Origin of the sequence: Paraburkholderia sp. BL6665CI2N2 (assembly GCF_004366535.1) — a bacterium.
GTDB lineage: Bacteria > Pseudomonadota > Gammaproteobacteria > Burkholderiales > Burkholderiaceae > Paraburkholderia.
Window position 1 is genome coordinate 749,283 of record NZ_SORC01000001.1, and the last position, 456,422, is coordinate 1,205,704.

At 61.9% G+C, this 456,422-nt stretch carries 413 protein-coding genes and 12 pseudogenes (1 of these 425 only partly in view); 220 read left to right on the forward strand and 205 right to left on the reverse strand.

Annotated features, from left to right (window positions below):
• The 11 genes from B0G81_RS03280 to B0G81_RS03330 form a co-directional block, all read right to left on the reverse strand.
• Positions 1 to 1,029, reverse strand: partial view of a DHA2 family efflux MFS transporter permease subunit gene (locus B0G81_RS03280; RefSeq protein ID WP_134133508.1) — the 5' portion only. 480 nt of this gene lie to the left of the window's left edge; the window shows 1,029 of its 1,509 coding nt (coding positions 1–1,029); the start codon lies at positions 1,027 to 1,029; the stop codon falls past the left edge of the window.
• Between the two features lie 186 nt (positions 1,030 to 1,215).
• Positions 1,216 to 1,893, reverse strand: coding sequence for a glutathione S-transferase (locus B0G81_RS03285; protein ID WP_134133509.1), 678 nt, complete (start codon positions 1,891 to 1,893; stop codon positions 1,216 to 1,218).
• Positions 1,894 to 1,966: 73 nt separating this feature from the next.
• Entirely contained in the window at positions 1,967 to 3,190 is a 1,224-nt protein-coding gene (locus tag B0G81_RS03290) for a dienelactone hydrolase family protein (RefSeq protein ID WP_134133510.1), read from the reverse strand.
• A gap of 29 nt (positions 3,191 to 3,219) precedes the next feature.
• Positions 3,220 to 4,860 carry an AMP-binding protein gene (locus B0G81_RS03295; RefSeq protein WP_134142980.1) on the reverse strand — a complete coding sequence of 547 codons (1,641 nt, stop codon included), beginning with the start codon at positions 4,858 to 4,860 and terminating at the stop codon, positions 3,220 to 3,222.
• An 80-nt stretch (positions 4,861 to 4,940) separates the two neighbouring features.
• Entirely contained in the window at positions 4,941 to 5,336 is a 396-nt protein-coding gene (locus B0G81_RS03300) for a RidA family protein (protein WP_134133511.1), read from the reverse strand.
• The gene (locus B0G81_RS03305) at positions 5,333 to 5,776 is read right to left on the reverse strand and encodes a thioesterase family protein (RefSeq protein ID WP_134133512.1); all 444 of its coding nucleotides are present in this window, start codon (positions 5,774 to 5,776) and stop codon (positions 5,333 to 5,335) included. The genes B0G81_RS03300 and B0G81_RS03305 overlap by 4 nt, the downstream gene beginning before the upstream one ends.
• Complete coding sequence (locus B0G81_RS03310) at positions 5,773 to 6,981, reverse strand: acyl-CoA dehydrogenase family protein (RefSeq protein WP_134133513.1); 1,209 nt, start codon at positions 6,979 to 6,981, stop codon at positions 5,773 to 5,775. The genes B0G81_RS03305 and B0G81_RS03310 overlap by 4 nt, the downstream gene beginning before the upstream one ends.
• A gap of 1 nt (position 6,982) precedes the next feature.
• Positions 6,983 to 7,834, reverse strand: a complete 852-nt coding sequence (locus tag B0G81_RS03315; protein ID WP_134133514.1) for an enoyl-CoA hydratase family protein — start codon at positions 7,832 to 7,834, stop codon at positions 6,983 to 6,985.
• A 27-nt stretch (positions 7,835 to 7,861) separates the two neighbouring features.
• Positions 7,862 to 8,422 carry a MarR family transcriptional regulator gene (locus B0G81_RS03320; protein WP_116122882.1) on the reverse strand — a complete coding sequence of 187 codons (561 nt, stop codon included), beginning with the start codon at positions 8,420 to 8,422 and terminating at the stop codon, positions 7,862 to 7,864.
• Positions 8,419 to 9,192 (reverse strand): SDR family NAD(P)-dependent oxidoreductase, encoded by a 774-nt coding sequence (locus B0G81_RS03325; RefSeq protein WP_134133515.1) that lies wholly within the window; start codon positions 9,190 to 9,192, stop codon positions 8,419 to 8,421. The genes B0G81_RS03320 and B0G81_RS03325 overlap by 4 nt, the downstream gene beginning before the upstream one ends.
• The gene (locus B0G81_RS03330) at positions 9,189 to 11,561 is read right to left on the reverse strand and encodes a bifunctional salicylyl-CoA 5-hydroxylase/oxidoreductase (RefSeq protein WP_134133516.1); all 2,373 of its coding nucleotides are present in this window, start codon (positions 11,559 to 11,561) and stop codon (positions 9,189 to 9,191) included. The genes B0G81_RS03325 and B0G81_RS03330 overlap by 4 nt, the downstream gene beginning before the upstream one ends.
• 280 nt (positions 11,562 to 11,841) lie before the next feature.
• Between B0G81_RS03330 and B0G81_RS03335 the strand changes: the two genes are divergently transcribed.
• The gene (locus tag B0G81_RS03335) at positions 11,842 to 13,140 is read left to right on the forward strand and encodes an MFS transporter (RefSeq protein WP_134133517.1); all 1,299 of its coding nucleotides are present in this window, start codon (positions 11,842 to 11,844) and stop codon (positions 13,138 to 13,140) included.
• 45 nt (positions 13,141 to 13,185) lie between these two features.
• The gene (locus B0G81_RS03340) at positions 13,186 to 13,965 is read left to right on the forward strand and encodes a substrate-binding domain-containing protein (RefSeq protein ID WP_134133518.1); all 780 of its coding nucleotides are present in this window, start codon (positions 13,186 to 13,188) and stop codon (positions 13,963 to 13,965) included.
• A 13-nt stretch (positions 13,966 to 13,978) separates the two neighbouring features.
• Here the strand turns inward: B0G81_RS03340 and dctA are convergent, their stop codons facing one another.
• The 11 genes and pseudogenes from dctA to B0G81_RS03395 all read right to left on the reverse strand — a co-directional run bounded on the left by dctA (position 13,979) and on the right by B0G81_RS03395 (position 27,444).
• Positions 13,979 to 15,280 carry a C4-dicarboxylate transporter DctA gene (dctA, locus tag B0G81_RS03345; protein WP_134133519.1) on the reverse strand — a complete coding sequence of 434 codons (1,302 nt, stop codon included), beginning with the start codon at positions 15,278 to 15,280 and terminating at the stop codon, positions 13,979 to 13,981.
• Entirely contained in the window at positions 15,277 to 16,206 is a 930-nt protein-coding gene (locus B0G81_RS03350) for a LysR family transcriptional regulator (protein WP_134133520.1), read from the reverse strand. Before B0G81_RS03350 ends, dctA begins: the two co-directional genes overlap by 4 nt.
• A gap of 409 nt (positions 16,207 to 16,615) precedes the next feature.
• The gene (locus tag B0G81_RS03355; protein WP_134133521.1) at positions 16,616 to 17,713 is read right to left on the reverse strand and encodes a beta-propeller fold lactonase family protein; all 1,098 of its coding nucleotides are present in this window, start codon (positions 17,711 to 17,713) and stop codon (positions 16,616 to 16,618) included.
• Positions 17,714 to 17,849: 136 nt separating this feature from the next.
• Entirely contained in the window at positions 17,850 to 19,403 is a 1,554-nt protein-coding gene (locus tag B0G81_RS03360) for a methyl-accepting chemotaxis protein (protein ID WP_134133522.1), read from the reverse strand.
• Positions 19,404 to 19,725: 322 nt separating this feature from the next.
• A complete protein-coding gene (locus B0G81_RS03365) occupies positions 19,726 to 20,946 on the reverse strand; it encodes an MFS transporter (RefSeq protein ID WP_134133523.1) in 1,221 nt (406 codons plus the stop codon).
• A 15-nt stretch (positions 20,947 to 20,961) separates the two neighbouring features.
• A pseudogene (locus B0G81_RS03370) lies at positions 20,962 to 22,350 on the reverse strand (IS4 family transposase).
• 427 nt (positions 22,351 to 22,777) lie between these two features.
• The gene (locus B0G81_RS03375; RefSeq protein ID WP_134133524.1) at positions 22,778 to 23,311 is read right to left on the reverse strand and encodes a GNAT family N-acetyltransferase; all 534 of its coding nucleotides are present in this window, start codon (positions 23,309 to 23,311) and stop codon (positions 22,778 to 22,780) included.
• Positions 23,263 to 23,451, reverse strand: a pseudogene (locus B0G81_RS45545) (hypothetical protein); the annotation flags it as partial. The gene B0G81_RS03375 and the pseudogene B0G81_RS45545, both read right to left, overlap by 49 nt.
• A gap of 21 nt (positions 23,452 to 23,472) precedes the next feature.
• On the reverse strand, positions 23,473 to 23,955 hold the full coding sequence (locus tag B0G81_RS03385; protein ID WP_134133525.1) for a GNAT family N-acetyltransferase: 483 nt from the start codon (positions 23,953 to 23,955) through the stop codon (positions 23,473 to 23,475).
• A 470-nt stretch (positions 23,956 to 24,425) separates the two neighbouring features.
• Positions 24,426 to 26,108: an EAL domain-containing protein gene (locus B0G81_RS03390; RefSeq protein WP_134133526.1), complete on the reverse strand. Its 1,683-nt coding sequence runs from the start codon at positions 26,106 to 26,108 to the stop codon at positions 24,426 to 24,428.
• Between the two features lie 397 nt (positions 26,109 to 26,505).
• Positions 26,506 to 27,444, reverse strand: coding sequence for an aldo/keto reductase (locus tag B0G81_RS03395; protein WP_243856343.1), 939 nt, complete (start codon positions 27,442 to 27,444; stop codon positions 26,506 to 26,508).
• A 24-nt stretch (positions 27,445 to 27,468) separates the two neighbouring features.
• Here B0G81_RS03395 and B0G81_RS03400 point away from each other — a divergent pair, with 24 nt between their 5' ends.
• The 3 genes from B0G81_RS03400 to B0G81_RS03410 all read left to right on the forward strand — a co-directional run bounded on the left by B0G81_RS03400 (position 27,469) and on the right by B0G81_RS03410 (position 30,301).
• The gene (locus tag B0G81_RS03400) at positions 27,469 to 28,380 is read left to right on the forward strand and encodes a LysR family transcriptional regulator (protein ID WP_134133527.1); all 912 of its coding nucleotides are present in this window, start codon (positions 27,469 to 27,471) and stop codon (positions 28,378 to 28,380) included.
• Between the two features lie 437 nt (positions 28,381 to 28,817).
• Positions 28,818 to 29,585 (forward strand): hypothetical protein, encoded by a 768-nt coding sequence (locus B0G81_RS03405; RefSeq protein ID WP_134133528.1) that lies wholly within the window; start codon positions 28,818 to 28,820, stop codon positions 29,583 to 29,585.
• Positions 29,586 to 29,845: 260 nt separating this feature from the next.
• Entirely contained in the window at positions 29,846 to 30,301 is a 456-nt protein-coding gene (locus tag B0G81_RS03410; RefSeq protein WP_134133529.1) for a hypothetical protein, read from the forward strand.
• A 22-nt stretch (positions 30,302 to 30,323) separates the two neighbouring features.
• Here the strand turns inward: B0G81_RS03410 and arsC are convergent, their stop codons facing one another.
• The 3 genes from arsC to B0G81_RS03425 are packed head-to-tail and all read right to left on the reverse strand — an operon-like array spanning position 30,324 to position 32,151.
• A complete protein-coding gene (gene arsC, locus B0G81_RS03415; protein ID WP_134133530.1) occupies positions 30,324 to 30,746 on the reverse strand; it encodes an arsenate reductase (glutaredoxin) in 423 nt (140 codons plus the stop codon).
• Complete coding sequence (arsB, locus tag B0G81_RS03420) at positions 30,743 to 31,828, reverse strand: ACR3 family arsenite efflux transporter (protein WP_134133531.1); 1,086 nt, start codon at positions 31,826 to 31,828, stop codon at positions 30,743 to 30,745. The genes arsC and arsB overlap by 4 nt, the downstream gene beginning before the upstream one ends.
• Entirely contained in the window at positions 31,825 to 32,151 is a 327-nt protein-coding gene (locus tag B0G81_RS03425) for a metalloregulator ArsR/SmtB family transcription factor (RefSeq protein WP_134133532.1), read from the reverse strand. The genes arsB and B0G81_RS03425 overlap by 4 nt, the downstream gene beginning before the upstream one ends.
• 231 nt (positions 32,152 to 32,382) lie before the next feature.
• Here B0G81_RS03425 and nthA point away from each other — a divergent pair, with 231 nt between their 5' ends.
• From nthA to B0G81_RS03445, 4 genes are all read left to right on the forward strand, one after another.
• Complete coding sequence (gene nthA / locus B0G81_RS03430) at positions 32,383 to 33,051, forward strand: nitrile hydratase subunit alpha (RefSeq protein WP_134133533.1); 669 nt, start codon at positions 32,383 to 32,385, stop codon at positions 33,049 to 33,051.
• Positions 33,048 to 33,719: a nitrile hydratase subunit beta gene (gene nthB, locus B0G81_RS03435; RefSeq protein WP_134133534.1), complete on the forward strand. Its 672-nt coding sequence runs from the start codon at positions 33,048 to 33,050 to the stop codon at positions 33,717 to 33,719. Before nthA ends, nthB begins: the two co-directional genes overlap by 4 nt.
• The gene (locus tag B0G81_RS03440; protein ID WP_116122901.1) at positions 33,712 to 34,080 is read left to right on the forward strand and encodes a nitrile hydratase accessory protein; all 369 of its coding nucleotides are present in this window, start codon (positions 33,712 to 33,714) and stop codon (positions 34,078 to 34,080) included. Before nthB ends, B0G81_RS03440 begins: the two co-directional genes overlap by 8 nt.
• Positions 34,081 to 34,168: 88 nt before the next feature.
• Positions 34,169 to 34,654 (forward strand): RidA family protein, encoded by a 486-nt coding sequence (locus B0G81_RS03445; protein ID WP_134133535.1) that lies wholly within the window; start codon positions 34,169 to 34,171, stop codon positions 34,652 to 34,654.
• Between the two features lie 53 nt (positions 34,655 to 34,707).
• On the opposite strand, the gene B0G81_RS03450 is transcribed toward B0G81_RS03445, so the two are convergent.
• Complete coding sequence (locus B0G81_RS03450; protein ID WP_134133536.1) at positions 34,708 to 35,154, reverse strand: SRPBCC family protein; 447 nt, start codon at positions 35,152 to 35,154, stop codon at positions 34,708 to 34,710.
• On the opposite strand from B0G81_RS03450, the gene B0G81_RS45550 reads away from it, so the two are divergent.
• Positions 35,153 to 35,581 (forward strand): substrate-binding domain-containing protein, encoded by a 429-nt coding sequence (locus tag B0G81_RS45550; RefSeq protein WP_347877439.1) that lies wholly within the window; start codon positions 35,153 to 35,155, stop codon positions 35,579 to 35,581. The two genes, B0G81_RS03450 and B0G81_RS45550, sit on opposite strands and share 2 nt — an antisense overlap.
• A 12-nt stretch (positions 35,582 to 35,593) precedes the next feature.
• Here B0G81_RS45550 and B0G81_RS03455 read toward each other — a convergent pair whose 3' ends face one another.
• Complete coding sequence (locus tag B0G81_RS03455; protein WP_243856344.1) at positions 35,594 to 35,953, reverse strand: hypothetical protein; 360 nt, start codon at positions 35,951 to 35,953, stop codon at positions 35,594 to 35,596.
• A 236-nt stretch (positions 35,954 to 36,189) separates the two neighbouring features.
• On the opposite strand from B0G81_RS03455, the gene B0G81_RS03465 reads away from it, so the two are divergent.
• Positions 36,190 to 36,627: a DUF1801 domain-containing protein gene (locus B0G81_RS03465; protein ID WP_134133537.1), complete on the forward strand. Its 438-nt coding sequence runs from the start codon at positions 36,190 to 36,192 to the stop codon at positions 36,625 to 36,627.
• 389 nt (positions 36,628 to 37,016) lie between these two features.
• On the forward strand, positions 37,017 to 37,328 hold the full coding sequence (locus B0G81_RS03470; RefSeq protein ID WP_012428971.1) for a hypothetical protein: 312 nt from the start codon (positions 37,017 to 37,019) through the stop codon (positions 37,326 to 37,328).
• 48 nt (positions 37,329 to 37,376) lie between these two features.
• On the opposite strand, the gene trpS is transcribed toward B0G81_RS03470, so the two are convergent.
• The 3 genes and pseudogenes from trpS to B0G81_RS03485 form a co-directional block, all read right to left on the reverse strand.
• Positions 37,377 to 38,405: a tryptophan--tRNA ligase gene (gene trpS / locus B0G81_RS03475; RefSeq protein ID WP_134133538.1), complete on the reverse strand. Its 1,029-nt coding sequence runs from the start codon at positions 38,403 to 38,405 to the stop codon at positions 37,377 to 37,379.
• 297 nt (positions 38,406 to 38,702) lie between these two features.
• Positions 38,703 to 39,041 (reverse strand): hypothetical protein, encoded by a 339-nt coding sequence (locus B0G81_RS03480; RefSeq protein ID WP_106278914.1) that lies wholly within the window; start codon positions 39,039 to 39,041, stop codon positions 38,703 to 38,705.
• 125 nt (positions 39,042 to 39,166) lie between these two features.
• Positions 39,167 to 39,527, reverse strand: a pseudogene (locus B0G81_RS03485) (aldehyde dehydrogenase family protein); the annotation flags it as partial.
• A 246-nt stretch (positions 39,528 to 39,773) separates the two neighbouring features.
• On the opposite strand from B0G81_RS03485, the gene B0G81_RS03490 reads away from it, so the two are divergent.
• The 7 genes from B0G81_RS03490 to B0G81_RS03520 all read left to right on the forward strand — a co-directional run bounded on the left by B0G81_RS03490 (position 39,774) and on the right by B0G81_RS03520 (position 46,933).
• Positions 39,774 to 41,708 carry an EAL domain-containing protein gene (locus B0G81_RS03490; protein WP_134133539.1) on the forward strand — a complete coding sequence of 645 codons (1,935 nt, stop codon included), beginning with the start codon at positions 39,774 to 39,776 and terminating at the stop codon, positions 41,706 to 41,708.
• Positions 41,709 to 41,738: 30 nt separating this feature from the next.
• Positions 41,739 to 42,158, forward strand: a complete 420-nt coding sequence (locus B0G81_RS03495) for a hypothetical protein (RefSeq protein ID WP_134133540.1) — start codon at positions 41,739 to 41,741, stop codon at positions 42,156 to 42,158.
• 136 nt (positions 42,159 to 42,294) lie between these two features.
• Positions 42,295 to 42,498 (forward strand): hypothetical protein, encoded by a 204-nt coding sequence (locus B0G81_RS03500; RefSeq protein ID WP_134133541.1) that lies wholly within the window; start codon positions 42,295 to 42,297, stop codon positions 42,496 to 42,498.
• Between the two features lie 384 nt (positions 42,499 to 42,882).
• A complete protein-coding gene (locus tag B0G81_RS03505) occupies positions 42,883 to 44,574 on the forward strand; it encodes a metallophosphoesterase family protein (RefSeq protein WP_134133542.1) in 1,692 nt (563 codons plus the stop codon).
• A 268-nt stretch (positions 44,575 to 44,842) separates the two neighbouring features.
• Positions 44,843 to 45,283 (forward strand): hypothetical protein, encoded by a 441-nt coding sequence (locus B0G81_RS03510; RefSeq protein ID WP_106278903.1) that lies wholly within the window; start codon positions 44,843 to 44,845, stop codon positions 45,281 to 45,283.
• Between the two features lie 200 nt (positions 45,284 to 45,483).
• A complete protein-coding gene (locus B0G81_RS03515) occupies positions 45,484 to 46,068 on the forward strand; it encodes a nucleoside 2-deoxyribosyltransferase (RefSeq protein ID WP_134133543.1) in 585 nt (194 codons plus the stop codon).
• A 376-nt stretch (positions 46,069 to 46,444) separates the two neighbouring features.
• On the forward strand, positions 46,445 to 46,933 hold the full coding sequence (locus B0G81_RS03520) for a hypothetical protein (protein WP_134133544.1): 489 nt from the start codon (positions 46,445 to 46,447) through the stop codon (positions 46,931 to 46,933).
• Positions 46,934 to 46,957: 24 nt separating this feature from the next.
• On the opposite strand, the gene B0G81_RS03525 is transcribed toward B0G81_RS03520, so the two are convergent.
• Positions 46,958 to 47,404 carry a Fur family transcriptional regulator gene (locus B0G81_RS03525; protein ID WP_106278898.1) on the reverse strand — a complete coding sequence of 149 codons (447 nt, stop codon included), beginning with the start codon at positions 47,402 to 47,404 and terminating at the stop codon, positions 46,958 to 46,960.
• Between the two features lie 617 nt (positions 47,405 to 48,021).
• On the opposite strand from B0G81_RS03525, the gene B0G81_RS03530 reads away from it, so the two are divergent.
• A complete protein-coding gene (locus tag B0G81_RS03530; RefSeq protein ID WP_134133545.1) occupies positions 48,022 to 49,182 on the forward strand; it encodes a porin in 1,161 nt (386 codons plus the stop codon).
• 93 nt (positions 49,183 to 49,275) lie between these two features.
• On the opposite strand, the gene B0G81_RS03535 is transcribed toward B0G81_RS03530, so the two are convergent.
• Entirely contained in the window at positions 49,276 to 49,941 is a 666-nt protein-coding gene (locus B0G81_RS03535; protein ID WP_134133546.1) for a DsbA family oxidoreductase, read from the reverse strand.
• Positions 49,942 to 50,168: 227 nt separating this feature from the next.
• On the opposite strand from B0G81_RS03535, the gene B0G81_RS03540 reads away from it, so the two are divergent.
• Positions 50,169 to 50,462 (forward strand): DUF1330 domain-containing protein, encoded by a 294-nt coding sequence (locus tag B0G81_RS03540; RefSeq protein ID WP_134133547.1) that lies wholly within the window; start codon positions 50,169 to 50,171, stop codon positions 50,460 to 50,462.
• A 62-nt stretch (positions 50,463 to 50,524) separates the two neighbouring features.
• On the opposite strand, the gene B0G81_RS03545 is transcribed toward B0G81_RS03540, so the two are convergent.
• From B0G81_RS03545 to B0G81_RS03555, 3 genes are all read right to left on the reverse strand, one after another.
• Positions 50,525 to 51,376, reverse strand: a complete 852-nt coding sequence (locus B0G81_RS03545; RefSeq protein WP_106278890.1) for a carbohydrate ABC transporter permease — start codon at positions 51,374 to 51,376, stop codon at positions 50,525 to 50,527.
• Positions 51,373 to 52,263: a sugar ABC transporter permease gene (locus B0G81_RS03550; RefSeq protein ID WP_134133548.1), complete on the reverse strand. Its 891-nt coding sequence runs from the start codon at positions 52,261 to 52,263 to the stop codon at positions 51,373 to 51,375. The genes B0G81_RS03545 and B0G81_RS03550 overlap by 4 nt, the downstream gene beginning before the upstream one ends.
• Before the next feature lie 143 nt (positions 52,264 to 52,406).
• Complete coding sequence (locus B0G81_RS03555; protein ID WP_134133549.1) at positions 52,407 to 53,639, reverse strand: sugar ABC transporter substrate-binding protein; 1,233 nt, start codon at positions 53,637 to 53,639, stop codon at positions 52,407 to 52,409.
• Between the two features lie 281 nt (positions 53,640 to 53,920).
• Between B0G81_RS03555 and B0G81_RS03560 the strand changes: the two genes are divergently transcribed.
• The 3 genes from B0G81_RS03560 (at position 53,921) to B0G81_RS03570 (ending at position 56,879) form a co-directional block, all read left to right on the forward strand.
• The gene (locus tag B0G81_RS03560) at positions 53,921 to 54,694 is read left to right on the forward strand and encodes an SDR family oxidoreductase (RefSeq protein WP_134133550.1); all 774 of its coding nucleotides are present in this window, start codon (positions 53,921 to 53,923) and stop codon (positions 54,692 to 54,694) included.
• A 65-nt stretch (positions 54,695 to 54,759) separates the two neighbouring features.
• On the forward strand, positions 54,760 to 55,842 hold the full coding sequence (gene ugpC, locus B0G81_RS03565; protein WP_134133551.1) for a sn-glycerol-3-phosphate ABC transporter ATP-binding protein UgpC: 1,083 nt from the start codon (positions 54,760 to 54,762) through the stop codon (positions 55,840 to 55,842).
• Between the two features lie 173 nt (positions 55,843 to 56,015).
• Positions 56,016 to 56,879 (forward strand): SIS domain-containing protein, encoded by an 864-nt coding sequence (locus B0G81_RS03570; RefSeq protein ID WP_012428992.1) that lies wholly within the window; start codon positions 56,016 to 56,018, stop codon positions 56,877 to 56,879.
• A gap of 12 nt (positions 56,880 to 56,891) precedes the next feature.
• Here B0G81_RS03570 and B0G81_RS03575 read toward each other — a convergent pair whose 3' ends face one another.
• Together B0G81_RS03575 and B0G81_RS03580 are read right to left on the reverse strand one after the other, a co-directional pair.
• Entirely contained in the window at positions 56,892 to 57,779 is an 888-nt protein-coding gene (locus B0G81_RS03575) for a helix-turn-helix domain-containing protein (RefSeq protein ID WP_134133552.1), read from the reverse strand.
• Positions 57,776 to 58,663: an IclR family transcriptional regulator gene (locus B0G81_RS03580; protein WP_134133553.1), complete on the reverse strand. Its 888-nt coding sequence runs from the start codon at positions 58,661 to 58,663 to the stop codon at positions 57,776 to 57,778. The genes B0G81_RS03575 and B0G81_RS03580 overlap by 4 nt, the downstream gene beginning before the upstream one ends.
• Positions 58,664 to 58,902: 239 nt before the next feature.
• On the opposite strand from B0G81_RS03580, the gene B0G81_RS03585 reads away from it, so the two are divergent.
• The 5 genes from B0G81_RS03585 to B0G81_RS03605 all read left to right on the forward strand — a co-directional run bounded on the left by B0G81_RS03585 (position 58,903) and on the right by B0G81_RS03605 (position 63,518).
• On the forward strand, positions 58,903 to 59,862 hold the full coding sequence (locus B0G81_RS03585; protein WP_106278872.1) for an MBL fold metallo-hydrolase: 960 nt from the start codon (positions 58,903 to 58,905) through the stop codon (positions 59,860 to 59,862).
• A gap of 54 nt (positions 59,863 to 59,916) precedes the next feature.
• Entirely contained in the window at positions 59,917 to 61,626 is a 1,710-nt protein-coding gene (locus B0G81_RS03590) for an FAD-dependent oxidoreductase (protein WP_134133554.1), read from the forward strand.
• A 54-nt stretch (positions 61,627 to 61,680) separates the two neighbouring features.
• A complete protein-coding gene (locus B0G81_RS03595) occupies positions 61,681 to 61,917 on the forward strand; it encodes a DUF2783 domain-containing protein (protein ID WP_134133555.1) in 237 nt (78 codons plus the stop codon).
• A 359-nt stretch (positions 61,918 to 62,276) separates the two neighbouring features.
• Positions 62,277 to 62,705 (forward strand): hypothetical protein, encoded by a 429-nt coding sequence (locus B0G81_RS03600; RefSeq protein WP_134133556.1) that lies wholly within the window; start codon positions 62,277 to 62,279, stop codon positions 62,703 to 62,705.
• Between the two features lie 87 nt (positions 62,706 to 62,792).
• Positions 62,793 to 63,518 carry a 4'-phosphopantetheinyl transferase superfamily protein gene (locus B0G81_RS03605; RefSeq protein WP_134133557.1) on the forward strand — a complete coding sequence of 242 codons (726 nt, stop codon included), beginning with the start codon at positions 62,793 to 62,795 and terminating at the stop codon, positions 63,516 to 63,518.
• Here B0G81_RS03605 and B0G81_RS03610 read toward each other — a convergent pair.
• The 3 genes from B0G81_RS03610 to B0G81_RS03620 all read right to left on the reverse strand — a co-directional run bounded on the left by B0G81_RS03610 (position 63,515) and on the right by B0G81_RS03620 (position 65,675).
• The gene (locus B0G81_RS03610) at positions 63,515 to 64,351 is read right to left on the reverse strand and encodes a hypothetical protein (RefSeq protein ID WP_134133558.1); all 837 of its coding nucleotides are present in this window, start codon (positions 64,349 to 64,351) and stop codon (positions 63,515 to 63,517) included. The genes B0G81_RS03605 and B0G81_RS03610 overlap by 4 nt on opposite strands.
• Positions 64,352 to 64,363: 12 nt before the next feature.
• On the reverse strand, positions 64,364 to 64,843 hold the full coding sequence (locus B0G81_RS03615) for a hypothetical protein (protein ID WP_134133559.1): 480 nt from the start codon (positions 64,841 to 64,843) through the stop codon (positions 64,364 to 64,366).
• A 157-nt stretch (positions 64,844 to 65,000) separates the two neighbouring features.
• Positions 65,001 to 65,675 (reverse strand): nitroreductase, encoded by a 675-nt coding sequence (locus B0G81_RS03620; RefSeq protein ID WP_134133560.1) that lies wholly within the window; start codon positions 65,673 to 65,675, stop codon positions 65,001 to 65,003.
• Positions 65,676 to 65,950: 275 nt separating this feature from the next.
• Between B0G81_RS03620 and B0G81_RS03625 the strand changes: the two genes are divergently transcribed.
• The gene (locus tag B0G81_RS03625; protein WP_134133561.1) at positions 65,951 to 67,186 is read left to right on the forward strand and encodes a YbfB/YjiJ family MFS transporter; all 1,236 of its coding nucleotides are present in this window, start codon (positions 65,951 to 65,953) and stop codon (positions 67,184 to 67,186) included.
• A 34-nt stretch (positions 67,187 to 67,220) separates the two neighbouring features.
• On the opposite strand, the gene B0G81_RS03630 is transcribed toward B0G81_RS03625, so the two are convergent.
• From B0G81_RS03630 to B0G81_RS03640, 3 genes are all read right to left on the reverse strand, one after another.
• Entirely contained in the window at positions 67,221 to 67,703 is a 483-nt protein-coding gene (locus B0G81_RS03630; protein WP_134133562.1) for an Lrp/AsnC family transcriptional regulator, read from the reverse strand.
• A gap of 381 nt (positions 67,704 to 68,084) precedes the next feature.
• The gene (locus B0G81_RS03635; protein ID WP_116122930.1) at positions 68,085 to 68,456 is read right to left on the reverse strand and encodes a hypothetical protein; all 372 of its coding nucleotides are present in this window, start codon (positions 68,454 to 68,456) and stop codon (positions 68,085 to 68,087) included.
• Between the two features lie 440 nt (positions 68,457 to 68,896).
• On the reverse strand, positions 68,897 to 69,952 hold the full coding sequence (locus B0G81_RS03640; protein WP_121309427.1) for a LacI family DNA-binding transcriptional regulator: 1,056 nt from the start codon (positions 69,950 to 69,952) through the stop codon (positions 68,897 to 68,899).
• A gap of 202 nt (positions 69,953 to 70,154) precedes the next feature.
• On the opposite strand from B0G81_RS03640, the gene B0G81_RS03645 reads away from it, so the two are divergent.
• From B0G81_RS03645 to B0G81_RS03665, 5 genes are all read left to right on the forward strand, one after another.
• Positions 70,155 to 71,180, forward strand: a complete 1,026-nt coding sequence (locus B0G81_RS03645; RefSeq protein ID WP_121309426.1) for a TRAP transporter substrate-binding protein — start codon at positions 70,155 to 70,157, stop codon at positions 71,178 to 71,180.
• Between the two features lie 62 nt (positions 71,181 to 71,242).
• Positions 71,243 to 73,129, forward strand: a complete 1,887-nt coding sequence (locus B0G81_RS03650) for a TRAP transporter large permease subunit (protein WP_134133563.1) — start codon at positions 71,243 to 71,245, stop codon at positions 73,127 to 73,129.
• 103 nt (positions 73,130 to 73,232) lie between these two features.
• Positions 73,233 to 73,772 carry a VOC family protein gene (locus B0G81_RS03655; RefSeq protein WP_116146365.1) on the forward strand — a complete coding sequence of 180 codons (540 nt, stop codon included), beginning with the start codon at positions 73,233 to 73,235 and terminating at the stop codon, positions 73,770 to 73,772.
• Positions 73,769 to 75,067 (forward strand): ribulose-bisphosphate carboxylase large subunit family protein, encoded by a 1,299-nt coding sequence (locus B0G81_RS03660; protein ID WP_134133564.1) that lies wholly within the window; start codon positions 73,769 to 73,771, stop codon positions 75,065 to 75,067. Before B0G81_RS03655 ends, B0G81_RS03660 begins: the two co-directional genes overlap by 4 nt.
• 26 nt (positions 75,068 to 75,093) lie before the next feature.
• Entirely contained in the window at positions 75,094 to 76,440 is a 1,347-nt protein-coding gene (locus tag B0G81_RS03665; protein WP_134133565.1) for a four-carbon acid sugar kinase family protein, read from the forward strand.
• Here the strand turns inward: B0G81_RS03665 and B0G81_RS03670 are convergent.
• From B0G81_RS03670 to B0G81_RS03730, 13 genes are all read right to left on the reverse strand, one after another.
• A complete protein-coding gene (locus B0G81_RS03670) occupies positions 76,437 to 77,237 on the reverse strand; it encodes an SDR family oxidoreductase (protein WP_134133566.1) in 801 nt (266 codons plus the stop codon). The genes B0G81_RS03665 and B0G81_RS03670 overlap by 4 nt on opposite strands.
• A 149-nt stretch (positions 77,238 to 77,386) precedes the next feature.
• Entirely contained in the window at positions 77,387 to 77,542 is a 156-nt protein-coding gene (locus B0G81_RS03675; protein ID WP_012429014.1) for a DUF3309 family protein, read from the reverse strand.
• 153 nt (positions 77,543 to 77,695) lie between these two features.
• Complete coding sequence (locus tag B0G81_RS03680) at positions 77,696 to 78,922, reverse strand: YbfB/YjiJ family MFS transporter (protein WP_134133567.1); 1,227 nt, start codon at positions 78,920 to 78,922, stop codon at positions 77,696 to 77,698.
• Between the two features lie 89 nt (positions 78,923 to 79,011).
• Positions 79,012 to 79,626: a TetR/AcrR family transcriptional regulator gene (locus B0G81_RS03685; RefSeq protein ID WP_134133568.1), complete on the reverse strand. Its 615-nt coding sequence runs from the start codon at positions 79,624 to 79,626 to the stop codon at positions 79,012 to 79,014.
• Between the two features lie 118 nt (positions 79,627 to 79,744).
• A complete protein-coding gene (locus B0G81_RS03690) occupies positions 79,745 to 81,382 on the reverse strand; it encodes an MFS transporter (RefSeq protein WP_134133569.1) in 1,638 nt (545 codons plus the stop codon).
• A 7-nt stretch (positions 81,383 to 81,389) separates the two neighbouring features.
• Positions 81,390 to 81,677, reverse strand: coding sequence for a DUF3303 domain-containing protein (locus tag B0G81_RS03695; protein WP_134133570.1), 288 nt, complete (start codon positions 81,675 to 81,677; stop codon positions 81,390 to 81,392).
• A 408-nt stretch (positions 81,678 to 82,085) separates the two neighbouring features.
• Positions 82,086 to 82,295, reverse strand: a complete 210-nt coding sequence (locus tag B0G81_RS03700) for a hypothetical protein (RefSeq protein ID WP_116122936.1) — start codon at positions 82,293 to 82,295, stop codon at positions 82,086 to 82,088.
• A gap of 180 nt (positions 82,296 to 82,475) precedes the next feature.
• A complete protein-coding gene (locus B0G81_RS03705; RefSeq protein ID WP_116122939.1) occupies positions 82,476 to 82,760 on the reverse strand; it encodes a hypothetical protein in 285 nt (94 codons plus the stop codon).
• 88 nt (positions 82,761 to 82,848) lie between these two features.
• Positions 82,849 to 83,127: a hypothetical protein gene (locus B0G81_RS03710; RefSeq protein WP_116122940.1), complete on the reverse strand. Its 279-nt coding sequence runs from the start codon at positions 83,125 to 83,127 to the stop codon at positions 82,849 to 82,851.
• Positions 83,128 to 83,502: 375 nt separating this feature from the next.
• Entirely contained in the window at positions 83,503 to 83,709 is a 207-nt protein-coding gene (locus B0G81_RS03715; RefSeq protein WP_106278824.1) for a hypothetical protein, read from the reverse strand.
• A 317-nt stretch (positions 83,710 to 84,026) separates the two neighbouring features.
• On the reverse strand, positions 84,027 to 84,236 hold the full coding sequence (locus tag B0G81_RS03720; protein ID WP_116122936.1) for a hypothetical protein: 210 nt from the start codon (positions 84,234 to 84,236) through the stop codon (positions 84,027 to 84,029).
• A 180-nt stretch (positions 84,237 to 84,416) separates the two neighbouring features.
• Positions 84,417 to 84,701 (reverse strand): hypothetical protein, encoded by a 285-nt coding sequence (locus tag B0G81_RS03725; RefSeq protein WP_116122939.1) that lies wholly within the window; start codon positions 84,699 to 84,701, stop codon positions 84,417 to 84,419.
• A gap of 88 nt (positions 84,702 to 84,789) precedes the next feature.
• Complete coding sequence (locus tag B0G81_RS03730; protein ID WP_134133571.1) at positions 84,790 to 85,068, reverse strand: hypothetical protein; 279 nt, start codon at positions 85,066 to 85,068, stop codon at positions 84,790 to 84,792.
• Positions 85,069 to 85,483: 415 nt separating this feature from the next.
• On the opposite strand from B0G81_RS03730, the gene B0G81_RS03735 reads away from it, so the two are divergent.
• Complete coding sequence (locus B0G81_RS03735; protein WP_134133572.1) at positions 85,484 to 87,619, forward strand: serine/threonine protein kinase; 2,136 nt, start codon at positions 85,484 to 85,486, stop codon at positions 87,617 to 87,619.
• Positions 87,620 to 87,701: 82 nt separating this feature from the next.
• Here the strand turns inward: B0G81_RS03735 and B0G81_RS03740 are convergent, their stop codons facing one another.
• Complete coding sequence (locus B0G81_RS03740) at positions 87,702 to 89,675, reverse strand: SUMF1/EgtB/PvdO family nonheme iron enzyme (RefSeq protein WP_134133573.1); 1,974 nt, start codon at positions 89,673 to 89,675, stop codon at positions 87,702 to 87,704.
• A gap of 347 nt (positions 89,676 to 90,022) precedes the next feature.
• On the opposite strand from B0G81_RS03740, the gene B0G81_RS03745 reads away from it, so the two are divergent.
• The 9 genes from B0G81_RS03745 to B0G81_RS03785 all read left to right on the forward strand — a co-directional run bounded on the left by B0G81_RS03745 (position 90,023) and on the right by B0G81_RS03785 (position 102,703).
• Positions 90,023 to 90,526, forward strand: coding sequence for a DUF4399 domain-containing protein (locus B0G81_RS03745; protein ID WP_116122943.1), 504 nt, complete (start codon positions 90,023 to 90,025; stop codon positions 90,524 to 90,526).
• 47 nt (positions 90,527 to 90,573) lie between these two features.
• On the forward strand, positions 90,574 to 91,008 hold the full coding sequence (locus tag B0G81_RS03750; protein ID WP_134133574.1) for a DUF4399 domain-containing protein: 435 nt from the start codon (positions 90,574 to 90,576) through the stop codon (positions 91,006 to 91,008).
• A 303-nt stretch (positions 91,009 to 91,311) separates the two neighbouring features.
• Complete coding sequence (locus B0G81_RS03755; protein ID WP_134133575.1) at positions 91,312 to 91,593, forward strand: hypothetical protein; 282 nt, start codon at positions 91,312 to 91,314, stop codon at positions 91,591 to 91,593.
• Between the two features lie 224 nt (positions 91,594 to 91,817).
• A complete protein-coding gene (locus B0G81_RS03760) occupies positions 91,818 to 93,272 on the forward strand; it encodes an efflux transporter outer membrane subunit (RefSeq protein WP_134133576.1) in 1,455 nt (484 codons plus the stop codon).
• Between the two features lie 229 nt (positions 93,273 to 93,501).
• The gene (locus B0G81_RS03765) at positions 93,502 to 96,084 is read left to right on the forward strand and encodes an FHA domain-containing protein (RefSeq protein WP_134133577.1); all 2,583 of its coding nucleotides are present in this window, start codon (positions 93,502 to 93,504) and stop codon (positions 96,082 to 96,084) included.
• Positions 96,062 to 97,435 (forward strand): HlyD family efflux transporter periplasmic adaptor subunit, encoded by a 1,374-nt coding sequence (locus tag B0G81_RS03770; protein ID WP_106278797.1) that lies wholly within the window; start codon positions 96,062 to 96,064, stop codon positions 97,433 to 97,435. Before B0G81_RS03765 ends, B0G81_RS03770 begins: the two co-directional genes overlap by 23 nt.
• Positions 97,436 to 97,472: 37 nt before the next feature.
• Positions 97,473 to 98,225: a peptidylprolyl isomerase gene (locus B0G81_RS03775; protein ID WP_106278795.1), complete on the forward strand. Its 753-nt coding sequence runs from the start codon at positions 97,473 to 97,475 to the stop codon at positions 98,223 to 98,225.
• 66 nt (positions 98,226 to 98,291) lie between these two features.
• Positions 98,292 to 101,348 (forward strand): peptidase domain-containing ABC transporter, encoded by a 3,057-nt coding sequence (locus B0G81_RS03780; protein WP_134133578.1) that lies wholly within the window; start codon positions 98,292 to 98,294, stop codon positions 101,346 to 101,348.
• On the forward strand, positions 101,348 to 102,703 hold the full coding sequence (locus B0G81_RS03785) for a sigma 54-interacting transcriptional regulator (protein ID WP_106278789.1): 1,356 nt from the start codon (positions 101,348 to 101,350) through the stop codon (positions 102,701 to 102,703). Before B0G81_RS03780 ends, B0G81_RS03785 begins: the two co-directional genes overlap by 1 nt.
• Before the next feature lie 24 nt (positions 102,704 to 102,727).
• Here the strand turns inward: B0G81_RS03785 and B0G81_RS03790 are convergent, their stop codons facing one another.
• Together B0G81_RS03790 and B0G81_RS03795 are read right to left on the reverse strand one after the other, a co-directional pair.
• Positions 102,728 to 103,498: a protein phosphatase 2C domain-containing protein gene (locus tag B0G81_RS03790; protein ID WP_134133579.1), complete on the reverse strand. Its 771-nt coding sequence runs from the start codon at positions 103,496 to 103,498 to the stop codon at positions 102,728 to 102,730.
• A gap of 5 nt (positions 103,499 to 103,503) precedes the next feature.
• Positions 103,504 to 103,791 carry a hypothetical protein gene (locus B0G81_RS03795; RefSeq protein ID WP_106278784.1) on the reverse strand — a complete coding sequence of 96 codons (288 nt, stop codon included), beginning with the start codon at positions 103,789 to 103,791 and terminating at the stop codon, positions 103,504 to 103,506.
• Positions 103,792 to 104,261: 470 nt separating this feature from the next.
• Here B0G81_RS03795 and B0G81_RS03800 point away from each other — a divergent pair, with 470 nt between their 5' ends.
• Together B0G81_RS03800 and B0G81_RS03805 are read left to right on the forward strand one after the other, a co-directional pair.
• Positions 104,262 to 104,759 carry a lecithin retinol acyltransferase family protein gene (locus B0G81_RS03800; RefSeq protein ID WP_106278781.1) on the forward strand — a complete coding sequence of 166 codons (498 nt, stop codon included), beginning with the start codon at positions 104,262 to 104,264 and terminating at the stop codon, positions 104,757 to 104,759.
• Between the two features lie 68 nt (positions 104,760 to 104,827).
• Entirely contained in the window at positions 104,828 to 105,085 is a 258-nt protein-coding gene (locus tag B0G81_RS03805) for a hypothetical protein (protein ID WP_012425909.1), read from the forward strand.
• Here the strand turns inward: B0G81_RS03805 and B0G81_RS03810 are convergent.
• Positions 105,082 to 105,960 (reverse strand): LysR substrate-binding domain-containing protein, encoded by an 879-nt coding sequence (locus B0G81_RS03810; protein WP_134133580.1) that lies wholly within the window; start codon positions 105,958 to 105,960, stop codon positions 105,082 to 105,084. The two genes, B0G81_RS03805 and B0G81_RS03810, sit on opposite strands and share 4 nt — an antisense overlap.
• 98 nt (positions 105,961 to 106,058) lie before the next feature.
• On the opposite strand from B0G81_RS03810, the gene bla reads away from it, so the two are divergent.
• Both bla and B0G81_RS03820 read left to right on the forward strand, forming a co-directional pair.
• The gene (bla, locus tag B0G81_RS03815) at positions 106,059 to 107,006 is read left to right on the forward strand and encodes a class A beta-lactamase (RefSeq protein ID WP_134133581.1); all 948 of its coding nucleotides are present in this window, start codon (positions 106,059 to 106,061) and stop codon (positions 107,004 to 107,006) included.
• Between the two features lie 235 nt (positions 107,007 to 107,241).
• Positions 107,242 to 107,706 carry a DUF4126 domain-containing protein gene (locus B0G81_RS03820; protein ID WP_134133582.1) on the forward strand — a complete coding sequence of 155 codons (465 nt, stop codon included), beginning with the start codon at positions 107,242 to 107,244 and terminating at the stop codon, positions 107,704 to 107,706.
• Positions 107,707 to 107,759: 53 nt separating this feature from the next.
• Here B0G81_RS03820 and tehA read toward each other — a convergent pair.
• Positions 107,760 to 108,777, reverse strand: a pseudogene (gene tehA, locus B0G81_RS03825) (dicarboxylate transporter/tellurite-resistance protein TehA).
• Positions 108,778 to 109,055: 278 nt separating this feature from the next.
• On the opposite strand from tehA, the gene B0G81_RS03830 reads away from it, so the two are divergent.
• Entirely contained in the window at positions 109,056 to 109,820 is a 765-nt protein-coding gene (locus B0G81_RS03830; protein ID WP_116122954.1) for an IclR family transcriptional regulator, read from the forward strand.
• Positions 109,821 to 109,848: 28 nt separating this feature from the next.
• Here the strand turns inward: B0G81_RS03830 and B0G81_RS03835 are convergent, their stop codons facing one another.
• From B0G81_RS03835 to B0G81_RS03875, 9 genes are all read right to left on the reverse strand, one after another.
• Complete coding sequence (locus tag B0G81_RS03835) at positions 109,849 to 110,673, reverse strand: citryl-CoA lyase (RefSeq protein WP_134133583.1); 825 nt, start codon at positions 110,671 to 110,673, stop codon at positions 109,849 to 109,851.
• A gap of 2 nt (positions 110,674 to 110,675) precedes the next feature.
• Positions 110,676 to 111,875 (reverse strand): CoA transferase, encoded by a 1,200-nt coding sequence (locus tag B0G81_RS03840; RefSeq protein ID WP_134133584.1) that lies wholly within the window; start codon positions 111,873 to 111,875, stop codon positions 110,676 to 110,678.
• Positions 111,876 to 111,921: 46 nt separating this feature from the next.
• Positions 111,922 to 113,358, reverse strand: a complete 1,437-nt coding sequence (locus B0G81_RS03845) for an MFS transporter (RefSeq protein ID WP_134133585.1) — start codon at positions 113,356 to 113,358, stop codon at positions 111,922 to 111,924.
• A 195-nt stretch (positions 113,359 to 113,553) separates the two neighbouring features.
• Positions 113,554 to 113,904, reverse strand: coding sequence for a response regulator (locus B0G81_RS03850; protein WP_106278758.1), 351 nt, complete (start codon positions 113,902 to 113,904; stop codon positions 113,554 to 113,556).
• A 6-nt stretch (positions 113,905 to 113,910) separates the two neighbouring features.
• Positions 113,911 to 115,386 carry an ATPase domain-containing protein gene (locus B0G81_RS03855; protein ID WP_134133586.1) on the reverse strand — a complete coding sequence of 492 codons (1,476 nt, stop codon included), beginning with the start codon at positions 115,384 to 115,386 and terminating at the stop codon, positions 113,911 to 113,913.
• A gap of 362 nt (positions 115,387 to 115,748) precedes the next feature.
• The gene (locus B0G81_RS03860; RefSeq protein WP_134133587.1) at positions 115,749 to 117,482 is read right to left on the reverse strand and encodes a tannase/feruloyl esterase family alpha/beta hydrolase; all 1,734 of its coding nucleotides are present in this window, start codon (positions 117,480 to 117,482) and stop codon (positions 115,749 to 115,751) included.
• A gap of 10 nt (positions 117,483 to 117,492) precedes the next feature.
• Entirely contained in the window at positions 117,493 to 118,632 is a 1,140-nt protein-coding gene (locus B0G81_RS03865) for a porin (RefSeq protein ID WP_116122960.1), read from the reverse strand.
• 65 nt (positions 118,633 to 118,697) lie between these two features.
• A complete protein-coding gene (gene mhpT / locus B0G81_RS03870; RefSeq protein ID WP_134142983.1) occupies positions 118,698 to 119,927 on the reverse strand; it encodes a 3-(3-hydroxy-phenyl)propionate transporter MhpT in 1,230 nt (409 codons plus the stop codon).
• 348 nt (positions 119,928 to 120,275) lie between these two features.
• A complete protein-coding gene (locus B0G81_RS03875) occupies positions 120,276 to 120,749 on the reverse strand; it encodes a MarR family transcriptional regulator (protein WP_208328504.1) in 474 nt (157 codons plus the stop codon).
• Between the two features lie 164 nt (positions 120,750 to 120,913).
• Here B0G81_RS03875 and B0G81_RS03880 point away from each other — a divergent pair, with 164 nt between their 5' ends.
• The 6 genes from B0G81_RS03880 (at position 120,914) to B0G81_RS03905 (ending at position 127,701) form a co-directional block, all read left to right on the forward strand.
• A complete protein-coding gene (locus B0G81_RS03880; protein WP_106278740.1) occupies positions 120,914 to 121,741 on the forward strand; it encodes a p-hydroxycinnamoyl CoA hydratase/lyase in 828 nt (275 codons plus the stop codon).
• Between the two features lie 81 nt (positions 121,742 to 121,822).
• Positions 121,823 to 123,274, forward strand: coding sequence for an aldehyde dehydrogenase (locus tag B0G81_RS03885; protein WP_134133589.1), 1,452 nt, complete (start codon positions 121,823 to 121,825; stop codon positions 123,272 to 123,274).
• Between the two features lie 36 nt (positions 123,275 to 123,310).
• The gene (locus B0G81_RS03890; RefSeq protein WP_134133590.1) at positions 123,311 to 125,212 is read left to right on the forward strand and encodes a feruloyl-CoA synthase; all 1,902 of its coding nucleotides are present in this window, start codon (positions 123,311 to 123,313) and stop codon (positions 125,210 to 125,212) included.
• Between the two features lie 44 nt (positions 125,213 to 125,256).
• Positions 125,257 to 126,141: an amidohydrolase family protein gene (locus tag B0G81_RS03895; RefSeq protein ID WP_106278733.1), complete on the forward strand. Its 885-nt coding sequence runs from the start codon at positions 125,257 to 125,259 to the stop codon at positions 126,139 to 126,141.
• A 146-nt stretch (positions 126,142 to 126,287) separates the two neighbouring features.
• Positions 126,288 to 127,334: a phytoene/squalene synthase family protein gene (locus tag B0G81_RS03900; protein WP_134133591.1), complete on the forward strand. Its 1,047-nt coding sequence runs from the start codon at positions 126,288 to 126,290 to the stop codon at positions 127,332 to 127,334.
• A gap of 118 nt (positions 127,335 to 127,452) precedes the next feature.
• On the forward strand, positions 127,453 to 127,701 hold the full coding sequence (locus B0G81_RS03905; protein WP_012425929.1) for a hypothetical protein: 249 nt from the start codon (positions 127,453 to 127,455) through the stop codon (positions 127,699 to 127,701).
• A 347-nt stretch (positions 127,702 to 128,048) separates the two neighbouring features.
• Here the strand turns inward: B0G81_RS03905 and B0G81_RS03910 are convergent, their stop codons facing one another.
• The 8 genes from B0G81_RS03910 to B0G81_RS03945 all read right to left on the reverse strand — a co-directional run bounded on the left by B0G81_RS03910 (position 128,049) and on the right by B0G81_RS03945 (position 135,074).
• Entirely contained in the window at positions 128,049 to 128,366 is a 318-nt protein-coding gene (locus B0G81_RS03910) for a DUF4148 domain-containing protein (protein ID WP_134133592.1), read from the reverse strand.
• A 228-nt stretch (positions 128,367 to 128,594) separates the two neighbouring features.
• Positions 128,595 to 129,287 (reverse strand): hypothetical protein, encoded by a 693-nt coding sequence (locus B0G81_RS03915; protein WP_116122968.1) that lies wholly within the window; start codon positions 129,285 to 129,287, stop codon positions 128,595 to 128,597.
• A complete protein-coding gene (locus B0G81_RS03920) occupies positions 129,287 to 129,769 on the reverse strand; it encodes a glycosyl hydrolase 108 family protein (protein WP_106278723.1) in 483 nt (160 codons plus the stop codon). Before B0G81_RS03920 ends, B0G81_RS03915 begins: the two co-directional genes overlap by 1 nt.
• An 81-nt stretch (positions 129,770 to 129,850) precedes the next feature.
• A complete protein-coding gene (locus B0G81_RS03925) occupies positions 129,851 to 131,284 on the reverse strand; it encodes a tetratricopeptide repeat protein (RefSeq protein ID WP_134133593.1) in 1,434 nt (477 codons plus the stop codon).
• A 333-nt stretch (positions 131,285 to 131,617) separates the two neighbouring features.
• Complete coding sequence (locus B0G81_RS03930) at positions 131,618 to 131,884, reverse strand: hypothetical protein (protein WP_116122970.1); 267 nt, start codon at positions 131,882 to 131,884, stop codon at positions 131,618 to 131,620.
• A gap of 455 nt (positions 131,885 to 132,339) precedes the next feature.
• A complete protein-coding gene (locus tag B0G81_RS03935) occupies positions 132,340 to 133,203 on the reverse strand; it encodes an ABC transporter permease (protein ID WP_116122971.1) in 864 nt (287 codons plus the stop codon).
• A 16-nt stretch (positions 133,204 to 133,219) separates the two neighbouring features.
• Positions 133,220 to 134,014 (reverse strand): ABC transporter ATP-binding protein, encoded by a 795-nt coding sequence (locus tag B0G81_RS03940; RefSeq protein ID WP_012425936.1) that lies wholly within the window; start codon positions 134,012 to 134,014, stop codon positions 133,220 to 133,222.
• A gap of 40 nt (positions 134,015 to 134,054) precedes the next feature.
• Entirely contained in the window at positions 134,055 to 135,074 is a 1,020-nt protein-coding gene (locus B0G81_RS03945) for an ABC transporter substrate-binding protein (protein ID WP_134133594.1), read from the reverse strand.
• 249 nt (positions 135,075 to 135,323) lie between these two features.
• Between B0G81_RS03945 and B0G81_RS03950 the strand changes: the two genes are divergently transcribed.
• The 5 genes from B0G81_RS03950 to B0G81_RS03970 all read left to right on the forward strand — a co-directional run bounded on the left by B0G81_RS03950 (position 135,324) and on the right by B0G81_RS03970 (position 140,751).
• Entirely contained in the window at positions 135,324 to 136,001 is a 678-nt protein-coding gene (locus B0G81_RS03950) for a response regulator (protein WP_106278712.1), read from the forward strand.
• Positions 135,991 to 137,385 carry a sensor histidine kinase gene (locus B0G81_RS03955; protein ID WP_134133595.1) on the forward strand — a complete coding sequence of 465 codons (1,395 nt, stop codon included), beginning with the start codon at positions 135,991 to 135,993 and terminating at the stop codon, positions 137,383 to 137,385. Before B0G81_RS03950 ends, B0G81_RS03955 begins: the two co-directional genes overlap by 11 nt.
• A gap of 152 nt (positions 137,386 to 137,537) precedes the next feature.
• Complete coding sequence (locus B0G81_RS03960; protein ID WP_134133596.1) at positions 137,538 to 138,578, forward strand: ABC transporter substrate-binding protein; 1,041 nt, start codon at positions 137,538 to 137,540, stop codon at positions 138,576 to 138,578.
• Positions 138,579 to 138,644: 66 nt separating this feature from the next.
• Positions 138,645 to 140,027: a sensor histidine kinase gene (locus B0G81_RS03965; RefSeq protein WP_134133597.1), complete on the forward strand. Its 1,383-nt coding sequence runs from the start codon at positions 138,645 to 138,647 to the stop codon at positions 140,025 to 140,027.
• A 25-nt stretch (positions 140,028 to 140,052) separates the two neighbouring features.
• Positions 140,053 to 140,751 carry a response regulator transcription factor gene (locus B0G81_RS03970; RefSeq protein ID WP_116122975.1) on the forward strand — a complete coding sequence of 233 codons (699 nt, stop codon included), beginning with the start codon at positions 140,053 to 140,055 and terminating at the stop codon, positions 140,749 to 140,751.
• 239 nt (positions 140,752 to 140,990) lie between these two features.
• On the opposite strand, the gene B0G81_RS03975 is transcribed toward B0G81_RS03970, so the two are convergent.
• Positions 140,991 to 141,269, reverse strand: a complete 279-nt coding sequence (locus B0G81_RS03975; protein WP_106278699.1) for a transposase — start codon at positions 141,267 to 141,269, stop codon at positions 140,991 to 140,993.
• A 513-nt stretch (positions 141,270 to 141,782) separates the two neighbouring features.
• On the opposite strand from B0G81_RS03975, the gene B0G81_RS03980 reads away from it, so the two are divergent.
• From B0G81_RS03980 to B0G81_RS04045, 14 genes are all read left to right on the forward strand, one after another.
• Positions 141,783 to 142,493, forward strand: coding sequence for an EAL domain-containing protein (locus B0G81_RS03980; RefSeq protein WP_243856346.1), 711 nt, complete (start codon positions 141,783 to 141,785; stop codon positions 142,491 to 142,493).
• 286 nt (positions 142,494 to 142,779) lie between these two features.
• Positions 142,780 to 143,211, forward strand: coding sequence for a hypothetical protein (locus tag B0G81_RS44370; protein WP_243856347.1), 432 nt, complete (start codon positions 142,780 to 142,782; stop codon positions 143,209 to 143,211).
• A gap of 203 nt (positions 143,212 to 143,414) precedes the next feature.
• Positions 143,415 to 144,653, forward strand: a complete 1,239-nt coding sequence (gene wecC, locus B0G81_RS03990; RefSeq protein WP_134133599.1) for a UDP-N-acetyl-D-mannosamine dehydrogenase — start codon at positions 143,415 to 143,417, stop codon at positions 144,651 to 144,653.
• Positions 144,654 to 144,840: 187 nt separating this feature from the next.
• Positions 144,841 to 145,965: a glycosyltransferase family 4 protein gene (locus tag B0G81_RS03995; RefSeq protein ID WP_134133600.1), complete on the forward strand. Its 1,125-nt coding sequence runs from the start codon at positions 144,841 to 144,843 to the stop codon at positions 145,963 to 145,965.
• The gene (locus tag B0G81_RS04000; RefSeq protein WP_134133601.1) at positions 145,962 to 147,185 is read left to right on the forward strand and encodes an aspartate-semialdehyde dehydrogenase; all 1,224 of its coding nucleotides are present in this window, start codon (positions 145,962 to 145,964) and stop codon (positions 147,183 to 147,185) included. The genes B0G81_RS03995 and B0G81_RS04000 overlap by 4 nt, the downstream gene beginning before the upstream one ends.
• Positions 147,182 to 147,946 carry a WecB/TagA/CpsF family glycosyltransferase gene (locus tag B0G81_RS04005; protein WP_134133602.1) on the forward strand — a complete coding sequence of 255 codons (765 nt, stop codon included), beginning with the start codon at positions 147,182 to 147,184 and terminating at the stop codon, positions 147,944 to 147,946. The genes B0G81_RS04000 and B0G81_RS04005 overlap by 4 nt, the downstream gene beginning before the upstream one ends.
• A 937-nt stretch (positions 147,947 to 148,883) precedes the next feature.
• Positions 148,884 to 150,257, forward strand: a complete 1,374-nt coding sequence (locus B0G81_RS04010; protein ID WP_134142984.1) for an undecaprenyl-phosphate glucose phosphotransferase — start codon at positions 148,884 to 148,886, stop codon at positions 150,255 to 150,257.
• A 296-nt stretch (positions 150,258 to 150,553) separates the two neighbouring features.
• Positions 150,554 to 151,582: a polysaccharide biosynthesis/export family protein gene (locus B0G81_RS04015; protein ID WP_134133603.1), complete on the forward strand. Its 1,029-nt coding sequence runs from the start codon at positions 150,554 to 150,556 to the stop codon at positions 151,580 to 151,582.
• Complete coding sequence (locus B0G81_RS04020; protein ID WP_134133604.1) at positions 151,579 to 152,031, forward strand: low molecular weight protein-tyrosine-phosphatase; 453 nt, start codon at positions 151,579 to 151,581, stop codon at positions 152,029 to 152,031. Before B0G81_RS04015 ends, B0G81_RS04020 begins: the two co-directional genes overlap by 4 nt.
• Before the next feature lie 39 nt (positions 152,032 to 152,070).
• Positions 152,071 to 154,317, forward strand: a complete 2,247-nt coding sequence (locus B0G81_RS04025) for a polysaccharide biosynthesis tyrosine autokinase (protein ID WP_134133605.1) — start codon at positions 152,071 to 152,073, stop codon at positions 154,315 to 154,317.
• 8 nt (positions 154,318 to 154,325) lie between these two features.
• Positions 154,326 to 155,675 carry a flippase gene (locus B0G81_RS04030; RefSeq protein WP_134133606.1) on the forward strand — a complete coding sequence of 450 codons (1,350 nt, stop codon included), beginning with the start codon at positions 154,326 to 154,328 and terminating at the stop codon, positions 155,673 to 155,675.
• Positions 155,676 to 155,683: 8 nt separating this feature from the next.
• On the forward strand, positions 155,684 to 156,499 hold the full coding sequence (locus B0G81_RS04035; protein ID WP_134133607.1) for a glycosyltransferase family 25 protein: 816 nt from the start codon (positions 155,684 to 155,686) through the stop codon (positions 156,497 to 156,499).
• Positions 156,492 to 157,775: a hypothetical protein gene (locus B0G81_RS04040; protein WP_134133608.1), complete on the forward strand. Its 1,284-nt coding sequence runs from the start codon at positions 156,492 to 156,494 to the stop codon at positions 157,773 to 157,775. Before B0G81_RS04035 ends, B0G81_RS04040 begins: the two co-directional genes overlap by 8 nt.
• A 14-nt stretch (positions 157,776 to 157,789) precedes the next feature.
• A complete protein-coding gene (locus tag B0G81_RS04045) occupies positions 157,790 to 158,578 on the forward strand; it encodes a heparin lyase I family protein (RefSeq protein ID WP_243856348.1) in 789 nt (262 codons plus the stop codon).
• A 233-nt stretch (positions 158,579 to 158,811) separates the two neighbouring features.
• On the opposite strand, the gene B0G81_RS04050 is transcribed toward B0G81_RS04045, so the two are convergent.
• From B0G81_RS04050 to B0G81_RS44375, 6 genes and pseudogenes are all read right to left on the reverse strand, one after another.
• Positions 158,812 to 159,063: a hypothetical protein gene (locus B0G81_RS04050; RefSeq protein WP_243856349.1), complete on the reverse strand. Its 252-nt coding sequence runs from the start codon at positions 159,061 to 159,063 to the stop codon at positions 158,812 to 158,814.
• A gap of 518 nt (positions 159,064 to 159,581) precedes the next feature.
• Entirely contained in the window at positions 159,582 to 160,850 is a 1,269-nt protein-coding gene (locus B0G81_RS04055; protein WP_134133611.1) for an isoprenylcysteine carboxylmethyltransferase family protein, read from the reverse strand.
• Between the two features lie 78 nt (positions 160,851 to 160,928).
• The gene (locus B0G81_RS04060; protein ID WP_134133612.1) at positions 160,929 to 162,638 is read right to left on the reverse strand and encodes a collagen-like triple helix repeat-containing protein; all 1,710 of its coding nucleotides are present in this window, start codon (positions 162,636 to 162,638) and stop codon (positions 160,929 to 160,931) included.
• A gap of 281 nt (positions 162,639 to 162,919) precedes the next feature.
• Positions 162,920 to 164,080, reverse strand: coding sequence for an iron-containing alcohol dehydrogenase (locus B0G81_RS04065; protein ID WP_134142985.1), 1,161 nt, complete (start codon positions 164,078 to 164,080; stop codon positions 162,920 to 162,922).
• Entirely contained in the window at positions 164,080 to 164,388 is a 309-nt protein-coding gene (locus B0G81_RS04070; protein WP_134133613.1) for a putative quinol monooxygenase, read from the reverse strand. The genes B0G81_RS04065 and B0G81_RS04070 overlap by 1 nt, the downstream gene beginning before the upstream one ends.
• Before the next feature lie 100 nt (positions 164,389 to 164,488).
• Positions 164,489 to 164,584 (reverse strand): annotated as a pseudogene (locus B0G81_RS44375) (glycerol-3-phosphate responsive antiterminator); the annotation flags it as partial.
• A gap of 304 nt (positions 164,585 to 164,888) precedes the next feature.
• Here B0G81_RS44375 and B0G81_RS04080 point away from each other — a divergent pair.
• The 7 genes from B0G81_RS04080 to B0G81_RS04110 all read left to right on the forward strand — a co-directional run bounded on the left by B0G81_RS04080 (position 164,889) and on the right by B0G81_RS04110 (position 171,945).
• The gene (locus B0G81_RS04080; protein ID WP_134133614.1) at positions 164,889 to 165,560 is read left to right on the forward strand and encodes an RNA polymerase factor sigma-70; all 672 of its coding nucleotides are present in this window, start codon (positions 164,889 to 164,891) and stop codon (positions 165,558 to 165,560) included.
• A gap of 128 nt (positions 165,561 to 165,688) precedes the next feature.
• Complete coding sequence (locus tag B0G81_RS04085) at positions 165,689 to 165,928, forward strand: MbtH family NRPS accessory protein (protein ID WP_134133615.1); 240 nt, start codon at positions 165,689 to 165,691, stop codon at positions 165,926 to 165,928.
• A gap of 87 nt (positions 165,929 to 166,015) precedes the next feature.
• Positions 166,016 to 167,038 carry a TauD/TfdA family dioxygenase gene (locus tag B0G81_RS04090; RefSeq protein ID WP_134133616.1) on the forward strand — a complete coding sequence of 341 codons (1,023 nt, stop codon included), beginning with the start codon at positions 166,016 to 166,018 and terminating at the stop codon, positions 167,036 to 167,038.
• Positions 167,035 to 167,901, forward strand: coding sequence for an ABC transporter ATP-binding protein (locus B0G81_RS04095; RefSeq protein ID WP_134133617.1), 867 nt, complete (start codon positions 167,035 to 167,037; stop codon positions 167,899 to 167,901). The genes B0G81_RS04090 and B0G81_RS04095 overlap by 4 nt, the downstream gene beginning before the upstream one ends.
• Positions 167,898 to 170,006 (forward strand): Fe(3+)-hydroxamate ABC transporter permease FhuB, encoded by a 2,109-nt coding sequence (fhuB, locus tag B0G81_RS04100; RefSeq protein ID WP_134133618.1) that lies wholly within the window; start codon positions 167,898 to 167,900, stop codon positions 170,004 to 170,006. The genes B0G81_RS04095 and fhuB overlap by 4 nt, the downstream gene beginning before the upstream one ends.
• Positions 170,006 to 170,821, forward strand: coding sequence for a siderophore-iron reductase FhuF (gene fhuF / locus B0G81_RS04105; protein ID WP_134133619.1), 816 nt, complete (start codon positions 170,006 to 170,008; stop codon positions 170,819 to 170,821). Before fhuB ends, fhuF begins: the two co-directional genes overlap by 1 nt.
• Before the next feature lie 26 nt (positions 170,822 to 170,847).
• Complete coding sequence (locus B0G81_RS04110) at positions 170,848 to 171,945, forward strand: iron-siderophore ABC transporter substrate-binding protein (protein WP_134133620.1); 1,098 nt, start codon at positions 170,848 to 170,850, stop codon at positions 171,943 to 171,945.
• A gap of 118 nt (positions 171,946 to 172,063) precedes the next feature.
• On the opposite strand, the gene B0G81_RS04115 is transcribed toward B0G81_RS04110, so the two are convergent.
• Positions 172,064 to 172,504, reverse strand: coding sequence for a YciI family protein (locus B0G81_RS04115; protein ID WP_134133621.1), 441 nt, complete (start codon positions 172,502 to 172,504; stop codon positions 172,064 to 172,066).
• A 237-nt stretch (positions 172,505 to 172,741) separates the two neighbouring features.
• The gene (locus tag B0G81_RS04120; RefSeq protein WP_134133622.1) at positions 172,742 to 174,508 is read right to left on the reverse strand and encodes a cyclic peptide export ABC transporter; all 1,767 of its coding nucleotides are present in this window, start codon (positions 174,506 to 174,508) and stop codon (positions 172,742 to 172,744) included.
• Positions 174,509 to 174,788: 280 nt separating this feature from the next.
• Here B0G81_RS04120 and B0G81_RS04125 point away from each other — a divergent pair, with 280 nt between their 5' ends.
• The 4 genes from B0G81_RS04125 (at position 174,789) to B0G81_RS04140 (ending at position 191,937) form a co-directional block, all read left to right on the forward strand.
• On the forward strand, positions 174,789 to 184,478 hold the full coding sequence (locus B0G81_RS04125) for a non-ribosomal peptide synthetase (protein WP_134133623.1): 9,690 nt from the start codon (positions 174,789 to 174,791) through the stop codon (positions 184,476 to 184,478).
• A gap of 34 nt (positions 184,479 to 184,512) precedes the next feature.
• Positions 184,513 to 189,537 carry a non-ribosomal peptide synthetase gene (locus B0G81_RS04130; RefSeq protein WP_134133624.1) on the forward strand — a complete coding sequence of 1,675 codons (5,025 nt, stop codon included), beginning with the start codon at positions 184,513 to 184,515 and terminating at the stop codon, positions 189,535 to 189,537.
• Positions 189,538 to 189,652: 115 nt separating this feature from the next.
• Complete coding sequence (locus B0G81_RS04135; RefSeq protein ID WP_134133625.1) at positions 189,653 to 191,023, forward strand: lysine N(6)-hydroxylase/L-ornithine N(5)-oxygenase family protein; 1,371 nt, start codon at positions 189,653 to 189,655, stop codon at positions 191,021 to 191,023.
• Positions 191,024 to 191,094: 71 nt separating this feature from the next.
• Complete coding sequence (locus tag B0G81_RS04140) at positions 191,095 to 191,937, forward strand: formyltransferase family protein (RefSeq protein WP_106278631.1); 843 nt, start codon at positions 191,095 to 191,097, stop codon at positions 191,935 to 191,937.
• 71 nt (positions 191,938 to 192,008) lie between these two features.
• Here B0G81_RS04140 and B0G81_RS04145 read toward each other — a convergent pair whose 3' ends face one another.
• The gene (locus B0G81_RS04145) at positions 192,009 to 193,727 is read right to left on the reverse strand and encodes an MFS transporter (protein WP_243856350.1); all 1,719 of its coding nucleotides are present in this window, start codon (positions 193,725 to 193,727) and stop codon (positions 192,009 to 192,011) included.
• Positions 193,728 to 193,854: 127 nt separating this feature from the next.
• Between B0G81_RS04145 and B0G81_RS04150 the strand changes: the two genes are divergently transcribed.
• Entirely contained in the window at positions 193,855 to 194,793 is a 939-nt protein-coding gene (locus B0G81_RS04150) for a LysR family transcriptional regulator (protein ID WP_134133626.1), read from the forward strand.
• On the opposite strand, the gene B0G81_RS04155 is transcribed toward B0G81_RS04150, so the two are convergent.
• Entirely contained in the window at positions 194,790 to 196,973 is a 2,184-nt protein-coding gene (locus B0G81_RS04155; protein ID WP_134133627.1) for a TonB-dependent siderophore receptor, read from the reverse strand. The genes B0G81_RS04150 and B0G81_RS04155 overlap by 4 nt on opposite strands.
• Positions 196,974 to 197,387: 414 nt before the next feature.
• Here B0G81_RS04155 and B0G81_RS04160 point away from each other — a divergent pair, with 414 nt between their 5' ends.
• Complete coding sequence (locus B0G81_RS04160; RefSeq protein ID WP_116123004.1) at positions 197,388 to 199,616, forward strand: NADP-dependent isocitrate dehydrogenase; 2,229 nt, start codon at positions 197,388 to 197,390, stop codon at positions 199,614 to 199,616.
• 107 nt (positions 199,617 to 199,723) lie between these two features.
• Here B0G81_RS04160 and B0G81_RS04165 read toward each other — a convergent pair whose 3' ends face one another.
• From B0G81_RS04165 to B0G81_RS04185, 5 genes and pseudogenes are all read right to left on the reverse strand, one after another.
• Positions 199,724 to 199,954 (reverse strand): hypothetical protein, encoded by a 231-nt coding sequence (locus tag B0G81_RS04165; RefSeq protein ID WP_106278622.1) that lies wholly within the window; start codon positions 199,952 to 199,954, stop codon positions 199,724 to 199,726.
• Between the two features lie 392 nt (positions 199,955 to 200,346).
• Positions 200,347 to 201,165: an alpha/beta hydrolase gene (locus B0G81_RS04170; RefSeq protein ID WP_134133628.1), complete on the reverse strand. Its 819-nt coding sequence runs from the start codon at positions 201,163 to 201,165 to the stop codon at positions 200,347 to 200,349.
• Between the two features lie 181 nt (positions 201,166 to 201,346).
• Positions 201,347 to 202,735, reverse strand: coding sequence for an MFS transporter (locus B0G81_RS04175; protein ID WP_134133629.1), 1,389 nt, complete (start codon positions 202,733 to 202,735; stop codon positions 201,347 to 201,349).
• A 141-nt stretch (positions 202,736 to 202,876) separates the two neighbouring features.
• Positions 202,877 to 205,129: an acetate--CoA ligase family protein gene (locus tag B0G81_RS04180; protein ID WP_134133630.1), complete on the reverse strand. Its 2,253-nt coding sequence runs from the start codon at positions 205,127 to 205,129 to the stop codon at positions 202,877 to 202,879.
• Between the two features lie 8 nt (positions 205,130 to 205,137).
• Positions 205,138 to 206,334, reverse strand: a pseudogene (locus tag B0G81_RS04185) (acyl-CoA dehydrogenase family protein).
• Positions 206,335 to 206,498: 164 nt separating this feature from the next.
• Here B0G81_RS04185 and B0G81_RS04190 point away from each other — a divergent pair.
• Positions 206,499 to 207,350, forward strand: coding sequence for an IclR family transcriptional regulator (locus tag B0G81_RS04190; RefSeq protein ID WP_181916845.1), 852 nt, complete (start codon positions 206,499 to 206,501; stop codon positions 207,348 to 207,350).
• 102 nt (positions 207,351 to 207,452) lie between these two features.
• Here the strand turns inward: B0G81_RS04190 and B0G81_RS04195 are convergent, their stop codons facing one another.
• The 3 genes from B0G81_RS04195 to B0G81_RS04205 form a co-directional block, all read right to left on the reverse strand.
• Complete coding sequence (locus B0G81_RS04195; protein ID WP_134133631.1) at positions 207,453 to 208,778, reverse strand: DUF3443 domain-containing protein; 1,326 nt, start codon at positions 208,776 to 208,778, stop codon at positions 207,453 to 207,455.
• A gap of 30 nt (positions 208,779 to 208,808) precedes the next feature.
• Positions 208,809 to 209,318 carry a DUF2844 domain-containing protein gene (locus B0G81_RS04200; protein WP_243856351.1) on the reverse strand — a complete coding sequence of 170 codons (510 nt, stop codon included), beginning with the start codon at positions 209,316 to 209,318 and terminating at the stop codon, positions 208,809 to 208,811.
• A 176-nt stretch (positions 209,319 to 209,494) separates the two neighbouring features.
• Positions 209,495 to 210,388, reverse strand: a complete 894-nt coding sequence (locus B0G81_RS04205; protein WP_134133632.1) for a LysR family transcriptional regulator — start codon at positions 210,386 to 210,388, stop codon at positions 209,495 to 209,497.
• Positions 210,389 to 210,488: 100 nt separating this feature from the next.
• Here B0G81_RS04205 and B0G81_RS04210 point away from each other — a divergent pair, with 100 nt between their 5' ends.
• From B0G81_RS04210 to B0G81_RS04230, 5 genes are all read left to right on the forward strand, one after another.
• Positions 210,489 to 211,793 (forward strand): citrate:proton symporter, encoded by a 1,305-nt coding sequence (locus tag B0G81_RS04210; RefSeq protein ID WP_134133633.1) that lies wholly within the window; start codon positions 210,489 to 210,491, stop codon positions 211,791 to 211,793.
• A gap of 29 nt (positions 211,794 to 211,822) precedes the next feature.
• Positions 211,823 to 213,181, forward strand: coding sequence for an acyclic terpene utilization AtuA family protein (locus B0G81_RS04215; protein ID WP_134133634.1), 1,359 nt, complete (start codon positions 211,823 to 211,825; stop codon positions 213,179 to 213,181).
• Between the two features lies 1 nt (position 213,182).
• Complete coding sequence (locus B0G81_RS04220; RefSeq protein WP_116146229.1) at positions 213,183 to 213,497, forward strand: hypothetical protein; 315 nt, start codon at positions 213,183 to 213,185, stop codon at positions 213,495 to 213,497.
• A gap of 19 nt (positions 213,498 to 213,516) precedes the next feature.
• A complete protein-coding gene (locus tag B0G81_RS04225; protein WP_208328505.1) occupies positions 213,517 to 213,714 on the forward strand; it encodes a hypothetical protein in 198 nt (65 codons plus the stop codon).
• A gap of 230 nt (positions 213,715 to 213,944) precedes the next feature.
• Entirely contained in the window at positions 213,945 to 215,054 is a 1,110-nt protein-coding gene (locus tag B0G81_RS04230; protein WP_134133635.1) for an alkene reductase, read from the forward strand.
• A 127-nt stretch (positions 215,055 to 215,181) separates the two neighbouring features.
• On the opposite strand, the gene B0G81_RS04235 is transcribed toward B0G81_RS04230, so the two are convergent.
• The 3 genes from B0G81_RS04235 to B0G81_RS04245 form a co-directional block, all read right to left on the reverse strand.
• Positions 215,182 to 216,198 carry a LysR family transcriptional regulator gene (locus B0G81_RS04235; protein ID WP_347877440.1) on the reverse strand — a complete coding sequence of 339 codons (1,017 nt, stop codon included), beginning with the start codon at positions 216,196 to 216,198 and terminating at the stop codon, positions 215,182 to 215,184.
• A 13-nt stretch (positions 216,199 to 216,211) separates the two neighbouring features.
• Entirely contained in the window at positions 216,212 to 216,361 is a 150-nt protein-coding gene (locus tag B0G81_RS04240; RefSeq protein ID WP_208328506.1) for a hypothetical protein, read from the reverse strand.
• Between the two features lie 87 nt (positions 216,362 to 216,448).
• Positions 216,449 to 217,159 carry a FadR/GntR family transcriptional regulator gene (locus tag B0G81_RS04245; protein WP_106279158.1) on the reverse strand — a complete coding sequence of 237 codons (711 nt, stop codon included), beginning with the start codon at positions 217,157 to 217,159 and terminating at the stop codon, positions 216,449 to 216,451.
• Between the two features lie 421 nt (positions 217,160 to 217,580).
• On the opposite strand from B0G81_RS04245, the gene B0G81_RS04250 reads away from it, so the two are divergent.
• The 3 genes from B0G81_RS04250 to kdgD all read left to right on the forward strand — a co-directional run bounded on the left by B0G81_RS04250 (position 217,581) and on the right by kdgD (position 221,389).
• The gene (locus tag B0G81_RS04250) at positions 217,581 to 218,912 is read left to right on the forward strand and encodes an MFS transporter (RefSeq protein ID WP_116123014.1); all 1,332 of its coding nucleotides are present in this window, start codon (positions 217,581 to 217,583) and stop codon (positions 218,910 to 218,912) included.
• Between the two features lie 132 nt (positions 218,913 to 219,044).
• Positions 219,045 to 220,394, forward strand: a complete 1,350-nt coding sequence (gene gudD, locus B0G81_RS04255; RefSeq protein WP_134133636.1) for a glucarate dehydratase — start codon at positions 219,045 to 219,047, stop codon at positions 220,392 to 220,394.
• Positions 220,395 to 220,471: 77 nt separating this feature from the next.
• Positions 220,472 to 221,389 carry a 5-dehydro-4-deoxyglucarate dehydratase gene (gene kdgD / locus B0G81_RS04260; RefSeq protein ID WP_134133637.1) on the forward strand — a complete coding sequence of 306 codons (918 nt, stop codon included), beginning with the start codon at positions 220,472 to 220,474 and terminating at the stop codon, positions 221,387 to 221,389.
• Positions 221,390 to 221,496: 107 nt separating this feature from the next.
• On the opposite strand, the pseudogene B0G81_RS04265 reads toward kdgD, so the two are convergent.
• From B0G81_RS04265 to B0G81_RS04275, 3 genes and pseudogenes are all read right to left on the reverse strand, one after another.
• Positions 221,497 to 223,006: pseudogene (locus B0G81_RS04265) on the reverse strand (MFS transporter).
• 304 nt (positions 223,007 to 223,310) lie between these two features.
• A complete protein-coding gene (locus tag B0G81_RS04270; protein WP_134133638.1) occupies positions 223,311 to 223,766 on the reverse strand; it encodes a type II 3-dehydroquinate dehydratase in 456 nt (151 codons plus the stop codon).
• A gap of 61 nt (positions 223,767 to 223,827) precedes the next feature.
• Positions 223,828 to 225,204 carry an MFS transporter gene (locus tag B0G81_RS04275; RefSeq protein ID WP_116123016.1) on the reverse strand — a complete coding sequence of 459 codons (1,377 nt, stop codon included), beginning with the start codon at positions 225,202 to 225,204 and terminating at the stop codon, positions 223,828 to 223,830.
• Between the two features lie 234 nt (positions 225,205 to 225,438).
• Here B0G81_RS04275 and B0G81_RS04280 point away from each other — a divergent pair, with 234 nt between their 5' ends.
• On the forward strand, positions 225,439 to 226,221 hold the full coding sequence (locus B0G81_RS04280) for an IclR family transcriptional regulator (protein ID WP_116123017.1): 783 nt from the start codon (positions 225,439 to 225,441) through the stop codon (positions 226,219 to 226,221).
• On the opposite strand, the gene B0G81_RS04285 is transcribed toward B0G81_RS04280, so the two are convergent.
• The 3 genes from B0G81_RS04285 to B0G81_RS04295 form a co-directional block, all read right to left on the reverse strand.
• A complete protein-coding gene (locus B0G81_RS04285) occupies positions 226,195 to 227,301 on the reverse strand; it encodes an SDR family oxidoreductase (protein WP_134133639.1) in 1,107 nt (368 codons plus the stop codon). The genes B0G81_RS04280 and B0G81_RS04285 overlap by 27 nt on opposite strands.
• Positions 227,302 to 227,352: 51 nt before the next feature.
• Positions 227,353 to 228,216 carry an intradiol ring-cleavage dioxygenase gene (locus B0G81_RS04290; RefSeq protein WP_134133640.1) on the reverse strand — a complete coding sequence of 288 codons (864 nt, stop codon included), beginning with the start codon at positions 228,214 to 228,216 and terminating at the stop codon, positions 227,353 to 227,355.
• A gap of 107 nt (positions 228,217 to 228,323) precedes the next feature.
• Entirely contained in the window at positions 228,324 to 229,001 is a 678-nt protein-coding gene (locus tag B0G81_RS04295) for a hypothetical protein (protein ID WP_106278594.1), read from the reverse strand.
• A 441-nt stretch (positions 229,002 to 229,442) separates the two neighbouring features.
• On the opposite strand from B0G81_RS04295, the gene B0G81_RS04300 reads away from it, so the two are divergent.
• Together B0G81_RS04300 and B0G81_RS04305 are read left to right on the forward strand one after the other, a co-directional pair.
• Positions 229,443 to 229,916: a type VI secretion system tube protein Hcp gene (locus B0G81_RS04300; protein WP_134133641.1), complete on the forward strand. Its 474-nt coding sequence runs from the start codon at positions 229,443 to 229,445 to the stop codon at positions 229,914 to 229,916.
• A gap of 385 nt (positions 229,917 to 230,301) precedes the next feature.
• Entirely contained in the window at positions 230,302 to 230,886 is a 585-nt protein-coding gene (locus B0G81_RS04305; protein ID WP_134133642.1) for a hypothetical protein, read from the forward strand.
• Positions 230,887 to 231,156: 270 nt separating this feature from the next.
• On the opposite strand, the gene B0G81_RS04310 is transcribed toward B0G81_RS04305, so the two are convergent.
• The gene (locus B0G81_RS04310; RefSeq protein WP_134133643.1) at positions 231,157 to 232,038 is read right to left on the reverse strand and encodes an NmrA/HSCARG family protein; all 882 of its coding nucleotides are present in this window, start codon (positions 232,036 to 232,038) and stop codon (positions 231,157 to 231,159) included.
• A gap of 117 nt (positions 232,039 to 232,155) precedes the next feature.
• Here B0G81_RS04310 and B0G81_RS04315 point away from each other — a divergent pair, with 117 nt between their 5' ends.
• Positions 232,156 to 233,040 carry a LysR substrate-binding domain-containing protein gene (locus B0G81_RS04315; RefSeq protein WP_134133644.1) on the forward strand — a complete coding sequence of 295 codons (885 nt, stop codon included), beginning with the start codon at positions 232,156 to 232,158 and terminating at the stop codon, positions 233,038 to 233,040.
• A gap of 55 nt (positions 233,041 to 233,095) precedes the next feature.
• On the opposite strand, the gene B0G81_RS04320 is transcribed toward B0G81_RS04315, so the two are convergent.
• Together B0G81_RS04320 and B0G81_RS04325 are read right to left on the reverse strand one after the other, a co-directional pair.
• Positions 233,096 to 233,728, reverse strand: a complete 633-nt coding sequence (locus B0G81_RS04320) for a DUF5074 domain-containing protein (protein ID WP_134133645.1) — start codon at positions 233,726 to 233,728, stop codon at positions 233,096 to 233,098.
• A gap of 32 nt (positions 233,729 to 233,760) precedes the next feature.
• Entirely contained in the window at positions 233,761 to 234,981 is a 1,221-nt protein-coding gene (locus B0G81_RS04325; protein ID WP_134133646.1) for a helix-turn-helix domain-containing protein, read from the reverse strand.
• A 107-nt stretch (positions 234,982 to 235,088) separates the two neighbouring features.
• Between B0G81_RS04325 and B0G81_RS04330 the strand changes: the two genes are divergently transcribed.
• From B0G81_RS04330 to B0G81_RS04340, 3 genes and pseudogenes are all read left to right on the forward strand, one after another.
• Positions 235,089 to 235,856, forward strand: coding sequence for a DUF899 domain-containing protein (locus tag B0G81_RS04330; RefSeq protein WP_134133647.1), 768 nt, complete (start codon positions 235,089 to 235,091; stop codon positions 235,854 to 235,856).
• Positions 235,857 to 236,059: 203 nt separating this feature from the next.
• A pseudogene (locus B0G81_RS04335) lies at positions 236,060 to 237,698 on the forward strand (methyl-accepting chemotaxis protein).
• Positions 237,699 to 237,935: 237 nt separating this feature from the next.
• On the forward strand, positions 237,936 to 238,994 hold the full coding sequence (locus tag B0G81_RS04340) for a porin (protein ID WP_134133648.1): 1,059 nt from the start codon (positions 237,936 to 237,938) through the stop codon (positions 238,992 to 238,994).
• A gap of 60 nt (positions 238,995 to 239,054) precedes the next feature.
• Here B0G81_RS04340 and B0G81_RS04345 read toward each other — a convergent pair whose 3' ends face one another.
• On the reverse strand, positions 239,055 to 240,401 hold the full coding sequence (locus B0G81_RS04345) for a sorbosone dehydrogenase family protein (protein ID WP_134133649.1): 1,347 nt from the start codon (positions 240,399 to 240,401) through the stop codon (positions 239,055 to 239,057).
• A gap of 175 nt (positions 240,402 to 240,576) precedes the next feature.
• Here B0G81_RS04345 and B0G81_RS04350 point away from each other — a divergent pair, with 175 nt between their 5' ends.
• Both B0G81_RS04350 and B0G81_RS04355 read left to right on the forward strand, forming a co-directional pair.
• Positions 240,577 to 241,470, forward strand: coding sequence for an SDR family oxidoreductase (locus B0G81_RS04350; protein ID WP_134133650.1), 894 nt, complete (start codon positions 240,577 to 240,579; stop codon positions 241,468 to 241,470).
• A gap of 225 nt (positions 241,471 to 241,695) precedes the next feature.
• On the forward strand, positions 241,696 to 242,403 hold the full coding sequence (locus B0G81_RS04355) for a dienelactone hydrolase family protein (RefSeq protein WP_106279150.1): 708 nt from the start codon (positions 241,696 to 241,698) through the stop codon (positions 242,401 to 242,403).
• Between the two features lie 127 nt (positions 242,404 to 242,530).
• Here the strand turns inward: B0G81_RS04355 and B0G81_RS04360 are convergent, their stop codons facing one another.
• Together B0G81_RS04360 and B0G81_RS04365 are read right to left on the reverse strand one after the other, a co-directional pair.
• Positions 242,531 to 243,277 carry an SDR family oxidoreductase gene (locus B0G81_RS04360; RefSeq protein WP_134133651.1) on the reverse strand — a complete coding sequence of 249 codons (747 nt, stop codon included), beginning with the start codon at positions 243,275 to 243,277 and terminating at the stop codon, positions 242,531 to 242,533.
• 52 nt (positions 243,278 to 243,329) lie between these two features.
• Positions 243,330 to 244,226, reverse strand: coding sequence for an alpha/beta hydrolase (locus B0G81_RS04365; RefSeq protein WP_134133652.1), 897 nt, complete (start codon positions 244,224 to 244,226; stop codon positions 243,330 to 243,332).
• 196 nt (positions 244,227 to 244,422) lie between these two features.
• Here B0G81_RS04365 and B0G81_RS04370 point away from each other — a divergent pair, with 196 nt between their 5' ends.
• Both B0G81_RS04370 and B0G81_RS04375 read left to right on the forward strand, forming a co-directional pair.
• Positions 244,423 to 245,322 (forward strand): LysR substrate-binding domain-containing protein, encoded by a 900-nt coding sequence (locus B0G81_RS04370; protein ID WP_134133653.1) that lies wholly within the window; start codon positions 244,423 to 244,425, stop codon positions 245,320 to 245,322.
• Between the two features lie 76 nt (positions 245,323 to 245,398).
• Positions 245,399 to 246,985: an alpha/beta hydrolase gene (locus B0G81_RS04375; RefSeq protein WP_134133654.1), complete on the forward strand. Its 1,587-nt coding sequence runs from the start codon at positions 245,399 to 245,401 to the stop codon at positions 246,983 to 246,985.
• Positions 246,986 to 247,110: 125 nt separating this feature from the next.
• Here B0G81_RS04375 and B0G81_RS04380 read toward each other — a convergent pair whose 3' ends face one another.
• Entirely contained in the window at positions 247,111 to 247,713 is a 603-nt protein-coding gene (locus tag B0G81_RS04380) for a phosphatase PAP2 family protein (protein WP_134133655.1), read from the reverse strand.
• Positions 247,714 to 247,859: 146 nt separating this feature from the next.
• On the opposite strand from B0G81_RS04380, the gene B0G81_RS04385 reads away from it, so the two are divergent.
• Complete coding sequence (locus B0G81_RS04385; RefSeq protein ID WP_134133656.1) at positions 247,860 to 249,101, forward strand: Zn-dependent hydrolase; 1,242 nt, start codon at positions 247,860 to 247,862, stop codon at positions 249,099 to 249,101.
• Positions 249,083 to 249,955, forward strand: a complete 873-nt coding sequence (locus B0G81_RS04390; protein ID WP_134133657.1) for a GNAT family N-acetyltransferase — start codon at positions 249,083 to 249,085, stop codon at positions 249,953 to 249,955. Before B0G81_RS04385 ends, B0G81_RS04390 begins: the two co-directional genes overlap by 19 nt.
• A gap of 74 nt (positions 249,956 to 250,029) precedes the next feature.
• Here the strand turns inward: B0G81_RS04390 and B0G81_RS04395 are convergent, their stop codons facing one another.
• Together B0G81_RS04395 and B0G81_RS04400 are read right to left on the reverse strand one after the other, a co-directional pair.
• A complete protein-coding gene (locus tag B0G81_RS04395; protein WP_134133658.1) occupies positions 250,030 to 250,335 on the reverse strand; it encodes a panthothenate synthetase in 306 nt (101 codons plus the stop codon).
• Between the two features lie 128 nt (positions 250,336 to 250,463).
• Positions 250,464 to 251,096 carry a methylated-DNA--[protein]-cysteine S-methyltransferase gene (locus B0G81_RS04400; RefSeq protein ID WP_134133659.1) on the reverse strand — a complete coding sequence of 211 codons (633 nt, stop codon included), beginning with the start codon at positions 251,094 to 251,096 and terminating at the stop codon, positions 250,464 to 250,466.
• A 292-nt stretch (positions 251,097 to 251,388) separates the two neighbouring features.
• Here B0G81_RS04400 and B0G81_RS04405 point away from each other — a divergent pair, with 292 nt between their 5' ends.
• The gene (locus B0G81_RS04405) at positions 251,389 to 252,726 is read left to right on the forward strand and encodes a leucine-rich repeat-containing protein kinase family protein (protein ID WP_134133660.1); all 1,338 of its coding nucleotides are present in this window, start codon (positions 251,389 to 251,391) and stop codon (positions 252,724 to 252,726) included.
• A gap of 79 nt (positions 252,727 to 252,805) precedes the next feature.
• On the forward strand, positions 252,806 to 253,795 hold the full coding sequence (locus tag B0G81_RS04410) for a substrate-binding domain-containing protein (protein WP_134133661.1): 990 nt from the start codon (positions 252,806 to 252,808) through the stop codon (positions 253,793 to 253,795).
• Between the two features lie 84 nt (positions 253,796 to 253,879).
• On the opposite strand, the gene B0G81_RS04415 is transcribed toward B0G81_RS04410, so the two are convergent.
• Positions 253,880 to 254,311 (reverse strand): PRC-barrel domain-containing protein, encoded by a 432-nt coding sequence (locus B0G81_RS04415; protein ID WP_134133662.1) that lies wholly within the window; start codon positions 254,309 to 254,311, stop codon positions 253,880 to 253,882.
• Positions 254,312 to 254,579: 268 nt separating this feature from the next.
• Between B0G81_RS04415 and B0G81_RS04420 the strand changes: the two genes are divergently transcribed.
• A complete protein-coding gene (locus B0G81_RS04420; RefSeq protein ID WP_134133663.1) occupies positions 254,580 to 255,752 on the forward strand; it encodes a glycosyltransferase family 9 protein in 1,173 nt (390 codons plus the stop codon).
• Positions 255,753 to 255,857: 105 nt separating this feature from the next.
• Positions 255,858 to 256,262 carry an ester cyclase gene (locus B0G81_RS04425; protein WP_134133664.1) on the forward strand — a complete coding sequence of 135 codons (405 nt, stop codon included), beginning with the start codon at positions 255,858 to 255,860 and terminating at the stop codon, positions 256,260 to 256,262.
• A gap of 81 nt (positions 256,263 to 256,343) precedes the next feature.
• On the opposite strand, the gene B0G81_RS04430 is transcribed toward B0G81_RS04425, so the two are convergent.
• The gene (locus B0G81_RS04430) at positions 256,344 to 257,570 is read right to left on the reverse strand and encodes an FAD-dependent oxidoreductase (protein ID WP_134133665.1); all 1,227 of its coding nucleotides are present in this window, start codon (positions 257,568 to 257,570) and stop codon (positions 256,344 to 256,346) included.
• A 239-nt stretch (positions 257,571 to 257,809) separates the two neighbouring features.
• Between B0G81_RS04430 and B0G81_RS04435 the strand changes: the two genes are divergently transcribed.
• Positions 257,810 to 258,271, forward strand: coding sequence for a MarR family transcriptional regulator (locus tag B0G81_RS04435; RefSeq protein WP_116123046.1), 462 nt, complete (start codon positions 257,810 to 257,812; stop codon positions 258,269 to 258,271).
• Positions 258,272 to 258,403: 132 nt separating this feature from the next.
• On the opposite strand, the gene msrA is transcribed toward B0G81_RS04435, so the two are convergent.
• The 3 genes from msrA to B0G81_RS04450 form a co-directional block, all read right to left on the reverse strand.
• Positions 258,404 to 258,910: a peptide-methionine (S)-S-oxide reductase MsrA gene (msrA, locus tag B0G81_RS04440; RefSeq protein ID WP_134133666.1), complete on the reverse strand. Its 507-nt coding sequence runs from the start codon at positions 258,908 to 258,910 to the stop codon at positions 258,404 to 258,406.
• A gap of 162 nt (positions 258,911 to 259,072) precedes the next feature.
• Positions 259,073 to 259,345, reverse strand: a complete 273-nt coding sequence (locus tag B0G81_RS04445) for a hypothetical protein (protein ID WP_134133667.1) — start codon at positions 259,343 to 259,345, stop codon at positions 259,073 to 259,075.
• 86 nt (positions 259,346 to 259,431) lie between these two features.
• The gene (locus B0G81_RS04450; protein ID WP_121309325.1) at positions 259,432 to 259,857 is read right to left on the reverse strand and encodes an Ohr family peroxiredoxin; all 426 of its coding nucleotides are present in this window, start codon (positions 259,855 to 259,857) and stop codon (positions 259,432 to 259,434) included.
• Positions 259,858 to 260,145: 288 nt separating this feature from the next.
• Here B0G81_RS04450 and B0G81_RS44380 point away from each other — a divergent pair, with 288 nt between their 5' ends.
• A complete protein-coding gene (locus tag B0G81_RS44380) occupies positions 260,146 to 260,361 on the forward strand; it encodes a hypothetical protein (RefSeq protein WP_243856352.1) in 216 nt (71 codons plus the stop codon).
• Positions 260,358 to 260,753 (forward strand): FUSC family protein, encoded by a 396-nt coding sequence (locus B0G81_RS04455; RefSeq protein ID WP_243856353.1) that lies wholly within the window; start codon positions 260,358 to 260,360, stop codon positions 260,751 to 260,753. Before B0G81_RS44380 ends, B0G81_RS04455 begins: the two co-directional genes overlap by 4 nt.
• Before the next feature lie 38 nt (positions 260,754 to 260,791).
• Here the strand turns inward: B0G81_RS04455 and B0G81_RS04460 are convergent, their stop codons facing one another.
• Positions 260,792 to 261,703 carry a LysR family transcriptional regulator gene (locus tag B0G81_RS04460; RefSeq protein ID WP_106278538.1) on the reverse strand — a complete coding sequence of 304 codons (912 nt, stop codon included), beginning with the start codon at positions 261,701 to 261,703 and terminating at the stop codon, positions 260,792 to 260,794.
• 162 nt (positions 261,704 to 261,865) lie between these two features.
• Here B0G81_RS04460 and B0G81_RS04465 point away from each other — a divergent pair, with 162 nt between their 5' ends.
• Complete coding sequence (locus B0G81_RS04465; RefSeq protein WP_134133668.1) at positions 261,866 to 262,966, forward strand: nitronate monooxygenase; 1,101 nt, start codon at positions 261,866 to 261,868, stop codon at positions 262,964 to 262,966.
• 42 nt (positions 262,967 to 263,008) lie between these two features.
• On the opposite strand, the gene B0G81_RS04470 is transcribed toward B0G81_RS04465, so the two are convergent.
• The 7 genes from B0G81_RS04470 to B0G81_RS04505 all read right to left on the reverse strand — a co-directional run bounded on the left by B0G81_RS04470 (position 263,009) and on the right by B0G81_RS04505 (position 268,768).
• Positions 263,009 to 263,245, reverse strand: a complete 237-nt coding sequence (locus B0G81_RS04470; protein WP_116146171.1) for a 4-oxalocrotonate tautomerase family protein — start codon at positions 263,243 to 263,245, stop codon at positions 263,009 to 263,011.
• Positions 263,246 to 263,305: 60 nt separating this feature from the next.
• Positions 263,306 to 264,016: an SDR family oxidoreductase gene (locus B0G81_RS04475; protein WP_134133669.1), complete on the reverse strand. Its 711-nt coding sequence runs from the start codon at positions 264,014 to 264,016 to the stop codon at positions 263,306 to 263,308.
• 219 nt (positions 264,017 to 264,235) lie between these two features.
• A complete protein-coding gene (locus B0G81_RS04480) occupies positions 264,236 to 265,399 on the reverse strand; it encodes a patatin-like phospholipase family protein (RefSeq protein WP_134133670.1) in 1,164 nt (387 codons plus the stop codon).
• A gap of 193 nt (positions 265,400 to 265,592) precedes the next feature.
• Positions 265,593 to 265,976, reverse strand: a complete 384-nt coding sequence (locus tag B0G81_RS04490) for a hypothetical protein (protein ID WP_134133672.1) — start codon at positions 265,974 to 265,976, stop codon at positions 265,593 to 265,595.
• Positions 265,977 to 266,053: 77 nt separating this feature from the next.
• Positions 266,054 to 266,497 (reverse strand): hypothetical protein, encoded by a 444-nt coding sequence (locus tag B0G81_RS04495; RefSeq protein WP_134133673.1) that lies wholly within the window; start codon positions 266,495 to 266,497, stop codon positions 266,054 to 266,056.
• Between the two features lie 178 nt (positions 266,498 to 266,675).
• On the reverse strand, positions 266,676 to 267,500 hold the full coding sequence (locus B0G81_RS04500; RefSeq protein ID WP_134133674.1) for an isocitrate lyase/phosphoenolpyruvate mutase family protein: 825 nt from the start codon (positions 267,498 to 267,500) through the stop codon (positions 266,676 to 266,678).
• A 395-nt stretch (positions 267,501 to 267,895) separates the two neighbouring features.
• Positions 267,896 to 268,768 carry a LysR family transcriptional regulator gene (locus tag B0G81_RS04505; protein WP_134133675.1) on the reverse strand — a complete coding sequence of 291 codons (873 nt, stop codon included), beginning with the start codon at positions 268,766 to 268,768 and terminating at the stop codon, positions 267,896 to 267,898.
• 191 nt (positions 268,769 to 268,959) lie between these two features.
• Between B0G81_RS04505 and B0G81_RS04510 the strand changes: the two genes are divergently transcribed.
• From B0G81_RS04510 to B0G81_RS04555, 9 genes are all read left to right on the forward strand, one after another.
• The gene (locus B0G81_RS04510) at positions 268,960 to 269,925 is read left to right on the forward strand and encodes a sugar ABC transporter substrate-binding protein (RefSeq protein ID WP_116146164.1); all 966 of its coding nucleotides are present in this window, start codon (positions 268,960 to 268,962) and stop codon (positions 269,923 to 269,925) included.
• A 73-nt stretch (positions 269,926 to 269,998) separates the two neighbouring features.
• A complete protein-coding gene (locus B0G81_RS04515; RefSeq protein WP_134133676.1) occupies positions 269,999 to 271,612 on the forward strand; it encodes a sugar ABC transporter ATP-binding protein in 1,614 nt (537 codons plus the stop codon).
• Between the two features lie 2 nt (positions 271,613 to 271,614).
• Positions 271,615 to 272,619: an ABC transporter permease gene (locus B0G81_RS04520; protein WP_134133677.1), complete on the forward strand. Its 1,005-nt coding sequence runs from the start codon at positions 271,615 to 271,617 to the stop codon at positions 272,617 to 272,619.
• Between the two features lie 279 nt (positions 272,620 to 272,898).
• Positions 272,899 to 273,837 (forward strand): ribokinase, encoded by a 939-nt coding sequence (gene rbsK, locus B0G81_RS04525; protein ID WP_116123059.1) that lies wholly within the window; start codon positions 272,899 to 272,901, stop codon positions 273,835 to 273,837.
• 121 nt (positions 273,838 to 273,958) lie between these two features.
• Positions 273,959 to 275,062: a nucleoside hydrolase gene (locus B0G81_RS04530; RefSeq protein ID WP_134133678.1), complete on the forward strand. Its 1,104-nt coding sequence runs from the start codon at positions 273,959 to 273,961 to the stop codon at positions 275,060 to 275,062.
• A gap of 699 nt (positions 275,063 to 275,761) precedes the next feature.
• Complete coding sequence (locus B0G81_RS04535; RefSeq protein ID WP_134133679.1) at positions 275,762 to 277,528, forward strand: CHASE2 domain-containing protein; 1,767 nt, start codon at positions 275,762 to 275,764, stop codon at positions 277,526 to 277,528.
• Positions 277,528 to 277,917 carry a hypothetical protein gene (locus B0G81_RS04540; protein ID WP_243856354.1) on the forward strand — a complete coding sequence of 130 codons (390 nt, stop codon included), beginning with the start codon at positions 277,528 to 277,530 and terminating at the stop codon, positions 277,915 to 277,917. The genes B0G81_RS04535 and B0G81_RS04540 overlap by 1 nt, the downstream gene beginning before the upstream one ends.
• A 74-nt stretch (positions 277,918 to 277,991) precedes the next feature.
• Positions 277,992 to 279,626, forward strand: a complete 1,635-nt coding sequence (locus B0G81_RS04545; protein ID WP_243856355.1) for a M48 family metalloprotease — start codon at positions 277,992 to 277,994, stop codon at positions 279,624 to 279,626.
• A gap of 341 nt (positions 279,627 to 279,967) precedes the next feature.
• Positions 279,968 to 280,228 carry a hypothetical protein gene (locus tag B0G81_RS04555; RefSeq protein ID WP_134133681.1) on the forward strand — a complete coding sequence of 87 codons (261 nt, stop codon included), beginning with the start codon at positions 279,968 to 279,970 and terminating at the stop codon, positions 280,226 to 280,228.
• A gap of 18 nt (positions 280,229 to 280,246) precedes the next feature.
• On the opposite strand, the gene B0G81_RS04560 is transcribed toward B0G81_RS04555, so the two are convergent.
• The 3 genes from B0G81_RS04560 to B0G81_RS43470 form a co-directional block, all read right to left on the reverse strand.
• Complete coding sequence (locus B0G81_RS04560; RefSeq protein ID WP_134133682.1) at positions 280,247 to 281,584, reverse strand: HAMP domain-containing sensor histidine kinase; 1,338 nt, start codon at positions 281,582 to 281,584, stop codon at positions 280,247 to 280,249.
• Between the two features lie 108 nt (positions 281,585 to 281,692).
• Positions 281,693 to 282,427, reverse strand: coding sequence for a WHG domain-containing protein (locus B0G81_RS04565; protein ID WP_134133683.1), 735 nt, complete (start codon positions 282,425 to 282,427; stop codon positions 281,693 to 281,695).
• A 124-nt stretch (positions 282,428 to 282,551) separates the two neighbouring features.
• Positions 282,552 to 282,707 (reverse strand): hypothetical protein, encoded by a 156-nt coding sequence (locus B0G81_RS43470; RefSeq protein WP_166678921.1) that lies wholly within the window; start codon positions 282,705 to 282,707, stop codon positions 282,552 to 282,554.
• A 234-nt stretch (positions 282,708 to 282,941) separates the two neighbouring features.
• Between B0G81_RS43470 and B0G81_RS04570 the strand changes: the two genes are divergently transcribed.
• From B0G81_RS04570 to B0G81_RS04590, 5 genes are all read left to right on the forward strand, one after another.
• A complete protein-coding gene (locus B0G81_RS04570) occupies positions 282,942 to 283,148 on the forward strand; it encodes a hypothetical protein (RefSeq protein WP_134133684.1) in 207 nt (68 codons plus the stop codon).
• Positions 283,149 to 283,465: 317 nt separating this feature from the next.
• Complete coding sequence (locus B0G81_RS04575) at positions 283,466 to 284,977, forward strand: sugar ABC transporter ATP-binding protein (protein WP_134133685.1); 1,512 nt, start codon at positions 283,466 to 283,468, stop codon at positions 284,975 to 284,977.
• Between the two features lie 17 nt (positions 284,978 to 284,994).
• Positions 284,995 to 286,020, forward strand: a complete 1,026-nt coding sequence (locus B0G81_RS04580) for an ABC transporter permease (protein WP_106278503.1) — start codon at positions 284,995 to 284,997, stop codon at positions 286,018 to 286,020.
• Positions 286,021 to 286,105: 85 nt separating this feature from the next.
• Positions 286,106 to 287,044 (forward strand): ABC transporter substrate-binding protein, encoded by a 939-nt coding sequence (locus tag B0G81_RS04585; RefSeq protein ID WP_106300398.1) that lies wholly within the window; start codon positions 286,106 to 286,108, stop codon positions 287,042 to 287,044.
• Between the two features lie 110 nt (positions 287,045 to 287,154).
• A complete protein-coding gene (locus tag B0G81_RS04590) occupies positions 287,155 to 288,453 on the forward strand; it encodes an L-fuconate dehydratase (RefSeq protein ID WP_134133686.1) in 1,299 nt (432 codons plus the stop codon).
• A gap of 69 nt (positions 288,454 to 288,522) precedes the next feature.
• On the opposite strand, the gene B0G81_RS04595 is transcribed toward B0G81_RS04590, so the two are convergent.
• The 3 genes from B0G81_RS04595 to B0G81_RS04605 form a co-directional block, all read right to left on the reverse strand.
• A complete protein-coding gene (locus B0G81_RS04595; protein WP_134142990.1) occupies positions 288,523 to 289,593 on the reverse strand; it encodes an MBL fold metallo-hydrolase in 1,071 nt (356 codons plus the stop codon).
• Positions 289,594 to 289,783: 190 nt separating this feature from the next.
• Positions 289,784 to 290,440, reverse strand: a complete 657-nt coding sequence (locus B0G81_RS04600) for a peroxiredoxin (RefSeq protein WP_106279132.1) — start codon at positions 290,438 to 290,440, stop codon at positions 289,784 to 289,786.
• A gap of 356 nt (positions 290,441 to 290,796) precedes the next feature.
• Positions 290,797 to 291,639 carry a DMT family transporter gene (locus tag B0G81_RS04605; RefSeq protein WP_134133687.1) on the reverse strand — a complete coding sequence of 281 codons (843 nt, stop codon included), beginning with the start codon at positions 291,637 to 291,639 and terminating at the stop codon, positions 290,797 to 290,799.
• A gap of 126 nt (positions 291,640 to 291,765) precedes the next feature.
• Here B0G81_RS04605 and gcvA point away from each other — a divergent pair, with 126 nt between their 5' ends.
• On the forward strand, positions 291,766 to 292,659 hold the full coding sequence (gene gcvA, locus B0G81_RS04610; protein ID WP_134133688.1) for a transcriptional regulator GcvA: 894 nt from the start codon (positions 291,766 to 291,768) through the stop codon (positions 292,657 to 292,659).
• A gap of 406 nt (positions 292,660 to 293,065) precedes the next feature.
• Here gcvA and B0G81_RS04615 read toward each other — a convergent pair whose 3' ends face one another.
• Complete coding sequence (locus B0G81_RS04615; RefSeq protein WP_134133689.1) at positions 293,066 to 293,668, reverse strand: isochorismatase family cysteine hydrolase; 603 nt, start codon at positions 293,666 to 293,668, stop codon at positions 293,066 to 293,068.
• A 244-nt stretch (positions 293,669 to 293,912) separates the two neighbouring features.
• Positions 293,913 to 295,589 carry an alkaline phosphatase family protein gene (locus B0G81_RS04620; RefSeq protein WP_134133690.1) on the reverse strand — a complete coding sequence of 559 codons (1,677 nt, stop codon included), beginning with the start codon at positions 295,587 to 295,589 and terminating at the stop codon, positions 293,913 to 293,915.
• Between the two features lie 480 nt (positions 295,590 to 296,069).
• Between B0G81_RS04620 and B0G81_RS04625 the strand changes: the two genes are divergently transcribed.
• The 4 genes from B0G81_RS04625 (at position 296,070) to B0G81_RS04640 (ending at position 300,049) form a co-directional block, all read left to right on the forward strand.
• The gene (locus tag B0G81_RS04625; protein WP_116146110.1) at positions 296,070 to 296,510 is read left to right on the forward strand and encodes an SET domain-containing protein-lysine N-methyltransferase; all 441 of its coding nucleotides are present in this window, start codon (positions 296,070 to 296,072) and stop codon (positions 296,508 to 296,510) included.
• Between the two features lie 77 nt (positions 296,511 to 296,587).
• Positions 296,588 to 298,342 (forward strand): ABC transporter transmembrane domain-containing protein, encoded by a 1,755-nt coding sequence (locus tag B0G81_RS04630; protein WP_134142991.1) that lies wholly within the window; start codon positions 296,588 to 296,590, stop codon positions 298,340 to 298,342.
• Positions 298,343 to 298,427: 85 nt separating this feature from the next.
• Positions 298,428 to 299,642: a phytanoyl-CoA dioxygenase family protein gene (locus tag B0G81_RS04635; RefSeq protein WP_134133691.1), complete on the forward strand. Its 1,215-nt coding sequence runs from the start codon at positions 298,428 to 298,430 to the stop codon at positions 299,640 to 299,642.
• 161 nt (positions 299,643 to 299,803) lie between these two features.
• Entirely contained in the window at positions 299,804 to 300,049 is a 246-nt protein-coding gene (locus B0G81_RS04640) for a hypothetical protein (protein WP_116146105.1), read from the forward strand.
• A gap of 132 nt (positions 300,050 to 300,181) precedes the next feature.
• Here the strand turns inward: B0G81_RS04640 and B0G81_RS04645 are convergent, their stop codons facing one another.
• The 7 genes and pseudogenes from B0G81_RS04645 to B0G81_RS44385 all read right to left on the reverse strand — a co-directional run.
• Positions 300,182 to 301,942 (reverse strand): winged helix-turn-helix domain-containing protein, encoded by a 1,761-nt coding sequence (locus tag B0G81_RS04645; RefSeq protein ID WP_134133692.1) that lies wholly within the window; start codon positions 301,940 to 301,942, stop codon positions 300,182 to 300,184.
• Positions 301,939 to 303,228 carry an MFS transporter gene (locus B0G81_RS04650; RefSeq protein ID WP_243856356.1) on the reverse strand — a complete coding sequence of 430 codons (1,290 nt, stop codon included), beginning with the start codon at positions 303,226 to 303,228 and terminating at the stop codon, positions 301,939 to 301,941. Before B0G81_RS04650 ends, B0G81_RS04645 begins: the two co-directional genes overlap by 4 nt.
• A gap of 294 nt (positions 303,229 to 303,522) precedes the next feature.
• Positions 303,523 to 304,026 carry a lipocalin-like domain-containing protein gene (locus B0G81_RS04655; protein ID WP_241974820.1) on the reverse strand — a complete coding sequence of 168 codons (504 nt, stop codon included), beginning with the start codon at positions 304,024 to 304,026 and terminating at the stop codon, positions 303,523 to 303,525.
• A gap of 136 nt (positions 304,027 to 304,162) precedes the next feature.
• The gene (locus B0G81_RS04660; RefSeq protein WP_134133694.1) at positions 304,163 to 306,400 is read right to left on the reverse strand and encodes a xanthine dehydrogenase family protein molybdopterin-binding subunit; all 2,238 of its coding nucleotides are present in this window, start codon (positions 306,398 to 306,400) and stop codon (positions 304,163 to 304,165) included.
• A gap of 24 nt (positions 306,401 to 306,424) precedes the next feature.
• Positions 306,425 to 307,432 (reverse strand): xanthine dehydrogenase family protein subunit M, encoded by a 1,008-nt coding sequence (locus tag B0G81_RS04665; protein ID WP_134133695.1) that lies wholly within the window; start codon positions 307,430 to 307,432, stop codon positions 306,425 to 306,427.
• Positions 307,433 to 307,443: 11 nt separating this feature from the next.
• Positions 307,444 to 307,992 carry a (2Fe-2S)-binding protein gene (locus B0G81_RS04670; RefSeq protein WP_106278475.1) on the reverse strand — a complete coding sequence of 183 codons (549 nt, stop codon included), beginning with the start codon at positions 307,990 to 307,992 and terminating at the stop codon, positions 307,444 to 307,446.
• Positions 307,993 to 308,214: 222 nt separating this feature from the next.
• Positions 308,215 to 308,328 (reverse strand): annotated as a pseudogene (locus B0G81_RS44385) (type 1 glutamine amidotransferase domain-containing protein); the annotation flags it as partial.
• A 236-nt stretch (positions 308,329 to 308,564) separates the two neighbouring features.
• On the opposite strand from B0G81_RS44385, the gene B0G81_RS04680 reads away from it, so the two are divergent.
• The gene (locus tag B0G81_RS04680; RefSeq protein ID WP_134133696.1) at positions 308,565 to 308,852 is read left to right on the forward strand and encodes a DUF1330 domain-containing protein; all 288 of its coding nucleotides are present in this window, start codon (positions 308,565 to 308,567) and stop codon (positions 308,850 to 308,852) included.
• A gap of 35 nt (positions 308,853 to 308,887) precedes the next feature.
• On the opposite strand, the gene B0G81_RS04685 is transcribed toward B0G81_RS04680, so the two are convergent.
• The 5 genes from B0G81_RS04685 to B0G81_RS04705 form a co-directional block, all read right to left on the reverse strand.
• Positions 308,888 to 309,322: a YciI family protein gene (locus tag B0G81_RS04685; RefSeq protein ID WP_116123094.1), complete on the reverse strand. Its 435-nt coding sequence runs from the start codon at positions 309,320 to 309,322 to the stop codon at positions 308,888 to 308,890.
• A 142-nt stretch (positions 309,323 to 309,464) separates the two neighbouring features.
• The gene (locus tag B0G81_RS04690) at positions 309,465 to 310,709 is read right to left on the reverse strand and encodes a citrate synthase (protein ID WP_134133697.1); all 1,245 of its coding nucleotides are present in this window, start codon (positions 310,707 to 310,709) and stop codon (positions 309,465 to 309,467) included.
• Between the two features lie 107 nt (positions 310,710 to 310,816).
• Complete coding sequence (locus B0G81_RS04695) at positions 310,817 to 311,206, reverse strand: VOC family protein (protein WP_134133698.1); 390 nt, start codon at positions 311,204 to 311,206, stop codon at positions 310,817 to 310,819.
• Between the two features lie 25 nt (positions 311,207 to 311,231).
• A complete protein-coding gene (locus B0G81_RS04700) occupies positions 311,232 to 312,548 on the reverse strand; it encodes an MFS transporter (RefSeq protein WP_106278465.1) in 1,317 nt (438 codons plus the stop codon).
• Positions 312,549 to 312,601: 53 nt separating this feature from the next.
• Positions 312,602 to 313,360, reverse strand: coding sequence for an SDR family oxidoreductase (locus tag B0G81_RS04705; RefSeq protein ID WP_116123098.1), 759 nt, complete (start codon positions 313,358 to 313,360; stop codon positions 312,602 to 312,604).
• Between the two features lie 311 nt (positions 313,361 to 313,671).
• Here B0G81_RS04705 and B0G81_RS04710 point away from each other — a divergent pair, with 311 nt between their 5' ends.
• A complete protein-coding gene (locus B0G81_RS04710; RefSeq protein ID WP_134133699.1) occupies positions 313,672 to 314,634 on the forward strand; it encodes a D-glycerate dehydrogenase in 963 nt (320 codons plus the stop codon).
• A gap of 158 nt (positions 314,635 to 314,792) precedes the next feature.
• Here the strand turns inward: B0G81_RS04710 and B0G81_RS04715 are convergent, their stop codons facing one another.
• Together B0G81_RS04715 and B0G81_RS44390 are read right to left on the reverse strand one after the other, a co-directional pair.
• Positions 314,793 to 315,266 (reverse strand): PRC-barrel domain-containing protein, encoded by a 474-nt coding sequence (locus B0G81_RS04715; protein ID WP_106278459.1) that lies wholly within the window; start codon positions 315,264 to 315,266, stop codon positions 314,793 to 314,795.
• A gap of 70 nt (positions 315,267 to 315,336) precedes the next feature.
• A complete protein-coding gene (locus tag B0G81_RS44390; protein WP_243856357.1) occupies positions 315,337 to 315,735 on the reverse strand; it encodes a hypothetical protein in 399 nt (132 codons plus the stop codon).
• 169 nt (positions 315,736 to 315,904) lie between these two features.
• Between B0G81_RS44390 and B0G81_RS04730 the strand changes: the two genes are divergently transcribed.
• Positions 315,905 to 316,414 carry a hypothetical protein gene (locus B0G81_RS04730; protein WP_134133700.1) on the forward strand — a complete coding sequence of 170 codons (510 nt, stop codon included), beginning with the start codon at positions 315,905 to 315,907 and terminating at the stop codon, positions 316,412 to 316,414.
• Positions 316,415 to 316,441: 27 nt separating this feature from the next.
• On the opposite strand, the gene B0G81_RS04735 is transcribed toward B0G81_RS04730, so the two are convergent.
• The 3 genes from B0G81_RS04735 to phaP (B0G81_RS04750) all read right to left on the reverse strand — a co-directional run bounded on the left by B0G81_RS04735 (position 316,442) and on the right by phaP (B0G81_RS04750) (position 318,938).
• Entirely contained in the window at positions 316,442 to 316,768 is a 327-nt protein-coding gene (locus B0G81_RS04735) for an H-NS family nucleoid-associated regulatory protein (RefSeq protein ID WP_134142992.1), read from the reverse strand.
• 982 nt (positions 316,769 to 317,750) lie between these two features.
• A complete protein-coding gene (locus B0G81_RS04745; RefSeq protein ID WP_347877441.1) occupies positions 317,751 to 318,338 on the reverse strand; it encodes a hypothetical protein in 588 nt (195 codons plus the stop codon).
• 105 nt (positions 318,339 to 318,443) lie between these two features.
• Positions 318,444 to 318,938 (reverse strand): TIGR01841 family phasin, encoded by a 495-nt coding sequence (gene phaP, locus B0G81_RS04750; protein WP_134133701.1) that lies wholly within the window; start codon positions 318,936 to 318,938, stop codon positions 318,444 to 318,446.
• 415 nt (positions 318,939 to 319,353) lie between these two features.
• On the opposite strand from phaP (B0G81_RS04750), the gene B0G81_RS04755 reads away from it, so the two are divergent.
• On the forward strand, positions 319,354 to 319,842 hold the full coding sequence (locus tag B0G81_RS04755; RefSeq protein ID WP_134133702.1) for an NUDIX hydrolase: 489 nt from the start codon (positions 319,354 to 319,356) through the stop codon (positions 319,840 to 319,842).
• Between the two features lie 135 nt (positions 319,843 to 319,977).
• On the opposite strand, the gene B0G81_RS04760 is transcribed toward B0G81_RS04755, so the two are convergent.
• Positions 319,978 to 321,270 carry a divalent metal cation transporter gene (locus B0G81_RS04760; RefSeq protein ID WP_134133703.1) on the reverse strand — a complete coding sequence of 431 codons (1,293 nt, stop codon included), beginning with the start codon at positions 321,268 to 321,270 and terminating at the stop codon, positions 319,978 to 319,980.
• A gap of 403 nt (positions 321,271 to 321,673) precedes the next feature.
• On the opposite strand from B0G81_RS04760, the gene B0G81_RS04765 reads away from it, so the two are divergent.
• On the forward strand, positions 321,674 to 322,480 hold the full coding sequence (locus B0G81_RS04765) for a transglutaminase family protein (RefSeq protein WP_134133704.1): 807 nt from the start codon (positions 321,674 to 321,676) through the stop codon (positions 322,478 to 322,480).
• Positions 322,481 to 322,909: 429 nt separating this feature from the next.
• Positions 322,910 to 323,446: a hemerythrin domain-containing protein gene (locus B0G81_RS04770; RefSeq protein WP_134133705.1), complete on the forward strand. Its 537-nt coding sequence runs from the start codon at positions 322,910 to 322,912 to the stop codon at positions 323,444 to 323,446.
• A gap of 286 nt (positions 323,447 to 323,732) precedes the next feature.
• Here the strand turns inward: B0G81_RS04770 and phaP (B0G81_RS04775) are convergent, their stop codons facing one another.
• Together phaP (B0G81_RS04775) and B0G81_RS04780 are read right to left on the reverse strand one after the other, a co-directional pair.
• Positions 323,733 to 324,014 (reverse strand): TIGR01841 family phasin, encoded by a 282-nt coding sequence (gene phaP, locus B0G81_RS04775; RefSeq protein ID WP_134133706.1) that lies wholly within the window; start codon positions 324,012 to 324,014, stop codon positions 323,733 to 323,735.
• Positions 324,015 to 324,224: 210 nt separating this feature from the next.
• Positions 324,225 to 324,500, reverse strand: a complete 276-nt coding sequence (locus B0G81_RS04780) for a hypothetical protein (protein ID WP_134133707.1) — start codon at positions 324,498 to 324,500, stop codon at positions 324,225 to 324,227.
• A gap of 306 nt (positions 324,501 to 324,806) precedes the next feature.
• Here B0G81_RS04780 and B0G81_RS04785 point away from each other — a divergent pair, with 306 nt between their 5' ends.
• From B0G81_RS04785 to B0G81_RS04820, 8 genes are all read left to right on the forward strand, one after another.
• Positions 324,807 to 325,673 carry an SDR family oxidoreductase gene (locus B0G81_RS04785; RefSeq protein WP_134133708.1) on the forward strand — a complete coding sequence of 289 codons (867 nt, stop codon included), beginning with the start codon at positions 324,807 to 324,809 and terminating at the stop codon, positions 325,671 to 325,673.
• A 296-nt stretch (positions 325,674 to 325,969) separates the two neighbouring features.
• Positions 325,970 to 327,010 (forward strand): cytochrome c oxidase subunit II, encoded by a 1,041-nt coding sequence (gene coxB / locus B0G81_RS04790; RefSeq protein ID WP_134133709.1) that lies wholly within the window; start codon positions 325,970 to 325,972, stop codon positions 327,008 to 327,010.
• A 33-nt stretch (positions 327,011 to 327,043) separates the two neighbouring features.
• Positions 327,044 to 329,071, forward strand: coding sequence for a cytochrome c oxidase subunit I (ctaD, locus tag B0G81_RS04795; RefSeq protein ID WP_208328507.1), 2,028 nt, complete (start codon positions 327,044 to 327,046; stop codon positions 329,069 to 329,071).
• A gap of 1 nt (position 329,072) precedes the next feature.
• Positions 329,073 to 329,717, forward strand: a complete 645-nt coding sequence (locus tag B0G81_RS04800) for a cytochrome c oxidase subunit 3 (RefSeq protein ID WP_134133710.1) — start codon at positions 329,073 to 329,075, stop codon at positions 329,715 to 329,717.
• Positions 329,702 to 330,145 (forward strand): hypothetical protein, encoded by a 444-nt coding sequence (locus B0G81_RS04805; RefSeq protein WP_134133711.1) that lies wholly within the window; start codon positions 329,702 to 329,704, stop codon positions 330,143 to 330,145. The genes B0G81_RS04800 and B0G81_RS04805 overlap by 16 nt, the downstream gene beginning before the upstream one ends.
• A 98-nt stretch (positions 330,146 to 330,243) precedes the next feature.
• Positions 330,244 to 331,542 carry a cytochrome c gene (locus B0G81_RS04810; RefSeq protein WP_134133712.1) on the forward strand — a complete coding sequence of 433 codons (1,299 nt, stop codon included), beginning with the start codon at positions 330,244 to 330,246 and terminating at the stop codon, positions 331,540 to 331,542.
• Between the two features lie 670 nt (positions 331,543 to 332,212).
• Positions 332,213 to 332,338: a hypothetical protein gene (locus B0G81_RS45320; RefSeq protein ID WP_279590463.1), complete on the forward strand. Its 126-nt coding sequence runs from the start codon at positions 332,213 to 332,215 to the stop codon at positions 332,336 to 332,338.
• Between the two features lie 98 nt (positions 332,339 to 332,436).
• Positions 332,437 to 333,591 (forward strand): low temperature requirement protein A, encoded by a 1,155-nt coding sequence (locus tag B0G81_RS04820; protein WP_134133713.1) that lies wholly within the window; start codon positions 332,437 to 332,439, stop codon positions 333,589 to 333,591.
• A gap of 160 nt (positions 333,592 to 333,751) precedes the next feature.
• Here B0G81_RS04820 and B0G81_RS04825 read toward each other — a convergent pair whose 3' ends face one another.
• From B0G81_RS04825 to B0G81_RS04875, 11 genes are all read right to left on the reverse strand, one after another.
• A complete protein-coding gene (locus B0G81_RS04825) occupies positions 333,752 to 334,429 on the reverse strand; it encodes a transporter substrate-binding domain-containing protein (RefSeq protein ID WP_208328508.1) in 678 nt (225 codons plus the stop codon).
• 403 nt (positions 334,430 to 334,832) lie between these two features.
• The gene (locus tag B0G81_RS04830; RefSeq protein WP_134133714.1) at positions 334,833 to 335,144 is read right to left on the reverse strand and encodes a DUF4148 domain-containing protein; all 312 of its coding nucleotides are present in this window, start codon (positions 335,142 to 335,144) and stop codon (positions 334,833 to 334,835) included.
• A gap of 268 nt (positions 335,145 to 335,412) precedes the next feature.
• Complete coding sequence (locus B0G81_RS04835; RefSeq protein WP_134133715.1) at positions 335,413 to 335,721, reverse strand: metalloregulator ArsR/SmtB family transcription factor; 309 nt, start codon at positions 335,719 to 335,721, stop codon at positions 335,413 to 335,415.
• A 170-nt stretch (positions 335,722 to 335,891) separates the two neighbouring features.
• The gene (locus tag B0G81_RS04840) at positions 335,892 to 336,659 is read right to left on the reverse strand and encodes a 3-oxoacyl-ACP reductase family protein (protein WP_134133716.1); all 768 of its coding nucleotides are present in this window, start codon (positions 336,657 to 336,659) and stop codon (positions 335,892 to 335,894) included.
• Positions 336,660 to 336,862: 203 nt separating this feature from the next.
• Positions 336,863 to 337,774, reverse strand: coding sequence for a LysR family transcriptional regulator (locus B0G81_RS04845; RefSeq protein WP_134133717.1), 912 nt, complete (start codon positions 337,772 to 337,774; stop codon positions 336,863 to 336,865).
• A gap of 177 nt (positions 337,775 to 337,951) precedes the next feature.
• The gene (locus B0G81_RS04850) at positions 337,952 to 338,923 is read right to left on the reverse strand and encodes an aldo/keto reductase (protein WP_116123119.1); all 972 of its coding nucleotides are present in this window, start codon (positions 338,921 to 338,923) and stop codon (positions 337,952 to 337,954) included.
• A 93-nt stretch (positions 338,924 to 339,016) separates the two neighbouring features.
• Complete coding sequence (locus B0G81_RS04855; protein ID WP_106282789.1) at positions 339,017 to 339,808, reverse strand: IclR family transcriptional regulator; 792 nt, start codon at positions 339,806 to 339,808, stop codon at positions 339,017 to 339,019.
• A gap of 36 nt (positions 339,809 to 339,844) precedes the next feature.
• On the reverse strand, positions 339,845 to 340,654 hold the full coding sequence (locus B0G81_RS04860; protein WP_134133718.1) for a TIM barrel protein: 810 nt from the start codon (positions 340,652 to 340,654) through the stop codon (positions 339,845 to 339,847).
• A gap of 45 nt (positions 340,655 to 340,699) precedes the next feature.
• Positions 340,700 to 341,566 carry an intradiol ring-cleavage dioxygenase gene (locus B0G81_RS04865; RefSeq protein ID WP_134133719.1) on the reverse strand — a complete coding sequence of 289 codons (867 nt, stop codon included), beginning with the start codon at positions 341,564 to 341,566 and terminating at the stop codon, positions 340,700 to 340,702.
• 10 nt (positions 341,567 to 341,576) lie between these two features.
• Complete coding sequence (locus tag B0G81_RS04870) at positions 341,577 to 342,662, reverse strand: maleylacetate reductase (RefSeq protein ID WP_134142996.1); 1,086 nt, start codon at positions 342,660 to 342,662, stop codon at positions 341,577 to 341,579.
• Positions 342,662 to 343,249, reverse strand: coding sequence for a nuclear transport factor 2 family protein (locus B0G81_RS04875; RefSeq protein ID WP_243856358.1), 588 nt, complete (start codon positions 343,247 to 343,249; stop codon positions 342,662 to 342,664). Before B0G81_RS04875 ends, B0G81_RS04870 begins: the two co-directional genes overlap by 1 nt.
• A 211-nt stretch (positions 343,250 to 343,460) precedes the next feature.
• On the opposite strand from B0G81_RS04875, the gene B0G81_RS04880 reads away from it, so the two are divergent.
• Both B0G81_RS04880 and B0G81_RS04885 read left to right on the forward strand, forming a co-directional pair.
• Positions 343,461 to 344,216 (forward strand): SDR family NAD(P)-dependent oxidoreductase, encoded by a 756-nt coding sequence (locus B0G81_RS04880; protein ID WP_116123124.1) that lies wholly within the window; start codon positions 343,461 to 343,463, stop codon positions 344,214 to 344,216.
• Positions 344,217 to 344,275: 59 nt separating this feature from the next.
• Positions 344,276 to 345,676 (forward strand): MFS transporter, encoded by a 1,401-nt coding sequence (locus B0G81_RS04885; RefSeq protein WP_134133720.1) that lies wholly within the window; start codon positions 344,276 to 344,278, stop codon positions 345,674 to 345,676.
• Positions 345,677 to 345,704: 28 nt separating this feature from the next.
• Here B0G81_RS04885 and B0G81_RS04890 read toward each other — a convergent pair whose 3' ends face one another.
• Complete coding sequence (locus B0G81_RS04890; RefSeq protein WP_134133721.1) at positions 345,705 to 346,091, reverse strand: MerR family transcriptional regulator; 387 nt, start codon at positions 346,089 to 346,091, stop codon at positions 345,705 to 345,707.
• Positions 346,092 to 346,177: 86 nt separating this feature from the next.
• Between B0G81_RS04890 and B0G81_RS04895 the strand changes: the two genes are divergently transcribed.
• Both B0G81_RS04895 and B0G81_RS04900 read left to right on the forward strand, forming a co-directional pair.
• Positions 346,178 to 347,086: an alpha/beta hydrolase gene (locus tag B0G81_RS04895; protein ID WP_134133722.1), complete on the forward strand. Its 909-nt coding sequence runs from the start codon at positions 346,178 to 346,180 to the stop codon at positions 347,084 to 347,086.
• A gap of 25 nt (positions 347,087 to 347,111) precedes the next feature.
• Positions 347,112 to 348,011 (forward strand): alpha/beta hydrolase, encoded by a 900-nt coding sequence (locus tag B0G81_RS04900; RefSeq protein WP_134133723.1) that lies wholly within the window; start codon positions 347,112 to 347,114, stop codon positions 348,009 to 348,011.
• A gap of 49 nt (positions 348,012 to 348,060) precedes the next feature.
• Here the strand turns inward: B0G81_RS04900 and B0G81_RS04905 are convergent, their stop codons facing one another.
• Positions 348,061 to 348,963 (reverse strand): LysR substrate-binding domain-containing protein, encoded by a 903-nt coding sequence (locus B0G81_RS04905; protein ID WP_134133724.1) that lies wholly within the window; start codon positions 348,961 to 348,963, stop codon positions 348,061 to 348,063.
• 138 nt (positions 348,964 to 349,101) lie between these two features.
• Here B0G81_RS04905 and B0G81_RS04910 point away from each other — a divergent pair, with 138 nt between their 5' ends.
• The 6 genes from B0G81_RS04910 to B0G81_RS04935 all read left to right on the forward strand — a co-directional run bounded on the left by B0G81_RS04910 (position 349,102) and on the right by B0G81_RS04935 (position 354,998).
• Positions 349,102 to 350,424: an FAD-binding oxidoreductase gene (locus B0G81_RS04910; protein ID WP_134133725.1), complete on the forward strand. Its 1,323-nt coding sequence runs from the start codon at positions 349,102 to 349,104 to the stop codon at positions 350,422 to 350,424.
• Positions 350,425 to 350,453: 29 nt separating this feature from the next.
• A complete protein-coding gene (locus tag B0G81_RS04915; RefSeq protein WP_134142997.1) occupies positions 350,454 to 351,194 on the forward strand; it encodes an amino acid ABC transporter ATP-binding protein in 741 nt (246 codons plus the stop codon).
• Between the two features lie 49 nt (positions 351,195 to 351,243).
• Positions 351,244 to 352,062 (forward strand): transporter substrate-binding domain-containing protein, encoded by an 819-nt coding sequence (locus tag B0G81_RS04920; protein ID WP_134133726.1) that lies wholly within the window; start codon positions 351,244 to 351,246, stop codon positions 352,060 to 352,062.
• 80 nt (positions 352,063 to 352,142) lie between these two features.
• Positions 352,143 to 352,931 (forward strand): amino acid ABC transporter permease, encoded by a 789-nt coding sequence (locus tag B0G81_RS04925; RefSeq protein WP_116123132.1) that lies wholly within the window; start codon positions 352,143 to 352,145, stop codon positions 352,929 to 352,931.
• Positions 352,932 to 352,958: 27 nt separating this feature from the next.
• Entirely contained in the window at positions 352,959 to 354,296 is a 1,338-nt protein-coding gene (locus B0G81_RS04930; RefSeq protein WP_134133727.1) for an FAD-binding oxidoreductase, read from the forward strand.
• A 9-nt stretch (positions 354,297 to 354,305) separates the two neighbouring features.
• Complete coding sequence (locus B0G81_RS04935; RefSeq protein WP_243856359.1) at positions 354,306 to 354,998, forward strand: SDR family NAD(P)-dependent oxidoreductase; 693 nt, start codon at positions 354,306 to 354,308, stop codon at positions 354,996 to 354,998.
• A gap of 397 nt (positions 354,999 to 355,395) precedes the next feature.
• Here B0G81_RS04935 and B0G81_RS04940 read toward each other — a convergent pair whose 3' ends face one another.
• Together B0G81_RS04940 and B0G81_RS04945 are read right to left on the reverse strand one after the other, a co-directional pair.
• Positions 355,396 to 356,685, reverse strand: coding sequence for an MFS transporter (locus B0G81_RS04940; protein WP_134133728.1), 1,290 nt, complete (start codon positions 356,683 to 356,685; stop codon positions 355,396 to 355,398).
• A 78-nt stretch (positions 356,686 to 356,763) separates the two neighbouring features.
• Positions 356,764 to 358,161 carry a M20 family metallopeptidase gene (locus B0G81_RS04945; protein WP_134133729.1) on the reverse strand — a complete coding sequence of 466 codons (1,398 nt, stop codon included), beginning with the start codon at positions 358,159 to 358,161 and terminating at the stop codon, positions 356,764 to 356,766.
• Between B0G81_RS04945 and B0G81_RS04950 the strand changes: the two genes are divergently transcribed.
• Positions 358,142 to 359,203 carry a LysR family transcriptional regulator gene (locus B0G81_RS04950; RefSeq protein ID WP_243856360.1) on the forward strand — a complete coding sequence of 354 codons (1,062 nt, stop codon included), beginning with the start codon at positions 358,142 to 358,144 and terminating at the stop codon, positions 359,201 to 359,203. The genes B0G81_RS04945 and B0G81_RS04950 overlap by 20 nt on opposite strands.
• A gap of 32 nt (positions 359,204 to 359,235) precedes the next feature.
• Here the strand turns inward: B0G81_RS04950 and B0G81_RS04955 are convergent, their stop codons facing one another.
• From B0G81_RS04955 to B0G81_RS04965, 3 genes are all read right to left on the reverse strand, one after another.
• On the reverse strand, positions 359,236 to 359,709 hold the full coding sequence (locus tag B0G81_RS04955) for a hypothetical protein (RefSeq protein ID WP_134133730.1): 474 nt from the start codon (positions 359,707 to 359,709) through the stop codon (positions 359,236 to 359,238).
• Between the two features lie 583 nt (positions 359,710 to 360,292).
• On the reverse strand, positions 360,293 to 361,870 hold the full coding sequence (locus tag B0G81_RS04960) for a methyl-accepting chemotaxis protein (protein WP_134133731.1): 1,578 nt from the start codon (positions 361,868 to 361,870) through the stop codon (positions 360,293 to 360,295).
• A gap of 280 nt (positions 361,871 to 362,150) precedes the next feature.
• Positions 362,151 to 362,660, reverse strand: a complete 510-nt coding sequence (locus B0G81_RS04965) for an Lrp/AsnC family transcriptional regulator (protein ID WP_134133732.1) — start codon at positions 362,658 to 362,660, stop codon at positions 362,151 to 362,153.
• Between the two features lie 159 nt (positions 362,661 to 362,819).
• On the opposite strand from B0G81_RS04965, the gene B0G81_RS04970 reads away from it, so the two are divergent.
• Positions 362,820 to 363,836, forward strand: a complete 1,017-nt coding sequence (locus B0G81_RS04970; protein ID WP_134133733.1) for a 1-aminocyclopropane-1-carboxylate deaminase — start codon at positions 362,820 to 362,822, stop codon at positions 363,834 to 363,836.
• Positions 363,837 to 364,109: 273 nt separating this feature from the next.
• Positions 364,110 to 364,313 (forward strand): hypothetical protein, encoded by a 204-nt coding sequence (locus B0G81_RS04980; RefSeq protein WP_243856361.1) that lies wholly within the window; start codon positions 364,110 to 364,112, stop codon positions 364,311 to 364,313.
• A gap of 504 nt (positions 364,314 to 364,817) precedes the next feature.
• Here B0G81_RS04980 and B0G81_RS04985 read toward each other — a convergent pair.
• The 3 genes from B0G81_RS04985 to B0G81_RS04995 all read right to left on the reverse strand — a co-directional run bounded on the left by B0G81_RS04985 (position 364,818) and on the right by B0G81_RS04995 (position 367,785).
• Complete coding sequence (locus tag B0G81_RS04985; RefSeq protein ID WP_134133734.1) at positions 364,818 to 366,128, reverse strand: SUMF1/EgtB/PvdO family nonheme iron enzyme; 1,311 nt, start codon at positions 366,126 to 366,128, stop codon at positions 364,818 to 364,820.
• A 130-nt stretch (positions 366,129 to 366,258) separates the two neighbouring features.
• A complete protein-coding gene (locus B0G81_RS04990) occupies positions 366,259 to 366,915 on the reverse strand; it encodes a helix-turn-helix domain-containing protein (protein ID WP_116123142.1) in 657 nt (218 codons plus the stop codon).
• 402 nt (positions 366,916 to 367,317) lie between these two features.
• Positions 367,318 to 367,785 carry a universal stress protein gene (locus B0G81_RS04995; RefSeq protein WP_134133735.1) on the reverse strand — a complete coding sequence of 156 codons (468 nt, stop codon included), beginning with the start codon at positions 367,783 to 367,785 and terminating at the stop codon, positions 367,318 to 367,320.
• A 289-nt stretch (positions 367,786 to 368,074) separates the two neighbouring features.
• Between B0G81_RS04995 and B0G81_RS05000 the strand changes: the two genes are divergently transcribed.
• Entirely contained in the window at positions 368,075 to 368,764 is a 690-nt protein-coding gene (locus B0G81_RS05000) for a FadR/GntR family transcriptional regulator (protein ID WP_134133736.1), read from the forward strand.
• Between the two features lie 177 nt (positions 368,765 to 368,941).
• On the opposite strand, the gene B0G81_RS05005 is transcribed toward B0G81_RS05000, so the two are convergent.
• On the reverse strand, positions 368,942 to 369,535 hold the full coding sequence (locus tag B0G81_RS05005) for an acyl-homoserine-lactone synthase (protein WP_116123146.1): 594 nt from the start codon (positions 369,533 to 369,535) through the stop codon (positions 368,942 to 368,944).
• 152 nt (positions 369,536 to 369,687) lie between these two features.
• Here B0G81_RS05005 and B0G81_RS05010 point away from each other — a divergent pair, with 152 nt between their 5' ends.
• Positions 369,688 to 370,005 carry a hypothetical protein gene (locus B0G81_RS05010; protein WP_106276804.1) on the forward strand — a complete coding sequence of 106 codons (318 nt, stop codon included), beginning with the start codon at positions 369,688 to 369,690 and terminating at the stop codon, positions 370,003 to 370,005.
• Here B0G81_RS05010 and B0G81_RS05015 read toward each other — a convergent pair.
• The gene (locus tag B0G81_RS05015; RefSeq protein WP_134133737.1) at positions 369,989 to 370,693 is read right to left on the reverse strand and encodes a LuxR family transcriptional regulator; all 705 of its coding nucleotides are present in this window, start codon (positions 370,691 to 370,693) and stop codon (positions 369,989 to 369,991) included. The two genes, B0G81_RS05010 and B0G81_RS05015, sit on opposite strands and share 17 nt — an antisense overlap.
• Before the next feature lie 519 nt (positions 370,694 to 371,212).
• Between B0G81_RS05015 and B0G81_RS05020 the strand changes: the two are divergent.
• The 7 genes and pseudogenes from B0G81_RS05020 to araD form a co-directional block, all read left to right on the forward strand.
• Positions 371,213 to 371,584, forward strand: a pseudogene (locus B0G81_RS05020) (dihydrodipicolinate synthase family protein); the annotation flags it as partial.
• A complete protein-coding gene (locus tag B0G81_RS05025) occupies positions 371,581 to 372,522 on the forward strand; it encodes an SMP-30/gluconolactonase/LRE family protein (protein ID WP_134133738.1) in 942 nt (313 codons plus the stop codon). The pseudogene B0G81_RS05020 and the gene B0G81_RS05025, both read left to right, overlap by 4 nt.
• A gap of 239 nt (positions 372,523 to 372,761) precedes the next feature.
• Positions 372,762 to 373,931, forward strand: coding sequence for an extracellular solute-binding protein (locus B0G81_RS05030; protein WP_134133739.1), 1,170 nt, complete (start codon positions 372,762 to 372,764; stop codon positions 373,929 to 373,931).
• A gap of 89 nt (positions 373,932 to 374,020) precedes the next feature.
• On the forward strand, positions 374,021 to 375,100 hold the full coding sequence (locus tag B0G81_RS05035; RefSeq protein WP_134133740.1) for an ABC transporter ATP-binding protein: 1,080 nt from the start codon (positions 374,021 to 374,023) through the stop codon (positions 375,098 to 375,100).
• Entirely contained in the window at positions 375,097 to 375,975 is an 879-nt protein-coding gene (locus B0G81_RS05040; RefSeq protein WP_134133741.1) for a sugar ABC transporter permease, read from the forward strand. Before B0G81_RS05035 ends, B0G81_RS05040 begins: the two co-directional genes overlap by 4 nt.
• The gene (locus B0G81_RS05045; protein WP_134133742.1) at positions 375,975 to 376,913 is read left to right on the forward strand and encodes an ABC transporter permease; all 939 of its coding nucleotides are present in this window, start codon (positions 375,975 to 375,977) and stop codon (positions 376,911 to 376,913) included. The genes B0G81_RS05040 and B0G81_RS05045 overlap by 1 nt, the downstream gene beginning before the upstream one ends.
• A 46-nt stretch (positions 376,914 to 376,959) precedes the next feature.
• On the forward strand, positions 376,960 to 378,720 hold the full coding sequence (gene araD / locus B0G81_RS05050) for an L-arabinonate dehydratase (RefSeq protein ID WP_134133743.1): 1,761 nt from the start codon (positions 376,960 to 376,962) through the stop codon (positions 378,718 to 378,720).
• A gap of 101 nt (positions 378,721 to 378,821) precedes the next feature.
• On the opposite strand, the gene B0G81_RS05055 is transcribed toward araD, so the two are convergent.
• Positions 378,822 to 379,427, reverse strand: coding sequence for a short chain dehydrogenase (locus tag B0G81_RS05055; RefSeq protein WP_134133744.1), 606 nt, complete (start codon positions 379,425 to 379,427; stop codon positions 378,822 to 378,824).
• A gap of 216 nt (positions 379,428 to 379,643) precedes the next feature.
• Positions 379,644 to 380,096: a DUF3005 domain-containing protein gene (locus B0G81_RS05060; protein ID WP_106277646.1), complete on the reverse strand. Its 453-nt coding sequence runs from the start codon at positions 380,094 to 380,096 to the stop codon at positions 379,644 to 379,646.
• A 324-nt stretch (positions 380,097 to 380,420) separates the two neighbouring features.
• Here B0G81_RS05060 and B0G81_RS05065 point away from each other — a divergent pair, with 324 nt between their 5' ends.
• From B0G81_RS05065 to B0G81_RS05075, 3 genes are all read left to right on the forward strand, one after another.
• Positions 380,421 to 380,654 carry a hypothetical protein gene (locus B0G81_RS05065; RefSeq protein WP_116123153.1) on the forward strand — a complete coding sequence of 78 codons (234 nt, stop codon included), beginning with the start codon at positions 380,421 to 380,423 and terminating at the stop codon, positions 380,652 to 380,654.
• Between the two features lie 126 nt (positions 380,655 to 380,780).
• Positions 380,781 to 381,707, forward strand: coding sequence for a serine O-acetyltransferase EpsC (gene epsC / locus B0G81_RS05070; protein WP_134133745.1), 927 nt, complete (start codon positions 380,781 to 380,783; stop codon positions 381,705 to 381,707).
• 143 nt (positions 381,708 to 381,850) lie between these two features.
• Positions 381,851 to 382,672: an AraC family transcriptional regulator gene (locus tag B0G81_RS05075; RefSeq protein WP_134133746.1), complete on the forward strand. Its 822-nt coding sequence runs from the start codon at positions 381,851 to 381,853 to the stop codon at positions 382,670 to 382,672.
• Positions 382,673 to 382,675: 3 nt separating this feature from the next.
• On the opposite strand, the gene B0G81_RS05080 is transcribed toward B0G81_RS05075, so the two are convergent.
• From B0G81_RS05080 to B0G81_RS05090, 3 genes are all read right to left on the reverse strand, one after another.
• Positions 382,676 to 383,191 (reverse strand): metal-dependent hydrolase, encoded by a 516-nt coding sequence (locus B0G81_RS05080; RefSeq protein ID WP_134133747.1) that lies wholly within the window; start codon positions 383,189 to 383,191, stop codon positions 382,676 to 382,678.
• 138 nt (positions 383,192 to 383,329) lie between these two features.
• A complete protein-coding gene (locus B0G81_RS05085; protein WP_166678923.1) occupies positions 383,330 to 383,800 on the reverse strand; it encodes a hypothetical protein in 471 nt (156 codons plus the stop codon).
• Between the two features lie 196 nt (positions 383,801 to 383,996).
• Positions 383,997 to 385,145, reverse strand: coding sequence for a porin (locus B0G81_RS05090; RefSeq protein ID WP_106276824.1), 1,149 nt, complete (start codon positions 385,143 to 385,145; stop codon positions 383,997 to 383,999).
• Positions 385,146 to 385,771: 626 nt separating this feature from the next.
• On the opposite strand from B0G81_RS05090, the gene B0G81_RS05095 reads away from it, so the two are divergent.
• The 3 genes from B0G81_RS05095 (at position 385,772) to B0G81_RS05105 (ending at position 389,167) form a co-directional block, all read left to right on the forward strand.
• On the forward strand, positions 385,772 to 386,308 hold the full coding sequence (locus B0G81_RS05095) for a hypothetical protein (protein ID WP_116123158.1): 537 nt from the start codon (positions 385,772 to 385,774) through the stop codon (positions 386,306 to 386,308).
• Between the two features lie 218 nt (positions 386,309 to 386,526).
• The gene (locus B0G81_RS05100; protein ID WP_134133749.1) at positions 386,527 to 388,479 is read left to right on the forward strand and encodes an alkaline phosphatase PhoX; all 1,953 of its coding nucleotides are present in this window, start codon (positions 386,527 to 386,529) and stop codon (positions 388,477 to 388,479) included.
• A 97-nt stretch (positions 388,480 to 388,576) separates the two neighbouring features.
• Positions 388,577 to 389,167, forward strand: coding sequence for a hypothetical protein (locus B0G81_RS05105; RefSeq protein WP_134133750.1), 591 nt, complete (start codon positions 388,577 to 388,579; stop codon positions 389,165 to 389,167).
• A 263-nt stretch (positions 389,168 to 389,430) separates the two neighbouring features.
• On the opposite strand, the gene B0G81_RS05110 is transcribed toward B0G81_RS05105, so the two are convergent.
• Complete coding sequence (locus tag B0G81_RS05110; protein ID WP_134133751.1) at positions 389,431 to 389,865, reverse strand: hypothetical protein; 435 nt, start codon at positions 389,863 to 389,865, stop codon at positions 389,431 to 389,433.
• Positions 389,866 to 390,103: 238 nt separating this feature from the next.
• Between B0G81_RS05110 and B0G81_RS05115 the strand changes: the two genes are divergently transcribed.
• From B0G81_RS05115 to ggt, 6 genes are all read left to right on the forward strand, one after another.
• Complete coding sequence (locus tag B0G81_RS05115) at positions 390,104 to 390,805, forward strand: CDP-alcohol phosphatidyltransferase family protein (protein ID WP_134133752.1); 702 nt, start codon at positions 390,104 to 390,106, stop codon at positions 390,803 to 390,805.
• Positions 390,802 to 391,614: a 2OG-Fe(II) oxygenase gene (locus B0G81_RS05120; protein WP_134133753.1), complete on the forward strand. Its 813-nt coding sequence runs from the start codon at positions 390,802 to 390,804 to the stop codon at positions 391,612 to 391,614. The genes B0G81_RS05115 and B0G81_RS05120 overlap by 4 nt, the downstream gene beginning before the upstream one ends.
• Positions 391,611 to 392,630 carry a lysylphosphatidylglycerol synthase domain-containing protein gene (locus tag B0G81_RS05125; RefSeq protein ID WP_134133754.1) on the forward strand — a complete coding sequence of 340 codons (1,020 nt, stop codon included), beginning with the start codon at positions 391,611 to 391,613 and terminating at the stop codon, positions 392,628 to 392,630. The genes B0G81_RS05120 and B0G81_RS05125 overlap by 4 nt, the downstream gene beginning before the upstream one ends.
• A 27-nt stretch (positions 392,631 to 392,657) precedes the next feature.
• Positions 392,658 to 393,422, forward strand: coding sequence for a phosphocholine cytidylyltransferase family protein (locus B0G81_RS05130; protein ID WP_116123164.1), 765 nt, complete (start codon positions 392,658 to 392,660; stop codon positions 393,420 to 393,422).
• 238 nt (positions 393,423 to 393,660) lie between these two features.
• On the forward strand, positions 393,661 to 395,064 hold the full coding sequence (locus tag B0G81_RS05135) for an MFS transporter (RefSeq protein ID WP_134133755.1): 1,404 nt from the start codon (positions 393,661 to 393,663) through the stop codon (positions 395,062 to 395,064).
• A 208-nt stretch (positions 395,065 to 395,272) separates the two neighbouring features.
• Positions 395,273 to 397,006: a gamma-glutamyltransferase gene (gene ggt, locus B0G81_RS05140; protein WP_134133756.1), complete on the forward strand. Its 1,734-nt coding sequence runs from the start codon at positions 395,273 to 395,275 to the stop codon at positions 397,004 to 397,006.
• Positions 397,007 to 397,139: 133 nt separating this feature from the next.
• Here the strand turns inward: ggt and B0G81_RS05145 are convergent, their stop codons facing one another.
• Complete coding sequence (locus tag B0G81_RS05145; protein ID WP_134133757.1) at positions 397,140 to 398,177, reverse strand: trypsin-like peptidase domain-containing protein; 1,038 nt, start codon at positions 398,175 to 398,177, stop codon at positions 397,140 to 397,142.
• A gap of 193 nt (positions 398,178 to 398,370) precedes the next feature.
• On the opposite strand from B0G81_RS05145, the gene B0G81_RS05150 reads away from it, so the two are divergent.
• Together B0G81_RS05150 and ppk2 are read left to right on the forward strand one after the other, a co-directional pair.
• The gene (locus B0G81_RS05150; protein WP_134133758.1) at positions 398,371 to 398,769 is read left to right on the forward strand and encodes a VOC family protein; all 399 of its coding nucleotides are present in this window, start codon (positions 398,371 to 398,373) and stop codon (positions 398,767 to 398,769) included.
• A gap of 156 nt (positions 398,770 to 398,925) precedes the next feature.
• Positions 398,926 to 399,852 (forward strand): polyphosphate kinase 2, encoded by a 927-nt coding sequence (ppk2, locus tag B0G81_RS05155; protein WP_116123167.1) that lies wholly within the window; start codon positions 398,926 to 398,928, stop codon positions 399,850 to 399,852.
• 110 nt (positions 399,853 to 399,962) lie between these two features.
• Here the strand turns inward: ppk2 and B0G81_RS05160 are convergent, their stop codons facing one another.
• Both B0G81_RS05160 and B0G81_RS05165 read right to left on the reverse strand, forming a co-directional pair.
• On the reverse strand, positions 399,963 to 401,549 hold the full coding sequence (locus B0G81_RS05160; protein ID WP_134133759.1) for an inorganic phosphate transporter: 1,587 nt from the start codon (positions 401,547 to 401,549) through the stop codon (positions 399,963 to 399,965).
• Positions 401,550 to 401,757: 208 nt separating this feature from the next.
• Positions 401,758 to 402,393, reverse strand: a pseudogene (locus B0G81_RS05165) (short chain dehydrogenase); the annotation flags it as partial.
• A gap of 224 nt (positions 402,394 to 402,617) precedes the next feature.
• On the opposite strand from B0G81_RS05165, the gene B0G81_RS05170 reads away from it, so the two are divergent.
• Positions 402,618 to 403,499 carry a CHAD domain-containing protein gene (locus B0G81_RS05170; RefSeq protein ID WP_134133760.1) on the forward strand — a complete coding sequence of 294 codons (882 nt, stop codon included), beginning with the start codon at positions 402,618 to 402,620 and terminating at the stop codon, positions 403,497 to 403,499.
• 41 nt (positions 403,500 to 403,540) lie between these two features.
• On the opposite strand, the gene B0G81_RS05175 is transcribed toward B0G81_RS05170, so the two are convergent.
• The gene (locus B0G81_RS05175; RefSeq protein WP_134133761.1) at positions 403,541 to 404,581 is read right to left on the reverse strand and encodes a VTT domain-containing protein; all 1,041 of its coding nucleotides are present in this window, start codon (positions 404,579 to 404,581) and stop codon (positions 403,541 to 403,543) included.
• 291 nt (positions 404,582 to 404,872) lie between these two features.
• Between B0G81_RS05175 and B0G81_RS05180 the strand changes: the two genes are divergently transcribed.
• On the forward strand, positions 404,873 to 405,787 hold the full coding sequence (locus B0G81_RS05180) for a DMT family transporter (RefSeq protein ID WP_134133762.1): 915 nt from the start codon (positions 404,873 to 404,875) through the stop codon (positions 405,785 to 405,787).
• A gap of 27 nt (positions 405,788 to 405,814) precedes the next feature.
• Here the strand turns inward: B0G81_RS05180 and folE are convergent, their stop codons facing one another.
• Entirely contained in the window at positions 405,815 to 406,453 is a 639-nt protein-coding gene (gene folE, locus B0G81_RS05185; RefSeq protein ID WP_134133763.1) for a GTP cyclohydrolase I FolE, read from the reverse strand.
• A gap of 121 nt (positions 406,454 to 406,574) precedes the next feature.
• A complete protein-coding gene (locus B0G81_RS05190) occupies positions 406,575 to 407,504 on the reverse strand; it encodes a LysR family transcriptional regulator (RefSeq protein ID WP_134133764.1) in 930 nt (309 codons plus the stop codon).
• A 382-nt stretch (positions 407,505 to 407,886) separates the two neighbouring features.
• On the opposite strand from B0G81_RS05190, the gene B0G81_RS05195 reads away from it, so the two are divergent.
• From B0G81_RS05195 to wecB, 10 genes are all read left to right on the forward strand, one after another.
• Positions 407,887 to 408,594, forward strand: a complete 708-nt coding sequence (locus B0G81_RS05195; protein WP_134133765.1) for a 3-oxoacid CoA-transferase subunit A — start codon at positions 407,887 to 407,889, stop codon at positions 408,592 to 408,594.
• A gap of 13 nt (positions 408,595 to 408,607) precedes the next feature.
• Positions 408,608 to 409,258 (forward strand): 3-oxoacid CoA-transferase subunit B, encoded by a 651-nt coding sequence (locus B0G81_RS05200; RefSeq protein WP_106276869.1) that lies wholly within the window; start codon positions 408,608 to 408,610, stop codon positions 409,256 to 409,258.
• A 94-nt stretch (positions 409,259 to 409,352) separates the two neighbouring features.
• Positions 409,353 to 410,732, forward strand: coding sequence for a 3-carboxy-cis,cis-muconate cycloisomerase (locus tag B0G81_RS05205; RefSeq protein ID WP_134133766.1), 1,380 nt, complete (start codon positions 409,353 to 409,355; stop codon positions 410,730 to 410,732).
• A gap of 5 nt (positions 410,733 to 410,737) precedes the next feature.
• Positions 410,738 to 411,529, forward strand: a complete 792-nt coding sequence (pcaD, locus tag B0G81_RS05210) for a 3-oxoadipate enol-lactonase (RefSeq protein ID WP_134133767.1) — start codon at positions 410,738 to 410,740, stop codon at positions 411,527 to 411,529.
• Positions 411,526 to 411,921, forward strand: a complete 396-nt coding sequence (gene pcaC / locus B0G81_RS05215) for a 4-carboxymuconolactone decarboxylase (RefSeq protein WP_116123175.1) — start codon at positions 411,526 to 411,528, stop codon at positions 411,919 to 411,921. The genes pcaD and pcaC overlap by 4 nt, the downstream gene beginning before the upstream one ends.
• A 518-nt stretch (positions 411,922 to 412,439) precedes the next feature.
• The gene (locus B0G81_RS05220; protein WP_134133768.1) at positions 412,440 to 413,288 is read left to right on the forward strand and encodes an ABC transporter permease; all 849 of its coding nucleotides are present in this window, start codon (positions 412,440 to 412,442) and stop codon (positions 413,286 to 413,288) included.
• Between the two features lie 12 nt (positions 413,289 to 413,300).
• Positions 413,301 to 414,659 carry an ABC transporter ATP-binding protein gene (locus B0G81_RS05225; RefSeq protein WP_243856363.1) on the forward strand — a complete coding sequence of 453 codons (1,359 nt, stop codon included), beginning with the start codon at positions 413,301 to 413,303 and terminating at the stop codon, positions 414,657 to 414,659.
• A 66-nt stretch (positions 414,660 to 414,725) separates the two neighbouring features.
• On the forward strand, positions 414,726 to 417,419 hold the full coding sequence (locus B0G81_RS05230; RefSeq protein ID WP_243856364.1) for a glycosyltransferase: 2,694 nt from the start codon (positions 414,726 to 414,728) through the stop codon (positions 417,417 to 417,419).
• 65 nt (positions 417,420 to 417,484) lie between these two features.
• Complete coding sequence (locus B0G81_RS05235; RefSeq protein ID WP_134133771.1) at positions 417,485 to 418,630, forward strand: class I SAM-dependent methyltransferase; 1,146 nt, start codon at positions 417,485 to 417,487, stop codon at positions 418,628 to 418,630.
• Positions 418,631 to 418,696: 66 nt separating this feature from the next.
• Positions 418,697 to 419,800, forward strand: a complete 1,104-nt coding sequence (wecB, locus tag B0G81_RS05240) for a UDP-N-acetylglucosamine 2-epimerase (non-hydrolyzing) (RefSeq protein WP_134133772.1) — start codon at positions 418,697 to 418,699, stop codon at positions 419,798 to 419,800.
• Between the two features lie 21 nt (positions 419,801 to 419,821).
• On the opposite strand, the gene B0G81_RS05245 is transcribed toward wecB, so the two are convergent.
• Positions 419,822 to 420,550, reverse strand: a complete 729-nt coding sequence (locus B0G81_RS05245; RefSeq protein ID WP_134133773.1) for a TetR family transcriptional regulator — start codon at positions 420,548 to 420,550, stop codon at positions 419,822 to 419,824.
• A gap of 384 nt (positions 420,551 to 420,934) precedes the next feature.
• Here B0G81_RS05245 and B0G81_RS05250 point away from each other — a divergent pair, with 384 nt between their 5' ends.
• The 11 genes from B0G81_RS05250 to B0G81_RS05300 all read left to right on the forward strand — a co-directional run bounded on the left by B0G81_RS05250 (position 420,935) and on the right by B0G81_RS05300 (position 435,131).
• Positions 420,935 to 422,536: a 6-hydroxynicotinate reductase gene (locus tag B0G81_RS05250; RefSeq protein WP_134133774.1), complete on the forward strand. Its 1,602-nt coding sequence runs from the start codon at positions 420,935 to 420,937 to the stop codon at positions 422,534 to 422,536.
• An 88-nt stretch (positions 422,537 to 422,624) separates the two neighbouring features.
• On the forward strand, positions 422,625 to 423,563 hold the full coding sequence (locus B0G81_RS05255; RefSeq protein WP_134133775.1) for a UPF0280 family protein: 939 nt from the start codon (positions 422,625 to 422,627) through the stop codon (positions 423,561 to 423,563).
• Positions 423,539 to 424,129, forward strand: a complete 591-nt coding sequence (locus B0G81_RS05260) for an amino acid synthesis family protein (protein WP_012426218.1) — start codon at positions 423,539 to 423,541, stop codon at positions 424,127 to 424,129. The genes B0G81_RS05255 and B0G81_RS05260 overlap by 25 nt, the downstream gene beginning before the upstream one ends.
• Before the next feature lie 73 nt (positions 424,130 to 424,202).
• Complete coding sequence (locus tag B0G81_RS05265; RefSeq protein WP_116145938.1) at positions 424,203 to 424,787, forward strand: amino acid synthesis family protein; 585 nt, start codon at positions 424,203 to 424,205, stop codon at positions 424,785 to 424,787.
• Between the two features lie 174 nt (positions 424,788 to 424,961).
• On the forward strand, positions 424,962 to 426,902 hold the full coding sequence (locus B0G81_RS05270) for an ABC transporter permease (RefSeq protein WP_134133776.1): 1,941 nt from the start codon (positions 424,962 to 424,964) through the stop codon (positions 426,900 to 426,902).
• On the forward strand, positions 426,899 to 427,708 hold the full coding sequence (locus B0G81_RS05275) for an ABC transporter ATP-binding protein (protein WP_134133777.1): 810 nt from the start codon (positions 426,899 to 426,901) through the stop codon (positions 427,706 to 427,708). The genes B0G81_RS05270 and B0G81_RS05275 overlap by 4 nt, the downstream gene beginning before the upstream one ends.
• The gene (locus B0G81_RS05280) at positions 427,705 to 428,418 is read left to right on the forward strand and encodes an ABC transporter ATP-binding protein (protein ID WP_116123184.1); all 714 of its coding nucleotides are present in this window, start codon (positions 427,705 to 427,707) and stop codon (positions 428,416 to 428,418) included. The genes B0G81_RS05275 and B0G81_RS05280 overlap by 4 nt, the downstream gene beginning before the upstream one ends.
• Positions 428,419 to 428,494: 76 nt before the next feature.
• Complete coding sequence (locus B0G81_RS05285) at positions 428,495 to 429,694, forward strand: amidohydrolase family protein (RefSeq protein WP_134133778.1); 1,200 nt, start codon at positions 428,495 to 428,497, stop codon at positions 429,692 to 429,694.
• Between the two features lie 31 nt (positions 429,695 to 429,725).
• Positions 429,726 to 430,244, forward strand: a complete 519-nt coding sequence (locus B0G81_RS05290) for a (2Fe-2S)-binding protein (RefSeq protein ID WP_134133779.1) — start codon at positions 429,726 to 429,728, stop codon at positions 430,242 to 430,244.
• Complete coding sequence (locus B0G81_RS05295; protein ID WP_134133780.1) at positions 430,241 to 433,849, forward strand: molybdopterin cofactor-binding domain-containing protein; 3,609 nt, start codon at positions 430,241 to 430,243, stop codon at positions 433,847 to 433,849. The genes B0G81_RS05290 and B0G81_RS05295 overlap by 4 nt, the downstream gene beginning before the upstream one ends.
• A gap of 73 nt (positions 433,850 to 433,922) precedes the next feature.
• Complete coding sequence (locus B0G81_RS05300) at positions 433,923 to 435,131, forward strand: ABC transporter substrate-binding protein (protein WP_116123188.1); 1,209 nt, start codon at positions 433,923 to 433,925, stop codon at positions 435,129 to 435,131.
• 111 nt (positions 435,132 to 435,242) lie between these two features.
• Here B0G81_RS05300 and B0G81_RS05305 read toward each other — a convergent pair whose 3' ends face one another.
• Positions 435,243 to 435,494: a hypothetical protein gene (locus tag B0G81_RS05305; protein WP_007178046.1), complete on the reverse strand. Its 252-nt coding sequence runs from the start codon at positions 435,492 to 435,494 to the stop codon at positions 435,243 to 435,245.
• A gap of 151 nt (positions 435,495 to 435,645) precedes the next feature.
• Here B0G81_RS05305 and B0G81_RS05310 point away from each other — a divergent pair, with 151 nt between their 5' ends.
• The 5 genes from B0G81_RS05310 to B0G81_RS05330 all read left to right on the forward strand — a co-directional run bounded on the left by B0G81_RS05310 (position 435,646) and on the right by B0G81_RS05330 (position 438,409).
• The gene (locus B0G81_RS05310) at positions 435,646 to 436,227 is read left to right on the forward strand and encodes a sigma-70 family RNA polymerase sigma factor (RefSeq protein ID WP_208328509.1); all 582 of its coding nucleotides are present in this window, start codon (positions 435,646 to 435,648) and stop codon (positions 436,225 to 436,227) included.
• Between the two features lie 12 nt (positions 436,228 to 436,239).
• Positions 436,240 to 436,548, forward strand: a complete 309-nt coding sequence (locus B0G81_RS05315) for a hypothetical protein (protein WP_134133782.1) — start codon at positions 436,240 to 436,242, stop codon at positions 436,546 to 436,548.
• A 2-nt stretch (positions 436,549 to 436,550) separates the two neighbouring features.
• Entirely contained in the window at positions 436,551 to 436,847 is a 297-nt protein-coding gene (locus B0G81_RS05320) for a 4Fe-4S dicluster domain-containing protein (protein ID WP_134133783.1), read from the forward strand.
• A 102-nt stretch (positions 436,848 to 436,949) separates the two neighbouring features.
• Complete coding sequence (locus B0G81_RS05325; protein WP_134143000.1) at positions 436,950 to 437,666, forward strand: class I SAM-dependent methyltransferase; 717 nt, start codon at positions 436,950 to 436,952, stop codon at positions 437,664 to 437,666.
• A gap of 224 nt (positions 437,667 to 437,890) precedes the next feature.
• On the forward strand, positions 437,891 to 438,409 hold the full coding sequence (locus B0G81_RS05330; RefSeq protein ID WP_134133784.1) for a DUF6496 domain-containing protein: 519 nt from the start codon (positions 437,891 to 437,893) through the stop codon (positions 438,407 to 438,409).
• Between the two features lie 319 nt (positions 438,410 to 438,728).
• On the opposite strand, the gene B0G81_RS05335 is transcribed toward B0G81_RS05330, so the two are convergent.
• Positions 438,729 to 440,057 (reverse strand): aspartate aminotransferase family protein, encoded by a 1,329-nt coding sequence (locus B0G81_RS05335; RefSeq protein WP_116123193.1) that lies wholly within the window; start codon positions 440,055 to 440,057, stop codon positions 438,729 to 438,731.
• A gap of 241 nt (positions 440,058 to 440,298) precedes the next feature.
• Between B0G81_RS05335 and B0G81_RS05340 the strand changes: the two genes are divergently transcribed.
• Positions 440,299 to 441,714, forward strand: coding sequence for a PLP-dependent aminotransferase family protein (locus tag B0G81_RS05340; RefSeq protein ID WP_134133785.1), 1,416 nt, complete (start codon positions 440,299 to 440,301; stop codon positions 441,712 to 441,714).
• 9 nt (positions 441,715 to 441,723) lie between these two features.
• Here B0G81_RS05340 and B0G81_RS05345 read toward each other — a convergent pair whose 3' ends face one another.
• The 8 genes from B0G81_RS05345 to B0G81_RS05380 form a co-directional block, all read right to left on the reverse strand.
• Positions 441,724 to 442,347 (reverse strand): LysE family translocator, encoded by a 624-nt coding sequence (locus B0G81_RS05345; RefSeq protein ID WP_116123194.1) that lies wholly within the window; start codon positions 442,345 to 442,347, stop codon positions 441,724 to 441,726.
• Positions 442,348 to 442,529: 182 nt separating this feature from the next.
• Positions 442,530 to 443,261, reverse strand: a complete 732-nt coding sequence (locus B0G81_RS05350) for an ABC transporter substrate-binding protein (protein ID WP_134133786.1) — start codon at positions 443,259 to 443,261, stop codon at positions 442,530 to 442,532.
• Positions 443,262 to 443,310: 49 nt separating this feature from the next.
• Complete coding sequence (locus B0G81_RS05355) at positions 443,311 to 444,591, reverse strand: MFS transporter (RefSeq protein WP_106276910.1); 1,281 nt, start codon at positions 444,589 to 444,591, stop codon at positions 443,311 to 443,313.
• A 135-nt stretch (positions 444,592 to 444,726) separates the two neighbouring features.
• A complete protein-coding gene (locus B0G81_RS05360) occupies positions 444,727 to 445,776 on the reverse strand; it encodes an Ldh family oxidoreductase (RefSeq protein ID WP_134133787.1) in 1,050 nt (349 codons plus the stop codon).
• A 216-nt stretch (positions 445,777 to 445,992) separates the two neighbouring features.
• Positions 445,993 to 446,910, reverse strand: a complete 918-nt coding sequence (locus B0G81_RS05365; RefSeq protein ID WP_106276914.1) for a LysR family transcriptional regulator — start codon at positions 446,908 to 446,910, stop codon at positions 445,993 to 445,995.
• Positions 446,911 to 447,155: 245 nt separating this feature from the next.
• Positions 447,156 to 447,947, reverse strand: a complete 792-nt coding sequence (locus tag B0G81_RS05370) for a MipA/OmpV family protein (protein WP_134133788.1) — start codon at positions 447,945 to 447,947, stop codon at positions 447,156 to 447,158.
• Positions 447,944 to 448,825 carry an alpha/beta fold hydrolase gene (locus B0G81_RS05375; RefSeq protein WP_134133789.1) on the reverse strand — a complete coding sequence of 294 codons (882 nt, stop codon included), beginning with the start codon at positions 448,823 to 448,825 and terminating at the stop codon, positions 447,944 to 447,946. Before B0G81_RS05375 ends, B0G81_RS05370 begins: the two co-directional genes overlap by 4 nt.
• Positions 448,826 to 448,827: 2 nt before the next feature.
• Positions 448,828 to 449,625 (reverse strand): DUF4118 domain-containing protein, encoded by a 798-nt coding sequence (locus tag B0G81_RS05380; RefSeq protein WP_134133790.1) that lies wholly within the window; start codon positions 449,623 to 449,625, stop codon positions 448,828 to 448,830.
• A 214-nt stretch (positions 449,626 to 449,839) separates the two neighbouring features.
• On the opposite strand from B0G81_RS05380, the gene B0G81_RS05385 reads away from it, so the two are divergent.
• Positions 449,840 to 450,646 (forward strand): alpha/beta fold hydrolase, encoded by an 807-nt coding sequence (locus B0G81_RS05385; protein WP_134133791.1) that lies wholly within the window; start codon positions 449,840 to 449,842, stop codon positions 450,644 to 450,646.
• Between the two features lie 32 nt (positions 450,647 to 450,678).
• Here the strand turns inward: B0G81_RS05385 and B0G81_RS05390 are convergent, their stop codons facing one another.
• Both B0G81_RS05390 and B0G81_RS05395 read right to left on the reverse strand, forming a co-directional pair.
• On the reverse strand, positions 450,679 to 451,800 hold the full coding sequence (locus B0G81_RS05390; protein ID WP_134133792.1) for a hypothetical protein: 1,122 nt from the start codon (positions 451,798 to 451,800) through the stop codon (positions 450,679 to 450,681).
• A 206-nt stretch (positions 451,801 to 452,006) separates the two neighbouring features.
• Positions 452,007 to 452,306, reverse strand: coding sequence for a hypothetical protein (locus B0G81_RS05395; RefSeq protein ID WP_134133793.1), 300 nt, complete (start codon positions 452,304 to 452,306; stop codon positions 452,007 to 452,009).
• 124 nt (positions 452,307 to 452,430) lie between these two features.
• Between B0G81_RS05395 and B0G81_RS05400 the strand changes: the two genes are divergently transcribed.
• From B0G81_RS05400 to B0G81_RS05410, 3 genes and pseudogenes are all read left to right on the forward strand, one after another.
• Positions 452,431 to 453,444, forward strand: coding sequence for an ABC transporter substrate-binding protein (locus tag B0G81_RS05400; protein WP_134133794.1), 1,014 nt, complete (start codon positions 452,431 to 452,433; stop codon positions 453,442 to 453,444).
• A 104-nt stretch (positions 453,445 to 453,548) separates the two neighbouring features.
• Positions 453,549 to 453,782: pseudogene (locus B0G81_RS45325) on the forward strand (DNA-binding response regulator); the annotation flags it as partial.
• A gap of 212 nt (positions 453,783 to 453,994) precedes the next feature.
• Positions 453,995 to 455,146 (forward strand): porin, encoded by a 1,152-nt coding sequence (locus B0G81_RS05410; RefSeq protein WP_208328510.1) that lies wholly within the window; start codon positions 453,995 to 453,997, stop codon positions 455,144 to 455,146.
• A 210-nt stretch (positions 455,147 to 455,356) separates the two neighbouring features.
• Here B0G81_RS05410 and B0G81_RS05415 read toward each other — a convergent pair whose 3' ends face one another.
• Entirely contained in the window at positions 455,357 to 456,403 is a 1,047-nt protein-coding gene (locus B0G81_RS05415; RefSeq protein ID WP_134133796.1) for a zinc-dependent alcohol dehydrogenase family protein, read from the reverse strand.
• Between the last annotated feature and the right edge of the window lie 19 nt (positions 456,404 to 456,422).

Sequence of the window (456,422 nt, forward strand, 5' to 3'; positions counted from 1 at the left end):
CGCGACCAGCAGACCCACGGCCAGCGGAACACGCAGCCCGAAGCGCATCACCACCCGCGCCGACAGCCCGAGCGAAAAGAACCCCATGATCAGATTAGCCGGCAGGAACGCAAGCCCGACCTGCAACGGTCGATAGCCGAGCACACGCTGCAAATACAGCGCGGAGATAAAGAACCACGCAAACATCGCAGCAGCCCACAACACGCCGACTACATTCGCCGTCGCCACATTGCGCAAGCGAAACAAACCGAGCGGCATCAACGGATGCTGCACACGCGACTCGATCACGAGAAACACAATGAGCAGAGCCACCGCGGCAAACAGCAAGCCGAGCGTCTGTGCCGAAGTCCAGCCCGCTTCATTGCCGTTCACAACAGCGTAGACAGCCAGCATCAGCGAAACGGTGACGGACACCGCGCCGGCCACATCGAGCCGCTCGCCGTGCGCATGACCGCGCGCGGACGGCAACAGCGCGACACAGAGCGCGTACACGGCGATACCAATGGGCAGATTGACGAGAAAGATCCAGTGCCAGCTCAGCAAATTGGTAAGCAATCCACCGAGCAACACGCCGATACTGCCGCCACCCGCACACACGAACCCATACACACCCATGGCTTTCGCGCGTTCGCCGGGTTCGGTGAACAGATTCATGATGAGCGACAGCGAGACCGCAGAAACGATGGCGCCCGCTACACCTTGAACCGCACGCGCGCACACCAGCAGTCCTTGCGAATTGGAAATCCCGCAAGCAAGCGACGCCAGCGTAAACAACGTAATGCCGATGAGAAACAGCTTGCGATGCCCATACAGGTCGCCTAGCCGCCCGCCTAGCAGCAGACAACCACCGAACGTCAGCATGTACGCATTCACCACCCACACGAGTGACGTCTCGGTAAACCCAAGATCCGCAGCGATGGACGGGAGCGCGACGTTCACGATCGTCGTATCGAGCACGATCATGAGCACGCCGAGGCACAGCACGATCAGTGCGAGCCAGCGCTTGTTGCCGTGGATGGAATGGGTCATGCGGGCGACTCCTTAGGCATGATCGATTGGATGCCGAACATGCCGCGGCTGACACAGATACCACGCCAGAAGACCCGGCGCAGTCCAGACCAGCCTTTTTGGCAAGTCGTTGACGACAATGCGATTTGCCAGTCTAGCACCCGTCATTTTCGGCCCACAACTACGAGTTCCAGGTCGGCGCGAACCTCAATCGCCGCCGAGCAATTCGTACTTGCCGCCGCGCTCCAGTGCGCGCTGATACGCCGGCCGCGCATGAATGCGCTTGAGGAAATCGACCACTGCCGGAATCTGGCCTTCCATGCCGCCGCGCGCCGTGCCGGCTTCGAGCGGGAAACTCATCTGCACGTCCGCCGCCGTGAAGTCGTTGCCGACGAACCAGCCGGTCTTGCTCAACTCCTGATCGATATAACCGAGGTGCAGCTTCAACTGCGGATCGATGAAACTCGATTGCAGCGTGCGGGCGATCTTGCGCGCGATCGGCTTCGCGAAAAACGGCATCGGCGCGCTGGCAATGCGCAGCGCCACAAGTTTTAGCAGCAGCGGCGGCATTGCCGAACCTTCCGCGTAATGCAGCCAGTACGTGTAGCGTAGCCGCTCCGGTGTGCCAGGCGCCGGCGCGAATCGTCCCTGCCCGTATTTGTCGATCAGATATTCGATGATGGCGCCCGATTCAGCGATCGTCTGGCCGTCGTCGGTAATCACCGGCGACTTGCCGAGCGGATGCACCGCGCGCAACTCGGGCGGCGCGAGCATCGTTTTGGGATCGCGCTGGTAGCGCTTGATCTCGTACGGAACGCCGAGTTCTTCGAGCAGCCACAGCACACGCTGCGAGCGGGAGTTGTTCAGATGATGGACGATCAGCATGGGTCGAGTGACGGTGGCGAGTTGAGTGTCACATCATAAGGATGTTGCGCAGAGGTGGGCCTCTAGTCGCACGTCACACGCGTGATTTACCGCCCATCAACTGATTCGACGGCAGCGTTTCGTCGAGCAGCTTGCGCGCGCTTTCGATGCCAGCCACCGGTAATCCCTCGGGATTCAGCAATCCCACCTGCACCAGCACGGAAGCCTGATCCCAATAGATGTGCTCGTTATAGAGCTTGTCGCCTCGGAAACAAACGACAGCGAGCATGGGCACCTCGAAATACTTACCGGTCGGCGCAACGCCGGGCAGCAACCAGTCGATTTCGCAGCTATGCGTGCAGCTAAAAATGAATTCATCCACGATGCGATCCGCGCCGATGGTGCGTGAAATCGGAATCAGCTTCGTATCGACGGGATTCGAGTTGACGAAGTGATGCGTATAGAAACGCTTCAGATTGTCGTGACCCACGCCGCCGGTCATGGTCGGAACGTGATTGACGTAGGGTTGCGCGACCATGGTCGGCATGACGGCGTCCACGTCGCGCGTGGCGAACTCGTAATAGCAATGCGCTTCCCACAGCGCGTTGAGATCGTAGATCGGGCCGAGCACCTTGCGCAGCAGCGCGAGCGTGCGCGAATACGCCATCATCGCGGCGGGTTTGTCGTATTGCGGGCGCGACGACGCGGCGAACGCGTGATCGCAACCCGGGTACACGTATTGCTCGATTTGCGGCCGTGTGCGCAATGCAGTGCTGATTCGTTCGCGGGTTTCCGCCGGACAGTGCGAGTCGTTTTCAGGGAAGTGAAACACCATTGGGCAGCGAATGGCCGGCACTTCATCCAGATGCGCTTCGAGGCCGACGCCGTAGTAGCTGACCGCGCAATCGACATCGGTGCGCGCTGCACTCAGGAACGCGAGCTTGCCGCCGAGGCAGTAGCCCACCGCACCGACTTTGCCGGCCTGTTCAGGCATGGCGCGCAATGCGGCGACGGTGGCGGCGATATCGTCGATGGCCAGATCCGTGTCGAATCGGCCGAGATAGTCGAGCGCCTGTTTCATGTCGGCTTCGCCATAACCAAGCACGATGCCCGGTTTGATCCGCCAGAACAGATCGGGCACCAGCACCACATAACCTTCTTCAGCGAAGCGGTCGGCCATCGCCTTCATGGTGTCGTTGATGCCGAAAATTTCCTGCAGGAGCACGAGTCCCGGGCCCGACCCTTGCGCGGGGCGCGCGACGTAGGCATTGAAACGGCCGCCATCCTGGGCGGCGACTTCGATGAAAGAGGCGGCCATGCGGTGTGTCTCCATGCAGGTAATTTGAGCTATGCCATGGTACGCAACTCGAAACGTTTGAGCTTGCCGGTTTCGGTGCGCGGCAATGAATCGACAAAAACAATAACGCGTGGATATTTATACGGCGCCACGCTATTTTTCACGAATTCCTGCAGTTGCGCGACCAGTTTGTCGTCGCGCTCGTAACCGGGATTCACCACGACGAATGCCTTGACGATCTGCCCGCGGGTTTCGTCCGGCACGCCGATCACGCCGCATTCGGATACCGCGTCGTGTTGCAACAGGACACTTTCCACTTCGGGCCCGGAGATGTTGTAGCCGGCGGAGACGATCATATCGTCCGCGCGCGCCTGGTAGAACACGTAACCGTCTTCGTCGAGATAGACGGAATCGCCCGTCAAGTTCCAGCCTTCGCGCACGAACTTCTTCTGCCGCTCGTCGGCGAGATAGCGGCAGCCGGTCGGGCCGCGCACCGCCAGTTTGCCGATCGTGCCCGGCGCGACCGGCTGCATGTCGTCGTCCACCGCCTGCACGGCGTAACCCGGCACCGCGCGGCCGATGGCGTTCGGGCGAATCTCGTCGCCCTGAGCCGAAATGAAAATGTGGATCAACTCGGTGCCACCAATACCGTCGATCATGTCGATGCCGGTCGCGTCGCGCCACAAACGCCGCGTCGAATCCGGCAACGCCTCACCCGCAGACACGGTTTTCTTCAACGAGGAGACATCGTGGCGCGCAACCAGCGGCGCCATTTGCCGATAGAACGTCGGCGCAGTGAACATGACGGTCGCATGAAAACGTTCGACGGTCTGCAGCAAAGTCTCGGGCGTGAGCTTCTCGATCAGCACTGTGGACGCGCCCACTCGCAACGGAAAACACAGTAAGCCGCCAAGTCCGAACGTAAACGCGAGTGGCGGCGTGCCGCAAAAGATATCGTTCGACGTGGGCTTGAGCACGTGGCGCGGAAACAGATCGCACATTGCCACGACATCGCGATGAAAGTGCATGCAGCCTTTCGGCGCGCCGGTCGTGCCGCTGGTGAAGGCGATCAGGCAGACGTCGTCGGCGGCGGTGTCGCACGCGGTGAAGTGGTCGGGCTTGTTGATCGCGAGCGTGTCGAGGGAATCAGCGGCGTCATCGTGAAAGAGGCGCGTTTGCTTCAGGCCCGCGCAGTAGAACTCGTCTTCTGGATCGCTGCAACGCGCGAGTTCGGCGGTCAGGCGCGCGTCGCACAACGCCGCGCCGACGTGCGCTTTCTCGATGATCCGCTTCAACTCCTTGGCGCGCAGAAGCGGCATGGTCGGCACCACGACGAGCCCAACCTTCAGCGCGGCGAGTGCGGTCACGGCCATATGCAGCGTGTTCGGGCCGCGCAGTAAAACGCGGTTGCCGGGCTGCAGTCCCATTTCGTCGACCAGCACGTGCGCGCTGCGATTCACGAGCGCCAGCAGTTCGCCGTAAGTCGTGGCGCGCGGTGTCCCGTCGACATCGGACCAGATTGCCGGATCATCGCGGTGGCCTGCATCGACGGTTCTGTCGAGCAACTCCGTGGCGCAGTTCAAGCGCGCCGGGTACGCAACGTCCGGGTTGTCGAGCAGAAAGACGGGCCATTGATCCTGCGGCGGAAGATTGTCGCGCGCGAAGGTATCGACGTGTGCTGACGGTTCCATCATGGTCTCCCGGGCGTTGAGCCGGCTAAATGCGCTTCGGTTGGCTTGGTGGTTTTCTTTTCGTGTGCTTTGTTGCTCGGTTACTGAGGGACCACGGCGGTGCCTTCGATCTCAACTTTCGCTTCATCTTCGATAAGCGCGACCACTTGAACCGCGCTCATCGCAATGTCGTAGTCGCCGATCAACTCGCGAAACGCGCGGCCGACATCTTTCAACGAAGCGAGATATTCGCGTTTGTCGGTGACGTACCATGTCAATCGCACCAGATGCTCAGGCTTGCCGCCCGCTTCGTGCAACACGGCAAGCACATTCTTGAGCGCCTGGATGGCTTGCGCGGCGAAGTCGGTGGTCTGGAAACGAGCCTGTTCGTCCCAGCCGATCTGACCGGCAATGAACACCTGCGTGCCGGTTGCCGCGACGCCGTTAGCGTAACCACGCGGCTTGACCCAGCCGGCGGGGAGAAGAGCTTTTTTCATGAGCGATGCGCCTCAGTGGAGTCGGGCTGTGGGGCGAACGTCGCGAGGGCGCTCGCGATGTCGGCGGGAATGTCGATGGATGTGCCGCGCTCGAGCGACGTCGTGACGAGCACCTGTTTCGCGCGGAAACGCGTTTCGCCGTTGCAATGGCCGACAATATCGACGCTGATCGAACGCCGCCCGATCGCTGTAACGTTAAGGGTCAGCCTGATGGTTTCGCCCATCCGGCTCGGCCGTGAAAAGTCGCAATCGAGTTTGACGATCGGCAGACCGAGGCGGCGCTGCGAGATCATGTGCGCGTAGTCGATATGCAGGCCTTCGTTGAACCAGTCTTCGACCAGCGCGTTGGTCATCACCAGATATTGCGGGAAGAACACGATGCCCGCCGGATCGCAGTGTGAGAAACGGATGCGCACGGGCCGTTCGAAAGACGCGCTCATTTGGCATTGTCTCCGGCAGTCGCGACAGCGTGCGCTTTCAACAGATCGCGTCCGATAATCAGTTGCTGCACTTCGGTCGCGCCTTCGTAAATGCGCAGCGCGCGAATCTCGCGATACAGCATCTCGACGGCCGTGCCGCTTTGCACGCCCATGCCGCCGTAGAGTTGCACGGCAGCGTCGATCACCTGTTGCGCGCCTTCGCTTGCGTGCCACTTTGCCATCGCGGCTTCGCGCGTGACGCTTTCGCCTTGATCGCGCAGCCACGCGGCGCGGTAGACCAGCAACGCGCTGCTGTCGATGGTCAACGCCATCTGCGCGAGTTTGGCTTGCGTCAGTTGAAAATCGCCGAGCGTCTGGCCGAACATCTTGCGCGACGCGGCGCGCGAGATACCTTCGGCCATCGCATGACGCGCGAAGCCAAGCGATGCCGCCGCCACGGATGTGCGGAAAATATCCAGCGTGCGCATGGCGAGCTTGAAACCTTCTCCGGGCACGCCGAGCATCTGGCTGCGCGGCACGCGCGCGCCGGCAAAGTGCAAACGTGCGAGCGGATGTGGCGCGATCACGTCGATGCGTTCTGCGATCTCGAGTCCCGGCGTATCCGCATCGACAATGAATGCGCTGATGCCGCGCGCGCCCGGCGCTTCACCGGTTCTCGCGAACACCACGTAGAAATCGGCGATGCCGCCGTTGGAGATCCACGTCTTGTCGCCGTCGAGCACGTAGGCGTCGCCGTCTTCGCGGGCGGAGAGCGCCATGGCGGCGACATCGGAGCCGGCTTCGGGTTCGGACAGCGCGAACGCTGCGAGCGCCGTGCCATTGGCGACGCGAGGCAGATAGCGGGTCTTTTGTTCGTGCGTGCCGCCGAGCGAGATCGCGCCCGAACCGAGTCCTTGCATGGCCAAAGCGAAGTCCGCGAGGCCCGAGTGTTTGGCCAGCGTTTCGCGAAGCAGGCAAACGGCGCGCGTGTCGATCGTGTCGCCGTGGCCGCCGTACGCGACGCCGCCCACGCCATATTTCAGCCAGCCCGCCGCGCCGAGCTCACGCACCAGGTGACGACAGGTTGCATCGACATCCCTGTGGTCTTCGTGCTTCAGCTTCTCGCGGCACCATGCTTCGATACCTGCAGCCAGCTCGCGATGACGCGGCTCGAAGAACGGCCACGCTAGCGCGCTATGCAGATCCAGTTCGGTGTTGGCGCTCAACTCAATCTCCTTCGAACACCGGACGCGATTTCGCGGCAAACGCACTGTAAGCGCGCTCAAAATCACGAGTGCTCATGCAGATAGCCTGGGCTTGCGCTTCCGATTCGATCGCTTCGTCGATACTCATGCTCCATTCCTGATGCAGCATCTTCTTGGTGATGCCGTGCGCGAAAGTCGGGCCGGCGACGAGATCGGAGGCGAGCTTGTGCGCTTCTTCAAGTAGCGCGGCGGGTTCGCACAGCCGGTTGTAGAAGCCCCATGCGTGGCCTTCTTCGCCGCTTGCCGAGCGCCCCGTGAAGAGCAGTTCGGCGGCGCGTCCCTGGCCGATAATGCGCGGCAGAATCGCGCAGGCGCCCATATCGCAACCGGCGAGACCCACGCGCGAGAACAGGAAAGCGAGCTTGCTGCGCGCGGTGCCGAGCCGCATGTCGGACGACATGGCGAGAATCGCGCCGGCGCCGGCGCAGACGCCGTCGACCGCGGCAATTACCGGCTGCGGGCAATGGCGCATGGCTTTCACCAGATCGCCGGTCATGCGCGTGAAGAGCAGCAGTTCAGGCATCGGCAGATCGATCAGCGGCGCGATGATGTCGTGCACGTCGCCGCCGGAGCAGAAGTTGTCGCCCGCGCCGTGAATCACGACAGCTTTGACGTCGCTCGCATACGTCAATTGCCGGAACAGATCGCGCAACTCCGCGTACGACTCGAAAGTCAGCGGGTTCTTGCGCTCGGGGCGATTCAGCGTGATTGTCGCGACCTTGTCGGCGACCTGCCAGCCGAAGTGCCGCGCTTCGTAGCCGGCTAGCGTGAGGCGATTGCCGGCCAGCAGGGCGTCGGCGTTGGATCGTGTCATGAGTCTCTCTCCGCGGTTCGATGCCGATCAGTCTTTCAGACTGTCGAGCAGATGTTGCTTGAGTTTGCCCAGGCGCTGATGAGTGCGCGATTTTTCATCGAGGCTCAAACCGCCGAACAGTTCGACTACCCATTGCTCGTGTGCGATCGCCATCTTGTCGAACGCTTTGCGTCCGGCGGGCGTCAGGCACACGCTGATCGAGCGTCGATCGTTCGGATCGTTGTCGCGCGACACCAGGCCTTCTTTTTCGAGCTGATCCGTAATGCCGGTGATGTTGCCGCCCGTCACCATCAAACGACGCGACAACTCGGTCATCTTCAGGCCTTCGGGATGCCGTTCCAATTGGGCCATCAGATCGAAACGCGGCAACGTGGTGTCGAATTCGTTACGAAGACGCTTGCGCAGTTCGGCTTGCACGAGATTGGTCGTGGTCAGCATGCGCAGCCACAGACGCAGGCCCATGTGGCTATCCGCGCCCGTGCTCATTTCGAGGTCCACGACGTTCTCCGCGGGTTTCGGGACGCCTTTGCGCGGCGGTTTTGTTTCAGCCGCCGCCGCGGGCTTTTTGATGTTGGATGACTTGGTCACATCACTTCTCCACCGGAGACGGAAATGGATTGCCCCGTGACGGCGTCCGAGCCGGGTTGGCAAAGCCAGAGGACGGCGTTAGCAACCTGTTCTGGACTCACAAAGCGATGTTGTGGATTCGAGCGAAGCAAGGTTTCGCGCGCCTGCTGTTCGGTTCGCGAGGTTTTGCTGGTGATCTGTTCAAGGGATGCGTGCAGCAGTTCCGTTTCCGTGTAGCCGGGGCACACGGCGTTGACGGTGACGCCTTTCGTCGCGACTTCCAACGCGAGTGAGCGCGTGAGACCGATCACGCCATGTTTCGCGGCGCAATAGGCGGCGACGTATGCGTAGCCGATTTGTCCCGCCGTGCTGGCGACATTGATGATGCGTCCGTGACCACGTTTGAGCATGCCTGGCAACACAGCGCGCGTGCCGAGAAAGACGCCGGTGAGGTTCACGTCGAGCATGCGCTGCCAGAGCGCCGTGTCGGTGTGCGTGAACGGCGCGGCTTGCGCCTGGCCCGCGTTGTTGATGAGGATGTCGACTTCGCCGGCTTCACCAAAAGCGCTTGCGACGGAGTCTTCCTGAGTGACGTCGACGCTAATGCAAGCGACGTCGCCCAGTGCCCGGCATTTTTCGCGCTGCACCTCGAGACGTTCCGCGTTGCGGCCCATCAACGTGACGCGCGCGCCGGTGCGTAGCAGCGCTTCCGCGACGGCGGCGCCGATGCCGCTGCCGCCGCCCGTCACGACCGCGTGCTGTCCCGCGAGTGTGGAATTGAGTGTGTTCACACGGTTCCTTCGGCGCGTTGCGCGCGTTCTTGCGGCGACAACCCCGCGTTCGCAGCGGCTTGAGCGCGCTCGCGTTCGAGGTTGCGTTCGAGTTGAGACTTCGCCGCGGTGTAGGGCTTCGGCCACATCACGTCGAAATAGCCGATCTTGGCCGCTTCGTTCAACGTCCACGAAGGATTCGCCAGATGCGGGCGCGCAATCGCGCACAGATCCGCGCGGCCTGCCGCGATGATGCTATTCACGTGGTCCGCTTCGGAGATCGCGCCGACCGCGATCGTCGCGATACCCGCTTCGTTGCGCACGCGGTCGGCGAACGGCGTCTGGAACATGCGGCCGAAAACCGGCTTTTCTTCCTTGCTGACCTGGCCCGACGAGACGTCGATCATGTCGGCGCCCGCCGCCTTGAAAGCTTCAGCGATCTTGACTGCGTCGTCGGGCGTCGTGCCGCCTTCGACCCAATCGTTCGCGGAGATGCGCACGGAGATCGGCTTGTCTTGCGGCCAGACCGCGCGGATCGCCTTGAAAACCTGCAACGGATAGCGCAGACGATTTTCCAGCGAGCCGCCGTAGTCGTCACTGCGATGATTGGTGAGCGGCGACAGAAAGCTCGACAGGAAATAGCCGTGCGCGCAATGCAATTCGAGCCAGTCGAACCCTGCATCGGCCGACATTTGCGTGGCGCGGACGAACTGCGATTCGATTTCGCGCAGCTCGTCTTGTGTGGCTTCGCGCGAATGCTGGCTGACGCCGCGCAGATATTGTTGCGGCGATGCCGAGATGAGCGGCCAGTTGCCTTCCGTGAGGGGTTGATCGATGCCTTCCCACGAGACACGTGTCGAGCCTTTCGCGCCCGAATGGCCGAGCTGGATTCCGATCTTCGCGTCCGATTGACGATGCACCAGGTCGACGATGCGCTTCCATGCGGTGAGATGCTCCGGCGCATACATGCCGGGACACGCGGGCGTGATGCGCGCTTCGGGCGAGACGCAGGTCATTTCCGTCATGACCAGCCCAGCGCCGCCCATCGCGCGAGCGCCGAGATGCATCAGGTGATAGTCGCCCGCAATGCCGTTAACGGCGGAGTATTGCGCCATCGGCGAAACGACTACGCGGTTTTTCAGCGTCACGCCGCGCAACGTGAAGGGCGTGAACATGGGCGGGACGGAGTGCTTCTCGGGCGCGCGATTCACGCCGGAGCGCTCGGCGAGCCAGTCTTCGAAGCCTGATAGATACTGAGCATCGCGTTCACGCAGATTTTCATGCGAGATGCGCTGTGAGCGCGTGAGCAGCGAATACGCGAACTGTTCCGGCTCGAACGACGTATAGCGGTCCACATGCTCGAACCATTCCGTCGAATTGCGCGCCGCGTTCTGAATACGCAATACGTCGATGCTGCGCACCTCGGTGTAATGCTTCAGCGCGGCGCCCAGATCACCCGGACGCGCGCCCATGCTGTTGGCGAGTTCGATCGAGTCTTCGAGCGCGAGCTTGGTGCCCGAGCCGATCGAGAAGTGAGCGGTATGCGCGGCGTCGCCCATGAGGACGATCGGCGTTTGCGTGCCGTCAGCGTTGCTGCGCCAGTGCACCCATTCGTCGTTGACGACACGCGGGAAGCGAATCCACTGCGACGAGCCGCGCAAATGCGCCGCGTTCGATAGCAGCGCATTGCCGTCCAGATACTTCGCGAACAGCTTTTCGCAAAAGGCGATGCTGTCCTCTTTGCTCATTTCGTCGAGGCCGGCGGCGCGCCACACGCGCTCCGGCGTTTCGACGATAAACGTGGAGGTCTGATCGTCGAAGCGATAAGCGTGCGCCTGGAACCAGCCGAATTCGGTTTCTTCGAAGGCGAACGTGAAGGCGTCAAAGAGTTTTTTGGTGCCGAGCCAGACGAAGCGGCAGTCGCGCATGTCGATGGCGGGCCGATAGGTGGCCGCGTACTTTTGACGGACTGCGCTATTCGCACCGTCGCAGGCGATGATCAGATCGGCTTCGTAGACGCTGTCGTCCGTGACTTGGGTTTCGAAAACCAGCTTGACGCCGAGTTCTTCGCAGCGCGCCTGCAGGATATTCAGCAGACGTTTGCGGCCGATCCCGCAAAAACCGTGACCCGACGACCGGATTTGCCGGCCGCGGAAATTGATCTCGATGTCGTCCCAGTGATTGAAGGCGTCGAGGATGGCATCGGCACTGGGGGCGTCGGCGGCGCGCAGATTGCCGAGCGTCTGGTCGGAGAATACGACGCCCCAGCCGAAGGTGTCGTACGGACGGTTGCGCTCGACGACCGTGACATCGTAGGCCGGGTTCCGGCTTTTCATCAAAAGGCCGAAGTACAGACCGGCTGGGCCGCCACCAATGCAAACGATGCGCATGCTTGTTCCCCATGTGTGAACGCTGCTGACGGAGGTAATTTAGGCTTAGATAGTTTAGATGTCAACTAAATATGGGTGGGGAGGTGGCGGGGCGCTGCGGTGAGCCGAACGCCCGCATCCCAACGCCGCTTCGTAGCTTGAGCCTTTGGCCGACACTGATAACCAACGGACATTAATCGTTCCAAAAATAGCACTTATCGTTTCTCTTGGTTCGGGCGAATATTCGCCAAACAACAAAGCGCCCGAACACCGCAAGTTAAAAATCTCTGGAGACACCTCGATGCATCCCTCCTCACCCCCGCTGGCCTCCGGGCAATCGAAGGCTTCCGTCGTGCTGCGCGTGACGGCAGGCAACTTCCTGGAGCAGTTCGACTTCTTCCTGTTCGGCTTCTATGCCACGCAGATCGCCGCGGTCTTTTTCCCGGCGGGGAGCGAGTTCGCCTCACTGATGATGACGTTCGCAGTGTTCGGCGCAGGCTTCCTGATGCGGCCGCTCGGCGCGATCATCCTCGGCGCGTATATCGACGATGTCGGCCGCCGCAAGGGCCTGATTGTCACGCTGTCGATCATGGCGAGCGGCACCATCCTGATCGCGTTCGTGCCCGGCTATGCGACGATCGGACTGTTCGCTCCGGCCCTGGTTCTCATTGGCCGTCTGCTGCAGGGCTTTTCCGCGGGTGCGGAACTGGGCGGGGTATCGGTCTATCTCGCAGAGATGGCGACGCCGGGCCACAAGGGTTTCTTCACGAGTTGGCAGTCGGCGAGCCAGCAAGTGGCGATCGTCGTCGCTGCCGCGCTCGGCTTCGCGCTCAATCATTGGCTGGACACGGCGGCGATCGCCGCGTGGGGATGGCGCGTGCCGTTCTTCGTCGGCTGCATGATCGTGCCTTTTATCTTCATCTTGCGGCGCAATCTTGAGGAAACGCAAGAATTCAAACAGCGCCAGCATCGCCCGACCATGAAAGCAGTCTTTACGACGCTCGTGCAGAACTGGAATGTCGTGATCGCGGGCGTGCTGCTGGTCGCCATGACCACGACGAGCTTTTATCTGATCACGGTGTATGCACCGACCTTTGGCAAGACCGTCCTGCATCTGAGCACCGCCGATAGTCTGCTCGTCACGCTGTGCGTGGGCATCTCGAACTTCATCTGGCTACCGATCGGCGGCGCGCTGTCGGATCGGATTGGACGCCGTCCGCTCCTTCTCGGAATGACGGGCCTGGCGATTGCAACCGCCTACCCCGCGCTATCGCTGCTGGCTCATGCGCCGAGCTTCGTCAACATGCTGCTTGTGCTGCTCTGGCTCTCGTTCATGTACGGCATGTATAACGGCGCGATGGTCGTCGCGCTCACCGAAGTGATGCCGGTCGAAGTGCGTGTTGCCGGATTCTCTTTGGCCTACAGCCTCGCGACGGCGGTATTCGGCGGTTTCACGCCCGTTATCTCGACCGCGCTCATTCACATGACCGGCGATAAAGCCGCGCCGGGCTACTGGATGAGCTTTGCCGCGGTATGCGGGCTCGGTGCCACGCTCGCACTGTATCGGCGCCGTCGTGCTCCGCTGCATGCGGCTTCCTGAAACATCGCTTCGCTCCTCGAACTTCATCCTGACGTTCATTCAACCATGAAATCCATCCTTCTGAAACTCTGCGCCACAGCGCTCCTCGGCGCCGCCGCAGCAGCGAACGTGCAGGCCGCCGAACTGCATGTGATTAGCTCCGGCGGCTTCACCGCCGCCTACAAGCTGCTCGGTCCGAAGTTCGCGGCGTCCACGGGCAACACGCTCGATACCGCGCTCGGACCGTCGATGGGCAAGTCGCCGGAGGCCATTCCGAACCGGCTTCAGCGCGGCGAGCCCGCCGACGTGGTGATCATGGTCGGCTATGCACTCGACGACCTCATCAAGCAGGGCAAGGTGATCCCCGATTCACGCGTCGAGCTCGCGGATTCTCGCATCGGGATGGTCGTGCGCGATGGCGCGCCGAAACCCGACATCGGGTCAGAGGCGGCGCTCAAGGAAACCTTGCTGCATACCCGGTCGATCGCTTACTCGGATAGCGCGAGCGGTGTCTATATTGAGCGCGAGTTGTTCAAACGGCTCGGCATCGAGGAACAGGTGAAGAGCAAGGCGAAGATGATCCCGAAGATTCCAGTGGCGTCGGTGGTTGCAACCGGCGACTACGAAGTGGGATTTCAGCAGGTGAGCGAGTTGCTCCCGGTGAAGGGCGCGGCTTACGTCGGCAAGATTCCGGAGTCGATGCAGTCCGTCACGCGCTATGCGGCCGGCATCCCGGTCGGCGCGCAGCATCCGAAGGAAGCGAAAGCGCTGCTCGACTATCTCGCGTCGCCCGCCGTGCAGCCGGTGGTGACATCGACCGGGCTCGATTCCGTCGCCGCGCACTGACGACGGCGACGATTCAGCCCGGCAGGTCGGCGGGCTGATCGAAAGCTTCCTCGGGCTCGTGCGCCAGACTCAATGAGTTCTGCAGACGTATTCGGTCGCAGGCGCGCTCCCACATCGATACGAAGATCACCGCGCAGGCGTTGCTGATCACGCTCGTCAGGGCACGCGCCTCGGACATGAAGCGATCGATGCCGACCAGTAGCGCGACGCCTGCCACCGGCAGATCGGGAATGACAGCGAGCGTCGCGACGAGCGCAACCAGTCCGCTGCCCGACACGCCCGCCGCGCCCTTCGACGTGATCAGCATGACCAGGAGCATCGTCGCGATCTGGCCGCCCGACAGGTGCACATCGCACGCTTGCGCGATGAACATCGAGGCGAGTGTCAGGTAGATCGCCGTGCCGTCGAGATTGAAAGAATAGCCGGCGGGCAGCACCAGTCCGACAATGCCCTTGTCGCAGCCGAGCGCTTCGAGCTTGACGATGAGACGAGGCAGCACCGGTTCGGTCGACGACGTCGCGAGCACGATGACGAGTTCCTCGCGAATGTAGCGCAGCAAACGCCAGAGGGAGAAGCGATGCAGGCGTGCGAGGGGACCGAGCACGCAGACCACGAACAGCAGGCACGCCGCATAGAACGACAACATCAGCATGCCGAGCGAGCCGATCGAATGGATGCCGAAACGGCCCACCGTGAACGCCATCGCGCCGAATGCTCCGATGGGGGCAAGCCGCATGATCAGCGCAAGGATGCGGAACAGCACGTGCGCGACGCTATCGATGAATTCCTGCACTCGCCGGCCGAGGCTTCCGCCGGCGTTCAATGCGAAGCCGAACAGAAGGGCAAGCAGCAAGACCGGCAGAACCTCGCCTTTCTCGAAGGCGCCAACGAGCGTCTCCGGAATCAGATGCAGTGCGAACTCGACAAGCCCGTGCGGCTGCGTGCGCGTCGAGTACTGCGCCAGGAATGCCGTGTCCAGATGATGCGCGTCGATGTGCAGTCCCGCACCCGGATGCAGCGCGAACGCGGTCGCGAGGCCCAGACCGAGCGCAACGATGGTAAGCGCGTAGAACAGCGCGAGCGCTTTCAGGATAATCCGGCCGATTTTCGAGCCGCTCGCAAGCGACGTGATGCCGATGACAATCGTGCAGAAGACGATTGGCGCGATCATCATCCGAACCAGCGCGACGAAAGCATCGCTGAGCGGTTTCAGCGACGCGCCGGCCTGTGGCCAGAAGTGGCCGACGGTCATGCCGAGCGCCATGCCAACGAGGACCTGGACGTAAAGCAGCCGGAACGGCCTTGGCAGTGTCATGTCGAGGTCTTCTTCGCCGCGCGGGCCACGCCGCTGCGTTTCGCGTCGAGAATCATCTCATAGAACTGCTGCGCGGCCGGCGCGAGCGGACGCCCCCGGCGTCTGACAATGCCGACTCGCCTCGTCACGACCGGATCGACGAGCGGCACGCTGGTCAAAATCGGATGGCCCCGCATGGGCATTGCCATTGAAGGCACCGCTGCCACACCGAGTCCCGCTTCGATCAGGCCGAGCATGGTGGTGACATGGCGCGTCTCGCAGACGCTCGGCACTGCCGGCGCCACGTTGGTCAACGCCTGATCGAGCAGCAGGCGGTTGCCGGAAGTCTTGTCCACGGAGACATATTCGTGTTCATAAAGCTCGCTCCAGGTCACCCGCTTTTTCCTGGCAAGGGGATGATCGCGGCGGCACGCGGCGACGAACCGTTCCTGCAGCAGGACCTTGAACTCGACTTCGGTTTCCTGGCTGCCCATGAAGCTGACGCCGAAATCGGCTTCACCGCTGATAACCGAGCCGAGCACTTCATTGGCGCTCGAGTCCAGCAACTTGACACGGATGCGCGGATAGCGGCTGTGATAGGCGGCAACGACGCTCGGCAGGAAGTAGTAGGCAACCGACGGCACGCATGCGATGGTGACATGACCGAGGCGGCTGCTGGAGACGTCGCGAATGCCGAGCAATGCGACATCGAGATCGTCGAGAAGTTGTTCCGCGCTTGGGGCGAACACGCGACCTATGGTGGTGAGCGTCACGCTGCGGGTGGTCCGCTCGAAGAGCCGCACGCCGAGCGCCGCTTCGAGTTTTTCGATACGCCGGCTCAGCGCCGGCTGCGAAATATTGACCGCCTCCGCTGCTTTGCGGAAGCTACCCAACTCCACGACGGCTCGAAACGCCTGCAGATCGTTCAGGTCGAAGTTGACACCCACAAGACATCCTCCGCATTGTCGATGTGGCTATTTTGCATGATGCGGGTGAAAGCGCCCATCGAGGACTACATTCGGTGGTTAGACCGCGAGGGGCTATCGGAGTGGGGTCGGGGGGCGGGTTTCGTCGTGTCGGTGGTTTTTCCTGGCCGAGAGGTGGGCGTCTCTTCGTGGCCGACGAACTGAGCTGCACGACGACTGGCTGAGGTCGTCGGAGTCATTCGAACACGAATCGCGGCCGTGCCCTTCCACGCTTGTATCTGCCCGCCGCAGGTGGTCGATTAATAACGCGGCACCGGTCCGCTATTCGCAATACGAGGCGTCTGGTCGAACCCGGGTCTACGTCCAGGCCGCCCCCGGTTCGCGCCGCCGTCAAACCCCGGGGGACTGCGCGGCGACCTCTCACCAACCGTCAATCGGTGCTCGTACCATTAAACTCGACGATTTCAACCCAGTTCGCCCCCTTACCCACCGGATACTGTCCAATCGCGCTCAGCGCACCGGACTTCCGGTCAATACGATAAGCGCTTAGATTCGCCGACAATTGACCGACCGCCAGCAGGTACGCGCCAGACGGATCGATATTGAACCCGCGCGGCTGCTTTTCAGTCTGGTACGTGCCGATACGCGTCAGCTTGCCCGAGCGCATGCTGACCTTATACGCGGCAAGCGTGCTGGACGTGCGCTCCGACGCATACAGAAAACGCCCGTCCGGAGTCAGGTGGAGATCGGCTCCCCACGGTTTGTCACCCGAGAAATCCGGCGGCAGGATGGAGATCGTCTGAATCGGCTTGACCGTGTCGCGCGTGCCATCGAAGGCGAGCACATGCAGTTTGCCGTCAAGCTCATCGATCAGATACGCGAACCGATGGTCCGGCGAAAAGATGAAATGGCGCGGTCCCGATTTCGGTGGCAACGAATACGCGGGCGCGGCGTCCTCAGTCAACTGGCCGTTCGACGCGTCGAACTTGAGACGCAGCCAGGCATCCGAGCCGAGCACCGACGCGAACACGTAGCGATTGTCAGGCGCGTTGCGAATCGCGTGAGCCATTGGGCCCGTCTTGACGATCTGCTGCACTTCGCCGACCACCCCATCCGCACCGATCCGATTCACCGCCAGAAGGTTGCCGCCGTACGACGCGGAAAACAGGTAGCGGCCGTTCGCATCCGTCGAGACATACGCCATGCTTTCCGCGAGCGGCGCTCTGCCGAGTTCGATCAACCGGCCATCGAGCGGATTAACCGCAAAACTCACCACGCGATACGGCTGCGAGCGCAGCCCGGCATAAAGCCGGAGATGGTCGGGCGAAAACGCCATCGGCATCACCGTTGCGCCGACCGCCACGGTCTCCACGGCCGTCAGCGAGCCATTCGACTTGTCGAGGCTGAAAACAGAAATATCCTTGCTATCGGCATTCGATACGTATGCGTACGTTGCGGCCTGCGAGGCGCTGGACACCACAGCGGCCAACCCGATTGCCGCTACACCGAGAACACCTTTAACGTTCATGCTCACACTCCGGATACAAATGGTTGAAGTCGCCGAACGCCGCCGGCGCCCACCGTCGGACGACGAACAGCGATGCGGCTTTACCTGGGAAACGGTTGCTTGATCGGCGACGGGCGTTGATCGTTCGCGCCGTCTGTCAACGGGCAAGACGAAAGGCCGAGACAGCATCCGTCAGCAACTGCGCCTGCTGCTCGAGAGCGCTCGCGGCGGCGGCGGCCTCCTCGACGAGCGCCGCATTCTGTTGGGTCACCTGGTCCATTTGCGTCACCGCCTGGCCAACCTGTTCGATGCCAGTGCTCTGCTCGATCGTCGCCGCCTTGATCTCATTCATGATGGTGGCCACGCTGCGCACGGCGCCGACAATTTCCTTCATCGACTGCCCCGCCTGCGCGACCAGGTTATTCCCGTTCGCCACGTCCTCGACCGAGGCGCCGATCAAGGCCTTGATTTCACGAGCAGCGTCCGCGCTACGTAGCGCGAGACTGCGAACCTCGCTTGCGACCACGGCGAAACCGCGTCCCTGCTCGCCCGCCCGTGCCGATTCAACCGCTGCATTCAACGCGAGGATATTGGTCTGAAACGCAATACTGTCGATCATCCCGGTAATCTCGGCGATCCTGCGCGAGCTTTCGCTGATGGCACTCATCGTCTGGATGGCGCGCTCGACCACTTCGCCGCCGCCCTGCGCGACATCCGCGGCGCTCGAAGCCTGTGTGCTTGCCTGCTGCGCATTGTCCGCGTTCTGTTTGACGGTCGACGTCAGCTGTTCCATGCTCGCGGCGGTTTGTTCCAGCGCCGCAGACTGCTGCTCGGTGCGGCTCGACAGATCGAGGTTGCCCGCCGCGATCTCCCGCGCGCCACCGTAAATCGCCTCGCAACTGTTGCGCACGTTTGCCACGGTCTGGGATAAACCGCGCTGCATCCGCTGCATCGCTGCGAAAAGCTGACCGATCTCGTTATCGCTCGCTTCGGGGATGAGCGCCGTCAGATCGTTCGCCGCGATCTGATCGAGCAGGTCAGCGGCCTCTTTCAGCGGCGTTGTCACGATACGCCGTAGCGCGAAATGGGTGGCGACGATCAGCGCAAGCGCGCCGGCCACCCCGATAACGACCAGACTGACGACCCATTGATATTCGCGCTCGGCCTGCGCAATAGCATCGTTCGACAGCGTGTTCGCCATGCTCTGGAATTTCTCGACGTTCACCGAATACGCTGCGCCGGCCGCCGTAATGTCGCGATCGTTGATCGCGACATAGGCGTTCGTATCACCGGCACGCACGGCATCGACGGCTTTCTTCAGGATCGCCGCGAGATTGTTCGACGATTCGACCAACTGTTGTTTCAACCCGTCATCCTGACCACTAAAAGAGGCCGCATCACGAAACGACTGCGTTTCCGCGGCCGCCCGGTTCAGCGTTGTCCCGGCGCTTTTCAACGCCGAGTCTCGCGTCGCCTCGTCGTTGCGCTCCTTCAAGGCCGAATAGGCCCGTGTCAGCGCGGCTCGGGTGCGTGTGGAGTCCTTGTATCCGTCGTTGACAAGGATTTCCTGCGTCGCAATCTGATGAATGCGAGCAAGGTTGGCATTCGCCCGACTGAGCGTGGTGACGCCGAGCACCCCGCCAAACAAAATCATCGTGGCGAAAATCACGAAGATAGCAAGGAGGCTTTTTCGAACCGATACGTTCCGCATACCGCTTTTAGTCCATCGTTGTACGATGACTTGTTTACGGCAGACCGATCGATTTCCTTAGAAAAATAGACATTTCGACGGCCGTTCCTCTATTTGGCCGGGCGCGGCCGGTCGTCCGCTGGCCTCGATCGCCGGGGAGGGGCTAGTTGTACGATGACTTGTGCGCCGTAGAGTTGATTGAGCAATTTCGGGCAAAGGTCGCCCTTCATGGCGGGCTGCTGTCTCATGCGAACGCCATACATCGCGAGACCTCGCCCACGGCGATCGGCAACACGCAACCCCCGAGCGGCCTGGCATTTCCTGAACGTTGCCGTGCCGTGATTTACGTGGTCTGTGTCGATTCGGGCACCACGGATGATGCGAATGCATGGGGATATTCGTGACGAAACCAGTCTTTCACCTGCTCGTGGTTGAGCGCAAAGAATTCGCGCGATCGCGGTATCAAGACAAAACCAAAAGCGAGCAGACAGGTGGCGAGACCGAAGCATGTATAGACCTTGCCTACCGCCCAATGCGTGAGCGCCGCACCTGCGATCATCGGACCAAGAATGCCCGCAATCTGCGTGGTCATCATGCTGGCAGCAAGAATGCGCACGCGGAAATTCTGCGGGATAGCCAATGAACGGTGAGTCGCGCCGACGAGGCCCATCGATGCATTGGCGAAACCCACACACGTAAGCGTCAATACGAGAACGACAGGTGAATGCGCCCAGCCGGAGGCGGCGAGTGCCAGCCCTTCGCACATCGCGGCCCCCACCCGGACGTTGAATCGGCCGAAACGACTGACCAGTGCATCAGAACCACGAAAGCTTCCGAGTAGTAAACCTATGGATAAGGCCGCTTCGCAAACACCTAGCCACAGACCCGACAGCCCGAGCGATTGGACTTTGAGCGGGATCAGCATGCCGACTGCGGGGCCTTGGAATATCCAGACGAGGAAGTTTACGAGTGTCCAGCCGCGCTCCAACGGGACGATCCACTTAGCATGCAGCCCGGCGCGCAGGTCTTTCCACCAACGGGCGAGTCCGCGATGATGTTCGCGATGCTGAGATTGGGATGGAAGATGCAAAGTCACGTAAGCAGCGACGCCGAGCAGAATGCCGTTCATCCAAAATGTTGCAGCTATACCGCCCAAGGCCAGTGTCGCACCGGCCAATGCCGGCCCTAAGGCACGGCCAACTGCCTGCGTCGATTTACGAAGACGAAGCGCTTCGGCCAAACGATTCGCCGGAACAAGTTCAGCCGAAATGGTGGAGCTGGCCGGGTCGACGAAAGCTTTGGCTATGACACTGACCACGCCTATGCAGATGATGAGCATGAGTCGGTAGTCGGACAGCGAGGCGAGCGTCGCGAGGATGAAGGCGACGACCATCAGGGCGCACATACCCCATGCAATCTGCTGTCTCTTTACGTAGCGATCGCCGAGTGGCGCAAGCAGTGGCATTGCAAAAATCGTGGTAATGGCGATGCTTACGCTGTAGATCGCCAAATCATGCGCGCCGCCCCGGTGAACGATCCACCAAGGGCTCAGGTTTACCCACAAAGTTGAGAGGCCGCGCTATCCGCTTTGCTTGAAGAGCTGATACATCTTCGTAATTTCGTGCAGGACGAGAAATCCGCGCCATATGACGGTCGGTCCTGGTGGTCGGTCATGCTTACGATTCAGATAGCCGCCGAGCATGCCTATCCACACGATGGTTTGCCGCAGCGTTGGAACCCGCTCTGGCAGTTGCGTCGTTCGGTGGGTGTGGCAATAGAGCGCCTGCCATTCAACGGGTTGCAGCAGTACTTCGCAGCATAGCTGCGTATCAGTTCGCGCGAGCAGTGTTGCATACAGGATGTGCCACGCGATGACGGCAAACAGAGCTGTCGCTCTCACGAACCGGTCGAGCGTGCCGAACTGGCGCGCCTCGATACGGCAGCCGCTTTTGAGCACGCGATGCCACGTCTCGATGGTCCAGCGCCGCGCGTACCAGGCCAGCCGTTCGAGAACTTCATCAAGCGAGGTCGTGGGCACCGAACTCAGCAGCATCCATTCAAGCGGTTCAACGCCATCCGGGGGGTTATCTTCAATGGCGTGAATCGCAAAGACGTCAATCTCAGGCAGGCTTCGGCGGCTGGCGCGCGCTCTTGGAGAGTGTAGTCGCACGCTCGCACAACGCAAAGTCAGCCGTGCTGTGCGCTGAGGAAGTGTGCCCCTGGCTGGCACCCGCAGTTCAGTGTCGCCAAGAGGCAGGGTGGCTAGAACAGCCTCTCAAAGGTAGCCTTGCGGGTGACGCGCCACGCGGTTGTGTACTGCGCGGATCAACCAGTCCACCCCGTCGGGGCGTTCGGCGACAAATAGCTCGTACAGGTCGCTCTCGCGGTCTCCAACACAGACAAACCGCGTCTGCGTACAACGTACCTTGAGTGCCGCGAGATGGTCGATTCCTTCAAGCCATTTGTTACTTTCCTTCTGTTCGATCGGGCGCGTAACCGCAGGGGCCCTCTTGCCGAACACCTCTTGGGGGCGCACCCAGGTCTTCATGCCCAGCACCCCTAGCGGCAAGCCCTCGGGCGTGACCGCCAGCAGGCTGTGCATCAGGAAGCCTTGCTCATTGTTGCCGGTGCCGCGACCCAGGCCTTCAGTCGCGGGCAGATGCGACAGGTTGAACTCCGTTGTGTCCTGAATTGCCAGCACGACCGGCACCTGCCTCATGCGATCGAGCGTTTGTGCAATATGAGGCGCAAGGATCCCGTTTGTGTCCACCTGCTCATTATCGAAGAAGCGGTAGGCGGCCTTCAGTTCGGCTGGCTTGAGTGACTGGGGAAACGAACCCTGCGGACTGTGCGCGAGGCGGCGAGCCAACGCAACAAGACGTTGTGCAAGGCGCGCGTCCCCCAGATTCGCCTCGCTGAATTCGGCACTCGCCCAGTCGTCAGTATCGTTTCCGTCGACCAATTCCAACTGCCGTCGCGAACAGAATGGGCCAAAGTTAACATCGACGCCGACCGTTTACAAGCGATCATTCACTCCTGCCACACAAAAAGTTGTGGGGAATCCTGAGACCAAGGGAGCGTGATATAGCCAACCATTTCTGCCAGGATCCTCATCAGATCGCTGAGAAGCAGACTGGCAAGAGGGACGCCGATCGAGCTTACGCGAGCCTTGATTTCCCGAATCACCGTCTTCCCCTTGTTGAGCTCGTGATGCTACCTCAACATTTTTCTCTCCGTTTAATGCTCGTCTCCAGAGGCCGACGTTTCACTAGTGGGTGCCGTACCCGACTCACGGCTGACGACGCTTGGGGTTGCGATTGCCGGCAATTCGCGGAGGTATGTCGACTCGCCGTTCATGGGCGACGGAGGTCGATGCGAAGGCCGAACCGAACCGCCTATACGTCGTTCGTCACCGGCTGGCGAGGAATTCGGTAGACCACGGACATGTACTTCGGCGTCAGGCGGCTTTCCACAATAACGCCTCCCAACGACTCGGCGATGCGCCGACTGGGGCGGTTCTCTTCGGCAACCGGATAGGTAAAGCTCTCAGCGCCAATGGTTCGCGTTGCCCAGCGTGCAACTAGCGTTACAGCTTCACGACCAAAGCCATTTCGATGACGATCTTCACGAATCCAGATGCCGAGTTCCGGGCTCGCGGTATGTACGCGGTGAAGTCCGGCCAACCCAAGGAAGCTCCCGTCTGCGCGTTGACGCACTGCGAATACATAGTCTGACCCATCGGCTATCGACGGTATCCAGGACCGCCAAACATCGTCAAAATCATCCCGGGATGCCGGCGGGTCCCATGCCATGTGACGGGTGAGCGAAGGGGTGATGCATGAAAACGTCGCATCGGCGTCGCTGGCCGAGAACGGTTTGATCAGGAGCCGGGTTGATTCAATCTGAATTTCCGTCGGCCGCAGCAGCATCTCAAGTCCTCCGTCGAGGTTTGTTTATATTCACCAATTGTCGCCGAATCAAGCTTCGCTTCGTCGCGCGTCTTCCCGCTCCTGTAAAGCAGTTTGTAGGCATTCCGGATGGCTTGTATCGCCTCCCTGCTGAAGCCACGGCGTTGTAAGCCCGGTGGTGTTCACTCGAGCTGGTGAAGCGTGATTGCCTTCGGCAATACCTTCGGTTCGACTGGCTGACGCACATAGTAGACATCCCATTCTCCCTCGTCCGTCTGTACGAATCCATGCCGCTGGTAGAAGCGGTTTGAATCACTGCCACGCAAAGCGCCGGCCCGGATTGGCAGGCGTTGCGCGTCGGCGCGCGCGAACACGTCCCGCAAGACGGCTGCGCCGACTCCTTTCCCTTGATGCTCCGGCAGGATGTACAGGTGGTCGAGCAGCCAGTGGTCTGCCTGCGGGCGAATAAGGATAAAGCCCGACCGCACGCCGTCGATCTCTATGAATCGACAAAGCGCGGGATCGAATGATGCCAGGAAGCGCTCGCGAGCACGCTGCGGATCGAAACGGCCGATACGCTCCAGACTCTCGCGCATCGCGGCGATACGAATGGCGACCAACGTGTCGGCATCGGACGCGGTTGTATCCGTAAAGGCGATGTTCATTGGGAAGCTCCGGTCAAAGTTTTCGTGACGCCTACTTCTTGTGCGAATAGCATCGAGCGGAGCCGATCGTCACCAGTTTTCAGTTTAAAGTTGAAAGCCGGCGCATCGCCGGTCACCGCCGATGGAAGGGGCCGAAGCTAATCCGTTCCGCACCGTTTGACAAAGGCGAGCCGGCTCCAGGTCACACCAACCGGCTGATTTCCTCGTTGGATGGATTGGGTCCGGATGTTTAGCACAGTACTGAAGCCATGCGCACTTGCTAACCGAATGGTCTCTGCGCAACGCTCGTCAATGGTCGGGCTTCGGATGACAATTCCGGCGTTCGCGGCATTGCATTTTGAATGCCGCTGCAGCGCATCGCCGTTAAGTATCGGATTGCTGGCATTCGCCCGCGTGCACGGTCGCGGATGCAGATGCCAGCGCTCGCCCCGAGCCTCGAGCAACGAGAGCGGCCGCCTGCGCGTTGACCGCTAGCGCGATCCGCCACGCGCGTCCTGCAACGACGAAACTCCAGCCGCCGGCACCGACCATGTCTCGGCGTAAGGTTTAATACGCGAGGCCGGTACAGGCTTGCCAATGAAATATCCCTGCACGGCATCGCACCCAAGCTCGGTGACGAGCGCGAGTTGCATTTCGGTCTCGACGCCTTCCGCGACCGTTCTCATGCCCAGCGCGCGCGCAAGCGCCACCACCGCTTCGACCATCGCGCGCGCCCGGTGACAGGTCTCCTTCACGGAGAGCTCCTGCACAAACGACTTGTCGATCTTAATGCAGTCGACAGGCAGCCGTGCAAGGTATGCGAGGCTGGAGTAGCCGGTGCCGAAATCGTCGAGCGAGACGGTCACGCCTAGTTTTCGCACAGCCGAAAGCGCGCGCGACGCGGCGGCGAAGTCGCTCATCACGGCGCTCTCCGTCACCTCGATTTCAAGCACGGAAGCGCCTACGCCGGCCGCCTCGGCCGCGTGCGAAACGAGTGCGGCGAGATCGCAGTTCTGGATCGTCGTGGCCGAAAGGTTGACAGCGACTTTGAACGGCCTGTGGTCGGTCGCCTGCCATTGCGCCGCCTGGCGGAGCGCGAGGCGAATTAGCCATTCGCCCGTTGCCTCATAGGCCGGTGATTCAAGCAGCACGTCGAGGAAGTCGCCCGGGGCGAGCAGCCCCAGTTGCGGGTGGTTCCATCGCAGAAGCGCCTCGGCTCCGTAGATGCGGCCAGTATGCAGGTCCAGCTGCGGCTGGTAATGCAGTTCGAATTGGCGCGCGGCGCTGGCGCTCTCCAGATCCGCGCGCAGCCGCAGGCGATGCGCGAGGCGCTGCGCATCCTCCTGGCCAAACGACCACACTTGCGAACCTCCCGCGCGCTTCGCGTGATACATCGCGGTGTCCGCGTTACGCAGCAGCTCGGCCGCATTCGACGCCGACGTAGGGTAGCGCGCCACGCCGATGCTCGCGCCCAACGATGCCCGCACGCACGGCGTCTGAATCGGCTCGCGCAAACGTGCGATGACGTCGCGCGCGACGCTCGCGGCCTCGCCCTCGGGCGCGTCGACGATGAGAATCACGAATTCGTCGCCGCCAACGCGCGATGCATGGACGCGTTCGGTGACCATGTCCGAAAGACGCTCGCCGATGACACGCAGCACTTCATCGCCCGCCGCGTGGCCGAACGAATCGTTGATATCCTTGAAGCGGTCGAGGTCGATGAAAAGCAGATCGACGGAAGCGGCCCCGCCTTCATCGCAGAGACGGTTTAGGCGCAGCAGCAGTTCCCGCCGGTTCATCAGGCCGGTCAGTTCATCATGCGTGGCTTGGCGCGACAAACGTTCAGAGGTCGCGCGCGCTTCGGTGACATCGCGAACCAGCACGATGACACCGCTGTCGCAGGGAAATGCCCGCACTTCAAACCAGGCACCGAGCGGCGCATAGAAGTCAGTCACGCTGCTGGGCATACGTGTCTCGGCCGCCTGCCGATAGGCTGTTTCGTAGCTCGACCCGATGAGGTCTGGGTATTCGGCCCAGATCTCGCGACCCAGCAGGTCCGCGGGCCGACGTTTCAGCAGCCGCGCCGCGGTCTCGTTGATGTTCTGAAACTTCCACTCCCGGTCGAGCGCCATGACGCCGTCCGTGATGTGATCGAGTATTTGAAAATCTTCCACGTCCTTGCCCCCTCGACATCTCTGCAATCGCTACCAGCCTGTATCGTAAGATCAAATTGGGCAATTGAGAACTTAGACGTGCTTGGGCTCGCCACATACGGTGGCTGCTCGTGCTTCCCGGTGTGCGTCGCCCGTCGAGCCGAACCCGATTCAGCACGGCCGTTTGACTTTCTCGACAGCGGACATGCACGCTCAAACTCAATCGCTTTCCGACACCCATTTGAGCGTCGCCCACACTGTCGAACTCCACGTGGGTTACTCGATTGGACGACATTTTCATAGCTCCTGTGCAGGGCAGCATCTTCGCTTTATGGTGTAAGCGTCGATGCGCCCTTTAACGGGTTGATCGAGTCCATTCGATTCGGGAAGGTTTGCCCGCCCTGGAGCGGGCATGTGTTCACTCTGCGTCCCAATCTGGCTCGAATGCCGGCCGTACATAGCGTTGATCCTTGGGCAAGGCGGCAATTTGCTGACGGTCTTCGTCGTCGAGATTTATACGGGTCGCGTCGAGGTTCGACTGCTGGCTTTCGGGTTGCTGCGCTTTGGGAATCGCGACGACACCATCCTGTTCCAGCAGCCAGGCAAGCGCCACCTGAGCCGCGCTCGCGCCGTGCTTCTGGCCTATCCGCTCAAGCGTTTCGTCTTTTGTGGCGCGCCCCTGAGCGAGAGGTGCGTAGGCGACCAGCGGAATGCCTTGACTCCGAAGGTATGCGAGCATGGCGGACTGATCGAGAAACGGGTGGTATTCCAATTGCAGCGCCGCGATTGGCGCACCCATGATGCTCACCGCTTCGCGGATCATCGGCTGGTTAAAGTTGCATACACCGATCGCGCGGGTTCGGCCTTCCTCGCGCAACGCGGCCAGCGCTTCCATCGTCGCCGCCATATTCATGTCTTTGGCGGGCCAATGCACCATGTACAGATCGACGTAGTCAAGCTTCAGCTTGGCCAGGCTCGCGTCGAATGCTCGCCGCATGACCGTGGGGTTCAACTGGTCATGCCAGACCTTCGTCGTAACGAATAATTCTTGTCGGGCAAGTCCCGAAGTCGAGATTGCAGCGCCTACCGCTTCCTCGTTCTCATACATGGCGGCGGTGTCGAGATGGCGGTAGCCAATACTCAGTGCGCTTTCGACAACCGGCTGACAGCCGCCTCCGGGCATCCGAAAGGTTCCGAAACCGAGATGCGGAATCTCGACACCTTGCGTAGAAATAGTCTTCATGATCGATCCTCTTTGGTGGAAACGGACCATATCGGCCTCGTTTGATGCAAGGATCGCTTGGTCACGCGATAGAATAAAGTAGGTCGCGGTCACAATATTTGTGACTTTATTCATAAACGTGTGAATCTGGAGATTGCGATGACCTTCGACGGACAGCTGTTTTCCGGCATCACGGTATTGGCCGCGGTCGCTGAAAGTCGGAGCTTCACACGTGCTGCGGACGCGCTCGGTCTTTCGCCCTCGGGCGTAAGTAAAGCGATGAAACGCCTTGAGCAACGCATGGGCGTCCGTCTGATCGAACGAACCACCCGTTCGCTCAAGCTAACTGATGACGGGCAGCGTCTTTATGACGAGGTCGGCACCCATTTGGTCGGCATCGAAGACGCCGCGGCCAGGGCGTCGGGTTCCAAGGACTCCGTTCGCGGCAGGCTACGAGTGAACGTCGACCCGTTTTTCTCGCGGATTGCTTTGGCGCCGTCGCTTGCAGGATTTTTGAATCGATACCCGGACCTCTCGCTTGAGTTGATCATGCGCGATGACGTAGGTGATCTGGTGGCTGACGGTTTTGACCTCGCGATCCGATTCGGCCAGCCTCCAGTGGGCTCCTTCGTGGGTCGGCGGCTTGACGAAACCCGCGTATTGACGGTTGCCTCACCTGCTTACATCGAGGCGCACGGCAGACCGGAACATCCCTACGACGTAGAGCGTCATCAACGAATCCTGTTTTATAACGCCGGGGCCGCACGAGCATTTGAATGGCAATTCTGCCGTGCCGATGAAGTTCTCGAAGTGAGGCCCGCGGGTCATCTGCTTGTTTCAGATGTCGGCACCATGCTCGGGGCCTGCGTTGCCGGCGCAGGAATCGCTCAAGTGCTAGAGCTTGGGGCCGAAGACCTGTTGAGGAGCGGTCAATTGATCGAGCTCTTTCCGGACTGGCCTGACGAACGTTTTCCGCTGTATGCGTTATATCCCTCTCGTCAGCATTTGCCGGCCAAGGTCCGCACGTTCATCGACTTCTGCCTTGCCAATTTAGTCGCGCGAAGGCAATGAAATTGATGAAGTACATGACCGGGCACTGGTCTGCTGGAAAGCAAACGCTCGCTGCGTAAAGGCATGACAGTCCCGGCCAGTTGCTTGATTGCGCAGGTGACTGCGCGCCCCGAACGATGAGCGGTAACACTCGAAGGCCCTAAATCGACCGGGCTTGCGTGAAAACACGCGGATCACCTAGACTGGATTAACTCGTTCAGCGTGGGTGACCGGATGAAGCGATTCATATTAAGGTGAAGATGGCAAGCAGGTGACCCTGCTTCCAGAATGCCTCGATTGAAGTCCACGGCATTGATTGGGGCCTCCAGTGCGATCACGCGTTCCAGTTTTCAAGTTTTTTCCGCGGCTGGCTTGCAGTTCATTTTCCGGGCAAGGTCGGAACGCATAGATTGATCGGTCTGGCCTGGCAGACCAAACACAAGACAAGGAAGCAACCCATGCAGCAACTGGTCAGGCATCCAATCATCCTGTTCGTCGTCTCCTTCGTGCTCATGTCCATGGCCGCATGGATTGGTAGCCGGTTTCTGCGCTCACGCATGCCAATCGACGAAGACACGCGCGACGACTTCAAGCTCGTGCAGTCGGCAACCTTGACATTGCTCGCGCTTGTCATCGGCTTCAGCCTGTCGATGGCGGTGGGCCGCTACGACCAGCGGAAAAACCTCGAAGAGGAAGAAGCCAACGCGATTGGAACCGAGTTCATTCGTGCCGACCTCCTGGCCTCAAGCGAAGCGGCCGAGATACGCTCGCTCCTCGCTCAATATCTGATGATGCGTGTCGAGTACTACCAGACCCGCGATCTGCATCGGGTCGAGCAGATCAATACGGCCACCGCCGATCTGCAAAACAGGTTGTGGGCCGCTGCCAGGGGCGGTGCAGTCAAACAGCCCAACCCGCTGAGCGCACTCGTTGTCGCAGGTATGAACGACGTAATCAACGCCCAGGGCTACACGCAGGCGGCCTGGTGGAATCGCATCCCGGCGGCCGCGTGGATACTCATGATCGTGATTGGATTGTTCGCCAATCTGCTCGTGGGATATGGAGTAACACATACGGATGTGAAAAAACGCTTCCTTCTGGTCATGCCGCTCACGGTGTCTCTTTCATTCCTGTTGATTGCGGACATTGATAGCCCGCGTAACGGTATTATCCGCGTCGCACCTCAAAATCTGCTCAGCACCGCACAGTCGTTACCTAAGCCTTAGCGCCCAAGGAGTTTCCGCCGAATTAGCTGGAGTTGCCGGTGGCGAATCGAAGGAGGAACAGCAAGGCGAGTGACGTGACGTGGAACGCGAGTCAGCGTTGTAATCGAGAAGGCCTAACGGCTGGACAAGTCATCACTGCACTGCGGCTACCTTGGTGAAGTGAAGAGCAGCAATCCTGGCGCATGCTGTTCGGACGGATCTGCGAACGCTTCCTGCGCGCAGCTATAATCGCGCTCGAACATGGCCAGAGGAAGTTACTCGTGAAAAAGATCGCCGCATGTGCGCTCGTCGCGCTTGTATTGACCGCTTGCTCGTCTGCCGAAAAGCAGGAGCAGCAGGAACAGAAGTTCCTCCACAACGAAACCAACCTTGCCGCCGCTCAATGCAATGCGGCAGTCGATTGCCAACCGGCTAACTGCGACGCCGCCTGGGCGCTGACGAAACGCTATATCGAGCAGCATTCCGATACGGCCGTCACGCGCGCGGACGCGGTCGCAATCGACACCGATGTGCCCAGTGGTTCAGGCAAGGTTGCCTTTTCCGCGACCCGCGCCGCAAAAGGTGCGGGTGCGACCTTGACGCTCTTTGCGCAATGCCGCGGTATGTATGGGCCGGAGAATGCGAAGGGTTCGGACTACGACGAGTGCGCCGAGAAAATCCTCAAGACGCAGAACGGCTATGTGGCGTTTCTCAGGTCACATGCGTCGGGTCAGTAACGGCCGGATTGTCACTCCAGCATCAACGTACCCTCCGTCCTGTACTATCGATCACCTGTTCGCCGTCCTCTTTTGCAAACGCGCGTTGCTGCCCAGCGGGCAGGATGTCGAGCACGATTTCGGAAGGTCTGCATAAGCGCACGCCGAGCGGCGTGACGACAATCGGACGATTGATGAGGATTGGATGGGTCAGCATCGCGTCGAGTAACTGCTCATCGCTCAGCGTTGTATCAGCGAGGCCGAGTTCGTTGTAGGGCGTGCCTTTTTCCCGTAGCGCGGTTCGCACGGTAAGGCCCGCGCGTTCGATCAGGTCCTTCAGCGTGTCCCGATCCGGCGGGTTCTTCAGATACTCGATGATCTCCGGCTCGATGCCGGCATTGCGAATCATCGCCAACGTGTTGCGCGAAGTGCCGCAATCCGCATTGTGATAGATCGTGACCTTCATACACGTTCGCCTTTCACGCTAGGCCTCGTCTCGTACCAGTGCTGCGAACGACTGACGACGCCGACCACCAGCAGCATTACCGGCACTTCGATCAGCACGCCGACAACGGTAGCCAGCGCGGCACCCGAGTGGAATCCGAACAGACTGATCGCCGTGGCGACCGCCAGCTCGAAGAAATTGCTCGCGCCGATCAGGCTCGACGGACCCGCCACACAATGCGCAACGCCGAGCCGGCGATTCAGCAGATAGGCGAGTCCAGAATTGAAAAACACCTGAATCAGTATCGGCACCGCGAGCATGGCGATGACCAGCGGTTCGCCGACAATGGCCTGTCCCTGGAAGGCGAACAGCAACACGAGTGTGGCGAGCAGCGCACCGATCGAGTAGGGGCCGAGACGAGCGATTACGTGCTGGAAATAGGCGCCGCCCCTGGTCAGAAGACGCCGCCGCAGTAACTGGGCGAGGATGACCGGAACGACGATGTACAGACCGACCGATGTGATCAGCGTGTCCCACGGCACCGTGATGGCTGATAGACCCAGCAAAAGCGCGACCAGCGGCGCGAAAGCCACGATCATGATGGAGTCGTTCAGCGCCACTTGTGAGAGCGTGAAATACGGGTCGCCCTTGCAAAGCTGCGACCAGACGAACACCATAGCCGTGCAGGGTGCCGCTGCCAGCAGAATGAGGCCTGCGACATAGCTGTCGAGTTGAGCGGCGGGGAGCCACGGCGCAAAGACATGCCGGATAAAAATCCAGCCGAGCAGCGCCATTGAAAACGGCTTGACGAGCCAGTTCACGAACAAGGTGACGCCGATGCCGCGCCATTGGCTTCTCACCTGCGTCATGGCGGTGAAATCGATCTTGATCAGCATCGGAATGATCATCACCCAGATCAGCACGCCGACCGGAAGATTGACCTGCGCCACTTCCATACGGCCGATCGCCTGAAACGGCAGAGGCAGCCACTGTCCAAGTGCGACGCCGCATACGATGCACAGCGCGACCCACACGGTCAGGTAACGCTCGAAGAACCCGATCGCGGACTGCGCGCCGCGAGTGGTCGTGACAGTACCGGTCATTTTTCGCAGCAGCCCGGAAGATCCGTCGCGCTGCACGTCGCGCCGGCACAGCAGTTTTCCGTCAGGAAACCAATCAGATCCGTCATGGATTCGAAATTCGCCGAATAGATGACGAAGCGGCCGTCTTGCTGCGGCGTCACCATTTCAGCATGCGTCAGGTCCTTGAGATGAAAGGACAGGCTGGACGGCGAGAGCCCCAGCTGTTGCGCGATTTCACCGGCCGCCATGCCGTCTTTCCCGGCGACAACCAGCAGGCGGAAAATCGCCAGGCGAGATTCATGAGCGAGCGCGCCGAGGGCGCGTACCACGAGGTTCGAGTTCATGACCGAACAATACGCGTCTCGCTCTTACATTTCAAGTATTGTTGAAATGACGCTGTAGCATCGCGGCTGAAGCGGATCACATGAAGGGTAGGTTCTATTGGAATTGCGCAGGCGATGGTCGGCTGAACTTCGCCGGACGGCCCTGCGCGCACGCTTAACTTAACCGAGATTGCATTTGGTCTCCGCGCGAACCATACTTGTTTTCTCCTTTGTTGCTCGCGGTGAACGGCGATGACCGGTAACGATCCTGATGGCGATCCCCACCCGCACCCGCACACCCACACGCACGACCATCACGGCAGTGCTTTGTCGGAAATGGATCTGCGTGTTCGTGCTCTGGAGTCTCTGCTGGTCGAAAAAGGCTATGTCGATCCGCAGGCGCTGGACGCACTCGTCGAAACCTATGAGCACAAAGTCGGGCCGCGCAACGGTGCCCGTGTGATTGCAAAGGCGTGGCGTGATCCGGCGTACAAACAACGGCTGCTCCTCGACGCCACCGCGGCGATCGCGTCACTCGGCTATGCGGGCCGGCAGGGCGAGCACATGATCGTGCTGGAGAACACACCTGTGATCCACAACATGGTGGTCTGCACATTGTGTTCGTGCTACCCGTGGCCTGTGCTCGGACTGCCGCCGGTGTGGTACAAGTCGGCGCCTTATCGCTCGCGTGCCGTCATCGATCCGCGCGGTGTACTGAAGGAGTTCGGCTTCGAATTACCTGCGGAGGTCGAGTTCCGCGTGTGGGATTCCACCGCTGAAGTTCGCTACCTCGTTTTGCCTATGCAGCCGCCAGGGACTGACGGCTTCTCCGAACAGGCGCTAGCCGAACTGGTCACGCGCGATTCGATGATCGGCACTGGATTGCCGAAGACTCCTGATTCGACACGGGGGACACCATGAACGGCGCGCAGGACCTCGGTGGCATGCAGTCTTTCGGTCCGATATGCCCTGACAGAGACATTTCGCCGTTTCACGCTGACTGGGAGCGAAGAGTCCACGCGACCACGATCGCCATGGGCGCGACCGGCAAGTGGAACATCGACATGTCGCGCGCGGCGCGGGAGAGTTTGCCGCCGGCGCAATACCTTTCTAGTAGCTACTACCAGATCTGGTTCGAGGGTTTGAAGAAACTCATCCTGAGTACGGGTCTGGCCACGGCCGACGAAATCGAATCAGGCGAGTCGACGACTCCAGCGGTGCCGGTGCCGCGCGTGTTGATGGCTAAAGACGTACCGGCGGCGCTCTTCCGCGGCAGTCCCGTCGATCGGCCCGCAACCGCGGCAGCCAAGTTTGCAATCGGCGATGGAGTGCGGGCCCGGCAAATCAATCCTTCCTCGCACACTCGTTTGCCGCGTTATTGTCGGAGCAAACGCGGGCGCATTGTCGCCGTGCACGGCGCGCACGTTTTTCCCGACGCCAACGCGATCGGCCTCGGCGAGCAGCCGCAATGGCTCTACACGGTGCGCTTCGACGGCGCGGAGTTGTGGGGATGTGATACGACGGCGACGTCGGTGTGTGTCGACTGCTGGGAGCCCTATCTCGAGCCGCCTTCTACGCACGATGACTGACGCTCGAACTAAACTGCCCGCACTGCGCGCCGCGTTGCCAGCACTGCCTTGCGACGACGCAGGGCCGGTTTTCAACGCGCCGTGGGAAGCGCAGGCGTTTGCGATGACGCTGGCGTTGCACGAGCGCGGCATGTTCAGCTGGGGCGAGTGGGCTGCGTGCCTGAACGAGGCAATTCGCGACGCGCAAGCCGCCGGCGACGCGGACCACGGCGACACTTACTACTCGCATTGGCTGACAGCACTGGAGCGCATCAGCACGATCAAGGGACTCGTGACCGACGACTCGCTTTTGCGTCGCCGCGACGCGTGGGACGCAGCAGCGCGCCGTACGCCGCATGGGCAGCCGATCGAACTCGGGTAGGGTGCGCTTGATTATTAATCCCCGCGTTACGACTTGAAAAGCGGATTGCCGGCATCTAACGTTCTTCGTGGATTCCGAGGAGACGGCGATGACAAGAATCGAAGCAAAGCTGGCGCAAATGGGATTGACGTTGCCGCAGCCGTTGCAGATGCCAGCAAACGTGCGCATGTCGTTGCCCTTCGCCTGGGTGCGCGTGAGTGGCGCGCGAGCATTTGTCTCGGGCCACGTGCCGCTCAACGCGGACGGGACGATCGCGCAACCCGTCGGCAAAGTCGGCGCGGAAGTTTCGCCGGACGAAGGCTACGCAGCAGCACGCCTTGTAGCGCTCGCACAATTGGCTAGTCTTCAGAAAGCGCTCGGCGACCTGGACCGCATTACGGCATGGGTACGTGTCTTCGCAATGATCAACGCGGCGCCAACTTTCGACCAGATGCCAAGGATCGCCAATGGCTTCTCGGATTTGATCGTTGAGCTGTTCGGGCCGGACATTGGGACGCATGCCCGGTCGGCAGTCGGCGTGACGCTCCCACTCAACGTGCCTGTGGAATGCGAGGCGGAGGTCGAGTTCGACTGATCGCGTCTGCAGACATCTGGAACGCTGGCGTGCACGCCGTTGCGCGTGCGTCGTCAATCAGGAATCACAGGCTCGACGAGCCTCGCTAGTTGAACAAACGACTCCTGCCAACCGAGGTAGCACATCTCCACAGGAATGACCTCGGGCACGCCCTCCTGCAGAACGGTGAGTTCGGTTCCGCACGACACCTGCCGCAATGAAATGGTGGCGTGCATCTCGCCCGGCAGATTCGGGTCGTCGAATCGGTCCGAGTAGCGGATTTTCTCGAACGGCACCAGTTCGAGATACTCGCCACCGAACGAGTGGCTGTGGCCGGTGCCGAAGTTGCGAAAAGACATCTTATGGGTGCCTCCGACCTTTGCATCCATGTGGTGTACCTGACAGGTGAAACCGTACGGCGGAAGCCACCGGACTATCGCATCCGGTTCGAGGAAGGCGCGATAGATGCGTTCGGGCGTGGCACGCAAGACTCGGTGGAGGTGGATCGTTCCGGTAGCCATGGTGTGTGCTCCTTACATTACAGAAGTTGGACATACTCCTACGACGATCCGACGACGCCGGTATCGACGCAGGTTGAGACCAGGAAAAACCCTCAGGCGTTGTGCGGTTCATACCCGCAATCGACGGCAAGCTTACTCCCTCGGCGTGGCCCATAGTGCGGGCCCGCCCGGTGTTCCGGTCGGCGCGTTTGTTGCACGCAGGGACGTCGAGTTGGGTTTTCAGCAGTTAAGTGAATTGATGCGCTTGCCAGGCATCCATGTGACGGGTCCTATGCCTGCGGACGTTCAGATCGTAACCGTCTTCTCAGCCGGCATACGTATGGCATCCTGGCGGAAAGATGCCGCGATGGCGTTCTTCTCTTTTCTGGCTTTGTCGCAGTGCGATCAAGCCAAGCTGAGTCAGGGGATAAAGCCTGCGTTCCAGTAAATGCCGAACGATTCACCGCTCCTTTTTTTGCGCCTGCGCGGCGGCCATCCAGCAGACCACTGCACCCGCGGCCCAAGCGCATGCGAACATCAGTTCGAGATCGAGCATGCCCTGGAAATTCTCCGCATTTTCGTAGCTGCATGTCCGATGAGTCTGAAACTGGATGCAGCCAGTTTGCATGTCCTGGAAAACGACAAATAACTTGTACAAGCCGAACAGCGTGAATGCCAGCGCGAGAAGCGCGAGTTTTTTTGGTTTTGTCATCGCATGTTCCGTGGGATCGGTCTGACAGGATACCAATTGTCGGCGATACACACGCGCTGATTTCCTGATTCGACAGGTCGCGGGAAATCGTAGAGAATTGATCGGCATGTCCCGCTGCGGATTGGCGCACTTGCGACTTTCCTTCCGCGAGTCTTCAAACGACACGTGACCTAACCTGTTCCGACATCGACATGATAAGTGCCAACGCCGACGGCCGGTTCGTGCATAAGGACGGAACGTCGTATCCCGCTTGACTCGCACGCGACCTCAGCGCTTATATTCCAGACGATTAATGATGCAGCCATTCATTCCGATTGTGGCGGCATTGAAGGGGACCAGAATCGATGAATCAAGAACTAGTAAATGCATCGGAACGGATCGACGAACTGATTGCGGGTCTAACGGACTGGCGTGGCAAAACGTTCGCGAGTGTCCGCAAGGTCATCCTTGAGGCCGACCCGGAGATCATCGAGGAATGGAAATGGATGGGTAGCCCGGTGTGGTCCCGGGACGGCATGATCGCGGTCGCCAACGCGCACAAAGGGAAGGTGAAGGTTACCTTTGCGCATGGGGCCGGCCTCGATGATCCTGACAAGCTATTCAACGCGGGTCTCGAAGGCAACGCGCGACGCGCAATCGATTTTCTGGAAGGCGATAAGGTCAATGCGCGCGCGCTAAAAAATCTCGTGCGCGCTGCGATTGCGTACAACCAGACCCATTTGAAGAAGAACAAAACGTCCGCGAGCACGCGGGCGAAAGTGGTCAAAAGTAAAGCGGGGTGAAGGTGGCGCCGTTGGCTATCTTGGAGCGGAAAACACAGCGCCGTGTTGCGCCGGTTCGACTACGGTGGCTCCGCTAGACCACGTCACGCGAACGCGGATCGCTCATCCGTATTGTCGGTTTTGGGAAGCGACGCGGACGTCTCGCACCAATCGCGCGCAATGCCGAAGTGTTTTTCGAGCGCCTGGCGATCGGTTTGTCGTTGCTGGCGGCGCTTTTCTGGAGCGTCGCGCTGACGCTGACCACACGTCACACGCGCAGTACAGCCTGACCAGCTATGCGCGTTGCCTCGCATTCGCACTGGACTCGCCCAAATAGACCCGTTAGTCTGAGAACATTGCAGACGCAATCTGGCGATGCTGTTCCTAACCGACAACGTGGGAGCCGAAACATGGAAGTGAGTACGGAAGCGCTTGTTGACATGCTGCGAGAAGTCGAAGCCGACGACCCGATCGACTACGCGGACCTTCCTTTCGGAGAACAGGAGCTCAGGCGTCTGGTGATGACCTCGCTCGTCGAACGCCATCACCAGGTCGAGGCCGGCAACATGTCGGTGTCCGACATCCATGCGCTGTACCTGCTGAGCACCGCCAAGCTGGTTCTTGAAAACACCGTGCTTCACGCAAGGCTGCTTCTGCTTCAGGGGCGGCAGATCGACGTGCAGTCGCTGCTGGCTCCATTCACGCTCAAGGGCAAATCGTAGGCTGGGCGAGCGGACGCTCAATTGCAGAGCGTCCTCGCCGCCAGCCGCTCAGTTCTGAAAATAGTTCAGACCGAGCGCATTTTTCACCTCGGATACCGTCGCGCCCGCCACTTCCCGCGCGCGCATCGTCCCGCGACGCAGGACGTTCAGCACCTCGGCACGGTCGGCTTCGAACTCGCGGCGGCGCTCGCGAATCGGGGCGATCAACGACTGCAGCCGTTCGTTGAGCACGCGCTTGACCACGCTATCGCCAAGGCCGCCGCGGCGGTAGTGGGCCTTGAGTTCGTCGACCATCGGGACGTCCGGCTCGAACGCGTCGAGAAACGCGAACACCACATTGCCTTCCACCTGGCCCGGATCGCTGACGCGCAGATGGTTGGGGTCGGTGTACATGTTGTTCACGGCCTTGGTGATTTCGTCCGGTGTCGCGCCCAGCGTGATCGCGTTCCCCAGCGACTTGCTCATCTTGGCCTTGCCGTCGATGCCCGGCAGCCGTGCAACGTGCGAGAGCACGGCTTCGCATTCGACCAGCACCTGTCGATCGACTGTGTTGTTGAAACGGCGTACCAGCTCGTTGGTTTGTTCGATCATCGGCAACTGGTCGTCGCCGACAGGTACGCGCGTCGCCTTGAACGCGGTGATGTCGGCGGCCTGGCTGACCGGATACGTCAGAAAGCCGGCGGGGATGTCCCGTTCGAAACCGCGCAGCACGATTTCCGCCTTGATGGTCGGGTTACGCTCGAGGCGCGCGACCGTGACGAGATTGAGCAGGTACTGGGTCAGTTCCGCCAGCTCGGGCACCTGCGACTGGATGAAGATGGTCGACTTCGCCGGATCGATGCCGACGGCGAGATAGTCGAGCGCGACCTCGATGACGTTTTCCGTGACTTTCTGATGCCGGCCGACGTTGTCGGTCATGGCCTGCGCATCGGCCAGCAGCAGGAATTGCTGCGCCTCGTGCTGGAGCCGCACGCGCGAGCGTAACGAGCCGATATAGTGGCCAAGGTGCAGCGGGCCGGTCGTGCGGTCGCCGGTCAGGATAATGGGTTGGTTCGTGGTCGTTTTTGCGTCTGTCATGGTCTGGGGTTGTGCGTTTGTCGATACCACCAGCCGTCGGCGCGCAGAAACGAAAATGCCGCCAGGACTGGCGGCATCACGTTTCGATGGTCGAGTGGAAACGGGCCGCCTAAGTCAGGCGCGCCACCAACAGTTCAGCGTGATCGGCTTCGTATCCATCGGCAGAGTATAACGCGGCGGATCGCCAGGTCGTCGACGGCGTCCCGGAAAGTGCGTCCGCAACGCCGCACCCGCGAGTGCGGACGAGTGATGGCGACGCGCCCCGCAACCCGCCGTACAACCGATTCGCACCCCTGTCTAGGCCGCCGAGAAAACAACCGCCGCGGCGTCCTCGACCTGCGTGAAAGTGCGCACAAAGCGATAGGCCTGGCCACCGATCTCCATCTCGTTGACGCCCGAGCGCGTCAGTTCCAGCATCTCATTGGCGAGCGGGATGGCAATCGTGCCGAGCTTCTTCATTTCCTCGATCAGACCGGACGGGTCGCCCAGGTAGACGGTGCAAACGTCGTTCGTGGGGCGCGTCATGACCACGCTCGCCGCCTTGTCGAGCGAGAGTTCGAGATACTCGACCAACGTCTGGAGCGACTCTGGCACGGGCTCGCGAGAGCCGTTCATCAATGTATTTGCGACTGTCATCTCGTAGTCCCCCATCGCGCCGATCTACGGGTACGCCGCTGGAAATCAGCGGTTCATCCACTATACGGCATCGTACATCGATACTCGACTCGCGCGGCTTCCGGGGGGGGGGCGGCGATGAACAGTCAGAGAACCCCCAGCGCCGACTTCGGCTCCAGAAACGCTTCCAGCCCGAACGTACCGTATTCACGTCCAATGCCGGATTGCCTGAAGCCGCCGAACGGCGCGGCCGGCTCACGCGCCGGCGTGTTGACCGGCGCGCGTTCCGCTTCGATCCGCGCCGCGACCTCGTGCGCGCGGCGTGTTTTGTGACAACGCATAAGCCGGCAAACCGTAGCGCGTGTCGTTGGCGATCGTGATGACCTCGGCTATGTCGCCATAGGCGACGATCGACAGCACCGGGCCAAATATCTCCTCACGCGCAGTAGTCGTGTCGATCGTGACGTCGCTGAAAACGGTCGGACGCACGAACCAATCCGCGTTTAATGCTGGACGCGGCGCGCGTCGGCCGGGTTGCGCGCGCTCATCGATATGATCCGCGAGCACGCCGATGTACAGCGCAAAAAGGCGCGGACCCGGCGCAAGTCGCGTGGCACGCTGCAAGTCATTTTTTCCGGCCCGCAGCGAAGTCGGCTCGTTTCATCAGTCGAATTAACCCGATCCTCTACGTTTACGCAATAATCGCGATACGCGCGGGTTTCGATTTATCAACCATCAAAAAATGCGTAGGTCATGGCTTTCAGCGAACCAAGGTCTCCATTTTTCAAGTGGGTCGTCTCTTCCTCTCAGGATCTGAGCGCGGATAATCGCCAGATACTGCTTGCCAATCTGTTCACGCGAACCGCATCGATTGTGTTCGCGTCGATTTGTGAAATCAGCGTCTGCGCCACCGCTTACTATCTTTATCCCAAGGCTCTTTACGCGAGTTGGGGCAGCGCCGTTGTCGCATTGCTGATTGCCCGGCTCGCCTTGATCTGGTTGTGCTGCTCGCGCAGCGCCAACGGCCAGCCGACTCCTACCTCCGCATTCCTGTTTGCGAGCCTCCTCTGGAGCGTGCTGTTCGGCTACGGCACCTTGCTGTGCAATATCAGCGGAGACCAGACGCTGTTCCTGCTCGGCAACGTTTGCGCCGTGGGCGTTATTGGCGGGTTGGCCGGCCGCAATGCGGGCACCCCGCGGCTCGTATTGCTGCAAATCACGTTCATTCTTGGACTCCTGGCTCTCGGGGCGGCGCTGTCGCCCGGCTCCGGAAAACTGGTGCTGCTGTTCCAGGCGCCGTTCTGCGCCGCCGGCTTCTTTACGGTTGCGCTGCGCAGCAATCGCGACACGGTCGCGTTGCTTCTGGCGCGGGAAAACAGCCACCGGCTCGCTCATCACGACAGCCTCACCGGCTTGCCCAATCGCGCGCGTATCAGTGAACTGCTGCTCGAACGCACGGAGATGGGCGCGTCGCGCAAAGATCAATCGTTCGCTGTTCTATTGATCGATCTGGACGGATTCAAGGCCATCAATGACAGCCTGGGCCATGCCGCCGGCGATCAGATTCTTCAGGAAGCGGCAATTCGCTTGTGCGAAGTGTTGCCGAGCGGCGACCTCGTCGGACGCCTGGCCGGCGACGAGTTCGTGGCGCTTTCCGATGGCACGGGCCACGCTCGCGACGTGCGCATTCTGGCGGACCGCATCGTGAAGACCTTGGCCCGTCCGTTCGCGCTGCGCGAGGCGCTGGTGCATATCGGCGCGAGCGTGGGTGTCTCGCTCTATCCAGACCACGCGAAAACCGGCCCGCAACTGCTGATTTGCGCCGATCGCGCGTTGTATGCGGTGAAACGCAGCGGCAAAAGCGCGTTCGCTATTTTCGACGCCGCGAAGCATGCGTCGGATGAGAGCCTGAGCCTTCTGCGCAGCGATCTGGAAGGCGCGCTGCATTCGTTCTGCGGTCTGCGCATGGAGTACCAGCCCATTGTCGATCTGAGCAGCGGTGCGGTGTCCGGCCGCGAGGCGCTGATCCGCTGGACCCATCCCACGCGTGGCGAACTCTCGCCAGCCGCGTTCATTCCCACCGCCGAACGTACGGGCCTTATCCTGTCCCTAGGCGAGTGGGCCTTGCTGCAATCGTGCAAGGAAGCAGTGACCTGGCGAGACAAGGTGACCGTCGCCGTGAATGTATCGCCAGTGCAATTGCGGGAGGAGTCGTTTGCGTCGACCGTTTCGGCGATTCTGCGCAAGACGAAGTTGCCGCCACAGCGCCTGAATATCGAGGTCACGGAAACGGTGCTGCTGAACGACGACGTCGTGACCCGGCGCAATGTCGGGAGGCTGCGTGCGTTGGGCATCGGGCTCGCGCTCGACGATTTCGGCACGGGCTTTTCGACCATGTCGACCCTCGTGCGCTTTTCGTTCGACAAGCTCAAGATCGACAGCTCGTTCGTCAAGGAGTCTGTGCATCGTCGGGAATCGGCGGCGGTAGTGCGCGGGATCGTCGCGTTGGCGCGGGAAATCGGCATGCCGACCACGGCGGAAGGCATCGAGACGCAAGAGCAACTGGATTTCGTGCGCGTCTGCGGATGCACGCACGCCCAGGGCTTTCTGCTCGGCATGCCAGTGCAAGGCCACGAGATTGCGCGGATAGAAGAGAAGGTCGCTGCTCATTCCGCTGACAAGGAATGAGCGCTCACGAAAGCCGACACCGAGGCGACTATGGAACCTGCCTTGCAATTCCAGTTGCGGATTACTGTCTCACCGGAACTGGCCGACGCGTTACATACCGACCCGACCTGTGCGTCGCATAGCGCGCTCCGTGATGTTCTGCGCCGGCACGACGCGACGTTGAAATGCCAGTTCGATGCATTCGCCGACTATGTGCGCGAAGCAGAACGCGAGGGCACGGAAAACTATCCGCTCTATCAATGGACCCGCGAGACAATCGAGAACCCGGAGAAGAAGGCGAAGTACCTGCGGTCGTTTACTGTTTATGTGAATGGCGGCGAAGTCTACAGTAAAGACGCCGCCGATATCTTGGAGAACGAACTATTGCAGCTGGTCAGTGAAGACGGAATACAACGCGTGTCCCGCTTCGATACCAATCCGGCGAATAACCCGCAACCGCCCCAGCGTTAGGCGCGACACTTACTAAACGTAAAGTTCGTCGAGCCTTTCAGCATTGTCAGCGAATCGTCATTCCGGTTTTACATTTGGCGACAAGGCGTCGAGTTCGTGAGACGATGCAAGCTCACTTTTACTCGAGGAGAGCGGCATGGGACTCTTGAACGAAGCAGGAAAAATTGCGGGGGCGATCGCCGCCGTTGAAGCAGCGGAAAAAGTGGATCCGGAAGCGGGTTTGCTGACGAAAGGCATCGCCGCTATCGCCGGTTTTGAAGGCGCCGGCAAGCTCGAGTCAATGATCGAAAAGAAAGACGACGACACGCAGTCCACGGACGACACGAATCCGCAGACGTGAGTGACGCTTTGCTGCCGGTCGCATGATCAACGATAGAACCATGCGCCGGCAACTTCGGCGCTCTGTTCTGAGTGTCGTCAATGTCCGTTCATTCTCTGCATGTGCCGTTCCCCGGCGTTCGCTCGGTGCGGAACGGCATTCAACACCAAACTCGCTCGCCGTTCACTATCGCATCATTGCGTGTCGTCGCCGCGCCCTTGCGCTTCGAATGCGGGTGAACGCTCTGCGCCTCACGCGGTTTCATCTGAGTGTCATAGCCTGGCGACTACGATGGCTGGTCGTTTCCGTTGCGCGCCGGCTTCCAGCGCACTCGCCGTTCACGAAGAACGCGGTGTGCTCGACCTGCGCGTCGGCGTCCTTCCCCCCCGTACAACAACACCAGACATGTCGAACAGAAAAATCGCTAAGGCTTCGCCGATCGATCAAGGCGCTTCCATCGTCTCGCGTCGTGGGTTCCTGAAGTTTGCCGGCGCATCCAGTCTCGCTACGGCGGCCGGCACCCTATCGTCGGCCGCGCGCGCGGCGAACAGCACGCCCGACGGCACACCGGAGCAGGTCCACCTGACCTGGGGCAACGATCCGACCCACGAGGTCACGGTGTCGTGGGCGTCGCTTGCGCCGGCGGTCAACCCGCAGGTGCGCGTGAGCGGCGCGCGCGAGGGGAAACATACGGTGCATGGTATCCAAAGCACCTACACCGACGGCCTCAACGGCGAAGTCGTGTTCACGTATCACGCGCGTCTGCGAGACCTGAAGCCCGATACGAGCTACGAATACGAAGTGACCGCCGACAACGACAGCAACGCGGCACAACCTTTCACGGCCAGTTTCCGTACTGCGCCGCGTGGACGTGCGCCGTTTCGTTGGACCAGCTACGGCGATCTCGCGACGCCGAACACCGGCTGGGTTCTGTCATCGCCACAAAGCCGCTTCGCGGTGCAGGCGGTTGAGCGCTTTCAGCCGCTGTTCCACTTGCTCAACGGCGACCTGTGTTATGCCAATCTGAATCCGACGCACCAGCCGGACGTGTGGCGCGACTTCGGCAACAACTGCCAGACGTCCGCCTCCAACCGGCCGTGGATGCCGTGCCCAGGCAACCACGAACTCGAGTTTCATAACGGTGAACAAGGCCTCGCTTCGTATCTCGCGCGCTATACGCTGCCGGACAATCACACGCGCTTTCAGGGCCGCTGGTACAGCTTCCGCGTAAGTTCCGTACTGTTCATTTCGCTCGACGCCGACGACGTCGTCTATCAGGACGCGGCCGCGTTCGTTGCCGGCCCGGATCCGCTGGTGCCGGTTGCGAGCACCGGCAATCCGCCCATCCAGCCCGGCACTTCGCTCTATGTGCGCGGTTATAGCGCCGGCGAACAGACGCGGTGGCTCGAGAAGACATTGCGCCATGCCGCCGAAGACGACGAGGTCGACTGGGTCATCGTGCAGATGCATCAGGACGCGCTGAGTTCGTCGAAGACCGGCAACGGGTCAGATAAGGGCATCCGCGAGGCGTGGTTGCCGCTGTTCGATCGCTACGGCGTGGACCTGGTGCTGTGCGGCCACGATCACGACTACGAACGCAGCTATCCCGTGCGCGGCTGCAACCATAACAAGGGCACCGACATCGCGACGGGCCGGCCGGTGGATACGTTGCAGCCGAAACCGGTGATGTCGGCGGTGTCGCCGGGTGCATCGACGTTCGATACGAGCCACGGCACGATTCACCTGATTCTCGGCGGCGGCGGCACGAGCGCGCCGCTGGACGTCTATGGCATGGATGTCGGCACGGGGCAGCCGCAGGCGCGTATTTTTACGCGGCCGAACCGCCCGGTGGCCGGCACGACGGCAGGGACTTTCGTGCGCGCCAGCGCGGACGCCGTGGAAGATGCGATCTGGTCGGCGCAACGCGATACCGGCACCGGTTATGGGATCGCGGTGTTCGATCATGATCCGGGACATCCGGGCGGCGAGACTACGATCACGATGAACTACTATCACGCGCCCGGCGCGGACCAGGTGCCGACGCAGAACTACGAATTGTTCGAGACCGTCGAGTTGAAAAAGAAGCGGCGCGGATAGGGTTCGAATGAGCGGTTGGCGGGCTGCCGGACTACGACAGCTCGCCAGTATCGTCGGCGCGATAATCAATATGGTTGGCTGTCCGATGGATATTGGAAAACAACGGACGATGTTCTCTTCCGTTTCGGCTTGAAGCGATAAAAGCTTCCGCTCTCGGCCCCTCGATCATTTTGTTACACGTCTTACCGATGTGCCGCGACGTGGTTACAAGAGCGTTTCAAAAGCGCGGTTATACTCGGCGCCGTCTACAACAATGAAAGAGCTCTTTATGTCGAAGAAAATCCTCAAGATTGTTGCCGTTGCAGCGCTCGCGGCTTCGGCGTCGTTGTCGGCAATGGCCGGCGATATGAACAACGCCTTGGGTGGTGCGCTCGGCGGCGTGGCCGGCGCTGCGCTGGGAGGCGCGGTAGGCGGCAGCACGGGCGCCGTGCTCGGCGGCGCAGTGGGTGGCGGCGCCGGCGGCGCGGTCACGTCGAACCGCAGGGAGCGCACCGGTGCCATTATTGGCGGCGCGCTGGGCGGCGGCGCGGGCACGGCGGCCGGCAATGCGATGGGCGGTCGCGGCGGTGGTCTTGTCGGCGCTGCGTTGGGCGGCGGCGCGGGTTCGGCGCTCGGCGGCAACATCTCGCGCTCCAACTCGTACGCCGACGACTATTCGCGCGGCGACCGATCGGGCAAGCGTCATCATAAGCATCGGCATTACGACTGAGCGGCACGCGAGAGGGCGGCGTAGTGCGTAGCACAGATACGTGTTTGCGCGCCCAGAGTGCCGGACGATAAGTAGCCGACGCTCTGCATTGACTTTGCTTCCTCGATGGTTATCGTAAACGGTCCTCGCAGCGCAGTCGCATGCCGACATGCGTTGCGAGAATACTTCACGATTCCTCCGTCATCAGGAGACGAAAAAAGATGCCACGAGTGTATTGCGCGGGTCCGCTCTTCAACGCAGCCGAACGAGCCGAAATGGATTCGATTGCCGCCACGCTGGAGGCGGCGGGCTTGACGACATTTCTTCCGCATCGCGACGGTCTCGAGTTCGCGAAGCTGAAGCCGGAACTTGAGAAACTCGGCGCGTCGGTTGAAGAAGCCGCGGACATGCTCGACCGCGCGATCTTCAGTCTGGATACGTATCAGTTGCTCAGGCGTTGCGATGTGGTCGTCGCCAACCTCAACGGCCGCGTTGCCGATGAAGGCACGGTTGTCGAGGCATCGTTGGCGTGGCACGCGGGCAAACCGCTCGTGCTCTTCAAGGCTGACGCACGGTCCATGCTAAGCGGCTCCGACAATCCAATGCTCACGGGCTTGGGCGATTTCCACTTGGTCGACCAACTGTCCGCGCTGCCGCAGGCTCTCGTGGACGCCGTCAAGCGCGATCGGAGTCACAGACTGGAACGGACATTGGAGAGCGGCGCGGAGATCGCATCGCTTCGCGAGAGCGGTGGTGAGTTGAGCGCGCTTGCAAAGACGCTGTACAGCGCTTTCAAGAAAACCTGAGCCTCCTTGCGTCCATGCAGATATCTCTGCGCTAGTTAAGACGATCCACACTCCCAGAAAGAAACAGGTCGCGAATCGCAACGCAATTCATCACACGAAAGTGGAGGTAATACCCCCACTTGACGGTGCATCTTCCGAGTGGGAGTATCGCCGCCCAATGCGCATGCATTGCTGATTCGCAGCAGGCTCCGCGCGCTGCAACACAATTGCTGAACGCCGCGGCCGCATGTGCCGCTTGCATGGATGACTGGCGAAATAGCCAGCCGCGGCAGGCGTCGGCACACAAGAAAATCAAATAGAGCGGTTTGAAAAAGACCGCCTTTGGAACGTATACAAGGACCGATCCCTCACTATAGATTTTCGACGGAGGTCACTCATGCTGTTTCATGCTTCCATCCCGGCACACCATCCGGAACACGTCGCACGTGTCATTGCCGAACTGTGGGGCGGATTTCACGCACCGTTCCCTTCCTTTCCCGATTCGTGGATGGCGATTGCCGGCGACGACCGCGGCTCGATCATCGAGACTTATCCCAACGATCGCGTGCTTAGCCCCGGAGGCGAACAGGGCTCGTTTGTTCCGGAGCCGGGCGCCACGTCGCAATACAGCGCATTTCACATCGCCATCGCGAGCAAACTGTCCCCCGAGGAAGTATTGGCGATCGGCGAGCGGGAGGGCTGGCGTGCGGTGCGCTGCACGCGCGGCCGTGACTTTTTCGATGTGATCGAGTTGTGGATCGAAAACGTTCTGCTGATCGAAGTGCTGACGGAAGAGATGCAGAAACAGTATCTGGCCTTTGCTACGCCGGCGAACTTCCGCGCGTTTGCGGCCGCTGCGGCAGAAGCTTCAGCGGCGCAAGTATGAGTCGAGAGGCGGCGTCGCGGGTCTCTAGCTCCTGACTACGGCTTTTGCCTGCGCGCCGCTCTTTCTGCAGCCGGCACACATGCCGAACAGAACCAACTGACGTCCCGTCACCGCGAAGTCGAGGCTGCTCGCGATAGACTGCTGTCGCGCCTCGATTTCCGCGTCAAAGAACTCATAGATTCGACCGCAGACCGTGCAGACGAGATGGTCGTGCCGGGTCCCGTCATTCAGTTCGTAGACCATGCGGCCGTCGCCAAAGGCCACGCCGGACAATAAATCCGCATCCACGAGTTGACCGAGCACGCGATAGACCGTGGCAAGACTCATGTTGCGCACGTCTTCGTTGAGAAGCTTATAGACCTGTTCAGCTGTGAAGTGGTCGCGAGCGTGCTCGTGAAAAAACTCCAGCACCAGGACTCGCGGGAACGTGGGCCGCAGGCGGGCTCGCTCCAGAATACGATGAATGTGCATGGATGTCGTGGCAATGGAGAACCGGCGGCAGCCCCGTTGGATTCCAGGTCGCCGCCATGAAGAAGTCGTCGGGGATCACGTCGTGCTGTTTCGGCAAGACGAACCGCGAGTGGCCGAACTATGTAAGCCGGGTCCTTAAGAGAACCTTAAGCGGCAGTTTCGGGACGCACTGGACGACCTCGGATCGATGCGCCGAAACGAGTTCTTCCCGTTAAATTACGTAATCCTTTCGCGCGATTGTTGTCGTTAATCCCGCACCATACTTCCGTCACACGCCGCAACACGTTAAGCTCCAGCCCCTCATTGTTCCTTTGACGCCACGCCGCTTATTTTTTTGACGACGCATTTATTTTCATCGTCCTATGATCGGGGGGCTCGTTTCCGCCGCGCTGGCTAGCACGCGCCGACTGAGCCGACTTGAAAACCATGCAATAGATAAGCGCACACTTTGGCATAGCCATTGAAATGACGTGTCGCGCAATAAACATCCAATAATTAATTATGCTTCTCGCAGTTTGCGCAACAACGGTTTCGAATGTATTGCATGCGTGTTTACGGCGTTGGTGGAAAGAGCAATTGATACCCTCAATTACCGCTTGATCACGGAGCCAACAAGTATGAAAAAGTCTTTACTCGCGGCCGCGCTCTTCGGCGCATTTACGATGTCGGCGCATGCGCAAAGTAGCGTGACGCTCTACGGCCTCATCGATACGGGATTGGTTTACACGAACAATCAGTTCGGGCACAGCAACTGGCAGGTATTGAGCAGTTCGACCCAGAACACGGTGTTCGGTCTCAAGGGCTCAGAGGATCTGGGCGGCGGCTTGCACGCGATCTTCAAGCTCGAACAAGGGTTCCTGCTGAACAACGGAGCGCAGGCATTCTCCGGTGATGGTTTCGGTTCTCAGGCATGGGTCGGCCTGCAAAGCGATCCTTACGGCACCTTGACGTTCGGCCGCCAGTTCGACGTGATGAACGACCTCGTCGGGCCGCTTACCGCGGAGTTCAACACGTGGGGCGGCAGCATGGCCGCGCATCCGTTTGAAAACGACAACCTTGCTGCGAATTCCGTCGTGATCAACAACTCGGTTAAATACGCGAGCCCGACTTACCGCGGCGTTACGTTCGAAACGATGTATTCGTTCAGCAACAAGGCGGGCGACTTCGGGAATAACCGGTCTTACGGTTTCGGCGTTTCGTATGCGCAAGGTCCGCTGAATCTTGCCGCCGGCTATCTGCAACTGAACAACGCGGGCAATGGCAGCGGCGCGGTGACTTCGAGCGATACCAGCGCGAACTTCCTCGCAGAACGCCAGCGTATCTGGTCGCTGGGTGGTAACTACACGTTCGGGCCGGCCACGGTCGGGCTAGTCTGGAGCCACACTCAGATCGACAACGCGTCGGGCGTGTTCTCGTTCGGCACGGGCAGCTATCTCGGCTCGGGCGATACCTCCGCGGGATCGCTGGGTGGTTCGCTGCGTCTCGACAACTACGAGGTGAACGCAAAGTACGCGCTCACGCCGGCGTTGAGCGTATCCGGCGCGTACACGTACACACATGGCGCGTATAACGGTTCCTCGCCGGGATGGAATACGGCCATGCTGCAAACCGACTACTCGATCAGCAAACGCACGGACTTCTATCTGGAAGGCGTCTATCAGAACGTGCATGGCGCGCCTGCGGACTCCGTGCTCTCGCATGCCATGATCAACACGTTGTCGCCGTCCTCGACCAACACGCAAGTAGCGGTCACCGTGGGTATGCGTCACGCGTTCTAAGCAGGCTCGCTTCAAGTGATGTGAACACGCATGCCCTGTTCTCGCAGGGCATGCGTCGTCATGCTCGGAACGATCAGGGCACGACGTCCAGCGCTACGTGTTCTGTGAACCTTCGTCCTTCGCTTCAGCCAGAATCTGCTGGATGGCTTGCTCGAAAGTTTCGACAGGCTGTCCGCCACTCACCAGATAGCGACGGTTGAAGATAATGGCCGGCACCGACTGAATACCCATTGCCTCGTTATTCCGCTCCTCTGCGCGAACTTCAGCGGCATAGGTTCGGTTTTGCAGTACGTCACGCGCCTTCGCGGCATCGAGCCCGACGGACTGCGCTGCCTCGATCAGCACTTCATGATCGCTTGGGTCTTTGCCGTCAGCGTGATACGCCTGCAGCAGCGCCAACTTGAGCGGCAACTGCTTGCCCTCGATGCCGGCCCAATGCAGCAGACGGTGCGCGTCGAAGGTGTTGTACACGCGGTTGCGCGGGCCAAAAGTAAAACCGACGCTCGCGCCGCGCTCGCGGATCGCGGCCTGCGTTTCGGCGATCTGCTCCGGTGTGCGGCCGTATTTTTTGCCGAGATAGTCGACAATGCTCTCGCCGTCCGGTCCCATGTCCGGATTCAACTCGAACGGATGCACGACGATTTGCGCGTCGACGGCGTCGCCGAGACGCGAAATCGCGCGTTGGAGCGAGGAGAGGCCGATCGCGCACCACGGGCATGCGATATCGGAGACAAAATCGATAGTGAGCGCTTGAGTCATTGCTATGTTCCGGTCGTGTCAAAGCGAAATCCGCAGACAGCGTAACCGGTATTGCCATTATTTGCAGGACCGCCCTCGTGACGTGACAGGAGCCGGCGTCTTACAATTCACCAGCCGCAGTTGAGCGATTGACCGTGCGGACGATGGGGATGCCGCGAGGCGTCATAATCCCCGTTCGCCGTCGTGCACGACAACGACTGCTTTTCCAACGTTGAAAGGAGCCTCAAATGAGCAAGGGATACTGGGTGACGTCATATCGCGCGACGAAAGACGCGGAAAAACTGGCCGCGTATGCGCAACTCGCCGCACCCGCCGTGGCGGCTGCCGGCGGCAAATTCATTGTGCGCGGTGTGGCCGAGGAGGCTCGCGAGCAGGGCTTGAAGGAGCGGACGGTCGTGATCGAATTTCCGACCTATGAAGCGGCCGTCGCCGCCTACGAGAGCGAGCCCTACAAGAAAGCGCTGGCCGCATTGGGCGACGGCGTTGAGCGCGATCTGCGGATTGTGCGCGGCGCGGAGTAACACGAGAGCGAAAGATACGGCGAGCGCGACCTGCTCATGCAAATGCGCGCTCGCCCCAACATCTATTTCACGGCCCCTAGCGCGAGCCCCTTCACCAGATATCTCTGCAACCACGCGAACACCACAGAAACCGGCAACGTCGCGCAGAGTGTAGCGGCCATCACCAGATGCCACTGGACCACGTATTTCCCGGCGACCATGTCGGTCACCTGCACGGTCAGCGTCTTGTTTTCGGGTGAGCGGATCAAGGTATAGACCACGGCAAACTCGTTCCACGCGTTGATGAACGTGAAGATCGCGGTGACGACGATCGCGGGCACCGCGAGCGGCAGAAACACTTTGAAGACCGCCTTGGTGCGTCCGCATCCTTCGAGCCATGCCGATTCTTCCAGATCCCGCGGCACCGTCTGAAAGTACGAAGACAGCATCCACACGGCAAACGCGATATTGAATGCCGCGTAAGACACGATCACGCCGATCTTGGAATCGACCAGATTCCCGTCGCCGTAGGGAATCATCGCCGCCAGCCGGAACAGGCCGACCACGAGCAGAATCGGCGACAGCATCTGTGTGACGAGCAGAAACTGACGGTAGAGCCCGCGTCCGCGAAACGGGAATCTCGCCAAGGCATAGGCCGCGGGCAAGCTGACGGCCAATGCAAGCGCGGTCGACAGCAAGCTGATTACCGTGCTGTTGCGCAGCGCCACGCCGAAATTGGCCGCCACCCACATATCGGAGAAATTGCTCCACTGCCAATGCACGGGCAGCCAGCGCGCCGGGTACACAAAAATCTCGGAAGCCGGCTTCAACGCGGTGAACAGCATGACGGCGAACGGAAACAGCACCACTACGATCAGTGGCGACAACGCGAGCCAGCACCACAGCGTGCGCTTCATCTTGACGCTGAGACTCATGACGGATCCCCTTCTTTCGCGGGCTGCAGGCGCAGATAGGCGATCGAGAAAATGAACAGCATGACGAGCATGATCAGCGACACCGCCGCGGCTTCGCCGGGACGCCCGAGCCGGAAACCGAGCTCATAGAGATACGTGACGAGAATGTGCGTGCTGTTGTCGGGGCCGCCCTGCGTCATCACCCAGATGATCGGAAACGAGTTGAACACGTAGATCACGTTCAACAGAATCGTCATGTTGATGAACGGCCGCAACAGCGGCATGGTGAGTTTGCGGAACTGCTGCCAGGCGCTCGCGCCGTCCATGCGCGCGGCTTCGTAAATATCGCCGGGCACCGAAGACAAGCCGCCCAGCAGAATCGTCACCGTAAACGGAACCGACACCAGAATGCCGACCGCGATTTCGACCGGAAACGCGAGCTCCGGCGTGGCCAGCCAATGAATCGGACCGCTGATCAGGCCGAGTCTCTGCAGCGTGACGTTGACCATGCCGTAGTCGTCGTTGAAGGCCCAGCGCCAGACCACGGCGGTCATGGTCAGCGAGACGGACCACGGCAGCATCACGATCGTACGCGCCACACCGCGCCCATAGAAATCCTGGTTCAGCACGAGCGCAACGGGCACTGAGATCAGCACCGTGCCACCCACCACGCAGATAGTCCAGACAATGGTCCGCCTGGCTGCGGCAAGAAACGCGGGATCGCTGAAGATCGTATAGAAATTCTGCAGACCAGTGAAATCGCGAATGGCACCGAAGCGTGAGACCTCGTGCAGCGATTGCCACACGATGTTGAAAATCGGATAGCTGATGATGAAGAGCGCGAGTACCAGGCTCGGCGCAATCAGCAACCAGGGCGCTTGCAGGCGCGAAGAAGCGGAGCGGCTCATGCGTGCTCGATCGTAAGACGCGTCCGCGTTAAGGGGCAGGCGCGACGGGATGGGCCGGATAGTGCATTACGACCGAAACGCGCACCGCCTTTGCAGGGGCGGCGCGCGTTCCGGGTTCAGCAGATCGCTACGAGACAGCGCGATTACTTGCCGAGCGACTTGTTCGCTTGCGTGGCCGCCGCGTTCAATGCGTCGGCCGGCTTCGCCTTGCCCAAATAAATCGACTGCATAGCGTCGGTCACGGCCTTCGCGGTGTCTTCCCAGCCGGTCACGGTCGGCGCGAAATGAGCGGTCGGCAGCAGCGCGACGAAGGCCTTCGTGTCAGGATCGTTGAACGCCGGGTCGGTCGCCTCAGCCTTGGTGGTCGGCAGGAAGCCTTCGGTCGTGGTGAACTCCACGCGCGGTTCCTTCGTGAACAGATAGTCGAGGAACTTCCACGCCGACTTCTTCACCTTCGAGTTCTTGAACATCACGATCGAGTCGGTGACAGCATACGTGGCGTGTGTCGTGCCCATCGGAATCGGATCGATGCCGTACTTCAGGTTCGGCGCTTCCTTCTTGATCTGTTTGGCGAGGAACGGTGCGGAGATCATCATCGCAACGCGGCCTTGCTTGAACAGGTTCTGCACGTCTTCACGGCTATAGCCGGTCACGCCCGGTTGCGTCAGGCCCTGGTCGATCATCGTCTTGTACAGCGTGGCTGCCTTGATGCCGGCCGGCGAATTGAAGGCAGCCTTGCCATCTTTGCCGACCACGTCGCCGCCATTGGTCCACAGGGCGTAGTAATAGTAGACGTCGGTTTCGATTTCCTTGCCTTGCAGGCCGAAGCCGGCAATGCCCTGCGCCTTCAGTTTCTTCGACGCTTCGATCACGTCGTTCCAGGTCTTCGGACCGTCGGGATAGCCGACCTTGGCGAGCAGGTCTTTGTTGTAGTACAGCCCACGCGCCGACGCGGCGATCGGCAGGCCGTACACCTTGCCGTTGATCTCGCCCGGCGCGAGGAACGGGCCGATGAAACGGCTCTTGAAGTTCGCGTCCATGTAGCCGTCGAGCGGTTCGGCGACGTCGTCCTTCACGAAGTCGAGCAGCCAGCGCGTGCCGACGATCGCGAGGTCGGCGTTGGCGTTGCCGGAAATGTCTGTCTGCAGTTTCTGCTGCAGCGTGTCCCAGTTCACGTCTTCAATCTTGATCGTCGTGCCGGGATTGGCCTTCTCGAAGTTGCGGGCCATTTTTTCGAAGTACGGCGCGGTCGCGTCGCTGTAGTGTGCAACGGTCACGCGAACCGTGTCGGCGTGAGCCGCGACGGCGATACCTGCAAACGCGAGCGCCACGGCAACTTTGCCTAGCGCGAGGGAAGCACGGGCATGCAACGACATTTCTCTCTCTCCTGGATGGTTTGCTGCCGTCGCCGGCCGCTTCGGGTTGAATTGTTTGTAAAAATCCTACATGACGCAAAATTGCTTGTCACGTAGGGTCTGCCATATTTTTTCCCGGCTGGTTTTGTGCATAAGATGCTGTAAAGCAGGGATATTCTGCACAACGCGATGCCACGGATACCCAATCTTCGGGATGACTAGACAACTGTATCGCGAATGGATTTGTAGGAAATTTACACGCTAATCCGGGCCGACGGCGTGGTCGAACAGCGAGGCGGACAATGAATCGTGTGGTGTTGGTAACGGGCGCTTGCGGCGGCATCGGCAACGTGTTGTGCAAGCGCTTCGTTGAGCAGGGCGATACGGTTCTGGCGCTCGACATCAACGCCGCCGCGCTGCAGGCGTTGGGCGCGCAACTCGGCGAGGCGCACGTCACGCCGATCGCCGTCGATCTCGGCGACGCCGCCGCGGTGCAGCAAGCGGTGGCCGCCGCGGTCGAACTGCGCGGTCCGGTGGATGTGCTGGTCGCGAACGCGGGCGCCGCCGAAGGTTTGACACTTGCCACGACGGATGTCGCGAGTTGGCAACGCGACATCCATCTGAATCTGAACGGCACGTATCACACGGTGGAAGCGGTGCGCGCGTCGATGATCGAGCGGCAGCGCGGCGCGCTGGTGCTGATCGGTTCGGTGAACGGCATGGCCGCGCTCGGTCATCCGGCGTATAGCGCGGCGAAGGCCGGGCTCATCAGTTATACGAAAGCGCTCGCGCTCGAACTCGGCCGCTACGGCATTCGCGCGAACATCGTGTGTCCGGGCACGGTAAAGACGCAGGCGTGGCAGGCGCGCGTCGACAAGAATCCGCAGGTCTTCGAGGATCTGAAAAAGTGGTACCCGTTGCGCGACTTCGCGACGCCCGACGACATCGCCGACGCGGTGCTGTTCCTGGCCTCGCCGATGGCGCGCGTGATTACCGGCGTCGCGCTGCCGGTCGACGGCGGCCTGATGGCCGGCAACCGTTTGATGGCGGAAGAACTGACACTCGAGTCGCTCTGACCCGCCCGCAGCAGCATTGCAAGCAGCACGAGATCGAGTCAACCACGCAAGACGATGAGGACAGCATGGCAGCAGTGCAACTGAGCGGCATCTTCAAACGCTATGGCGACACGCAAGTGGTGCACGGTATCGATCTCGACATCGACGACGGCGAGTTCGTCGTGCTCGTCGGCCCGTCGGGCTGCGGCAAGAGCACGTTGATGCGCATGGTGGCCGGGCTCGAGGAAATCAGCGGCGGCGATCTGATGATCGGCGGCACGCGCGCGAACAGTCTCGCACCGCAGCAGCGCAATATCTCGATGGTGTTCCAGAGCTATGCGCTGTATCCGCATCTGTCCGTCTACGAAAACATCGCGTTCGGGCCGCGGATTCGCAAGGAGTCGTCGGCGAGTTTCAAGCCGCGGATCGAGGCCGCGGCAAAGATGCTGAACCTCGGCGGCTATCTGGACCGTTTGCCGCGCGCGCTCTCGGGTGGCCAACGGCAACGCGTGGCGATGGGCCGCGCGGTGGTGCGCGAGCCGTCGCTGTTCCTGTTCGACGAACCGCTGTCCAATCTCGACGCCAAACTGCGTGTGCAGATGCGCACCGAAATCAAGGCGCTGCACCAGCGGCTGAAGAATACGGTGATCTACGTCACGCACGATCAGATCGAAGCCATGACGATGGCGGACCGCATCGTCGTCATGAACGCGGGGCGGATCGAGCAGATCGGCCGGCCACTGGAACTGTACGACCATCCGGCGAATCTGTTCGTGGCGAGCTTTCTCGGCTCGCCGTCGATGAACTTTGCCGAAGGCGTGATCGCGAGCCGCGCGCAAGGTCAGGGCCTCGCGCTGAATCTCACGGATGGCGGCGAGATCGTGCTGGAAGGTGCGCCCGCTTCGGCGGTGATCGGCGCGAAGGTCACGCTCGGCGTGCGGCCGGAACACATCGAAACCATGACTCCGACGCCCGACGCGACGATGGAAGTCGAAGTGGTCGAACCGACTGGCGCGGAGACTCACTTGTACGGGAAAATAGGCGGCAGCACGTGGTGCGTGACAACACGTCAGCGCTCGAAAATCGAGCCCGGCCAGCGCGTCACGCTGCGTTTGCCAGCCGAGCATATTCATCTGTTCGACACGGAGAGTGGACGCAGGCTGGTCTGACCCGCGCGTTGCCGTTTGAGGTCGATACGAGCTCGCCTCAGGCTCAGTGAAGCTGCGACGCGACGTGGATTATTCAACGCATGAGAATGCGCCGGACCGCTCCAGGTTTTCTCACCCCGTCCGGGGGCCTGGCGCGAAGCGACAGGTCTGGGGGCGCTTTGAAGGAACACCGGGTGTCCGCACCGAACTTGATTCCCCACATCCGCAGCGCACTCGCCAATTTGCGGCCCGCCGAGCGCAAGGTCGCCGAGATGGTGCTGAGCGACGTCGACTTCGCGATGCGCGCGAGCATTACCGAACTCGCACAGCGCGCCGAGGTGTCCGAGCCTTCCGTCACGCGCTTTTGCCGCGCCATCGGCGCGCATGGTCTGCGCGACTTCAAGATGCAACTGGCGCAGAGCGTGGCGGGCGGGCTGCCGTATGCATCCACGGCGGTGGCGCGCGACGACGACGTGCAGACGCTCATGGACAAGGTGGGCGAGGCGGCGGTCGACGGCATCACGCATGCGCGTGGCGCGCTGGATCCGGCGGTGGTCGAGAGTGCGATCGCGGCGTTGTCGAGCGCGCGGCGGGTGTTTTTCTTCGGTGTAGGTTCAGGCTCGGGGCTGGTCGCGCAAGACGCGGCGTTGCGGTTTCTGCGGCTCGATATTGCATCCACCGCGTTTACGGATGGGCATTTGCAGCGTCTTTACGCGGGCCTGATGGAACCGGGCGATGTGGCTTTCGCGATTTCGCATTCGGGCCGCAGTGTCGAAGTCAACGAGAGCATCCAGATTGCCAAGGAGCGTGGCGCGACTACGATTGCGCTGACCAATGTCGGCTCGCGTCTTGCGTGGCTGGTGGATATTCCGTTGCTGTTGCGCGTACCGAGCCCGATCGACCCGAATACGCCGGGGGTGTCGCGGCTCGTGCATCTTTGCATCATGGACGCGCTGGCGATCGGCGTCGCGCTCAAGGCCGGGCCGAAGACGCTCGAGAAGATGCGGCATGCGAAGGCGAGGTTGGCGTCGCATGAGCCGGAGGCGGCGGGGGATTGAGAGGCCGCGGGGCTATGCCATCCACCCTAAGCGCCGCGACAACCTCGACGTCGCGGCGCGCAAAGTCTGCGCCGGCCCACCCGCCAATTCACTGTCGAAGCTGCCGCTCGGCCCCATCAACGCCAGAACGAGGCAGATACTGCCTGTGTGGTCCAGCACCGGCGCGGCGAGCGTATTGATGCCCGGTACAGGCCGGCTGAGCGCCGTGTCGATTCCATCCGCGCGGATTTGCGCAAGACGCTGCGCGTAGGCTTGCTTCAGCGGCGGCACTGCCGAGGCTGCGTTCGTGTCGCCCGCCGCTCTACCTTTGTCCGCCGGCGCCGGCTTTCCTTCAAAGACATCCGCCGCACCCGCTCCCGCCAACCGCAGATGATCCTGCGCGAGCAAACCCGCGCGCACATCGTCCGCGACATAGGCGGCGAACACGCGGCCGATCGCCGTATTGGCCAGCGACATCACCGTGCCGACCCGCAGGCTCACATGCAGCGGCCGCGCCGATTCCTCCAGACGCACGACGGTCGGCCCGAGCGGACCGAGCACGGCCATCGCGACGCTCATGCCCGTCGACGTCGCCAGTTCGACCACCTCGGGCTCCGCTTCACGCGTCGGCGACAAGCGCTGCAAGCCGATCAACCCCAGCTGCAGCGCGAGCGGCCCGGCTTCGAAACAGCCCGACGCATCGCGATTGAGCAAGCCGATTTTCAGCAGACTCACCAGATGCGGAAACGCCTTCGCCGGTGGCATGCCCGCGGCGGCCGCAAGATCGCGCAGATTCAACGGCCGCGCCGCCGCGACCAGCGCCGCCAACAATTCGCCCGTGCTATCGAGCGACTGGATGCCGCGCTGCGGTTTCGCATCAGCGGAGGAATGAGCGTGAGAGGTGTCGAGAGAATCGGTCACGATGCGGAAGAAGCCAGCAAGGAAGGGACGATAGCCAGTTCGGCGCCGATGTCGCGCGCCGTCGCAAGCAGTGCACGCGCGATCGGACCGTCGGCGGCGACGTCGATCGCGCCGGTCGAGCCGATGACCGTCAGCGCCAGCGCCAGGCGGCCGTCGGCATCCAGCACGGGCGCGCTCAGACTGCTGATGCCCGGACTCGGCACATCCACGCTGCACTCCAGGCCGCGCGCGCGGATCGCGTCCAGCGTGGCTGCAAAGACGGCGCCTTCGTCGGGCGGCGTCATGGCATTGCCGATCGCGCGCGATTGGTTCGCCCACATTGCGTCAAGCACCTCGCGCCGCGAATAAGCGTAAAACACCCGCCCCGTCGACGTAGCCGGCAGCGACATCACCGTGCCCACATGCAAATTGACGTGCAACGGAAAGCCCGCATGTTCATAGCGAACGATAGTCGGCCCTTGCGGCCCGGCAATGCAGATTGCGACGCTGAAGCCGACCGCTTCGGCCAACGCGGCCACGCGCGGCACGGCGGCGCGAAACGCCGGCTGGTTTTCCAGATGCAGCAAACCGAGCCGCAACGACAGCGGGCCGGGCTCGTAACGGCCCGACAGTTCGTCGCGCTTGATCAAACCCAGCCGGCTCAAGCTCACCAGGTAGGCGTGCGCCTGCCCCGGCGCGATCTGCGCCGCGCTGGCGAGGTCGGAGAGAGCGAGCGGCGTGCGCGCCTGCGCCAGCGCCAGCAACACGCGGCCGCCCACTTCGACGCTCTGAATGCCGCGCTGCGTCTTGCCGCCGTCCGCCGTCTCACTGCCGCCCGCGCCTTTGCCCGTGGCCGATTTCGCTGCTTTGCTCACACCCGCGCTCGTCCGTGAAAAAGGGTCCATGTTAACCGAAGGCGTGTGCCTTCCAATCCTCATCTTAGGCCTCGCAAGATTTGCGTATAGCGATACATTTCGCTATTGACAAATAATCAGACGCCGTCCTAAGATGCATTCACCCCGACATACCGGCGCAGTCATAGAGTCAAAAAACGGGGCGAGACAATCCTGCAATACCGTCAGCCCGCGCGGCCTTCGCGCAGCCGGCCGTCTCGCCTCACGTCCAATTTTTGAGGGAGACAAGCATGGCAAAGGCATTCGCATCCCAGGCCGATCTGGAAGTCAAGAAAGTCACGTGGACCAAGCTATCCGAGAACGCCTACGCGTACACCGCCGAGGGCGATCCGAACTCGGGCGTGATCATCGGCGACGACGGCGTGCTGATCGTCGACACCACCGCCACGCCGGCCATGGCGCAAGACCTCATCGCGAAGATTCGCAGCGTCACGGATAAGCCGATCAAATACGTCGTGCTGTCGCATTACCACGCGGTGCGCGTGCTCGGCGCATCGGCGTATTTCGAGGAAGGCGCGCAGGAAGTGATCGCGAGCCGCGGCACGTACGAGATGATCGTCGAGCGCGGCGAAGCGGACATGAAGTCGGAAATCGAACGCTTCCCGCGTCTGTTCGCCGGTGTCGAAACGGTGCCGGGCCTGACGTGGCCGACGCTGGTGTTCGAAAAGGAAATCACGCTGTTCCTCGGCAAGCTCGAAGTGCGCATCGCGCATCTCGGCGCGGGTCATACGAAGGGCGATACGGTAGTGTGGCTGCCGTCGCAGAAGGTGCTGTTCTCCGGCGATCTGGTCGAATACGACGCGGCCTGCTATTGCGGCGACGCGCAGCTCGAACAATGGCCGGCCACGCTCGAGGCATTGCGCGCGCTGAAGGCCGACAAACTCGTGCCGGGCCGCGGCCCCGCGCTGACCACGCCGGAAGATGTCGACAAAGGTCTGGACTACACGAAAGATTTCGTCACCACGCTGCTGCAACAAGGCCGTGAAGCCGTCGAACAGAAGCTCGATCTGAAGGCCGCGATGGAACACACGCGCAAGGCCATGGATCCGAAGTTCGGTCACGTTTTCATCTACGAGCACTGTCTGCCGTTCGACGTGTCGCGCGCTTTCGATGAAGCAAGCGGTATCACGCATCCGCGCATCTGGACCGCGCAGCGCGACAAGGAAATGTGGGACGCACTGCAAGCCTGATAAGAACAGACGCACAGCAAGACGAGGCAAAGCGGAGAAGGACGGAGACACAAGATGAGCATCAACTACCAGACGCTGTCGTTCGAATACCGGCCGTGCCGTGAGCAGCGCGCGCAGGGCGGCGCGAACCCGGTGGCCTATCCGGTGATCGTGGTCGGCGCGGGCCCGGTGGGTCTCGCCACCGCGGTCGATCTCGCACAGCAGGGCGTGCCGGTCGTGCTGGTCGACGACGATTGTTCGTTGTCCACGGGATCGCGCGCGATCTGCTTTTCGAAGCGCTCGCTCGATATTTTCGATCGCCTGGGGTGTGGTCAGCGGATGGTGGACAAGGGCGTCAGCTGGAATGTCGGCAAGGTGTTCCTGAAAGACGAGTTGGTGTACACGTTCAATCTGCAACCGGAAGCGGGCCACAACCGGCCCGCGTTCATCAACCTGCAGCAGTACTACGTTGAAGGCTTCCTGCTCGAACGCGCGCAGGAGATGCCGAATCTCGAGATCCGCTGGAAAAGTAAAGTGGTCGGCGTGCGGCAAGATGGTACGCCCGGCACGCGCGACGCCGGCGTGACGCTGACAGTCGACACGCCTGATGGCGAGTACGCATTGCGCGGCCGCTACGTGGTCGCCGCCGACGGCTCGCGCAGCCCGATCCGCAATTTGATGGGACTCGACAGCAGAGGTGTGACGTTCAAAGATCGTTTCCTGATCGCCGACGTCAAGATGGAAGCAGAATTTCCGACTGAACGCTGGTTCTGGTTCGATCCGCCGTTTCATCCGAATCAATCGGTGCTGCTGCATCGTCAGCCGGATAACGTGTGGCGAATCGATTTCCAGTTAGGCTGGGACGCCGATCCGGTGCTGGAAAAAACACCGGAGCGCGTCATCCCGCGTGTGCGCGCGTTGCTCGGGCCTGACGCGAAGTTCGAGCTGGAATGGGTCAGCGTGTATACGTTTTCGTGTTTGCGCATGGAGCGCTTCCGGCACGGTAACGTGCTGTTCGCCGGCGACTCAGCGCATGGCGTGTCGCCGTTCGGCGCACGGGGTGCGAATAGCGGCGTGCAGGACGCGGAAAACCTCGCATGGAAACTGGCGATGGTGCTCGAAGGCAAAGCCGCGGATGCCTTGCTCGACACCTATGCAAGCGAACGCGAATACGCCGCTGATGAAAACATCCGCAACTCCACGCGCTCCACCGATTTCATTACGCCGAAGAGTCCTGTCAGCCGCGTGTTCCGCGATGCGGTGCTGAAGCTCTCGCGGCGTCATCCGTTTGCGCGGCAATTGGCCAATAGCGGCCGGTTGTCGGTGCCGGCGGTGTTGCGTGATTCTCCGCTGAATACAGCGGACTGTGACGAGTTTGAAGGAGCGATGGTGCCGGGGGCGTCGTGCGTCGATGCACCGGTGCAAGTCGCGGCACAACCGGCATGGCTGCTGCAGCAACTCGGCCAGCAATTCACCGGCGTGCTGTTCTGCGGCGAACAAGGTGTCGATCGGTTGATTCAGGACGCGTTGGACACGTTGCGTGCGGGACCGATTTTGTTGAAGCTCGTCGTGGTGACGTGTGGCGATCCGCAGGCCGTTGCGTCTACGGGCGCGCAGGTCGTGCACGATATCGAAGGGCTGGCTCACTCACGCTACGACGCAAAGCCCGGCACGTTCTATCTGATCCGCCCGGACCAGCATGTCTGCGCGCGTTGGCGGCAACTCGATGCCGGGGATGTCGGGAATGCGTTGAAACGCGCGTTGTGCGTCGAAGGTACCGCTTGAACGGGTGACGAAGGCCGCTCGTGGCATCAGCGAAAAAAATGGCTGGAGACAAACATGACACTCAACACGCAACCGAATCTCGCCCGCCCCGATGATTTCTACGAGGCATTGATCGATATGCATCGCGATCTGGACGATGCGCAGAGCCAGTCGGCCAATGCGCAATTAATCCTGCTGCTCGCCAATCATATCGGCGATCACGCCACGCTACTCGAAGCGCTACGGCATGCCCGCGAGGGCGCAACCGACATGCCGGCGCGAAATGGTGGAACGCAGCCGCGGGCCGCTTAAGCACCTCGCGCGACCCAAAATTAGCTTTGCGTAAGGCAGATGTTGGGAGACGTCGATAGTAACGATTTGTTGCACGCACTTCCTCTAAAACTCGCGGTTGATAACCCGTGATTTCTCTCGCTTTTTTCTTTCCGACTATCAGATTCTTCTTAGCAAAGCGGCTGGTGCGCTGCCTCATACTAGGTGGCTTGTTGAGCTAGGATGCATAGGGTGTGACGTTCCGGTGGGCCACATTGTTTCGTGCCGGCGCACCATGTCCTCGTGCGTTGCCGGCGGGAAATTTCCCGCGTTCGGCTGAAAAGAGACACGAGATGAAATTGTTTTTGATAAGCGACCTTGTCGTTCAGGAGTTGGCGTCGATGAAAGTCGACGGAAAATGGCTTTCTCCAGCGCTGTTTGCCGAATCGGCGTTGCTCTGGATCAACCATTACGCGCCCGGTCTGGATGTGCCTGAAGCCTTTTTTTCCGAAGTCGAGTGCGAAGTGCTGCAGATAGCCACGCAACTCGCGGTCAGAGAATTGGCGGCAGTCGAAGATTCGCCGTTATCGCAGCTATTCGGCGACTATCCCACGGTGAATTACGCGCATCCGTTGAGCGCGAAAGCGTTGGCCGCGACGCTTGCAGCATGCCGCGAAAAAATCTCGAGTGGTTCTGAGACGGCATCGTCGAGTGACGCATTCTGGTCGCGACAGTTCGCGAGCTGTGTGAAGAACGCGCCGCAGCGTCTTGGGTGTCACCCCACCCTTTGTCAGTTGATGGGCCGTGTCAGCGATACGTCGAAGACATAAAGCGTCGCTGAAGATCGAAGGCTTCGGACGTTATATCGGGTAGAGTCGCGGCTATGCGTCCGCGATTGCACCCATCACGTCCGAACCATGCATTCCATTGACCCTGTTCCTGTTCCTCTGCCTCACGACGGGCCGCCCGACATTGCGTTGTGGCGGATCGACATCGACTTCACTGCGTCGCTCGACGCACCTGCCTTCGCCTCCCTCAGCGAGGACGAACGCACCCGAGCCCATCACTTTCGCCGCCATGAAGACGCGTTGCGCTTCGCCAGCGTGCGCGCCGCGCTTCGTGACGAGCTCGCGCGGCGGCTCGACATTGCAGCGCGCGCCGTGCGTTTTGCGCTCGACGCCAATCACCGCCCTCATCTCGCGGATTCGGACCGCTTCGATTTCAATGTATCGCATGCGGGCGCGCACGGGCTGATCGCAATGTCGCCGGTTCGGCGCGTCGGCGTGGATATCGAGCAGCGCAGCGACAAATTCGATTGGCGTTCGATCGCGGCCTTGACGCTCGGCGAGGAAGAGGCCGCGTGGATCGCGCGTCTCGACGCGGGACAGCAGAGCGCTGCGTTTTACGACGCGTGGGTCGCCAAGGAAGCGCTCGTCAAAACGACGGGCGTGGGCCTCACGCGCGGGTTGCAGCATCTGAGAGTGCTGCCGCGTGAAAGCACCGGCGTGACGCTGCGCGAACAGATTCCCGCGGATATGCGCGGTGTCGCCGCACGCTGGCTCGCCGCACCGGACGCCTACGCAGCGTGCGTAGCGTGGTCGTTGACCACATTGCGGCAAGCGCAAACAGACTCAGCGCCCTAACCGTTTGCCTGCCCGAACGCCAAAGCCTTCGGCCAGCCGAACGTATGCACGTGGGTGAGCGGCTGCGTGGCCGGCTGCGCAAGCGCGACCGCCGCGTGAATCTTGCCGGCCATCGGGATATCGAGCACATGCCAACGGCCATGTTCTGCGAGATTGAATGCACCGGTTGCGGTGTGGCTGAACAGCAGTTCGATATCGATGTCGACGGGCGCGTAACGTAGCGCATTGCACAGACTGCCGTAGCGAGCGCGCCGCCGCGAGGCTTCCGGCGTTTCGTCGGGCGCCGCGCCGCGCGAGGGTACGACGACGCTCAGTCCCAGCGTCGCCGATGCAACGCCGATCACGATCCAGATGCCGCCGTACGCGATATCGATCGTGATACCGCGGCCGTCGCGAGGATGACGCGCCCGCAGCTTCTCGTTGCCGTCGTCTTGCAGATCCACGGCGTTCGGCTCGCAGTCGAACAGATTCCCGACGATCCACCGCACCACCACGCGCGCACTGATAAAGCGTTTGCGCAACGCAGCGTTCGGATGCAGCCGCGCGCGCTCGCGTTCGCTCTTCGACAACCAGGTATCGCCTTCCTGCACCGGCACCGGCAGCCATTCGCAGCGGAACCGCCAAAGATGCAGTTCGCCTGCGCGCGGCGCGGCGACGTTGTACGGATAGCTGCGCGTAAGCGGATGGCACAGGAAGGCGGCGGCGGGAGGTGCGACGCTGGCGGGCTGCACGCCAGATTCGCCGGCGCTGCGTTCAGCTGCGACTTCGCGCGACTCGCGGCTGCCGCGCTGAGGCGAAGTCGCCGGGCAAGCCTGGTCCAATTCCAACGACATAGGCCTGCTTCCTCAATGCATGTAGGTGACGCGCCGTGCTTGCACGTCGAGTTCGACGCCGGCGTCGAGCAGGTCGATGGCGAACCAGCGAATCAGCTTCAGGACGCCGCTCACCGCGGGCGCGGGAAGCCATTCGTTCAGCAGGCGCAAGGCCGCGCCGCTATGCGTTTTTTGCAGCAACGCGATGGTTTGCAGAATCACGGCTTCGTCCTTGCCGAGGTCGCTCGCGCAACGGCAGCGCATATCGAGCGGACGATACGACACGTGCATCAGCGAACGCATCAGCAGATCGAAGTGTTCGATGCCGTCCTGCCGCAGACCGACGCCGCTGAGAACGTCGCGCCAGTGCACGCCGCCGCGCGCCGTTTCGCAAGCGGGCCGCAGCCATGTACGCACGGCGCTCAGGACGGTGCGGTCGGGCGCGTTGGCGGTGTCGGTCGGATGATCGTCCATCAGTTCCGGACGGTTGCTGTGTTGAGAGCGAAAGTTCATCGATGCTCCTGAATGGACACGGTCCAATGAATCGCGCCGGCCGGATGGGACGGGTGCCGCGTCGCAGGCCAGCGCTTGTCGCGTGCGACGGATGGGCGATGACGCAGAGCCTGCGTCGGGTGCTTATGCGTTGGTCGCGGTTACCGCGGCGTTTGCTTCAGCTTTGAGCCGGCTGCGGCGGTTGCGCCGGCTGCCATTCGCGCACGTGTGCGCTGCGCGCCGCACGCGCCGGTGCTTGCCCCAGTGTTTTCGGCGTGCCGACAAAGAGGAAGCCGAGCAGCCGCTCGTTCGCAGCGAAACCCAGCGCGTCGTGCAGGCGCGCTTCGTAACTGTCCGGTCCGGTGGACCAGAAGCCGCCGTAGCCGAGCGCGTGGATCGCGTTGAGCATGTTCATTGCCGCCGCGCCGGCAGCTAGCAGCTGCTCGATCTCGGGCACCTTGGGATGCGCCGAGATCGCCGCGCCGAGCGCGATCACCAGCGGCGCCGCGAATGCTTTCTGCCGGCGATGCGCATGCGCCGAACGCGGTTCGTCCGGTGAGCGGGCGCTGGCCAGGTCGACCAGCACGTCGCCGAGTGAGCCGCGCGCATCGCCGCGAATCGTCACGAAGCGCCAGGGACGCAGGTTGCCGTGATCGGGCGCGCGCAAGGCGGCGTCGAAAATCAGGTCGAGTTCGGCGTCCGCCGGGCCGGGCTCGGTCAGCGGCCATTGCGATTGACGCGACAGCAGAACGTCGAGCGCCGCCGAAGCATGCGGGCCGACGCCAGTGGCAGGCGTTGCCACCGCGGGGCGCGGGCTTTCGGTTTCGGGGCGGCTGATGTCTAGCGTCGTCATGATTTCGGGTTCGGCGGAAGGTATGGGCTGAATAATGAGCTAATTTCCTAGTAAATGCAAATCATTCGCATTTAGAAAATGAATTCTTAATTGGATCTGGCGCCTGTCCGATGTTCCGGCGCCAAACGCGGGCGCTACCAGAGCCGCGCGCGGCGGGTCATTGACGCAACTAACGGTCAACCGCGCCCGGCGTCCGCAGATATGATGACGAAGTGCCGAATTCAGCCGTTCTGGCAAAAGCGGCTTGCAGCCTCCTTGCCCACTTTCGCTCGCCCATGCCGATAAAAACACTCGACGCCGCATCGACTTCCGAGGCTACAGAAGCAGCGCAACGACTCCCCACGCTGATGCTCGCCGCGTCTCTATCGCTGGGCAGCGCGATCGCGCTCGGCCTCGCCCGCTTCGCGTACGCACTGCTGTTGCCGTCGATGAAACTCGACCTCGGCTGGAGTTTTGCGCAAGCGGGCGCGATGAATACAGCCAACGCGTTGGGCTATCTGCTCGGCGCGCTGGCTTTCCCGCACCTTGCGCGCCGCTGGTCGGCTGGCGCATTGTTCGGCGGCGGTTGCGTGGCGACCGCGCTGCTGATGGCAGGCAGCGGGCTGCTTGCCGACACGAACGCGCTGCTCACCTTGCGCGTGATCACCGGCGTGAGCAGCGCGGCGATCTTCATCAGCGGCGGCGTGTTGGCGGCGCGGCTTGCATCGGCGAGACCGCACGATGCAGGGCTCGTCCTTGGCTTGTACTACGGCGGCACTGGGTGGGGCATTGTGGCGTCGTCGCTGCTGGTGCCGCTGACTATCTTCAACGTGCCGCACGGCTGGCAGTTCGCGTGGTTCGCACTCGCGCTCGCGTGTGCTGCGCTCGCGACGGTGGCCGTCGGCGCGGCGCGAAAAATCGAACGCGTGCACGCGATGGCGTCGTCGGCCACGCAATCACACGCCGCCGCCGATGCACCCCGCTGGCCGCGATTCAGTCTGGCGCTGGCGGGCTACACGCTGTTCGGCGTCGGTTATATCGGCTACATGACGTTTATCGTCGCACTGCTGCGCAATGCGGGCATGAGCGCAACTGTTGTCACATGCTTCTATCTGTTGCTCGGCGTGGCGACCGTGATCTCCGCGCGACTGTGGTCGGGATTGTTGGATCGCATGCGCGGCGGCCAGGCGCTCGCGGTGCTGAACGCTTTGCTCGCGATCGCGACATTGCTGCCCGCGCTGTTCACGCAGCCGTGGGTGGCGTTCGTGTCGGGTGTGTTGTTCGGCGCGACGTTTCTTTCCGCCGTAGCGTCGACCACGGCTTTCGTGCGCCACAATCTGCCCGCGAGTCATTGGGCCAAGGGCATCAGCGCATTCACGATTGTGTTTGCGTTCGGGCAGATTGTTGGGCCGATGGTGATCGGCTGGGTCTCGGACGGCGCGGGTCTCGCACGCGGGCTGGTCTATTCCGCGCTGCTGCTCGCGGCGGGCGCGGTGCTGGCGGCGTGTCAGAAAGCATTGCGCCGAACATAAGTCCGCGCATTCAGACCCGCACGCTGCACGCTTTTCACACCTGCACGGAAGGGATGCTCTTCATGCAACGCAAAGCGAACATCGAGCGGCTATGACGGATGCCGGCGATCTTGTAGAGCTTCTCACGCAGAAAACGCTCGTAGCCCGCCGTGCCGTCGACCGCGACCTTCACCAGATAATCGTAATCGCCCGATACGAGATACGCCTCCAGCACTTCGGTTAGCGTCGCGAGTTCGGCGCCGAAGCGGGCGAGGGCGTCTTCGTCGTGACGGTCGAGCGTGACTTCGAGCAGGACGATGTCCGCGAAGCCGAGCTTCTGCTGATCGAGCAGCGCGACGTAGCCGCGGATATACCCCTCGGTTTCCAATTGACGCGTGCGATTCCAGCATGCGGTGGTCGACATGCCGACTAGTTCCGCCAATTCGGCATTGCTCAGACGCGCGTTTTTTTGCAACTCGCGCATGATCTTGCGATCCTGGTTGTCGAGCGGGCGATTTCGGATGGTCGTGGCCGTCACTGGAAGTTTCTCCCTCAAAATTGCATTATTAAGGAAGATCGTCCCGACATCGCGCGAGAACCCTGTTGCTTTAAGAAGCCTATCCAGCCGGCGTCCCGGTATATTTTCAGGGTGCATTCATGCCCGGGACAACCGTCCGGGCCGCGGGCCTCGTGCCCGCAGCCTCGCGCGGCCACAAGCTGCCGTCCGGTGTCTCGCCGTCTTTCACAGGAAGGACGGCACGCGGGCGAATTGCGGCGTCATCAGCGCCGCAAGACGCGCTCGCCGGGCGTGGATGCATGTTCCCGATCGATGCTTGTCAACAAGACCGTCCGCGCGACTGGCGCCCCCGCCCCGCATAGATTGAGGCAGTGCATTGGCAAGCGACGCGCGGCCGCTCGATCAACCTCGTTTGGTCGGCGCTTTGGCCGCACTCTGTACAGCGACACTGCGATAGACGTCGCGGCAAAATTGCATGCCGCCTTGTTGCGTGCCGTTGACACCCGCCGCGATGCGTACCGTTCCCTCCACATGCTGAGGCCCCGGCGGATTCACGATAGCGGCGTCGATCGCGAACGGATCAGAAGGCGAAGCGCGCATGATGCCAATGCCCTTGATCGTCACGTTAAGGCAAGGGTCCGGGAGTTGCGCAGCGTGCCCGGCCGCGACGTCGAACTGGATGTTCAACGTCCAGAAACCCTCGTGAATATCCTGATGAATAATGACGGCCTTCACCACGTCCTGGTGTGACAGCGTGTACTCATTGCTTGCCATCGGTCCCTCCTTGCTCGTACGCATGCTGAGCGCACGTGTGCAGAAATGGCAATTTGCGCGGACTAGGAAAGGTTAGTTTTACGCGCCATCGCTTGCGGTACAAGCGGAAAGATGCGCGCGTCCATACGTCGACAAAACGAGCATCGCACAGACGCGAAAGGCGACGCCCGGACGCTGGCATCGCCTTTCGCGCCGTAGCCGGAAGGGCTGCGGCGCGGTAGAACGGAACCTCCGATCAACCGCGCTTGCGAGTACGTAGCAACGATTAATGGAAGATGAGGTACAGGATGACCAGTACGATCAACGGGACGCCAAGCAGCCAGCCGAGAAGGTAAGGCATGATGTGATCTCCTTTCGTATCGAGGTTGGAATACGAAGTTGATTGAGCATCCCGCGTGCCTGACGTGGTGGTCTGAGCCGTCGGCATGGCCACGGCAACGTCAAGGCAGATTCTCCCGCAGAACAATGCTGAATTGCACTGGCTTAACGTCGCTCATCGCGTCACGCTTCTCGCGCACGTTGCGGAATATGCGCAGACAATTTCCCACCATGGCTTGTGGCGTTTGCGTGATCAACGCATCCATGGTGCCGTCGATCAACAACGCTCGCGTGTCAGGCGTCAAGCCATGGCCGACAAACAGAATCTTCTGCTCTGAGCGCGCTTCGACGATCGCGCGCGCCACGCCATCCGATCCGCCGCCGCTGTTGTAAATGCCGGCAAGGTCGGGATGCTGCTCCAACAGCTTGCGCGTTTGCATATAGTTTCGTTCGCTATCGTCGTGTCCCTCGCGCAATCCGATCACGCGCACTTGTGGAAACGTCGATTCGATCAAATGCAGAAAACCGATCTCGCGCTCTTCATGGCCACGATAGTTGAGACTGCCCGCGAGCATCGCGATCTTTCCGTTCGGCCGCGGGCCCATGAAGCGCCCGAGCAGCAACGCCGCCGTGCGTCCCGCCGAACGATTGTCGATGCCCACATAAGCCAGTCGCCGCGCATTCGATAAATCAGAAATCAGCGTGATGGCCGGCACGCCCTGATCCGCTAATGCATTCACGGCGTCGCGCACTACGGGATGTTCGAGCGCCATGAACACCACCCCATCCGCACGCTGTCCGTAGTGCAACAGACGGTCGGCCAATTCCTTCGGGTTGAAACTCTCGACGTAGTGCACGCGGCACTTCATGTCCAACGCGTTCCACTGATCGTGTGCGAAGTCGATGTAGTCGCCGAGCATGTGCAAGTAGCGATTGGTGCCGGCAGGCAGCAGGAACGCGATGCGCATCGGCTTCGAGGCGGGCACGACGGGCGCCTCGGGCGTGAGCAGATAGCCGAGTTGGGCGGCCGCTTGCAGCACGCGTTGCGCCGTCACGGCGCGCACGCCTTCACGGCCATTGAGCACGCGATCCACCGTGGCGGTCGACACACCGGCGGCCCGCGCAATGTCGGGAATGCGGGCACGCGCGGCGGCGGTGAGGAGAAGCGTATCGGACATGGCAGTCCTTCCTTCGCAGAACGGAAGTCCATCAAAAAACATCAGGTTCGCGGTTTGACAGCGCTAGCCGCGCACGCCTAGTCTTGCAGCTATCACACGACGACGCGGCACCGGTGACTATAAATCAGCGCGCAGCGAGCGGACGATGATGGTTTTTGATGGATTCAACAGTCACATCAATTATAAGCAAGGAGACGCTCAAATGACCAACCTCGCGAGACGCACCCTGCTGCGTGCGGCAGCCGCCGTGCCGGTAGCCAGCGCGCTGGGCTTTCCGGCGATCGTGCGCGCGGCGTCCGGCCCGGAGTTCGTGTTCAAGTACGGCAACAACCTGCCGCTCACGCATCCGCTGAACGTGCGCTCTCAGGAAGCGGCTAATCAGATCAAAGAGGCGTCGAAAGGGCGCATGGAGATCCGGATATTCCCTAACAACCAGTTAGGCGGTGACACCGACATGCTCGCGCAGGTGCGCAGCGGCGGCATCGAGATGTTCACGCCGTCGGCGCTGGTGGTATCGACGCTCGCGCCGTCGGTCGCGATCAACGCGGTGGGCTTTGCGTTCAGCGACTACAACCAGGTGTGGGGCGCGATGGACGGCAAGCTCGGCGCTTACGTGCGCGCCGCGATGCAGAAGGCCGGCCTCGAATCGTTCGAAAAGATGTGGGACAACGGCTTTCGTCAAACCACAACGAGCAACGGTCCCATTACGAGCGCGCAGAACATGCGCGGTCTGAAGATTCGCGTGCCGGTGAGTCCGCTCAGCATCGATATGTTCAAGGGACTTGGCGCTTCGCCGACCAGCCTGCAATTCAGCGAAGTTTATTCGTCGCTGCAAACGCATATCGTCGACGCGCAGGAAAATCCTCTGCCGATCGTGCAGGTCGCGAAACTCTACGAAGTGCAGAAGTACTGCTCGCTCACCAATCACATGTGGGACGGCTACTGGTTCGTGCTGAATCCGCGCGCGTGGCAGCGCTTGCCGAAGGATCTGCAAGGCATTGCCAGCGATGCGTTCAACCAGTCGGCGTTGAAGCAGCGCGAAGACGTGCGCAAGCTGAACGACGCGGCGGTCGCGGATCTGCAAAGCAAGGGTCTGTCGATCAATCGTCCCACGCCGGACACGTTCCGCGCGGCGCTGCGTCAGGCGGGTTTTTACGCCGAATGGAAGAGCAAGTTTGGCAATCAGGCGTGGGACCTGCTCGAACAATCGGTTGGCAAGCTGGCCTGATCGTGCTGCATGCGGGTGAGCCTGAGACGAAGCGCGGCGAGCCGCCGCGAGGAGGCAGCAGGATGTCGAATCACGCATTGAATCCGGCGGACGCGGGCGTGCCATTGCACGCGGCGAGCACGTCGCGGCGCTGGCTGAGGAGTTTCGATCGCGGTCTGATCGCGCTCGTCGAAGTCTGCGCGGCGGCGCTGCTTGCGATGGAAATCGTCGTGATGTTGGCGGGCGTGGTGTGCCGCTATGTGCTGCATCAACCGCTAGTCTGGTCGGATGAACTGGCCGGCATTCTGTTCCTATGGCTCGCCATGCTCGGCGCCGTGCTCGCGTTGCGGCGCGGCGAACATATGCGGATGACGGCGTTGGTCAGCCGCCTGTCGCCGCAGCGGCGCGCGTTCGTCGATACGCTGGCGATCGCGGCATCGATCGGCTTGCTTGCGCTGTTGATCGCACCAGCGTACGACTATGCGTCCGGCGAGGCGGCAATCGTGACGCCCGCTCTGCAGATCAGCAACGCGTGGCGCGCGCTCGCCTTGCCGGTCGGTGCGGCGCTCATGCTGCTGGTCGGCCTGATTCGTCTTGCTCAGGTGAGCCGCATGCGCGACGTCCTGATCGTGCTCGCGATCACCGCTGTATTGGCTGCGGTTGCCGTGTTTGCCGACCCGTGGTTTCAGACGCTCGGCAAAACCAATCTGGTGATCTTTTTCGTCGGCGTGGTGGGGATCGGGATTTTTTCGGGCGTACCCATCGGGTTTTCGTTTGCGCTCGCTACGTTCGGTTATCTCGGTCTCTCGACCTTTACGCCGCTCGAAGTCGTGGTCGGCCGCATGGACGAAGGCATGTCGCATCTCGTGCTGCTCGCGGTGCCGCTCTTCGTCTTCCTCGGCTTGCTGATCGAAATGACCGGCATGGCGCGCGCGATGATCGAGTTTCTCGCGAGCCTTGTGGGTCATGTGCATGGCGGGCTGTCGTTCGTATTGATCGGCGCGATGTATCTGGTGTCGGGCATCTCCGGTTCGAAAGTCGCGGACATGGCGGCCATCGCGCCGGTGTTGTTTCCGGAGATGAAAAAACGCGGCGCTTCCGAAGGCGATCTGGTCGCGCTGCTCGCCACGACCGGCGCACAAAGCGAAACCATTCCACCGAGCATCGTGCTGATCACGATCGGTTCGGTGACGGGGTTGTCCATCTCCGCGCTCTTCACTGCGGGCATGCTGCCGGGCGCGGTGCTCGCGCTGATTCTGTGCGTGGTGGTGTGGTGGCGTTATCGCAAGGAAGATCTGAGCGGCGCGCAGCGTTTCAGCAAGCGGCAGATCGGGCGACTGTTCGTCGTGTCGCTGCCGGCGCTGGCGTTGCCGTTCCTGATTCGCATGGCCGTGGTTGAAGGCGTGGCAACGGCGACAGAGGTCTCCACCATCGGCATCGCTTACTCGATGCTGATCGGTCTGCTGGTGTATCGCCGCTTCGAATGGCGGCGGCTCGGCCGCATGCTGGTGGATGCGGCGACGTTGTCGGGCGCGATTCTTTTTATCATCGGCTGCGCCACGGCGATGGCCTGGGCGCTCACGCAATCCGGCTTTTCGCAGGACCTCGCGCAGTTCATGGGCTCGATGCCCGGCGGCGCTTACGGTTTTCTTGCCGTGTCGATCGTGGTGTTCGTGATGCTCGGCAGCGTGCTCGAAGGAATTCCCGCCATTGTGCTGTTCGGGCCGCTGCTGTTTCCCATCGCGCGGCTCGCGGGCGCGCATGAAGTGCATTACGCGATCGTCGTGATTCTTTCGATGGGCGTGGGCCTCTTCTCACCGCCGTTCGGGGTCGGCTACTACTCGGCTTGCGCGATCAGCAAGGTCAATCCCGATGCGGGCATTCGTCCGATTGTCGGCTATATGGGCGCATTGCTCGTCGGCCTGATTCTGGTCGCGGCGATTCCCTGGATTTCGATCGGGTTTCTTTAAGCAGATCTCTCAGGTTCATTAGCAGGTTCGACCTTCGGGTGCCGCGTCATCGCCGCGCCGGGGCGTCGCTCGTCTTTCAACCCCGCAGCATCGGGAGAGTTTCATGAGTCGTTTCTTTGGCGAAATCCGGCAGGCAGGCTACGTGGTGCGGGATATCGAAGCCGCGATGGACTACTGGAGCCGCGTGCTCGGCGTGGGTCCGTGGTTCTACAACGAACGCGTGCCGATCGAGAACTACACCTACCGCGGGCAATCGTACGAGGTGCATAACTCGGTGGCGTTGGCGAACTCGGGGCCGCTGCAGGTGGAACTGATTCAGACACGCAACGACGCGCCGTCCATGTATCGCGACTTTCTCGCCGCCGGCCATACCGGCTTGCAGCACAACGCGTACTGGACCACTTCTTTCGACGCGGATCTCGCGCGACTGCGGGAGCAGGGTTTCAAAGTCGCCATGAGCGGCGAAGTGGGGCGCAACGGACGCTTCGTGTACTTCGATACGGAAAATCATCCGGGCACCGTGATCGAGTTGTCTGAGATCGCCGGGCCGAAAGGCAAGCTCTTCGACATGATCTACGCGGCGTCGCGCGATTGGGATGGCCGCGAGCCGGTGCGCCGTTTCCCCGATCTGGGCACGTTATGAACGAGACGCTGCAACAGCAAGCGGTCGATAACGACACGCTCGAGGCCGACTATCTGATCGAGACGCCGCTTGATCCCGCACGCGTCGCCGACGTCATGGCCGGCGAGCAATCGAGCGGCACCTTCGTGCGCGTCGCCAACGAATCCGATGCGCTGCGCGCACGCAGCCGCGCGAGCGTGTTGCGCGTCGAAGAACTCGAAGCAGCGGCGCGGCCCAGCTTGCCGAACGCCTGGCTCGAGCGTCAAGGCACGCCAGGGCCGTGGCGACGCGCGCGCATTACGCTGTCGTTTCCGCTCGCCAATATCGATGCGAACCTGCCCACGCTGGCCGCGACCGTCGCCGGCAATCTGTACGATCTCGGCGAAGTGACCGGCATGCGGCTGCTGTCGTTGCGCTTGCCGGCTTCGTACCGCAAGCGTTTCGAATTGCCGCGTCATGGCGTGGCCGGCACGCGCGCGCTGACGGAGGTGAAGGACAGGCCGATGATCGGCACGATCATCAAGCCGAACGTCGGCCTGAGCGCGGCGGAAACGGCGGCGCTGGTGCGGGATCTGTGCGAAGCAGGCGTCGATTTCATCAAGGATGACGAAGTATGCGCGAACCCCGCGCATGCGCCGCTGGCGGAACGCGTGCGCGCGGTGATGTCCGAAGTGCGCCGCTACGGTGAGCGCAGCGGCCGCCCCGTAATGGTCGCGTTCAATATCACCGACGACCTCGACGCCATGCGCCGTCACGCGGAACTGGTCGAACGCGAAGGCGGCAGTTGCGTGATGGCGAGCATCAACTGGTGCGGCTTTTCAGCGATCCAGACACTGCACCGCGCGACGCCGCTCGTGCTGCACGCGCACCGTAACGGCTACGGCATGATGTCGCGCGATCCGGCGCTGGGCATGTCGTTTCAAGCGTATCAGACGCTCTGGCGTTTGAGCGGCGTCGATCATATGCATGTGCACGGTCTCGCCGGCAAATTCGCGCAGAGCGACGCCGAAGTAATCGAGTCGGCGCGCGACTGCGCGACGCCGCTTGCCCCGGGTTGCGACGATACGGTGCTGCCCGCGTTTTCGTCTGGGCAATGGGCCGGCACCGTGCAAGCGACCTTCGACGCGGTGCGCTCCACCGATCTGCTGTTCATGTCGGGCGGCGGTATTCTCGCGCATCCGGATGGCCCGGCAGCAGGCGTCACGAGTGTGCGCCAGGCATGGGCGGCGGTGCAGGCCGGCACGCCGCTGCCGGTGTACGCCGAGCACATGCCGGAACTGCGGCGCGCGTTGGCGTTTTTCGGCAGCCGCACGTGAACGCTTCGGGCGACACGGACCAAAAGATGAGCGACGAAGCAAACAGCGGCGGCCCCGCTTACGCTTTCTACGGCGACGACTTCACCGGCGCAACCGACACGCTGGCGCATCTCGCCCGCGCCGGTTTGCGCACCATGCTCTTCTTCGCACCACCGGATGCCGCGCGTCTTTCGATGCTCGGCCGTCTCGACGCGATTGGCGTTGCCGGCGCCGCGCGGGCCATGGCGCCCGCGGTGCAGCGACAGGAACTCGAACGCGTCGGCGCCGCCTTCGCCGCGCTCGGCGTACGGGTGATGCACTACAAAGTGTGCTCGACGTTCGATAGCGCGCCGGAAACCGGAAGCATCGGCGTGGCGATTCGTACGTTGCGCGAGTACTGCGCGAACGAACTCGTCGTGGTGGTCGGCGGTCAGCCGAATTTGCGGCGCTATTGCGTGTTCGGTGAACTGTTTGCGGCAGCCGGCGCGGACAATAGCGCGCAGTCGATCTATCGCATCGATCGTCATCCGACCATGAGCCGCCATCCGGTCACGCCGATGAACGAAGCGGATTTGCGCGTGCATCTTGTGCGGCAAGGTGTGAAGAATGTGCAATCGATCGACTGGCGCTGCTACGCGCGCGGTGCCGCCGAATTGCAGGAAGAGGTGCAGCGCCGGCTCGATTCGAAACCCGACGCCGTGCTGTTCGACGTACTCGACGATTCGCATCTGCAAGCTGTTGGCCGCGTGATCGTGCGTCATGCCGCCGTGACGGCGCCATTGCTCGCGGTCGGTGCGAGCAGCGTTGCGCAGGCTTATGTGTTGGCGCGTGGAACTCCCGCCGAGCCCGGCGTTTTACAGACCCGAACCACGCCGCCACTGGCGCGCGCGCACGGCCCCGTGTTCGTGCTTGCAGGCAGCCTCTCGCCATTGACCGAAATACAGATCGCTGCCGCGCAATCCTATCTGCATGTGGAACTGGACCCGCTGAAAATGACCGGCGACGCAGCCTCGGACTATCTGGCGGAACGCGTGGCGGCGATAGCCGGCCCCTTGCGCGACGGACGCAATGTGCTCGCTTTCACGACACGCCGCGCGTCGAGCGAAACCGGCGCACTGCCGCAACTCGCGCACGCCTGTGCGTCACTGTTGCAGCAGGTGCTCGGGGCCGTGCGCTTGCAACGCATCGGCATTGCCGGCGGCGACACGTCGAGTTTTGCCGTGCACGCACTCGGCGCTTGGGGATTGTCGTATCTCGCCCCGTTATCGGCGGGCGTTACCGTGTGCCGTCTCCATGCCGATCAAGCGGCACTCGACGGTATGGAGATCATGCTCAAGGGCGGCCAAATGGGCGACCCGGATCTGTTCGAGCAACTGCTCGACGGCAACGGCTAACCGTTGTCGGTGAAACCGGGATACAGCGTCATGCCGCCATCGACGAACAACGTCGTGCCGACCACGTAGTCGCTTTCATCCGATGCGAGCCAGACGGCCGCCTTGCCGATGTCGTCCGCTTCGCCCACACGGCCGTAGGGAATCAGCTTCAGTAGTTTCTGCAACGCGGTTTCGGTGTCCCACGCGTCCTTGTTGATCGGCGTGCGGATCGCGCCCGGTGCAATGGAATTGACGCGAATGCGTTCGGGCGCAACCTCCTGCGCGAGCGATTTCATGAACATCTGGATGCCGCCTTTGGACGCCGCGTAATTGACGTGCCCCGCCCACGGAATGACTTCGTGAACCGAGCTCATGCAGATGATCTTGCCGAGCGCTTTGGACGTTGTCGTCGGGCCGCGTCGCCGAAACTCTTTCACGGCCGCCTGTGCCGTCAGGAACTGGCCGGTGAGATTGGTCGCCAGCACCTGTTGCCAGTCGTCCAGCGTCATATCGGCAAATGCATTGTCTTTCTGCACGCCCGAATTCGCGACCACGATATCCACGCTTCCGAAACGCGCGCGGCATGCCGCGAACATCTTCTCGACCTGCGTGGGGTCGGCGACATCGGCCTGAACCGCGAGAGCGGCGCCGCCAGTTTGCTCGATCTCGGCGGCGAGGTGCTCGGCCCCTTCGGCATGTGAGTGATAGTTCACGACGACGGCCGCGCCCGCGTCCGCGAGCGCTTTGGCGACGCCGGAACCAATGCCCGAACTGGCGCCCGTGACCAGAGCGACCTGATTCGCGAGTAACTTTTCCATTGCTGCTCCCAGGGTGACAAGATAGGGATGTGCATCGACCCTCGACATAGTAAGGCCGCCGGATATCCGTGCAGCGAACTGCGCAGATATCCGGCGGCCGACCCGCTTTCAAGCAGTGCGGGTACTACGCAACGCCATGGCAATTAACGCTATATGACGCCGACGACCAGCAACACGATCACCACGATCACGACGAGTCCGAGACCGCCGGTGGGACCGTAACCCCACGCGCGGCTATGCGGCCACGTGGGGAGCGCACCGATGAGGAGAAGAATCAGCACGACTAGAAGAATAGTTCCCAACATATGAATGACCTCCGCCTGGTTGATAGGACCTGCCTTCACGACAGCCATGCAAGGCCGCATGGCGAGTGTTCTTGCGAAAGGCAGTATCGGTGTCACTGCTGAGCAAGCCGCGTGCCCACGGCGAAAAGTCGAGGCGGAGGCGGCTTGGAACCGTCACACCGCCGTGTAGCGGGCGGTGCTGATACGCGACGCAATCAAATCCCCGACGAAGGCGACAGCGAGCGCAACCGCGCCGCAAGTGAAGATCAACGCGTAGTCGTTATGCGTATGCGAGAAGAGGTACGAGTACCCATAGCCGCCGAGCGCCTGGAACAGCGCGAAGGCTGTCGTCGCGCGACTCCATGCGGCTCGCTGTTCGGTGTGATCGTGTGGCACAAGTTCATGGATGCGGCCGAGCACGAGCGGCACGATGCCCGGTGTGAAGATGCCGAGAATCACAGTCGATGCAGCCAGCACGAGCGTGCTGCCCGAGAACGCGAGCATGGCGACGGCGGCCGCTTGCAGAATCAGTCCGACGCGATAGGCCTTGCCGAAGCCGATGCGATCGGCCACGTTGCCGCAGATCACCGGGCCGGCGATTGCAGCGAGGCCGTACAGCACCCAGTAGTCCGCGCCGATAGCGGCGCCGCGTCCCAGGCCGCGAGCGATATAGTCGACGAGCAGCACCATCGCCGGGACAAGGCCGAGTGCGTTTGCCGCGTATTGCGCGTACAGCACGCGAAGCGTCAAGCCGTGAGGGCGCACTGCGTGATGCGTACCGGAAGGCGCGACCGGCGCGGGCGGATTCGTCGAAGGCCAGCCGAACCAGCTCACCGCGGTCAACACCAGGGCCACGACGCCGAGACCGATCCACGTAGTTTGCAAACCATAGTGCAGCAGTTTTGGAATCAAGGTGCCGGATGCCGCGATGCCAAGACCGAGTCCAAGAAAGATCATGCCGCTCACGAAGCCACGCCGTGGCACGGGAATGTGCGGAAGAATCGACGTCGTCACCAGCACCATGATTGCGCCGCCGGAAATGCCCGACAACAAGCGCCACGCGAAAAACCAGCTCACCGAAAGCGGATACGCGCAGGCGAAGAAGGCGGCGGTCACGACCGCCATCAGCAGGCGCAACGCGCTGCGGTTCGACAGGACGGATGCGAGCGGACGGCCGATCAACGCGCCGACCAGATAACCGGCGAAGTTCGCCGCGCCGAGCGTTACCGCTTGCGACGAGGTGAACCAGTGCGCCTGGATCAGCGAGGGAATCAAGGGCGTGTACGCGAAGCGCGCGAGGCCAATGGCGACCAGACTGCCGCACAGACCCGCGAGCGTTGCGAAGAGTGCGCGGGCATCGAGTGAGACTGGACTATCTGACGTTATCGGAGCAGCGGACATGACGGTTCCTTTACCGGTGCGCGCGCTGATCGCGGCGCTGCCGGATGTCGGTGGGAAAACGAAGGGGCGCGCCTTGTCAGGCGCGCGGCTCAGGCGTCGGAGCCGGTCGCCGGTAGGGCAGGCAAACCAAGCAGCAGCAACACGGGCGCGATTGCGCCTACAAGCAGCGTTTGTTGCGGATCGACCCGCGCGAGAACGCGAACGCCGATCAACGTGGTCAGCAGGTGAGTGGCGGCGTCGTCGGCGGAAACAACCGTGGTGATTTCACCGCTCTCGCTGGCCGCAAGCATGCGGCGGTAGAAGAACCCGCGCATTTCAGCGAATTCCATCGCGACGATTTCACGGAATGCTTCGTCCTCCGATGTGGTTTCCAGCGCCGAGTTCACCAGCATGCAGCCGCGCTGTGCGGGATCGGCGAGAGTTCGTTCGAGGATCTCGTGGAAGAACATCGTCACCGCTAATGCCGGCGATACGGTCCGCTCCAGTCTTCTGATCCGTTCGCGCAAAGTGTGCTCGAGATAATGCTCGAGCGCGCGCAGATACAGCGTGCGTTTGTCGCCGAACGCGTTGTAGAGACTCGGCTGCGTCAGCCCGGTCGACTTGACCAGGTCGCGCGTGGAGGTCGCCTCGTAGCCCTTGGTCCAGAAGGCCGCGCTGGCGGCTTCCAGCACCTCGTGTTCGTCGAATTGGCGGGGTCTTGCCATGGTGAATGTCCTTCCAGCGTCGCAGACGACAGGTTCTGTATCAGTCGATATAAAAAGCGATTATATATCGAGTGATACAGAACGCAAGAAGAACATTTGAGGACGTACGGCGGCGCGCCTAGAGCACGCTGCGGTGCGGCGGAAGGGCGTCGGCGGATGGTTGCCCATCCGGCGCGAGTTCGATTTCCGGATAGCTGATGCGCACGGGCGGCACGAACCAGGCGAGGCACAGACCGATCAACGCGGCGGCGCCGGCCACCAGAATGCCGATGTGAATGGACTGCACCAGCGCCTCGCGCGCGGAGCGCATCATGGCGTCGCCCGACTGGCCGGCACTCACCAGACGATTGATCAGCGCGGCCTGTTCCGCGCGATCCACCAGCAACTCGGGACTGGCGAAGGACTTGAACCACTGCGTCGCCTGGTAGGAATCGAGCGAGCGATGCACCCCACGCGAATAGAGGTGGCCGAGCAACGCGCCCGTCATCACCGTGCCGAGCATGCCGCCGAATGTCCGCAGCGATTGAAGCAGCGCGGTGGCCGCGCCGACATGGTCCCGCCCGACGATCTGCTGTGAGCAGACGGTCAGGCTGGTCGCCACCAGACCGAGGCCGAGCCCGCTGATGCCCATGCACGAGGCCCACACCAGATGCGGTTCCGTGCCGCGCAAGACGACCACGCTCAGACAGGCGAGCGCTGACAGCGCAAAGCCGACATACATGATGCCGTTTGCGCGGCGGACTCGTGTGACGATACGATTGTTGAGCACGCTGCCCACGGTTGTGCCGAGCAACAGCGGCGTGATCAGCATGCCGGAGTCATGCGCGGACATCGCGTAGCCGCCCTGGAACAGCAGCGGCACATAGAACACCAGCGAAAAGAGCGCGAAGCCGCCGAGCACCGACATCGCGAACAGCGCGGAGAGCTTGCGGTCCATCAGCATGTCGACCGGCACGATCGGATAGCCGATGCGCCGCTCCCATAGCCAGAGAATCAGTCCACAAGTCACCGCTACGACGGTCAGCACGATGGTAGTCGTATCGACGCCGCGCCTTGGAAACAGTTCGATCAGCACTTGCAGTGAGCCGAACGTAACCGCGAGCACGAACGCGCCGAGCCAGTCGAGCCGCACGGGACCTTTGCGCCGCAGGTGAAGCAGCGGTGGCAGAAAGCGCTGCACGAACAGCAGCGAGACGAGCCCGACCGGCACGTTGACGAAAAACACCAGCCGCCAGCCGCCATACTGCGTCAACATTCCGCCGAGCGTCGGCCCGACCATGTTGGACACGCCGAAGGCGGACGTGACGAACACGAGCCAACGCAGCCGCAGTTTCGGATTCGGGAACAGATCGGCGACGGTGGCGAACACCGTGCCGATCAGAATGCCGCCGCCAATCCCTTGCAGTCCGCGCGAAACCACCAGCAACAACATGCTGCTGGCAAAGCCGCACAACACAGAGGCGCCGGTGAACAACAGGATCGCCGCGATCAGGAACCGCTTGCGGCCAAACAGATCGCCTAACCGCCCAAAGATGGGAATCGTGATCACGGAGGCCAGCATGTACGATGTCGCGACCCACGCGTACAGGTCGAAGCCCTTCAGATCGGCGACGATGCGCGGCAGCGCGGTGCCGACGATGGTTTGATCCAGCGCCACCAGCATCGCGACAAAAGCGATGCCGAGCATCGCAAGCAGCGATTCGCGGAACGGCAGCAGTTGCCCGCTCGGAGGCGGCGCGGTGAACCTGGTGCTCATGGCGTGCTTACTTGTTGCCCGTGGCCATATGCTTGCCGAGCGCGGCGCCCAGGTCTTCGTCGGTCAGGGCCGGGGAGATGTCCATCGTCAGCAGGTCGCCCCATCCGAGCGCCAGCGCCGCGATCGCGCGCGTGTCGTCGGCCTCCACGATTGCAACGCCGCGCAAGCCGCCGATAGCATGCCAGCGTCCCAGCAATTTGACGCCGTCCGGCACCTGGCCGCCGGTCTTCATGAAACGTTCTATAACGGAACCCTCTGCGGTCGGCAGACCGTTCCATAGGACGATAAATTTCATTGCGTTCCTCCAATCCGTGAATGGCGATGCCGGCTCGTGGCGCGCTGCCATCGTCGCTTATGGGTACGGCGCGTCGCGGATGCGGTGCGTCGTGTTCAGTTCTGCGCCAGCAAGCTGTCCGGATAGTGCGTGCTATTGGCGGACAGCGAAAAAAACCACGTGGCGTCCTAAGCATCATAGGTGAGCGCAGAGCGGGCGGCGTCGCCGCGTGCGGACATTCGCCAGGCTAATTGCACAAGCCAACTTTCATGGCGAAAAAGCGAGAGCGCTGTCGCCAGAGGGGAATATTTCGTAGATCGTTTGCGTTAACGGGTTGCGGCGCTGCGCTTCTGCCGACAACAAAAGCAAACGGCACGCGTATGTGACGCGTGCCGTTGCTGTGACTGTGCAACGCCGAAGCGGGGCGCGCTATGTTTTGCGCTGCATGGCCGCCTTGGCAATCGTCTGATGCGCGGCGGGGAAGCCCGGCGGATATTCGACCACGCGTGCCGAAGCCGGCACCAGTGGCACGGCCGCGTTCAGCCGCGCGCCGATACGCGCGCCGCCGACGATGGCCGTCATTGCCTGACGATCGAGTTCGACGCTGTCGGTGAGGTCCCTGATGATCAGCCTGGCCATGATGGCTCCAGAAATGAAATCGGGCGGTGGGCCGGTGCAATGCGCCGGCCGCCGCCCGGATGTGTCGTGAAATGTGCTGCGGTCTCCCCGCACAATCAGTATAGGAAATCTCGCTGCGACTCGCCGGCCGGCGATGATCTGCCGGCATGGTTGAGGCCCCCCGGCCCTCGCGGCAAGCGGTCAGACGTTGGCGTAGTTGGCGCCCCACAGCGACGGGCTGACGTTCAGATGCAGCGGCGCGAAGCCCGCGCCGATCACGCCGACGTTGTTGAGTGCGGCGACGTTGACGTACTGCAGCTGGTTGAGGTTCTGGTTGATCGAGACGTTGACGTTGGCAATGCCGCCGAGGCCGGCGGCCGAGGGCAGGCCGGGCACGCTGCTGCCGGTGCCGCCGGCCACCGCCGACATGGCGCGGCGGTCGAGCTCGCGGGTGCCGGACAGATCGCGAATCATGAGGGATGACATGGTGCTTCTCCAAAGGTGCGCAAAAGACAGGGGTAATCGTCGGCGGACGAAGCGCGCCGGCGAGCCGGGCGCTCCGTGTCGCGACGTATTACATGTGGATGTTGTTGCTGGTCGTGACGCACGGGTTGACCGTCGAGCTGATGCCGGTGGCGAACGCGACGTTGTTGCCGTTGGCGTTCTGCAGGTTCAGCTGGTTGTTGATCAGCTGGGTGGCGTCGACTTTCTTGCTGTCGTTCGGAGCAAAGACGGGGCTGAAGTTGAAGTACGACGAGGACGGATAGTAGCCGGTGCCGCCGCGCACGGCGCTCATGGCCTTGCTGTCGAGTTGTTCGGTGATGGACAGGTCTTTGATCATCAGTGCGTTCATGGTGAGTCTCCAGAGGGTAAGGGTCAGGGTGTTGCGATCGGGTGCGAGCAACTTGTCTGCTCGGATGTCACTCATGCACAGGCTGTGCCAGTTTTATTCAAGGTTCCTAATAAAGTTGGAGAAGGATTGCGGCGTAAGGGTTTCACGTCGAGATGCAGCCACGGCGCCGGTCCATTGCCGCACGTGAGCGACGAACGACTGACGGCGCTCACCCGACAGACCACCGCATGCTGTTGGACATCGCACGACACGGGCAGCGGCGACGGTATTTGACCTGACCACGGTGTTCAAACCAGACTCCCACAATGAACAGGCCCCCTCCAACGGCAAAGATGTGAAGGGGGCCCGTTTCTAATTGCGGACACTTCGCGCGTCCTATAAGTAAGGCCCTTTGATACGTCCTTCGAAGATGGCGGTGTTGATTCCAAAGTCGTCCACCTGGCCGAGAGGGCCATGATCGACGGTGACAATGACGGAACGGCCGCCGCGCACGGCCTTCATCTGCGCGGCAGTGAGTGTCGTTTCGTCGTGTGGGCGATCCGCGGAACGTGGCAGATCCTTGATGATGACGATGGATTTCATGGCAATACTCCTGAGGGTGGATGAGTGAGCACGGTGCGGTGCTCGACCGTGGTTCTGCAAGGGGCATGCCAATTTCTATGAGCAATAAACGAGGAACAGAATGCGAGGCGGCGACGCAAGGCCAGCAGGCAACAGACGATATGCGTTCTTCGAATATGGCGTTAAGTGAGCTTGAGATTCGGCGGAACTGTTCGGCGAGTTCCCACCAATCGAGGGTGGGATGTCGGCTTATGGCGTTCTGCCGACAACAAAAGCAAACGGCACGCGTGAGTAACGCGTGCCGTTGCTGTGACTGTGCAACGCCGAAGCGGGGCGCGCTATGTTTTGCGCTGCATGGCCGCCTTGGCAATCGTCTGATGCGCGGCGGGGAAACCCGGCGGATACTCGACCACGCGTGCCGAAGCCGGCACCAGTGGCACGGCCGCGTTCAGCCGCGCGCCGATACGCGCGCCGCCGACGATGGCCGTCATTGCCTGACGATCGAGTTCGACGCTGTCGGTGAGGTCCCTGATGATCAGCCTGGCCATGATGGCTCCAGAAATGAAATCGGGCGGTGGGCCGGTGCAATGCGCCGGCCGCCGCCCGGATGTGCCGTGAAATGTGCTGCGGTCTCCCCGCACAATCAGTATAGGAAATCTCGCTGCAACTCGCCGGCCGGCGATGATCCGCCGGCATGGTTGAGGCCCCCCGGCCCTCGCGGCAAGCGGTCAGACGTTGGCGTAGTTGGCGCCCCACAGCGACGGGCTGACGTTCAGGTGCAGCGGCGCGAAGCCCGCACCGATCACGCCGACGTTGTTGAGTGCGGCGACGTTGACGTACTGCAGCTGGTTGAGGTTCTGGTTGATCGAGACGTTGACGTTGGCAATGCCGCCGAGGCCGGCGGCCGAGGGCAGGCCGGGCACGCTGCTGCCGGTGCCGCCGGCCACCGCCGACATGGCGCGGCGGTCGAGCTCGCGGGTGCCGGACAGATCGCGAATCATGAGGGATGACATGGTGCTTCTCCAAAGGTGCGCGGAAGACGGAGGTAATCGTCGGCGGACGAAGCGCGCCGGCGAGCCGGGCGCTCCGTGTCGCGACGTATTACATGTGGATGTTGTTGCTGGTCGTGACGCACGGGTTGACCGTCGAGCTGATGCCGGTGGCGAACGCGACGTTGTTGCCGTTGGCGTTCTGCAGGTTCAGCTGGTTGTTGATCAGCTGGGTGGCGTCGACCTTCTTGCTGTCGTTCGGAGCAAAGACGGGGCTGAAGTTGAAGTACGACGAGGGCGGATAGTAGCCGGTGCCGCCGCGCACGGCGCTCATGGCCTTGCTGTCGAGTTGTTCGGTGATGGACAGGTCTTTGATCATCAGTGCGTTCATGGTGAGTCTCCAGAGGGTAAAGGTCAGGGTGCTGCGATCGGGTGCGAGCAACTTGTCTGCTCGGGTGTCACTCATGCACAGGCTGTGCCAGTTTTATTCAAGGTTCCTAAGAAAGTTGGGAAAGGCTTGCGGAATAAGGGTTTCGCGTCGTCGTGCCGGGCGCGCCCGAACGCACTGCGGCGCGGACGCGATGACCGGCCGACGGCATGCGTCCGACAGACCACTGCATGCTGTTGGATATCGCACGACACGGGCGCACTGGGCCGGCAGCGGGGCAATCCTGGTTTGCGAAAGAACGGAGCGGGAGCTAGTATCGAAGCGGCACATGTAACTGGTTACGAAAGGTTCTCTATCAGCCCGACAGGCTTGGATCGCGCGCGACCCGGCCCAACGGCAGCGGCGGCGCTTCGCACATATGGCTAGCCTTGCGCGTGTGATTCACGACTTTCAGAACGGCGAGCTGTCCCGTGACGAGTTCGTGGCTCAACTCGACAGCACGCTGACCACCGAAGGACTCGGCCCTACGCAGCTGCTGGACATGCTTGGCGCGGCACATCGCAAGGCGCCGCTCCCGGACGATCTCTACGTGGAAGTGCGGCGGCGCATCGAGCAGTTGCGCGTCTCGAACGTGGCCGCGGGCGGCGACGAAACCGGCATCCAGACCACCGTCGAGATTCCGTCGATACGATCATCAAGTGCGGGCAGTGCGGCGAACGCAGCGGGCGCCGCGAATACCACGGGCCACGACCAGATCAAAGGCACTGGCGATACGCTCAACAACCGCTTCGTGCTCGAGGAATGCCTTGGCGTGGGCGGCATGGGCACGGTCTACAAGGCGCTGGATCTGCGCAAGCTCGAGGCATCGGATCGCAAACCGTATCTCGCGATCAAGGTGCTCAACGTTCAGTTCCGCGGCAACCCGAATTCACTCGTCGCGTTGCAGCGCGAGGCGCGCAAAGCGCAAGTGCTCGCGCATCGCAACATCATCACGGTGTACGACTTCGATCGTGACGGGCCGATCGTCTATCTGACAATGGAGTACCTGTCCGGCAAGCCGCTCAGCCAGTTGCTGCGCACACCGGGCTATCAGGGCATGCCGGTGCGCGCGGCGCTGCCGATCGTGCGCGGCATGTGCAGCGCGCTTGCCTACGCGCATGAACGCGGCTTCGTGCATTGCGACTTCAAGCCCGCCAACGTGTTTCTCACGACGGACGCCGAAGTGAAAGTGATCGACTTCGGCATTGCACGCGTGTTCCAGCGTCCGGAAGAAGAGAGCGATGCAACCGTCTTCGATCCGGGCAGCCTGGGCGCATTGACGCCCGCGTACGCCAGCCCGGAAATGATCGAGCACCGCGAGCCGGATCCGCGCGATGACATTTACGCGCTCGGCTGCATCACGTATGAATTGCTGACCGGCCACCATCCGTTCGATCGCTTGTCCGCGACGCAAGCCCGCAACTCCGATTTCAAACCGCAGCGGCCGGCCAATCTCGATTCAAAACAATGGCGCGCGCTGCGGGCCGCGCTGTCGTTCGATCGCAATACGCGCATGCCGAGCGTGGCGCGCTTCATCGCGGAGTTCGATAACGAAGCACGCGCGGAAAAGTCGGGCACGCTGGCGAAGGTCGGGCTCGCGAGTTTCGCGGTGGTGTGCGCCGCGGCGGTCGGCGTGTTCGCGTTCCGCTCGGGGGCGAACCGGCATAACGGAGCACAGACGGAAGCAGGCGCATCGCAGGCTTTGACGGAGCAGGCGGCTTCGTCGATTTCGGAAGGGACAGTGACCGCGCCGCCCGTGGCACCGCCGGCAAGTCCGGTCGCGGCAGTGCCCGCCACGCCACCGGCGGCGCCCGCAGCGAAGCCCGCGCCGAAGCCGGCGCTGACGCTCGCCGCCGTCACACCGGCGCTGACGCAAGTGCCTTGTTCCGCGCTATCCGCCTCAGTACAGGATCACTCGTTGACGGTGCGGGGCTACGTCTCGCAACGCTATGGCGCGGCGCATCTGAAGGACACGCTAGGGGCGTTGCCGGGCGTCGACACACTGACACTCCAGGTCGAGCCGCTCGCCGACGACAAATGCGACACCATCAAGGCGTTCGCGCCCTACTGGATTCACAACATGCAGGCGGGCCACCTCGCGGCCTTGCATGTGCGTCCGCCGGGCGGTCAGTTGAGCGACGGTGATCCGCTGGTGGTCGACATCACCACGCCGGGCTATGACTCGTATGTGAACCTCGACTACTACCAGCTCGACGGCAGCGTCGTGCACATGGTGCCGAGCCCGCGCGCGAAGGACAATCAGGCGCCGCCTCACTACGCCGCGACGGTCGGCGGCGCCGGTGACTGGATCATTTCGAAGCCGTTCGGATCGGAGATGGTGGTGCTGCTGATCACGCCGGCGCCGCTCTTCGACAAGCCGCGCCCGGAGAGCGAATCGCGCGCCGATTATCTGCGGGCACTCGATGCGCGCCTCGCGCAGATCGGCGGCAAATACGGCCGCGATCACGTCGTCGCCGATTTCGCGCCGATCACGACGAAACCGCGCTCGCCCTGACGGGAGCGGGAGCGCGGTTTCTCTCGTATTCTCTTGCAATGGGCTGTGAGTCCGATCGAGACTCGAACGCGGCCCCGGCAAGTCACTTCAGATCTTTGACCACCCGGAAGCCGTCCTGCGATTGGCGCACGCCCGCGCTGTACTTGAAGCGTGTCGCGCTAAGCATGTAGCCGCCGCCTTCGCGCCACGAACCGCCACGAATCACGCGCATATCGCAGCCGGGGCTGTCCCATGCATGGCCGTCGGCGGGCGCGCCCTGGTAGGAGTTGTGCCAGCAATCGGCGGTCCATTCCCAGACGCTGCCGTTCATGTCGTACAGGCCGAGCGGATTCGGTGCGAACGAACCGGCGGCCTCGGGTCCTTCCTTGTGCCACGGGTCGCCGCAGTCCTTGCAATTGGCGTTGCCCTTGCGCATCTGGTCGCCCCACCAGTAGGCGCTGGTGGTGCCGCCGCGATCCGCGTATTCCCATTCCGCTTCGGTGGGCAGACGGTACGGTTTGCCGGTGACCTTGCTCAGCCATTTCACGTATTGCTGCGCGTCGTCCCAACTGAGGTCGCGCGCCGGTGCGGCTTTATTGGTGTTGCTTTCCGGCGTGAGTTTCTGGCACGCATTGGCGGCGACGCACGCGTTCCATTGGTCGACCGTTACCTCATACTTGCCGATCGCGAACGGCGCGCCGATGGTCACGTGATGAACGGGCTTTTCGGACGGGTCGTCGGTACTGCTGCCCATTGAGAACGAACCGGCGGGCACGGCAATCATGATCGGACAGGTCGCGCAATCGCGGCTTTCACCGGCAACCGGCGTATGCGTGACGGGCTTTTGCGCGACCGCCGCCGCGGGTGGTGCAGCGGGTGGGGCGGCGCTCGGAGCGGGCTTGGGTGTCGGGCTACTGGCCGGCGGTGTCGGCCGTGCGGCCTGTGGCGCGGGTGCTGTTGAAGGCGCAGCAGGCGTGGCGGCGGACGGCGCGTTCGAGGACGCCGCAGCACGCAAACGGTCGATGCGCGCATGAGCGAGCGCGGCGAAGCGGCCGTTCGGATAGGCCTTCAAGTAGGCCTCGTAGTCGCCCGGGTAGTTGCTGTCCTTGATCGAGTTCCAGAACGTGATTTCGTATTGTTCGCTGCTGTCTTTCGGCAGAATGCCTCTACTGTGCAGCGTGACGATGGGATTGTCCCTCGCGGTGGATGCGGCATCGGCCGTCAGCACGGGCCGAGGAAGCGACGAGGTAAGCCACGGCGATTGCTGGCCGCCGGTGGCCTCGCGTACCTGCGCTGCGACACGTTGCAACAGGTCCGCCAGCGTGAGCGACGGCGCGCTGTCGAGCACGTGCAGCCATGCATTCGTATAGACGCCGTGCCGTGTCCCGTCCGCAGCGAAACCGCCGGGCGCGGTTGCGTAGGTAACCACCGTATTGGCGGGAAGCGCGGATGTATCGTCCGTCGGGCTCGCCGAGAATGGATCGTTCAGACACGTATCGAGGATCACGAGATTGAGCCGGCCGTCTCGCGGCCCGCGCATCGCCTCCAATACGGTGTGCAGATCGACACCGTTGCTCACGACCGCAGCCGGTGAGCGAGCATCGAGTCCCGCGGGAATGAGCAGGGTTTGCGGGCCGATCCGCATGCCGTGTCCGGCGAAATAAAACAGACCGACACCGCCCGCCTGCAAGCGCTGATGGAATTGGCCGATGGCTTCGCGCATTTGCCGCGGCGTCGCGTTCGTGCGCATGATGACGTCGAAGCCAAGCGTCTGGAGCCTGTCGCGCATGGCGGCGGCGTCGCGTGGCGCGTTCTCCCGCAGCGCCTCCACTTGCGAGCCATCGCGACCCGCACCGACCACACCGTCCGCACCATATGCGCCGTTGCCGATCACAAGCGCGATACGGGGAGAACGCGCGTTGCCTGGTTGAGGCGAGAACGGAGTAACCAGCGTGAGCGGCAAGCTCGTTGCATTCGCACCCTGCTCGGCGCCCTCACGTTGTTGCGCTGCAAACGCATCGCCCCAATGCGTCTGCATTGCCCCGGCCACGCACACCAGCATGAATATTCGCCACATCTTCACATCCTGTTTGTTCCGGACAGAACATAGGCAATCGAGGACCGCACAACTCGCGGCCGCCGCCGGAATAAATCGCGCGAAACATCGACGCCCCTTATCGACCATCCATCTGCAACCTCTTAATAACGATAGCACGCGCTTTGCGCGCCACAACTGTCCGCGTGCCCCGAATGCGTCATACGGTTAACGAGCGTGGCGTATCTTTTTGGCAAGTTACGTCCTAAGCTAATTTCACAAAGTAGGGCGGCAAGCTCGTTTTAAGCAGGTGGCCGTCCAATCTCGCGCACATCCGCGACATCCAGCCGAACGCCATTGGCCATGACCACTCTTCGGGAGAGTGCGCTATGCGAAGAACCGTTACCCCCGTTGTTCTCGACGCGCGTCATGGATCGAATGCGCGTCGCGACGCATTGCGCCGAACGTTGCGCGCAACGCTGCTCCTCATGGTCGGCAACATGGTCCCGAGCGTATTCGCGGCGGCCGAGCATACGGCGTCGCCGCCGGGCGCGGAGGAATACATCATCTGGCCATCGGACGGCACCGTGATTCACGGCGGCAAGTTGTGGGTGCGTATGGGACTGCGGAATATGGGCGTGTGCCCGAAGGGCGTCGTGTTCCCGAACACCGGCCATCATCATTTGCTGATCGACACCGACCTGCCGCCGCTCGATCAGGAGATCCCGTCGGATCGCAATCATCTGCACTTCGGTGCGGGCGAAACGGACGCGCGTATCGAGTTGCCGCCGGGCAAGCACACGTTGCAGCTCATTCTCGGCGACCACAACCACGTGCCGCATGTGCCGCCTGTGTATTCGAAAAAAATCACCATCACCGTGCTAAAAGACTAGCGCGATCCGTTCGTTCAAAGCGAATCCGTCAGGACGGAGAGACCTTCATGTACAAGATCATCGCGGTCGCGGCGCTCGTCATGTCGGCGGCATTGGCTTCGCCGAATGCCGCCCTTGCAGGTACGACGCCGGCGCCGGCCGGCGCCCAGGCGTATATCGGCTATCCCAACGACGGCCAGGTGGTGCCTGCCAACAAGCCGTTCAAGGTGTGGTTCGGCCTGCGGTACATGGGCGTGGCGCCGAAAGGCGTCAAGTTTCCGAATACCGGCCACCATCACTTGCTGATCGACACGGACTTACCGCCGATGGATCAGGAGATTCCGTCGGATCGCAATCATCTGCACTTCGGTGCGGGTGAAACGGAGACCATGATTCAACTCCCGCCAGGCAAGCACACACTGCAGTTGCTGATGGGCGACGACATGCATGTGCCGCACAATCCACCGGTGTATTCGAAGAAGATCACCGTCATCGCGCGGTGACGCGCGCTTGTTCATTGCGCGGCGTGACACGGCGCGCTGGCTAACGCCTCAGTGTCACGCCGCAACCAACAATTTCGCGCGGGTTGTTGGCCACGATCCACCATCCTCCGCGCGCCGTTTCACCGCCCTATCTAGCGTTTAATATCCCGCCGGCTCCGCAACCCTTTATCCACGGCATTCAGGCACATTTCTTAGGATAGGAAAGCAATCCTGGCACAACCCATGCATTAGTGACACTCGAGCAGACAAGTTGCTCGAACCCAACCGCAAACTGTGCTGTATTCCCTTCCCAGGAGATTTACCATGAACACGCTGATGATCAAAGACCTGTCCCTCACCGAACAACTCGACAGCAAGGCCATGAGCGCCGTGCGTGGCGGTACCGGCTACTATCCGTCCTCGTCGTACTTCAACTTCATGCCGGTGTATGCGCCGAACAACAGCAAGACCGTCGACGCCACCCAGCTGATCAACACGACGCTGAACATCCAGAGCGCCAACGGCAACAACGCAGCGTTCGTCGCCGGCATCTCGAGCACGATCGACCCGCATGTGACCGCGAGCAACAACATCAACGTGCACTAAACGGCGCAGGCCGCCGCGGAGGCGCGACAGCCTCCGCGGGCGCTTACCGGCCGCTCCTCAAAAAGATTTCGCAGCCAATCGTTCTTTTCACGCCACCCCCGTTCCACCGCCCGATTCCCGCGCCGATCTTCCCGCCTCGCTTCGATGGTGAAGCCGCGCAGGAGATGCTTTACTTAAAGGGCGCGTGCTTCTCGTGCAACGAAGTGGCGTCATCGGAGACCATCGTGTCAGCGTTGCTTTCGTCAGCTTGCCAGCGCTTTTTCCGCAGGACATCCGCACTGCGCAGCGTTTGCGCGGCGACGGTATGCGCGCTCTCGCTGTCGGCCTGTATCGATGTCAGCATGCCCGACTACAAGCGTCCCGACACGCCCGCCAAAGCCTCGTGGTCGGATCAGAAAGGCTCGCCCGTCTCGGCCGCCGCGACGATCGAACCCGACTGGTGGAAAGGCTTCCACGATCCCTATCTCGACACGCTGATTGCAAAGGCGATTGCCGGCAACTTCGATATCAAGGTGCTGGCCGCGCGTATCGACGTGGCCGGCACGCAGATTGGCGAAGCCGGGGCGGGCGCCTTGCCGACCATGGATATCGGCGCCGGCGCCAGTTTCGAAAAGACCACGCATCAAACTTTCTCCAAGCAGTACAACCTCGCGACGCAGGTGAACTGGGACATCGATATCTGGGGCAAGGTCGAAAAAGGCGTGCAGGCGCAGAAGGCGGAATTCCACGCCAGCGAGGCCGACTGGCGCGCCGGCTATCTTGAGTTGGTATCGAACGTATCGAGCACCTACTTCCAGATTCTGCAATTCGACGACCAGATCGAACAGCAGCAGAAAACGCTCGAAACGAACCGGCAAATCCTCGCCATTTACGACGGCCAGCGCCGCAACGGGCTCGTGCCGCAAACCCAGGTGTTGCGCCAGCAGGCGGAGATCAACCGCCTGACCAATCAGTTGCTCGACCTGCGCCGTTCGCGCGCGCTCGCCAACAACGCGCTCTGTACGTTGATCGGCGTGCCGGCGGGTGAATTCCAGATGCCCAAAGGGCATTTGCAGCAGCGCGTGCAACTGCCGTCCGTGCCGGACGGTTTGCCCGCGCAACTGCTCGCGCGGCGTCCCGACGTGGTGGCCGCCGAGTTCAGAGTGCTGGAAGCGTACGACCTCGTCGGGCAGGCCAAGCTCGCGCAGCTGCCGACCATCAGCCTGACCGGCCACGCCGGCACCGCGAGTTTCGCGTTGACCGATCTGCTGAAATCGTTCACGTATGGCTTCATGCCCAGCATCAACATTCCGCTGCTCGATCCCGGCGTGCGTGCGCATGTGAAAGTCACCAAAGCGCAATCGACGGTGGCCGAGCAACAGTATCGCGTGGCAGTGATGGGTGCGTTCGAGGAAGTGGAAAACGCGCTGGTCAACCTGAATTCGCACAAGCAGCAGCGCGTGGAATTGGAGCAGGAGGCGTCGCGGCTGCAGATCGTCGCGGATCAGATCCAGTCGCAATTGCGCCTCGGCGTGGTGTCGCAACTGGAGGTATTCGAAACCGAACGGACCTTGCTGGAGGCGCAGCAGGAACTGCTTGCCAACCATCAACAGATTCTGTCCGACACGGTGCTGCTTTATAAGGCGCTGGGCGGAGGTTGGCCGAGCGTCGACGTGCAGGCACAAGTAAAGGAACACTGAGCTAATCCGCAACGTGGCGTGCAGCGTGGGGTATTTCGGCTGCATTCGACGCACTTGTTGCGTTCATAACCGATGATCGGAAAATTGACACTCGCCATGTGTGACTTACAATCATTAAGGAGTCGGTTTTTGCACGACTCACATGAACAATATCTTTTCGCCGTAGTCATTCGTCCCGTTTCCGTTGCGCTCTCGCCGCAACGGGTAAACGCTTAGTGATCCAGATAAAATGGCCGCCGGCGAAGCTCCGATTGCTGAGATGCGCGCGACAGAAGACGCCGCGTTCGACGTGGTGCTGTCACCGGCCGCGTCTGCGCAACGTCCCGCGCTCGACGCGATTCGTATCGTCGACAACCTGTTTGCAATCGGGCGCAGCGAAGCACCTTTTACCGATTATCCCGCCGAGCGGATCGCGCGCCTGTCGCGCCGTCATGCGCGGGTTTTCACGGAACACGGCGCGGTCTACGTCGCCGACCTCGGCAGCAAGAACGGCACGACGGTGAACGGCGTGGCGGTGCGGCAGACTCCGGCGCGTCTGCGCGCCGGCGACGAACTGTGCTTTGGCGGCGAACTCTGCTACCGCGTGAGCATCGAGCCGCGCGCGCGTATCGTGGCGGCCGCCAGTCCGTCGGCGGCGCCGGGATTGCTGCTGGTGCCGCAGCGCGACGATCTCGGCCTGCAACCTATCGAGGTGCAGGCATTCCCGTTTCTCGTCAGTAAGACAGACGACGTCTTTGCGCGCTACAAGGACCGCTATCCGCATCAGGTCAACTACATCTCACGCCGTCACGCGCACATCTTTCTGAAGGGCGGCGAGCTCTATGTCGAGGATCTCGGCAGCACTAACGGCACATTTGTCGGTGGAAAGCGGCTGGATGAATCCGCGCTGCCCCTGGTGGAAGGAGACCTCGTTGCATTTGGCGGAGACCACTTCGTCTACAGGGTGACGCTGCAGAAACCCCCTGAAGTCGAGCCCACCGTGACACAACTATTCGTCAATCCGGCCGCCGACGAAGCGGTGGATCCCGACAAGACCACTTTCGTCGGCGCCGCGCATTCATTCCTCGATATCTTTTGCGTCGACCCCGGCCTCCAACGTGAAGACGAAGTCAACGAGGCGGCACAGCCCGCGTCCGCGCATGCGAAGCGCGACACGCCCACCGGCTCGGCAAAAGCGGCGACCGGCACGCAAGGAACCAACGGTGCGAATGGCGGTGCCAACGCGGCTGCCGCGAAGGGCCGGCCGCGCCGTTGGCGTTTGCTCGCGGGCGAACTCGGCAAGGCGTTTGCGATCGACGATCGCGCGAGCGTACGGCGCGTGGCGATATGGAGCGGCGTGGGTGTCGTGGTGTTGGCGGCGATTGGAACCGCGCTGTATATGCGCGGTTCGTCGGAGCGCGAGTTGAAGAATCTGCTGGCGAACGGCGATTACACAAGCGCGGTCACGGCGGCATCGGGCTATCTGGCGAGCCATCCCACCGACACTAAAGTCAGCGCACTCGCGAGCGAAGCGTTGTTGAAGGCGAAGCTCCCCAGTTGGCTGAATGCGCTACAAAAGGCACAGTTCGATCAGGCCGACGCGTTGCTCAAGGAAATGCGTTCGTTGAGCGCGAATAATGCGGACGCCGCGTCGCTGATCAACGAATTGCAATGGGTCGGCGATCTGGAGCGTTTCGTCGCGGCGCGCGGCGGCATGGACGCGCCGATTCGCATGTACGCGGACGAGGGCACGATCAACAACCTGCTGCAACGCTGGGAAGACGACGCGAAGAGCCATCAGCGCGCGCTCGACCGCATCGCCTCCTACGTGCCCGTGTTCGCTGATCCCTATGCGCAGGCGCTGAGCCATCTGCGCAAACTCGAAAGCGACGATTCGGTGTATCTCGCCGCCATCGACCGTCTGAATGGGACGATCCGCACCGAACTGGCGCGCGATAAGCCCGACGCGTTGCCGCCCGTGCTCGACGATTATGCACAGCGTTACCCGCGTCTCGCGGGCATTGACCGGGTGCGTCAGGATTTACGCCAATACACCGATTTGTTGAATGCCGCGCTGAGCCGGCAACTGGTGCCGTTGCTCGCGATGTTGAAAACGGCGCGCTTCAGCACACCGCCGTTTCAGGCGCAGTCTCAACAGCTGGCGGCGAGCCGTTTGCCTTCGCCGGACGTGATTGCTCGCCACGATGAGGTGACGGCGGCCTGGCAGCGCGGCGATGCACAACAGGCGCTCGCCGGTCTGCAGGCCATGCCCGCGGGGCCGTGGTCCGACGTGCTCGCGGCGGAACTGGCGCACAAGAAGTCATTGCTCGACCACTACGCGCAGTTGCAGAAGACGCGCGGCGACAAGGATTACGACCAGCGTCTGCTGTCGTTCTACGCCAGCCTCGATCCGGCAACGGACGTGTGGTTCCTGCAGTCGATCCAGAAAGACGTCGCCGCCTTGCATGACAAAGCGCTCGCGCGTGCGCAGGATCTGCTGCTGCGCGCCCAGAGCCTATGGAAGCAGTATCGCGCGGGTGGATCAATCGGCGGTACGCAGCGGCTCGAAGCCGGCATTTCACCGGGATTTCGCAGCGAGGCCCGTCTGCTTTCGGATGCGCAAACGTCGGCGCAACAGGGCATGCGCATCTACACGCAACTGAAGGCGGATCATCCGGCCGACTTCGACCGTCTGCTGGCGGACATCGAAGCCGAAGCGAATTTGCAGCGCCGGTCGCTAACGGAGTTGCGCATGGTGCTGGACCCGGGCCTTCTGAAAGCGAAGCTGGCATTGATCGGAGGCGAGCAGAGTGAAACGCGACAGTCACCCTAGGCCGTTGTCGGAGGCGCTGGAAGATCACAGCGTCGAGGGCATCGCGATCCTGATGGCGGAGCCGGTGCGGCTCGCGCGCGCGCTGATCTGGGCGATGGTCGCGCTGGTCGTGGTCGGGCTGTTGTGGTCGTTCGTGGGGCGTGCCGACGTGATCGTCAGCGCGCAAGGCACCTTGTCGCCGGAATCGGAGGTGCGCCGCATCTATGCGCCGATCGACGGCGAACTCGCCGATCTGTATATCGCCGAAGGGCAGCCGGTGCAGAAGGGCGATGTGCTGGCGCGCCTGAATGCGCGCGGCGCAATCGAGGCCGCCAGCAATGCACTGCAGGCACAGCTCAAACTGGAAGACGCCGAGCGCGACTGGAAGCAGTTCCCCGAGAAGAAAGCGCTAATGGAGCGTAAGGCCGCCGCGCTCAAAACGCAGATGGAAGTGGAGGCCCGCCAGCACGAAACGCGCGTCTCCGAAGGCACGACCAAACTAGCGGAAGGACAGAAGGCCGAACTCGACGAGGCGCGCAGCATGCTCGACAACGCCCGGCGCACGCGCGAAGCGGCGCGCCAGGAACTGGACCGCTACTCGCGGCTCTTCGCGCAGCCGGGCGGCGGCGGCATTGCCGAATTGCAGGTGGAGCAAAAACGCACGGCGGCAATGGAGGCGGATAACGCGTACCGTGTCGCCCAATCGAAGCTCGCGGAGCTGGATTTCCGCTTGAGCCACGAATACACGCAGGCGAACGCGCAACTGGAAACCAGCGGCCAGCAGACCACCGACCTGCAGCTTCAATACGATTCGGCGGTGCGCGACATTACCGACGCAGAAGACAAGTTGCGCCTGCAACTGCAAAGCGCGCGGTTGGTGTCCGAAGCAGCCGCGCGAATTCGCTTCGAGAACATCGACAAAGACAATTTCCTGCTGATTCTCGCGCCGGTTTCGGGTGTCATCACCGACGTGACGTCGACCCAGCGCGGCGACAAGATTCAGGCAAACGCGCCGCTCGGCGGCATTGCGCCCAAAGACGCACGGCCCGTGCTGAAGATCGAAATTGCCGAACACGATCGTGCGTTTCTGCACGAGGGCTTGCCGGTCAAACTGAAATTCAACGCTTTCCCGTATCAACGCTACGGGCTGATCAGCGGCACGCTCGCCTATATTTCGCCGGCCACCAAGCCGTCGGCGACGGACAAGCAGCCAGTCTATGAAGGCCGCGTCACGCTCGACAAAAATTACTACCAGATTGCCGACACGCGCTATCCGTTGCGCTACGGCATGACGGCAAGCGCTGAGATCGTGGTGCGCGAACGGCGCCTGATCGATCTGGGTCTCGATCCGTTCAGGCAGGTGGCGGGATGACCGCACGGATCACACGTCAATTAAAGGAGCGGAAGAAATGACCGCGATAGTGCGAATCGATGATGAAGTCGTGGACGTGGCCGAGTTCATTCGTCTTCTGAAACTGACCGGCCAGTTCGAGAGCCTGATCGAGCAGATCGTGCGCGACAAGCTCACGGTTCACGCAGCGAAGAAGCAGGGCATTACCGTGACCGCTGATGAAATCCAGCAACGCGCCGATCAGTTCCGCCGCGTCCGTGGTCTGCATCGCGCGACGGACATGAATCAGTATCTCGACGCCCTGAATGTCAGTCTCGACGAATTCGAGGTCTTCATTACCGACGGCTTGTATCAGGAGAAGATGCTCGACGAGATCGGCAACGAGGCCGCGATCAAGGATTACTTCGCGCTCAATTCGCCGAAGTTCGACGCGATCGAGGTGAGTCACATCGTGCTCGACAGCGAGGGCAAGGCGAAAGAAATGATTTCGTACCTGCACGACGATCCCGACAGTTTCGCCGACATGGCGCGCGAGCATTCCATCGCGGATACGCGCGAGGCGGGCGGCGTGATCGGCAAGGTGCTGCGCGGCTCGTTGAAGCCCGATATCGAAGCGAAGATTTTCAACGCGGCGGTGGGCGATCTGCTGGGACCGTTTCCGTCTGCGGATCGTTCGTGCTTCGAGATTTTCGCCGTGACGGCCAAATATCCGGCGACGCTCGACGCCGACGTGGCGTCCGAAGTCCGGCGCCTGCTGCGCGAAAGCTGGCTGATCTCACGCGCCCAGGAGCACGTGATCGAAGCGCGCTAGGCCGTTCCAGACCACGCGCCGTATTGAAACAACACCGCGACACGCCGATTCGAGGTCCGTAAGCACATGGATGCACCCCAGACCGCGCCCTCCGCAGCCGAGTTTCTCACCTCGGTGGAAATTTTTTCGCCGTTTTCGCGCGACGAGATCGAGCGTCTTGCCGAATATGCGCAAGCGCGCTTCTATTCGTTCGGCGAAACGGTTTGCTCAGCGGGAGAGACGGCTGACGGGCTGTATGTGATTCGTTCGGGTTCCGTGCGGATATTTACTGAGGAGCACGGTAAGGAAACCAGCATGGGGGTGCGCAAGTCGGGCGAGATCTTCGCCGATATCGCGATGTTGCGCACCTATGTCCACGAAGCGTCGGTGCGGTCGTCGGCGAAAACCGAATTGCTGTTCATTCCACGCGCCGCAATCGAACCTGTGATCGCGGGCAATCAGGCCGCATTGGCGTTCGTTGCCAGCTATGTGGCGATCAATTCGGCGGGTGGTTTCGTCGCGCAATTATTCGATCTGCGCGGCAAACTGAACAAGGCCGAACTCGAAGAGTATGTGCGCAGCGTCGGCGTGAAACGCGTGGCCGCGGGCAAGGAAATCCTCAAACAGGACGGTCGCGAGGATCGGCGCCTGTACGTGGTGCGCCATGGCGAAGTGCGTATCGTGCGGCACGAGGAGGGGCACGACTATACGCTCGCCACGCTGGGAGAAGGCGAGATATTCGGCGAGAAAGCATGCCTGATGCGCCAGGAGCAGATGGCATCGGTAGTCGCGACGACCGATACGCGGCTGCTGGTGATTCCGGAGCGTACGGTTCACTTCATCCTCGAACGCAATCCGAAACTGCGCGAAGTGCTCGACGAGCGGATTCGCTACGGCGACCGTGAATTGCAGCGGCAAAAGCGGGTCGAGCAGCGGCGCAAGCTGCCGCTGATGCTCGATTTGCAAAGCAAGCCCGAGTTCGGCGAGAAAGTCATCAAACGCTTTGCGCTGGTCGAGCAGGCGGAAGAAATGGATTGCGGTGCGGCGTGCCTTGCGATGGTATGCCGCCACTACAGTATTCCAATGACGCTTGGCAAATTGCGCGAGCTCGCCAACGTCACGACCCAGGGCGCGACGCTCGACAGTCTGGCGCGCGCCGGCGAATCGCTCGGCTTTACAGCGCGCGGCGTGCAATGCACATTCGATTCGTTGCGCGGTTTCGATCTGCCGTTCATCGTCCACTGGGAGGGCTATCACTACGTCGTGGTGTACGGGCTCTCCAAGGATTACGTGTGGATCGCGGATCCGGCGGTCGGCTTCAAGAAAATGACGGTCGAAGATTTCGAGCGCGGCTGGAGCGGCACCTGCCTGCTGTTTACCGGCGGACCGCATTTACTGCAGATGTCCGCCGCGCGTTCGCCGTGGATTCGCTTTGTCGGCTACCTCAAGCCGTACAAGAAGATTCTCGGCCACCTGTTTCTCGCCACTTTCGTGATTCAGGTCCTGGGCGTGATTCCGCCGCTCATTATCCAGAACATTCTCGACGGCGTGATCGTGCATCAGAATGTCAGCCTGCTGCATCTGCTGATCGGCGGCCTGATCATCGCCAATGTCTTTTCGCAATTGATGTCGTCGATTCGTGCGTATCTGGCGAACTTCATGGTGCGCAATATGGACTTCGCGATGATGTCGCAGTTCTTCAAGCACACCATGTCACTGCCGTTTTCGTTTTTCGCCAAGCGCAAGACCGGCGACATTTTCGCGCGCTTTCAGGAGAACCAGACGATCCGTGCATTCCTCACCGAGTCCACTGTCACCACGGCGTTGAACCTGCTGATGGTCTTCATCTACTTCACGATCATGTTCGTCTACAACGTGAAGATGACGCTGGTGCTGATTGCTTTCGTCATTCCGATCATGGCCCTGACCGCGATCGCCACGCCGAAGATCAAAGGCTATGCGCGCGAAGTGTTCACCGCGTCGACCGAATCGAAGTCGTTTCTGATGGAAGCGCTCGCCGGCGTTGAGACCATCAAGGGCATGGGTATCGAACGGCCGGTGCGCTTGCGCTGGGAGAAGAAGTACGCGAAGGCGCTCGAAGTGCAATATCGCGCGCACGCGTTCAACATTCTCGTGGGACTCGGCAGTCAGTTGCTGAACGCCGCGACGACGATTGCGATTCTGTGGGTCGGCGCGAATCTCGTGCTGGCGCGCGAAATGACGATTGGTCAGTTGATCGCGTTCAACGCGTTCATGGGGAGCGTGCTCGGTCCGCTCATGGGCCTGGTCGGTTTATGGAGCATGTTGAACGACGCGGGCGTGGCGATGGAGCGCCTGGGCGATGTGCTCGATATCGAACCCGAGCAGAAGCCGCAGGATTTGCCGTCGCGCGTGATGTTGCCCGAACTGCAAGGCGAGATCAGCCTCAGCGGCGTCTATTTCCGTTATGGCGAAAACGACTCGGCGTACGTGCTCGAGAACATCAGCTTCGATATCAAGCCCGGCGAACTGGTGGCGATTGTCGGACGCAGCGGGTCGGGCAAGACCACGCTCGCCAAATTGCTGGTCGGCTTCTATACGCCGACTGAAGGCAAGATGACGATCGACGGCTACGATCTCGGCGTGGTCGATAAAGCCTATTACCGTGCGCAGATCGGCTATGTGATGCAGAGCAATCTGCTGTTCTCCGGTACGATTTCCGAGAACATCGCGAGCGGCGACGACGCGCCCGACCGGCGCCGCATCGAGGAGGTCGCGAAGATGGCCGACGCGCACGGATTCATCAGCAAGATGCCGCTCGGCTACGAGCAGATTGTCGGCGAGCGCGGCATCGGCTTGTCGGGCGGGCAGATCCAGCGGCTGTGCATTGCGCGGGCGCTGTATCACGATCCGCGTCTGCTCGTATTCGACGAAGCGACCTCGGCACTGGACTCGCAATCGGAGAGCAATATCCTCGGCAATATGCACGACATTCTGAAGGGCCGCACGGCGGTGATCATCGCGCACCGGCTCAGCACGATTATGCGTGCCGACAAGATTCTCGTGCTGTATGAAGGGGCGATTGTCGAACAGGGGCGCCACGATGAACTGATTCAGCGCGGCGGCATGTATTACCAGCTGGTACAGAAACAGTTGAGTGCATGATGATGAAGATACTCGACCAGATTGAAGAGGCCAGCCCCGCGATTTCCTACGCGGGCCTGATCGAGCGGATCGAGATTCTGCGCTCGACACTGCGCTGGTCGTCGCGGCTGGAGCGCGCGGACATCGACAAGCTGCTCCGGCAAGCCACCTCGCTGCGCGACGAGGTGATGCAGCTTTCGCACAAGGAGCGCTTCGTGCAGGCGGCGGTGGCTGCGGAGCCGCAGGAGCGCGCCGACCTGTCGCGTGGCGCGCGCCGCAAGGCGTTGCTCGAACGCAGTTTCATTTTCGAAGGGACATTCGGCGACAATCCACGCCTGCTCGAATCGCTTGAAATCGCCGAGAAAGCCGCGCCGACTGATTTACCGGTATTGATCGACGGCGAAAGCGGCACCGGCAAGGAACTGATGGCGAAGGTGATTCACGCCAACGGTTCGCGTTCCGACAAACCCTTCATTTCCGTGAACTGCGGCGCGATTCCTGACAACCTGCTGGAGTCGGAATTGTTCGGGCATCGCAAGGGCGCGTTCACGGGCGCTTCGAACGATCGCAAGGGCAAATTCGAAAGCGCGCATACAGGTACGATCTTTCTGGACGAAATCGGCGAATTGCCGCTTGCCGGCCAGGTGAAGCTGCTGCGTGTGCTGGAAGCGCATGAGATTCAACGCGTCGGGTCCGATGAAACGATTGCGGTGGACACACGCATCGTCGCGGCGACCAATCGCAATCTGCGGCAGCTCAGCGAAGAGGGCAAATTCCGCGAGGATCTGTTCTACCGGCTTAGCGTGATCCATGTGACGTTGCCGCCGCTGCGCGAGCGTCGCGACGAAATTCCGTTGCTGATTTCGTGGTTCGGCGACGAAGCCGCCGGCACGTTAAAGCGCAGGCCCGTGCGATTGACGCCGCGTTTGCGGGACTTTCTGCTGAACTATGCGTATCCAGGCAATATCCGCGAGTTGCGCAACGTGATGTATCGCGTGTCGTGTCTGGCCGGCGATATGGCCGACGTCGATCATTTGCCTGTGGATATGCGGCCGGCGGCGCCCGGGTCGGCGGCGGCGTCCAACGCCGCGACCGCAAGCGGGCAGGAGCCGATCAGCGTGGCGAACCTGATGTCGCTGAGCGACGCGAAACGCGCCGCCAGCGACGACGCCGAAAAAGCCTTCCTCGAGCGCGGCCTTCGCGAAGTGAGCGGCACCGTCGCGGAACTGGCCCGTCGTATCGACATGAATCGCTCGCATCTGCAGATGCTTCTGAAGAAACACGGCTTGCATTCGAAGGATTTTCGCAATCGTAATCAGCCGGCCGCGAACAAGAACGGCGCTGAAGACCGCGACGATGAAGACAACGAGACCTGAGATCGAAGCGTCACGCCAATAGCTTCATGGCGCCGGGTTGAGCAGCGTTTTGTCGGCCGCGTTAGGGTCTTCGGCGCGCACGACCACGGCGGTGATGTTGTCGCGGCCGCCACGCGCCAGCGCCATGTTGACGAGTTCGTCAGACGCGTTCGCGCTTGCCGCATTGCTCAGCACAGCGAGCATGTCTTCTTCACTGACTTCGTTGCTCAGGCCGTCGCTGCAGAGAAGGAAGACGTCGCCGTCCGCGACCTCGATCGCATCGTCGTCGAGTTCGAGCAGGTCGGTGGCGCCGACGGCGCGCGTGATCATGTGTTGCGCCGGATGATGCCGTGCCTCTTCCTCGGTAAGCACGCCGAGCGACTTCAGCGCTTCCACCTGACTGTGGTCGCGCGTGAGTTGCCGCAGGCTGCCTTCGCGCAGCAGGTAGAGGCGGCTGTCGCCGGCCCAGATGTAGCCGCAGAAGCGATCACAGGCGAGCAGCACGACGACCGTGCTGCCGATACGCTGCACCTGGCGGCGCGCGGCTTCTTCGCGCAATTGGCGATTGGCGGTTTGCAGGCGCGCGCGCGCATCGGCGACGAAGGATTTCATGCTGACGGGCGGCGTCAGCCCGCTGAGCGCGTCGATCACCAGACGGCTCGCCAGATCGCCGACCGCGTGTCCGCCCATGCCGTCGGCGACGGCCCAGCGTCCGAGCGCGGACTGGTCGAGGCACGAATCTTCGTTGATTTCGCGGACGCATCCGGCGTCGGAACGCGCGGACGACGTCCAGCGAAATTGGCTCGCACAGGTCACAACGTTTACACCGTATTGTTTGTGCTGCGTGCGTCGGGAGAGACACGGATGTTCGAGTTCGCGCCGGTGTTGCGTACATCGACCGACTGGAACGTGTTGATCATCTGGTTAGCATAGAAGTTGTTGGTGACGTCGTACAGGTTCACGACGGGTCCAATGCTCGGCGTATCGCGCACATAGGGCTGAATCCAGCCGTACACCCACGGGGCGCCGCCGCCGCCGCGGATCGCCGCCATCGCTTTACGGTCTAGCGCGAGGTTCAGCGAGAGGTCGCTCACTGTAATAGAAGCCATGTCGTTTCTCCGGTTGGCCGCGTGTGTAACGCGCGCGGTGACGCGCGGTTAAGATGTATCTGGCCGTTATAGTGCAAGTGCTATGCCAATTTGCGAGTGATTCGCGCGCTTTGTCGTGGTGCCTTGATTGCCGGGCGATTCCGAGCGTCTGGTGATGTAGTGCATGGACGCGCATGAATTAATCGGTCGGCTGGCAGCCAACATGCCCTCGTTCGAACCGATGCGCGACCCAACACATTTCCGCCGCTCGCCGCGCCGCTTCAATCGAAGTACTTCCCCCATCCACAGCAGCCAAAAATGAGCGCCGCTCGCCAACACTTCGGCGGGATTTCTGTGGGCCCACAACGCACACTCGTCGCTTCCGGAATCCCACCATTTCCCGCGAAGCCCTTTAAATAAAGGCTTTCGCACACATGGCCCGGATGATGCAAAAGATCTCGCAACAGTGTTGGAATCGAAGCGAGACAGCCATGAACACGAACCAAACCAGCAGCGAACACAGCGCAGACCGCTGCGACGCCGCGTCCACCATCGACCTGCCGATCGGCGCGCATCTCGTCACGCAACGTCGCGGTTACGAGCACCACGGCATTTACGTGGGCAATGGACGCGTGGTTCATTACTCGGGCTTCGCGGGTTCAGCGCATCGCGGCCCGGTTGAAGAAGTAGAACTGGAACGCTTCGCCGCCGGCCATCCGTTGACGATTCGTTCGACCCCATCCGCCCGCTACGTTGGCGACGAAGCCGTACGCCGCGCACGCTCCCGTCTCGGCGAAAACCATTATCGCCTGCTAACGAACAACTGCGAGCACTTCTGCGCATGGTGCCTGATTGGCGAAAGCCGTAGCGAACAAGTGCATTGCTGCCTGCGCCATCCGCGTACCGGCATGCATGCGCTGGTATGCCTCGTGAAGGCCTTTGTGGAAAGCAGCGCGAAGGGCGTTCACGGTGCCGCTCAGTTGGCGTGAACCGACAGCATCGAACTTCAACGACTCGTTCCAGTAATTCAACCGTTCAAGGATTCAAGGAGAACATCATGGCCGCAGCGGAAAAGACCTTGCATTGGGCCGTAGACAAATGGCTTGCCCCGACCCCGTCGATGCCCGCACGCGTCGTGCAGTTTTGCCACCGTGCGTCGCAACATCAGCGCTATGTGTGCGTGGAAGCCTTGCGTCCGGGCGGCATGCTGTCGATCTTCTTCTTCCGTCACGACGACGGCTCGTGGAATGTGTTTCCGCCGCAAGCCGAACGGCCCGCCATGAACGGACATCGCCGCGCATTGCTGGCTGCCTAGTTCTGCGTCTGCGCAGACGCTTCCTTGGTGATCCATTGATTGAACAGCAGCATCGCCGGTGTCATGGTTTTGCCCTTCAGCCATGTCAGCCAGTAACTGCCGGCATGAACCTCCACGTCGAACGGGCGCACCAGCCGGCCTGTGTTGATCTCGTGATCGAACATCAGCGCGGGCGCGAGCGCAATACCCGCACCCTGCATCGCCGCTTCCACCATCAGCCGCGACGAATCGAACACCGGCCCGCGAATCGGCCGCGGCGGAATGCCCGCAGCGCTGAACCAGCTCATCCAGTCATCAGTGCGATAGGAGCGCAGCAGGGTTTCGTCGACGAGATCCTCCGGCTTCGACAGGCGCGCGGCGATCTCCGGTGTGCACAGCAGCGCGAGCGGTGCGTCGAGCAGGCGCGTCGCGAGCGAACCGGGCCACGTGCCGTCGCCGAAACGGATCGCGAAGTCGAGGCCTTCGGTGGCGAGATCGACCAGGTTGTTGTTGGTCAGCAGCCGCAGTTCGACGAACGGATGCGCGTCGCGGAACGACTTGAGGCGCGGCATCAGCCAGCCGACCGCGAAGGTGCCCACCACGCCCACCGTCAGGACCTCGTGAAAGTGGCCGCCTTCGAATTGTTTGAGCACCGCTTCAATGCGATCGAATGCATCGGTCAGCACCGGACGCAGCGCGAGGCCCTCGTCGGTCATGGCGAGGCCGCGCGGCAGACGTTTGAACAGCGTGGTGCCAAGCCGCTCCTCCAGGGTTCTGACCTGCTGGCTGACGGCGGCCTGGGTGACGTTCAGTTCGAGTGCCGCGCGCGTGAAGCTCAGATGCCGGGCGGACGATTCGAACGCGCGCAGCGCGTTCAACGGAAGGTACGGTCTCATGGCGAAGGCATAAGATTTTCTTGGGAGTAGGCTAACTTATCATCGTTTGTCAGCGATCGGCGGAAAACCGATAGTGGCGGCTTCACAAAGGAGCGGCGATGATCACAAGACGGAAGTTCGCGGGTGCGATGCTGGGCGTTTCGATAGCTGGGCTTGCGGTTGGGAGTGCGGGCGCGCTTGGCAAGGTATCCGGCAAAGCGGTGAAAACGGGCACGGCGGAGCAAGGGTCCGAGTTGGCGAAGGCGGATGCGATCCGCCGGCGGCTCGTTGAAATCGAAGCGGCGAGCGGCGGCCGGCTGGGTGTGTCGATCGTCGATACGATGTCCGGCTTGCACGCCGGCTTGCGGACCGACGAGCGCTTTCCGATGTGCAGCACTTTCAAGATGCTGGTGGCGGGCGCTGTATTGGCGCGTACGGATCGTGGCGAGGAAGACTTGCAGCGGCGCGTGGTGTTTTCACAAAGCGATGTGGTGTCCAATTCGCCGGCCACGAGTAAGCACACGCGCGAACTGACCGGCAATGCGGGCATGAGCATCGCGGAGTTGTGCAAGGCGGCGATCACGCTCAGCGACAACACGGCGGCGAATCTGTTGCTCGCCACGTTTGGCGGCCCGGCGGGATTGACCGCGTTCGCTCGCAGTCTCGGTGACGGCGTCACGCGGCTGGATCGTATCGAGCCGATGCTGAACGAAGGCACTCCCGGCGATCTGCGCGACACCACCACGCCCAACGCCATGCTCGGCAATCTGCGCGAGCTGCTGCTCGGCGAGCGGTTGTCGTCATCGTCGCGGGCGCAACTGTTGGCGTGGCTCGCCGCTAACGAGACCGGCGGCGCACGGATTCGTGCCAAGCTGCCGAAGGATTGGGGCGTGGGCGACAAGACCGGCACCGGCGATCACGGCACGGCCAACGACATAGCAATTCTCTGGCCGTCCGGACGCGGTCCGGTGCTGGTGACCGTGTACCTGACCGAAACGGATGGCAACGCGGCGCGCAGCAATGCAGCGATCGCGGATGTGGGCGCGCTGGTGGTGGCGGCTATCTGATCCTGGCGGGGGCTCGGGACGTACACGTTCCACGCAACGCGATGCGATGACCGGAGCGCCGATCGAAGTGTGCGACACTAGGGCCACACCGAAAGGGGCAACAGCGAATCGGCCTCGATGGATGCGGTGAGAAGTTGACTGTCCATGGAAATGCTCGACACCTTCTGCCGACGTTCGTCCAGGTAAGCCGTCGGCTTGATCAACCACGCATCGCTGCCTTGATTCGGAGTCCCCCATGTCTGTCTATGTGCTGGCATTGCTGATCGGCGTCGTGGCCGGTCTCCGCGCGATGACCGCGCCCGCCGCGGTCAGTTGGGCGGCGCATCTGGGCTGGTTGCCGTTGCAAGACACGCCGCTGGCCTTCCTCGGCTTTACCGCCACGCCGTATATCTTCACGGTGCTGGCCATTGTCGAACTGATCACCGATCAACTGCCGAAAACCCCTAGCCGTACCGTGCCGATGCAATTCGGCGCGCGTCTCGTGCTTGGCGGCTTGAGCGGCGCGGCGATCGGCGCGGCACATGGCGGAGTGGGGAACGGGTTGATCGCGGGATTGATCGGCGCCGTGATCGGCACCCTGGGCGGCGCGAGAGTCCGCGGCGCGTTGGCGCGTGCCTTTGGGCGGGACCAGCCGGCCGCGTTGATCGAAGACGCGGTGGCGATCGTCGGCGCGGTGCTGATCGTGATGGCGTTGCGTTGATGCGCTTCGGCGAGACGGGACGCGCCTCGTCTCGCTGACGCAGTTCGGGCGCTTCAACCGACCCGTGCAATGCGTGAATCGGCGGATGCCTGCGGTGCCGGCAGGGCACTTGTAACCACAGTGGCGGGAATCAGCTTGCCGCGCACCCAGCAGGCCCAACGTCTTCCCCACCAGAATCGCGATGATCACATTCGCCGCGATGAACAGAACCGGCGCGGCGTATTCGACCGGACCCGTCGCACCTCGTTCGACCATCCGGAGCGCCATCGTCGGCAGTGCGGCGACGCCGAAGCTGAAGGCCCAGTAAGCCGGCATGAAGGCCTGTTGGCGAATCCACGGCAGCAAACGCAGGAGCAGCAGAGCCTGGTACAAGCCATAACCGAGCAGAATCATGGCGAACAGATCAGGAGTACCGCTGCTCAGACTCAGATAGGTCACGCCCCCGACGACCGGCGGTGCGAGCTGGATGCCGAGCACCGGGCGCAATGCGTCGGGCAGCGGTTCATGCACGGCGGCGCGGTGCAGGATCAGCGATTCGATTGCGAGCCACGACAGCAAACCTGCTCCGAAAAAAAGTTCGCCCAGTTGGTGAAGGCCGAAGGCGGCCGAAGCCGTGCCCGCCACGAAGCTCGCGCCCACGGTCGGCAGATAGATGGCGGGCGTCACCAGTTCCGGCTTGCGACCGCCTTGCCAGAGCCGTCCATGCAAATACGTGCCGAGAGCGAGTTGCGCGACTACGGCTAGGCCGAACAGCGCGAGCGCCAATGTATGCGCGTAAGGCTGCAGAAGCTGGGCCGCGAGCAGGCTCGAAATAGGAGCGAGCGCCGCGAACGACGATTGCACCGGATGCTGCATTTCCACTCGCGCTTCGTCCGCATGCGTCAGCCATTTTTGCCCGTAGGCCACCAGAATCACGAGCCACACGACGAGCGCGGCCACTGTCATCACATCGCCTATCACGGTGGGCAGGTGCCAGAGCCTGATCGCCACGCGCCACAAATTGGCGAACGCCAGTGCGCCCACCGCGATCCCGAAGAAAGCAACTGGAATCGTGCCACGATTGCTGTTCATCACCGATCCTCCGAAAGTTGCGTCGCGCGCCATTGTTGCGGCTCTGCGCGATCGATGACGTACTGTAAAAGGCCGCGGCCAAACGCTGAATGCTGGGCGCGCTCAACAAATCGCGCGATCGTCTCAAGATGCAATGTGACGCATCCTGCCGGCATTTGCTCCGCGGTGGCCGCTCGAGTTCGGCATTGCGCGGAATCAGCGCCAAAGCGCCTGTGGCGGGTATGACAGCCCCGCGTCATGGCGTAAAATTTCCGCTTCCCTATGAAGTCATGCCATCCATGCCAACGCCCGCGGACAAATCGAACACGAAGGAAAGCGAAGGTGTGGCCGTCATCGATCGTGCTTGCGCGATCCTGTTCGCATTCCGGCCAGACGACGACGCGCTCACGCTCGCCGAACTGGCGGCGCGCACGGGGCTTTACAAGAGCACGTTGTTGCGGCTCGCGGGCTCGCTGATCCAGCACCGCTTGCTGCTGCGTCTCGACGACGGCCGCTATCAGCTTGGCTCCGCCACCTTCATGCTGGGCGCGCTATACCAGCGCAGCCTGAACCTCGGCGATATTGTCGTGCCGCTCATGCGCGATCTCGCGGAAACCAGCGGCGAAAGCGTGTCGTTCTATGTGCGTGACGAAGCGGTGCGGGTGTGTTTGCATCGGGTGGATTCGAAGCACGCGGTGCGTTTTCACGTGCGCGAAGGCGACGTGCTGCCGCTGGAAAGCGGTTCGGGCGGCCTTGCGTTGCTCGCCTTCGGCGGCATGCCGGGCGCACCGTACGAGAAGATTCGCGAGGACTTCTACTGTGTGTCGATCGGCGAACGCGACCGGGAGACGGCGGGCATTTCCATGCCGGTATTCGGCGTGCGCCAGAGCCTGCGTGGCGTGCTGACGCTGGCCGGTCCGAGCTCGCGTATCGATCAGGCATTCCTCGAACGCAATCTCGGCGCGCTATTCGATTGCGCCGCGCGCGCCACTGATGCCCTGGGCGGCGATTCGCGCGCCATGCGCAATGCGCAGCGGCGTGCGGCCGAAGTCCAGGACAAGTAGTTAGGGTGAGCGGTTCAACGCAAGCGGCTCAAGGCAAATGCCGCTCGGGCTTGCCGGTGTACGTGTAGGCCATCTGGCGCGGCATCGGACCTTTGTTGCGTTCCTTGCGACCGCGCTGTTCCCATGCATGCGACAGAATGCCGACCGCGCGCGAAAGGCAGAACACGCCGCGCGCCAGTTCCGGCGCAAAGCCGAGTTCGGCGTAGATCACAGCGGTGGCGCCGTCGATGTTCATCGGCACGGGCTTGCTCTTGCGGCTCATCAGCAGTGCTTCGATGCCGCGCGCAATCGCGGCATAGCGTCCGCTGATGCGCTCCGTACGCACGTTCTCGTCTACCAGCGCAAGAAGCCGCGGCGCACGCGGATCGACCGGATGAAAGCGATGCCCGAAGCCGGGCAGATATTTGCCGTGCTCCGCGATGAACGTATCCACACCTTGTTCTACGGCGTCTTCCAACACGGCGCCCGCCTGCATGCGCGCATCGATCGAGTCATACAGTTCGACCGCCTGCTGACCGGCGCCGCCGTGCACGTCGTCCAGCGCGTTAATCGCGGAGGCCATTGCGCCGTTGAGCGGCAAGCCGCAACTGGTCGCCATCCGCGAGATCGCAATCGACGGCGCATGCGGCCCATGATCCACCGACGACACCAACGCTGCTTCGAACAAGCGCGCCTGATCGGTGTCGGGCAATTCGCCGCGCAGCATCAGCCAGATCATCTGCGGAAAGCTGATGTTGCCGATCAACTCCTGAATCGGGAAGCCGCGCACGTTGATCGAGCCTGGATGAATGTCGATGATCGAGGTGCTCCAATAGTCGGCAGCGAGCTTCGCTGCGTCGATTGCATGCGTCATGTTCAGATCACTCCTTCGGCGCGTAGTTGATCGATATGTGCGTCGTCGTAACCGAGCGCGGCGAGCTGTTCATGTGTGTGGGCCGAGAGAACCGGCGCGGGTGTGCTCGGCGCCGTGTCAGCATCGTGCAGACGAAAACCCGCGCGAGTCACGCGCTGGCGGTCCGTATTGGCGTCCGCGGCGAATTCGCGGATGAAGCCGCGCGACTCCAGATGCGGATGCGCGAGAATCTCCGGCACCGACATCACGCGGCCGGCCGGCACGCCGGCTTCAAAGAAACGGGCCTCCCAGTTCGCGGCGCTGTCGCGCGCGAGTGCCGTTTCGATTTCCGCTTTCAATGCGGCGCGATTCACCTTGCGCGCGTTGCGCTCGGAAAAACGCGGATCGTCGAGCAGATCCGCTCGGTCGATCAACTGACACAAGCTCGCGAACTGTCTGTTTTCGTTAGCGGCGATATTGAGCGGGCCGTCGCCGGTTTTGAAAGTACCGGACGGCGCGGCGGTGAAGTTCTCGTTGCCCATCGGCGTCGGCGTGACGCCGGCGTTCAGGAAGTTCGAGACGACCCATCCCATTGTCGCGAGCGTGGCTTCGAGCATCGACACATCGAGCAAGCGGCCATGTCCCGTGGTGCGCGCGTCGAGCAGCGCGGCGCAAATGCCGAACGCCGCCGTGAGGCCACCCACCGTGTCCGACACCGGATAGCCGACGCGCAACGGGGCGCTGTCTGCATCGCCGGTCACGCTCATCACGCCGGAAATACCCTGAATGATCTGATCGTAAGCAGGGCGCTTCGAAAACTCGCCGTCCATGCCGAAGCCGGAGATCGCGCAATACACGAGCTTCGGATTGACCTCGCGCAGCGCCTCGAAATCGAGGCCGAGACGCGTCATCACGCCGGGCCGGAAATTTTCGACCAGCACGTCCGCGGTTTTCACGAGATCGCGCAGAATCGCCTTGCCACGCGGGTCTTTCAGATTGAGCGTGACGGATTGCTTGCCCGCGTTCACGGCGACGAACGAGGCGCCCATGTTGCGCGCCGACGCGTCCTTGTCGGCGCCCAGGCGCCGCGCCAGATCGCCGCCTTCCGGATGCTCGACCTTGATCACTTCGGCGCCGAGCAACGCGAGTTGATACGCGCAAAACGGGCCGGCCAATACATTCGATAAGTCCAGTACGCGGACTCCAGCCAACGGCAGCGTCATGTTCAAAACCTCTTGTTCGGAATGCGATGCAATGCGTTCAATGCGTTCAATGCGAAATCTCGTCGAGATTGCGATGGTTGGTCCGCGGCCCGAAGATACCGATCGCGCCCATCACCATCACCATCGACGCGCTGATCAACGCAAACACACCGCTTACGCCGAAGTGACGCAGTGCGAACGCGATCATGAAGCCGGAGAACATGGCTGACAGACGCGACATCGAGTAGACGAAGCCGACGGCGCGCGCCCGCAGACGCGTCGGGAAGAGTTCGGTCTGGTACGCGTGATAGCCGACCGAGAGCAGCGTGCCGCTCAGCGTGATCAGCACGCCGAGCGTCATCAGCATGGCAGGCGAGGTTTGCGTTGCGAACAGGCTGCCGAACACCGCGATGCCGAGTGCCGACAGCACGATCAACCTCTTCCGTTCGATGCGGTCCGCGATCGCCATGCCGATCAGCGGTCCGAACGGATTCGACACCGCGATCACGAACGAGTACAGCAGACTGTGTGTAATCGTCACGCCTTTGGAGACGAGCAGCGTCGGCACCCACGAGGCGAAGCCGTAAAAACCGATTGCCTGGAACAGATTGAAAACGAGCATCGTGATCGCGCGTTTGCGATACGGCGGTTGCCAGATTTCGCGGAAGGCGGCCTTGGTGGTCGCCGGTTCGACGGTCGGCACGGCAGGCGGCAACGGCTTGCCGTATTGCGCGGCGACTTTCGCTTCCAGCGCCTGCAGCACCTGCTCGGCCTCGGCGGCGCGGCCCTGTTGCGCGAGCCAGCGCGGACTTTCCGGCAGGCGTCGGCGAATCGCCCACACCACCACCGCGCCCAATGCGCCGATGATCACAACCCAGCGCCAGCCGTCGAGTCCGAACGGCGTGAGCGGCACCAGCCACCACGCGAGAAACGCGACCGACGGCACCGCGGTGTACTGCACCAGATGCACGAATGCAAACGCTCGTCCGCGCAAATGTTTAGGCACGAGTTCGCTGACGTAAGTGTCGATCGTCACCAGTTCGACGCCCACGCCGATGCCGGCAATCAGGCGCCACAGATTGATAGCGGGCGCCGTGCTTTGCAGCGCCATGATCAGCGTCGCGGCGGAGTACCACAGCAACGACACGGTGAACACGGTCTTGCGGCCGTAGCGGTCGGCCATGCCCGCCAGAAAAAACGTGCCGATGAAGAGCCCGGCAAACGAAGCCGCCACGAACGCGCCGAGACCGGACACGCCGAAGAACGACGCGGTGGTCGTCGAATAAACCCCGCTTTTGACGAGGCCGGGCCCGACGTACGCGGTGAAGAACAAATCGTAAAACTCGAACCAGCCGCCGATCGACAGCAGGAACACCAGCATCCACACCGCGCGCGTCGCGGGCAGGCGGTCGATGCGCGCGTTGACGCCGGGCGTGAGCGCCGGCGCGTCGGCGCTTGAGTGGGGCGACGCGCCGGATGCATCGTCGATCGGCAGGCTTGCCATGGAATATCTCCTTCGGTGTCTCTCGTCGGTATCGTTCTGTTAGACAGAACGATGTTCTATTTAATGGGTGTGCCGAGAGTAGTCGGTGTGGCCGGTAGCGGGGAATTCGGGGTTTTACCTAGAGAGGAGAAATAGCGCCTGCGGCTGGGCGCTCGCGCCGGCACGCCGGATGGGGCACTCCGGCGCCCCAACGCTTTATGCGGTCATGCGCTGAAGCATGGCCAGCAGCGTGTCGAATGAAAGCGGCTTGCGCGCGTATTCGATGCGGGGATTCGGCTGCACGGGGATATCCGCGGCCGCGCTGCACAGAATGATCGGAATGGCACGCAGGTCGGCATCGGCGTTCAGCGCCGCGCACAATTGCAGCCCCGACATGATCGGCATCATGCAGTCCGACACGATGATGTCGGGTCGGGTCTTGCGTATCTGTTCGAGCGCGGCGGCCCCGTTCGACGCCGTCAGCACGGTATAGCCGTGCCGCTCCAGCAGCAGCCGCCAGACAGTCAGGATGTCGAATTCGTCGTCCACGACCAGAATGGTTTTCATGGGCGGCTAGGTATTTCTTCGCTGCGGCAGCGTAGCCGACAGGCCGCCCGGCGAATGCAGGCTGGCGGGGCTCCCCGAGTTTTCGATCACGTCGAGGCCTTGGGACGAAATCACGAGCTCGCGCAGGGATGTGTCGTGGGCGCTTTCACGCTGCTTGACCACCGAAATCATGCGGCGCAGACCCGTTTCAGTTTCGGCATAACGCAGCAGCACGAGGTTTTCGGTCAGCGCCGAAACGCGCACGCTCTTCGCGTGGCCGGGATCGGCGTAAAGCGGCAACTCCTCGGTCAGCAGCGTGGTGATGCAGGCTTCGCGAAGCTGGTGTAGCAGCGCATTCAGGAACAGACCGAAGCGCTCGGTGCGCAACGCGGAATCGCGGAAACCCTCCACGCCGTCTATAACGATACGCGACGCGCCGATTTTCTTGACCGTGGCGAGCGCGGTGGCGGCGAGTTCGTCGACAGCGAGTTCGACGGCCGGCTGCCATTGAATCACGAGCCGGCCGTCCGCATACGCGTCCGCGAGTCCGATCGACACGGCTTCAGCCTTGCCGACCAGCCGCTGCGGTCCTTCGTAGAAACCGAGGTACACGCAACGCTCGCCGCGCGCGATGCCGGCTGCGAGAAACTGCAGACAAAGGAGTGTCTTGCCGACGCCCGACGGCCCGATCAGCGTAGTCGTAGAGCCTTGCGCAAAGCCGCCGCCGAGCAGGGCGTCGAGATGCGGCAGGCCGAAGCCGAGCCGCGTTTTCAGATCCACAGGGCCCGGCGGCAGGGCGCCCTGCGCTTCCAGGCGCGGGAACATGAGGAGCCCGCTCTCGGCGATGCGGAAGAAATGCTTGCCCATCAAATGATTGCGCGCGCGCATCTTGTGGACTTCGATTTCGCGCGCGCGGCGCATGCCGTCGCTGTAGCGGTTCAGTTCGATCAGGCCGTCGACGAGCGTATGTTCCGGATGCGGTTCGTTGCCAGAGAGCGGCGCGAGCAGCAAGGTCGTGCAATCCATGGCCGCGACCAGTGCATTCAGTTCGTGGATGAACTTGGACAGCGACAGTTCGGTCTCGCTGAATTCGCGCGCGCTCCGAAACCCGTCGATGATCATCAGGCTCGGGCGGTAATCGTAAATGATCGAGGCAATCAGCTTGAGGAAGCCGTCGAGGCCGTCCTTCATCAGTTCGTGATAGCCGGACACGAATAGCATCTGCTGGGCGACCGCGTTTTCGTCGAAGAAGCTCAGACCCTTGAGATGACCCAGCAACTTGTCGTGCGATTCGGCGATCAAGGTCATGTACAGCACCTTTTCGCCCTGGCTTACACGATGAAAACCAATCTGGCTCGACAGGATCGTCTTGCCGGCGCCGGCCATGCCTTCGAGCAGATACACGCCGCCGCGGACCAGACCTCCGCCCAGGATCTCGTCGAGACCGGGGACACCCGTTTCCACGTTGGATCGGGGAGACGTCTGAGATTCGTCGTTAGTCATTGTCGAAGAGTCGTTCAAAGTGCGGAGAAGCGATCGCTCGCACAGGAACCGTCCATTGCTCAAATTACTATAATCAGCAATCCGCGTTCCCGCTCCTGGGCGGCGACGCTGTGCGTCGGCATGAGATGCAGGGGATTCTACCTGGCGGCGAGGCGCTTGGCGAACCGTAAGTCGGGTAAAGGTGCGAGGCGCGGGAGGAGGAGCAGTGCCGACCGCCGAATCGCGGTGAATCTTTCAACGCGATGCAGGGATGAGGAGAGACGGGGCCGCGCCTCGCGCAGGCGGTAGTACACAAGCACATTCCATGCGCGAGGCGGGACAGCGAAGCGGGCCGACGGCCCGCTCGTAGTTCATCTACAAGCTCAGCTGCAAGCGAAACTACTCGCGGCGTTGACGTCGCCGCCCTGATAGCGCGCCACTTTCGGATACGGGCAAAGCGGCCGCGTGCGTCCCGCGCCCCAGGCGGCGGGCACGTCCGAGTTCGGCACGGCATTGCCTGCGTCGCGCGCAGTGGCGACCACGCTGTCCGGCGCCTTGCCCTGTTCGACCCATGCGACGAGCGGCGTGAGCATGTCGAACTGGTCGGTGCTCGGACCGCCGCTGCAATGGTTCATGCCGGCAATCGTGTAAAGACGCGCGAAGTTCGACGCGTCGCCGCTATTGGCGGCTGTGAGCCGTTGATACCAGTCGGTCGTGTCGTTCGATGAAAACACCGGGTCGCTCGTGCCGTGATAGACCATCAGCTTCGCGCCGCGCTGCTTCAATGCGCTTAGATTGGTTTCGTCGGGCGGCGTCATGAACGACCAGGCCGACTCGCTATACGCGCCGCTGGTGGCGAAGATCTTCGGCGCGTCGGTGTCCATGCTGAAGTTCAGCGCATACGCGGACAACTGGCTCAACACGGAAGCGGTCTGCGGCGGCGTGGTGAACGTGAAGGCCGCCGCAGCCGGGTCGAGTGTGATCGAGTTGCCCTGCTTCCACCCGGACCAGCCAGGGCCGAGTCCGGCGTCGTATGGGAAGCTTGCATAGAGGGCCGTGCCCGCACTGTTGCGCGCGCCGGAGAACACATTGCCGACGGCGTCCTTCTGCGCGCTCGTCAAACACGTGCCGTCGCGGACGTTGTTCGTGCAGGTGGGGACATCGGTAGCAAGGCTGAAGTTCGCCTGGCATGCCTTGATATCCTGAATGAGGCCGTCGCTGACGCCGTCGAGCGCATCGCACTTTGACAGTATTTTCGACGCCACCATTTGACGTTCCGCGGCGGTGAAGCCGGTCGTAATATCGGGCAGGCCGTTCGAGGTCGTCGCGGTTGCCACTTTCGCGAACTGCTGCGCGCTCCACATTTCGCCGACGGCCGCCTTCGGCAAATGAAAGCCCGGATCGCCCGCAATGATGCCGTCATATTCCGCCGACGAGCGTGCCGCCGCGACCATTGCATGACGTCCACCGTTAGAGCAGCCGTCGAAATAGCTGCGATCCGGCGCCTTGCCATAAGCGAGCTTGATGACCTGCTTGGCCATCGGCGTGAGCGTGGCGACTGCGTTGTAGCCGTAGTCGATGCGCGCCTGCGGGTCCAGACCGAACAGCGGATTTTGCGCCGAGCTATGCCCCGCATCGGAGCTGATGACTGCGAAGCCCATGTTGAGCGCGTCGCTGATGGGACCGCCGCCGCCGATCTCGCCGGTGGCCGTGACCACATTGCCGTCGAGACCGCCGTTGGCCTGATAGAAGAAACGCCCATTCCACGCAATCGGCAGGCGCATCTCGAAGCCGATCGCATAGGTCTTGCCGTCGACGCTGCTGACCCGCTGATTCATGCGGCCTTGAATCAGGCAATGTTCGGCGATCGGTTTGCCGGCTACTTTGAGCGTGCCTGCCGCGACATCCGATACGGTGGTGAAGACGGTATTGGCGAAGCTGAGCTTCGCGGCGAGTGCGGCGCAATTGCCCGCAAGCGTACCGGGCGTGGCCGCGCTCAGTTGCGGCAACGCGGAGCTGTTGGCGCTGCTGTTGGCGGCGCTGCCGAGATCGTTGCCGCCGCACGCGGCGAGTGTGAGCGCTGCGGCGGCCGCAAGCGCGATAGCGGTGCACTTCATGCTGTGTCTCCTAGAACGAATGACGAACGCCAACCATCACACCGGTCTGGCCGGTGCCTGCCGTGGGCGTCGTGCCGCCGCCGCCCGCGCTGACCGAGTAGCGCGCCTTCGCGCTGTTGGCGAGATACGAGCCCTGGGCGTACACAGCGGTGCGCTTCGAAAGCAGATAGGTGGTGCGCAGCGTGCCCATCGTGGCGCGCGTGTCGTGCTCGCTATTGGTGATGTGATAAACCTCGCCGTCGACGATGAAAGCGGGCGTCACGTTGTACGACGCGGCGACGAAGAACAGATTCGAGCGCACGCTGGCAATTGTTTCCGCCCCCGGTTCGACGCGGCGGTTGAGCCATCCCACGCCGAGCTTTCCTTTGCCGAGGTTCGCGTAGGCGCTCACATGCGTGCGGATGTCCTTGTCAGCGGCGCTGGTGAGCGGAGTCGGCGCGATGCCGTCGAAGAAGTTCGCCGCCGCGGTGCTGCCGCCACGCTGCTCTTCATACGACGCCGCGACGCCGAACAGCGGCGCGTCGTACTTCAGCATCACGGACCATTCGCGGCATTGAGTCGGCTGTCCGGCGACCGACCCCGTACACGTGCCCTGGCCCGGCGAGTTGCCGGTGCCGGCCGAGTCGCGGCCGAACGAGTAGTTCGCACCGAACGTCACGCCCGCATAGCTGCCGAGGTACACCACCGAGTTGTCGGCGCGGGCATTCGGCACGTAGGCGTCGAGCGAGCCCAGGCCGTAGATGTCGGGGCCGATCAGGTCCGCGCCCATCAGTGCGAGGTACGTCATCGTGTACTGACGGCCGAACGAGACCGTGCCGTACGGACTCTTGATGCCGACGAACGCCTGACGCCCGAACAGCCGTCCGCCCTGACCGAGATCGCCGGCGCGCACGTTGAAGCCGCTTTCCAGCGTGAATACCGCGCTATAGCCGCCGCCCAGGTCTTCGTTGCCGCGCAGACCCCAGCGCGAAGGCAATTCGCCCGTGACCGACGGCATGCGGAACACGCTCTTGCCCGCGGCGTTCGCGTGCGAAACGTATTCGATGCCGGTATCGATAATGCCGTAGAGCGTCACGCTCGATTGGGCCGCTGCCGCGCCGCTGACGGTGCACAGTGCGCCGCAGAGTAATAGACGTGCGGATGCTTGCATGAAGGGTGTCTCCGAACCGTTGAATGAATGTGTGTTGTTGTTGTTGGGTGTTCTTGTGCCGATGGTCAGTCGTCGGCGCGTGGGCGGCGCAGCAGGAGCAGCGCGGCGGCTGCCGCGATCAGCGTGACAGGAATGCTCGCGCCGATCACGGTCGACGAACTGCGGCCCATCGCCAGCAATTGACCCGCCGCGAGCGGCCCGACCACGGAGCCGATGCGGCCCACCGCCACTGCCGCGCCGACGCCGGTGCCGCGCATGGCCGTCGGGTAGAACGCGGCGGAAAGCGCATACAGCACCGATTGGCCGCCGATCACGAACATCCCCGCGAAGAAAGCAGAGGCCGCGAGCGCGCCGAAGCCGTGCGCCGTCGAAAGCGTCGCGAGCGAAGCGATGATTCCGACATACATACCGGCCACCACGACGCCCGAGCGGATGCGATCCATCAACATGCCGATGCACAGCGCGCCCATCCCGCCGCCGATGTTGAAAAAGATCTGCACGTAGCCGACTTGCGCGCGCGTCAGACCGCTCGCGGCCATCAACGAGGGCAGCCAGTTGAGCAGAAAGTAGAGGACGATCAGCGTGCAGAAGTAGCTGACCCAGATCTGCACGGTGGAGAGCCCGCGCGTGCCGCCGAACAGGATTTCGCCGACCGGCGCGGGCTTGGCTTGTCCATCGCGTGATGCCTTGGTGAATGCCTTCGAATCCGCGAGGAATGCGAGCAGCAGCGGCACCAGCACGAGCGGCCCCGCACCGCCGACATAGAAAATGTGACGCCATTCGGTGTCGCCCGCACTCAACACGCCGATCACCGACGCGATCACGCCGCCGAACGGAATGCCGCAATACATCACGCTCACGGCGGTGCTGCGCGAGCGCGGTTCGACCGCTTCCGACGACAACGCGATCAGATTCGGCAACGCACCGCCGAGTCCGATACCTGTCAGCACTCGCACGATCACGAGCGTGTGAAAGTCGCTCACCAGCGCGGTCATGATCGACAGCAGGCCGAACAGGCAAGCGGATATCACCAGCACGCGCTTACGGCCGATGCGATCGGCGAGCCGTCCGCCGAACATCGCACCCGGCAGCAAGCCGAAGGTGCCGGCGCTGAACGCCAGTCCCATCTGCGCGACGGAAAGGCCGAACTCGCGTGCCATGCGCGGCGCGGCGACGCCGACCGACTGCAGGTCGAGTCCTTCGAGCAGGGCGATGGCAAAGCACAATCCAAGGGTGACGAAGGCGCCTGTCCGGCTCGGCGTCGCCGGGACCGCGGTGGCTTCGGTCGAATTCAATGTTCCGGCTCTTTTCACGTTAGTGATCCTTATTAAATGGCGTGGTTTTCCGGTTTCGCTGGAAGACAGCAGATGCCGAGTCGCTGTCCGCACGACAGACAGGTTCGGCAAGCGGGCGTCATGTCATCGTCGAGGCCGCGATGGAATGCCCGGCAGCAGCGCAGCGAACACCGCCGCGCGCGGCGCATCGTTTCGATGGCCAGACGACGGTGCGTTTGCTTCGAGGCGAGGCGGCGCGTCTCCACACGCTGCATCGTGGACTGGATTTAATATCAGGTAGGCTGATAACACAAGCGCAAATTGTTCGGTGAAAACACCTAGCAATTCGGCGGTGTGGCGTGCGCGGATCTAGCCGCGCAGATTACGAACGAAAGTTTCGAGGTGAGTTTGAACCGCGCCGGCGGCATCGAGCTCGATGCCTTCCATCATCTGCTTTTCGATGGTTTTCACGGCCTGCTCGCATTCGCGCAACACGGCGCGCCCTTCGTCCGTGAGTTGCAGCAGCACGATGCGGCCGTGCGTCGGATCCGGTTCGCGGCTCACCCAGTTGCGGGCGGCCATCGCGTTCATCACTTCATTGGCCGATTGCGGCGTGATGAACGAACGCTCGGCGACCTGCGCATTGGACGCCTGCCCTTTGGCTTCGAGCACGGAAAGCGCGGTGAATTGCGCGAGCGTCAGGCCGAGCGGCGCGAGCGCTTCCGTCATGCGGCGCCGCAGGATGCGGTCGAGACTGCCGATCACATAGGTCAGGCGCAGGCTGGAACGGCGAGTGCGCGCGGCGGCAGGCTCGGCAGGCGTATTTTGATTTTTGCTCATCATGGACAGTAGGTTCGGTCTATCCGGCATCTTAGCGTGCCTCGCCCCGAATTTCGCTGCTAGGGGTTTGCACCGAGCTTACGAATTTCCACTTTACATATCAGGCAGCCTGATATTAAATGCGTTCATCAGGCCGCGGTCGCGGCCAACGTTCACGGAGAAAACAGATGAGTTATGAAGGCCGTTGGAAAACCGTCAAGGTGGATGTCGCGGAAGGAATCGCATGGGTTTCGTTCAATCGGCCCGAGAAGCGCAACGCCATGAGCCCAACGCTGAACAAGGAAATGATCGAGGTGCTCGAAGCCGTTGAACTCGACGCCGAAGCGCAGGTTCTGGTGCTCACGGGCGAAGGCGACGCATGGACAGCCGGCATGGACCTGAAGGAATATTTCCGCGAAGTCGACGCCGGCCCCGAGATCCTGCAGGAAAAGATTCGCCGCGACGCGTGCCGCTGGCAATGGCAACTGCTGCGCATGTACGCGAAGCCGACCATTGCGATGGTCAACGGCTGGTGCTTCGGTGGCGGCTTCTCGCCGCTGGTGGCATGCGACCTGGCGATCGCCGCCGACGAAGCCACGTTCGGTCTCTCCGAAATCAATTGGGGCATTCCGCCGGGCAATCTGGTGAGCAAAGCAATGGCCGATACCGTCGGGCATCGTCAGGCGCTGTATTACATCATGACGGGCGAGACCTTCACCGGTCAGGAAGCGGCGCAGATGGGCCTCGTCAACAAGAGCGTGCCGCGTGCCGAGTTGCGCGAGGTGACGCGTGCGCTCGCCGGCAAACTGCTCGAAAAGAATCCGGTGGTGTTGCGCGCCGCCAAGCATGGATTCAAGCGTTGCCGCGAATTGACGTGGGATCAGAACGAAGACTACCTGTACGCCAAGCTCGATCAGGCGCAGCTGCGTGATCCGGAAGGCGGCCGCGAACAGGGCCTCAAGCAGTTCCTCGACGACAAGGCGATCAAGCCGGGTCTGCAAACGTACAAGCGCTGATCGGTCGCATCGGCGTGGATTTCAATTCACGCAGACTACGACGAGAGATGCAGCAAGACAGACAGCGAGGAGACGACAGACATGCATGAAGTGACTTTGTTGATTGGCGGCGAAAGCCGTGGCGCAGCGGACGGCAAGACCTTCGAGCGGATTAATCCGGCGAGCGGCCAGGCTGCGTCGCGCGCGGCGGGGGCCACGCTGGCCGATGCCGACGCCGCGGTCGAAGCGGCGTCGCGGGCCTTTCCGGCCTGGTCGGCGCTGGCGCCGACCGAGCGCCGCAAGCGACTGCTGGCAGCGGCCGATCTGATGGATGCCCGCACCGCGCAGTTCATCGAAACCGGTGTCGCCGAAACCGGCGCGATGCCGAACTGGTACGGCTTCAACGTCATGCTCGCCGCCAACATGCTGCGCGAAGCCGCCGCCATGACCACGCAGATCGACGGCGACGTGATTCCCTCCGACGTGCCAGGCAGTCTCGCGATGGCGGTGCGCCAGCCATGCGGCGTGGTGCTCGGCATGGCGCCGTGGAACGCGCCGGTTATCCTCGGCACGCGGGCCATTGCCATGCCGCTCGCGTGCGGCAACACGGTCGTGCTCAAGGCATCCGAAGGCTGTCCCGGCGTGCATCGGCTGATCGGCAGCGTGCTGCAGGAAGCCGGTCTCGGCGACGGCGTAGTCAACGTGATCACGCATTCCGCTGAAGATGCACCGGCGATCGTCGAGCGGCTGATCGCGCATCCGGCGGTACGTCGCGTGAATTTCACCGGTTCGACGCGAGTGGGGCGCATTGTCGCGCAACATGCAGCGTCGCATCTGAAGCCGGCGTTGCTGGAACTCGGCGGCAAGGCGCCGGTGGTCGTGCTCGACGACGCTGATCTGGACGCGGCGGTGGCCGGCATCGCGTTCGGCGCGTTCTTCAACCAGGGGCAGATTTGCATGTCGACGGAGCGCGTGATCGTCGACCGGAAAATTGCGGATGCGTTGGTGGAGAAGCTCGCGGCGAAAGCGCGGACTTTGAAAGCGGGCGATCCGGCCGCTGCCGATTCCGTGCTCGGCGTGCTCGAAAGCGCAGCCGCCGCGCAACGCATCAAGACGTTGATCGAGGATGCGCACGAGAAGGGCGCCAAGTTGCCCGTTGGCTGCACGGTCGACGGCGCCGCGATGCAGCCGGTGATCGTAGACGGCATCACGCCTGCCATGAAGCTGTATGCGGAAGAATCGTTCGGGCCGGTGGTGACGGTGCAACGCGTGGACGGCGACGAGGAAGCGATTCGAATCGCCAACGACAGCGAGTACGGACTCTCGGCAGCGGTATTCAGCCGCGATGTGTCGCGCGCGTTGAACGTGGCGAAGCGTATCGAATCGGGTATCTGCCATATCAACGGTCCGACCGTGCACGATGAAGCGCAGATGCCGTTCGGCGGTGTGAAGAAAAGCGGTTACGGGCGATTCGGCAGCAAGGCGTCGATTGCAGAGTTCACGGATCTGCGTTGGATCACGATTCAAACCGGACTTCGGCATTATCCGATCTGATCGTTGCGATCGCGCTTTTCACAGAGGAGACAGGCTTTGCATTCCGAGCCGATACAACCGAACACCCCCGATGCGCCGAAGCGCTACCGGGCGACGACGATCGGCGCTTCGTCGTTGCATACGCAGCGGCAGGGCGACACGTGGTATTTGCGCGCGGCCGAACCGCTCGGCACGCATCCGCAACGTATGACCGAGCGGCTCGTGAGCGGCGCGCAGGCGCATCCCGAACGATGGCTGGCGGCGCGTCGCGGCAGCGATGGTCAATGGATCGGCCTGAGCTACGCGAAGGCTTTGCAAAGCGCGCGCGCAATCGGCCAGGCGCTGCTCGCACGCGATCTCTCCGCTGAGCGGCCCGTCGTGATCCTGTCGGGCAACGATCTGGAACATCTGCAACTTGCGCTCGGGGCGATGTGGGCGGGCATTCCCTACGCCGCGATTTCGCCCGCTTATGCGCTTGCTTCCGGCGACTTCGGCAAGCTGCGCCATACGATCGATTTGCTGACACCCGGTCTCGTGTTTGCAAGCGCCTACGATACGTTCGCCAAGGCAATCGACGCAACCGTGTCTTCCGATGTCGAAGTGATGGCCGCGAAATTGCCGCGAGAACAGCCGGCGGCACGCAACGTGACCTCGTTCGACGACCTGCTGAACACAACGCCCACCACGGTCGACTCCGTTCACGCCACGGTGAGCCCGGACGCGATCGCCAAATTTCTGTTCACCTCCGGTTCAACCAAGCTGCCGAAGGCAGTACCGACCACGCACCGCATGTTGTGCAGCAATCAGCAGATGCTGCTCGAAACGTTTCCCGAGTTCGCGAAGGAGCCGCCGGTGCTGGTCGACTGGCTGCCCTGGAACCATACGTTCGGCGGCAGCCATAACGCAGGTATCGCGCTCTACAACGGCGGCACTCTTTATATCGACGACGGCAAACCGGTCAACGGCAAATTTGAGGAAACACTGCGCAATCTGCGTGAAATCGCGCCGACCATCTACTTCAACGTGCCGAAGGGTTGGGAGGAACTGGCGATCGCACTGGAACGCGACGAGCAATTGCGCGAGACATTCTTCTCGCGCGTGAAGGTCTATTTCTTCTCAGGTGCCGGCCTGTCGCAAGCAGCGTGGGACAGGCTCGAACGCGTCACTGAAACATATTGCGGCGAGCGCATACGCATCATGGCCGGACTCGGCATGACGGAGACCTCGCCTTCGTGTCTGTTCACCACGGGGCCGATCATGCGCGCGGGCTATGTGGGGCTGCCTGCGCATGGCTGCGAAGTCAAACTCGCGCCGGTCGGCGACAAGCTCGAGGCGCGTTATCGCGGGCCGCACGTCATGGCCGGATATTGGCGCGCCGACGCGGCGGAGTTGGAAAACGCGTTCGACGAAGAAGGCTATTTCCGCAGCGGCGACGCCTTGCGCTTTGTCGACGTGACGCGACCCGAACTCGGACTGCTGTTCGACGGGCGTATCGCGGAAGACTTCAAGCTGAGTTCGGGCACCTTCGTGAGCGTGGGTCCGATGCGGGCACGCGTGATCTCCGAAGGCGCACCTTATGTGCAGGACGTGGTGGTCACCGGCATGAATCGCGACGATGTGGGCCTGCTGGTCTTTCCGCGCGTCGACGATTGCAAGCGGCTGGCTCGCTTGCCCGCTTCGGCGAGCGCGCAAGAGGTGGTCGAAGCACCCGCCGTGCGTGCGCACTTCGCCGCGCTGCTCGACACGCTCAATCGCGGCGCCACGGGCGGCGCGACGACCATCGCGCGTCTGCGGCTCATGGACCTTGCGCCGTCGCTCGATCTCGGCGAGATCACCGACAAAGGCTCAATCAACCAGCGCGCGGTGTTGACGCACCGTGCGGCGCTCGTCGAGGCGATGTATGACGCGGGGCCGCGCGATCCCGCGGTGATTGTCGCGAGCGCATGCGGCGCGACGTGACGCAACGTGACGTGCTCGCCGCGGAATCACACAGGGAAAGGTGGATGAATCTCGATCAACTCGTCGCAATCGACACGCACGTGCACGCGGAGGTTTCGTGCTGCCAGCCGCCGGATCTGTTCGGCAAGGAATTCGACGATGCCGCCGACAAGTACTTCGGCACCGTGCTGAAACTCGGGCGGCGGCCGACGATTCCCGAAACCATCGACCACTATCGGGAGCGCAAGATCGGCTTCGTGATGTTCACCGTGGACTGCGAAGCGAACCTCGGGCGGCGTCGCATACCGAATGAGGAGATCGCCGAATTCGCGCAGAAGAACAGCGACATCATGATCGCCTTTGCCAGCATCGATCCGCACAAGGGCAAGATGGGTGTGCGCGAAGCGCGCAAGCTGATCGAGGAACACGGCGTGCGTGGTTTCAAGTTTCATCCCACGATGCAGGCTTTTTTTGCCAACGACCGGCTGGCTTATCCGCTGTACGAGCTGATCGCCGAACATCGGCTCACGGCGGTTTTTCACAGCGGCCATTCCGGCATGGGGTCGGGCATGCGAGGCGGCGGCGGGCTGCGCCTGAAGTATTCGGAGCCGATTCATCTCGACGACGTCGCGGCGGATTTCCCCGACATGAACATCGTGATCGCGCATCCGTCGTGGCCGTGGCAGGAGCAGGCGTTGTCGATCGCCTTGCATAAGCCCAATGTCTATATCGACTTGTCCGGCTGGTCGCCGAAGTATTTCTCGCCCGAGTTGATCCGCCACGCCAATACGGTGCTGAAGCGCAAGATGCTGTTCGGTTCGGATTTTCCGCTGATTCAACCGGACCGCTGGCTGGAGGATTTCAAGCAGGTCGGGTTCAGGGAAGAGGTGCAGCCGTTGATTCTCAAACAGAACGCAATCGGCGTGCTGGGACTTCAGCAAGACGCCTGAGCGGCGAGGGAGCAGTAAGAGGGCTGATGGGGCAGGACAGGTCTACCGCGCACGGGAGAGGCGCTTCGCCGTATACAATTCGGCAGCGCCCGGCTTTTGACCGTTTTTTTGCCTGCTTCTTGCACAACTCCGACCTGATCCCATCCATGCCGAATTCGACCCGGGCCTTCCTTCTCGGCCCGCTCCTGAAAGGCGTTTCACGCTCCTTTTATCTTACCCTGCGCGTGCTGCCCGTCGGGATGCGCGATCCGATCGGACTCGCTTACCTGCTGGCGCGCGCGGCCGACACGATTGCGGACACCTCGCTGATCTCGCCGGAACAACGCCTCGCCTTGCTGTTGTCGCTGCGTGCTCAGGTGAACGGCGCAACGGACGACGGCGCGCTATTCCAACGCATGGCCGCGGAAGTAGCGGGGCAGCAGGACCAGTCGGACGAGAAAGTGCTGCTCGAATCGCTCGGACCCGCGCTCGCTGTGTTGTCGCAACTGAGCGAATCGGATCGCAAGGCCGTGCGCGAGATTGTCTCGACGCTGACCGAAGGCATGGAGTTTGATCTTCGTACGTTCCCCGACGAACGTTCCGGTCAGATCGCGGCGCTGCGCGAATACGACGAACTCGACCGCTATACGTATCTGGTGGCGGGTTGCGTCGGCGAATTCTGGACCACGATGACCTACGCGCACATGCCCGGCACACTGAAGGAGCGGCCCGAGACGATGGCACGACGCGGCGTGCGCTTCGGCAAGGCGCTGCAGATGACCAACGTGCTGCGCGACTGCGGCAAGGATTTGCGGATCGGCCGCTGTTATCTGCCGCAGACCTTGCTCAACCGATATGGTCTAAGCGCGCAGGATTTGCTGGTGCCGGCCAATTCGGTGCGTGCCCGGCCGTTGATGGTGGAGCTTTTGCGCAAGACACTCGATCATTTCCGCGAAGCCCTCGATTACACGCTGGCGATTCCCGCATTTTCCGTGCGTTTGCGGCTCGCCTGTTTGTGGCCGATCCTGATTGGCCTTGAGACACTGCTTCTGCTCGTGGACAACGATGCCTGGCTTGATCCGCCGAGAGTGTCCAAAGTGCGGCGGAATAAGGTGTATCAGATCATCGCGTCGTCACTGTTGCTGGTGCCTTCGAATGGATTGGTGCGCAACGCCATTGAAAAGCGAATCAGGCAAATCGAAGCCCGGCTTTGAAGGTGACGAGACAAGCAGAGCTGATTTAATCTGCATCATGGAATAGCCATCAATCGGGAAACCCCTAGGACCGTGTATTCATGGTTCGCGTTAGTCTCTTCCAAAGAGGAGGCGAATCATGAGACAAGCGTTCAATATTGCCGTAGTGCTGTTGCTCGGCTATCTGATGGCGGATAGAGCGCTGATGCGCGCGCAAGCGGGCGAGATGGGGACAATAACGTGTCACCAAGGCGCGGAAATGGTCAAATCGAACGCGCTGAAAAAAGGCTTTGGAGACATCGGGGCCAGCAGCCAAGGCGAGAATTTTCTTTCGAGCTGTCTCGTCACCGGGCGCGGTCAAGTGGGCGATCTCATCGCACGGGACTGACGCGGGTCGCGTGCCCATTATCTGAAACCGGCTCCGGTCCGCCAATGCGGGCTCCGTTTCGATACTGACAAAGGCGCTGCGGAACGGCAGCGCCAATAAAAAGCGCCCGGACCGCGAAGGGTCCAGGCGAAGCCATCGGGAGGCCGATGACGGAGGTAACCAATAGACAACTGGCCCGCGATCGGAGATACAGGTCGCGGGCCAGTTTGTTTTTGAATCATCGCGCACCGGTTACTGGTGCGCCAGGCGGTTGATCGTCGCACGAGAAGGCTTCTTGCCTGTGCCGTTCAATTCGCCTGATAGCTGGTTACGGTCGGGTTACTGCCTGATTACCGCGCGGCTACTGCTTAGTGACCGAAATAAACCGACTGCGGACCATTTGCGGGAACCGGGTGGCCTGCTTGAGAAGCGCCGCTCACCGTACCACCGTAGCCACTTTCCGCTGCCTGTGCCGTGCCGTTTTCACGAGCGACGCGAGCTTGGGCGGCCTGAATGTCGGCCGGATAGTACGGATCGGCGGCGCCGGGTTGATAGCCTGCTTTTTCGAGTTGAATCAGTTCGGCGCGCACTTGGGCGCGGGTCACGGGCTGGTTGGACTGCGCAAACGAAGCAACCGGAGCGGCCAGCACGGCAGCGATAACAACAGCGTGAATGAGTGATTTCATGATGAACTACCTCCAATTCGGTCTTTATCTTGCTACGAACGGTGTTGTTCGTATTCAGTGATTACATTGTAGTTTTGCGAACTGGAGAGAGTAATCATCGTTTCAGGTAATGTTTGTTGCTGAATTTGAGACAAAACACCGGGATGCGGGAGGGGGATGCGGGCGACGCAGCACGCATCGAGCCGTAGTCTCGCCGCGTGCCGCATCCGGTCCGTGAACGACTCGCCATTAACTGCCCGAGAAAATCGGGCCCTGTCCGCCCGGCGTGAATTGCTGGAATGCCTCGCTGTGCGACGGAGCCGGCGCCGCTTGTGGCCGCGCCGTTGAAGCCGTGGCGGGTTCGCGCAGCGTGAGCGCGCTGTCCGGGGTGATGGGCACGCTGGGCTTGGCGAGCAGTTCGGTCTTTCGCATCGATCCCACCGACGTGCCGAAGTAGTAGCCGATGATGCTGATCCACGCCGTACCCAATGCCCCGACGATCACGTTGACGAGATCCTTGTTCGCGCCCGGCAGCGGCTGGAAGGCCATGAGCAGCAGAATGCCGAAGAAGCCGGCGGTGACCGCCATCGCAAGGACTTTGGGCACCCAGTCCTTATTGCTGATACCCATTGCACGCGCGTCGGCCCGGTCGGCGGCCTGGATGCGCGCCATATCGCTTTCATGCGCGAGGCTCGCCTGGGCGGCGGTGACCATCAACTGTTGCAACTGCAACGAGTTCGCACTCTCGGCTTGCCGGACCTTTTCGAGTGCGCTGGGATCGTTCAACGCGAGTTCCACCACGCCCGGGTCGCTCGGCGTGCCGAGCGCATGCGAAATGATCGCGGCGGCGGCGCTCACGCCTACGCCGATCGGACCACCCACGAGGCCGGCGAGAAGCGGCGCGCTGCTACCGATGTTCGACGCTACTTTAGACCAGTCCATCATGCTGCTCCCAGGAGAAGATTAGCGGCCATTCTTTCGGTCCATCCACGGCTGAAATTGGGCCACGCGTGCAGATTGCGCAGGTAACGCAAGCGATAAGCGGCGAAGCGCATGACAAACTTCAAAGGGTCGGCGCTCTTGATTGCATCGAGTGTGTCGGGGCCGAACTTGCCGTCCTCTTTCGCACCGGAAGCTTTTTGCATCCACAGCACCACCAGGCCGCCGTTGTAGTTGGCGTCGAAGATCTGGAAGGCGACACGCGGGTCGAGTTCGTCGAGATGCAGCGGGTCCCAGTATTTCTGTTTGGCGATCTGTCTGGCGGTATCCAGCGGCAGGTCTTTCATGGCGCCGGCATAGCCCGCGCTTCGTGCCACGCGCGCCGTGACGCCCCACATCGTTTCACCGCCAGGGTCGTGCGGATTGAAGGAGTAACCGCCTTCACTGCCGATCAGAGCCTTGAACGCATCTTCGAAACTGTCCATCGAACATCTCCTTTTCAACTGGGTGTATCACTGCGACGGTTGGTGCTGCGGGGCTAAATTTTCTGCATGGCCGGGTGTGCGTTACGCGGTTTGCAACGCAAGCGGGGCGGGTGGATTCGAAACGGGTCTGACTCCGCCGTCGGGCTTTGACGCGTCTGGGCGGTTGCCTCCCTGCGCCGCTCTGGCAAGCCGCGCCAGATGAGTTTCCCGCGTTGACAAAGTGCCCGCGTCGAGTTGCAACGCTTGCGCGTATTTGCGCGAGGCGCCGGACAGATCGCCTTTGCGATCCAGTGCCCGGCCCCATTCCGCGTAAGAGGGCGCCAGATCGGGGCGCAGTGCGACGGCACGAGAGAGCTTTTCGATTGCTTCGTCATAGCGGCCGGCAGTGACGAGCGCTTCGCCCCAATCGTGCAGATTGTCGACAGAGTCCGGCTTCATTCTGTCGGCCTGCTTGAATGCATCGAGTGCTTCGGAATAGCGATTCGCATGCAACAGCACGTCGCCGAGAAGACGCAGATTTTCCGCCGTCTTCGACTTCTCGCTCGCGCCGGTTCGCAGGGCCTCGAGTGCGTCGTCGATGCGATGCTGCTGTTCGAGTGCAATGCCAAGGCTTGCGTGCAGCACCGCTGAATGCTGGTACACGGTCAGTGCCTCGCGGGTTTGCTGTTCGGCCTCTTTGGACAGCCCCTGATTGGCAAGCAGCCACGCTTTGCCGGCGAGCGCCCATTCGCCTTGCTCGGAGGCGGGCAGTGCGAGCACTTCGTTGTAGATCGTGACGATCTCGCCGTAGTCGCATTGCGCGAGCGAACACTTGGTTCTCTGCACTTGCGAATAGAGATGACTGGCGAGAATATTCGGCTCCGCCAGGCGCATGGCTTTGACCGCAATGTCGTGCACGAACTTCTCCAGATCGCGACCTTCGAATGACACCGTGCTTTCGCGGGAATCAAACGGACCGCCTTCAATCTGCACATGCGCGACGTAGGAATCCGCGCTGTCGTTGACCTTCGTGATGCCGACATGAACGACAACATCCGTGCGTTTGATGACGCCTTTAATGAAGCGCACGGTGGTCGCATACGACATCTCCTGGCCGGGGATCTGAATGTCCGGTTGTGCGTCGTTGTCCGTCATGGTGTCGTGCGGAATCGACTCGGCGTCCTGACCGATCGCCCGCATCGAAGACATGATGCGTTCCGCGAGAAAGTTCGATGTATAGCCGCGTTCCACCAGCGACTGCGGCGTCTCGACGGGCGGCACCAGCAATTGCCGCGTGAGTACGCCGCGTACCACGAGGCAGAAAAAACCGATGGTAAGCACCGCGAACACCCACGGCAAAACATACGGCCACAATTGTTTCGGACCTCGCCCGATGAAGCCGGCGGTCCGCAAGCCGAACGGCACCAATCCCGCTGAGAAGTTGCGGCTCGCCGTATGACGCTTTGAACGGCCGTCCGCGGAAAAAGGCCGGCTTCGCCAATTCACTGGCCGACGTTGGCTCTGCACACTCGACATGACGCACCTCGATTCAACCGATGTTGGTAAGTGCACGACTGGGTGGTGGTTATTACGCATCGACCGTGCCATTGCGCACAGTGCCTTATGCGACGGGCGTGTAGGCAATCGCGACGGGTGTGAGCGCGGGAATGTGTTGCGTGGCGACCAACGAATGACGAGCGTGAGTTTGCCGGCGGGAGACAGGCTGCGAGGGAGGGGAGGGAAAATGAGGTGTTTCGATCAGACGCCGTATTTGTCCTGTCGGGCGACAGGACACATACGCGTCATGCATGCAATGGAGCCGGCGGCAAATTATTGAACCAGGCGGCCGGCCCCATGCCACAGCACAGTTTAGTTGCCTCCCTTGAACAGTTCTTGTAAGCGCGCTGCTTCGCCGCTTTTCTGCGCTTGAATGAGCTGCTGGTAGACGTCCGCACGCGTGAGTCCCTGTGCTTTTGCCGGACCGCCGGACATCGAAGTAGTGGAGGGCTGCCCGCCCATTGCGTCGGCCGCTGTCGGTTGAGCTTGCGCGGTACTCTCCGTGCTGGCGTCCTGAGCGTGCGCTTGCCATGCGAACCCGCAAAGCAGTCCGCCTGCGATGATCAGAGCCTTCTTCATGTCCCTCTCCTTCAAACCCTTGGCGCCGCCCTTGCGGCACCTCATTGCGGAAGTTCCGCCAGGATTGAACGCGACACTTGCCGGACAATCTGGCGGGACACAGGGCGGAGACGATCACCGGCTTCCTTGTCGAATTCTGCGCAGCGCACCAGAGATGTGCGTTATCGAAAAGCTTCGTATTGCAAGGAAAGGTGCACGCTGGGGCTTTGTTGTTCGGCGACGGTTCAGAGAGTCGGACTTGCCTCCACCATGTGAAGGAGACGGATGGGTTGCATTCAAATTCAAGTATTAATCAGCCATCCTGAATGCGCGAATGGCTCCTTGCTTGAAAAAATCCAGCCAGCTTAATTGGGCCTTACTTTAGTCTTTCATTTTGCCAAAAACAAAACGCCGTTCAGCCTGTGACTGAACGGCGTTTTTTAAACGTGAGCTTCTACTCGGCTAATGTCGCTCGCTCAAACCGCAGCCGGTCGCCACTTCAACAGCCGCTGTTCGACCGCAGTCAACAGATAGTCCGCTGCCAGTGCGACCACGGCCAACACAATCATCGCGGCGAACACCCCGCTTGCGTTGAACGCGCCTTGCGCAGTCGAGATCAAGAGTCCGATACCTTGCTTCGAGCCGAGGAACTCGCCGACCACCGCACCGACCAGCGCGAACCCGAAGCTCACGTGCAAGCTCGCGAGAATCCAGCTCAATGCCGACGGGATCACCACCGAGGTCGTCACCTGACGGCGCGACGCGCCGAGAATCTGCGCATTCGCGATCATGTAGCGATCCGCTTCACGCACGCCCTGGAAAGCGTTGGCGAACACGACGAAGAACACCATCACCACCGCCAGCGCCACCTTCGACGCCATGCCCAGTCCCAGTGCAATCACGAACACCGACCCGAGCACCACGCGCGGAATCGAGTTGGCGATCTTGATGTAAAGACTGAAGACGTCGGAGAGCAGCTTGTTGCGGCCCAGCACGATGCCGCAGAACACACCGGCCACCGAACCGATAATGAAGCCGAGTCCGGTTTCTTCGAGGGTGACCCACACTTGCGTCAGCAGCGGACCTTGCGAAGTGCCGTTCACGAACCAGTCGACGATCTGTTCGAAAATGGCGCTCGGCATCGAGAAGAAGAACGGATCGATCCACTTTAGGCGCGCGGACAGTTCCCAGCCGCCGAGCACGACGACCAGCACGACGATACGCAGCGTGATTACCAGTGCCTGACGTTGCCGGATGCGTTTTTGCGCCACACGTTCGACGTGGGCGAGCGACGCGGCGTCGATGCCCGAGGGCATCATTTGTTGAGGGGTAGTAGACATGTTTGCCGTTCCTTGATTAACCGATCTGCACTTCTTCGCGCAAGTCATGCCAGATGTCGCGCGAAATTTCGATAAAACGCGGCTCGTAGCGAATCTCCGAGGTGACCCGCGGGCGCGGCAGATCGATTTCATACACTTTCTTCAATGTCGCCGGGCGCGCGGTCAGCACGAATACGCGGTCGGCGAGTGCAATCGCTTCTTCCAGATCGTGCGTGACGAACACCACTGAGCCGGCGCCGCCCCACAGTTGCAGCAGTTCGTCCTGCATCAGCGTGCGGGTCTGCATGTCGAGCGCGGAGAACGGCTCGTCCATCAGCAGGATTTCCGGCTTGTTGATAAAGGTCTGCGCGAGCGCCACGCGCTTTCTCATGCCGCCGGACAGTTGATGCGGATAGTGCTTGCCGAACTTGTCGAGGCCCACGCGACGCAGCCATTCGTTGGCTTCGTCGTATGCGGCGGATTTCGAACGGCCGCGATACAGCGGACCCGCGGCGACGTTGTCGAGCACCGAACGCCACGGGAACACGGCGTCGGCCTGAAAGACGAAACCGATACGCGGATCGATGCCGTCCACCGGCGCGCCCATCACGCGCACTTCGCCCGTGGTGGGCTTCAGCAGGCCGGTAATCATGCTGAGCGTGGTGGACTTGCCGCAACCCGTGGGTCCGACCACGGCGACGAATTCGCCGCGCGCCACCGACATGCTGAAGTCGCGCAACGCGATCGTCGCCTTGCCATCAGGGGAAATGAAACGGCACGACACATTGCGCATCTCGATCGCTGGCGTGTCGCGTGACAAAGGTTGGTTCATCGGCTGGTGCCTCGTTGTTCGCGGGATGTTGAAAAAGGCGCTATTTCGCCGCCGTCTTGACCGGCGCCGACACGTAGTCGTTGGTGTAAGTCTTGGCGAGGTCGATATGCTTACCCTTCACTGAAGGATTGAACGCCGACAGCACTTTCAGCACGGTATCCGGACCGTCGGCGGGCATCTTGCCGTCTTTCGTGAACATTGGCAGCGACGCCTTCAGCGCGCCGACGTACAGGTCTTTGTTGTTGCCGTAGTAGTCCTTCGGCATCTTCGCGGCAATCTCTTCGGCGCTATGTGTCGCGATGAAGTTCAACGTCTTCGCGAAAGCGTGCGAGAGCTTCGCGGCGTCGTCCTTGTGCGACTCAGCCCACGCGCGCTGAACGTAGAAGCTCGAAGCCGGATAGGTGCCACCGAGCGCGGCACGCGTGCCTTCCAGCGTACGCATGTCGACCAGCACCCTGGCGTCGCCGGTCTTCAGTAACTGCGAGACGGTCGGCTCGGTCGTCATGCCCGCGTCGATACGGCTCTGCTTGATTGCCGCGATGAAGCTGTTGTCCGCGCCAACAGGCAGCAGCGTGTATTGTGTGGATGGCACGCCCGCACGTTGTGCGAGGTATTGCGTGAGGAAGCTGGTCGACGAACCGAGCCCCGTCACGCCGAGCGTTTTGCCCTTCGCGTCGGCCATGCTCTTGAAACTGTCCGCAGCCTTGGTGGACACCATTTCCACTTCGCCCGGCACCTGGCCGAAGATCACCAGCGCCTGGACTTCCTTGCCCTTGCTTTGCAGGTCGATGGTGTGGTCGTAGAAGCCCACCACGCCTTGCACCGCGCCGGCGAGCAGTTCGTTTTCCGCGTCGACGCCGGCCGGCTGCGAGAGGATTTCGACGTCGAGGCCTTCGTCCTTGAAGTAGCCGAGTTGCTCCGTCAGCTTGGCGGGCAGATAGATGATCTTGGTGGCGCCGCCGACCATGATCGTGAGCTTTTCCGCGTGAGCGGCGGCCGAAGCGGCCGCAAGGGTGAACGCAACACCTGACACAACGGCAATCTGGCGCAAGGTACGCATGAAGCAGTCTCCTTAGGTTTGGTCGCCGCTGGGTGCTGCATGCGGCGCTTTCTGGGTGAATGACGGCGATTATAGAAATTGGAAACCTTCTGGCAGCTTTCGGGGGTGTGGCCAAATCATGGGTGTTAACCCGCAACGTTCCGCCGACCTTGCCTAAAACGTCGCGACGTATCCCGCACGACGCACAGCACGCGCGCAAACCCCTTTTTTTACGGCACAATCGACGGCCTGACTCTTGCCGTTCCCGCCATGAAGCTGCTGCTGATCGAAGACAACCCCACGCTGGCGCACTGGCTCGCGAAGATGCTGGAGCAGGAGGCGTTCGCGCTCGACGCCGTGCAGGACGGCGACGCCGCAGACCTGCTTCTGCGCACTAATCACTACGACGTGATCCTGCTCGACCTGAATCTGCCCAAGCTGTCGGGCAAGAACGTGCTGCGCCGTCTGCGTCAGCGTGGCGACGCGACGCCGGTGCTGATTCTGACGGCGAGCGGTTCGATCGACGAAAAAGTGGAACTGCTCGGCGCCGGCGCGGACGATTACCTCGTCAAGCCGTTCGAAGTGCGCGAGTTGATCGCGAGGATCAAGGTGGCGATCCGCAGGCAATCACCTTCCAAGGCGAGCGAAGTGGTGTGCGGCGATCTCGCGTTCGACATCGACACGCGGCAGTTCACGCTGAAGGGCGCGCCGCTGAACGTCACGCCACGCGAGCGTTCGGTACTCGAAACGTTGATCCTGCGTCTGGGCAAAACCGTCACGAAGCCGGCGCTGGTCGACGCGATCTTCACGCTCGCCGATGAGCCGAGTGAAGATGCCGTCGAAATCTACATCTCGCGTCTGCGCAAGAAACTCGACGGCAGTTCGGCGGCGATCGTCACTTTGCGCGGGCTGGGTTATCTGCTGCGCAAGAAAGAAGATGACCAATAGTCTGCGCATGCGCCTGCTGTGGTGGCTGCTGGTGCCGCTCGCGTTGTACGTATTCGTGACCGGCAAGGCCGAATACGACAATGCGCGGCGCACGGCGGATCTGGTGCAGGACAATCAATTGATTTCATCGGCGCGCATGATCGCGGGCGAAGTGGAATGGGTGGACGGCTTTCTGCGTGTGGATGTGCCGCCCGCCGCGCTCGAAGTATTCGTCTCTCCCTACCGCGACCAGGTGTTCTACAGCGTGCAGGTGGACGATGGACGCCTGCTCGCGGGAATCCCCGATTTCCCGGCGCGTCCGGCGCAGGCAGCCGATACGCCGGATCACTACGACACCCATCTGCAAGGCCACGATGTGCGCGCGGCCGGACTCGTGCGTCTCATGTACGACAACGGCGCGACGCGCCGCGTGCGCGTGACGGTCGGCAAAACCGTGCGCTCGCGTGACGCCATGGCTCAGCAATTGTGGCAACCGCAACTCGTGCGGCAAATCGAAATGATCGTGCTGGCGGTCGCGCTGGTTTGCATCGGTCTCACTTTCGAGTTACGGCCTCTGATGAAAGTGAAAGAGGAGGTGGCGGATCGCGACCCGATGCAGCTGGAGCCGATTCGCGTCGAGCGACTGCACACTGAGTTGCGGCCGATCGTGGAAGCGATCAATCAATGCATCGCGCGGCTCGGCGTGCAGGTGGCCGCGCAACGCCGCTTTATCGCCGACGCCGCACATCAGTTGCGTACGCCGCTCACTTTGCTCGGCACGCAATTGCAGTTCGCGCGGCAACAGGACGACTTGAACCCCGCGCTCGACGAAGCACTGGCCGCCATGCATCGCAGTAATCGTTCGATGGTGGGTCTCACTAACAAGCTGCTTCTGCTTGCGCAGGCCGAGGCCGCCGACAACACGCAACTCGCCGTGGAAACGGTGGACCTGGTGCCGCTCGCGTTGGAAGTCGTGGAGGACCTCGCGTTGCTCGCGCAGGCCAGAGACATCGATCTAGGCGCCGAGCTGAACGGTGCCGCGCCGGTGGCGGGGCATCGCGGGCTACTGCAGGCGTTGATTGCCAATCTCGCGGAGAACGCGATCCGCTATACGGGCGGCGGCGGCCATGTCACCGTGGGCGTGAGCGCCGACGCCGATACGGTCACCGTAAGCGTGCTGGACGATGGTCCAGGCATTCCGGCCGAGTCGCGCAGCCGCGTGTTCGAGCCGTTCTTCCGGGCATCGGCGGATACGGAGGGCACCGGCCTGGGCCTCGCCATCGTGCGTGAAATCGCGGACGCCCACCACGGCGAGATCGCGCTCAAGCCGGGCGAGGGCGGCAAAGGCGTGCACATCAGTGTGACGTTTCCGCGTGCCGCGGCAGAGCGTTTTAAAGCAGGTTAGAGCCGTTACTTCAGCACGACTCAGGACAAACCCGCAGTTAGGGCAGCAAAGCCATTGGCGAAAGCTTTGAGAAGGCTTCGCGTGCCTAGAATTTTTGCAGGCGGTCCCTCAGGCGCCCACCGCGGATGCGGAAAACAACGGAGACATCCACCATGCCTCATGCTGCGACGCGCGTTGCGCGCGCCGTCCACGCCGCCGTCGCGGCGTCGCTCACGATCTTGCTGCTCGCCCAGCCGGCAGCGCACGCGCAGGCGGACTCGCCCGAAAAAACCGTCATCATGGTGGGCGGCATTACCAAGCTCATCTATCTGCCCGCACGCCTCACCGAACAGCTAGGCTACTTCCAGGCAGAGGGGCTCGACGTCGAACTGCAATCGCAACCGGCGGGCGTCGATGCGGAAAACGAATTGCTCGCGGGCGGTGTGCAGGCCGTGATCGGTTTCTACGATCACGCGATCGATCTGCAAGCCAAGGGTAAGGAAGTCAAGGCGATCGTCGTGTTCGGCCAGGTTCCCGGCGAAGTGGAGATGGTCGCGACCAGGGCGGCCGGTTCGATCAAAAGCATGGCCGACGTGAAGGGTAAAACGCTCGGCGTGACGGGGCTCGGCTCGTCGACCAACTTTCTCACGCAGTACCTGGCCAGCCTCAAAGGGGTGTCGCGTTCACAGTACACGGTGCTGCCGGTGGGCGCGGACAACAGCTTTATCGCCGCGATCCGGCAAGGGCGGATCGATGCCGGCATGACCACCGAGCCGACCGTTTCGCAGTTGCTCAAATCCGGTGACGCCAAGGTGCTGGTGGACATGCGCAATGTCGAAGGCACGCGCGCCGCGCTCGGCGGAACGTATCCGGCGTCGAGCCTGTATGTGCAGAGCGCGTGGCTCGACAGGCATCCGCAGGAGGCGGCCAAACTCGCACGCGCGTTTGTGAAGACGTTGCGATATCTGAATACACATAGCGCAGACGAGATCGCCGCGAACATGCCGAAAGACTACATCGGCAATGACAAGGCGCTCTATGTGAGCGCGTTGAAGGCCACGCTGCCCATGTACACCGCCGACGGCAAGATGCCCGCCGACGGGCCGGAAACGGTGCTCAAGGTGCTGGCGGGTTTCAACCCGTCGGTGAAGGGTCGTCATATCGATCTGTCGAGGACGTTCACTAATCAGTTCGTCAACGAAGTAAAGCCGTAAGGCGGAAGCTGGACGCACCTCTCTCGACGAGGCGCGCCGGCATCCTTTAGAGAGGGGCGACGCATCGTGTTTTCAGGCAGCTTGCGCGGACGCTTGCTGTGGTGGCTACTGCTGCCACTGGCGGCGTTCGTTTCCATTTCCGGTGTGATCTCTTACCGCAATGCGCAGACCACTGCGGATCTCGTGCAGGACAATGCGTTGCTCTCGTCCATGCGTATCATCGGCGAGGATATCGATTGGGACAACGGCAATGTCTCCATCCAGATTCCGCCGGCTGCGCTGGAGCTGTTCGAGTCGCCGGAACAGGACAGCGTGTTCTATCGTATCGAGGCGAGCGGCCAGCGCCTGGTAGCCGGCAGTCTGGAGTTGCCACTGCCGCCGCACACCGGTGACAACCCAACGCTCTACGTCACCCGTCTTGAAGATGGCCGCATCGTGCGCGCCGCTGCCTATGTCCGGCAACTTTACGACACGGGGCGTACGGAAGAAGTCGTCGTCGCGGTTGCAAAAACCGAAGGCTCGCGAGACGCGATGGTATGGCGCCTGCTGCGTCCGCAGCTATTCGGCGAGGTGCTCACGCTCGTGCTCGCGATGGTGTTCGTGTACCTCGGATTGACTTTCGAGTTGCGTCCCCTGATGAAAGTGAAAGACGACGTCGCCGATCGCAATCCGTCGCAGCTACAGCCAATACGTGTTGCGCGCTTGCATGTCGAACTAAGACCGATTGTCGATGCAATCAACCAGTGCATCGCGCGCATGGGTCAGCAGGCCGCGACTCAGCGGCAATTCATTTCCGATGCCGCGCACCAGATGCGCACGCCGCTCACGCTACTGGTGGCGCAAATCCAGTTCGCGCGCCAGCGTGAAAACCACGACGCGCCACTCGCCGAAGCGCTGGCGGGCATGCACAAGAGCAGCCGCAAGCTGACCACCTTAACCAACAAACTTCTGCTGCTCGCGCAGGCCGAGTCCGCCGCGCCCGTGGGTGCGTGCGAACGCGTCGATCTCAGTGCGTTGATTGCAGGTGTTCTTGAGGAGTTGATTGCATTTGCGCAGTCTCGTGAAATCGATCTGGGCGCCGAGCTGGAAGACGGAATGATCGTTACCGGCGACGAGGCATTGACCGCGGCGCTCGTCACCAATCTCGTCGACAACGCGCTGCGTTATACCCAGCCGGGCGGCCGCGTGACCGTGCAGACCGAGCGCCGTGACGACATGGCTATCGTGCGTGTGATCGACAATGGACCGGGTATCAAGGCCGAGGCGCGGGCGCGGGTGTTCGAACGCTTCTATCGCGCGTCGAGTCACGCAGACGGCACGGGCCTCGGCCTGCCGATCGTGCGGGAGATTGCCCATCGCCAGGGTGGCACCGTCACGCTCGAATCCGGCGCGGATGGTATTGGCCTTGTCGCCACGGTGGGAATGCAAATATGGACTGCCGCCGCATGACGCGCGGCTACATGAGGGAAGAACAATGAAACTGCTGCTTGTGGAAGACGATGCGGAACTTGCGCGCTGGGTGATGAACCTGATGCAGGTCGAGCAGTTTGTGATCGACTGGGCAGAGAACGGCGAACAGGCCGAGACGCTGCTTGGCCTGCAATGCTACGACGCTGTGTTGCTCGATTTGCGTTTGCCCGGCATTGGCGGCAAGGATGTGCTCGCGTGGCTGCGTCGCAAACGCGACAACGTGCCGGTGCTCATGCTGACCGCGAATGGCTCGACCGACGACAAGGTCGCCTGCTTTTCCGCCGGCGCCGACGACTATGTCGTCAAACCCTTCGACGCACGCGAACTGCTGGCGCGTATCAAGGCGTTGATCCGCCGTCAGGCGGCTGGCGACAAGGGCCAGTCGATCGAGTGCGGCGACTTGCGCTATCTGTTCGACTCGCGTGAATTCATGCTGCAAAGCGAGCCTTTGCCGTTGCGTCGGCGTGAACATGCCATTCTCGAGACGTTGATGCTGAAACAGGGCAAGACAGTCTCCAAGGCGACGCTAATGGACAAAGTCTTCACACTCGACGACGAACCGAGCGCCGATGCAATCGATATTTATATCCACCGTTTGCGCAAGCATCTCGCGGCCTCGAGCGCGAAGATCATGACTTTGCGCGGGCTTGGCTACATCCTGCGTGAAGAAGAACCGCGCGAAGCGTTTGCTGTTGCGTTGTAGCGGTTCAAGGGCGAATTGAATCGCCTGACTGTATATTGTCGATGCCTTGCGTTTAGTGTTTTCACCGACGCCGAGAGTTTTTTATTGGGCGGCGGTGCCGGTCACGTTTCGCGCTGGGCACGTCGGCTGGCAATCTCGCAACCGGGGCGCTGAGATCGGTTTTGTCATCGGTGTGACCCGCTAGATCGCGCCTCGCCTCCCCCTCCGTTACGGGATTCGGACAAATGAAAACGTATTAATCAAACGTTCGAAATATCCGGATCGTGCAGAGGAAGGCGCTCGTTCACCTGTTCCAGCACGCCGGTCTTCTTCCACGCCATGTACCTGAGATAGCAAGTCTGTTGCGGCGGGAAAGTCGCAGGAAGTCTGTGCCATTTTTCTTTTCGTTGTTGCAGCCAGAGTATCGCGTTGAGGATGTCGCGATCGCTGCGGCGAGGCCGTCCACGCGTTGATGAAAGCACTGGGAAGAGACTCTGGACGCGAGCCCAATTGGCGTCTGAAAGGGGAATTTCTAGCATCGGACTGGTCTGCGTACTGTGTGGGTGTTATTAGTTTTACATGCTGCTGTTGACGGTGATACTAGTCAATCTATTTCACTCGGTCAAATTGTCTTGCTGAATGTCTTTGCGCACAATCACGTGGCGAGCGAAGCAGCGTAACGTCACGCGGAATGCTACGTTACGCGCAGATTCACGCAAACGTTTGGCGAAGTGGATTCGCCCCACTGCGGAAGTTGTTCTTTTCCTCGAGAACGCTTGTGCGGCATGGTTCTCTGTTCTTCTTCCCCTTCTCTTTACGCATTGAGCCGGGTACTTGGCACGACCTGTGCATACGTTGACGGGGTTGGATAACACATTTCCGCCATGTACACGCTCGACTATGCACAACCCGAATCGTCTCCAAACACATTGGACTCGCGCATCGACCTTGTTGCGCAGAATGACGCGGCTACTTCCGGCGATGCTTCCTTGGGCCTGAGCGAATTCGAAAGGCGTGTCCGTGACGGACTGCGCGCGGGAGAATTCCATCTCGTGTTCCAAGGCGCTTATCGCGCCGCGAGTGGCGTATTGGCGCGCCTTGAAGCGCAAGTTCGATGGACGCATCCGGACTACGGCTTACTGCTGCCTGGCATTTTCATGATGCCGCTCGAACATCCGAACGTTGCGCGCGAGATGTTCTCTTTCGTCGTGGACAGCGTGTGCCGTGAATTACGCGGCGCTCTCGTCGCGAAGCTGCCGGTGCAGCCGGTCGCGATCACGGTGCCTGCTCAAGTGGCGCTGCTCGATTCTTTCGACGAGGAACTCATGCGAGTCGCCGATTCGTATGGCGTGCCGGCTTCTCTACTTGAAATTGAAGTTACCGATAGCGCGGGGGCAGCAAAGTTATTGTCTTTGCGTACGTTGACCGAGGGTCTTCGGGAAGCAGGGGTCGGTCTTTCGATAGGCAAGTGGGGTAATGGCGCATCGTCGCTCGCATTGCTCGGGTCGCTCGATGTAGACACCGTCGTTGTCGCGCGCGAGTTGATGGCGACAGTGCCGGGCGATAAACGTGGCGCAGCGGTGATGAGCGCGATCATGGATCTGCTGCACACGCTCGATGTGCGAGTGGTGGTGAGCGGCGTGGATACTCAAGAACAGTTTCAGTGGGTGAGCCGGTGGCCCGACGCGTTGGTGCAGGGGTTCTGGTTCGCGCGTCCGCAGGCTGGGTTGGGGAGTGTGTTGGCGCTACGGCAGAAGGCGTGACAAGCGCTCGCGACGTTACGTAACGTCGCCGGGTGCATTGCAATTTAACCGAGGTCGGCAGACAGTTCATCGTGATGATCTTATCTCAACAGATCAAGCGCGGACGCGCTCTTCAAGGAGTAGCCGCTGACAATTACAAGAATATAAATGCAATTGGCACGCATGGTGCTTTATAGGTTGCGCGCTGCCCGAATAGCGCAGGAAGTAGAGATATAAGTTGCAGCGAATTCTGTTTCAAACGATCGCCTGACCGGGGGTTATCAGGTGGTCTTCTCAACGAAGAGCGATGCAGTCTTCCACCGAAGACCGCGCTGTGTTTGCGTCGTGTCGCCGCGTCCGGATCGAGCTGGATGCGCAAGGCATGTCGAAAAATCCCCAGTTTTATCTGTGTTTAACCGGCCGGCTGGGTGCCATCGGCATTTTGTCTTATGTCGAGATGTCCGGGGGATTAGCGAACTACCCAGCGGACGGCGGTGCGGTATTTACTCATGAAGATCACACGATTCTTCGGCAGCTGATGGCCGATGTAAAAGTGAAAGTACTCAAGTTTTTCGGCTGTCAACCGTCCATTGCTTTCGGTGCAACTGACATTGGCGGTCGAACACATTACTTCCGATCGAAGTATGGCGTCGTGTCGCAGGGGTTTGGCCCCGCAATATCGGTGCTACGGGCGGAACCGGCGGCACCGGCACGACCACGAAATAGCGCCGGGGGCTAGCTATGCGAGACACGACCAAGCGGCCCACGCAATAGAGATAGGGACCGTTCGGTTGGGTTGTGGCCGACCTGAGCCGAATCATGTCGGCATCGACGACGCTGGTTGCTCGCGAGCACCACCATTGCGCTTTCGAGCACGTAGTGCGGCGGCAAGCAGTTGAAGCTTCCTAGAAAAAAGACTTATTAAGCGACGAGACCAACGCTATGTCATTCGATGTCATCTCCATTATTGGACTTGGGTATATCGGCTTGCCCACTGCTGCAGCATTTGCCGCACGCCGGAAGAAGGTTGTCGGCGTCGACGTATCGCAAAGCGCGGTCGATACCATCAACAAAGGCGAGATACATATCGTCGAACCTGAACTGGACATGCTGGTTCATGCGGCCGTCACCCAAGGCCATTTGCGCGCGACCCTGATCCCTGAACCAGCTGACGCGTTTCTCATTGCCGTCCCGACACCGTTTTGCGACGGCAATAAGCCAGACCTGAGTTACATAGAGGCGGCAAGCCGTTCGATTGCCCCGGTACTTAAGAAGGGAGATATCGTCGTCCTCGAGTCGACCTCCCCGGTGGGCGCGACTGAAAAGATGTCAGCATGGCTCGCTGATTGCCGCCCCGATCTGACGTTTCCGCAACATGCTGGCGAGCAGTCCGACATACGAATCGCCCACTGTCCGGAGCGCGTTCTGCCGGGACACGTGATTCGAGAGCTCGTGCAGAACGACCGCGTGATCGGCGGCATGACGCGCCGCTGTGGCGAGTTGGCTCGCGATCTATACCAGATCTTTGTTCAAGGGGATTGCATCTTGACAGACGCTCGTACTGCGGAGATGTGCAAGCTGTCCGAAAACGCGTTTCGTGACGTCAACATTGCCTATGCAAATGAACTGTCGATGATCTGCGATCGACTCGATATCAACGTGTGGGAACTCATTCGTCTCGCCAATCGCCATCCGCGTGTGAGCATTCTTCAGCCTGGTCCGGGTGTCGGCGGACATTGCATTGCAGTCGATCCCTGGTTCATCGTCGATTCCGCACCTGACGAGGCGAAACTGATTCGAACCGCGCGCGGAGTGAACGACGGCAAGTCTCACTACGTAATCGAGCAGACGAAGCGGCTGGCGGCGCGTTTCAAGGCTCCAGTGATTGCCTGTCTCGGTCTTGCATTCAAGGCCAATATCGACGATTTGCGTGAGAGTCCGGCCATAGACATTGTCAATCAACTAGCCGACGAGCGCGTGGCAGACATTGTTGTGGTTGAGCCAAACGTGGCGGTCCTACCAGAGGCGCTGCGTGGGAAGGTTGAGCTAACTAGCCTCACTAGCGCGATCGAAGCGGCCGATATAGTTTTGCTGTTGGTCGACCACCGCGAGTTCAAGGATATCAACAGACGCCGATTGCAGTCGAAGCTTCTCGTCGATACGCGAGGGATCTTCTCGTGACGCGGCGAAAACCCACGAGCTTGGCTATGCGACATGTCGGGACCGATGGTCTAGACGACGCAAGATCGGCTGAGGGTATGCAGGCAGTCATTGATACGCGACGCACCTACACCTATCGCTGCGCTGTTGCAATGAGAGTCTGCGGTCTGGGGGAGAACGGCCGGGTGAGCTTACCGGGAAATTCGTGATGAGCATTCGCATACTTCATGTCGGGCCCGGTCGCGGGCAAAGAGGCGGCATTGCGTCGGTCCTCTCGCAGTTGGCAATGCTACGAAGCACGTTCGAACAAGCCGGCGTATCCACTTCGTTCTTTGAAACGCGCGGGTTCCGAACCGTTGGGGGGATATTGGCATTTGCCTTCATCGATGTTCCAAGTTTCGTATTCGCTGCCAAAAAAACTGATGTCGTGCATTTCCATGTATCCGAGCGAGGCTCGCTGTACCGGAAATTTGTCCTTTTTCTCGTCGCGGCGGTGTTAAAGAAACGTACGGTTTTTCATTTGCATTCTGGGAATTTCGAGCGCTTCGTTGAGAACGCCGATCCTATCACGCGCTTCTTATGCAGGTCGTTTCTACAGAGGGTCGATTGTGTAATCGCCGTTTCGACACCTTTGGCTAATTGGCTGCAAAGTCAGCGAGGTACCGATGCGGTTCACGTGGTCGGAAATATGGCCCTCGACGCCGAACAGCGGGTTTTCACACGTCGATCGCCGGCATGCGAGCGGCCATACATTGCTTTTGCCGGACGACTGAGCGAAGCGAAAGGACTGGAAGATCTGTTTCGCGCAGTTGCCGAGCTAACGGGAAGGGGCCGGGATATCCAGGTACGAGTGGCCGGAATGGGCGACGTTGAGTGCTGGAGGCGTATAGCATTTATGCACGGAATTGCCGACCGTGTGATCTTCGAAGGCTGGCTGGAGGGCGACGCGAAACTTGCGTTTTATCGCGGAGCGAGTCTGTTCTGCATGCCGAGTCATTTCGAGTCTTTCGGCATTGGGACACTGGAGGCGATGTTTTGCAGTTTGCCCGTTGTCGGAACGCGATCAGGCGGGTTCCTCGACCTGGTCTTGGAAGGAGTCAGCGGATATCTGGTCGATGTGCGTGATTCCCGAGCACTGGCGGATGCGATCTCGAAGCTACTCGATGATCCTGGGCATGCGCGCAAGATGGGCGTCGCCGGCTTAGCGCGTGCATGTTCCCTGTATCGTTCGACGTCGATTGTGCAGCGGTATGTTCAATGCTATCGCAGCGCTCGTGTGTTTGGCGCCGGAGAACTAGTGTCAACGGCTAAGCACTTGGAGCAAAGCAAATGACGGACCGTCTCGATGCCGACTCGCTGGCTGACATACTGATTGCACAATGTCGCGCGAGCGATTATGCGGGATATGACCCGTTTGATGGCCTCAACAGCTCGTTCTTCAAACAGCTAAAGCTTGGCGCTCTGCCTTTCGCAAAGATTGCGTGGCTGCAGCTTCATAAGCGCAGCCTCTTGAACCTGAGGCCGTTTGTCGGTGTGCCGCGCCGCCGCAATCCGAAAGGAATTGCGCTGATCATTCTGGGACTTATCGAGCGTGAACGACGATTGTGCGACGGATGGAGTATTGAGGAGGCCACCCGACTAGCGGAATGGTTATTGGAGCAACGTTGTGACCGCGAGAAGTGGAAGCACAGTTCCTGGGGATATCACTTTGACTGGGCCGCACGCGCTTTCTTTGTCCCCTCTGGTACGCCCAATGCAATCACTACGTGCTATGTAGCGCGCGCGCTTGCCGCGCTCGGACTTGAGACGGGTGAGCCGCGATTACTGGAGGCCGCCACGGACGCAGGTCTCTTCGTAGATTCGCTTTTCCGGGCGGACGGAGGACATTACGCCTATATCCCCGGCGAATCCGCTTTCGTGCACAACGCGAACCTTTGGGCCGCTGCGGTCGCCGGAGAAGCTGCAAATCGCTTAGGGGACGACGCGATGATGCATCGGGCGATCAGCGCCGCGCGCCACACAGTGACAATGCAACGCGCGGACGGTGCATGGCAATACGGTACGCGGGACCACCACTCGTTTGTGGATGGGTTCCATACCGGTTACAACCTGGAAGCGCTATCAGCCCTGCAACGCACTGTGAAGTTCGATGAATTCGATGAAGCGATACGCCGAGGAATGGCTTACTACCGGGACAATTTTTTTCTCCCGGACGGCACAGTCAAATACTACGACAACTCAGTCTGGCCGCTTGATACGCATTCGGTTGCTCAAGCGTTGCTTACGTTGCAAAGCGTTGATTCCGGCGATGATGACCACCTCCTGGCGACCAGGATTTTTGAGCGTGCAGTAGACACGCTCTATATGCCACGCGAACGTCGTTTCATGTACCAGAAAGGGAAACTGACGACAAACCGAATCAACTATCTTCGCTGGACGCAAGCTTGGGCGTTTTACGCGATCGGGGCATACGCTAATCGCGTTCGTTTGAGAGGTGAACTTCAAGAGCAAAGACAACGAGGGTTTGAGTACCTACCGGGTATGACACAATGAAACGGATCGAGCTTTTTGGATGTCCGATGGATGTTGCCACCATGCATGAGACCGTCAACATGATTGGCGATCGAATTGAACGCAAACAATTTACTCAGCATGTGGTGGTTAACGTCGCGAAACTTGTTGGCATGCAGACCGACCCGGTACTCGACGCGTCGGTCCGGGCTTGCGACATCATCAACATTGACGGGATGGGCGTAGTTTGGGGCGCGCGACTATTAGGCCATTCTGTGCCGGAGCGAGTTGCGGGAGTGGATCTCTTTGAACGACTTTTGCAGATGGCCGCGGCGCGGGGTCTGCCCGTGTTCTTCCTGGGCGCGATGGAAGCGATCGTGGCAAGGACGGCATCATTGACAGCGGCACGGTACCCCGGCCTGCAGGTCGTTGGTTTTCATCACGGATACTTCTGGGACGACGAGGAGAAGGTGGTTGAGCAAATTCGACGATCCGGCGCAAGACTTCTTTTTGTCGCCATTACTTCGCCGAAGAAGGAAAGCTTTATTAATCGCCGGCAGGATCGTCTCGGTGTCGACTTTGTAATGGGAGTCGGCGGGACTTTCGACGTCGTCGCTGGAAAAGTACGTCGAGCCCCGCAGTGGATGCAGCGCAACGGGCTGGAATGGGCCTTTCGGGTTGCGCAGGAACCAAGACGCATGTGGAAGCGATATTTATTTACGAATAACCGGTTTGCCGTCATGCTGCTACGAGCACGTATTGCTTCGGCGATTCAAGGTGCAGCAGGCCAGTCGAACGAATAGGCCTGCGCCGCGGGTGATAGATAGTGGGTCACCGGCAAACTCTGTTCGACAAACGTGCCGGCCTTTCGCGGCGACGGTGTTGGCCGTACTCGGGTCGTTCGAGGCGCGGCCGCTCGCTGCCGCCGTGTCAGCGACGTTTGAAGCTATACAAAGCTTCCGCAGACCGTCAACGCTCTTCGGCATTGCCCAACCCTCGCGTCCTCTCTTTCAATGTCTCAGTCGACGTCGCCCCCAGCCAACTTGAAATCTGGTTGGATGGAGCCCACAGAAACTTGCGGTGACGCAACGATGAGATTCCTGATGGCTTGAAAGTCGATTCTGTTCCTAGCCACACGCTGGGTCGTTTGGCCCGTCGCAGCCGTTCGAGACAACGCGCCTCCTATGCCGTCAAGACGTAACGTCGTTGCCGTGTTACGTGACTCTCGACGTAACGCTCTTTCCACACAGCACCGCACAGTTCGTTTTCTACGCCGAAATGTGCCGTACGCACGGGAAATGGCGCTGCCGGACCGGCAAACCCTCTTTACGACCATAGAAAACGACTCTTTTTATGATTGGCATGATAGCTGCTTATAGAGGGTCGCTGACACGAATTTCACTAATGGTCGGGAAGACCAAAGTATCTCGTCTCCGCGGTCTCGGGAAGCGGCTACCACATAGTCTTCTTCACATACGGAGCGAGTGTCTCGGCGAAGGCGATTCGGTTGGATTTTCAGTTCGATCTTCGAATGAAGAGCGTGCGGGTGGGGCCAGCTCGCACGGTGTTAGGTTAAAGGAGGCTTCAGCCCGTTTCCGGAATGTTCGGATCGTCGGGCGTTGCGGAAATTTGATTCGCGCGTAAATTGCGCCGAATTCGATATTTCCGGCTTCAAGCCATGTTAATAAAATGGATCGCAGGTCTGAGAACGATCGCAGATCCAGCGATGCCGGGGTCATCATGATCGGAATCCGATCAATTGTTGCACGTATTCTGGACGGACTAGTAGTGGTTATCGGTGCGATCGTGGCGTCGGACGTCCGCCTTGACAGCAACGCGCTCGAGCGGCCCGATTTCATGCTCGTGTCGTTTGTCACTATGTTTACGCTTGTAGCATTTCCAGCATTCCAGATTTACGTGTCGTGGCGCGGGCGGTCGTCGATCGCGATGATCAGCCAAGTGTGCTTTGCATGGATTTCCGTTCAGGCCGCAAGCCTCGTGTTGTTGTTCATGATGCATCGGACAGACCACGTGTCGCGGTTGTGGTTCGCATACTGGACCAGCCTCACCGGCATCGGCTTGATCGGCATTCGTACGATCGCTTACCTGTTGCTTGGGCGTGTTCGTCACGCAGGGCTTAATCTGCGCAAGGTCGCTGTGGTTGGCAATGGCCAGCATGCCCGCTATGTCATCGAGCAACTCGCCCAGTCGCCAGCGAGCGGATTCCGGGCCGTCGCGCTTTACACGCCCGAGCAATGTGTTCTGTCATCTGCCGTGTCGACGTTCGCGGACGTTGATGCATTCGCTACGTTTGTTCGAGCCGAAGACATCTCCGAGCTTTGGCTAGCGTTGCCGTTAGCGGAAGCGCTCACGATTCAGGCTGTCCTCAAAACGTTTGGTGACGATCTCGTCAATATCCGCTTGATGCCGGACATGGGAAGTATCGGGCTCATCGGCGGCGCCGTAACAGATCTTATCGGCATGCCGACCATCAATCTGATGGCGTCGCCTTTGTCGAATGCAGCAATGCTGAAGAAGGCGCTATTCGATCGGCTATTTTCTGCGTTCGTCCTCACCGTGCTTGCGCCGGTACTACTCGTCATTGCCGTCATGGTGAAACTATCATCGCCAGGCCCCGTAATCTTCACCCAGCTCCGAAAAGGCGCGGACGGGCGCGTCTTCCGCATCTACAAATTCAGGACTATGCGGCTACACGACGAGCAGGCGGGTGCGCTACGCCAGGCTACGCGCGGTGACGCTCGCATCACACGGGTGGGTCTGTTCCTGCGACGCATGAGCCTCGACGAGTTGCCGCAGTTCTTTAATGTCCTGAGAGGCGACATGTCCGTAGTCGGCCCTCGACCGCACGCAATCGAGCACGACAATCACTATAAGCCGCTTGTCGACGGATATATCCACCGATACCGCATCAAACCAGGAATTACTGGCTGGGCGCAAATCAATGGCTTTCGTGGCGAAACAGATCATATCGACAAGATGATCGGACGGGTGCAGCACGATCTCTTCTACTTGCGAAACTGGTCGTTCTGGCTCGACATGCGGATCGTTGCCGCGACCGTCGTCAAAAGTTTCGTTCATCCGAACGCCTATTGAACCAGTGGGGCCAGTTGTCGAACTTGGCTCACTTGCACGCGTTGGATTGCTGGCGTGCACGTATGCAGATCGAATTAGACGAGTGGCGTCCGCCAAATCGAAGATCGCTATAAGAAGAAAAGCGGCACCGTGGCGGACATTTGCTTGATGTTCACATGTAATCAAAAATAATGAGAAATTCAAAAACCTATCTTCCCGATTCCGTCGCGTCAGGCCTACGCGGCAGTCGAGTAATTGCATTTGTCCTTGGGATCGGTTTAGTCCTGTCCGGATGCACAGTCGCGCCGGGGATGCGAATGAGCGAGCCAGCAACCCTCGCGACATCGGATAACACGTCGATGCAGGTGCCGATTGCGGAGATCAATGCGACGCTGATTCAACAACTAAAGATGTCTTCTGCGGCGATTAACTCAGAGGAGATCAAAGGGCTATCGGACAAGCCGTCGCCGTACACGTTCGGCACAGGCGACGTACTGCAGATTGTTGTTTGGGATCATCCTGAGCTTGCGGAGGCGCAAGGTCCGCAGCAGCAGTCAAATGGCCGCCCCTACGATCCGCCGCAAGGCTTTGTGATCGATCATAACGGCAACATCCAGATTCCGTATGCGGGCGACGCACATGTTGCCGGGTTGACTATGGATGAAGCGCGCTTGGTTGTAACCAGTGCATTGTCTCGATTCTTTATCAAGCCGAAGGTCTCCGTACGGGTAACGTCATTTCGCGCCAAGGAGATTTTTGTTGATGGCGAGGTCCGTGCCCCTGGCACTGTGCCCATCAATGACATTCCGATGACGTTGTTCGAAGCAGTTAACCGCGCCGGCGGATTTGCGCCGACCGCGGATCAGAGTCATCTGGTTCTTGTACGAAAAGGCGTGTCGTATTCGCTCGATGTTCCAGGCATGCTGGCGCGCAATGTCAATCCCGCTAGCATCTTGCTCCAGGACGGTGACCTGCTGCGCGTTGTGCCGCGTGAGGAGAGCGGCGTCTACGTGATGGGTGAGGTCAACAAGCCGATGACGGCGTTACCGCTGCGTACCGGCAAATTGAGTTTGAGCGACGCGCTTTCACAAGCCGGTAGCCTCAATAGCGGCAGTGCGGATGCCGCGCAGCTTTACGTGATCCGTGGCGCGCAAAGTAGCGAACCCAGAGTGTTCCATCTGGATGCACGTTCTCCAGTGTCGATGGTACTGGCCAATCAATTTGAATTGTTGCCTAAGGATGTCGTCTACGTGGACGGTAACGGCCTCGTTCGTTTCAGCCGCGTATTGAACCTTCTGCTACCTGCGATCAATGCCAGCCTTACCGCGGCGGTCGTGACGAAATGATCCGGCGCCTTCTCGTGGTTTGTCAGGGCAATTTATGCCGGAGTCCGATGGCGCAGGGTTTGTTTCAGCGGCTATTGCCTGATATCTCGGTTTCATCGGCGGGCTTAGCTGCCAGACAAGGCATGACGATCGATCCGGTGGCCGGGCGCATGCTCGAGTTACGTGGGATCGACATGTCGTCACACCGCGCCGTGCGGCTCGATGAAGGTATTTGTCGCTCGGCCGACTTAATCCTTGTCATGGAGCTCGCGCAGCGCAGGGCTATTGAACGCTTTTATCCGGTCGCACGAGGACGTATCTATCGCGTCGCGGAAGTATTTCCGTCTGATGTGAAGGATCCGTACCAGCGTTCGCAGCGCAATTACGACTACGCAATGACGCTGATTGAGCACGGTGTCAATGATTGGGTCGAACGCATCTGCCAATTAGCCGAGAGCAACCAGCGCTAAGCGAGCACGTCTCGCTTCAAAAGGATATCTGAAGTCGACATGAACTCTTCCAAATCGAATTCTCAAAACTTTCGCGAATCGGATGAAATCGATGTTCGCGGAATTGTTGACATGATCGTCAAGAACGTCAGGCTCATCGTCGTGGTGACGGGCGTCTTTTGCGTGCTTGGCACGTTGTACGCGATCATTGCGGCACCTGTTTATGGCGTAGACGTCGTCGTCCAGGTTGAAAGCAGCGGCGCCGATATGATGGGAGGGGCAGAAGGAGGTCTGGTTGGCGGCCTGAGCACTCTGTTCGACGTGAAGTCGACCGATGACGGTGAAATGGAGATTCTTCAATCACGCCTTGTCACAGAGTCTGTCGTCAAAGACAAGCGTCTTTTTATTGATGCACATCCTAGGTATTTCCCGCTTATCGGGAGCGTAATTGCTCGTCACAACAAGAAGCTGTCGACCCCTGGAGTGCTCGGCATCGGTGGTTTTGTTTGGGGACGTGAAAGCATCACAGTATCCTCATTCGACGTGCCGCGAGACTTCTGGGAAGACCGGTTCGTTATCACGACTCTTCCAGATGGACGCTATCGGTTGTCAGGAGATGACATCGATAACGATGCTACCGGACAAGTCGGCGTGCCGTTGCGCGTGCAAACTGCGTCAGGCAACGTAAATCTGGTTGTCGATCACATCGAAGGGCGTCCAAATGCACAGTTCATTGTCAGGCGTTTCTCCACGCAAAAGATGCTCACGCAGCTTCAGAAAGATCTGGTGGTTACTGAGAAGGGTAAAGACCAGTCGGGAGTGATCGGCGTGAAATACGAGAGTATCGACCCCGTTCTTGGCGCAGGAGTGATCAACGAAATAGCTGATAATTATGTGCGTCAGAACGCCGATAGAAAAGCCGCCACAGCAGAAAAATCTCTGCAATTTCTGACCGCTCAATTGCCACAAGTCGAAGGGCAATTGAGGGTTGTGGAGGATCGTCTGAATGGATATCAGAACAAGCACCAGATCGTCGATTTGAGCGAACAGGCAAATGCAATGCTTGGCCAGGCAGTGAGCGCGCAGACTGCACTCTTCGAATTGGAACAGAAGCGAAAAGCACTTGGATCGGTATTGACCACCGAGCATCCCCAACTTGCTTCGCTGGATCAGCAAATCGCTGCCGCGAGACTCAATATCTCTTCGTTCGAGAGCGCGATCTCGCGCTTGCCGGATGCGCAACAGAATGTCGTGAGACTTCGACGCGACGTCACCGTTCAAACGGCGATCTATGTTGGACTGCTGAACAGCATTCAGCAACTGCGTCTCGCAACGGCCAGTAAGATCGGCAACGTGCGCGTGATCGACCACGCGGTTGTTCCGGACGAGCCCGTGCGGCCAAAGGTTGCCTTGGTCGTGGTGCTGGCAACGATCATTGGGTTGCTGGTCGGGATATGCGTGGCAATTGCCAGAGCCGTGCTGCACGGTGCGGTCACGGATCCGTCGGAGATCGAGCGGGACACCGATCTCGAGGTGATTGCAACGATCCCGAGGAGTCCGGCCCAGAAGAAATTGGCGGTCGTGGGAGCCGCTCAGACGCGCTCCATTCTTTCTCTTTCACGCCCGCACGAGCCTGCGGTTGAGGCGCTGCGCAGTCTGTGTACGGCAATGCAGTTCCTCCTACTTGATAAGCCGAAGAACAATCTCGTACTTATCACTGGGCCGTCTAGCGATATCGGGAAATCCTTCACCTCGGCTAACGTTGCGACACTTCTCGGCCAACTGAATAAGCGCGTGCTGTTGATCGACGGTGACTTGCGGCGCGGTCATCTGGCTAAAGAATTTGGCGTTCGCTCGCAAAATGGCCTTGCGAACGTGCTTCGTGGCGAGATTCAGGTGAAAGACGCCATCGTTCGGGATGTTTCTGCGCACGTCGATTTTCTTCCCGCTGGTCCGCGGGTCGGGCAGCCGGTTGAACTGTTCCAATCGAACAACCTGTCGAGCTTGCTGTCGGATGTTTCGCACCAGTACGATCTGGTGCTGATCGATGCGCCTCCTCTTTTGCCCGTGACCGATGCGACAGTGTTTGCGGCATTTGCAGGGACGATTTTGCTGGTGGCGCGTTCTGGTGTCACGAGTCTGGGGGAGATTCGAGAGTCGGCCAAGCGTATTGGTCGGGTCGGAGCAAAGGTCTCGGGCGTCGTTTTCAACTGTTTCAGTCCTGGATTGAGATCCGCTCAGTACGGCAATTACGGTGCTTACGCATATGAAGGCGCGGATGCCGCAAAGCGCCTCAAGCACGAGTGACGGTGATAATGGAAAAGGCGACATTACCGCCGGCGCAGGAGTCTGAGCACGATCGCATCCCTCGCGGTCGCGGATCGGTACGCGCAGCGGCCGGACTCGGCCGGAACTTTGCGGCGATGCTGGCGTGGCAGGTCGGAAATTACCTCGTGCCTCTTGCCACGTTTCCATATCTGACACGCATTCTCGGGCCGTCGCAGTTCGGCGTTGTGAGCTATGTGATCGCGATAACGGTGTATGGCACGGTCTGCACTGAGTGGGGATTCAATCTAAGCGGGCCCCTCATGGTCTCGCAGTGCCGTCAGGACCGGGCCAGGCTGAATGAACTGGTCTGGTCGATCATCGGAGCTAAGGCGAGCCTGTGTGTCATTTCGTCCACCGCTCTGTTCGCGGTTGTTCGTTTTGATCACCACATACAGGGGTTGGGAGCCGCGGTCTGGATCGGCTGGCTGAGCGTCCTGGCAAACGTATTTACTCTTAACTGGCTCCTTCAAGGTCTCGAACGCTTTTCGCTGTTCGCAACGATCGCGCTCGTTGGGCGGTTTGCGACGCTTCCATTGACCTTCTGTGTGGTCACTTCGCCGAGTGACGTCAACGCAGCCGTAGCCGTCCAGTCGGCGGCATCCTTGATCGTCGCAGTGGGTTCAATGTCTGTCGCTTACCAGCAGGGCCTACTGGCGGCTCCGCTATTTTCCTGGCGCACCATTCGCACGCAGCTCGTTGAAAGTACGGATATGTTTATTTCGACGGCGTCGGTCAGCTTGTTCAGCGCAACCAATGCGGTCATTCTTGGCGGTATTTCCGGCCCGTATCAGGTCGGTCTATACGCGGCGGCTGACAAGCTGAAGACCGTGGGAAACATGGTGCCGGCTCAGATCAATACTGTGCTTTACCCCCGTGTCGCTGCGTTTTTTTCCCAGCAAACAGCGGAAGGGGTGAGGATGGCTGCAAGGTTGACGACCGTGGGCCTTCTCGCGACCGCGGCGACAACGTGTATTGGTTTGATCGTGTGCTTGTCGCTGTCAGACGTTCTCACCCGTATTGCACTCGGCCAAAATTTCGTGGAGGCGGCCCCGATCGTCGACTTGCTTTGCTTGTCGACGATCTTCGGCAACCTGGCCTATTTTCTTGGTTTGCAAGTGCTTGTGCCATTCAGTGGATCTGCACTGCGCGCGCGCGCGATGCTCGGAGCAGGCGGGTTCAATGTTCTGTTGGCGTTCCTTCTTGCACCACGATTCGGCGCGTACGGCGCAGCGGTGGCGTATCTGACGGCGGAGGTCGCATTGCTTGGCGTATATGTGATGTGGATTGTCCGCTCCACGGAAATGCGCGCTCACTTTATGCAGCTAAAGACATCCTGAGACTGACCATGTTTGATATTTACGTAATTTCACTTCCGGGATCACCGCGCCGCGCTTCGATTGAGAAAGTACTGGCAGATCGTGGGTTGGAATGTCAATTCGAAAACGCGTTCGATGCGCGGAGCCTTGACGGTGATGCGTTTGCTGAGCTTTGCGATCCGATGGAAGCAACGATGCGCTACGGGCGTCCACTCAGTCGCGGCGAAGTTGGATGTTTCTACAGCCATCGATCGCTGTGGCCGAAGATCGCGCGATCCGGGCGTGCGGCAATCATATTGGAAGATGATGCGATGCTGGACGACGCTTTTTTTGAATCAGTGTTGCACACATCGGAGAGTGCTTTATCGGCAAATGCCGACGTTGTTCTGCTCGGACGCTCCAAGCTCGCGCGTCGGCACGCGAAGATAACCTATGTGTACGAGCCGCTGATGCGCGCGAGCCGTGTCGGCAGGTTATGGATTGGCGTACCGTTCAAACAATGGACGAGCGGTTCGGTCGGCTACTGGATCAGTGCCAGTGGTGCTCGCAAGGCGCTTGATCATGCATGCGGACGAATTGGGAGACTTCTCGACGACTGGCCATGGCATCGCGACCATGGCGGTTTGCGCATTGCCGAGTTGCGGCCGTACGTCGTTTGGGAAGCATTCGAGACAATGCGGAGCTCAATTGCATCAAGTCGGGATGTGCTATCAAAGCGCCGGTCTTTCGCCTATGAGATGGCGCTTAAGCCTCTAAGAGTCATACGTACGGGTGGCCGATGGCTAGTGGTGGCGTTGCTCATGGCAACGGCTTCCCGCGAGAAGATGTATCCGCACCATGAATAGCCGCTATTTGCCATACGGGGCGGGTCCGGCCGCAGGTTTTCCGGAGTCGAACACGCGGGTCGCCACGACGCTCGCGTGGACAGTCCTGGTCATTGGTTTAGGGCTTTTTCCGATTGGGGATTTTCTGTCTGTCTATGCAGCAAAGGGCGTGCCGTCTCACGCCGCTGATGCGCGAGTATCGCTATTGTTGAGAGGCGTGACTATTGTCGGTCTTATTGCTTCGCTGACGTATGGGTTTCGATTAACTCAAACTGGACTGTGGCGAGCGATCGCATTTGCATTTGTGCTATGTGCGACGCTCGGTTCCTATGTGTTTGGAGTGTTAACAAGGTACGAGCTTCAGGAGCAGGTGATATTTGTGCTGAAGGTGTTCAGTTTTTTTGTTTATCCTGCTGCGATGAGCATGCTAAGCGATCGACGCCTGAAGCAAATTGAGTCGGTTGCATTCATATCGCTAATGGTTTATGGCGTTTCGATAGTGATGGGCGCTGCGCTATCAATTGACATGTTTCTCAGCTACCAGGCAGACACTCACATTCGATCCGGATATAAAGGCATTATTTACGCGCAAAACGAGGCGGCGGCTCTCGTCGTTGTGGCCATTGGGTTCGGCTACCTTCACGCGCTGCTGCGCGGTTGGTCGTGGCGCTCCGTCCTGCTGATCGGATGCATGCTGGCCGCGGCCGCTCTGACCGGCACGAAGGGTGCAATCCTCGGAGCGCTTGCTGGGACGTGCGCGTATTTCTACTCACGCCACAACGCAATCAAGGCAACGTTTTACACGAGCCTGATTCTGCTGGCTCTGACAACAATGGCTGCGTCTGCTTACCTCTTCATACCGAAGGTCAATGCGGCTGTTGATCTAAGTTTGCGTTATTTTCAGCACCAGGGTGGGCGAATCGGCGACGATAAGATTGTGACGCTTCTGCTGTCGGGACGAAACTTAAAGTTCGCCAACGTTTGGGCCGAGGTTCAGAAGAATAACTTCATTGCGTTATTAACTGGCGGGCATCCCGTCGTTCGATACATGGTGGAGATCGACATTCCAGATCTGATACTCGCCTTTGGCTTTCCCATTTTCATAATCTATTTTGTCGCGTTGGCACGGACCTTTGCTTGCGGCGGTTCAGACCGAAAAGCTAATCGGTTTGGCCGGATATTTTTCTGGATCGTTGTTGCAATGGCGTCGTCGGCAGGTCACGTCTTCGTGTCGGCTGTCGTCGCTCCATACCTCGCGTTGGTTGCGGTTATGTCTCAACGAAAAAGAGATATATGAATAGGAAGCCGTCCTTGTTCAGAGCGCTGGTGTCGATGCTTGGACTAATCTTTACGCTTTCGCCGGCAGAGGCAGTCGGTCCGTCAGGCCAGGCAGTCCCAAGCAGCAGTGCTTATCTTGCGGCTTACTCAATTGTTTCAGGAAGCGGATTTGGAGGCTTGCTAATTCAGGCAGGCCAAGCGACCGACGTGGCGTTGGCTAACGATCCCGCTGCCCCGAGCTGGCATGTCATTCGCGTGCAAATCCACAAGAACAACGATTTTTTGAAGGTGGCCGACGGCGCACCGCGCAGTGAGTTCACGTTGCCCCGAAATGTTTACATGAGCCCGGGCCAAGAATATCTGATCCGCTGGCAGACATATCTCCCGCGCGATTTTGCATTTGATCGGCAGCAAATGGAAATCATCACGCAGATCCATCAGAGTGAATCAAGCGGGCCGCCGCCGTTCATGCTGACGCTGCTCGGTGAGGACTATACGTTTTCCGTGCGCGGGGGGTTAAATACAGAGCACGGGTCAGGTGGCCGCGTTTGTTGTGCGCGCAGCGATCTCGGCAAGTGGGTTAATTGGACGTTACAGTATGCGCCAGACGCCAGCGGGCGGGAGGCGGTGACGCGCCTCTGGAAAAGCGGGAAGCTTGTGCTCGACGGAAACGGCTTGGCGAATGCATATCCTGGCGACCGACGCGCATATCTGAAGTTCGGAATATACAAACCCGGTTGGTTAAAGCACCCTTCAGACGTCGATGCACTGGAACTCTATTTTGGCGATGTGTCCGTTTTCGCGAGGACGGTTCACCGCTAGATGCACAGAGTTGTGCGTGCGCGTATCGCAGCTACTGCGGTATGGTCTGATGTGCTGCATCGCGCTTAGATGAGCGTATTGCAGATTTGGACAATGCCGTGGACGCCGCTGATTCGCAATCAACGGGAATGGTCGGTTGTGTGGCTATCGCAACTGAGGGCGAGGAAGACGTGACCCCTGTCAGCCTGCCGCGCATTGTCACTCCACTCAAAGAAACTGGTAGATGTGCCGCGTCACCGCGGGCTCCATGGCGCCCGAATCTGACCGCCAACCCCCTTTTTCTTCGCGCCCTTTTCCGCCTCAAACCTATCCAGATCCCCCAGCAAATGCTGGATCTGCGAAGCTTGCATCTCAGTCAACCGGAATTCGCTCTGTATCCGTTGAAGCCGCCTCCGCCAATAAGCCGGCTGCAACACGGGCTCACCGCGAAACGCGCTCAGCGACGGCACCATCACACGCGCCACGTGCGCGATGTCTTCATCCATTGTCATGCCATAACCCCGATGACCTCACTGTTCATTTAGTAGTGGCCCTATTCATATGTTGCGGTGGACTGAATCTATCAGGCAGTGTGTGTCCGATTGCGGCGGCCATCATCCTACAAAGCCGCAATCCCCCGGTCAAGGTTTCCAATTCCCGATGACGCAAGAATGGCCCGACCCAAACGGGCCGTCACGTGGTCTGTTCAATCCGACATGCGCTTGCTGCACTGCATGATCTGCTGTTTCGTCATCGGTTCCCGGCAATCGTGTAGTCGCGATCGACGCCAATGGTGATCCGGCCGCAACTATGACCGATACGGAGAAAGACACGCTAGCCGGGTCGAAAGCCGGCGAATTCGAGCATGGTGTCACTGATTTGCATCGATGGAAAGGCGACTCGCTTACGGTTGACCTGCAATGTGTCCGATGATGCTGCTTGCTCGATTGGCGTTAGCCATGAGCAACTCCTGATTGAGCTGGTTGTGGGTATTGGAGCGCGGGCTTTTCTCAGACTTCGCTGCTCAATCAAACACTCGCGACAACCTGGCAAAGACGCCATTCCTCGCAATCCACTCCGCGTACTCCCGGTACTCCGGATCATTCATCAAATGCTTTTCTTCTGTCTTAGCCCGCAAGAAGTAAAGCATGTTCACCGCCAATAACGCCGCGCAATGCGTCACCGCCGCTCGCCATCCCAGCGGCTCGATAAACGGCACTGTCACCATCCAGTAAGACAGATTCTTCGCGATATAAGCGGGATGCTTGGTGAACCGGTAGGGCCCCGAAGTAATGATCCCGCGATTGGTCAGATTCGAAAACCGCAAACCGAACGAGATGGTCGCCAGTGCATAGCACAGCAGCAATGCAACGATGACCATACCCCACACGACTCGCACAACCGGCATCGAAATAAGCCAGTTGTCCCAGAACACCGAACCTTCGTAGCGAATGTACTGGTTCGAGATGAGCGACCAGAACGGCTGATAGCAGATCAGCGCCACGAGCCAACCTAACGTCGTCGGCTCTGCGCTGCGCACGTGACTGTCGAGTATGCGCAATGTGCAGAGGTAACCCACAGTGCCGAACATCAGGTCCATCGCGAACGACAGGTCATACATAAACCGGAATGTCGCAAGCGAAAACGGCGCGTTCAGCGCGGCCGTCAACGACGCGTCGAGGTGATCCGCATTGGTGGACAGGTAGACGATCATCAGCGGAAGGAAGAATGCCTTCACCATCCATCCCGCCAGCATTTCGCGCACTTGGCGCCAGTTCGCGGGACGCTCGCCGCGAAATAGGAAACGCGCCCATAGCAGGTACGCGTCATCGGTTTCTCGCTGATGCCGGTCCATCCACGCAAAGTAGAAAGGCGCCGCGATGAGGACATATGGCGCGAGCGTACCGAGCAGCGACCAGAACGGGTTATAGAAGGCGCCGTGATACTCGGGCAGCAGCCAGTAGAGCGCGCCGATGCCCGCGTACACCGAGGCCAGCGCCGCGAGGCGCAATTCCACGCGCACGATGCTCAGCGGCCGCGACGCACGGCTCGCGAGGCCGGCGCTCGGGCGCAAATAGACGCGCGCGACGAACAGCTCGTAAGCGGCAATCGTCGCAATGATCGCCAGACAGGCGACGGTGCTTCGCGTCGCGCCATCGAGCGAACTGCTGTTGCGCAGCAACCAGAGCGTGAGCAGTCCGACGGCGATCCCGACCAGGCCGATCGAAAAAGGTGTCGCCGAGCGCGGCCGCGGGTCGTGCACGCGCGCGACGGCTTGGAAAGTGGAGTTCATGTCATCCCTCGTCGTCATGACATTGAAGGCGGCTGGGCTATTGATTTTTTGGTGCCCGGCCGCGTGCCTGCGTAACGCTTATTTGCCGGCCGCTGCGACGCCGCCGAGCAGTCCGCCGACCAGGTTCGTCACCGGCGCGCGCGGATTCTTGTTACCCGAACCGCTGCTGCCCGCGGCGCCGGCCGAGCCGCCAGTCAAACCGCTGATAAGGCCCGTCACCGGATTGCCAACCGTGCCGCCCGACGAACCCCCGGCGCCGACACCGCCTGTGACGCCGGCCGTCAACGACCCGACCACGTTGACGACAGGCGCCAGCGGACTGCCCGTGCCCGACGTCCCGCCAGGCGAACCGAGCTTGCCGAGAAGGCCGGTAAGCGGCGCGAGCAGGCCGGCCGCTCCGCCGGTGCCACCCGCTGCGCCGCCCAGCGATCCGAGGTTGCCGATCAGTCCGGTCAACGGCGGGATTGAGGTGCCGCCCGAGCCACCTGCGCCGCCCAGTCCGCCGAGCGGCCCGAGCAGACCCGTGATCGGCGCGAGCGGATTGGTGGTCGCGCCGGTGAACAGTCCGCCCGTGCCCGTCACGGTTTTGCCCAACTGGCTCACGACGCCGCCGACGTCCTTGCCGACCTGATCGCCGGTGGCGCCCGACACTTTGATGCCGGCCGCGTTGAGTCCGTTGCCGAGCGTGCCGAGCAGGTTGTTGAGCGGCGCGCCGAGACCTGTCGTGTTGCCGAGCGTCTGCGTCGTGGTGGAGACGGTAGTGGTGATCGGGTTGATCGCCGAACTGAGCTGCGTTTCGATCTGCTGGACTGGCGCACTGGTGAGCGCGGTATTCAATCCCGAGCCCACTGCCGCGACGCCGCTGCCCACACCGCCGACTACGCTGCCCAGCGTCGACGTCACCGGGGAAAGCGGTTTCAACGGGCCGCTGCCGAGACTGTTCACCACGCCGCCCAGCGCGGTCACGGCGGCACCGGTATCGGCGACGACCCCAGAAGTCGAAGTCAGCGTCGGGCCAAGCGGATTGGCCGTGCTGCCGACCGTGCCGAGGCCCGCGGCGGTGCTGTTGCCCAGCGCCTTCACGCCGTTGCCGAGATCGGTGATCGCGTTGCCGAGGTTCGAGGTCGTTGCGCCGTTGACGCCGGGCACCGAGGTGCCGGTGATCTTGGTGCCGGTATCGGCGGCTGTCGTGCCGACGGCTGTGATGAGATTGCTGGCCTGAGTGATGATGTTGCCGACCGGGGTGGAAGAGGTGCCCGAAGTACCGGAAGTACCGGAAGTGCCCGAAGTACCGGAAGTACCGGAAGTACCGGAAGTACCGGAAGTACCGGAAGTACCGGAAGTACCGGAAGTACCGGAAGTACCGGAAGTACCGGAAGTGCCGGAAGTGCCGGAAGTACCGGAAGTACCGGAAGTACCGGAAGTACCGGAAGTACCGGAAGTACCGGAAGTACCGGAAGTACCCGAAGTGCCCGAAGTGCCGGATGTGCCCGAAGTCCCGGAAGTCCCGGAAGTCCCGGAGGTGCCCGAAGTCCCGGAAGTACCCGAAGTCCCGGAAGTACCCGAAGTCCCGGAGGTGCCCGAAGTCCCGGAGGTGCCCGAAGTCCCGGAGGTGCCCGAAGTCCCGGAAGTCCCGGAAGTCCCGGAAGTCCCCGCCCCCGACGTGCCGCCCAAACCGCCCCCGCCGAGCCCGGGACTTGGCGTGTTAAGCGTCGATCCGCATCCATACAGCGCCAGTAATGTAGACGTCGCCACCGCGATGGCTGTCCGACCAACAAATTTCTTCATGATGTCCCCGTTGAACGACTATTGACGGGGACACTGCAGCAAGTTACACACCAAATGCTGGTTATTGCTCGATCATGCGCTCAAAGCAAAGGTATATCCAAAAAATCAAACAAAATAAGAATTTATCCCGACAAAATCGTGTTTTGACGTCTCGACGCAAATCCGTGTTCCGCGAGCGTGCTACGTAACGCGAGCGCCTGCCGTAACGGTGCGAAACAAGCCGTAATCCATCAAAGCCGCACCTTCGCATCGGAACGGCCGGCCCACGCCGCAAACCCGCATCAAAACGCGGCCGTATAAATCGCCAGCGCATCGGCCTCCGTCACCGGGCGCGGATTATTCACCAGCAACCGCGTCTGCAACATCGCATCGCTCGCCATCCGCTCCAGCCCGCCTTGCTCGATGCCGACGTCGCGCAGCCGCGCGGGAATCGCCGTCGCCGCAATCATCTGTTCGAGCCGTTCAATCAGCGCCTGCGTTTTGCTCTCGTCGCTGCCCGTAACGCCGGGCACGACTACGTCAGCGAGTTCCGCGTACAACGGCGCCGCCGCTTCCGCATTGAACCGCAACACATGCGGCAACACGAGCGCGTTCGAAAGACCATGCGGCACGTGATAAATGCCGCCGATCGGATACGCGAGCGCATGGACCGCGGCAACCGGCGAATTCGCAAACGCCTGACCAGCGAAGGTGGCGCCCAGCAGCATCGCCTCACGCGCCTCGCGGTTGGCGCCGTTCTCGCAAGCTGGCAGCAGGTTGCGCGACAACAGGTCGAGCGCCTTCACCGCGAGCAGGTCGGAAACCGGATTCTTCAGATGCGCGGACGTGTACGCCTCGATGGCATGCACCATCGCATCGACGCCGGTCGCCGCGGTCGCGGCAACGGGCAGGCCAAGCGTGAGTTCGGCATCGAGAACCGCCAGATCCGCGATCAGCTGCGGCGCGACCACGCCCATCTTCTTCGCTTCGCCCACCGTCACGATCGACACGGCCGTGACTTCGGAACCGGTGCCCGCGGTGGTCGGCATCTGCACGAGCGGCAGACGCGCGACCGTGATCTTGTTGACGCCGTACATCTCGCTGAGCGCCTGCTGTTGCTGCGGCGCGAGCACGGCGATCAGCTTGGCCACATCCATCGACGAACCGCCGCCGAGCCCCAGCACGATTTCCGCACCGGCGGTCTGGGCCCGCGATGTCGCTTCGAGCACGATGTGTTCGGGCGGATCGGCGATCACGTCGTCGATCACGGTGGCGTCCCAGCCATGCGCCGCGAGATCGGCGAGCGCCGGATTCAACAACCCGCTCCTGTGCAGAAAACCATCGGTCACGACGCACACACGCGACAGCGGCGGAAATTGCGCGCGCAACAAAGCGCCGAGGCGGCGCGCTGCACCGAACTCGACGACGAGCGTCGGCACCGTTTGAAACCGGAACGGGGTCATCATGGCGCGTCTCCGGACACCATATGGCTCTCGACTTCGCGCCGGTCGAGCAGCGGAATGATGGTGCCGAAACCGAGTCGCTGGAAATGCTCGGTTTCGCGATGATCGGCGAGCCCGTCGGCGTCGCTGTACTTCTCGAGAATCACGAAGTGGTCCGGCTCCAGCGGCGAGCGGAAGAATTCGTAGTAAAGGTTCTTCGGCTCTTTCCGGGTTGCGGCGGCGAGTTCCGTAAGGGGCTTCACGATCGCGTCGCCATTGCCGGGCTTGGCGAAAAAATGCGCGATCACCTGCAGGTAAGCATGGGCCATCAGTCACTCCAACAGGGTGAGTACATCGACGTTGCAACGTTCAGGATGCGGATTCCACGACTCGCTGTCGCGGGGTCGAGGCCACGACGGCGCCGTCCTTCATGGGCGCAGACATCAGTTGTACCAGATTCGGATCGCCTTGCTCCAGTGCGTCGACGCTGCGGGGAAATGTCGAGCGTTCCGTCGCGAAGGCTTCGATGCATGCCGGGAATGCCAGGCGAGGGAGCGCAAGAGAGCCCGACGCGACGGCTGGGGACCAGCGCACGTGTTTCCGCTGTCGCGCGGGTGTCTCGATCCGCGCGCTTCGTCGCCAATGATACGGATGCCTACATAATTTCACGCCCGCTGGCCGAGCCGTAGAACGGCCGATGACCGTTATGCGTCTGGAATGCATCAGACAAAGCTATTGGAAATTGTAAGGTTATTCTAAATCTTGATTGAGAATGATTCGCGTTTACGTTAGATTGGCGCTCCATCCTTTGAGACAGCGGAGCGAATCTATGGCTGAGGTGCTCGTTCGGCGAGAGCCTTCAACAGCGATGCCGATATCGGTTCTCAACGCCGGGGGCGCCTGTCCACCGGTTTCGCGGCGCCCTCGCAATCACGCGCGCGCGGTCGATGGGAAGAAGGGCACACTGCTCGACGTGCTGATCGACAACAGGCCGATGCTCGTCAATCTGGCGCGCGGCTTCGTGGGTTGCGCGAGTCTCGCGGAAGATGTGGTACACGACGTCTTCATCAAACTGGTCGACTTTCCCGATCAGGACGCCGTGCGTCAGCCGGTCGCCTACGTCACGCGCATGGTGCGCAATGCGTCGATCGACGCCTTTCGCCGCCAGAGCCTCGAAAACACCTATCACGCCGACGAAGACGACGGCCTGCACGTGCCATCGCCGGAACCTTCGCCGGAGGCGGCGCTGCTCGTGCGCGACACGCTGCGGCACGTCTACAACGCGCTGGAACAATTGCCGCCGCGCAGCCGCGCCGCCTTCGAAATGGTGCGCCTGCGCGAGGAAACACTGCAAAACACCGCGCGCGCTCTCGACGTCTCGCAAACGCTGGTGCATTTCATGGTGCGCGACGCCGAGAAGCATTGCGTCGATTGCCTCGACGCCTGCAATCGCGGCGTGGCCGGCCCCGCGTTCTGCAGCGGCCGCGCGCGCCGGCGGTAAAAAAGCGCGCGCACCAAACGTCAACTGATTAGAAGCGGTGCGTGAGCAAATGCCCGCGCCGCGGTGCCGGGACATGCCAGCGGGCGGTCCGGGCGCTTCCCGACCTTTCATCGACTGAGCCTTTCATCATGACGCAAGCACAGCAGAATTCCAGCGCCGCAACCGGCGAGGCGGACGACCTCGTCTACACCGTCGTCATCAACGACGAAGAGCAGTACTCGATCTGGCCGACGTTCCGCGACGTGCCGGCCGGCTGGCGCGAAGTGGGCGTGCGCGGTCAGAAGGCCGAATGCCTCGCGCACATCGAGACCGTGTGGACCGACATGCGTCCAGCCAGCTTGCGCAGACACATGGACGCGGCAGCCTGAAGAACGCGACCGCCTAAAGCACGCGCAGTGCCATTGAGCGGATCGGCTGTGTGCCAACCGCGCCGCTTCAGCAAAAGGATTCAGAGTATGACCATGCTTTCCATGCCGCTGCCCACGCTCGCCGATTTATCGATCGAGCCGGGCTTGCCGACTGTCGTCTCGCCGCGCGCGGGCGCCGAGATCTCTTTGGAGGAAGCGGCGCCGCTTCTACGTTCGATCGTCGACGACACGCTCGAGCGCGCGGGCGGCGTGCTGTTCACGGGGTTTCGCGTGGCCTCGATCGACGCGTTTCAAAGTTTCGCGGGTTCGTTCGGGCATCCGCTGATCGGTTATGAGTTCGCTTCGACGCCGCGCAGCCAGGTGGAAGGCGCGGTCTATACCTCGACGGAATATCCGCCGCATCGCTCGATTCCTTTGCATAACGAGCAGTCGTACACGCGCGAATGGCCGCTGCGTATCTGGTTCCATTGCGCGCTCGCCGCGCGCAGCGGCGGCGCGACGCCGATCGCCGATAGCCGCGCGATCTATCGTGCGCTGGATCCGGCGCTGGTCGAGCGCTTTGCGAAACGTGAACTGCTCTACGTGCGCAACTTCGGGCAAGGGCTCGATCTGCCGTGGGAGCAGGCGTTCGGTTCGGACGACCCGCGCACCGTCGAGCGGATTTGCCGTGCGCGCGGCATCGAATGCGAATGGCGCGACAGCGAAGACGGCGAACTGCTGCTGCGAACGCGCGAGCGCTGCCAGGCGGTGGCGCGCCATCCGCGCACCGGCGAGCGTGTCTGGTTCAATCAGGCGAATCTGTTCCATCTTTCGTCGCTCGACGAAGACATGCAGGAGGCGTTGATCGATTCGGTCGGCCTCGACAACGTACCGCGCAACGTCTATTACGGCGACGGCGAACCGCTCGAAGCCGACGCGCTCGCGGAAATTCGCGGCGTGCTCGATCAGCAACGGATCGTGTTCCCGTGGCTAACCGGCGACGTGTTGATGCTCGACAACATGCTGACCGCACATGCACGCGATCCGTTCGAAGGCCCGCGCAAAGTCGTGGTCGCAATGGCGCGAAGCTACAGCGAAGCCGAAGGCGAAAAGCGGACGGCCGCGCAATGACGAAATCGCAGGGCGCGGCGCTTGCGGCGCATTCGCTGACGGTCGGCTACCGCGATCACGTCGTGCTCCACGGTCTGAATCTGAACATCGCGGCCGGCCGCGTCACGGCGTTGTGCGGACCGAACGGCTGCGGCAAAAGCACGCTGCTGCGCACGCTTGCCGGCTTGCAACCGGCACTGTCCGGCAGCGTCGATGTGAACGGTGTGCCGCTCGCTTCGCATCGGCGCCGCGTGTTGGCGCGCACGCTCACCATGCTCGCGCAGTTCAATCAGATCCCCTTCGGCCTCACCGTGCGCGAGTTGGTCGCGTATGGCCGCTACGCGCACGGCGGCTGGCTGCGCGGACTCTCGCGCGCCGACCACGCGGCGATCGACGAAGCGCTCGTGACCAGCGGTCTCGCCGACGACGCCGCACGCGACGTTGCCGCACTCTCGGGCGGCGAACGGCAACGCGCGTGGGTCGCAATGGCGCTCGCGCAACAGGCGCCGATCGTGCTGCTCGACGAACCGACCACGTATCTCGACATCCATCATCAACTGGATATTCTGCGTGAATTGCGGCGCCTGAATCGCGAGCGCGGCTTGACGATCGTGTGGGTGCTTCACGACCTGAATCAGGCGGCGGCCTATAGCGACGAAATCGTGTTGATGCGCGCCGGCCGTATCGTCGCACAAGGCTCACCTGATGCAATGCTCGACCCGCGTCACTTGAACGAGACCTTCGGCGTGCCGATGCTCAAGATCGCGCACCCGCAAACGGGCGCGCCGATGTGCGTACCGGCCTATGAAGGCGACTTCATGGACAACCACGCGGACGCCGCTTCCCTCCGTGAGGAAGCGATGAGCAAGGACGTCGCCGCATGACGACGCTTGCCGCACGCAAACGCCTGCGCCATAGCACGCCGGCGATGGACAGCTATCGCGCGCCTGTCAAAAGCCGCGTCACGACAATCGGCGCAGCACTCGTCGCGTTGATCGTCATCGTGGCGGTGATGCGGCTTGCGCCCGGTTTCCGCACATGGCTGGCCGCGCCCGCGGGCAGCGATGCCGCGCAACTTGCCGGCATTCTGCTGTTCGACCTGAACGTGCCGCGCATTCTGGCGGCCCTCGTGGCGGGCGGCTGCCTCGCGGTGGCCGGCACTTTGTTTCAATCGCTCACGCGCAATCCTTTGGCTTCGCCGGATCTGCTCGGCATCACCGGCGGTGCGCAACTCGGCTTGCTTGCCGCGATGCTGGTGCCGTCGCTCGCGGGCGTGGCGTCCGTGCCGCTGCTGTTCGTGTGTGGTCTCGGCGCGGCCGCGTGCGTGGCCGCGGCGGCAGGCGGCTGGCGCGCCACGCCGTTGCGGCTCGTGCTCGCCGGCAGCGTCTGCATGCTGCTGTTCTCCGCGTTGACCACGCTGATTCTCGCGTTCTTCGAGCAGAGCATCGTCGGCGTGTCGTTGTGGGCGAGCGGCAGTCTTTATCAACCCGGCGCGGCGGGGCTCAAGATCGCCGCGTCCTGGCTCGTGCTGCCGCTGATCGCGTTGCCCTTCGTGATTCGCCCACTCGATCCGCTCGCCTTGGGTGACGACGCCGCAGCGGCAGCTGGCGTTCGCGTGGATGCCACTCGTCTCGCGGCGATGATTGTCGCGGTGGGCTTCGCGAGCGTCGCGGTCAGCGTTGCGGGGCCGCTTTCGTATGTCGGCCTGATCGCGCCGAACCTGCTGCGTCAAATGCGTGGCGCGAAAGCGTCGCGGCTGGCGGCGCTCGTGCCCTTGTCCGCGCTGGTCGGCGGCGCACTGGTGCTCGTCACCGATAGCGCCGTCCAGGCGCTCGATCTCGACGCGACGCTTTCGACCGGTGTGGCGATTGCCTTCGTCGGCAGCCCGTTGATGCTCGCGATGATCCGCAGCGGCGCCGCGTGGTCGGGCGCGTTGCACGCTGGTCAGGAGCGCGCGGTCGCGCGAGCGGGCACACGCTTCGTGCGCGCGATCGATGCGTGGCCGTGGCCGCTGACAGCATGCGTATTGGTGCTGCTCGGCGTCGTGCTCGTCTGTGCGGGCGCATCGTTCGGTCCCACGACGATCGGTGTGCAGCGCTGGCTCGCCGCGTTCGATCACCGCGACGAACTCGCGCGGATGTTGCTCGACCTGCGCTTGCCGCGCCTCATCTGCGCATTGCTCGCGGGCGCGCTGCTCGCCGCGAGCGGGGTGTTGATGCAAAGCATCGTGCGCAATCCGCTTGCCGGACCGGAGGTTCTAGGCGTGACACAGGGTGCGGGCCTCGCGACGCTCGCCGCGCTCGTGATGTGGCCGCTTGCCGCCCATTCGACGCTGGCCGCCGCTTCGCTCGCGGGTGGCGGCATCACGCTGGCCCTGACGCTGCTGCTGAATCGCCGGCATCGCTATGCGCCGCTCGCGGTCGCGCTGACGGGCATCGTCATCGGCACGCTGTGGACGACGCTGTCGCAATGGCTCATCACGCAGCAAAGCGTGCAGCCCGCGCGCTTCGTCGTGTGGCTGGTGGGCGGCACGTACGGGCGCAGTTGGGGCGAAGTGACGACGTTGCTGCCATGGTGCGTGCTGGCCGTGCCGGTGTTCGCACTGCTCGCGCGGCCGCTCGATCTGCTTGCATTGGGCGACGACCAGGCCGCCTCGCTGGGCTTGCCGATCGGCGTGTTGCGTCCGCTGGTGCTGACCGTGGCGATGCTTGCCACCTGCGCCGCCGTGGCCGCGGTGGGACCGGTGGGCTTTATCGGCTTGATGGCGCCGCATCTGGCGTCCATGCTCGGCGCGCGGGCTCATCGGACGCGCTTGTGGCTCGCGGCGGCGTGCGGGGCGCTGGTGCTGATCGTAGCCGATATCGCGGCGCGCACGCTGCTGGCGCCGCGCGAAATTCCCGCCGGTGTGCTGACCGCATTGATCGGCGCGCCTTATCTGCTTGCGCTGCTGATCGTGGAGGCTCGGCGCGAGAAGCGGGGTAAACGGTGATGCGGCAACGCGACGACGATCAGCGCGCGCAGTGCTTCGCGCAATTCGCGCCGGAGTCGATCGCGCATTATCTCGAGCACGTGTGGCTCGGCACGCCGAACGCGATCGAGGAAGCCGCACTCGCCGGCGACGCAATCGCGTCGCTGAGCGTGATTCGCGTGAGCGAGTTGGCCGGGCATCGCGCTGAATTGCTCGATGCGATGGTCACGCTCTACGGCGGCGAGCGCGAAACGCATGCACGTGCGTTGTTGTCGCAATGGACCAAGTACTACTTCGGTTTTGCGGCGACGGCCGGATTCGTTGCGGCAGCGTTGCTGCGTCGGCCGCTTGCGATGTCGCCGGATAAAACGCATGTCGTGCTGCGCGACGGTCTACCTATCGCCGCGTATTTCGCACTCGACGCATTGCAGCCGGTTGAGTGCGATCCGGCACACCGTTTTGCGCCGCTGGTCGATCATCTGAATTCGGTGATCGAGACGCTGTGCGCAATGACAAAAATCGCGCCGCGCGTGTTGTGGAGCAACGCCGGCAATCTGCTGGACTACCTGTTCGAACAATGCGCGCCGCAATTCGATCTGACGGGCGACATCGCGTGGCTCTTCGGTCCGATCGCTGCCAATGGCGAGACCAATCCGCTGCGTCTGCCCGTGCGCCCGGCAAAACCGCGCGCCGCGAGTCTGCCGAGTCCGTTCAGCGCACGACGCGTGTGCTGCGTACGTTATGAAATTCCTGGAGAGACGCAATTGTGTGGACGCTGCCCCCTGCTATTGACGATGAGCGATGCGGAAATCGCATTGCAGGCCGCTTCGCATTGACAGTGATTAAGTCAACGACGCCCTCGATGCCAAGGCCGCGCCGCGAGAAGAAAACCCTGCGTTTCAGCCAGCTTTGCACGCATGCTGTGGTGGCGGTCACGTTGTTTTCCAGCGCGTATGCATTTGCAGAAGGTAGCAGCGGCGCAGCGGCCGCTGCAGGCGCAAGCAGCCCGACTCCCCCAAACACCGCACAAGCGCAGCAGCAAACCTGCAAGCCGCTCGCCGACAACCCGATCGTCTCGCAAGCCAGCCCGTCGTTGCCTGCACAGCCGATGCGCATCGTCGTCCTCGAATTCATGTTCGCCGAAGACCTCGCAGCCGTCGGTATCACGCCGGTCGGCATGGCCGACCCCGAGTATTACCCCGTGTGGATCGGATACGACAATGCGCGTCTTGCGTCGGTGCCCGATATCGGCACGCGTCAGGAGCCGAGCCTCGAGGCAATTGCGGCGGTCAAGCCCGATCTGATCCTCGGCGTCGGATTGCGTCATGCGCCGATTTTTGCGGCGTTAGAACGCATTGCGCCGACCGTGCTGTTCAAATACGGTCCGAACTTCACCGAAGACGGCTCGCGCGTCACGCAACTCGATTGGGGCCGCAAGATTCTGCGCACCATCGGCTGTCTGACGGGACGCGAGGAGGCGGCGCGCGCCGTCGAAGCCAGGGTCGATGCAGGATTCGCCCGCGACGCGCGGCGCCTCGCCGAAGCGGGCCGTCGCGGCGAACAGGTAGCGTGGTTGCAGGAACTGGGCTTGCCCGATCGCTACTGGGCGTTCACCGGCAACAGCACGGCAGCGGGTGTCGCGCATGCGCTCGGGCTCAATTTGTGGCCCGCTGAGGCGACGCGCGAAGGCACCGCGTACGTGAGTTCGGAAGATCTGTTGAAGAAGCCGAAGCTGACCGTGCTGTTCGTCAGTGCGACTGAAACGGATGTCCCGCTCGCCACCAAACTCGATTCGCCGATCTGGCGTTTCGTGCCGGCTCGCAGCGCGGGACGCGTCGGGCTTGTCGAGCGGAATATCTGGGGTTTTGGTGGACCGATGTCGGCGCTGCGGCTCGCCGACACGATGACAGATACGTTGCTGTCGTTGCCGGCGCCGGCTGTCAGGAAGCAGGAGCACTAATTCGACGAAGAGCCGGTTCGTGCAGAGGCCAGGCGTAGGAATCCAGCTAGCCTCCAACACGGTCCTGCGACTCCATCCGGTAGTCGGTCCGCAATCCAATCTGCTCAGACACGAATCATCAACGGCGCTGTTTACCTTGGTTGGATTCGATCTGTTGTCGCAGCCGCGCCTCGCTTTCCTGAAGTTCGGGCGTGAACGCATCTCCGAAGTCAGCAGCCTCGTAGAAGGGACGAATTTCGATTTCCGAGTCGCTCGGCATCGGGTTCGGGCAGCGGCGCACCCATTCGATTGCTTCTTCCATGGACTGCACTTGCCAGATCCAGAAGCCGGCGACTAACTCCTTGGTTTCGGCGAACGGACCGTCGACAACGCTTCGGTCCTTGCCGGAAAACTTCACCCGCACGCCCTTCGAACTGGGCTTCAGACCGTCGCAATCGACGAGGATGCCGGCCTTGACCAGTTCATCGTTGAATCGGCCCATCGCCGCGAACTCTTCCTTGCTGGGCAGTTGACCCGTTTCGGATTCGGGGGTTGCCTTGACCATCACCATCACGCGCATTTCGTTTCTCCTGTCAGAAAGGTCGGTCACCTGTTTCGTCGGAAGACATGCATTCGGTGACTTCAACACTACGACGATCGAATGCGCACGGAATCGACAGGCCAATGGCATGAAGGTACGAAAAAATGCGTGGAGCAAGAGGCCAAGGCGGGCGGATGCGTCCCTATTCGTTACGCGAGATGCGTAAGCCCGCTGGGCGCCGGACCACCAGGGCCCAACGAGCCATCCTTCAGATCATCACCCCATCGTACCGTTGGCCACCGCCGCGCTTTGCACCGCTTGCGCCGAACCATGCGTCTCGCTGACGATACTGCCGTTCTCCAGCTTCAACACACGGTCCGCGAGATGGAAGTAGCGGTCGTCGTGGCTGATCACCAGCACGGTCTTGCCGCGCGAGCGCAACTCCGGCAGCAGTTGCTCGTAGAACACCGCTTTGAACTGCGGGTCCTGATCGGCGGCCCATTCGTCGAACAGATAGAACGGCCGGTCTTCCAGATATGCGACCACCAGCGCGAGGCGTTTGCGCTGACCGGTGGAGAGCGCCCGTGTGGAGAACGCGCCGTTCACAACCTGCACCTTGTGATCGAGCGCGAGCTTCGCGACCAGGGCGTTGGCGCGGGCATCCGCCTGCGCGCGTGAGGCATCGTTCGGATCGACGATGCCAAGCAGCGCGTCGAACAGATGGAAATCGTTGAACACAGCCGTAAAGCGCTGACGATACGCGGCGCGTTCCGCGAAGCCGACCCGCTTGCCGTCCAGTTCGATCGTGCCGTCTTCGGGTTCGTAGAGACCGGTCAGCACTTTCGCGAGCGTCGTCTTGCCGCTGCCGTTGCCGCCGACGATGAACACCAGCTCACCCGGCCTGAAGGTCAGATTGACCGGCCCGACCCGGAACATCCGCTCGTCGCGCTCATGAAAGTACGAGTGCGTGACGTTGCTGAGCGTGAGCGTGCGATATGGCGCGTGGGAAGCATTTTCGTCGGGCGGTGGCGAGGTGCGCAGCGCGCCGAATTCGCCCATCACTTTTTCGATGCGATCGAGCGAAACGCGCGCCGCATTCAAAGTCGGCACGTTGTTGAGCAGGCCGTCCAGCGGCAGCAGCATGAAAAGGAATACCACCACGTAGCCCGATGCCGACGGTGCATCGGCATGCACGCCGAGTGCCGGCCAGAATGCCGCGACGCCCAGGAACACATAGAACAGGAACACGATCCAGCCGACCCCGACCGCATACGCGCTGAATGCGCGACGCCGGTGATCTCGCACTTCGTCGATGGCCGAGCCGAGTTGGCCGTCCACGAATTGACGTGAACGCGCCTGATGCAGCTTGAGTTCCTTCGCGCCGGTGAAGAGCGCGCCGAGATAGCCGAACAGTTTGTCCTGCGAGCGGCCCGCGGCTTCGAGCGAGGCGATCGCGCGCTTGTCGCCGGCGTGATAGCCGAACGAGCCGACCAGGATCGCGGCGACCGCGAGTAGGCAAACCGGCCACGACAGCCACGCCAGACAACCGAGGCAGCCGAACACGATCGAGCCGTGCATCACCAGATTGGGCAATGCGAAGAACAGCATCGACACGTTGGTGGCGTCGTCGGTCAGCACGGATTGCACGGGCGCCGCGCCGATTCGTTCGACATCGCGCAACTCAGCCTCGGCCACGCGCCGCGCGACATGCTCACGCAACTGCGCCATCGTGTCCTGCGAGAGGCGCGCGAACAGCACGCCGGTGATCACGCGCGTGACGAGCGCGACGACCGCGCACACCGCGAAACGCAGGGCGAGCGACATATCGGCGGCGCCTGTTTGCGACAGTGCGCGGCTCAAGGTCGCCACGAGCAGCACGCTCGCGATGCCATTCAGCACGCACGCGGTCAGCGCGATCGCGAAGGCACCACGAGAGCGTTTGAGCAGCGCCACGATCAGGCGCATGGCGGGCTTGCCCGTGGAGTGGGAGGGAGGTGAAGCAGACGAGGGTGGCGCGTCGTAGCGCTCGTTGGCAGCGGTCATCGGCAATGTGTCGCAGTGGGTCGCAATGGATCGGTGAAGGGCGGCGCATGCGGGCGTGCGGCCATCCAGCGGGGCGCAAAGACACGCCCCTCGCCTGATAGACGAATGGGCGAAGCAAACATTTACCGCGCGCGTTCATCTGCCACATCAAAAAGATGCAGTCCAAATAAAAACGGCACAGGCGGTAAAGATTTGCGATTGCGGATCGTCACACCAATGAAGCGGCCCATTGCGGCCTGCGACTTGGCCTATACGGTCAGTTCTAACGGATTTCATGCCCATGACGAGCTTCCCGATTGCGTTGCACCACCAGATCTGCGCGCTGGCGCGCATTGATCCCGATGCGCCCGCGCTGGCGTCCTTTACGCCGCATACCGTGCGGCTGACGCGTGGCGAACTGGATAACCGCGCGGCGCGCCTTGCCGCGCAACTGCGCGCGGCGGGTGTGACGACTGAAGTGCGCGTGGGTGTTTGCGTCGCGCGGTCGTGCGATCTGTTCGTCGCGTTGCTCGCTGTATTGAAGGCGGGCGGCGTATTCGTCGCGCTCGATCCGCGTCATCCGGCGGCACGCCTCGATTGGGTCGCGCGGGATGCGGGGCTCATGCACGGTATCGTCGACGGTTCCGCCGACGCGGCGATGCGCGCGCGTTTCGCGCAATGTTTCGACGTCGCAAGCGCTGCTGCGACAGATGCGGCAGCACCGCGTTTCGATGGCGATGAAGAAAACACGCCAGTGCATCCGCGCGCGGCGGCCTACATGATCTATACATCGGGTTCGACGGGCACGCCGAAAGCCGTGGCTGTCGAGCACGGACCGCTCGCCGCGCACGGCGAAGCGCTGGCCGACTCGTTGCCGATCGGTGCAAATGACCGCGTGCTGCATTTCGCATCGGTCAATTTCGACGTGTCAATCGAGGCATGGTTAGTACCGCTAGCCGTCGGCGGCAGCGTGGTGATCAGCGACCCGCCGCCGTTCGCGCCGGAAACCACGCATGCGTTCATGCTGCGCGAAGGCATCACCAATACGACGCTGCCGCCCGCTTATGTGCGCGAGTTCGCGAACGTTTGCGAACGCCTCGGCGTGCCGCCTTCGCTGCGCACGCTGCTGTTCGGTGGCGAGGCAATGTCACAAGACAGTTTCGACGAGATACGCCGCGTGTTCCCTGCGGTGCGTCTGGTCAACGGCTACGGGCCGACTGAGGCGGTGATTTCGCCGATGCTGTGGCCCGTCGATCCTGGCATGACACCGGCACTCGAAGATGGCAATGGCTTTGCGTCGCTGCCGATCGGTCGGCCGATCGGGCGGCGCGTGGCGCGCATCGACGGCGCGACGCAACAGGGTGAAAGCGGTGAGTTGTTGCTGGGCGGCGTGTGTCTCGCGCGCGGCTACCACGGTCGCGCGGCGCTCACGGCTGAACGTTTTCTGCCGGACCCGAGCGGCGAACCGGGCGCGCGCATCTACCGCACCGGTGACCTCGCCCGTGAACGCATGGACGGCTCGTTCGACTATCTCGGCCGCATCGACGATCAGGTTCAGGTGCGCGGCGTGCGCGTCGAACCGGGCGAGATCGCGGCTTGTCTGCTGACGCATCCGGCAGTGGCCGATGCTGGAGTGCTCGCCGAGACGGCTGGCGGCCGAACGCAACTGATCGCCTGCGTCGTGCTGCAAGACGAACTCGACGATGCCGCGCTGCAAGCGCATCTCGCCGCGCATCTGCCGCAGGCGTGGATGCCGCATCGTTTGGTGCGCTTCGAGCGCCTGCCGTACACATTGAACGGCAAACTCGATCGCGCCGCATTGCGTGACTTCATTGCCACGATGCCGGCGGTTGTCGATGTGAATCACGTCGCGCCTCGAACCGCCACGGAAGCGCGGCTCGCCGCGCTTTGGCAAACCTTGCTGAGCGATCCGGCGCCGATCGGTTGCGGCGACCGCTTCTTCGCACGCGGCGGCGATTCGCTCGCGGCGATGCAATTGCAGGCGGCGATCCGTATCGAATGGCGCGTGAATCTGCGGCTCGACGCATTGTTCGACGATCAATCGCTCGAAGCGCTGGCGCGTTTGATCGACGACAGCGAGACCGAAACGTCGGTGGGTTCGCACGCCATCACCGTGGTGCAGACCAACGACGCGCCGGTCGTCGACCGCGCCGCCTCGTTCGCGCAGCAGCGCTTCTGGGTGCTCGCGCAAACGCAGGACGCCGGCGCGGCATATCACGTCGCCGTGCAATGGGACGTGCAGGGTGCGCTGGAGATCGGCACGCTGCAGCGCTCGCTCGATTGTCTGATCGCGCGTCATCAGGCGTGGCGAACCACGCTGGTCGAGTCCGACGACGGTATCGTCGTACAGCGCATTCATGCACGCTTGCCGGTGCAGGTCGCGCAAATCGATTTGCGCGTTTGCGGCGAGGCCGAACGCACGTCGCGATTGGTGGAGTTGACCGAACAGCAAGTCGGCGCGGCTTTCGATCTGTCTAAAGGTCCACTCGTGCGGGCCGCGCTCGTCACGCTCACCGACAACACGCAGCGTTTCCTGCTGACCACGCATCATTCGATCAGCGACGGCTGGAGTTCACGCTGCGCTTTCGACGAACTGCGAGCCGCCTACGCGGCGTTCGCAACGGGAAGCGAGCCGCAATTGCCCGCGTTGTCTGTCCAATACGCCGACTACGCGCTATGGCAACGCGCCTGGCTCGCAGCCGGCGAAGGCGAACGGCAACTAGCGTACTGGCGCGACGCATTGCGCGATGCACCCGAAGCGCTAGCCTTGCCGCTCGACCGCCCACGCTCGCCGGAACACGACTATCGCGGTGGCCGTGTCGCGCTGCGTTTGCCCGTCGCGCTTTCCGAGGCCGTGCGCGAAACGGCGCGACGCGCGCAGGCATCGCCGTTCACTGTGCTGCTCGCCGCCTTCGACGCCTGGCTTTACCGATTGACCGGCACGACCGACATAGTCGTGGCCGCGCCGATCGCGCATCGGCAACGCGCGGAGACCGCGCCGTTGGTGGGTCTTTTCCTCAACACGCTTGCGCTGCGCGCGCGTGTCGCGCCGGATCGATCGTTCGCCGCGCTGCTCGACAGCGTGCGCCGTTCCGCGTTCGACGCGTTCGCGCATCAGGATGTGCCGTTCGATCAGGTGCTCGACGCCGTCAAGCCGCCGGTGCGGCGCGGCGACGCGTGGCTCACGGTGAAGTTCGCGCAGCAGTTCGATCTGGAACTGTCGGCTGAATTGCCGGGCGCTTCCGTGCGCATGTCGCCGGGTCTGGATCTCGCCGCCCGCTTCGACTACGCGCTCGATTTCACCGACGATCCGCGCGGCATCGAACTGGTCGTCGCCTATGCGCTCGACGGTATCGAGGAAGCGACCGCCCGCGCGTGGCTGCACAGCTATGCCGCGCTCGTCGCCGATGCCGTGCGTGATCCGCAGCGCGCGATTGCCGAACTGGATTGCGCCGACGGCGCTGACTATCGCGCCGCGCGGCGTGGTCGTGAATTCCAGCCGGCGGCTGATAACGTGATTGCGTTATTCGCGCGGCATGCACGTGAAACGCCGGGTCGTGCGGCGCTCGCGGATGCCGAGACGCAACTCACGTACGCCGAAGTCGATGCTGCGTCCGACCGTATCGCATCTGCTCTGCGGCAACGTGGGGTCGGCGTGGAGCAGCCGGTGGCCGTCTGTATCGAGCGGTCGGTCCGCTTTGCGGTTGCGCTGATCGGTGTGATGAAGTCAGGTGCGTACTTCGTGCCGCTCGATCCTGCCGCGCCGCGTGAGCGTCTGACTGCTTCCGTCGAAGCGTGTGGCGCGCGATGGATTCTGACGGCCGCTCAAACGCAAGCTGAGACGCCGGCGGGCGCAGCGACCGCGCTCGACTTCGATACGCTCACACAAGCTTCATCGCCAGCAAGTGTGGACGACACGATCGCGCACACGTCACCGCTAGCGAACCAGGCTGCCTACCTGATCTTCACCTCCGGCTCGACCGGCACGCCGAAAGGCGTCGTCATCTCGCATGGCGCACTGGCCGACTACGTCGAGGGCATGCTCGACGAACTCGCATTCGCCGCCGACGCTTCCATGGCAATGGTCTCCACCGTCGCCGCCGACCTCGGCCACACGACGCTATTCGGCGCGCTCTGTTCGGGCCGCACGCTGCATCTATTGCCCGCGCAATGCGCATTCGATCCCGATCGATTCGCCCACGAAATGCGCATGCGCGATGTCGGCATTCTGAAGATCGTGCCGAGCCACCTGCATGCGCTGCTCGACGCGCAGCATCCGGCCGACGTGCTGCCCGCGCATGCGCTGGTGACGGGCGGCGAAACGCTGCCGTGGTCGCTGGTCGAGCGGATCGCGGAACTGAAGCCTGCATGCCGCGTGATCAATCACTATGGCCCGACCGAAGCAACGGTAGGCGCATTGACGTGCGACACATCCGCGCCCGCGCAAGCCGCATTGCACGCGTTGAGCGCGCGCAACGCACAAGCGGTGCCGCTTGGTCTGCCGCTGCCGAACGCATACGCTTGCGTACTCGACAGCCACGGCGCGAGCGTACCGCCGGGCGCGATCGGCGAGTTGTATCTCGGCGGACCGGGTTTGGCGCGTGGTTATCTGAATCGCGCCGCGGCGACCGCTGAGCGTTTCGTGCCGAATCCGTTCGCGCCGGGCGAGCGTCTCTATCGAACGGGTGATCGCGTGAGGTTGCGCGCCGATCGCCGGCTGGATTTTATGGGCCGCCTCGACGATCAGGTCAAGATTCGCGGCTACCGCGTCGAGCCTGGCGAAGTCAGTGCGGCACTACGCGCGCTCGACGGCATCGCTCAGGCTGAAACGCTTGCCGTGGAGCATGAGGGGCGCTTGCGTCTGGCATCATTCGTCGCCTTGACGAGTGGTGCCCGCTTCGACGAAGCCGCATTGCGCGCGGCGTTGAGCGCGCGCTTGCCGGACTACATGGTGCCGGCCGTGTTGCAACATGTCGCCGCGCTGCCGGTGACCGCGAACGGCAAGGTGGATCGTGCGGCATTGCGGGTCTTGGCGGCTTCACCGGCGCCGTTGGTGGCCGCGGGCGATGCGCCGCAAAACGCAACGGAAGAAGCGCTCGCCGCAGTGTGGAAGGACGTGCTCAAAGCCGAGCGCGTGGGCCGCGACGACAACTTCTTCGAGTTGGGCGGCGATTCAATTCTGGTGTTGCAGGTGATCGCCCGTTCGCGCAAGCGCGGTGTGCGCTTCACACCGAAACAACTGTTCGATGCGCCAACGTTAGCGCAACTCGCACGTGTCGCAACGACAGTCGATATCACCGCACAGGCTGCGCCGGGTGTGTCGAAGTCACAGGCTGCACCCGCCAAAGGCGAGCTCTCCGCACCGCTCACGCCCGCGCAACTGCGTTTCTTCGCGCTGGATATTCCGCGGCGTGGTCACTGGAATCAGTCCATCGAACTCGACACGCAGGCACCGTTCGACTTCGACGCTTTTGCGCGGGCATTCGAAACGCTGCTGACGCATCATGAGATTTTCCGTCAGCGTTTCACGCCTGTCGGCGCGCAAGGCGAATGGCGTCTCGAACTGGCCGAGCGCGCATTCGAAACACTGCCGCTTGCCGCGAGTTCCGCATGCGACGAAGCCGACGCGCTAGCCCAATTCGACGCCTTGCAAAGCACGCTCGATCTGACGCATGGTCCGCTCGTCTGCGCGCTGGCCGCGCTGCTGCCAGACGGCACCACGAAGCTCTTTCTGGCGATCCACCACATCATCGTGGACGGCGTGACGTGGCGTGTGTTGCTCGACGACCTGGATGCCGCCTATCGCGCCGCTTGCGAGCGTCGCAGCGTGCGTCTCGCGTCGACGGGGACCAGTGCGCAGGAATGGGCGGCACGGCTCGTACGTGCAACGCTCGACATCACCAACTCGCCGTTTGCCGCCGAACTGCCGTATTGGGCCGCGCTCGCCGCGCCCTACGACGATCTGCCGCTCGACCGTCCGCAAGCGAGGGCGACCAACGCCGACGCACAATCCGTGATCCAGACCATCAACGCCGATCTGACGCGCGCCGCATTGACGGAAGCGAATGCCGCATATCGCACGCAGATGATCGAGTTGCTGATCGCCGCGCTGGCGCAGTCGCTCGACATGCCCGTGTGCCGTATCGAACTCGAAGGCCACGGCCGCGAGGCGTTGTTCGACGATGTCGATGTCAGCCGCACTCCCGGCTGGCTCACGAGTCACTATCCGGTGCAGTTCACGCTTGAAAGCACGCCGGCGGCCACGCTCGGCGCGGTCAAGGACACGCTGCGCGCGGTGCCGAACAAGGGTCTCGGTTTCGGCGTGCTGCGCCACTACGGCGACCCTTCCGCGCGCGCGACCCTTGCCGCCGTGCCGCGTCCGCATGTGACCTTCAACTATCTCGGCCAGTTCGACGCGCCGCGCGAAGCGGCGCTCGTGCCGCGTTTCGGCGGCGCGGGCCGCGAACGCGATCCGGCGGGATCGATCGGCAACGCGTTGGCGATTCACGCGTATATCGACGGCGACGCCACGCGCACGCTCAAAATCCATTGGATCTACGGTGCAACGCAATTCGAGCGCGCTACCGTGGAAGCCATCGCGCAGCGCTTTGAAAGCGCGCTCGCGGCATTGACAGCGGCATGCGCGGCGCGTCTCGCGCAACGCGGCGGCGGCGCAACGCCCGGCGACTATCCGCTCGCACGCGCGGGCGGCTTGACGCAGGCCGCGCTGGAGCGCGTGCCGCTCGACTTGCGCAGCGTCGACGATATCTATCCGCTTTCGCCGATGCAGCACGGCATTCTGTTCCACTCGCTGTTCGCGCCCGAGCAATCCACCTATGTGAACCAACTGGTCGCGACCTTGATCGAGCCGGACGTGGTGCGTCTGCGCACTGCATTCGAAGCCGCCGTGCCGCGCCACGACATTCTGCGCACCAGCTTCACGCCGGACGAAGCGACACCGATGCAGATCGTGCATCGGCAGGCGCGTATGCCGGTGGAGGTTCTCGATTGGCGCGAGCGCGGTGCGCAAGCGCATGATGCATTCGAAAGCTGGCTCAGCGCCGACCGTGCGCGCGGTTTCGATCTGACGTCGCCGCCGTTGATGCGCGTCGCGCTGATCCGCGTGACGGACGACGCCTGGCGTCTCGTCTGGACACGTCACCATTTGCTGCTCGACGGCTGGAGTACGGCGCGTTTCTTCGCCGACGTGCTGCGCGACTATATCGAGCCGCCGCGTCCGCAACCGTTCGCGGCGCCCGCGAAAACGCGCTATCGCGACTTCATCGCGTGGCTGGCCGCACGCGACGCCGACAGCGAGCGCGCGTTCTGGCTGCAGCGTCTCGCGTTGCTCGACGAACCGACGCGGGTTGCCGGGCGCGAGTCCGCGAGCGGCGGCGAACCGCAGCATCTCACGCGGCGGGAAACGATCGACGCTGCGACTGCGGCGCGCCTCACCGAAACCGCGCGCCGTCTGAAGGTCACGGTCAACACGATGGTGCAGGGCGCGTGGGCACTCGCGCTGCAACGGATGACGCATCACACGGCCGTCGCGTTCGGCGCGACCGTCGCCGGTCGTCCAGATGCGTTGCCGGACGTCGATACCGTGCTGGGGCTTTTCATCAACACGCTGCCGGTGATTACGGCACCGTTGCCGCAACGCCGGGCATCGGCGTGGCTGCACGATTTGCAGCGCGACAACGCCGCAGCCGCGGAGCATGCGCATACGCCGCTCTATGAAATCCAGCAATGGGCGGGACAGGGTGGCGGCGCGCTGTTCGACACGTTGGTGGTGTTTGAAAACTATCCCGTGGATGAAGCATGGCAAGGACGCGACGAGCGCGCGCTCAAACTGCGTGACTTGCGCAATATCGAAGCGACCGACTTCGCGCTCACGCTGGTGATCGAAGCGGGCGCGACGCTCACGATCGACTACGGTTATGACGCCGCGCTACTCGACGAAACGCGTGTTGCCGCGTTGCATCGCGCATTCGCCGCGTGCTTTGCGGGCCTGATCGCCAATCCGGACGCGCCGCTCGGCACGATTTCGATTTCCACCGCCGACGATCTGGCCGCGCTGGCGCGTTTCAACTCGACCGCGCAAGTGTGGCCGGACACACAACAGCAGGCGCTGCATCGCCAGTTCGAACAGAAGGCATTGGCGCTGGCCGACGCGATTGCGCTTGAATATGTCGACGCGCAAGGGCGCACGCAGCAGATGACCTACGGCGAACTCGATGCGAGCGCCGATCGCGTCGCCGCCTCGCTCGTCGAAGCCGGCGTGCGTGCGGACACGGCGGTGGCGCTGTGCGTCGAGCGTTCGTTCGAGATGGTCGTGGCGCTGATCGGCGTGCTCAAAGCGGGCGCCGCGTATCTGCCAATCGATCCCGACTATCCGGCGGACCGCATCGCCTATCTGCTCGACGACGCGATGCCCGCTGTCGTGCTGACGCAGCCGCATCTGCTGGATGGTGTCATGGTAGCGATTGGCGATAACGGCGTGAAGATCCTCACCGTCGATGCACTGCGCGGCGCCGACTTCACGCTCAGCGCTCCCGTGCCAGTCGCGCTCGATCAACTTGCCTACCTGATCTACACGTCCGGTTCCACAGGCAAGCCCAAGGGCGCGGGCAATACGCATCGCGCGCTGGCGAACCGCATTGCATGGATGCAGGACGCGTATCGCCTCGACGCAAACGACGTCGTGTTGCACAAGACGCCGTTCGGTTTCGACGTGTCGGTATGGGAGTTCGTGTGGCCGCTCGCCATCGGCGCGAAGCTCGCCATCGCGGCGCCGGGCGACCATCGCGATCCGGCGCGCCTCGTCGCGGCCATCGAAACACATCGCGTTACTACGCTGCATTTTGTGCCGTCGATGCTCGCGGCCTTCGTCGCTCATCTGGAAGACTTTCATGCGGCGGCGCGCTGCGCGAGCATCGAGCGAATCGTCGCCAGCGGCGAAGCGCTCGCGCCGGAACTGGTGGCGCGGGTCACCAAACAATTGCCGCACGCGCGGCTCTATAACCTCTACGGCCCGACGGAGGCCGCCATCGACGTTTCGCATTGGACGTGCGATGCGCGCGATGCCGACGCGGCGTCCGTGCCGATCGGTCATCCGATTGCCAACCTGCAATTGCACGTGCTCGACGCGGCGTTGCAACCGCTGCCGCAAGGCGCGATCGGCGAACTGTACCTGGGCGGCGTGGGGCTGGCGCGCGGCTACCTCGGCCGCGCCGCACTGACGGCGGAGCGCTTCGTGCCCGATCCGTTCTCGCACGGCGCGCGGCTCTATCGAACCGGCGACCTGGCGCGTCGCCGCGCGGACGGCGCGCTCGACTATCTCGGCCGCATGGATACGCAGGTGAAATTGCGTGGTCAACGGATCGAGCCCGGTGAAATCGAAGCGTTGCTGCGTGCGGCGCCGGGCGTGCACGACGCGGTGGTGATCGTGCGCGACGAGCAACTGATCGGCTACGTGGCGTGCGGTGCGGACAACGCACTCGATACGCAGGCGCTGCTCGACGATTTGCGTGCGCAACTGCCGTCGTACATGGTGCCTTCGTATCTGATCGCGATGGATGCGCTGCCGGTCACGCCAAACGGCAAATGCGACCGTCACGCATTGCCGGCTCCTGTGCGCGGGACCGCCTCAGAAAGCGCCGTCTGCGCGGCCGCCACGGAGACGGAACGTGAACTCGCCGAGATCTGGAAGCGCGTGCTGCGCGTCGACACGATTGGCCGCGATGACGACTTCTTCGCGCTGGGCGGCCACTCGCTGCTCGCGACGCAAGCCAACGCGCAGGCGAATCTGCACTGGACGCTGATTCTGCCGCTACGCACCCTGTTCGACGAACGCACGTTGCAGCGTTGCGCCGCCGCGATCGACCGCGCGCTCGCCGAGCGCGACGCGCACGGCGCAGGCGATACCGCGAGCGCGATCGATGCGCTCCTCGACGAATTCGAACTGCAATGAGCCAACACGTCGGCCCGTACTGAGACCACTTAGCATGACCACTGCCAAACCGGATCTACTGTCCCTCGCGTCACGCTTCGCGCTGTTGCCGGATGCGCAGCGCAAGGCCTTTCTCACGAAGCTCGACGCCGCCGGTATCGACTTTCGCGTGCTGCCGATTCCGCCGCGCGCCGAGCGCACCGCGAGCGTGCCGGCTTCGTTCGCGCAAACGCGTCTGTGGCTGCATGCGCGGATGATCGACGAACCGGCCGCGTATCACATCACCGAGCGGCTGCGGCTCGACGGCGCGCTCGACGCCAACGCGCTGCGTCTTTCGTGCGATGCGTTGATCGCCCGCCACGAAGCGCTACGTACGACTTTCGCCGAAAGCGGCGACGGCGTGTTGCAGACAGTGCACGCGCCCTCGCGCTGCCCATGGCACGCCAGCGATGTGAGCGCGTGGCCCGCGGATCAGCGCGAGGCGCGTGCCGCCGACATCGCACGGACCGATGAAGCCAAGTCCTTCGATCTATCGCTCGGCCCGCTGATGCGCGCGCATCTGATTCGCCTCGATGCGAACACGCATTGGCTCGCGTTGACGACGCATCACATCGTCTCCGACGGCTGGTCTTCGGATGTGATACTGGCGGAGCTGGCATCGTTCTATCGCGCGTATGCGAAGAGCGAAGCGGTGTCGCTCGCGCCGTTGCCGATCCAGTACGCCGACTTCGCGTTGTGGCAGCGCCGTTGGCTGGACGCGGGCGAACGCGAACGCCAGTTGTCGTTCTGGCGCGAGCGGCTGGATGCGAATCGCGACGTGCTGATGTTGCCGGGCGCCGCGCCGCGTCCGGCGCAGCGCAGCGCGCGTGGCGCACGGCATCGTTTCGTCCTCGATGTCGCGCTCGTGCAGCAAGTGAAGACATTGGCCAATGCGCAGCGCGCGACGCCGTTCGCCGTACTGCTGGCGGCGTTGAGTGCGTTGCTCGCGCGCTCGTCGGGCGAAACGCAGATTCAGATCGGCGTGCCCGCGGCCAATCGCGAGCGCGGCGAAGTGGCCGGTCTCGTCGGCTTCTTCGTGAACACGCTGACGCTTGCCACGCCGGTTCCCGCGACGCAGCCATTCGCCGCGTTGGTCGGCGCGACGCAGCAAACGCTGATCGACGCCCAATCGCATCAGGACGTGCCGTTCGAACAGGTGGTCGAAGCGCTCGGCGTGGTGCGCAGCGCGAGTCATCATCCGCTGTTTCAGGTGATGGCCGCATATGGCGCGCGGCGCCGTTTGCCGTCGCTCGCGGAAGTGCGCATGACGGAGTTGCCTTCCGGTGCGCCGTTCGCCAAGTTCGATTTGACGCTGAGCTTCGAGGAACGGAACGACGGTTCGATCGATGCGTACTTTATTTACGCGCTCGATCTGTTCGACGCCGATGCCATTGAGCGCCTCGCCGCGCGATTCATCGAGTTGCTGTCGAATGCGACGGCGGCATCCGCCACCGCGGTCGGCGATCTGCAATGGCTGCCGGAAGCGGAACGTGCACAACTCGACGCATGGAATAGCACCGCCATCCCTTCTGAAACAGCATTCAGACCGGTGCATCAGCGCGTGGCCGACCACGCCAGAGCGCGGCCGGATGCACGCGGCGTTGCGGATATGAACCGCTCGCTCACGCGCGGCGAGGTGGATGTGCGAGCCGCGCGTTTGGCGCAACGCCTCGTCGCGGCAGGCGTGAGTGCGGAGATGCGGGTCGGCGTCGCGTTGAGCCGCTCGGTGGATCTGCTGGTCGGTCTGATCGCGGCGCTGAAGTCGGGCGGCGCGTTCGTTCCGCTCGATCCGAGCCATCCGCGTGAGCGTCTTGCACAGATTCTCGACGACGCGCAGATCACGCACGTCATCACGGAACGCCGGAGTCTCGCCGCGTTGCCGGCGTCGGACCGTTTGCGATTGTGGCTGATCGACGAGGAAGCGCATGCTGACGAGCCATCGGCAGCGGACGTCGAGTTGCCGCGCGTGTCGCCGCATCAGGCGGCGTATGTGATTTATACGTCCGGCTCGACAGGCAAGCCGAAGGGCGTGGTGGTCGATCACGGTTCGTTCGCGCTGCATTGCGCGGCGATCGCCGAGCGCTATGGCGCGGGCGAGCGTGACGTGTTCCTGCTGTTCCAGTCGGTCAATTTCGACGGCGCGCATGAAGGCTGGTTCTCGCAATACATGTCCGGCGCGGCCGTGGCCGTCACCGCGGACACATTGTGGCCGCCCGCGCAAACCTGCCGGATGATGGCGCGCGAAGGCGTGACCATGACCTACGTGCCGCCCGGTTGCGCAACCCAACTCGCTGAATGGGCGCTCGCGCACGGTGCGCCGCCCAGCTTGCGTTCGCTGACGGTGGGCGGTGAAGCCACCTCGCGTGAAGCGTTCGCGCTGATGCGCCGGGCGTTTCCAAACGCGCGCATCGTCAACGGATACGGGCCGACCGAAACCGTCATCACGCCGATGCTGTGGATGTTCTATCCGACCGACGACACCGCGAAGCTCGCGGACAGCGCCTATTTGCCGATCGGCACGCTGGTCGGCGCGCGCTCGGCGCACGTGCTCGATTCACGCTTGAATCCGCTGCCGGTCGGCGTGATCGGCGAGTTGTATCTGGGCGGCGAGGGCGTGGGTGTCGCGCGCGGCTATCTCGATCGGCCGGCGCTCACGGCCGAGCGCTTCGTGCCGGATCCGTTCGGTCCACCGGGCGCTCGGCTCTATCGTACGGGCGACCTCGTCAAGCGGCGCGCGGACGGCGTGTTCGACTTTATCGGCCGCGTCGATCATCAGGTGAAGCTGCGCGGCTTGCGGATCGAACTCGGTGAGATCGAAGCGCAACTCGCCGCGCACGACGATGTGCGTGAAGCCGTGGCGATCGTGCATGGCAAGGGCGCGCAAGCGGCGCTGGTGGCGTATGTGGAATTGAGCGCCGAGGCGCGTGAGCGCAGCACGCGCGCGGATGCGGCGGAGCTCGACGCGCATCTGCGTCACACGTTGCCGGATTACATGGTGCCCGCGCATATCGTCGTGCTCGACGCGTTGCCGCGCAATGCCAACAGCAAGGTGGACCGCGCGGCATTGCCCGAGCCGCAGCGAGTCGCGCGGGCCTACCAGGCGCCTGCGGCGGGACTCGAAAGCGCGCTTGCGCAGATTTTCCGCGAAGTGCTGGGCGTGGAGCGCGTCGGCCGCGCCGATCATTTCTTCGAACTCGGCGGGCATTCGCTGGCCGCGGTCCGTGTGGCGACGCGCGTGGCCGAGCGGCTCGCGCGTGATGTGCCGGTGCGTACGCTTTTCGAAGCACCGACGCTTGCGCAATACGCGCAACGGGTGCTGGCTTCGGCACGCAGCGAAGCGCTGGCCGATGCGGGCAATGACGCTTCGAGTGGCGCTTCGAATTCACAACCGATAGCGGACGCGAACGGCATTCTGCCGCTTTCTTCCGCGCAATTGAGCTTGTGGTTCCTGTGGCGCTCGCAACCGGAGAGCGCGGCGTACAACATTCCTGTTGCGCTGCGTTTGCGTGGCGCGCTCGATGTAGATGCGTTGCGCGAAGCGTTTGCTCAAGCGGCCGCGCGGCATCCGGCGTTGCGTGTGCGGCTGGTTGAACGCGATGGGCAGTTGCCGGGTCAACGTGTGGCCGAGCCCGCGCCGTTCGATCTGCGCGTTGTCGATCTATCTGGCGATCGGTCGGACACGGCCCGCGAGAGCGCCGCTGTCGCGCTCACCGACGAAGACGCGCTCACGCCATTCGATCTGCTCGACAATGCGCCGCTCTGGCGTGTGCGCCTATTGCGTCTCGCGGAGCACGATCATGTGTTGTCGCTGGTCGTGCATCACATCGTGTCGGACGGTCAGTCGATCGATCTATGGCTCGATGACGTGCGCGCCACGTATGTCGCGATCGTGCGCGGCGCGTCGCCGAGAGCTTCGTTGTTGGGAACGGCTGAGAATCGAGAGCTGGTCTTGCCGGTCGCCGCGCCGCGAGCGCGCTTGTCGTTCTGGCGCGATGCATTGGCCGACGCGCCGTCGCACGTGCTGCCGTCGCCGTCGTCGGGCCGTGCCGTGTCACCCACCTGGAGCTGCGGCCGTCTCGCGTTCGAATTCAGCCCGGCGCTCGTGCGCCGCGCTCGCTCGATGGCGCTCGAAGTCCACGCCACCTTGCCCATGCTGCTGCATGCCGCGCTGAACGTGGCCTTCTATCGCGCGACGGGCGCCACCGATCAACCGGTCGGCGTTCTCGCCTCCACGCGCGAACTGACCGGCGAGGCCGCGCGCCGCGCGCTCGGACTCTTTATCAATGCGGTCGTCGTGCGCACGCGGCTCGCGAAAACCGACACACCCACGACGCTGCTCGCCGAAGTCCGTGACGCCGCGCTCGCCGCTTATGCGCACGCTGACACGCCGTTTGCCGACGTGGTCGCGGCGTTGCGCGCTCCTCGTACCGAAGCGGCCAATCCTTTGTTCTCGGTGATGTTCAACTACCTGCGCCCAGCGGGAACATCTGAACGGGACTGGGCTGGTCTTACGCTCGACGATTTCAACGACGTGCGGCACCGCGTGGTGTTCGAACTGGAACTGGATGTGGTCGAGCATGCCGACGGGCGCGTGACCGGTGCCTTCTCGTACGCGAACGAGCTGGTGGACGGCCGCTTCGTCGAGATACTGACCGCCGACTATCTGGACGTGGTGCAACAGTTCGTCGATGCGCCGCATGAGCAACTGGGCGCTTCAGCCGCGCGCTTTGCGCTCGAGTCCGCCAGCGTTGCGGCCGGCACGGAGGCGAGCGCGACCTCTCACGACGAAGCATCGCAACGCGCGCAGGCGCTCGAACGCGTCTGGAGCGGTCTCTTCGAAGGCAACACGCCCGCGCATCACGACGACCTGTTCGAAGCGGGCGCGAGTTCGTTCGATGTGGTTCGCTTCGTCGATGCCGCGCGGGCCGCCGGGCATGTGCTGGAAATCGCCGACGTGTTCGCCGCGCCGACCTTCGCCCAGCTTGGGGCACGGCTCGTTGCGCGGGGATCAAGCGTCGTCGAGTTACGGGACGACGCATGAGGCCACTAAGAAAGCCGGCAAAAACCGCAGTCAATAAAAACCGCATCAATCACGAAAGATTTTTCACCGGCCCGCGCATGCGGCGCGCCGGCTTCCACCGATAAGGACCTGCGACATGCACAGAGACACCGTATTTGATCTGATCGGAATCGGCTTCGGACCGTCGAATCTTGCGCTTGCCGTGCGCCTCGCCGAAGAGGCCGGCGTGTCGGACCTCGCGCATTGCTTCATCGAGCGTCAGCCGGAATTCGGCTGGCATCGCGGCATGCTGCTCGATGATTGCCGGATGCAGATTTCCTTTCTGAAGGATCTTGTGACAATGCGCGATCCGAAAAGCCGCTTCACGTTCATCAATTATCTGTTCGAGCGTGGACGTCTGGCGGATTTCGTCAATCTGAAGAACTTCTATCCGACGCGTGTGGAGTTTCACGATTACCTGAGCTGGGTCGCGGCGTCGTTCGACGATCGCGTGAACTACGGCCAGACCGTGACCGGCATCGAAGCGGTCAAGAGTGCAGCCAACACGAACGACGTCGAAGCGCTGCGGGTTTTCTCGCGCGACAGCGAAGGCCGCGAGTGGCAGCGCGTGACACGGGCGCTGTCGGTCGGCATCGGCGGCGGTCCGCAGGTGCCGGAAGCCTTTGCCGCGCTGGGTACGCACAACATTGTGCATTCGTCGCAGTACCTGACGTCCATCGACCGCGCGGTCGGACCCGCGGACGGCGCGCGAAAACGCGTGGCGGTGATCGGCGCGGGACAGAGCGCGGCCGAGGTGTTCGTCGACCTGACGCGCCGCTTTCCGCACGTCGATGCGAGCCTCATCATCCGCTCGAGCGCGCTGAAACCCGCCGACGACAGCCCTTTCGTCAACGAGATTTTCAGCCCGGCCTTTACCGATATCGTCTACGCGCAGCCACGCGACGGCCGCCGTTCGTTGATCGAGCGCTTTCGCGACACCAACTACGCGGTGGTCGATCGTCGGCTGATCGAGCAGATCTACGAGATGCTTTACCTGCAGAACGTGTCCGCCGATCCGCGACACCGGCTGCTCGCGAACACCGGCATCGAAACGGCGGTGCGCACGGCGGGCGGCCAGATCGAACTCACATTGCGTGATCGTCTGAGCGGCCACGCGCGCGCCGAGCAGTTCGACGCGCTGGTGCTCGCGACGGGCTACCGGCGCGACACGCATTTCGAGCTGCTGGATGGCCTCGCGCCGCATCTCGGCGATGCGCTTGCGCAAGGCAACGTCGAACGCGACTATCGGCTCGCCACGCCGGCGAGTTTCAAACCACGCGTTTATCTGCAGGGCTGCTGCGAAGACAGTCACGGGCTGTCCGACACGCTGCTGTCGGTGCTCGCGCTGCGCTCCGACGAAATCGCCGCGTCGCTCGCGCACCACGCATCGCAGGACCGGTCGGCCGGCCGGACACAACAGGCACAAGAAAACGCGACGAACGTGGGCCGCATGGCCTTCGCTCTTTAATAAAAGACGGCCGCTTCAGCCGTAGAAAACCCCGGTCCTGGCGTGCCACGATTCACACATAGGAAACCACTATGCCGAAGAAAAAACTCGTTTATATCTGGTCGCTGAGAAACGCAGCCGCCGACAAGGCCGGGCAAGACGTCGCGTACAAGAGCGGCACGCGCTACATGAAGTCGGTGCTGGAGTCCCTCGTCGAGGCACTTAACGACACCGAACTAGGCGATCAGTACTCGCTCGAAAAAGTCATTTACGACGATGACGCCGGGTCCAGCGTGGATCGCGAGAAACTGAAGGAATACGGCTTCGCTTACGAACCGGGCAAGCGCTGGTTCTATCCGCCGAATCTGCGTGTGCAGGGCAAGCCGGTCAACGATCTGCTGCTCGCCATTCCATCGACGTACCGGCGTGAGCCGCTCGATGCGCCCGGACGACCGGCAGGCAAGAGCGCTTTTGAAAAGCATCTGCTCGATACGCTGGTGGAGTTGAAGGCCGATATCGTCGTGCTCGACGGGTTGTTGATCATTCTCGACGAACTGGTTCGGCCGGGCGCGCCGTTCTATCGCAAGATCGTAAACATTCATCCGGGCGTGACGCGCGCCGAATCGCCGTACGAGCGGCGCGGCGCGTATGCGACGCTCGATGCGCTCTACGGCGCGCGCGGCCAGAAGGTCGTCAACTGGAAGACGATGGAGACCGTGGCGGTCGAACCGCTCTATCTGACCGGCGCATCGTTTCACTATGTCGACAACGGTATCGATTCCGGCGAGGTGATTCACGACGTGCTGAATACCGAAATCGATAAGGACGATACGATCCTCGAACTGCGCTGGAACAATTTCAACCGCAGTCTTTTCCCGGCTTTGAATGAAGGGCTGGCGATGATGGCGGGCCAGAAGGTGCAAGTGGAGGCGTGAGCGGTGAGGCGGCGTGTAAGCGCCGCTCCAAACTTATTTGCTTGCGCATGGCGCCGTCGACGAAGCGCTAACTAACACGCGTCGCATTGGGCTTGTTGTTGCTGCTGCTTCGCCAGCACGGGCTTCTCGCTTTTTAGTCTTCTCGATGCGCTGCCTGAAATCGCGAAACTGAGCGCGGCAAGCACCCACACGCCGACTCCGCCGTAGACCATCACCCAGCCGAAGCCCCGCATCAACGCGGCATGCACGACGCTGCCCGACGGGTCGATTTGCGCCAACGCGGGCATCCCCATTCTGACCGCTTCGACATCGCCCGCCGCAATCTTCTCGGCGAGTCTGCCGAGCGGCGCGGTGTCGAGCGTCGTCGGCAATCGCGTCTTCAGGTTAAAGAGAATCCCGCCGACCAGGATTGCGCCCATCAACGCGATGTTGATCGCGAGCGTAATCATCCGCGCACTCATATCGATGCCCGACGCCATGCCGGCGCGTTCCGCGGGAACCGCAGCGGTCGTCGTATTGGTGACGGGCGTATTGGTGAGACCGAGGCCCGCGCCCGCGATCATGCAACCCGGCAACAGGGTCCATGCGTTGGCATGCGCGGCGCCGCTGCCGTAACGCATCAGCATGAAGCCGAGGCCGATCGTAAACAGTCCGGCGGGTATGGCGATGCCCGAGCCGTAACGCAGTGCGAGACGTTCGCCAAGCGGCGGAAACAGCAGCGTCGGCAGCGTATAGGCGAGCAACGCGAGTCCTGCGCTCACGCTGTCATAGCCGAGGCCGATCTGGAAGTAGATCGGCAGATAGATCATGAACGGCCAGAAGCTGAAATTCATGCCCGCCGAGCCCATCAGTGCGCCGGAAAACTGCGGAATCCTGAATACGGAAAAGTCGAACATGGGCCGCGCATTGAGTTTCTCGGCAAACAGAAAAGCCACGAAAGCGACCAGCGTCGCCGCGATGATGAAGAGCGCACGCGGATTGCTGAAGCCAAGCGCCGGAACCTGCGTGATGAAATACACGAGCCCGAACACCGCCAGCGACAACGTGACGATGCCGGCAACGTCGAGCGTATGCGCATGTGGGTCACGCGATTCCTGCACGCCGCTGAAAACGAGCGTCAAGGTCACGACAGCGAGTAGCGCGTGCACCCAGAAGACCCATTGCCAACTCGACAACGCCACGATCCCCCCGCCGATGATCGGCCCAAAGCCGAGTCCGATACCGAAGATGATGCCCCACGCGCTGAATGCGCGAGCGCGTTCGGGGCCTGCGTTGAACTGATGCGATAGCACGGCCACCTGGCAGATCAGCATGGCGCCGCCGCTCGCGCCTTGCAGCAGGCGCGCGACCATCAGCGTCGGCACGCTCTGCGCGAGTCCGCAGATCAACGAGGTGATGCCGAACAACGCGATGCCGATCACGAAGATGCACCGGCGGCCGAAGCGGTCCGCGAGTGTGCCGGTCGCCATCAGCACGGTGGTCACCGCGAGCGTGTAGGCGTTCATGATCCACTGCATGCCTTTGAAGTCGCCGTGCAGCACGCGTTCGAGCGTCGGCAGGATCACCGGCACGCTGGAGATTTCGAGGCCGAACATTAGCGACGCAAGGCATACCGCGCCCAACGCCAAAGTGTTTTTGCGGCGCGAGAGGAAAGCGGCGGGTTGTGGGATATCGTCGCTCGCAACGCTTCGTGCACGATGTGCTTCGCGCGAGATCGGTTGACGTCGAATTGCTGCATTCGGGCTGGGCCGTTCTGCACGCCGTGGCGGCGCGATCGGGTCTTGTGACATGGATATTCACCTCGTTAGTCGATGGGCTCGCCCACCATGGACTGTGTAATATAGGGGGAATTCGGGTCCCGATTGACGCATAAAAATCCCGGAAATGCGTCTCCATGGGAACCAATAGGGCGAACAGATGAGCGACATCCTCGACGGTGTGACGACGTTCGTGCGCGTGGTGGAAACAGGCAGTTTTGCGCTTGCGGCGGAGCGGATGAACCTGACGCGCTCGGCGGTCGGCAAAGTGATCGTGCGGCTCGACAAGCGGCTCGGCGTGCGCCTGCTCAATCGTACGACGCGCAGCCAGAGCCTCACCGAGGACGGCCAGGCTTACTACGACCGCTGCGTGCGCGCGCTGGCCGAACTCGAAGCCGCCGAAGCCGATCTCGACTCCGGGCGCCGCGAGCCCCAAGGCCGTTTGCGCGTGAGCGTGCCGCAGGCTTTCGGTCACTACTGCGTGGCGCCCGTGCTGCTCGGACTTGCGCGCAAGCATCCGCAATTGAAGATCGACATTTCGATTACCGACCGCTTCGTCGACGTGATCGAAGAGGGTTTCGATCTCGTGGTGCGCGTGGGCCCGCTCGCCGACAGCGTGAGCCTCGCCGCACGCAAGCTCGGTATGCAGCATGCGAGTATCGGCGCCGCGCCGGCTTATCTCGCGCGTCATGGCACGCCGCGCAACGTGGAGGAATTACGCGGCCATGCGGTGATCGCCTACTTGCGAGCAGGATCGGCGCAGCCGTGGGATGTGGTCGACGTCGATGGGCAAATCCGCCGCGCGCAGGTTCAACCGCAACTCGGTTTCGACGACATGAAAGGGATTGTCGATGCCGCTCTCGCCGGCTTCGGCCTCGCTTGGCTGCCGAGTTGGCTATTGGCCCGTTATGAGAAAACAGGCGAGCTGGTGACGGTGATGGAAAATTGTTTCCGGCCTGCTCAGGAGATTCACCTGGTGTGGCCGAAAAGCCGCTATCTGCCGCTGAAAACGCGCTGTGCGATCGATGCGCTGGTTGCGGAGATTCCCGCCATGATCGGGGCGCCCGCCAAGGGCGCCCCTCGTTCACGCGATGCTTAGAACTGCAGCGTTGCGCTGGCTACGGCAGTGCGCGTCGGCGACGGCGCCACGTAGTAACCCCACGCCGTCGTCCAGTAACGGCGGTTGAACAGGTTGTTGATGCCCGCGCGGAACGTCACGTCCTTGCCCGCGATCTTCGTCTCATAGCGGCCGCTCAGATCGAACGTGGTGTATGCCGGCACGAATTGCGTATTCTGCGCATCGACGGCCTGGTTGCCGACGTACTTGCCGCCGAACGCCAGCGTCAGCGGACGCAGATACGACGGGTTGTATTCGATGCGGCCCGTCACGGTGAAGCGCGGCGCACCGTAGATGCGCTTGCCTTCCACGGTCGGGTCGTTCACGTCCATGGCCTTCGTATCGAGCCACATCACGCCGCCCAGCACGCGCCATTCGCTCGTGACCGCAAGCCAGCCGCTCGCGTCGAGGCCTTGATAGCGTTTGGTGCCGTCCTGCACGAAGATATTGTCGACGTTCGTGTAGTTGTAACCCTGATCGACGCGGAACAGCGCGAGGTTGGCGCCCCACTTGGCGTGATCAGTCTTGAAGCCGACTTCGTACTGCTTGCTGCGCAGCGGGCCGAAGGTGTCCGGGTAGTTGAGGTTGGTATTCGAAGCCGCCCCGCCTTGTTCCAGCGACTCCACGTAGCTCGCGTACAGCGTCGAGTACGGATCGGTCTTGAACATCAGCGCGAAGGTCGGCGTGACCGGATCCGCCTGATACTGCGACGACACCGCGCCGCTCGGGTCGTACACGTGCTGCTGATATTGCGTGTAGCGCACGCCGACCAGCGCCGACAGACGCGACGTGAGTTGCACGGTATCGCTCGCGTACACGGCGGCTTGCGTGGTGCGCTGCTGACGGTACAGGTTCGAGCCGATGCTGACCTCGTCGTTGGTCAGCAAGGTGCTGGCGTACAGATTGCCGTTGCCGAGGAAGTAGCCATCGTTCCAACCCGTGCTGTTGCTGTACTCACTGGTTTGCGTCAGGAAGCCCGCGCCCACCACCACGTCGTGCTTGATGCTGCCCGTGTTGAAATGGCCTTGCACCATGCCGTCGACGTTCTGATAGAAGTAGCGCGTCATGGCCGCGTAGAGCGTGTTCGAGTAGTTGCCTGCAGGGTCGGTGACGAACAGCAGGCTATCCGAATTCGTGCGGTTCTCCTTGGCGAAGCGGTACTTGATGCTCGCATGCCAGTTTTCGGAGATGCGGTAATCCAGGCCCGTGCCGAACGAGGCCATCTCGGTCTCGTAGTAGTTCTGCGGTTGCGTGAGCGCGTGGGTGACTTTGCTCGCGTCGGGAATGCCGCCGGCGTCGCCGCCGAACATCAGGCCGAACAGCGTGCCGTTGGTTCTGCGCTTCTGGTAGAACGCGTCGGCGCTCCAGGTCAGATCCGGCGTGATGCGGAAGTCGAATGCGAGCGACGCGACCTGGCGGCGCACGTGGCCGTGGTCTTCGGCGGTGTTGCCGTTTTCGTTGGCGAGGTTCAGGCGATAGCCGAAACGGTCGTCATTACCGAAGCGGCCGCCCAGATCCACCGCCTCGCTGAACACGCCGGCCGACTTGTAGCCGACCGAGATGCTGCGGTACGGCGTGTCGGTGGGGCGCTTCAACACGTAATTGACGATGCCGCCCGGCGAGCCGAAGCCGTACATGAAGCCCGACAGGCCCTTGAGCAACTCGACCTGCTCGAACGGTTCGAGCGAGAGGTCGGTGTCCCACGAAGGGAAACTCTGGCCGTCCACCTTGACGCTGTTCAGCGTGTCGATCGGCATGCCGCGCACGGTGAACATGGAGTTTTCGCTGATTGCGTTCTCGCTGGTCACCGAGACCGCCGGATCGTACTTGTACAGATCATTGGCGGTCGTCGCGAACAGGTCCTGCGCTTCGTCGCTCGTCACGACGTGGGTCGAGAACGGCGTGTCCACCTGCTTGCGCGAACCCAGCGCGCCCGCGCTGATTGTGTCGGCCTGCGCCACGGTAGTGTCTTTCGACGCCGAGACGCTCACGGCCGGCAGCGTCGCGCCAGCGTCGCTGGCGGCGACCTGCGCCCAGCCCGACGTCGATAGCGTGGAAAGCGTCAAACCGACGCTGGCGAGAAGCCCCGCGCTCAGCAGCGAGGGAGTGCGGCGTTGGCCGCGCACAAACGCCGGTTTGCCGGCGACAAAGAATTTCTGCATGTTGTTCGAATTGGACAGAGTGACGCCTGTCGCGCACCTGGAAAAGTGCGAAACGGCCTCAGCGACAGCGAGTGGTTGGAGTAATCGAAATGTAAGAACGCAGGTGCGTTTAAATGGTAATGCATCTGATTCGCATTAACAATATATTTATTGCGAGTTCTGAGTCATCTATAAGACATCTGTCATAAGACGGCGCTAAATCGGCCCAAAGCCTTGTCTGGCGGGGCTCGACCCTCTTGATGGCGTTTCCGGGATATGTTTGTTTAGCAGCGAGTAGAGGAAAACACGCATATACTCACGGCTTGGCCGTAGAAAGTAGTGCCATGCGTCGCGCCGCAATGTTGTTTTGCCGCAACGTGCTGGTCGGCACCGCCGAACGCTCTGTCTAACACTTCACCTAGCAAAGCACCGAACATGTCCACACCGCCGAAGATCATCTACACCCTGACCGACGAAGCGCCTGCTCTGGCGACTTACTCGCTGCTGCCGATCGTGAAGGCGTTCACGCGCTCGTCCGACGTGATCGTCGAAACGCGCGATATTTCGCTTGCCGGCCGGATCATCGCTGCATTCCCCGATTACCTGAGCGCGGAACAGAAGGGTCCCGACGATCTGGCGGAGCTGGGTGGACTCAGCACGCGTCCGGAAGCGAACGTCATCAAGCTGCCGAACATCAGCGCGTCGGTGCCGCAACTGAAGGCCGCGATCAGCGAACTGCGCGATCAGGGTTACAAGCTCCCGGCTTATCCGGACGTCGCGAATACCGACGCCGAAAAAGATGTCAAGGCGCGCTACGACAAGATCAAGGGCAGCGCCGTCAACCCGGTGCTGCGCGAAGGCAATTCGGACCGCCGCGCGCCGCTGTCGGTCAAGAACTACGCACGCAAGCATCCGCACAAGATGGGCGCATGGAGCGCGGACTCGAAGTCGCACGTCGCGCACATGAGTGGCGGCGATTTCTACGGCAGCGAGAAGTCGGCGCTGATCGGCGCAGCCGGTTCGGTGAAGATCGAACTGACGGCAGCGGACGGCTCGAAGACGGTGCTGAAGGAAAAGACGGCCGTGCAAGCGGGCGAGATCATCGACGCTTCGGTGCTGTCGAAGAACGCGCTGCGCAGCTTCATCGAAGCGGAAATCGCGGACGCGAAGGCGAAGGGCGTGCTGTTCTCGGTGCACCTGAAGGCCACCATGATGAAGGTGTCGGATCCGATCATCTTCGGTCACGTGGTGTCGGTGTTCTACAAAGACGTGCTGAGCAAGCACGCCGACGCGCTGGCGCAAGCCGGCTTCAACCCGAACAACGGCATCGGCGATCTGTACGCGCGCCTGAAAGACCTGCCGGCTGAAACGGTTGCCGCGATCGAAGCCGACATCAAGGCGCAATACGAACAGCGTCCGCAACTGGCCATGGTCAATTCGGACAAGGGTATTACCAGCCTGCACGTGCCGAGCGACGTGATCGTCGACGCGTCCATGCCGGCCATGATCCGCGAGTCGGGCAAGATGTGGGGCGCGGACGGCGCGCTGCACGACGCCAAGGCCGTGATTCCGGACCGCTGCTACGCGGACGTGTATCAGGCGGTGATCGAAGACTGCAAGAAGCACGGCGCGTTCGATCCGGTCACGATGGGCACGGTGCCCAACGTCGGCCTGATGGCGCAAGCGGCTGAAGAATACGGCTCACACGACAAGACGTTCCAGATCCCCGCAAACGGCGTGGTTCGCGTGACGGACGCGGCCGGCACGGTGCTGATCGAACACCAGGTGGAAGCAGGCGACATCTGGCGCATGTGCCAGACCAAGGACGCGCCGGTTCAGGATTGGGTCAAGCTCGCGGTCAATCGCGCCCGCGCCACCAACACGCCGGCTGTGTTCTGGCTCGACGCGGCTCGCGCGCACGACGCTCAGATCATCAAGAAGGTCGAGCAATACCTGAAGAACCACGACACCACCGGTCTGGACATTCGCGTCATGACGCCGGTCGAGGCGACCAGGTTCTCGATCGAGCGTATTCGCGCCGGCAAGGACACGATTTCGGTCACCGGCAATGTGCTGCGCGACTACCTGACCGACCTGTTCCCGATCATGGAACTGGGCACGAGCGCGAAGATGCTGTCCATCGTCCCGCTGATGGCCGGTGGCGGCATGTTCGAAACCGGCGCGGGCGGTTCGGCGCCGAAGCACGTTCAGCAACTGGTCGAAGAAGGTTTCCTGCGTTGGGACTCGCTGGGTGAATTCCTGGCGTTGGCCGCGTCGCTCGAACATCTGAGCAGCGCGTATCACAACCCGAAGGCGCAGGTTCTGGCCAAGACGCTGGATCAGGCAACCGGCAAGTTCCTCGACAACGACAAGTCGCCGGCGCGCAAGGTTGGCGGTATCGACAACCGTGGCAGCCACTTCTACCTCGCGCTGTACTGGGCCGAAGCACTGGCCGCGCAAACCGAAGACGCGGCGCTGCAGGCGCAGTTCGCCGGCGTGGCGAAGGCATTGGCTGAGAACGAGGCGAAGATCGTCGAAGAACTGGCTGCGGCACAAGGCAAGCCGGTGGATATCGGCGGTTACTATCGTCCAAATGTCGAACTGACGAGCAAGGCCATGCGTCCGAGCGCCACGCTCAACAAGATCGTGGACGCGATTGCGTAAGGCACTGAGGCCGTAGGCCGCACAGAAGCAAGCGGTAAACATGACGATGGCGCTTTCAAGCGCCATCGTCGTTTCTACGCCAACGTGGACAATGGCCATGCCGGCCATCACACGTGAACGATTTCCCAATCGCTGAGTTTCTCTGGAATCTCGAGCGTCGACGTGTCGTCGGCTTCCGAGAGATGCGGGCAGATCAAGCCGCGCGCGAGGTCGTCCGCCGCCTGTTGCGGGCTGGCAAATTCACCGAGCGTTTCATTGCCGTAGGTGGCCTCCCAACCGTCCTGGCCCGGCAAAATATAGAAAGCACCCTGATTCGAACCGAAGCGAAAGCCTTTCATTTTTAGTCTCCCAAGTACCATTTAAAAACCGCGGTGCCGTGGCGGCTTCGTTTCAGAGGTTGGGATTCTTCAGACAGTGTTTTGTCTCTTCCCGCTCCGCTCGACTACTGAAGCGCCGGCTCTTGTAAAAGAGTCTACGTCAGCATGCAGCGGCGCAAGTGGCTGTTAGACGCTTCGTTCAATCAAAAATTGTTGTTTATAAATAACGGCTTATTGCTTTGGTTTCACGATATGCAACGTGGGGCGACATTGCGAAATGCCGAATTTGTGCCACGCACCACGATTTTTTACGAAGCGCGTGATCGTTCCGCATCGTGAAATATTGAGGGTTTTGAGCGACGCTTGCGCCGAAGCGCCGCAGCCAGGAGACGCGGCGAGCGCCGCCATCCTGTTCAACGTGCAATCCGGCGCAGGAAATCCAGCACCACGCGATTGAATTGCGCGGGCCTTTGCAGCGGCGCGAAATGGCTCACGCCGGGCAGCAGGATCAACTCCGCGCCCGGAATGCTGCGGGCGAGATAGTCGGCGTGTTCCGGCTTGATGAACTCGTCGTGCTCGCTCTGCACGATCGCGACCGGCACGCGAATCTTTGCAAGATCGTCGGCGGAATAGTTGGGCTCGGTTTTCATCATCGCGCTGACCGCGCCTACAAACGCTTCGAACTCGCGCGGTGTCGCCGATAGCTGCGCGTAGTCTTTGGCATGGCGGCTGAAGCAGCGCTCGATCGCGGGCGTGGGTACAAACGGCTTGGTGCCGCTCGGATCCATATTGCAGCCGAAGAAGAACACGCCCGCTACGCGCTCAGGGGCGGTCGCGCCCAATACCATCGCGACGCAGGCGCCGTCGCTCCAGCCCACCAGCGCGGCGCGTTCGAGTTGCAGCGTGTCCATGACGGCCAGCACGTCGGACGCCATCAGTTCGTAGCGGTAGGGCCGCGCGTCGCGGGTGCTGCGGCCGTGGCCGCGGCTGTCGACGACCACCACGCGATGCCCCGCGTCGAGCAGCGCCGGAACCTGATAACCCCAATTGCCGCTGTGTCCAAGGCCGCCGTGCAGCAGGATCACCGGCGCGCCTGCGCCATAGGACGCGTACCAAATGCGCGCGCCTTCGTGCTCGACGTAGCCTTCGTCGCTCGGGTCCGGCAGCGGCGCGGCGCCGCGGGCTTCGAAGTGTTCGAGGTCGTCGTCGTGCGGGTGGGTGGAGGGTTCCATTGCCGTTGTCTCCGCTGTGTCGACCGGAGTTGGCGCTTTTGGCGCGCTACTCCGGTCCTTGCAACATGCTGCGTTGTGATTCGCTAGGTTGCCAGCATTGCCATCAGAAGATCAACAGACCTACGACATTTTGCATTCAGGCGGTGTGGGCACATCTTCCTTCGTCCCCACACGGCTCTTTCTAGTGACGCGTCTGTCCGAGCCCGGTCTGTGCCGCCGGATTGCCGCCAGTCGCGCCCACTGCGAGCTTTCTGCGCGGCGCGGGGAACACCACCAGCATCAACACGACGCCCGCGAGCAAAACAACAGCCAGTCCGATCAATCCATATTGCGCGCTGCCGGTCTGCGTCTTGACCCAGCCGACGAACGCCGGACTCACGAACCCGCCGGTGCCGCCGAGACTCGTGATCATCGCAATACCGCCCGCCGCCGACGAGCGCGGCAGGAAGGTCTGCGGAATCGTCCAGAACACCACGAACGACCCATACGAAGCCGCTGCGGCAAGCGCCAGCAGCCCGACGCCGAGCGTGACGTTATGGCCGGCGGCGGGCAACAAGGCAAACGCCAGCGCGGTCACGCAGGCGCTCACCGCGACGTGCCAGCGCCGCTCCATGGTCCGGTCCGAGCTGGCGCCCACCACATAGGTCCCAAGCGCCGCCGCGATGAACACCAGCGCCGACAACAGGCCCACGTCCAGCACGTTGGCGACGCCCAGATCGCGGATGATGGTGGGCGCCCAGAAACCGATCGCGTTGAACGGCATCATCACCGCGAAGTAGACGAGCGCCGCGAGATAAACGCGCGGGTTGGCGAGCGCGCCGCGCAGTCCGTCGAGATGGCCGGTCTGTTTCGCCTTTTCGTCGGCGGCGAGTTCACGCGAGACCAGCGCTTTCTCATGCTCGTCGAGCCAGCTCACATCGTCCGGCTTGTCGCCGAGCAGGAGGAAGGCGACGATGCCGAGCGTCACCGCCGGCACGCCTTCGAGCAGGAACAGCCACTGCCAGCCGGGTAAGCCGCCCACGCCGGCCAGCCGCGTCATGATGAACCCCGACATCGGGCCGCCGACAATCCCGGCCACCGCCGTCGCCATCATCAGGAAGGCGGTGACGCGAGCGCGCCGCGCGCCCGGAAACCAGCAGCTCAGATAGAAGATGATGCCGGGGAAGAAGCCCGCTTCAGTCACGCCGAGCAGGAAGCGCATGGCGTAGAACTGCGTCGGCGTGCGCACGAACATCATCAGACTCGACACCAGCCCCCACGCGAACATGATGCGTAAAAGCGTGCGGCGTGCGCCGATACGCTGCATCCACAGATTGCTCGGCACTTCAAAGAGCACGTAGCCGATGAAGAAAAGCCCCGCGCCCAGACCATATGTCGACTCCGAAAAACCGAGGTCGTGCATGAACTGAAGCTTGGCGAAGCTGATGTTGACGCGGTCGATATAGCTGATCACGTAGCAGAGAAACAGCAACGGAATCAGCCGGAAAAAGATCTTGCGATAAGTGCGTTCGACGTCGACGGACGTGTTGTCGCCGGATGTCGATGCGTCTGAATGCGAATAGCCGTGCATGATGGTCTCGCGCGAAAAATGCCAACTGCGGTGAGCGTCGCCGTGTCTGTCGTTACGTGCTGTCACATGTCTCGCAATAGCGTTGCGCGTCATGCGGCGGCCCAGCGGCGCCCGATCTCAAAGCGGCCCGGCGCCGCTGCACTATCCGTCCACCACGGCCGGCGCGCAATGCTCGCTTTCGTGCATGGCGCCGGTGCGGTACGCAGCGTCGTTCGAGTCAGCAGCGCGCGGCAGCAGGCGCGCCAAAGCGTCGCCGGCGCGCACGCCTTTGCCCGCGGGCAGCACGAAGAGCGGATTGATATCCAGTTCACGCAGGCTCGCCTGCTGATCGAGCGCCATCGTGGATAGCGCGACGATGGTCTCCACGAGCGCCTCGATATCGCCGGGCGGCTTGCCGCGCGCACCGTCGAGCATCGCGAACGAGCGCAACTCGCGAATCATCGCGTGAGCGTCCGCATGGGTGACCGGTGCGAGCCGGAAGCTCACGTCCTTCAGCACTTCGGCATAGATACCGCCGAGCCCGCACATGACCGCCGGTCCGAACGACGCGTCGTTTTCGATACCGACGATCATCTCGATCGCATCGCGGATTTCCTCCTGCACCAGCACGCCCTCGATCCTCGCGTGCGGCACATGACGGTGCGCATTCCCGACGATTTCGTCGAAGGCGGCGGCCAGCGTCGCTTCATCGCGGATACCGACCCGCACGGCACCGGCTTCGGTCTTATGCGCGATGTCCGGCGACTGCACCTTGATGACCAGTGGAAAACCGATTGCCCGCGCCAGCGCGCATGCTTCGTCACGATTCTGCGCGAGCCCGCTTTTCGGGACATCGATGCCGTAGTCGCGCAGCAGCGCTTGCGAAGCGTGTTCGGTCAGGTTCAGGTCGCCATGCTTGCCCTGACAATCGACCAGCAACGCATGGGCGTGCTCGACGTCGTAGCGACGCAAAGCTCGCGGCATCGGATCGCGCGCCTCTGCCCGCGCGCGACGCGCCTGCGCATAATCGGACAACGCGGCGAAAGCGCGTCCGCAACGCACCGGCGTCGCGTACAGAGGCACACCGTGCGCCTCGATCGTCTCGTACGCTTCGCGGGCCATGTCGCGGCGCGCATTCCAGGCGAGCATCAGCGGTTTGTCGATGCTGCCGTAGACGCGCACGATCGCCGTGGCCATCGCCTGCGCGACTTCGCCGCTCGCTGCCGCGGCCATGATCGCGATGGCGTCGATATTCGGATCGTCGGCGATGATTTGCAAGGCGTCCGCGAAAATTTTCGGCTCCGCGAGGATGCCCGCGGTCAGGTCGATTGGATTGTTCAGCGAGGCGAACGCGGGCACGATCGGCTTCAGGCGCTCGAGCGTCGCTGCCGACAACGCGGGCACCGACATGCCGCGCTCAGCGCAGGCGTCGGTGATGAGAATGCCGGCGCCGCCCGAGAGCGTGACGACCGCGATCCGCTTGCCGCGCGGCAGGCGTCCGGCTTCGAACGCGCGGGCGTAGTCGCCGAGGTCGGCGACGTCGCTCACTTCGATCACCCCCGTCTGACGGAAGGCCGTGCGATACAGCGCCGAGGCGCCGCCCAGATTCGCCGTATGCGACGCGGCGGCCTTGGCGCCGTCGGCGGTGTTGCCGACCTTCCAGGCGAGCAGTGGTTTGCCTGCGTCGAGCGCGCGGTTCGCCACGTCGACCAGCCGTCCCGCGTCTTTCAGACCTTCGATGTACGTCGCGATCAGAGAGGTGTGCGGATCGGCGATGCACGCGTCGACGAGATCGAGCAGGCTGACATCGGCCTCGTTGCCAGTCGTGATGAAGTGCCGCAAGCCGATGCCCAGTTCGTCGGCCATGAGAAGCAGCGCGCAACCGAAGCCGCCGCTTTGCGAAATCAGCGACAGGCCGCCGCGCCGATAAGCGACGCCGAAGGGTGCGCCGAATCCGGCGTAGACATTTGCGCCCGTACTGACGAAACCCTGGCAGTTCGGTCCGATCACGCGAATGCCGTGAGCCTTCGCGATGTCCGCGCATTCACGCTGCAGCGCGGCACCCGCTTCGCCGGCTTCGGCGAAACCCGAGCTATAGACGATGGCAAAGCCCACACCTTTTTCGCCGCACTGACGCAGCATGTCCGGAACGCGGCGCGCGGCGACGAGGATCAGCGCGAGATCGGGCGTGGACGGCAAAGCGGCGATGCTGTCATGGCACGCGACGCCGTCGATCTGCGCATATTTTGGATTCACCGGATAGAGCGTGCCCTGGTAACCGTGCTGCATAAGAAAGCGCATCGGCTGGCCGCTGATCGACTTCGGATCGTTCGACGCGCCAATGATCGCAATGGAGCGCGGCTCGACAAGTCGGCCGATATCGAGCGCGCCGGCGTCATGGGTTGCTGGGTTCATGGCGGTCCTCATGCTGCACACGCGGCGTCGGCGCGAACTTTCGCCTGATCTCGCTCGGCGGCGCGCCGCAGAGTGATCTTCGCGATGTTCAATTGATGAATCTGCGTGGTGCCTTCATAGATGCGAAAGGCGCGGACGTCGCGGTAAAACCTTTCGACCGCGTTGCCCGCCAGATAGCCGCGTCCCCCGAGCATCTGCACCGCGCGATCCGCGACGCGGCCGCACATTTCCGAGGCGAACATCTTGCACATCGACGCCTCCAGCGCGACATCCTCGCCGGCATCGCGCTTGCGCGCGGTTTCGAGGATCATCGAGCGCGCGGCGTAAATTTCAGTCTGACATTCGGCGATCAGCGCCTGCACGAGCTGGAATTCGGCCACGGGCTTGCCGAACTGCTCGCGCCGCGAGGTGTAGGCGACCGCTTCTTCGAGCATGCGCATGGCCGGTCCTGTGCATAGTGCGGCGAGGTGGATGCGCTGTTTGTTCAGCACCTTCATCGCGGTGCGGAAACCCATGCCTTCCTTGCCGCCGATCAGGTTGACTGCCGGCACGCGGCATCCTTCGAACACTACGTCGCCGACCGGCGAGCCCGCCTGGCCCATCTTGTCGTAAGGCGCACTGGTGGAAAGACCCGGCGTGCCACGCTCGACGAGAAACGCGGAAATGCCGCCCGCGCCTGGCGTGGCCGGCTCGGTTCGCGCCATCACGGTGAAGAGATCGGCAATCGGCGCATTGGTGATGAAGCACTTGCTGCCGTCGAGAATGTAATGATCTCCGTCGCGCCGCGCCGTGGTGCGCAATGCCGTGGCATCCGAGCCTGCATCGGCCTCGGTCAGCGCGAAAGCGCCGGTGAATTCGCCGGACGCGAGCCGCGGCAGATAGCGCTGTTTCTGCGTGTCCGTGCCGTCGGCGACCAGTGCTTCTGAACCGATGCCGGTGTTGGTGCCCACCCGAGCGCGAAATGCCACCGACGCCTGCGAAAGCTAAAACGCGCCGCGCACCAACTGCTCGGTCGACAGCCCGGCGCCGCCGAAATCGCGCGGAATGCTCCAGCCGAAATAGCCGAGCTCGCGCATGCGTTGAACGAGGTCGGCCGGTACGGCGTCCGCCTGTTCGATCTCGTTTTCACGCGGGATTGCTTCGTCGCGGACGAACTTTGCGACGCACGCGAGCATCGCGTCGAAGTGTGAGGAATGGCTGGTCATGCTTGTCTCCGTCATGTGAGTCGCTTATCTGGGTCGATTTGTGACTTCACTATCGAAGATTTACCGGCAGTCGGAGCGATTTGTTCGACTATGCAGAACAGAGTTTGGATATGCAGAACGCGGAGCGCAGAATAGGCCATCACGGAGAAGAGAGAGCAACAGCGATGGCAGCCAACAGCAAGCAGTCCGACGCGGCGGCGCTCACCGGCGATTACCTGGATTCGAAAGCGCGCTACGTGCCGGACGAATTCGACGGCGACCGCCAGTTCGCCACCACGCTGGCGCGCGGCCTCGACATCCTGCATTGCTTCACGCCGCGCGAATCGCAACTCGGCAATGCCGAATTGGCGGCGCGCACCGGCATGACCAAGGCGACGATTTCACGCTTTACCTACACGCTCACGCGGCTCGGCTATTTGCGCGTCAATCGGATGAATAACAAGTTTCAGCTCGGCTCGGCCGTGTTGTCGCTGAGTTATCCGTTGCTTGCGAGCATGAGCGTGCGCCAGATCGCGCGGCCGTCGATGAAGGAGCTGGCGGATCAGATTCGCGGTTCAGTTTCGCTCGGCATGCGTGACCGGCTCAACGTCGTGTATCTGGAAAGCAGCCGCAGCAGTACGCCGCTTGGAATGCCGGCGGATATCGGGCTGAGCTATCCGATCGTGCGAACGGCGATGGGCCGCGCGCTGCTTGCGGCGCTGCCCGCTGAGCGGCGCGAGGCGCTGTGCAATGAAATCGCGGTGAAGTCGCCGCATGAATGGAGCACCTTCCGCGAGCGCGTACTGAGCGCAATCGACTATTTCTACGAGCGGGGCTTTTGCGTGTCCTACGGCGACCTGCGTCGCGAGATCCATGCCGTCGCCGTGCCGATGAAGCCGTCAGCCGATGGCGAGATTCTCGTTTTCAATTGCGGCGTGCCTTCTTATCTGCTGAAGGATAATCAACTGGAAGGCGATATCGGGCCGCGGCTCGTTTCGATGGTGCGCAGTGTGGAAGGGGCGATGGGAATTTACTGAAAAGGACGAAACCCGGCACGCAGGCCGGGTTTCGTTTTTATCGCCGCGCTGTTGTCACCGCATGGCGGATTGAGCGTCATTCACAGGCGGGACGACCGTGACTCAACTCGAAACATAAGCTACATATGGCCCCGTCCCGCCCCCCGACGAAGCACGCCCCGAAATGCCGTAATACACATGACGGCCATAAAAGAACGGCAGACCGAAGTCGAACTGCCGGGTCATGTAGATCCCGAGATTGTTGAACGCGCTATTCCCCGAGGACGTCAGCGTCGCGGCGTTCGCGATATTGAAGCCGAGCGTCACGGTCGCCGGATTGGTCCCTGCCAGCGTCGAAGTACGACCCACGGTCGCAGCCGGGATGTAGTACCCGGACGACGTGTCGCGAGCGATCGTCGTGTCCGGAAAGAACATCACCGTCGAGCCCGAATCGAAGAACGTCTGCGTGAACGTGGTGCCGCCATAAGAGGACGTGAAGTCGCCATTCAGATCCGTTCGGAGAATCGGCGCGCCCGTGCCGTTCAGCACGTTATTGGCCTGCGTATCGATGCCGAACACGAGCGTGCCTTGAGCGGTCGCGCTGCCGCTATCCAACACCTGCGCCATTTCCAGAATCACACCGTTGTTGTCTTGCGGGAAGCGCGCGACCGGATTGCTGATCTGTTTTGCGACGGACACCGACGTGGCATTGCCGGCGTTGGTGTAATAGAACTGCGAGATCGCCGTCAGCGCACATTGCGAGCCGCAGTCCGTCGGGCTCACGCCGATGCCGAGAATGCCGTTCGCGCCGAGATCGGCCGCGCTCGCCAATTGACGGCCGACCTGGCATTCAGACGGTGCGGCAATGGTAAGCGCGGGATCGCCAATCACGTGGATCGGCACCGACGGGGCAACCTCGTTCGACAGCCCGATGTCCGCCAGATGCACCGAGCCCCATGCGTAGCCGCTGCCGAACAACGCGCATTCGGCGAGCGGCAGCCCGCTCGATTGATCCGTTTCGGCGGTGAGCGCACTGAACGTGGCATTCGGAATCGCCGAGCGCACCAGTCGCAGCCCGAACGACGCCGTATCGACGATCACGTTCGGAATCGTCGTGCAACTCGTGGCTGCGTTGGAGCCGGGGGCGCAGATCTTGACGCTGACCATGGGCTGATTATGAATGCCCGTTGCACTGACCGTGACCGACATTGTGTTGCCGGCATTGGCTGGCGTGGGCACGGCGGACGCGTCGACGGCGAGCACGTTGGGTGTCGAGTCGGTGACGAGGGGATTGGACGTCGTGTTGCCCGGGCCCACCGGCGCACTGGCGGCAACTGGTGCATTGGCCGTTGCGTTGTTGCTGGAGCCGCCACCCCCGCCGCAGCCGGCGAGACTGAGTGCCAATCCGAGCCCGAGCCCCGCGGCAATAATCCTTGCGATTTTGCGCACTGTTGTTCTCTCTCTAATGATTTTAATGAGTTACTTGATATCGTCAGCGCTCACACCTTGCGGCAGCGCTTGCGGTAAATAGGCACGGCCCACGAATGCGCCCATATGGCCGCCGGTCTCCACGACCAGCGCCGACTGATGCACGACGGCGGGCCCGTAGCCGCCGCCTTGCGTGGCGTGGGCGTCCGTGAGTGCCTGGACATAAGTCGGGAAATAAGTGGCGAGCAGCGTCTTGAGCGGCGGCATGGTCGGGCCTTCCCAGCTCAAGGCAAACACCGTATTGCCGGCGCTGATGTACTCGCTTACGACGGTGCCCGAGGGCAGCGTGGTCTGGCTCACCGTGTAATTCGCCGAGGCGGCATTGCCGCTGGCGGCGAAGCGCGCCACTGCCGCGTTATTCTGGCCGGCCGCCCCTGCGCTCGTGCTGCTGGCCGTGACCGGATAGGTCGGTGCGCCGCCCAGTGCCGCATACGCCGGAGCGGTCAGCGCTGTCAGAGCGAACGAAGCCGCGGCCGCCGCGAGTATTCGAAATTGACTCATTATCAGTTTTCGTTTTCGAAGTTTTTGGAGTTTTGGAAACACGCGCGAGCGGTCTTTAATCCCCCGAACTCGCGCGAAGCCGATATTAACGCGGGAGTGTTAAATTAAATCAGACGATTAACGGTGATAATCCGGCTCTGTTTGAAAATGAAAGCTAACGCGCATTCGGCTGCTGTTCATTTCTCGCCGAGCTTCTCGATCAGCATCGAAACGAAGGTCTCGGTTACGGGCGGCAATGTCCGGCCGCGCTTTTTGATCAGCGCGATAGGGCGAGTGAATGCGGGGTCGTCGACCGCGCGCACGATCAACTCGGGCTCCGCCCTGACTTCGCGTGCCGACTCCGGCAAGATCGTTACGCCGAGGCCGGCGCGCACCATCGCCACCGCGCTCATCATGTAGGTCGGTTCGCACGCGATCTCCGGCGTGCAGCGGGCGTTCGCGAAAGCGCTATCGACCACCGCCCGCACACTCGTGCCTTGCGCGGTCAACACGAGCGGCGCGGCGGCAAGATCGGCCAACGTGATGCGCCGCCGCCGGGCAAGCGCATGCCGTTTCGGGAACACGGCAACCAGCCGGTCGATGCCCGCATGCAGCAGCTCGAAAGCGGCATCGTCGAGCTGGCCGCCGGTCAGCCCGATGTCGACCTCTTCATTGCGCACCAACGTGTTGACCATGCTCGCGACCACGTCGCGCACATGAAAGCTCACGCGCGGCACGGCCTTCTTGATGTCCTGCACGAGTTCGGGCAAGACGCTGGCCGCGAAGGTCGGCAAACAGGCGATCCGTACCGTGCCGCTTGCGCCAACGCCCAGCGCGCGCGCGTCGATCAGCACATGTTCCATGTCATGCAGCGACTTCTGTAGCAGCGGCAGCAGTTCACGGCCGGTCGGTGTGAGCGCGACATTGCGGCTATTGCGGTCGAACAGGCGCATGCCGACCGTTTCTTCAAGCCGGCGAATCTGCACCGTCAGCGCCGGTTGCGACAGATGCAGCCGCGTCGCCGCGCGCGTAAAACTGCCCGTTTGCGCGACGGCGATAAACGCGCGGACGTCCCGAAGATTCAGATCCATGATGGTTTGTAATTGCTGCGATCAAATCATTTCAATTGATTTATAGCCGCTTCGAACTTACGCTGGATCGCAGTAAAAAACAATCTTTGGAGACAAGCACATGCTGCCACTACTGGGGCTCGCAACCATCGTCGTGCTGCTCGGCGCGATTCTGTCGAAACGCATGTCGCCGCTGGTGGCGCTCATCATCGTGCCGATTGCGGCGTCGCTTATCGGCGGCTTCGGGTTTCAGACCAGCAAGTTCGTGATCGACGGTCTCAAGAATCTTGCGCCGGTCGTCGGCATGTTCGTGTTCGCGATTCTGTACTTCGGCACCATCACTGACGCGGGCACGCTCGATCCGATCATCGACCGCATTCTGCGCGCCGTCGGCACGCGGCCCACGCGCATCGTGATGGGCACTACGCTGCTCGCGCTGCTGATCCATCTGGACGGCTCCGGCGCCGTCTGCTTTCTGGTCACGATTCCGGCCATGCTGCCGCTCTACGATCGCCTGAAGATGGACCGGCGCGTGCTGGCCGCAGCGGTTTCAATGGCGGCCGGCATCAACTTTCTGCCGTGGACAGGGCCGATGATTCGCGCCTCCGCCTCGCTGCATCTGCCGATCTCGGCGCTCTTCAATCCGCTGATTCCGGTGCAGGCGATCGGCCTCGTGTTCGTGTTCGGCATGGCGTTCTGGCTCGGCCGGCGCGAGGAAAAGCGGCTCGGTCTTACGGCCGCGAGCGGGTCGGTGCCCATGCCCAAACGGGAACTGACGCCCGAAGAACAGGCTCTGCGCCGGCCGAAAAACTTCTGGTTCAACATCGTGCTGACGCTGGTCGTGCTCGGCACGATGGTCGTGATGGGCGAGAAGATTCCGCCGGCGATCATGTTCATGGTCGGCCTGTGCGTTGCGCTGATGGTCAACTATCCGAACGTGGACATGCAGCGCAAACGGATCGACGCGCATGCCCGCGCGGCCTTGATGATGGCGGGCATTTTGCTGGCGGCCGGCGTGTTCACCGGCGTGATGCAAGGCAGCGGCATGCTGAAGGCGATGGCGCAAGCGGCGGTCGGTTTCGTGCCGCCCGCGATGGCCGGTCATATTCCCATCGCGCTTGGCTTGCTGTCGATGCCGCTCAGCATGTTGTTCGATCCTGATTCGTTCTACTTCGGCGTGCTGCCTGTGATCGCGGAAGTGGCCGGCCAGCTCGGCGTGCCTGCGGTGCACGTCGGCCAGGCCGCCTTGCTCGGCCAGATGACCACCGGCTTTCCGGTTAGCCCGCTGACACCGGCCACGTTTCTCGTGGTCGGCCTGTGCGGCATCGATCTCGCCGACCATCAGAAATTCACGTTCCCCTTGCTGTTCGGCGCGTCGATCGTCATGACGATTGCCTGCGTCGTGCTGGGGATATTCCCACTGTGAGCATCACTGAACGAACGGATGTGACCAGCATGACAGCCACTCAATTTCAACGGACCGTGCGTATCGGCGCGGGCGCGGGTTATTCCGGCGATCGCATCGAACCGGCGGTCGAACTGGCGGAACACGGCGCGCTCGATTACCTCGTCTTCGAGTGCCTCGCGGAGCGGACGATTGCGATCGCGCAACAGGCGCGCAGCAAGGACCCCGAACTCGGCTACGACCCGTTGCTCGAAACGCGCATGAAGGCGGTGTTGCCGGCCGCGTTGCGCAACGGCGTGCGGATCATTTCGAACATGGGTGCCGCGAATCCGCTCGCGGCGGCGCGCAAGACCGCGGAAATCGCGCGCTCGCTCGGTCTCGGCGACGTGAAGATTGCCGCCGTCACCGGTGACGACGTGCTCGACGTGGTGAGTCAGGGCGATTTCAGTTTCGTGGAATCCGGAGAACGTGTCGCGGACTACAAGGAGCGGCTCGTGTCCGCGAACGCGTATCTCGGCGCGAGCGCGATCGTCGATGCGCTCGCGGCCGGTGCGCAGATCGTGTTGACCGGACGCGTGGCCGATCCTTCGCTGTTCGTCGCGCCGCTGATTCACGAATTCGGCTGGCGCATGGACGACTGGCAGACGCTCGGCCAGGCGACGGTGATCGGCCATCTGCTCGAATGCGCGGGGCAAATCACCGGCGGCTATTTCGCGGACCCGGGCTTCAAGGATGTTCCTGACCTCGCGAGACTCGGCTTTCCGATTGCCGAAGTCGGGCAGGACGGCGCCGTGGTCGTCACCAAGCTCGCGCAAGCCGGCGGACGCGTCACTGAAGCGACGTGCAAGGAACAACTGCTGTACGAGATTCACGATCCGCAGCGCTATCTGCAACCGGACGTGGTCGCGGATTTCTCACAGGTTCGCGTCGCGCAGGAAGCGCCGGATCGCGTTCGCGTGAGCGGCGGGCGAGGCACGCCGCGTACGGATACGCTGAAAGTGTCGGTTGCTTATTTCGATGGCTATATCGGCGAAGGTCAAATTTCCTATGGCGGTCCGGGCGCGTTGGCGCGTGCGCGACTCGCACTGGATATCGTGCGGGAGCGGCTTGTGTTGACCGGCGTGGAGACGCGTGAATTGCGCTTCGATCTGATCGGCGTGAACGCATTGCACGGCGAAACCGCAGCTGCCGGTTACGCGGAGCCGTACGAGGTACGAGCGCGAGTGGCGGGACGCACCACCTTGCTCGCTCAGGCCGTGCAGCTCGGCAACGAGGTGGAGACGCTTTACACCAACGGTCCGGCGGGCGGAGGCGGCGTCACGAAGTCGGCGCGCGAAGTCGTCGCGGTGCAATCGGTTTTGCTGCCGCGCGAGCATGCGACGCCGGCGTTCTCGATGGTGGAGGCGTGAGATGAAATTACGTCAACTGGCTCATTCGCGTACCGGTGACAAAGGCAATACGCTGAACATCTCGGTGATCTGCTACGACGCGAAGCATTACGAACATCTACGCGCGGTACTGACGCCGGAACGCGTGAAGGCGCATCTGCGCGATGTCGTGCAGGGCGACGTGGTGCGCCATGAACTGCCCACCATTGCAGCGTTTAACTTCGTGCTCGGCAATGCGCTCGGCGGCGGTGTCACGCGTTCGCTCGCGCTCGATGCGCACGGCAAGTCGCTGAGTTCGGCGTTGATGGATCTTGATGTCGAGGCGCCTGCCTCGTAGTGCGCTGATACGTTTGCGGATGCCCTCAGGCGTCCGCTTCTTCCCAGGGCGGCACCGCCTCGATCGCGCTCGCTCGCTGGCGGGCGGCGCGGTGGTCGATCACCTCAGCATCGCCTCGATGACGCACTTCGGCGGCTTGCTCGCGATGCTCAGCCTGCTCGTGATCATGACGTTCAGCACACGTCACGCGAGCCTCAAGCACGTGCTCGACAAGTAACCGGCGCGCTGTTGAAACACAGTTGCCGCGCCGTTGAAACAATCAGTGACGGCTGTGCATCCAGCAGGCGCAAGGGTTTCAGCGCATTGCGGACTGCGGGCTCCCAAGTCTTCGGAGCCGCGGCCCGTTTTTCTCGACGACCCGCGCCTATAGATTGTCATCAACGCCAGACAGCGTTCGCAACGCTCGGCGGCAATCATTCCCCGGATCACATCGAGAGAGAAAACATCATGAGCAAGCTCTTTACGTCGGTCAAAGTAGGACCTTATGAATTCGCGCACCGCGTGGTGCTCGCACCGCTGACCCGCATGCGTGCCGAAGACGGCGCGCGCCCCGGCCGCCTGATGGCCGAGTATTACGCGCAACGCACTTCCGCAGGCGCATTGCTGATCGGCGAAGCGACGATTGCCGCCGTTGAAGGCAACGGCTACCTGGGCGCGCCCGGCCTTTACGACGACAGCCAGATCGCCGGCTGGCGCGAAGTCACCGACGCGGTGCACGCGAAGGGTGGCAAGGTCTTCCTGCAGCTCTATCACGCGGGACGTCAGTCGAACGCTGAGTTGCAGCCGGAAGGGCGGAGTCCGGTCGGCCCGTCGGAAGTGCTGCATGGCGGCGTCGCTTACACCACGGCCGGCTGGATTCCCAACACGCCGAACCGCGCCCTGGAGATCGACGAGATCGCCGGCATTGTGGAGAGTTTCCGCACCGCGGCTGAACGTGGCGTGAAGGCGGGCTTCGACGGCGTCGAATTGCACGCGGCGAACGGCTATCTGTTCGACCAGTTCCTGCAGGACGGCAGCAACAAGCGCACGGATATCTACGGCGGTTCGTTCGAAAATCGCGCGCGCCTTTTGACGGAAGCGACCCGTGCCGTGATTTCCGTGTGGGGCAGCGACAAAGTTGCCGTGCGTCTCGGGCCGAGCGGTTCGTGGGGCGATATGTCGGACAGCGATCCGGTCGGCCTTTTCAGCTACGTCGCGGCCGAACTGGCGAAGCTCGATCTCGCGTATCTGCATCTGATCGAGCCGCGCATCGCCGGCAATGTCGAAGATGAAAGCCGCAATCCGGATCCGGTCGCCGCGCAGACGATCCGCAAGCACTATGCGGGGACGATCATCGCCGCGGGTGGTTTCAAGCGCGATTCGGCGGAAGCGATCCTCGTCGACGGCGACGCCGACCTCGTCGCATTCGGTCGCGACTTTATCGCCAACCCGGATCTGCCGGAACGGCTGCGCCTTAATCTGCCGCTCAATGCATACGATCGGCCGACGTTCTTCGGCGGCACGGAAGTGGGCTATACGGACTATCCGTTTTATGAGGAAGAGGCCGTGAGCGCATAAGCTCGCTGAAGACGCGAATCAGGATGTCTCATGAAAGCCGGCATGCTCAGCATATTGCTGAATACGCCGGCTTTTTCGCGCGGGGCAGTACGCGTTGAAAGCGCCCGGGCGCCCACAGGCGTCACATTCAAGCGTGGCCAGCGCCACGCGCCGCCGCCGCGGAAACCGGAAACAGATGCTCGCTCAGATAATCGACGAAGACTCGCGCTTTAGGCGAGATCTGACGCCCGGAAGGCCACAGCGCGCGAAACACAGTCGGGGTATCCGTGTACGTTTGCAGCACGGCAACCAGCGTGCCTCCCGCGAGCTGCGCGCGTATCGTGAAGTCCGGCACGCAGGCTAGCCCCAGGTCCTGTTCGGCAAGCATGGTCAAGGGCTCGACGGCGGTGGCGATGGCCGTGGTCGGAAGGTCGATGTTCAGCAACTCGCCGTCGCGCATCAACGGCCAGCGCCGCAGTTTGTTGGTAGTGGGGAAACGATGTTGCAAGCACGCGTGTTCGCGCAGTTGCCCGGGCTCGCTGGGTACGCCGCGCTGCGCGAAGTAGGCGGGCGATCCGACGATCACATGCCGGTACGTGCCCATCGTGCGCGTGACGAGCGTCGAGTCGATCGCATCGCCGGTGCGGGTCACGACATCGAAACCTTCTTCGATCACATCGACCATGCGGTCCGAGAAGTCGATATCCAGCACGATGTCCGGGTACGTCTTCATGAATGCCGCGATCACCGGCATCATCAACGTGCTCACCATCGGCATGCTGACGCGCAGCAGTCCGCGCGGCGCGGCATTGGCGAGCGCCAGTTCGTTCTCGGCCGCCTCGATTTCTCCGATGATGCGCTGGCAGCGCGTCAGAAAGGTCGCGCCTTCGGGCGTCAACGCGATGCTGCGCGTGCTGCGGTGAAAGAGCCGCACGCCGAGGCGTCCTTCGAGCCGCGAGATCGCCTTGCCCACCGCCGACGATGAAATGCCCAACTGGCGCCCCGCTTCAGTGAAGCTGCGGGTTTCGGCGGCGCGCACGAACACGTTGAGCGAGCCGAAGCGATCCATCGCGCCGGGCGAAGCGCCGCTTTCGCCGTTCACGGTCTGCGCGGGTACGCGCGCCGTGGCTGCGGCAGGACGACCTGGCTGATCGGGCTGCGTCATGGGAAGCTCCTTGTCAGGCCCGCTGCAACACGCTGGAAATCAGCACTTCCTTCAGATTGACGACCGGCGCCGGATCGCGCTGCGCTTTGGCGAGCAGAAACGCGCCTTGCATCGACGACACGATGAACGTGGCGAGTTGCTTGCAATTCGTATCGGCTCGCACCTTGCCGTCCGGTTGGTATTTAAACCAGTACGATTGTATTTTTTGTGGGGATGAAAGGGGGGCGGGGAGCCACCGGCTAAAGGCGAATCAGCCGCTCGCCTGGCTCAACTCGTGGGCGCGGCGCAGCCGTTCGCGGCTATTGCTCAGGTGCATGCGCATGGCGGCGCGCGCATCGTCCGGGTCTTGCCGTTCTATCGCGCGATAGATCATCTGATGCTCGCTGAGCACGTTACGCAAATGCTCGATATGGTCGAGTTCCGCGATCTCCGCTGAACCCAGACGAGTACGAGGACTCACCGCGCGGCCAAGCTGGCTGAGCACGTCGAAGAAATAGCGATTGCCGCTCGCGCGTGCGATCTGCAAATGAAACTCGATGTCGTGCGCGAGCGTGTCCGTGCTGCCGCGCTCGAGTTCGGACTCGAAACGCTCCAGCGCGGCGCGCATCTGCTTGAGATTCTGGTCGGTGCGGCGTGCCGCGGCGAGTGCGGCGGACGCGGCCTCGACATCGATGCGGAATTCGATGATCGCCATCACGTCGAGCATGCTGGAGAGATCGGCGGCGGGCAACTGCATGGTTTTTTCCGTGGCCGGTTCCAGGACGAAGGTGCCGATGCCGTGACGCGTCTCGACCACCTTGGCCGCCTGCAGGCGCGAAATCGCCTCACGCACCACGGAACGGCTCACCGAAAGCTGCTTCATCATCGCGACTTCGGTGGGAATGCGGTCGCCCGGCCTCAGGGCGCCGCGGCGGATTTCATCGGAAAGGGTGGCCACCACCTTCTCAGTTAGGCTGCTCATTTCTGTGGCTGGTTGATTGTTCGGCTGGAAATGCGCACGTTGCGCGTGCGAGTCGCGACGTGTGACGTTCGGTATAGCCATCATAGCGTTTGTCCGGATGAGAACGATTTGATTCTCGCGTTGGCGATGGTTTGCGTGGACGAGGTTCGGCTGCGGCGTGTGCGCCGGAGAGCACGCTAATCTCCAAGGAGGTCGGACGTCCTATTTAATGTTATCTCCTTTTCTGCTCGATGCCACGTTCCGCTTGGGAGCGGCCTAAACGGCGTGATTGCAGGGTAAACACGGCATTGGAAAGCATGAAGTAAACACGGTAGACTGTCGTCAGACAACGTATCACGCGTTTGGCGCGCGAATCAGCGCTCCTGAACGCGCCGTGTTGCGCTCGATCAGGCCGCGTGAGCGGCCGAAACTGGAGACAATCTTGACGTCTGCTCTCACCACCGCCGCCGATCCGCTCGAATCAGCGGTCTCCAAGGTCAAGCGGCACGTGCTGCCGCTGTTTCTGATCATGTTCATCGCGAACTACATCGACCGCGTGAACATCGGCTTCGTCAATTCGCACATGCAGACCGATCTCGGTATCGGTGCCGCGGCTTACGGCCTCGGCAGCGGTCTGTTCTTTATCGGCTATGCGCTGTTCGAAGTGCCGTCGAACGTGTTGATGCAGAAGTACGGCGCGCGCGCGTGGCTCACCCGCATCATGGGCACATGGGGACTGGTCGCGGCGGCGATGGCGTTCGTCTGGAACGACACCTCGTTCTACGTGTTGCGCTTTCTGCTCGGCGTTGCCGAAGCCGGCTTCTTTCCCGGCGTGGTCTTTTACTTCACGCAATGGCTGCCGCAGAAGGAACGGGGCAAGGCGGTAGCGGTATTTCTCGGCGGTTCCGCGCTTGCCTCGGTGTTGTCCGGTCCGATCACCGGCAGTCTGCTGTCCATTCGCGGCTTCGGTTTGCACGGCTGGCAATGGATGTTTCTCGTCGAAGGCGGTTTTTCGATCGTGTTGTGCGCGGTGAGCTGGACGCTGCTGAAGTCGCGTATTCGCGATGCCTCGTGGCTCACGGCTGAAGAGCAGCATGTGTTGCAAACGTCGATCGCGGCGGAGCAGGCCGAACGCGAGGCGCATGGCGGCGCGCATCTGCCGGCCTTGAAGCTGCTCAAGGATCCGCAGATTCTGCTGTTCTGCTTCCTGTATTTCGCGATTCAATTGACCATCTACGCGGCCACCTTCTGGCTGCCCACGATCATCCGCAAAATAGGCGGCCTGTCCGACTTCGAAGTCGGCATGCTCAACGCGATTCCGTGGCTTATCGCCATGTTCGCGATGTACTGTTTCGCGTTGTTGTCGGCGAAATGGCGCTTCCAGCAAGCGTGGCTCGCCGTGGCGCTCGTCATCGCAGCGTGTGGGCTGTTCGCTTCGACTTCCGGTGATCCGGTGCTGTCCTTCGTGGCGATCTGTTTCTCGGCGATCGGCTTCAAGGCGGCGGCTTCGCTGTTCTGGCCGATCCCGCAGGGTTATCTCGACGCCCGCGTGGCCGCGGCGGTGATCGCGCTGATCAACTCGGTGGGCAATCTCGGCGGGTTCTTCGCGCCGGCGGCGTTCGGTTATCTGCAGCAGCATACCGGTTCGATTACCGGCGGCCTGTACGGCCTCGCGGTGGCTTCGTTGATCGCGGCGGCGGCCGGTTTCCTCGCGCGCAACCGGCGCGTGAATCACGCCGCGCTGCCGGAATCGCTCCAGCATAAAACTCACTGACTACACTGATTGACAGAGCCGCCCAGTATGCGTCACGTCATTGCCAGTTTCCGTCCGGTGCCGCTATCGAGCGCGCTCGCAAAGCGCCTCGATTTCCGCCGCCCGGCTCACTAACTCATCGGGTCCAACCTCATGTCCACGAAACCTTCCGAATCGAACGCTACGCCGGTCGTCACTGAACTGCGTGTCGTGCCCGTTGCCGGGCGCGACAGCATGTTGCTCAATCTGAGCGGCGCGCACGGCCCGTTCTTCACGCGCAATATCGTCATTCTGCGCGACAGCGCGGGACACACCGGCGTCGGTGAAGTGCCGGGCGGCGAGAGTATCCGTAAGACTATCGACGACGCGCGTCCGCTCGTCGTCGGTCAGTCGATCGGCAATCTGCAAGCGGTCCTGAACAAGGCGCGCACGCAATTCGCCGACCGCGACGCCGGCGGCCGCGGTTTGCAGACCTTCGATCTGCGCACCACCATTCACGCGGTGACCGCGCTCGAAGCCGCGCTGCTCGATCTGCTCGGTCAGCATCTCGGCGTGCCCGTCGCCGCATTGCTCGGCGAAGGCCAGCAACGAGACGAAGTGGAAATGCTCGGCTATCTGTTCTATATCGGCGACCGCAAGAAAACCGATCTGGAATATGCGAGCGGCGCCGAAGGCCGCGACGACTGGGAGCGCGTGCGTACCGAAGAAGCCATGACGCCCGAGGCTGTGGTGCGTCTGGCCGAAGCCGCGCAAGCGCGCTACGGCTTCAACGACTTCAAGCTCAAAGGCGGCGTGCTGTCGGGCGACGCCGAGATCGAAGCCGTCACCGCGCTCGCCGAACGTTTCCCTAAAGCCCGCGTCACGCTGGACCCGAACGGCGCCTGGTCGCTCGCCGAAGCGGTGCGCCTGTGCCGCGATCAGCACGACGTGCTTGCCTACGCGGAAGATCCGTGCGGCGCGGAAAACGGTTATTCAGGCCGCGAAGTGATGGCCGAATTCCGCCGCGCGACCGGCCTGCCGACGGCGACCAACATGATCGCGACGGACTGGCGCCAGATGGGTCACGCGATCCAGTTGCACTCCGTGGATATTCCGCTTGCCGATCCGCATTTCTGGACCATGCAGGGCTCGGTGCGCGTCGCGCAGATGTGCAACGACTGGGGCCTCACGTGGGGCTCGCACTCGAATAATCACTTCGACATTTCGCTCGCGATGTTCACGCACGTGGCCGCCGCCGCGCCCGGCAAGATCACCGCGATCGACACGCACTGGATCTGGCAGGACGGCCAGCGTCTGACGCGAGAGCCGCTGCGGATTGTCGGCGGCAAGGTCAAGGTGGCGCAGGCCGCGGGGCTCGGTATCGAACTCGACATGGACGAGATCGAAAAGGCGCACGCGCTTTATCAGCAGCACGGCCTGGGCGCGCGCGACGACGGCGTGGCCATGCAATACCTGATTCCGAACTGGAAGTTCGATAACAAGCGTCCGTGCCTGGTGCGCTAATCCAATCATGATCCGGGTGGCGGCGCGAATCACCGCGCGCGCCCACCACGCCTGACGCCTTAAACGCTATACACGCCATGACTTCACCTCAAGAACTCAGAACCATCGTTTCCGAAGGGCTGCTGTCCTTTCCCGTGACCGATTTCGACGCACACGGCGAGTTTCGCGCCGACACCTATGCTGCGCGCCTCGAATGGCTCGCGCCCTACGGTGCGACTGCGTTGTTCGCCGCGGGCGGCACGGGCGAATTCTTTTCGCTGACGAAAGCCGACTACACGAACGTGATCCGCACGGCGACCGACACCTGCCGGGGCAAGGTGCCGATTCTCGCGGGCGCGGGCGGCCCTACGCGCGTGGCGATCGAATACGCGCAGGAAGCCGAACGTCTTGGCGCAAGCGGCGTGCTGCTGATGCCGCATTATCTGACCGAAGCCTCACAGGAAGGCATCGCGGCGCACGTCGAGCAGGTGTGCAAGGCCGTGCCGAACATCGGCGTGATCGTCTACAACCGGGCGAATTCGAAGCTGAACGCGGACATGCTCGAACGTCTCGCGGACCGCTGTCCGAACCTGATCGGCTTCAAGGATGGCGTGGGTGAAATCGAAGCGATGGTAACGGTTCGCCGGCGCCTGGGCGACCGTTTCTCGTATCTCGGCGGCCTGCCGACCGCGGAAGTTTATGCGGCGGCGTATAAGGCGTTGGGCGTGCCGGTGTATTCATCGGCGGTGTTCAACTTCATTCCGAAGACGGCGATGGAGTTTTACCGCGCGGTTGCCGCCAACGATCATGCAACGCAAGGCAGGCTGCTCGACGAGTTCTTTTTGCCGTATCTGGCAATCCGGAATCGTCGCGCAGGTTACGCGGTGAGCATTGTGAAGGCGGGCGCGAAACTGGTAGGCCACGACGCCGGCCCGGTACGCGCACCGTTGACCGATTTGACAGAAGAAGAAATCGCGCAACTCGATGCGCTGATCAAAAAGCTCGGCGCGCAGTAAGCGGACGCTGGATTTGCGCCAATACAACGCCGCGATGTTCGCGCGGCGTTTGTCTCGACGGTTCGAACAGGTCTCCACGCGGCCTGCGCCGAGACCCGTCGCCGCCTTCAGCTCTTGCGAAACACCACGTGAGAGATCCGCTGCACCAGCAACGCGGCCGCCAGTGCAGCGACCGCCGTCAGCCACACGCCGATGTGAATCGACTGCACCAGCGCATCGCGCGCCGTGTCGATCAACGCGAGCGTATTGAGCCCTGATGGCTTCATATCCGCGATCAGCTTCAGACGCGACGCTTCGTCGATGAGAATGCGCAGGTCGACGAAGCGAGGCCGCCATTGCGACGCGGCCGGCTCGCCGATCACGCTCATCGTGCGCGTGACCACGTCGCGGTAATGATGCTGCACCACCGTCGCGACAATGCTCGTGCCGAGCATCCCGCCCACCATGCGCGTGGATTGCAGCAGCGCGGTCGTGATGCCGAAGCGCTCGCGTCCGGCAATTTCCTGGGCGAACACATTCAGATTGTTGAGGATGAAGCCGAGGCCGATGCCGACCGCGGCCATCGGCAATTCGATCCAGACGTGCGGTGTGTCCGGATTCGCAAACGCCAGCGCGATGGCGGCGAACAGCAGCAGCGCAAAACCGATCGACAAAATTTGCGTGGGCTTCTTCATGTGAATCACGATGCGCGTATTCAGCAGACTGCCGAGCGCGATACAGGCGGCGATGGGCGTCGCCAGCAGGCCGGCCTGTTGCGGCGACAATCCGAAGCCGCCTTGCAGCAGCAGCGGCGCGAAGAAAATCAGCGAGAACATCACGAAACCGGACAGCATGCCGAGCGTAAAGAGCGTGACGAGTTGCGGGTCGTTGAACAGGTCGAGCGGAATGATCGGGTGGGTAGCGCGCTTTTCGCAGATCAGTAGCGCGATTGCGCCCGCGATCACGCAAGCGGCCAGCGTGAGATTGCCGGCGGTCAGGCCGTTTTTTCGGCACGGCTTCGATAAAAGCCTGCAGGCCGCCGAGCACCGCCGCGACGAGCGCCGCACCGAGCCAGTCGATTTTGACTTCGCCTTCATGCGCACGCCGGAAGGCCGGCAGATGTGCCCAGATGAAATACAGCGCTGCCGCACCGACCGGCAGATTGATCAGAAAGGTCGAGCGCCAGCCCCAGTGTTCGCTCATCCAGCCGCCAAGGGACGGTCCCGCCGCGGTGCCGATGCCGTACGCGGCGGCCATCACCACTTGCCAGCGCACTCGCGCGCGCGGATCGGGAAACAGATCGGGAATCGAGGCGAACGCGGTGCCCACCATCATCCCGCCGCCGACGCCTTGCAAGCCGCGTGCGATCACGAGAAAGAGCATGTCGTTCGCGACGCCGCAGAGCACCGACGCCACCGTGAACGTGATCACCGCGGCGATCACGAAACGCTTGCGGCCGAAGTAGTCGCCGAGCCGCCCGAATACCGGCACCGTCACCACCGAAGCCAGCAGATACGCGCTGGCGATCCACGCGTAGTACTCGAAGCCATGCAGCTCGGCGACGATTGAAGGCAGCGCGGTGCTGACGACCGTCTGATCGAGTGCGACCAGCATGTTGACGAGGCCGATGCCGAGCATGGCGAACAGGGCGTTGCGGAACGGCAGGGCAGTGGCGGTCGGATTCACGGATCTGGGGGCAAGGCGTTTCAAGGCGGACGCTGCGCGGCCGGCGCGGGTCAGGGTCTTGACGACGATGTCCTCTAGTTGTCTGACCTCTTGCAACGGATTATACGGGTTTCCCCTTAATCAAAACTATTCGCTGGGATGTCAGGACAGAAAAATGCCGTGCGCGGGCGGCACGGCATGGTGAGTGGGTGAGGCGGCAAGAGGCGCTTGAGTCGCGCGCAAGCCGGGCGGCCCCACGCATGATGCAGTCTCAGCGTCAGGCGAAACTCGGACTTTTGCCGAGCGCCATCGCCATTGCTTGCAGCGCGACGAGATAGCCGTTCGCGCCGAGTCCGCAAATCACGCCGGTGGCCGCGCGCGAAATCAGCGAATGGCGATAGGTTTCGTCGCGCTTGTGGATGTTGGTGATGTGCAGTTCGATCAACGGTCGCTCGATCAGCTTGACCGCGTCGAACACCGGCACCGACGCAAACGAAAATCCCGCCGGGTTGATGATCACCGCGGCATCGCGCTCGAACGCTTCCTGTAGCCAGTCGACCATGGTGGCCTCGCTGTTGGTCTGGCGGAACTCGCACTGAAGCTCCAGCCGGACCGCGAGCGCCTCCACCTGCTGCTGGATTTGCGCCAGAGTAGTCTTCCCATACAGATGCGGCTCCCGCTTGCCGAGCATGTTGAGGTTCGAGCCATTCAGTACATATACGAGTTCAGTCATTGTTCGATCGCCTGTTTGCAAAATTTCCATGATTCAGCGCGACGCCGCAGCGCCGCGCGTATTACGTGCGGTGGCTGTTGCTCACACTCGCCGTCGCGAATTCCGCTTCGCCCGTGACGGCCGCCGTCGAGTCGGTGCGGTTCATGTCGATGCCGAGCGTTTCGCGCGCTGTCAGGATCATCACGAGCGAAATCACGTTGAAGACCACGCACACGGCGACGACGCCCCACGGCGAGCCGTTGCACACGGAGAAGAGCCACACGGCCAGCACCGGCATCGGACCGCCTGCCACCAGATTCGCGCCGGTATAGGCGAGCGCGGAGCCGGAGTAGCGCACATTGGTCGGAAACGCTTCGGCGAACGCGACCGGCTGAATGCCGCTTTGAAACTGCGTGAAGCCGAGGAAGAAGCCCATCGCCGCGAGCATCGGCACAAAGCTTTTGGTGTCGAGAATCTGGAAGTACACGAAGAGCATCAGCAAGGTTGCGATTGAACCGATCGCAAGCGCCTTCTTGCGGCCGATCTTGTCGCTCAGCATGCCGCCGGCAAGCGCCCCGACGATCGCGCAGACATTTGCGCCCATCAGCAGCAGAAAGCCAGTTTGTTTAGGGATGGCGAGCGTCTTCGTGATGTAGCTGAGCGAGAACACCACGATCAGGTAGAAGATCGCCGCGGGTCCGCAGAAGAACAGCATCCAGCGCAGCACGGTTCTCCAGTGCAGCCGCAATGCATCGCGCAGCGGGCTGCCCACGCGTGCGACTTCCGTTTTACGCAGCGCGACGAAGGCGGGCGTCTCGCTGACTCGCAAGCGGATATACACGCCGACCACCACGAGGATGAAGCTCAGTATGAAAGGAATGCGCCAGCCGTACGAGTCGAATGCCTGCGCCGACATCGTGGATGACAGCAGAAGCAGCACGCCGTTGGCCATGATCTGACTGAGCGGCGAGCACAGACCTAGCAGCCCGGAGTACTTGCCGCGCCGGTCGGCGCTGGCGTGTTCGATCGCCATCAATTGCGCGCCGGTCGACTCGCCGCCCAGCGCGAAGCCTTGCAGAATGCGCAACAGCACCAGCAGGACCGGCGCCCAGACGCCGATGCTCGCGTAGGTCGGCAGCAGGCCCATCAGCATCGAGGCGAGGCCCATCACCGTGACGGTGCCGAGCATGAGGTTGCGTCGCCCGAGCTTGTCCCCCAGATGGCCGCAGATGATCGCGCCGAGCGGCCGCGCCGCAAGTCCCACGCCGAAGGTCGCGAGCGAGGCGAGCAGGGCGGAGGTCGAATCCATCGACGGGAAAAACAGCTTGGGTAAAACCGTGGCGGCCAATGCGCCGTAAAGCGTGAAGTCGAACCACTCGAGCGCGGTGCCAACGGCGGCCGCCGTCACCGCTCGCGTGCGCATCGCAGCATGCGTGCCTTGTTGTGTGTCCTGAATCATGTTGTCTCCTTAACCGTCGCCGCACGGGATGCAAGTCGCTAGCGATGAGCGCTGCTGACCGTTTCCCGCTCTCTTGTCTGATCGATGAACTCGGGGCGCTCACTCGCTGTGTGCTTCGCGCCGCCTTGAAACCAAGGTTAGCACCCCTAGGTGGGATGCCGTTCCAGGGTAGAATTTCATCTCATAATGTGCAAAACTGGCTGCGCGAATACCTCACAAAAGATGGAGACCGGCATGCCTGGCGTTACGGAACGCACCCTCGCGGTACTCGAATTTCTCGCCGCGCAAATGGAGGGCACGCCGCTCGCCATGATCGCGGACGAGCTCGATATTCCGCGCAGCGCATGCCATCGGCTGCTCGTCGATCTGAAGCAATGCGGTTATGTGCGGCAGTTGCGCGAGCATGGCGATTACGTGCTCACTACCAAGCTCGTCGGCTTGGGGCTCGGGTTTCTCGCGACGTCCGGCATCGTCGACATCGCGCAGACGATGCTCGACCGGCTCGCCGAGACATCCGGCGAACTGGTGCGGCTGGCAATCGTGGACGGCGACCGGCTGACGTGGGTCGCGAAAGCGCAAGGCGCATTAAAGGGCTTGCGCTACGACCCGGACATGGGCATGGACACGATCCTTTCGTGCAGCGCCACGGGCCATGCATGGATGATGACGATGACCGACGAACGCGCGCTCGAACTCGTCTCGCGGCAAGGCTTCGGACAACCGAAGCAATACGGTCCCAACGCGCCGACCACGATCAGCGGCCTGCTGAAGTTCGTGCACGCCGCGCGTGAAAAAGGCTACGCGACGATCAACGAGGTGTTCGCCCCCGGCATGACGGCAATGGCCGCCCCCGTGCAGCGGCGCGGCTATCCCGCGATGGGCGTGATCAGTATTGCCGGGCCGCTCGTGCGGCTCGACGAAAAACGCATGGCCAGCCTCGGCTCGACACTGCTCGCGGCGGCCTCGGAACTCGCCGCCGCGAGCCATGCGTCACCTCTGTTCAATCGAGGCCGCTAGCCGCGTACGCGTATCGCTGGGAATGATGCGCTCGGCCTTCAACCGCTCGAACAGCGCGAAGAACGAGTCGGGCGTGCTCTGGTAATCGAGGAAGCCTGCCTGCCGGCTCTTTGTCATATCCGTGAGCACTTCCATCGGCCGGCCGAGGTCAGCGTCGGTGTGCCACCACGAGGCGAGCTTGCCGATATCGGCCTCCTTCAGATCGAAGCGCGCGGCGATATCGGCCCATGCCTTGCCGGCGTCCTGCATGCGGCTTTCGAGCGGACGTGGTTCGCCATCGAACGGTACGGCTTCGATCCCGAAGTAGCCGGCGATTTGCGACCACATCCATTTCCAGCGGAACACGTCGCCGTTGACCACGTTGAAGTCTTCATTGCGCGCTTTCGCGGACGTGGCGGCCCACTCCAGGTGACGCGCGAGCAGCCGCGCGTCGGTCATGTCGGTGAGGCTGTTCCATTGCGCCTCGGAGCCGGGGAAGATGAACGGCTGGCCAGTCTGCTTGCACAAGGTTGCGTAGACGGCGAGCGTCACGCCCATGTTCATTGCGTTGCCGAGCGCGAAGCCGATGATCGTATGCGGACGATGCACGCTCCAACTGAAATCGTAGCGCTGCGCAGCGTCGAATAGACGGTCTTCCTGCTCGTAGTAAAAGTTATCGACCGGCTGGCGCCCCTGTTCCTCGCGAAACGGTGTGATGGGCACGGCACCGGTCGCATACGCTTCGAACGGGCCGAGGTAATGCTTCAGTCCTGTCACGAGCGCGGCATGTTCGAGCGTGCCCGATGGACCCACGGCGTCCATGACGTGACGCACCATCGCGCCGTTCACGAGAATGTTGTCTTTCTCAGTTGCCTGCCGCGACCACGCGGTCAGGAACACATGACTGAATGCTTTGCCCGCGAGTGCTTCGCTGACGGACTCGGCCGATTGCAGATCCGCCGTAATCGATTCGATCGCCGGCGACACCGGCGTGCGCCCGCGCGAAAGTCCGGCGACGTGCCAGCCGTTCGAAAGCAGCTGGTCCGCGAGATTGCCGCCGACAATGCCGCTCGCGCCGATGATGAGTGCTCGTTTTTCCATAGGAGTAAAGCTCGGTAAGGGATGGCTGCTGCGATAAGAGAGTGACCCGCGTCACGCGGATGGGTTCAGCACAAAATCGAATTCGAGCGTGCTGAACGGCGTAGTCATGGACGTACCGTCCGGCGCCGTGCCTGCCTCATGGCGCTGCCACTGTGCGACGAGCGATGAGCGAACGCCGAATACCGCGTCCGAATCGAGATACTGGTCGCCTTCGCGGAACACGTGGGTCACGAGGCGCTCATAGCCTGGCGCCGTGATCATGAAATGCAGATGCGCCGGACGCCACGGATGCCGGCCGAGCGCCGCGAGCATACGCCCGACTGGTCCGTCGTGTGGAATCGGATAAGGCTCGGCGACGATCGAACGGAAGTGATAGCGCCCGTCGGCGAGACTATGGAGCACGCCTCTGGCGCGATGCGTGTCGTCGCCGGCGTGTTGCACGTCATAGAAACCGTCCGCGTCGGCTTGCCAGACTTCGATGCGTGCATTGGCCACCGCTTCGCCGTCCGCGCCCTTGACGGTTCCCGACACGAAGCAGGGCTCGCCGCGTGCGCCGTTGGACACGTCGTCGCCATTTCGATAGGCGGGCGCGCCTTCGACGAAAAACGGCCCGAAGACTGTCGCTTCCGTGCAGCCAGGCGGCTTGCGGTTCGCCATCGCCGTGACGAGCATCGACAAGCCGAGCGTGTCCGAGAGCAGAATGAATTCCTGGCGCTTGTCGTCGGTGATATGGCCGACGTCGGTGAGGAAACGAATGCCTTGTTCCCATTCGCTCTCGGTAAGATTCACCTCGCGTGCGAACGCATGCAGATACTGTACGAGGCTCGTGACGATGGTTTTCAGCCGCTCATCGCCTGAGTGCGCGTGACGCGCCAGAACCGCTTCGGTGATCGTGTTTTCATCGAGATTGCGCATGACCGTGGCGTCTCCTTCCTGTCGGTCATGCGATTATCGGCTTGTTTGGAAGCGGGCGCAGGCAAGCGGGTTGCGCTGCGCGCGCCGTTCGAATCGACAGCTTGAAATCAGTGTTTATTCCACCAGTCGGTGGCTTTCTGTTTATCCCAGGCGGGCAGCACTTCACGATCGATCGACGCATTGGTCAATGCCGGGAAGTCTTTTTTGAACGCGGTCACGTCGTTGTCGAACTGATCGCTCACGCTGATATCCCACGTCCCGCCGCTGAAACCGGCAACCGCCTGATCGACCAGCGGAATAACCGGTCCCGCGCGCAATTCACCCTCTTTACGTTCGACGATCGTAGCGTCGATATGGCCGAGATACACGATCGAATTCGGTTTGATGTCGACCACTTCGTGAAGCGGCGTAAAGAACATGCCGTGGAACGGGAATATGCCGCTTTGACCGGTAATGCCGCGCATCACATATTTGCCCGGCGCCAGCGGAAGACGAATGAAATAGTGATTACCGGTGTCGCTCGTCGTGGTGGCTTGGTCGTCGAACTTGAAATTCAAACGGTCTTCGCGCGAGTCGGCCGCGCCGCGCTCCATATTCACGACGATAGGACTCGGCTGATAACTTGTGTGATAGGCGTTCTTGAGCGTCACCGTCATTAACGCGTACGAGTTTTTCGTGGTGTCGACCGAACTCGTCGATGTGGTCGGCGACATGGGGGAAACTGTCGCGCAGCCTGACGTCAATAGCGTGCCGGCAATGGCAAAGAGTGCGATGAACTTTTTCATTACAGATTGAAGGGAGTGTGGTTTGTGCTGGCTCAAAATTAGAGTTGTTTATGCAGCGTGAATGATGTGGCACACGGCGCATGCCGTGTAAACGGCAGAGGAATCCAGAACTTGAGGGATGTTTTTTGTTCGTGGATTTGAAAAATTTTGCAATCAATCTAATTGCTGGTCCCGAGGGACGCGCTCGACCGCGTTAACTTCGTCTCGCCGACATGCCGTCCGCGGTCGGTTTCAGGGCATGAAGTAGGTCGCACATCATCTACGTTCGACCCACTGGCGCACGCTCAATCAGCCTCGATTTTTCGGACACGTCCGATAGCGACGTTTTCTTGGCCTCACTGATGATGAAGCGGCGTTAAGCGAAATTCCGACCCGCTTGGGTTTTCGGCCGCAATGCAGTTCGGTATGTTCTGGCATCGCTAATAATAAAAAGGACTTTACGTGGCGGATATTTTCATCAAGATAAACGGCATTGCCGGCGAGTCACAAGATGCGGTGTATGCCGGGCAAATCGAAGTAAGCAGTTGGCGCTGGAAAATGGCGCAACAGTCCTCAATGATGTCTGGCTCGGGCGGAGGCGCCGGCAAGGCAACTATTAACGATCTCCAGTTTGTCCACCAGATCGACCGGGCAAGTCCCAATCTCATGCGCTATTGCTTGACAGGCAGACACATTCCAGAGGTCGTCCTTACGGTACGAAAGTCTGGAGGCGTGGCGCTTGACTTCCTTGTAATCAAGATGGGCGACGTTGTTATTACGTCTGTCGAGCCGATCGTATTCGATAACAACTATCACGAACACGTGAGCCTGTCTTTCTCGCGAGTGAAGCAGGAGTACAAGCTGCAAAGCAGTCTTGGTGTAAGCGCTGGCACCGTGACCGCGAGTTTCGATATTAAGGAAAACCTGGAAAGATGAAACGTTCGCGTAACTATTTCGCACTCGCGATAGGGCTTTGCCTGGCAACCGGCGCTGCCGTATATGTGTACTCAACCATTGAGTTTCGTCTTTCGTCCGTCGTGACAACCGGTGAGGTAATTCGCCTGAATGCTGGTGGGCACCATCCGCAAATAGCATTCATTGCAAAGGATGGGCGGCGTTACGAGCGGCCAACTGGTACAACGCAGTCCTTCGAGGTTGGGGAGAGTGTCCTTGTCCGATATAGCGCCGATGATCCGGACGGGTCGGCCATGGTTGACAGTATTGTCGATCTGTGGCGATGGCCGCTATTCGTTGTAGTGCTCTCAGCAGTTTTTGTCGTTACAGGTTTGCGCGGAGAGCCTTTCGACAATTGGAGAGCCCATTGAAGATTCTGAGAAAGAGTAAATGGAAGTTCAATACAAGTGCTGGCGCGGGGGTTGGCTACGGTTCCTTTAATGCAGAAAGTGGGATGTTCGTACTTGATGACACTTCCGGCCATTCTTGCCAATATCTTTACACCGGGTTTGGGCCGACTTTCTCGCGTGAAATCACCTCGTTACTTCGCCTACCGAAGCTTGCACTACCGAAAATCATCATCAAGAAGGATGATCTGGGCGGTACAGGATCAACCGCCGGTTTTGATAGTGTCGGTGCACTGTTCCTGACCGAGACATTCACGGGAAACGACCTGGGCGACCCCAAGATCCTCGAAGGTGGGACGGTCTATCTTGAAGGTGCAGCTGGCTATCTGTTCGGCGGCACCGGCTCACTGATGATGCTGGGCATCAATCGTGATCTTCTACTTATGGGAATCGTCAAACCGGACTTTGTCGGGGTAGCGATTCGAAGCGCACCGGCGCTGCTGGTAATGGCCGGCGATAACGGAGGGCTGCAAAGCAGCGCCGGCTTCGGTTTTTTTATCGGCGGCATCAAATTTAAAGGGCTGTACTCCAACGATGCTCCATAGGAGGATCTTTTCTCGAAGTTTCACTTCGACGGGCCCTTTTCTTCCCACGAAGCGACACCCGGTTTTCAGGCAGGCCACGCCCGTCGAATCTGAACCTTCATGAACAAATCGAGTACGCGGCGCGCGGCAAACGCAAAGGCATGGTGTGGAGAGGGGGCGTTTTGTCGGCCATGAAGCATGGCCGTTTTTTGTCCTATATCGCGTACCAGCATTCGGCTTGCCGCGTGCATCAATCGATAGTGGATGGCCGCGCGTCGCTACGGTCAGTCGTTAGCTCTTCGCCCAGGCCGCCGCCATCTCCACCGCGAAGTCCCGATAAGACCGCGGCTGCCGTCCAAGCAGCGTCGCGAGATGATCGATTTGCGCTTGCGATGCGACCGCGCCGTCCTGCTGATAGCGGCTCATCATCAAACGCATGTCGTACACGAGCCAGCCCGGCGCGGCTGCCTTCAGACGCTGTTCAAGCACGTCGAGATCGTCGCCGCCGTAGCGCACGGTGCGTCCCAGCGCTTCGGCCCAGATCGACGCCACGCTTTCCGATGTGATCGCATCAGGCCCGACCAGTTCATACGTCTCGCGCGGCAGACGGCTTGCGGCCCGCTCGCGGCGCAGCAACTCGCTCGCGGCAGCCTCGCCGATATCGCGCACGTCGACCATCGAAATACCTTTGGCGCCGATCGGCATACCGTACACACCATGCGTCAGCAACGGCTCTTTCTGGCGCACGTCGTTCTGGATGAAATACGCGGGACGCAACACGGTGGCCGGCAGATCGCAGTGCTCGATCATGCGCTCCACCGTGTGTTTGCTGGTGAAGTGCGGCACGTCGACATACTCGGCGCCCTTGAACACCGACAGATACACCACGCCCTTCACGCCGGCTTCGCGCGCCACGCTCAGCGCCTGTAGCGCCTGCGTCAGTTCATCCGGGGCATTGGGCGCGAGCAGGAACAGCGTGCTGACGCCGTTCATCGCACGGCGCAAGCCGTCCAGGTCGGACAGGTCGCCTTGGACCGCGGTGACGCCGTCCGGGAATTGCGCTTTTTCCGGGGTGCGAGTCAGCGCGCGAATTTGCGTGCCGCCGCTCGCCAGAAGATGTTCGAGAACCTGCTTGCCGACGACGCCTGTACTACCGGTTACGAGGATTGCCATGACTTTCTCCTTGGGGTTGGCTGGGCTGGAAGTCAGCCCGTAGACACACAATAGATGTTCCGTTTTCATAGCGAAAGTGCAAAAATCTGGACACCTCGTCTCATATTTGGAACGATCATGGATTTGACGTCATTGGCGGATTTCAATGCGGTTGCGCAGCACGGCGGCTTCGGCCCGGCCGGCCGGGCGCTCGACCGCCCGAAGGCCACGCTGTCGCGACGCGTCGCGGAACTGGAAGAAGCGCTTGGCGTGCGGCTGATCGAGCGAGGCTCGCGCACGTTGCGGCTGACCGAAGAAGGTCTCGTGCTGCACGAGCGCACGCGGGGTTTGATGGCGGAGATTCAGGAGGCGGGTGAGGCGGTGGCGTCGCGCGCGCCGGTGCCGCGCGGACGATTGCGGATCAGCGCGCCGGTTGTGTTCGCGCACGTGGTGCTGGTGCGGATCGCGACGCGTTTTGCGTTGGCCTATCCGCAGGTCGAACTGGAAGTGGTTGCGGAAGATCACGTTGTCGATCCGGTGGAGGACGGCTACGACATGGTTATTCGCATCAATCCCGCGCGTGACCAGCAGCTCGTGGGCCGGCGCATTCTCGGCGACGAACTGCTCCTGGTCGCTGCACCCACGATGTCGATACCTCCGTGGGCCGCTGGCGACGCTGCCGCGTTGGCGGTGCCCGCGGTCGTGTTGGCCGCGGCATCGGCGAATGCGACGTGGAGTGTGCGCACGGAAAGCGGTCTGAGATCGCTCGCGCCGACTCCGGTGCTGCGGCTCTCATCGCTGCTGATGGTGCGCGACGCGGTGCTCGATGGGGTGGGCGCAGCGATGTTGCCCAAATTGCTGGTCGAGCAGGACGTGACGGCGGGACGGCTCGTTTGTTGGGGCGTGGCGGATGGGCCGGCGGTCGAGATCTGGGCGCTGTACCACTCGCGGCGCTTGCTGAGCGCGAAGGTTCGGGCGTTCATGGATCTGCTGCAGGACTTGCCGGGACGCGAGCGCAAATAGACTGACGCAAGTGCCGATTGCGGCTTGCTTTTGCAATCGGCGCCACCCCACAACTTCACTTAGGTCGCCGCACCGCCCGCACCTTGCCGCTGCTCCCGCCGCCGCAAAAGAACCGATCGCCGCCGTCGGATTCGAGTCCCGACACGCTGACTCCAGAGGGCATCTCCAGCCGCTCCTGAACTTCGCCGGTGCGCGGATCGATACGCCGCAATTCGCTTTCGTCGCCCTCCCACGTGCCATGCCACAGTTCACCGTCGACCCACGTGACGCCGGTCACGAAGCGATTGGACTCGATGGTGCGCAGAATCGTCCCCGTCTGCGGATCGACTTGATGGATCTTGCGCTCCCGATACTGTCCGACCCACAGCGTGCCTTCGGCCCACGCGAGTCCCGAGTCCGTACCGCCGCCCGGCGCGGGAATCGTGGCGAGCACGCGGCCGGTCTTGGGATCGATCTTCTGGATACGGTCCTCGGCGATCTGGAACAGATGCTCGCCGTCGAAGGCCGTACCCGCGTGCGCAGCGACATCGATCGAGCGGACCTGCTTGCCGCTCTCCGGATCGAGCGCGTTCAACGCGTCGCCCGTTGCGAACCAGACGTGCTGGCCGTCGTACGTCACGCCATGCACGCGTTCTACGCCTTCGAAAGGTCCGTACTCGGTGATGATTTCGGCGGCTGATCGTTTCATGACTTGTCCCTCGTGGTTTTCGTGTTGCCATCCTAATCAATCGGCAACGGGGCGGGGAGTAACAAGGTCGTCGTGAATCCAGGCATGGGCGGCGTCATCCAGCGACGCGCGCGACCTCGGCCCAGCGACTGCACCTTGTCTTGCGCCGCGAGCGTATCGAGGCTCCGCTGCACGGTGCGCTGGCTCGCGCCGAGCGCAAGCGCGAGGGCCGAACTGGACCACGACTCTCCGTCCGCGAGCAAGGCCAGCACGGGCGCATGTTTGTCTTCGACAGGCCGCGCCAGCACGACCACCTCTTGCGCGTGTCGCGGCACCAGCGCGAACCCGCACCGCGTCGCGCTCACGCCGGCTACTGTGCGAAGCACCGAACGCAGCCGTCCAAGTTCGACCCGCAGGCGCGCGCGATGCGATTCGTCGGCGGCCTTGGCCCTGAAGGCTCGCGCAACCAGCACGTCGCGCGATACGTCCGCGGGCCACGCTTCGGCCAGTGCGCGGGCGAGCACGAACAACACCGGTCGGCTGGCGAGCGAGATCACCGTTCCCGCGTCGCGCACCACGTGACGGCACGCGTCCACGATCAATGCTTTCGATGCCAGCAGCGCTTCCACCTCGTCGAGCAGCAACGGACGTTCCTCGCCGCGCGCGAGCAGTCGCGCAGCGGGTGCGTTCAGAACGAGCGCGGCGTGGTCGACCTCCGCGGTCAGAGCAGGAATACCCGCGAGACCCGCTGCGCGCCGGGCTCGCTCCAGTGCGGCGCGTGCCGCTTTGGTCTGAAGGCGGCGCAGCGCAACACCGGCCACCACCAGTTCGTGTGCGGTTCTCAAAGCGGATGGGAACGGCGTGGGATCGAGTCCGGCGAGCGCGCGTTCGGCCTCGTCGAGACGCCCGATCAGCAGCAGGCGCCGCACCGCGAGATAGCGCGCATGGGCGCCGTTGAGCCGGTCGCCGTGCGCTTCGAGCGTGGCGCGTGCAGATTCCAGTGCCTTCGTGGGCCAGTTCAGATCACGCGAGGCGAGTGCGATCTCGGCCTCGGCGACGACACAGCGCGCGCGGGCCACCGGCTCTCGTGCACCGAAGGCACGCGCGGCGCTTCGCAAGAGCGCCTTCGCCCGGACCAGATCGCCGAGCTGCGCCATGGCGATGCCGCGCAGCGCGAGCGCGGGCGCGTCGTCGCGCAAGGCGACGCGATTCAGCGCGCCGAGCGGATCACCCGCGGCGAGCGCGCGCGCCGCCGCCGTGACTAGCGAGTCCATGGTCGAGGTGAATCACGCCACACTTGTCACTCCCGTCGTTCGAAGCCCGGGGCTAATCTAGCACGACCCACCCACAGCACTTCGCATAGCGAAGCAAGGAGGCAAGCATGACGACGAAACACAGCATCGGCACACGGGAAGAATGGCTGGCCGCGCGGCTCGAACTGCTCGAAGCGGAAAAGGCACTCACGCGGCAGAGCGATGAACTGGCCCGGCAGCGGCAAGCGCTGCCCTGGGTCCGGATCGACAAGCCGTACCGGTTCGAGACCGATGAAGGCAGCGCCTCGCTGGCCGATCTCTTCCGGGGACGCTCCCAGTTGCTCGTCTACCACTTCATGTTCGGCCCCGACTACGCTGCGGGCTGTCCGTCGTGTTCGGCGGTCGCGGACGGCTTCAATGGTTCCGTGGTGCATCTGGCGAATCACGACGTCGCCATGACGGCGGTATCGCGGGCGCCGCTCGCGAAGCTGCAGGCGTACAGGCGGCGCATGGGATGGACGTTTCCGTGGGCGTCGTCGGCGGGCAGCGATTTTAACTTCGACAGCAACGTCTCGTTCACCGAGCAGCAGCAGCGCGAGGGAAGCGTCGAATACAATTACCAGCGCGGCGGCCATGCGATGGATGCGACACCGGCGCCGGCACCCGTGGTCGAGTTCGCGACTGCCTGCGGAACCGACGCGTCGACGTATTCGCTCGACCGGCCCGGCATGAGCGCCTTCGTGCTCGAAGACGGCGCCGTGTACCACACGTATTCCACTTACGGACGCGGCGTGGACGCACTCTGGGGCATGTATCAGTGGCTCGACCGCGCGCCTAAAGGACGTAACGAAACGGGTGTGTGGTGGCGCCGGCATGACGAGTATGAGAAGCACTGAGGCAACCGCGAGCCGAAGGCATTGTGATAGCTCAGGCTCACTCGCTCCCCGTAAAGGGTTTGTCTCTACACAAAAGATGCGCGCGCTTGCCGATAAATGAATCGGGTGGTCGCACTCAAGCAACGGCGCGCCGATGCCATATCGGCACCTGTTGCCATGACGCGGCCCGGCTCGATCATTCGATACCGACGTGGGGCGCGTGCATGGTCCGATTCAGTTTCACACAGAAGCTCTGGCTGCCGCTGGCCGTCAGCCTCGTGGCACTTCTCGCCGTGTCGGTGTCGGCGGCGTGGCTGTCGCGGCAGACGCGCATCGAGGAGCGCAAAAAACGATCTCGTGAACGTCGCGCATGTCGGACTCAGCATCGTGACGGAATATGCGGCGCTGGCGAAGAGCGGCGTGCTTGGCGAAGCGGACGCCCGCCGGCAGGCGCTCGAACGGCTGCGCGGCATACGCTACGGCGAGGACGGCTATTTTCTCGTCATCGATTCAACGCCGCGCATGGTCATGCATGCAATGAAGCCTGCGTTGAACGGCAAGGATCTTGCCGGTACCGCGGATGCCGACGGCCGTCACCACTACGTGACGTTCGCCGCCGTCGCGCAGAAGCCGAACGGCGGCTTCGTCGATTATGTTTTCCCGCATCCGCAAGACCCGCCGTCGGCTGCCGTCGGCAAGATCGGCTACGTGGTGCGTTACGCGCCGTGGGACTGGATCATCGCCACGGGCGCTTACGTGGACGACATCGACGCCGCGTTCAAGGAGTCGCTGTATTTCGTCGGCGCGATCTTTGCGGTCGTGGCGCTGCTGCTGTCCGCGCTTGTCTCGCTGACCAATCGCAGCATCCGGCGCACGATCGGCGGCGATCCGGTCTACGTTGCGCAAGTGGCCGGCGAAATCACCCAGGGCAACCTCGCCATTCCCATCAACCTCCGTCACGGCGACGAGTCGAGCCTGCTGCACACCATGCACCTTATGCGCGATGCGCTCGCCCACACGATCGAACAGATCAAGGGCGCGGCCGACAAAGTGGCGACGGGCGCGCGCGAGATTGCCGGCGGCAACACGGATCTGTCGGCGCGCACGGAGAATCAGGCGGCATCGCTCGAGGAAACCGCGGCGAGCATGGAGCAAATGACAGCCATGGTCCGGCAAACGGCGGAGAGCGCGCAGACAGCGAGCCAGCTGACCGCCGGCGCGGAGCAGATCGTCAATCGCGGCGGGGAGATGGCGGCGCGAGCGGTATCGACGATGCAGGAGATATCGACGGAATCGCACAAGATGGTGGAGATCATCTCGGTCATCGAAGGCATCGCGTTTCAGACCAATATTCTCGCGCTGAACGCGGCGGTCGAAGCGGCCCGGGCCGGCGATGCGGGGCGTGGTTTCGCGGTCGTGGCCGGCGAGGTTCGCACGCTCGCGCAGCGCAGCGCGGCGGCAGCGAAGGAAATTCGCACGCTGATCAGCCGGGCGGTGGACAAGGTCGGGACCGGCGCCGAGTTCGTCGGGCAAACCGGCGCGACGATTCATTCCGCGCGCGAGGCCATTGCCAAAGTGTCGGGCGTCATGCGCGATATTGCGGCGGCGGCCGCCGAGCAAAGCGCCGGTATCGATCAGGTCGGCGACGCCGTCACGCAGATGGATAGCGTGACGCAGCAAAACGCGGCGCTGGTCGAGCAGGCCGCGGCCGTGGCACAGACGTTGACCGAGCAGGCGAGGCTGCTGCAGGTGTCGATCAGCCAGTTCAACTTGCAGCAGCAAGGTCCCGGTGAGGGAGCCACGCCGTTGCGAGTGCATAGGCCGGCAGCGAAAGAAGCGCGCGGAGTTGCAGCCATCGTTTGAACGTTATACGGTCCCAAGCGTACCTGAGTGCTCTGAATTCACTGCGCTGAAAATTGCAATCCGGCTCAGGTCTGTTATGTTCGCTGCTGGGCCGTTCAACGCCTCTTCACATTCCGCTCGTGATGCGGCGGTGAGCGTCCTCATTCCGGAACATATGTTCGACGTGCCCATGGAGGACTGCATCTGGTCGGTGCCGCGAAAACTCAACTCGACAAGCCGCGACGAACGTGGGATCCGGTGGCGCGGGTGGCCGCCTGGAGCCGTTACGTGGGCTGGCGCGCGGGCGCGGCAGGCGCGGCGCTGCTATTTTGCTTGCAGAGCGTGGCGGCCTCCAACGGCGGCGCGGGTTCCGTCGCGCTATACGGCGTGCTCGACACCAGCCTCGAAATAACCGATCCAGGGTCCGGGTGGACTCCGCGTCTGGACTCGGGTGCGTATCGCGGTTCGCGGGTCGGCTTGCGGGGCAGCGAGCCGCTCGGCAACGGCACCGATATCATCTTCACGCTGGAAAACGGTTTTAGCTCCGTCGACGGCACGCTTCAGACTCCCGGTGTTCTATTCAATCGTCAGGCGTGGATCGGCGCGCGCAACGCCTGGGGCGAGGTGCGTTTCGGCCGGCAATATTCGCCTATCTACATTCCGTTCAAAGGCGACCTCGATGCGTTCGGCGCCGGCACGATCGCGTCCGGACTGAACAACCTGTCGAAGATCACGCCCTACGCAAGCAACGCGATCGAGTACCAGTCGCCGGTCGTCGGCGGCTTCAGCGCGACGGTGATGACGGCCACGCGCGATCCGTCGGAGAAAGACGGCAACGGCATCGACGGCTACTATGTGACCGCCGCCTATCAACTCGACAACTTCAGGCTGCTATACGCGCGACAACAGACACACGGCGCAGGCTCGCTGCGGGCGAATCTCGGCGGCGCGACCTACGCGATCGACAAGGTGCGTGTGTGGCTCGCGTTCTTTAACGGCGATGGCGGCACGCCGCTCTATCACGGCGCGGGTGGCTCGCTGTCGGCGCAGTACAGCTTTTCTCCGATTGCTCGCGCGTCGCTCGGCTATGCGCATGTGCGCGACTATACCGGCGCCGGTGCGAGCGCCGACCAGTTCAGCGTGGCGTTCGAATACAACTTTTCACGGAGTTTGCTGTTCTATTTCAGCGGGGCCTATCTGGCGAATCACGACAGTGCCAGCTTCACCCTGCGCGGCGTCAACGTGACCGGGCTGCCGGTCGCGTATCCCGGCGCGCCGGTCAAGGGCGTGCAGCTTGGCGTGCTGGAGCGGTTCTAACTTGCGGGACTAGAGTGTGATCGGCGTTGCGCTGCCGATAAGCGGTCGGCGGATTCGCTGCTATTGCGCCGACGACGTGCCGACTGCCGCGCCGCTATCGGTCCGCGGCGTCACACGCCAGACTGCATTGCCGACGTCGTCCGCCACCAGCAGCGCCCCGCGCACATCCACCGCAACACCGACTGGCCGACCCACCGCGTGACCGTTCGCGGTCAGAAAGCCGCTCAGGAAATCTTCCGGAGCGCCTGAAGGTTGGCCTTTGACGAATGGGATGAACACCACCTTGTAGCCGCTATACGGCTTGCGATTCCACGAGCCATGCTGACCGACGAAAGCCCCGCCGTGATAATGCGCGGGAAACAGCGTCCGGCCGTAAAAAACCAGTCCGAGCGATGCCGTATGGTTGCCGAGCGCATAGTCCGGTGCGATGGCCGTGGCGACCAGGTCGGGGCGCTGAGGTTTGACGCGCGTGTCGATATGCTGGCCGTAATAGCTGTAGGGAAACCCGTAAAACGCGCCGTCTTTCACGGCAGTCATGTAATCGGGCACGAGGTTGTTGCCCAGATCGTCGCGCTCGTTGACTGCTGTCCACAGCGCGCCGCTGTCGGGCTGCCAGGATAGTCCGTTGGGATTGCGCAAGCCTGTCGCGAAGGGCCGCATCTGGCCCGACGCCACGTCGAATTCGAGAATCCGTGCGCGGTCGGCTTCGGCGTCAACGCCGTTTTCTCCCGCGTTGCTGTTCGATCCCACCGTCACGTAGAGATGCTTGCCCGAACGGTCGGCCAAAATGTTTTTGGTCCAGTGATGATTGATCGGCCCAGCCGGCAGATCAGCCACCTTCATGCCAGGCGTTGCGATCCGCGTCGCGCCAGTCATGTAGTCGAATCGCAGAATGGCGTCCGTATCGGCGACATAGAGTTGATTGCCGATCAGCGCCATGCCGAACGGCGAGTGCAGGCCACTGAGGAATACGGTCTGCTGATCGGCGACGCCGCTGCCGGTGGTATCGCGCAATAGCACTATGCGGTCTGGGCTCGGCGTGCCCGCTCCCGCGCGTTTCATCACCTGTTTTCTGACCCAGCCGAATATGCCGCTGCCTTCGTCGTGCTGCTCGGGTGCATTGCTTTCCGCTACGAGCACGTCGCCGTTCGGCAACGTGTAAAGCCAGCGCGGGTGAGTCAGGTCGCGGGCGAATTTCGTCACCACAAACCCGTTTGGCGCGGTCGGGAGGAAGTCGGCGGCCGCTGGCTGAACGGGCGCGATATTGACCGTGGTCATCAGCGACGATTCCGGCGCCGGCAATACCGGCGATGGGCCAAAGCCGGTATCGGTGGGACTCGACGGTCCTGCCGCGCACGCGGCGAGCGGCAGCAGCATGAATAAGGCAAAGCGATTCAACTGACGCATCCCGCGCTCCGGACATTGAAGATGTTCGATTTATCGTGGGTAAGTTCAGCAAGATGCTTGCCTGACATCTGAATGGCTGATCCTGTTAGTGCGTATACCCCTAAAACGTCACTACTTCATCTCTGAAGGAAACGCGCCGATAGTCAACCTTCGTTTTCAACCGGAGGGTCTTACGATGCGCGTCTTTGTTACCGGAGCGACCGGATTCGTCGGCTCCGCCGTGGTTGCCGAACTCATTGCCGCCGGACATTCGGTGCTCGGCCTCGTACGCTCGGATGCCGCAGCCGAGTCTCTGGCCAGAACCGGCGCGGAGGTCCAACGCGGTTCGCTCGAGGACCTCGATAGCCTCAAGGCCGGTGCGGCCGCTGCCGACGGCGTGATTCATACAGCCTTCAATCACGACTTCTCCCGATTCGCGGAGAACTGCGAACTGGACCGGCGCGCGATCGAAGCGCTCGGCTCCGTGCTCGTCGGCTCGGAGCGTCCGCTGCTCGTGACGTCCGGGGTCGCGTTGCTGGCGTCGGGCCGCCTCGCTACCGAGGACGATGCGCCAGTGCCGCGCTCCGATGCATATCCCCGCGTCTCGGAGGCAACGGCAGCGTTGCTGGCGGCGCGTGGCGTGCGCGCGTCGGTGGTTCGTCTGCCGCCGTCGGTGCATGGCGACGGCGACCATGCTTTCGTTCCTCATCTCATCGGCCTGGCGCGTGAAAAAGGCGTCTCAGCCTACATCGGCGAAGGTCTCAACCGCTGGCCGGCAGTGCACCGGCTCGACGCCGCCCGCGTCTACCGGCTCGCGCTCGAACGTGGCGGCGCCGGCGGCCGGTATCACGCCGTTGCCGAGGAAGGCGTGCCACTCAAGGAGATCGCCGCTGTGATCGGCCGGCGCCTGAACGTGCCGGTCGTCGCGCGAACTGCCGATGACGCAGCCCACCATTTCGGCTGGTTCGCGTTGTTTGCCGGGTTGGATGCTCCGACTTCGAGCGAACAGACGCGCAAGCTGCTGGACTGGGAACCGAAGCAGCCGGGCTTGATCGCCGACCTCGACCGGCCGCGCTATTTCCAGACTTGAAGCGCGACTCGCCGCTGCGGATTTTTGATGGCCGCGGATTCCATTGACGACGCGGCGCGGCTTTTCATGGCGTTGCAACTCGATCACGTCAAGCTGGTGCCGGGCAGCAAACCCTTCGCTGCGCGGCGCGCTGTTCGTACCGGCCGGCCGGACGCGGCAACGGGCGAGCAGAACCTGCCACGCTGGGACTATGCTAGCGCTTTCGTCTACTTCGAGGAGCGACTGATGACACAGACAGCAGGTTCGATGATCACCTTTAGCCGGCCCGACGGCCAGCAGATCCAGGGCTATCTCGCCAAGCCGCAGAAGCTGGAGGGTGCGCCCGCCATCGTGGTGATTCAGGAGTGGTGGGGCGTCAACGAACAGATTCGCGGCGTGGCTGACCGGCTCGCGCAGGCCGGCTATCTGGCGCTGGTGCCCGATCTCTTCCGAGGCAAAACGACGGTGGAAGAGGAAGAAGCCCACCATCTGCTCGACGGCCTCGATTTCGGCGACGCCGCCACGCAGGATGTGCGCGGCGCCGTCCAGTATCTGAAGCAGCATGCGACGAATGTCGGCGTGACGGGTTTTTGCATGGGCGGCGCGCTGACCTTGCTCGCGCTTTGCAATGTCCCCGAAGTGTCGGCCGGCGTGGTCTGGTATGGCTACCCGCCGCTGGAATATATCGACGCCTCGAAAATCAAGGCGCCGCTGATCGGTCACTGGGCGCTGCAAGACGACTTCTTCGTGCCTGAAACGGTCGACGCGTTGGAAACCAAACTGAAGGACGCGAATGTCGACGTCGAGTTTCACCGCTATCTCGCACACCATGCGTTCGCGAACGAAACGGCGGTCGGCCCGGGCCGTATTCCGAGGACGCAGTTCGATCCGGTGTGGTCGCAACTGGCCTGGGACCGCACGCTGACGTTTTTCGGCCGCACGTTGTGGAAGTAAGCGGCTCGCTTGCCGCTTGAGACGCGCACCGGATCGCGCTGGCGAAGCTCACTGAATGCCGCCACGCATGGGCGGCATTCCGGAAAGTCTTCCCGGCGCGATCGCGAACCGAATCGCGTGCACGGATTCAGAGCTTCGAACCGCCGTCGACATGCAACGTTTCGCCTGTGACCCACCGGGCTGCATCCGAGGCGAGAAAAGCCACGGCGCCACCAATGTCATCTGGTTGCGCCACGCGCTTGAGCGCCTGCATACCCAGCGTCGCCGCGCGTCCCGTGTCGGTCCTCGTGAAGTTCGACATATCGGTTTCGACCACACCCGGCGCGACCGCATTCACGCGAATGCCACGTTCGCCGAGCGCGGCGGCGAAATGCTTGACGAGCGTATTGACCGCGCCCTTGGTAGCGGCGTAGGCCGACAGCGTGCCGACCGCGGCGCGCGCCGCGAGCGACGACAGCAGCACCACGCTGCTGCCCTTGCACATCACCGGCAGCAACTGCTGCACGAGGAAGTAAGGCGCGCGCACGTTCACGGCGAACAGATCGTCGAAGTCCTCAACGGTTGTGTCCTCGATGCTGACTCCCTTCGGAATCCCCGCGTTCGCCACCAGAATATCCAGCCGATGACCGATCACGGCGCGCACCTGTCTGGCGAGCGTATGCGGGCCATCCGCCGCGCGCAGATTCGCGGCGACTTTCTGCGCATTGCCGCCGGCCGCGCGAATTTCCGCGACCACGGCATCCGCCTCTTTCTCGCCGCTGCTGTAGTGGACCAGCACCTGGGCGCCGGCCCTGGCGAGCGCGAGGGCACTGGCGCGGCCGATGCCGCGTGAGGCGCCCGTGACTAGCGCGGTTTTTCCTGTGAGATCGTTCATGGTGAAACTCCTTCGAGTTGATTCGAGTGCGAGGCAATCAAGGTGGTGAGGCTCAGACCGCGGACCCGCTGTCGGCGAGGAACTGCGCGACGTGGGCCACAAAACGCTCCGGATACTGGTACAGCGAACCGTGGTTGGCATCGGGATAGATGATCAATTGCGCGTTCGGCAGGTTCTGCTGAAGAATCCACGAGTTGATCGAATAGATGATCACGTCGTGGTCGCCGTTGACGACGAGCGTCGGCTGCCTGAGGGCCTTCAGATAGTCGAAGGGGTTCTCACGCGGCGCGCCCCATTTGGCGAGCGCCGCGAGTTGGGCCGGCGCGACCTTCTCATTGGCCTCGGGGTCGCGTCCTTCGCTACGCTGGCGGAAGCGCTGCAGGAAGCGGCGGCCGGCGGTCTGGCTCGCATCGGAAGGCGCAAAGTGCACACGCAGCCACAGATCATCCGGTTGCGCATACGCTGCGCTGAAAATCTCCTGAGCCTCGGGCGTCAGCGATTGCATCGCCTCGCCGCTGCGCGGGCCGGTGCCGATCAGGATCACGCGGCGCACCAGCGCCGGTTCGGCGATCGCCAGCGTCTGCGCGATCAGGCCGCCCATGGAAAAGCCCAGCACGTCGACTTGCTCGAGGCCGAGCGCCTTGATGAACGCGGCGGCGTTGGCGGCCATCTCTTCGATCGACTCCGGCACCTCGCCGGACGTGCTCGAAATGCCGGCGTTGTTGAACAGAATGACTTCGCGATCCTGCGCGAGGCCGTCGGTCACGGCCGGGTCCCAGTGGTCCATCGTCCCGGTGAAATGGATGTTGAACACCAGTGGCACGCCGCCCGACTTGCCGAAACGGCGATAGGCGAAGCGGATACCGTTCGCGTCGACATAACGGGTCGGCGCGGTCTGATGGGTATGGCGGGTCGTGGTGGCGTCGTTCGAAGCAGCAGTCTGGTTCATTTCCGGTTCCTCGTCGATATAGATAAAAGGTATGGAGTGCGGGTGCGCGTCGAAAGCCGGGGTGTCGGTCAAGCGGTCCCGCGCCGCGCTGCATGAGAGGTAATGTAGTGGGGGCTTGTGCAAACGAAAAAGACTTTGTAGGCTGACGGGCATGCCTGTCAGGCATGCCGTTCGCGTGAATACTCTAAGAGGATTTATGGAGCTTCGACATCTGCGGTACTTCGTGGCCGTCGCCGAAACGGGCAGCCTGACGGTCGCGGCGGAACGCCGTCTGCACACCTCGCAGCCGTCGCTGAGCCGCCAGATTCGCGATCTGGAAGACGAAGTCGGCGCGGAGTTGTTCAGCCGCAGCGCGCGCGGTGTCGAGTTGACCGCTGCGGGCAAAGCGTTCCTCGACCACGCGCGGCTCGCGCTGTCGCAAGTCGACGCCGCCACCGAAGCCGCGCGCCGTGCCGCGCGGCCCTCCAGGCAGGTTTTCGCGCTCGGCTTTCTGACTGGCCAGGAAATGACGTGGCTGCCGCGCGCCATGCAGGTGTTGCGCGACGAACTGCCGAATATCGAGGTCACGGTGTCGAGTCACTATTCGCCGGACCTCGCCGACGCGCTTGCGCGCGGCAAGCTCGACCTTGCGTTTCTGCGTGCCGAACCTGGCTTCGATCTGGACTATCGGGTGGTCAGTAGCGAGAAGCTCATCGTGCTCATGCCGAGCGATCATCGCCTCACCGAGCGCAGCGCGATCCGGCCCGAGGACTTCGCCGGCGAAACCTTCATCATGGCGTCGAACAAGGCGCGCGTGCTGCACGATGTGATCCAGCGCTATCTGCACGACAACGGCATCGCGGTCGCGCCCGAGCACGGCGTCGACAACCTGGCCATGGCGATGTCGCTGGTCGCCTCCACGCGCGGGCTCGCGCTGATGCCCGAGTATGCGACCAACCTGCTGCCGTGGTCGGTGGTCAGCCGGCCATTGGAAGGTGAGACGCCGACCGTCGATCTCGTGATCGGCTATAGCCGGTCGAATACATCGCCGGTGCTGAAGCTGTTTCTGTCGAGGGCCGACGAGTTGTTGGCGCACGCCAGTGGCGAATCGGGCTGAGGCCGCCGGTTTACCTATACTCCTGTCACTCTGCAAGGCCGCCACTCGTCGCCATACCAACAAGACGGAGCTTCACATGTGGGTAGCTATCCGAAACGCGGCCCTCGGGTTGCTGGCATGTTGCGCGTTGGGCGCGTGTGCCGGCGCGCCCGCCGATTCCCGCTGCGGCGAAGCGTGCAATTCCCGCGGCCAGCTTCTCGATCATCGCGTCACGTTGAAGCTGAGCGCCGCGGAGTTGGCGAAATTGCTGGCGTCGAGCGCGGGCGGCCGGCAGCTTGCGCGGATAGCCGGCGCGCCCGCATGCGGCGTCGAGATCGTGAGCTTTCGCTACCGGACCATCGGCGGCGCGGGCGAGCCCACTCAGGCGAGCGGCGCGTTGATGATCCCGTCAGGAAGTTCGGCGGCATGCAGCGGACCGCTGCCGCTCATGCTCTATGCGCACGGCACCACCGCGTATCGCAACTACAACCTCGCCGATATCACGCGAACGGACCCGGGCAACGGCGGCGGTGCCGGAGAGGGCATCAGCGTGGCCGCCATGTATGCGGCGCAAGGCTATATCGTGGTGGCGACCAACTATGCGGGCTATGCCGGCTCCGATCTCCCGTACCACCCGTATCTCAACGCGGACCAGCAATCCGCCGATGTGATCGACTCGCTGCGAGCGGCGCGCGCGGCGCTAGCCGACATGCAGCCCGACGCAGGCACGCAAGAAAACGGCAAGTTGTTTGTCACCGGCTATTCGCAAGGCGGCTTCGTTGCAATGGCAACGCATCGGGCGCTGCAGGCGGCCGGCGTCAAGGTGACGGCGTCCGCGCCGGGCTCGGGGCCGTACGCACTCGCCGCCACCGCCGACGCGCTCATCGAAGGCGAAGTCAACCTGGGCGCGACGCTCTTCTCGACGCTGATCGTGACGGGTTATCAGCATGCGTACGGGAATATCTACCGCCAGCCCGGCGACTTCTACGAAGCGGCTTACGCGCCGGGTATCGAAACGCTGCTGCCGAGCTTGCAGCCGCTCAACACGCTGTTCAGCACGGGTAGGTTGCCGTCCGCGCATCTCTTCAGCAGCATGCCGCCCGCGCCGCAGTACGCATCGGTCACGCCACCGGGTTCGCCGCCTTTGACGCCGCCGGTCCTGAAACCGCTCTTTGCCGCGGGCTTCGGCGATGCCAACCTCGTACGCAATGCCTATCGCCTGACATTGCTGGAGGATGCCGCCGCCAATCCCGATGGCGCGTTTCCCAACCCGAGCCTTGCGATGAAACCGGCAGCGAACCCGCAGCATCCGTTGCGCCAGGCGTTCAAGCGCAACGACTTGCGCAACTGGCTGCCGCGTGCGCCTGTTTTGATGTGCGGCGGCGCGTCGGATCCCACGGTGTTCTTTTTCAACGCGCGCATCGAGCAGGCGTATTGGCAGAGCGCCAATGTGCCCGCGGGGCTCACGTCCGTGCTGGATGTGGACTCGCCGGTTGCCGGGGCCGACGATCCGTATGCGCGCGTCAAGGAGGGATTCGCGGGCGCGAAAGCAGAGGTCGCGAGTCAGGCCGTGGCGCGAGGTGCGGCGGACGGCGGCGCGTCAGCGGTGCTGCGGGCGTATCACGGCGAACTGGTGGCGTCGTTCTGCATGGTGGCGGCGCGGGCGTTCTTCGCCAAATTTTAAACGCATGCCACCCGCGTTTTCGCCGCGCTTACGACATCAGCCGAGCGATTTTCGTGGCGCTGACGCGATAGGACGGCCGATCGCCACGACGTGTGTGAACTCGCGCTTGCGTGTCGAATCATCGTCTAAAGCGACAGCCAGCCACGTTCGATTGGCCACGCCAGCAACTTGCGATACAGCGCGATGAGTCCGCGCGTCATGCTCGGGCCGGCAAGCCGCCACGGTGGCGCGACCAGGACAAAAGCCACGCCCGCCACGACAACCGCGCCCGCCATGTCGAGCGGAAAGTGAACGCCGACAAAGATGCGCGCCCAGGCAACCGCGAGCCCGGACAGAACCATGAGCGAGCCATACCGTTTCACGCCGCCGAGAAGCAAGGTCAGCGCGATGCTCGCGAAGATCGTCCCGTGATCGCTGGGGAACGAGGGGTCCGGTGCGTGGTCGAGAAACGTATGGCCGATGCCCAGCACGAACGGCCGCGGATGCGGCCACGCCAGGCCGATGAGCTGATTGATGCCGAGCGCGAGGAGCGTCACGCAGCACGCGCGCAGGGCGGTCTCGCGCTGACGCTCGTCGCCGGAGAGCCACATTGCGATCAGGCAGAGCGGCACGAGATAGATGAGGTAGTCTGCGATCAAACGCGCGAGGTCGATGCACCAGGCCGGTGTCGATAGTGTCGCGTCGATCATGAGGAAAAGCGCCTGGTTGAACGCTTCAAGTGTCTGCATAGGGTGTGTTTCTCGATGGACGTCGGCGCCACTCCGGCGCGTCGATGTCGAAGGATGGTAACGGGCCAACCTTAGGAAACGCTTAGGCGATGTAACCTGTCGATACAGCAGGGCAACATGAACCGATATTCGAAGGAGACGAGAACGTGGTGAGGATCGATCCGGACCGCTTGCTGAGCGATCTCAAACAACTGCGCAGCTTCGGCGCCACCGGCCCGGGCGTCGTTCGGCTGGCGCTTTCGCCGGTGGATCTGGCGTCGCGCGAATGGCTGGCCGAGCGCATGACGGAGGCGGGACTCGATGCCGCGATCGACGGCGTGGGGACCGTGTTCGGACGCTCGCGCAAAAGCGGGCCCGCGCTCGTGATCGGCTCGCATACCGACACGCAGCCGACCGGCGGCTGGCTCGACGGCGCGATGGGTGTGATCTACGGCCTGGAGATTGCGCGCGCGCTCGCGGAAAACGAGGCGACGCGTCACCTCGCGGTGGACGTCGCATCGTGGATCGATGAAGAAGGCACGTTTTCCGGCCTGCTCGGCAGCCGCAGTTTTGTGGGCGACAACGTCGACGAGACGATTCGCGACGCCACGAATCGGCAAGGCCAGCGCCTCGAAGACGTGCTCGCCGCCGCGGGCCTGGCCGGGCGGCCGCGTGCGCGCTTCGAGCCGGGCCGGCAGGTCGCTTATCTCGAACCGCATATCGAGCAGGGCGGCCGGCTGGAAGCGGCGGCCAAGTCCATCGGAGTCGTCACCACGATCGTCGGGCTGCGCGAATTGCGGCTGCGCTTCACGGGGCAGCGCAATCATGCCGGCACGACGCCCATGGCGATCCGGCGCGACGCCGGCGCAGCGCTGGTCGCCTTTATCCCGCAGATGAACGAAGCGTTCGCGCAACTCGCGGATGCCGATACCGTCTGGACGGTGGGCCGCATCGACCTCGACCCCGGCTCGCTGAGCGTGGTGCCTGGCGCGGCGGAAATGTACCTGCAATTCCGCGACGCGAACGCCGCGCGTTTGCAGGCGATGGAAGACAGGCTCGCCGAGCTGGTGCGGGACTTCAACGCGCGCGGCACGGTGAGCGCCGAGCTGACGACCATCGACGAACCGATGCAACCGGTGACCATGCACGCGGCGCTCGCGGATCATCTCGCCCGCGCCGCCGAAGCGGTGGCGCCCGGCCAGTGGATCCGCATGCCGAGCGGCGCGGCGCACGACGCGCAGGTCATCGCCCGTTGCATGCCGGCTTGCATGATGTTCGTGCCGAGCATCGGCGGCGTGAGCCACGATTTCATCGAGGACACGGCCGAGGCGCACATCGTTCTCGGTTGCCAGGTCGCGGCCACGGCCGCGGCGGCGATGCTGGAGGAGCAATGGGCGAGACGATCGTAAGCGAATCAGGTGATTTCGTCGTGCGCACGATGTCGGCCGGGGATGTCGCGTTGGTGGTCGAATGGGCCGCGCAGGAAGGATGGAACCCCGGCTTGCACGATGCCGAGTGTTTTCGTGCGGCCGACCCGGACGGGTTTTTCATCGGCGAATGGCGCGGCGAACCGGTGGCGTGTCTATCCGCTGTCGCGTACGGTGAGGACTTCGGCTTTATCGGTCTCTATATCGTGAAACCGGCGTTTCGCGGTCGAGGCTTCGGCATGCGCGTCTGGCAGCACGGTATGGACTATTTGCAAAACCGCAATGTCGGTCTGGACGGCGTGCTCGCTCAACAGGCGAACTACAGGAAGTCCGGATTTCAGCTGGCCTATCGCAACATCCGCTTTGAGGGCGTCGCGCAAGACATCGCGCAGGGCGAGTCTTACGTGGACTTGCTGCATGCTTCGGCGTTGCCCTTCGAATCGCTGAACGACTACGATCGGCAATGCTTTCCTGCCGCGCGCGAGCCCTTTCTCGCTGCCTGGCTTGCGCAGCCTGGCGCGATGGCGAGAGTTGCGATGCACGACGGGCAGGTGGTGGGCTACGGCGTGCTGCGTCGTTGTTTGACGGGCTACAAGATCGGCCCGCTCTTCGCCGATAACGACGAGATAGCCGCCCGTCTGTTCGCTGCGCTGACGTCGAGCATTGCCGGCGAAGTGTTTTTCTTCGATGTGCCCGAGATCAACGTCGATGCGATTGCGTTGGCCGAGCGGCACGGCATGACGAGCGTGTTCGAAACTGCGCGGATGTACACGCGGGAACAATCGGCCCTATCGATTGAACGCGTGTTCGGCGTGACTTCGTTCGAACTGGGCTGATCACAGCGCGGCGCTGCCGGTTGTTGTTTGTGCAGCCATCGGCGTTCTACGTCGCGAACCGCCGATGGCAAGCGTTATTTCCACTTCGAGCCGAGAGTCTCCAGTCCCGCTTTCATCAGGTCTTCCGGCAACATCGCAATGCGCAATTCGCAGTCGGCGTTGAATTTCAGAAACCACGGCTCTGCGAGCGCGGGAATCGCAGACGCGTTGTCGACATCCACCACGACGAGTGCTCCCCGCGCTCCACTCTGCTCGGTGAAGTAGACGGCCTCCGGTTTTATTTCTTCCAGTATTTTCCCGATCACTTGCCCGACAGTGCCGTCACGCACCATGGCGTTGAACGGTTCGTGCGGGATTCGTATGTTGAGAAGCATGCGCATGTCATTCTCCTGTTGACGCCCAATGGGCTTCTTAAGGATAGATGCTTTATGCGGGCCGTAAGACGATCTATCACACAGCGTTCAACGCGACGCAGTGAGTCCGCTGCCAGCGCGGACCATGCACACAGTCAATTTCCGAACAGTGACGCTTGCGTGCCGCGGCTCGGCGCGTGACGCGCGGGTTTCGTCTGAGCTTCGGATGTGACCTGAGTCTTAACCGTCACCCTTTCTTCGAGCGCGAACATGTCCGTTTGCCCGTCCGCTCCCGCTTCGAACGAAGTCTGTCCAGCCTCGAGCGACAGCAGCAGCATCTTGTTCGCCAAGCCGCCCGCAAACCCGGTCAAATCACCAGACGCGCCGATCACCCGATGGCACGGCGCCACGATGGAAATCGGATTTCTGCCGTTCGCCGCGCCGACCGCCCGCACCGCGTTGACGTTGCCGATCTGCGTCGCGATTTCCGAGTAGCTGCGCGTCTGGCCGAACGGTATGGTCAACAACGCGGCCCACACCTGCTTCTGAAAATCCGTTCCCTGGAATGTCAGCGGAAGGTCGAATTCATGCCGCGTGCCGGCGAAATACTCGTTCAGTTGCCGTTCGGTCTCGATCAGCACGGGCAGGTCATTTGCTTCGATCAGCTCTCCAAGACGCACGCGGTTCGGCTTGTCGTGCTCCCACAGAATGGCGGCAAGGCGCTCGCCGTTTGCAACGAGTTTCAACTGGCCGACGGGCGAGTCCATCAACTTGTAGGCGTATGTCACTTTGCTAGTTCCTGACTGGTTGGAGCCACAGATGCGCGCGATTCGAGTCTGCGAATACGCGCGCGAGGCGCGCCGAATATCCGACAGTGTGAGCCTCGCTCTCTCTGATTGCGCTCCGAATCTTGCTGTCCAATTCCTCGCGACCGATGTCGGCCGGCGGCTGATTGCTCTGGACGGGACGATGCAGCACTGTACAACCCTTTTCAAGCATTTTCGCGCGACGCTCGCGACTCAGTAGAATTGATACCTTCGATACGAAGCGCACCGGCAACCGGACCTCTCTTCCACGACTGTGACGACGACACTTGATCAACTGCGGGCCGGCCAGCTCGCGGGCACGCGCCGGCTGAAACTGGCTTGCGGCCTGACCGAATTTCCGCGCGAGATTTTCGACCTCGCCGACACGCTGGAAGTTCTCGACCTGTCGGGCAACGCGCTCACCTCGCTGCCCGACGATCTGCCACGTCTGCGCAAGCTGCGCATTCTCTTCGGCTCCGACAACCCGTTCACCGAATTGCCCGAAGTGCTGGGACAGTGTTCCCAATTGAGCATGGTCGGCTTCAAGGCCAACCGCATCCGGCAGGTATCCGGCAAAGCACTGCCACTGCAGTTGCGCTGGTTGATCCTCACGGACAACGAAATCGAAACGTTGCCTGCTGAAATTGGCCGCTGTACGCAACTGCAAAAGCTGATGCTGGCGGGCAATCGTCTGCGAGCGCTTCCCGAGGAATTGGCCGCCTGCTCGCAGCTCGAATTGTTGCGGCTCGCCGCGAATCAACTCGATGGACTGCCTGACTGGTTGCTGCGTCTGCCACGATTATCCTGGCTGGCATACGCCGGCAATCCGTTCAGCGAGGCGCTCGAAGCGGCAGCGCTGATCGACACGCCGAACGCCGCGATTGCGTGGCACGACTTGAAACTCGAAACGCCGTTGGGCGAGGGCGCCTCTGGCGTCATCTATCGCGCGGAGCTTGCGGGCCCGCGCGGCGCGTCCCGATCCGTCGCCGTGAAACTCTTCAAGGGCGCGGTGACCAGCGACGGTTTGCCCGACTGCGAAATGGCAGCCTGCATTCGCGCGGGCGAGCATGCAAACCTGATTCCGGTAGCGGGGAAAGTGAAGGATCATCCCGCCGGCACGCACGGCCTCGTGATGGAACTGATCGATCCGCAATTCACGAATCTCGCCGGTCCGCCGAGTCTCGAATCCTGCACGCGCGATATTTACGATGCCGACACACGCTTCGATACGGCTTCAGCGTTGGGCGTTGCGTACGGTATCGCGTCGGCGGCGCGTCATTTGTATGAGCAAGGCATCATGCATGGCGATCTGTACGCGCACAATATCCTGTACGGCGGTCAGGAGCGTGCGTTGCTGGGAGACTTCGGCGCGGCGTCTTTCTATGCTTTGGGCGATCGGAGCATGGGCCTCGCGCTTCAGCGCCTCGAAGTCAGAGCCTACGGTTGTCTGCTCGAAGAGTTGCTCGAACGATGCGAGTGCCCGCAGGCGTCGGCGAACAGTCGGGCGCTGCTGGTGGAGTTGAAGGACAATTGCCTGAGCGAGGCGATCGACAGCCGGCCATTGTTCAATGAAATCACGGCGCGTCTGCTCGCGCTGATGGGCGATCGATGAACGGCGGGCAGTGCCATAGCCGCACTTCGTCCGACTGCAACACTTCGATTCGTCAGCGCGGCCCAGAAGGAGAGATTCGATGATGCAGAAGACGCCCCGGCGGATGTCCTCCTGGGGGATGCGTCGCCGGGTGGTGTTTGCCGGCGCGCTGGCCGCGGCCGGCATCGGCGGCGCGGCCGATGCAGCAGTTACGCCGGGCAGCAAGCTCAAGATCGCGCTCGTGCTGAAGTCGCTCGGCGACCCGTTCACGGTGGCGATGGCACACGCCGCGCAGAACTACCAGCAGCACTACGCCTCGCAATTCGATCTGACGGTGCGCGGCACGGCAACGGAAAGCGAAACGACAGGGCAGATCCGCATGGTCGAAGACATGATCAAGGCGAAGATGAGCGCGATCGTTCTTGCTCCGACCGATTCGAAGGCGCTGACGGCGGTCGTCGCGCGCGCGATCAAGGCGGGCATCATCGTGGTTTCGATCGACAATCCGCTCGACGAGGCGTTTCAGGACGCGGCCGGCATTTCCGTGCCCTTCGTCGGTCCGAACAATCGCAAGGGCGCGCAGCAAGTGGGCAACTATCTGGCGCAGCGGCTCACGACGGGCGATCAGGTGGGCATTATCGAAGGCAGTTCAACCGATCGCAATGCACAGCAACGCACGGACGGTTGCCGGGACGCAATGAACGCCGCGGGGATCAACATCGTCGCGGTTCAGGCCGGCGACTGGGAATATGGGAAGGGCCGCGACGCCGCTTCGAAAATGCTCGGCGATCATCCGCAGATTCGCGGGCTGCTGTGCGGCAACGACAACATGGCCATGGGCGCGGTCGACGCGGTTCGCGACGCGGGCCGAACCGGCGGTGTGTACGTCACCGGCTACAACGATATCGATGCGATCAAGCCCTTGATCGCCGACGGCCGCGTGCTCGCCACGGTCAATCAGTTCGCCGCACGGCAAGCCGTGTTCGGCGTCGACGTGGCCTTGAAGGCGGTGACCGAACAAAGAAAGCAGAGCGAATTGTCGAGTGTGATCGAAACGCCGCTGCAGCTTGTCACCGCCGCGAATCAGTAGCCGCGCGAGCCGTCCACGCGAGCCGCAGCAAAGCTGCTGCGAACGTGAGCGGTTTCACGCTCGCATCGGCGCATGTCACGTCGATTATTCCACCTTGACCTTGCGCGGCTTGGTGGCTTTTTCGAGTTTGTTGTATTCGAATTCAGGCACCGACTTCAACGCATCCTTCGTCGCGCCGGCGAGGAACAGGTTGCCGTCGCGGATCTCGAAGTGATCCACCGGGATCGCCACATAGTGCTTGCCCATGCCGAGGAAGCCGCCCACCGACACGATCGCATACGTCGCCTTGCGGTCCGGCGAAATGATCACGTCGTAGATGCTGCCGATCTTGTCGTTCAGATCGTTGTAGACCGGCTCGTCGACCAGCGCGCGCCGCACGCTCCAGCCCTTCAGCAGCGCATTGGTTTGCTCGACCGTGCCGCCGAGCGGTTGCAGTCCGGCAATCTGCGCATAGGCGCCTTGCGAGGCGCAGATCGCGGCGAGAGTGGTCGCGCAGATCAGTGTTTTTGCTTTCATTTTCGGCTCCTTGTTGTCTGTTTAGCGGTCATCTTCATAGCGCCATATGCGGGAGCACGTGACGTGCCCGGGTGCCGGCGTGAGGCGTCATTCGTGCTCCGCGATCAGGATTCACGCAGTCCTCGGCTTTGTACGCCCGGCCACAGAGCGCAGTGCGGCAACGATGCACAATCGGCGTGATATCCCGGGCGCCGCCCGTGGCGCACCTGCGCCCGGCGCGAACCGAGACGTGACGAGGGCGGCCGCCGCCTGCCGCATTGGAGAAGTAATGGGTTGGAAAAATCTGCTGATCGAAGCGCCGGTCTGGTTGATGGGCCGCTTCCACCCGCCACGGTTCGATCCGGCTCGCGACACGCCGCGCGAGATTCTCGTGCTGCGCCCGAACGATTTCGGTGAACTGCTCACCACCACGCCGCTCTTCGAAGCGCTGCGCACGCGCTTTCCGGCGACGCGCCTGATCGCCGGCGTAGGTAGTTGGGGGCGCCCGATACTCGAAAACAATCCCTTCGTCGACGAGATCGTGGAGATCGACGCGCCCTGGAACAACAAGCTGGTCAAGGACCGCTCGCACGGCAACGTGCTGCGTTTTCTGTGGAAGTCCCCGCAGGTCGCCGCACTGCGCGCGCGCGGCGGCTTCGATGTGGGTATTGACGTGCTCGGCAGCTACATGGGCGCGCTGTTGATGATGCGCGCGGGCGTGCGGTATCGCATCGGCGTGCGTGGCTATCGCGGCGGCTGGAGCGGGTGCCAGGCGTTTATCGAATTCGCCGCCCGGCAGTGTGGCCGCGCCGCGCTCGCGCAGGGCGAACTGCTAGGCGCAACGGCGCTGCCGCAAGCGCGCCCGCAATTGTTCCTCACCGACGACGAGCGCGCCACCGCCGCGCAAATCTGGAATGCGGGCAACGTGCCGGGGCGTCGCACGGTGCGGTTGATCGTCGGCGTCGGGGCCGGCGTGCCGACCAAAGCATGGGACGCGCGCCAGGTCGGCGCCGCGCTCGCGCGGATCGCGCAGACATTGGAACAAGCCGGCGACGCGTGCGATATCGTGATCGTCGGCAGCAAAGCGGATCAGGCGCGCGCCGCCGAGGCGATCGCCTCAGCGGGTTCGGGCGTGCCGGTCCGCTCGCTCGCAGGCGAGGTGCCGATGCGCGTCATGTTCGCTCTCACCGAAGAGGCCAACGTCGTGCTGACGAACTCGACGATGCTGATGCACGTCGCGGCCGCGTTTCTTCGTCCGACCGTCGCCGTGATTGGCGGAAGCATCACCAAACCCGACAGGCACGATGCTATCTGGGGTTATCCGCCGCCGTATCGCAGTGTGCCGCCTGAGCAGTATGTCGCGGGCGAACATGCGCGGAACTGGCCGAGCGTCGAGCGGGTCGTGCAAGCGGTGCTGGAGGCGGTCGATATGCAGCGGGCGCGAGTCGGCGCGGCAGCCTGACGCCGTGCTGCCGCTGCGGCTTCCGCACCGTTTTATCCACGGCGGTAGAATTTAAATTCTTCCTGCCTCGCAGCACGGACCTTGTACAAGGACGGAGCCATTGCCGTGGATACGCCTGACCTCTACACCCTCTACCGGGACTACATTGGCTGCCTGAACAAACAGGACTGGCCCAACCTCGGGCAGTACGTCGACGACAACGCGCAGTACAACGGTCAGCGCATCGGCTTATCCGGCTATCGCGAGATGCTGGAGAGAGACTTCCGCGAAATTCCCGACCTTCATTTCAACATCCAGTTGTTGATTTCGGATCCGCCTTATATAGCCAGCCGGCTCGGCTTCGCCTGTACGCCGAAGGGCACGTTCCTCGGCCTCGCCGTCAACGGGAAACGCATTTCCTTCACGGAGAACGTGTTCTATCAATTCCGCAATGGAAAGATCGAGCAGGTCTGGTCGGTGATAGATAAGGCGGCCATCGAAGCGCAACTCGAATCCACCGGTGCCGCCTGAACATTGAGCCGTTAGTTTTGCGGCCACGTGTCCCAGCCGTACCGGTCACCTTCGTCGGCGTTGCACGCCAACTCCGCAGATTCAACGAGCCGCGATGGTTGGCGGCGGTGTCTGCACGACAGGCGCGGCGGCTTGCAAGATGTCGTCTCGAACGCCGGTACGCGGCGGATAGATGCGCATGCAATTGATGGTCTGTTTGGTCGCTTTGGCGGCGTCGCCTTCGGACACGAGATGCCGGTCCCAGCCTTCCGTGTACACGGCGCCCCACGGACCGAGATCGAGAATGGTCGTGTACCAGTCGATATGAAGCGGCAGCATCTCGCCACCGAGCAGATCGCAGACGACGTTGTGACCGGCGTAGCGCCCCATCGGCCGGCTATGCTGGCATGACATGACCGATGGCCGTGCGCCGTCGATCAACACACGTGCGCAGTCGCCGGCAGCGAATACATGCGGGACGTTTTCCACGCGCATGAAGGCATCTACCGGAAGGCGTCCAAAAGGATCGAGTGTCACGGGGATTTGCGCGGTCAACGCGTTCGCGCGCATGCCGCCGCACCAGACCACCGTGGCCGCATCGATGCGCCTGCCATTCGTGAGTTCCACGCCGTCGGCGTCCACCGACTGCAGGGATACGCCCGCAAGCATCTCGACGCCAAGGGCGTTCATGGCACGCTCGATGACAGGTTGGGCGCCGCCCATCGCCTGGCCGATCTTCGCCGAGCGATCGGCCAGCACGACATGCACGGCGTCTCGATGCGCGTCGCCCGCGATGCCGCGCAAGCGCGCCGGCAGTTCGGCCGCCAGTTCGATACCCGTCAAGCCGGCCCCGACCACCACGGCCGTAAACGGACTCGCCGCACCCGCGAGCGTCGGCAAGCCGCGCAAGTGCGCCGCGAGTTTCGTTGCGCCTGAGAACGTATCGACGTCGAACGCGTGCCGGGTCAAACCGGGAATATCGGGGTGGACGAGTTGGCTGCCCGCCGCTATGACGAGCCGGTCGTAGGCAAGCGTCTGCGCCATCCCCTGGGTCTGAACGGTGATGCGGCCGTTGGCCGAATCGATGCCGGATACCGAGCCTTCAACGAGCCGCACACCGATCGGCCCGAGAACATCGGCGAGCGGCACGCGCGTCTCGTCCAGATTCTGTTCGTAGTTCCGCACCCGGATACTGTGATACGGCGTGCCGTTGATGACGACGACTTCCACCTGAGCGGCGGGCACGCGCAGTTCGTCGAGTTTGCGCGCCGCGCCCACCGCGCTCCACAGTCCGGCGAAACCTGCGCCGATCACCACGATCCGCTTCAAGACGTTCTCCTATGGAAATCTTGCGTGGACCTTCAGGTGCCCGGCGCAGCGGCCGATTTCAGGGTCATGTTGGTCCGCGCTGGTAGCTTACTCGCGCCGAAGCGGACGCTGAAGCCGATCGTCAGTGCTCCTCCGCCATGTTCGACGCCATGTCCGACGATTTGAGCGACTGCGATATAATCGCATGCGATGTATAATGTCGCTAGCGAGGCGTGAGCCTCTACCCAACGAGGACGCAGATGAAATCCACCGACCAACCCGCTTCCACGGATGTGAAGCTCTCCGACTTCCTGTGCTTTGCGGTCTATTCCGCGAACCTGGCATTCGGCAAGGCCTACAAGCCGATTCTCGAAGAGCTTGGGCTGACGTACACGCAATACATCACGATCATTGCGCTGTGGGAGGAGGACAACCAGACTGTCAGCAGTCTGGGCGAGAAGCTGTTCCTCGAGTCCAACACGCTCACGCCGATTCTGAAGAAGCTGGAGGCGGCAGGTTATGTGGAAAGACAGCGGGACCCCGAAGACGAGCGTCAGGTGCGAGTAGGTCTCACGAAAAGTGGCCGGCGCTTGCGCGAAAAAGGTCTGAACATGGACCTCGTCGAGGCAACCGGCCTCGCGCCGGATGAGTTCTCGAAAGTCCAGAAGGCGATCGTGACGCTGCGCAACAATCTCGTCAAAGCGGTTCAGAACGGGGAATGAGCGGCGGATCGTGCGATCCATGCGCCCATCATGAGGCGCGTTGCCAAACGAAAAAGCCCGCGGACGATGTCCGCGGGCTTCTTGTTTTCTGCGCCACGAAAATACTCGACCGTTTAGCGCTGATTTCAAGCTTCAGCCGCGCTCGGGCAGCTTCCAGTTCGGGCGAACGAAGTGGCACGTGTAGCCGTTGGGAATGCGCTCCAGATAGTCCTGATGTTCCGGCTCCGCCTCCCAGAACGGGCCGGCCGGAGCGACTTCGGTGACCACCTTGCCGGGCCAGAGATCGGACGCCTCAACATCGGCGATGGTGTTCTCAGCCACCCGCTTCTGCTCATCGTCGAGATAGAAGATGGCCGAGCGGTAGCTCATGCCGACATCGTTGCCCTGGCGGTTCCTGGTCGTCGGATCGTGAATCTGGAAGAAAAACTCGAGGATCTTGCGATAGCTGATCTGGCTCGGGTCGAACACGATCTCGAGCGCTTCTGCGTGTGTGCCGTGGTTGCGGTAAGTGGCGTTGGGCACGTCGCCGCCCGTGTAGCCCACGCGCGTGGACAGCACGCCGGGGTAGCGGCGCAGTAGATCCTGCATGCCCCAGAAGCAGCCGCCGGCCAGGATGGCGGTTTCGGTTTGCGTCGTCATTTCAGTCCAATCCTTTCGTCAGTGGTTGGCTCGCCGTCTATCGGATGCGATCCCGCAAGCATGCCAGAGATCGGCCTGGCTAGCCGACCGGCAGGCAAAGCCCATCACGCCGCCATAGGCATGCGTAGCCGGCCGGGACGTTGGCGCGGCCGGCCGCTCGCCTCAATGACGTGCGTAAAGATTGTCGTGGGGAGCGACGACGGCACGGCTCCCGGACTCCGACTGACCGGAGACGACACCGCCATACGCCGCTTGCGAGCCGGCTGCATCGTCGTTGCTCGCGGCGACGGTTTGCGCGCTCTGGCCGCGTTGCGACGCCGGGGCGCCGACCGAAGGCCGGTAGAAGGGAGCCGGACCATAGCCGCTGGCAAACGCGGGCGCGGCGGCGGAGGCAGAAAGTGCGAGGAGCAATGCAGCAACGAGTTTGGTTTTCATGGTGAAACTCCACAAAAAAATGTTCGACGGCAGACGCGAGCCTCGACGGATCGCGCCTGGAAATGCCGGTTTAGCGATGAAAAGAATCAGGCGACATTGACGACGACATCGATGTTTCCGCGGGTGGCTTTCGAATACGGGCAGATTTCGTGGGCTTCATGCGCGATGGCCTCGGCAACTTCGCGCGCCACGCCCGGCACGCTGACGTTAAAGCGGGCCTGGAGCAAATATGCGTCGCCGGTCATGCCCAGATCCACCTCGATTTCCACGGACAGATCGGACGGCAGCGTCACCTTCTTCGCTTGGGCTACGAGGCCGATCGCGGAGATGTAACAGGCCGACCAGGCGCCCGCAAACAGCTGTTCCGCAGTCGGATGCGCCTCTACAGCCGGGAACGCGATGTCCGCGCCGGCGCCTTTGGCTGCCGACAGATTGAGGTTGACGCGACCGCCGCGGCCGCTGAACGTGGTGTGGGTTTTGCCGGTGAGCAGGACATTTTCGATCTTGGTCATGATGAATTCCTTAATGGTCAGAGCTGTGAAGTCGATTTCAATCGCATGCGATATAATCGCATGCGTCGAATAGTGGACGAGAAGTTTCGCCTTGTCAAGCGCACAAGATTAAATCGCATGCGATTTTTATTGTCCGAGACGGCAGGCGGCTGCCGGCCTAGGCGCGCGCTTGACTGACTGGGCTGGCGGCACAGCCGCTGACAACGATTTCCGAGCGGTCCGCGCGTGCCGATCGACTAGACTACGAGGTAGTCCAAATCCCACGCGCACCATGCCGTGAGGCGAAAGATGATCCCGGAGGACGACAAGCGAGTCGGCGCCGATGCGCAAAGCCGCGCGGCGAGCGATGGCGTTCGAGGCGAACCCGTGGGCGAGCGTCGGCGCGGCGTCCTAGGCCTCGCGACGACATGGCTGGATCAGCTCGATCCCGGCACGCATCGCCGAATCAAGGGACTGCGGCTCATCACCGCGTACGGCATCGCCGCGGCGCTCGGAACGTATTGAACGAGACGATCGGACTCAAGGAGTCCGCCTGGGCCATCACGGCAAGCACCTACGTGGTGGCGGGTTCGGCGAGCGGCACGGCGGAGCGGGTGCGCAGACGGATCATTGGCACCCTGGTCGGCGTTCCGCTGGGTCTGGCCTGCCTGCCGCTCGTCGAGCATGTGCCGCTGCTCGCCTGGGCCGCCGTCGCGGCCGCCATGATCATCTACGCGATGGCGATGCCCGAGCGTTACGACGTCGCTTGCGGAGCGTTCGCCTTCACCTTGATCGTGACACTGGCGATTGGCGGCGTGCACTCCATTTCGTTTCTTGGCGCGCGCGCGTGGGAGACGCTGCTCGGCGGAGTGGTCGGCCTGCTGGCGGCGAAGTTCATCTTTCCGCTGCGCGTGTGACGGGTTGTCGAGGGAGCGTCGCGCGATGATCCGTGCGCCTACGATCCCAGCTTTTCCATCAGGAAGTCGACGAAACTGCGCACGCGCGACGACAGGTGCCGCGCATGCGGATAAAGCAGCACGAACGGCCGCGAACAGCCGCCATAGGGAATGAGCAGTTCCTTGAGCGTTCCCGCCGCGAGGTCTTTCTCCACGATAAACCGATAGGTTTGAAAAATGCCCGCCCCGTGACGCGCGAGCGTGGCCCCGGCAAGCACGTCGCCCGACGACGTGTATCCGCCGCTCGTCATCGTCTCGACAACCTCGTTTTCGTATTTGAACAGCCACGGGAGATTGCGGCCGGTGCTCGGCAACGCGTACTGGACACAGTCGTGATGGACCAGGTCGTCCGGCGTTTTCAGTTTTGCGGCGCCGCGCAGATAGGCCGGCGAGGCGACGACCACCAGTTCCGCGTCCTCGATCGTGCGCGCAATCAGCCCGGAGTCTCCGGGCGCCGCGCCGCGAATGGCCAGGTCGAAGCCTTCCTCGCCGAAGTCGATGTTGCGATTGCTGAGATGCGTTTCGACGGTGACGCCCGGATAGCGTCGGCGAAACTCGGCCAGCAGGGGCAGCACGCGGTAGTGTCCATACGGCGTCGGCATGCTGATGCGCAGCACGCCGGTCGGCGCGGTTTGCTGTCCGGTCGCTTCACGCTCGGCTTCGGCGAGCTGGGCCAGCGCCAGCCGACATTGTTCGAAGTACCGTCGTCCCGCATCGGTCAGCCGGATCTGCCGGGTGGTCCGCACGAACAGTCGCACGCCGAGGCGCTCCTCCAGACGCGCGACCGTACGGCTGACGGCGGCCGGTGTGACGCTCGCGGCGTTCGCGGCCTCGGTGAAACTCTCCAGTTCGGCCGCCAGGCAGAACAGTTCGATACTGCCCAGAAGGACATCTTCAAATTGACGCTGCATGGTCTCTCGGCGAAGTGCCTGATGGCGCGGTCTGGTGCGAGGCGGAACGCCGCATGGAACGGCCGCAATGCGAACGCAGCGGCTCGGCCGCGTTCGGCGCGGAACAGGGGTTCGTACGGAATATCAGGACTATATTGTAGTGAGACTCGATGAGGAAGCGACATGACCAATCAGACAGGCAAGCGTGCCTTGCTGCCCTTGCTGGGCATCGACAAGCCGATCGTTCAGGCGCCGATGGCGGGTGTCAGCACGCCCGCACTGGCCGCGGCCGTTTGCAACGCAGGCGGCCTGGGCTCGTTAGGCGTCGGAGCGATGAACGCCGACGGCGCGCGCAAGGTGATCAGGGAGACCCGCGCACTGACGGGCAAGCCGTTCAACATCAACGTGTTCTGCCATCAGCCTGCGCAAGCGGACGCGGCGCTCGAGCAGCAATGGTTGCGCTGGCTTGCGCCGCATTTCGAAAAGTACGGAGCGACGCCACCGGCGAAGCTGTCGGAGATCTACACGAGCTTCCTTGCGGACCCCGCCATGCTGGCGGTTTTTCTGGAGGAGAAGCCGGCGATCGTCAGTTTTCACTTCGGCTTGCCGTCCGCCGATGTCATCGCCGAGTTGAAGCAGGCGGGCATCACGCTGCTCGCCAGTGCGACGGATCTGAAGGAGGCCGCGCAGGTTGAAGCGGCGGGCGTGGATGCGATCGTGGCGCAAGGTATCGAGGCCGGCGGGCATCGCGGTGTCTTCGACCCGGATGCATTCGACGACCGGTTGGGCACGTTCGCCCTGACGCGTTTGCTGGTCAGGGAATGCCGGCTGCCGGTGATCGCCGCCGGCGGCATCATGGACGGCGCCGGCATTGCGGCGGCGCTCGCGCTCGGCGCTCAGGCCGCGCAGCTTGGCACGGCCTTCGTGGCGTGTCCGGAAACGTCGATCGACGAGGGTTATCGTCGCGCGTTGCTCGGCGAGGCGGCTCGCCGTACGACTTTCACAGCGGCGATCTCCGGGCGGCTGGCGAGAAGCATGGCGAACAGCTTTACGGCGCTCGGCGCCGACGCGCGTTCACCCAGTCCGCCCGCCTATCCGATCGCCTACGATGCAGGTAAGGCGTTGAATGCGGCAGCGAAGGCGCAAGGGGAGTTTGGCTACGGCGCGCAGTGGGCAGGCCAGGCCGCCGCGCTGGCAAGGTCGTTGCCAGCAGCGGAACTGACGGTCCAACTGGAGCGCGAACTGAAGCAGAGCATCGAGCAACTGCGGCAGTTCGCGAACTGAAAACTAGATGACTCAACGGGTTGAGCGACCCCGTTCCGACGCTCAACCCGGCTTCTGGGCGAGCTGCTTGCGATAGGCCTCGACCGGCAAGCCGCCCCAGCCCCAGTTCTCCGTGTCCACTTCCTCGATGACCACGAAGGTCGCCGCGAGCGGCTTGTTCAGCACGTCCAGCAGCACCTGACTGACGCCTGCGATCAGCCTGGCTTTTTCGTCGGCCGTGACGGCATCGTTGCCGGGTCTGGAACCTTCGCGGGTCACCTGAATTGTGACGATAGGCATGGCGTTCTCCGTAATCCTCGGTTGACGTGGAGGGCGCCGGGTGGCGGCGCCCTGGCGCGATCAGTGACCTGCGCTCTGGCCGCCGTCGACGTGCAGGATTTCGCCCGTCACGAACGGCGCCGAGTCCAGGAACAGGACAGCGTTCACGATATCGCTCATTTCGCCCATATGTCCGACAGGATGCAGTGCGCCGAGCGCCGCATGAGTTTCTTCCGCATGCATCGGCGATTTGATGATGCCCGGCGAGACGGCGTTCGCGCGGATGCCCTTCTTCGCGTATTCGATGGCGAGGGACTTGGTGGCCGCGTTCAGGCCGCCTTTGGTGAGCGAGGCCAGCACCGACGGCACGCCGTCGATGGCGTGGTCGACGAGACTCGTCGAAATGCTGACAACGTGGCCGCTGCCGTTCTTTTCCATCTCGGCGATGGCGAGCTGCGTGATGAAGAAGAAGCCGTTGAGGTTCACCGCAGTGACCTGTGCGTAGTCTTCGGCCGTATAGCTGGTGAAGGGCTTGGCAACGAAGATGCCGGCGTTATTGACGAGCGTGTCGATACGGCCAAAACGGGCGATGGCTTCACGGATCACGCGCTGCGCGGTGGCCGGGTCGCCGATATCGCCCGCCACGGTCAGGACGTTCGGATCTTCCGAGGGCTTGACCGAACGCGCGGTTGCGACCACGCGGTAGTCGAGCTTGCGAAACGCGTTGACCAGTTCGGCGCCGATGCCTTGCGATGCGCCCGTGACGACAACGACTTTTTGTGATGTGCTCATGGCTGAATCTCCGGATAAGTAACTTGGGATCAAATGCTGATCGGGCCAGCGGCTCCGATAGATATGAAATCTAGGCGCATCGGCGCCGATCTCGAATACCCGCCATGGACAAACAGTCTTGCGTGCCAGGTACAAATAGGATTTGCGGTGAGCGAGCAGGCGCGCACGGCCTACGCCGCGCCCGAGGTCGCGAGTCGCTGCTTGCGGCGCTGACGCGATTTATTGCCGGCTTTCCGCCGATGCCATGCGAAAGACCGAGAGGCCTTCCATCGGGTCCAGTGCTTCCCGCCACGGCGCGCGCTTCAGCATGCGGACCGTGTCTTCGTAACCCGCGAGCCAGCGCCGTTTGATGCCGGCCGAAGAGAAATCGATGTCCCTGTTCAGGTCGTCGTTATCGAATGCCGGTGCGTCGAGTTCCAGCACGCGCATCGTCGTACCGCAGCCCCAGCCGAGCAGATCGCGCACCTCCGGATCATTCAGTGTCTCTTCAGGTAGATGCCGGCCGAGCTCGCGGATCACGTGACGCAAGCGGTGAATCTGCTTCTGCCGATCGAGATGACTCTCCGCGCGGCTCGAATACTGAATGTCGCGTTGCCGGCTCATGACCTGCAAGATCGACTCGGGTTCCGGGCCGCTCGAAGGCCACAACTGCACCGAAAAAATCACCGAGTCGCGGCGCGGCCGGTCGTCGAGCACGGCTTCGAGCGGCGTATTCGAATAGATGCCGCCGTCCCAGTACGATTCGCCTTCCAGTTGCACCGCCGGGAAGCCGGGCGGAAAAGCGGCGGAAGCCATCACGTGTTCGACGTCCAGCAGCGCATCGCGATTCGTGAAGTAGCGCATGCGTCCACTGCGGACATTGACCGTGCCGACGGTCAGCCGCGTCCTCTTCTGGTTCAGATAGTCGAAATCGACTAGCGAAGCCAGGGTTTCGCGCAGCGGTCCGGTCGAATAGAACGCGGCCTGGTCGGAGCGAACGCGTGTCTGAAGGCCAGTCCACGACTGCAGCCGTGGCGTGAAAAACGACGGCACGCCTTGAGTGACCGTGGTGAAATCACGCAGCCAGTTCGCGAGTCCCGGCAGCCAGTCCGCCGCTCCGATACCCTGACGTGCCACGCCGTTCCAGAACTGAGTCAAGCGCGCCATGCGATTCTCAGGCAGATTGCCGGCGATGATCGCGCCATTTATCGCGCCGATCGAAGTGCCGATAACCCAGTGAGGCTCGACTTTGCCGTCATGAAGGGCTTGGTACACGCCCGCCTGGTAAGCGCCGAGGGCGCCGCCGCCCTGAAAGACCAGCACGATCTGGCCGGGAATCTCCGGTGCGGTGTCCGATCCGCTGGTTGCGCCGGTCTGATGTTCGACGTGCGTTTCGTTGCCCATGACGAAGTCTCCCGAACCATGCTGCGGTGCCGCTGATTCTGCCACTGAAGCGGTCGATCAGGGCGCCGTGCAATGGCGGAGCCAGTTACATGATCCAGTGCTCGATGGCCTGATCCAACGGGCGCTCGATCAGAACAAGAATCTCGCCGTCGCAAACGCACGGGTGAGCCGCTCAATCGAACGATGTGACGCGCTACGCTTTCGGCAGCTTGGATTTCTTGCCGCGTGCACGCGGCTTCGGCTCGACGCCTATACGTGAATCGCGGGCGAGCACCAGCGCCGTCAATTGTTCGGCGACGGTTTCGAATGCAGGATCGTCCTGCGTTATGTAGAGCCATTTGCCGAGCACCGGATGCGGCCGCAAAGCCGGTATCTCATCAGTGAGCGCGGCGTGACGCTCGTGCGACGTGCACACCAGCAGTCCATTCCACGGCTTGTCGCGATCCGCGGCAATCAGGCATAAAAGCCCATCGATATAAGCGGCGTCGCTGCCGAACATCCGCTTGCTGATGTAAGTCGGATCGCGCTCGAACGCGTCGAAGATCCAGATGAGCGAGTTGCGGACGGACGAGGGCATCGGCGTGAAGACCTTGGCGGCGTGGGCGATGAGGAGCGAAAAGCATAGCACCACAGCGCTCGGCCGCCTGTCTACAGTCAATTGGTGCAAATTACCGCGGTCAGCAGCAATGGGATGACCGAGTGCACCTTGGCGGTGCTTCCGGACGCGCGCACGCGCGTTTCGACCGACTCGCTCGGCGCGGACAACACGACGCCGTATAACGGGCCCGCGAGCGCCTGGCCGCGGCCTTTCTTGAACATCCCGTCGTCCGGCTCATAGCCGAGTACGGCGTACACGCGAAAACCGAATACGGTCATGTCGCTGCCGTGCACGGGACGAAACGCGTTGACGGAGTTCTTGTCGACCCGCATGGGATTGGACTCGATGTACTTGTCGTCGATGAGTTCCGTAATGAACGCGTGGGGACGCGCCTGGCAGTCGAATTGTGCGTCGAGCGCGTAGGCGTGCGATGCCACCGGGCAGAAGCCGACGCTTGAGGCGAGGAGTGCGGCAAGCACTCTGAAAGGACGAAGTTTCATAGCTGACATGCCCGAGCTGCGGGCGTCGGCAGACTGAACGCACGCTAGACATCAGTCTCTCATGGCTACGCGAACTGCGTACGTTCGTCAGCGAACCATGGCGGCGTCGCAGCCCGGTGCGGGCCGCCGCGTTGTCGACCGCCCGCATGCCCTTTTCGTCACCTCACGACACCTCAACTCACCGGCGGTTCTCAAACAGCTCGTTGAGTTGCGAGCCCGGCGCCGCGCCGGCAAAGCCGTCGAAGCGGCCTTGAGCGAGCGACTGCGCGGCCTGCATGAAACCGCCCCACGCCGCGCGGGCCAGCGCGCCGCCGACGCTGATGCGCCGCACGCCGAGCGCGGTCACGTCCTGCAGCGTGAATGCCGACGTCGAGCCGATCAGCAGATTGACGGGCTTCGGCGCCACGGCGGCGACCACCGCCTCGATCTGTTCGCGCGTCTGAATGCCCGGCGCGTACAGACAGTCGGCGCCGGCCTCCGAATAGGCCTTGAGTCGCGCAATCGCGTCGTCGAGATCGGGCGAGCCGGCGAAGAAGTTCTCCGCGCGGCCGACCAGCAGCGTATCGCCGCCGTTTTCGTCGATGGCGCGGCGCGCGGCGCTGATCCGTTCGACGGCGACTTCGATGGAGAATAGCGGCGCGGCGGCGTCGCCCGTGGCGTCTTCGATTGACAGGCCGGCCACGCCGGTTTCGATGGCGAGCCTGACACTTTCCGCGACCTCGTTCGGCGTGCTGCCGAAGCCGTTCTCGAAGTCCGCGTTGACGGGCAGGTCGGTCGCTTCGACGATCTTACGCAGATGCGCGAGGATCGCGTCGCGCGGCAAGCTGTTGTCGGCGTGTCCGGTGGACCAGGCAAAGCCGGAACTGGTCGTGGCAAGCGCCTGGAAGCCGAGCGAATGCAGATAGCGCGCGCTGCCGGCATCCCATGGATTGGGCAGGACGAAACAACCGGACGTGTGCAGGGCTTTGAACGCGGCGCGCTTCTCGGCGACGGTGCGGGACATGGCGTATCTCCTGAAAACGGACGAGCCTGAGCTGCCCGTGCTGGTTATGCGACCTCGAGGTCCACGACCGGGAAGTCGGTTTCGGTGTCCGCCGGGCGCGGATCGCCGGCGTGCTGGACGTTGTGCATGCGATGGATGCTGGTTGCGGCGGGTTCCATCATCCGCGAAATCGTTGTTGCTGTGTGCGACATACGTAGGTTCGGATGGGCTTCTCCGCTCGCCGCTCCGGAGCGCGCCTTTCGACACGCAACGGTGAGGCAACTCCGTGACTTCCCCGATTCCTGTTGCAGCAGCCGGCGTCGCAGTACCATGAGGCACGATCGCGCTCAGTTTCGCGCAGGTTAGCCGTAACCGGCCGATACGTTAGCGTTCGTTCGTTCGTTCGTCAGGCGGCGTCAGCGGAAAATCTCGGCAATCAGGTTCGCCACGGTCCGGATCCGCTCACTGTCGCGCAGCGCCGGATGCAGCACCATCCACACGTCCTGATCGAGCGCCTTGATGTGCTTCTCCACGCAGACGAGATCGCTGGTCGTGTCGCCGGCTAGCTGGGCGAGTATGCCGAGTCCTGAGCCGCCCAGCACGCCGTCGAACACACCCATGCCGTAGCTGCTGCGCAGCGACGGCGCCGGAGCGCCGGGCAGCGCCCCCAGCCATTGCGTCGCCGGGTGATCGGGTTGACGGTCGTCGTAGCCCACGAACGAGAGCTTGTCCCACTCCTTCTTCACGATCGCGGCCTTGTGGCGCAGATAGTAGTCGCGCGAGCCGAACAGCCCGAAGCGGATCCTGCCGATCCGGCGAACATAGAGATCACCCTCTTCGGGGCACTCGGACCACAAAGCGATGTCCGCCTCGCGCCGCGCAAGGCTATAAGGACGCCGCGAAGTCAGGACTTCGATCGCGAGTCCGGGCAGTCGGTCCTGAAACGAGCCGAGCAGCTTCAGCAGAATGTACGACGGCCATTCGACGGCGTTGATCCGCACGGTGCCATGCGCGGGTGCGCCGCCGTTCACATCCGCGGCGCGTTCGATCTGGTGCGCCAGGTCCTCCATCTGTTCTGCCCAGGCCAGCACCTTGGCGCCGAACGCCGTCACGGTACAACCCGACGGCACGCGGTCGATCAACGGTTCGCCCAGCCGCCGCTCAAGCTCGGTCAGGCGGCGCGACAGAGTCGGCGCGCTCAGGTCGCACGCCGCGGCGGCCGAGCGCATGGTGCCTTCGCGGGCGATCGCCACCAGAATGCGCAAGTCGTCCCAATCCACGTGTTCCATTTTTGAAACGATAAGTTTTGAAATTTGACATAGCATAACGCAGTTCGCGAGGATAGGATTGGAGCTGGCCATACTTGCCCAGCATACGGGACGACCCTGATGGATCAGCCAGTGGCGGCAAGTGCGGCGTTCTTACCCATCACACGACTCAACGGCTCTCAGTAGACCGAACGAGCGATACGGAGACATCAATGATTCGCCATTTTCTACCGGCGCGCCGTCGCGCCATCGCAGCCGGCGCAGCTTTCCTCGCTGTGTCGATTTTGCCGATGCCGGCAGCCTTTGCCCAGGCCGCCCATAAACCGAAAGTCGCTCTGGTGATGAAGTCGCTCGCCAACGAGTTCTTCCTGACCATGGAAACGGGCGCCAAGGATTATCAGAAGCAGAATCCGGCGAAGTTCGATCTCGTCACCAACGGCATCAAGGACGAGACTGACACCGCGAACCAGATCCGCATCGTCGAACAGATGATCGTTTCGAAGGTCGACGCGCTGGTGATCGCGCCGGCTGACTCCAAGGCGCTGGTGCCGGTCCTGAAGAAAGCGGTCGATGCCGGCATCATCGTGGTCAATATCGACAACAAGCTGGACAACGACGTGCTCAAGTCGAAAGACCTGAACATCCCGTTCGTCGGGCCGGATAACGCGAAGGGCGCACAGAAGGTTGGCGACTACCTGGCCAAGCACCTGAAGGCGGGCGACAACGTCGGCATTATTGAAGGTGTCACCACCACAACCAACGCGCAGCAACGCACGGCCGGCTTCAAGCAGGCCATGCAATCGGGCGGCATGAAGGTCGTCGCGCTGCAATCGGGCGAGTGGGAAATCGACAAGGGCAACGCCGTCGCGAGCCAGATCCTCAACGCGAATCCGGACGTCAAGGCCTTGCTGTGCGGCAACGACAACATGGCAATCGGCGCCGTGTCGGCCGTGCGCGCGGCCGGCAAGACAGGCAAGGTGCAGATCGTCGGTTACGACGACATTAACGCGATCAAGCCGATGCTCAAGGACGGCCGCGTGCTCGCCACCGCCAATCAATACGCCGCCAAGCAGGCAGTGTTCGGTATCGACACGGCTTTGAAGGCGCTTTCCGAACACAAGAAGCAGTCTGAATTGTCCGGCGTCGTCGAAACGCCGGTCGATCTGGTCACCAAGTAAGACAGGTGCAAGGTGTGGCCCGCTCCGTCAAGGGGCCACGCCGTCTGATTTCTGTCCAGCCTGAATCAATCTGATGTCCACTCCAATTTCATCCCTTGCTGACGCCGCCCCCGTGCTGCGCGTGCACGGCATCGGCAAGACCTACGCCGAGCCCGTGCTCGCCGATGTTTCGCTCGAATTGCACGCAGGCGAAGTGCTGGCGCTGACCGGCGAAAACGGCGCGGGCAAGAGCACCTTATCCAAGATCATCGGCGGCCTCGTCACGCCGACCGCGGGTTCGATGACCCTCGGCGGCGCGGCCTATACGCCGGCCAGCCGCAACGACGCCGAGGCGCTCGGCGTGCGCATGGTCATGCAGGAGCTGAACCTGCTGCCCACGCTCTCGGTGGCCGAGAACCTTTTTCTGAACCGTCTGCCGCAGCGCGGCATGTTCGGCTGGATCGACCGCGCCAAGCTGCGCGAGGATGCACGGCATGCCATGGCGCAAGTCGGCCTCGACGCAATTGATCCCGACACGCTGGTCGGCACGCTCGGCATCGGGCATCAACAGATGGTCGAGATCGCGCGCAATCTGATCGGCGATTGCCGCGTGCTGATTCTCGACGAACCCACCGCGATGCTGACCGCCCGCGAAGTCGATCTGCTGTTCGAGCAAGTCGAGCGGTTGAAGGCGCGCGGCGTCGCGCTGGTGTACATCTCGCATCGGTTGGAAGAATTGAAGCGTATCGCGAGACGCGCTGCCGTGTTGCGCGACGGCCGGCTCGTACATGTCGACGAGATGGCCAATCTCACCACCGACCGTATCGTGACCCTGATGGTCGGCCGCGATATCGGCGACCGGATCGATCTCGGCGAGCGGCGCATCGGCGAGGTGGCCTTCAAGGTCACCGGCATGACGCGCGAGCCGGTGGTGCGCGACGTGTCCTTCGAGGTCAAGGCCGGCGAGATTTTTGGCATCAGCGGACTGATCGGCGCCGGGCGCACGGAGTTGATGCGGCTTATCTATGGCGCTGACCGCGCGGACGCGGGCACGGTGTCGATCGGTCGCGAAGGCGGCGCGCTTGAGCCTGTGGCGATCGCTTCGCCGTCTGACGCCGTGAAGCACGGTATCGCGCTGATCACGGAAGATCGCAAAGGCGAGGGACTGTTGTTGACCCAACCGATCGCCGCCAACATTTCGCTGGGCCACTTGCGTTCGGTGTCGAGCAAGGGCGTGGTGGACGGCCGTCGTGAAGCGGCTTTGGCGCACCAGCAGATCGACGCGATGCGCATTCGCAGTTCCGGGCCGTCGCAGCCGGTGTCCGAGTTGTCGGGCGGCAATCAGCAGAAGGTGGTGATCGGCCGGTGGCTTGCGCGCGATTGCACGGTGTTGCTGTTCGATGAGCCGACGCGCGGCATCGACGTCGGCGCGAAGTTCGATATCTATGCATTGATGGGCGCGTTGGCTCGCGAAGGTCGAGCGCTGGTGGTGGTATCGAGCGACCTGCGCGAATTGATGGCGATTTGCGACCGGATCGCGGTGATGTCGGCGGGACGCATGACGGGCCTGTTCGAGCGCGGCAACTGGACTCAGGACGCGCTGCTGGCGGCGGCATTCGCGGGCTACGCCAAGCGCGATGACATGTTGCACGAACCGATCGAACCCGACGCGAAAGCGCCCGACGAAAGTAAATTAGTGGAGTATTGAGCATGACCGTTGAAACCAGTCTGCCTACACTGCAGAACGAACCACCCAAAAACGCAAAGCCACTTGGCACGCGACTCGGATTGTCGAACTACCTTGGATTGCTCGGGGCGCTCCTCGGGATGATCGTGCTGTTCTCGCTGCTGAGTTCGCACTTTCTGACCTACGACACGTTCAGCACGATCGCCAACCAGATTCCCGATCTCGTCGTGATGTCGATCGGCATGACGTTCGTGCTGATCATTGCCGGCATCGATCTGTCGGTCGGCTCGGTGCTGGCGCTCGGCGCGGCGCTCACGAGCGTCGCGGCCCTGCAATGGCATTGGCCAGCGCTGCCCGCGGCCTTGCTCGGTATGGCGGGCGCGACGCTGACCGGCTGCGTGACCGGCGCGATCACCGTGGCGTGGCGGATTCCGTCGTTCATCGTGTCGCTCGGCGTGCTGGAAGCCGCGCGTGGTCTCGCGTATCAGTTGACTAACTCGCGCACGGCTTATATCGGCGATGCCTTCGATTTTCTCTCCAACCCGGTGGCGTTCGGCATCTCGCCGGCTTTCATCATCGCCATTGTGGTGATGGTCGCCGCGCAGTTCGTGTTGACGCGTACCGTCTTCGGACGCTATCTGGTCGGTATCGGCACGAACGAGGAAGCGGTGCGGCTCGCGGGCGTCAATCCGCGGCCTTACAAGATCGCGGTGTTCGCGATGATGGGACTGCTCGCCGGCCTCGCTTCGCTGTTCCAGATTTCGCGGCTCGAGGCGGCGGATCCGAATGCCGGGCAGGGTATTGAATTGCAGGTGATCGCGGCGGTGGTGATCGGCGGAACGAGTTTGATGGGCGGGCGCGGTTCGGTGACGAGCACATTCTTCGGCGTGTTGATCATTTCGGTGCTGGCCGCGGGTCTTGCGCAGATCGGCGCGACCGAGCCGACCAAGCGCTTCATCACGGGAGCGGTGATTGTCGTGGCTGTCGTGCTGGATACTTATCGCAGCCGGCGTCGTCGCGCCGGGTAATTGTGAACGTCGCGTGGATGGTCAGCAGCTTTGCGTGGGACCGGAGGAAGGGCTGAAGCGCTAACTTTGGTCGACCGCTTTGCATGGGACCAAAGTAAACGCTAAAGCACTAACTCTGGTCGACCGCTTTGCATGGGACCAGAGTAAGCGCTAAAGCGCTAACTCTGGTCGACCGCGTTGCATGGGACCAGAGTAAGTGCTAAAGCACTAACTCTGGTCGACCGCTGTGCATGGGACCAGAGTAAGCGCTAAAGCGCTAACTCTGGTCGACAGGAGAAAATGAAAGTGTCAAAAGAAACGAAGCAAGGCCGGGTGCTGGTAGTGGGCAGCATCAATACGGATCTCGTCGCGCGCGCGCCGCATTTGCCGCGCCCCGGCGAGACGATTGGCGGACATGAGTTCTCACAGGTCGCCGGCGGCAAGGGCGGCAACCAGGCGGTTGCGGCCGCGCGCATCGGCGCGCAGGTGGCCATGGTCGGATGCGTCGGCAAAGACGCGAACGGCGCGCAGCGCGTCAAGGATCTGGAAGCGGAAGGGATCGACTGCAGCGGCGTGGAGGTCCACCCGGGCCAGCCGACCGGTGTCGCCATGGTGACGGTGTCCGATGACGGGCAGAACACGATTGTCGTGGTCGCCGGCAGCAACGGCGAACTCACGCCGGAAAGCGTGGCTCGCCATGAAGCTGCCGTCAAGGCTTGCGATGTCGTGGTGTGCCAATTGGAAACGCCGTGGGATTCTGTTCACGCAACCCTCGCGCTCGCTCGACGGCTCGGCAAGATCACCGTGCTGAACCCGGCGCCGGCGACGGGGCCGTTGCCGGCGGAATGGCTGCCGCTAGTCGACTACCTCGTGCCGAACGAGGTCGAGGCCGCCATTCTGGCCGGCCTGCCGGTCGAATCGCAAAGCGGCGCGCGGCGTGCGGCGACGGAGTTACAACAGGGCGGGGCGCGCAATGTGATCGTCACGCTCGGCGCGCAGGGTGCTTATCTGCTAGTGGAAGGCGGCGAGGGCATGCATTTCCCCGCGCCTCAGGTGCAGGCGGTCGATACGACGGCGGCCGGCGACACTTTTATCGGCGTCTTTGCCGCGCAACTCGCCTCACGGCAACCGCTGGAAAGCGCGATCAGCCTCGCACAACGCGCGGCGTCGATCTCCGTGACGCGCGCGGGTGCGCAGCCTTCGATACCGACACGCGCGGAAGTCGACAGCGCAGCCTGACACGGATGCCGGTTGTGACATGAGGCGCTCCGGATTGCCACTTTTGGTGGCTCGACGTTGATTTATCGGCACCATCTCACGATGGTGTTCCCTTGTTAATCACGCTCTCCAATGGACGAACATGAAATCACAATACGTAGGCATGCTGATGATGTCGCTGGGACTGGCTGCGTGCGGAGGCAGCATATCGACCACTGATCCTCTCGCCAATGCGCCGAAGGTCATCATCGATTCAGACTTCAACACGATGGGCGACGACGGCCAGCTTTTCGCCATGACCACGCAGTTGATGGGGCAGGGCAAGGTCAATCTGCTCGGCCTCACCGTCGTTACCGGCAACGACTGGTTGCTGCAGGAAGAGTCGGATGCGCTCAAGGCAGTGGAGAGGATGGGCGTGCAAAACGTCGTGGGTGTGTACGGCGGGGCCCGTTATCCGTTGCAATACGATGTAGCGAGTATTCGCGCGCAGCAGGCCGCCAATCCGAACGGCTACTTCGGCGCGTGGAGCCGGCCCGAGCCGACTCAGCAGTCTCAACTCGTTGCGCCGCCGGACGGGTTCGCGGCGTCGACGAAACTGCAGGCACAGGGCGCGGCGGATTTCATGATTCAGACCATCAAGCGCTATCCGAACCAGGTCACTATTCTGGAGGTCGGGCCGCCGACTAACCTTGCCACGGCGATCATGAAGGCGCCGGAGATCGTGCCGCTGATCAAGCGGATCGTATACATGGGCGGCGCGATGGCGGTGCCGGGCAATGCGAATGCCGTGGGAGAACTCAACTGGTGGTTTGATCCACTGGCTGTGCGCACGGTATTGCAGACGTCGATTCCACAAGCCGTGATTCCGCTCGATGTGACGAATACGGTGCCGCTGACACAAAGCGTGTATGACCAGATCGTCAACAATCCGAGCAAGCAGACCGCGGTGACGAGGGCGTATGGGATTGCCAATGCCGGGGCGTTCGCTAGCAATACCGATCTGTTCGATACGTTGACGATCGCGTATTTCCTTGATCCTGCTTACGCTACGCAAACAAAGAGTGCGTATCTGGATATCGATACGACGAGCGGTGAAGATCAGGGGCATGTGAAGGTATATCCGGACCAGCCGGCGGCAGGAGCTTCGCCGCAGAAGATCACTTATGTCACGCGGTTCGATAACAATCGGTTTTTTGGTCTTTATGTGGATCTGCTGACAAGGCCTGTGCCGATTGCGTTGCCGTGATGGTGCATCCTGGCCCACGGTCGACCTCGACAATGGGTTCGACCGTGGGCATGTCCTTTGCCCTGGCTATTCGTTTGGCTTAATGCATTTCCGGAAAAGCCGGTTCTTCAGCGTGACGGTTTACCGCCTATTGGCTTGACGTGCGTCACTAGTCAAAATGCGCTGCCGCCCGCGACCATTCAGGCATGTTCTTGCCCGCACGGGCGCTTGGTCGATTTTATTGCGCTCATCAACGTTCCCTGTTCCGACGCCGTTCGTCCTGATCGGCGGCCCGTTAGTCACGGATCCGATGTTGGAGCCACGTCACGCAGATACTCCGGTCGTGATCGCAGGCGGTGTGGAACGGACGACAACCAATAGTCGTAATCCGCCACCCCCCGCGCTGTCTGAAACCTTCGTTAGTCGTCTGCCTGACAGTCGGGACGCTTTTGGCGGTCGATTACTAACTATCGGCTGATGTACGCAGCGCAGACTTTCGCGATGTAATGGAAAAAAGAGGTGGCAGAATCTTAGTCATCCAGATGAAAAATAAAATATGCGGATCGCGACCGTGTTTGTTCATACGTAAGAAGCTCTACAGAAATGCACCATTGCATGCTCCGCCTCGCGTTTACCCGATGGAAATTAAGCTAACGAAACGATTGAGGATTTTCTAGACTCATTTTGTTATTTCGTTCCACTGATATTCCGGGCTGGGCGATGGCGACCAAGGATAAAGAAAAAGCGCAGGAAGGTCCGAACCACGAACGTGTCGGATTTCGGTATCTATTGGGTCGCGCTGCTTTGTCGGTGGTGCTGGGTATGCTGCTGGCAATTGCTGTGCCATCACGCTTTAGTGAGGAAATGGTCTCGCAGACGATTGCACGCTTTGCGGCACCGTTCTCGGGCTATCTGTTCGACTATGAGCGCAAGAACGATATGGCGGCGGACCCGCGCGGCTGGAAAGGCACGGACATCACAGTGCTCGTCATTGACCGAGAGGCTTTGGCGGGCTGCAGAGAAGTCTGGCCGGCTCATTACCCGTTCTACACCTGGCTTCTAAGCTACCTCAACAGATTCCCGCCGAAGGGTCTTTTCATCGACGTGATCCTTTCCCAATCCAGAGGCCGAGGTTCCGGTGAACTTGAGAGGACCACGTGTGCAGGTGAACTCAAGGAACCCGCGCATTCTGACGGGAACGCGCACGTTACTGAATTTGACGGGTTCAAAAAGGCCCTTACGAGTCTGACGTCAAGGGGGACACGCGTATTCTTGGCGGCCCGCCGGACGCCGGAGAACATGCTCGTCACCAATCCGGAGCTCGACAATGATGTTGACTTGAAGACAGTGAAGCGCGTCGGCGTTGAGTTCTCCGCACATGCGGTAGACCGGCTCGCCTGGACTTATCCTCTTGTATATCCGAAAGAGTCCCCCTGTGAAGAGGAGCAGGGACCGAGTACGGATCAAGCCGAGGACTGCGACGGGAAGGTTCCTGACATTTCAAAGGACAGATGCCAATTGAGTGCCGCCTTCGCCATCTTCGAAGATATCTACGAAAAGAGAGACGGTAGGATTGTGGTGCCGTGCAACAGTGCCAAATTCATGTCCGTGACGTGGCCTTTGGACACCGCGTCAGATGGTCTTCTATGGCGCGTGTCTAAGGACGAAGAAAACGAAGCGCGCCGTGACTCCTGGATTCGAGTGGACCAGGGCGATGACGACGGACAAATGTACTGTACCTCGAGCGACAGCGAGTTCACGCTCTTGATACGCGCTGAAGCGCGTGCGATCTTTCGCCCTGCAAGTCGGCCCCTTTGTGTTCACTATCGAACGATTCATGCGAGCATGTTCCAACGAAAGAGCGGTGACGGACGGGCGAACGGTGACGGACGGGCGAACGGTGACGAGACTGGATTGGACGATGTACTAAGGTCTGCGTTCAAGGACCACGTCGTGATGATCGGAACAGCGTTCGCTTATTCGAATGACCTTATTCTTTCGCCACTTCAGGACCGCATACCTGGCGTGTTTCTGCATGCTGTGGCACTTGATAATCTTTTGAGCCATCACAGCACATTTGAAAATATCGAGGCGTGGGAGCCTAGGTTGATTATGCCTATGAACAGATGGTGCAGGCTGGGGCTCTATACAGTAATTGGCATTCTGGCGATGTTTTTCGTTGTGGTAGGTAAGAGCCGCGCTCGAGAGCGGTTTAAGCGATTCCATCGAGAACGCAGTCGTTGGAAAGCGCGCTTTTCGGCTCCCTGGTGGAGAGCGAAGCAATCCACGGCACTTTTCAATCTGACATTCTCTCTCGCGAGCGGAATCGCCCTCGTGGTAGTTGGCGTGGCGATGATTCTTATCGGCGAGTGGATGCAGATCCCGTTTCTCGTGGTGGCGCATGTGATCGCGTGCACGATAGCAGCCGAATTTTTTGAGTGGAGCGAACACCTGTTTCGCTGGATCACCGATATGAAGGAGAATTGATGATGCGGAGAATTCACGATGCCCGACAACAGATCAGACATGCACTTCTTGCCACGACGGCGGTCGCGGTGTTCACATTGACGACAAATGGCTTTGCCGCCGCTGACGACGCAAAGTCTTTTGTCGATGCGCAAAAGCCCGGCGGAACAGTAAAGCTTTACAGCGCGCCAGGCGAAAAAGAAGGGGTCATGGACGCGCCGACTTTGCCGCTCGCGGTCGAGGGTCCTTCCGAACGCGGCTTTTATCCTGTGAAAGTCGACGGCAAGCCCTATTGGGTTGACGGCATGTCTGTAAAGGTAGTTCGCAAGGCACAGATCGCACGCTGCAGCGAGTCTGCCGGCGTTCAGTCGGCCGCGACTCTTGGCGCCGCCACCAACCGGTGCCATTAATCATGTCCACCGGACGGCGCTACTTCTGTGGTGCATGCGCGAGTCTTCTACTCGGCGCATGCGCGGACGTCAAAATGCCAGGCGCAATATCGAACCTGAACATCGGCGGCGGCTCCGCGAAAGGACCCACCCTCGACACCGTCGGATCGATTCCGCCGCCACCCGCGCGCGATTGGCCCGACATCAAACTCGACCTGATGAATGCGCGAGCCGACGGCTGGGGTCTCGTCCCGATGCCGGAGATGGAGGCATATCTGAACGGCCTGCTCGCGACGATCAAGAAAACCGCGGGCACGCCGAGTTATCCGGGCTCCGTGCATATCATCTCCGAGACCGGACTCAACGCAAACTCGAGCGCGGGCGGCAATATCTTCGTGTCGATCGGCTGGTTGCAGTCAGCCGAATCGGAGGACGAGATATTTGCGATCCTCTCTCACGAATTCGGGCATATCTATCTCAACCATCACGCGATTTTTGACGCGCGCACAGCCGGTGATACGTCGCTTGCCATCGTGTCGCTTGCCTGGACAGTGACGAATAAATCGCCGACGTCGAACGCGTGGACCGGAGTCGACAATATCGCTGTGGTGCAGACGCTCGGCACACGCGTGTTGTTCCCTGCCTGGCAACGCAACGTCGAAGAACAGGCAGACCGCTTCGGTGCGACGATCAGCCTGCGTTGCGGCTATTCCTACGTCGACGGTTTCAAGGCTTTCTTCGAACGCGTCATTGCATACGATCAGGATGCCAAAGCACGCCGGAAGAAGCTGCACGAAAAGCAACTGCAAGCAGGGCGAGAGAAGGCCGGACAGCAGGCTGCGGCGCAGGCGCGTACTCAGCCTATCGCGCCGGCTGTCGGCGGCGGTGCAGCGCAAACGGTGAATCAGCTCAGCAGCATTGGCGAACTGCGCGACGCGGTCGCACAGTACACGTCCGCGCGCGCGGGCGCCCAGGCGAGCGTCGCGGAAAATCTCTTCGACGCGCGTGCGGTCATCGACGATCAGATCGCGGCGCAACTCGAAACTTTGCATGACGATCACGGCGACCCGGCCGCTCGCGAGGATAACCTGACCGCACTCGTGCGCCCGATGCTTGGCGACAAACTGCCCGATGCACGGCCCGAGCCTTGGAATGCAGCGCGCAAGCGTGGCTCGACGCCGCTCATTCTGGCTCACTACAAGGCCATATCCGACATGCAGGATCTGCAAGCGGCGGGCAACTACTCGCAGGCGCTGCAGGTGGCTCTAACGGTCGCATCCGGTCCCACGGCGGACCATGCCTACCCCGTGTTCCTGTTGTCGAATCTGATGACACTTTCGCGGTCGGCGCCGCCGGATACGCAGGCGCAGGTGCTGCGGCGCAACCTGGCTTCACGCGACCGCTCGTGGGCAGTGCAGACCAACCTTGCCAGCCGCATCGGACAAAAAGACCCGAAGCAGGGCGAAGCATTCTTGCTGCAACAGTTCGATTATTTCGGCCGGACGTCGGTGACCTGGCCTAACGTGATCTCGTGGTATCGCGAGCATGGCGATATGAACCGCGCCAAACAGTTGGCTACCACTTGTTGGACAGAGCATCCGGAAATGCGTGCTGCCTGCGTCGCCGCTTCGCAGGCGCCCGCGCAAAAGAAGAGCGACGATCAGGCCGGTGGGTTCAGTAAGGCGTTCGACAAGATGCTAGACCAGGCTAAGGGGCTGTTGCCGAAGTGAGGGGGCGAATGGGTTTGTCGCTCGATATCGTCGTCGGCGTAGCGGAGTGTCATGACGCGATCATTCCGAGTATCGCCGTGCCCGCCGCTGCGATGCCAGTCCACACCGCCTAGCCAGTTCCCACTGGCAGCGTGCGAAGCAGGGCAAAGCGGGTCACTCGAACTCCCTCATTCAGCGCTAATTCTGGGCGCGCAATATGTATTCGTGGCTGGCCGGGGTACTTCGTAAAGAACCGCCGTTCGATTGGCAACGGAGTCGCGAAAAACCGGCCAACAACTTCGCGATAGCGCGAGCCGTATTCCATACCCAGAATGAAGCGGGAATTTCGAAGGAGAAGGACAATGAACAAGTTTTTGCGCAACACACTGATCGCCGGCATGATCGCTTTGCCGACTGCGGCGTTCGCACAGCCCGCCGCGCCGATCGATGAAATGCAGGTCGAAACGGTGGCCTATGAAGTGATCGGTATCGATTCGCCGCAGATGCCGGCGCATACGGCTGCGGCTATCGGCAGCAACGGCACGCATGCGAGTACAAATCCCACCGAATGGTTGCATCCCAGCTATGACGTGGGCTTGAAGTCGATTTACTTGCGTCACTAAAACCGGATATGAAACGCATCAACCGGCACCATCCGGCTCGATCGGCAAACTGACCGTCGCAACGATGCCGGACTGCCCGTCATCGCGATTGCGCAGCGTTACCGTCCCGCCGTACCGCGTGACAATCGCTTTCACAATCGATAGCCCGAGCCCACTGCCTTCAATGTCCGTATTGGCGCGAAAGAACCGGTCGAACACGCGGGGCAGCAGGGTTTCGTCGATACCGAAGCCGGTGTCCTTCACTTCGACAGAGACCATGCCGTCATGCACGCGGGTCGACAAATCGATCGTGCCGCCGTCGGGCGTATAGCGAACCGCATTGCTGACGAGGTTCTTGATCACCGTGCCGATGTCGAGTTCGATTGCGCGCACGTTGGCGCTGACCATTTCGTTCGCGCCGATATCGATGCCACGCTGCATGGCAATCGGCAGCACGTCGGAAATGGCGTTGACGACGGCGGCCGCGACATCGACGCTGACCATGGCCCGTGTCAGCGATTGACCAACCGGCGGCGCGTCCGCGCGCGCGAGCCGCAGCAACTGCGAAATCAGATTGCTGCTTCGGGTGATGCCGCCCTGGAGCGCGCGAAACCGTTCCTGATTGCTGGGCACAATGTCGCGTTGCAGATTATCGGCCTGCAATTGCAGCGCCGTAAGCGGCGTGCGCAACTCGTGCGCGGCGTCGGAAATGAATTTGCGTTCACTCTCGATAGAGCGGGCAAGCCGCTCTATCATCAGATTGATCGAGCGGATGAAGGGCAGCAATTCAGTGGGTACGCGGGCGAGCGGCAGCGCCTGCAGATGGTTCACGTCGATAACGCGGACTTCGTTGCCAAGCCGGTTCAGTTCCCGCAACGAATGATTGACGACGAAGATAACAGCGGCCCACACGAGCGGAATGAACACGACGATCGGCCAGAGCGTCTTCGTCGCGGCGGTTTCCTCGATCTCTTGACGTACTGAGAGGCGTTGCGCGACCTGCACGGTCTGAGCGCCGTCGCGAGCCGTATAGATCCGCCACCCTTCGCCATTCACTACCGGCGACGTGAAGCCCGCGGCCGCATCGCGCGGCAGGAGCAGCGATGGCTCAGTGGTTCGCACCGGCTGCGTCTCGCCATCTTTCCAGATGACGATGAAAATATCGCGCGCGTCTTGCGATCCGCGCGCCGGAACCTTCGGAATGCCTTCGCCAAAACCGATTCGCAAACGCGATGCGACCTGTTCCATGCGCAGGTCGAGCACCGCGCTCATGCCGGCCACGCAGAACTGGTAGGAACTGACGCCCTGCAGAATGGCGAACAGGCTCACCACGGCGCCAATTGCGATAACGAGCTGGTTGCGGAGCGATTTGAGCATGTAGGTGGGCGACAAGAGGAACGAGTGACCAAAACGCGAGAGCGCGCGCGCCATTGCGGCATTAACGTCAGGGTGGGCGCTCCGGCATTGCGACGTGAGGGCTCCCGCTCATTTTCGGCCTTTGCCTGCGGGGTCGGCGGGAACGATCTGGACGTGCTCGATCGCGGCTTCCACCAGATCTTCGGCGCTGCGTATACCGTCGGCGGATGCGGCCAGCGCATTCAGGCGTCCGTCGATGAGAAGCAAAGCCAGCCCGTGAACGTACGCCCACGCCGCGGTCATGGCAATGGCCTGAGCCGCAGTGATTCGGCCTGGCGAGAATCTATCTTCGTCGGCGCGTTCGGTGGGCGCGCTGACTACGCAGGCCAGGGTGCGCGCGGACGCTAGCCGCGCCTGCACGAGGGCCGGGCGCGCCGCGTCGAGCATTTCGCTGCGCGACATGAGGTGCAGCAAATCTGGATTGGCCACCGCAAAGCTCACGTAGCCGCGGGCGATGGCTTTGCGCCGCGCCTGGCCCGCTTCGATACCGTCTGCCTGCGCCGCCATCGTCGCGGCGAGCCGCCGGTGTCCGCTGGCGGCGAGTTCGCTCAACACGCCGGCGGTGTCGCCGAAATGATGCTGGGGCGCCGTATGCGATACGCCGGCTTCACGCGCAATGGCGCGCAACGTCAAGCCGCGAATGCCGTCGCGCCGTAGCACGATCTCCGCCGCTTCAAGCAGCGCATGGGGCAGCGCGCCGTGGTGATAGGGTTTCTCGCGTGACGCGTGGTCGGCTGAGGTTTTAGCGGGGGCTGCGGCTCTAGGTGAGGTGGACGTCTTGCGGCGTGACGTTGCTTCTTTCATGGTTACTGGTCGCGGGCAGTATTTTTACAATGAAAAGATATAGTGACCGGCTGATACGGAAAAGTCAAAGACGAGCGAGCGCATCATGTCGCGGGCCAGGTCGTTCCAGTCGGGCAAGATAGAGTTACAGCGGTAAGATCCGGCCGGCATCGCGATGTTTGACGACATGCCGGTGTGTCTCGCCGGCCACGCCGACCAGCAACAGAAAGATCGAACCGATGGCCGCGGCACTCGCGCTCGCCACCGAGATATCTATGAGCCATTCAAGGAAGTCGGCCATGGGTCGTCCCCTTCGTTACCATGGCGATGATCGTATCGGGCTTGAATTAGTGGTGAATTAGCGCGGCGTCAGGCTAACGTATGCTTCGCAGCTGGCGGGCGCTACACCCCGAGTCCAGGCCGTGCATCGGCACACGGCCTGGACCATTGCCGGCCGACCTGGTAGCATCACGCGCAGAGACGCCGTGGCTGGTCGGCGGCCCTGCAACTCGCTGGACATCTGGATAGATTGGGTATGGAAAAGAAACGCTCGCGGATTCGCCGGGAAGCGCTGTGCCCGCCGATTGGCGCGCTGCTGCGCTATCAGGCACGCATCGTACGCGTCGTGGCGGAAGCGCGCGGCCAACGCGCGATGATCGAATCGCTCGACACCACGGGCCGCACGTTTGTCAGCACCGTGAAATGGAACAGCCTGCACGAACTCGGCGCCCAACTGTTCTGATAGCAAAGGCCGTCGAATCGGCCTGAAATAAGCGGCAAATCAAATAGTGGGAAGCAGGCGTGCGGCATTGGCCTCGTGATATTAGGGAATGCCTAAGCTTGAGCCGGCGGCGTCCAGCGTCGTAAAATCGTCGCACATCGATTTGAGGGCCCAGCAATGCGTCTGGCTTCTCGTTGCGATTTCAACCGCGCCTTGCACCGCCCGTCTTTGCAGTCCGATACCCGGCGGCGCCCGGCCCGGCGGCGTTCCATGCTGTTTCAATCCGCTCCTCGCAATGAGGCTGGCGGCGCTCGCGGATTTGTCGTTCGATCCGCACCATGACTCCGCTCATTTCCGTCAAACGGCTCAGCAAGCGCTTTCCTGGCGTGAGGGCGCTTCACGAAGTCCAGTTCGAACTCATGGCCGGCGAAGTCCACGCGCTAATGGGTGAGAACGGCGCCGGCAAGTCGACGTTGATGAAAATCCTCGCCGGCGTGTACACACGGGACACCGGCGAAATTCTCTATGACGGCCAGCCGGTCGATTTCCAGAGCCCGCGCGAGGCGCAGGCCGTGGGCGTCGGCATCATTCATCAGGAACTCCAGCTGATGAACCATCTGAGCGTCGCGCAGAACATGTTCATCGGCCGTGAGCCGCGTGGACGCCTCGGCCTGTTCCTCGACGAAGACAAGCTCAACGCGCAAGCTCACGACATACTCGCCCGCATGCACGTGGCTCTCGACCCGCGCGCGGTGGTCAGCACGCTCACTGTCGCGCGGCAGCAGATGGTCGAGATCGCCAAGGCCTTGTCGTTCGATTCGCGCGTGCTGATCATGGACGAACCGACCTCGGCGCTGAACGACGCCGAAATCGCCGAGCTGTTCCGCATCATTCGCGAGCTGAAGAACCGGGGCGTCGGAATCATCTATATCTCGCACAAGATGGATGAGCTGAAGCAGATTGCCGACCGCGTCACCGTGTTGCGCGACGGGGAATATGTGGCCACGGTCGCGGCGAAAGACACCACCGTGCAAGCGATCATCGGCATGATGGTCGGGCGAACCTTGACCGACGCCGCGCCTTCCCAGCACATCCCCAACGAGGGCGAGGTCGCACTCGAAGTCACCAATCTGAATGCCGGCCCGCTGGTGAGAGACGTGAGTTTCGCGCTGCGCAAGGGCGAGATACTGGGTTTCGCGGGCTTGATGGGCGCCGGCCGCACCGAAGTCGCCCGCGCGGTGTTCGGCGCCGATCCGATCGAGTCGGGCGAGATCGTCGTGAAAGGCGTGAAGGCATCGATCAGGAATCCGAGCGATGCGGTGGCGCGCGGCATCGGCTATCTCTCGGAAGACCGCAAGCGTTTCGGCCTCGCTACCGGCATGAGTGTCGAATCGAACATCGTGATGTCCAACTTGCGCAAATTCCTGTCGCTGAATTTTTTCCTGCGCCGCGCGCAGATACGCAAGGCTGCTGCCCATTTCATCAATCTGCTCGGCATTCGCACGCCTTCCGCGACGCAGGAAGTGCGGCTGCTGTCGGGCGGCAATCAGCAGAAAATCGTCATTGCCAAATGGCTCGAGCGCGACTGCGACGTGCTCTTCTTCGACGAGCCGACGCGCGGCATCGACGTCGGCGCAAAAAGCGAAATCTACAAGCTGCTGCGCGCGCTCGCCGACCAGGGCAAGGCAATCATAATGATTTCGTCGGAACTGCCGGAGATCCTGCGCATGAGCGACCGCATTGTCGTGATGTGCGAGGGCCGCATTACCGGTGAACTTTCAGCGGCTGGGGCGACCCAGGAGCGCATCATGCAACTGGCGACGCAGCGCGAACCCCTAAACGTGGCGTGAGCCTCGAGAGGTCTTTCATGACATTGCCATCGGATGCATCGGCGCTGGGTAATAAAAAGACGTTTTCGGGCCTGAGAGCCCGCGTTTTCACGCCGACCGCTTTGCAAAAGCTGCTCGCCTTCGGGAGCCTGATCCTGCTGCTGGTGTTTTTCAGCTTCGCGTCTCCCGCGTTCATGCAGATGGACAACATGCTCGGGATTCTGCAGGCAACGGCGGTGAACGGCGTGCTGGCGATTGCCTGCACGTTCGTCATCATTACCGGAGGCATCGACTTGTCCGTAGGTACGCTGATGACCTTCACCGCGGTCATCTGCGGCGTGTTCCTGACCTACTGGCATCTGCCGATGTGGACCGGCGTGCTGGCCGCGATCGGCACCGGGGCGATCTGCGGGACCGTTTCGGGCACGCTCACGGCGAAAATGAAAATACCGCCGTTCATCGCCACGCTCGGCATGATGATGCTGCTGAAAGGGCTGTCGCTGGTTGTCTCGGCCGACAAGCCGATCTATTTCACCGACACCGAAAACTTCTACATGATCTCGCAGGATTCGCTGATCGGCGACCTGTTGCCGAGCCTGCCCGTGCCGAACGCGGTCCTGATTCTATTTTTCCTCGCGGTGCTGAGTTCGATCACGCTCAATCGCACGGCGCTTGGCCGGTATACCTTCGCGCTCGGCAGCAATGAAGAAGCCGTGCGTTTGTCCGGCGTGAATGTCGACCGGTGGAAGATCGCCATTTACGGCCTGAGCGGAGCGATTTGCGGCATTGCCGGGCTATTGATCGCCTCGCGCCTGAATTCGGCGCAGCCGGCGCTTGGCCAGGGTTACGAACTTGAAGCGATCGCGGCCGTGGTGATCGGCGGGACGTCGCTGAGCGGCGGCGCGGGCACGATTCTCGGCACGATCATCGGCGCGTTCATCATGAGTGTGCTGACCAACGGTCTGCGCATCATGTCGGTCGCGCAGGAATGGCAGATCGTGGTGACCGGTCTCATCATCATTCTCGCCGTCTATGGCGATATTTTGCGGCGCAAGAAAAGCTGACGCGGCACGGGACAGGATAAGGAATGGAGCTCCATAAGCTCCCCAACGGCTGAAGTTGACAGCCCATCTTAGGAGGAGAAACACCATGTTGAAAAGAAAACTAATCGGTGTCGTGGTCGGCGTTGGCGCTCTCATTGGCGGGACGAGCGTGACATACGCGGACACCTATATCCCGCTTATTTCGAAAGGGTTCCAGCATCAGTTCTGGCAGGCCGTCAAATCCGGCGCCGAACAATCGGCCAAGGAGCACAACGTCAGGATCACGTTCGAGGGGCCGGAAACCGAAGCCATGGTCGACAAACAGATCGACATGCTCTCGGCCGCGCTCGCCAAGAAGCCGCAGGCACTCGGCATCGCCGCGCTCGATAGCAAGGCGGCCATTCCGCTATTGAAGCGCGCCCAGGCCGGCAAGATACCCGTGATCGCTTTCGACTCCGGCGTGGACAGCGATATTCCGCTGACAACGTGTGCAACGGATAATCTCGCGGCGGCCGCCCTCGCTGCCGACAAGATGGCCGAGGCGATCGGCAATGCCGGCGAAGTCGGCGTGATCGTGCACGACCAGACGAGCCGCACCGGCATCGATCGCCGCGACGGCTTCCTCAATGAAATGAAATCGAAGCACCCGAACATCAAGATCGTCTCGGTCCAATATGGCGGCGGCGACCATTTGAAGTCGGCGGAAATCGCCAAGACGATGATCCAGGCCAACCCCAATCTCAAGGGAATTTTCGGCGCGAATGAAGGCTCGGCGGAAGGCGCCGCGATCGGCGTCAAGGAATCGGGCAAGAAGCTGGTGCTGATCGGCTACGACTCGGGCAAGGAGCAGAAGGACGACATCAATTCGGGCTTGATGGCCGGCGCCATCACGCAGAACCCGGTCGGCATCGGCAAGTGCGTGGTCGACTCCGCGGTGAAGGCGCTGAAGGGCGAGAAGTTGCCGAAGAAAGTCGACACGGGCTTCTACTGGTACGACAAGACGAATATGACCGATCCGAAGATCGCAGCCGTGCTCTACGATTGATCGCCGCCGCCTGATGCGGCGAGAGGGAGGGGTCGCGGCGTCTTTTCGATGCCACGGCCCTCTTTGCTATTAGACCGAAGTCGATGGCTGTCGCAGAGGAGTGTGTTCAGATGCCCACGATCACCAGGCTGTCCGTCCGTGACATTCGGTTTCCCACCTCGCGTTCGCTGGACGGCTCCGATGCGATGAACGCCGCGCCGGATTACTCGGCCGCTTATGTCACGCTCGAAACCGATTCGCCCGACGCGCTCACCGGCCACGGCCTCACCTTCACGATCGGACGCGGCAACGAGATTTGCGTGGCCGCGGTCGAGGCGCTGGCTCCGTTGGTCGTCGGTAAAAGGCTCGAGGATATCGCCGCGAACATGGGTGCTTTCTGGCGCGCGTTGACGTCGGATAGCCAGTTGCGCTGGATCGGCCCGGACAAGGGCGCGATTCATCTGGCCACGGCGGCTGTCGTCAACGCGGCCTGGGATCTGTGGGCCAAGGCAGAAGGCAAGCCCGTGTGGAAGTTGCTCGTCGACATGAGCCCCGAAGAACTCGTGCGCTGCCTCGATTTCCGCTACGTGACCGACGCGATCACGCCGCAGGAAGCCATTGCGATGTTGCATCGCCATGCGAAGACGCGGGGCGAACGCGAAAAGGAAATGCTCGCGCAGGGCTATCCCGCCTATACGACATCGGCGGGCTGGCTCGGCTACGACGACGACAAGATCCGCCGGCTCGCGCGCGAAGGCGTCGCGCAGGGCTGGACGCACTTCAAGCAGAAGGTGGGCGGCAATCTCGACGAGGACATGCGCCGCGCGCGCATTCTGCGCGAAGAAATTGGCGAAGGCCGGAAGCTGATGATGGACGCCAACCAGGTGTGGGATGTCGACGAAGCGGTCGCGAACATGCGGCGCCTCGCGGAATTCGATCCGTGGTGGATCGAAGAGCCTACGAGTCCCGACGACATTCTCGGCCACGCGGCCATCCGTCAACGGCTTCGGCCGATCGGCGTCGCGACCGGCGAGCACTGTCATAACCGGGTGATGTTCAAACAGTTGCTACAGGCGCAGGCCATCGACTTCTGCCAGGTCGATAGCTGCCGGCTGGGCGGTTTGAACGAGGTCATCGTCGTTCTGCTGATGGCGGCGAAATTCGGCGTGCCGGTGTGCCCGCATGCGGGCGGTGTCGGATTGTGCGAGTACGTCCAGCATATTTCGCTGTTTGACTATATCTGCGTGTCGGCCTCGCTGGAAAACCGGGTGCTCGAATACGTGGATCATCTGCATGAGCATTTCGTCGATCCGGTCGTGATCCGCAATGGCCGTTATATGCCGCCGCAGCGTCCGGGTTACAGCATCGAGATGCATGCGGCGTCGCTCGATGAATATCACTTTCCGGAGGGGGCGGCGTGGAAGAGGTGAGACGGCGCTCGCCCCTGGTTCGATAACTTGACGCGTCGCCGGCATGGAGGGCCTGCATCGACTACACCGCTATGCGCTGCCGTTCTCAACCACGCGGCCTTCCGCGCGCCAGCGCAGCATGCCGCCGGGAAGGTTGGCCACCCGCTCGAATCCGGCCTGGCGCAGCATGACCGTGGCTTGTGCCGAGCGTCCACCGGCCCGGCAGACCGTCACGATGGGGCGATCCTTCGTCAGTTCCGCGGTCCGCCCGGCGAGCTCACCCAATGAAATGAGCCTGGCTGCGGGAATGCGTCCCAACGGTCCGTCGAACTCTTCAGGTTCCCGCACATCGACGATTTCGACCGCAGGCAGATTTTCCTCCAGCCACTGAGCGCTAATTTCCCAGATGCCGGCAAAGCTGCAGGTCAGCGGCGCCCAATCGGGCTCGCTCATCTGCGTGGGGACGCTCGCCGCGAGGCCGCATTTCAGGTTCGCGGGCACCGCCACGTCGATTTGCTTCGGATGCGGCAGGTGCAGGTTCGTCATGTATCCGGTGAAATCGTCTTCGCACAGCTCGCCGCCGAGGCGTGGATTGAAGCGCCGCTCTTCGCCCACGCTCGTGACCGTCAAACCGCGATAGTCGTGAGCCGGGTAGAGCAGGCATGCGGCGGGCAGCGTAAAAATCTGCGCATGCACCGCGCGAAACAGGGTGTGCGCGTCGCCGCGCTGAAAATCCGTGCGGCCCGTGCCACGGATCAACAGGCAATCGCCGGTGAACGCCATGGTTTCGTTGTCGAGTACGAGCGTGATGCATCCATCGGTATGGCCCGGTGTCGCGCGTACCGTCAGGTATCTTGAACCGAACTCGACTTTGTCGCCGTGGCTCAGATAGCGGTCCGCGCCTTCGGCGCCACTCGCCGCCGAAATCGCAATGCGACTGCCTATGCGGCGGTTCAGCATCCACGCACCGCTCACGTGATCGGCGTGGACGTGGGTGTCGATCGTATAAAGCAGATGCAAGCCGAGTTCTTCGATCAGCGCGGCATCCCTGCGCACCTGTTCGAATACCGGATCGACCAGCACCGCCTCTCGCGTCGTGCTATCGGCAAGAAGATAGGTGTAGGTAGACGATTGCTGATCGAATAGCTGCCGGAAGATCAACACGTTTTCGCTCCGCGGCCCGCTCCTGCGAGCGCTTAAGATGGCGACCCATGCGGTGCCGCCGATTACCCCACAGGCAGTCCGGTTGGGCGCTGCCCCGCTCAGAGGTCCGGGCGCATGACTGCACCCGGACTCACCTCGCGCGCCGGACTTTGCACTGTCCGGCGCGCGTCGCTCCAATCCGCGTGCGTTACTTCGGTTGCTCGACGTACCGCAGATAAGGCTTCACGGTTTTGAAACCCTGCGGATATTTTTGCTTCGCGGCGTCGTTGGAAACAGATGTTGGAATGATGACGTCTTCACCCGGCTTCCAGTTCACCGGTGTCGCCACCGTGTGTTTCGCGTTGAGTTGCAGCGCATCGAGCAGGCGCAATACTTCGTCGAAATTGCGGCCCGCGCTCATCGGATAGACGAGCATGGCCTTGACCTTCTTGTCCGGGCCGATGAGAAACACCGAGCGTACGGTCGCGTTGTCGACCGCGGTGCGCGGGCCGCCGCCGCTCGCCTCGGGATGGATCATGTCGTAGAGCTTCGCGACTTTCAGGTCCGAGTCGCCGATCAGCGGGTAATTGATTGCGTGGCCCTGCGTCTCGGCGATGTCCTTGACCCACTCCGTATGGTCGCTGACCGGATCGACGCTGAGCCCGATAATTTTCGTGTTGCGCTTATCGAATTCCGGCTTGAGGCCTGCAAGGTATCCGAGTTCCGTGGTGCAAACGGGTGTGAAATCCTTCGGATGCGAAAACAGGACTGCCCAATGGTCGCCGATCCATTCGTGAAAATGGATCGTCCCTTCGGTGGTTTCCGCGGTGAAATCGGGAGCGTCTTCTCCTAATCGAATCGACATCATTAGTCTCCATAGGTCGGGTGCAGGGTTCGAGTGCCACGGTCGGAGCGAGGTCCGCCGGGCTGCCGGAGTATTGAGTGGCGATAGGACTGTCTCGAGATTACTTCCGGCCGGTTGCACCGTACCGCGCCGGAATAGCGTCTACGGCGTGCAGCGGAGTCTGTGGCTTCCCCGGATAGCCGTGATACGGGACAGACATCGAGACGCGCCGCGAACCGCACCTATAGCGTAGAACAAAAAAGACTTTTGTAGTTAGCGGACTGTAGGGCGAATCCGCCGTCGTGGCAGCGAAGTTGCTTGTGCTCCGAAGAAAAAGAGCGGCTGCTTCAATTTGGGCGGGGCGCGATCCTGTCTGATCAAAGCCCTAAACAGACCGCCCCGGCCGCGACGATCAGGCACGCGAGCCAGCGCCTGGCGCTTACCGCTTCCCGCAAAATCACGCGTCCGATCAGCACCGCGAACACCACGCTGGTCTCTCGCAACGCGGATACCGTACCCATCGCGCCCGACTGCATGGCCCAGATCACGATGCCATACGCCGCGATCGACACCAGGCCGCCAGCAAGCGACAACCCGACGGCGACGGGCTCCGCTCTCACGGGTGTCCACAGCGCCTCGTGCCCGCGCATCGCGACGAACAGCACCGGCATCAGCCAGTAGAACATGAACATCCAGGCGGTATAGGCGAGCGCCTCGCCGCCGGACAAGCGCACGCCGATGCCGTCGATCACGGTATAGAGCGCGATCGACGCACCCGTCGCCAGCGCGGCCAATGCACCCGCGCGCGACACGCGCCCGCCCTGCAGCGCGAGTGCGATGATGCCGCCCGAGATCATCGCGATCCCGAGTGCGTGCAAGGGGCCGATCGCCTCACGCGCGAAGAGCGCCGCGCCGAGTGTGACGAGCAGCGGCGACGAGCCGCGTGCGATCGGATAGGCCTGCGCCAGATCGCCGCGACGATAGGCTCGCACGAGGCAAACGTTGTAGACGATATGCACGAGCCCCGATGCGGCGACGTACGGCCAGGCGGCGTCGGCGGGCCGAGGCGTGAACACGATCACGAGTGTGGCGACCGCGGCGATGGCGATACTCATCCACGTCATGGAGAGGAAGCGGTCGCGGTTGCCGTGCAGCATCGCGTTCCAGCTCGCGTGAAGCAAAGCGGCAATGAGGACGAGACCGCCGGTGTAACTGAGCATGCGGGTTCAGGAGAGGCAAAGAGTGTGGGAGAGCCAGAATCAGCGGTGCAATAAGAAGCTTATCTATCTTGTGGGACCGCCACAAACGAGTTAAATTGGGGATTCGCGTTAGATAAACTCTTGTGAATGAAGCGAACACTGCCGCCGCTCAATGCCCTGCGCGCCTTCGAGGCCGCCGGCCGTCTCGGCAGCTTCAAGGAAGCCGCCGCCGAACTGCACGTGACACACGGTGCAGTGAGCCAGCATGTGCGCGCGCTCGAAGAGTGGCTCGGCGCATCGTTGTTCGAACGGCACAACCGGCGCGTTGCGTTGACGCCGGCAGCGAAGGCTTATCTGGCGGAAATCGGTCCTTTGTTCGAGGGGCTCTCGCAGGCCACGGCCCGATACGGATTCGCTGAAACGCTCTCCCGGACACTGTCCGTGAATGCGCCCGCGACCTTCACATTGCGCTGGCTGGTGCCGAGACTGGCGACCTTCCGCGCCGCGCATCCCGACGTGGACGTCAGTGTGTACACATCGAACGAGTCGTTGGAGAGTCTGAAGGAGACATACGACGTGATCGTCCGGGGCGGCCCGGACACGTTCTATGGCTATTCGATGCGGCCTTTCCTGTCCGAGGAGCGAGTACCTGTTTGTAGCCCGGCGCTCTTGCAGCGCCTGCCGCTCCGAACGCCGGATGATATGCGGCAGCATACGTTGCTGCATACGTCGAGTCTTCCGCGGGTTTGGCCGGACTGGCTGGCGAGCGCGGAGGTTCCAGCACTCAGGCCAGCCGCCGCGCTGACCTTCGACCACTTCTTTCTGACGTTGCAAGCGGCGATCGACGGGATCGGCGTCGCGATGGGACCGACCGCTCTGATCGCCGACGACCTCGCGGCCGGCCGGCTCGTCGCGCCGTTCGCCGGTCCTCGCTTGCCGTCGCGAAGCTATTGCACTTACGTTCCGGATGCGAAGTCGGCGGATGAACTGGTCGTGCTGTTCCGCGCTTGGCTCGAGCGCGAAGGATGCGCTCGCTCATGAACGTCGAAAGGAACCCGCCTGGACGCGTCCCTATCGACCTGGTAGCATGAGATGCTGTGCGCGCAGTGTCTGTCGAATCAGGAGCGGTCTTATGCGGAAGCGCAAGTTCGCAGGAAAGATGACTGGAGAATCGAGTCTGCCGGAACTGCTGAACCGGCTCGAGTTGGCATTGGCCGGCATGCCCGATCACACGTCTGTCTGCAAAGCACTGTCGGATCTCAACAGGCGCCTCGGCTCCCCCGGCGAGCAAGCTTCCGTACGCAGCGGCCGACCCACGGCTTCCCGACGCCCGCGCCAAATGGCAATGCAGTCTTTACCGCTGTTTTCTTGAACGCCAAAGATCGATCTGAATAGCGCACAGCGGAGCGGCTGACTAGCATGGAAAGCCGAAAAAAGTCAGCACACGCTAGGCGAGCAACAACAAGGCATCGGCGAGCGACAATACCGTCGTGCGCGAATCGAAGGCCGTTGAAAACAGATGATCGTGCACGACCTGATCCGGGTCGTAACAGCAATCCTTGACCGTCAATAAGCGGAAGTCCGCGTCACTCGCGTACGCAACCGACGACAGCACCACGCCGGTCGACGCTATCCCAACCATGATTAGCGTATCGATCCCCTGCGTGGAAAGCCGCGCCTGCAGGTCGGTACCGAAGAACACGCTGGCACGATGCGCGATGATGAGCGGTTCAGTGGCCAACTGGCCGAGTTCCGGCGCGATCTCGTCGTCGACGAAGAGACCCAGTTGCTTGATTCCCTGCCCGTTTCTGTTCAACGGACTGACTTCCGGATAGCCGGGACTGAAGTGGATCCTGGCGAAATAGACGTTGACACCTTTGGCCCGCGCGGCGTCGCACAGCTTGCGCGTGTTGGCGAGCAGCGAAGGTGCGACCGATGGAAATAACCGCATGATGTCCGTCTGATAATGCATGACCACCAGAGCGGTTCGCGCGGGCACGATCGCTGGAATCCGCATGTCAAGACTCTGCGTCGCGGCGGCGCTTTCCATGCCTTGTTGATGATCTGCCGGAGCGGCGGGTTCAGATTCAAGGCTTGGCGGCATAAGGGCTACGCGATAGCGAAAAAGATGCCCGACTCTAGCACGACCGCGTTCGACTGAGCAGCCGGCCTGGAACTCTCCAGGCCGGCCACAGGCCACCGACGACACGATATGGAAGCGTTGAAGGTCCAAAAGAATCGTGACGCTTCGCTTATTTGCCGTGGCCCATTAGCGGCAGAGTGCCGCCATTCGCCTAGAACCGCTCGCGATCGAACTCCGGCAGCGCGCGCGTTCCCTCAATAGCGACCGAGTGCAGCAGTTCAGGCTCAAGATCGAGCAACTGCAGGATCGTCGGCGCAACCTGGGTGGTCAGTACGCGCTCGTCGTTCACCTGGCCCGCGTGACGGGCGTGAGGCACGTAGACCACGAGACCGAGATGGCTGTCGTCGGGAGCGTTGCCGCCGTGCTCTTCGTCCTTGGTCGCGCTCGACGTATAGATGACCCCGGGGTTCGGCTGAACGACGATGTCAGGCGTGCGTCCGCGTGCCGGATCGCCGAACCGGCCAGCCAGTTGCGGGCCATACAGAATGTACGCTTGCGGGCCGTCCGCACAAATGCCGGGTGCGTTGCAGCTCAGGTTGTCCTTCAAGGTCTTCACGACAGCCGGCAGTTGGCGTTGATCGCGCAACCAGATCAGGCCGACGTCGTCGGTCTGCACGAACCCCGTGCCGGCGAGCCCGGTTCCGTCATTGAGGTTGCCGCTCTTCGTGCTGTTCTGCCCGAAGTTGCCGTTCGGATCCAGATAGTTGTTTGCTTCAAGCAGTTTCGAGAGTGTGTCGCCGTTCTTCACCAGCTTCGAATGGTCGGTCGGGGATTGCCCGTGCTTCGCCGTGACGATGATCGCCGTCGACGAATACAGGTCGCGCTGCTTCAGTTCGGCCACGATGCGACCCAAGGCGTTGTCCAGATAGGTAATCGCGTTGGTTACCTGCGGACCCGGCGTGAAACTCGCATCCAGATAGCCGCCTCCATTCGCCACCGTTGCCTTCTGGGCGACGCTCAAAGTCTGGAAGTTGGTCCCAAACAGGGTGGGCACATCGGCGCTGGATCGGCCAGTCGAATCCTTGCCGTCAATTTCATCGATCAGCGACTGCACATGGAAATTGTCGAACTGTTCCGTGTGCGTGTAGACGTCGGTGTAGTTCGTGTTGGTGGCGGGATCGATCGAATTGATCTCCGTGCGGGAAAGATCGTCGACGCCTTTGCCGGAAGGTCCATTGAGCCAGTCGTAGCCCCACGCATGTTTGTCCGCCCAGGCAGTGCGAGCGCCTTTCACGTTGCGTTTGACCACTTCGAAGATCGTGTTGGTCTTCACATAGTTGTGCGGATAGACGGGCGTACAGACGCCATTGAGCAAAGCGTGCGGGATGGCCTGCGGATTGAACGCGCCGCCACCGTCGAGATGCGTCAGTGCGCCGCCGTTCTCGCCGTCGATGCCAGTAGTCTCGTCGAATACGACATTCCAGCCTTGCTTGCCGGTGCAATTGCTATCGGACGGCGCGTAGAGCGTGCGGTCATAGGATACGTCGTAGAACAGGCCCGCGGATTTGGGTGAGCCACCGGTGACGAGCGCAGCGAGCCCCGGGAACGAATCCGAAAGGCCAGGCGTGTGCGCGTTGGTGTAGGTCGTCCCCGACTTCGCCAGCAGCGCAAGATTCGGGCATGCGTTCGATCCGACGCAGCGCGCAACATCCTGCTCGTGCCAACCGTCGAAGCTGATCAGCAGCACATGCTTCACTGACTCATGGTGATGATCACGATGATCGTGATCATCGGCCGCCGTCGCGCCTGCCGGGTGCAGCGCGGCAAGCAGGACAGCGCCCAGGCCAACGGCGATTTGCGTTCGCTTCCAGATTCTGATCGTCTTCATTTCCCGTCCTTTAGGTTGCTGCGGAATATTTGGTAATCCGGGAAAGAATGTGCAGTGGAATTGAGTCGTCTGGATGAAGCGACGCTTTCGATTCCATAACTCATTAGCGATTGATGCGATGAGAAGAAAGATCCGTGAAATGAGGCTATTACTTCAGTTTTCCTTAAGGAATGGATGATCTATTGCGATGTTCATCTATCACCGTGTGCGGCCCTTGGGATCAATCCCGTTGGCCCGGTTCACTAAACATCCCGGCGAGCCAGGCTCGGAAAATCCTCACGCGCCGGCTGAGGTAGCGATTGCGAGGCTAAGCGACGTGGAAGGGTACGGCGTTGGTTCCGAGCCGTGCAGGAACGATATCGAGCATCATGGGCGACTGTCGTTCGACACGACGGCCATGTGTGCCGAAAGCCGGCACAAAATCATGCAAGCGCGCAATTGCACTCGTATACTGGTGCGTCAATCAGTTAAGGAACCAGTATGCGGCGCGTGATCGTACGGCGGTCGTCAGTCCACGGAAAGGGTGTGTTCGCGATGCGGCCGCTCGCGGCGGGTGAGTGCGTGCTTGAATACCGGGGCGAATTGACGAGCTGGCGGGAAGCGGTGCGCCGGCATCGGCGCGAAGGTGTCGCTGGGCACACGTTTCTTTTCGGCCTGTCGGACGGGCGTGTGATCGACGGAAGCCGCGGAGGCAATAGTGCGCGTTGGCTGAACCACGCCTGCGCGCCGAACTGCGAGACCATTGAGGACGATGGCCGCATCTTCATTCACACGATCCGGCCGATCGAGGCGGGCGAGGAGCTGTTTATCGAATACCTGCTGACGACCGACGATCCCGCGGACGAGGACGTTCGAGCCCAATACGCTTGCCGGTGCGCTGCGGCGGGTTGTCGCCGGTCGATGCTGGCGGATGTCGCGTGATTCAGCCAACCGATGAGGTTGCACGGCCTCAGTCCGCTGCCGCCAGTGTTTCGAAGACGTCGTCGCCGTCATCCCGTATCGGCCCGCTCTTTGCGTTGTTTCCCTTTGTGCGCCCCTATGCCGGCCGCTGGGCGCTCGCGTTTCTCGCGCTGGTGAGCTCGGCGGGCGCCACGCTGGTTTTGCCGGTGGCGTTCAAATACCTGATCGACCGTGGCTTCGCCGCGGGCGACCGGGGGCACATCGACCGCTATTTCCTCGCGCTATTGGTCGTATCGCTAGTACTGGCCGGCGCCACGGCGCTGCGCTTCTACCTCGTGTCATGGCTCGGCGAGCGGGTCACGGCCGACTTGCGGCGCGCGGTCTACGATCACGTGCTGAGCATGAGCCCGCAATTCTTCGAAACCACGCAGACCGGCGAAGTGTTGTCGCGGCTCACTGCGGACACCACGCTCATCCAGACCGTGGTGGGCACCAGCTTGTCGCTGGGATTGCGCAACTTCTTCCTGCTGACCGGCGGCGTGGCGATGCTAGCGGTGACGAGCCCGGTGCTGTGCGGCTACATCCTCGCGACGCTGGTCGTGGTGGTCGCGCCTATCGTGATCTTCGGCCGCCGCGTGCGACGGCTCTCGCGCGCAAGCCAGGACAAGATCGCGAACACGAGCGCGCTGGCGGGCGAGGTGCTCAATGCCATGCCGACCGTGCAGTCGTACACGCAGGAGCCTTTTGAAACGCAGCGCTTTGCGGGCGCGGTGGAGGCGGCCTTCGAGACCGCGCTCACGCGCATTCGCGCGCGCGCCTGGTTGACCGCCGTGGTGATCGTGCTGGTGTTCACCGCCATCGTATTCGTGTTGTGGCTCGGGGCGCAGGCGGTGCTGGCCGGGCGCATGACGGCGGGCCAATTGTCCCAGTTCATTCTCTACGCAGTGTTCACGGCCGGCGCCGTCGGCGCGGTCGCCGAGGTATGGGGCGATTTGCAGCGCGCTGCCGGCGCCACCGAACGTTTGCTGCAATTGCTGGCGGCGCGCTCGCCGGTGGTCGAGGCCGAGACGACGGTCGCGCTGCCGGCGCGAGGCGAGGGTATCCGCTTCGAGGATGTCAGCTTCTCGTATCCATCGCGCCCGGGCATTGCGGCGCTTTCCGCACTCTCGCTCGAGGTCCGCACGGGTGAACATGTGGCACTGGTCGGTCCGTCCGGCGCGGGCAAGACCACGCTGTTCCAGTTGCTGCTGCGCTTTTACGATCCGCAAGCCGGCCGTATTCTGATCAACGGCGTCCCCACGCGTGACGTGCCGCTCGTCGAATTGCGCAAGGAGATCGGCGTGGTGCTGCAGGAATCGGTGATTTTTTCTGGGAGCGTGCTCGACAATATCCGCTATGGCGCGCCGGGAGCCACGCTCGCGCAAGTGCAACGTGCCGCCGACATGGCGGCCGCGGCCGGCTTTATCGAAGAACTCCCGCAGGGCTACGACACCTTTCTCGGCGAGCGCGGCGTGCGGCTGTCCGGCGGACAGCGTCAGCGCATCGCGATCGCTCGCGCGATTCTGAAGAATCCGCCCATCCTGCTGCTGGACGAAGCGACCAGTGCGCTCGATGCCGCCAGCGAACGGCTGGTGCAAAAGGCGCTGGACAATGCCGCGCAGAACCGCACCACGCTGGTCATCGCACACCGCCTCGCGACCGTCCAGCAGGCCGACCGCATTGTCGTGCTGGAACAGGGGCGGATCGTCGCGCAGGGTCGTCACGCCGAACTCCTCCTGAGCTCGCCGCTCTATGCTCAGCTTGCTGCATTGCAGTTTGGCGAGCAGGTGGGGCAGACTGCGCCCGCGCAATGACAGCGGGCGGCTCATGCTTCGATGCGTCATGCACCCGGCGAGTGCACCCACGTGGCGCTATCCTTGACGTACAGAGGAGAGAGACATGGGCCACAGCCAGGATCGCATCGAAAAGCGCGAGCAGAGTTGGTACCGCGAGCGCGATTGCGCGTTAGATGAATTTGTCGCGCTGTTGGAGGGCGATGACCACGGCCCGACCCGCTATGCGTCGGAAGTCGTGCAACGGATTCCCATTTACGACTGTCCACAACTCGATGGCGTGACACGCGATGCATCGCACAGAGCGCAGTTGCAGGCGGAATGGGCTCGCGTCCTTCACGATGGCGCAGGGGTGCTGGTGCTGCGGCGCGCATTTGTCGATACCAGACCGATCGACAATGCCACGGCCGTCTTTGAATCCATTATTCATAGTGAGCGCGAGCAAGGCTCCAGTGCGGCAGACCATTTCGCAAAGGCAGGCGCGAATGACCGGATCTGGAACGCCCAGGAGAAGCTCTGCCTGAAAGCACCCGATGTATTCGCGCAATACTTTTCAAATCCAATGCTGATGATTGTGTCGCAAGCGTGGCTCGGACCGTGCTACCAGATGACATCCCAGGTCAACGTAGTTCGACCGGGCGGCGCCGCTCAGCAAGCGCATCGCGATTATCACCTCGGTTTCCAGACGGCTGAAAAGGCCGAACGTTATCCCGCGCATGTCCATCGGATGTCCCCCTTCCTTACCTTGCAGGGCGCGGTGGCGCATAGCGACATGCCGGTCGAGAGCGGCCCGACGAAGCTCCTGCCGTATTCGCAGCGCTATGACGAGGGATATCTGGCGTGGCGCCGAGCCGAATTTCGCGAGTATTTTGAGGACCATTTCGTCCAGCTGCCCCTCTCCAAGGGCGATGCCGTGTTCTTCAGTCCCGCGTTATTCCATGCGGCCGGCGAAAATCGCACCTCGGACGTACAACGCATGGCGAACCTCTTGCAAATCTCATCGGCTTATGGCCGGGCGATGGAAGTGCTCGACCGCACGCGAATGTGCGAAGCGTTGTATCCGGTACTGCGCGAGCGTCGCGCTTCGGGGCGGATAAGCGACACGGAAATTACCGCGGCAATCGCATCCTGCGCTGAGGGATATCCGTTCCCCACCGATCTCGACCGCGACCCACCGGTCGGCGGGTTGGCGCCGGAAAGCCAGCAGGAACTCATGCATCGCGCACTCGGCGAGGATTGGGATTCGGCCCGATTCACGCTTGCCTTGAACGAGCAGGCTGCGCGACAACGTTCCGCCGATCCGCAATCGGGTCCGCGTTAACAATTTCTTTAGACTCAGTCGATGGTGCAAAAGACGATCTGATCGCAGGATTGACAAAGCGATAGCAACGCGACGCCGCATCTTCGCGGGGACCGTCCGGGATCGCCTTACGGCCGGTCATGCACTGACCGTTTTCGCACTTTTGGGAAGGAGAAATTGACATGAAAACGCTTCGAATCGTGGCGCTCTGCGCGATCGGCATGTTCGTGGGACAAGCGTGGGCGCAAGACAAACCCGTACCATCGGGAACCGCGCCGTCTGCTCAGGATGTCGGCGGCGTCAGCGACGCGTCGAGGGGTGAGACGGGAATGGCAATGAATCCGGCGCGGCAGTCCTATCCGGACCTCAACACCCTGCAATCCCCGGAGCAAAGCCGTGTGGCGGCCAATCCGTTCCGCCACCATTGACTGCAGCGCAACAGCTTTGCGCGACCGCGCGTTACGCGCGGTGAGTGCCTGTGAATACACTCGTCGCGCGTAACGGTGGCACGCTAAAGTTCGGAGCGGGACCGTCCGGCTTGACGGAGCCGGGCTCCGGGATCAGTAGCCGATACGCTTTTCGACGTTGCGGAATCGCCCCATCGACCGATAGCGATGAAACCATGCGTTGGTGCGAAGCTCGCACAGGCGCGGCGAATGCTCCGCAAGCGCCAGGTCGAGCCAATGAAACATCTCGTCCGGCTGGTCGAGCCGCGCGTAAATTTCCGCAAACAGAAACGGCGACGTATAGCGCCTTTGACGCCTCGCCGTCAAATCCTGCAAATACCATTGAAGGACTTTTTGATAGCCGCCGGCCTCCCAGATCGTGCGAATCGTCTCTGCGCGAGCGAATTCGCCGCACCGCGTTAGCGCGTCAATGGTTGCGTCGACTGCCTCCTCGTATTGACCCTGCTCTTCATACGCGGTCGCCAGCAGTTGATAGACGAGCGGGGAGCGATTGCCACGCCCGGCGTGCAGGCACTCGCGAATCACTTCGTCGTATTTGCCTGCCTGTACGAGTCCGAATACGCGCGATCCTTCGAACCCGAGCGGGTCAACCTTTTCGGCTCGCTCGAACTGTGCTCTGCCTTCCGCTTCTCGCCCAAGCACTAGCAGCAGGCGTGCATATAGGCGGCACGTTTCAGCGTGGCTTGGGTTCAGCCGCAACGCTTCGAGGAACTCTTCCTCGGCACGCCGCCAGTCCCAGTCATAGAAGTAGTGCACGCCCGCTAGCGCCTGGTGGGCTTCAGGAAGACTGGCGTCCAGTTCCAGTGCTTGCAACGCCGCCTGCCGCGCTAGCGGATGGCCCTCCGACGGCGCACAGACTCCATGCGTCGCCGTGGCACCTAAAACGTTCGACATCCCCACATATCCGAGCGCGTAAGTCGGGTCCCGTTCTATCGCGCGCTCGAAGTAGCCGCGCGCGCGCACGAAGTCCTCGTCGCTCAGCGCGTGATGCGCGGCAAACCCCGCATCGAAGTGCACGCGGCGCGTCCAGTAGTAACGGCCGCGCAGATACGCATCGTGTGCCGCCGGATCGACCGGCAAACGTCTCGTCAGCATGTGCCGCCGCTGTGCCGCGAGCGCGGGTGACACCTCCCGGGCGAGCGCCGCTCCCACCTCTTTCTGGATTTCCAGCGCGCCACGCGACATCGGCTCATACGCGCGGCTCCAGATCTGCACCTGATCGAAGCAACGGATCAATTGCGCCAGAATGCGGATCCTCACACCGTCGCGCTTGAGCGCGCCTTCCAGGACATAGTCGACCGACAACTCGCGCGCGATCTCCGCGATGCTCATGCTGACTCGTCTGCAGTGGGCGGCAGTCGTCCTCGAAATGACGAGGATGCGCTCTGGATCGAGCATGCCGATGCTGGCGGAAGTTTCGTCAGCCAGTGCATCGCAGAAGCTGTTCTGGCCGGAATCGCCGGTCTGGTTTTCGAACGGCAGAACCAGTATTCGCGCGGCTTCCTGCGGAGCGGGTACCGGCTCCTCCGGCATCGGCCGTACGTTATTCAGTCGATAGCCTTTGCCCTTCACCGTGATGATGTGCTGCGGATTGACCGGGTCGTCGTGCAGCGCCACGCGGATTTTCCGGATTGCCGTATTGATGCAGTTGTCCGTTTCCCGATACGCATTCGCGCCCCACAGTGCTCTTACAATATCCGCACGCGTGACGAGTTGGCCGTTGCGGGATGCCATCAGGATCAGCAGCTCCATCGGCAGACGCTCGAGGCTGACCTTCTCACCCGCGCGGCGCAATTCGTAGCGCTGAATGTTCAACTCGACATCGGCAATCCGGATGGATTCTGGCGTGTTCATCTGCGCTCCTGCCATCGCGAGTTCCTGCTCACAGCGACTATGTCGGGGCGCCGCCGCTCGCGCTTCATTCCGAATGAAGCCGCGAATGCAATCGCCGAGCACAACACCATGACGAGCGCGGGTGCGGGCATCCAGTGCAGACCGGAAACGAGGAAATTTGCCGCGAGCGGCGTCAGTCCCAGCGACGCGGACAGACCGAGATTCATGGCCGTCGCAACGCCGCTGAAGCGGACGTCGACGGGAAACATTTCTGCAATCGCGCACGCGAAGGTTCCGTTGGCGATCGAACTGACGACGCCGGCCATCAGGAACAGCGCGGGCAGACTCGCGTAGTGCCGGGCGGCCGCGATGAAGAAGAAGGGCGCGAAAAGCGCGGACAGGACGGTTCCCAACCTGAACACGTAGCGACGCGGCAACAGGTCGCCGGCGTGCGCCGTCACGAGAACGCAGGCAGCTACGGCGATCAGATAGCACGTCTGGGCACTCGCGATCTGTTGCGTGTCGTATTGAAGCTTTTGCAGATGACCCGGCGTGAAGCCGATAAAGATGCCGCCCGACGCGCCCGCCAGCAGCGACGCGGCAGCGCCTGTCATCAGGGGAGCGAAATGGTTGCGAAGCAGGACAGCAAGAGGCTCGCGATGGCGGGCGCCGATGGCCTGCGCGTACTCGTCGGTCTCCGCAAGCGTACGCCGCAAAGCAAAGCTCAACAGCCCGACCATTCCACCCAGCAGGAAGCCGATCCGCCATCCGAACGCGTTGACTTGCCCGGGTGTGAGCACCCATTGCATGACAAGATTCATGCTCGTCGCCAGAAGCAACGCAAGATTGACCGCGACGAACACGATGCCGCACAAAAGCCCCGGCCTGCCGCGCGCGGTTTCGACCGTGTAGACGACTGCGCCCGGCAATTCACCGCCGAGGCAGAGGCCCTGCATGAGCCGCAGCACGAGAAGGAGCGCCGGGGCGGCCGCGCCCCATGACGCGTATGAAGGAAGTATTCCGATGAGAAGCGTCGAAACGGAGGCGATCATCGCCGACGAGATGAAGACGAGGCGCCGCCCGTGCGTGTCGCCGAATCGCCCGAGGAGGATGCCGCCGACCGGTCGGGAAAGATAGCCAATGGCCAGCACCGTGAACGACAACGTCTCCACCGGTACGCCGGTTACTGTCGGAAAGAACTCGCTGCCGATGCTTCTTGCAAAGAATCCGAAGATGACGAAATCGAACACTTCGAGCGCTCCCCCCGTGCTGGCGACCAGGATGGTCCAGCGTTGGCGCGCTGTCATCGAGCCTTGTCCGAGTAGGGGCGAATCGTCGAGCATGGAAATCCCTGATATCGCCAGGCATAACTATTGTTTTAAGCGGAGGCCGCGGCGGAGGGACATGTTAAGCCGCCACCGTGTCCATCACACTTCGAGGACGGTGCATGATCGTTCTGGCTTAAATATGATGGACGACAATTCGCTTACAAGAAAGGTCTTTAGATTCGCCTTGTGGTTCCTGATCGACGAATCGACGTGCGCCGCATTCGGGACTGGGCGCTGGCGATGGAGGTTATGCACCGCAAGTTGTGCTGCTGCTTACTTCATTCGTTGCCACACGACTTTCGATGCACCATATCCGAAACTCCCGGGCGTGACGTAGGTGAGCCGGTCCCCATCGAGGGTAAATGGGCGCCGTTGCACATCGCCGTCCCAGTTCGGAAAGGTACTTTTCTGAATGTGGAAAACGATCACCTGTCCGGCCGGATCGACGGTATAGGTGCCAAAGTGCGCGAAGTTGCCCTGGACGATGCGTTCGTTCTCTTCGGAGGTACCGGACAAGCGGTTACCCGATGCAAACTTCGGCAAGTCCCCGCGAACGCCAAGCAGAACGTAGCGCCCATCGCTGCCGAAGATGAGTTGCCCGTACGGATGCGGACCGAGCACTTCGACTTCGCTGCCGCTTCTCGAGACGGTCAACGAGACCAGAGACCATGAACCCGCCACGCCAGGCGCCGCCTGAGCAAAAGTCTTTGGCACAGCGAGACATAGTGCGAGGGCCACCAGCGCGGCGGCCCTCAGGGTTTGCAGCAAAGGAGTCATGGCGTTCTCCGGCACGCGCGAGGGCGGAACCATTCCCTTCGGCTATCGGCGTGCGATGCCTGGTTCGTCTTCGATCATCGCAAGACAAGCTAATAGGATAGCTTTCCCGGCCACGACTTCCAATGAACATCGGTCCTCAAGTCATTTCCGCCGCCAGCAGATCTTCGATCATGATCGGCAGCTTGCGCACGCGCACGCCGGTCGCATGACAGGTTGCGTCCGTGATCGCCGCCGCGATGCCCGCAAGCCCGATCTCCGCAATCCCGCGAGCGCCGAGTTCGTTGAACACGGTATCCGGATGATCGAGAAAGGTCACGTCGAGTTCGGGCGTGTCCGCGTTCGTCGCAACGACGTAATCGGCCAGGTTGCTGTTGATCGGTGCGCCCGTCTGTTTGTCGTACGTGGTGTGCTCGAACAGCGCCATGCCGACGCCCATCACGACTGCGCCTTCGATCTGGTTGCGCGCGGCGCGCGGATTGACGATGCGTCCTCCATCGATCACCGTGACGACGCGGCTCACGCGCAACCGTGCGATCTCCGGCTGCCACGTGACTTCGACAAAGTGCGCGCCGTACGAATAGATGGAGAAGCGTTTCTTCAGCGGATCGTCGAAGCCGCCTTTGGCGCTGCCGCTGCCTGACGCGGCGCGCATCTTCGCTGCTTCGAGAATCTGGCCGAACGGCACGCCGCGCTCCGGGGCTTCACCCTTGCGATGCACGTGTCCCGCGCTGAACGCGAGTTCGTCCTCACGTGCGCCTTTGAACGGCGAACCGTCGACGGCCGCCGCACGCGACAGCAAAATCTTGCTGGCCGCACGCACCGCATCGAGCACGGCGGGAATCACCGATGCCGTCGCCGCACTGCCACCCGAAATCGGTCCCAAGGGCAACATGGAATCGCCGAGACCGACCTCGATGCGCGCGAGCGGAATGCCGGTTTCTTCGGCGACCAGTTGTGCGAGCACCGTGTACGTGCCGGTGCCGATGTCCTGCGTGCCGCATACCACCCGGGCGCTGCCGTCCGCTCGCAGATCGACGTCCGCCGCAGCGGAGAAGCGCAAGCCTGGCCAGACACAGGCGCCGACACCCCAGCCCAAGGTCAGGCCGTCGCGCTGCATCGAGCCGACACCCGGCGTCCGCTGCGACCACCCGAAGCGCTCGGCGCCGGTGCGCAAACATTCGACCAGATGCCTTGAAGAGAAGGGCAAACCGGTGCTCTCGTCCACGCGCGGTTCATTGCGCAGCCTCAACTCGACGGGATCGAGGTTCAGCACATGCGCCAGTTCGTTCATCGCCGATTCGATTGCGTACAGGCCGGGCACGGCACCCGGGCCGCGCATCGACGTCGGCGAGCCGACGTTGCGGCGCGCGAGGCCCGAGGTCACACGCAGATTCGGCGTGCTGTAGATGAGCGGCGTGACTTCGCCACAGCTTTCCTGGTACTCGTCGGCGATCGCGGTGTGGTTGACGTAGTCGTGCTGCAATGACGTGAGTTTGCCGTCGCGGTCGGCTGACATCCGCACACGCTGCTGCGTGACGGGGCGATGGCCGACGTTCTGAAACATCATCTTGCGGCTCACAACCAGCTTCACGGGACGGCCCATCTGACGCGTCGCCGCCGCCGCGAGCAGTGTGTGCGGCCACATCCAGAGCTTGCCGCCAAAGCCTGATCCAAGATAGCGGGAGATCACGCGGATCTTTTCCTTCGGCACGCCGAGCATCTGCGAGAGCGTGCCCAAATGGACCGTGATGGCCTGCGTGGTCTCGTAAAACGTGTAGTTCTCTCCGTCCCAGTCCGCGATCGACGCGTGCAGTTCGATCGGGTTGTGCGTTTCCGTCGGCGTCACGTAGGTTGCGTCGAGCGTCGCCGGCGCAGCGTCGAACGCACGATCCGGGTCGCCGCGCTCGCTCTCGGCCTTGGGCTTCTCGTCGGCCTCGAGTTCGTCGCGCACGTCGTGCGGCGTGACTTCGTAGCGGGCGCCGATCGCCGCCGATGCCGCGCTCGCCGCTTCGAAGGTATCGGCGATCACGACAGCGATGTACTGGCCGTAGTAGCGGATGACGTCGTCCTCGAAGGGCGGCCGCGCTTCGTCGACGTAGCCGGTCTCCATCGAGTTGCCGGAGATCCGGTAGAAGCGGCCGATATTGTCTCGATGCAGCACCGCGTGCACGCCGGGCATCGCCTCGGCCTCGGCGATATCGAGCGACGCGAGCCGGCCGCTCGCGATCGTGCTGCACACGGGCACGGCTATCAGCAGATCGGGCAGATCCACGTCGGCGGTATAGATAGCGCCGCCGCTGACCTTCAGCGGTCCGTCGACGCGCGCTTGAGGCTGTCCGATCACGGACAGCACGGAGTCGGGCATGGTGGACATGGTGCGTTCCTTTCGATGGACGGTTCAGGACGTCGCGGCCGTAGCCTGGGTCAGCGCATGGATGATGCACCGGCGCGCGAGTTCGACTTTGAAGCCGTTCTGGCTTTGCGGCTTCGCATTTGCAAGCGCGGCATCCGCGGCCTTGCGGAAGGTTGAGGCGTCGGGCGTTGCGCCGCGCAGCACGGCTTCCGCTTCTAGCGCATGCCAAGGCCGCGTGCCTACGCCGCCGAGCGCGACGCGCACATGCCCGATGCGTCCACCGTCGAGCGTCATGACCACGGCGGCCGACGCCAGCGCGAACTCGTAAGACGCGCGATCGCGCAATTTCAGATAAACGGAACGGGCACCCGCGGGAAGAGGCGGCAGTGTCACATGCGTGATGAGGTCGCCCGCGTCGAGCACGTTCTCACGCTGTGGCGTTGCGCCCGGCAACACGAAGAAGTCGTCGATCGCGATGCTGCGCGCGCCGTTCGTCCCTTCGATGTGAATGGTGGCGTCCAGCGCGGTCAAGGCGACGTTCATATCCGACGGGTTGGTGGCGATGCAGGCGTCGCTGGCGCCGAGAATCGCCAGCGTGCGATTGAATCCCTGCGTGGCCGGACAGCCCGAGCCCGGCTCGCGCTTATTGCATGGCATCGCGGTATCGCGAAAGTAGACGCAGCGCGTGCGTTGTAGCAGATTGCCGCCGGTCGTCGCCATGTTTCGCAATTGGGCTGAGGCTCCGGCGAGCAGCGCCTGCGATAGCACGGCGTACGGCGTGCGGATCAGCGGATGCAATGCGAGGTCGGCATTGCGCGCCGTCGCGCCGATCTTCACGCCGCCGTCGGGCAGCGCTTCGATAGTGTCTAGCGGCAGCCGGCTGATGTCGATAACCCGCGTCGGCCGCTCGACGTTTAGCTTCATGAGGTCGAGCAAGGTCGTGCCGCCCGCCAGAAAGCGTACTTGTGCGCCTTGCTGGGCCGTTGCCGAAGTCGCGCCCGCCGCGATCGCGTCACGCACACCGTTGGCGCGCGACAACTGGAAGATTTCCATGATGGCGCTCCTCAGGATTGGCCGCGCACGCGCTGGATCGCCGCGACGATATTCTGGTAGGCGCCGCAGCGGCACAGATTGCCGCTCATCGCTTCGCGCACTTCGGCGTCGCCGGGCCCGACTGCTTCATCGAGCAGCGCGACCGCGGACATGATCTGGCCCGACGTGCAGTAGCCGCACTGGTAGCCGTCGCATTCTACAAACGCGGCCTGCATCGGATGCAGCGCTTCGGGCTGACCGATGCCTTCGATGGTGGTGATTTCGTCGCCGGCGTGCGTGCCGGCGAGCGACAGGCATGCATTCACGCGCCGTCCGTTCACGTGCACGGTGCAGGCGCCGCATTGGCCGTGGTCGCAACCCTTTTTGGTGCCGGTGAGGTGCAAATGCTCGCGCAGCGCATCCAGCAGCGTGGTGCGCGGATCGAGCGACAGCGTGTAGAGATTGCCGTTGACGGTCAACTCGACAGGCATCGTCGCGTTCGCGGAAGGCTGGCGGCTGGTTCGGGCGGCGTCGGGATCGGCGCTCTGTTGCGGGGTGGTGGAGGCGGTCTGTTGCATCATGCGTTCTCCTCATGGCGAGAGAGGCCACGATCCGGCGACAACGGGCGCGGCCGGAGCGGCGGGCTGAAGCGGGATTTGGACCCATTGGCGAACGATTCGCCGGGCATCTTGCATTCGGGTGGCGTTGCGTCGCAACACGCGTCACGCACGCCAGGTGATGGTGCAGCAAATCTGATGCCCAGGTGCGCCGCCGCGGAAATTCATTTGAGGCTGACGGGCTCGTCGCTCGAGTTCGTCCTCGACGAGGAAGAGCATGAACTTGATGAGGCTCACGGCTTCTTCTTCATCATTGGTAAAACTGGTGACGCGCTCTCCCTTGACGAGAGGCTGTCCATCAATGCCAAAGATTATGTTGTCGCATGCCGTGTTTCAGGAGACATCGAAGTGGGCGACACACGATTTACCGACGCGCTCGTCAAAGCGCTTCACGCCACGACGACTCGATAGCTATCGCGACGCTAGAATGGAGGATGCAATAAGATTCGACTATGCGCCGACGCTGCGTATCGAGGTCCAATACGCTCGCAGGGGAACGTCGTGCGCATCTTCACCACACTTCAGGAGCGTACGTTATGGCGACATTTATCGTCTTCACGAAGGAAAGCACGCAGGATCAGGCTGAACTCGACATCTATCAAAGCAAGGTGGGCGAGACTTTCAAGGGTCATCCCGTCACGATTCTCGCTGCCTATGGACCCCAGCAGGTTCTTGAGGGCGACGCGCCTGAGGGTGTGGTGATCGTGCAGTTTCCGTCAACAGAAGCCGCGCGTGCGTGGTACGACAGCCCGGCGTATCAGGAAGTCGCTCAGCACCGGTTCAAGGGCGCGCGTTACCGCGCGGTTCTCGTCGAAGGCGAGTGACGAGAGGCGGCAACGATCGCGCGTGCAGAGGTCTCTTACTCTTTACTTTGCTTCGATTCGATCTGCTGCCGAAGCCGCTCTTCATTTTCCTGAAGCTCGGGCGTGAACGCCTCGCCAAAATCCGCAGCTTCGAAGAACGGACGAATTTCGATTTCCGAGTCGCTTGCCATCGGGTTCGGGCAGCGGCGCACCCATTCAATCGCTTCGTCCATTGATTGCACTTGCCAGATCCAGTAGCCCGCAATCAGTTCCTTGGTTTCGGCAAACGGACCGTCGACGACGGTTCGGTCCTGGCCGGAAAATCTGACGCGCGCGCCCTTCGAGCTCGGCTTCAGTCCGTCGCCGCCGAGCATGATGCCGGCCTTGACCAGTTCCTCGTTATATCGGCCCATCGCCTCGATAAGTTCCGTGCTGGGCATTTGACCGGCTTCAGATTCGGCGGTCGCCTTCACCATGACCATGACGCGCATGGGGATTCTCCTGTCTAAAGTTGGGCCCCGGATTATGTGGAAGATGTCCGGTGCCTTCAATACGACGACGAACGAATGCGCGCGAAATCGACAGTCGCATCGAAAGTTTTCTGTTTTAGCCGAGATCGGGCAAACGCGCTTCTCAGCGCTCGACCACCTTGAATACCCGATTCTTGTCGAGCGTAGCTGGGTCGAGCGCCTTTTCGCCGCCTTCAGCGGGCGGCGCGGGGCTGACGTCTTCCAATGCGCGGCCTGTGTAGCGGCCCCGTGGCCGAATGACCTTGCCGACCCGGAGTTGCTCGATGCAATGCGCCAGCAAACCCACGCTTCGCGCCGTTGCGAATAGCGCGAACGACGCGTCGCGCGGCAACGCCAACTGCGCCGCCAATGCGGCAAGCGCAATGTCGATGTTCGGCCTGAGGCCGGTCAGTTCAACCACCTTGTTGATGAACGACGTGAGTTCTCGAGGCGGATCGAGCACCTCGAGCAATGCGGCCGCCCGCGCATCGCCGTCCGGGTAGAGGTGATGACCGAATCCTGGAATGGGCGTGGCCGACTGCAAATGATGCACCACGACATGCTCCGCGCCGAGTCTCCCGACGTCGTCGAACACGGCTCTCACGCGACCTGACGCATCGCCATGCAGCGGGCCTGAGAGCGTCGCGAGCCCCGTGAGCAGGCATCCCGGCAAGGATGCGCCGGTGGAGGCGGTAATTCTGGCGGCGAACGCCGAACTTGTCGTCTCGTGGTCGGCCACGAGGACCATGGCGCGGCGGATGAGTTCGGCTCCCGCACGGTCTTGGCCCCAACCCAGCGCGAGCCGTTCATGCGTGGGTTGTGCATTCGCGTCGCGGCGCGCGCCAAACGCCTGCGCGATCAGCGCCACGAGCCGGCCTGCCTCGACATGCAGTGCGCTGTCGGTACGTCCGAGGGTGGAATGACCGCAGGCCGCGAGCGCCGCCAGCGACATGAACGCGCATTGCCGGCCGCGCTCGCCGCCCTGTAGCGGCAGGTCACCGGGTTCGAAGGAGACGGGCCCGCGCGCGTTCCAGAGTATGGCCGCCACGTCTTCGAGCGTCGCCGTGTCGGAAAGCCGGATGCTATCCCGTCCGCGGTAATACGCCCGCCCTTTCGAGAAGGTGGTGATGCCGCTGTAAATGCACGGCTCGGTGCCGAATATGGTCCCGGCGGCGAGCGCCTCGCGCTTGCGTCCAACCTGTTTTTTGCGGCACAGACCGGCCACGTCTTCCGCACGATAAAGGCTCTTGCGCGGGTCATTCGGATCCGGCATGACCGCGATGTTGCCTCGACTGACGTACGCATAGATAGTCTGCGCCTGCACGCCGAGTTGTCGAGCCGCTTCAGTCAGCGTGATCCAGTTTCGCATGGGATGGCAGGAAAGGTGATGCAGCGGAACGGGCAGCAGAGCCGTTGCCAGGCGGATCGCGCCGTACATTCGAGCGCAACCGGTCGAGCGTCAATATTGACGGCTTTTCAGGTAAAAGTCATCTCGGCGGGTCGCCGCTCAAGGATCTCGACCAGAATGTCCCCTGGCGAACGCACGAAGCAGGCTCTGACGCCGGGGCGAACCTGCTTGATCGGCTCGACGATTTCCGCGTCGCAGCGCGACAGATGCTCGAACGCGGCGTCGAGATCGTCCACGACCACACCGAAATGATCGATGCCCTGTTTCCGCTCGCCATCGGCGCGGCCGGTTTGCGCGCTCGCCAACGCCGTGATGAAAAGGTTGATGCTGCCGATGCGCAAATCCACCCGCCCCGGACGACGCACGATCTCGGCGTTCAGACAGCGCGCAAACCATGCGGCGGTGGCTTCGGCGTCGGCCGAGCACAGTTGCAGATGATCCCACTTGAATTCGATCATACGATTTCACCGATGGTCAGAGGCGTCATAGTTCGATGCGGGAGAGTTTCCCCAGCAGCACGGAGTAAGAGAACGCGCCGAGCAGGCATATCGCGCCCATCAGGTTGAGAGCCCAGTAGAAGTGGCCAGTGTGGTGAGTGATATAACCGATCATGAGAGGTGTCGTCACGCCCGCAATATTGGCCGCGAGGCTGGTGATGCTGCTGGTGAGTCCCACGTATTGGCGCGGCGCGATTTCGGAAACGGCGGCCCACGACATCGACCCGACACCCTGCGCGAAGAACGCGATAGTCAGGATAGCGATCACCGCCTCGTTCGACTCGACAAAATTGACGAGCATGATCGATGCTCCCAGCAGCGTGCCGATAATGAGCGGCGTCTTGCGTGCCGTGGAAATCGATACTCCGCGTCGAATGAAAAAATCCGAGAGGGAGCCCGCAAGGAGAATGCCGGCCGTCGCGCCGATAAAGGGGAGTGCCTGGAAAATGCCGACCTTGATCATCGACATGTGCCGCGCTTCGATCAGATAGGTCATGAACCACGTGGTGAAGAAAACAAGCAATGTGTTGTTGCAGAACTTGCCCATGCAGATGGCGAGAATCTGCCGGTAACCGAGCAGCTTGAGCGCCATACGCCAATCGAACTTCTCGCGCGGCTTGCGTGCAGCCGTCGAGCCGTCGTTGATGTATTGAAGTTCGGCGGCATTCACACCCGCGTGCTGATGCGGGTCGCGATAGACCCGGTACCAGACGAGACTGAAGAGAATGCCGACACCGCCCGTGACGTAGAAGACCATGCGCCAGCCATACGCGGCGGAAATCCACAGCAACAGGCCGGTGAACAAGGGTGTGCCGATGTATTGCCCCATGACATAGACGCTGGTCGCGAAGCCGCGCTCGCGGGCGGGAAACCACAACGTCACGGCGCGCGCGTTCGAAGGGAAAGCCGGCGCTTCCAGCGCACCGATGGCGAGCCGCGAGCCGAGCAGCATGTGATAGCCGCTCGCGAGACCTTGCGTCAGCGTGGCGAACGACCAGCCGACGAGGGACAGCGCATAAGCGACACGCGAGCCGAGAATGTCGGTCAGTATGCCGCCGGGCACCAGACCGATCGAGTAGGCGAGGCCGAATGCGGCAAACAGCTCGCCCATCTGCATCTTGTCCAGCGCCAGGCCTTTCGAGAGGCCCGGCGCGACGATGCCGAGCGCCGACCTGTCCACGTAGTTGAGGATGGTTGCCGCGAGCAGCATCGAGAGCACGACGTATCGCACTCTGGAGCGCTTCGTGGTATCCGCGTAAGCCGGGTTTCGCGCCGACAATGTTTGTTCGTCTACGACTTTCATCGGTGTCTCCAGTGCATTGGCCGGTGTTCTTTTTATATGGGCGTGAGGGCGGTTTATCCGCGGCCGACGAACGGCATCGCGCTCGCCATGATCGTCATGTTGAGAACATTGGCTTCGAGCGGAAGGCTGGCCATATGCACGACGGCGTTCGCGACGTGCGTCACATCCATTCTTGCTTCAGGCGCCATGCGTCCGTCCGCTTGCAGTACGCCGCGGTTCATGCGTTCCGTGAGCGATGTGGCCGCATTACCAATATCGATCTGGCCGCAGGCGATGTTGAACGCACGTCCGTCCAGCGCGATCGAGCGGGTGATTCCGGTGACGGCATGTTTTGTCGCGGTATAGGCGATGGTATGCGGCCTCGGCGAATGAGCGGAGATCGATCCGTTATTGATGATTCGTCCGCCTTGAGGAGACTGCGCTTTCATCAAGCGATAAGCGGCCCGAGCGCACAGAAAGACGCCGGTCAGATTCGTGGCCACGACATCGTTCCAGAAATCGGCGTCGTAGTCTTCGAGCGGCACGGCGCCCGCGTTGCGGCCTGCGTTGTTGAAGAGCACGTCGAGCCGTCCGAATGCCTCGGCTATGCGAGCAAACGCCTGCTCGACCGATGCCGCGTCGGCAACGTCGGCCTGGAATACCTGCGCTTCTCCACCGCCCATGCCGATGGTTTCCTTCGTTTCCAGCAGCGGTTCGGCTCTGCGCCCGATCAGCGCAACGGCGAATCCCGCATTGGCGAGCGCCACGGCGGCGGCGCGGCCGATGCCGGAGCCGGCGCCGGTCACAGCGGCAAATTTCTTCGATGCAGGCATTTCACTTCCTCTCGACAGTTCGGTTGAACACGGGAAGCAGAGTTGCATTCGCACATCCGTCGAGCAATCTTGATTCATTGAATCAACATCTGGGCGCCTTGCCGATGGAGCGCGCACCAGGGTTTTCCTGATGCGCGTGTTGCCGGCAGCGCGCGGTTCGGGCAGGGAAGAAAACGAATCGCAACGTGCGGCGTGCACTGCGAACGAATAAACGGGTGAATCGTTTTCGATAGTTGATTCATCGAATCAACATTGACGGTCCCGTCCGCGGTTTCGTAGTCTCTCGACGTCTGCCTACCCAAGGAAACATCATGTCGGAAAATAACCGCACCAGGCTGTTGATTGCGCGAAAGGTGCCCACGGCCGTGGCGAATCGCGCGAAGACCGAATTCCACGCCTTCGTGACCGAGTCCGATATGGACGCGTGGTCTGTCGTCGACTTTTGCAAAAAGCACGATACGCCGGCCGTATTGATCGGGAAGAAGTCCGGTTTGCAAGCAGAGCACATTGCCGCGCTGCCTTCGACCGTGAAGATCATTGCGAACGCCAGCGCCGGTTTCGATCACATGGACGTGGCGGCCGCCCGCGAGAAGGGAATCGTCGTCACGAACGCACCCGATGCGTTGACCGAATGCACGGCCGATTTTTCCCTGCTGCTCGTGTTGGCGGCCTGCCGACGCGCGTCGGAATACGAACGGATCATGCGCAACGGCTGGGGCAAATCATTCGGGATGACCGAGATGCTGGGTATGCGCGTGAATGGCAAGACGCTCGGCATTGTCGGATTCGGGCGTATCGGACGCGCGGTCGCGAAGCGTGCTCAGGGGTTCGGCATGCGCGTGATCTACACGGACATCAACCGTGCAGCTGCGTCGCTGGAAAATGGCGCGACGTTCTACAGCAGTCTCGACGACATGCTGCCGCACTGCAACGTGCTGACGCTGCACGTGCCGGGCGGAGGCGCCCCGTTGATGACGAAAAAAGAATTTGCGCTCCTGCCGACCGGCGCGGTTTTTGTCAACGCGGCGCGTGGTGCGCTGGTGGACGAAGACGCGCTCTACGAAGCGCTGACTTCGGGGCATCTATTCGCCGCAGGGCTGGACGTGTACCGGAATGAGCCCACGGTCGATAAGCGGTTCGCCGGACTCGACAATGTGTTCCTGACGCCTCACATGGCGAGCGCCACGATGGAGACTCGCGATCAGATGGGTTTCACGGCGCTGGACAATGTTGCCGCCGTGCTGGACGAGCGGCCTGCCTTGAATCCGGTCTGACGTTCGCTTCCTCGAATATCTGTCAGGCCTGCTCCATTCGAATACGGTTTATGCATCTGTTTGATGTGCTTGCGCCCACCGCAATGAGGCGCGGTGGGCGCAAGCACTGAAGCGACAGACTAGCCGTCCGCCTGGTACGGCTTACCTGTTGGTGTTATTTAGTGTTCGCTCGGTCTGATGGCAGGGTCGCCTTCCACCACGTCATGGGTCGCTGCCCAGTACGGCTGGCGGTTGTAGTAGCTGTAAGTCGACTCTCCCCACTTCGCGTCTGCCATCGTCGGCCAGTGGTCTTTGTCGAAACCCGGGTCGTCTTTCAGACGCTGTGCGGTAATGTCGACGAAGAAGCACTTCTGGTCTGTATCGAGCGTCAACGCACTCCATGGGATGGCGTGCAGGGTGGAACCCATTCCGAGAAAGCCGCCCTCGGAAAGTACCGCGTAGGCGATACGTCCGTTCCTGACGTCCAGCATGATGTCCGAAATTTTCCCGACGTGTTCGCCGTCAGAGGACATGACCTTGTTCCCGTCGAGTGTTGCGGCGGCCATGATGTCCGGCCCCGGTCCTTCGCCGATACCACCACCGACTATTTCCGCTCCGCGGCCGGTGTCGCCTTGCGGGTTGATTGAGCCCATGATTTACCTCCTTCGAAAAAAGGTAATCCAGTGGCGCGCAAGCGGCGTTCCTGAGTGGGGCAGGTTCGTGTCAGGTCTTTGAGTCGACCCAAATACGGCCCCAGACAGTGGCGTAATGGATTGCCTGTTCGTGGTCGTAGAACAGGTCCAACGAGGCGAAAGCTTGCGGCGGCCGTCCTGGCTGTTCGATAACGAGGTCGGCGGAATGCAGACCATCGCCGGTCGGCGTCGTACTTGCGCGGAGACCATACCCGCGATGAAAGCTGATTCTGGTGGCCGGTGTGTTCGGCAGAATTTGCATTTGATTTTTTTGGGGTAGCGACACCCCGCTTTCTCTCAGTGGCGCGATTGTCCCGTCAATATGTGAAGGCTCGATGACGAGAATTCGATTGCCGCTGGAAGCAATTTGTACGACAAAATGCCGGTGCATGTAAGCCGAGCCTATCTCGGGCAGCCGAGGAAATCCCATCTCTGTTCAGCATGCAGGCCCCTCTGTTGGCTTGGGCCGTGTTCGACCCGGCGCACGATGGACGCCGTTTTCGAGCCACATCGACGTGCCGCTGCGAGGTCGCCGTTGGAGTAAGCTAACTGTATTAGAGGCGCGCCATGCCGCGCCGTATCAGACTGTGGAGCACGCCATGAAAACGCTGGACGCAACGCCGCGCACGGGCCGCGTCGTTGCGTTGGTGGCCCTGTCCGCCGCTTTGTCCGGTTGCTACTATTACGTGCCGTACGGCTACGTTCCCTACGGCGGTGTGCCGACGGTCGCTGGGCAGCAATATCCTTTCTCGACGGCCGGCACGGCGGCAGATGGTTCGGTTGTGTCAGATGCGACTGTGGCCACGAACAGCTATATCGCACCGGCCGTGCCCGTCTACGTTGCGCCTGCGTATTACCCGGTTGCGTATCCCTATTATGGCTCGCCCGCGTGGTGGGGCCCCTCAGTGTCACTGAGTTTCGGCTATTGGGGCGGCTGCTGTTATGGAGGCGGCCGATACGGCTACTGGGGTCACCACGGCTACTGGGGGCACGGACATCCGGGCGGTTGGGGCGGTCATGGCGGCTGGGGTGGCGGCGGATATCCAGGGCACGGGATGGGCGGCGGCCACTACTATGGCGGTGGCGGAGGCCACGGGCGTTCGCACTGAACGCCCGGAGCGACGCACTCTGTCAGATCAAGACGCCCGAACTGTCGCGAGGCGTGTGCCCGCGAACGGGTCACGACTCCAGTCGATGGCAGGCCGTTGACGGCTAGCCGATGTCGACGGTTTGTCGATCGCAAAGTGCGCCAGTGATTGCCCAGCGCTCGTGGCTTGCTTAAGCCACTGCGGCATGTCGCCCTTGCCGTCCCAGGTGTCGCCGAAAGCACTGCGATATCGCGCCGACTTTTGACGCGCCCTGTCTTCGGCGATTGCCGCCTTGAGGTCGCCCACCTTGATGCCCACGGCGGTCATCTTGCGGCGCAGATAAGCGATCATGCTGAGGCGTTTTTGCTCGTCCATGTCGGTTTCCCCTTCGAAGTTCCAGCCTCGTAGCGGGCTCGTGTCGTCTTGCGTTGCCGACACGTCCCGTCACCACACAATTCGGATGTGGGAAGTATCGTGTCGACGAAAGTCGGTGTCGATGTGCGATTTCTGAAAACACTGTTGCAGGCAGAGTGCAAAAAACTTTTGCGCCCCTTGATGACAGATCCGATCTCGACACGCCACGGAAAATCGCTGCCGTGTTGTGTGGAGGTATCGGGTCAAAAAACATTCGCTTTCGTTTCGACTTTCCGCGCCCTATAACGTATTTGCAGGGGCGACTATTGCGTGTCGGTGGGTCCATGAAATCCATCGATGTTGCCTGTTCGCACGCCATCCCGCGTCCACAGACCTTCGCTTGGCGCACTGCGCTTCGCTTCTTCCCAATTGCCTGAAACTTTGGCCTCGGGCGATTGGCCCGCGGATTCGAAGAGGGCTTCGCATCCGTACATCCTGTATAGATTTGAACCGCGCGACACGCGAATAACCAATCACATGGATGGAACTCAATCTAGCTTAAGGAGCCGACATGAAATTACGATCGATGGGTGCTTCTGCTTTCGGATTGTTTATTGTGGCGGGGTTGGCGTATGCGCAAAGCATGCCCGATGCTGCACAACCCGCCCCCCAGCAAAGCGCCGCAACTCAGGCTGATTCTTCGCCCAGTAGGGGGATGGAGGCCTACGGCGGCACGCCGGATACCCGTATGCAAAGCGGCGCGAGACATGCCAGGTCGTGCAGGGTGGACCCGCAATGCAACGTTTTTTTCGGGGGCAGCTAAAACCAGCCGGCGGCGCGCGAGTCGGCAGCAGACGGTCCTGTCTGCTCGCGTCCTGGTATGAAAGGTATATGGATAGGCGAAGCGTCCGCCGGCCTCAGGAGCCGGCGGAAAACGCTTTGCGCCCCGGGTTTGAGTGCTCGGGAATCTTGATATCGAGGTATGGGCCGGCAGCGGCACGCGTCAGGACGTCGACCGTGGTTCGGGCCAAGGCCAGCCTCTTTTCTCATCGCGCGCATTGACTTCCGCGGCCGGCACGACCTTAGCCGGTGCGTCGACCGGACCCACCTCATTGGAGACATCGCGCGATGGTTCAGCCAGAGCGGCTTTTCGATGATTCGAAAGTCTGGTGCCGAACCACTTCACTTTCTTCCGGAGGTAGCCGACATACGCATTCCAGCCGTCGGGATTTCCATCAAACAGATTCCGCTGAACGGCCGACGCAAGAGCGTCCCGGTCGAGTTCCGCCTCAAGCAACTCACCCGGCCACAAGGAAAATGAGCGGCCGGCGCGTGTGCTGAATTCGGCCACCGTCATTGTCGGCGCCAAGGCTTTGAGGAACGCGAAGTCCTGCAATGAAGCATGTTTCTGCACAAGATGCGCCACCGCGGCGCCCGGTTCGTTCGCGTCGTTTAAACAGTTCAGCGCGGCGAGAATGTCGCCCAGGTGAAGCAGCAGTTCTCGTCGATCAAATCGATCGTCCATCGCAGAGTGTCCGGTCATTTCGTCCTTGGCTGAAGTACGCTGTCTCGTGGTGCTGTTCTGAAGCAACCCTACGCAGCATTAGTCGCGTCCGGATACATCCGGTTCAGGAAAAAGAAATGCGAACCGAAGTTCGCATTGGCAGACGCAAAAAGTCTGGAAAGACGCAGGGTCTTAGTGAACGGCGGACACGCTCGACACGAACTGCTTAGCGGCTTTGTTAGCCGATTCATACGTTGCATTCGCCGCCGAGAGAACCGAGTTCCACGCGGCAACAGCGGATTCGCTTCCTGCCGGCGTGTTCTTCTGAAGGCTTTCCACGAAACCTTGCGCGTCCCGTTGGAACTGCTGGCCCTGCGCGGTCGCTGCGGCGGAGATTTCGCTCTGAACGCCGGACACGATTTCATGAACCTGGCGGCCGTATGCCACCACCTTTTCCGCCACAGGCTGGGAGAGGCTTGCTTGCAGCGCGAACAGCGCGCCCGGGTTGCCTGCGGAGAGTGCTTTGGTGACGATTTCCTGGTTTTCGGCGAGGACCGCTTTGCCTACTTGCAAATTCAACGCGACCAGCTGCTCGAAACCTGCAAATGCTTTGTTCGTCAGGCCGAAAAGCGCCTCGAGGCTGGACTGTTGGGCGGCAACCAATTGTTGGCGAATAAGCGTGCTCATCACTGCTCCGTAAAGGTAAGGCGGCAAGAGTGCGAGGGGCTCTGAATGAAAACAAAACCGCGCGCCAAGAGGGGAAACGTAAATTGCTGCGCTGCAACAAAACCCATTGTACGGGGGAATATTGGGATGTCAATCGGTTTCGTCGTGCGGTCGAAGAATTTCTTTGCGGCTGCCAGTGCGCCTCTCGCAAGACGACGCCAGCCGGGCCTGGTGACGCAGGCTCCGTTGAATCAATTCGCCGCTACGCTGTCTGGACAGAGGTCACGGCCCAAGCTCGATGGACTGCGACGATGAGTGCTCGGGTGGCTAAACTACGGTTTCCCGGCAGTGCTGTGACGGACGCCGAATGATTGAGGCCGCACTCACGCATCGCCCCGGGACACCCTCTTGATATGAAAAACAAAGGAGAGAATGCATGCCGAGCGTTGAACGAGCACGATCAGCTACGCTTATCGACTCTATCTGGCGCATGCTGCTTCGCCTCGGATTCCAGCTCGCTCGCCTCTGGTGGCACGTTCGGCGGCCTCGCCACGAAGGCGCGCTAGTAGCAATCTACGTTGGGCGCTCGCTGTTGCTCGTTAAATCGTCGTACCGGGCCGAGTGGAATTTTCCCGGCGGAAGCGTGCGGCCCGGTGAGGCTCCTGATGCGGCAGCGCGGCGCGAAATGGAAGAGGAGATTGGCCTGTCGTCTGGCACACTAGTCGCCGCGGGCAGTGTTTGCGGCGTTTGGGATGGGCGAAAAGACCGGGTGCATTTCTTTGAACTGCACCTCGATTGCATGCCGGAGTTGCGGCTTGATAATCGTGAGATTGTCGCCGCGCATCTGGCAGCGCCAGAGGAACTGCACGGCATCGCGCTGACGAAGGCGGTCACTGCGTATCTCGGCAAGAATGTCCGCCGTTAGGCGGTCCTTTTCCTGTTGGGTCATGTCGACGGCTCCAGGTGACGGGCGATAGCCGGCCGGTCACGTCTGATCTTGTCCTTGGCTGCATGCGATCAAACAACACCTGCCTCGCTTGGCTGAAGTCGATTGGCGGGCTCAGCCTAGCCACTTGCATGCGAATTCAGCGACCAGCGCCGCGCCTGCAAATACCGTGGCAAGCCAGCACAACGCGCGTAAAGTCCAATGCGCGCTGAGATCGCCCACTGCCGAGCGTTTCATGCTCAGCAGCACAAGCATCACCATGACAGGTGTAGCTGTAGAGCCGTTGAGCACGGCGCTCCAGTAAAGCACCCGCACGGGCTCGATCGGCACGAGCGTCAGTGCCACGCCAATCAGGACGCCGAGCGCCATCACGACAAGCAGCGCCCGCGCAACCGGCCGGTTGCGTTGCCTGCCGGCGCGCCGGTCCCGTGCACTCACCGCGGCGTTGGCCGCGGACCCGGCGAGGGGTGGCAGCGCGAGCAGCCCGGTACCGATGAACGCCAGCCCTAGCACGTGCGTCGCATATCCACCAGCTAGCGGCCGCAGTACGCTCGCGGCATCCTGGACGTCGACAAGACCGTGGCCGCTCACGTGGAGTGTCAACGCGGCCGCTGCCATGATAAATAAGCCAATGGCGTTCGAGAGGATCGTTCTGATGAGCGTGTCGCCGCGCAATTTCTTCAACTGACGGTCGCTCCCTGCGCGGTCCGCGACGCCCGCTTGAGGCGAGTGTTCTTCGATCTGCTGTTCGGCTTGGGCGAACAGCAGATACGGGCTGATTGTCGTACCCAGCACCGCCAACAGCATGGTGAAGTAGTCGACGCTCCATGTGATTCGCGGCACGACCGCGTGTAGAGCGAGCGTCGTCCATGACGGATGGCTTATCAACGTGACGCCGACGTATGCAAACAGGCACGCTGCGAGCCACTTGAGAATCCGCGCATAGCGCGCGTAGGGCACGAACCACTGGAGCGCAATCGACAGCATGCCGAAGACCGTGGCGAATAGCGGTACTGAACCGTGCCACAGGAATTGCGCGCCGACCCCCATCGCGACGACGTCAGCCGCGATATTGAGAATGTTGGCAACGAGAAAGCGCGTCACGGCGAGATAGAACAGGAGCCGCGAATAATGCTCGCGCATGTTCAGCGTCAGCCCTTTACCCGTCTGCGCGGCGATTCGTGCCGCGACAAGCTGGAACGCCACCATCGATGGATACGACAGGGCACACATCCACAGCATGTCGTATCCGAATTGCGCCCCGGCTAGCGAATACGTCACCACACCGCTCGGGTCGTTGTCTGTGGCGGTGGAAACCAGTCCCGGGCCGACGTGGGTGGCCCACGAATGCGCAGGCAACTCGTCGCGCGCATTCACACCTCGTTTATGTTCGCCGACTGCAGACATGGCTCTCCTTGCGCCGCCGCTGGCAAAACCCGGCCGTCTCGCGCGACCGGCTTACCTTCGCTGACGCTTATCTTCGATTGTTGCCGGGATGCCATTCAGGCGGCCGCATTCGTGCTGTTCGTTAAGTCAGGTGATTGCCGCCAGTCGCGCCATACGCCTCGCCTGTTAGCGAATCTCTACTCGTGCGACGCCAACAGCATTTTGCTTTGACGCACTTTTTGTGCCGGGCTTGTTGTCGTGCCGTGCCGGTATTTCTCCGAAGTGCGAACGCCATTTGTTTGTGTCCGAGCGGTTTTCCCGCGCATAAGGACAGTGTCCCGCAGGATCGACCCCGCGCTGGGAACGAGCGTTGCTCTTTTCTAGTCACCGCTTTATTCACAGTGCCGCCGCCAAAGGTAATCGAATGAAACTTCGCGTGGGTTATGAGTTGGTGTACGAGTGTGCGCAATCGACGCCGATGCTTCTGATGCTCAATACGCACAGCTCCCGCGCTCAGGACATGGTCGTTCCGGATCACGTCATTACGCATCCGTGGGTTTCGCTTCGGCAGTATCACGACTCGTTCGGCAACCTTTGCACACGTCTCACCGCGCCGCCCGGCGTGCTCACTCTGTCGGCGCGCGGCATATTCGAGGTGCCGCCGCATCACGAGCTAATCGGGTCCAACAACTATCAGAACGCAGTTGAAGAGTTACCCGACGAATGCTTGATGTTTCTGCTCGGCAGCCGCTACTGTGAGACTGATTTGCTTTCGGAGGTTGCGTGGCAAATGTTCGGCCACACGCCGCTCGGCGGAGCTCGCGTCCAGGCGATTTGCGACTTCGTGCACAGCCATATTCGCTTCGACTACAACTGCGCGCGGCCCACCAAAACAGCATGGCAAACGTGGCAGGACGGTGTCGGCGTCTGCCGCGACTACGCGCATCTCGCGGTCGCGCTGTGCCGTGCGATGAACATTCCTGCGCGCTATTGCACCGGCTACATCAGCGATGTGGGTCTGCCGCCTCCCTATCCACCGATGGACTTCTGCGCCTGGTTTGAGGCGTATCTGGGAAACAGCTGGGAAACCTTCGATCCGCGGAACAATGCGCCGCGCACGGGGCGCATCCTGATGGCACGCGGCAGGGATGCCGCCGATGTCGCGATCAGCAATACGTTCGGACCGACGTCGCTCACCCGATTTAAGGTCGTTTGCGAGCCAGATGGCTGAGCGTTGAGCGGTCGTTGCCGACGGTTTATATCCCGGCCGATGATCAAAAGATGAAGGCGCGTCGTCGTCGATCTCTGGTGGTTTGAACAGAGTATGGAGCGGGAATGGTCGTTGCGGGCACGTTCGCGAATGCTTTCGTTCAAGTCTTCTGGAAATGACGAAAGTCGGATTCGCGGCAGTCTGTGAGAAAGCCTGCGGAATTAGGTCAGCTCGAAAACCTCATCTTATGAATTGATCGGGCGAGAGCCGGCCGAAGCGTTTCATGTCGCCACGCCTCGGTCGCCTGGCGCCTCACCGAATCTTGAGCATCGTGTCGCCTCCCACGTCGCGTTAAGTCCCACGCTATGTAGGCACGCGGGTTGCGTGGGATCGTGCTCAACCGCTGCAACCAGCCGCGTTGCAGTCAACCCTATGGCCGAGGAGATCGACATGGAAACCACGAAACAGGACAAAACAGAAACCGGCTCCGGCGCGCTCGACGCACTGGCTTTCCTCGAGGCCGAACATCGCGCCGTGGAAAAACTCTTCAAGGCATTCGAGAAAGCGGCCGATGACGATCTTGAAGCAAAGTCGGCGCTCGCGCAGCGTGCCTGCGAAGAGCTTTCCATTCACACGATGCTCGAAGAGGAACTGCTTTATCCAGCCGCACAGGAAGCGTTACCTGACAGCGACGCGATAGACGTCGAGGAAGCATATGTCGAACATTTCCTCGTCAAGACCTTGATCGCCAAATTTGAAACCATGAAGGCCGGCGACAAGGGCTTTGATGCGACCTTCAAAGTGATGAGCGAGATGGTGGGCCACCACGTCGAGGAAGAAGAGGAGGAACTCTTTCCGGAACTGCGCAAAACTAGCTGCAATCTCCGCGCACTGGGTGAAAAAATGGCCAAGCGTAAGGTGGAGTTGCAGAGCAAGCTGGATGCGGCAGGTAGCAGGCTGGTCGGCGACAGGTCACTTACTGCCTAAATCCGGATGCGTGATAGCCGGCGCATGCGCGCCACGCTTTGGGACGATGCTCATGGCGCGACGGGCGCTGCGCTATCAATTGCCGATACTGCAATAGAGCGAGAGTTAGAGCGGCTGCGAACGCATTGATGCGACGCGCCGCAGCTTTATCTTCCCCGCTCTGCATTTATTCGGCTTCTACAACGCTAGTACCGGGCGAAGCGCTCTTCGCGATGTTCTCGGCGAATTCCTGTGCGTCACGCTGATATCGCTGGTACTGGGACGGCGCGGTTGCAGACAACGCAGTCTAAACGCCTGACATGATTTCGTAGACGTGACGGTTATATGCCGTGATTTTCTCCGCCGTGGGTTTCGCGAGGCTTGCCGATAACGCAACCAGTTCTTCAGGTCTCGAGGACAACGCCTTGGCCATCAACGCCTGGTTTTCAGCGAGCGTTGCTTTGATCACCTGCAGATTCAATGCGGTCAGCTTTTCGATGCCATCGAACGCGTTGCTCGAGAACGCGAATAGCTGCGTGACAGCGGCGGTTTGTGTGTCGGCCAAACGTAGGGGGTTTAGTGTATTCATGGATGCTCCAGATGGGAAAACGACGAGTGCTTGAAATTGGATGAATTCGTGGGCGCGTACCGCGGGCAAAACAATTCCCGCGGTACAAGCAGAGGTAAATTCTGGCAAATAGGGCTCCTCGACGGGGTCCCTCTTACGTCCAATCGCGGCGGCATCAAACTAGCGCGAATCAAACGAGCCGACCACGGGCGATGCCGGGCGGTACGTTAATCAGTTTCCGCCGGAACCAGGGTTTGTAGCCGATGCTGGCGTGGCGGCGCTGGGCTTCTTATGCATCGTCTTCTTGTTCGATGTGGTTCCGGAAGTTGCCATGCTGTTTGTCCCGGACGCGCCCGAAACCGTGTCAGTTGAACCGTTTGCATTGGGCTTACTCATGCCCGTTCCGCCTTGGCCCGCGGCTGCCCCGCCGCCCGCGCCTTGTGCATAGGCGCTTCCTAAGATGGCTACAAACAGTGCCGAAATGAAAATACCTTTTGTGACTTTCATGAGAGTCTCCTCAAACATTTAGCAGTTGCCGGGATCGGCGCAACGTCCGCGTCTCCACCCGCGCAATTCCCGTGCCGTGAGCGGGGGGCGCCGCCGCACCGCGAAAGGAAAATGTCGACTTCTCCTTGCGCTAGGCCGTGCGCCTTTGCATTCACATCTGGCGTATCGCGCCCGGAGTCCGTGTAGCCGCGTGTCTGACGATGGTTCGGTTCGGCGCCCCGCGCGGGCCCGAACGTTGCTGTGAGCAAGCTAGCTGCGGCTTGCCACGGCACACCGCTTATGTCATCACTGCTTCTGGAGATTGTCATGACCGACACGCATCGTCCCACGCCACCTTTTCCCGATCAGCAGCAGGATCAGACACCCGGACAAACCGCGCCGATGAAGCCGCAACCGGATCACGGCGAGAAGTCGTACAAGGGTTCGGGCCGCCTTGCCGGCAAGGCGGCCATCATTACCGGTGGCGACAGCGGCATTGGCCGTGCCGTCGCCATCGCGTTCGCGCGCGAGGGCGCGGACGTGTTGATCAGCTACCTCAATGAAGACGACGATGCGCGTGAAACCGCGCGCTGGGTGGAGGAGGCTGGCCGCAAGGCGTTGCTGCTGCGCGGTGACATCACCAACCCGGCGCATTGCAACGAGATCGTCGAGCGGGCGTTTGAGGCATTCGGGCGGCTCGACGTGCTGGTCAACAATGCGGCCTATCAGATGAGCTATCCATCGCTCGAAGACATTAGCGACGAAGAATGGGACAAGACTTTCGATACCAACATCGGTGCGATGTTCAGAATTACGCGGGCGGCGTTGAAGTATATGAAGCCTGGCGCCTCGATCGTGAATACATCGTCGATTAACGCGGATCATCCGAATCCGGGGTTGATCGCCTACGCGACTACTAAAGGCGCGATTCAGAATTTCACCGGCGGCCTGGCTCAATTGCTGGCGGAGAGAGGCATACGGGCGAACTGTGTCGCGCCGGGTCCGATCTGGACACCTTTGATTCCGTCGACCATGCCGGCCGAGAAAGTGCAGAAGTTCGGCGAACAGGTGCCGATGAAACGCCCGGGTCAGCCGGCCGAACTGGCCGCAGCCTATGTGATGCTGGCCTCCGATGAAGCCAGCTATATCTCGGGCGCAACGATTGCGGTGACGGGCGGGGCGCCGATTATCTGAGCCGGTGAAGCCGTCATAGGGATTACTCGGGGCAGGCGTTGCTACGATCGGCTGATTTGCACGAGCGAGCAAGCAAGGGAGCTTTCGTGCGCGTCAACCGGACTGCGACGCGTGTTCCTTGCAAATGGCAGACGGCACATTCAAACCGGCTTGGAGACAGTTCGCATCGCCAATTGAAGACGACCGCGTCGCGGCGCGCGGCCCGATATTTGCTGCTGCGTCCTTACTCCAGCGCAGCGTTTTACGCGTGGCAGTTCGACTTCGGATCCGTCGGCGGGGGCCACGAGGAGACATGCATGCGATTGACGACGGCTGTTGCCCAACGCGCTTTTGTCGGCATTCGTTTCGTTGCTTTGACTCTGTCGGCCACGAGGGCTCATGCCAGTCCGATCGCGCCGCTCAACTATTTCCTCCACGCCGCTGGACCCGCCGCCGCGCCGACCATGCGTTTAGGCTGGGTCATGGCGGGTGTTTCAGTCACGGTGACAGCGGTCATTGCAGGCTTGCTGATCGCCGCGATCGCTCGTAAACGTCCCACCGCCGCCAGCGATTCGCTTAATGCCGAATCCGGCGGTATGCGCTGGATTTATATCGGCACGGGCGTGTCGTCGGTGGCCTTGCTGGCAATGCTGGTCTATATCCTCATCACACTCGAGGCGGTCGCAACGCCTGCCACGCATCCTCAGTTGACCATCAGCGTGACTGCCTACGACTGGTGGTGGAAAGTCGATTACGCCGACGATCCCAATCCGGCGCGCAACTTCAGCACGGCCAATGAGATCCACATTCCCGTCGGCGAGCCTGTAAAGATAGCGTTGAAAAGCGCGGACGTCGTGCACGCTTTCTGGGTGCCGCAACTTGCCGGCAAAACGCAGACGATCCCCGGTCAGACCAACGAGCAATGGATCCAGGCCGACCGAGCGGGCATCTATCGCGGGCAATGCTCGCAGTTCTGCGGCGCACAGCATGCGCACATGTCGTTTGAAGTGGTCGCGCAGAGTCCGGAGGATTTCAACGCATGGCGCGACGCGCAGGGAAAAACGGCGGTATCCGCGTCTGACAGCAGCGTCGCCGCGGGCCGTCATCTGTTCGCCGAGCGCTGCGCCGGTTGCCACACGATTCGCGGCACGGACGTGGACGGTCGGCAAGCGCCCGATCTCACGCATCTGAACTCGCGTCGTCTGATCGCGGCGGGCGTGCTGACGAATACGCCGGATCATCTGCTCGACTGGATTCAACACGCGCAGTCGATCAAACCCGAGTCGTTGATGCCGAGCATCGCGCTCAACGCCGGCGAAGCCGCGGCGCTGTCGGCCTATCTGGCCACGCTGCATTGAAACCCCGGCCAGCAATCAGAGGAGCGTCCTTTAATGTCCGATAATGCGAGGCCCGCTCTGACGCCACCCACACGGCACGCCGCGTCCGAAGCGCTGCCGCTCGAGCGCACGCCGCAGTACGGCCGCGTCATGCCCGGCAGTGCCGAAGAAAAACGTCTGCACGAGATATGGGAAGCGCCGCCGGGATGGCGCGGCTGGCTCTCCACGGTCGATCACAAAACCATCGGTCTGCGCTATCTGGTCACCGCTTTCATTTTCCTGCTGATGGGCGGCATCGAAGCGCTCATCATGCGCATTCAACTGGCGCGGCCCAATGCGACGGTTCTTACGCCCGAGCAATACAACCAGCTCTTTACGATGCACGGCGTGACGATGATCTTCCTGTACGCATTGCCGGTGCTGTCCGGTTTCTCAAACTATTTGTGGCCGTTGGTGCTCGGTTCCCGCGACATGGCGTTTCCGCGCCTGAATGCGCTTTCGTACTGGGTGTTTCTGTTTGCCGGCATCTTTTTGTATGCGAGCTTTCCGACTGGTCAGGCGCCGGATGCCGGCTGGTTCAACTATGCGCCGCTCTCCGGTCTGGAGTACAGCACCGGACCGAACATCGACGTCTACGCGCTCGGCATGGTGCTGCTCGGCATCTCGACAACGGTCGGCTCGATGAACTTCGTGGTCACGCTGCTACGGATGCGCGCGCCGGGCATGTCGCTAGATCGCATGCCGGTACTGGTGTGGGGCACGCTCACGGCGTCCGGCGGGAATCTGTTGGCGGTGCCGTCGGTGAGCCTGGCGTTCTTTCTCTTGTGGCTCGACCGGCGCATCGGCACGCATTTCTTCGACGTGCTGAACGGCGGACGTCCGCTGCTATGGCAACACCTGTTCTGGATATTCGCGCATCCTTGGGTCTATGCGGTCGTGCTGCCGGCCATGGGTATCGTTTCCGATGCGTTGCCGGTGTTTTGCCGGCGTCCTTTGGTCGGCTATGGGCCCGTCGCGCTATCGACCGTCGCGACGATGGTGATCGGTTTCGTCGTGTGGATTCACCATATGTTCGCAACCGGAATTCCGGCGCTCGCGCTATCGTTTTTCGGCGCTGCCAGTATGGTGATTGCGATTCCAAGTGCGGTCGCTACCTTTGCGTGGATCGCGACGATCTGGACGGGGCGGCCGGTGTTTCGCGTACCGTTTCTGTTTTTCGCGGGCTTTGTGTTTCTGTTCGTGGTGGGCGGCGTGTCCGGCGTGATGACCGCCGCCGTGCCGTTCGACTGGCAGCTCACCGACACGTACTTCGTCGTCGCGCATCTGCATTACGTGCTGCTCGGCATCAACGTGTTTCCCGTGATCGGCGGCATCTATTTCTGGTTTCCGAAATTCACCGGCAGGATGATGAGCGAACGGCTCGGCAAGTTCGGCTTCTGGGTGCTGTTCGCCGGCTTCAATATCGCTTTCTTCCCGATGCATATCGCAGGTCTGCTCGGTATGCCCAGACGTATCTATACGTATCCCGCCGATATGGGCTGGAACACGGTGAATCTCGTTACGTCGCTGGGGTCGTTTCTGTTCGCCGCGGGCGTGCTGATTTTCATGATCGATCTGCTCGTCAGCCTGAAGCGCGGCAAGCCGGCCGGCGACAACCCGTGGGACGCGCCGACGCTCGAATGGTCGGTGAGTTCGCCGCCACCGCCTTACAACTTCGCCGTGGTGCCGACGCTGGCGAGCCGTCATCCGTTATGGGAAGGTCGGATCGAAGAGCCGGGTGTCACGCTTCACACGCGCTCGCGACTGCATGAAGGCTATCTGCTTGCGCAAGGCCGCGAGGCGCTCGGCACGACCGCGCTCGAAGCGAATCCCGACGTGATCCTGAAGATGCCGGGCGATTCATACGCGCCGTTCTGGCTTGCGGTGTTCGCGACGCTGGTATTCGCGGGACTCGCGATGAGCGCATGGACCTTTGCCGGCGCGATGCTGCTGGGGTGCGCGGTGTCGATTGTCGTGTGGCTGTGGCCGGAACGTGCGTTGATCCAGCGCGAACCGGCCAGCGTTCAAGACGCGGGAGGCTGACGTGAGCGATGCCGTGGACTTGAGTCAGACCGCCGCCCAGCCGGCTGAGCCGTTGCCGATCGGCAGTGCGGGCGAGCGCTCGGGCGGCTGGTGGGGCTGCCTCACGTTGATTGCGACTGAAGGCGCGTTGTTCGGCTATCTGATCTTTTCGTATCTCTATCTGGCCTTGCAGAGTACGCAGCGATGGCCGCCAGAAGGCTTGCCGAAGCTCGGGCTCGGCATTGCAAACACGATCATTCTGCTGTCGAGCAGCGTGTTCGTCTGGTTGTGCGAGCGCTGCGTGAGGCGCAAGCGCTTGAGATGGGCCGTGGCCTCGATGACGGTGGGCGTCCTGCTCGGAATCGTATTCGTGGGCATTCAACTGCTCGAATGGCACGATCATCCATACGGGCCGACGACGCATCTGTATGGCTCGCTGTATTTCACGATCACGGGGTTCCATATGGCACACGTCGTGGTCGGCATCATCGTGTTGCTGTTCTTGCTGCTGTGGACCGCGCTGGGCTATTTCGACGAAAAACGCTGCGCGGCGCTGACCATCGGCGGCCTGTACTGGCATTTCGTGGATGTCGTGTGGTTGTTCATCTTCAGCACGCTCTATCTGACGCCGTATCTGTTTCGGAATCTGTCATGGCCGGGAACATGAAACCGGCGTTGCGCGCCGAACCATCTGCCGTGCCGACCCCGCCCATGCGGCGCGTGCTGGTCGGCCTGCTGGTCGCGCCGTGCGCATGGCTCGCGCAGACGGTGATCGCCGAAACGCTGGCCGCGCAAAGCTGCTATCCACTCGATCAGCCGTTGTCGTCGCCGGCATTGCCGTGGATGCGATCGGCGCTCGTTGTCATTAGCGCGTTATGTCTCGCGGCCGGCGCGTTCGGCGCGCTGACGGCCTGGCGAAACGTTCGTCGTTTCGGAGCGGCAAAAGAGGGCGCGCCGGGCGGCATAGGCCAGAGGCGAAGCGGACTCGACGCTTTTCTGACACGTATCGCGGTGATGTGCAGTGCGCTGTTTCTGTTCGCGTTGATTGCAACTGATATCGCATTGGCGCTCGTGTCGCCGTGCAAGTGGTGGTGACGATGCGCGCGCCAAATCCGTTTGTTTCACCAAGCCGCAAAGGGCCGCACGGGCGATGGTTTCGGCATGGCCCACGCGCTGCCGCTGCGATGCTCGCCATGACGCTCGGTACGCTTGCTTGCGGCTACACAGCCGACTCCGCACCCGCCAATGCGACACCGGCCGACGCCGCGCAGATCGCACGCGGTGCCTATCTCGCGAAGGCCGCCGACTGCGCAGGCTGTCATACGGCCGCGCCACGCGTCATGCGACCCGGTGCCGCGCCGACTCTGGCGACGCCGTTCGCCGGCGGTCTCGGCATGGCCTCGCCGTTCGGCACGATCAATTCGTCGAACATCACGCCGGACCCGCAGGCAGGTATCGGTCTCTATAGCTATGACGACTTCGCACGCGCGTTGCGCGACGGCGTTGCGCGCGGCGGCAAGCGGCTCTATCCGGCGATGCCGTACCCATCCTTCGCGAAGATCGACGATGACGACATGCACGCGCTCTACGCGTATTTCATGCATGGCGTGCAGCCGGTGGCCACGCCCGCTCCGCCAACCCGATTGCCGTTCCCGTTCAACCAGCGCTGGGTGCTCATGTTCTGGGACTGGGCGTTCCTGCCGGGCGAGCGCTTCAAGCCGGAAGCAGGGCGCGACGCGCAATGGAATCGCGGTGCGTATCTCGTGCAATCGCTGGGTCACTGTGGCGCGTGCCACACGCCACGCGGGCCGGCTTATGAGGAACGCGGCTACACCGAGGCGAGTCCGCTGTATCTGACGGGCGGCACCAACGATCACTGGTTCGCACCGAACCTCACGGCCGACCCCGGTTCGGGCTTGGGCCGAAGCTCCGCGGCGGACATCGCCGCTTTCCTGAAGCACGGCCACGGCGGCGGCTTGGTGACGTTCGGCAGCATGGTTCAAGTGGTGGAAGACAGCACGCAGTATCTCGACGATGCCGACCTCGCGGCCATTGCCACTTATCTGAAAAGCCTGCCAGCGCGCGCTCAGAGCGGGCACTTCAACGCACGTTCGCGCGGCGCGCTACTGAGCGCGCAGGCGCTGAAGACGGGCGATGTCGAGCGGCCCGGCGCCGGCATCTACGCAACCTATTGCGCGCGCTGCCATCAGTCGAATGGCGCGGGCGTGCCGCAAAAATATCCGCGCCTTGCGGGCAATCCGGCCGTGCTCGCTCCACAAACGACCTCGCTGGTTCGTCTGCTCGTGGAGGGTGGCGGCAGTCCGAGCACGGACGGCGGCCCTGAATCGCGCAAGATGCCAGCCTTTGCGGACAAACTGACCGATAGCGAACTCGCGCACGTTCTGACTTTCATCCGTAATACGTGGGGCAATGCGGCCGAGCCGGTCACGACCCATGACGTGACCGCGGTGCGGCATGCCTTGCATAAATAGAGGCGGTGGATGGCATGCATGAGGCGTGTCAGCGCGCTGGGTCGTACCAACCTGAATTCATGGAATCCTCCACGTTCTGGCGTATGCGCGTCTGAAGTCTGACACTGGCAAGTGACGCGGCGAATTGGCGAGCATCTAACGGAGTACCGAACAATCCAAAACCTTCGACAAGGCTTCCCTGGACGTCGGCGATGTGTCGGGTTGACGCCATTAACAGCGTCGCGCAGCAGAGGGCCGTTTACTGCATCCGCCAACTCACGGTTTCGGTAGAGTCGAGATGCGCCGCGGTAGCGGTAGATTCGGTTTGTCTGTTGCCGCCCCTTTCGTCTGGCGGTGCCCGAGTAACCGTCGCCTTAACCCCGTTTCCATATCCCGCTCAGCGAACCGGACACGCAAATCTCCCGCATCCGCAATCCAATGGCCAGACCGTGAGGAAGTATCATGACAGATACCGGCGTCTCCCATGTCGTCGTCAGGTGGCCAACGGCTGTGCAGAGCGCCCAACCACCGAGAACATCCGTCTCCCAATGGGTGTGCGATTTCATGCGAGCAATGCCATCATGGAGGGCAAAAGCTCAAACGCCCGTACAGCAGGGCAGCGCCGTTCATAGTGGACGATGAAAGGCGTCACGAAGCTGGCCTGGAGCGTCACTTCGCCGCTCGGAAAACTTTGTCCTCCCTAAACCAGGCATTCATCGAACCCGAGGCCCTTGGCCAGGCGCATGACCTCGGCAAGTACGTCGCCCTGGCGGTAGTCGATGACCTCGTCGGCGCCCACTATTCGATCATTATGTAAGCAATCCTAGATAATCTATGAGCCGCCTCGTCCTGCCATTCTTATCGCGACACAACCCGCGGACGTGCCCCCCGACGCAAGCACGACAATGAGGCGATATGCACAACATAAAGTATTTCGAGTCCAATCGCCGTACCACTTGGCTCGAGGCGTTCTTCGACCTGATTTTTGCGGTGACGATCGGTGACGTGACGCATATCTTGAGCCACACGCACGAGGGTCATCTTGACCCAGTCCAGTTCTGGAAATTCGTCCTGATTTTTATACCTTTGTGGTGGATTTGGGCCAGCCACACCATGTATGCCAATCGGTTCGATGCCGATGACCGGAAGCATCGGCTGGCAACCCTGTTCATCATGTTCCTGCTGATTATCATCTCAGGCCTGATCGACCGACGATTCCTGGCCAGCGTTGAGGCCATCATCGTCTGCTACGCCGGTTCAAAATACATCGTCGCCTTGATGTATTTCGTGTCCAAATACCGGCATAAGGAAAGCGAGGCACTCACAACGGCAGTTGGCTGTGTAATCGTCGCCGGCACCACCATCAGCCTCGCTTCGATCCTGTTCCCGGCACCACAGCGATATGTCGTGTTTTACCTTGGAATACTGTTCGATCTGATCGTGTTCATCTTTTTTTTGCCGCGTCGTCTCCAGGTCATCCCAGTGCATACCGAGCACCTGATCGAGCGTGTGGGTCTGCTCACGATCATCATGCTGGGAGAGTCCGTTAGCAGCCTGTCCGCGGGACTGGCCAATATCAGCTGGACTGTGGAGAGGCTGCTGACGGCCGCCACCGGCTTCGTGATGATATCGGGCATCTGGTGGGTCTACTTTGACACTTTTCACCTGCTGACCAAACAGAAGCTCACGACCGGCCATTCGGTCCTGTACTCGCACTTTTTCGTCTTCATCGGCCTGTCGATTGAAGCGAGCCTGATCCGGCACGCGACCCTGGACGACATGGTGGTATCCGATTTCCGGGCGCTGTCGGTCATCGGCGCGGTCTGCTTTTTCATTGGCAAGCAGTACGGCTATTTCATGGAGCGTCCCGAGTTGCGGCGCCAACTGGTCGTCAACACCCTGATCGTCTTCGTGTTGACCGGGTTTGCCCTGCTATTGTCCAGAACCTCTTACATCCTGCTCGGTCTTACCGCTGCGGTGATTTGTTATGCTTTCCTCAGTCTCAAATACTTGAACGTCCCGCCCCAGCGTCACGACCGTCCGCGCGACAGCGCTGTCACAGGAGACTAGCCGTGAGCGACACCGCAAGCTCTCCAGCCATGATGCGCGGCTGCCGGGTGGTTCTCAGCCTGAGGTGCAATGGGTCAATAACCGGATGCAACTGATTGAGTGGATGCTTGGAGCAGGCAAAGCCTCCAGAGGGCAATGACTCATCTGGAAACGCAGCTGATCACCGATCTACCGAAGGCGCACCTTGAGCCGCTCCATTCAGCATGCGGTGAGTAATTTGCGATCGAAGCGCCTGCAACTCCCCGCTTGCCCGCATATCCCGAATGACGGCCTCCACCCGGGGCACGAGTTCGCGGTTGCGCTCATTCAGGAAGTGGTACATGTCAATATGCTGCAGGGGCGGCAACACCGCTCGCAACTGCCCATCCAGACCCAGCCTGCGTATGACGAGCATACCGCTGAAGAGATCGTTGACGGCAACATCGATGCGATCGTGGGCAAGCATCAACATCATTTGATCCATCGTCTCGGTGGCCTCAACCTGCGGCATTCCGGCCGTCCCGCGCTCAGACGAACCTACCCCGCGTATGATGCCGACGTGGTAAGGACGCAGCGATTCCCAGCCGTTGACGTGGAAATTCAACTCCTTCACGAAGGCCGCCGGCTCGATATAGTTGAATGGTTCCCTGACAGCGACGAGCGTCGGATATTCTCTCTGTACATCGAGCACGCGCTGAACCTCGCCGTCCAGGCGACCCGAACTCGACTCGATCAACGACCGCTTGGCCGGCACGTCGACAAATTCAACGTGGATGCCGAGCTTGGCATAGACAACCGTGAGAATCTCCGCACCAACCTCCTGGTCCGGGACATTCGCTATACGCGCGATCTGCAACACGGGCTGAGCTGGGACATTTATGCAGGCGAAACCGATCAGGCTGCATGTCAGCAGCCTTAAAACCCTCCCCGGGAGCATTGCAGCTCGGCGAAGCGCCGGACGCCTGGTCGTAAGCATGTCAGATTCCCGGAAAATGCCCAAGAGTCTAGCGTTAATGCCGCTCGCTGTTGGCGGACGTCAGGCGAAAGATGGCCTCGTACGCGGACTGTTCGTTCTGCGCTGCTAGAACTATGTCCTCGGGAGATGGATGCAACTCTCGGATCTGAACTAGTAGCTTACCCGCGTCATACCGAAGAAAGTAGCGGTCCGAGTGCCGCAATATTGTCGATGAACGGAGCGATGGCGTCGAACGACCGGGAGTGGCGGTCCCCTGACATCCGAGTCAGTCCTCGATCTCTCGGTCTCAGCCGGGCTGAAGGTGCTGGCACTCCGTTTGGAACCAATAATCGACCAGGCGCTGTGCCGCTTGTAGATCATCCGGGTAATACGGATCATTAAACCAGGGTGACGGGTCGTAGCCCGCTTTCCTCAAGGCAGCGAGTTCGCTTTGGTGCTGCGCCATCGTAGGGGGCGCGTTTGTCTTGAGTGCCGCAAGGTCGCGGCACTCTGTCGGAGTGAGGTGCGGCCCGGCATACGGCATGCCACCAGCGACACAGCCGGCGAGAAAAATCACCAGAACGGGAAGTATTGACCGCGTTCCAAGCCGATTTCTCATAGTACGTCTCCTTTCCTGCGCCGCGTCGTGAACCAGCCCCGTAGTACCTTCTCGCCCAGTTTGTGCCTTTCGGCCTTATCGCGCTCCTTCGGTCGATTCACCGCAGGAGACGCAAGCGTCGTTCCTCCCGGCTATGGCAGAGGTTGGTCAGCGAGGCTGCGCCGCGAATAGGTTCGCCGGCCGCGTTCACAGGTAAAGCCGCCATCCGTCTTACCGGCAGTGGGACTAGAAAAACCATGCGTCCGTATCACTGATTTTTGTATCCTCCTTACCGGGAAAAAGGAGTCCTTGCGGAGTCAGCAAGGCAGATTTCAGTCAAAAAGTCGATAACTCCATGAATGGCATCCAGGCCCGCCGAATAATAGATGAAGGTCCCTCTCCGGTTGCTGGATACAAGGTTCGCGCGCGACATGTCCTTTAGGTGGAAAGACAGGCTGGACGGAACAATTCCTAACTGCGCAGAAATCTCTCCCGCGGGCAACCCACCAGGCCCCGCTGCAGCGAGCAGCCGAAAGATAGCCAATCGCGAGCGGTGTGCTATCGCGCTCAAGGCAAGCAATCTGGCGTCTTCGTCCATTTCCGTAGCTCAGCCGTTGTCGAAGGTCGTTTGCTGTCGTAGACGCGCGCGGCGACAACGTGGGAACCGCGTGCGAATGCTTTTGCGCCCGCACGCGCTCCGGACCGACGCGCACGTCTGCGAGCGAATCGAGCGTTGCAGCGTGCCAGCGAAAACGCTCGTCGGTTTCCTCAGGCAATCCATCCACCATCGACCGTCAGACTCTCGCCGGTCGTGTAGCCTGCTTCGGGGCTCGCGAGATAAGCTACAGCCGCGGCGATTTCCGCCGGTTTGCCGAAACGCCCCACGCTTGCGAGCTTTGTCATCGTTGCGTGGTCTTCTGTGCCGGGCTGCGGAGCCAGTTCTGTATCGATCGGGCCGGGCTGGACGGCATTCACGGTTACGCCATATTTGCCGAGTTCGCGCGATAGCCCGCGAGTGAAGCCTCTGAGGGCGAACTTCGATGCGATGTAGAGCGTCACACCAGGCAGTGGCGCGGCTTCGCCAAAGGCCGAGCCCACGTTGATAATGCGTCCCCAGCCGGCCGCCACCATTCGCGCTGCCGCGTCTTTTGCCAGTTCGATCGGCGCACGAACATTCAAGTTGAAGTGTGTGTCGTATGACGTCTCCGAAGAATCAAGGAAGGGCCCGTACTCCACCGTGCCAGCGTTGTTGACAAGAATGTCGAGCCGCCCCTCGAAGCGGCCACCGAACGCGCCGTTCAGCGCCTCAATGAGACTCTTGACGCCTTCTGGTTGCGACAGGTTGGCGCCGACAGCTTCAGCCTCGCCGCCGGCATCGCGGATCTCCTTGACAACTGCGTCGGCCCGCGCCTGACTCGACGCATAGTGAACGATCACCGATGCGCCGTCCCGCGCAAGACGTGCCGCAATAGCTGCACCGATTCCACGCGAAGCGCCCGTAACAAGAGCAAGTTTGCCTTTCAGAGCCTGGGTCATGTTTTCCTCAACAGATAGGATTCGAAGCGGTCCTCCGGGCTGAACAGCCGGAAGGGACTGCCACATCGGAGCCAATGTTTCGTGCATTGGTTGATGCGTATCCTCCGCTCAGGTGGCGTCGCCCGGTAGTCGTGGGTGAGGAATAGCTCCTATTCCTACTGCGAAGAGGCAGCCCGGGGCATTGGCGCCCTGGTACGCAGCGGCTAGGCGGTGAGGTCCTCGTTGGAGCGCTCATTGAGAAGGTGCTCGACAAACATGACGAAGGCACGCGCCTTCATGGTCGCCATGCGGCCGGACGGAAATACTGCCCACAGGTCAATCGGCGGCAACATCCAGTCAGTCAGGACGGCCTGAACCGCGCCGTTCGAGAGTTCAGGAGCGAACATCCATTCCGAAGCGACAGCAAGGCCCATGTGAGCGAGTACCGCCGTGCGCATGCCTTCAGCTGCGTTCACGCTTATTCGGCCGGACAAGGTTACGTTTGAGTCGGAACCGTCACTCCGGCTGAACAACCACGATTCCCCGCCGCCTCGCACCGAGTAAACGACCGCCTGATGACGGCAAAGGTCGCCAGGCGTTTGCGGAATCCCCGCCTCCGCGAAATATGAGGGTGTGCCGACGACGACCCGCCGCCCGGTGGAGATGCGACGCGCCGTCATGTTCGAATCGTCCAGCGCACCCATACGTAACGCGACATCGACACCCTCTTCGAGCAAATCGACCGACCGATCGTCAAGTACGATATCGATGCTCAGATTGGGGTGTTGATCCAGGAAAGACTTTAATGCTGGCAAGATGTGTAGCCGGGCGAAGGTGACGGCTGCGCCAATGCGCAGTCGTCCGGACAAGCCATCCGACGAATCACGTACTGCCTGTTCTGCCCGCTCCGTCTCATCTATGGCCCTGAGTGCGTGATCGTAGAACCGTTGACCGGCATCGGTCGGCGCCAGGCCACGTGTCGATCTCAATAGCAAACGGGCCCCCAGACGTTCCTCCAACTGTGCGACTGTCTTTGAGACGGCCGGTTGGCCCAGCTTTAACCGGCGTGCCGCGGCGGAAAATGAACCCGCATCGACAACAGTTATGAAAGTCTCCATCGCCACCATGCGGTCCATGTGCAGCCTCCTGCCAGGTTGTCAGCGAAAGTGCGCAGTGTAGCGAAACGACGAGCCTCTTCGGACAAAGCACGCGTTATCGGGCGCCGGCGGCCCATAGCGCAATCAGATGCGGCGGACCACTTGTTGGCCCTTCCCGAATTGAAGCAATTAAGCTCCTTGGCAACCTCCGGATAATCACCCTTCCCAATCCTTCGTCTCGACCAGGAATGCGTCCATCTCCTGCCAGAACTGATCCGACAAGCGTTCAGAAAGACGTGCGAAGGACTCGTTGAATTCATCCGCGTTCTTTGCGCCGAAAACGATCGTGCTTACCGCTGAATGCCGCAACGGAAAAAGCAGGGCAGCGGTAGCCAGCGACACGTGATGGCGCCGGCAAATGCGTTCGAGTCCTTCCGTCTGCAACAGGGCTAGCCGCGTCGCGGGCCGCATGTTGTAGAAGGCGTCGGGACGCGAACCGGTGGCGAGAATGCCCGAGTTGAATGGCGACGCCGCGATCCAGGCAATGCCTTTCTCGACGCAATGATCCAGCAGTGCGGTGCTGCGCGTGCGAAGCAACGAGTACTCTCCCGCCGGCATGACGACATCTACGTCGGCCAGTTCGGCGAAGTCCAGACAGGCCTGCCAGTCCATACTGGCGACGCCTATCGCGCCGACCACTTTTTCATCCTTTAGGCGCTGTAACGCGGGAAACGCACCTTCGACGGCCGTTTTGAGTTCCTCACGATACGCCGTCCGGGCAAAACCGGGATCCAGATCGTGAATAAAAACTGCATCGAGACGATCGACATTGAGTCGCGACAGGCTGCGCTCGACCGATCGGAGCGTCGTATCGTACGTGTAGTCCAGATAAAAGTCGCTACCGCCTGGCAAGGAGCTTGCGCCAGGCTGGCTCAAGTACCTGCCGAGCTTGGTCGATACATACAACTCGTCTCGCGGATACGCTGCCAGCGCAGCGCCAAGCCGTTGCTCGCTTTCACCGCCAAGATAAGCTGCCGAGGTATCGAAATATCGAACGCCACTCGCCCATGCGGCGTGAATCATGTTGAAGAACGCCTGCTCGCCCGCCGCGTTTGCGAGGCTGCCGGCTCCGACTCCCACCCGAGGAAACTGTACGATTCCATTCGGCTCTGAAATTCGCGCGTTCATCAAGTTCGATATCCTTCATTAATAGTTCATAGAATCGCAATCGACTTGGTTGCGACCAGAAAGACAAGGGTCGCCGAAAATGTGTCAGTGCGCTTACCTGGTATGTTCGTTTGCGGCGATGTAATCGCGGCGCACGCGCTCCGCGGAGGCCTTGAGAACGGCGACGGCCCGCGCGCCGACACGTTCCGAATAACGCACCGACGGAATCGCGACGTTCAGCGAGCCGAGCGGAAAGCCCGACGATGACAACACGGGCACGCCGACGCCAACGATGCCCGGCGTGTATTCGTCCATCGAATAGGCGACCCCGGTGTGTCGGATGGTTTCGATCTGTGCAAGCAGCGCCTTCTTCGATGTGATCGTCTTCGGCGTGATGGCTTGCATCTTTACGGTCTTGATGTACTCGCTACGCATCTGATCCGGAAGAAACGCGAGAATCACCTTTCCACCCGACACTGCATACAGCGGTGCAAGATCGCCGAGTCGCAGATGCGATACCAACCGTTGCGGGCTGGTCACTGTCGCAACGACTTCCACCTGATCGCCTTTGATCTGATTGAGCGCGCACGACTCCAGCGTCTGCTGTGTGATCTCCGCCAGCACCGGCTGCGCGCAGCTGACGAGCGAGCGGCTATGCGTGGATTGCTGCGAAAGCCGGATCAGCGCTTCGCCGAGGCGATAACCCTTGGTGACAGGGACGAATTCGACAAATCCACGAGCCGTAAGATTCTTGAGCAGCTTGGTCAGCGAACTCTTCGGTATATCCAGCGCTTCCGCGATTTCCGTATGGGACATCTCGCGTCCCCATCTCGCGAGCAACTCGATCACGTCGAGCACGCGATCCGCCGATTTGACCACTGCATTCGATTCGTCTTCCAACAGCATATCCGGCTCCTGTTTACGTATGGAAACATACTAGCATCAGGACACTGGACCAGCGAGAAACGTCCGCATGCGCGCATGGATGCGTCTCGCCTGTTCTTCGAACGGCAGGCCACGCAGCGCGAACGTCGGCGCCTCGACGGCGAGTGGAAGATCGGACCGCAGTCTCGACAGCAGTTCGCGCAGCGGCAATTGACCATCGCCGGGCAGCAGCCGGGCCGTCCTCGCTTCTTGTCGCCGTGCTTCGAGGGACTGCGGTGCGGCGCTCGGTGCATCGCAAATCTGGATGTATTCGATCAGCGCCGGGTCGATTGCATCGATCTGCTCGCAGGTTGCGCCCGCCCGGAAGTACTGCAGTGCGTCAATGAGTATTCGCGCGTTCGGCTGTCCGCTGTCTCGCACGACCTCGAGCGCGTCGGCGGGCGTACCCACCGCGCAGTATGTGATCGCTTCGAGCCCGACCGAAAGGTCAAAGCCGTCGGCCGCTTCGCAGAGGCGCCCGAAGTTGTCCCGCAGACGAGCGCGTTCGGTGTCGTTGCCGACGCAGAGCACGTGCCGCGCACCGAGCATACGACCCGCTTCGAGTGCAGGCAGTAGTGACGCGACGTCCGTCTGCGGACTCAGCCAGATCGCCTCGATGTCCAGCAGCCTGACGCCGGTTGCGTCGAGTCGCGCGCGTAACTCGCGGATGAGTGCGGGATGGTTCGCGACATCCACGATCGCGTCGGCGGCGGGGGGCGCGACCAGCCGCAAGCCGCAAAACTCAAATCCCGCAGCGGCGGCCGCATCGACGAGTTGCAGCGGATGCGCGTCGAGAATGGTCAGATGATGCAACGATAGTTCATGCATGGGAACACGTCCGTAACATAGAAAATGGCTCGTGGCGCACGGCGGTCAGTTCTGCGGCGGCAGCACGAAATCATAGGCAAGCAGGGCACTCGGAACCTCGACGAGATGACCGGCCGGACTCAGACCCGGTGCGAGCGGTACCAGTGGTTCAATCAGTGCGTCCTTCACGCCGAACACGACGTCCGAGTCCAGATAGATGTCGCCGCTCACGAACACATGCGTAACGAGTGTCTGGAAGCCGGGTGCGCTGACACGGAAGTGCACATGAGCCGGGCGGTACGGATGCCGCCCCTGCGCATCGAGCATGCGGCCGACCGGGCCGTCGTTCGGAATCGGATACGCCGCGGGTACGATCGAGCGATACCAGAATGCGCCTTGCGGATCGGTCAGGAAGCGCGCGCGCATGTGCAGGTTCTCCCTGCCCGCCGCCTTCTGCACATCATAGAAGCCGTGGCTGTCCGCGTGCCACGTCTCGATCAGTGAGCCCGCGATCGGCTCACCGTTCAGATCGCGTACGGTGCCCTCGACCAGCAGAGGGTCGCCCGGCTCGACATCGGAGATCGAAGCGCCGAGCGGCAGACTAGCCGCTTCTTCTACATAGAATGGACCGAGCACGGTAGTTTGCGTCGCGTCGCCCGGATAGCGATGATTGATCGCGTCCACCAGCATCGATACACCGAGCGTGTCGGAGAGCAGAATGAACTCCTGCCGGGTGTCGGTGCACATCTGCCCCGTCTGCGTGAGAAAGCGGATCGCGGCGGCCCATTCGTCTTCGGTGGGCTCGATCTCCTTCACGAACGCATGCAGATGACGAACCAGCGCGTCGCTGATCTGGTGCACGCGTTCGCTCTTGCTTCCCGCAAGACGCTCGATCACTGCTGCGGTGATGTTGTCTTCGTCGAAATTGCGCATCGCGTGCTCCTCACAGCGAATCGGGTTGTGGTGCCGCGCCGCGCCATGCCCTTTCGAGCATTGCCCTGATCGAGTCATAGCCCGGCGTGCGCGGATTGGCATAGGCCTGTTGCAACACCAGATCGGCCGCGCGCCCGATGCCATCGTGCGGCATACCAATCTCCGCGAGAGACTGGGGAACGTGCAGCCTTGCAGCGAGCGCGTGCAGTCCGGACCATGCGTCATCGGCTTCAAGCGCGTGTGCGATGCGGCGCATTGCATGCGTCGCCGCGCCAGCCTGGTAGGCAACGACGTGCGCAAGCATGATCGCATGGGTGTCGGCATGCGGCAGATCGAAGGTGCCGCCCAGCACATGACAGACTTTGTGATGCAGCGCCATGCCGACGGAGCCGAGGCACGTTCCGCACAACCACGCACCGTACTGGGCGCGGTTGCGCGCATCAACACTGGCGGGATTGGCGAGAATCTCGGGCAGCGCAGCGGCGAGGGCCGCGATACCCTGTTCAGCCATGATCGACGTGACCGGATTGGCGTCGACGGAATAGAGCGCTTCCACCGCGTGAGCCATCGCGTTCAGACCGCTGGTCGCCGACAAGCGCGCGGGCAGCGTCAGGGTGAGTTCCACATCGTAGATCACGGCCTCCGGCAGCACGTCGAGCGTACGACGCGTACGTTTCTCGCTGTCCTGCGTTTCGCCGATGATTGGTGTGACTTCAGAGCCGGCGTACGTAGTGGGCAGCGCGATTTGCGGCAGGCCGGTGCGCAGTGCAAGCGCTTTGGCGAGGCCTATCGCCGAACCACCGCCGACAGCAATCAGGGAGTCCGCGCCGGTCTCCTGCACGAGCGCGAGTGCACGCGATGTCACGTTCCACGGCGTGTGCATCGTGGCCTCGGGAAAGATATGCGCCGGCGGACCGGTGAACAACGACGCGATGGTATCGGCCAAATCCTTCTGCTCCGGTGTGCAGACGATCAACGGATGCGCGCAGCCCAGTTGCCGGGCGACTTCAGGCGTTTCCCGACGCCTGCCCGCGCCGAACAGCACGCGCGCCGGCAGCGCCTGGTAATCGAAGCGCATCGGCGAGACGTCCTCCATCATAGCGCTCCGTTTTGCAGATACTGGCGGCCGCGCGCATAGAGCGCTTCTACCTCCGGACCCGTCAATGCCGGCATGTCGCGTTTGACCTTGTAGCCGATTCGGGTCTGCATATAGGCGAGATGCCGGTAACCAACGGGGAACTCGGCCAGCAGCGCCGCATCGAGAACGGGACGGGCGTCCGGCTTGACCGGATCCAGACGATCCTTTTCGTAGATGGGCTGTCGAAGCAACAGCAGCCATCGGTCGCCGACCTTCTCGAAGAAGTCGTAGAAGCGGCCGGTGCACACGACGTCGCATAACGTGTCTTCCACTTCTCCACGCTGCGAAATGGTCATCTTGGTCTGCGCGACGGCACGCGAGCCGCTCACTTCGATCGACGTGCCGCCGAGAAAATGCAGGATGCTCACGCCGTTGGCCCAACCGGCCTTCGTCACTTCGATGAACTCACGGCCGCTTCCCTGAAACCACGTCGCCATCATGCGGCCGTCTGGATGCCACAGCGTCGCGAAACGCTCCCAGTCTCCCGCATCTCGCCATACCGCCCAGTTTTCGATCGCCTCGCGGATCGTCAATCGATCCATCATCGCCTGCTCCATGTATCGCTCCTCGTTGTTCACGTATAGAAATCAATTTCTATGTTGGTACTCATGACGCCGCGCGGTCAAGCGCTTTTTATCGCGAACCGGGACATTCCCTGGTTTGTTCCCCTATGTGAATGAATGGTGGGATTGCCGTTGACGAGCCGGAATATCGTTTCTAGGATAGGAACTACGTTATGTATAGGAACAAACGGAAATGGAAAAGCAATCGATAAATCAACGGAGATTTGAATCACGCACGGCCATCGTGACGGGCGCCGCGCGTGGCATCGGGCGCGGTATCGCAGAGCGACTTGCGGACGAAGGCTGCCGGGTCGCCTGTTGGGATATCGATTGTTCATCGTTTGAGATAGGCGGCGACTCGTTCGCGGCCCTTGTTCAGGCCGTCGATCTTGCGGACGCGCGTTCCGTTGAGGCCGCGTTTGCTGTCACGCTCGAGTCGTTCGGTCATGTCGACATACTCGTGAACAACGCCGGCATCAACGGCCCGGTCGTGCCGATCCAGGACTATCCGGTCGACGCATGGAACCGCGTTCTCGCCGTCGATCTGAACAGCGTCTTCCACACCTGTCGCCTCGCCGTGCCACACATGCGCGGTCGTGGCGCGGGACGCATCGTCAACGTGGCGTCGATCGTCGGCAAGGAAGGACATCCGAACATTTGCGCTTATGCGGCGGCGAAGGCGGGTGTCATCGGTCTGACGAAATCGATCGCGCGTGAATTGGCCGGAACGGGCGTCACGGTCAACGGCATCGCGCCTGCGATCACCGAAACGGATCTTTTCCGGGAGATGACGGAGGAGCACATCGAGGCCAGCAAAGCGCGCATTCCAATGGGGCGGTTTTTGACTGTTCCGGAAATCGCCGCCATGGTGGCATGGATCGCAAGCGACGAATGCAGCTTCACGACCGGCTTCACCTTCGACCTGTCAGGCGGCCGCGCGACGTATTGAGCGCAGACGGTACGCGAGCCCGGTTCACGACGGCCGACAAGACACATGCAGGAGACGAAATGACAGCAACGCATCAGCAGGGCAGTAATCAGGCACGAACCGCCACCGCGAGTGCGTGGATAGGCTCGGCGCTGGAGTACTACGACTATTTCATTTATGCGCAAGCCGCCGCGCTGGTTTTTCCGCAACTATTTTTTCCGTCCAGAGACAGTCGCGTTGCGATTGCCGCGTCGCTCGCGACGTATGGCGTCGGCTATCTCGCGCGACCAGTCGGCGCATTGGTGCTCGGCCGTCGTGGCGATACGCATGGCCGCAAGAACCTGCTTCTCACCTGCATGTTCATGATGGGGTTGTCGACGCTCGCTGTGGGTCTTCTGCCGACATTTGCGCAAGTGGGCTTCGCAGCGCCGATCCTGCTCGTGATCCTGCGGCTCATCCAGGGCTTCGCGGTCGCCGGGGAGATCTCCGGTTCCAGTTCCCTCGTGCTGGAGCATGCGCCACTCGGCCGTCGCGGCTACTTTGCGAGTTATGCGATGCAGGGCGTGACCGCCGGCCAGGTGTTCGCGGCGGCCATCTTCATGCCGCTCGCCTACTATCTCCCCGAGAAGCAGTTCCTGGCGTGGGGTTGGCGTGTCCCGTTCCTGCTGAGTGTGCTCGTGCTCGTAGCCGGTTATGTGATCCGGCGGAAAGTGTCGGAAACACCGGCTTTCGTTGATGAAGCGCAACAGCGGCAGATTCCCGCGTCGCCCGTCAAGGAAGCGTTGCGCGATGGCTGGCGGGATATCGTCCGCATTGCCGCAATCGCGTTGATTGCGATCATCCTCGCGGTGACTTCTATCTTCGGCGCGGCCTATGCGGTACAGCCCGCTTACGGTATCGGTCTTTCGAAAGGATTCTTTCTCTGGATTCCGCTGCTCGCCAATCTGACCGCGATGTTCTTCATTCCCTTCGCAGGCAGTCTGTCCGATCGATGGGGACGCCGGCCGCTCATCATATTCGGCGCGCTTGCCTCGGGTCTGCTCTCTTATGCGTATCTCTATGCGATCAGTCTGCACAATGCCATGCTGGCGATCGTCATTGCGATCGTGATGTGGGGCGTGGTGTATCAGTGCTTCAACGCGGTCTATCCGAGCTTCATGCCTGAGCTGTTCCCGACGCGTATCCGCGTTACCGCCATGGCGATCGGCCAGAACATCGGCACGGCCATTACCGCGATCGTGCCGGCGTTCATCGCCGCCGCCGTGCCGCCCGGCACGCAGCACATCCCGTTGATCGTGGGGACGATCACGCTGGTCGTCTGCGGCATCGGCGCGCTAGGCGCATGGACGGCGCGCGAAACCTACCGGCTGCCCGTCAACGCGCTCGGCCGGCGAGATGCAGCACCGATCAGTCAGGAGGAATACGACAGCCTGCGCGCGGACATTCGCAGGAAGAAAGCGGCGTCCAACGTTCCCGTTTGAGGGCGATTTTCGTGTGCCGCGGTCCGAGTCAGTCAACGGGCGGCACCGCACCTTCGAGCAGGGTCTTGATGAGCCGCGCGCGACGCTTTTCGAGGTCCGCGATCTGGCGATCGATGGCTTCGAGCCGTGTCCGCTGGACGTCGGTGATCTGGTCGCACGAGCGGGCGCCTTCGATCAGAAGCATGCAGTCCGGAAAGCCGCGAATATCATCGATGGTGAAACCCGTCGCGATCATGCGCTGAATCTGCTTGACCTGCGTGACTGCCTTCTCGGGGAACATGCGATAGCCATTGTTCGCACGTACCGAGGCGAGCAGACCGTGTTCGTCGTAATGACGGACCGACCGCACGCTCGCGCCGGTGAGTTGCGAGAGTTGTCCGATTGTCAGCAGTTCCTGTGAAGGCTTGTCTTTCATGAAAAGCAGGCTAACACAATTCGCTTGACTCTCACATCAGTGTGAGGGTTGAGACTAGGCGCACTGACACTCTCCACGGAAAGGCAATGAGCTTACGAACGTTCCCTCACTTTCTGATTTACGCGCTTTCGGCGGCAACATTGTTCGCGTCCGCAGCCGACGCCATGGCAGCGCCGACCAGTTATACAGTCGCATCGACGGATGGTGTAAAGCTGTCGGTTCAGGAAAGCGGCAACCCGAACGGGCCGCCCATTATTCTGGTGCATGGGCTGCTTGGCAGCCGCCTGAACTGGGACGCGCAGGTGCGGAGCCCCGAATTGCGCCAGTACCGGATCATTACGTACGATCTGCGCGGCCACGGTCTGTCGGACAAGCCATCCGGCCCACAGGCATATCACGACGGAAGCCGCTGGGGGGACGACCTCGCAGCGGTGATCCAGGGTTCACACGCGCTCAAGCCTGTCGTAGTCGGATGGTCGCTCGGTGGCGTGGTGATATCAAACTACCTCGCCAGGTATGGCGACCGCGCGATCGCGGGCGCCGTGTATGTCGATGGCGTGGTCGAGCTCGCTCCCGGTCAGATCGTCGATCACCCCGACGTCTATCGGGACATGAATTCTCCCGATCTGCAGACGCATCTCGACGGTGAGCGCACCTTCGTCGGCCTTTGTTTCAACCATCGGCCTGACGCCGACACGTTCGACCGGCTGCTCGCGAACGCCGCCATGGCATCGTGGGACATGCAAAAGGAAGTGCCGACGATGACGGTATTCGCCGCGGAGGGGCTCGGCAAGGCGCGAGTGCCGCTGCTTTTTATTTACGGCGGTCATGACGCGCTGGTCGACACCCACGCGGCGCTGGCGCGCGCGACCGCGCTGAATCCGCACATCGTCAGCAAGGTCTACGCGGACTCGGGGCACGCGCCGTTCATCGAGGAAGCCGAGCGTTTCAATCGCGATCTGGCCGAGTTCGTCAGGTCGGCGTCGCAGCAATGAAGTCACGTTTTACGAGGAGAGAACCATGGAGCATGAAGTCGCGAAGGACTTCTTTCCGGGCTTCGCGAGGCTTGACGTCGAAGCAGACGATGTCTCGTTTCGCGGCAGGATCGGCGGGAGCGGACCGCCGGTTTTGCTTTTGCACGGGTACCCGCAAACTCACGTCGCGTGGCGGTTGATTGCGCCGACCCTCGCGAAGTTGCACACCGTCATCGTGCCGGATTTGCCGGGGTACGGCGACAGCCGCACCCGCAGCGATCAGCCGCGATGGACCAAACGTCGCGTAGCCAGCGCGCTGGTCGCGCTGATGGGCCGGCTCGGGCACGAGCGCTTCGCAGTGGTCGGGCACGATCGGGGCGCTCGGGCAGGATACCGGCTTGCGCTCGACCATCCTCGACGCGTCGCCGCGTATGCCTCGCTGACCGTGATACCGACGCTCGATGCATTTGCATCTATCGACAAGACGTTCGCGTTCAACGCCTGGCACTGGTTCTTCCTGGCACAGCCGGGCGATCTCCCGGAGCGGATGCTTGCGGCTGATCCGGACGCTTATCTCGACACTGCACTGGCGAAGATGGCGGGCGGTCTTGAGCGGATCGATCCCCTGGTCCTCGACGTCTATCGAACGGCCTTCAGGAATCCGCACGTGCGCCACGCCATGTGCGAAGACTATCGCGCCGCTGCTTCCGAGGACCTGGAGCACGACGCGAGCGATTTGGCTGCAGGCCGAAGGCTTGCCTGTCCGGTCCTGGTACTGTGGAGCGAGAGCGAACAGAAGGCGAGAAGCATCCTGCCCCTCGAAGCGTGGTCCCGATGGGCAGCTAACGTGACGGGCAAGGGATTGCCCGGCGGCCATCTGCTGCCCGAGGATGCGCCGGATGAGGTGTTGGCGTCTCTTGAGAATTTTTTGGTTGGACAGGTTTAGGGTTGGCTACCGTGAAGACATTGACGATTCGGAGATCGATGACCCTGCGTCACTGTGCAAACCGCCCGGCCATTTCGCGCATCGTTTCGGCAGTCAATGCCAGAAAAGCCTCGATAACCGGATTGGTGTGCTGCAGTTGCGGGCAAACGGTAAACCCACGGAACATCACATCGGGTGAAAACGGGCGGAACACGATGTGCTCTGGGTTCGCGTCCAGCGTGACAAGCGGATTCACAATGCCCACCCCCAGCCCGCGTGACACCATCGCGCAAATCGTCGCGCCATAAGGCGTTTCGATAGTCGGCACCTGGTTCGTTTCCGCTTGCCGAAGCACGCGGTCGAGCGACGAGCGCGTGTCGTCGGCATACGACGGCAGGATCAAACTCTGACCGCGCAAATCGTGCGCGCGAATCTGCTTGCGCGCGGCAAGCGGATGCGCGGCGGGCAGCGCGCACACGCCCGTCAACCGATAGAGTTCGGCGCTGGTGACGCCGAACGCATTCGGCGTGGTGGTGGCGAAACCGATATCGCAATACGCCGCCGACGCCCAGCGCTGGATCGTTCCTTCGCTGCGCATTTCCAACGACACCGCAATGCGCGGATACGCCGCGAGAAAGCGCTCGAGCACGGCCGGCACGAACGACAACGCGAGCACCGGCGCAGCCACGAGCCGCAAACGTCCCGTGCCGAGCTGGCGAATCTCTCGGGCCGAATGCGCAAGTTTTTCCAGCCCGACGAAGCTCCGGTCCACCTCGCGATAGAACGCGCTGCCGGAATCCGTGGCTTGTATCCGGCCGCCGTTACGAGTGAACAACGCGAGGCCGGTCGATTCCTCCAGTTCGGAAATCAGGCGGCTGATGCTCGGTTGCGACGTGCCGAGTTCCTCGGCCGCGGCCGTCATTGACCCGCGCAGCATCACCAGCCTGAATGCCTCGATTTGCCGCTGATTCATGCTGTTCACCCTGCCGGTTACGACAACATGCCGTTCAGCATGCCATATCAAAAATGAATGGCAGACGTTTTTGGCCGTATTTGACCGGATAAACGACGCAAACCTACACTGGGTCGCGACAGTCAACCGCGAGATTCCATGCGACCCGACGCGCTGCTTTTTCACGACGATTTCAAGCTCGCCCCCTACTGGTGGGATGCGGCGCCGCCCGAAACGGCGCGCGAGCCGTTGCCCGAGCGTGTCGATCTGGCGATCGTCGGCGGCGGTTACTGCGGCCTCTCGGCAGCTGCGGAGGCTGCCCGCCAGGGCGCGAGCGCGGCCGTGCTCGACGCCGCGGAAATCGGCGCAGGCGGCAGTACGCGCAGCGGCGGGATGGTGTCGAGCGGGCAAAAGCTCGCACTGACCAACGCGATTCGAGGCGTCTCCCCTGAGCGGCTGACCCGTCTCATGCACGAATCGATGGCGAGTTTCGAGTACCTGCAAGACATCATCGCCGACGAAGCGCTCGACGCCGATCTGCAGATCACCGGCCGTTTCTTCGGCGCGTTCACGCAAGGGCATTTCGAGCATCTGCGCAAACAGGGTGAACTGCTGCACGAAAAAACCGGCGTCACGGTGCACGTGATTCCTCGCGCGGACCAGCGTGCGCTGATCGGCTCCGATTATTACTACGGCGGCATTCTGGTCGACGAATACGGCGGGCTGCATACGGCCAAATATCATCGCGCGCTGCGACAGCTGGCGCGACGCCGTGGCGCGAGTCTGCATTCGCACGCCGCGGTGCAGCGAATCGAGCGGCACCGCGCGGGCTTTCTCGTGCATACCGCCCGCGGCCGCATCGACGCGAAGCAGGTGCTGATCGCGACCAACGGCTACACCGGTCCGCTGCTGCCGTTCCTGTCGCGCCGCGTGTTGCCGGTGGCGAGTTACCAGATCGCGACCGAGCCGCTGCCCGCCGGACTGATGGCCGCGCTCAACCCGGGACGCAGAATGATCAGCGACTCGAAACGCAATCTGTTTTACACGCGGCCTTCGCCCGACGGCACCCGCATGATCTTCGGCTCGCGGCCGGCGATTCGCGAAGTGAGCGAACGCGAAGCCGCGCGAATTCTGTACGCGAAGATGATCGAGCTTTGGCCGGCGCTGCGCGACGTGCGCATCACGCACGCATGGAAGGGCTATGTGGCAATGACGGGCGACCGGCTCGCGCATATCGGCGTGCACGACGGCATCTACCATGCGCTGGGGTGCAACGGCAATGGCGTCGCGCTGATGAGCTATCTCGGGCAGCGCGTCGCGCGGCACCTGCTCGGCGTCGATGCCGAGCCCGGCGCATTCGGCGAAGGCGCGTTCCCAGTCAGCGCCGCGGGCATCGCAAGCCGTTGGGCCGTGCCGGTCGGCACCGCGCTTTATCAACTCGACGACTTGTGGGACGGCCGCGCACGTGCCGCGCTGTCATGAAGCACGTCACTGTCAACCAGGAGCCGCTGATGATTTCGCTGCATAACGTGTCGAAATGGTATGGCGAACATCGAGTGCTGAGCGATTGTTCGGCGCACATTCAGGCGGCCGAAGTCGTCGTGATCTGCGGACCGTCCGGCTCCGGCAAATCGACGCTGATCAAGGCCGTCAATGGACTCGAACCGGTTCAGCAAGGCGCGATCGTGGCCGCAGGCATCGCGGTGGCCGGTCAACCGTCGGCGCTGAAAAAATCCGCGCTCGCCGAACTGCGCACGCGCGTTGGCATGGTGTTCCAGCAGTTCGAGCTGTTTCCGCATCTCACCGTCCGTGAGAACTTGATGCTCGCGCAAACCCGCGTGTTGAGGAGAAGCCGTGATGAAGCCACCGACAAGGCACGCGTGCTATTGCAACGCGTGGGCATGCGCGCTCACGAGGACAAGTTTTCGTCGCAACTTTCGGGCGGCCAGCAACAACGCGTCGCCATTGCGCGAGCGCTTTCGATGGACCCGGTCGCGATGCTGTTCGACGAGCCCACTTCCGCGCTCGATCCGGAAATGGTGAACGAAGTGCTCGACGTCATGACCGAACTGGCGCAGGAGGGCATGACGATGCTTTGCGTCACGCACGAAATGGGTTTTGCGAAGCGCGTGGCCGATCGCGTGGTGTTCATGGATCAAGGCGCCATCGTCGAGGACGGCACGAAGGACGCATTTTTCGACCGTCCGCGCTCGGCGCGCGCACGCGATTTTCTCTCGAGGATCTTGCACTGATTTCGCCGTCATTCTTTTCACCTGTGGTCTCTTCGTCGGAGCAAACATCATGCGATTTCGCCAATTCCTAAGCCTCGTCGCGATAGTCTTCCCGCTATCGCTCGCCGCCGCTGTCCCCGCGTTTGCCGACGACGTCGGCACCTTGACTCCCGGCAAACTGGTTGCCGGCGTGGATGCCAACAACAAGCCGTATTCTTACGTCGACAACGGCACGATGACCGGTTTCGACGTCGAACTGCTGCGCGCGATTGCCGGCAAACTTGGCCTGAGCGCCGACTTCCGCGCGCAAGACTTTAGCGGCCTGCTGCCGAGCGTGGTGAATCAGCAGATCGATCTGGCCGCCGGGTCGATCTCGATCACCAAGGATCGCCTGAAGATGGTCGATTTCTCCGAGGGCTACCTGACCGGACTGCTCAGCGTCGCGACGTTGCCCGACAGCCCGATCTCGAGTGATCTGGCGTCGGTGAAGGGCAAGCGGATCGGCGTCATACAGGGCACCATCGAAGACACGTACTCGGACAGCTACCTGCCCGGCGCGCAGATCGTGCGCTTTCCTAATCTGAACGCCGGGTTCCTGTCGCTACGCTCGAAGTACATCGACGGCTACTTCGTCGACAAGACGCTGGTGGCGGGGCTGCAGAGCAAGTACCCACAAGTGAACATTGCCGACAAGCTGGATATTTCCGCGGTGAATCTGCCGGCCGGTTTTCCGGTCCGCAAAGGCAACGCGAAGCTCGAAGCCGCGTTGAACAAGACGCTCAACGAACTGGTCGCGGACGGCACGTGGCTCAAGCTCTACCAGCAATTCCATCCGGGCTATCCGAAGCCGACCAGTCTGCCGCCGTATGCGATGAAAAGCGGCAGTTAACTTGAGCTGACGATTCAACCGGACGTTTAGTGGACGAGGCGGCAACGCGCTTGCCGCCGACGCACAGACTGGAGCGCGCCATGAATGCATTCCTGCAGAACTTTCTCGACTGGCCCTTGCTGATCGGCTCGCTGCCGTCGCTGCTCTGTACTGGTCTCGTCAATACGCTGGTGCTGTCGGTGTTTTCGACGTTGCTCGGTATTGTCGCCGGCATGGTGCTCGCGTTGATGGCGGTATCGCACACACGTTGGCTGATGCTGCCCGCGCAGGTGTTCATCGACGTGTTCCGCGGGCTGCCCGCGGCATTGGTCATTCTGCTGGTGGGCCAGGGTCTGGCGCCGGTGGGCCTGTCGATTTTCGGGCCCAATCCTTATCCGCTCGCCATCGTCGCGCTGGGCCTGATTTCGTCGGCCTATATCGCGGAGATTTTCCGTTCGGGCATTCAAAGCGTCGGGCGCGGCCAGCTCTCCGCCTGTCAGGCGTTGGGCATGACCTACTGGAGCGGCATGCGTCACGTGATCGTGCCGCAGGGCATCCGGCGCGTTCTGCCGGCGCTCGCCAACCAGTTCATTTCGATCGTGAAGGATTCGAGTCTCGTCTACTTTCTCGGTTTGCTGACGTCGCAGCGCGATCTGTTCACCATCGGGCAGAACACGTCGGTGAATGTCGCCAATCTGTCGCCGCTAGTGGCCGCCGGCGCGGTCTATCTGTTGATTACCGTGCCGTTGACGCACGCGATCAATCACATCGACCGCTGGACCAATCGCTTCGCGAATCCCCGTCAAGGCAGCACGCGCCGCAAACAGCGAAAGGCGCAGGCCGCCGAAGCCGAAACACCCAACGCCAGCATCGCCAAACAACCTCAATAACCGCTATCGGCAGGGCAGCAAAATAATATGGGACCACAAGTCGACGTCGTCGCCGACGACACGAACGTACCCGCGGAAGTGGATGTCGTCGTGATCGGCGGCGGGATTATCGGCGTGAGCACCGCGCTGTCTCTCAGCAATAAGGGCTTGCGCGTGGCGCTCTGCGAGAAAGGCCATATCGCGGGCGAACAGTCCAGCCGCAACTGGGGATGGGTGCGCGTGACGCACCGCGACATGCGCGAGTTCGAACTGAGCATTGAAAGCCTGAAACTGTGGCGCAAGATCGACGAAACGCTCGGCATCGAAACCGGCTTCAACCAGTGCGGCATCCTTTACATGACCGAGGACGACAAGGTCATGGAAGGTCATCGTACGTGGCTGGACAACGCTCGGGGCGTAGCGGGCAACGCGTTCGACACGCGGCTGGTGGACTCGAAAGATGTTGCCGCGTTGTTGCCGGGCGCGGCAAGAACATTCAAGGGCGGTTTATATACGCCCGGCGACGGCCGTGCCGAGCCGCAAAAGGCCGCGCCTGCCATCGCCAATGCGTTGCGCAAACGCGGCGTCAGGATTCTCACGCCCTGTGCCGCGCGCGGCATCGAAACCAGCGGCGGACGGGTCAGCGCGGTCGTCACCGAGCACGGCACGATTCGTTGTCAGAGCGTGGTGGTGGCAGGCGGCGCGTGGTCGCGGCTGTTCTGCGGCAATCTCGACGTCGATCTGCCGCAACTGCTCGTGCGCGCGTCGGTGCTGCGTACGGAACCGATTGCGGGCGGCCCCACGTGCAGCGCCAGCAACAAGCATTTCGCGTTTCGCAAGCGCGCGGACGGCGGCTATACCGTGGCATACGGCTTTCGCACCTATAGCGATCTGACTCCTGACAGTTTCCGCCTGTTTTTCCAATACATCGAGGCGTTGAAGAGCCAGTTGGGTTCGCTGCGGATCGGCATCGGCGCGCGCTTTTTTGACGAATTGCGTCGTCCGCGTCATTGGGCGCTCGATCGGCCCACTGTTTTCGAACAGACACGCACACTCGATCCCGAGCCGATCGCCGCCTATGTGGACGGCGGCCTGCGTGAGTTCGTCAAGGTGTTTCCGCACCTTGCCGGCGCGCGTATTGCGCAGCGTTGGGCCGGCTATATGGATGTCACACCGGATGCCATTCCCGTGATCTCCGGCGTGGACGCCGTGCCGGGGCTCTTTATCGGCACCGGCTTTTCGGGCCACGGCTTCGGCATCGGCCCGGCGGCGGGCCAATTGATGGCGGACCTCGTCACCAACGACACGCCGCTCGTGAATCCTCACGCATTTCGTCTGAACCGCTTCAGCGACGGCACGAAAATCGTGATCGACGCGGGCTTCTAGGGAGCAGCCATGCAAACCGCGCAAAAGGTAGCGATGATTTCCGGCGCGAGTCGCGGCATCGGCCTCGAGATTGCGAGAGAACTGGCGCGGCGCGGCTATCGTTTGTCGTTGGGCGTGCGGGATCCGGCCTCGCTCGCGAACCGTTTCGACGCGTTCGTCTGCGCTTACGAAGCGCGTGATCCGCAGGCGGGGCGCCGCTGGGTGGCGGCGACGGTCGAAGCGTTCGGCCGCATCGACGTGCTGGTCAGCAATGCGGGCATTTGCAAACCCATCGGTCTCGAAGACGGCACCGACGAGATGCTCGAAGAAACGCTGGATATCAACGTGAAGGCGCCGTTCCGTCTGATTCAGGCGGCGTTGCCGCATTTACGCCGCGCCGGCGCGGCTCGCGTGGTGCAGATCGCGTCGTTGTCGGGCAAGCGTGTGAAGAACCTCAATGCCGGTTATCAGATGTCGAAGCATGCGGTGATCGCGCTCAACCACGCGGTCAGGCGCGCGGGCTGGGACGACGGCATTCGTGCGACCGCCATCTGCCCGGGTTTCGTGAACACGGACATGGCGGCGGGGATCGCCGACCTGGCGCCCGAAGCCATGACACAACCGGAAGATTTGGCACGCATTGTCGCCAACACGATTGAACTGCCGAACTCGGCGAGCGTCGCGGAAATCCTCGTCAATTGCCGGCATGAGGATCTTTTTTAGGGGAGCAGGTCCGGCGTCGGTTTAAAGCAGATCTTGAGCGTGCCATCGCGGCAATGTGCGTTGAAATACTGCTTGGCGAAGAGTTAAGCAGAACTTGCGCTGTCAGGCGGCGCTGCCCGCGGCGGCTACGTCAATCGCGTCGGCGTCGCTTACGCCCACCGCCGATCCAAGGCGGATCCGCAAATACCTCCGCCATCCAGTCGATGAACGCGCGCACTTTCGCAGGCGTGTACTGCGCCGATGCGCGAATCACATGCATCGCTTCATTGCCGGCAACCCAATTTCCGAGGTCAGCGAGAAGCGGGCGGTCGTCGTCGAGTCGAATCATGCTGAAAAGGCGGGTGCATCGCCCCGTCGAAGCCTGTGAGCATGCAAGTCAATTCGCAGGATGCCGGATTTAGCGCAACCGCAACACGGTTTTGCATTTCCACAATGCCGCTAGACTCACTACGCCGAGAAATGCCAGATAAAAGGCAGGTGAAAGCTTGTTGCCGGTGAGTTGAATTAGAGAATCAACGATTAATGGCGCGAACCCGCCGAAGACCGTTACACCGATGTTGTAGCTGACTGCCATACCGGTCGCGCGTGTTTCTTTAGGAAAGGCGTCAGACATCAATGCGGGCAGAGCACCAAAATATACGCCTTTCAGCAAACCGACCCACGCCATCATTGCCATTAACGCGCCCAAGGTCGGATGACGGATCAATGCGTTGAACACCGGGTAAATTGACAGCGTGAAGATTACGCCAGAGGCCGCCATCAAGCGGATTCGGCCCACCCGATCGGAGAGAACGCCAACAAATGGCGGTACGAGCATCAGAATTGCACCTGTCAAGACAGTCGCTGTGAATCCGAACGACGATGGCATGTGGAGTTGCTTGACCGCATAGGTCGGGATATAAAGAATTACGTAGCTCGTGCCGGTCGAGGCGGCCAACACGCCGATCGAGAGCAGCATACGCAGCTTCTGATGCGCTAGAACGGTCCTGACAGGCGTATGGGAAACAGGCGATTTGTCCAGGTTATGCTCGTCCTTCAACTGCCTGCGAAGGTATAGTCCGACTGGACCGATCAGAATTCCAAAGAAAAACGGAACACGCCAGCCCCATGATTCCATGGAGGCCGTGTCCAGGGTGCTGGTCAGCACCGCGCCGAACCCCGCAGCCAGTAGGTAGCTTAGCCCTTGACTCGCGAACTGGAAGCTCGCCATAAAGCCGCTTCGGTGCGGCGCCTGCTCGACCAGAAACGCGGTTGTACTTCCAAACTCGCCTCCCGCGGAAAAGCCCTGCAGCAGACGGGCAGCAAGCACAGCGACAGGTGCGGCCACGCCAATTGCTGCGTATCCTGGCATGACGGCGATGGTCAGTGTGCCGATCATCATCATCGTGATCGATACCAGCATCGACGCTTTTCGGCCGTGCCGGTCGGCGTAGGAGCCAAGTGCCAGCGCGCCAATGGGTCGAACAAGATAAGAAATGCCGAAGGTACCAAGCGTAACCAGCAGCGATAGTGACGAACTGGATGCCGGAAAAAACGTCTTCGCAATTGTCGTTGCAAAGAATCCATAAATCAGGATGTCAAACCATTCCAAAGCGTTTCCGATAGTTGCAGCAAATATGGTTAGGTAAAACCTGGTTTTCGTCGGCTGGGAAAGAAAGCTGGTGCTCACGCTTGCGGGTGTATCCATGACATGCTCCATATAGAGAAATCGATTTGCCCGTTCGACGGCGCGAGCTCAGACCAGTCCATCGATCGTTTACTGTCGTTACCTCCGGGCAAGAATGTCGGCACCGTCTTCGCCGAGGTCCCAAAACAAACCAGCCATCATTTGCAGTGCTTCTCGGGCAACGCTGCCGAGCAAGTGTTCATTGGGAGCGTGCTGGCAGCAAGCGCCATACGAATGGGGAATCCAGAGCGTTGGTAAGCCGAGAACATCGGCAAACGCGCTGTTGGGTATTGAGCCGCCGAGGTTAGGTAACAGGTCCACCTTCTTGCCGGTCGTTGCTTGAATCGACTCGAGCGCCCAGTTGACCCACGCGTCATCCGGAGATAGACGCGTGGCGGCCATGCGATCGCCGACTTCGACCGACACGCAGTTGAAGCCGTGTTCGTCCAGGTGGCGACGTACGATCGCCTCGAAGTCGTCGCACTGCGTGCCGACCACATATCGAAGCTGGCAATGGGCGCGTGCCGTGGGCGGGATGGCTCCCACGGGATTGGTTGGATTGCCAGTCGTGAAAGCCAGCACTTCGAGCGTATTCCAACCATAAACTCGTTCGGACGGGCTCAGTGTGATTTCTCCCCAGTCCGTATCGACGACGGGATCACCCGGGCCGCCGCCCACGGCAATGTCGCGCAACGAAGTGCGCACCGCCTCCGGTATACACTGCGGACGCAACGCATCGACCAGTATCCTGCCGCGTGCATCCACCAACGCGGACAGCGCGTTAGCGAGCACGGTTCCCGGATTGCGCAGCAAACCACCCCAGTTACCTGAGTGATGCGCACCATCGCGCAGTTGCAGCGAGAGCGTGAAGTTAACAAGGCCGCGCGAGCCCAGAAAAATGCACGGCCGGTCCGCCTGGGCCCTGGGGCCATCCGACGCGATGAGTAGATCAGACGCGAGCGCGTCACGGTAGCGCTCGCAAAACTGGTCCAGTCCCGGCGAGCCGGTTTCCTCACCGGTCTCCATCAGCAGCTTGACGTTGAAGCCGAGTTTCCCGCCACGTGCCTGCAAAACCGTCTCAAGCGCGGCCAGGTTGATCGAATGCTGTCCTTTGTTGTCCGCAGTGCCGCGGCCGTACCAACGATCGCCTTTCACTGTCACGCACCACGGCGAAAGTCCTGGCTCCCATTGATCATCCTGGCCTCTGACTACGTCCGCGTGTCCGTAGAGCAAGACTGTAGGCAGCGACGGATCTTCGATACGGCTGGCAAGTAACATCGGACCACTGCCTTCGACGGGATTGGCGAGCACCACGCCGCTGAATCCGAGCGGTTCGATACGCGGCAGTATCTCAGCGCGCAAATATTCATGGAGAACAGGCATTCCCGAGGCGCATTGACTTTCGGTGCGCATGCGAACCCGGCGATCCAAGTCTGCGAGAAATCTTCCGGAATCGAAGCAGGAGGCGGCGTTGCCGATGCATTTACTGCGTGTCATGATGGACCTCCGTTTCTCGACTCTAGACTTCCGATTGACGAGAGCAGCGTACGAAGACAAAACTTGCATCGCAATTGACTTATTTGCAGGGTCCCGTTTCTTAATTTTCAAGTGCGCCACCACCATCATGCTCAGTACACCGATGCGCTACTTTCTATCCGTCGCCAACACGCGTTCGCTTGCGGAAGCATCCGAGCAGATGCATGTCACCATTTCCGCTCTCAGCCGTCAGATCGCAAGGCTCGAGGAGGAGGTCGGGAGCAAGCTGTTCGACCGGCAGCCGCGCGGAATGGTGCTTAATCCGGCGGGGCGGTTGCTTGCGAACTACGTGCGCCGAACTTTGCTGGAAGAGAAGCAGGTGCTGGACGAAATCCATGCGCTTTATACATTCGATCGAAGCGTAATCAAGATCGCCGTGTCGGAAGCATTCGCGCGCGACGTGGTGCCGCGGACTATCGCGTCATTTTCCGAGCAGTCTCCCGGAACGCGTTTCGAGGTCGCGGTGGTCGCACCGAAAGAAGTGACCGTGCTTGTCGGCAGTGGGAAAGTGGACCTCGGCCTCACTTTCAGCGTTAGCAGGGACGAGGATATCGTCGTCCTGCATTCCAGACAGGCGCCTATCTACGCGCTCATGCCGCGCTCTCATGCCCTCGCTCACATGGCGCGGGTTTCCCTTGCCGACATTCATTCATTTCCGATTGCACTGCCGGACCAGGACACCACGATCCGGCAGATTTTCGAAATGACATCGATTCTGGAAGGGTTGAGATTCGATCCGATATTGACCTGCAACAACACCGGCATGCTGTACGTATTTACCCAACTGGCCGGCGCCGTTTCGCTAACGAGCCTCCTGACCGTTAAAGCTCGCCTTGAAATGGACGGACTGATCGCGATTCCAGTCGATCATCCGGCTATGCAACTGCGCAGTGTCCAGTTGCAATCGCTACGCGGAAGATTTCTGTCGGGCGCGCTCGAAACATTCAGTACGATGCTCGTCGAGGAGCTTGAAAACGCTTCGGGCGGAGCAGTCAGGGCTTAGCAATGAAACTGCTGTTAATACGTCCAATGTGGTCAATAACCGGTCGCCACGTTGCACTTTACGACTTCGCGGAGAACAGCAAAGACTCGTTCGATCCCGAACTGAATAGCCGACGCCTCGTCCGTATCTATTCGATAACGCGTGTGCAAGACAGGCTGCCCATAAATACCGCCGAGCCAATCCAGCTCTTCCGGCGCACTGGACCATAGCAACAGTTTTACTGCTCGTGATAACGGTCGCATCGATTTGGCGGCGTCTCCTGTCACCGTGGCCACGGCGGATGTCTGGTGCTCGCTGTATTTACTCCATTCTCGATGCAGATGTGCAGGCTCGGGAATTCGCAGCAGCGAGACTTGAGGTACTCCGGAGAAACGCTTCGCCAGCGCCCGAGCAGCCGGAGTCGGAATGCTCTGGTCAACGACGATGCACAGTTGCGTAAATTCCGATGCCGGTAGTATCCAATCCCAATTCACGCTCGACATATCATGCGAATTGAGGCTACCCATTGCACCCTCCGGAAAGGCTAAGCTGTTTTTAAAACGCCTGGCAAGCTAGAGGCGAGTAACAATGGGCCGATCAGTAGACTTGCGTTCATCGCCGCGTAGCGTTCCCCACGCTTCGCGAACACTGGACTTCGCCCGCAAGGTGCGCATTCAGCCGCACTAGGGATGAATTGATGCAGGGCCGAAAGCAAGTAGGTAGCGACGGAAGCATCTAAGGCTCATGGTTCGAATTCTCGACATGTCGATGACTTTCGCTCGCAGCTTAAAAGGGAAGATAGTTGCTGTACGCCGCATCTCTGAATTAAATTGTAAAGAACTTTTCGAGAAATCTCATTGCGAAGAAAATACTAGAAATTTACTTTAGGATATATCGCCGAGCCTGCAATGTACGAAAATTTTGTGTAAGTGAACATTCGCACAATAAAAAGATGCACAAATCGGCTGAACCGACGCCGCTCGTGCACCCTGACTAACGGTGTCGATCGAGAGACTCTCCGCCAGCCCCGGAAGAATGGGGCGATCCCGAATGTATCGCTCGCCTTTCAGGTGAAATCACAGTGCACTCGAAACAGTCATCGCATTTCGCTCAACCCAGCGACGCGGCAATATCTGCGCTGCTGAGCTTGAAGATCGAGACAACCTGTACGAGTTCGTGTGACTGGTTGCGCAGGCTATTGGCCGCTGCGGCCATTTCTTCTACGAGAGCAGCGTTTTGCTGAGTGGCCTCGTCCATCTGGGTGACCGCTTCGCCGATCTGCGCCACGCCCAAGGATTGTTCGTTGCTCGCGGCATCTATTTCACCCATGGTGGTGGTGACGCGGCGAATGGAGCGGACGACTTCAGTCATGGTGAGACCGGCTTGTTCGACCTGGGCCGAGCCTTGGGCCACGCGTTCCACGCTTGCGCTGATGAGCTTTTTGATTTCCTTGGCCGCGTCGGCCGAACGCGCGGCCAGACTGCGTACTTCATTGGCCACTACCGCGAAGCCGCGGCCCTGTTCACCGGCACGGGCGGATTCCACCGCGGCGTTCAAAGCGAGGATGTTGGTCTGAAAGGCGATGCCGTCGATGACGCCAATGATGTCGGAGATTTTGCTGGAACTGTCGTTGATACCTTTCATGGTATCGACGACCTGATTGACGACTTGGCCGCACTGAATAGCGACTTCAGATGTGTTCATTGCCAATTGGTTTGCCTGGCGGGCATTGTCGGCGTTTTGGCGCACGGTGGAACTGAGCTGTTCCATGGCGGCGGCGGTTTCTTCCAGGGCGCTGGCCTGGCTTTCAGTGCGGGCGCTGAGATCGTCGTTGCCCTGGGCAATTTCGGCACTGGCGGTGGCAACGGTTTCTGAGCCGGAACGGACGTTGGAGACAACTCGCACGAGGCTGGTTTGCATGTCTCTGAGGCTGTTGAGCAATTGACCGACTTCGTCGGCACCGCTGTTATCGATACGGGCGGTCAAATCGCCTTCAGCGACCTGGCGGGCCACCCCGGTGGCTCTTACCAGCGGCCTGGTGATACTGCCGGAGATCAGCCACGCACACACCATGCTCAGCAGCAGGCTGACCACTCCAAGAGCGATCATCAGCGTGCGGCTGAATTCGTAGTTGGCCTGGATTCGCGTGGCCACCTTGTCAATTTCTTCGCGTTGCTGCTTCACTAACGCGTCGACCTTCGCCACAAAGAGCCTGGCGGCCGGGATAAACTGTTGCTCCAGCAACCGGTTCGCCTCCTCGGCTTTGCCTGCCTTTTTCAGCGCATAGATCTGGTCGCGGGTAGCGAGAAAAATTTTACGTTGTTCACCAATCGCGGCAAACAATGTCTTTTCCTCTTCAGAGGTCATCAAGACTTCTATCGAATTTTGCAATGCTCCTGAAACCTTGGACGAAGCCTTTGCTTCTTCCACAAAGTAACTGGCAAGGCCAGGGTCGGTGCTCTTGGCAATCGCGGTGGTGCGGGTGACGGCGGTATTGATATTGCGCGACCAGTCGTTGACAAGCCGTTCGGTCCGTATTGGGTTGGCAACTAGATCGCGGGTTGCTCGCGCCACTGACGACAGGCGCGCAAGCCCTATGACAATGCTGATCATCGACATGATCAACACCAGAACAAAGCCCGCGCCGAGTCGCTTGGCGATGGGCAAATTGGAAATAAATGTTGGCATAATCAGTTTGCTCAGTAACTAAATAGTCAGATAGCCGCCGAAAATGCCGACTGCCGCCGTTCGTTCCTTAAGGTATACGGCTGCAAACGTCGAACGCTGAAGTGCTCATTCGATAACATGCGTGACATGGAGGTAGGGATAACCTATAGGGCAGCTGCCGTGAGTAGCCCGAATTTTTGGTAATGGATGCTTTGAGGGCCGCCCATCGAGCTTGGTCCGCAGCATCGCGATCCGGCGCGGTGTTGCCCGCTTTCGATACACGATGAACGTTTACTGTACGCTAGATGGGGAAACTGGTTGTCGATAGGATTTCCTTCAAGACCATGAAGGTCCTGACCTGCCGTACACCGGGCAAGTACAACAACTGTTCGGCGTGCAGGCGGTTAAAGCTCTCGCTGTCGCGCGTGCGTACCAGCATGAAGCAGTCGAACTCACCCGTCACAATGTGACACTCCATGCATCCCGAAACCTTCTGCGCGGCTTTTTCGAATGCGGCGAAGGACTCAGGCGTGGAGCGATCCAGCACTACTCCGATGATGATCATCATGCCTGCGTTGAGCTTCTTTGGCTCCAGCAGCGCCACGATTCCCCGAATCAGACCCGCTTGTTTAAGCCGTTCCACACGGCGTAAGCACGCTGGCGCGCTCAGGTTCACCTTGGCCGCAAGCGCAACATTTGACATGGATGCGTCGCGCTGAAGCAGCTTGAGGATCGCGCGGTCGACGCGGTCCAATTCAACGCTCGGATGATCGCTCCCACGCGCGTCGGTACGAACTTTTGTTGCGCTCATCACTATTTCTCCGCACAGTAATTACGTTAGCCAGACATTCATTCAGTGAGAATTAAACAAACAACAATATATTCGCAACCCAAATTCCGGCAAAGTTTTTTACCATACTTCTCATCGACGCAAGCTATGCGACGACTTGGTTGATCACCGGAGCGATACATGAACCTAAAGAAATTTCCTCGCCACGCGCTCACATTCGGGCCGACGCCGATCCAGCCGCTCGCACGGCTGTCAGAACATCTTGGCGGCAAGGTCGAGCTCTATGCCAAGCGCGAAGACTGCAACAGCGGCCTCGCATTCGGAGGTAATAAAACGCGCAAGCTCGAATACCTGATCCCGGAAGCGATCGCACAAGGCTGCGACACGCTGGTTTCTATCGGCGGGATTCAGTCGAACCAGACGCGTCAGGTCGCAGCCGTTGCCGCTCACTTGGGCATGAAGTGTGTGCTGGTGCAGGAGAACTGGGTGAACTACTCGGACGCTGTGTATGACCGGGTCGGCAATATCCAGATGTCGCGCATCATGGGCGCCGATGTACGCCTGGTCGCGGATGGTTTCGACATCGGCTTCCGCAAGAGCTGGGAAGACGCGCTGGAAAGCGTGCGCCAGGCGGGCGGCAAGCCTTACGCGATTCCGGCAGGTTGTTCCGACCATCCGCTAGGTGGCCTAGGCTTCGTGGGTTTTGCGGAAGAAGTGCGCCAGCAGGAGGCGGAGCTTGGTTTTAGGTTCGACTACGTGGTGGTCTGTTCGGTCACGGGCAGCACGCAGGCCGGCATGGTCGTGGGTTTTGCGGCGGACGGACGCGCGGATCGCGTGATTGGTATAGATGCATCGGCGAAGCCTGAAAAAACCCGTGAGCAGATTCACCGGATCGCGCGGCACACGGCCGAACAAGTGGAACTGGGACGTGACATTACGTTGAACGATATCGTGCTAGACGAAAGGTATGGCGGTCCCGAATACGGCTTGCCTAACGAAGGCACCCTTGAGGCTATCCGCCTGTGCGCAAAGCTGGAAGGTGTGTTGACTGACCCCGTCTACGAAGGCAAGTCCATGCACGGCATGATCGATAAAGTGAGACGTGGTGAGTTCCCTGAAGGCTCGAAAGTGCTGTATGCGCATCTTGGCGGCGTGCCGGCGTTGAACGCATATAGCTTTCTGTTTCGCGAAGGTTGATCGGGTGCGCCCCCGCAGTTGATGAAACTAAGGGGGTAAGCGCCGCATTTATCAAAGAGTTTGTACGACGTCTGGCCCAGAAAATCATCATGCGCGGGGAGCCGGGTCGCATCACGACGTATGACCTTCAAACAGTCGTGACTGATGCGAGGAACTACGAAGGTACGCTTGGGCGAACGTTGCTAGGCGGCGGGATTAACTCGCGCAGCGACAGCGTTAGACGCGCCCGCGCGCGGCGGCAGTGTTAATTCGCGCGGCGATCGGCTTGGCTGAATGACCGACTTGCCCTCGTCAATAAATGTCTATGCGTATCGAACGCTCGTTTGGGACATCTATGTTGAACGCGTAGTTTCAACTCGCGACGGCCGGTCAGCAAATGAGCAGAAGATCGCCGCCGCGCTGCCGCGAGCGGCTGTATGTTTAGCTAAGCTAAAAGGAGCGAAAGCTGTCGCGCAGGTGGTCGATGTACTGCGTTGAGCGCGATGCACCGAAGCGCAAATTGCGGATCCCACCTGCTACCGACGAGCCACGGGGAGCGCGGCTGAACTCGAGACACTGCTGCCCGTGATACTTGCCGACACGCCGGACATAACATTTTCGATTCTTGCCGGGAGGCTTGCCGTGCACGAGAGGAGATTGGGCCAGTTGTTTCCGGACATGGCATTGGGGCTGAGCGAGCGACATCTTTTTATGGTTCGGCGGCGCAGACGGCGAAGGCTGTTCAGAAAATTGGGCGCAAACTGCGTGAGCTCAAGGCGCAATTTGAACGCGACGGGCTCGCGTTCAGGCGGCATAACGTGTTCGCGTAGAGCCGGATCATGATTCAGAGACGGAGCCGAGAAGACCGGCTCTTCCTGTGGGTAAAGGAAAAATCTCCCGCTTGAAGTTCTTGAGTTTCACATCAACGGCAAAGCGATAGATGACTTTTCCAGGAATAAAGCAATAGCCGATTTTATGCGTCAGCTATCGCTTCATTCATCATCACCTCACACACCGAAATCCCGCATACACATACTGATAATGCGGCTGGAACCAATTCCGAAAAGCCGGCCGTAGCATGCACTGCGCGGTGCGTGCCGAACCGCCTTTGATCACATAGTGCTGACCATCGAAAAAGTTGGCCGAATAGCCCAGATAAAACGGAAAAGCTTCGAAGCCAGGCAACGCATCGAACACCGTCGAGGTCCACTCCCAGCCGTTGCCGAATTGTCCTTCCACGCCGAATGCGCTGACGTTGTCCGGATACTCGTCTACCGGTCGCGGATCCCAGCTGCGAAAATCGAAATTTCCCGACGCGGCGTACGGCGCGCCTTGTGCCGCACGTTGCCATTGCGCCTCGGTTGGCAATGCTTTGCCTGCCCAGCGTGCGTACGCACTGGCTTCGGCGTGGCTTACATACGCGGGCCAGTCGAGCGGCAGCGGCACCTCGTCGAACATGGTGCGAAATGTCCAACCGCTAGCCTGGCCGTCTGCATCGTGCCGAGACCAGCACGCGGGATGCTCGATGTGCTCGGCTTCTTTCCACGCCCAATCCTTCTCCGACCACCACTTTGGTTCGCGATAGCCGCCTGCCTCGATGAACTCGCGGAATGCGCCGTTCGTAACCATATGGCGGTCGATTTCAAAGGCGGGCACCTCGACCTGCATTTCGCCGAACTCGTTGTCCCAACCGAAGCGTCCGCCGTCACGTGGCATGCCGAGTACAGTCGTGCCGGCCGGTATGCTGACCATCGACGATAATGCGTCCCGTGGTTCCCCACGCGTCACGACAGGCTCGCGCAATTCCGTGACCTTCTGCGCAAGCGGCAACTGATGGAGCATGTACGCCAGCGTTTCAGCATGCATCAACCGATGCTCGATCGCCACGTTCAACAATTGCTCCGAGGCGTCGGCCTGGGCACCGTTGCGGTCGAGTTGCGCGGCGTGTGTCAACGCGTCGAGCTCACGGTCAATCTGCTCGCGCGCACGCGAGCCGTAGCCGCGAACGACGTCGAGCGACGGCCAGTCACTCGGTTGATCGGTCGGAAAACCGCCGTCGACGGGATCGATGCCGAAGGCAAAAAGCTGGTCGAGATGTGGATCGAACGCCGGCAGATCGCACAGGCGCTGATCGAACAGATTACGATCGAAAGCTTCCAGATGGCCGATGTAAAACACGATCCGGTGACGCTCGCGGATCGGCCGTTCATACAGAAACCCAGGTTTGACGATGGAAAACAGTGCGTCAGTCACTTGACGCGCTTCGATCAGCCGCTGCACGAGCGGGTGATGCGGGGCGGGGTCGCGATTCATTTCGCCGGGTCTCCTTGCGGGGGACGGACTAAAGACTGTACCCGCTCGCAGGAGCCATGCCAAGACGAAAGCGCGTGAAAAAGGTGTGCGCAAGGGACGGCGGGGGCGCGGGCCGTCTCCCGCCGCAAGCCTAGACTTGCTGCAGACCGTCCAGATCGACGATCCGGATGTGCTTGCCCTGTGTGTCGATCAGGCCGCGCTTTTGAAATCTTGACAGGGTGCGGCTCACGGTTTCGAGCGTCATGCCGAGGTAGCTGCCCATGTCCTCGCGTGTCATGCGCAGATTGAATTCCGCCGACGAATAGCCTCGCCGCGCGTTCCGTTCGGAGACGTCGAGCAGGAATGCCGCGACCCGTTCGTCCGCCGAGAGCGAGCCGAGCACCATCATCTGCGCGGCTTCGCGGACGATCTGCTCGCCCAGCAGCTTGTGCATGCGTTCCTGCATCGAACTGATTTCGCGGCACAGCGACTTGAGCGCAGTGTACGGGACGATGCAGACCGTGCTGTCTTCGAGGGCGAGCGCGCTGCAGGCGTGCACGTCGTCGCTGATACCGTCGAGGCCGAGCGCTTCGCCCGCGAGCCGCAGACCGGTGACCTGTTCGCGGCCGTCGCGGTGCGCCATGACGGTTTTCATTGAACCGGAGCGCACGGCGTAGATATTGTCGAAGCGGTCGCCGCTGCGATACAGCGCTTCGCCGCGCTGAACGGAGCGCGCGGAACAGATGAGCGTTTCGAGTTTCATCAGTTCGTCGGGCGACAAACCTTGGGGCATGCAGAGCTGCCGCATGGCGCAACTCGAACAGCGAGCGGCGGAACGCGCGCTTGCCCTTGACGGCGCCGCGCGACGGCTGCCGCGCACCGGCAACGAACTTGCGGCGGAGGCTGCGGGTTCGGCAGTGCCGGCGAAGTCCGTAACAGCGATAGGAGTGAGCATGTTCTGCAGCCAGTGGTGGGGTACCGACAGATTGTCCCATCTGCCGCGTTGCCCGCTTCGCGTCAAAATGACACGTTCGGGCAGTCAGGCGTGTTGAGCAATGTCACACCGGCGTTCGTGAATTTGTTGATGGACTGCTATGAAGGATGAGCGGGCAAGCCCGGCTCATACCCTGGCAGAAGGAGATTGTTTTGCTGATTGAGCGCGCGCGGTCGATACGACAGGCAGTCGCATTGCGCACTGGCGCGGCGCGAATCAATCCGCGGCGCCGGACTTGCCCGCCGCGGACGGAATGAGCAGCACGGGCAGGCTCGCCTGCCGCACGCAGCGCTCGGCGACGCTGCCGAGAATCAGGCGCTGAAAACCGCGTCGCCCGTGCGTGCCCATGACCAGCAGGTCGGCGTTGAAGTCGGCGGCGGCCTTGAGCACGACCACGGAAACGTCGTCGATCGTGGATGCCTCGCTGACCACCAGGTCACCTTTCACGCCTTGCTCGGCCATGGCCTTGGCGAACTCGGCGCCGAGTTCCTTGCCCTCCTCGACGAGACGATTGCGCAAGACGGACGGGTCGTAACCGGGCGCTTCGAAATACATGGGTGTGTTCTCGACCACATAGAACGGCTGCAGAACCGCGCCGCTGGATTTGGCGAGCGCGAGCGCTGCTTCGAATGCACGGCGGGAGGTGTTGCTGCCGTCGACCGCTACAAGAATGCGTGTGTACATTTCGACTCCGCGTCTGAAGGATCCGGATGCCGCAGCTGTTTTCAAACGCTGGGCGCAATGACGATCATTGCTGATGCAAGCCTTCATGATCGCCGAAAAACATGCGCTCCACCTGGATGTAAATCAAACTCTTATCAAATTTTTCGTTTGCGCCGGCTGGTTCAGCAAGCGCCGGTGGGCAAGCGTCGACGGGACTTTGCTCCCATTCGCAACGCATATCCGCGTCCAAGGCAGAGCGAGGTTTGCCTTACAATTACAGTCTACTCAGACAAGTTGCTTCAGTCCGCTGATGAACGAGCGCAAAACGACGGGCTTGCCCGACAAGATCTACGGCGACATTCTCAATCGCATTGTCGAAGGCGAGTACAAGGAAGGTGAGCGCTTGCCGACCGAGCATGCGCTGGCCGAGCGTTTTGCGACCTCCAGGCCAACGGTTCGCGAAGCGCTGGCGCGCTTGCGGGCCGACGGCATCATCATGACCCGGCACGGATCGGGCACGACGGTGGCGCGCCGGCCGGACCCGGACGTGCGCCGCTTCGCCCCGCTCGAAACGCTGTCCGATATCCGTCGTTGCTATGAGTTTCGCATCGTGACAGAAGCGGGCGCCGCGGAGCATGCGGCGCTCAAAGCCGATGCCGACGACATTGCCGCCATCCAGCACGCTTGGGACCAATTGGAACGGATCGTCGAGACGCAAGGGATCGGCGCGAAAGACGACTTTATGTTCCACCTGGCGGTGGCGCGTGCGTCGAAGAACCCGTTTTTCATCACGGTCATGTCGTTCATCGAGGAGCAGATCCTGTTCAGCATGAACCTGTCGCGCAATCTTTCGCTGGTGAAGACGGTGGCGCGGCAGCGGCTCGTGCAGGACGAGCACAGGGCTGTGCTCGACGCGATTCGCCGCAAAGATTCGCGAGGCGCTGCGAACGCCATGCGGGCGCATCTCGAGAACGCGCTCGAGCGCATGTTCGGCTCCTGATCCGCCGCCCGCTCTCGCCGCGCGCCAGGGCTGCGACGAGTTGTCGAGCCACTCGGCCGATGCGATCCCAAGGCGCCCCCGCGCGGCGTCTAATCGCCACTTACGCGGCAGCGAACCGGCTGCGCAATAAGAGCCAGGCAGCAGGCAGGCTGCAACTAAAGGGCAACCAGGCGAGCGCTATGCAGCCACGGCCATGGGTCCGAACAGCGCGGTACGAGTCTTCGGACTCACCGCGATATCTAGCGCCACCGCTCGTTCCACGCCGATCTGCAATGGCGACCCGAGCCGGCTGACGTCGATGCCGGTCTTGCGCAGCAGCCGCTCGATCGGCGTCGTGGTCACGGTGACATACCGCGTGATGCCCATCTGGTCGGCGAACGTCACCAGTTCGTGGATGGCCTGCATGGTCAAGTCCGCAAAGCCGAAAGATTGCTCCTCGCCGATGGTTTCGATCGCGAACCGGCTCAATTCCCAGATGTGCCGCCCTACCGGCGCCTCTGCGCCATGCAGCAACTGCGGGAAGGTGTCTTTCAGCATATTCGGGCCCTCGGTCGGCATCAGGCGCCAACAGCCGCGCACTTGCCCGTCGTCGGCCTGGATCAGCATGTAGTGCGGCCCGAGCGCGTCATAACCGTCGATCTCCATGCCCGCGATGGTCGGGATTTCCCATCCGAGCCGCCCATGAAACACCCGCGCCCGCAGGCGGTACATCTCGTTGATATCCGCGTTGTCGAATTCCTGACGCATTCCAATCCGGATTGCTGTTTGCATGACGTTCTCCTGAACGTGTTGGGGTACCCAATACGCAAGAAAACTTATGCATTTTGAATGTTTCTGCCACCTACCTACCTGGATAGGTGTGCATGCTTATCGGGTAACGCAAAATTCGAGACAAGCACTGCACTTAACCGACAGGACCGAAAATGGAACTCCTCGAAAATCATTGGCAACCGCAAACCGGCCTTCAAACCCGCCCGGCGGAGCCTTCCACGGCAGTGGACCGCGTTCTGATCATTGCGTACCGCAAAAAGAAAAAAGAAAGCCAACGCCGCTTCTGGGCCCGCTTCGGCGTAACGCAGTCGCGCGGCAGCCGGTTCGAATCGGGCGCTGAAATCCCGGCGCCGGTCTCGATCCTGCTGGGTCTGTATTTCACCAAAACCGTTTCCGACGCCGATCTGGGCCGCGCCGAGCGCGTGCTGTACAGCCGCGACGCCGCCGCCTTGCTCAACCCGGGTCAATAAGCCCGAGTTGCGCTGCGATCACGGCCGCCGCACGCCGCGAATTCACACCGAATTTCGTTCTGATGTTCTTCATGTGGAAGTTCACCACGGCTTCCGAACAGTTCAGGATGTGGGAGATTCCCCAGGTGGATTTGCCGCGTGCGGTCCATTTCAGGCATTCGCGTTCGCGCGGCGTCAGTTTGGGCATTAAAGACTGAGCGTGCGTATTCAAATGCCGCTGACTCGTGTCGATTACCAGGTCGCGCAATAACACCAGATTCGGCAATGCCACGTTGATATGGCGCCAGAATTCATCGTTGGGATTGTTGTCGTTGACGAAGCACATCATGCCGGCTTCCTGGTTCGGCCCGTGAATCGGCAATGTCACGCCGGAGCGCAATCCGTGCGAACGGGCTTCCTCGTACATGGAAAGCTGCGCCGCGGTCGTGAAAATGTCCGGCGACCAGATCAGCGGCGTGGCGCGCGTCGCGCAATGCGCGACGGTCGGGTCGATGTGAACCAGTCCCTGCTCGTCATAAGTACGGCGCCACGCGGGTGCGTACGTGCTGCGCACATAAGCGTCTTCCAGGCGAATGGTCGGACGCGGCAGCATGGCGATTAAAAGCCTGTCGAAGCCCCACGTCTCGGCGAGGCCCGCGATTGCACCGAACCATTCCGTTTCGTCGGCGGCGTTCAGTAGCGGTGCCATCTGCTCGATAAAATGTAGCGACAATTTTCACTCTCTCAGGCTCGCAAACATCCCGTTGCGGTTAATTGCGGTACGGCATTCCGTCCGGTGGTTTTTATCTGCACAATCTATCACCAAAATTTATTTCGCAAAGCGAGAAGTGAATTCTAAACAATGCCAGGCACGGCGCTTTGGTGAGAATGCGAATGAACCGCTCTTTGTAACTGATTTCTTTGATCGAATTAACATTCACCGATCGTTTATGTGGGTAATTTTCTCGTAGTAGCCGTTTTGATGCCATTCATTGGCAGCATTATTGGAGGCATTCCAATTAGCGGCCGCTGCCAAAATTCCGGTCAAAATCGCACTAATTGCCGATCTTTTATGCCCGCAAGTCGGACGGCAGCCGCGAGATAAACACCACCGCCATAAGCTGTATTGTCATACAAAAGCGACAGGACGTAGTTTGCAGCGTCCGCACCTCACGCGAAGATTCGCCGGACCGTGCTCGTCACCAGGTTGTTTGACAACATTCTCAATCCAGCGCTACCGCTCGTGCATCCGCGCGAATTCGGTCTGGACGTATGAACCGCCGCCTCGGAAGCATCGCGCCGCGCATGGTCACCGCCCTGCCGCGAGCGGTCGAAACCGGCGATCGCGAGACGGCGCAACGTCTTTACGACGCCTTCTTGCCGCTCGAAACTTGTGCGACGACATCTCACTGATCCCCGTGCTCCACAACGCCGTGACGTTTCCAGGATCGCCGACATCGGGCCGATTTTGCCGTTGCTCAGTTCGACGCCGCCCGAGCATCGTGCGAAGATCGAACACGCCGCGCGGGTGCTGCTCGCGTTGGAGCATGAATTCCGCGCAAGCCAACCCCCTACCTTGAGCCTTGAACCGCCAGCATGACCGACAACAGCCGACGCTATCCCGATCCCTCCATCCGCGTACTCGATCCGCGCTTCAAACCGTTGATCCTGGCTTCCGCGTCCGTCGAGTGTCTGTATCAGGGCGCGCGCTGGTCCGAGGGCCCGGTCTGGTTCGGCGACGGCCGCTATCTGCTGTGGAGCGACATTCCGAACGACCGCATCTTGCGCTGGGATGAACCAGGCGGCACGGTGTCGACCTTTCGCCAGTCGTCGAACAATGCCAACGGCCATACGCGCGACCGTCAGGGCCGCCTCGTCAGCTGCGAGCATCTGACGCGCCGTGTCACGCGCACCGAATACGACGGCTCGATCACCGTGCTCGCCGACCGCTATCGCGGCAAGCGCTTCAATTCGCCGAACGACGTCGTCGTCAAATCGGACGGCTCGATCTGGTTCAGCGATCCGACCTTCGGCATCGACAGTTTCTATGAGGGCGAGCAGCAGGAGTCGGAATTGCCGGCGTGCGTGTACCGCATCGACGGCCAATCCGGCGAAGTCACCGTCGTCGCCGACGACGTGCTCGGCCCCAACGGTCTGGCGTTCTCGCCGGACGAGTCGGTGTTGTATATCGTCGAATCGCGCGGCGACCCACGCCGCAAAATCCGTGCGTTCGACGTCGAGAACGACGGCGGCGCGCTGTCGAACAACCGCGTGCTGATCGACGCCGGTGCGGGCACGCCGGACGGCTTTCGCGTCGACGTCCACGGCAATCTGTGGTGCGGCTGGGGCATGGGCACCGACGAGCTCGACGGCGTGCGCGTCTTCACGCCGCAAGGTGAGCCGCTCGGCCACATTGCGCTGCCGGAGCGCTGCGCGAATGTATGTTTCGGCGGGCGGCATCGCAACCGGCTGTTCATGGCGGCAAGCCACGGACTCTATTCGCTCTACGTGAACACGCAAGGCGTGCAAGGCGGCTAGTTGCCTGACAAGTCTTCGTCAGAGTTCGTGTTCGGCTTCGGGTTTGCCCTCGGATGCAGCGCGCAAGCCATTGAGCGGCAAGGATTCATCAGGAAAACCGCGGTTTTCGGCGGCCGGTTGCCGCCACGAGTATTGGCTTGACATCAGCTGTCCCGCTTCGCTATGTTCCATTGGTAGAAAGACACCGCCAGCAGCGCATTCGACCGGCGGATTTCCATACCAAGAAGCGAGGAGACGCAATGACTGTTTCAGACAGGTTGGCGCTCAGGCTGGTGTCCGTATGTCTCGCGGCGAGCGCCGCTTTCACATCCGCCGCGCACGCGGCCGACCCGGTCACGCTCAATATCGTCGACGTGGCCGGCGACCTTCAACTCACGCAAAAGGGCTTCGAGGCCTTCAAGGCGAAGTACCCAAACCTCGTCGCCAATCTCACCTTCACCAATGCGCCCGCGCCGCAGTTGCCCGGCAAGATCAAGGCGATGCAGGCCGCCGGCCGCTCCGATATCGACCTCGTGCTGACCGGCACCGACGCGCTCGCCGCGGGCATCGAACAGGGTTTATGGATGAAGCTGATGCCCGAGAACGCGGCCGCGTTCCCCGGCGTGCTCGACAAATACGCGCCCGGTCCGCGCAAGATGCAGGATCTCGCGCAAGGCTACGGGCTCGAAGTGGCGTACATGCCTGCCGGCCCTCTGCTCGAATACAACCCCGCCAAGGTCAGCGACCCGCCGAAGACGCCCGAACAACTGCTGCAATGGTGCAAGGCGCACCCGGACAAACTGATCTACGCACGGCCGGCGAATTCCGGTCCGGGCCGCACGTTCCTGATGGGCTTGCCGTACGTGCTCGGCGACAAGGATCCGCAGGATCCGATTCACGGCTGGGACAAGACGTGGGCCTTTCTGAAGCAACTGAACGATTGCATTCCTTACTATCCGGGCGGCACCTCGGCGGTGATGAAAGAGCTCGGCGAAGGCACGCGCGACATGACCGTCACCGTGACGGGCTGGGACATCAATCCGCGCGCGCTCGGTATTGTGCCGGCCGAATTCCGCGTGCAGGCGTTCGACAACATGACGTGGGTGAACGACGCGCACTACATGGTGATTCCGAAAGGCGTGCCGAAGGAAAAGCTCGACGTGCTCTACAAGCTGATGAACTTCATGCTCGAGCCGGCGCAGCAGGCCATGACCTATGACGACGGTTATTTCTATCCCGGTCCGGCGATCAAGGGCGTGAGCGTCGATCAGGCGCCGGCGCACAGTCAGGACGTGCTGAAGAAATACGGCCGGCCGGAGTACGCGAAGCTGCTGGCCGAGCGTCCGCACGTATTGCCGCTGAATGCCGCGGCGATGGTCGCGGCTTTCAAGAAATGGGACACCGAGGTCGGCGCGCAAAAGACCAAGTAGCCTCCGCTCCCGCAGTGCACGCACGCATGCCGTCTCGATCCTCACGTGATCTACGACGGCGTACGCCTCGCGCGTATCAGGAAACCGCCATGAAGCATCACTTTGAACAGTTGCGGCTCGACTCGGTGAGCCGCAGTTTCACGAATGCGGAAGGCCAGGCGATCGCGGCTCTGCGGGGACTCGATCTGACCATTCAGCGTGGCGAGTTCATCGCATTGCTGGGACCGTCCGGTTGCGGCAAATCGACGGCGCTCAATTGCATCGCCGGATTGCAGCCGTTGAGCAGCGGCGGCATCTGGCTCGACGACAAACGCATCGACGTGCTTCCGCCGGAGAAGCGCGGCTTCGGCATGGTGTTTCAGAACTACGCGCTGTTTCCGCATATGAGCGTGCTCGACAACGTCGGCTTTGGTTTGAAGATGCGCGGCATCGGCAAGAGCGAAGCTGTGCGCCGGGTGCGCGAAGCGTTGCAACTCGTGCAACTCGTCGGGCACGAGCGCAAGCTGCCTGGACAACTGTCCGGCGGCCAGCAGCAGCGCGTCGCGATTGCGCGCGCGATCGTGATCGAGCCGCCGCTGATCCTGATGGACGAACCGCTGTCGAATCTCGACACCAAGCTGCGCATCGAAATGCGCGCGGAGATTCGCCGCATCCATAGCCAGCTCGAGCGCGCGACGCTCTACGTGACGCACGATCAGGACGAGGCGCTGTCCATGGCCGATCGCATCGTCGTGATGAGGGAAGGCGTGGTGCAGCAAGTCGCCACGCCGAAAGAGGTCTATACGCGGCCGCAGAATCTGCACGTCGCGCGCTTCATGGGCTATCGCAACGTGGCCGAGTTCGAACTCGAAGGCACGCAAGGCGAATGCGTGATGGTGAGCGCGAACGGTGTGCGTCTGCTCGGCACGCCAATGGCCGGCTTCAACAGCAAACGCGTGAGCGTCGCGCTGCGTCCCGAGGATATGGAGCGCGCCGCGCCCGGCGCGGAGAATGCCTTCCATGCGTTGGTGACGACCGTCGAATACGGCGGCCGCGATTCGCTGCTGCGCGTGAAGACGGCGTTCGGCGATATCTGGGCGCGCGTCGGCGGAGAATTCGAAGAGGGCGAGCGAATCAGCCTGCGGGTGCCGCCGTCGCGCACGCTCGTCTACGACGCGGAGACGGCATGAACACGCCCACGCTGTCGCCGCCGCTCGCGCCGCGCGACGCCAAGGCGTGGCTCGTCGCGCCGGCGTTGCTGTTCATCGGCGCATTGTTCATCTATCCGTTCGCGTACGGTCTGGTGCTGTCGTTCCGGCCGATGAACGGCGGTGGCCTCTGGGCCAACTATGTGGCCTTTTTCACCGACACGTCGATGTGGCCGACGATCTTCGTCACGCTCAAGCTCTCGGTGCCGGCCACGCTGATCAACGTCGGCGTCTCGGTGCCGGTGGCATTCGCGTTGCGCCGCTACTCGCGCTATCAGAAGTTCGTCACGACGCTGCTGGTGATTCCCGTGACCCTCGGCACCGTGTTGATCGCCGACGGCATGCTCACATACTTCGGCCCGAACGGCTGGTTTCCGCAGGCGCTCCACGGCCTGCATCTCTATACGCGCGAAGTGCGCCTCACGCATAACTTCTGGGGCGTGCTGATTTCATTGATCGTATCGGGCTTTCCGTTTGCGTTTCTGTTGACGCTGTCGTACGTGACCGGCATCGACCCGACGCTCGCGGCCGCGGCCGCGACGCTCGGCGCGAGTCCGTGGCAGCAGTTTCGCCGCATCTATCTGCCGCTGCTGGTTCCGGGGTTGACGATGGCGGCGTGTCTGTCGTTCGTGCAGGCGTTTTCGGTATTTCCGTCGGCGGTGCTGCTCGGCGCGCCAGCCGGGCCGACGCGCGTGATGTCGATCGCCGCCGCCGAAGCCGCGTTCGAAAGTTACGACTATTCGCTGGCGTCCGCGATCGCGATGGTGATGGGCTTCGTGCAGCTGCTGGTGGTTGCCGCGCTGCTCGGCGCGCGCCGCTTCTTCTACAGCGGTCCGGCCACCGGAGGCAAAGGCTGATGACGACTGATCATCGCGCGGCGCAGCCTTCGTGGTCCGCGTCGGCATCAAAGGAGCACGACGACGGTGCGCGCGAGCCGGATAAGCGCACCGGTCACACCCGCCAGCGCACCAGCGTGCCAGGCCGCGTCTGGCGCGTGCTGGTGTGGGGCGCGATGTTGTTCTTCCTCGTCAACGTGGTGCTGCTGATCGCGACCGTGGCGGTCAATTCGGTGGCGACGCGCTGGTTCGGCACCATGTTGCCGCAAGGCTTCACGCTGCATTGGTATGCGCAGGCGTGGAGCGACTTCCAGTTGGCGAGCGTGTTGTGGGTGACCGTCGAGGTAGTCGGTGCAGTTGTGCTGCTGTCGGTGCTGCTCGGCGTACCGGCGGCGTATGCGCTCGCGCGTGTGCAATTTCCCGGCAAGCGCATCGCGATGCTGGTCTTTTTGTTGCCGCTGATGGTGCCGCCCGTCACCTACGGCATTCCCATGGCGACGGTGATGTACAAGGTCGGTCTGGCCGGCACGCTGAGCGGCGTGATTCTGGCCAACCTGGTGCCGGCGCTGCCGTTCGTGATTCTCGTGATGACGCCCTTCATCGAACAGATCGATCCGAATCTTGAATCGGCGGCACGCATTTTCGGCGCCAACACGTTCCGCTATTTCCGCTATGTGCTGCTGCCGCTGCTCGTGCCCGGCATGCTGGCGGCGGGCTTGCTGGTGCTGGTACGCACCATCGGCATGTTCGAGCTGACTTTTTTCACAGCGGGTCCCGCGACGCAAACGCTCGTGGTCGCGCTGTACTACGCTGTATTTTCAACCGGCGTGCGCGCGCCGCAATCGATCGATGCGATGGCGATGATCTACATGGCGATCACGCTGATCTGGGTGCTGATCGCACTGCAATTCGTGAGCCCGACGCAGATCGTGTCGCGCGTGAAGGAACAGAAGCGCTGAACGAAGTCCCCTTCGGGGTACGGCGAAAGACATCGTGGAGCTGACGTTGACGAAGAGAAAGAAACCCGAAGAACTGCGCAGCCATCGCTGGTACGGCGTGAACGATCTGCGCTCGTTTGGCCACCGTTCGCGCACCGCGCAAATGGGCTACGACCGCGAGGAATACGCCGGCAAACCGGTCATTGCGATTCTTAACACCTGGAGCGAGATCAATGCGTGCCACACGCACTTCAAGCAGCGTGTCGAGGAAGTAAAGCGCGGCATCTGGCAGGCCGGCGGCTTTCCGGTCGAACTGCCGGTGCAGACGCTCTCCGAGCCGTTCCAGAAGCCCACCACGATGCTGTATCGCAACTTCCTCGCCATGGAAGCCGAAGAAACGCTGCGCTCCTATCCTGCCGACGGCGTCGTGCTGATGGGCGGCTGCGACAAGACCACGCCCGCGTTGCTGATGGGCGCGATCTCGATGGACCTGCCGGCGATCTTTCTGCCCGCCGGCCCGATGTTGCGCGGGAACTGGAACGGCACGACGCTCGGCTCCGGTTCCGACGTCTGGAAGTACTGGGCGGAGTTGCGCGCGGGCACGATCACGCAAGACGACTGGCAAGGCCTCGAAGGCGGCATTGCGCGCTCGCCGGGGCACTGCATGACCATGGGCACCGCGTCGACCATGACGAGCGCGGCTGAAGCGCTCGGCTTCACGCTGCCCGGTTTCGCGTCGATTCCCGCGGCGGATTCCCGTCATGCGCAGATGGCGGCGAAAACCGGCATGCGTATCGTCGAGATGGTGTGGGAGGACCTCAAGCCCTCGGATCTGCTCACCGCGGGTTCCGTCGACAACGCCGTGACCACGTGCCTCGCGCTGTCCGGTTCGACCAACGCGATCGTGCACATGATCGCGCTCGCGCGCCGCGCCGGCATCGAGCTGACGCTCGATCGCTACGACGACATCTCGCGCCACACGCCGGTGCTGGCGAACGTTCGTCCGACCGGTGCGTATCTGATGGAGGACTTTTTCTATGCGGGTGGTTTGCGGGCCTTGCTCGCCGAATTAGGCGAGCTGATCGACCGTTCGCAGAAAACCGTCAACGGCCGCACGCTCGGAGAGAATCTGGAAGGCGCGGAAATTTTCAACGATGACGTGATTCGCCGGCGTGACAAGCCGCTGCTGCCCAATAGCGGGCTCGCGGTGCTACGCGGCAATATCGCGCCCGACGGCGCAGTGATCAAACCCGGCGCCGCCGAACCGCATCTGCTGGTGCACACCGGCCGCGCGGTAGTGTTCAAGGACTATAACGACATGGCCGCGCGCATCGACGACGAGACGCTCGACATCGACGAGAACAGTGTAATCGTGCTTCAGCACGCGGGACCGGTCGGCGCTCCAGGCATGCCTGAATGGGGGCAATTACCCATCCCGCGAAAACTGCTGCAGAAAGGCGTGCGCGACATGGTGCGCATATCGGATGCGCGGATGAGCGGGACGAGTTACGGCGCGTGCGTGCTGCATGTCGCGCCGGAGTCGTTCATCGGCGGGCCGTTTGCGTTGGTGGAGAGCGGCGACATGATCGAGCTCGACGTGCCGCAACGCAAACTCAACCTGCTGGTGACGGATGATGAACTCGCGCGGCGCAAGGCCGCGTGGGTCAAGCCGGCGCCGCGTTTCACGCGCGGCTACGGCGCGATGCATCAGGTGCATGTGATGCAGGCGAATCAAGGCTGCGATTTCGATTTTCTGCAACGCGGCGGCGCGCAAGCGGCCCCGGATGCGGACGCCGCGAACAACACCGGCGAGCCGGAGATTCACTGAATCGACGAGGGCCGCCTGGGGCGTGAAACGGCCGCAGCGGAGCGGCGCCGACACGCAGAGAAGGCGCGATGCGGCTCAAGCGCATCGCGTGAATCCTTCGCTCAATAGCCGACGCGATACACACGGCCAGTCTGCGCGCCTTCCACGCTGCGCAGATAAGCCATCGCCGCGCGCTGCGCCGTCACCGGCTCGAAGCCGCGGAAGTAGGGCGCGTAAGCGTCCATCGCTTCGGTGAGCACGGTTGGGCTCACCAGGTTGATGCGAATGCCGCGCGGCAATTCGATCGCCGCGCCGCGCACGAAACCTTCGAGTGCCAGATTGACGGTGGTCGCGCTCGCGCCTTGCAGAATCGGTTCGTCAGCGAGGATGCCGCTTGTCAGCGTAAACGAGCCGCCGTCGTTCACATATTGCTGAGCTGCGAGCACCACGTTGATCTGGCCCATCAGCTTGTCGCGCAGGCCGACCCAGAACTGTTCGACGCTCATCTCGGGCAGCGGACCGAAATGCACCTTACCGGTCGCGGTGACAACGCCGTCCACTTTGCCGATCTCGCGAAAGAGCCGATCGACACTCGCCGGGTCGGTGCTGTCGACGTGGTATTGCCCGCGCGTCGCGCCCACTTCGATCACTTCATGGCGCGCCTTCAGTTCCGCGCTCACCGCCTGGCCCAGCGTGCCGGTGGCGCCGATCACGACGATCTTTTTCATCTGCTGCTCCGTTGAAGGTTGACGTGCAGTTGATTCTGCCGATGTTTGGCAGAGGGAAACAGCCTCGTCCACGCGCAGGTCCTGCAACCCTGAGTTTCTAATCGAAGTAAAAGCGCGCACCGCGAATCAAACGGTGCGCGCTTCGCAATACACGGATTAATTAGGGCCCGCGCGAGAATTCAAACGCGCAGGCAAATGTGAAGACTGCGCGAATGTTTATTTCACCCGATGTAATTCGATCAGCCTGGTAGGGCGCAAATGATTAAGGGCGTAATGAATGCGGCCGCGGTCCTGCCGGCTGCCGACAGGCCGCGGATCGTCGTATAGATGATCCGCCGAATACGCGCCCTGCGGCGCGACCATGCCTTTGTCGATCACCGTGTAGCCTGGTTCAAGCGCGAGCAGCAGATGATTGCCGCCAACCCGGCTGTCGAAGCCGGCCATGCCGTCGAGCGACTCGGGCACGCTGTTCGTGAGGGTCGCATTGCTGGTGGTGATTTCGTCGGGCGAGATGGGGCTGTGACCCGCTATGCGTGCGGCTTCGAGGTTTTTGCCGTCAGTGTCCACGGTGCTGTCGTGGGTGCGGTCGTTGTGCAATTCCGCAGTGTTCTTGCGGCTCGTGGCCGCCGGTTGTGTCGCGTTTGCTGGCTTGTTGATATCGCTGTTCATCATGCATTCTCCTTTGAAGAGGACATGGTGTGACATGCAGCAAAACCCGTTCCGCCTCGCACAAACCCTGATTCACCTGCCTTCATTGCGCTTTGTCCGCGGTGGCATGCGCGGGTGGCGAGTGAGGTATTCGGCTGGCGATTGCGTCCGCGATTCTTTTCGATTTTTTTAATGGACGCGTATTTTCTACAGAGTATGATCTTACTCCGACGAGCGAAGCGCGGTTAAATTGGAAGACATTCGGTCCGGCTATATCTTGATGGCCGGCAGCACCGTCTGCGCGCCACTCAAAACATTTTACGGGGCCGTCAGGGCGGGTGACACATGCACTTCGATGCTGCATTCACACATCGCGGCTATTTGTTAAATTGCGCACCCGCGCGCGCGAGCGATGGCACTTGGCAACCTTACGTAGTCATCTCCCGCTCGAGCGACGGCGAACTGGTCGCCAATCGTTTTTTTCCCACCGAATTGCGCTTTCGCGAGGAAGCGGCCGCCATCGCCCATGCGCGCGATTGGGCGGTGCGCTGGATCGACGCGAGCAGCGTGACCATCTGAGCGCGCCTCCGGCGGGTCATGGCGCGTAGGCGCCGCCGTCGAGCAGGGCTGCGCGAGCCGCGGCAAAACGCGGTAATCTCTCGGCATAATCACTTCGAACCGTGCTCCCGCACGGCGCTGTCTTTTATGCCTAACGTGCCTACCCAGAACTGGGGCCTCGAACAGATCGTCGCCGACTTGCGCGCGTCGCGTGAACAACTCCATCGCACGCGGCATCCGCTCGGCATTCGCGAGTTGCCGTCGCGCGAAGCGGTGATCAGCATCGTCGCCGGCCTGCGCGCGGCGCTGTTTCCCACGCATTACGGCGCGCCCGATCTGACCGACGAGACCGTCGACTATTACGTCGGCCATACGCTTGAAAGCACGCTTCGGCTGCTCGCGGAACAGATTCGCCGCGCCCTGCGTTTTTTGCCGGAGTTCGGCGAAACGCCGGACTCCGATTTGCAGGCGCGCGCGTTCGGCATCGCACGTGAATTCGGCACGCAATTGCCGGGCATCCGCGCATTGCTGGTCAGCGACATTCAGGCGGCTTTCACCGGCGATCCGGCCGCGCAGCACATCACCGAAATTCTGCTTTGCTATCCGGGCGTGTGGGCGATGACGCATCATCGCCTCGCGCATGCGCTGCATCGCCTGGGTGTGCCGTTGCTGGCGCGTTTCATCAACGAGATCGCGCACTCGGCAACCGGCATCGACATTCACCCGGGCGCGACGATCGGGCCGAGCTTCTTTATCGACCATGGCACGGGTGTCGTGATCGGCGAGACGGCGATCATCGGCGAACGCGTGCGCGTGTATCAGGCCGTGACGCTCGGCGCGAAGAGTTTCGCCGCGGACCTCGACGGCACGCTGGTCAAGGGCAATGCGCGCCATCCGATCGTCGAGGACGACGTCGTGATCTATGCCGGTGCGACGATTCTCGGGCGCGTGACGATCGGCCGCGGCTCGGTGATCGGCGGCAATGTTTGGCTCACGCACAGCGTGCCGCCGGGCAGCAGTGTGTCGCAAGGCAAGATCCGCGAGGGCGAGCGGTCCGACGAGGGGCGGCAGTGATACGCGGCCTGGTTCGCGCGTGGCCGCGTGTCCTCATGCAAAGGCGAGCGTGCCGACAACTGGCGGCGGCGATGCACGGCCGGGCTTGCGAATCGTCGTGTGTGCCGATGCGCGAATGTCTCTTTAGCTGCTAGGCGATGACCATGCCGCGCGGCCGCGTCCACATGCCTCGCTGCGCGATTGGCGGCGTCGAAGCCACGGTGGCCGAGACGGCGCATACGTTTCCGCGCCATTCGCACGACCGTTTCGGCGTCGGTGTGATTGTGAGCGGCGGGCATCGGTCGGCGAGCGGACGTGGGCTCGTCGAAGCGCGGGCCAACGACGCGATCATGGTCAATCCCGGAGAAGTGCACGACGGCAGTCCGCTCGACGAACGCGGACGCGCGTGGCGCATGTTGTATTTCGAACCGTCGATGCTCGTCACGGCTGCAAGCGAGCTGACCGGCGCGGCGGCGCGCGAGCTCGAACTCACGCAGCCGGTCGCGCACGATCCTTTGCTGAAGCGTTTGTTCGAGCGGCTGTTCGCTGTCGCGGTGGAAGCGCCTATCGTGCCGGACGATCTGGCGCGCGAGGAGGCGTTGCTCGAACTGCTTGGGCACGTCGTGCGCATTCATGCCACGCGGCCATCACGCTCCCGGTCGACGGATGCGTCGGGTCCGATTGCGCGAGCAAAGGCACGCATCGACGACGACCCTTCTTCACCTCTCACGCTGGCCGATCTCGCCGCCGACACCGGCATGAGCCGTTTCCAGTTGTTGCGCGGTTTCGCGCATGAAATGGGTCTGCCGCCGCACGCGTACCGAATGCAGCGTCGCGTGGTGCTCGCCAGACAATGGATCGCGCGGGGCGCGACGCTTGCCGATGCGGCTGCCGCAGCGGGCTTTGCCGATCAGAGTCATATGACGCGCGCGTTCGTGCGCCTGCTCGGCGTAACGCCCGCCAACTACGCGGCTGCGCTGCGCTGAGGTTCAGCCGATCCGCAAATGCTGGAGCAAGGCCGCGCCGTGCACGCCATGCAACCAGACGTGTTGCCCGATAAACCACGCCGCCGCCCACGAGGCGGCCACCACGATCAGATCGCAGTGGCCGCTATTCCAGAGATTCAACGAGTGCCGCCCGGCAATCCATGGCACGCCTAATGGATTCGGCCAGTCGGCGAACAGGTGCATCAGGCCGCCACAGGCGAATCCGAACGCCGGCGCGGCATAGAGCGAATGCCCAAGCCAGTGATACGACACCGCGAGCAACGCGAGCCATCCCACGCCCCAATGCGTCAGCGTGCGATGCGTGATCCACAGACGCCGCGCGCGCGACCACCACGCGACTTCCAGCCAGTCCGGTGCCGTACTGCCGATCACACCTGTGATGAAACTCAACAGCACGCCGACATGAAATGAACCGCCGCCGCCGATGCGCGCGACGATCGCCGCCGCGATGACGCCGGCCGCAAAACCGGTGGCGTGATGTGCTTTGCTGGATGCCATCGAAACTTACGGCAGAGCGCCGCTTCAGGAACAGAGGGCGGCTATGTTCGCAGATGCGCGGATAAAAAAATAGCCGGCACGCGAGTTAAAAAAATCGCGCGTCGGCGTACCTTCGGATCGCAAGCGTGTGGCCGAAGCTCACGTCGCGCAACGTGCAACAGCGAAGCGCATTTCCGGTTCCGGCGGATCGTCCGGCGCGTTGGCAGGATGCATCACCTTGATGACCGAGCCGGCATTCGACGGCGTCAGCGTTACGAAATACGAGTTGTTCGAATCGGAGCCGACGGCGATCTCCGTCGTGCCGCCGACGTGCGACGTGCGCACGCGTGACAAACGGCTTTCGAGGCAATCGGCGACATAAGCGGGGGCGCGTTGCGAAGACACGTATATCATCGGCAGTGATGCGTCGCGGGCTGGGCCGCTGGAAGAGCCGCAGCCGGCGAGGGCAGCGACCGCGGCGGCAGCGGGGGCAAGCAGGAGAAGTCTTTTCATGGTCCGATCGTCGGCGTCCCCGGTCGTACGCGGGAACTTGGGGCGCGGGCGAAGCGCAACGCGATAGAGCGCAACGTCATGCTTCGCGACGAAGCCGCCGTTCAACCGCAACGGCATCGCAACATTGCAACGTTGCGGCAAGGAAGGCAGCCGGGCTCAGTATACCCATCGGGTGCACGCGTCGTCACCATCCGTGGCGATCGGCATTGTGTCTAAACGTAAAGTCATAAAACCCGCGACGTGAGCGTGTCACGCGCGGGTTGTGTGCGCCGCGAATCGAATCATTCGCTCCGCAGGCATCAACTGAAAATACTTAGAAGCGGTGACGCAAGCCGACTGCTGCCGCCACCTGATTGCCGTTCGACGACGGCGCGAGCGTATTGATCGCCGCGACGTTCGAACCGAAGTTGCCGAGTTCGCCCGACGCATGCTGATACACGCCTTCCACGTACACGTCGGTGCGCTTGCTCAGCGAGTAGTCGCCTTGTAGAGACACCGTGTGCCACTTCGGATCGCCCGAGCCATTCGAGCCGGACATCTTGCCGTCGGTGAACGTATACGAGGCCGCGAGGCTCAGTGCCGGCGTGAGCGCATAGCGGCCGTTCACTTCGTAGTTGTCTAGGTGCAGGTTGGTGCCGGCGACGCCAGGCAGCGTCGTACCGCCGACGTCCACGCCGGTGATGCCGTCGAGCTGCGTATGCGTATAGACGAAACCGACCGTTGCCGGACCGTACGTGTAGTTGATGCCCGCGCCGTACGTGCGTTGCAGATTGGCCGCGACCGCCGCGGTGCCGTCGCCTTGCGACACTGCGCCGCTCAGGTTCGAACTGCCGGATTGGTTCAGTTGCAGGTAAGCGGCGGCAACGCTCAACGGACCGTTGTCATACGAAGCGCCGACGCTCCATGCGCGGTTGTTGGAGAAATCACCGGCCGAGTTGCTGAAACCGTACAGACCGCCGAACTTCAGACCCGCGTAGTTCGCGCTCGTGTACTTGACGGCGTTCTTGATCGAGAACGAGTTGTCGAGGTTGTCGTTATCGAGCGGGTGCGCCGCGAGGTTGTTGCCGTAGCCCGCGCCTGCTTCGGACAGCGGCGCCAGGTAGTCGACCACGGAATCGTATTGGCGGCCGAGCGTCAGCGCACCGTACTGATCGCTCTTCAGACCGACGAAAGCCTGACGGTTGAACATCGTGTTGCTCTCGGTGTCCTGCCCGTTATTCAGGTTGAAGCCGCTCTCCAACGTAAAAATCGCATGCAGGCCACCGCCGAGGTCTTCGCTGCCGCGCAGGCCGAAGTAGGTGTCCGACGCCGAGCCGCTGCCTTGTTGCCAGTTGCTATGGCCGCCCTGGTTATTCGAGTAGACGAGGCCGGCGTCCAGCGTGCCGTACAAGGTGACGCTGCTCTGGGCATGAGCGCTGATGGCAACCGCGCTGAGGACGCCTGCGATGAGGGTTTTTTTCATGGTTAGATAGCTCCGAAACAGTGCATAGGGAATCGCATTCGAGTGTTCACCGCCAATTACGCCGGCGGCCTGACGATCCGCTGCGAAGTGTATTCCTGCTATTCGTGTCTTTAATTGCGGATGGCACAACAATGATTTTTCTAATTCGTAATAGCGAATGGGGAATTGTTTAAGTATGGATAAATAAAGGAAAAATCAATTTGACGATGAATTCATGCGGGCCGTGTCAACATCGTATTGTTGCCTGATCGCGACGACTTGCCGCAAGCCATTGGCAGTATGGGTCGGTGTCTATTTTGAGATATTTAGTCAATCTATTCTGTTTCCCGCAATTCACTCTTTCAATTTCCCGGATCTATCTCATTGAATTACGGTTTTACAATTCGTCTCGCCCCTTGACCAAGGGTGTCTTTTTCATTTTTATGCGCGGCCTTCGGGTCGCGTTTTTTTGTATTTTTATAGTCGGTTTATAAGTTATCGCAAATGCGGAAATAGATTATTTCGTTTGCCGTTGCGATTGCCGCGGCTTGTCCATTCGTCAGAGGGCCGCATCCGCCGTGAGCGGGGCGGGTAGAATTGCGCGCTTGAGATGTGTTTCCGCCCCCGCGAACGTGAGTGAACCTGCAATGACCGATCTACCCCTTCCATCGTCCGACACCGCTGAAGATCTCACGACGGAAGGCGCGTCCGAACTGGGCGAAACCGTGCATGAAGCACGTCTGTGGCGCGACGACGGCTGGACCGCGCGCGTCATCAAGAATGAGGACGACGAAGGCTGGGCCGTCGCGATGATCAAGGACGGCGAAGCGGAACCCGCGCTCGTCGGTCCGTGGACGATGGGCCGCAACAAGAAGGATCCGAAGCCGCTGGACACCTCGGCATTCAACACGCTGGTGAAGACGGCGTCTGAAGTGCTGCGGCGTCATGAGCAGCAACTGCGCGCGCAACTGCATAAGGAAGTGCGCGTGGCGAGCGCGGACGGCAACGACGAACTCGACATCACGCTCGACATCGTTCCCGACGAAGACGAGCCATATGCATTGCTGACCGCGCTCGATACATTCGGCGAGCAACTCGCGCAAGTGCAGGTCGCGGCTAACTTCAAGCTCAGCAAGGCAAGCGCGGCGGCGTGGGTCGAGAACGAGTTTCGCCGTCCGGGTTAGAAGCCGCGCCGCTGCGGCCCGCGGCAGGCTCCGGGGCCTCGCCGGCGTCGTCTCTCAACGGCTCGGGTTTAAATTACTAAAGCCTGTCAATATACTTTCATATTCGCTTCATAGAATCCTCGCGTCATAGCGGCGCGAGCGTGAACCATGTGGTTTGGGTCTGAGTGCGTGCCGGCTGTGCATTCACTCACGCTACCCAAACACTGGATCACGACAACATGGCAGAGCCGCTCGACCTTTCCCGCCGCAAGGCCCTGAAACTTCTCGTGGGCGCGCCGATGCTGCCGCTCGGCGGACTCGCCACGGCCTCGATGCTGACCGCTTGCGGCGGCAGCGACGAGCTGGCGACGCCCGCCAAACCGGTCGCCAACTTCGTCTCCGCGGCGTTCGCCAGCATGGCCGCGCCGACGCTGGCCGACCCCGCCGCCATGGCGAAGACCACAGTCGGCTCGACCTTGACGGTACAACTGAGCGACGGCAGCAGCCGCGCGTTCAAGCTGGCGTATCAGCCGTTCTTCGTCACCGGCGACAACGTGCCGAACGTGAAGGGCGGGACGATTCTTGCCGGCGGCTATTTCGACATCAACAATCAGCCGATCGTCGATAAATCGGTGGCGGGCAAGGAGCGCCAGTTCTACTCCGATTGCCCGGACGGCAGCTCGCTGATCCGCCTCGACAAGCCCACGGTCAAGGGCCTCAAGGGCAACGCGGTATTCGCCGTCGTGCAGTTCGAATACACCACGCGCGATCAGAGTCTGGTCTCGATGTACGGCCAGTTGCCGTCGCCGATCGCCGTGCTCACGCTCGACCAGGACCCGGCCACTGGCAAGCTCACGCTGGCGGGCTATTCGAACGTCGATACATCGAAGGCCCATGGCTTGTGGATCACCTGCGGCGCGAGCCTGTCGCCGTGGAACACGCATCTGTCGAGTGAAGAGTACGAGCCGGACGCCACCACGATTGCCAGCAACAGCCAGTTCAAGGGCTTCAGCCGCAGTTTGTATGGCGATGAAACCACCGCGAACCCGTATCACTACGGGCATCTGCCGGAAGTCACCGTGAATCCGGACGGCACCGGCACGATCAAAAAGCACTACTGCCTTGGCCGCATTTCGCACGAACTGATTCAGGTGATGCCGGACAAGCGCACCGTCCTGATGGGCGACGATGCCACCAATGGCGGCCTGTTCATGTTTATCGCGGATCGCGAAGCCGATTTGTCGGCGGGCACGCTGTACGTCGCGAAGTGGACGCAGGTGTCGGCGAGCGGCGCGGGCGCGGCCACGCTGTCGTGGATCAACCTGGGCCACGCGACCAGCGACGAAATCGAGGCGCTCGCCAATCAGCTGCGCGCCAGCGACATCATGGACGTCGCGACCAAAGATCCGCTCGATCCGGCCTACACGAAGATCAACTACAACGGCACGTTCAACTGGGTGCGCGTCAAGCCCGGCATGACGCAGGCGGCAACGTTCCTCGAGACGCATCGCTATGCGGCGCTGGCCGGCGGCAGCATGGGCTTCACCAAGCTCGAAGGCACGACGGTCAATATCAAGGACAAGGTGCTGTATTCGGCGATGTCGCGTATCGAGAAGTCGATGGTGCGCGGCAATGCCGCATCCACCGACGTGGCCGTCGATAAGACGATCAGCGCCGGCGCGGTCTACGCGCTGAACATGAAGGGCGGCCAGCGCGACCGCGGCGGCGCCGCGATCAACAGCGAATGGGTGCCGGTGGACATGGCCGCGCCCGCGGCGCTGGTCGGCGAGGATCTGCCGACGGCCGACGCGCTCGGCAACACCGCGAATCCCGAGCGCATTGCCAACCCGGACAACCTCAAGTTCTCGGAGAAGCTGCGCACGCTCTTTATCGGCGAGGACAGCGGCATGCACGTGAACAACTTTCTGTGGGCGTACAACGTCGATACGAAGACGCTCGCGCGCGTGCTTTCGTGTCCGGCGGGCGCCGAATCGACGGGCCTGCACGCGGTCGATGAAATCAACGGCTGGACTTACGTGATGAGCAACTTTCAGCACGTCGGCGACTGGGAAAGTCCGCTGCACGACAAGATCAAATCGACGCTCGATCCGCTTGTGCGGGCGAACTTTAAGGACCGCTTCGGGGCGACGGTGGGGTATCTGACGGCGGAGCCGGCGGGGATCAGGTTGTAGGCCGAACGCGTCGAAGTCGCCTGTCTTAGGCCTTCTGGCTGAGGAGTCAGCGAGGGGGAATCTCGCGATAATTCGCGGTTTCCCCTTTGGCTGGCGTATGCAGTGGATTTCGATTTTGCGACGAGGCTATATCGACGTGGCAAGCGTGCGATATGGCCTTTCGCATCTCGTCGCCAGCTTCTTTACCCTCGCCATTCCCGCTTCGGGGAAGTTTGCTGCGACAAGCGCAACCGTCCATGTCGAATACACGTCGCATTGCGTGTCGGTCGGACCGGGCGCGCAAAGCCCGTTGGATTTCGAGGCGCCTGGTAGTGGTCGCAGAATTTTTGACCACCGGCAGGTCGCTCGCGCATTCTGCGCCGACCGGCACCGCTGGTCCCTTCGACTGCCAACGATCGTTGCCGAACTCGGTGAACGGCGTTGCTATTTCACGGGCCATTCGAACTGGCTCGTGATTGAGGACATCACGCATCGTGGCGAGCCAGTTGAGTACGAGGTGTTTTTTCGTCTTCGCCGCATGGGGGCAAGCGCGTTGCGGCTTGTGATCGAAAGTGCGTATGTGCGCGACGTGACTAGGGGGAAGGCGGGGACTCCGCGCAACCGGCGAAGCATTGTGCGGTTTCGTGTGATGGCGGCAAAGATATTGAGGGGCGAGTCGATTCGCGATCCGAGTCTCAACCGCCGCTAGCCGATGTGGCATCCGCGCATAGCTGGCCGATTCCGGCCTCAAAAACAGGTGAGGCCCCACAAGGGGGCCTCATAACTTCGCGGGTGCGCTTGATCGGCGTGCGCCGACGTAACCAGCACGGCTGGATCCTGTTTCACCAGGAGGCAGATAGACGCCTTTGCAGGCCCCGGAGAATCCATCTGCCGCAATTATAACGCGTAACAGGTTGTCTTCCTATCTGCCCATCGGCCATTCCAGCAAGCAGAGCGGCCGGTCGTGCCGCCTCAACTCCGCTTGCAAAAAATCGCCGTAATCAGCGGCGCTACGCGGTGCACGATCGCCGTGCTGCCGGTGCCGGCAATCGCGTTCCGCACTTTGGCCTCGCTGCCGAACACCACGACGCCGTAGGCCGAACGCGCGACCGGCTCGCCGTCGCCGATACGGAACATGGGATCGTCTTTTTCGTAGCCGACCACCGCGAACACCCGAAATCCATATGCCGTCAGATCCGCGCCGGACGTCGGCGAAAAGGCGTTGATCGAGTTGCTCTCCACACGCGTGGGCTTCGGGTCGATCAGTTGTTGTTCCGCGAGGTCGGCGATGAACTGATGGCCGCTTTCATTGCAGGCGAGCGGCGCATCGAGCGCGGTGGCGTAACTGGTGAGCGGCAGCGCGGCGGCTGCCAGAGCAAGGAGTACAGACGAAAGAAAGCGTTTCATAAGCGTGGACGGCCACCTGAATCGATGTAGTGTGTTCGCAACGGGCGGTGGCGTGAACTCGAGACCCGAAAAGACGTTGCGCATCGAAGTCATACCCTTGACAGGCGCAACTGGTTTGTACTTTATCGCGATTCGGCAAATCTTGCTTCGCAGGCAGCACGGATCGGGAACCAACGGCGCCTTATGAAACGTACGGGAAGAAAGCAATCTTTTGCGATCCCGTATATATTTCCGGGTTATGAATTCGCGACCCGAAACTCCAATTAACGTTCCGCCGCCCAGAACATGGGACGCGCGGCTCGCCCGCCGGCTCGTGACTCCGCTTGTGAACACGTGGGTCACCCCGAACCATCTGACGACGCTGCGCCTCCTGATCGGGCTGGCAGGCGCGCTGTGCCTCGCTCACGGCGGGTTCGCGTGGGCCAACGCCGGCGCCTTCCTGATCGTGCTGTCGAACTTCGTTGACCACACGGACGGCGAGCTCGCGCGCATCAGTGGCAAGTCGAGCCGGATCGGTCATTTTTACGACCTCGCTTGCGACGCGCTCGTGACCATCATGTTGTTCGTCGGCATGGGTGTCGGAGCGGGCGCCTCGCATATCGCGGGCTTGAAAATCGCGCCGGGTGTGCTCGGCGCGGTGGCCGGCGTAGCGATCGCGCTGATTTTCTTCCTGCGCATGCGCATCGAGGAAATGGCGGGCAAGGCGGGCACGAAGCAGGCCTCCGTTGGCGGTTTCGAAACTGAAGACGTCCTGTATCTGCTGCCGATCGTCACACTGACTAGCGTCGTCTTGCCGTTCGTCGTGGTTGCGTCGATCGGCGCGCCGCTTTTCGCTGTTTGGGTGGTGGTCGACTACGGGCGCGTTGCGCGCCGTGCCGCCAGCCCGGCGCCGGCTGCCGCCAGTACGTCCGAAACCCGTCAAATGTGGGCCAGCGAATGAGTACGCAGGCCGAAAACGACGTGATCGCGTCAGTTCCGTTAGAACGTTCTCCGGCTGCATCGCCCGCACCGAATGCCGACCGGGCGGTCGCGAGCCGCACGCGCGGGTTCGACAACCCGCGTCTGCGCAAGGATTTCGCCGAGCAAGGCGCGTTTCTTTATCTGGAAGACTTTCTCGCGCCCGAAGTCACGGCGCAGCTCGTGCATAGCGCGCGTTCGCTGCTCGACGAGGTGAACCGCAACTATCTGCCGGGTCACAAGCAGGGCGGCAGTGTCAGCCGTCATACGATCGACCGCCTCGCGCCGTTCATCGCTGAGCTGTACCGCTCGAAGGAATTGATCGGCTGGCTGGAGCAACTGAGCGGCGACAAACTCCAGCTTTCGCCCGCCGACGATCCGCATGCGTACGCGCTTTACTACTACACGCGGCAAGGCGACCACATCGGCTGGCACTACGATACTTCGTACTATGACGGCCGCCGCTATACGCTGCTGCTGGGCGTGATCGACGAATCGTCGTGCCGGCTCGACTACGAACTCCACACGCGTAATCCGGATGTCGCGGATCAGCCGGGCTCGGTGCAGATTCCGCCGGGCGGCCTCGTGTTCTTCGACGGCGACAAGCTGCGGCATCGCATCACACCCGCCGGCGCGAACGAAATGCGTGTGTCGCTCACTTTCGAATACGTCACCGATCCGAACATGCGGCCGTGGCGCCGCTTCATCTCGAACATGAAGGACGCGATTGCGTACTTCGGCTTCCGCCAGGTTTTTCGCCAGATGACCCAACGCGGGAAGGACCGCGGATGAGCCGCGCGGCCCTGATCCTGCTGTCGATCGGGACAGCGCTGTTTGTCGGCCTGCTCGCGTGGCAGGGCTTCGGCTCGGTTGCTTCGACACTGCTTACCGCTGGCTGGGGACTCGCGCTCGTCGCGGCGTTCCACCTCGTGCCGGTGCTTCTCGATGCCGGCGCGATCTCGGTGTTGTTCCATCCTCGTCGCGACGGCATTCATCACGATCTGACATGGCGCGACGCGCTGTTCGCGCGCTGGATCGGCGAGTCGGTGAATAGCCTGCTGCCGGCCGGCCAGATCGGCGGACCGGTGGTCATGGTGCGGCAACTGTCCCAGCGTGGCATGCGCATGCGCGATGCCGCCGCGGCGATCACGGTGAGCACGACCGCGCAGGCGCTCGCGCAAATCATCTTCGCGCTGGGCGGACTCTTGCTGTTCGGCGCTTACGCAGCGCACGGCGCGCTGCACGATCTGCGGACTGCCACGCTGATCGCGACCGGCGTGCTGGGCGCGATGATCGTCGGGTTTTACTATGCGCAGCGGCGCGGTCTGTTCGGGCGCCTGCTCGGCGTGGTCTCCAAGGTTTTCGGCAAGCGCGACTGGTCTTCGCTGATGACGCGCGCCGAAGCCGTCGACGCCGCCGTGCAGGCCATGTATCGCGAACGCGGCCGCGTGGCGGCAAGCTTCGCAATGAGCCTTGTGGGCTGGATCGTCGGCACGGTGGAAGTGTGGCTCGCGCTGCGCTTTCTCGGACATCCGGTCGACTGGGTCGACGCGTTGTTGCTCGAAAGCCTGGGCCAGGCCATTCGCGGCGCGGCGTTCATGATTCCCGGCTCGCTCGGCGTGCAGGAAGGCGGCTATCTGCTGCTCGCGCCGCTGGTCGGATTGCCGCCGGACGCGGCCTTGGCGTTGTCGCTCGCCAAGCGCGCCCGCGAAATCCTGCTAGGCTTGCCGGGTCTGCTGGTTCTGCACTTCAGCGAACGAAGCTGGCAACGGCGCCGCGCGACAGGGCGCGTGCCGGTTGTCGATTAAACTCCGTATTTTTTCAAAGGACCGCGCATGCGTGCCATCATCCTCGCTGCGGGCCTCGGCCTGCGTCTCCAGCAACCGCCGGAAGCTCAGTTCCCGAAGTGTCTGTTGCAATTCGACGGCATGAGCCTGCTCGAACGGCATCTGCAAATGCTCGAAACCGCCGGCGTGACTGAAGTCGTGCTGGCGCTCGGCTTTCAGCCGGAATCGGTGCAGGCGGAACTGGAGCGCATCAACTGGCCGCACAAAGTGGAAACCGTGCTGAACACGCGTTACGACCTGGGCAGCGTGCTGACGGTGCACACGGTGGCCGAGGCGCTGACGCGCGGCGGCGACGTGCTGTTGATGGACGCCGACGTGCTTTACGACGAGCGCATTCTGGCTGCTTTGGTGGCGGGCGAGACGGTCAACCGCCTGTTGATCGACCGTGATTTCGAAGCCGGCGACGAACCCGTCAAGCTGTGCCTGAAAGACGGCGTGCCGGTCGAGTTGCGCAAGCAGCTCGCGGTCAATCTCGAGTACGACACGATCGGCGAATCGGTCGGGTTCTTCCGCTTCCGGCAGGAAACCGCGCAACGCTTCGCGCAGATCGTGGCCGGTTATGTGGACAGCGGCCGGGCCAATCTGCCGCACGAAGAAGCGGTACGCGATCTGCTGCTGGAGCGCAGCCAGGTGTTCGATACCGCAGACGTGACCGGCGCGCCCTGGATCGAAATCGACTTCCCGAACGACGTGGCTCGCGCAAGCACCGAGATCCTGCCGCAACTGCAGCCGTTGGTCAGCGCATCGCGCTAAGTCATCCGTCTGCCTGTTCGCTGACGTATCGAAGGTTGAGCCGGCTGAATGCCGGCACAACCTTTTTGCGTTTACGTAAGTTGACGGCTCGCACACTTACGTTGCGACGCTGCGTGGTTGCGCGTTCAACCATACGTGTCTATCCGAGTGAAAAGACCTCGCGCAACAACATCTGTTGCCGATGCGATGCCATAATCGACGCTTTACGCCGGCGGCCTTGCAACCCGTCGCCATGCCAATGCCTCTCGCTTTAGGCACTTTCATTGTTCCGCTGATCGTCGCGTGTGCGATGTTCATGGAAAACGTGGACGGCACGGTCATCGTGACGTCGCTGCCGGTTCTGGCGCGCGATCTCGGCCAGGATCCCATCACCCTCAAGCTCGCCGTGACGGCTTATGTCATCGGCCTCGGTGTCTTCATTCCAATCTGCGGCTGGGTTGCTGACCGCTTCGGTTCGCGCACGGTGTTTCGCGCGGCGATCGGCGTTTTCATGGCCGGCTCGCTGATGTGCGCGGCTTCCACATCGCTCGGCACGTTCGTGGTTGCGCGATTCGTGCAAGGCCTTGGCGGCGCGATGATGGTGCCGGTGGGCCGCATCATCATTTTCCGTTCTGTGCCGAAGTCCGACTTTATCCGTGCAGTCAACTATCTGACGGTGCCGGCTTTGCTCGGACCTGTGGTCGGGCCGCCGCTGGGTGGTTTCATCACCACTTATCTGCACTGGCGTCTGATCTTTTTCATCAACATTCCGATTGGCCTGCTGGGCATCTGGCTCGCGAACAAACACATCGCCAACGTGCGCGAAGCGCATCCGGGCCGCCTCGACTGGACCGGTTTCTTTTTGTCCGCGAGCGGGGCGTCGCTGTTCATGCTGGGGCTCTCGCTAGTGGGCGGCGAGTTGGTGTCGAACCCGGTGTCGGTGGGCATGTGCGTGATCGGCGTGGTGTTGCTGATGCTGTATGTGCTGTACGCGAGCCGCGTCGAATTGCCTGTGCTCGATCTTCGGCTGCTGCGCATTCCGAGTTTTCACGCGAGCGTGGTGGGCGGCTCGCTGTTTCGCATCGGCCTCGGGGCGGTGCCGTTTCTGTTGCCACTTGCATTGCAGGAAGGCCTCGGCATGACGGCGTTCAAGTCGGGGTCGATTACCTGTGCGTCCGCATTCGGCTCGATCTTCATGAAGGCGGCCGCGTCGCGCATTCTCGAGCGTTTCGGTTTCCGCACGGTGCTGATGTTCAACGCCTGCTGCGCGGGCCTCGCCATCGCGGTCTACGGTCTGTTCTTTCCTGGCACGCCGCATTGGCTGATCTGGTGCGTCGTGCTGTTCGGCGGTTTCTTTCCGTCGCTGCAGTTCACGTCGTTGAACACTCTGGCATACGCCGATATTCCGAGTCGCGACGTGGGTCGCGCGACGAGTGTCGCAAGCGTGATCCAGCAGATTTCGCTGGGCCTCGGCGTGACGATCGCGGGTATCGTGCTGCAGATTTCGCATAACGTGCAGGGTCATTCGACCATTGTTTTCTCCGATTTCTGGCCGGCTTTCCTGGTGGTCGGGCTGTTCTCGTTCATGTCGATTCCGATTACCGCTCGACTGCCACATAACGCCGGCGATGAGATTGCGCGCGGCAGTCGCGGACGCGCGTAAAGCGCCGTACCGCGCGGCGTGCCGCATGCCGAAGACGCCTGTCCCGGCTGTTTCGACGAGCGCTTCTGTGCGCTATCCAACCGGTTTTTTTGTGTGCCGCAGCATGAACCCTACGACATCTAGCGGCTTCGCAAGCGAGTAGTTCACATGTTATAAACCCTCGAGACATCTGTATTCATCGGATAAAAGTCGTCTTGGGGGATATGCAATGAAGTTGTTCCGCAACGTTAAATCGTCGGCCAGCGGATTCGCGCTGGTCGCACTCGTCTCAGTTTCCACCGGCTTTCTCGAAGCCACGCCGGCAATCGCCAAGCCGCCCGCGAAAGCCCAACCGGCTGTCCTCACTGCCTCCGCCATCGCGGTCGCGGACAAGTTCAGCGCCGACGCCGCCGAGCAGATCTTCAAGGAAGGCGGCAACGCCGTCGACGCAGCCGTAGCCATTGCCTTCACGCTTGCCGTGACGTATCCGGAAGCGGGCAACATCGGCGGCGGCGGTTTCATGACGCTCTATGTCGACGGCAAGCCCTACTTCCTCGACTATCGCGAGCGAGCGCCGCTGGCCGCAACCCGGAACATGTATCTCGACGACAAGGGCGAAGTCATCAAAGGCATGAGCCTGTACGGCTACCGCGCGGTCGGCGTGCCGGGCACCGTGGACGGCATGTGGCAGGCGCAGCGCCGCTTCGGCAAGCTTAAGTGGAAGCAGGTGCTCGCGCCGGCCATCCACTACGCGCGCGATGGTTTCGAGGTCAGCCAGCAATTGCAGGAACGCCGCGACGATGCCGCGAAAGAGTTCGCCGGCAAGACCAACTTCGATACCTACTTCGGCAATCTGAAGCAGGGCGTCAACTTCAAGCAGCCGGATCTGGCCGCTGTATTGCAGCGCATTTCAGATCAGGGCGCCAAAGACTTCTATCAGGGCAAGACGGCCGATCTGATCGCCGCGTCCATGCGTGGTCACGGTCTGATCACCAAGGCCGATCTGCAGCAATACAAAGCAGTGTGGCGTGAGCCGATCCAGGCCGACTGGAACGGCTATCGCGTCTACACGGCGCCGCCTCCGAGCTCGGGCGGTATCGGTCTCGTGCAGTTGCTGAAAATGAAGGCCGACCTTGCGCCCGACTTCAAGGATGTCACGCCCAATTCCGCTCAATACGTGCACCTGATCGCGGAAATCGAAAAGCGCGTGTTCGCCGACCGCGCGCAATACCTCGGCGATCCTGACTTCTACAAGGTGCCGGTCGCGCAATTGACCGACGACGCGTATATCGCCAAGCGCGCCGGCGAAGTAAATCCGAACGCGCCGTCGGACACAAAGAGCGTTCAGGCCGGCCTTGGCACGTCGATGCCGGAGAAAGCGGAGACCACGCACTTCTCGGTGATCGACAAGTGGGGTAACGCCGTGTCGAACACGTACACCATCAACGGCTATTTCGGTTCGGGTGTGGTGGCGGACCGCACGGGCATCGTGCTGAACGACGAGATGGACGACTTCTCCGCGAAGCCGGGCGTTGCGAATATGTTCGGCGTGGTGGGCAGCGACGCGAACGCGATTGAACCGAAGAAGCGGCCGCTCTCCTCGATGAGCCCGACGATCCTCACGAAGGACGGCAAAGTATCGCTCGTGATCGGCACGCCGGGTGGCTCGCGCATCTTCACGTCGATCTTCCAGGTGATCAATAACGTCTACGACTACAACATGCCGCTGCAGCAGGCTGTCGCCGCGATGCGTTTCCATCATCAGTTGCTGCCGCCGAACACGATCTTCTGGGAGCCGTACAAGCCGATCGACGGTGAACTCGCCAAGCAGATCGAAGCCAAGGGTTACACGCTGAAGGGGCAGGATTTCAGCGGCGATATCCAGGCGATCAAGATCAATGGCGATACGCCGGAAGCCGCGGCCGATCCGCGCGGCCGGGGTGTGACGCGCGTGATCCAGTAAGCGTTTTATTGCGGGGTATTGGGCAATGCATCTTGAGTTGAGATGCGCGGCTTTCTAGCAGAAAGAGAAAGCCTCGCGTTCGTTCGAACGCGAGGCTTTTTTGTGCTCGCAGAACATGCACGCCGCTGTGGTCTCAGCTAACCTGCTCGACCGGCGTCAACGTCAATTCGAGCCGCTGCGCGCCGCGCAACACCGTCACATTGACCGGTCTGTCAATGCGCGATGCGTCGAGCGTGCGCTGCAAACTGTCCACATCCTGCACGGCCTGCGTATCGATCGCGATGATCGTATCGTCGGTGCGCAGGCCGCCGAGCGCGGCTGGGCTGCCTTTTACGATCTCCATGACATGTACGCCGCTTTCCGAGCTCAAGCCGAAATAGCGCTGCAGGCGGCGCGACAGCGGCCTGGTGGTGCCCGCCACGCCGATATAGGCGCGCCGCACGCGGCCATGCGCGAAAATCTGCATGATGACCCACTTGGCGGTGTCGATCGCGGTGGCAAAGCAGATGGCTTGCGCGCCGGGAATGATCGCGGTATTCACGCCGATCACCTGGCCCGCCGAATTGATCAGCGGACCGCCCGAATTGCCGGGATTGAGCGCGGCGTCGGTCTGGATCACGTCGTAGATCATGCGCCCCGAATTCGAGCGTAGCGAGCGGCCGAGCGCCGACACCACACCGGTCGTGACCGTTTGCGCGAGGCCGAGCGGATTGCCGACCGCAATCGCAATCTGCCCGACGCGCAGCTTCGACGACTCGCCGAGTTCGACATGCGGCAGCGGCTCCGGCGAGCCGATCCGCAAGACGGCCAGATCGCTGCCGGGGTCGTCACCGACCAGGTCGGCGTCGAATTTCGCACCGTCGGCGAGCGTCACGGTAATGTGGGTGGCGCCGTGCACCACGTGACTATTGGTGAGCAGGTAACCATCGGGCGTGAACAGAAAACCCGAGCCGGTGCCGCCGCGCGAACCGCGGCCGGACGGCTCGCCGGGCAGGCGCCGTTCGACGGCAATGAAGGCGACGGCTTGCTGAACGCGTTCCAGCGCGCCGATCACGGTGCGGGAATAGGCGTCGAGCAGGGCGTCGTCGGAAAAAGGATTGAGTGTCTCGGGCCCGGGGGCGTCGGATGCGGCGCGCGACAGGTCATCGACGAAGCGTGGGCGGCTTCCCATGGCGATGCTCCGGATAAACGGAATGGGAGATGCGGGGCGCCGCGAAGGTTTTCAAGTGGTCGCGAGACGCGCCGCGGCGGCGCGCCCTGTGAGACACTTTGCGAGGCCAGCGAGCGCCGCAGCTACAGCCACAGCCACGGCATGCACCGTGCTGGGCAGATGACACGTCTGGCATGCCAAGGAGAGAGCCGCCATGAACTCAGCCGCCACATCAGCCTCGTCGAGCCGGCCCACGGAACCGCAAATCGAGTCGATCAGCGCCATCACGCTTGCCACCCGCGATATGCCGCGCGCCGTGCTGTTTTATGAAGCACTCGGATTTCCGACGAAATTCGGCGGTCCGCAGGAGGCTTTTACATCGTTTGCGTTCGGCGGTTCGTATCTGAATCTGATCGTCGATACGCGCGCGCCTGTCGCCTGGTGGGGCCGCGTGATCATCTATGTCTCCGACGTCGACGCGCTCTATCGCAAAGCGCTGGCGGCGGGGCTGAAGCCGTCGCTCGAACCGTCCGACGCGCCGTGGGGCGAGCGCTATTTCCATATTACTGATCCGGACGGCCACGAACTCAGCTTCGCGAAACCGTTGCGCTAGCGCCGGGCGGCCGGGCGAAACTCGCTATCATGGGCGTTGACAAGGCACGCAGCCGCTGCGGTAACACGGTTGACACCTGACGCTTCGATAATCGAGCGCGTCCGCGTCGCGTTTGCCGCCGCGCGCTTAACCATTTCCGTTGCCAGGAGAGCCGCAATGAAAGAGCAGGATCCGAGACCTGAAGCCGAATTGATGGCCGAGCGGCAGCGCCGTTTCGAAGAAGACCTGATCGACGCCTACGACGAAGAACTCGAGATGGAGGTCGACGACCGCATCATCGACGGCGCGGAGGGCTTCACGGCCGAGCATCGCGAGGCGCGCAAGATGTACTTCCGCGAGCTGTTCCGCTTGCAGGGCGAACTCGTCAAACTTCAGGACTGGATCGTGCAGACCGGCCACCGCCTCGTGGTGATTTTCGAGGGGCGCGATGCCGCCGGCAAGGGTGGCGCGATCAAACGCATCACGCAACGGCTCAATCCGCGGGTGTGCCGCGTGGCGGCGCTGCCGGCGCCGAATAACCGCGAACGCACGCAATGGTATTTCCAGCGCTACGTCTCGCATCTGCCGGCCGGCGGCGAAATGGTGCTGTTCGATCGCAGCTGGTACAACCGCGCGGGCGTCGAACGCGTGATGAATTTTTGCAGCGATGAAGAATACGAAGAGTTTTTCCGTTCGGTGCCGGAATTCGAAAAGATGCTGGCGCGCAGCGGCGTGCAGATTCTCAAGTACTGGTTTTCGATCACTGACGAAGAGCAGGAAATCCGCTTCCAGAACCGCATTCACGACCCGCTGAAGCAGTGGAAACTGAGTCCCATGGACCTCGAAAGCCGTCGCCGCTGGGAAGCCTACACGCAGGCCAAGGAAGTGATGCTGCAGCGTTCGCACATTCCTGAAGCGCCGTGGTGGGTCGTGCAGGCGGTCGACAAGAAGCGCGCGCGCCTGAACTGCATTAATCACTTGCTGAGCCAGGTGCCGTATCACGAGATCGAGCATTCGCAGATCGAATTGCCCGCTCGCGTCTATCACGACGAGTACAGCCGTCAGCCGGTGCCGGCTTCGATGATTGTGCCCGAGGTGTACTGATCGGCGAGAAAGTACGGTGCGGTGAAATGAAAAAGCGCGGAACGAACCGCGCTTTTTTCATGCCTTTTTCAGAAGCGGCGGCCGGTTGAGGAACCGGCCGCCGCGTGTACTCAAAACACCGCCCGGAACACCCAGTACAAGCCGGCTGCCAGCGCGATCGAAACCGGCAACGTCAGCACCCAGGCCAGGACCAGGCTGCGCACCGTGCCCCATTGCAGGCCGGAACCATTGGCCGCCATCGTGCCCGCCACGCCCGAGGACAGCACGTGCGTCGTGGAGACCGGCAGGCCGTACATGTCGGCCGCGCCGATCGTGAGCATCGCCACCAGTTCAGCCGATGCACCCTGTCCGTATGTCAGATGCTGCTTGCCGATCTTTTCGCCGACCGTCACGACGATGCGCTTCCATCCCACCATCGTGCCGAGACCCAGCGCGATCGCCACTGCGACCTTCACCCACGTGGGAATGAATTTGGTGGCGTGATCGGTTTGCGTCTTGAAGTTGCCGATCGTTTTGGCGTCCTCCGGCGAGAATGCCGGCTGCTTGTTTTTGGCCATCAGGCGAATCGCTTCGGAGGCCACGTACATGTTGTTGCGCACGTTATCGACGATGCCTTGCGGCACCGCCGCCATCGAGCCCGACTTGCCGACCTGGCCGGCAATAAGGTCGGTCAGCTGCTGCAAGGCCGGCAGGGTGGCGGGCGTCAACTGGTGCGTGCGCACGTACGCTTCGACATCGGCGCGCGGATTGGGCGAGGGCGTGGCGCCCTGGGTGTACTTGGCGAGCGTCGCCGAGGTTTCGTGCGCGACGGCGAGGAAGGTCTGCGTTTCCGCGGGCGTCACCGCCTTGTTCAGCGCATAGGCCGTCGGCACCGTGCCGATCAGGATCAGCATGATGAGGCCCATGCCCTTCTGGCCGTCGTTCGAGCCGTGCGCGAACGATACGCCCGTGCAGGTCAGGATCAGCAGGCAGCGGATCCAGAACGGCGGCGGCTCCTTGCCCTTGGGTTCGGCATACAGCGCGGGAACGCGCACCACCGCTTTCAGGATCAGCAGCAACAAACCGGCTGCGAGAAAACCGACCAGCGGCGAGAGCAGCAACGATTTGCCGACGCCCAGTGCCTGATTCCAGTCCACGCCGCTCGTGCCGTCGGTGCCGTGCATCAGCTGATTCATCAGGCCGACGCCGATGATCGAGCCGATCAGCGTGTGCGAGCTCGACGACGGCAGTCCGAACCACCACGTGCCGAGATTCCAGATGATCGCGGCGATCAGCAAGGCGAACACCATCGCGAAACCGGCGCTGCTGCCGACCTGCAGGATCAGTTCGACGGGCAGCAGTTGCAGCACGCCGAAAGCCACCGCGCCGCTCGACGTCAACACGCCGAGAAAATTCCAGCTGCCGGACCACACCACGGCGAAGTTCGGCGCAAGCGAATGCGTGTAGATCACGGTCGCGACCGCGTTGGCCGTGTCGTGAAAGCCGTTGACGAACTCAAAACCCAGCGCGATCAACAGTGCAATGCCGAGTAGCACGTAAGGCAGAACCGAGCTTTCGCGAACGGGTTGCAGATCGTCCAGTAAGTGCACAGCGCAATACACCGCGCCCACCAGAATCACTGCGAGGAAAATGATGAGGCTGATGTTGCGCCCCTTTCCGGCAGCAGTGCCTGGCTGTGGATACGAAAGTTCCGGCATGACGTGAGCCCCAGGGAGTTTGTCGGGAGTTTCCGATCCTGCGGGGCGTGTGTGTCGTAATGATGACAGTGGCGTGACGCGGCAGTGCGCCGTCGTGGCGCGCGAGCAGGGGCGCGGCCACTGGCGGTGCGTCGCCTTCAGAGTACGGGTTACAGGTTGTCGGATGCGGATGTTCAGATGTCCGAAAAGGCCTGGCCCGCACGATCCGTCATGAGGCGGAGATCACTTCGCCGCTCGCGCCGCCACCGAGACTGCGTTTGTAGGCCTGCGCTACCAAGGCAACTGGCACGCCTTGCGACGGATCGCGGCCCATCGACTCGAGTGTCTCGGCGACCCAGCCCGGGCTGACCACGTTCACGCGGGCTTTGCCGCGCAGTTCGAGCGCCGCCGAACGTGCGAACGCTTCCACGCCGGCATTCACGACGCTGACGGCCGCGCTGCCTTCCATCGGCTGCTGCGCGAGCGTACCGCTCGTCAGCGTGAAGCACGCGCCTTGCGACACGTGTGCCGCGCCGCAGCGCACCAGATTGACCTGGCCCATCAACTTGTTGGCAAGACTGAACGAGAAATCGTCGTCGGAGAGCGAGGCGAGCGGGGCGAACTTCGCTGCGCCCGCCGTGCAGACAACCGCGTCGAGTTTGCCGGCTTGCTGGTACATCGATTCGATGCTGGCTTTGTTCGACAGATCCACGTGAAGATCGGAACCCTTGCGGCTCGCGGTGACGATGTCGTGTTCGGCGGCGAGCAGCTTGACCACCTCGCCGCCGATCAGACCTGTTGCACCGACAATCAGTATTCGCATACCAAGCTCCTGAAAGCTGTTCGTGTTTGCGCCGATCTGGGTTGCGGCGCCAGTGCGCGGCCGAACGGCCTCGCGTCAGTTAAAGATAGTCGCTTCGTGGTCGCGATGTCGACGAACACAGAAAAAAGACCATGCTCGCTGCGAGGCGAGCGAGGCTTGCGTTGGATCATGCGTGCGGCCCGTAGAAGCGACACAGTCGTCACGTCAATTTTAGTTGGGCGCTTTTTTTGCTACTGTGTTGATAGGGTGTTCTCAAAGGGGCTTTGATGAAGCGCGAAAATCCGAAAGGCGAGAAACAACCCGTCGACAGCGACCCCGCCGTTAAAGCGCGCTCCGCGCAAGAGGCCTTCGCGTCGTATGCGGCGCCTCTTGTCGATCACGCGATCGAATACGCCAACGCGGTGCACGAAGACCCGTCGCCGGAAGCGCTGCACAAATTGCGTGTGTCGCTGCGGCGTTTGCGCTCTTTGTGGTGGGCCTTCGAGCCCTTGCTGGAGAAAGGCGAAAACACCCGGCAACGGGCGCTCTATAAGTACCTGGCCACGGCCGCCGGCAAAACGCGCGACTGGGACATTCTGATCGAATTGCTGACGCGCGACGATAACGGCGCACGCAGCGGCGCGAGCGAAATAGCGCCCAAACTCAAGGACGCTCGCGGCGCGGCGTTGACGACGAGCCGCGAGACGCTCTCGAACGCCGACGTCAAGCATCTGCTGCGCGAAGCCTTGTCCAGTGCGTCCAAAGAACTGAATACCGCACATGAGCGCATGCCGCTGCAAAAATTCGCGAACCAACGCGTGGCCGCTTCAGAGCGCTCGTTGAAGAAGCGGTTAAAACGAGCGCGACGTGCGAAGCGCTCCAACTACATTGCCTTCCACAATGTGAGGAAGGCAGGCAAGAAACTGCGCTATCTGCTCGAGTTTTTCGAACCCGTCCTGAGCGGCGGCCGCAAACGCACCCTCAAACGTTTGAAGCAGATCCAGAAACGTTTCGGTACGCTGAACGATGTGGTCGCAAGTGAGATGTTGCTGCGCGACAATGCGACCTTGCTCGCCGGCGTCGGCGATCCTGAAGCGGCGCTTCACTGGCTCGGCAAGGAGCGCAAACGCCGGATGCGTTCGGCGGCCGGACTGCTGCGCAAGCTTTAATACTGCTACGGCGACGAGGAGCTCGCCGCGACCGGCGCGGCTCAGGTGCCCTGCGTACTGCGCGGCGCGAAACCGCGTAACGTGATCGCCCCGAGCGCTTCGCCGCGCGATGCCGGCGCGCGGCCGGCGGTGCCCGACTCGTCGATCAAGGCAAGCGGTTCGACCGGAAAGCCGCGCCGCTGCCAGGCATCGAGGCCGCCCCGCAGCGCGCGAATCCGCGTGTAGCCGTTATCGCGCATGCGTTGCGTGATTTCGAACGCGGTCGCGCTGTCCGGGCAAATGCAGTAGATCACCACGTCATGCGCCCGCAGCGCCCCGTCGATCTGCTCCCGCGACTGCGGATCGAGCGCGAGCGCGCCGGGAATGCGGCACGGCGCTTCGAGCAAGGGCGCCTGCGGACGGGCATCGAGCACCTTGGGCGGTGGCGCGAGCCGGCGCCAGCCGTCGGCGGCCGCTTGTGCCGCTGCGGCGTCCCTGAAGCGGCGGCGTTCGCGTCGTCGTTGCTCCAGACGGAAGGCCAGATAGAGCAGTGCGGTGACCAGCAAAATGTCGATGACTGTGCCGCCACGGGCTTTGACGAATTCGAGCAGCATATGCAGTTGCCGTTCCGCCGCGGCGCCGCCTAGCAGCCAGAAGGCTGCCCACGCGAGGGCGCCGGCGAAATCCCAGACCGCATAGATGCGGACGTCGACGGCGGTCGTACCCATCAGCGGCGGCGTGACGAGCGCGAGTCCGGGGACGAACTTCGAGATCGACACGAGCGGCACACCGAAGCGCTCGAACAGCGCGCGCGCCTTGTCCACTCTTGAATCGACGGCGGGCGAGAGCCGGCCTAGCGCCGCAATCAGCTTGCGGCCATACAGGCGGCCGGCCGTGAACCACGCGCCGTCGCCGATCAGCGCGCCGAGCACGGCGGCGCCGAGGACCGGCCAGAACGACAGCGTGCCGGCGGCAATCGCGGATCCCGCGAACAGCAGCATGGGCACCGCGGGGATCGGTACGCCGAGACGCGTCAACAGAACGTTGACGAACACGACCGCGCCGCCCCAGGTCGACACCGCCGAAGACGGAAATGCTACCAATTGAGGAGCTCCTGTTTTTGCGGTTGAGCCGGCGTGCTTCCGGGGTTTCTACAGACGGTTGCAAAGCGTGTACCCGAACGGCCTGCCGGCGGCTGCCACGTGAGCGGCGCTCCGTTCGTTCAGGATACTCGATGGATTTGCCGCCGGGCCAGCATTGACGGCGTCGTCGTGAGCGAGCTGACCTGGTTCATTGACTCGCTTTTTGACTTGCCCTGTTTTGCAATTTCGTTCAAGACCGCCGCTTGTCGTGCCTTTACTCTGCGTGCTCGATCCAACCAACAGGACAGCACCATGAACTCGCGGTATGCCGGATATCTGTTTTGCGCGCTGGCGATGGTCGGCGTCGGCAGCACGGTGGTGGTCAGCAAATCCATCGCGGCCGGACTGCCGCCATTCAGCGCGACCGCGTTGCGCTTCGCGATTGCCTTTCCGTTGTTCGTGCTGGCGATGCGCTGGCGAGGCGTACGCTGGCCGCGTCTGGACCGGCGCGATACGCTGCTCGTGATCGCCCAGGCGGGGGCCGGGAGCGTCGGCTATACGGTGTTGCTGATCAGCGGGATGAAACTCGCCTCGGCTGCCGATGCCGGCGTGATTGCCGGCACCTTGCCCGCCGTGTCGGCCGGCGTCGCCATGCTCGCGCTCGGCGAGCGCCCCGCGCCCGCGTTGATCGGCGCGATCCTGCTGGCGACGGCGGGCGTGCTCGCGTGCACCATGCACACCGTGCATCCCGGCGAATTCACCGCGCCGCATATGGCCAGTTCGCTGGCGGGCAACGCGCTGGTGTTTCTCGCGATCGTCTGCGAGGCGTTGTTCATTCTGCTCAATCGCAAGCTGCGCGCGGCGGTAGCGCCGTTGCCGCTGTCGGCGCTGATGTGTGGCATCGGTTTCGCGGTGGCGATCGTGCCGGCCTGCTTCGAAAAGCCGTGGACCTTGCCGGTCGATGCGAGCGCACTCGGCGGCGTGCTGTATTACGCGCTGGTGCCGACCGTGCTGGGCTTCGTGCTCTGGTATGCGGGCGCCGCCCGGTTGAGCGGCGCCGAAGCGGGCTTGATGACCGCGCTCGTGCCGGTGAGCGCGGTGGCGTTGGCTGCGATGGTGTTGGGCGAGTCGGTCAGTGCGGCGCAACTGGCCGGGGTTGCGTGCGTGCTGGGCGCGGTGTTGCTGGCCACTTTCGGCCAGCTGCGCGTGAGGCGGAGCGTGGCATGAGGCAGGCTTGCCTCGCGCGTGCTCAGCCTACGTATTGGCGACCGCCATCACGCCCGGATTGCCGACGATCGACAGAAACTCGCGACGTGTCGACGGATCCGTGCGGAACGTGCCGAGCATGCGTGAGGTGACCATTGTCACGCCGGCCTTGTGCACGCCGCGCGTCGACATGCATTGATGCGCGGCTTCGAGAATCACGCCGACGCCTGCCGGTTGCAGCACTTCGTTCAAGGTGTCGGCGATCTGCACCGTCATCTTTTCCTGGATCTGCAAGCGTTTGGCGAACGCATCGACCAGCCGCGCCAGCTTGGAGATGCCGACCACGCGATGCCCCGGCAGATACGCCACATGCGCGCGTCCGATGATCGGCACCATGTGATGTTCGCAGTAACTTTCGAAGCGGATGTCTTTCAGCACGATCATTTCGTCGTAGCCGTCCACTTCGGAGAAGGTGCGGGCGAGGATCTCGCGCGGGTCGACCTGATAGCCCGCGTAAAACTCCTCATAGGATCGCACCACACGCGCCGGTGTGTCGATCAGGCCTTCACGCGCCGGGTCGTCGCCGGCCCAACGCAACAGCACGCGAACCGCTGCTTCAGCTTCCTCGCGGCTCGGGCGCTCCGTTGCGGTTGTCGGTTTGGTTTTCTTCGCCTTGCTACTGGTCATCCGTCGCTCCTACGGGATCGCGCGTCGAGTCTATACGGAGCGCGCGGGTTCAATGAGTGCGGCCATTGTTCCATGTTTTGCAACGTGTCGTGCCGATGTCCCTGTGTGCCGTCAGGGCAGCTCATTTGGGCCATTCGTCCAGCGCGTCGTTGAACAGTTCGGCCACCACGCTGCGCAGCCAGCTTCCACGCGGATCGTTATGAAACTTGCGATGCCAATGCTGGCGCAGATCGAAATGCGGCAGCGGCAAAGGCGGCTCGACCAGCGTGATCGACGCATGCTCCGACACGTACGCGAAGCCGATCGCATGCGGCACGGTGGCGAGCAGATCGGTGCGCGCGAGGATGAACGGCAGGCTCATGAAGTGAGGCGTTTCGAGCACGGCGCGGCGCTTGATGCGCTTCTTCTCCAGGTACTGCTCGAGCACTTCCTGGCTGCGTCCTTCCGCGCGCACCACGGCGTGACCCGACGCCACGTACTGCGCCAGCGTAAGCGGCGCCTTCGCCAGTGGATGTTGCGCGCGCATCAGGCAGATGAAGCGATGCGTGAAAAGACGCTGCTGGAAGAAGTTATTGCCCGCCAAATCGGGGAAATAGCCGATCGCTAGATCCACGTCGCCCGATTCGAGCCCGCGTTCCACCTGCGACGGCGAGACCGTCACCGAGCGCAGATTCGCAAACGGCGCGCGTTCGGCGAACAGTTGCAGGAGCCGCGGCAGAAACACGATCTCGCCGACGTCGGAGAGCGCGATGGAGAACGTATGGGTGCTGGTGGCCGGGTCGAATTCCTGCACGTCGAGCATGCCTTTCTCGATGCGCGAAAGTGCGTCGCGTGCGGCGGGCAGGATGGCGAGCGCGCGCGGCGTCGGCTCCATGCCTTTGGACGTGCGCACGAACAGCGGATCGTCGAAGTACTCCCGCAACTTGCCTAGCGCGGTGCTCACGCGCGGCTGGCTGACGCCGAGCTGCTCGGCCGCGCGGCTGACATTGCGCGTGTCTTCCATCGCGACGAGGTAGGGGATCAGGTTCAGATCCAGGTTTGGTTCAGACATGCTCGATGACCTGCGGCGCGGACAGCGTATTTGATAAGTGGATAGAGGTTAGCCCAATAATCTCCTGTTTGGATAGTGCGACTCTTCGCCCCGACCGGCCGACGCCAACAACAAACCGCCATGTCACGCAGCAAGAACCTATGATTAAGGGGAATTCCCTGCCTTGACAACCTGCACGATGGACTACCATAATCGCCTCAGCGTTCGCTAAACGAATCCATGTTCATACAACGAACAAATTTGAAGCGAGCAAACCAACGGCGCCAGCTTCGCATCGCACTTGGCGAGCCGCCGCCAGCATTGGCCGGAGACCGTCCCGCTCAAGCCCTGCCCGCATGGCAGCAAGTCTGACGGCACGCAGCGCCTTCAAAGGAAATTCGACATGATCAACAAGATTTTCGAGTCACTTCAATCGGCGGTCGCCGATATCAACGACGGCGCAACCGTCATGATCGGCGGCTTCGGCACGGCCGGCATGCCGTCGGAGCTGATCGACGCGCTGATCGAACAGGGCGCGCGCGAACTCACCATCGTCAACAACAACGCCGGTAACGGCGACATCGGCCTCGCCGCGCTGCTCAAAGCCAAACGCGTGCGCAAGATCATCTGCTCGTTTCCGCGCCAAAGCGATTCGTACGTGTTCGACGCGTTGTATCGCGCTGGCGAACTCGAACTCGAACTGGTGCCGCAGGGCAATCTGGCGGAGCGCATTCGTGCGGCGGGTGCGGGCATTGGCGGCTTTTTCACGCCGACCGGCTATGGCACCAAGCTCGCCGAAGGCAAGGAAACCCGTCTGATCGACGGCCGGCATTACGTGCTGGAGGCGCCGCTGCATGCGGACTTCGCGCTGATCAAGGCGTACAAGGCCGATCGCTGGGGCAATCTCACGTATCGCAAGACGGCTCGGAACTTTGGACCGATCATGGCCAGTGCGGCGAAAACCGCGATCGTGCAGGTGTCGCAAGTCGTGCCGCTCGGCGAACTCGATCCGGAAAACATCGTGACGCCCGGCATTTTCGTGCAGCGTGTGATCGAAGTGCCGCAAGCGGCCCACGCCCCGACGCCCAATCCTCACGACGCTGCCGCCTGATTCGGAGACCGACATGAAAAAACTGACCCGCGATGAAATGGCCAAGCGCGTTGCGCTGGATATCCCCGAAGGCGCGTACGTGAACCTCGGCATTGGCGTGCCGACGCTGGTGGCCAACCACCTTGCGGCCGACAAGGAAATCTTCCTGCACAGCGAAAACGGCCTGCTCGGCATGGGCCCGGCGCCCGCCAAAGGCGAGGAAGACGACGAACTGATCAACGCCGGCAAGCAGCACGTCACGCTGCTCAAGGGCGGCGCATACTTCCACCACGCGGATTCGTTCGCGATGATGCGCGGCGGCCATCTGGATTTCTGCGTGCTCGGCGCCTTCCAGGTGTCGGCGAGGGGCGATCTGGCAAACTGGCACACTGGTGCGCCCGATGCGATTCCGGCAGTCGGCGGCGCGATGGATCTGGCGATCGGCGCGAAGCAGGTGTATGTGATGATGGAGCACCTGACCAAGCAGGGCGAGAGCAAGATCGCCGCTGAATGCTCATACCCGGTGACGGGCGTGGGTTGCGTCAACCGTATCTATACGGATCTGGCGATGATCGATGTGACCGACAAGGGTCTCGTGGTGCGCGAGATTTTCTCGGACATCGATTTCGACGCATTGCACAAGCTGACCGGTGTGCCGCTGATCGACGGCACGCAAGCGGCTTAACGCGCCCGCAACGCGCCGGGGCGACGCTGGCCCAGGAGCCGGCGTCGCCCCGGCGCGAACTTCACTTCCGACACCCTCGATCATCGACGTCATCATGCTCGACTCCAGCGCCCGTCTCACCGGACTTCTTTGCGGCACGCAGCCGATGAACGACATCTGGGCGCCGCGCGCCACGCTGCAACGGATGCTCGACGTGGAAGCGGCGCTCGCGCGCGCTTCGGCCGCGCATCAGGTGATTCCACAAACGGCGGTGGCCGCGATCGAAGCCGCTTGCCAAGCCGACCAACTCGACGCCGACGCACTCGCACGCGACGCCGCGCTCGGTGGCAATCTCGCGATTCCGCTCGTCAAGCAACTCACCGCGTGCGTCAAGGCCGCCGACGCCGAAGCATCGAAATACGTGCATTGGGGCGCCACGAGCCAGGACATCATCGACACGGCGACGGTGCTGCAACTGCGCAACACCTTCGATCTGCTCGACAACAGTTTGCAAGCCACCTGCGACGCCGTGGCGAAACTCGCGGCCACGCATCGCGCCACGCCGATGATCGGCCGCACCTGGTTGCAGCAGGCGCTGCCCATCACGCTCGGCCTGAAATTTGCGCAATGGCTCGACGCGCTGTTGCGCCATCGCGAGCGGCTCGATGCGTTGCGCGCGCGCGTGCTGGTGCTGCAATTCGGCGGCGCGGCGGGCACGCTGGCGAGCCTGCGCGATGCCGCGCCGCAAGTCACGCAATCGCTCGCTGAAGAACTTGGCCTTGCCGTGCCGACGCTGCCGTGGCATACGCAGCGCGATCGGATTGCCGAAACGGCGTCGATGTTCGGCATGCTGATCGGCACACTCGGCAAGATCGCGCGCGACATCTCGCTGCAGATGCAAACCGAAATCGACGAACTCGCCGAACCGGCCGCGGCCGGCAAGGGCGGTTCGTCGACCATGCCGCACAAGCGCAATCCGGTCGGTTGCGCCGCCGTGCTGACGGCCGCCACGCGAGCGCCGGGGCTGGTCGCCACGGTATTCGCCGGCATGGTGCAGGAGCACGAACGCGCGCTCGGCGGCTGGCAAGCCGAGTGGGACGCGCTGCCGGATCTCGCGCGTCTCGCGGGCGGCGCGCTCGCCAACATCGAACAGATCGCAACGGGGCTGAACGTCAACGTGCCGCGCCTTGCCGCCAATCTCGACGTCACGCATGGCCTGATTCTCGGCGAAGCGGTGATGCTCGCGCTCGGCGACAGCATCGGCCGGCTCGACGCGCATCATCTGGTGGAGCGCGCGTCGAAAGCCGCGATCCGCGACGGTCAGACGCTGTTCGACGTGCTCGCCGCGGACCCGGCCGTCACCACGCATCTTCCGCTCGAGCGCCTGAAGCAACTGCTCGATCCGGCTCAATACGTCGGCCAGGCGCACGCTTATGTGGACGCCGCGCTGGCACTTCACACCACGCGCTCGCAGCGCGACCATTCCAGGGAGTAACCGGCATGCCTTACGCCGCAGTCAATGGCACCGAGCTTCACTATCGAATCGACGGCGACCGTCACGGCAACGCGCCGTGGATCGTGTTGTCGAATTCGCTCGGCACGGATCTGTCCATGTGGGCGCCGCAAGTCGCGGCGCTGTCGAAACATTTTCGCGTGCTGCGCTACGACACGCGCGGTCATGGCCATTCGGAAGCGCCGAAGGGCCCGTACACGATCGAACAACTGACCGGCGACGTGCTCGGCCTGATGGATACGTTGAAGATCGTCCGCGCGCATTTCTGCGGAATTTCGATGGGCGGCCTGACCGGCGTTGCGTTGGCGGCGCGTCACGGCAACCGGTTCGAACGCGTCGTGCTGTGCAATACGGCGGCGCGCATCGGTTCACCCGAAGTGTGGATCCCGCGCGCCGCGAGAGCGCGCACCGAAGGCATGCGCGCGCTCGCCGATGCCGTGCTGCCGCGCTGGTTCACGGCTGACTACGTCGAACGCGAGCCGGTGGTGCTCGCCCTGATTCGCGACGTGTTCGTGCATACCGACAAGGAAGGCTACGCATCGAATTGCGACGCCATCGACGCGGCCGACCTGCGCCCTGAAGCGCCGGGCATCAAGGTGCCGGCGCTGGTGATCAGCGGCACGCGCGATCTGGCCGCGACACCGGCGCAAGGGCGCGAACTGGCGCAGTCGATTTCCGGCGCGCGCTACGTGGAGCTGGACGCCTCGCACATTTCCAACATCGAGAAAGCCGACGCTTTCACGAAGACTGTGATCGACTTCCTGACGGAGCAGAAATGAACGACGAAGATCGCTATGAAGCCGGCCTCGATGTGCGCCGCGCGGTGCTGGGCAGTGCGCACGTCGACCGGTCGCTTGCGAACCGCAATGAGTTGACGGAAGAGTTTCAGAATTTCATCACCCGTTACGCGTGGGGCGAAATCTGGACGCGTGACGGCTTGCCGCGCCACACGCGCAGCCTGCTGACCATCGCGATGATGGTCGCGCTCAATCGCAGCGAGGAACTCGCACTGCACCTGCGCGCCGCGAAGAACAACGGCGTGACGCGCGAGCAGATCAAGGAAGTGCTAATGCAAACCGCGATCTATTGCGGCGTGCCGGCGGCGAATTCGGCGTTTCACCTGGCCGACAAATTGTTCCGCGAAGACGACGCAGCGGCAGCTCAGCCGTAGGCATGTATCGCGATGGCGCGTCAGGCAGCGTGTGAATGCACGCTGCTTCTGGACATCGACAATGTCTGATTTCATCCAGCCTGCAATGGGCTGTGATACGGATACCTGATACCCGGCGGCGTTCGACCTGGACGCCGCGCACTGCGGGAATCGGTCACATTCCACGTCTCTCGGTTTTTGCAGAAAATTCGACAGGGAAGTTGAATTTTCCTGCAAACATTTCTGACGTTTCTTGTTTGCGCGCCGTCATTTTCTAAGATCTTAGCCGACCCAATTCGTTGAGAATACGAATGGTGGTGGTGCTTTGGGTTATTAGTCTTTCGCACATTTCAGATGTGAATCTGACGCCTTCAAGATAGCGACACTCGTTCGAGCGAGTGTGGCTGGTCCGTAGGATTCTCCAGGAGCAGTGGAGCGGGCTCCGACCGGCGCGATCCCGGCAGGTTCATTGACGCCGCATGGTTTGCCTCTTCGTTCACCGTTAAACCAGCCGGCGCTGTTCAAGGCGATCTGCCAATATGAGCTTTACCTATAAACACGACGGTCGCGAAGAATCTCATCCCCGCGCTCATTTTCGTGATCTCTTTTTACTTCCGTGGCAGCAACGCCAGCTTATCGTCGCGCTAACCAGGCGGGACATTTTGAGCCGATATCGCGGGTCGGTAATGGGACTGGCCTGGTCCATCGTTCAGCCGTTGATCATGCTCGCCATGTACACGGTCGTCTTTGGCACGCTGTTGAAATCGCGCTGGCCAGGAACCGACAATAGTTTTCAATTCGCGGTGATCCTGTTCGTCGGCCTGATTCTTTTCAATTTCTTCGCCGAGTGCCTGAATAGAGCGCCGACCATCATCACGACCAACGCGAACTACGTGACGAAGGTCGTCTTCCCCCTCGAAATCCTGCCTTGGATAACAGTCGCCTCGGCGGCCTTTCACTTCCTGACGAGCTTTGCTGTCTGGGTTGTCTTTGCGCTGTGCGTGTACGGGAAGCTTCAATGGACGATCGTCTTTTTGCCGGCGCTTTTCATGCCGCTCGCTTTTGTCGGCGTGGGTGTGGGTTGGCTGTTCGCCGCCACTGGCGTCTACGTGCGTGACCTGACGTATGTCACCACGCTGCTTTCATCCCTGTTGATGTTCCTCTCGCCGGTTTTCTACGCGCTCGATACTTTGACGCCCGCTTTCAGGGCACTCATTCTGGTCAATCCGCTGACTTTCATCATCGAGCAGGCGCGAGCGGTCATGATCGCCGGCGAGTTGCCCGACTTCGTGGGGATAGCGATCTATCTGTCATGCAGCATCGGATTCGCGTGGATCTGTCTGGCCTGGTTTCAGAAGACCCGCGAAGGTTTCGCGGACGTTGTGTAAAGGCCGATGCTCATGGAAATGAATCTAGTCGGCAAGCCTGAAACCACGATTCAGGTGACAAATGCCTCGAAGCGTTTCGACATCTACGAAAAGCCGTTCGATCGTCTCAAGCATATCGTGTTTCCAAAACGCACCGGCTATTCACGCGAATTCTGGGCGCTTCGGAACGTGTCGCTCTCGGTCAACCGTGGCGAAACGGTCGGTATCATCGGGCGCAACGGCTCCGGCAAGTCCACGCTTTTGCAGATAATTTGCGGCACGCTGCGCCCCACCCACGGCGATATCGCGATCAACGGCCGCGTGGCGGCACTGCTCGAATTGGGAGCCGGTTTCAATCTGGAGTTTTCCGGTCGGGAAAACGTCTACCTGAACGCGGCCATGCTGGGAATGACGGCTGACCAGATTGAACGGAAATTCGCCAGCATCGAGCAGTTTGCGGAAATCGGCGACTTCATCGATCAGCCGGTGAAAACTTATTCGAGCGGCATGTACGTGCGGCTTGCGTTTGCCGTGGCCATTCACGTCGAGCCTGCGGTCCTGATCATCGACGAAGCGCTTGCGGTGGGCGACGCGCGCTTCCAGGCCAAATGCTTCAACAAGATCAAGGAACTCAAGGAATCCGGCGTCACGATTCTTTTCGTGTCGCATGACGTCGGCTCGGTGCGAACCTTGTGTGAGCGCGCCGTCTGGCTCGATGGCGGACGGGTTCGGCTGGAAGGCAACGCGTTCGCCGTTACCGCGCAATACACGCAGTTCATGTCCGAGGGGCTCGGCGAAAGCGAAGCGATCGGGGCGTCCAGTCAGTCGGTAGAGAGCGTGGCCGGTCGTGATGAAGAAGCGAAGCAGAACAATCAGACCGCGGAAAGCGCGGTGCCGGCCGCCTCGACTGCTCGTGACGAACCGATCAACCATTGGGGCACGCATATCGGATCGATCGTGTCGGCCCGGGTTCTGGACTCGGCCGGCCGGCGCCAGAGCGTGTTCACGGCATTCGAGCCGATGATCGTCCGTTTGGCGATCCGGATTCCTGAAGGCATCGATCGCCGCGCGGTGAGCGTGGCTTTCTCCATCAAGGATACGAAAGGCACCGATCTGATCGTCCGAACGACCCACGACGAGAAAAGCATCGACTTCGATTTCGACTGTAGTGAGGTCGAAATCGAGTTTCGCCTGAGAAACCAGCTCAACACGGGCCGGTATCTGCTCGTGGCGGCCCTCGAAGACCGGTCTACGGCAGTGCCGCAGTACTACGAATACATCGAGGGCGCCTGCTATTTCTCTTCCTATGTTGAAAGCGATAGATACGGGCTGTTCCTGCCCGACATCACAGAACACATACGCGTGGAAGAAACGCCAGTAGACGCGCGCTGACGGCATCAGAAAGGGCAATCGGAATAACGGCGACTCAAGAGGTTGGCCATGGACGGACAAGAAGCAATGCAAAACGCAACGCGCAGACAAACCCTTACATCGGTCGCGAAACTAGGCACTTCGCTCCCCGACGCGGATGCTCTCATCACGCAACACCAGCAGATGGCGGAGGATCAGCGTCTCGCGCGCAGAGACCGGTACACGCTGGCGAAACGGTTGTCGGACGCGCTGTCGGAAATCCACAGTCTCAAGCGCTCGCTGAGCGACGTATCGAGCGAACTGCTGCTCGAGGTTCGCGAGCGCGAGCGGGCGCAGGGCGCCCTTAGCGAAATCTTCGAAAGCACTTCCTGGAAGTTGACCGCGCCAATGCGACGCATCGCGAGCGCGGCTTACGCGTTGGCGGCGCGCGGCAAGACGCAGACGCCGGCTGTTGCCGGTGTTCCCGTGCATGACGTCCTGCCCGTGGCCAGCGGAGACTACGAAGCGCATACGCGCGCCCAGGCGGCCTACTTTGGCAACTACGCCAAGGACCCCTCGAAACAAAGAAGGCACCAGATCGGCCGCCTGCTCACGGTGCATCCAGACCGCCGCGGTGTGGTGCTGTGCCCGGTTGCCTACGACCTTTCGCTCAAGCAGCGTCCCGACCACATCATGGCCGAGTTCGCAAAGGCGGGCTATCTGTGCGTGATGCTGGAGTTCGGCGGCCTTTATCCCGTTATCCAGCCCAAGTCAAAAAACCTGTACGTCTCCAATATGGTCGAGGATTTTCTCGGCTACTTCCAGGACGAGCCGGTCACGCTTTATCTTCACTGGCCGGGCTTCAAATACGTCGCCGAAATCTGCCGTGCCGCATTGACGATCTACGATGTTCTGGATGACCTGACCATCTTCGCAAACTATTCCGACGTCATGCGTTGCGACCATGAGGTCTTGCTGCAAATAGCGGACGTCTGCCTGTTCTCGTCGAATCGGCTGTACGAGGCGAACCGCGCGAAGGTCACCAACGCGCTGCTGCTGGAAAACGGCGTTTATCCGGAAGACTTCATTCACGGCGAGCGCGAGCGATGCGACGTGCCGGCCAAGCTGTACGAGATGGCGGCGAACCGGCGGGTGGTCGGCTACCACGGCGCAATTTCCGAACTGCTCGATTTCGATCTGCTCGACGAAATAGTGCGACTTAACGACATCGTGCTGCTGTTCGTCGGTCCTGTTGTCGCTTTCGAGCCGCAATATAGCGGCGAGGTTCAGGAGCGCATGGCGCGCTTGAAGACGTTCGACAATTTCATTCACCTCGGCCCCAAACCGTATGCCGAACTGAAGCACTATCTCGCCTGGATCGATATCGGTATCGTGCCGTTCATTGTCAGCGAGAAAACCGACCCCGTTTCGCCGCTGAAGCTGTTCGAGTATCTTGCCGCGGGAAAGCCGGTGATCGGCACGCCGACCCGGACCATCAGGGAATACGAACACGCCATTGTCGTCGCTTCGGGCATCGATTTCGTCGACGCACTGGCCAGCGGCCAATGGTCGACCGCGTACACCGAGGCGTCCGCGCAGGTTGCGCGCGCGCACGCCTGGCCGGTGCTTCACGCGCCGTTGCTGAGGCAGGTCAACGCCAGGAACGTGACGAGGCTGACGGCCGCTTCCGCGCGACATAAAGTGAAAGTTGACATCGTCAACGTGAACTTCTACGACTGGAACGGCGAAACCGTCTACAAGGGCGGCGCGGAACGCTACGTCTACGACCTCGCAGTCGTGCTCCATGGCATGGGGTGCGAGGTTCGTCTTCTGCAGGACGCGCGCGAGCCGTTCGAGCGCGACTTTCGAGGCGTCAAGGTGGTCGGGATCAAGGCCGCGGACAACTTCGATTTCGACATGATGTCGAGCAAATACGCCGAATTCTGCGCGGATGTCGATCTCATTATCGCGTCGCCGACTGAACTTGCCGCATCGCTCGGAAAAAACCGGCGCGTCATTTCGATCAACCACGGCATCCATTGGGACGGCGCATCCAATAACCTCGCAACATTCGACCGGGGACGTTATGAAACGCTGTTCCGCGCGCTGCGCAACAGCGACCGATGTGTCTGTGTCGATACGAACTTTATCAACTGGGTGCGAACCTACGACTGGGCGCTCGCCAATACGCTGACGTACGTTCCGAACTACGTCGATCTGGAGTCTTTCAGGAGCCGTCCGAAGAATTTCCAGGCAGAGGAGTTATGCGTTCTCCTGCCGCGCCGGCTTTATGAAGCGCGGGGTCTCTATCTGACCATCAACGCGTTCGATCTGTTGTTTTCGCGGCGCTCGGACATTCGCCTGGTTTTGTGCGGTCAGGCGATCGACCGCGATGCGGAGGCGGTGAAAGCGTTCATGGCGCGTCACCCGCACAGAGTGACGTGGATCGAATACGACATGGAGGACATGTACAAAGCCTATGTCGACAGCCATATCGTGCTGGTGCCGACCATGTATTCGGAAGGAACGTCCCTGTCCTGCATCGAGGCTCTGGCGACCAATAACGCGGTCATCGCGACCAACGTCGGCGGACTGCCGAATCTGATCGTGGACGGTTACAACGGCAAGCTGATCCGCGCGGACTATATCGAGCTCGCGGCTGCTATCGAAGAACTCGCCGACGATCGAACCCGGCTCGCCAGGCTCGCCGCGCACGGACGCCACTCTTCGGCGGCGTTTGCGAAGAAGGAATGGGAAAACCGCTGGCGCGAAGTTATCGAAAGCACGCTGACTGTCGACTAGGCATCGTTGACCGTATCGAGAACGCCCGCGCATTCGGTGGAATGAGCAGACCAACAGGCCGCGTAATGACAGACATCAACTCAAAGCAGTATTGGGACCATCGTTTCTCGACGGACTGGGTCTCCGCCGGCGGACATGGGCAAACGCGCTTTTTCGCGACGCTTGCGGCCAAGCTGATGCCGGACTGGTTCAAGGACCTGGTGTTGCGCGAGCAATGGAAGATTTGCGACTGGGGTTGTGCGGAGGGCCAGGGCGTAGACGAGTTGAGCAAATGGCTTGGCGTGAACTCCATCACCGGAGTCGATATTTCGGAAGTGGCGATCGCGAAGGCGCAGGCCTCTTTTCCGCATGGGCGTTTCAAAGCACAGTCTTTCGACAACCTGGACGACTACGACGTCATTTTTTCGTCGAATACGCTTGAACATTTCGACCGTCCGTTTGATGTCGTCGCACGCCTTGCTGAGCATACGAAGCGCTTTCTGGTTCTGCTTCTGCCGTTTCAGGAATATGACCGGATTCCCGAACATTTCTTCACGTTCGACCTGGACAACATCCCCGTCTGTCCGGTGCCCGGATTCGCTGCGGTGGCCTGCCGCGTGGTCGACGCGGCGAAAATCAATCTCGATTACTGGAACGGAAAGCAGATATTGCTTATCTACGCGCGGCTCTCCGCGCTCGGAGACATTCGCCCCGATCTGCGCAACTTCTTTGTTAGCGACGATACCTACGAGGCGTTCGCGCGAGAGCGCAGTCAAGTCATTGTCCAACAGCACGCCTCGGAGAGGGAGCAGTTCGCGGGGCAGCTCGCTCAAATCCATAGCGAACAAGCTGCGACGAACGCGCGTCTCGAATCGACACAACAGGCGCTGCGGGATGTCTATGCAGAACGCGATGTGGGCAAAGCAAAGCTGACGTGGTCGCAAGAGGCGCTATCCGAGCGGGACCGGACACTCGGCGAATTGAAGTGCGCGATCACCGAACGCAACCGGAGAATCGACAAAGCGAACCAGGAATGCAGCGCTCTGTCCACGGAGATTGCTTCGCTTCATGCGTGCAACGAAAGATTGAAGATCGAAGGCGAACATTGCGCGGCGCTGCTGGCTGAAGCCCGAGCCCATGCGGACGGGGTCGAAATGCAGTTGAACACGATGCTGCGCTCGAAGACGTGGCGGCTCAGAAGCGCGATCCGCCGGTTAGCAGGTAGAGCCTGACCGTGCAAAGACCCGCCATCTCGCGCGGTCGCCCACCCTTTATCAAGTCCAATACCGGAAAACGCTGTGAAAAAACGTAAGATCATCGTCACTATCGGAACGCGTCCTGAAGCGGTGAAAATGGCACCGCTCGTCAAACGGTTGCAGCGCGAAGAATGGGCGGACTGCCGCGTGCTGGCAACGGCGCAGCATCGCGGCATGCTCGATCAGGTGTTGCATCTGTTCCAGATTCAAGCCGATATCGACCTCGATATCATGCAACCCAATCAGTCGCTACCCATGCTGACTTCGCGGCTCATGGTTCGGCTCGACGATGTGCTTGCCGCCGAACAGCCCGACGTGCTGCTCGCGCAGGGCGATACGACCACCGTACTGACGGCGGCGCTCGCATCCTTTTACCGGCGCGTGCCCGTCGGGCATGTCGAAGCTGGACTGAGAACAGGCGATCTGTCGAATCCGTTTCCGGAAGAAATGAATCGTGTGGTTGCTAGCCGATTGGCACGCTGGCATTTCGCACCGACGGAAACCGCGAAACGGAATCTCCTGACGGAAGGCATCGATGCAGCGAGCGTGTTCGTCACCGGCAACACGGTCATCGATGCGTTGCTGGACGTGGCGGGACGGTGCGATGGTGCAACGCCTTTCAAGGGCGATAGCCGTCTGATTCTGGTGACGTCGCACCGTCGCGAGAATTTCGGCGAGGCATTTCAGAACATTCTTCGAGCAATCAAAACGATCGCCAATAACGATCCCGACGTTCACGTCCTCTATCCTGTTCACCCCAATCCGAACGTGCGTGAGACGGCATACGCCTATCTCGACAACCATCCCCGGATCACGCTGTGCGAACCGCTGGACTATTTGCCGTTCGTTGCGGCGATGAAGCGGGCCTATCTGATCCTGACCGACTCCGGTGGCGTGCAGGAAGAGGCGCCCGCGCTCGGCAAACCGGTGCTCGTGCTGCGGCGCGAGACAGAGCGCCCGGAGGCGGTGGCGCACGGGGTCGTCAAGCTGGTGGGCACCGAATACGCCGACATCGTCTCAAACACGCAACGGCTGCTCGACGACCCGGCCGAATACGAGCGTATGGCGCGAGGCGTATCGCCCTACGGTGACGGCCACGCGTCCGAACGCATCGTAAGCGTATTGAGAGATCACTTTCAGGTGTAGCGCCATCTTGCGGCGGAACGGTCATGCCTCGCTATTGTGGCTGGCCTCGTTCAACGCAACGGCGAGCGCCGCCGCATCCGGCTGCACCGGGAGACCCGACCGCACCGCCCGCAACACCGTGTCCTTGATAACCTCGCGCCAATGGTCGAGCGACGCCTTGTCCATCAAAGGCTCGCCGAGAAACGCGCCCAGCGTGTATTGATTGGCGTTATAGAAATAGCCGAGCGACGCGATCATCAGATAGACGTCGCGCGCTTTCACGTCGGCACGAAACACCTGTTGCGCCTGGCCTGCATCCAGTAACTTCTGCACCACCGAAATCGCATAGCCGGAAATCTCCTTCAGCTTCAGCGATTTTTTAGCGTGCTTGCCCTGGTGCAGATTCTCGCTGGACAGCAGCGTGACGAACTCGGGATGATCAAGGTAATACTGCCAGACGAATTCGACCATCTGTTCGAGTGCGTGCACGGGATCGTCCAGATCGAGATCGAGTTTGCTTTCCGCCTCGTTGAATTGCGTATAGATCGTTTCAAGAACTTCGACGAACAACTGCTCCTTGCTGCCGAAGTAGTAATAGATCATGCGGTCATGCGAGCGCGCGGCCTTCGAAATACTTTCCACGCGTCCGCTCGCATAGCCTTGCTTGGCAAAGACCTTAATGGCCGCTTTCAGAATCTTGGCGCGCGTGTCCTGCGCCTGTTTCGCACGGATACCGGTAGCGCCCGGTTTGCGGGCGGCGGTGGGACTCATGGCGGTCTCGGATCTCTTGTTAGCGTCAGGTTGAACGGCATGCGCCGCGGCCGGCCAGGCGGGAGCACGCCTTCATCATACAGCCCGCACGGACAGCTGCGGCGTGCGCTGCGCGGTCATTCACTACGGCGTAGATTGAAGCGTGATGAGTTGCCAATAAAGCGGCTATGTGGCATCGCACCAAACGGGCGCACGCCTGTAAATACGTTGCGCAGACTAAATTGATCGAGTAGATTTCTAACGAGTTTGGTGTAGCGGATACTACACGAACGGTGAGTGACCGCAACATGGAAATCGGCGGATCACGCGAAAGTACCTGCAAACAGGCACTATTCGTCAGCCGGAGCGGGACCGATTGTAATGTCGTCGTATGGGAACCCCACCATGACAGAACATACGAAGGTCGATTTCGGTGCGGACAGCGTTGACGGCGAAACCGCCTCGACGCCGGGTCCGACCGTGCTCGAGAAGGCCGCGCCGCGCAGCGAGCGCATGGCGTCGAACAAGATCGAATGCAATGCCTGCCCGGTGCTGTGTCAGATTTCCGAAGGACGCACCGGCGCGTGCGATCGTTATGCGAATGCGGACGGGCGGCTGATTCGCGTCGATCCGGTGGTGTTTTTGTCGCGCGCGTCTTCATCTTCAACGTCAGAAGCGAATGCCGCGATCGAATTTGGTGCGTCTTCTGAAGTGCGCGATCCCGCCGCTGCGGAACAGGCTTTGTTCGTGACCGGCGTCGGCGCATCCTCCACTTATCCCGACTACAAACCCGCGCCCTTTATCGTCGCCTCGAAGCTCGACGACGTCGACATGATCACAGTCGTCACCGAAGGCATTTTCAGCTATTGCAGTTTCAAGGTGAAGATCGACACCGACCGCTTCCTCGGGCCGGAGCAATCCAACGTGCGATGCCACGGCGAGATTGTCGGCCATGTGACGACGGCGGAATACGGTTCGCAGATGCTGAGCCTCGGCGGCGTGCATCATCTGACCGGCGGCAGCAAGAAGGAAGGCCGCGTGACGTGCGACATGATGCTCGCGCTCGGCAACAAGGAAGCAGTGGAACTGAGCATCGACGGCGGCGCGAGCCTCGTGATTCGCGCGGGCGCGGCGCCGATCGTCGACGGCGTCGAGGAACAGCGCATGCGCGTGGGCTGCGGCTCGGCGACCATCGGCATCTTCGCGAAGCAATGGTTCGGTCACGCCGACGAAGTGGTGGTCGTTGACGACCACATCACCGGCGTGCTCACCGAACATCAGGCCGGGCGGTGTCTCGGCATGACGCGCTCAGGTGTGAAGATTCGCGGACGCAAGTCGACGCCGGGCCGCTATTTCCAGGTGGCGAATCCGGGCACCGGCTGGGGCGGCACGGACATTCAGGACCCGCTCGCGATTGTCGAGGGCTTCGACCCCGCCGTCGCCAAACCCGGCATGCGCTTATTGATGGTGTCGACCACCGGCGAACACGCGCAGTGGTACGAACTGGATCAGAATCTCGTGCCGCGCATCACGGCCATGCCGGATACGGTGCGCCGCACGGTCGAGCGAATCGGCGAGAACTGCGAGCCGTCGCTTGCCACCGTGCTGTTTCTCGGCGGCGCGGGCGGCAGTCTGCGAGCGGGCGCCACGGAGAACCCCGTGCTGCTTACGCGCGCGATCAAACAGAAGCTGGTCAACGTGACCTGCGGCGGCGCGCCGGCTTATGTGTGGCCGGGCGGCGGGATCACCGTGATGGTCGATGTCGCGCGCATGCCGGACCGTTCGTTCGGCACGGTGCCGACGCCCGCGATCGTCGCGCCGATCGAATTCACTATGACGTACGACGCGTATCGCGATCTCGGCGGTCATCTCGACGCGGTGCGTTCGTTGGAGAGCGTGCTCGCGAACGGGCCGGAACATACGGAAGGCGCGCCGCTCGCGCGCCGCACGCTGGCGCGCAATCCCGACAACCCGTGGCCGCCCGCCATGCCACCGATGCTCGGCTGACCACGCGGACAGCGCTAACGCAACTCACGCATTAACCGACGCAGAAACTAACGCAAAAACCAATGCAAAAACCAACGCAACGGACACGATGAACCCCACCCGCACCCGACTCGATGCGACCCGCTGGCACTGGCAGCATGGGCCGATCGATCTGATCCTCAGCGCGGACGGCACGCCCCAGGCGGTGCAGGCCGCGTATGAGGCGTGCTGGGCGCGCTTTGTCGATGTGCTGTCGGAACTGGTGGGTGAACTGAAGCGGCTCAAGCAGCCTGTTCCCCCGCCGGCCGCATTGAACGATACGGAATTGCAAGGCCCGGTTGCCCGCCGTATGTGGTCGGCGTGCCATCCTCACCGCGCGCGCTACATCACGCCGATGGCGGCCGTCGCGGGCAGCGTTGCCGATGAACTGGTCACCGCATTCGCACGTGAAGGCATCTCGCGCGCCTTCATCAACAATGGCGGCGACATTGCGCTGTATCTGACTGAAGGGCAGCAATACCGCGTCGGCGTGTTCGCGGACCTGGCGTCGTTTTCAGCCGTGCGGCTGCCGCGCGATCACGCGCTCGACGCCAATCTGACGCTCGACGCCGGCCTGGCCGTTCGCGGCATCGCGACGAGCGGCTGGCGTGGCCGCAGCTTCAGCCTCGGTATCGCCGACAGCGTCACGGTGCTGGCGCGCAACGCCGCCGCCGCCGACGCCGCCGCAACCGTTATCGCCAACGCGGTCAATCTGGATCATGAGGGTATTCTGCGGCGTCCGGCTTCGTCGTTGAAAGACGACAGCGACCTGGGCGATATGCTCGTCACCGTCGACGTGCCGTCCCTGCCGCAGCCGCTGATCGATCTCGCGCTGGCACGTGGCGTCGAAACTGCGCGGCGTCTGCTCGACCAAGGCTTGATCGAAGGCGCCGCGCTTTTCCTGCAAGGGCGGGTGCGCGTCGCCGGCATTCATGACGCAAGCGGTCTGCTCTCGCAGAGCGCGCAAACTAAAACGGAGGCTCCGTGTTCGAAATACGTCGCGTGCTGACGCACGTCGAAGATATCTTCCACGAGTTCGGCCCCGCGCCCGCGCAGCCGCTCAGGCGCGGCGCGATTGCCGCGGTGATGACGAACCCGTTCGCCGGCCGTTACGAAGCGAAAATCGAGCACGCGATGGAAGCGCTCAAGCCGATCGGCTTCGATATGGCGCAACGGCTGCTGGCGGCGATGGCGGTGCCGCATGCATCGATCGAGAGTTACGGCAAGGGCGCGATTGTCGGCGCACGCGGCGAACTCGAGCATGGCGCGTTATGGCATGTTCCCGGGGGCTATGCGATGCGTGAGTTGCTGGAGAAAAACGGCGTGCCCACCAACGCCATCGTGCCGTCGACGAAGAAAGTCGGCGCGCCGTCCACCGCGCTCGACGTGCCGCTCACACATGTGAACGCGAGCTACGTGCGCAGCCATTTCGATGCGATCGAAGTGCGCGTGCCCGGCGCGCCCGCCGCGGACGAGCTGGTGTACATCCTCGTGATGAGCACCGGGCAGCGCGTGCATGCGCGCGTCGGCGGGCTCGCGAAAGAGGCGATCGTTGGCAAGGACGGTTTGCGCTGAGAGGCGCCTGAATAACGCGCCGCGCTGAAGCATTGAAACGAAGCAGAGCAGGCATCGAAACTCGGAGAGCGAAATGGCAATCAAGCTTCGCAAGCTGGTCGTGCAAGTGGATGAAACACGCATTGAGATGGGCCAGACCATCGAGCCGCCGGCACGCCGCGCGGTTGCGATTGCGGTGATCGATAATCCCTACGCCGGCCGTTATGAAGCCAAACTCGACGCGCTGATCGAAGCCGGCGAAGAGTTGGGCGCGTTGCTCGGCAACAAGTGCGTTCAAGCGCTGGGCATCGCGCCGGGCGAGGCGCAAAGCTATGGCAAGGCTGCCATAGTCGGCGAGGCGGGCGAACTGGAACACGCGGCGGCGATTCTGCATCCCAAGCTCGGCGCGCCGCTGCGGGTCGCGGTCGAAAAGGGCGCGGCGCTCGTGCCGTCGGCGAAAAAGATGGGTACGCTCGGCACTGCGATCGACGTGCCGCTCGGCCATAAAGACGCCGCCTTCGTGCGCAGCCATTTCGATGCGATCGAAGCGCGCGTATCGGACGCTCCTCGCGCGAACGAAATCGTCGTGGCCGTCGCGGTGACGGCGTCGGGGCGGCCGCTGCCGCGCATCGGCGGCTTGCAGGTGAGCGAGATCAAGGGCGAAGACGGTTTGCGCTGAGGCGTTTGCATTTGGCGTTTTTGCCGGCGCCCGAGGGGATTTTCTTCGGGCGTATTGTATTGTCCTGCCGTTGACGCGTGCGCGCATGGTGCCGCACGCGCTGCAATGTCTGCCGATCCTGTCGAACGTGCCTAAGCCGCGCCTTCGCTGTTCGGCAAGCTGCCAAGGGTCGCGATGCTTTCGAATTTGCTGGTACAGCTGGTCAACGGACTCGCCGACGCGTCGACGCTGTTTCTCGTCGCCGCCGGTTTGTCGTTGATCTTCGGTGTGACGCGCATTGTCAACTTTGCGCACGGCTCGTTCTATATGTTCGGCATCTATGTCGCGTACAGCATCGCGAGCCGCTTCGGACATACGGCGGGCGGCTTCTGGTTGTCGGTGCTGGCGGCGGCGCTGGTGGTCGCGGTGCTGGGCGCGCTGGTCGAGATGGTGGTTCTGCGGCGCATCTATCAGGCGCCCGAGCTGTTTCATCTGCTCGCCACCTTCGCGCTGGTGCTGATCTTTCGCGATGCCGCGCTGTGGCTGTGGGGCCCGGAAGACCTGTTCGGGCCGCGTGCGCCGCATCTGGCGGGCGCGGTCGATTTCCTCGGCCATCCGTTGCCGACCTACGATATCGCGCTGATCGTGATCGGGCCGGTGGTATTGCTGCTGCTCTGGTATGCGCTCACGCGCACGCGCTGGGGCACGCTGGTGCGCGCCGCGACGCAGGATCGCGAGATGCTCGGCGCGCTCGGTATCAATCAGGCGTGGCTGTTTACCGGCGTGTTTTTCGTCGGCGCGTTTCTCGCCGGCCTTGGCGGCGCGTTGCAAGGGCCGCGCATGTCGGCGAATCTGTCGCTGGATCTGGAGACGATCGGCAACGCGTTTGTCGTGGTGGTGGTCGGCGGCATGGGCTCGATTCCGGGGGCGTTCATCGCCGCGCTGATCATCGCGGAGATCAAGGCGCTGTGCATCGGCATCGGTCACGTGACGATCTTCGGTGTGGGGTTGTCGTTGAGCCGTTTTACCTTGGTGGCTGAATTCGTCGTGATGGCCGTCGTACTGGTGGTGCGTCCGTGGGGTTTGCTGGGCCGCGCGAGCGCCGCGGTGCGTGGCATGGCGGCGCCGGAAACCCCTTTGCGTCCGGCGGGCAAGCGCCTCAAGTGGCTGGCCGCGATGGCGTTGCTGGTGCTCGTGCTTGCGCCGTTGGCGGCCAACTCGTTTCCGTATATGCCAGTGCTGCTGGTCGAGATCCTGATCGCCGTGCTGTTCGCCACGAGCCTGCACTTCATCATGGGACCGGGCGGCATGCACTCGTTCGGCCATGCGGCGTACTTCGGCCTGGGCGCATACGGCGCCGCGCTGTTCCTCAAGGTACTGAATCTGCCGATGGAAGCCGCCTTGCTGCTCGGCCCGCTTTTGGCGGTAGCCGGCGCGCTGGTGTTCGGCTGGTTCTGCGTGCGCCTGTCCGGCGTGTATCTCGCGATGCTGACGTTGGCGTTCGCGCAGATCGTATGGTCGGTCGTGTTCCAGTGGGACGACGTGACGGGCGGCAGCAACGGCATTCTCGGCTTGTGGCCGTCGAACTGGTTGTCCTCGCCAGTGGCCTTTTACTACGTAACGCTCGTCTGCGCGGTGGTCGGCGTATGGCTGTTGCGCAAGATGCTGTTCTCGCCGTTGGGTTACGCGATGCGCGCGTCGCGTGATTCGGTGCTGCGCGCCGAAGCGATCGGTATCGATGCGAAGCGCGTGCAGTGGGCCGCGTTCGTGATCGCGTCGCTGTTCTGCGGGCTTGCCGGATCGTTATATGCCTTCTCCAAGGGCACGATTTCGCCGGAAGTGATCAGCGTGAGCCGTTCCGTGGACGGCCTCGTGATGGTGCTGCTCGGCGGCTTGCAGACGCTCACCGGGCCGATCGTGGGCGCGGCCGTGTTCACGTGGCTGCAAGACACGGTCGCGCGCCAGACCGATTATTGGCAGGCGTTGCTAGGCTTCGCGATCCTGCTGCTGGTGATCGCGTTTCCGCAGGGGATCGTCGGCTTTATTCGCGAGCGCTTCGGCGACGACAGCGCCGACCCTGCGGACGAGAGCGCCCTCTCGCCTTCCCAACGCGCCGCGGTCAAGGAGGGGCTATGAGCTTGCTGCGCGTCGCCGGCCTCTCCAAATCGTTCGGCGGCCTCAAGGCGGTCGACGATGTCTCGTTCGATCTCGAAGCCGGCCAGTTGCTCGCCTTGCTCGGTCCGAACGGCGCGGGCAAGTCGACCTGTTTCAACATGGTCAATGGGCAGTTGCCGCCTTCATCGGGTTCGATCCGTCTCGACGGTCAGGAACTGGTCGGCATGCGTCCACGCGACATCTGGCGTCTGGGCGTGGGCCGTACTTTTCAGATCGCCGCGACCTTCAATTCCATGACCGTGATCGAGAACGTGCAGATGGCGCTGATCTCGCGCGAACGCAAAACCTTCGGGCTGTGGAAACCCGCCGGCTCGCGCTACGCCGACGAAGCCCTCGCGCTGCTCGACCAGGTGGGCATGGCCGCGGACGCGAATCGCGCTTGCGGCGTGCTCGCTTATGGCGATGTAAAGCGAGTCGAACTCGCGATCGCGCTTGCCAATCGTCCGAGGCTGCTGCTGATGGACGAGCCGACCGCCGGCATGGCGCCGAAGGAGCGCAACGAACTGATGGCGCTGACCAAACGCCTCGTCACCGAACACAAGATCGGCGTGCTGTTTACCGAGCACAGCATGGACGTCGTATTCGCCTACGCCGATCGGCTGATCGTGCTCGCGCGCGGCAAGCTGATCGCCGAGGGCGACGCCGACACGATCCGCAACGACCCGCGCGTGCAGGAAGTCTATTTCGGCACCGGTAAGACCTTCCAGCCGCACGCGCCGCTGCATGAAGCGGCGGGCGGCCATCAGGGACAAGGGGCGCTGCAATGAGCGAGCCGATGCTGAAAGTCTCCGGCCTCAACGCGTTTTACGGCCGCGCGCATATTTTGTTCGACGTCGGTCTCGAAGTCGGGCGCGGCGAAGTCGTGGCGCTGATGGGCCGCAACGGCGCGGGCAAATCCACCACGATGAAAGCGGTGATGGGTTTGCTGCCACGCCGTCAGGGCGAAGTGAGTTTTCGCGGGCAGAACATCACGGCGCTGCCGCCGTACAAGATCGCTCGCATGGGCATGGGCTTCGTGCCCGAGGACCGGCGCGTGTTCGCGGATCTGACCGTGATGGAAAACCTCGCCACCGGCCGCCAGCCGCCGCGCGACGGCGCGCCGCAATGGACGCCGGAAAAGCTGTTCCGCCTCTTTCCCAACCTCGGCGAAATGCCGCAACGTCCGGGCGGGCAGATGAGCGGCGGCGAACAGCAGATGCTCACCGTGTCGCGCACGCTGATGGGCAATCCGTATCTGGTGCTGCTCGACGAACCGTCCGAAGGCGTGGCGCCCGTGATCGTCGAACAGATGGCCAACATGATTCTCGAACTCAAGCGCGAAGGGCTGTCGATTCTGTTGTCCGAACAGAACCTGCACTTCGCCGAGCTGGTCAGCGACCGCGCGTATGTGCTCGAAAAAGGGCAGATCCGATTTAGCGGCACGATCGGCGAACTCGCACAAAACGAAACAGTGAGGCGCGCTTATCTGAGCGTGTGATTCCTTCCATCGGCGCGCGAAGTGCACGCAGTGGCACTTCGGGGGCGCCGGGCAGTCGTTGCGAAAGGAGAGGCAGATGGCAGCAGAAACGTTGACAGGCTTGTCGGGCAAGGTCGCGGTAACGAACATCGGGCTGCTGTTATCTGGCGACATCGATCAGCCGATTCTCGACGCCGACACGCTCGTGATCGACGACGGCGTGATCGTCGAAGTCGGCCGGGAAAAGGACTGCGATCTCGAAGGCGCGCGCACGACGGTCGATTGCAAAGGCACGACGGTCGCGCCCGGACTGATCGACTCGCATGTGCATCCCGTGTTCGGCGACTGGACGCCGCGCCAGAATCAGATGGGCTGGATCGAATCGAATCTGAACGGTGGCGTCACCACGATGATTTCCGCCGGTGAAGTGCATTTGCCCGGCCGCCCGAAAGACGTGCTCGGTGTGAAAGCGCTCGCGATTACCGCGCAACGTTCGTTCGAAGGCATGCGCGGCGCGGGCGTCGGCGGCGGCGTGAAGGTCATGGCGGGCGCGCCGGTGATCGAGAAGGGCATGGTCGAAGAGGACTTCAAGGAGCTTTCCGAAGCGGGCGTGAAACTGCTCGGCGAAGTGGGCCTCGGCAGCGTGAAGGGCGGCGAGGAAGCCGCGCAGATGGTCGCGTGGGCGCGCAAGTACGGGATTCAGAGCACGATCCACACGGGCGGGCCGTCGATTCCCGGCTCGGGTCTGATCGATCGCGATGTAGTGCTCGCCGCCGATGCGGACGTGATCGGCCACATCAACGGCGGGCATACCTCGCTCTCGTACCGGCATGTTTGCGATCTGTGCGAGCAGTCGAGCCGCGCGCTGGAGATCGTCCACAACGGCAACGAACGGATCGCCTTGCTGACCGCGCGTCATGCGATTGAATTGAAGTGCCCGCACCGGATCATTCTCGGCACCGATAGTCCCGCGGGTTCCGGCGTGCAGCCGCTCGGCATCTTGCGCATGATCGCGCTGATTTCGAGTCTTGCCGATGTGCCCGCCGAAATCGCCTTCTGCTTCGCGACGGGCAACACCGCGCGTCAACGTAACCTGCGTCAAGGCTTGATCGAAGTGGGCCGCCCCGCCGACCTCGTGTTCATGGACCGCGCGCAACACACGGCGGCCGACACGCTCCTCGAAAGCGTGCAGCTCGGCGATATTCCCGGCGTGGGCATGGTGATGATCGACGGGCTGATCCGCTGCCGGCGCAGCCGCAATACGCCGCCGGCTACCGAAGTGCCGGTGGTGCTGTGAGTACGTATCGCATACCCACTCCGGCACAATCGTGAACCGCCCCGCGCCTCTTCTGCTGCATGTGAACGGCGCGACGCATCTCGTCAGCGCCGACGCCGACACGCCGCTGCTCTATCTGCTGCGTAACGACCTCGCGCTGAACGGTCCCAAGTTCGGCTGCGGGCTCGGCGAATGCGGCGCGTGCACCGTGTTGCTCGACGGCATGCCGACGCGCGCGTGCGTCACGACCGCGAAGGTCGCCTTGGGCCGCGAAATCACCACACTCGAAGGACTGGGCACGCGTGCCGCGCTGCATCCGGTGCAGCAGGCGTTTATCGAAGAACAGGCCGCGCAATGCGGCTATTGCCTGAACGGCATGATCATGACGGCCAAGGCGCTGCTCGATCGCGACCCGCACCCGAGCGTCGAGACGATCCGGCGCGAGCTGTCGCGCAATCTGTGCCGCTGCGGCACGCATGTCGAGATCGTGCGCGCGGTGCAGCGCGCCGCTGAATTGCTTGCCGCGCAAGCGGCTGCGCAATCCGCGGTGCACGCAGGAGAGCGCGCATGACCGGGCCGGATTTCAGCGTGGATCGACGCGCCGCGCCACCGTCCCGGCAACAGCTCTACGATGCGCAGAGCGTGCTGATCGTCGCGCGTGCGCCGCAAGCGCCGGTCAAGCCGGCGATCGGTCAGCCGGGCTCGCGTTCGTCGTTCGTGCCGACTGAGGCGGATATGTTCCTCGTGGTGCGTGACGACGGCAGCGTAGTCGCGTTCAACGGTCACGTCGATTTGGGCACGGGCATCGGCACGGCGCTCGCGCAGATCGTCGCAGAAGAACTGGATGTGCCGTTGACGCGCGTGTCGATCGTGCTCGGACATACGCGCGAAGCGCCGAATCAAGGGCCGACTATCGCCAGCGCGACCATTCAGATATCGGCGGTGCCCTTGCGGCACGCGGCGGCGCAGGCGCGGCAATATCTGCTGGCGGAAGCGGCGGCGCGCTTCAATGTGGGCGTCGAGCAACTCGATGTGCGTGATGGCACCGTTTATCAACGTGACGGCAGCGCGGCTGCGAAGGGCATTGGCTACGGCGAGCTGATCAGCGGAAAACGCGTCGAATTGCAGCTCGCCACCGATGCGCCGTTGAAGTCGCCGGACACGTACAAGATCGTCGGCAAGAGCGCGCCGCGCGTCGATATTCCGGCGAAGGCCACCGGCGAGTTGAGTTTCGTGCATGACGTGCGCGTGCCCGGCATGTTGCATGGACGCGTGGTGCGGCCGCCGTATGCCGGAGTCGCGCAAGGCGACTTCATGGGCAATAGTCTGCTGCGGGTGGATGAAGACTCCATTAGCGAATTGCCCGGCATCGTCAAGGTGGTGGTGATTCGCGATTTCGTCGGCATCGTGGCTGAGCGCGAGGAAGTCGCGCAGCAGGCCGTGAAGCGGCTTCGCGTGCAATGGAAAGCGGTCGAAGGTTTGCCTTCGCTCGAAACCAGCGAGGAAGTGGAAGCGGCGTTGCGCGCGAATCCCGCCACAAGGCGCGATCTGGTGATCGAAGGCGATGTCGATGCGGCGCTCTCGCAAGACTCCACTCGCACGCTGGAACGCACCTACGTATGGCCGTTTCAGATGCATGCGTCGATCGGACCTTCTTGCGCGGTGGCCGACTATCGCGAGGGCGCGCTGAAGGTCTGGTCGGGTACGCAGAACCCGCATTCGCTGCGCGCCGATCTTGCTTTGCTGATGGGTATGGACGAAGCGCACATCGAAATCGTGCGAATGGAGGCTGCCGGCTGCTACGGCCGCAATTGCGCGGACGATGTCGCCGCCGACGCCGCATTGCTTTCGCGTGCCACCGGCAGTCCGGTGCGCGTGCAACTCTCGCGCGAAGACGAGCACGCGTGGGAACCGAAAGGCGCCGCGCAATTGATGGACGTGCGCGGCGCGCTGAATGCCGAGGGCGAACTGGCCGCGTATGACTTTGCGACGCGCTATCCGTCAAACGATGCGCCGACGTTGGCATTGCTGCTGACCGGCACGATCTCCGCGCAGCCGCAGGTGTTCGAAATGGGCGACCGCACGGCGGTGCCGCCGTACGACTACCGCAGCATGCGCATTGTTTGCGACGATACGCCGCCGATCGTGCGGGCGTCGTGGTTGCGCGGCGTATCCGCGTTGCCGAACACGTTCGCGCACGAGTCCTTTATCGACGAACTCGCGGCGGAAGCGGGTGTCGATCCGGTTGAGTTTCGTCTGAAGCATCTGACCGATCCGCGCGCGATTGAGCTGGTCAAAGCCGTGGCGGAAAAGGCCGGCTGGGAGCCGCGTAATACGGAGCGCAAGGAAGAAGGCGACATCGCACGCGGACGCGGGATCGCTTATGCCCGCTACGTGCACAGCAAATTTCCCGGATTCGGCGCGGCGTGGTCCGCCTGGGTGGCCGACGTCGAAGTCAATCGCAAGAGTGGCGAACTTGCGGTGACGCGCGTGGTGGTCGGCCAGGATACCGGCACGATGGTGAATCCCGACGGCGTGCGTCATCAGATACACGGCAACGTGATCCAGGCGACCAGCCGTGCGCTGAAAGAGCGCGTGACGTTCGGCGAGAACGCGGTAACGAGCCAGGAGTGGGGCGCATATCCGATCCTGACCTTCCGCGAAGTACCCGTGATCGACGTAGTGATGATGCCGCGCCACGGCGAGCCGCCAATGGGCGCCGGCGAATCCGCGTCGCTGCCCGGCGCGGCGGCGATTGCCAATGCGCTTTTCGATGCGACGGGCGTGCGTTTTCGCCGTCCGCCATTCACGCCGGAAACGATCCGCGCCGCGCTCGCCGATGCGCAAGCCGAGGACAAGGCGGCGCGTAGAAAGAAGCGCTGGCGGCTGGGTTTTCTAGGCACTTTCGCGGCAGGCGCGGTGGGTTGGCTCGGCGCGTTGTCGTTCGCGCCGCACGCTATTGCGCCGATCACGCCGCCGCTCGCGAGCACGTTCGCGCCCGATCTCGTGGCGCGCGGCAAGCTGCTGGCATCGCTCGGCAATTGCGCGGTTTGCCACACCGCGCACAATGGCGTGCCGAACGCCGGCGGCAAACCGCTCGACACACCGTTCGGCACCGTCTACAGCACCAACATCACGCCGGACGGTCAGACCGGCATCGGCAACTGGTCGCTCGAAGCCTTCGTGCGGGCGATGCGCCAAGGCATCAGCCGCGATGGCCATCGCCTCTATCCGGCCTTTCCGTACACATCGTTTCAGAACACGTCCGACGACGATCTGAAAGCGCTCTACGCCTACCTGATGGCGCAAACGCCGGTGCGCTCGCGTCCGCCGGAAACGAAGCTGGCGTATCCGTTCAGCGTGCGTCCGCTGATGGCCGTCTGGAACGCTTTGTTCCTCGGACGCACGACGTTCACCGCCAGCGCGACGCAAAGCGCGCAATGGAATCGCGGCGCGTATCTGGTGAACGGGCTCGGCCATTGCAGCGCATGCCACACGCCGCGCAATGCGTTCGGCGCCGAAAAAACCGGCGCGGCATTCATGGGCGGCGGCATGGCGGACGGCTGGGAAGCACCGGCGTTGTCCGCGCTTTCCAATGCGCCCGTGCCATGGAGCGAAGGCGAACTCTTTAGCTATTTGCGCAACGGCCACGCGCCGCTGCATGGCGTCGCGGCCGGGCCGATGGCGCCGGTCATCGGCGATCTGGCGGCGCTGCCCGACAGCGATATTCGCGCGATGGCCACGTATCTCGCGTCGCTCAATCCGTTGGAACCCAATGCCGATCCGGCCGCAGTGGCGCGTCAGTACGAACAGGCCAGCGCGATTCCCGGTGCGCCGGCAGGACTCGGCGCGCGACTCTTCGACGGTGCGTGCGCCGCCTGTCATCACACGGGCAGCGGGCCGCAATTGTTCGGCGCGCACCCTTCGCTGGCGCTTAACACGAATCTGCACAGCGCGACGCCCGATAATCTGATTCGCGTGATTCTCGACGGCATCGGCTCGCCTGCACGGCCTGAACTCGGTACGATGCCGGCTTACCGCGACAGTTTCAACGACGCCCAGGTCGCCGAACTCGTGTCTTACCTGCGTCAGCAATTCGCCGGTGGCAAGCCGGCATGGCAGGATGTCACGGCGAGCGTCGCCCGGATTCGCGCGACGCCGCCGAGAGCCGACTGAAGCGCGAACTGCTTTCGAAACACCCGATAACAACGACCGCATTCCCGCAATCCTTTTGATAACGGAGAAACGCATGACCACGCGCGCAGGATGGATCTCTCGCCTCATGGTGCCCACGGTGCTGTCCCTCGCCGCGTTGAGCGCGAGCGCACAGCAGACTATCAAGATCGGCGAGATCAACAGCTACAAGGCGCAGCCCGCCTTTCTCGGGCCTTACAAGAACGGCTGGAATCTTGCGCTCGACCAGGTGAACGCCGCGGGCGGCGTGCTCGGCAAACAGCTCGAAGTGGTGTCGCGCGACGACAACGCGAATCCGGGTGACTCGATTCGCGTCGCGCAGGAGTTGATCGCGCGTGAGCAGGTGCAGTTGTTGTTCGGCGGCTTTCTGTCGAACACCGGCCTCGCGCTGACCGACTTCGCGAAGCAGAAGAAGATTTTCTTCCTCGCCGCTGAACCGTTGACCGACAAGATCGTCTGGGCCGACGGCAACAAATATACATACCGTCTGCGGCCGTCCACGTATATGCAGGTGGCGATGCTCGTGCCGGAAGCGGCCAAGCTGAAGAAGAAACGTTGGGCGCTCGTGTATCCGAACTACGAGTACGGGCAATCGGCGGTGGCGACCTTCAAGAAGCTGCTGACAGCGGCGCAGCCCGACGTGCAGTTCGTCGCCGAGCAGGCCACGCCGCTCGGCAACGTCGATGCGGGTGCGGTGACGCAGGCAATCGCCGACGCCAAACCGGACGCGATTTTCAACGTGCTGTTCGGCGCCGACCTCGGCAAGTTCGTGCGTGAGGGCAATACGCGCGGGCTCTTCAAGGATCGCAGCGTGGTCTCGCTGCTGACGGGCGAGCCGGACTACCTCGACCCGCTAGGCGCTGAAGCGCCGACCGGCTGGATCGTCACGGGTTACCCGTGGTATTCGATCGATACGGCAGCCAACAAGAAGTTCGTCGATGCGTATCAGGCCAAGTATCACGACTATCCGCGCCTTGGCTCGGTGGTCGGTTATTCGGCGCTGATGTCGATTGCCGCGGGCATCAAGAAGGCGGGGTCGGTCGATCCGGACAAGCTGGCTGCCGCATTCAAGGGCTTAGGCGTGGATACGCCGTTCGGGCCGATCACCTATCGCGCTCAGGACAATCAGTCGACCATGGGCGCATACGTGGGCGTGACGGGTTTGAAGGACGGCAAGGGCGTGATGACTTCGTACCGGTATATCGATGGCGCGAGCGTGCAGCCGTCGGATGCCGAAGTCAAGAAGCTGCGGCCTGCCGAGTAAGGTGTCGATGCCTGCGGCGCACGGTGTCGCAGGCATGTAGAGCAATGAATACCGTGGCGCCGCGCGGCGATCCACGGTGACCCGCCGCAGCGCGCGGCGGTCAGCGGAGAACTACTCCTCTGCGTCGTGCTCGATCACGAATCGTTTCAGATAAGCCAGCACGGCGGCTTCGACCGCGCGATGATCCGCGGTGCTTTTGGAGCCCGCATTTTCCTCGTCGCCGAACAGGGTGGACGGCGCATTGTGCACATCCACTTCCTGGCCTTCGCGAAAGACGCGAATCTCATGAACGTCTTCGGCGTACTCGGCGATCCAGTGCACGCCCTCGATATGCGCGCCGGCGCGTACGGTAGGTATCTTCATGGACGTCTCCCGTCGGGCCGGACCACACGCCGACCCTTACCAGCACCATACGCCGTCCGGATGAACGGCGCGAGTCCTGTTGCACGGTAGTCCGAGGAAAGATTTTTCGCGCCCGCCACAATATTCTCGCGCCTGAAACGTCTTCAGGCTCATGGAACCGCCACCCACTTCGCAGACGATGACCGAACGAGACACCGACATCACCGCGACCGTGGTGCGTGAGCGCACGAGGCTCGTCAATTTTATCCGGCGTCGAATACGCGACCCGGACGATGCCGAGGACATCCTTCAGGATGTGTTCCACGAATTCGTGCAGGCGTACCGGCTTCCCGCTCCGATCGAACAGGCGAGCGCGTGGCTGTTCCAGGCGGCGCGCAATCGCATTGTCGATCGTTTTCGCAAGAAGAAAGAGCAGCCGCTGGCAGATCTGTCCGCGGCTGGGGACGACGCCGACAGTGAGTATCGCCTCGACCTCGACCTGCCGGCGCACGACGCGGGTCCCGAAGCCCTTTACGCGCGCGCTCTCTTGCTTAAGGCCTTGCAGGATGCGCTCGATGAGTTGCCGGCGAATCAACGCGAGGTATTTGTCGCGCACGAACTGGAGGGCCGGTCCTTCAAGGACATGGTGGCGGAAAGCGGCGTCACGCTCAATACGTTGCTCGCGCGCAAACGCTACGCGGTCTTGCATCTGCGCGCCCGGCTGCAGGCTATTTACGACGAACTGGGTATCTAAAGGAGTTGACGGATGAATTTTCGAATCAGATGTGCGGGTAAGGCACTGCTTGTGGTGGTCGCTGTCGGCGTGCTTGGCTGGGTGGTCATGACGCTATGGAATTGGGTGATTCCGGCGCTATTCGTCGGCGCCCGTGCGATCGACTTCGCCCATGCGTTGGGCTTGCTGGTGTTGAGCCGCATCCTGTTTGGCGGATTCCGCGGACACGGCGGCTGGCGCGAGCGGCGCCGCTGGCGCAAATGGGAAGCGATGACGCCCGAAGAACGCGAGCATTTCCAGACGGCATGGCGATCGGGTCGCGCCGGGCGCACGGGAGATTGAACATGCGCGAGAAATCACTGGACGAGTGCAAACAGCAGCCGGGCGTGATTGCGCCCGTTGTCGACCTGACGCGTTGTGAGGGAAAGGGCGATTGCATGGAGGTCTGCCCCGAGAATGTGTTCGAGATCCGGCGTATCGATGAGGCCGATTATCGCAGCCTCGATTTGATGCATCGGCTCAAGCTGCGCATGCATGGAATGAAAGTCGCCTACACGCCCAACGCGCTCGCCTGCCGGTCATGCGGTCTTTGCGTGACGGCGTGCCCCGAACGCGCGATCAAGCTGGCCAGAACGGCATAGCGCCACATGTTTTAGCTGATGACGGAAAGACAGTGCCTGCCTGAGGCAGCGGTCTGTCGTTTGTTGCGTCGTCAGCGTTTTCGGTCTCGTCAAGGAGCGCACATGCCTTCATCAACCACAGGTCTTTTGCAACGGCTTCATGAACAGAGCCAGACAGAAGTCATAGCCCGCGCACGGGCGCAGTTCCAGGGATCGAGCCAGGAGTTTCAGGACCTTGCGGAAGAATACGACATGCTTGCGCCGCGACTGCGTGGACGGTTTCTCGAAACGCTCGGGCTCTCCAGCGAGGACTTCGAATCTTCGCAAGGCACACCGCTGTCTCTCGCGGTGTCGGCGGAAACGGGAAGATTTTTGCGCAACATGGTGCTTTCGCACAAACCGGCCCGAATCCTCGAACTCGGCAGCTCCTGCGGTGTGTCCACGCTGTATTTCGCCGAGGCGCTTCGCACGCTAGGCAGTGGCATGGTTGTGGCGACCGAACTCGACGCTGTTAAATGCGCATATCTTCGAGATCACGTCAGAACGGCGGCCGTGGATGCGTATGTCGAACTGCGGGAGGGTGATGTATTCCAGACCATTTCCGAACTGGACGGCACGTTCGACATGGTGTTTATCGACGTATGGGCCAGCACCTACCTTGAACTGTTCAAGCAGATTGAACGGCTGCTGCGTCCCGGATCTATCGTTTTCGCCGACAACATGTACACAGCCGAAGACGCCGTTCGGCCATACAAGCACTACCTTGACAGCGATCCGCGCTTCTCGACCACGACGCTGGACTTTGAATCGGGGGTCGAGTTTACAGTTGTCGTCTCTTAGGTTCGCGAAGAGCCGGAGCACCGTACTAATGAAAAGCCGCTAGGACAGGCGCTTCCATCACGTGAGCCACCGGGATTGCACGCGGAAAACTTGACGAAATGTCGCGGGCCTTTGTTGAGTCGGCCGGTTCGAAAAGGCATTTTTTCAGCGCGATTCTCCTGCCAGACGCCACGCGGCACACGCGTTGCTGCATGACACAGGCCATAGCCAACTGGAGAACCGTCATGCCTGAAAAGAAAACGATCGAGCGTGCTAAGTCCGACAAACGCGCCGGCAAAGCATCGAGCACTCAAGCAGGTGAATTCGTCAAGGAACAGGTCGACAAGGTGCGGGCCGGCCAGCACGGCGTCAGGTCCGCCAAGCAGGCGATTGCGATCGGCCTCTCGGAAGCGCGCCGCGCCGGCGTCGCCGTGAAATCGCCGAAGAAGGGCACGGCTAGCGAGGCCACGCGGAAGAAGGCCGCGACCGATAACGCTGCGGGCCAGCACAAGAGCACGACGAAGAAGAGCACGGAGTCGACTGCAAAGCGCTCGCGCGCCGCTACCGATGCGTTGAAGCGGGAAGGTACGGCCGGCGCGTCTCGCACAGCGCTGTCGAAGCAGACCAAGACCGCGGCCGCCAAACGCCCGGCGGCCAGCCGTTCGGCCGCGGCAAAGAAGGCCGCCGCGACGAAGGGGGCTGCAGGACGGTCGGCGGCTGCGAAGAAGGCGGCTCATACGCGGGCTTCGCGTACGCATCATTGAGTTGTACCGCAGTCGCGCGCGGCGCGGCGGTCAGCCGGACTGAGCTACGGCGGCGGGTTGCCGCTTGCCAGCCGCTTCTCGCCGCGCCCGGCGGCTGCAGCGCTGCGTTCGCGCTGCAGTGGCGCACGACGCCGGTCAGTCTCGCTGAGCTAAGCGGCGGGTCGTTGCCCGCCCGTCGCGCCTGGTGGTGACCGCGCTACCTTGCGCGATGTTGCCGCCGTCGAAATACGTTATTTGAGCGCGTCTCGACATATGCCGCGCTCAAAAAAAAGCGGCGCATTAACGCGCCGCTTTCTTCCTGCTACCTATCGCGAACCGGTTACTGCACGGTGGCAAGCACGTCGCCCACGGTCTTGAAGATGTGTGCGATCTGCTCTTCGTTGATGATCAGCGGCGGCGAGAACGCAAGGATATCGCCGGTAAAGCGCACCAGCACGCCCGCTTCGAAGCATTTGACGAACGCCTCGTAAGCGCGCGCGCCCGGTGCGCCGTCGCGCGATTCGAGTTCCACGCCGGCGATCATGCCGAGGTTGCGCACGTCCTTCACGTGTTTTGCACCGCGCAGCGAATGGGCGGCGGCTTCGAACGTCGGGGCGAGCGTCGCGGCGCGTTCGAACAGACCTTCACGCTTGTACAGGTCCAGCGTGGCGACCGCGGCAGCCGTCGCGGCCGGATGGGCCGAATACGTGTAGCCGTGGAACAGCTCGATCGCGCCTTGCGCGCCACTGTTCACGATGCTGTCGTGCACCGTGCGGCTCGCGGCCACCGCGCCCATCGGAATTGCGGCATTGTTGATGGCCTTCGCCATTGTGATCAGGTCCGGCGTCACGCCGAAGTATTCGCTCGCCGTAGCCTTGCCGACGCGGCCGAACGCGGTGATCACTTCGTCGAAAATCAGCAGGATGCCGTGCTTCGTGCAAATCTCGCGCAGCTTTTGCAGATAACCCTGCGGCGGAATCAGCACGCCCGTCGAGCCGGCCACCGGTTCGACGATCACGGCGGCAATGGTCGATGCGTCGTGCAGCGTGACGATGCGCTCGAGTTCTTCGGCGAGATGCGCGCCCCAAGCCGGCTGACCCTTCGTGAACGCATTGTGTTCGAGGTTATGCGTGTGCGGCAGATGATCGACCGCGGGCAGCAGCGCGCCCGAGAAGGTCTTGCGGTTCGGTGCGATGCCGCCGACCGAAATGCCGCCGAAGCCCACGCCGTGATAACCGCGCTCCCGGCCGATCAGACGCGTACGCTGCCCTTCGCCGCGCGAACGATGGTATGCGAGCGCGATTTTCAACGCGGTGTCGACCGATTCCGAACCCGAGTTCGTGAAGAAGATGCGGTCGAGGCCTTCCGGCATCAGTTCCGCGACTTTCGTGGCGGCTTCGAAGGCGAGCGGGTGGCCCATCTGGAAGGTCGGCGCGAAGTCGAGCGTGGAGAGTTGCTGGGTGATCGCCGCGACAATTTCCTCGCGGCCGTGGCCGGCGTTCACGCACCAGAGACCCGCGCAACCATCGAGCACTTCACGCCCGTCCGTGCTGCGGTAGTACATGCCCTTGGCCGATTCCAGCAGGCGCGGCGCCGCCTTGAACTGGCGGTTGGCGGTGAACGGCATCCAGAAAGACGACAGATCGTCGATGACAGGGCGCGAAGTCATGGTATCTCCTCGAATCGAAGTAGTCCCCCAAAAGGACTTCCTTCGGGGCATGGCGAAACTGTAGCGTTCGCGGTTTAATGGCGGCATAAACAGTTGACGCGGTGTGGCGCTAACTGTGTTGGTGGATCTGCGTCAACTGTGTCGATGCGTTCCATGGCGGGTCGGCAGCGTCGCCGGCGCCGCATTTCGGACATATTCACACGTTCAGCCGCCCCGCGCGGCCCGCTTTTTCGTCCAGACCATGATCGAACTACAACTCGAGCGCGACCGGCGCGCCGCTCCCACGCTCGTCGAGCAGGTGGTGCAAGGCTTCGCGCGCGCCATCGAGGGGCAATCGCTGCGCGCGGGCGCGCTCCTGCCGTCGGTGCGGCAACTGGCGCAGAGCCACGACCTGAGCACCTTCACCGTCACCGAGGCCTACAACCGGCTGGTGTCGATGGGCCTCGTGGTCGCGCGGCGCGGCTCTGGCTATCGCGTGGCGCCGCGCTCGCAGTCCGCACGGGTTGCCGCCACGGACTGGCAGCCGCCGAGCCTCACCGCGACCTGGCTTCTGTCCGACGTGTTCGCCGACCATTCGGTGCCGATCAAGGCGGGCGGCGGCTGGCTGCCGAACGAGTGGATCAACGAAACCGGTTTGCAGCACGCGCTGCGTGCCATGAGCCGGGTCCCGGCGGCGCGCCTGGGCGATTACGGGCATCCATACGGATTCGCGCCGTTGCGCGAGCGGATCGCCGAGCAACTCGATCGGCGCGGCCTGCCGGTGGAAGTGTCCAACATCCTGCTCACGCAAGGCGCGACGCAAGGGCTGGATCTGATCGTGCGCACCTTGCTGCGAGCGGGCGACGCCGTGATCGTCGAAGATCCCGGTTATTGCAATCTGCTGCAGATTCTCAAGCTGGCCGGTCTGGTCGTGCATGGCGTGCCGCGCACGCCGGCGGGCGTCGATACGGACGTGCTTGAAGCGCTGGTTGCCGAGCACAAGCCGAAGGCGATCTTCGTCAACACGACGCTGCAGAATCCGACCGGCGCGACCTTCGGCATGTCGGCGGCGTTCCGCCTGCTGCAGATCGCCGAGCGTCAGCGCATGTGGGTGATCGAGGACGACGTGAGCCGCGAACTCGCGCCGTCCGGCGCACCCTTGTTCGCGGCGATGGAAGGCTTGCAGCGCGTGCTGTACGTCGGCGGTTTTTCGAAGACGGTGACGCCGGGGTTGCGCTGCGGCTACGTGGTTGCCGAGCGTGCGGTGCTGCGCGAACTCGCGCGCACGAAGATGGCGGTGGGATTGACGTCGTCGGAGGCGATCGAGCGGATTGTCGACAAGGTGCTGCTGGAAGGGCGCTACGCGCGTCACGTGGAAGCCGTCAACGAGCGCCTCAAGCTCGCGCACGCGACCGTTGAAGATCGGCTCGATTCGCTGGGTCTGGAACTGTTTCACCGGCCGCGCGCCGGGCTGTTTTTGTGGGCCCGCTTGCCGATCGAAGCGGAGCAGGCCGGCGAAGTGGCGACGGCCGCCCTCACCCACGGCATCTGGCTCGCGCCGGGCTCCTACTTCCGTCCCGACGATGCCCCGAGCGCCTGGTTCCGCTTCAACGCACCGTATTCGACGGATGATGCGTTGTGGCGGTTCATCGAGCGAGTGGGACAGGGAACGTTATAGCGACCGCGTTCAGGCCGCCTGGCCGATCAGCTTCAGCGCGATCGGATACAACGACAGCACCAGCAGCAGCGCCATCGCCACATTGAAGATGCGCAGCCGCTTCGGGTCCGACAGCACCTGCCGCATGGCGGTGCCGAAACCCGCCCATAAGCAGATACACGGAAAGCCGATGACGTAGAAGATCACCGCCATCGCGATGGCGTTCATGCTGTAGCTCTCGCTGAGATGGATCGTCGTGGCGGCGGTGAGGACCATCATCCATGCCTTCGGATTCACCCATTGGAAGGCAATCGCTTCGTAGAACTTCATGGGCCGGCGCTCGCCCTTCTTCACCTTCAACTCGCCCGAGGTGCCGATTTTCCACGCAAGGTACAGCAGATAAGCAACGCTCGCGACCTCGAGCACCGTGTACAGCACCGGGAAATGCACGAAGGCTTCGCCCAGACCGATCCCGACCGACAGCATCAACAGCACGACGCCGGCGCTGATGCCGGACAGATGCGGCAACGTGCGACGGAACCCGAAATTGACCCCGGAGGCCAGCAGCATCGTGTTGTTCGGACCGGGTGTGATGGTGGTGACGAGCGCGAACAGGATGCCGGCAGGCAGCGCGCTGAGACTGAGATAAGACATGGCAAGCTCCGGTGTCGGTCGAAAGGACGTTGGAGCATTCTAGCGAGAGTCGCCGGTACAGTACCGGTACGCTTTGTGAGATGGTGTCCGGTACGGGCGGGAGAGTGAAAAGCTGGGGGCGCGATGTTGTTTCCCATAACACCGCAACCGCCTTCCCGCATGCGCCGCGCGCCTGATCCCGCTTACGCCGCGGGCGCAACTGACGCGCCGGCAATCTTGTGCCGCGCGAGAGATTGGGCGACGAGCCCGGATGCTTTCGCTTCCTCGACAAACGCATGCAATGCGTGCGCTGCCGCTGCGCCACGGCTTTTCGGCACGCCCATCGCTTGGCGGATCACCATGAAGCGCCCGTCGAGCAGACGCAGGCCGGGCGCTTGACGTGCGTCGGCTTCGAGCTGCTGCCTCACGCCTGCCGCGACTTCGAGGTTCTGTTCGAGGAATGTTCGGACCACCGTCGGCGACGTGGGTGCGCGCACGATCTGCGCGTGTTTCAGCTCGCGAGTCAGGAACAGGTCGTAAGCGCTGCCCTCTCCAACGGCCACACGCACCGACTGCTGATCGACATCCTCGTTACGGCGAATTGGCGATGCATCGCGCACGAGGTAACAGCCTTCAATCAACACGTACGGCTCGGTGAACGCGATGGTTTCTCCTCGTCGCGGATCTACGGCGAAGAAGCCGAAGTCCGCTCGTTCCTCGCTGACCGCCTGCACGGACTTGCCCGCTGCATCGAATACCACGAGTTCCAGTTCCACACCGAGCGAGGCCGCGAACGCGCGCGCCAGATCCACCGAAACACCGGTCGGCTCGCCTGACGCGTCCTTGCCCGCGAGAATCGGATTGCCGAGATTGATCGAGGCCCGCAGCTTGCCGGTAGGTGTGAATGCACGAATGATGGACGGATCGGTTTTCATGGAGACGAGTAGAGTCAGGAATGGGGGTTTTGTATATCGACACGGACGTTCAGCCGCAGACACGCGCACTGCTCGCCTCGACGCGAGTCGATGATCGCGGCCGCAGCAGTATCGTCACGGCGAGCACGCTGGCGAGCGCTATGCCGCCAGCCAGGACGAAAGCGCTGAAGAACGTATGACTCTGCTGGACCAGAAATCCGGTTGCCGTCGGACCGACGATGCCGGCACAGTTCGCGATAGCGTGCACGCACCCGCCCACTCTGCCGAGTTTCGGACCGGGAATCGTGTCCTGAATCAGCGCCCAGTAGGTACTTCCGCTCAAATATAGAGCAAACACGGCAATGGCCATTAGCACTAGCGCGCTGACGGTTGTGGTCACGGCGCCGGCAAGCGCGACGCAGACACCCGCGGTGCCGAGGCATACGATCAGCACCCACTTGCGGGCACGCAGCGCATTGCCTGTGCGGCGAAAGATCAGATCGGACAGCACACCGCTCAATCCGTACCCGACGAATCCCAATACCCACGGCAACACCGTCGCCAGACTCATGCTTTTCAGGCTCAAATGACGATCCATAGTTAGAAAGCTCGGGAACCAGGTCAGGAAGAAAAACAGAATGTAGCTGTAACCGAAGTACGAAATCATCGCCGCGAGAATGGCGGGTTGCTTGAGGTAGAAGCCAAGGCTCCGGACTTCCGAAGGATCTTCCGGGACGCTGCGATCTGATTCGATCAGCTGTCGTTCTTCATCGGATATGCGCGGATGCTGGTGCGGCTTGTCGGTCGCCATGAATTGCCAGAAGACCAGCCAAAGCAATCCGAAACAGGCGATTCCCGCGAACGCGACGCGCCAGCCATAGGCCGCTGTCAGCAACCCGACCACCGGCCCCGCAACCGCGCCACCCAGCGGTAGACCACAATTTGCGAAGCCGAATGCCGTCGCCGATTCTTTATGCGGGAACCAGTTGTTCACGATCTTGTTGATCGTCGTCGCAAGCGGGCCTTCGGCCATGCCGAAAAGAGTGCGGATCGCGAGCAGCGACCCGAAGCCGGTCGCGAGGCCGGTCGCGCCACAAAATAGCGACCACGTCAAAATTGCCCCTGAAAACACGCGCTTGCCGCCCCAGCGATCCGCCGCCCAGCCGCCGATGAAATTGAAGGCCGCGTAGCCGATGAAAAACGTCGAGAACAATAGTCCGAGGCTGCCCGGCGACATGTGCAATTCCTGCATCACGGCGGGCGCCGCGACGGATAAAGCCGACCGGTCGAGATAGTTGATGAAGCCTGCGATGAACAGCAGCAAGACGATACGCCAACGGATGTTTGTCACCTGTCCCTCCTTGAGTCTTTTATGTTTTAGACGGCCCGCGCGCTCGATGGCGCTGTCCGGTCCGTTGAGTCTCCTTGCTCGCCGCAACCCGCGTTGGAAGCTCGCAGGGCGCGGCGTAGCGGACGAATCGCCGCTTCAGTTGTGTGGCCGCGCGGCGGCTTGCAGCATGGCGAGTTGCGCCGCACCGATGTCGATGCCTGCCGCCATCTGACGTTCCAGAAGACCGAGTTCGATCTGGCCGGGCACGATCACAGGCGCATTCGGATCGGCAGGCCTGGAGCCGTGCAGAATTGCCGCGTAGTCGGCCATACGCGCGGCGAGCCACGCACCGCTGCCAAGCCTGGTCGTATCGATCAGGATAAAGAAGTGGCCGAGATTTTGCGGCTGTTCGGGATCGTCCTCCCACGACTTCACATGCGTCAGATAGGCCGCTCCGGAAAGCATTCCTGCGAACAGATCGACGACCAGTGCGAGGCCATAGCCCTTGTGGCCGCCGATCGGGAGCAGGAAGCCATCGAGCGCGGCTTTCGGGTCGGTGGTCGGCTTACCTTGGGCGTCGGTCGCCCAGTCGCCGGGAATCGGTTCGCCGCGCTTGAGCGCGTTGCGAATCTTTGCGCGCGCTGCGACGCTGATCGCCATATCCAGAATAAACGGATGGCCTTCCGGGTTCGGGACGCCGAAGCCGACAGGACTGTTGCCCAGGCGCGCGTCGGTGCCGCCCCACGGTGCGATCGTCGTCGTTGCGTTGCTGCCGATGATGCTCGCGAACCCGTTCATGGCGGCGAGGTACGAATACGGCGACACCGGGCCGAAGTGATTGCTGCCTCGCACGAACACGCACGCGATGCCCTGCTCGCGCGCGGCCGTCATCGCCAGATCGAGTGCGCGAAAGCCGACGAGCGGGCCGATACCGTTGTCGCCGTCGAGACGATGAAGCGCCGGGCCGACTTGTTCGGAGCTGATCGACGGTTTGGGATTGATTCCGCCGATGCGCAGGCGAGAGCCGTACGATTCGATTCGGCTGGTGCCGTGCGTGCGCAAACCGAACAGGTCGGCGAGTACGAGGATGGTGGCGGTGTCGGTGGCGTCGGCGCGATTCAGGCCGAGCGCGCAGAGTGCTTCGATTGTCAGCTCGGTCAATTGCGCCTTGCTGACCATGCCCGGAGCGGTGGTGGATTGAGTCATGGAACGGGTCGTCTCCTTCGATCTAAAAACTGTGCGGGTCAAGCGACTGCGACAGCACAGCGCTTGCGTTTCACACATGATCGGTCAGGCGTCACCCGCGTGACAAACGCATATTTTCGTTCGATTGGTGCGTCGAATGCACGAATCGGGCTGCAACTGGCGCAACGGCAACGTGGCCGCCCGAAGCGATTGCAGCGCTTCAGCGCATACCATTGCTTAAGCGCCGGCGTCTGCGGGCAGCGCGTCGGATGCGCGAAGCTCCGTCAACAACTGAAGGAAGAAGCGTCCGGCAGAAGACAAGCCGCGCCCGCGACGCTGGAGTACGCCCAGCGTGCGCCGGATAGGCGGATCGACGAGCGCGACGCTCGTGAGTGCTTTGTGAGGGCCGCGAGGCATGGCGAGGCGAGGCACGACACCCACGCCGAGTCCGGCTTCCACCAGGCTCACGAGCGCCGGTACATGGCGCACTTCACAGAACCATTTCGGCCTGTCGACGACGCCGGCCAGCGCCTCGTCAATGACCGCGCGATTGCCGCTGCCTTGTGCAACCGCCAGATAGTCGAGGTTGGCGAGTTCCGCCCAGGCGACCGATTTGCGCCTGGCGAGCGGATGGGCGCGCGGACAGGCGAGGACGAAAGGGTCGTCGAGGAGCGGCGTGAACTCGATGTCCGGCTCCTGTGTGCCGACATAAGTAAGACCGAAGTCCGCTTCGCCGCGCGCCACAGCAAGAAATACCATCGACGACGGCTCGTCGATCAAGCGCAGGCGGATGCCGGGATAACGCTCGTGATAGAGAGCAATGGCTTCAGGAAGGAAATAGCGCACGGCCGAGGGCACGCACGCAATGGTGAGCTCGCCGGTCATCTTGCGCGCGAAATCGTCGAACTCGAGCATCGAGTTGTCGATTTCGTTGAGGATTCGATATGCCCGATCCAGAAACCCGCGACCCACGATGGTCAGATCCATCTTGCGCGTGGTTCGCTCGAAAAGCCTGACGCCGAGTGCGTCCTCCAGTTTCTCGATGCGACGCGAGAGCGCCGACGCTGAAAGGTGCAGCGAGTCGGCAGCAGCGCGAAAACTGCCGAGGTCGGCTGTGGCGACAAAGGCGCGCAAGTCGGATATCTCGAAGTTCATTCCAGAGGTCGCAGCGGTGAAGAGAGTCGCTCAGTGTCGATGGACCGCTGCGCGTTGTCAATTCGTGCGCGCGACACAATAATCGACCGACTTTGCGTTTATTCCGCCGTGGGAGAATCAAGCGCCTGCAGAAAGCGGAGCTGATTACCTGGCGATGTTGCCAACGGCTGGAAGTTTGTCGGCATAGCAGCCGATGCCGTCTCCGACGCCGGCGGTCCATTCCCGCGCGCGAAAGACTTTCGCAACTAGAAGCGGTAAAGGACCGACGCCATCCCGTTGAGGTCGAGCCGACGCTCGGTGATCGGACTGCCTGCGGCGTAACGCTCGAGGCGTCCCGCGACTACGGCAACGTTCGCCGACCAGTGCGGATTGATTTTGTAAGTCGCATTCACGTTGAAGTGAATATCACGCAAGCCGGAACCGGTATCGTAGTGTGGCAATCCCGACGCCGCACTTTCCTGCGGCGTGATGCCGAACAAGGTCTGCGTATAGGTCGCGTTGGCCCAGGTGAGGCCCGGACCCATCGAAAAGAGCCAGTTGCCGATCGGCGCCGATACGAACAGATCGGCCATCGCCGTCAGACCCTGTCCGGTTCCGGCGATGTCCTGATAGGCCGCCAGCGCGCCGGTGAACGCCCACCACGTGTAATCGCCGAAGAGCCGCAGCTTCGGTCCATAGTGCACATCGGGCAGGCCTTTGAGCCGCGCATCGTCGGACGACGATCTCGACTGGAAGTCGAAACTCACCGACATACCGAGGTGATAGTTCTCTCCATGCAGTACGTTGACGCCGAGCACATCGGGACCCTGCGAGAAAAACCGCTCCTTCCATGAAATGTCCTGCACGGGGAATGGAAGCACTTGAAGCTTTGAGGAGCCAGGGAACTTCGGGAACACGTACATGCCGGGCCCGACCGAAATTTTCCAATCGCTGTCCGCCTGCGGTTCATCGGCGTGCGCGACGCCGATCGTGCAGCATGCTGTGACCGCTGCGAGCGCCAGATAACGGCGTGCAAAAGTTGTAATGTCCTGCCTCATGCTTTCCTCGCCACGGCGGCCAGTTGTCTCAGGCGCCGCGCGAGCGCCCGTGATACGACAGGCGTCGGATTGTCGCAGCACGCCGACGCCGCAGCGCTTTCGCGCATGAAGAGCGCGCATTCTCGCGCGACGACCTCACGCTCGTTGTCCGATGTGATCATGTGGTACGAGTCGTCGAGCCAGATGGCGCGAAGAAACGACGCTCCCACGTTCGCCATGACGTAGCGCGCGTTGTGCGGGCTAGACGTCTCGTCGTCGATCGCATGAATGATGAGGCAGTCGGTGCTGATGCTCTTCAGCATTTTGCGCACTGAGTTCGTCAGCCGGCCCGCTTCATGAAGCGCGGGCACCCCAATGGATGCGGGTCCCACTTCGCTAATTTCGCCTCTTTGCATCACGCGCGCAATTTTCGAGCGCAGCGCTTCGTTGCGCAGCCCATAGGGTTCGTGCTCGCGATAACGGTAGCGCGAGCGCAGTGGCGTGTAATAGACGTAATCGAGCAAAAATCGATACCAGGGAATCGCCCAGCCGTCGTAACTGAGTGTGATCGACAACAACAGCAACGCGCGCGCGGTCGGGCGCTGCTGGGCGACGGCCGCGGCCAGCGTCGCGCCCATGGAGAGGCCGCATACCGAAACATGTCGGTGCCGCGATGCAAGCGCGTCAAATTCCGCGACGGCTGCGCTGATCCATTCTTCCATTGGGACATGTCCGGTGCCGGCGCTGTAGCCACGAATTTCTGGCGTGTGAGTCACGAACCCTTCTTCGACTAGTGCGCGCGCGAGGAACCGCAACTCCGCCGGAGAACTCGACAGGCCGTGCAAGAGCAGGACAGCGTGATCGTTGCCCGGAGCAGTGGGAAATGGAGATGTGTTCATGGTCAGTCTTCCGCCCGGAGGATCAGAAAGTCGCCTGACGGCGTAGTGAAGCGTTCGCACACACATTCGACTGCGCGCCAACCGTGTCCAGTTGATAGAAAACGCATGCGGTGATGGCCCGGCACCAGCCGGTCGTTCACGCGCGCGAGATCGTCCCGATGTACTTGCGAATGCCTGGCGCCGTAAGCGATGCCCGTAAGAAGCGCCTCGTCGTCAATGATGCCGGTGGCCGTGGAGGTTGCCGCTGTCGCGACGAAACTGCCAGGCGGCGCGCTCGTTGCCGGATCGAGCGCCTTGATGAGAATGAGCGACCGGTTGTGCTGCGCGATGTGATGCAGCATGCGATGCATTTCATCGGTGGCACGACGCGCGATCAGGCGTTCGTTATCGCCGCGCAGCAGCATTTCATAGCGCGAGAGCGCGACAGACGCCAGCAGTTCGGCGCGATACTGCGCGCGTTTCAGTCGCTCGACCAGCGTGATGACTAATACCGTGATGAGCGAATACGAGACAAGCAGACGGATGTCCGATTCATCAATGATGTCGATGCGTCCGTATGGCGGGACGAACAGATAATCCGCGAGGCAGAGTCCCGCGAGCATCACGCTCACTGCGGGCGCGAGGCCGCAATAATATTCCACGAGCACGGCGGCGATAAGAAAGGCGGTGCCCGGCATGATCGGGCCGAGCAGCGGGTGAAGTATCGTGCGAATGGCAGCGGCGGTAAAAAGTGCTGCCGCTGCGACGATCCACCGTTTGCGGCCTCGCGAAGCCCACCGCCGGGAGTTTTTTACTTTCATTTGTTTTATACAGCGAGATGACGTTTACGCAAAAACCGGTGATTGTGCCAGACACTTTTGTGGCCTCAGCCGCTATATCGGTCAAAATTTTTTGACTGGACGGTATTTCCCTCAGTGCAATGGCGGGAAACCGAACATGGCGAATGGCGCATCGAAGCGCTGATAGTCTTTATACTGGCGCCGAAACTAATAAGCTTACCGTGCGAGCCAAAGCATGCGCCTGCTCACCTATGCCTTATGCTTCGTTATGGCCGCCTACCTTGCGGCGGCACTGGCGCTGTATCTGATGCAGGACCGCCTGCTGCTTCCCTCCACGCCCGACACAGCCGATCTGCGCACCGTCGTGAACAAGCTTAGCCATATTGAAGCGTGGAAAGCGCAAGGCTCGTTCGCGGGCTATGTCGTCACACCGACCGATCACGAAGCCCGCGGCACGTTCATCCTTTTTCACGGCAACGAAGAGTCGGCGGAGACCAAGCTGCCGCTCGCCGAAGTATTCGTGCGCGCCGGGTATCGGGTCGTGATTGTCGAGTATCCGGGGCACGGCAGGCGGGGAGGTGAGCGCACCATGAAAGCGGCGACCGTTGCTTCGCGCGAGGCCTTATCGGCCGTGCTCTCACAATGGCGCGGGCCGGTCTATCTGGTGGGCGAATCTCTGGGCGCGGGCATGGCATCGCAAGTGGTCAAGGGCAACGAATCGGCGATTGCGGGCGTCCTGCTCATCACGCCGTGGGATTCGCTGGCCGATGTGGCCACCGAGAAGTATCCGATTTTCCCGGTGCGATGGCTGCTGCACGATGGTTTTGATTCGGTCGCCGCCGTATCGCGCTACGGCGGTCCGCTTGTCATTGTCGGCGCGCAGCGGGACGACGTGATTCCGGTCGCACATGCACGGCGTTTCGCGAGCGAACACGATCACGCGCGGCTCATGCTGTTGCCGAGCGCCGATCACGACAGCTGGTTCGGTGCCATGACGCCGCAGGACTGGCGACGCGTTCTGCAATGGCTGAATGCCGCATGACGCGTCGCCTGATTTGAAGCGCATCCGAAAGTCTAGCGGGTCGAGAACACTGAGATGCCCCCGTTGGGAAATCCTGCGGCGCCAGGCTGGAACGGCACGTACACTTGCCCAAGCGCGCTGTCGATGGCGACAGAATGCGCCCCGGTGCCTACCGGAACTTTAAAGAGCAATTGCCGTGAAGCGCCATCGATTACGCCCATCTGCGGACTAAATCCGGAAGCCGCAGCGATACCGCTCGTGACGTAGTGCCGGGCCGGCAGGAAATAGCGGTTGGAAGTCGGATCGTAATTGACCTGATCCACCCCGCCAAACGGCAGGCTGGCCTGGATTGCGCCACTCGCACGATCGAGGATCAGCGTGATGAGCGGGTCGCCGGCCGGCGGATCGCATCCTATGAGCACGTCGTTATTCGGGCCAAGCACGATTCCCGCCGGTCCGCATTTCCCTAGTGGAAACGATTTGCTGACAGAAGGACTGCCCGCCGCTGCGGAACTGCCGGTGATGACATCGAGTTGGCCTTCGGGATTGGCAGAGGTCCCGTCGTTGTTGATCAAAAAGCTCTTCGAGACAGGGTCGTATGTGCACGCTTCGAGCCCCGACGAACCGTTAAAAGGCAGTTTTACCACCGCCTTTTGTGTCAGCGTGGAAATGAACGTGACGAACGGGGGCGAGTCTCCGGGGCTCGCATACATCACGAGATGATCGTCGGGATCGTAGCAGCCCTCATCGACGCGCGATCCGGAATTACTGATGGCGATCGTGTTGACCGTCTTTTGCGCCGCCGTATCGATCACCTTAACCGAGTCGACGTCGCCGACGTAGATCGTGTTCGTGCCGGTGATCCCTACAATTCCGTCGGGACCGGACTCATTTGTTGTGGCGCCGGCACCGATGAACGGCCCCGGAATCTGTGCGACCAGCGTGTTCGATTTAGTGTCCACGACGTCGACCGCTTTGTTATTGCGGTCGGCAAGAAAGTACTTGCCGGCCTCCACGTAACCGATATCGAAACTGAATGGTGGGCTCGAAGCGTTGGGTACGGCGACGTTCGTCAATAGCTTTGGCGGCGTCGGGGCGCTGACGTTATCGCCACCTCCGCAGCCGGCCAGTGCGGCCGCAGCTAGCAAAACCAAAGTCGTTATGCGCGTTCCCATCGATTTGTCTCCTTTCCGTTTATTGGCTCGAGCGCCGGTCCGCAGATCGGCTAGAGCACTGAACTTATATCCACTTCTGAACAAGTACGATCATTGAACAATTCTTAAGGAAAGCTTAAGAAGATGATCGTTTGAAGAGACCGCCACGTCTCCCACAGATGCCGCCTCGCAGCGCAAGGATTGTGGCCATAGACTCGGCGTCTGGCTCACACAATGGCGGCGCGACGAAGAATCGGAAAGTAAAACTTATTTATGGTCTGCATTACGTGGACGCTATACCCGTAATGAAACTGAAGCTTCCACAGCGGTGATGGTGACATGCCGGCCGCAATTTTTGCGCTGCAGATTTTGACGGTCCTGCGCGACATCGTCGATGTAACCGCCGGGCCGGCCCAGTGTGCGTTTTCGGCCGGTTTTTTCACGATCAGCAGGCACTCCAGGATGAGGTAAGAGGCAATCGACGCAGGGCGGAACTGCGCCGGGCCTTCGCATCCGGCGACGGTCATGTCATGGAAATCCCCGAGTCGACAGGCGGTGCCGTGAAAGCGGAGAGAAGGATTCGTGCTTCCATACTTGCGCCATCGATGCAGACAGGCAGCACTTCGCGGCCGACAATAACGGAGACTATCGATGCAACCGAAAACTACGGCGTTTCGCCACATTGCTGGCGCCTGCTGCCTGCTGTTTGGTCTTGCCTCACAACCAGCGACGGCCGCCGATAGCGGGAAGATCACAATCATGGTCGGCGGCATTACCAAGCTGATCTATCTGCCGGCGCGACTGACCGAGCAACTCGGCTACTTCAAGGACGAGGGGCTCGACGTTGAACTGCTGTCGCAGCCTGCTGGTGTCGACGCGGAGAACGAACTGCTAGCCGGGGCCGTCCAGGCTGTTGTGGGGTTCTACGACCACACGATCGATCTGCAGACCAAGGGCAAGGACGTCAAGGCGATCGTCGTGTTCGGCCAGGTGCCGGGCGAGGTCGAAATGGTATCGACCAAGGCGGCCGACACGATCAAGTCCATGGCCGACGTCAAGAGCAAGACGCTGGGCGTGACGGGCCTCGGTTCGTCGACCAGTTTTCTGACGCAATACCTCGCCGGACAGCACGGGATCCAGTCGACCGAATACACGATGCTGCCGGTGGGTGCCGACGCCAGTTTCATCGCGGCAATCAAACAGAACCGTATCGACGCTGGCATGACGACGGAGCCCACGATATCCGCATTGCTCAAATCGGGCGAGGCAAAGGTGCTCGTCGATATGCGCTCGGTCGAGGGGACGAAGGCGGCGCTGGGCGGTACGTATCCCGCGTCGAGTCTCTACGTGCAGGCAGCATGGGCTGATTCGCACAAGACCGAGGCCACGAAGCTCGCTCATGCATTTGTTCGCACGATGCAGTTCATTCACACGCATAGCGCCGAGGAAATCGCGGCGAAGATGCCCAGCGACTATCAGAAAGACAAGCCGCTGTACGTGAGCGCCCTGAAGGCGTCCCTGCCGATGTATACCGCCGACGGCAAGATGCCGGCTGATGGCCCGGCGACCGTGCTCAAGGTGCTCTCGGCGTTCAATCCGTCGGTCAAAGGCAAGCATGTTGAACTGGACAAAACCTACACCAACGAGTTTGTCAGTGCGAAATAGGTCGCTCGCGCGCTCAGCGCGTTAGGCCTCACCTCATATGACGCGGCTCGCTGGACCGCCGGGCTTCTGCAGAACAATAAATTGCTCGCCTCTGTTCCGCCGTGGACAAGGCTAACTGTTTCAGCGCCAGTGCCGACGACTATGTTGTCAAGCCGTTCGACGCACGCGAACTGGTCGCGCATATCAAGGCGCTGATCCGCCGGCAATCCGGTGGTATGTCTTCGAGTCCCGCCTGTGGCGACCCACAATACATCTCCGTTGGGCGGGAGTTTATTCACAACGAGACGCCTCTCGCGTCGCGACGTCGCGAGCACACCGTCCTCGACATGCGGATGCTCATCTAGATGCGCCGCTTGCGCGCTCCGTCGGCGGTATTCCGATTAATGGACCGGAGCGCTGCCCGTATATCAGTGAATGCACTGAGTTGTTCGAGCAATACGGGAAAGGAGCGTGAAGGATTGAGGTAAGTAGGATTGCGTTCAGTCGCATGCCGGATGGGACATCCGACAGACGGACCGCAGCAGTCGAGAGCAGAACAATCAGATTTTCAATGCAGCAGTCGGAGGAGACGATCTTGAAGAAAAAGTATCTTACGTTGGCCATCGCGGCCAGCGCACTTGGAGCGACAGCCGCGCACGCGCAGTCGAGTGTCCAGCTTTATGGACTGATGGACCTGAGCTTTCCGACCTACAGAACGCACGCGGACGCCAACGGCAATCACACCATCGGCATGGGCAACGACGGTGAACCGTGGTTCAGCGGGAGTCGCTGGGGCCTGAAGGGCGCCGAGGACATCGGTGGCGGTTCGAAGATCATTTTCCGGCTCGAGAGCGAATTCGTCGTCGCCAACGGCCAGATGGAAGATCCGGGTCAGATCTTCGACCGCGATGCATGGGTCGGTATCGAGAACGACACGTTCGGCAAGATCACGGCGGGCTTCCAGAACACCATCGCGCGCGATTCGGCGGCGATCTATGGTGACCCCTATGGCAACGCGCGGCTGACCACGGAAGAGGGTAGCTGGACCAACTCGAATAATTTCAAGCAGATGATTTTCTATGCGGCCAGCGCGACGGGCACGCGTTACAACAACGGTGTCGCCTGGAAGAAGCTCTTCAGCAATGGGATCTTCGCGAGCGCCGGTTACGCATTCGGCAACTCAACGAGTTTCAGCTCCAACTCCAATTACCAGGCGGCGCTCGGTTATAACGGCGGCGCGTTCGACGTGTCGGGTTTTTATAATCACGTAAATCGCGTTGGCTTTACCAACCAGACATGGTCGGTGGGCGGCAACTTTAACTTCGGCATTCTGCGCGCCAATGCGGGTTATTTCCGCTACCTCGGCAATCAGGGCTCGCTCGGTCAGCGTCAGGATAACGCGTGGACCGTGTCGCTCAAGCTGTCGCCGAAGGGCCCGCTCGACTACCAGCTCGGCTATCAGCAGATGCGCGTGAAGAACGCCGCGTACAACGGCGATGGCGACATTCCGAACGCGAACATTGGCGCTTTCGATCCGGCATCGGGCCTTCACAACGGCTTCAAGGAAACGCTGTACGGGTCGGTCTTCTATCACCTGTCCAAGCGTACCGAACTGTATCTGGCCGGCGACTACATGAGGCTTCATGGCGGCTATACGGTCGGCAGCACGTTTGGCGCGACCAACCAGCTTGAACTGACGACAGGCGTGCGCACCCGCTTCTGATCCTCGAAGGCGTGCCTCCCGGCTGATTCATCGACCAAATGTGCTCCTGTTTGCGGCGACGGAAATCCGTTCGCCGCTTTTCAAGCTCGCTATTCGCGCGCGCTTCAACCAACGGAAGCGGTCATATGGTCTGATTTGATGGCACGAGTCAGGGTGCTCCAGTTCTGCCGACAGCGTCGCCAGAGCGCTTGGTCCTGGCAGGTTTTTCATCTACCGGGCTTCGTTCGAGATGACAACTTTCAAGGCCCGTGAATTCCTCGCATCGGAAAACGTGGCGTAAGCATCCATGATCCGGTCGAGCGTGAAGCGGTGCGTGACCAGCTTCTTCGGTTCAAGACGTTTCGACTCCACAGTTGAAAGCAGCATAGGGGTGGTGTACGTATCCACAAGGCCGGTTGTCAATGTGATGTTGTGTGACCAGAGCCGCTCCAGATGCAGATCCACCTTTGTGCCATGAACGCCTATATTCGCGATCGTCCCGCCTGCGCCGATGATGGACTCGCAAATGGCAAATGTCGCAGGAATACCGACTGCCTCTATCGACACATCCACACCGCGGTTGACGGTCAGCGCCATCACCTGTTCGACGGCATTGCCTGCGCCGCTGTTGACGAGGTGTGTGGCACCGAACTGCTTCGCGACCTCCAGCCGGTTGTCGTCGACATCGACGACGATAATCTGCGCCGGCGCGAAGAACTGAGCCGTCATCAGTGCGGCGAGACCGACCGGCCCCGCGCCCACGATGGCAACGCTCTGACCCGGTTTGAGCTTGCCATTGAGTATCCCGCATTCGAAGCCCGTCGGCAGGATATCGCTGAGCATCACGAGAGCCTCCTCGTCGGCGCCGGCGGGCGTGTGATAAAGGCTTGAGTCGGCATGCGGGATGAGGACCTTCTCGGCCTGCGTACCGTCAATGAGGTGCCCAAGAAGCCACCCCCCTGTGGTGCAATGGGAATACATCTGCCGTCGGCAGAATTCACATTTTCCGCAAGAACTGATACATGAGATCAGTACGAGGTCGCCGATCATGAAGTTGGACACGGCGTTGCCGACCGCTTCGACGACACCGACGCCCTCATGACCCAGCGTCGTGCCGGGCCGCACCTTCGGGACGTCTCCTTTCAGAATGTGCAGGTCCGTGCCACAGATCGTCGTCTTCGTGATACGCACAATCGCATCCGTGGGCTTCGCGATTGTCGGTTCCGGCTTGTCTTCGAGGGCCTTCCGGCCCGGACCATGAAACACCAATGCTTTCATCTCCACCTCCCGACGGCAT

Excerpts from the sequence above, each read along its gene's own strand:
- B0G81_RS03285 (WP_134133509.1), bottom strand. The coding sequence starts at position 1,893 with ATGCTGATCGTCCATCATCTGAACAACTCCCGCTCGCAGCGTGTGCTG.
- B0G81_RS03290 (WP_134133510.1), bottom strand. The coding sequence starts at position 3,190 with ATGGCCGCCTCTTTCATCGAAGTCGCCGCCCAGGATGGCGGCCGTTTC.
- B0G81_RS03295 (WP_134142980.1), bottom strand. The coding sequence starts at position 4,860 with ATGGAACCGTCAGCACACGTCGATACCTTCGCGCGCGACAATCTTCCG.
- B0G81_RS03300 (WP_134133511.1), bottom strand. The coding sequence starts at position 5,336 with ATGAAAAAAGCTCTTCTCCCCGCCGGCTGGGTCAAGCCGCGTGGTTAC.
- B0G81_RS03305 (WP_134133512.1), bottom strand. The coding sequence starts at position 5,776 with ATGAGCGCGTCTTTCGAACGGCCCGTGCGCATCCGTTTCTCACACTGC.
- B0G81_RS03315 (WP_134133514.1), bottom strand. The coding sequence starts at position 7,834 with ATGACACGATCCAACGCCGACGCCCTGCTGGCCGGCAATCGCCTCACG.
- B0G81_RS03330 (WP_134133516.1), bottom strand. The coding sequence starts at position 11,561 with ATGCGCATCGTTTGCATTGGTGGCGGCCCAGCCGGTCTGTACTTCGGC.
- B0G81_RS03335 (WP_134133517.1), top strand. The coding sequence starts at position 11,842 with ATGCATCCCTCCTCACCCCCGCTGGCCTCCGGGCAATCGAAGGCTTCC.
- B0G81_RS03340 (WP_134133518.1), top strand. The coding sequence starts at position 13,186 with ATGAAATCCATCCTTCTGAAACTCTGCGCCACAGCGCTCCTCGGCGCC.
- dctA (WP_134133519.1), bottom strand. The coding sequence starts at position 15,280 with ATGACACTGCCAAGGCCGTTCCGGCTGCTTTACGTCCAGGTCCTCGTT.
- B0G81_RS03355 (WP_134133521.1), bottom strand. The coding sequence starts at position 17,713 with ATGAACGTTAAAGGTGTTCTCGGTGTAGCGGCAATCGGGTTGGCCGCT.
- B0G81_RS03360 (WP_134133522.1), bottom strand. The coding sequence starts at position 19,403 with ATGCGGAACGTATCGGTTCGAAAAAGCCTCCTTGCTATCTTCGTGATT.
- B0G81_RS03375 (WP_134133524.1), bottom strand. The coding sequence starts at position 23,311 with ATGCTGCTGCGGCCGACGGAAATTCAGATTGAATCAACCCGGCTCCTG.
- B0G81_RS03385 (WP_134133525.1), bottom strand. The coding sequence starts at position 23,955 with ATGAACATCGCCTTTACGGATACAACCGCGTCCGATGCCGACACGTTG.
- B0G81_RS03395 (WP_243856343.1), bottom strand. The coding sequence starts at position 27,444 with ATGAATAAAGTCACAAATATTGTGACCGCGACCTACTTTATTCTATCG.
- B0G81_RS03400 (WP_134133527.1), top strand. The coding sequence starts at position 27,469 with ATGACCTTCGACGGACAGCTGTTTTCCGGCATCACGGTATTGGCCGCG.
- B0G81_RS03405 (WP_134133528.1), top strand. The coding sequence starts at position 28,818 with ATGCAGCAACTGGTCAGGCATCCAATCATCCTGTTCGTCGTCTCCTTC.
- arsC (WP_134133530.1), bottom strand. The coding sequence starts at position 30,746 with ATGAAGGTCACGATCTATCACAATGCGGATTGCGGCACTTCGCGCAAC.
- arsB (WP_134133531.1), bottom strand. The coding sequence starts at position 31,828 with ATGACCGGTACTGTCACGACCACTCGCGGCGCGCAGTCCGCGATCGGG.
- B0G81_RS03425 (WP_134133532.1), bottom strand. The coding sequence starts at position 32,151 with ATGAACTCGAACCTCGTGGTACGCGCCCTCGGCGCGCTCGCTCATGAA.
- nthA (WP_134133533.1), top strand. The coding sequence starts at position 32,383 with ATGACCGGTAACGATCCTGATGGCGATCCCCACCCGCACCCGCACACC.
- nthB (WP_134133534.1), top strand. The coding sequence starts at position 33,048 with ATGAACGGCGCGCAGGACCTCGGTGGCATGCAGTCTTTCGGTCCGATA.
- B0G81_RS03440 (WP_116122901.1), top strand. The coding sequence starts at position 33,712 with ATGACTGACGCTCGAACTAAACTGCCCGCACTGCGCGCCGCGTTGCCA.
- B0G81_RS03445 (WP_134133535.1), top strand. The coding sequence starts at position 34,169 with ATGACAAGAATCGAAGCAAAGCTGGCGCAAATGGGATTGACGTTGCCG.
- B0G81_RS45550 (WP_347877439.1), top strand. The coding sequence starts at position 35,153 with ATGGTGTGTGCTCCTTACATTACAGAAGTTGGACATACTCCTACGACG.
- B0G81_RS03450 (WP_134133536.1), bottom strand. The coding sequence starts at position 35,154 with ATGGCTACCGGAACGATCCACCTCCACCGAGTCTTGCGTGCCACGCCC.
- B0G81_RS03455 (WP_243856344.1), bottom strand. The coding sequence starts at position 35,953 with ATGCCGATCAATTCTCTACGATTTCCCGCGACCTGTCGAATCAGGAAA.
- B0G81_RS03465 (WP_134133537.1), top strand. The coding sequence starts at position 36,190 with ATGAATCAAGAACTAGTAAATGCATCGGAACGGATCGACGAACTGATT.
- B0G81_RS03470 (WP_012428971.1), top strand. The coding sequence starts at position 37,017 with ATGGAAGTGAGTACGGAAGCGCTTGTTGACATGCTGCGAGAAGTCGAA.
- trpS (WP_134133538.1), bottom strand. The coding sequence starts at position 38,405 with ATGACAGACGCAAAAACGACCACGAACCAACCCATTATCCTGACCGGC.
- B0G81_RS03480 (WP_106278914.1), bottom strand. The coding sequence starts at position 39,041 with ATGACAGTCGCAAATACATTGATGAACGGCTCTCGCGAGCCCGTGCCA.
- B0G81_RS03490 (WP_134133539.1), top strand. The coding sequence starts at position 39,774 with ATGGCTTTCAGCGAACCAAGGTCTCCATTTTTCAAGTGGGTCGTCTCT.
- B0G81_RS03495 (WP_134133540.1), top strand. The coding sequence starts at position 41,739 with ATGGAACCTGCCTTGCAATTCCAGTTGCGGATTACTGTCTCACCGGAA.
- B0G81_RS03500 (WP_134133541.1), top strand. The coding sequence starts at position 42,295 with ATGGGACTCTTGAACGAAGCAGGAAAAATTGCGGGGGCGATCGCCGCC.
- B0G81_RS03505 (WP_134133542.1), top strand. The coding sequence starts at position 42,883 with ATGTCGAACAGAAAAATCGCTAAGGCTTCGCCGATCGATCAAGGCGCT.
- B0G81_RS03510 (WP_106278903.1), top strand. The coding sequence starts at position 44,843 with ATGTCGAAGAAAATCCTCAAGATTGTTGCCGTTGCAGCGCTCGCGGCT.
- B0G81_RS03515 (WP_134133543.1), top strand. The coding sequence starts at position 45,484 with ATGCCACGAGTGTATTGCGCGGGTCCGCTCTTCAACGCAGCCGAACGA.
- B0G81_RS03520 (WP_134133544.1), top strand. The coding sequence starts at position 46,445 with ATGCTGTTTCATGCTTCCATCCCGGCACACCATCCGGAACACGTCGCA.
- B0G81_RS03525 (WP_106278898.1), bottom strand. The coding sequence starts at position 47,404 with ATGCACATTCATCGTATTCTGGAGCGAGCCCGCCTGCGGCCCACGTTC.
- B0G81_RS03530 (WP_134133545.1), top strand. The coding sequence starts at position 48,022 with ATGAAAAAGTCTTTACTCGCGGCCGCGCTCTTCGGCGCATTTACGATG.
- B0G81_RS03535 (WP_134133546.1), bottom strand. The coding sequence starts at position 49,941 with ATGACTCAAGCGCTCACTATCGATTTTGTCTCCGATATCGCATGCCCG.
- B0G81_RS03540 (WP_134133547.1), top strand. The coding sequence starts at position 50,169 with ATGAGCAAGGGATACTGGGTGACGTCATATCGCGCGACGAAAGACGCG.
- B0G81_RS03545 (WP_106278890.1), bottom strand. The coding sequence starts at position 51,376 with ATGAGTCTCAGCGTCAAGATGAAGCGCACGCTGTGGTGCTGGCTCGCG.
- B0G81_RS03550 (WP_134133548.1), bottom strand. The coding sequence starts at position 52,263 with ATGAGCCGCTCCGCTTCTTCGCGCCTGCAAGCGCCCTGGTTGCTGATT.
- B0G81_RS03555 (WP_134133549.1), bottom strand. The coding sequence starts at position 53,639 with ATGTCGTTGCATGCCCGTGCTTCCCTCGCGCTAGGCAAAGTTGCCGTG.
- B0G81_RS03560 (WP_134133550.1), top strand. The coding sequence starts at position 53,921 with ATGAATCGTGTGGTGTTGGTAACGGGCGCTTGCGGCGGCATCGGCAAC.
- ugpC (WP_134133551.1), top strand. The coding sequence starts at position 54,760 with ATGGCAGCAGTGCAACTGAGCGGCATCTTCAAACGCTATGGCGACACG.
- B0G81_RS03580 (WP_134133553.1), bottom strand. The coding sequence starts at position 58,663 with ATGGACCCTTTTTCACGGACGAGCGCGGGTGTGAGCAAAGCAGCGAAA.
- B0G81_RS03585 (WP_106278872.1), top strand. The coding sequence starts at position 58,903 with ATGGCAAAGGCATTCGCATCCCAGGCCGATCTGGAAGTCAAGAAAGTC.
- B0G81_RS03590 (WP_134133554.1), top strand. The coding sequence starts at position 59,917 with ATGAGCATCAACTACCAGACGCTGTCGTTCGAATACCGGCCGTGCCGT.
- B0G81_RS03595 (WP_134133555.1), top strand. The coding sequence starts at position 61,681 with ATGACACTCAACACGCAACCGAATCTCGCCCGCCCCGATGATTTCTAC.
- B0G81_RS03600 (WP_134133556.1), top strand. The coding sequence starts at position 62,277 with ATGAAAGTCGACGGAAAATGGCTTTCTCCAGCGCTGTTTGCCGAATCG.
- B0G81_RS03605 (WP_134133557.1), top strand. The coding sequence starts at position 62,793 with ATGCATTCCATTGACCCTGTTCCTGTTCCTCTGCCTCACGACGGGCCG.
- B0G81_RS03610 (WP_134133558.1), bottom strand. The coding sequence starts at position 64,351 with ATGTCGTTGGAATTGGACCAGGCTTGCCCGGCGACTTCGCCTCAGCGC.
- B0G81_RS03615 (WP_134133559.1), bottom strand. The coding sequence starts at position 64,843 with ATGAACTTTCGCTCTCAACACAGCAACCGTCCGGAACTGATGGACGAT.
- B0G81_RS03620 (WP_134133560.1), bottom strand. The coding sequence starts at position 65,675 with ATGACGACGCTAGACATCAGCCGCCCCGAAACCGAAAGCCCGCGCCCC.
- B0G81_RS03625 (WP_134133561.1), top strand. The coding sequence starts at position 65,951 with ATGCCGATAAAAACACTCGACGCCGCATCGACTTCCGAGGCTACAGAA.
- B0G81_RS03635 (WP_116122930.1), bottom strand. The coding sequence starts at position 68,456 with ATGGCAAGCAATGAGTACACGCTGTCACACCAGGACGTGGTGAAGGCC.
- B0G81_RS03640 (WP_121309427.1), bottom strand. The coding sequence starts at position 69,952 with ATGTCCGATACGCTTCTCCTCACCGCCGCCGCGCGTGCCCGCATTCCC.
- B0G81_RS03645 (WP_121309426.1), top strand. The coding sequence starts at position 70,155 with ATGACCAACCTCGCGAGACGCACCCTGCTGCGTGCGGCAGCCGCCGTG.
- B0G81_RS03650 (WP_134133563.1), top strand. The coding sequence starts at position 71,243 with ATGTCGAATCACGCATTGAATCCGGCGGACGCGGGCGTGCCATTGCAC.
- B0G81_RS03655 (WP_116146365.1), top strand. The coding sequence starts at position 73,233 with ATGAGTCGTTTCTTTGGCGAAATCCGGCAGGCAGGCTACGTGGTGCGG.
- B0G81_RS03660 (WP_134133564.1), top strand. The coding sequence starts at position 73,769 with ATGAACGAGACGCTGCAACAGCAAGCGGTCGATAACGACACGCTCGAG.
- B0G81_RS03665 (WP_134133565.1), top strand. The coding sequence starts at position 75,094 with ATGAGCGACGAAGCAAACAGCGGCGGCCCCGCTTACGCTTTCTACGGC.
- B0G81_RS03670 (WP_134133566.1), bottom strand. The coding sequence starts at position 77,237 with ATGGAAAAGTTACTCGCGAATCAGGTCGCTCTGGTCACGGGCGCCAGT.
- B0G81_RS03675 (WP_012429014.1), bottom strand. The coding sequence starts at position 77,542 with ATGTTGGGAACTATTCTTCTAGTCGTGCTGATTCTTCTCCTCATCGGT.
- B0G81_RS03680 (WP_134133567.1), bottom strand. The coding sequence starts at position 78,922 with ATGTCCGCTGCTCCGATAACGTCAGATAGTCCAGTCTCACTCGATGCC.
- B0G81_RS03685 (WP_134133568.1), bottom strand. The coding sequence starts at position 79,626 with ATGGCAAGACCCCGCCAATTCGACGAACACGAGGTGCTGGAAGCCGCC.
- B0G81_RS03690 (WP_134133569.1), bottom strand. The coding sequence starts at position 81,382 with ATGAGCACCAGGTTCACCGCGCCGCCTCCGAGCGGGCAACTGCTGCCG.
- B0G81_RS03695 (WP_134133570.1), bottom strand. The coding sequence starts at position 81,677 with ATGAAATTTATCGTCCTATGGAACGGTCTGCCGACCGCAGAGGGTTCC.
- B0G81_RS03700 (WP_116122936.1), bottom strand. The coding sequence starts at position 82,295 with ATGGCCAGGCTGATCATCAGGGACCTCACCGACAGCGTCGAACTCGAT.
- B0G81_RS03705 (WP_116122939.1), bottom strand. The coding sequence starts at position 82,760 with ATGTCATCCCTCATGATTCGCGATCTGTCCGGCACCCGCGAGCTCGAC.
- B0G81_RS03710 (WP_116122940.1), bottom strand. The coding sequence starts at position 83,127 with ATGAACGCACTGATGATCAAAGACCTGTCCATCACCGAACAACTCGAC.
- B0G81_RS03715 (WP_106278824.1), bottom strand. The coding sequence starts at position 83,709 with ATGAAATCCATCGTCATCATCAAGGATCTGCCACGTTCCGCGGATCGC.
- B0G81_RS03720 (WP_116122936.1), bottom strand. The coding sequence starts at position 84,236 with ATGGCCAGGCTGATCATCAGGGACCTCACCGACAGCGTCGAACTCGAT.
- B0G81_RS03725 (WP_116122939.1), bottom strand. The coding sequence starts at position 84,701 with ATGTCATCCCTCATGATTCGCGATCTGTCCGGCACCCGCGAGCTCGAC.
- B0G81_RS03730 (WP_134133571.1), bottom strand. The coding sequence starts at position 85,068 with ATGAACGCACTGATGATCAAAGACCTGTCCATCACCGAACAACTCGAC.
- B0G81_RS03735 (WP_134133572.1), top strand. The coding sequence starts at position 85,484 with ATGGCTAGCCTTGCGCGTGTGATTCACGACTTTCAGAACGGCGAGCTG.
- B0G81_RS03740 (WP_134133573.1), bottom strand. The coding sequence starts at position 89,675 with ATGTGGCGAATATTCATGCTGGTGTGCGTGGCCGGGGCAATGCAGACG.
- B0G81_RS03745 (WP_116122943.1), top strand. The coding sequence starts at position 90,023 with ATGCGAAGAACCGTTACCCCCGTTGTTCTCGACGCGCGTCATGGATCG.
- B0G81_RS03750 (WP_134133574.1), top strand. The coding sequence starts at position 90,574 with ATGTACAAGATCATCGCGGTCGCGGCGCTCGTCATGTCGGCGGCATTG.
- B0G81_RS03755 (WP_134133575.1), top strand. The coding sequence starts at position 91,312 with ATGAACACGCTGATGATCAAAGACCTGTCCCTCACCGAACAACTCGAC.
- B0G81_RS03765 (WP_134133577.1), top strand. The coding sequence starts at position 93,502 with ATGGCCGCCGGCGAAGCTCCGATTGCTGAGATGCGCGCGACAGAAGAC.
- B0G81_RS03775 (WP_106278795.1), top strand. The coding sequence starts at position 97,473 with ATGACCGCGATAGTGCGAATCGATGATGAAGTCGTGGACGTGGCCGAG.
- B0G81_RS03780 (WP_134133578.1), top strand. The coding sequence starts at position 98,292 with ATGGATGCACCCCAGACCGCGCCCTCCGCAGCCGAGTTTCTCACCTCG.
- B0G81_RS03785 (WP_106278789.1), top strand. The coding sequence starts at position 101,348 with ATGATGAAGATACTCGACCAGATTGAAGAGGCCAGCCCCGCGATTTCC.
- B0G81_RS03795 (WP_106278784.1), bottom strand. The coding sequence starts at position 103,791 with ATGGCTTCTATTACAGTGAGCGACCTCTCGCTGAACCTCGCGCTAGAC.
- B0G81_RS03800 (WP_106278781.1), top strand. The coding sequence starts at position 104,262 with ATGAACACGAACCAAACCAGCAGCGAACACAGCGCAGACCGCTGCGAC.
- B0G81_RS03805 (WP_012425909.1), top strand. The coding sequence starts at position 104,828 with ATGGCCGCAGCGGAAAAGACCTTGCATTGGGCCGTAGACAAATGGCTT.
- B0G81_RS03810 (WP_134133580.1), bottom strand. The coding sequence starts at position 105,960 with ATGAGACCGTACCTTCCGTTGAACGCGCTGCGCGCGTTCGAATCGTCC.
- bla (WP_134133581.1), top strand. The coding sequence starts at position 106,059 with ATGATCACAAGACGGAAGTTCGCGGGTGCGATGCTGGGCGTTTCGATA.
- B0G81_RS03820 (WP_134133582.1), top strand. The coding sequence starts at position 107,242 with ATGTCTGTCTATGTGCTGGCATTGCTGATCGGCGTCGTGGCCGGTCTC.
- B0G81_RS03830 (WP_116122954.1), top strand. The coding sequence starts at position 109,056 with ATGCCAACGCCCGCGGACAAATCGAACACGAAGGAAAGCGAAGGTGTG.
- B0G81_RS03835 (WP_134133583.1), bottom strand. The coding sequence starts at position 110,673 with ATGACGCATGCAATCGACGCAGCGAAGCTCGCTGCCGACTATTGGAGC.
- B0G81_RS03840 (WP_134133584.1), bottom strand. The coding sequence starts at position 111,875 with ATGACGCTGCCGTTGGCTGGAGTCCGCGTACTGGACTTATCGAATGTA.
- B0G81_RS03845 (WP_134133585.1), bottom strand. The coding sequence starts at position 113,358 with ATGGCAAGCCTGCCGATCGACGATGCATCCGGCGCGTCGCCCCACTCA.
- B0G81_RS03850 (WP_106278758.1), bottom strand. The coding sequence starts at position 113,904 with ATGAAAACCATTCTGGTCGTGGACGACGAATTCGACATCCTGACTGTC.
- B0G81_RS03855 (WP_134133586.1), bottom strand. The coding sequence starts at position 115,386 with ATGACTAACGACGAATCTCAGACGTCTCCCCGATCCAACGTGGAAACG.
- B0G81_RS03860 (WP_134133587.1), bottom strand. The coding sequence starts at position 117,482 with ATGAAGTGCACCGCTATCGCGCTTGCGGCCGCCGCAGCGCTCACACTC.
- B0G81_RS03865 (WP_116122960.1), bottom strand. The coding sequence starts at position 118,632 with ATGCAAGCATCCGCACGTCTATTACTCTGCGGCGCACTGTGCACCGTC.
- B0G81_RS03875 (WP_208328504.1), bottom strand. The coding sequence starts at position 120,749 with ATGATGAGCAAAAATCAAAATACGCCTGCCGAGCCTGCCGCCGCGCGC.
- B0G81_RS03880 (WP_106278740.1), top strand. The coding sequence starts at position 120,914 with ATGAGTTATGAAGGCCGTTGGAAAACCGTCAAGGTGGATGTCGCGGAA.
- B0G81_RS03885 (WP_134133589.1), top strand. The coding sequence starts at position 121,823 with ATGCATGAAGTGACTTTGTTGATTGGCGGCGAAAGCCGTGGCGCAGCG.
- B0G81_RS03895 (WP_106278733.1), top strand. The coding sequence starts at position 125,257 with ATGAATCTCGATCAACTCGTCGCAATCGACACGCACGTGCACGCGGAG.
- B0G81_RS03900 (WP_134133591.1), top strand. The coding sequence starts at position 126,288 with ATGCCGAATTCGACCCGGGCCTTCCTTCTCGGCCCGCTCCTGAAAGGC.
- B0G81_RS03905 (WP_012425929.1), top strand. The coding sequence starts at position 127,453 with ATGAGACAAGCGTTCAATATTGCCGTAGTGCTGTTGCTCGGCTATCTG.
- B0G81_RS03910 (WP_134133592.1), bottom strand. The coding sequence starts at position 128,366 with ATGAAATCACTCATTCACGCTGTTGTTATCGCTGCCGTGCTGGCCGCT.
- B0G81_RS03915 (WP_116122968.1), bottom strand. The coding sequence starts at position 129,287 with ATGGACTGGTCTAAAGTAGCGTCGAACATCGGTAGCAGCGCGCCGCTT.
- B0G81_RS03920 (WP_106278723.1), bottom strand. The coding sequence starts at position 129,769 with ATGGACAGTTTCGAAGATGCGTTCAAGGCTCTGATCGGCAGTGAAGGC.
- B0G81_RS03925 (WP_134133593.1), bottom strand. The coding sequence starts at position 131,284 with ATGTCGAGTGTGCAGAGCCAACGTCGGCCAGTGAATTGGCGAAGCCGG.
- B0G81_RS03930 (WP_116122970.1), bottom strand. The coding sequence starts at position 131,884 with ATGAAGAAGGCTCTGATCATCGCAGGCGGACTGCTTTGCGGGTTCGCA.
- B0G81_RS03935 (WP_116122971.1), bottom strand. The coding sequence starts at position 133,203 with ATGTCTACTACCCCTCAACAAATGATGCCCTCGGGCATCGACGCCGCG.
- B0G81_RS03940 (WP_012425936.1), bottom strand. The coding sequence starts at position 134,014 with ATGAACCAACCTTTGTCACGCGACACGCCAGCGATCGAGATGCGCAAT.
- B0G81_RS03945 (WP_134133594.1), bottom strand. The coding sequence starts at position 135,074 with ATGCGTACCTTGCGCCAGATTGCCGTTGTGTCAGGTGTTGCGTTCACC.
- B0G81_RS03950 (WP_106278712.1), top strand. The coding sequence starts at position 135,324 with ATGAAGCTGCTGCTGATCGAAGACAACCCCACGCTGGCGCACTGGCTC.
- B0G81_RS03955 (WP_134133595.1), top strand. The coding sequence starts at position 135,991 with ATGACCAATAGTCTGCGCATGCGCCTGCTGTGGTGGCTGCTGGTGCCG.
- B0G81_RS03960 (WP_134133596.1), top strand. The coding sequence starts at position 137,538 with ATGCCTCATGCTGCGACGCGCGTTGCGCGCGCCGTCCACGCCGCCGTC.
- B0G81_RS03970 (WP_116122975.1), top strand. The coding sequence starts at position 140,053 with ATGAAACTGCTGCTTGTGGAAGACGATGCGGAACTTGCGCGCTGGGTG.
- B0G81_RS03975 (WP_106278699.1), bottom strand. The coding sequence starts at position 141,269 with ATGCTAGAAATTCCCCTTTCAGACGCCAATTGGGCTCGCGTCCAGAGT.
- B0G81_RS44370 (WP_243856347.1), top strand. The coding sequence starts at position 142,780 with ATGCAGTCTTCCACCGAAGACCGCGCTGTGTTTGCGTCGTGTCGCCGC.
- wecC (WP_134133599.1), top strand. The coding sequence starts at position 143,415 with ATGTCATTCGATGTCATCTCCATTATTGGACTTGGGTATATCGGCTTG.
- B0G81_RS03995 (WP_134133600.1), top strand. The coding sequence starts at position 144,841 with ATGAGCATTCGCATACTTCATGTCGGGCCCGGTCGCGGGCAAAGAGGC.
- B0G81_RS04000 (WP_134133601.1), top strand. The coding sequence starts at position 145,962 with ATGACGGACCGTCTCGATGCCGACTCGCTGGCTGACATACTGATTGCA.
- B0G81_RS04005 (WP_134133602.1), top strand. The coding sequence starts at position 147,182 with ATGAAACGGATCGAGCTTTTTGGATGTCCGATGGATGTTGCCACCATG.
- B0G81_RS04010 (WP_134142984.1), top strand. The coding sequence starts at position 148,884 with ATGATCGGAATCCGATCAATTGTTGCACGTATTCTGGACGGACTAGTA.
- B0G81_RS04015 (WP_134133603.1), top strand. The coding sequence starts at position 150,554 with ATGAGCGAGCCAGCAACCCTCGCGACATCGGATAACACGTCGATGCAG.
- B0G81_RS04020 (WP_134133604.1), top strand. The coding sequence starts at position 151,579 with ATGATCCGGCGCCTTCTCGTGGTTTGTCAGGGCAATTTATGCCGGAGT.
- B0G81_RS04025 (WP_134133605.1), top strand. The coding sequence starts at position 152,071 with ATGAACTCTTCCAAATCGAATTCTCAAAACTTTCGCGAATCGGATGAA.
- B0G81_RS04030 (WP_134133606.1), top strand. The coding sequence starts at position 154,326 with ATGGAAAAGGCGACATTACCGCCGGCGCAGGAGTCTGAGCACGATCGC.
- B0G81_RS04035 (WP_134133607.1), top strand. The coding sequence starts at position 155,684 with ATGTTTGATATTTACGTAATTTCACTTCCGGGATCACCGCGCCGCGCT.
- B0G81_RS04040 (WP_134133608.1), top strand. The coding sequence starts at position 156,492 with ATGAATAGCCGCTATTTGCCATACGGGGCGGGTCCGGCCGCAGGTTTT.
- B0G81_RS04050 (WP_243856349.1), bottom strand. The coding sequence starts at position 159,063 with ATGGATGAAGACATCGCGCACGTGGCGCGTGTGATGGTGCCGTCGCTG.
- B0G81_RS04055 (WP_134133611.1), bottom strand. The coding sequence starts at position 160,850 with ATGAACTCCACTTTCCAAGCCGTCGCGCGCGTGCACGACCCGCGGCCG.
- B0G81_RS04060 (WP_134133612.1), bottom strand. The coding sequence starts at position 162,638 with ATGAAGAAATTTGTTGGTCGGACAGCCATCGCGGTGGCGACGTCTACA.
- B0G81_RS04065 (WP_134142985.1), bottom strand. The coding sequence starts at position 164,080 with ATGACCCCGTTCCGGTTTCAAACGGTGCCGACGCTCGTCGTCGAGTTC.
- B0G81_RS04070 (WP_134133613.1), bottom strand. The coding sequence starts at position 164,388 with ATGGCCCATGCTTACCTGCAGGTGATCGCGCATTTTTTCGCCAAGCCC.
- B0G81_RS04080 (WP_134133614.1), top strand. The coding sequence starts at position 164,889 with ATGGCTGAGGTGCTCGTTCGGCGAGAGCCTTCAACAGCGATGCCGATA.
- B0G81_RS04085 (WP_134133615.1), top strand. The coding sequence starts at position 165,689 with ATGACGCAAGCACAGCAGAATTCCAGCGCCGCAACCGGCGAGGCGGAC.
- B0G81_RS04090 (WP_134133616.1), top strand. The coding sequence starts at position 166,016 with ATGACCATGCTTTCCATGCCGCTGCCCACGCTCGCCGATTTATCGATC.
- B0G81_RS04095 (WP_134133617.1), top strand. The coding sequence starts at position 167,035 with ATGACGAAATCGCAGGGCGCGGCGCTTGCGGCGCATTCGCTGACGGTC.
- fhuB (WP_134133618.1), top strand. The coding sequence starts at position 167,898 with ATGACGACGCTTGCCGCACGCAAACGCCTGCGCCATAGCACGCCGGCG.
- fhuF (WP_134133619.1), top strand. The coding sequence starts at position 170,006 with ATGCGGCAACGCGACGACGATCAGCGCGCGCAGTGCTTCGCGCAATTC.
- B0G81_RS04110 (WP_134133620.1), top strand. The coding sequence starts at position 170,848 with ATGCCAAGGCCGCGCCGCGAGAAGAAAACCCTGCGTTTCAGCCAGCTT.
- B0G81_RS04115 (WP_134133621.1), bottom strand. The coding sequence starts at position 172,504 with ATGCGCGTGATGGTGATGGTCAAGGCAACCCCCGAATCCGAAACGGGT.
- B0G81_RS04120 (WP_134133622.1), bottom strand. The coding sequence starts at position 174,508 with ATGACCGCTGCCAACGAGCGCTACGACGCGCCACCCTCGTCTGCTTCA.
- B0G81_RS04125 (WP_134133623.1), top strand. The coding sequence starts at position 174,789 with ATGACGAGCTTCCCGATTGCGTTGCACCACCAGATCTGCGCGCTGGCG.
- B0G81_RS04130 (WP_134133624.1), top strand. The coding sequence starts at position 184,513 with ATGACCACTGCCAAACCGGATCTACTGTCCCTCGCGTCACGCTTCGCG.
- B0G81_RS04135 (WP_134133625.1), top strand. The coding sequence starts at position 189,653 with ATGCACAGAGACACCGTATTTGATCTGATCGGAATCGGCTTCGGACCG.
- B0G81_RS04140 (WP_106278631.1), top strand. The coding sequence starts at position 191,095 with ATGCCGAAGAAAAAACTCGTTTATATCTGGTCGCTGAGAAACGCAGCC.
- B0G81_RS04145 (WP_243856350.1), bottom strand. The coding sequence starts at position 193,727 with ATGTCACAAGACCCGATCGCGCCGCCACGGCGTGCAGAACGGCCCAGC.
- B0G81_RS04150 (WP_134133626.1), top strand. The coding sequence starts at position 193,855 with ATGAGCGACATCCTCGACGGTGTGACGACGTTCGTGCGCGTGGTGGAA.
- B0G81_RS04155 (WP_134133627.1), bottom strand. The coding sequence starts at position 196,973 with ATGCAGAAATTCTTTGTCGCCGGCAAACCGGCGTTTGTGCGCGGCCAA.
- B0G81_RS04160 (WP_116123004.1), top strand. The coding sequence starts at position 197,388 with ATGTCCACACCGCCGAAGATCATCTACACCCTGACCGACGAAGCGCCT.
- B0G81_RS04165 (WP_106278622.1), bottom strand. The coding sequence starts at position 199,954 with ATGAAAGGCTTTCGCTTCGGTTCGAATCAGGGTGCTTTCTATATTTTG.
- B0G81_RS04170 (WP_134133628.1), bottom strand. The coding sequence starts at position 201,165 with ATGGAACCCTCCACCCACCCGCACGACGACGACCTCGAACACTTCGAA.
- B0G81_RS04175 (WP_134133629.1), bottom strand. The coding sequence starts at position 202,735 with ATGCACGGCTATTCGCATTCAGACGCATCGACATCCGGCGACAACACG.
- B0G81_RS04180 (WP_134133630.1), bottom strand. The coding sequence starts at position 205,129 with ATGAACCCAGCAACCCATGACGCCGGCGCGCTCGATATCGGCCGACTT.
- B0G81_RS04190 (WP_181916845.1), top strand. The coding sequence starts at position 206,499 with ATGGCAGCCAACAGCAAGCAGTCCGACGCGGCGGCGCTCACCGGCGAT.
- B0G81_RS04200 (WP_243856351.1), bottom strand. The coding sequence starts at position 209,318 with ATGAGTCAATTTCGAATACTCGCGGCGGCCGCGGCTTCGTTCGCTCTG.
- B0G81_RS04205 (WP_134133632.1), bottom strand. The coding sequence starts at position 210,388 with ATGGATCTGAATCTTCGGGACGTCCGCGCGTTTATCGCCGTCGCGCAA.
- B0G81_RS04210 (WP_134133633.1), top strand. The coding sequence starts at position 210,489 with ATGCTGCCACTACTGGGGCTCGCAACCATCGTCGTGCTGCTCGGCGCG.
- B0G81_RS04215 (WP_134133634.1), top strand. The coding sequence starts at position 211,823 with ATGACAGCCACTCAATTTCAACGGACCGTGCGTATCGGCGCGGGCGCG.
- B0G81_RS04220 (WP_116146229.1), top strand. The coding sequence starts at position 213,183 with ATGAAATTACGTCAACTGGCTCATTCGCGTACCGGTGACAAAGGCAAT.
- B0G81_RS04225 (WP_208328505.1), top strand. The coding sequence starts at position 213,517 with ATGCCCTCAGGCGTCCGCTTCTTCCCAGGGCGGCACCGCCTCGATCGC.
- B0G81_RS04230 (WP_134133635.1), top strand. The coding sequence starts at position 213,945 with ATGAGCAAGCTCTTTACGTCGGTCAAAGTAGGACCTTATGAATTCGCG.
- B0G81_RS04235 (WP_347877440.1), bottom strand. The coding sequence starts at position 216,198 with ATGACGCAGCCCGATCAGCCAGGTCGTCCTGCCGCAGCCACGGCGCGC.
- B0G81_RS04245 (WP_106279158.1), bottom strand. The coding sequence starts at position 217,159 with ATGAGCAGCCTAACTGAGAAGGTGGTGGCCACCCTTTCCGATGAAATC.
- gudD (WP_134133636.1), top strand. The coding sequence starts at position 219,045 with ATGTCCACGAAACCTTCCGAATCGAACGCTACGCCGGTCGTCACTGAA.
- kdgD (WP_134133637.1), top strand. The coding sequence starts at position 220,472 with ATGACTTCACCTCAAGAACTCAGAACCATCGTTTCCGAAGGGCTGCTG.
- B0G81_RS04270 (WP_134133638.1), bottom strand. The coding sequence starts at position 223,766 with ATGACTGAACTCGTATATGTACTGAATGGCTCGAACCTCAACATGCTC.
- B0G81_RS04275 (WP_116123016.1), bottom strand. The coding sequence starts at position 225,204 with ATGATTCAGGACACACAACAAGGCACGCATGCTGCGATGCGCACGCGA.
- B0G81_RS04280 (WP_116123017.1), top strand. The coding sequence starts at position 225,439 with ATGCCTGGCGTTACGGAACGCACCCTCGCGGTACTCGAATTTCTCGCC.
- B0G81_RS04285 (WP_134133639.1), bottom strand. The coding sequence starts at position 227,301 with ATGGAAAAACGAGCACTCATCATCGGCGCGAGCGGCATTGTCGGCGGC.
- B0G81_RS04290 (WP_134133640.1), bottom strand. The coding sequence starts at position 228,216 with ATGCGCAATCTCGATGAAAACACGATCACCGAAGCGGTTCTGGCGCGT.
- B0G81_RS04295 (WP_106278594.1), bottom strand. The coding sequence starts at position 229,001 with ATGAAAAAGTTCATCGCACTCTTTGCCATTGCCGGCACGCTATTGACG.
- B0G81_RS04310 (WP_134133643.1), bottom strand. The coding sequence starts at position 232,038 with ATGGCAATCCTCGTAACCGGTAGTACAGGCGTCGTCGGCAAGCAGGTT.
- B0G81_RS04315 (WP_134133644.1), top strand. The coding sequence starts at position 232,156 with ATGGATTTGACGTCATTGGCGGATTTCAATGCGGTTGCGCAGCACGGC.
- B0G81_RS04320 (WP_134133645.1), bottom strand. The coding sequence starts at position 233,728 with ATGAAACGATCAGCCGCCGAAATCATCACCGAGTACGGACCTTTCGAA.
- B0G81_RS04325 (WP_134133646.1), bottom strand. The coding sequence starts at position 234,981 with ATGGACTCGCTAGTCACGGCGGCGGCGCGCGCGCTCGCCGCGGGTGAT.
- B0G81_RS04330 (WP_134133647.1), top strand. The coding sequence starts at position 235,089 with ATGACGACGAAACACAGCATCGGCACACGGGAAGAATGGCTGGCCGCG.
- B0G81_RS04345 (WP_134133649.1), bottom strand. The coding sequence starts at position 240,401 with ATGCGTCAGTTGAATCGCTTTGCCTTATTCATGCTGCTGCCGCTCGCC.
- B0G81_RS04350 (WP_134133650.1), top strand. The coding sequence starts at position 240,577 with ATGCGCGTCTTTGTTACCGGAGCGACCGGATTCGTCGGCTCCGCCGTG.
- B0G81_RS04355 (WP_106279150.1), top strand. The coding sequence starts at position 241,696 with ATGACACAGACAGCAGGTTCGATGATCACCTTTAGCCGGCCCGACGGC.
- B0G81_RS04360 (WP_134133651.1), bottom strand. The coding sequence starts at position 243,277 with ATGAACGATCTCACAGGAAAAACCGCGCTAGTCACGGGCGCCTCACGC.
- B0G81_RS04365 (WP_134133652.1), bottom strand. The coding sequence starts at position 244,226 with ATGAACCAGACTGCTGCTTCGAACGACGCCACCACGACCCGCCATACC.
- B0G81_RS04370 (WP_134133653.1), top strand. The coding sequence starts at position 244,423 with ATGGAGCTTCGACATCTGCGGTACTTCGTGGCCGTCGCCGAAACGGGC.
- B0G81_RS04375 (WP_134133654.1), top strand. The coding sequence starts at position 245,399 with ATGTGGGTAGCTATCCGAAACGCGGCCCTCGGGTTGCTGGCATGTTGC.
- B0G81_RS04380 (WP_134133655.1), bottom strand. The coding sequence starts at position 247,713 with ATGCAGACACTTGAAGCGTTCAACCAGGCGCTTTTCCTCATGATCGAC.
- B0G81_RS04390 (WP_134133657.1), top strand. The coding sequence starts at position 249,083 with ATGGGCGAGACGATCGTAAGCGAATCAGGTGATTTCGTCGTGCGCACG.
- B0G81_RS04395 (WP_134133658.1), bottom strand. The coding sequence starts at position 250,335 with ATGCGCATGCTTCTCAACATACGAATCCCGCACGAACCGTTCAACGCC.
- B0G81_RS04410 (WP_134133661.1), top strand. The coding sequence starts at position 252,806 with ATGATGCAGAAGACGCCCCGGCGGATGTCCTCCTGGGGGATGCGTCGC.
- B0G81_RS04415 (WP_134133662.1), bottom strand. The coding sequence starts at position 254,311 with ATGAAAGCAAAAACACTGATCTGCGCGACCACTCTCGCCGCGATCTGC.
- B0G81_RS04420 (WP_134133663.1), top strand. The coding sequence starts at position 254,580 with ATGGGTTGGAAAAATCTGCTGATCGAAGCGCCGGTCTGGTTGATGGGC.
- B0G81_RS04435 (WP_116123046.1), top strand. The coding sequence starts at position 257,810 with ATGAAATCCACCGACCAACCCGCTTCCACGGATGTGAAGCTCTCCGAC.
- msrA (WP_134133666.1), bottom strand. The coding sequence starts at position 258,910 with ATGACGACGCAAACCGAAACCGCCATCCTGGCCGGCGGCTGCTTCTGG.
- B0G81_RS04445 (WP_134133667.1), bottom strand. The coding sequence starts at position 259,345 with ATGAAAACCAAACTCGTTGCTGCATTGCTCCTCGCACTTTCTGCCTCC.
- B0G81_RS04450 (WP_121309325.1), bottom strand. The coding sequence starts at position 259,857 with ATGACCAAGATCGAAAATGTCCTGCTCACCGGCAAAACCCACACCACG.
- B0G81_RS44380 (WP_243856352.1), top strand. The coding sequence starts at position 260,146 with ATGATCCCGGAGGACGACAAGCGAGTCGGCGCCGATGCGCAAAGCCGC.
- B0G81_RS04460 (WP_106278538.1), bottom strand. The coding sequence starts at position 261,703 with ATGCAGCGTCAATTTGAAGATGTCCTTCTGGGCAGTATCGAACTGTTC.
- B0G81_RS04465 (WP_134133668.1), top strand. The coding sequence starts at position 261,866 with ATGACCAATCAGACAGGCAAGCGTGCCTTGCTGCCCTTGCTGGGCATC.
- B0G81_RS04470 (WP_116146171.1), bottom strand. The coding sequence starts at position 263,245 with ATGCCTATCGTCACAATTCAGGTGACCCGCGAAGGTTCCAGACCCGGC.
- B0G81_RS04475 (WP_134133669.1), bottom strand. The coding sequence starts at position 264,016 with ATGAGCACATCACAAAAAGTCGTTGTCGTCACGGGCGCATCGCAAGGC.
- B0G81_RS04480 (WP_134133670.1), bottom strand. The coding sequence starts at position 265,399 with ATGGGCAACGAAACGCACGTCGAACATCAGACCGGCGCAACCAGCGGA.
- B0G81_RS04490 (WP_134133672.1), bottom strand. The coding sequence starts at position 265,976 with ATGCCCTCGTCCGTCCGCAACTCGCTCATCTGGATCTTCGACGCGTTC.
- B0G81_RS04495 (WP_134133673.1), bottom strand. The coding sequence starts at position 266,497 with ATGAAACTTCGTCCTTTCAGAGTGCTTGCCGCACTCCTCGCCTCAAGC.
- B0G81_RS04500 (WP_134133674.1), bottom strand. The coding sequence starts at position 267,500 with ATGTCCCGCACCGTCGCCGAGAAGCGCGCCGCGTTCAAAGCCCTGCAC.
- B0G81_RS04505 (WP_134133675.1), bottom strand. The coding sequence starts at position 268,768 with ATGGAACACGTGGATTGGGACGACTTGCGCATTCTGGTGGCGATCGCC.
- B0G81_RS04510 (WP_116146164.1), top strand. The coding sequence starts at position 268,960 with ATGATTCGCCATTTTCTACCGGCGCGCCGTCGCGCCATCGCAGCCGGC.
- B0G81_RS04515 (WP_134133676.1), top strand. The coding sequence starts at position 269,999 with ATGTCCACTCCAATTTCATCCCTTGCTGACGCCGCCCCCGTGCTGCGC.
- B0G81_RS04520 (WP_134133677.1), top strand. The coding sequence starts at position 271,615 with ATGACCGTTGAAACCAGTCTGCCTACACTGCAGAACGAACCACCCAAA.
- rbsK (WP_116123059.1), top strand. The coding sequence starts at position 272,899 with ATGAAAGTGTCAAAAGAAACGAAGCAAGGCCGGGTGCTGGTAGTGGGC.
- B0G81_RS04530 (WP_134133678.1), top strand. The coding sequence starts at position 273,959 with ATGAAATCACAATACGTAGGCATGCTGATGATGTCGCTGGGACTGGCT.
- B0G81_RS04535 (WP_134133679.1), top strand. The coding sequence starts at position 275,762 with ATGGCGACCAAGGATAAAGAAAAAGCGCAGGAAGGTCCGAACCACGAA.
- B0G81_RS04540 (WP_243856354.1), top strand. The coding sequence starts at position 277,528 with ATGATGCGGAGAATTCACGATGCCCGACAACAGATCAGACATGCACTT.
- B0G81_RS04545 (WP_243856355.1), top strand. The coding sequence starts at position 277,992 with ATGCCAGGCGCAATATCGAACCTGAACATCGGCGGCGGCTCCGCGAAA.
- B0G81_RS04555 (WP_134133681.1), top strand. The coding sequence starts at position 279,968 with ATGAACAAGTTTTTGCGCAACACACTGATCGCCGGCATGATCGCTTTG.
- B0G81_RS04560 (WP_134133682.1), bottom strand. The coding sequence starts at position 281,584 with ATGCTCAAATCGCTCCGCAACCAGCTCGTTATCGCAATTGGCGCCGTG.
- B0G81_RS04565 (WP_134133683.1), bottom strand. The coding sequence starts at position 282,427 with ATGAAAGAAGCAACGTCACGCCGCAAGACGTCCACCTCACCTAGAGCC.
- B0G81_RS43470 (WP_166678921.1), bottom strand. The coding sequence starts at position 282,707 with ATGGCCGACTTCCTTGAATGGCTCATAGATATCTCGGTGGCGAGCGCG.
- B0G81_RS04570 (WP_134133684.1), top strand. The coding sequence starts at position 282,942 with ATGGAAAAGAAACGCTCGCGGATTCGCCGGGAAGCGCTGTGCCCGCCG.
- B0G81_RS04575 (WP_134133685.1), top strand. The coding sequence starts at position 283,466 with ATGACTCCGCTCATTTCCGTCAAACGGCTCAGCAAGCGCTTTCCTGGC.
- B0G81_RS04580 (WP_106278503.1), top strand. The coding sequence starts at position 284,995 with ATGACATTGCCATCGGATGCATCGGCGCTGGGTAATAAAAAGACGTTT.
- B0G81_RS04585 (WP_106300398.1), top strand. The coding sequence starts at position 286,106 with ATGTTGAAAAGAAAACTAATCGGTGTCGTGGTCGGCGTTGGCGCTCTC.
- B0G81_RS04590 (WP_134133686.1), top strand. The coding sequence starts at position 287,155 with ATGCCCACGATCACCAGGCTGTCCGTCCGTGACATTCGGTTTCCCACC.
- B0G81_RS04600 (WP_106279132.1), bottom strand. The coding sequence starts at position 290,440 with ATGTCGATTCGATTAGGAGAAGACGCTCCCGATTTCACCGCGGAAACC.
- B0G81_RS04605 (WP_134133687.1), bottom strand. The coding sequence starts at position 291,639 with ATGCTCAGTTACACCGGCGGTCTCGTCCTCATTGCCGCTTTGCTTCAC.
- gcvA (WP_134133688.1), top strand. The coding sequence starts at position 291,766 with ATGAAGCGAACACTGCCGCCGCTCAATGCCCTGCGCGCCTTCGAGGCC.
- B0G81_RS04615 (WP_134133689.1), bottom strand. The coding sequence starts at position 293,668 with ATGGAAAGCGCCGCCGCGACGCAGAGTCTTGACATGCGGATTCCAGCG.
- B0G81_RS04620 (WP_134133690.1), bottom strand. The coding sequence starts at position 295,589 with ATGAAGACGATCAGAATCTGGAAGCGAACGCAAATCGCCGTTGGCCTG.
- B0G81_RS04625 (WP_116146110.1), top strand. The coding sequence starts at position 296,070 with ATGCGGCGCGTGATCGTACGGCGGTCGTCAGTCCACGGAAAGGGTGTG.
- B0G81_RS04635 (WP_134133691.1), top strand. The coding sequence starts at position 298,428 with ATGGGCCACAGCCAGGATCGCATCGAAAAGCGCGAGCAGAGTTGGTAC.
- B0G81_RS04640 (WP_116146105.1), top strand. The coding sequence starts at position 299,804 with ATGAAAACGCTTCGAATCGTGGCGCTCTGCGCGATCGGCATGTTCGTG.
- B0G81_RS04645 (WP_134133692.1), bottom strand. The coding sequence starts at position 301,942 with ATGAACACGCCAGAATCCATCCGGATTGCCGATGTCGAGTTGAACATT.
- B0G81_RS04650 (WP_243856356.1), bottom strand. The coding sequence starts at position 303,228 with ATGACAGCGCGCCAACGCTGGACCATCCTGGTCGCCAGCACGGGGGGA.
- B0G81_RS04655 (WP_241974820.1), bottom strand. The coding sequence starts at position 304,026 with ATGACTCCTTTGCTGCAAACCCTGAGGGCCGCCGCGCTGGTGGCCCTC.
- B0G81_RS04660 (WP_134133694.1), bottom strand. The coding sequence starts at position 306,400 with ATGTCCACCATGCCCGACTCCGTGCTGTCCGTGATCGGACAGCCTCAA.
- B0G81_RS04665 (WP_134133695.1), bottom strand. The coding sequence starts at position 307,432 with ATGGAAATCTTCCAGTTGTCGCGCGCCAACGGTGTGCGTGACGCGATC.
- B0G81_RS04670 (WP_106278475.1), bottom strand. The coding sequence starts at position 307,992 with ATGATGCAACAGACCGCCTCCACCACCCCGCAACAGAGCGCCGATCCC.
- B0G81_RS04680 (WP_134133696.1), top strand. The coding sequence starts at position 308,565 with ATGGCGACATTTATCGTCTTCACGAAGGAAAGCACGCAGGATCAGGCT.
- B0G81_RS04685 (WP_116123094.1), bottom strand. The coding sequence starts at position 309,322 with ATGCGCGTCATGGTCATGGTGAAGGCGACCGCCGAATCTGAAGCCGGT.
- B0G81_RS04690 (WP_134133697.1), bottom strand. The coding sequence starts at position 310,709 with ATGCGAAACTGGATCACGCTGACTGAAGCGGCTCGACAACTCGGCGTG.
- B0G81_RS04695 (WP_134133698.1), bottom strand. The coding sequence starts at position 311,206 with ATGATCGAATTCAAGTGGGATCATCTGCAACTGTGCTCGGCCGACGCC.
- B0G81_RS04700 (WP_106278465.1), bottom strand. The coding sequence starts at position 312,548 with ATGAAAGTCGTAGACGAACAAACATTGTCGGCGCGAAACCCGGCTTAC.
- B0G81_RS04705 (WP_116123098.1), bottom strand. The coding sequence starts at position 313,360 with ATGCCTGCATCGAAGAAATTTGCCGCTGTGACCGGCGCCGGCTCCGGC.
- B0G81_RS04710 (WP_134133699.1), top strand. The coding sequence starts at position 313,672 with ATGTCGGAAAATAACCGCACCAGGCTGTTGATTGCGCGAAAGGTGCCC.
- B0G81_RS04715 (WP_106278459.1), bottom strand. The coding sequence starts at position 315,266 with ATGGGCTCAATCAACCCGCAAGGCGACACCGGCCGCGGAGCGGAAATA.
- B0G81_RS44390 (WP_243856357.1), bottom strand. The coding sequence starts at position 315,735 with ATGGGATTTCCTCGGCTGCCCGAGATAGGCTCGGCTTACATGCACCGG.
- B0G81_RS04730 (WP_134133700.1), top strand. The coding sequence starts at position 315,905 with ATGAAAACGCTGGACGCAACGCCGCGCACGGGCCGCGTCGTTGCGTTG.
- B0G81_RS04735 (WP_134142992.1), bottom strand. The coding sequence starts at position 316,768 with ATGGACGAGCAAAAACGCCTCAGCATGATCGCTTATCTGCGCCGCAAG.
- phaP (WP_134133701.1), bottom strand. The coding sequence starts at position 318,938 with ATGAGCACGCTTATTCGCCAACAATTGGTTGCCGCCCAACAGTCCAGC.
- B0G81_RS04755 (WP_134133702.1), top strand. The coding sequence starts at position 319,354 with ATGCCGAGCGTTGAACGAGCACGATCAGCTACGCTTATCGACTCTATC.
- B0G81_RS04760 (WP_134133703.1), bottom strand. The coding sequence starts at position 321,270 with ATGTCTGCAGTCGGCGAACATAAACGAGGTGTGAATGCGCGCGACGAG.
- B0G81_RS04765 (WP_134133704.1), top strand. The coding sequence starts at position 321,674 with ATGAAACTTCGCGTGGGTTATGAGTTGGTGTACGAGTGTGCGCAATCG.
- B0G81_RS04770 (WP_134133705.1), top strand. The coding sequence starts at position 322,910 with ATGGAAACCACGAAACAGGACAAAACAGAAACCGGCTCCGGCGCGCTC.
- phaP (WP_134133706.1), bottom strand. The coding sequence starts at position 324,014 with ATGAATACACTAAACCCCCTACGTTTGGCCGACACACAAACCGCCGCT.
- B0G81_RS04780 (WP_134133707.1), bottom strand. The coding sequence starts at position 324,500 with ATGAAAGTCACAAAAGGTATTTTCATTTCGGCACTGTTTGTAGCCATC.
- B0G81_RS04785 (WP_134133708.1), top strand. The coding sequence starts at position 324,807 with ATGACCGACACGCATCGTCCCACGCCACCTTTTCCCGATCAGCAGCAG.
- coxB (WP_134133709.1), top strand. The coding sequence starts at position 325,970 with ATGCGATTGACGACGGCTGTTGCCCAACGCGCTTTTGTCGGCATTCGT.
- ctaD (WP_208328507.1), top strand. The coding sequence starts at position 327,044 with ATGTCCGATAATGCGAGGCCCGCTCTGACGCCACCCACACGGCACGCC.
- B0G81_RS04805 (WP_134133711.1), top strand. The coding sequence starts at position 329,702 with ATGGCCGGGAACATGAAACCGGCGTTGCGCGCCGAACCATCTGCCGTG.
- B0G81_RS04810 (WP_134133712.1), top strand. The coding sequence starts at position 330,244 with ATGACGCTCGGTACGCTTGCTTGCGGCTACACAGCCGACTCCGCACCC.
- B0G81_RS04820 (WP_134133713.1), top strand. The coding sequence starts at position 332,437 with ATGCACAACATAAAGTATTTCGAGTCCAATCGCCGTACCACTTGGCTC.
- B0G81_RS04830 (WP_134133714.1), bottom strand. The coding sequence starts at position 335,144 with ATGAGAAATCGGCTTGGAACGCGGTCAATACTTCCCGTTCTGGTGATT.
- B0G81_RS04835 (WP_134133715.1), bottom strand. The coding sequence starts at position 335,721 with ATGGACGAAGACGCCAGATTGCTTGCCTTGAGCGCGATAGCACACCGC.
- B0G81_RS04840 (WP_134133716.1), bottom strand. The coding sequence starts at position 336,659 with ATGACCCAGGCTCTGAAAGGCAAACTTGCTCTTGTTACGGGCGCTTCG.
- B0G81_RS04845 (WP_134133717.1), bottom strand. The coding sequence starts at position 337,774 with ATGGACCGCATGGTGGCGATGGAGACTTTCATAACTGTTGTCGATGCG.
- B0G81_RS04850 (WP_116123119.1), bottom strand. The coding sequence starts at position 338,923 with ATGAACGCGCGAATTTCAGAGCCGAATGGAATCGTACAGTTTCCTCGG.
- B0G81_RS04855 (WP_106282789.1), bottom strand. The coding sequence starts at position 339,808 with ATGCTGTTGGAAGACGAATCGAATGCAGTGGTCAAATCGGCGGATCGC.
- B0G81_RS04860 (WP_134133718.1), bottom strand. The coding sequence starts at position 340,654 with ATGCATGAACTATCGTTGCATCATCTGACCATTCTCGACGCGCATCCG.
- B0G81_RS04865 (WP_134133719.1), bottom strand. The coding sequence starts at position 341,566 with ATGCGCAATTTCGACGAAGACAACATCACCGCAGCAGTGATCGAGCGT.
- B0G81_RS04870 (WP_134142996.1), bottom strand. The coding sequence starts at position 342,662 with ATGGAGGACGTCTCGCCGATGCGCTTCGATTACCAGGCGCTGCCGGCG.
- B0G81_RS04875 (WP_243856358.1), bottom strand. The coding sequence starts at position 343,249 with ATGATGGATCGATTGACGATCCGCGAGGCGATCGAAAACTGGGCGGTA.
- B0G81_RS04880 (WP_116123124.1), top strand. The coding sequence starts at position 343,461 with ATGGAAAAGCAATCGATAAATCAACGGAGATTTGAATCACGCACGGCC.
- B0G81_RS04885 (WP_134133720.1), top strand. The coding sequence starts at position 344,276 with ATGACAGCAACGCATCAGCAGGGCAGTAATCAGGCACGAACCGCCACC.
- B0G81_RS04890 (WP_134133721.1), bottom strand. The coding sequence starts at position 346,091 with ATGAAAGACAAGCCTTCACAGGAACTGCTGACAATCGGACAACTCTCG.
- B0G81_RS04895 (WP_134133722.1), top strand. The coding sequence starts at position 346,178 with ATGAGCTTACGAACGTTCCCTCACTTTCTGATTTACGCGCTTTCGGCG.
- B0G81_RS04900 (WP_134133723.1), top strand. The coding sequence starts at position 347,112 with ATGGAGCATGAAGTCGCGAAGGACTTCTTTCCGGGCTTCGCGAGGCTT.
- B0G81_RS04905 (WP_134133724.1), bottom strand. The coding sequence starts at position 348,963 with ATGAATCAGCGGCAAATCGAGGCATTCAGGCTGGTGATGCTGCGCGGG.
- B0G81_RS04910 (WP_134133725.1), top strand. The coding sequence starts at position 349,102 with ATGCGACCCGACGCGCTGCTTTTTCACGACGATTTCAAGCTCGCCCCC.
- B0G81_RS04915 (WP_134142997.1), top strand. The coding sequence starts at position 350,454 with ATGATTTCGCTGCATAACGTGTCGAAATGGTATGGCGAACATCGAGTG.
- B0G81_RS04920 (WP_134133726.1), top strand. The coding sequence starts at position 351,244 with ATGCGATTTCGCCAATTCCTAAGCCTCGTCGCGATAGTCTTCCCGCTA.
- B0G81_RS04925 (WP_116123132.1), top strand. The coding sequence starts at position 352,143 with ATGAATGCATTCCTGCAGAACTTTCTCGACTGGCCCTTGCTGATCGGC.
- B0G81_RS04930 (WP_134133727.1), top strand. The coding sequence starts at position 352,959 with ATGGGACCACAAGTCGACGTCGTCGCCGACGACACGAACGTACCCGCG.
- B0G81_RS04935 (WP_243856359.1), top strand. The coding sequence starts at position 354,306 with ATGCAAACCGCGCAAAAGGTAGCGATGATTTCCGGCGCGAGTCGCGGC.
- B0G81_RS04940 (WP_134133728.1), bottom strand. The coding sequence starts at position 356,685 with ATGGATACACCCGCAAGCGTGAGCACCAGCTTTCTTTCCCAGCCGACG.
- B0G81_RS04950 (WP_243856360.1), top strand. The coding sequence starts at position 358,142 with ATGCATTTACTGCGTGTCATGATGGACCTCCGTTTCTCGACTCTAGAC.
- B0G81_RS04945 (WP_134133729.1), bottom strand. The coding sequence starts at position 358,161 with ATGACACGCAGTAAATGCATCGGCAACGCCGCCTCCTGCTTCGATTCC.
- B0G81_RS04955 (WP_134133730.1), bottom strand. The coding sequence starts at position 359,709 with ATGGGTAGCCTCAATTCGCATGATATGTCGAGCGTGAATTGGGATTGG.
- B0G81_RS04960 (WP_134133731.1), bottom strand. The coding sequence starts at position 361,870 with ATGCCAACATTTATTTCCAATTTGCCCATCGCCAAGCGACTCGGCGCG.
- B0G81_RS04965 (WP_134133732.1), bottom strand. The coding sequence starts at position 362,660 with ATGAGCGCAACAAAAGTTCGTACCGACGCGCGTGGGAGCGATCATCCG.
- B0G81_RS04970 (WP_134133733.1), top strand. The coding sequence starts at position 362,820 with ATGAACCTAAAGAAATTTCCTCGCCACGCGCTCACATTCGGGCCGACG.
- B0G81_RS04980 (WP_243856361.1), top strand. The coding sequence starts at position 364,110 with ATGACCGACTTGCCCTCGTCAATAAATGTCTATGCGTATCGAACGCTC.
- B0G81_RS04985 (WP_134133734.1), bottom strand. The coding sequence starts at position 366,128 with ATGAATCGCGACCCCGCCCCGCATCACCCGCTCGTGCAGCGGCTGATC.
- B0G81_RS04990 (WP_116123142.1), bottom strand. The coding sequence starts at position 366,915 with ATGCGGCAGCTCTGCATGCCCCAAGGTTTGTCGCCCGACGAACTGATG.
- B0G81_RS04995 (WP_134133735.1), bottom strand. The coding sequence starts at position 367,785 with ATGTACACACGCATTCTTGTAGCGGTCGACGGCAGCAACACCTCCCGC.
- B0G81_RS05000 (WP_134133736.1), top strand. The coding sequence starts at position 368,075 with ATGAACGAGCGCAAAACGACGGGCTTGCCCGACAAGATCTACGGCGAC.
- B0G81_RS05005 (WP_116123146.1), bottom strand. The coding sequence starts at position 369,535 with ATGCAAACAGCAATCCGGATTGGAATGCGTCAGGAATTCGACAACGCG.
- B0G81_RS05010 (WP_106276804.1), top strand. The coding sequence starts at position 369,688 with ATGGAACTCCTCGAAAATCATTGGCAACCGCAAACCGGCCTTCAAACC.
- B0G81_RS05015 (WP_134133737.1), bottom strand. The coding sequence starts at position 370,693 with ATGGCACCGCTACTGAACGCCGCCGACGAAACGGAATGGTTCGGTGCA.
- B0G81_RS05025 (WP_134133738.1), top strand. The coding sequence starts at position 371,581 with ATGACCGACAACAGCCGACGCTATCCCGATCCCTCCATCCGCGTACTC.
- B0G81_RS05030 (WP_134133739.1), top strand. The coding sequence starts at position 372,762 with ATGACTGTTTCAGACAGGTTGGCGCTCAGGCTGGTGTCCGTATGTCTC.
- B0G81_RS05035 (WP_134133740.1), top strand. The coding sequence starts at position 374,021 with ATGAAGCATCACTTTGAACAGTTGCGGCTCGACTCGGTGAGCCGCAGT.
- B0G81_RS05040 (WP_134133741.1), top strand. The coding sequence starts at position 375,097 with ATGAACACGCCCACGCTGTCGCCGCCGCTCGCGCCGCGCGACGCCAAG.
- B0G81_RS05045 (WP_134133742.1), top strand. The coding sequence starts at position 375,975 with ATGACGACTGATCATCGCGCGGCGCAGCCTTCGTGGTCCGCGTCGGCA.
- B0G81_RS05055 (WP_134133744.1), bottom strand. The coding sequence starts at position 379,427 with ATGAAAAAGATCGTCGTGATCGGCGCCACCGGCACGCTGGGCCAGGCG.
- B0G81_RS05060 (WP_106277646.1), bottom strand. The coding sequence starts at position 380,096 with ATGAACAGCGATATCAACAAGCCAGCAAACGCGACACAACCGGCGGCC.
- B0G81_RS05065 (WP_116123153.1), top strand. The coding sequence starts at position 380,421 with ATGCACTTCGATGCTGCATTCACACATCGCGGCTATTTGTTAAATTGC.
- epsC (WP_134133745.1), top strand. The coding sequence starts at position 380,781 with ATGCCTAACGTGCCTACCCAGAACTGGGGCCTCGAACAGATCGTCGCC.
- B0G81_RS05075 (WP_134133746.1), top strand. The coding sequence starts at position 381,851 with ATGCCGCGCGGCCGCGTCCACATGCCTCGCTGCGCGATTGGCGGCGTC.
- B0G81_RS05080 (WP_134133747.1), bottom strand. The coding sequence starts at position 383,191 with ATGGCATCCAGCAAAGCACATCACGCCACCGGTTTTGCGGCCGGCGTC.
- B0G81_RS05085 (WP_166678923.1), bottom strand. The coding sequence starts at position 383,800 with ATGCCGTTGCGGTTGAACGGCGGCTTCGTCGCGAAGCATGACGTTGCG.
- B0G81_RS05090 (WP_106276824.1), bottom strand. The coding sequence starts at position 385,145 with ATGAAAAAAACCCTCATCGCAGGCGTCCTCAGCGCGGTTGCCATCAGC.
- B0G81_RS05095 (WP_116123158.1), top strand. The coding sequence starts at position 385,772 with ATGACCGATCTACCCCTTCCATCGTCCGACACCGCTGAAGATCTCACG.
- B0G81_RS05100 (WP_134133749.1), top strand. The coding sequence starts at position 386,527 with ATGGCAGAGCCGCTCGACCTTTCCCGCCGCAAGGCCCTGAAACTTCTC.
- B0G81_RS05105 (WP_134133750.1), top strand. The coding sequence starts at position 388,577 with ATGCAGTGGATTTCGATTTTGCGACGAGGCTATATCGACGTGGCAAGC.
- B0G81_RS05110 (WP_134133751.1), bottom strand. The coding sequence starts at position 389,865 with ATGAAACGCTTTCTTTCGTCTGTACTCCTTGCTCTGGCAGCCGCCGCG.
- B0G81_RS05115 (WP_134133752.1), top strand. The coding sequence starts at position 390,104 with ATGAATTCGCGACCCGAAACTCCAATTAACGTTCCGCCGCCCAGAACA.
- B0G81_RS05120 (WP_134133753.1), top strand. The coding sequence starts at position 390,802 with ATGAGTACGCAGGCCGAAAACGACGTGATCGCGTCAGTTCCGTTAGAA.
- B0G81_RS05125 (WP_134133754.1), top strand. The coding sequence starts at position 391,611 with ATGAGCCGCGCGGCCCTGATCCTGCTGTCGATCGGGACAGCGCTGTTT.
- B0G81_RS05130 (WP_116123164.1), top strand. The coding sequence starts at position 392,658 with ATGCGTGCCATCATCCTCGCTGCGGGCCTCGGCCTGCGTCTCCAGCAA.
- B0G81_RS05135 (WP_134133755.1), top strand. The coding sequence starts at position 393,661 with ATGCCTCTCGCTTTAGGCACTTTCATTGTTCCGCTGATCGTCGCGTGT.
- ggt (WP_134133756.1), top strand. The coding sequence starts at position 395,273 with ATGAAGTTGTTCCGCAACGTTAAATCGTCGGCCAGCGGATTCGCGCTG.
- B0G81_RS05145 (WP_134133757.1), bottom strand. The coding sequence starts at position 398,177 with ATGGGAAGCCGCCCACGCTTCGTCGATGACCTGTCGCGCGCCGCATCC.
- B0G81_RS05150 (WP_134133758.1), top strand. The coding sequence starts at position 398,371 with ATGAACTCAGCCGCCACATCAGCCTCGTCGAGCCGGCCCACGGAACCG.
- ppk2 (WP_116123167.1), top strand. The coding sequence starts at position 398,926 with ATGAAAGAGCAGGATCCGAGACCTGAAGCCGAATTGATGGCCGAGCGG.
- B0G81_RS05160 (WP_134133759.1), bottom strand. The coding sequence starts at position 401,549 with ATGCCGGAACTTTCGTATCCACAGCCAGGCACTGCTGCCGGAAAGGGG.
- B0G81_RS05170 (WP_134133760.1), top strand. The coding sequence starts at position 402,618 with ATGAAGCGCGAAAATCCGAAAGGCGAGAAACAACCCGTCGACAGCGAC.
- B0G81_RS05180 (WP_134133762.1), top strand. The coding sequence starts at position 404,873 with ATGAACTCGCGGTATGCCGGATATCTGTTTTGCGCGCTGGCGATGGTC.
- folE (WP_134133763.1), bottom strand. The coding sequence starts at position 406,453 with ATGACCAGTAGCAAGGCGAAGAAAACCAAACCGACAACCGCAACGGAG.
- B0G81_RS05190 (WP_134133764.1), bottom strand. The coding sequence starts at position 407,504 with ATGTCTGAACCAAACCTGGATCTGAACCTGATCCCCTACCTCGTCGCG.
- B0G81_RS05195 (WP_134133765.1), top strand. The coding sequence starts at position 407,887 with ATGATCAACAAGATTTTCGAGTCACTTCAATCGGCGGTCGCCGATATC.
- B0G81_RS05200 (WP_106276869.1), top strand. The coding sequence starts at position 408,608 with ATGAAAAAACTGACCCGCGATGAAATGGCCAAGCGCGTTGCGCTGGAT.
- B0G81_RS05205 (WP_134133766.1), top strand. The coding sequence starts at position 409,353 with ATGCTCGACTCCAGCGCCCGTCTCACCGGACTTCTTTGCGGCACGCAG.
- pcaD (WP_134133767.1), top strand. The coding sequence starts at position 410,738 with ATGCCTTACGCCGCAGTCAATGGCACCGAGCTTCACTATCGAATCGAC.
- pcaC (WP_116123175.1), top strand. The coding sequence starts at position 411,526 with ATGAACGACGAAGATCGCTATGAAGCCGGCCTCGATGTGCGCCGCGCG.
- B0G81_RS05220 (WP_134133768.1), top strand. The coding sequence starts at position 412,440 with ATGAGCTTTACCTATAAACACGACGGTCGCGAAGAATCTCATCCCCGC.
- B0G81_RS05225 (WP_243856363.1), top strand. The coding sequence starts at position 413,301 with ATGGAAATGAATCTAGTCGGCAAGCCTGAAACCACGATTCAGGTGACA.
- B0G81_RS05230 (WP_243856364.1), top strand. The coding sequence starts at position 414,726 with ATGCAAAACGCAACGCGCAGACAAACCCTTACATCGGTCGCGAAACTA.
- B0G81_RS05235 (WP_134133771.1), top strand. The coding sequence starts at position 417,485 with ATGACAGACATCAACTCAAAGCAGTATTGGGACCATCGTTTCTCGACG.
- B0G81_RS05245 (WP_134133773.1), bottom strand. The coding sequence starts at position 420,550 with ATGAGTCCCACCGCCGCCCGCAAACCGGGCGCTACCGGTATCCGTGCG.
- B0G81_RS05250 (WP_134133774.1), top strand. The coding sequence starts at position 420,935 with ATGACAGAACATACGAAGGTCGATTTCGGTGCGGACAGCGTTGACGGC.
- B0G81_RS05255 (WP_134133775.1), top strand. The coding sequence starts at position 422,625 with ATGAACCCCACCCGCACCCGACTCGATGCGACCCGCTGGCACTGGCAG.
- B0G81_RS05265 (WP_116145938.1), top strand. The coding sequence starts at position 424,203 with ATGGCAATCAAGCTTCGCAAGCTGGTCGTGCAAGTGGATGAAACACGC.
- B0G81_RS05270 (WP_134133776.1), top strand. The coding sequence starts at position 424,962 with ATGCTTTCGAATTTGCTGGTACAGCTGGTCAACGGACTCGCCGACGCG.
- B0G81_RS05275 (WP_134133777.1), top strand. The coding sequence starts at position 426,899 with ATGAGCTTGCTGCGCGTCGCCGGCCTCTCCAAATCGTTCGGCGGCCTC.
- B0G81_RS05280 (WP_116123184.1), top strand. The coding sequence starts at position 427,705 with ATGAGCGAGCCGATGCTGAAAGTCTCCGGCCTCAACGCGTTTTACGGC.
- B0G81_RS05285 (WP_134133778.1), top strand. The coding sequence starts at position 428,495 with ATGGCAGCAGAAACGTTGACAGGCTTGTCGGGCAAGGTCGCGGTAACG.
- B0G81_RS05295 (WP_134133780.1), top strand. The coding sequence starts at position 430,241 with ATGACCGGGCCGGATTTCAGCGTGGATCGACGCGCCGCGCCACCGTCC.
- B0G81_RS05300 (WP_116123188.1), top strand. The coding sequence starts at position 433,923 with ATGACCACGCGCGCAGGATGGATCTCTCGCCTCATGGTGCCCACGGTG.
- B0G81_RS05305 (WP_007178046.1), bottom strand. The coding sequence starts at position 435,494 with ATGAAGATACCTACCGTACGCGCCGGCGCGCATATCGAGGGCGTGCAC.
- B0G81_RS05310 (WP_208328509.1), top strand. The coding sequence starts at position 435,646 with ATGGAACCGCCACCCACTTCGCAGACGATGACCGAACGAGACACCGAC.
- B0G81_RS05315 (WP_134133782.1), top strand. The coding sequence starts at position 436,240 with ATGAATTTTCGAATCAGATGTGCGGGTAAGGCACTGCTTGTGGTGGTC.
- B0G81_RS05320 (WP_134133783.1), top strand. The coding sequence starts at position 436,551 with ATGCGCGAGAAATCACTGGACGAGTGCAAACAGCAGCCGGGCGTGATT.
- B0G81_RS05325 (WP_134143000.1), top strand. The coding sequence starts at position 436,950 with ATGCCTTCATCAACCACAGGTCTTTTGCAACGGCTTCATGAACAGAGC.
- B0G81_RS05330 (WP_134133784.1), top strand. The coding sequence starts at position 437,891 with ATGCCTGAAAAGAAAACGATCGAGCGTGCTAAGTCCGACAAACGCGCC.
- B0G81_RS05335 (WP_116123193.1), bottom strand. The coding sequence starts at position 440,057 with ATGACTTCGCGCCCTGTCATCGACGATCTGTCGTCTTTCTGGATGCCG.
- B0G81_RS05340 (WP_134133785.1), top strand. The coding sequence starts at position 440,299 with ATGATCGAACTACAACTCGAGCGCGACCGGCGCGCCGCTCCCACGCTC.
- B0G81_RS05345 (WP_116123194.1), bottom strand. The coding sequence starts at position 442,347 with ATGTCTTATCTCAGTCTCAGCGCGCTGCCTGCCGGCATCCTGTTCGCG.
- B0G81_RS05350 (WP_134133786.1), bottom strand. The coding sequence starts at position 443,261 with ATGAAAACCGATCCGTCCATCATTCGTGCATTCACACCTACCGGCAAG.
- B0G81_RS05360 (WP_134133787.1), bottom strand. The coding sequence starts at position 445,776 with ATGACTCAATCCACCACCGCTCCGGGCATGGTCAGCAAGGCGCAATTG.
- B0G81_RS05365 (WP_106276914.1), bottom strand. The coding sequence starts at position 446,910 with ATGAACTTCGAGATATCCGACTTGCGCGCCTTTGTCGCCACAGCCGAC.
- B0G81_RS05370 (WP_134133788.1), bottom strand. The coding sequence starts at position 447,947 with ATGAGGCAGGACATTACAACTTTTGCACGCCGTTATCTGGCGCTCGCA.
- B0G81_RS05375 (WP_134133789.1), bottom strand. The coding sequence starts at position 448,825 with ATGAACACATCTCCATTTCCCACTGCTCCGGGCAACGATCACGCTGTC.
- B0G81_RS05380 (WP_134133790.1), bottom strand. The coding sequence starts at position 449,625 with ATGAAAGTAAAAAACTCCCGGCGGTGGGCTTCGCGAGGCCGCAAACGG.
- B0G81_RS05385 (WP_134133791.1), top strand. The coding sequence starts at position 449,840 with ATGCGCCTGCTCACCTATGCCTTATGCTTCGTTATGGCCGCCTACCTT.
- B0G81_RS05390 (WP_134133792.1), bottom strand. The coding sequence starts at position 451,800 with ATGGGAACGCGCATAACGACTTTGGTTTTGCTAGCTGCGGCCGCACTG.
- B0G81_RS05395 (WP_134133793.1), bottom strand. The coding sequence starts at position 452,306 with ATGACCGTCGCCGGATGCGAAGGCCCGGCGCAGTTCCGCCCTGCGTCG.
- B0G81_RS05400 (WP_134133794.1), top strand. The coding sequence starts at position 452,431 with ATGCAACCGAAAACTACGGCGTTTCGCCACATTGCTGGCGCCTGCTGC.
- B0G81_RS05410 (WP_208328510.1), top strand. The coding sequence starts at position 453,995 with ATGCAGCAGTCGGAGGAGACGATCTTGAAGAAAAAGTATCTTACGTTG.
- B0G81_RS05415 (WP_134133796.1), bottom strand. The coding sequence starts at position 456,403 with ATGAAAGCATTGGTGTTTCATGGTCCGGGCCGGAAGGCCCTCGAAGAC.